The sequence below is a fragment of the Acinetobacter sp. neg1 genome, from assembly GCF_000788125.1.
In the GTDB taxonomy this organism is placed as follows: domain Bacteria; phylum Pseudomonadota; class Gammaproteobacteria; order Pseudomonadales; family Moraxellaceae; genus Acinetobacter; species Acinetobacter vivianii.
In genome coordinates this window covers 461373-922745 of record NZ_JSZD01000006.1, presented here as the reverse complement: position 1 = coordinate 922745, position 461373 = coordinate 461373, and the positions used below count along the sequence as shown (strand labels likewise).

Genomic DNA, 461373 nt, shown 5'->3' with positions numbered 1-461373 from the left:
AGCCAATACACAGATAATTCTTCCTCATTGATCGGGCGAGGCTCGCTATCTGGCGTTTCCTTAACGAGGATAGAGTGCCAGTCAAAAGCAGCAGCCTGAATGCCACCGAAGAATTCTGTATCAAAATCAGGGGTGTAATTTAACGATACGTTGACCAGATAAATTTTTGGGCCAAGGCGTACGTTGTAGTAGCCATTCATGTCTTTACAGATGAATTCTGCGAATGGTGTGGTATAGCGTTTCTTTTGCATGACAGGCTCCATATTACTGGTCTTACCCTGTGTATATGATGCTGAGTGCCCAGTATTTACAGGGCTTTCAAGACGCTGTGCGTCATAGCTTGTCGGTTGTATTTTGTACGTTTTTGAAGAATGAAAAGATGCTGGAGTATTCATTGAATAGACTCCTTTTCATCTTTGATTAAGTAATAGGTAGTGCATTTACAGCGGGGACAAACGGAATCCTGACAACTAACGCCATGTCGTTTGGCTTTTTTCCAGATACGATCACTTTCTAAATGTTTATTGCGGCAGCGGCAGCATTTGACCAGATTATTCTTTTCCATGACTTATCCTCCAAAGATGCTGTAAACAGCAGCAGAAAGGATTAGCCAGAGTAAGAAAACCACTAAAATAATAGGGAAGAGCTTAAGCGCATCTTTTAGATTTACTTTGATGATTTCAAGGGTACTGACCTGAAGATCAGCAGCAGTAGGGTGCTGGTATAAACGTTGGGACGTTTGACTAGGTATAGGCTTTTGTTTCATACTTATCTCGCAGTGATGCAAAGCACCCATGAGTTCGAAGGCAGGGGTGCTTTTTGTTGTCTGTGAGATAAATATTACCAAAAAGGTAATTTATTGCAATAGGTAAATTACCTTTTTATACGTCTAATGATTTGTGATCAGCAGTAAAAATCCTATTGTGAATAAATGGTTTTAGTAGATCATTTAAATGAGTTACTGAGGTAGCTAAAATAATTTGAGTTTTATGATCGAAAGAATCCACTGTTTCTTTAATGATTTTTTGCAAATTCATATTTCTTTCAGGTTCAATACCACCATCATCGATACCATCTAGTAATAAAAATCTTGGAAATCTTATAGTTTTAATTTGATCAGCTGTTTGTAGTAATGCTAAATGGAACATTTGTCTTAAGACTACCATTGAACTTTCACTAAATTTATTCTTATTGTTAATATAAATCTGATTATCAGTAAAACTGATATTAATATGTGTAGGGTTGATGAATTCTTTTTCACGAGGAATATCTTTTTTTAGCAATTCAGATAAATTACTATTTAGTTGCTTCATGGTTTTAGTTCTATGCTGATAACTAGCTTCTTCTAAATCGTGAATTTCAGACTCTAATGTAGTGATATCACTGCTTAAATCTTTAATTCTTTCTTCTAAAGAGTTTGATTCATCATAAAGTGGCAAAATTTTAGTTATTTCTTTGATCTCATTATCAATTTGTCCAATTGTAAAAGAAGCATTAGAAATATTTACTTTTTCTTCATCAGACCAATGCTCTGTTAAAGAGCTTAATTTATTAGATAGCGAACTAATTTCAGCATTAATATTATTTATTTTAATGGTGATTTCATCTATTTTACTTTCTCTATTTTTATTAATTTTTTTTGATTCATCAATTTGTATTATTAGCTCATTTTTCATTCTCAATAATGGACTAGTATCTGGATCATCAGATATTTCTCGGGCACATTTACATAAACTACAAGTATCTGATGGCATGCTATCTAATTTTGATAAACATGAAGGACAAAATTCAAAATCAACTTTTGAAATGTTTTGAATAAATTCAGATTCATCTAATCGATCAAGTCTATCCAAAAGCTCACTAATGAAAAATTGGGAATCCAGTGAATTTATAGATAATTGATTTTTTTCATCTTCTAAATTTTTCTTTTGAAGAACTAATTTGTTAAGATTTTTATTTAATATGTCAATATTTTTTAAGTTTTCATTCTCAATCTTTTTTGGAGTTTTCTTTTGATTGCTCAGTTCAGTTTTCTTTTTTAATAACTGATCTTCTAATTTTTCAATTCTATTTTTAGCAGCTGTTTTATTAGAAAAAGTGAATATAGATTTTTTAAAAATATTTTTTAAAAAATTTAACTCTGTAGTTACCTTATTTTTTTCTTTAACCTTTTCTTTTAACTCAACTTCTTTTACGTATAGTTCATTATTATAAAAACCAAGAAGATATTCACCAATAGTTTTTCTTGTGAGTGCATCGTCAAACATTGCTGTCGTAAGAATGGGTGAATGAATAAAAGGCTGTGCTGCGTAAATACATCTTAAAATTTGATGTACAGTAAGGGTTGATGAAGCCTCTATTTGAGCTTCTTTATTATCCATTAAATTAAAAAATATTTGCGAATAACTGATTTTTTCTGATCTATTTATTGGGAAAACATTCCACTCATAATCAGACACTTTTGTAATATCCAGCTTCTCAAAGGCAATAGATATTGGACGTCTAGATAATGTGGAAATTTCCCTTTTTAAAAGAACTATTGAATTATTAATTTTTATTTCTAGAAAAGAAGTATCACAAATAAGAGCCTCTTTCTTTAAAGGAACATCTTCCATGCCTAAAGTATAGGCTATTAAATCTAATATTGTTGTTTTTCCCGATGAATTAGAACCAGTGATTATATTTAAACCAGGCTCAAATACCCCATTGAATGCAATATTATTTTCTTTTAAAACTACTAGTTTTACAATTTCAATTGATGGTTCAATAATTTGCATACCGATATTCCATAAGTCCAGAACGAGCTTTTAAACCCTTTTCACCATTTAAGTCAATATTTAGGAGTGTAACTACTAATACTATAGGAAGTAGCTGATTTCCATAGAATGAAAAGTGTGAAAGATGCCTTTTCAACTCAGAAGTAAATCTTTTATCAGTTTTTTTTATGTAACCTTTTTTATAGTTTTCAACATCCAAAAAACCTTGAGAAATAATATTCATTAATGCTCTTTTTTGAAGAGTATTAATTTTTTTAAAAGTTTCATTATTGTTAATTGGATTTCTATATTCTTTTCTTATATCTTTGAAATTATTTTTAGTTTCACTCAAATCAAGTGGAAACTTAAATTCCTTTATACAAGCAGGATATGCAAGATAAAAATCTATAATTTGAATTTTATCAGTCTCTATTATTGTTTTCTCATCTAGCATATTAAGAATATATAATATTCTAAAAACACAATGTGATACATCAAATGCAGGGCTATAAATCAACATTTTAGATTGTCCATTTAATATGGCAATTACCAGCTAGATAATACATTAGGCCATACATTCTCTCTGTAGTTATAGATTTTCCAGTTCCATCAAGTATACTTAGAGCATTTTCTATAACCATATTATCAATAATTGCATCAATAGCATCCCTCGGCTTTTTCATTTTGATTGCTGGTATCACATATGCTTTATGCTTAGTAGCTATCGTTGAAAGAATATGAACTAGAATATAACGGCTAGCATTAGAAGCTTCGTACATTGTTATGAATTTTACAGTATCTTCTTTCAATTCTAAAGCATCTTCAACTAACTCTTCTCTATCAGCCTCTATAAGTTTTTGTTCAAGAGTCTTCATTTCTGATTTTGGAGTTAGGTATCGATATAGACTATTTTTAGTCTCTTGATATGTTTCATCATCAACAAAATTATCTGAGTTTTGCAGAATACGTAAATACATCTGTGCAATAGTTCTAGTGGTTTTATTAGGGATGATGTTTAAAGTATGTTTAGTACTATTATCATCGCCACCAACTAGTTTTACTTCACTAGCATTAATTTGATTTTCATTCTGATTAGTTGTTGAAAACATAATTTATTCTTTACTATTATCATCGCCGCCAATAAACTTCACATCTCCACGAGCTTTAACTTTATTGTTATTTTGGTTTGTCGTATTTTTATCTCTTTTATTAATTGTTTTTTGATAGGTAATAGTAAGTGCAATAGCAGAAACCAACCCTCCAATAAAGGTTAAAATTTCAACAAAATGCTCATTGATAAACTCAATCATAATTTTCTCCGTTAATTTAAACTTCTCTATAAAGACCAACTACTTTTCCAACCAGCTTACATCCCTCACGGAGCCCTATGATCTTTTCATGCCATTTAGGGTTCAAGGGTTCTAAATACATACCATTGCTTTCTACTATCAATTTCTTGAAAGTTGCTTCCGTTTCTCCTTCACAGGCAACAATAACCAAATCACCTGTTTTTAAATCATTTGCTTGAAAATCTGGATTTACATATATTTTGTCCCCTGGACGAAAGTCTGGAAGCATCGATTCTCCAACAACCTCTAAACCATAGCCGTTTTTTCCACATTTAGGATTAGGCGGTAACCATTCTTCGAATAATGTTCCCGTAGGTATACTTTCAGCAGTTGTCCAGGTTCCAGCTTGTATCCATGAAATTACTGGTATTAATCGACCAGAAATAGGAAACTGATTAGCTATATTGCTATCGAAGCTATTAATATTGTCTCTATCCTCATGTGGTATATCTAACCAACCATGGGGTTTACCAAAAGCTTCTTCTATTTCACGAGCTACTTTATTACCGATTCCTTTGATGGGAGTTGTCCCTGCAAACTGACTTGTTTGTGATTGGCCTTTATTAATCTTATTAGCAAAGTTAGAAACACCACCAACTTGGTCAACTAATATGCGGGTGTTGTTATATCTAATAGTTTTGCTGTCCATACATTAACTCAACTTTTTAGCAGTATTTGCTATATAAAATACCTAACAGGTAGTTTTTTAAGAAGAAAATACCTAGTAGGTGTAATTTTACTTTTATCACCTTAAAGGTAAACAAGAAAAAAGGTTGTATTTGCATTACCTAAAAGGTAATATTTAGATTGATTAAAGAGGATCAATCTATGCGATTTAGAGACTTCATTTTAAAAATGACTCCTGAGCAATTAGACAAATATGCAAAAGCTGCTGGTACAACAAGTGGTTATCTAAAGACACATCTTTTATATGGATATAAAGAACCACGTAGAAAGCTCCGTTCAGCTTTAGTTAAAGCAAGTGATGGACAAGTTTCAGAACAGGAAGTCCTGCAACATTTTGGATTGTATCCAGTTCAATCATTACCTAACCAAAATAGTAATGAAGTAGCCATCTAATAAACACGTTCAAAAGGACTCGCAATGAACATATTAGATGCGGCTTACCACACGGTTCACGACTTTAAAGGCGGGGCAAATGCGCTTGCATCACGTATGGGCATCAAAAGCCCGGCGGTGCTCAACAGCAAGGTCAACCCAAACACGGAAACACATCACCTGACTTTGCTTGAAGCGACAAAGCTGATGGGCATAACAGGGGATTTTCGGATACTCCAAGCGATCTGCGCAGAACATGGCAAAGCAGCTATCGATCTGCCGGATATACCTGAGAGCAAAAGAGACAGTTGCCTGATGGATACTTTTCTAAATATCGGTATTAAGAAAGGCAACGTAAGTAAGCAGTTTAGAGAAATGCTTGCGGATGGGCGAATAACAAAAGGTGAGGCAATCGACATGGCAAAGGTCATACATGACATGCATGTACTGCTTGCCACGCTGGAGCAGCAAATTAATGCCTGCATTCAGGACCAATAAAAAAACGTTTCCTGTTTTGAGCAGCGGAAGCGGTTTTATGACCTTTATTCATACTTGCTAAGCGAGAAGAAAATATGAACAGACACAATCTAGCAAAACAGGCTGGCAAAGACAAACAGAATTCTGATTATGTGAAAGGCGACGTAGTTGTTTATATCAGTGGTGGCAACAACGCACTTCATGAGATCTACAAAGTTCATAGCAACACTTGCGTTTCTATTAAACCGCTTAAAGGAAGTTTATTACTTCAACGAGTTACATCAACAGCGTTATTACGTCATGCCACGGTTACAGAAATACAGGCAGGTAAGCGATCAGGCAATACAGATTTAGTCATTCTGGATATGGGTGACGATCATGATATTGAAAACCACATTTCAAAAAACTGCCGTGTGATTAGCAATGATTTTTCTAAATTCCTGAGTAGAGCGCTGAATGCTCAAAAGGAGATGACATGAGCCACAACAACCAAACCAAAGTAGATGAAAGAATCTTCTGTGATCTCTGCCATACCAAAGAAATTTTTTATCCAATCCACCGTATGAGTCGGCGCATTTGCTTATGTGTTGAATGCGCCCGTGAAATCGCAAATTTGTATGTTTATGACTTCGAGTGCCGATGGATCGATCCAGATTATGCAGACAAGTATGAGAATTCTAAGAATGGAGGCAGGTCATGAGCAAGTTCGTACCAAACTCATTTCAAATTACGAATGCCTTTGTTGATGAAGCAATGAATAAACTCAGTGATGCATCTGTGAAGATCTATTTACTGATTGTGAGAAAAACTCGAGGCTGGGGGAAAGATAGTGATTCACTTTCATTAAGCCAGTTGGAAGAGCTTTCAGGCAAAAGTAGACCTACTGTTGTTAAATGCCTCAATGAGTTAGTCAAAGTCGGATTAGTAAAGAAGCATCCTCCTTCAATCTATGGGAATGTCTATTCGCTAATTGATAACTACAATATTGGAGAAAGAATAAAATTCCCTGGTAAAAAATTTTTACTAGTCAAAGAATTTAGCTTCACCAATACAAGCTATCCACGCGTACTGGTTAAAAATTTTAACCACCCTGAAAATTCTCGAAATCACGTCAGTCCAGAAACACCTAATAGTGGGGAAATCCGCCTCAAGTGTCATAGTAAAAAAACTTTACTAGTTAAAAATTTTAACCTCACTAGTAAAAATATTTTACCGCTGCTAGTTAAAAATTTTTACACACAAAAAACACTATCAAAAAAAACTAATCAAAATAAAAAAAAGAGCTGGTTGGTTTTGAAAAAATTGAAAGATCAGATTGCTTCGGCAAATGATTCAATTCCAGTTGAGAAAATTACTGACGCGAAGTGGTTCAAACGAGAACTTGAGGCATTTGAGAATTTCAATGCAGACAGGAACCATAATCCTGATTTCAAAATTTACTTGTTTGCAGACTGGTTGCTGAAGGCATATTTCAAATACGAGAAACAAGCTACTTCACAGTTGAAATCAGAAGGGCGAGTTCAAGTTCCACAGAATGCATCAAAGGGATTGAGCGACAAACAGAGATATTTCTTTGCAAGCAAGTTATCCCGGTTACCTGAGTTCGCTAAATATTCACATGGTAACGAAAGCTACGAACAACTGGCTAAGCGTTTGGAATCATTGCTTAAAGATCCTGCAAATCTCAAGAAGTGGGCTGAGTACCTGATCAACATAAGCAATGAATACAAGGGGAATGCAGCCTGATGAGTAGCATGAGCCTTGCCCAGTACCGGGAAGAAATCCTTAAGCTGTCTCGCCAAACAAAAGTGACCAAATCCAAAGCAAACAGGAAAACCAAGTCTAGAGCTAAATCCCAGCAGCAGGAACCAAGCGAAGGTGAATTAATCCTGATGCGAGATTTAAGAGCCTTAGGCATTGGCTTTGAACCTGAATACAAGTTTCATCCGACACGCAAATGGCGTGCAGATTTCCTGATCAGCAATACCAAGATCCTGATCGAGGTTGAAGGCGGGATCTGGTCAGGTGGAAGACATACACGTGGCACTGGTTACATCGGTGACATGGAAAAATACAACGCAGCAGCAATTTTAGGATTTCAGGTTTTACGGTTCAGCACACAACAAGTGAAATCAGGTTTAGCAGTACAACAGATAGTGCAATTGGTAAGAGGTATAAAATGACATTGGTGATTGAAAAGATGCATATCATGCAGGCAATAGATTGGTCACGATTCGATTTGGAAGGCTGGTTATACCAGTTCGGTGCCTGGCTCTATAGCCATACTGGTCCATGTGGCCAGAGTATCAATCCAATTGCCGTAGCGATGGATAACGCTGCTAAAACCCGACATGCCAAAAAGCTGACAAAGAAGAAAAGTAATCAAGTCATCGCTGACTATATTTCAGATGTTTCTCCTGAGCCAACACGACCAAAGCGAGGCAAAGTCACTTGTGCAATTAATGATAATGAAGCACGTGCTGTGCAGCGTTTAATACTGGATATGTTTGGCCGGAGCGAAATCATGGACGAATGGCTAGATGCTATAGTTGATCGCTACTTTCGAGGTCAGTCATGGTCTGAAATGGCAAATGAAGAACGTACTCAAAACGATGCCAGACAAGACGTTAAATGTGGTTTAGCAGCGTTGCATTGTCGGTATGGGTTTATTGGGTTTTAGCTTAAAACTAATAAAATATTTCAAAAATGATTTAGTAATTTGACTGGAAACGTTTAAGACGCGTTAGGCTAAAACCTATACCTAAATGTGTTAAATGTTTTCAGAATAATACTTAAAATATGGAATAATGCTTTTAAAATTTTACGAGTAAGCGCTGACTTATTTTTAGATAAAAATGTCATGGAGCTTTAAGCAAGTACTTACTTAAGTACTTAATTTTCTGGAAAAGGTATATGTCTGAATCAAATGAAGATCATCGTTTGACTCCTGAGCAACTTGAATCAATTGGTAAGTCTCTATATGGGACAAGTTTTAAGATTCAACTTGCTGACTTCTTAGGGGTCGATCGGCGAAGAATAAATCACTGGTTAGATGGTGATCGTCCAATTCCAGTAGGGATTACAACTGAATTATTAGAAATTGCAAGAAAACGAAAGGAAGCGATTGAAGGAGCAATTCATCTATTAGAAAAAATTCTAGAGTAGTAAGACTTGACTTGTGCTCAATATGGGCACAAAATTGGATTAAAACAGAGCAGTAGGGCGCTGTTACCATTAGGTGGTATTTCCATGAGCATATTATATTTTCAAAATTTCCAATCAATTTGGAAATTCATTTTTTTCATTAAAACAATTGAGATGGGGAGTGCATATTAAAATGAGATCCCTTAATCAATTGTACGACGCAAGCGATATCGCAGATGGCTATGCTTTGGCTTATGAGCAGGTAGCGGATCTAGCCGTAATGATAGGCGCCGTCCGGAATCTGTGTGAGAAGAAAATTCAATATATCAACAAAGTTTATGATGTACCTGAATCAGTATTCCTAGAATTGAAACGTATTTTTAATATCATTGATGGATTGATTCAGGAGTTTTTAGAGTTTAGTAAGGCTCAGGAAGATTCCTATAAGTGCTAAAAAAAAGCCTGTCAAATGACGGGCTTTTTAATAAGAATGTCATTAAAAAATTAGGTAAATAATCATGCATAATTTTTATTTACAATAATTAATAGACTGTATTTTTTCAACTGGATTAAAAATATCAATAGCTACTATTTCTCTTTCTTTAGGAATTCTGAACGATATGAAATGTGGAAGTGGCTCTTCTTTTTTTGAATTTATATTATTCAAACCTTTTGTAAAACCATCTTCAGTATTACGATAACATGTTTTCTCAATTAGCATGGGGGAGGTGTAAGGTAGTGCATTCTTGGCATGTAATCTAAACTCAAACGGATAATTTTTCATAATATTGTAATAATTTTTTTTGTAGTTTATTTGAACGTAAATAATTTTTTCTCTATCGTTTGGTAGCTCTGTTTTTAAATGATAAAAAGTAAAATCTTTATCTTTAGTTGATATGTTTTTAATTGATATAAGTTCTTTAATATCATAGCTTTTTTCTTCAATTAGCTTGAAGAAAGTTAGCCCCTTATCTGAAAATATACAGAGATTTTTTCCACACAATAATTTAAACATTTTTTTATCTTTATACGTAATATATTTTGTTTGATTAAGTACATCTTGAACGGCTGAATTTTGGCCACGCTCATAAAATTTGAGTACACTTAGCAAAACAATATAAAAACCAAACAATGAAAATACGAGAAAGAAATAGGATAGCATTAGATATTTGGGAAATTTTTTCCTTCTATTTTTTAAGTTGATTTTTAAGACTCTTCTAGCATATTTAAAAAAGAGTACTTTTTTATCTATATTTTTTCTTTTCTTTATATATTTAATCCAAAGTAACTTGAAAAGCCATTCTATTTTGATTTCTAAATGCTTTAATTTGTTTCTATAGATGTAAAGTATAAAGGCTATGATAAGAAAACAGATAATATAAATAATTTTAGGTATAAATATTAATAAATTTGCAAAAAAACCTATATGAACATAGTCAGCAAAATCAAAGTTTAAACTTAAATAATCATATCCGGTATTGTAGGTATAACCTTCAACAATTAATCTACCTGCTTCATACCAATATCCGACTAAAAGCGAAACACCAAAAGCTAAAAAGAATTCCTTAAAATTCATTGCCTTATTCTCATTTTAAATTAATATTTAACAGTTTTTCTCGGTCTGCCTCAGCATTCACAATATGCATCTTTTTATGACAATTCGGGCAAAGGGCAACAGTGTTCTCAACCGTATCAGCACCGCCATGTGCTAGCCATTCAATGTGGTGAGTCTCCAGGTAGGGCTCGCCATTTGCATCTTTAAAAGGAGCCGGTTGCTCACATAGCTGGCAAATACCATTGGCCAAACGTTTTGCTAACTGAGCAATAGAATCCGAACGGATGTAATATTTGGTCTGGGTATTACGATAGCTAACTTCTGTCTGTGCTGAAGCTTTGGCATCTGCGATAAGTTGCTCAGTCGATTTTCTTTTATATTTACGCTGTTTCTTCTGACTGGCTTTAACGATGGTCTCAGCGCTAATTGTAGTACGGGTATCTAATAGCTTAAGCGGGAAGATCCAAACGGTACGATCTTGTTTATTCGCATCCGGCTGAATCTTTTGATAGGGCTCACTAATGAGCGTAACAGGGCCCTGGTAAATATATTCTTTATCTGTGAATACTTCGAATAGATGAACTGAAACGCCGTTAGTATGGCTCTCAGCGAGCGTTTTATTCTGGCTTTTAAGCTCTTGGTTCCCAACTTGTCCCATACCCGTGTAATGAAGTTCATCACCAATCCATCTATCTTCATAGATTGATTCAACGTGATTCGAGATGATTACTAAGGTATTTGTCTTAAGAGACCGGCGCATTCCACCTTGTGGCGAACAACCAAAATATTCACAAAGTCCTGCATTATCTAAAACGGTACCAGGTTCTAAATTTTTAAAATCTTTTGTCATGCTTAAATCTTGTTATTTAGTAAATATTGGACAATAGGTAGATCGGCTGCAGCCCAGTCAAGTTGTTCTAACTCACCAATTTGGCACCACTTGATATCCTGGTGTTCATGTATTACCAATTTATTAATACCCGTGGCTTCACATAAATAAGTGGCCAGTTCAATCTGGAAATCTGGATAAGAATGCTCAACAGTTAAAAGATAACTTTTCACATCAATGGCCAGATTCAGCTCTTCATGGATCTCACGTCTAAGTGCTTGCTCTGCCGTTTCATTAGGCTCAACCTTTCCACCAGGAAATTCATACTTATTCGACAAATACGGGTATTTATGTCCACCTTTTAAAGCACATAAATATTTTCCTTCATGGATGATTACTGCTGCTACAACGCTTAACTTTTTCATGGTGCTGATTATAAGCTAATTTCTTGTTTTAATAACATGACTTGACCCTGCGCAGGGCAAATGCTATTTTTACGTTATAGTGGTCGAAGTATAAGTAGATCATAGAAATTAAAGCTCATCGGAAGGTGGGCTTTTTTATTTTTGATACAAATGTATTGTAGAGATTACAAGTTAGTGTTTAAAAATTACACTTTTTGACTGGTGTTAGGTTTACTTTAGATGGGTTGTTGTCGCATCAACAATTATTCTAGAGGGCGAGGAAATGCCTCAATACTTAAAAATTGCTGAAAAAATATATTCAAAACTTGAAGTGGAAAATAAATTTTCAACAGACCCGCAAGAATTATTGGATTTGATATTTTTACAGCTTAGGAAAGAACTTAAAGATACGGGACTGAAGCTTCGGTGTCATGATGTGGATGTTGAAGACTGTTTTAAGACCTGTACTGACAGAAAAATAAATCTAGATATCAGCATAATACCTCACCATAAACATAAAGATGAGTATAAGCTTTGGTTGGCAAGTTTGGTTGAGAATGTCACTGAAAGTAAGATTAAAAGAAAACCAAGGTATTTTGTTGATATAGGATCTGATATCGATTTTGATTCAGAGCTCAGGAAATTGCTTTGGAGTTATTCTAAATCCAAGTCTACTGAAGATATCGCTACTTACTTTAATAGTCAGGATTATAGAGATCAACATAATTAATCATCACTCACAAACAAAGGAAAAAAGAGGAGGGAAGAATGTTTATAGATTTAAAAAATGGATCTTGTATTAATGCTAGTGAAGTCCTAAGTGCCGCTTTTTCAAAACAATCAGAGGCTTATGTCGTCAATATAAATTTTAAGCCTCATAACAGCCTTAATAAAGAGTCAATCGCGATTAAGTTTGATGAAGCTTTAAAGGCAAATGCATACATTAAAAAGTATTTTAATATTGAGACATACTTCGATTAAATCAGACTAACTCTAAAAAAACCTTCTTCGGGAGGTTTCCTTTTTTGTGCCGCAACTAGCTGGTTTTTTTAGATTTATGTTCATTGAAAATAATTGTTTATATTAAATATACTTCCTTTGCTTTTATTTAATTTATAATAAAATTGATCTATATTTAATCAATGAAGGGTGTGGTTATGACTTTTTACATTGGTGGTCATATGTCTGGTTCCTTAGTTGAAACAGAGGAAATGGATAAAGCTCAAATACTTAAACCTTATAGCCCATACACTGGAATAGCTAGGCCTGTTTGTGTCTATGCCCGTAGGCAAATAAGCTTCCAAGGAACAGTAAAATCATTTTATATACTTGAGACAGAAGAACCAATTGTTCATCGTGATCAGATATTGGCATTGTGGGATCAAGTGGAAACAGATATTTATGTAATTTGAATTACTAATTTAAATTTAGCCCCTACCATTGGTGGGCTTTTTTTATTTTAACCCTTAATCCCACTAGGGCGAGGCCAGTCCACTAACAGAGAGTATTTCAGTATAAAGCAAAGCTATAATTATTAAGGATATTAAAATTTAATTCATAGATTTTTAAGAGGGTGTGATTACCCAATAACTATATTAACTGCACCAATCTTTAATAACTTTACTAACATTTACTCAAATATATAGTATAAAGAGTCTCCATAAGGAGATAAAAATGACAATTATCACATTAAAAAACATTGAAACAGGTGAGAAATTCCGTGTTCAGTCAATCATTGAACCTATTATTAATGCTATTAAGGAAGGAAATAATCAAATAATACATAAGATTAGGTGGTTATATGAAGATACTCAAATTGATGTTGATATAGAGTTTCATGATATTTTAAATCAACAACAGCTTAAAAGATTTATAGGTAGGCAGTATATTATTGATAAAATTGAATAAGGTGTGATTTTTCTTAAGCAGAAATATTTTTCTTTATAGATAAGTTGCTTTTATCTTAAGGAGGAGTTGCATGGTTGAATATATTCCAAATGAAGACCAAGAATTTCAATCCTTAATGATCGCCATAACCGAATCTGCTTTAGAAAAGATGAAAAAAAGGCAGAGAGCAGCTATAGTAAATACCAAAAAACTTAAAAATAATCAGCGAAAAACAAAAAGTGGATTTTCGAAAAAATGATATTTTTAGATTTTTTATAAATCTTTAGAAATGAAATTCATACGATCCAATTGTTATACTTTAAGTAATTAAAAAATTAAATTTATAAATTTGAAAGATAGAAAATCACACATCTTCATAGACATCACATTATTTGAAATGTAAGTAAAATCTAGATATGAAATATTTGGTTTTTTACATGCTATAGTGATTTTTTGTCAGAGTGCAACAGAATGAATATTTTTATTTCTGGTGTTTTGGATGGCCAAATTCTACCGATAGAAGAATACAAATCAGATAGTTTTAAAATTACCAATATAGATACGTTGGAATCTACAGAATATATCCGAAATGTATTTGAGAAGCATCATCTTAAACATATTTTTTGGATACCTGAGAGCCTGGATCGAAAGTATGTATATGAGCGAATTGAAAAATATCTACATGATAAGTAAGGTTGTTAGTTTGATTGGAATCATAATCCGCTAAGTCTTTTGTATTGTAAAAATATATTTGGCTCTATTTTCATAGTAATAACATGATTAGCGCATTATGAGAGTATTAAGATAGTTTTGGATTTGCCAAGATTTTGGTGTAGACGAACTTGCAAGTTATGATGAAGGTGTTCTTAAAAAATTAATTTATAAAATAACAATAAAAAGCCTTACAAAATACTGTAAGGCTTTATTTTTAAGTTAGATTTTTAGCTCGGTGTAGATGTATTGTGATTAGGTTGCACCCCTTTATCGTTTTGATCGGAAGCGGGGGTGGCAGTTGTATCTGGTTGTGGTTTGTTAGGGGTGGTAACTTCGGTATGTTCATTTGCTTGAACTTGCTGGTTTGCTTCATTATCTTTTGTAGCTTTTTTAGAAAAATCTTTAAAATCAGACATTTTAATCTTCTTTACTTCACTGTGGAGAGCCTATACTACGCTTTAAAAGTCGTTACACTACGGTAGTTTTAAGATCTATATGTGTTGATATGTGCTACAGATAAGATTTATCTCGATGAAATATTTCACAAATAAAATCAATTATATATAACTGCTTGAGTCTTATCAGTTAAAGGCCGGATACATGCTCTATAAATTTCAACTAGGTGTACATAAAGCACACATATATATTTTTGTTCAGGAATTCTTTTAAAAATTCTGCAAAATAATAAAAATTGATAGTTAGAAAATTATAGTTTGTATAAATGTACTTCTAGGCATACTATGATTGATTAAACTGGAGCATATTGATGCTAAAAGACATTACAGTTGTTGATTATCAGGGTAGCGAAAGAAGAGCACAGGCATGCTATCTAGAGGAAAATACTGAAATTACACTTTCAAGAAAACGGGTCCAAAGTTCAAAAATTGAATATATTTTGATAAAAGGTGAAATTATTTACCCGACATTAGATTGGGTTTTTAATAGCTCAGATGGTAGTAGCTACTATATAAAATGAAAAGAACCGCTTCGGCGGTTTTTTTTCATGAATTCATACATTGTTAAAAAAACCTTAATAAACTTGTATATTTTATAAATATGCTTTATCAATGCCAATGAGCATATGCGTTAAGGGACTAAATAAGTGATTAAATATATTCCAGATCTTGATCAGGAAGAAGAGACATTGATTACCGCTAAAGTTGATGCCGCCTTAGAGAGACTTAAAAAAAGGATGAAAGTAAATAGAATTATTTATTTGGATAAAGAATTGAAAATTTCTTTAACATTTAAAGTTGAAAGTCATCTTCGTAGTTAATCAAACTTAACTTATCAAAAGATAGTCTTCTTAATTGTACGGCGTTAATGCCTATCAACTAGCCGAGCATATGTCGTCACAAGAAGCCCTGTTAATAATATGTGTTAGCAGGGCTTTTGATTTTCTGTGGTATAAGATTGTATCCACTAATTGCAAGAGGGATATATGTCTGACAACTCAACTAAATGGTTGTGTGTGGGTGGTGTTTTAAGTGGAGAATGGCGAGATCAGCAGATGGATACATTTGATGTTGATCCTTGTGATTTAAATACTCATAGTTATGAACCAATGAGGCTTAGCAATCCTGTTACCAAACAAGAGCAGTATTTCTTTGTATACACAGAACTGAAAGAAGAAGCATATGAAAGGGCAATAAATTTTGCCTTATACAAAAATCAGTAATAGTAAGAGAGCACCTAGGTGCTCTTTTTTATGGGCAAAATTTATGGATAACCAAAAATATTTCCAACTCACCAAAAAGCATCCACCCAAAACCAAACCTAAAAGTAGGCCGCTGCCGAAAGCCAAACAAGCCTATCTAGATACCTTTCAAGATATGGAACGTGCTCTACAGATATTAGAGATCAAGTACGAAAAATTATTCCAATTCAAATCAACAAAGCATTGGCGTTATGACTTCCATCTTATTGAGCACCGGATCTTAATAGAGATTTCTGGTGGCCCTTGGTCCGGTGGACGTAAAGGTAAATTGGCAAATAAAGCTTGGAGCCTGGATAAATATGATGAGGCTTGGGAAAAGGGTTATACCGTTATACGTATTGAATCATCTACTCGATACAAGATTGATGAATCAGGACCAACGCAGATAGAAGCAAGTCATGCTGACCAATGGCTTAAAAGTTTAAAAAGGCATAAATTCAATGAGCCAGATCAGACCATTTCCACCGACGGAATTGATGGATAAAGCCGACGAGGAAGAAGCAATACGCCTTGCACCTGCACCGGATCTTATGGACTGGGTGGTAAAGAACTTTTTAACCATTGGTGGACCACTACATAACCCGGATCATGACCATATTGCTGAGCTCATGCACGATAGTGAAGAGTTTCTGGCATTTGCTTGGGCATCATCAGCATGTGTAGCCAAAAAGCGTATGGTGCTTGGTCAGTGCGAAAAGGTTATGTTTAACCAGGGCGGATGGCGTAAAGCCCGACAAGAGCAGCAGATGCGGGACTGGTTTGGTTATGTGCCAGTTTACCTCATCACAATTGATGCCAGTTTTTGCGAACAGGCCTCAGATCGGGACTTTTGTGCTTTGATCGAACATGAGCTCTACCATATTGGTGTTGAGCGGGACGAGGACGGCGAACCTTTATTGAGTGATATGACTGGATTACCTAAACATTATCTGACTGGCCATGACGTTGAAGAGTTTGTGGGTGTCGTTAAACGATGGGGAGCGAGCGAAAACGTGAAGCGACTTGTAGAAGTGGCGAAGCAAACGCCGTTTGTAAATGATGTAAATATTTCCAAGTGCTGTGGGACATGTTTAATAAGTTGAGCCGTTTGGCTCATTTTTTTTGCCATGTTTCCTTGACGTACCTTGACGGATAGAGAGAAATGGCGACGTTAAATAAAAAGCAAAAACTCTTTATTGTGCAATCACTTGCCGTCTTTAATACCCCACAAGAGACAGTGGTGCTCGTCAAGGAAGAATTTAACATTGATGTTTCACGTCAACAGGTTGAAACATACGATCCAACTAAGGTTGCTGGCCGAGATCTCAGTAAGGAATTTAAAGAGGCATTTGAAGCCATTAGAGAAAAGTATCTTGAGCAGCCGATCCATAAGATCAGTGGAGCAAACGACATCGTTCAGTTAAAGATCCTGAATGATCTGCTCTGGTCTAAAAAGAACAACGTCAGGATGACACTCCAGATTGTTGAGCAGATGCAAAAAATCATGAAGGGATTTTATGACAAGAAGGGTGGTCAGCCAACTCAAGGCAACGGCGGTGAAGCAGGTCAGACCAAAGCTGATGTAGAACTTGAGATTAAAAAGTTAGAACTGCAAAAGCTGCAGCGTGAAGTGAATCCACCGGAGCATCGTCCACCTGGTGAGGATTACAAACTTGTTTTGAATCCTGATGAGGAGATACCAGATGAGCCAATTCTTTAATCCTCCAGAAGGTTCAGTTCAATTAACCCCAAAACAGGCCAATATCTATTTATGGGGCTGGCAGAAAGAAGCGCGTTTTCGTGATGCTGTATGTGGCCGCCGTTTTGGTAAAACGTTCTTGGCCAAAGCCGAGATGCGCAGGGCAGCAAGACTGGCAGCTCAATGGAACGTGTCGGTTGAAGATGAGATCTGGTATGCAGCACCGACCTTTAAGCAAGCCAAGCGGGTATTCTGGAAACGGTTAAAACAAGCTATTCCTGCCTCATGGAGAGCAGGCAAGCCAAATGAAACCGAGTGTTCAATCACTTTAAGAAGTGGCCATGTTATTCGTGTGGTTGGTCTGGATAACTATGATGACCTTCGTGGATCTGGCTTATTTTTCCTGATTATTGATGAATGGGCCGACTGTAAATGGGCAGCATGGGAAGAAGTACTTCGACCAATGCTTTCAACCTGTAAGTACGTGGTCAACGGCGAACAGCGGGTTGGTGGAAATGTTTTGAGGATTGGTACTCCTAAAGGCTTTAACCACTGTTATGACACGTTCATGGATGGGCAGCCTGGACATGAACCAGACTGTAAAAGTTTTTCCTATACATCACTTCAGGGCGGGAATATTCCTGAGTCAGAGATCATTGTTGCGAAACGCAAGATGGATCCTAAGACATTTAGCCAGGAATACGAGGCCAGCTTTGAAAGTTACCAGGGCGTTATCTTCTATTGCTTTAATCGAACGCTAAGCGCATCGAATGAAACGGTTAAGCCGAATGATGTACTCCACATCGGCATGGACTTTAATGTCACTAAGATGGCAGCAGTGGTCTATGTTCGCCGTGGTGAGCAGATGCATGCGGTCGATGAGTTTGTAAACCTATTTGATACACCAGCAATGATTGAAGCAATTCAGGAACGCTATCCGGATCATGAGGTTGCTGTTTATCCCGATGCTTCAGGTGAGAACCGCAAGTCTAGCAATGCCAGTGAAACGGATCTGGCATTACTCAGAAAGGCTGGATTTAAGGTCCACGTCAACAGCAGAAACCCTGCTGTGAAGGATCGAATCAATTCAATGAATGGCATGCTCTGCAATACCTTGTCTGAGCGTCGATTATTCGTAAACGTAATTAAGTGTCCACACTTTGCAAAATGTCTGGAACGTCAGATCTATGATGATTATGGGCAACCGGATAAGAAGTCTGGCTTTGACCATATGAATGATGCAGGTACTTATCCAATCGCATATTTATTCCCGATCGACAAAAAGTCAGCAGGAATGCGCAGGATCCGAGGCATGTCTTAACCAACGCACCTTACAGGTGCTTTTTTTATGGTGTTTTTATGGCAGTTACTGATAGACATCCGCAGTATAAGGCTGCACAAAAAAGCTGGCAGATGATGCGTGATTCCATTGCTGGCGAAGAGCAGATTAAGCAGGCCACAACAAAGTACCTCTCTAAATCAGCAGGCATGATTGAGGCCGAGAAGCAGGGTGACACTACAGGTGAGATCTATAAGGCATATGTGAACCGTGCTCAGTATCCATTATGGGTTCAGGATTCATTACGGACCATGATCGGGTTGGTCTCAAAACTTGAGCCAGATATCGTGATTGAGAGTTCTTTGCTTAAAGGGCTGATCAATAACGCGACCAATGATGGTTTTGGGTTAAAGCAGCTATTTATCCGTGTATGTGTTGAACTGCTTGAATGCGGTCGTTGTGGCTTATTGGTGGACGTAGATGGTGATGGCGTGCCTTATTTCGCTATGTATGATGCGCTTTCCATTATCAACTGGAAAGAGAACAGCATTGGCGGCCGTAAGGATCTCAAGCTGTTGGTGCTCGAGGAGCAATTTGATAATAGCGAAGATGAGTTTGGCCACGAAACTAAAACCGTACACCGTGTTTTATCCATGCAGGATGGTGCTTTAACGGTTCGGTTATTTGATGGGGCTTTACCTGAAGATAAAACGCCAGATCTAGGCGGAAACCAGCTTTCTTTTACGCCGTTTGTATTCTGCGGTACCACAGACAATTCACCGCATGTCGGATCGGTACCACTATTAACCATGGCCAAAGCTGCTTTGAAGTATTACCAGTTGAGTGCGGATTATTACCAGTCCTTGCACCATACAGCGCATCCTCAACCTTGGATTAGTGGTTTAGATGAAGGAACCGATATTAGTGTGACTGGAGTCATGGCCGTTTGGGATCTACCAAAGGATTCAACCTGCGGATATTTAGAAATTTCGGGTGATGGTATTGATATGACCAAAAAGGAAATGGATGCCCAAAAGAATGCAGCGCTTGAAGCTGGTGCAAAGGTGATTGATACCAATAGCCAGGAGTCTGGTGAAGCCCGCCGTGCACGTCAGGATGATCAGCATGCCAGCTTGCACAGCATTGTGATGTGTGCTGCTGAAGCTATTGAACAAGCTCTTAAATATGCGGCTCAGTGGCTAAAGCTGGATCCTTCTAAATACGCATTTACAGTGAAGCCTGAATTTGTCGTAGGGCAATACGATATCAATCTTGCTAAACAACTTTACGAAGGTGCACTAGCAGGCAAGAATTCTTTCCAGACATACTGGGAATATCTGGTGACTGGGAAATTACCAGCACATGAATATAAAGATGAATTAGAGCGTATAGAAGTAGAACAGGAGAGTGCGCCACTATAGAGGTAACGTTTTATGGCAAATCATGATGAAAAAATTCTGTTTAATGTTCTGACCCAGCATCAGGCATATTTATATCGTGCTTCTTCGAGATCCGTGAATGAACTGCTAGGTATCTTTAACGATGCAACGATGGATATGCTGACCCGATTAAATGGTTTGCTTGATGAATTAAGTGATGCCGAGAAGATTGCGCTTGCTGGTGGTCAGTATACAACTTCAAATTTACGCGAAGTTCGGGATCTCATTAACCAGTGGTTTACGTCAATTCATGTTGCTATACCAGAGACGTTCGCCATATCAGCCATTTCATTTGCAGTTTATGAAGCCAATTACACGGCAAAGCTGTTTGGCCATTCAAAGAAAGCTCATAAAGGAGAACAGCTTTATAAAGCAGCGAAACAGGTCCCTTTAGCAGGTGGAGCGCTTGTTGATGAACTTTTATCTAAAATCGCAGAAACTGCCCGTCAGAGAGTGGAATATGCGATTCGTGATGGAATTAATACTGGGATGACGAATCACCAGATTATTAAACGTATCCGTGGTACCAAACGACTTCAATATGAAGATGGGCTTTTAAACAGTACCAAAACTGATATTGATCGTACGGTGAGGACTATACGTACTCATGTCTCTAATCAAGCCTATTTAAACAGCTTTAAAGATCTAGATATTCAATATGTCAGGTTCATCAGCGTACTTGATGGAAGAACCTCAAAAGTTTGCGCTTCATTAGATGGCACTGTATGGGCGATAAATGATCCTGCAAAGCGTGTACCGCCACTTCATCCAAACTGTCGGAGTACTTTGGTCCCAGTTGATAAGGATGGGCAACTTGCTGGTCAACGTCCTTTTGTGATGGATGAGCGCAAAGTTAAGGACATACCTAAAGATGAACGTGATCAGCTGATTGGCCAGCTAGATGCAAATACCACCTTTAAAGAGTTTTTCAAAAAAACAGATGATTTCTTTCAAAAGGAATGGCTAGGTCCTAAACGCTACAAGCTCTACAAAGAGGGAAAGTTTGATTTTGAAAAGTTCTTCGATCCTGAAGGTGAGCTTTATACATTAGAGCAATTAAGACTTCTGGATGAACGAGCTTTTAAAGAGCTGGGTATTTAAAGTAAGGAAGGTATTTAAAATGTCTAAATTATCAATCTGCGAATGCAAAAAGCGCAAGGAAGAACTGGAAAAAGCTCTAACGGTTCAGATTGCAGAACTGGTCAATAAGTTTGAAATCGAAACGGGTGTCAATATTCATGATATTTACCTGAATTTTACTGATGTGTCTGAAATTGATCGGCCTGATCGTTATGTGTTTACGAGCGTCACAGTCAAAACGCTAGAATCTGATTAACTATTTTCATTAATCGTAAGGCACCCAAAAGGGTGCTTTTTTTGTGAGTAAAAGAAATGTCAAATACCGAGCAACAAATTGAAAATGAAATTCAAAGTAAGGGGCTAAATGCACCTCGCTTAATACCGAGTCATATCGATTCAGTTATTAAACATGTTGCCTACTTTACCGCAGGTGATGGCTTTGTTGGAGCAATTACTGGTTCCGCAGAATTTAACAATCTTCCTGAAGAGGAGCGTGTGGTAATTACTCCTCAGGAATTAGACCTACTGACATTTTGTGTAATTATACTTAAAAATGGTTTTACGGTTACAGGTGAATCTGCATGTGCAAGCCCTGAAAACTTTAATGCTGAAATTGGCCGGAAAGTTGCGTATGAAAATGCCCGTAATAAAATTTGGGCGTTAGAGGGTTATTTGCTTAAGGAGAAATTGCAACAACAGTAAATCTCAACAAAGTTCTAAATATTTATCAATTCAAGCGTCCTAAGGGCGCTTTTTTTATTGCCTTGAGATAAGGCACAACTTAACCAAACGAGAGGTTTGAACATGTCATTGCCATTTATTGTAGATTCATTGGACCAGATCCAAGAAGAACATCGTGCTTTGTATGTTGAGGAGGACGGGAAGTTTCGCTTTGACTTAGAAGGTTACGAAGATCCCAAAGGCCTAAAAACTGCACTTCAAAGCGAGCGTGATGCCGCTAAGACTGCACAACGCGAATTACAACGGCTGCAGAAACAGTTTGAGGGTATCGATCCTGAAACCGTTAAAAAGTTATTTGCCCAACTGGAACTTGATGAAGATGCAAAGTTAATTGCTGAAGGCAAGGTTGGCGAAGTCATCCAGAAGCGTACCGAGAAGATGCGTGAACAACATGACAAATTACTGAATGCTGAAAAAGAACGTGCTGATCAGGCCGAAGCCTATGCCAATAAGTTTAAACAGTCCGTAGTTCAAAGCCAGATTGTACAGGCTGCTCTTGAACTTGAAGCCCTACCAGAAGCAACTGTCGATATCGCATTTCTTGCCCAGTCTAAATTTGTATTAGATGAGGATGGTAAAGCGGTCGCAGTCGATTCAAACGGTGACGTCGTCATTGGTAAAGATGGCAAGACGCCATTATCACCAAAGGAATGGGTCGAAACCTTGCGTGAACAAAAACCTTACTTCTGGCCAAAAGCAAATGGTTCGGGTTCACCTGGCAGCACCAATACAAAAACTCAGGTCGATATCACTAAACCTGATGGCTCGGTGAACCTCACCAAACTTGCCCAATTAAGAAATGAAAATCCGCAGCTGGCCAAAGAGCTTGCTGCAAAACACGGTATTAAACTTTAATTAAGGAGAAGGCCAAATGGCTGAAACAAAAATTGCTGATGTAATCGTTCCAGAATTATTCACTCAGTATGTTCTAAACAAAACTACCCAGAAGTCTGCTTTATGGCAGTCAGGCATTGTCGGTGAGCTGGATGTTGAAGTGGCATTTGGAACCCAAGGTGGTTCTACCGTAAATATTCCATTCTGGAATGATCTGGATGGTGAGTCTGAAGTTCTTTCAGATAGTCGTGCTTTAACTGTAAATAACATTGCAGCAGGTCAGGATATTGCGATTTTACATGCCCGTGGTAAAGCATGGGGTGCCAATGACTTAGCCAAAGCATTGTCTGGTGATGATCCATTGGGTGCGATTGGTGATCTTGTTGCAGATTATTGGGCTCGTGAATTTCAGGGCTTTACCGTGAATACGCTTAAAGGTGTGTTTGGTTCTGACAGTATGGCCAGTAATATCCACGATATTTCAGCGGGTGCAGGCGCAGCTGCGGTGATTGACGGAGTTTCTTTTATCGATGCGTCTTATAAGTTGGGTGATGCTGTTGATAAATTAACTGCAATTGCTATGCACTCAGCAACGATGGCTGCATTGGCGAAACAAGGTCTGATTGAAACCGTTCGTGATGCAGATGGTGTTGTGCTTTATAAAACTTTTATGGATCGCCGTGTCATTGTTGATGATGGCATGCCTGTTGATGGTGATGTATTTACTTCATTCCTGTTTGGCCAAGGTGCAATTGGCTTCCAGGATATCGGTGCACCAGTAGGTGTGGAAACAGACCGTGACAGCTTGGCTGGTTCCGATATTCTGATTAACCGCCGTCACTTTGTACTGCATCCTCGTGGTATTAAATGGGCTGGAGCAATGGGTATTGCACCGAACAATGACGGTCTTTCGACAGAAAGTAACTGGGAGCGCGTATACGATCCAAAGCAGATTCGCATTGTGGCATTCAAACATAAGGTCAAATAACGAAAAGGCGGGTAATCCCGCCTTTAGTATTTTTGCCTTTCGGTAATTACGGGAAGGCAGCCCATAACTTTATTTGGAGATCCTCACATGGGACTTTCATCATTTAACCGGGCACGGGAACGACAAATGACACAAGACAAAGTAAATGAACTTGAAGAACAACTAGCTGGCATCAAAGGTGAGTTTATTGCATTCAAAAACGATCCTGATGCAATGAAGGCACGTATTGCTGAGCTGGAAGCTGGTACGGGTGATCAGAACCCAACAGGTGCAGGTAATAACCAGTCGCAAAATGATCAACAAACTGCTGGTGATAACCAAGAACAGGATAAGCCTGTTGATTATTCATCACTCAAGGTTGATGAAATCAAAGCTGTATTGATCGAAAAAGGTATTTCATTTGACGGCGTTACCCGTAAAGATGACTTGCTAGCACTTATCCCACAAGAGTCAAAGGAATAATCCATGAGCTTTATCACTGAACATGAAGCGATTGAACATGTAAAAGGCTTTGATGCTTTATCTACCAGTGATAAGGCTGATTATTTGCAAAAGGCCGAAGCCTATCTGATTGCCCGAAATGTGAAACCTTATGAAGATGTAACATTAGTGCCTAAGGCATTAAAGTTGGCTTCATACGAAATCATTAAGGGCATCATGAAGGGTGAGCTGTACCAAGGGCAGGAACAGGCCTTAAAGCGTAAGCGTGTGAAAGCTGAGGTTGAGTCAGAAAAGGAATACCAGGATGGATCAGTAAAGCTGAATGCCACTGAGCAATACATTCTGGATCTGATTAAGCCATTCACCAAGCGCTCTTCAGTATTTTTTATCCGGAGGATCTAATGGGTTTGCGTGACGAGCTGCAAGCAGACATTGCCGAGGCGTTTAATGAGGATCTGGCAGATGCCGTTCAATCCTTTTCGTGTGAGCGGATCATCAAAACTGATTGGGATCCTCTGACCGAAATGCATAAGACGATTAAAGAGAACTATTCTGGCCGTGGTGTGTTATTTGGCTCATACAATCAATATGAGATCCAGACGCTCGGTGTCTTGGCCACTGATAAAAAGGCTGTTGTTCTGCAGAATGAAGTAACCATGGTTCCGAAAATTGCTGATGAGTGGATTACACCACTTGGTAAGTTTCGAGTCATGCATATTCAGCAGGATCCAGCGGAAACAATCTGGAAATGCCAGTTGAGAAAGGTTTGATATCTTGATCTAATATCCTTCTAAATTAGGGGGATATATGGCAAAGAAAGCGCTTAATGAGAAAATTAAAATTATTGGTTTTTGGACATTTTGTGGAATTTTTTGGTATTTAGTAATTGCATTCTTTTTTAAAAGTGAATACCCACTTTTTAATTACAAATTCAATCCTAAAGATGCATATGATGTCTTAAAAGATGCCTTAACACTGGCAGCTGCTTTTCTGGCTCCCGTTGCTGCTTTTATATTATTTAGTGATTGGAGGGAATCGCACGTTGAGATTCGTAATGAAAATATTGGGTTGGAGTTATATCATTTCATAATTAAAACCAATAATGATTTAGATAGGATAGATATTAAATTTAGATTTAAAAGTTCAAAAATTGAAAGGCCTGAGGACGTTTTACAAAAGGCATATGACATCAAGTTATTAATACTTGAAAAAGGAATGATTGCTTCTTCTTTGGATTCAGATAACTCAACGAATGAGTTAAGAGAGTTTGCTAAATTAACACATTTGTTAATTATGGATATGTGGATGTTCGTTAATTATTTAATTAATTTGGCTTCCTTGAAAGTTCAATTACAAAATATTGATAATGCGGAAAATGAAGGAGAATTACTAAATTTGTATACAGTGCATTTTGATATTTATAAAAAGAAATCAGTAAGCAGAATGCAAAATTATGAAGAATTACATACAGAACTTATTTCAAAGTTAGATGCAATAAAAGTTCAAAATTGACAAAAAACTCGCAACAGCGGGTTTTTTTATGTCTATAAAATAGGAGAATCCATGGTAAATACAAACTATGTGCCTGAATGGTATATGTCACCATTTCAGCACATCCAATACACATTGGCCCGCAATCAACTTCACATGGATCTGTTATTTGATGACATGCAAGAAGCAGATCAGTTCCTCTCGATAGATGGTGCTGCAGCGCAAGTTGATTATTATCAGGCAGGGACTTATGCAGTTGTTCAACTTGGTGATACTTCAGATCGTGATCTTATCGAAGTGTATGGGCTGCTCTTACATGAAGCGGTGCACCTTTGGCAGCAAGTTCGAGTATTGATGGGTGAACGTGAGCCGAGCACTGAATTTGAAGCTTATTCAATTCAAGCGATCGCTCAGGATCTCTTCGAGATGTACCAATCAAGTGAGGTGAAGGATGGGGTGGAAGGGTAAAAAGCCAACTGATTTCGCCGTGCAGATCGTCAGCGATTCAGAAGCGCATGTAAAAAATATTGTGATGGATTCAGTTCAATCCTTGGTTGCTTCGAGTCCAGTCGATACCGGTGCATATCGTGCTTCTCACATTGTCTCTATTGGGTCTGCTGATATGGGTGTCCGTGGACCTGAGGTAAATGCCGATCAGGATGCTGCAGTACAGGCGGTTAAAATCAAGCTGGGTAATCTGGTCTATATCCAGAACAATCTGCCTTATGCTGAACGTCTGGAAAATGGCTGGTCAGATCAGGCACCGCAGGGCATCTATAGCACGACGTTTAACTTTATTTCCCAAAAGTACGGTGGCTGACATGGCAATGACATTAGAGCAGGCGAGACAAGCCATCATTGCTCGCATGCAGGGCTTCACTGGTATCGATCAAGCACGAATCCAGTATCCTAATACCCCAAGCTTTAAGGCGCCTGAAACTGGCTTGTGGTGCCGTTTAACGATTGCTGGTGGATCAAGCTTTATTTCAGGTATTGCTGACAAGCCTTGCACACGGCGAACAGGCACTATTATGATTCAATGCTTTGACCGACTGCATACTGGAGAGAAAGCGATTACCGAGCTCAGTGATGCATTACTGAATCATTTCGAGTATTTTAATATTGATCATCTGGAGTGTCTGCAGGGGCAAGCACTTAATACTGGCAAAGATGGTGATTTTATCCAATATAATGTTGTGATTGGATATAAGATTAATTAACTCAAGCGATTAATTAAAAAAATTTAAATGAATTTTAAAAACCATTCTTAATGTATACTTCTTGTTCATGAAATTATAAATTATAACAAAAGGTAAAAATGAAGAATTCAACATTAGGTTGGGGAGCTGCAGGAATTTTTGCTTTAGCAATTTTCGGTTCTGGTAACGATGATCATTCCAGTAACAATTCCAGCACTGAAAGTTCAACAAATACTGCAGAAGAGATTTTAGAGTCTAAATATATAAACACCAATTCTTTAAATATTAGAGATAAGCCTAAAGGAGGAGTGGTTGGGAAATTAAAGCGAGGTGAAAAAGTTGATATTTATGAACGGAAAGGTAATTGGGTCCGTATTTCATTAACTCCAAACTCACCTCAATGGATTTCTGAAAAGCTCTTATGTGAGATGGAAGAGTGTTATAAGCAAAAAGCTAATGTTTCAAAATCTTCCAATTATCAAACTTTAGGTTCCCAAAGCAACTACTCGAATAGAAGCTCTGAAAAAACGTATTATGATGATAATGATTGTTCTTGTGCTGTAGTGGATTATTGCGTAGGGCCAAGAGGCGGACATTATTGTATTACGAGTGGTGGTAATAAAAGATATAAGCCAAGATAAAACCACATAGATTATTTAAATATACGACCTCCAAAGTGGAGGTTTTTCACTTTAACCACTACCACCTCATCGGTGGTTTTTTTATATCTATAGGAATCACTTATGAGCAATTTTGTTTTTAAGCGCGGTGACACCTTTAACCTGAATTTGCAGCTTGTCGATATGGACGATGCTCTGCAATTTCCACCAGATGATGTGCGCCGTGCGATTAACCTAACTGGATATGTTTTTGGTTCACAAGTTAAAACTCTCAATACTGGTGAAGCCGTAGCCGCGCTGACATGTACAGCTCTAAATCAGACGAACCAGAAAGGTTGGTTAAACGTGAAATCAAGTGCAACTACAAGCACATGGCCACTGGGACTAGTTCAGATGGATCTTAAAGCTGTAGTCGGTGGCGTGACTCAACATTCTGAAACTTTGACGTTTCAGGTAATTGAGGGAGTAACATCTTAATGGCCAATCTCGTTTTTAAGTTTAACTGGGAGCATCGACCTTTTCCCTATAACTTCGCTCAAGGTAAGCAACAGTTTATGTTGCCTTTTGCCTCTGGTATTCCAAATCTGACACCTGATTGGACACAAGTTCAAGGTGTAGGAAATGCGGCAACTAAAACAATAGGCGCAGATGTTGGGAATGTGCCCGAGTATACTAATTCTGGCCTTTCCAGTTTTGGTTATGGTGGTATGGCACCGACAAGCTCTGAAACTGATTTAGATGTCTGGTATCGAAATACACCCCAAAGAACAGGATTTAGAAATGCACCTGGAACCATTTATAGAAACCCGCTTGTAGCGGGCTATGCACCCTCAATTGTTGTAGCAAGAACAAATAAAACAGCAACGGAATTATTTTTACCCTATTACGCATCTACTCGAGCAAATCAAATGGCTGTTATTGCTTGGACACATATTGCAGCTACAGATGTCCTGATGAAAACAGAACAAATCGTTTATACCAGTCAGAACCCGGTAATTGCTACAACCAACAATAGTGAAACAAGTGGAAAGCTGGTAACCGTCGAGGGTACGGGGGAGTTGCGATCTAAAGGTTTCACCGTTGATTCAAACGGCGTATTTAAAGCAGCTTCACCAATTGCACGATTATTTGCTGATTCGCTTGAGCTGAATGATGATGCCGCTAAGCAATCCATTACTTTTGAAAAGATGGATGTAGGAGACTATTTAATTCAAGGTTCTTTAGGCTTTGCTCAAGAAGGCTGGTATATCGAAATGCCAAAGGATGCCAATGGTAATGTCATCGTTGCAGTTGCTTATGAGCAGTTAGAAAATGGTGATATTTCCATTAAGACCTATAAGAAAAAATTCGATATTGAATCAGCATCGATCGTACCAGATTATACAAAGCCGATTGATATTCCAGAAACACGCTGGATTGATATTCGCTTGCATCAAGAGCCTGAACCAGATCCTGATCCTGAGTATGAATCACCTTATGGTGAAACCCCAGCTGAGTTCCAGCCTACGAACTTGTCTCAGGCGGTAGCTGCAGCCTTGGAGGGTGTAGAGCCACCAGAGATCCAGAACGAACCCTCAAACGAATCACTTTAACAACCCGCTCTAACAGCGGGTTTTTTAATGCCTAAAATTTGGAGAACAATAAATGAGTTCAGGCGCAAAAATCCGGTTATATGCTTGTGAAGAAGCAGTACTCGGTACAACTCCAGCAAATCCAGTTTGGTACACTGTTCGCCGTGTATCAGATGGATTATCAGAAAACGTTTCTACTGAACAAAGTAATGAAGTGGTGGATTCACGTTTCCGTCAGGGTGCATCTGTTACTGAAGCTGAGGTGACTGGCCAACTGGAATTTGAACTATCCCTTGGTACTTTTGATTTATTCCTGAGTGTACTAGCCTTTAATAACTGGGCGGCCAATTCCCTAAGCTTTGGCGGTGGTATCCGTAAATCCCTGACCTTGGTTAAGGTTTTTGAAGATATTGGCCAAGTCTTTATTTATCGTGGTGTACAGGTCAACACTGGTGAGATTACGATTCAGACTACAGGAAAGATCACAGGTAACTTTGGTCTGGTCGGTAGTTCGTTTACCCGTCAGCAAGTGAATCCAGTGACTAATCCGGTACCAGCTTCAAGCCGTCCAGTGGTCAGTATGCCAAACGTTGAAAAGTTACTGATCAACGGTCAGTCGATTCAGGGGAAAGCTTGTCTACAGACACTCACTATTAACTTTAATAACAACCTCGAAGCAATCCGTTGTATTGGATCTGGTAAATACACCCCAGAGTTCTACTTAGAGAAAATGATGGATATCGGTGTAAACGGTAATTTCATGTTCTCTGCGACATCTGCCGCATGGATTGATGCAATCAAAACCCGTGATGTGTTTACCTTAGGCTTTGATATCACGGACAACAAAGGCAGTAAGTACTCTCTGAACTTCCCGCAGCTGGAAGTCATGGAAGCCAATCATCCAGACGGCGGTGGTGATGACATCATCACGGTAGACATCAACTTTGCCCAGGTGCGTACCAGCCCAACCATTGTGCGTGCGCTGTTGTAATAAGCGCGTACACAAGTATTCATTTAATTAAAACCAAGCCTATGTAGTGCCATGGGCTTTTTTATTGCTTAAATTTTAGAGGTCGTTATGGCGTTAAAAGTCGGTATTGTACAAAGTTCAGAAGTATCTAAATGGTGCCAGTTCAAAAATGTTGAAGGAAAAGTTCAGGCTGAATTCAAGATCCGTGGCATTGCCTATAAACCGTTTCAGGTCGCGATCGAACGTGCTGGGAATCAGATCACATCCAAAGGCTATGACGTAATGACCATAGATCCAGCTGACAAGCTTTATCATGAGTTATTGATGGATGCCTGTGCTGCGCATCTGATTGAAGACTGGAAGGGCGTATTCTTCGCTGAGGCAGTGAACGGTAAAACGGTTGAGACTGATATGCCTTATACAGCCGAGAACGCTTCCAAGCTCTTTAATCTTGGTGACATTGGTGTGGCCATCTGGTTATTCATTAAAACGGAAGCTCAGAAGATTCAGGAAAATGCGGATAAGGATAAAGCCGTTATCCTGGGAAAGTCATTGAGCTCTACAAGTACCAAAAAACCTATGCGACGAAAACGCCGCACGAAATCGAACAAATCAAATTCTTAGGTGGACATATTCCTGAGCCACCAGAATCATCCTATGCAGCTGAATCAATTCTGCTGGCCTTCAGCACGATTTGCAGATCCAGACGATATGAGCAGGGTATGCCGCTCTCAATAGACCAGCAGGCTATCAATGTTTATGCTGAGCATAATGATGTGCCCGTTGGTCCTCATATCTTTAATGACTGTATTTTTGCTTTGGATGATCTGTTTCTGGAAGAAGCCTATAAAAAGGTGAAGGCGAAAAGTGACAGTGGTCGGGCTAAGTGATGCTTTTATCGTGATTTGAATCACTATTTTCGCTAAAATATGTGATAATTCACGTAAGTTTTCAAGGGGTTGAAAAATATGGATATTGTTAAATTCTTAAAAAGCTTTAATACGGTTGGGTTCTATCTAACTCTAGCCTGTATTTTGCTGGTAGTTCTTATTTTGTATTTCTATTTTATAAATCCTTAAAGCTTCTAGCCAGTTTGAAATTACCTCCTTCGGGAGGTTTTTTAGTACTTTTATTTCAATATAAGAAAATTTTAGCTACATTCCAATCATCATTGAAACAATTGAATTACAACGGAATTAACAAGAGTTACAGTTGATTTGATATAAAAATTATAAATAAAAAGGATTGATAATCATGCTAATCAAAATAGATTCTGAAAACTCTATTAATCCAGCACATATCGTTGCTGTCTCTACGTTTACATCACCTGACGGAATGGTAAGAGTTACGATTGATACTGTGCCTTCTGCAAGTGGCCATGGTTCTTACCAGATAATCACGATGAATGAAGAAGAGGCTGCTCGTTTTATAAAGCAATTATCAGAGAATTAAAGTATTCCGTTCAATATTATTTGAGATAAATGAACCTGCCGTGAGCGGGTTTTTTAATGACTATATGGAAAGTATTTGATAGATTACCTTTAAAAAAAATGAGGATAAACTTATGGGGAAATTAATTACTTTGGTTTTGATCGTATTTCTATTAAGCTGCTCAAAAAAACCACAAGAAAAGTTAGATAAAGATATTAATGATATCGAAAAACGTACCGTTGAGATTGTAAAGGGAAATCTTAATAAACCTGAATCAGCAATATTTAGAAATTTGAATGGTGTGTGCGGTGAGGTGAGTTCTATAGATGGTAATGGTAAACAATCTAAATTTATCAGATTCGTTTTAGATACCGAAAAGCATATCATTAATTATGATTATGGAGCTGGATCGTCAGATCCAGAGTTTGAAGCTCATTTTCAAAAGCTATGGAAGCAAAACTGTGTTCTTAGATAGTTAAAACAAACTCGCCGTGTCTGGGTTTTTAATGACTTCGATTCAACCATTTGATAAATTAGCCCTAAATATAGGATTGTATTTATGGAAAAAATTCTTTTTGCTAGTTTTATTCTTTGTTTATCTGGTTGTGCCAATAAACATGAAAAAATTATGAGTAGTAACTCAGATTTACATTTGAAAAGTAAATCATATGTTGATGTGCCAACTTCTACACACGTGATACCTGCAACTGCAGTAATTTATTGGTTAAAAGTTCCATCATTATCTATTTCTGCTGAAGAACTTGCAGGTAAAGATAGACTTATAATTGTTGATGTGGAAGCTGATAATGGGGGATATATTACTAAGGCAAGTATAAAAAGAAGTTCAGGTCTCGTAGATCTAGATCAAAAAGTTTTAGCTTCCGTTAAAGTAGCTAGGCTGAAGCCCCATAAAGTGAACGGAAAATATCTGCGATTTAAAGCTGATCTTCCTTTTGAATTTACACTTGTGAACTCTTCTAATTAGCATAAATTAATTGTTTTTTTAGCCTAATCTTCCAATTGTTTTTAATGACTTCAATTCCACCATTTACTAAATTACCCTCAAATATGAGGGTTTTTTATAATTTGAATATGAGCTTTAAGATTATATTAGAACAATATTTAGTAATTTTAAGCATTTGTTTTTCATCGTTTTTTGGTTGACTTGTTACCTGTATAATTGTTTATTAAAAGAACAATAAACAAAATATAAGGATTAAAAAATGTCAAAAGGTTATGAATTTGAGCTTTCTGATGGAACCATCTTGCAAGTAGTCCCAAATGATGGGGTTAGTGAATGTTCAGTAAGTTTTGGAGATACTAAAATTGATATCATCACAGATAAGTTTTCTTTTAAAACAGTCTCTCCAAATAATCAGGCTTTTGGAAGCGCTCTAGCAGTTGTGAGATTTGAGCAGAAAGAGTTAACAGTGGAGGAGTGTTCTGATTCATTAACTTCGAATGAAAAAGATCAACCACATATTATGCGAACATGTTCTGATTGTAATGGTCGATATTGCTGTGCTACTAACGGCTGTATTAATTGCGGTTGTGGTTGGGTTTGTGATAGGTAGAGGTTTGAACTAAAGTTTATTTTACATAAGTGTAAATTTTAGCAGAAATGAATTTAGAAAAGCCCCGAGGGGCTTTTTCTAATCATTATTAGGCCTGTTCTTAATAATTAAATCATCAATTTTATAGGTTTGAACATTTTTACTCTTATTTGCTATTAAGCATGATCCTTGGGCACAAAATCTTGTTAGGTGGTAATCTTTAAGTCCCTTTTCAGATTTAGATTCAACTAGTGGGAAAGGAGGAAGAGCATTTACATTCTTAGGTACAAAGGTATCTACAAAATTAAGTTGAGCGTCTTGATACCCTCGTTTAATCGATTTATCACCACTATAAAAAACCCAAAGAAGCAAATTAAGAATGAAAATCAACATAAAGAAATATAGAACTAATTTTAAAAGATTCTGTGTTTCTGATGTTCGCTTTTCATGACCGTAAATATTATATGAAATAGCTTCGCTGGTCATATTTTGCTCGAACATAATCGATTTTGTAAAATTATAAGATTCTTGATTTAACTTTAAAAGCCAACTTTTAAATCCAGATTTCCGTGAAGTTGTTTTTTTCTTTTCACTTTTTGATTCGCTATTAGTAGGCTCGAAACTTAGAAATTGAGCATAGTAAGTTGATATAAATTGGAATAATTGCTCTTGAAAGTAAGGTATTACACGCTTGGAAAAAATAAAGTATATAAGAATAATTCCATTTGCTGTCCATGCACTTAACTTTGTTACACCAAAGTCCCATTGCTTGGAAGAGAATCCGCTAAGGAATGCTATCAAGATGAAAGTAAGCGTTAAATACAGAGTTTCTTCTATAGCTATAAGCAGACCTGTTATTAATGTAGGAATTATGGAAAGATCGTATGGGCTAATTGGATAATTGAAAAACTCTGTATAGCCATAATGGTACCAGTAGCCACACCAATATAAATAACCAGTGAAAATTGAAATAATTATTGCAAGATCAAAGTTAAATGTGAATTTCATAGTATTAAATGCTATTAAGTTCTATTTGTAATTTACCAAAGTCCCATCTGTGTATGGGTTTTTCAGTTTGGAGAAACAATGAAGCTAGAAAATATAGTATTTGTCGAAAATCGTCTACATGAAAATTCGACACAAATGCATATTGAAAATATAGATTTGGATTGTAATGAGTTCTATGTACCTGTGGGTGATTATACTCAACCAATAGGATTTTTAAAGTTCAAGCAAATTGCTAAGAAAGGCTGCTTTGAATTATCCGAACTAGTGTCCCTAGATTGTCCCAACCCAAATCCACAATTTTCGTTGTCAGGTGTTTTATACTCTCGGCAGAAAGCGATCGAAGCCCATCAATCAATTTGTGCTTATCAGCAGGCGGCAGGTCAGTTGCCATGATTTTTGATTCAAGTAACAGTTTGAGTTGATCAGCTTCAAACTTAACTGTAACAACACCCAGTATAGCTGATAGGCCGCCATCATCAGCCAGGAAGTCCAAACCGTTTTGATTAATTGTAGGTAGGTGTATCTGTGGTTTTTTCATCCCATTCATTGATTTGGCGAATAGTAAGCTTCTTTCTTCTACTAGATCATGCTGGATAAGATAAAAGAACCATAACCACTCGAATGAAAAACAAGCCTCGCAATAGCGAGGCTTTTTATTGTCTAAAGGAAAGTGAACATGACGCAAGAATCCCGCTTAGTCATCGTAATTGACTCCCAAAATGCTGAACGCAATGCCAAAGCCTTGGCTGATGAAATGTCTAGAATTACTGAGCATGGCGATTCAGCATCACAATCTACAAAGGACATGGGCAAACAGTTTTCTGTGACCAATAACATTGTCCAAAACTTTAATACTACGGTAAGCAATGCCAACTCATCCGTACGGAAAACGGTTGAAGTCACCAAACAGGCAACTCAGCAGAATCAAAAGTTTTCACAGGAAATAAAAAACACATCACAAGAGCTGGATAAACAGGAAAAGTCGATTCATTCTTATGGGGCATCGATTAAAGCCTTGGCCGGTTTTATGGTGGGTCTTGTTACTGTAAATGAAGCAATTGCCAGAGCTGATGGTGCGACTCAGATGGCCGCACGTATTCGTAATGCAACAGATAGTGCTGCTGAGTTTGATCTTGTTCAGGAGCGTCTATATGAGTCTACAAAAAGCACTTACCGTGCATTAGGTGAAGCCCAAGAGGTTTATTTAGGCTTGGCGGGTGGGATGAAAGCCTTAGGTTACGCCACCAATGATACCTTGGATGTGTCTGACTCACTTTCCTTTTCATTTACGGCAAATGCAGCACGTGCTGACCAGGCGCAATCAGCAATTGATGCATTTTCTAAATCTATGGCCAAAGGCAAAATTGATGCTGATGCCTGGATCTCGATTGTTACCGCTGCCGATAACATTATTGCAGATATGGCCAAAACCACAGGTAAGACTGAGGTACAAATTCGTGAGCTGGGTGCAACCGGTAAAATCTCTTTAGAAGATCTGATCAAGACATTAAAAGCCACCAGAGACTCAAATCAGGAATTAGCGGATGCAATGGAGAATAGTCTGGCAGATGGCCTGACTACATTGTCAAATGCCGTGACCAAATTGCTTGGTGAAATCAATCAGAGTACGGGTGCAACCAATACTGCAGCAGCAGGCTTGGGACTATTAGCCGATAATATTGATATTGTGATGAATGCTGCAATGGCGGGCGGTCTTGCTTATTTAACCAAGACCATTATTGCCAAAACTGTTGCCACCGATACGGGGATTATCTCAACGATCCGCAGTCGTCAGGCATCTGTTGCAAATGCTCAGGCTGAGGTTGCAGAAGCAACAGCAACACTTAATGCGGCTAAAGCACATCTAGCGAATGTCCAAGCGACCAATGCTGAAGCACAGGCTAAATACGGCGCTACGGCAGCGGCAGCACGTTATGCTCAGGCTCAAGCTGCCGTCACTGCGGCTACGAATGCGCAAACAGCAGCGCAAGGACGTCTTGCGGCTGCATCCATCAATGTTGGAAGATTGGCTAGTGGGGCATTTGCCTTAATTGGTGGACCAATAGGTGCAATTACCTTAGGTGTCGCTGGTTTGACTGCAGCTTACTCTTATTTCAATGGTAAGGCAGAGGAGGCAACGGCAAAGTTAAAAGAACAAGCTGAGGCGGCAAAGTTAACTAAAGATGAAATCAAGGCGCTGAGTGAGGAGCAACGTAAAGAGAAGCTTGCTGATCTCGCTGCAACACTGGATGATCAAAACAAGAAGCTGAAGCAACAAGAGCTGGCGGTCGCATCTGCATTAATTGCGATTCAAAACTATGCACAGGGTAATGTAAAAGTTACCGATATTTCAAATAAGGCCCGCCTTGGTACCATTTCATATACTGAAGCGATAGAGCAACTGAAGGATCAGAAAATCCCTTCTGATCTCAGGGATGCATTGCTTAAACAAGTAAGCGCCTATGATGTGGCAGCTGAAACTGCCAACAAGACCAAAAAAACCTATAGTTTGTTTGGGATTGAGGTAGCTCTGGCAGGTAATAAAGCTGAAAATGCGATCGTTGGTCTTGATAAAAATACCAAGTCATTAACTGAAAATGAAAAGGCTGCTTTGGCTGCAAAAGATGCTCAAAAGAAATATGCCGATTCATTATTTGATCGTGATTTTGATGCCCAATTATCACAGAGACTGCTTGCCAAGAACTACACTCCAGCTCAAGTAAAGGCATTGTTAGATTTGGCAAACTGGGCGCGAAAAAATGGTGTGCAGATTACCACTGAGATGTATCAGGCAGCGTTGAGAGTTCAAGCTATTGAGGAGAAAAATAACGAGGTTATAGAGGCTAAAAATAAAGCACTCAAGGAAACGACTGACGAGTTATCTAAGCAACAGAAGATTCTCTCTGTAAATGCCAAGGTTCAGGCCAATGCAGCAAAGTTTGGTTTTTCTAATATCGAATCTAAATACAGTCTGCCAGCGGGAACACTATCTGCGATTCACATGATCGAATCCAGAGGGAATGCCAAAGCATATAACAAAGACACTGGTGCAACAGGTGGCTTTCAGTTCTTATCTGGTACAGCCAAGCAATACGGCGTTAAGGATCGAACTGATCTGGCCCAATCTGCTGAAGGTGCGGGTAAGTATATGTCTTACCTTCTCAAACTGTTTAAAGGCGATTTGGAAAAGGCTGTACGTGCTTACCATGCCGGTGAAGGCAACGTTCAGAAAGGTAAAGGTATTGGTAAATATAACAATCAATACTGGAAAGACTTTCAGGGCTATATGGCAGGCATCAATGGATATTCAGCTGGTGATATTTCATCAAAAGATTTTTCTAAGATGCTTCAAGATGGCACAAAAATGGCCGAAGAGCAGGCACGTTTAAGGGTTCAACTTGAGAATGAAGTTGCTGATCAGCAAACCAAGATTCGAAATGATCTGGCTCAAAAATTAGAGGAGGTTGATAAAGCCAACTTTAGTCCTGAGCGTAAAGCGGAGATTGTTGCCGAACTTAAAGCTCGTGCTGATATTGATATTGCAATCGCTCAACAGGCTTTACGAACCAAACTGGATGATTACAAGGAGTTCCAAAAAACTGAAGCTGAGTTGCTTGAAGAAAGCTTTGCCCGTAAAAAGTTCAATGCTGCCCATGATACTGAGCTCAGCAAGGCTGAACAGAAACAGGCTGTTGAATTGCTGGAGCAACAATATCAGCAAGAGCTAGGGTTGATGCAACTGGCACAAGAACAGCATCTGTTCCAGGCTAAATTAGTCTTGATGTCTGAAACTGAAGCTATGCAGGAACGGTATCGATTAGAACGGGAGGAAATTCTAAAAAATACCAAGCTCAGCATAGAAGAGCGTCAAAAACTGATTACGTTCTCCAAAGCCAATCAGGAAAAGGAGATGCGTGACAAGATTACTGGAGCTGTCGACAACTGGGGCGGTATTCAGGCCGACATGAATGGTACCAGTGATTTCTATAGACAGGATCAGGATCGTTTTAGCCGCCTTGGTGCAGCTCAGGATCTGTTTGATAGTAAGTCAGCAGCGGTTGATTACAACGAGCAGAGTGGTATTGAGGATATCAACTCAAAACTACAAGCTGGTCTTTTATCACAGCAGGACTTTGAAGATCAAAAAACCGCAATCATGCAGGCGGCTCTTGAGCAACGAAATATCATCTATGATGAATATGCTCAAAATGCCCAAGAGATTGAAAACAAGTACCAACAAGATAGACTGAATGCTCAAATTGCTCTCGGTGGGCAAATGATTGGTTCAGTAACATCGATGTTTGGTTCTATGTTCGGTGAGCAATCCAAGGCCTACAAGATCATGTTTGCTGCAGATAAAGCCTATGCCATTGCAGCAGCCGGTATTGCAATTCAACAGAATATTGCTCAGGCGGCGAAAATTGGTTTCCCTCAAAACTTGCCATTAATTGCAGGTGCGATTGCTCAAGGTGCCAGCATTATTAGCAATATCCGTGCAATTAAGGACCAAGGCTTTGCTGAGGGTGGTTATACGGGTAAAGGCGGTAAATATCAGGTTGCTGGAGCTGTGCATAAGGGCGAGATCGTATGGTCACAGGATGATATTAAACGCTGGGGTGGTGTCAATTTAGTCGAGAGTATGCGTAAGAGCGCGAACCCTGAAGCATTCCTCAAAAATAACTCGGCTGACAATATTATGCGCCGTGCACTGATGAGCTCAAATGCCTTTATGGAAAGCCAGAAGAAATCAAACATCTTCAATCAATCGGGAGATGGCCAGATTATCTATAAGGCGAACCAGACTGCAGAGACTCCAAAGATCTCTACTGGTTCGGATCTGTACCATGACGGAAAAGTGTATTTCTCACCGAATGGTTTAGTTCAGGATCGGTCTAATCTTGAGGATGTTTATGATTTCACTCTGGGCAGATCTGCACGGCCACAGGCTGAGGCCATGGCTTCAGTTCAACCGTCAGTACCGACAATCAACTTTAAAATTGAAGTAGTGAACCAGGTGAAAGGAGCAACTGTCGAAGCAGAGCAACTGGATGAGAGTACAGTCCGGCTTATTGTTAAAGATGAGTTGAAAAAGGAGCTTCCACGCGAGGTGCCAAAGATCGTCAGTGATCAAATTAAGGAACCTAGCTCGCCAATCAGTCGGGCTATTTCAACCAACACAACAGCACGGCGTAATCGTTAACCATGTGTTGCCACTTTTCGAGGTGGCTCTTTTAATCTTTAAACTCCAGAGTTAAAGAAAAAGTTGAAAAGTTTTTAAATTAATCATACACTTATTTTTAGGGCTTAAATGAAACACTCTTTTTATTCAAAGTAAATTTATGAAATATTTATCCAATAAGAGAAGAAAGTATTTTGCAAGGGTTAAATATTTTCGTGAAATGCCAATACGGAAAAAGAATGCAATAGCAACTCGCAAAAGAAGATTGAAAAATAAAGCTGAAGTAAAAACTATTGAAAGGGTTACTATTGACTTAAAATTACCCTCTCACATCAATATTCTTAATCCGAAAGCAAGAAAGAGATTAAGAAAAGTAACGAAAAGATTCCGTGATTATTATCATCGTAACGCTGTGTGTCTAAGGTTAGACTTTAAGGATACAAAAAAAATGTATTCTGATGGTACGCTTTATTTACTTGCTGAATTAGAGACACTTACATTAATAAACTCGGAAATTACTTTCAAGATCATTCCATCAGATGAAAAAATTGTTAATCAAGTTCTTGAGCAAACAGGTATTCTTAAGCTTTTAAAGCAAAAGTTGAAATTTGATGATGACGAGTTTGATGAATCAGTAAGGTATTGGAACTATGCTAGTGGACATAATTCTGAAATTGATTCTGCTGACTCAATGTTGGATGACTTTGATGAAATACTTTCTGAAGATACAAGTAAAAATATTTTTACATCTTTAACCGAGGCGTTAACAAATTGTCATCATCATGCATATCAAGAAAAAAGATATCCTAATGAAACCAAAAGTATCAAAAAGTGGTGGTTGTTTTCTCAGGAGAGAGAGGGAAACCTTACAGTATGTGTGTGTGACTTGGGTATAGGCATTCCTCGATCTTTATTAAGAAATACTGAAAATGTTAAAGAGGACTGGTTTTCACGTTTGAAAGATTTTATAAGTGAAAATAGAAGCAAGTATGATAAAGATAGTGCAGCTATCAAAGCAGCTATTGAAATTGGTAACACTAGAACCAATCTCCCTAATAGAGGAAAAGGTTTAAACCAAATTATAAACAAGATTAATACAATGTGTGGACATAAGGCATCAATTGCAATTCACAGTAACAAAGGATCGTATATAATTAATAGAGGGTTCGTGACGGATCTGCCTACTACTGATATCATCAATGGTGTGGCCGTTCCTTATAGTGAATCTATTGATGGTACCCTTATTGTATGGCAAATACCGCTGGATAAGCAGAAAATTGATGAAGCTTTGGTAAAGTCAGATGAGTAAAAGTGTTATGAGAATTAATGTAGCTAAGGATTTTTCTAAGAATCCTTCTGGTCGTTATATCAAAGACGGAAAAACTTCAGGTGAAGTATTTCTAAAAAACTTACTTTTGCCTGCTGTTAATACCCACGACCTAGTCGAAATTAACTTCGATGGAGTACGAGGTTATGGTTCTTCATTTTTGGAAGAGGCATTTGGTGGTTTTATTCGTGAAACTAAGATGTCTCTTGTAGATTTTTTCAAAAAAGTTAAGATCATTACCCAAGATCCTCTTTTAGAGCAAGAAATTAAAGGATATCTTGAAGATGAAGTTCATCGCTTAAGTGTTTAGATGCTTAGATGAAAAATTTCGTTAAGGATATAATTTTACCACTATTACCATCCGCTTTAACCATTATCGGATGGTGGATTGTGGGTACTAGAGATAACAATTCAAAGAAAAATGCTATACACAATAAGAGGGTAGAAGCGGCAACGGAATTGATTGATAAAATTCTAGACGATGCAAAAAGTTTTTATTTACAATCGGGTAGTACTCCTGCAGCTCAAAGTACTAGATCTTTAATTATAAGTAATTTTAAAAAATTAAGTTCAATAATTAATCTACTCTTGAAGGAGTTAAATCCTTCAGATAAAAACTCATTGTCATCTACTTTTATTGAATACAAGAAAATAGTTACAGGTGGGGAGTTTGAAACCCCTTCGAGAAATGCTGTCGCTAGTTCTAATCAGTTTTATTCAGATATTGATAGTTTTTATAATGAGCTTTATATCGAATTAGAAAAAACATATAAAATTTAAATCACCTCTTAATTTAATATTAAGTCAAAGAACCCGCGAAAGCGGGTTTTTTATTGCCTAAAGGAAAGTTTATGTACAAGTTAAAACTTAATCCTCAAACGAGCGGCTATGGCGTGACACCAGGTGATGATGTGAAGCGCCAGCAGTTTGATGGAGGGCGTGGCCGTTATTACATCGATGTAAAACGTAATAGCCACATCGTTGACGTGAACTGGAGCTTAAGCAAAGCCGACTTCAATAAGATGATGGCTTTCTGGCGGGTTTACCAAAATCAGCCAGTATCCTTCTATGTGGATCTGGTGATCGATCAGGGCACACGTCAGCAATACCTGTGCAACTTCATGCCAGGTACTTTCAAAACCAATGAGGTTAACGGCAATTTGTACCGTGTTAATGCCCAACTGGAGGTTGTACAGAATCAAAAAGACTTGGCAGCTGATCAAGCGCTTATCAATGATTGGGTGGTGTGATGGATCAGGAATATGCAAAGTTCTTTCTTAATCGTACGGTCGATATTTATCAGCTGGAATGTATCGAGCTGACACATCCATCATTCATCAATACCTACCGGGTAGTCCGTAATGATGATCAGGGTGTTTATGTTCGGCACAAGGAGAATGACAGCCAGCTGTTCTATGAATATCTGCCTGCCGAGATCCAGCGATCAGGCATGTTGGGCGATCTGGACCAGTCCTTAACGATTTCAATTTCAGGGCTTGGTGATGTGCTGCCAGATGAGTTTGAGCGGGTGATGGAAGGGCAATATCCCGATATTAAGCCAACGGTAAATTACCGGCTCTATAGCTCAGACAATCTCAATGCACCGATGTATTTCTTGCTTGGCCTGCAACTGTCTGGCGTGGCCATGGATCACAAGGCAGTCACTTTCAAAGCTGAGTCACCGCGTTTGAATACCGCCAAGACGGGCGACATTTTTTCGCTGGATCGCTTCACTGGTCTCAAGGGGGCATTATGAAAGGTCATGACCATTTACTTGATCGGCAATACGATCAGGAACGTTATAACTGTGTTCACTTTGCCCATGAAGCCGCACTAGACCTGTACGGGATTGATCGGGGTGAAGCACTGGAACTGTTTATGCAGCCTAAAGGCAGTATTGAGTTCAAGCCATCCAGAATAAAGCTCTTAAATCCGCTGCCCATGCCCAAGGAGGGCTGCATAGTTGCTTTCCACCCAAGACTGAGAAACAAGCCCCCGCATGTGGGGCTTTTTCGTGGGGGGAAGGTTTTGCACCTGATGGAAAGCGGAGTGTCTTATTTATCTGAACAAGTCGTAATGGTAATGGGGTTTAATCGGGTCAGTTACTATGATTAAGATTATTTATAAACAGGATCCTTTATCTGAAAAGAAGGTGGTAGAACGTGCTCCTACCTTAGGGCAATGGCTCACATCAAAGTATGAGTATATGCCCGAGCACCTGCGTATCTTCCACAATCCGAGTGATATGGAGCATGCTGAAATTTCGGTGGCCAACGAGGTTACACCGAAAAATGCCCATGATCTGAAGCAGCTGGATTTTCTACCTGGCACATTCATTGTGATTGAGAATCCGAAGGGGATTCCTGCATTGATTGCTGCAGTGGTATCGTTAGTTGTTGGCCTTGCTGTTGCATTACTGATGCCAACGCCTTCGATCGCACAGACCAACCAGAATAACAACCAATCCTCATCCGCCAATAACGAGCTTTCAAGCCGTGAGAACAAGATGCGGGTAAATGGCCGTATTGTGGATCTGTTGGGTGCTGCAAACGATACACCTGACCTGGTGGCTGTGCCATACAAGATATACGAGAACAATGTCGAGGTTGAGCATATCGTCGGGTGTATTGGTCGTGGTCATTACCATATCAATAATGCTTTCGATGGCGAGACCAATATTGTCGATATCGCAGGGGCATCTATTCAGGTTTATCGTCCTGATGTCGACATTGTTACTGGTACCCCATACTTTGCTCTCGGCAGCGAAATCACGACGCTACCTTTGTCTGCACAGCAGCAAAATTCAGTCAACGGCCAGATCATGCGATCTGCTGATACACAAACAGCGGAAGGTTCTAATTACCTGCATTTTGGGTATCCGAATGAACTGTTAAGAGCTTCCGCGGATCAAACGGATTTGACATCCAAGTTTGTCAGCAATGACCAGGTGCGGATCAGTAATGCTTCATTTACGTTCAATGGCCAGACTTACGATTTAAACGGTACATACAGCGTTCTATCTGTGGCTGACGACCGCATGGCGTTATCTAATCCAGCAGCGGTCAATCCCAACTGGCTTAAATTAAAAGAGCTTGCGAATCAAAAGACCAGTGCATTATCGCCCCGTATTAGTTCAATCGGTGAGAAGTGGATCGGGCCATTTACCCTAGACAATGTTGAGCGCAACCGTGTCCTGTGTAATTTCGTGGCAACCAATGGCCTGTATGCCGTTTATAACGGCAATATTCAGGGGGCCTTGAATATCACCCTTGAGGTGGAGGTGACGCCGGTCAATAGCGAGGATCAGCCGATAGGTAATCCAATGGTTCAGCGCATTACCATGAAAGGCTCAACCAAGTCGCGTCAGACCGTGGGCGTTACGCTGGACATGACCACATTTCAGGGCCGTTGCAGTGTCCGTGCACGTCGTGTAACCGGCGCAATCAATGCACCAAGTGTCGTTGATGAAGTGAAGTGGCAGGCACTTTACGGGGCTTTCCCACTACAGAGCACCAAATATCACAGCGAAACTGTTTTCCGTGCCAGAACCTATGCGACCACAGGCGCTCTATCAGTCAAGACACGCAAGATCAATTTTGATCTGCAGCGGATGTTGCCGACTTATAAAAATGGCGCGATGACCACTGAGTTGTACCCGACATCGAGCTTTGCTGATGCGCTGGTTGCAATGGCACTGGATGAAAAGATCGGTCGTCGTACTATTGATGAGCTGGATCTCGAAAATATCTATCGGACTTACTTTGAGATAGTGGATTACTTCGGTACACCGCTGGCTGCCGAGTTCTGTGCAACCATTGATGATACCAACCTGTCTTTTGAAGAGCTGGTGACCAACGTTTGTGATGCAGTGGGGTGTACGGCATATCGCCAGAATAACAAGCTCAAGCTGTATTTTGAACGGCCTACGGATAACTCGGTACTGTTGTTTAACTTCAGGAATATTTATCCAGAAACCTATCAAAGGGATCTGAGCTTTGGTGTGATGGATGACTATGACGGCCTGATCTATGAATACACGGATCCTGTTGACGATAGCCGTATCAATATCTATCTGCCAGACAAGGGTGCCAAGAATCCTAAAGTGGTGAAATCGGTCGGTGTACGTAACAAGTGGCAAGCTCACTTTAATGCGTATCGGTTGTGGAACAAGATGCGCTTCCAGCGTCGATCGATTACTTTTGATGCTGCATCTGAATCTGAACTACTTGTTTTGAGAGATCGTATTGCAGTAGCAGATTATCGTAATGGTGTTCACCGGAGCGGGGATGTACTTCAACAAGAGGGTTTAATCCTCACTCTCAGTCATGATGTGGAGTTCATTGCAGGCAAAAGCTATGTGATTTATTTGCAGATGAGTGATGGTAGCGTGGATCTGATTCCTGTGACTGCAGGTGCGGCTTCAAACAAAGTCGTGTTGGGACGATTACCGAATAGTCCACTCAAGCTCAATCCTGAGGATTACATCAACACGACTTATATCGTGGTGAATGATGATACTAAAGGCTCGTTACCTTATCTGGTGGCCAAGAAAGAACCTGTAGGCAAGACGAGCAATAAAATCACCGCCATCAACTACGATGAACGCTATTACATGAACGACAAGGACTTTACTGACGCACCAGTGGATGACACGCCTCTTTACATCCGTTATGACCAGCTTGATATCAATCTGGCTCGTCTATATCAGATGCAACGGGGGGATTTGCCAAAGACTGGGGAAATCACTTTTATTGTTGAGCCTGGCATTCTTATTTTAAGTTCGAGTGCTTATCGGGATGAGCTGAAACTCATTTATCAACACCGACCTGATATGCCTAAATCTGTCTATACGGTTCCTGCGATGAAGGAAGTACCTGCAATCGATACTGGTCAGTTCCCGCCAGATCTGGTGGTAAACCTGATCATTAAGGGCACGGTCATTGGTCGAGGGGGTGATGGTGGTGTAGCTCATGCCGCATATCGTAGCGGTACATCAAACACTGCTGATGATGCCTATACAAAAACACGGCGCGATGGGTATGCAGGTGCACCTGGCTTGGTGAACCAGCACAGCAAAGTAAACCTGATCATTGATGGCGGCATCGTGGCCCGTGGTGGTTCTGGTGGAGGGGCCACGCCAAGTGGTTTGAGCAACAGATATGCTTACGGGCTTATGGGTGTACCAGGCGGTGGCGGTGCTCCGTATGGACGGGTTCTAACCAACGTACCAATTGCACAAGAGGTACCAAGATTCAGGGCATTCTTTGACAACAATTATATTGTCGACAAGGTGAGTGATGCCACTTTTGATACACCAGGAAAAGGTTATCAAAAACTGGATAGCGATTATTCATCACCTGTTTCTGGTGGCGGTGGTGGATGGGGCCAACGCGGTACCAACTCAGTGAATACCGGCACATGGAACTGGAGCTATCATGGAACTCTTGAAGGGCTGGCAGGGCCAGGTGGACCAGCAATTATTGGAATCCCATTACAGACATTAGAAGTTATTAACGGAGGGCAAATCTTGCAAACGCTCTAACAGCTTTAATTCTTATTTAAGCACCCAATCGGGTGCTTTTTTACATTATTAATTATGTTCAAAAAACAAAACCCCTAGTTCCAGAAAACTAGGGGTTTTTAACTTCAACTAGTAGCGCTGACTTCTAGCTAGAGCTGAGGTAATTATACATTCTTTGAACCCATTTTTGTTGGGAATAACTGAAAAAAGTATTAATCCGACTTCCTTAGTTGGTTTTATTTCTTAGATATCTGGAGATAGACATGACAGAAAAGCAGGGGGCTGTTGAGGCTGCAGCAAATGCAGCCGCAACAGCAACCAAATTTAGTTATACAACATACACAAGTGCAGGGGTGAGCGTGGTGTCTTGGTGGGCTTCAATTGACTGGATGGCGGTACTTGGTGTTGTAGTGGCCGTGGCAACATTCATTTTAAATCTCTATTACAAGCGTAAAGAGAACCAGCGTGCCGATGAAATCCACCAGTTGCGTAAGAAGCAATATGAACAAACGAAAGAAAGATTAAAAGGGGATTGTGATGACAAGTGAACAGACTCGGGCTTATTTGGCCTTTGCTCTCGTTGGGTTGATGTTTGTATTGGTGATTGCTTTATTTTTCGTGGACATGCCACGAGAGAACAGCAACCTAATCAATACAGCACTGGGCTTTATTGCTGGAGCAATGACAACAGCCTGTGGCTTCTACTTCGGTAGTTCAGAACAGGAAAAGAAGAAAGAAAAAGATTTCTAGATTTGATAATCAATAAACAGCCGCCTTCGGGCGGTTTTTATCCATACAAGATTTTTTATTATTTTATAGGAGAATATTGACTTCATTTCACAGAAATAGAGTGTTAAAAATAAAGAAGGTTATTTTATTCTACTCAAGAATAATTGATTATCAAAAATAGAATTTAAATAGATTCTTAGATGAAAATAAACGAGCATAAATTTAAAAGTGTACTTGTTTATAAAAATTGAAGAGGTAAGATATGAGTCTAATTAATAATACAAATAACAATTATTATGCTACACCAGAAGATTTTGGTGCTATAGGTGATGGTATACATGATGATCGTTCAGCTTGGCAAAGTCTTCTAAATACTAAACCTGTTAATATTAACTGCAATCCGAATGCAACTTATTATCTCAGTGGTGAAGTTTTCACTAGAAATAGTGTCAATATTTATGGCAATGGAGCTGTTTTTCTAAGTTCTAGTCCATTGTGTTCTAATAGCATGAGCTATAAAGACATTATAGGGACTTATAGTAAAGGTGATGTAGTATTAAATCTTTCAGATACTATTGATATCGCTGTTGGAACGCGTGCACTAATTTATTATGGTTGTGATAATAACGATAGTTGGTACATTGCAAACCAGCGCAACCCAAATGAGTTAGGAATAACCTCTCAATTGGTTACAGTGGAAAGTATCAATGGTTCTCAAATTACAATCAATAAGGGTTTGGACCAGCCTCCTTACCAGGGATATGCATTTAGATTACATTTGATTAATGATGAACAGCCTATAATTAATGATTTAAATTTTCATATACAAGGAAAAAATTATGCAAATAAATATTCTTGCAATATGACGTTTAATCGCTGTTCTTTCTCATATGTTGGTTCGGAAGATAGATTAAGTGTTCGATTTCAAACTTGTTTCAATATGATCTGGAAAGAATGTACTTTTAATGAATTAACACAATTAGGTATAAACTATGGTTCGTCTAATTGTGTAGTAGAACAATGTACATTCTTCGATGGATATCCACATGACGGATTACTTGTCACGTATGCTGGTTGTGTTCATATCTTAAGCAAAAAAAATAAATTTCTACATAGAAACGGACCAATATCAAATACTGTTTCAGGCGTATATTTTGGTGCTAAGAGTAGATATTGTGCTTCAGAAGATGACTATGTAGATGGAATTGGATTAGGTTTCCGAGCCATGTTCGGATGCTTATATACGACATTTTCCAGATTCATTTCAAAGCATACAGTTGCCACATATGCTGCAATCATTTCTTGTGCACAATATACGACAATTAAGAGTTGTAAGATTTACGGAACGATACGAACTTTAGATGTTGATCATTTATACATCGTTGATAATTATTTGTTATCTAATTACCATGGGGTGGGAACACCACCATTGATGATTGATTTAAATCGGATTGACTCGGCAGTAAGAGCCAATGATTATGCAATTATAGGTAATATTATTCAGGGAGAACTACGCTCTTGGGTATCGGTCGACAATCTAATTGTGGAAAGAAATAAGGCGGAAATTTTTAATACCGTAACAAATGGATCCTGTGTAAATGTAAAAATCTCAGATAATACATTTGGTTGGTTACGTTTGTATGGTGTTCTTGGGGGATCAATAACAGGGAATAATATTGATTACACCACATTGGATGACTCTGCTTTAAGTAAACCAAGTGCTGTTGAATTTGCGCAGCATAATTATTTAGAAGATTTTTCAGGTAATCGGATCAAGCATCCAGCTTTAGGGATCTATCGAGGAAATACCTCTCCATTATGTGCAATTAATTTCAGCACAGGTAACAATGTTATTGCTCCAATAGATTGTAATCTTGGTGTTACTTCTGCTTCTTCACCATCGAATGAAAGTGCTGCATCAAATTATATCAGCGCGGGTGGAAAGGCATGTCTAGATGGTTATGGTGCAAAACATCAGCGGTACTGGTTATGGTTAGGATCGGAATGGGTACTAGCAGATAATACTGGAATTATTGCAACTTATAATCTCTCCTTTAAGCCAAACGCTAATGGCATATTTTCCGCTTCACCAAGGACACTTAAACCGATTTCTATTGGTGATAGAGTGATTGTTAACTGTCCAATGTTAAATCCGTCAGAAGGAGAATACCTTGCTGAAGTTACAGCTCAAAATACACTGCAAATTTTTTATAAAGATTATACGGGAGCACCAAGTGTTGTGAACCATACGGTATACGTAACAGTTTCTAGATAAGTGACTGTAAGAAATCTTTGTTTAAAATTTTAATTAGCTTAAATCTAAAAAATATTACCCATAACCGGCCTATTAAGGTCGGTTTTTTATTACCTATAGGAAAGTGAAATGAATAGAAAACCATTCTTTGATGAAGCACGTAAGTTGGCTGGTGGTAAATTAACACAGGCTCAAGTGGATGAATTAAACAAAGTAGTTGATAGTCTAAATCCCTCAAAAGGAAAGACTACAAGTCAGGTGGGTATCAATCTGATTATCAGTTTTGAAGATTTGAAGCTTGATGCCTATGATGATGGTGTAGGTGTCTGGACGATCGGCTACGGTACCACGGTATATCCAAATGGTGTGAGAGTTAAGCAAGGAGATAAGTGCACATTAGGCCAAGCCAAGGTATATTTTGCGCATGACTTAAACCGTTTTGAGAAAACAGTGAATCAAAGTGTGAAAGTTTCAATTAATCAAAATCAGTTTGATGCATTGGTCAGTCTCACTTACAACATCGGTGAGCAGGCATTTAAAGATTCAACTTTATTGGCCAAACTAAACAAGGGAGATTATCTCGGTGCTGCCGATCAGTTTCCACGTTGGAATAAGGGCGGTGGCAAAGTACTGAAAGGTCTTGTTCGTCGACGTGCTGATGAACGAGAGCTTTTCTTAAAAAAGTAATTTATCACTGTAGGCGCTCAGTGATATCGATCATATTTAGCGTCTGTATTTTTGTTCTTTTATCTGGCTGCTCGGCGCACACGATCAACAATAATATTCATGTTGGGATATGTGTTAAAGCCCTCTGAAGAGGGCTTTGTTATCTTAGAGATTAGTAATTATATTTTTAAAAAACCATCAGTTATATCGACCTTTCATTATTTTTGAAAAAATTAAGTGATATAAATTTATAATAGAAGTCGTTGCATATTTTCCATACTTTTCCCAGAGAGGGGTTCCTAATAAGTTGAGTAAAAATGCAATTGTAAAAGCGCCTATCATATCTAAAGGAAAATGAACTCCAAGATAAATTCTCGAGAAAGCAACTAACCAAGCTAGAACTAAGAATAGATAACCTATACTTTTTTTACAAAATAAATAGGAGAAAGCAATAGTACTAAAAAAGAGCATATGGCTACTTGGAAATGAACCACTCGGAGCATGCTCAATGAGTGTTCGTCCCACTCCCATAACGAAAGGGCGTGGATGGTAGAAATAACTGGAAATTATTTTTCCTATAAGAAAGGCTAATAAAGTAAAAATCGTTGCTTTAATGATCTGTTTTTTAACATCATAATTACCTTTAAACCATGAAATTAAAAAAAATAAAATAATTATATAAAGCAAATCATTAGCGATGAATATAGCAGCTTTTACGGCCCAATCGGTAGCGATATCTGAAGCATTTAAAGAATGAAATAAACTTAAGTTAAATTGTTCTAAAAACATATAATTTCCCTAAAAAACGGCAAAATTATATCAATTTTTGTTAATGACTTTAGAGCCAAATTGCTATGACTTTGTTAAGACTGCAGATCTGAAATAAAAGCTTTTTCTCTTCAAATTACTGCGACTTATTGATCAGTTGTGATTTGGTATGAAGTAAGGATCTATCCCATCTTTTTATGTCCAAACTTTTAGTGAACATATTCCATAACTTTGGTAGGGCTTTTTTGTTTATTAAAATGAAAGATTGTGAATTACTCATGAATATCTAATTTGGTTGAAAGAATTGATTTCAACAACTTTATAAATTTTATTTTTAAATTTGATTATTTTGTTCAGATAAGCACTATCTAGCTCCTCCCAAATAGAAAAATTGAAAAACTCATAGGTATCAGCATAGATCCATAGCCAATTTGAAACTTTTTTTAATTCAATAGAGTTAAAAGCTGTATCTTTGACTTTCTTGAGCTTATGCAAATTCATATCTTCATCCTGAAGAACTAGCTCTATAATTTCCATAATTTGAACCACTAAAAAAAGGTGGTCTAGCATAACCAATCTTTATACCTTTTTTCATCTCATATAAGTCTTTTATCAGAAATCCTTAAGTTATTTTTAGGTGCTGCAGGATAGAACTTTCAATGGATTGATCAACCGATCCGACACGTCTTTAAGGATTCAGCCCAACTATGATGTTTACACCGAGTACATTCCTGATCGATTGCATTCAATATTTTAGTCTCGCCACATTTCATGCAAGAATAAAAGGTATTTAATTTAAGCGTCGTAGCTTTACAGTAATGTTCCGGGAAAAGAGGTAATCCCCATTTAACATCTTTATTTTCATAGTACAGCATACTCAACGCCCCATCTGTCTCTAGCAGTGCGGTTCTGACTTGGCCTAAATGTTCAACATTTTGTTGTCGCATTTCTGAAAAAAACTCATCATGAGAATAGCTTTGTTTAAGAAAATCTTTATAGACAAGGAGGCCTTCCTTAACTACACAAAGAGCTTTTCCTTCTAATAGGTCCTCTATCTTTTTTTGTTTTACCATGCTCCAGGTTGTCAATCGGTAGAGAGTTAAAATAATAATAAATGCAGTTACCGCATGGATAATTGGAAGATCTTCAGTAAACATAGGATCGCCTGCTGCCGAACCTAAACATAAAATAATCGCAAGCTCGAAAATCGAAAGCTGTCGAATACCCCGTTTACCGGATAATCTTAAGAAACTAATAATGACAAAGAACATAACAACACAGCGTACGATGATTTCTAAAAGGAAGATCCAAGTAGTATCACCAATAAAAATCTTAAAAAGATCCATTTTTTCTATTCCTATTCCAGAAAGATTTCTTATCTAATTAATAAAATAAAGGTTTTTAAGTAAAAAATAGTGGAGATGAGTAGTAATTTATTTATCTTGGTTGTAGGAGTATTAAAAAATATAATTCATTGATTCTAAGATGGAAATAAATAAAGTTTGTTGAGGTATAGCGGTAAAATACTATTTTACTTTTTTAAAGTAGACCTTTATACTTGGTTTTAGATATAAATTTTCAAAAGAAGTTGAAACATTTTATTAATTGGAAACTTAAATTTTACTTGTTGCATCACAAATAATAAAAATAATGTGACTTATATTGTTTTTAATTTACATTAAAACTATGGAAGAAACATATATCACCTAAAGCTTTACATTTATTAATACATGAAAAGTCATACTTAAATCTGGATAATTTAAATACTTTAGGATAATAAAAATGCCACAATACCTACGCTTAGCTGACAATCTATATAACGTATTTGAGCAAAAACAGTTGTTTACGTATGACTCTCAAGAGTTAGTTAATTTAATTTTTAGGGAGTTGAGAAAGATTCTGAAAGATACAGATCTTAAGCTTCTGGTAAATTTTATTGATATGGAGAAAGGGCTTATAAAATCTCAGGAGGGAGATTCAGGTTTTGATCTGAGTTTAATTCCTAATTATAAAAATAAAGGTGAGTTTATACTTTGGCTAGCTGGATTTATTGAGAAAATAACAGAAGGTGGAGTTAAAAAACTTCCTCCTTTATACAAGAATATACCTGAAGATTTTACTTTTACATTCAAGGAAATACAAACTTTACGACAAGTTGAAGAGCAAGAAATTTTTTCAAATAATAATATTAGCCAAGCCCAAGAAGAAATCATCGCATATTTTGACAGTGTAGAATTCAAAAAAAATAATAGAAATATGTGAAGCTTAGACTAGGAGGGGAGTTTAATTTCAATATATGGTATTGCGGATATATGGAAAATCATATATAAAATACAAGAATAAGATCAAAAGTGTCTACTCTTATGGCAACATCATCAAATGTGAGAATTTATCACAACCCAGCATGTGGAACTTCTAGAAATACATTGGCTCTAATTCGCAATACAGGGATTGAGCCAATCATAATTGAATATCTCCTTACACCGCCTAGTCATGACGAATTAATTAAATTGATTCAGGATGCAAAATTAACAGTAAGAGAGGCCATTCGCCAGAATGTAGCTCCCTATCAGGATTTAGACCTTGATCGTAGTGATTTGAGTGATGAGCAGTTACTCGGTTTTATGATTGATCATCCAATATTGATTAATCGACCATTTGTTGTTACTGAATTAGGTACTCGCTTAAGCCGTCCCTCAGAAGTTGTTTTAGATATTCTACCACTACCTCAGAAGGGGGCCTTTACGAAAGAGGATGGTGAAAAAGTGATTGATGAAAAAGGTCAACGAGTGAATTAAAAAATTTAATTTTTGTATATGATTATCCGTATATCCAAATAAGTGAATAGGAGTTATGAATGGACCAAGTTAATTTTTTTAAATGCTTATCAGATGAAACTCGACTCAATATCGTGACTTTAGTCGCTGAGAATAAAGAATTATGTGTTTGTGATTTGACTGAAAAGTTGCAACTGAGTCAGCCAAAGATTTCTAGGCATTTAGCTTTATTGCGTTCTTCTGGTCTCTTACAGGACAGAAGACAAAGCCAATGGGTGTATTACAGCATTAATCCGCAGTTACCAACGTGGTGCCATGACGTTCTGAATCTTTTGGTAAGCAATCAAACCATTGTGAATAAAGACTCCCCAAATATCCAAATAAATAGTTATTGTGAGTAACAGAATATGAAATTTCTTTTTTTGTGTACTGGAAATAGTTGCCGTAGCATCCTGTCAGAAGTCCTTTTTAACAGCCGTGCGCCTGAAGGATGGAAAGCCTACAGTGCAGGTAGTAAGCCATCAGGGCAAGTACATCCATTGACTATAGAAACTTTAGAAAACCTTGGTCTTTCAACAGATGGTTTGTGGAGCAAAACCATTGATGACTGTGAACAATATCAACCTGACGTGGTGATTACTGTTTGTGATTCAGCAGCGCAAGAAGCGTGTCCACTTTATTTGGGTGGAGCGATCAAGGCACATTGGGGCTTAGCTGATCCTTCACATTTAGATTTGCCGAAAGAAGAAAAGCTCAAAGCTTTCCAAGTGACAGTCGATCATATCAACCGCCGTTTAGATGCTTTACTTGCACTTGATACAGCGCATATGTCTCGCCCAGAGTTGATTGCAGCAATCAATCAAATTTCGCATATTGAATGAGAATATCATGGCTCAACCAAGATTATCCTTTCTAGATCGCAACCTCACGCTATGGATTTTTATTGCTATGGCGTTGGGGATTGCGATAGGTGTGTTCTTTCCACAAGCTTCGGTTGTTTTGGATCAAATGAGTGTGGATTCCGTCAATATCCCGATTGCAATAGGGTTAATTTTGATGATGTATCCACCATTAGCTAAAGTGGACTATGCCGCTTTGCCACAAGTGTTTAAAGACAAGAAGACATTGACGCTTTCCTTAGTGCAAAACTGGGTGATAGCACCAGTACTAATGTTTGCATTAGCCATTATTTTTTTGCATAGCTATCCAGAGTACATGACAGGCTTAATCCTGATTGGTTTAGCTCGTTGTATTGCAATGGTCTTGGTCTGGAATGGTTTAGCCTGTGGTGATAACCAATATGTAGCTGCATTGGTGGCATTCAATAGTATTTTCCAGATTCTGTTTTTTAGTGCCTATGCTTGGTTGTTCTTGACCTTCTTACCGCCATATTTTGGCGTTGCGGGGCAGGTGATTAATGTCGATTTCTGGACCATTACCCATGCAGTATTGGTGTACTTAGGGATTCCATTCTTCCTTGGCTTTATGACGCGATTTACTCTAGTGAAAGCGAAAGGTCTGGATTGGTATCAAAATGTCTTCTTACCTAAGATCAGTCCACTGAGTCTTCTGGCTTTATTGTTCACGATTGTGGCGATGTTTAGCCTAAAAGGTAACGATGTGGTGAGCTTACCGATGGATGTCTTGCGGATTGCGATTCCATTGACGATTTACTTTATCGTGATGTTCTTCATTAGCTTCTTTATGAGCAAATGGATGGGTAATGACTATCCTAAAACAACAGCAATTTCGTTTACTGCTGCGGGGAATAACTTTGAATTAGCGCTTGCTGTCGCGATTGCAACTTTTGGTTTAGCTTCACCAGTGGCTTTTACTACGGTAATCGGACCATTGGTTGAAGTACCTGTGTTGATTGCTTTAGTCAGTGTGTCTTTGTGGCTAAGAAAAAAGTTTTTTAAAGAAGAGGTGTAATTTCTATGACTCTCCCGAATGTAGATATGAACCTTTTGGATCAACCTACTTTAGAAAAAGTACAAGCTAAACAGCTGGATCATCCACCACGTATTTTGCTGCTGTATGGTTCTAATCGCGAGCGTTCATACAGCCGATTGGCGGTGATGGAAGCAGGGCGTATTTTGGAACAGTTTGGTGCTGAGGTTAAAATTTTTCATCCTAAAGGCTTACCCTTACCAGAAGATGCGGACATGGAGCATCCTAAAGCCAAAGAGCTACATGAGCTTTTGGCATGGTCAGAGGGCATGGTGTGGTGTTCGCCTGAACGTCATGGCTCGATGAGCTCTATTTTTAAATCTCAAATTGATTGGATTCCATTGGCTGGCGGTGCGATTCGAGCAACCCAAGGAAAAACGTTGGCATTGATGCAGGTTAGTGGTGGTTCGCAATCTTTCAATAGCGTGAATCAAATGCGTATTTTAGGGCGTTGGATGCGGATGATCACCATTCCAAATCAATCTTCCATTCCTAAAGCTTTTTTAGAGTTTGAAGAAGATGGACGAATGAAACCATCGTCGTATTACGACCGTATTGTTGATGTGATGGAGGAGCTTTATAAATTTACCTTGCTTACCCGTGGGCAAAGCCAGTATCTAACCGATCGTTATTCAGAGAGAAAAGAATCCGCAGAAGAGCTGTCTAAAAGAGTAAATCAAAAAAATATATGATCTGATATAGATGTGAGCCCTCTGAGGAGGGCTTTTATCATTGGCTAATTTCTTTGCAAATTTTCTTAATTATCCTTAATTTTTGTTTTTTAAGATTAGGCTATCTTTTTCAATCTTTTCTGCTGCTTTCCAACTCGGAAGAAGGCTCAAACGTTCAACATAGCTTTGAAGATGTGGATAATTTTCACCTTGGGCCATATTATGGATTAAGCCATGAAGTCCGAATCCCATCATAAAGTCTGCTCCAGTTAAACGATCGCCTACTAAAAATTCTTTATTCTCTAGATAATTATTTAAAAAACCAAAGACTTTATCAAATTCAACTTGAGCATAGTCTTCTAGAAATGCCAATTTGGTTCCCTGTTTCATTTCTATCGCATTAAAAGTTTTTAGTAGAAATGGGACCATGGCTGAGCTTTCAGCGAAATGAATCCATTGTAGGTAATCTGCATATGCAGCATCATTTATATCTGGTGCTAGGTGAGGGGCAAGCTTTTGAATTAATAACTCTACTATAGCACCCGATTCTGCAATGACTTTACCTTCCCACTCAATCACGGGAGATTTTCCTAAAGGATGGATCTTTTTTAATGACTCAGGAGCCAAATGCGTGGTTAAGTCCCGGTAATAGCACTTCAACTGATAAGGTTCTTTAATTTCTTCAAGTAACCACAAAATTCGAAAAGAGCGTGATTGATTTAAGTGATGTAATGTAATCATGATAATTCCAATTTTAAAAATTTATGGGTAATTTCCCATGTCCTAGTCGTATCGTAGAGCTAGCTGTTGCTGTAGCAAGGTCTTAGACAGAGTGGTAACACCATACAGTTAAACATGAGTTGTTCTTAGGAAGTTTGATTAAACTCTCAAATATAGAATAATAGTATGTATATTGACCTTCTAGCACTGCTAATCACGATTAAGCTTGCTTATGAATGGTAAAGAGCCTATAAACCTAACTCGTCGGTGCGGGATGGAGCAGTCTGGTAGCTCGTCGGGCTCATAACCCGAAGGTCGTTGGTTCAAATCCAGCTCCCGCTACCAACCGATTTAATTAATTTTGCTCTTTGATGTATTTAAAGTTGCTATTCTGGAAAGAACAAATAGCAATTGAAATTAGCTTATATAATCCTAAATAAAGCTATATATTATTAAATTCTAGAAACTCAGTTATTATCTCTTATCTGTCTAGCATGTAGTAAATAAAATCAATCATTTGAGCTCTTAAGTAGAGTGATTTTGTGTTAACAATTATTAATGACTGGCGCGTAGCCAAAGCCATCAATGGCAATGAAATTTGTGTGAAAATTATCCCTTTGAAACGTCAACAGAGTACGTTGCAAGGTTTCAAATGGGTAGAGGTTGGAAAAAGAGTACTACTAAATTGTGGCCAAGAAATTGACTTTAATTTAGATGGAAATAGTTTCTATACTGATGTTAATCAACTTTATCGATTAATCTAACTAATTCACACATTTGTAGTATCTTTTTAATAAAGATGAAATGGATTAAAGCATTTTTAAAATTATGATTTAATCCCTAAATAAAGTATATAAGGTTTAAAATATGTCTGATACATCTACTGGTACAGTTAAGTGGTTCAATGAAGCTAAAGGTTTTGGTTTCATCCAGGCTGATTCTGGTGAAGATTTATTTGCTCATTTCAGCGAGATTCAAAGCAGTGGCTTTAAAGTTCTGAATGAAGGTCAACGAGTAAGTTTCGTTTCTGGTCAGGGTAAGAAAGGTCCACAAGCTACTTATATTAAAGCTATTTAATTTATAGAAAAATAAAAAGCTCACTATATGTGGGCTTTTTATTTTCTTACATACACAAAATTATGTAATTTAATATAGACTTTCCTCCCCCGGGGGACGAGTCTTAAATCTACGGTGGAACCACATATATTGTGTAGGATACATGCTAATTTGGTTTTCAAGTATTTGATTAACTCTAGTCGCATCAACTAGTTCATCGGTACTTGGAAAATTGTCTAATGCAGGCTCTAAGAGAACATGATATTGGGGGTTCTTTATATCACCTGTCCTATAGAAATATAATGGAATGGCAACTGCGTCTGCAATTTTCATTAAACGCCTATGAGCTGTCAGGGTGGCTGCAGGAACATTGAAGAAAGGGGCCATTACACCTTGTTTTAAACCGAAGTCTTGATCTGGGCTATACCATATAGCATGACCTTGCTTTAAATTTTTGATAAGCTCCTTCATATCATTTTTCGGAATTTGATTCTGATAAACTCTAGAACGCCCTCTAATGATCAAGAAATTTAAAAGAAGGTTATTTTGCGGTCTATACACAACATCTAAATTAAAGAAGCAACTACTTACGAAACCTCCAGCATCTAAAAGTGTAGTATGACTCCCAAGGAGCAGTATACCTTTGTCTTTATGCTTTTTAAGGTGTTCTAATCCATCTATATGAATTCTATTTGCAAACCATTTAGGTGAGTACCAAGAATTTATAGCCTCAAAATAACCAAGCATTCCATTAAAAAAAATTTGTTTAGCATCTAATTCAATTTGATAGGACGATTTCTGAGGAAAACATAAGTGTAAGTTACGAAGAGTTGTCTTTCGGCGAGATCCTAAAGTCTTCCATGCTATTTTTGATAAAATTTCTGCAAGACGCCATTGAAGCGCCCAGGGCAATAATGCCAACACTAATAAAATTCCAATAGAAACCCAGATAAACCAATATTTAGGTAGCAAAAATGACCAGAGAAACGTACCTGCGATATACGGATATGTGTAATTCATAGCAGAGTGTTTCTTAAGAAGAGTCTTGTATAGAGTAGCATAGATAATTTTTATTCAGTTATTTAATTATGACACGATAATCTACTGGTAAGATTAATGAGTAGTGCTAATTAACCTAAATGAAAATAACAGCTTATAAGAATTGGTATTATATTAAATTACTTGAAAGTGGGATTTTATAGTTACATATCTCAACTAGCATAGAATAGTTTTGGGTTTGATTGTTATTGCTATAAGTTTTTCGATGTATTCCCAAGCATATCTATTTTTTACGTAGTTTGGTTGGGTATTATCTTTTTTATCGTTAATCAGGCTTGTATTCAGTTTTCTTAAGAAAAAGTTTTTATAAAGGTTAACTTGGTAACACTGAACTCAAGAATAATATGATCTGCCTCTTGAAATATATGAGAGTCCATTAAATAAAACTAATCCTGCTTGTATAATGTCTTCTTTTTAAACATTTTATTATTCTTGTAAAAATAAAGTATTACAATTCAATGGCGGTTTATAGACTTTTTGTGGTGATCCTGAGTTAAAATAATATAACTGTATATTCAGTATCGTTTGGTGAGCTAGCTATGAAAGATGGAATTTACTTACTAACATTTAAAAGCAGTGATAAAGATTTTGGAAATGGAATACTTGTTGTTGATGATGAGATAGCTGATGGAGGAGATACAACCTATTCTTACAATGGGTATATTGAAGAGAATCGGCTAATCTTAAGTCTCAGCAAGCACAATATAAATGTACATTCTCTTTTTGGAGGTTCTGGATCACTAAAACTTAACTTAACTTTTCAAGAGGATAATCAAGGCTATATGTTGCATGGGAATGTTGAAAATTTACAGACTGTACCTTTACTCGTCCAAGCAAAACTAATTGGTAAAAAAAGTTAGCTTTTTCATTGCTTAAAGTTTTTCTTAAATTAGAAAGCCTATTTTAGGCTTTTTTTAATAAAATAATTTCAATAGCTTGAACTTTAAAGAATTAATTGAGTTTATTGGTTAAATGTGTTTTGAAAGAAGTTATTAATACTAATCTGAAGCTTAAGCTCAAACACCTTGATTTTAATTAAGGGTTTAATGAGAAAGGATTTAGAGATAATAATATAGGTGTAAAACTTTAGGGGTGTAATTTCATATTTATTAGTTAATTGTGGTTTTTTGAATTTAGTAGGAATTAATTAATTACAACTTAATGCAAGTTCGTGCTATCTATATATCAACTAAAGGCTTATTGTGAATGAGTGATAGATAATTATCTACACATCATTATACAGGAGAGACACTAATGTCTCAGAATCAAGATAATTCAAAACAACAGTCTAATCAACAAAATCAACCACCTGGACAACAACAGCAATCTGACCCTAAACAGAACCCCCTTGTACAGCCAGATTCACAACAGCCGGTGATTAATCAGCCTAAAGAAAATAATGAACAATCTAAATGATCATTATTGATTTAGAATTTTAACTATTTAGTATAGTTAATAAGTTAGCGTTAGAGAGCTATAAATAGCTCTCTAATTGTCGTTTCCAGTTTGTTGATAAAGTGAGTGATTGTGGATTGTATATATAAGAGTAAAATAATATGATTTTGGCCTTTTTTATAATAACAGTATTGTTATGGGTGCTATATTTTAAGTTTGAAAAGAAGATAAGAAAAAAAGGTAGGATACAAGAAATGCCTAATACCACGCTAAATATTCTAGGAAAAATATTTAATGAAGCAGGAGAAGAGTATGCACATGAAGTAATAGTTATACTTTATCAAAATGAATTAAAAACAGTGATAGGGATAGAAAGTGAAGAGTTTATTAAAGTCAAAAAGGATGCAATTATTGCTCAAGAAGCTACAGGAGAGGTTGGGGTATATATTGATACTTTAAGGGTCGGATATCTAAATGAGAGTAGCGCCAAAGAATTTTGTAATTTTATAAAAATAAAAAGTTTATCTGAACATGACGCTTTTGAGGTTGATGCAATCGTCATTGGAAATCCAAAGGGTGATAAATGGTATGTAAAACTAAACATGCCACATGATATGCAAAAATTTAGATATAAACTTTATTAATTAAATTTTATAAGATTGTATCTTATATATCCAATTGAATAATAATTATAAAATTAAAAATATGTAAGTTATTGTATTAATTGGGGATTGCAAATAAAGACATTACTTAAACTTAAGCCCTAAAAGAATAATCTGATCTTTTTTCCTGATAAGGGCTTTATTTCATTCATGTGATCCGAACTTGAGTTTTGAATTAACATATAGTGTTGGTCGATTTTCTCTATATTGGCCTAAAACAATTTCTTCTATTTCATTCATTGGCTCTAACTCTTTATCACTGAAGCACTAGGTGGGCTTGTTCATCGCCGTGCAGCCAAAAAGGACCTTTTCTTAAAAATGGGATATGTGTAAAAGCCCTTTAATGAAGGCATTTCAAGATCACATGAATTAATACTTAATTTGTTAAGAATTGTTCAAATAAATAGATTTAGTATTATTTAGCTTATAAAACATTAGTTATTATTTTAACAAGTATAAGGTTAAATTATGTTTGAAAAGATAAAATTATTTTTTTCAAATAAAACGGGTTATGAGCTTGAGTTTTCAAATGCCTTCAAAAATACGTTAAAAAATGGTTTAGGCACATATAAATCATTTAAAAAAATCAATCAACGGCTTGTAACAGATGAGTCCTTGCTAGAATTTCATGATTATATAAAACACTTAAATTTAACACCGGACCTATTAGTTGCTCAATGTCTTGGGGTTCACTATGCTTTAAAACCTTATGTAGATGAATTTTATGGGGTTAATAGTATTTTAACAATCGGCCATATTGAAAGAAAAGTTGGAGGTAAAGCTTTTTACGAACCTATGGAGGAACGAATTACATATTTTAGTCAACCACGCGATATTATGAAACCGACCAATATTCATGTTTGGCTAACACTACCTACTCTCGAGATTTTAGATTTTACACTACCAACTACTTTGTCATATGTGTGTGGAATAAAAGAGTGGGAAGGCGCAGTTATTGCGCAACATGGAGATGATGAGAATGATCATTTTTATAAGCCCGAATTTGTTGGTATAGAATTCTTGTATAAAGCGGGATTACTAAAGGTGGAGTTGACAGAAATTTTCTAAAGGAGTTTTGTGTATTTTACTAGGCATATTTCACACGCAGCTATCATCTTAATTAGTTGTAAAATATTTAAAGAATGCCAATCTAAGTTGGCATTCTTTTACATCATTATATTGTAGCTACTTTAAATGATGTGATTAGAGTGTTATGTACAGACTTCAACAAAATTTTTAGCGGTTTGCTCTTTACTATCTCTTAATTTGATGACCTTTTCCCTTTCTTCATAGAGTCGATGTACATCACTTAGAGTTTCAACTTTAAGATCTTTTTTATACTTCTCACCAATTTTGCCTACATAGTTTTCCATATAGACTGTCATCCAGCATATCGTATTGAGATCTGCATAATCGAAACCATTGTGGTCTAAACCTTCCACCCAATCAGGATACTCTTCACTTAAAAGACTACGAGCAGTTTCCAGCTTTACGTATGTATTATTAAAAAGCGTTTCTTTTAATGCAGGATCATTAGAGAAGTTCTTATTAGCTTCGATAAAAACTCTGTAGTTATCAGTTGCATAGTTTTTCAGATCTACTTTTACAAATTGATCAATATCATCTTTATCAGATGATGCTTTACAAGATGTTAAGAATAAACATGAAATAGCTAGTACGGGGATTAATGTCATTTTCATAGTGAAAAACGGTTTTTAGGTGGAGTGTAGTTGTAGTTTTGAATATATTGAGAAACTGTTGCTCTATCATATGAACGTCCAAAGACATTTTGATACATATATTCATTAATTCCAAAAGGGCCATTGTTGGTAAATACTGCCAGAGCATTTGCTGCAAGAACAGGCTTGCTTGCATTCGATAATGCTAAATCAATGATTTCACCAAAATTTTTCTTAGCAATTGCCATTCGAGCAGAAAAAGAATCTTTTGCTAATTCTAAGATCATTTCTGCCCCTTTATTTCTTGAATGCTTTTGTGCATACAAGGTGAACTTTAAATACATCATTGTATGAAAAGAATAGCGTTCTAATACCGTATCGCTAAACTGGCGCAAGTCATACTCAAGTCCAAACCGAATAGCTAAATCATGCTCAAAGGGATATTTCTGTTTTACCCAGTCCCATTGAGCTTGGTTCATCATAAAAGTGTAAGGTACCGTTGTATGATAGTTAAGTACTTTAACGATACTATTACAAAGTAAAGGATCTAATAATTCATCTGCATGGCAGACTTTGACTTCATTATCTAAGGATGGGATTAGAGTAGGCGAAAATATTCTATCTTGTGTCATATTTTAGATCCTTATAAGGGTGGTAACGGTTTTGAGGCATCAATTGTTTGAAACTCAACTTCATCAGGTGAGTTAGCATTGATAATGTGAGTTTTACCTTCTGCGTCCGTCCATCCAGTTTCTACTTTCCCATTCTTCTTATAGATGATCGAATATGGAATTTCACTAAACGTTTTCTGCGTCTGTTCATCCTTTAATTGGAATTGTATCCCATATTCTTTATCGGGGTTTTCCTTAACAAAGCTATCCTGATTTGGGGCCACGGCAGGGGCAATGCTTTGGCCACTTCCAACGCCTCCACCGTTATCTTGAACGACCAGACTCTGCTTAGGTAGTAACTTACAGCCACATGATAAAGAATCATTGACTCGTGCAGCAGCTTTACCAAAGATCTGCATGTAGGGATCGCCAGAGATAATCGTTGCGACCGTTTTATGCTTGGGACATGTTGCCTTGTCTCCCACACATGCTACGGGTATGCCTTCGATCAGGAACATACTGTTGCCTGATATAACTTGCCCGCCGCCTGTAGTAGGGCCGCCAACCACAATATATGGTGTCGCCATCGTTAGTTTTTACCCTCTGTTTAATTTTTGTGAGGGAATAATAACAGTCGCTGTACAGAACATACTGTTTAGTTTTTTTAATGACTAACAATCAAAAGCGGATGCATGGATTGAAATAGAAAAAGCCCTCAAATGAGGGCTTCTTAAAATTATGGAAACTCTAACGTAATTGGATAGGGATCCATTTGTTTTGATTCATTCTTCGAATAACAAGGACTATCCAATAGACTTAGGCGTAGTAGATTTTATACTTTTATTTCTTTAATTTTGTTACTTGAATAAATTAGATATAATGCAAAACCTAAGAAAATAAGTGCTCCCAATCTATATGTGGAAAAGGGTAGCGCAGCATTACCAAGCCAACCAAAGTTATCAATAAGCATACTCATTAAAAGCTGCCCAAAAATTACAGCAATAGTGGCTAAGGCAGTCCCAATTCTTTGTACAGCTAATACCATAATTACAATGTAAGGAACCCCACACATCGCACCTAATAGTTGCCATTTGGGCACTTCTAAAAGTGTTACAGTTTGCTTGGGTTCAAAATAAAAAATCAATAATGCTGTAATCAAAGCCCCTACAGAAAAAGTTAAAAAGGCGCTACGAAATACACCAACCTTGCTTCCAAGCTGCCCATTGATTGCAGCCTGAACACTAAGAAGTGCACCACCAACCACGGCTAATAAGATCATTAAAATAGTCATATTATTTTCCTAAGCTTTTGCTACTAGTAAAAGGGCGATCACAATCGAAATCAGTGCAAAAAGACGTTTACGATCAACTTTTCTTTGCGGGCTACCTAGCAAGCCGTAGTGATCAATGATAAGACTTTTAAAGACCTGTCCCGCCAAAATACCAATCATTGTCATTGCAATGCCAATGATAGGCGCAGTAGTTGTTAGGATAATGACGTAGACTGGACCAATTACACCTCCTGATAATTGCCAAGATGGGAGTGAGAAAAATGAGGGGCTGTTGCGTGGGCTAAAAAATAACATTAATAAAAAGGTGAGTGCAGCTCCTACTCCAAAAATACTAAAAGTTGCCCATAATATTCCAACCTCTGTACCTAATGGGCCTAATAATCCAGCTTCTACGGATAGGCCCATTCCTCCCAAAATTGCTAGAAATAATAATAAAATTTGCATTCAATATTGCCTCATCTGGTCGAGGCGATAAATTTTAGAGTGGTTAATTGAATAGAAAAATAGCATAATTCATGAATCACTATTGCAGAGATTGCACAAATGAATCTTGCAAATTCAATTGATATCCGTACCCTACGTTTTTTTATAAGTGTTTATAACACCCAAAACTTCTCTGTTGTCGCAAGAAAAGAGGATGTTTCTGCCTCAATGATTTCACGTACAATCCAGCAGCTTGAAGATGCACTGGGGCAGCAACTTTTTTATCGCAATACAAGGGCTATCACGCCAACAGAATCGGGCAAATTATTTTTTGAATATGCTAAAAAAATAACAGAGCAGTTTGATGAGGCTCAAAAAGCATTACATGATAAAACTATTGAGCCCTCTGGTCTGATAAGGATTAATGCACCTGTTTTTTTTGGACAGAGACATATCGCTCCTTGGTTGCCAGGGCTATCAGAACGTTACCCACGATTATTGATTGAATTGATACAGACTGATGAATTTATAGATCCATTTCGGGAAAGTACTGATCTCATTTTCCGTATAGGAACGCTTACTGACTCTTCCTTTCATGCACGTATTTTTGGAACACAAAAATACCATTTGGCTGCTTCTGCTCAATATATTAAAAAATATGGAATTTTAGAGAGCCCTGCACAAATAAATGAGCATAAATGTTTGGTATATAATGGGTTTGAAGGCCCAAATAGATGGCTAGTAAAAATGCATAAAGATGAATGGATACACTATCCAGTTGCACCAGTATTTTCTTCAAATAACGCTGAAAGCTTAATGAAAGCAGCACTTGGTGGTATGGGGATCGTTTTATTTCCTGACTGGCTAATTGGAGAGGCTTTAAAAGAAGGGGGACTTATTGAGCTTTTACCTCAGTATGAAGTGTCAATTAAGCCACAAGCACAGCATATAGCAGCTATTTATCCGAATGTTAGACATCCTCCACTCAATATTAGAGTAATAATTGATTATTTTTCAGAAGTCTATGGTTCGCCACCTTATTGGCAGAAATAAGGTAATCTTTTTTCTGTATTGAAAAATATGATGAAATCTGCAATCAGTAAAAATAAAGTGATGTTCAAAATATGAACGAATAATGTAACAAAAATAACGGGCTAAAACAGGGCGCCGATTAGAATTAAGTAATTGAATTTATTGAATAAGCGCTACGTTGACATCGTAGAGGTCTCCAGTTCGAGTCTGGATATACCTACCAAGATTAGCTGATAAATCAGCAACTTAAAAAACCGCCTTAATCGGCGGTTTTTTTATGGAAGTTCCCTGCTACTGAATTTTTTCTGAAATATTTTTACAAGATATACATTACTTTCATGACTGAATGTGCAAGATTCAACATTAGCAAGTAGATTTGTTTTGTCCTTTCAATTCATCAATAACAATTAATTTCTAATGCTTTATTTTTTTGATAAATTCTATGCATCTTTTCCTTAAGAAATTGAAAGTAATCCTCTGTGTAATCTGGTTGATTATATATTAGAAGTAATGAAAGTTCAGATGCTATATTATATTCGTAACTACAACTATAATAATTATACTTTTTTGTTTTCTCTTTGATTGTTTTCAACTTAGGGAGATAGAACTGATCAATTTTTTCATCTAATAATTTTAAACGAGTGATAAATTCTTTCGGCTTAAGCTCTTGAAAAATAGTAAATTTGTTTCCGTTTGGTAGTTGTGGAACTGATAAGGGGCATCATAATTGTCAAAGGCATATACATTCGTATAAATAAAGAATAAAAGTAAAAAATTAAATTTTAACATATAAATTAATGTCTATATTCAGATATGATGTAGATAGTGAGTATAAATCAATATTGTAGTTAGTTTAAAAAATATTTTAATAGACTATAGATCTTAAAGTTTATTTATAGCTTTGGTTTAAAAAAATAAAAAATTATGGATTAGATTGGTAGTGGGTTCTTCTGATGTCATTAAATTTGTAATTTTTAAAGTAAGTTCTTTATATATGCTCTTTTTAAAAACCTAGATTTACTATGAAGTGCAACACCATGTTCTTGCCAGAATATCTGACTAGGACTTCTAAAGCCGAGCCTTTTTCTTGGGCGCTAATTTAACGATAGGTGATCTCTGCAATATATTCATTCGTGTAGTGATTCAGATCACTTCTTTTTCTAATATTTTTACGATTGCTGATTTGTCCTTGTGTTTCAGGATGCCCATATTTTCTTTTACGTTGATTGAGAAAGTGAAGATGTGTGTAGAAAAAACCGCCTGCTATCTTATCTTTTTGTATGCAGCGGTATATGGAAGTGAAGCTGACCCCAATCTGCGAGGATATTTGTTTTGGGCTCCATTGGATGTTTAAATACTTTTCGACGTCATACCAGAGATTGGGTCTGATCAATGTAGGATTTGATTTTATACATTCACATGCAAGCTTATGGGCATGCTTTGCAAAGTAGCCATTTCGATTGCGGTTACGTTTAATTTCTCTTGTAATTGTAGACGGTGCTCTACATAATCTAAAAGCGATATGACGTTTGGAAAAACCCTCACGCAACAGGGCGTAAATCTGATATCTCTCTTTTTGCGTAAGATGAGTATAGTTCATAGTGCAACTTTGACTTTGATCGGTCGGAAGCAAAATGCTAGCTCATATTGCTTCTTTACAATAAATTAATCTCTGTTGCACTTCATCTAACAATTAAAAACAAGCTTGGGTACACCGACAAAAGAGTCAATAGGGATAGGCGAAATTAATAATAGAATCTGTGAAGCTGTTGTGTTTTTGTAGTTTAATTTTTGATTTTAATGAAAAAATTATAAATCTTGTCTGTTGTGGACTATTTCCCCTGTAAAATATTAATGTCGTAGCTTGATTCTCTTGTTATAAGGATGTGAACAGATTCTACGATAACGTTTTGGAATTGTGTTTTTTTTATAAAGACTCAAGCGCACTAAAAAGCGCTGTGAGGATAGCGAAATTAATGAAAAATTTTATTTTAAAGAGTGTAGCTGTAATTTTTGCAGTCTTTTCTACACATACGATGGCTGCTGATTTTGTTGCAGGTAAAGATTATACGGTTGTACAAAATCCAGAAAAAACGTCCGTGCCCGATAAAATTGAGGTACGTGAATTCTTTTGGTATGGGTGTACCTATTGTTTTAAATTAGAACCACATATGCAAAGCTGGTTAAAGAAAATTCCAAATGATGTGTATTTTCTTCGTACGCCAGCGGCAATGACTCCAATGTGGGAGCAAGGTGCGCGTGCATATTATGTGAGTGAGGCCTTAGGGGTACGTAAGCGTACACATTTACCGTTATTCCATGCTAATTTTTCAGGCAACCAAAAAGTTTTGCAGAAGGATGCTTTTGCTAAGTTCTTTACAAAATATGGTGTGCCTGAGAAAAAATTTAATACCATGTTTGATTCTTTTGCAATCACTGCAAAAATTGCCGAATCTAATCAATTGGCCCGTAAATACCAACTTACAGGTGTGCCAGCGGTCGTGGTAAATGGCAAATATATTGTGCAGGGCGGTGATGAAAAAGTGGTTCAAGTCGTTGAATATCTAGTAGATAAAGAACGTAAAAAGAAATAATTTTTACGTTTTCTCGACGACATTATTTTGATTTGCAGACAACAATCAGAAAGTTTGATGTAACGTGGTCTAGGTATGTTGACTTTAGTTTTTTTAAACATGGAAAGGATGCTTGACCCCGTTCGAGATTGGTGCTAATTTAATCAATAAGGAAGTCATATACTATTTGGGATTTAAGAGAAATCTTGCCTAAATGCAAAAAGATATGATGACCTGAATACACAGCTAACAACGAACGAAACAATTTAGATTGTTTTTAAAAATGTTCAAGGTTGTAGAAAAGCCCGTTAATCGGGCTTTTTTAATGTCTATCTTTTTTTAAACATAGACTCAAGATATAGTCGTTTCTAAAGATTGGCAGGGTACTCAAGATTTCTCATGCTGCTATTTATTATTATATTTATTGTCATTGGCTTGATTTTATTCATTTTCTTGGTAAAGAAAACGCGTGCTAGGCAAGCTTCTTCTGACTCGAGCCATTCATATTCGCCAACACCTTATATCAATGATTCATCTCAACCTAATGATTCCAGACATACAGATCACTGTAGTATAAGCGACGGTAGTAGTTCGGATTCGGGTAGTTGTGACGGTGGGGGAAGTAGTGATTAAAAAGCTCGTACCCCCGAGGGAGGAGTACGAGTTAAACTGGGGTTTAAGGTAGATCAAACCAAATCATCTGACTGTCTTGTAGTGCGGTAATGGTTGCTGTTTCATCAAATAGCAAGGCATCACCAGCTTTTACTAAATGATCTGCAATCATCACTTCACCTGAAATTACATGTACATAGTTCACTTTTTTCTGTGCTGTAATGTCTAGATGTTGATCCTTTTCAATCACTGCGGTTTTTACTTCAGCATTTTGACGAATCGACATTGGCGCAGATTCATCACCTGCAATCAAGTGCCATTGGTTTGGATGGTCTTTTGGATTGAGCTGAATTTGCTGATAGGTTGGTTCAGCATCTTGTACATTCGGTTGAATCCAAATCTGTAACAGATGCACCGCTTTATCGTGCTTGTTCATTTCACTGTGGGTCACGCCTGTACCCGCACTCATCAATTGCCATTCACCGGCATTGATCTGGCCTTCATTGCCCATGCTGTCTTTATGGGAAATGGTACCATCCAGTACACAGGTCAGGATTTCCATGTTGTCATGGGGGTGAGTACCAAAACCATTATGTGCAGCAACCGTATCGTCGTTAATTACGCGAAGGGCACTGACACCCATGTATTTCGGGTTATACCAGCTACCAAATGAAAAGCTATGATAGGTGTCTAACCAGCCAGCTTTGACATGACCACGATTTTCACTGCGATGTAGATAAGCATTCATCTTTCATCTCCCAAATTATTATGTTCTGCTTGATGCTTATATTATCGATTCATAATAGGGATAAATAGTCTTTTAATGCGACGTGTTGTTCTATAAATGGAATGATTGAAAGCGTGTATTTTTTGATGTCCATAAAAAAAGGCTGAATCAAATATTCAGCCTTTTCAGAATTTGATACCAGTGTATCAAACGCTTATTTTGATTTGTTTTCCAACTGTGGAATCGCAGAGCCTTGACCTACAGAAAGTAGACCAGTTTCTGTGTAGATACCAAGTTTTGCACGTGTATCTGTGATATCAAGGTTACGCATAGTTAACTGACCGATACGATCCATCGGGGTAAACATCGAATCACCTTTCTCCATCGTTAAACGCTCAGCTTCATAAGTGAGGTTAGGAGATTCAGTGTTCATGATGGTGTAATCATTACCACGACGTAATTCGAGTGTCACAGTACCTGTAATTGCCTTAGCAACCCAACGTTGTGAAGTTTCACGAAGCATGAGCGCTTGTGAATCGAACCAGCGACCTTGGTAAAGTAAACGACCTAAACGTAAACCGTTAATGCGATATTGTTCAATCGTATCTTCGTTATGAATACCCGTAACTAAACGCTCATAGGCAATGTGTAACAAAGCCATACCCGGTGCTTCATAAATACCGCGAGATTTCGCTTCGATGATACGGTTTTCGATCTGGTCAGACATACCTAAACCATGACGACCACCGATACGGTTTGCTTCTAAAATGAATTCAACTGGATCTTCGATGCGTTGACCATTTAATGCAACTGGCATACCTTCTTCAAAAGTAATGCTCACTTCTTCTGGTTGGATTTCAACTTCTTCTTTCCAGAATGCAACACCCATGATTGGATCTACGATTTTAATACCAGCATTTAAGTATTCTAAATCTTTTGCTTCATGCGTCGCACCCAACATATTTGAGTCAGTTGAATATGCTTTTTCTTTTGACATTTTATAGTCAAAGCCGTTGTCGATTAAGAATTGCGACATTTCGGCACGACCGCCTAACTCATCAATAAACTGTTGGTCTAACCAAGGCTTATAGATTTTGAGAGCCGGGTTGGTCAATAAACCATAACGATAGAAACGCTCAATATCGTTACCTTTATAAGTTGAGCCGTCACCCCAAATGTTGACGTCATCTTCTTTCATTGCGGTAACAAGCATGGTACCTGTCACTGCACGACCCAAAGGTGTGGTATTGAAATAAGGAACACCACCCGTGCTGATATGGAATGCACCGCATTGAATCGCTGCAATACCTTCAAGCGCAAGTTGTAAACGACAATCGATTAATCGAGCTTTGACTGCGCCGTACTGTTCAGCTTTCTTTGGAATAGCATCATAGTCATCTTCATCAGGTTGACCCAGATTTGCAGTATATGCATAAGGCTCTGCGCCTTTCTGTTTCATCCATAATAAAGCTGCTGAAGTGTCTAAACCACCAGAGAAGGCAATCCCAACTTTTTTACCTACTGGTACATTCTGCAAGATCGTTGCATTATCAGTCATTGCTAGTCCTAACTATTTCGAAATAGGCACCCTAATACATCGGTGACCAAAGAGAATTTATACGCTCAGTACTATATCACTTTTCAAATCGATTTTTTTTGTGTTAGGAAAGGAATTCTTTTTTTTTCATTTGAAAAATAGATTAACATCAGAAAAATATAAAGTTTTACGATAAACATAAAGTTTTTATTAAGATTCTAAAAAGGGTGAAAGAATAAAATGCTAGAAACGAACAATCAGATTCTCTCCACATTACATCGCATTGTAGCGTTTATCTTAATTTCAGATCTCGTCTATGCGATTTATAACTTGTTTATGCATATGCCTAAATATTTTATTGGTGGTCTGTTGGGGCGTATAGCCTTGATTGTTGTTCATTTTCTATGTGCAAAAAGTGTTAGGACTGGAAGTACAAGTAGTCGTATTGGTTCAATCTTAATGACGGTCTTTATGCTAAATATGTTCCCCTTAGGAACGGTTGTAGCAGTTGTCATGTTATTTTTCTCTGTATTTAAATGGGAAAAAGATTCAACTTTGAAATTACCCACTAAACTGCAAAAAAGTTAAATCTTTATTTTCAAATTAGCTCAGAGTGAATCATTTAAGCCAATAAATTGCTTCTCGATCGGTGTAAAGACATGGTCATTGCGTGCAATCAGATATAAGCCTATGTCCCGATATTGTTCAGGTGTTTCCCGATAATATTGAATTTTGTATTTCTCGATCAAAGATTTGGCGATCATGGAAATGCCCATACCCAACTGGGTAAAGTGAATTAAAGCTTCATGATCGTAAATATGAGTGAGTTCACCTTTGATGAGATTGTAGTCTGTATAAATGCTATCTAAAGTTGTGGCATAGCAGCATTGTTCAGAAGCCAGCAAGATATTTTGGTGATTCAGACATTCCTCAAGATTGTCATGGTTAATCATATTTTTGCCAATAATCACCAGTTGGTCATCTGCCTTTTTTATATATTGCAGATTCTTTTGTTTGGGATGACCCAGTGCATAAGCTATATCCAGATTGCCCGCTAGAATTTCATCTTCTATATAGCCTGTAGAGCCAGTTTTCATAGTGATGGAGAGCTCTGGATAAGCTTCATATAATTTGCTAAATGAAGGATGAAAACGCATCCCGCCGAGACTGGTGTTGGTTCCAAAACGTAAGACACTTTCTTGTTGATAGATTTTATTTTCAGTTTCTTCCCAAGTGAACATCATCTTTTTGTATTGGGTATACAAATTCATGCCTGATTCAGTCAGCTCAACACCTTTGGGTCTACGAATAAATAACTGGCGTTTGTAATGATTTTCAATTTTCTTGATTTTTGCAGTCATATTGGATTGTAAATAATTGAGCTTATGCGCCGCCGCCGTAATGCTCTTAAGCTCGGCCACAGTAACAAAAGATCGGATATCATTAATATCAATATTCACGGCAATTCCTCAATCATTCCAGCTCATCTATTCCAACAGATAAAAATCAAAAAGGAGAGGTCGCTGAATGGGTATCAAAAAAAATGATGTATCTATTAAAACATAGCATTATTCATGATGTCATTTATTTTATACACTAATATGACTTTCCAAGGGTTGAGTACAACACGTGAATATTCGAGTCGTTAGCGCAATCGCGTTGTTATGTTTGGTCTGGGGCTCTTTATGGGGCTTGGTTAAACATATTTTGCAGGTATTTCCACCATTCCTGTTTATCTCTACGCGTTTGATTCTGGCTGCATTGACCTTAATGGTTGTACAACGAATTTTGAAGAAATCGATTTTGCCCAAACAGGCTGAATGGAAACCGCTCATCATTTTAAGCTTGCTGATTTGTCTTGGTTTCTATGCAACGCAAACTTTTGCTATGCAATTTGTAGATTCGGGATTATCGGCAGTGCTGGTATTTACCATGCCAATTTTTATTGGTGTGCTGGCACATTATTTCTTAAATGAGCGTTTGAATAGCCAAAAAGGCATCGGACTTATTTTAGGGACGCTGGGACTGATCGCTATTCTTTGGCCGCAACTTCAGCATATCCATATGAATACCTCATTGCTTGGGCAAATCTTGTTAATTGGTTCTGGTTTCTTCTGGGCCTTATCAACAGTGTTTATCAAAAAGAATTTTGCGACGTATGACAAAATCAAGCTGACCATTTGGCAACTATTGCTGGGTGGAGCTGTTATCTTTGTCGGTGCTCTAGCTTTTGAACCTGTAGATGCCCAATTGTGGCTTAATCCTTTAAATGAATCGGCCTTATTTTATATTGCAGTGATCGGAACGGGATTTGCGTTTGTACTGTGGAACTGGATTGTGAGTCAGGTGGATACTTTTATTGCTTCGATCTCGATCATGTGTATTCCTATTCTCAGCTTGTTGTTTGGTTCTTTGATCTGGCATGAACCTTTAACACTGAATATCCTGATTGGTGCGGCATTTATTTGTTTGGGGATTGTGATGAGTTCACTCAAAGTGAAAAAGCCAAAAAGTCATTTGGTTTATTCAGGTAATCAACAGCATTAAGCTTTCATTTTCAATATCAGAAGAGCAGTCAGTTAAATGGCTGCTTTTTTTATGCGTTTGCCTTGGAGAATATTTAAAGGGTTTCAGCTAAATTGACACTTTCAACCATTAAAATTCGATTTACAGTCATCCCAAATCAATAAAAAAGTATTAAAGTACTATGCAACAAGTTGCAAAGCCAAAATTAAAGAAGGAATACCATGACTAGCTATGCAAATATCTTAAAACCATTACATTTGGGTTTTACTACAATTAAAAACCGTGTCGTGATGGGCTCAATGCATTCAGGTTTAGAAGATCGTTTTTTTAATTATCCTAAACTTGCAGCTTATTTTGGTGAGCGTGCAAAGGGCGGTGTTGGCTTAATCATTACTGGGGGGATTTCTCCAAACCGTCAAGGCTGGTTGTTACCTGCAGGCGGTACGATGAATAGTCTGGCAGATATTCCGCATCATCGTCTGGTCACGCATGCAGTACATAAACATGGTGCAAAGATTCTCATGCAGATTTTGCACTCTGGGCGTTATGGTTATCATCCTTTTTCGGTATCTTCTTCTCCAATTCAGGCACCGATTAATCCATTTAAACCGCGTCAAATGTCTGATTCTCAGATTTTGGCAACCATTGATGATTATGCACGTTGCGCAAGTCTGGCCAAAAAAGCAGGCTATGATGGCGTAGAAATCATGGGCTCAGAAGGCTATTTAATTAATCAGTTCCTGAGTAGCCACGTGAATAAACGTACCGATCGTTGGGGCGGCGATATTGAAAACCGTATGCGTTTTCCTGTAGAAATCGTTAAGGCAATCCGTGCCAAAGTAGGTGAGAAATTCATTATCGCATTCCGCTTATCATTGCTGGATCTTGTTCATGACGGCAATACCATGCAAGAAGTGATTGTGGTTGCCAAGGCATTAGAAAAAGCTGGGATTACCTTGTTAAATACAGGCATTGGCTGGCATGAAGCGCGTGTACCAACTATTGTAACCTCTGTGCCACGTGCAGCATTTGTCGATTATACCGCTGCTGTGAAACAGCATGTGTCGGTGCCTGTGATTGCATCGAATCGTATCAATATGCCCGATGTTGCTGAAGAAATTATTGCTTCAGGCAAGGCCGATATGGTGCAAATGGCGCGTCCATTTTTGGCTGATCCGTATTGGGTCAATAAAACAGCCACCAATCGTGTCGATGAAATTAATACCTGTATCGCTTGTAATCAGGCGTGTTTAGATCATGCTTTTAAAAACCAGCGTGTCACTTGTCTCGTCAATCCACAGGCATGTTTTGAAACGGAACTGGTTTATATCAAAACCAAGAAACCAAAACGCATTGCAGTCGTTGGTGGTGGTGTGGCAGGCATGTCGGCTGCGACTGTAGCTGCAAGCCGTGGTCACGCCGTGACTTTGTTTGAAGCAAATGAAGATGTCGGCGGTCAGTTTAATTTAGCAAAAGTGGTTCCGGGTAAAGAAGAGTTCCACGAAACCATTCGTTATTTTAAAGTGCAATTGAAACAGACTGGTGTTGATGTACGTTTAAATACACGGATTAGCCGTGAACAGTTAGAGCGAGAAGGCTTTGATGAAGTTGTGGTGGCAACTGGTGTGGTACCACGTGCCTTAAAGATTCAAGGCAGCACAGCACCACAAGTCCTGTCTTATGCAGAGGTTTTGCGTGGTGCAGAAGTAGGACATAAAGTTGCTGTGATCGGTGCAGGTGGTATTGGCTTTGATGTTTCAGAGTTTCTGTTAAAACCTCCACATCAACCTCAGCCACAACCGTTAGCAGAGTGGCAGCGTGAATGGGGCGTTGATCCAGATCCTGATTATATTTCAGAAGGTGGGATGCAGCGTCCAGAAGTTGAAATGCCAGTTCGTCAAATCTATTTGCTACAACGTAAAACTACACCATTGGGTATCGGCTTAGGTAAAACTTCAGGCTGGGTACATCGCGCGCAACTTAAAAAACATGCCGTGCGTATGCTGCGTGGTGTGCAATATAAAGCAGTCACCGATGAAGGGTTATGGGTTGAACATAATGGGCATGATCAATTGTTGCGCGTAGATACCATTGTGGTCTGTGCAGGACAAGAATCGGTCAAAGATTTGATGCCAAAAGAAGGTGAAAGCACTTTAGCAAACTATCATATTATCGGTGGAGCGAAGCTTGCAGCAGAGCTTGATGCGAAGCGTGCGATTCGAGATGGTGCTGAATTAGCCGCTAAACTGTAAAATTGATGAAACAATATGCATTTGAATACATTGCAGTTAAATTTCTCTTGTATAAACAGGGCAAGCTTTGTATTCTTACGCACATGGAAGCGTGGCAGAGCGGTTTAATGCACCGGTCTTGAAAACCGACGAGGGTGTGAGTCCTCCGTGAGTTCGAATCTCACCGCTTCCGCCAAATATCTTAAAGGGAATCAAATACATAGTTTGGTTCCCTTTTTCTTTGGCACAATTTTGGCACTATTCGAAATTTTAGCTATCTCTTCTTTGTTCTTATCTGAATTAATCCACTTCGCATAACGTTTCATGAGCATCACCAACTATGACCTAACTGTGAAGCCACATAGACTGGATTAAGTTCATTCATTAAGCATACAGTCGCATATGTATGACGAGTGTTATAGGCAGGGCGATAGCGTATGCCATTTCCAATTGTTATAGATCTCATTTGCAAAGGATAGAGAGATAGGCACTTCAGAATATAGGCAAATGTCACTTTTATCTCTTCGGCCTGATGAGCCATTTGATTGGAATAGCTATCTAATTCATCAAGTCCTATTGCTTCAGAGAGAATGCTTTTTAATCGGGTAGTTTAAATTTCATTCTCAATTAACTTGCTTTTTAACCGCTTTGTCTAAATTTTGACTGAGTTGGCGATAAAACTTAGTCAAAATAGAGAAATAAAATTGCGTTAAATCCACGAGATATTTTTGTACTCAGAAAAATTAAGCGACAATAATTGGCGTATCATATTTAAGTAATTCATATATACCCTGCCGTAAAACTTTAAAATAGTGTTAAATACAGGCATTAAAAATTTACGCTTTATTTTGGGTTCTTATGGATCATTCAGTACATAACAAATTGGTTTCATTTATCTGGTCAATCGCTGATGATTGCCTTCGAGATGTCTATGTACGCGGTAAATATCGTGATGTGATTTTACCGATGGTGGTATTACGCCGTTTAGATACACTTTTAGAACCAACTAAAGATGTAGTAATTGAAGAAGTTCGATATCAACAAGTCGAAATGGAACTCACTGAGTTTGATGATGTAGCTCTAAAAGAAGCATCAGGTTATGTGTTTTATAACACATCAAAGTGGACATTACGTTCACTCTACACAGCGGCATCGAATAACCCTGAAATTTTATTAGCAAACTTCGAAGAATACTTAGATGGTTTTAGCGCTAACGTTAAAGAAATTATTCAATGCTTTAACCTATTTGCTCAAATACGCCACATGTCACATAAAAATGTGCTTTTAGATGTTGTTGAGAAATTTCTATCACCGTATATCAATTTAACACCTGAAAGTGCTGTAGATCCTGACGGTTATCGCTTGCCTGCATTGACCAACTTAGGTATGGGCTATGTGTTTGAAGAGTTGATTCGTAAATTTAACGAAGAAAATAACGAAGAGGCGGGTGAGCACTTTACCCCACGCGAAGTGATTGAGTTAATGACGCACTTTGTCTTTGACCCAATTCAAGAGAAATTACCTTTAACCATTACAGTTTATGACCCTGCATGCGGTTCAGGTGGGATGTTGACTGAATCTCAAAACTTTATTGATGAACGTTATGCCGTGGAAAAAGGCAACCGTGACGTGCTTTTGTATGGTAAAGAGATTAATGACGAGACTTATGCCATTTGTAAGTCAGACATGATGATTAAGGGCAATAACCCTGAAAACATTCGTGTTGGTTCGACTCTAACCACAGATGAATTTGTTGGTACGAAATTTGACTTTATGTTGTCAAATCCACCGTATGGAAAGAGCTGGGCATCTGAGCAGAAGTACATTAAAGATGGTTCAGATGTGGTTGATCCACGTTTCATCGTGAAGCTAAAAGACTATTGGAGCAATGAAGAAAGCTGTGATGCCACACCACGTTCAAGCGATGGACAGCTTCTGTTCCTGATGGAAATGGTTAATAAGATGAAATCGCCTGAGCATAATGGCATTGGTAGCCGTATTGCCTCAGTTCATAACGGTTCAAGTTTATTTACGGGTGATGCTGGAGGCGGGGAAAGTAATATCCGTCGCTACATCATCGAAAATGACTTACTGAATGCAATTGTACAGTTACCAAATAATCTGTTCTATAACACAGGCATTACCACCTATATTTGGTTGTTGTCGAATAACAAACCTAAGCATCGTAAAGGCAAAGTGCAACTGATTGACGCAAGTTTAATGTTCCGTAAGTTGCGTAAAAATTTAGGTAATAAAAACTGTGAATTTGCCCCTGAACATATTGCGGAAATTATGCAGACTTATCTTGCAGGTCAAGATGTAGAACGTCAGCTTAACGAGCAAAATGATCCTGTTGGTATTGCAAGCAAAGTGTTTGATAACCAAGATTTTGGTTATTACAAAGTCAATATTGAGCGTCCAGACCGTCGTAGAGCGCAGTTTAGTGCAGAGCGTTTGCAAGGCTTACGTTTTGATAAGTCATTGTCTGAGCCGATGGAATATATGTATAGCACTTATGGCGATGATATTTATACTGAAGCGAAGCTTGATACGGTAAAAAAAGAAGTATTGGCGTGGTGTGAAGCACAGGAGATTATGCTGAATAATAAAGCACAAGCCAAGCTATTTGATGTTAAGCATTGGGATGCATTAAAAACAGCTTTGTACAATGCTTTAAGCATTATGAAACAGGTCGGCACAGACGAGTTTTCTGACTTTAACTTGTTTAAAAAGAAAGTCGATGAAGCGATTAAAGCCTTAAAAATTAAGCTGTCGAATTCTGAAAAGAACAACATTTTAAATGCAGTGAGTTGGTATGACGAAAGCGCAGAAAAAGTGGTGAAAAAAGTCGTGAAGCTGAATGACGCTGAGCTTGCTGACTTAGTTACACATTTGGGTTGTGTAGAAACTGATTTAGCTGACTTTGGCTATTATGCAACGGTGAAAAAAGGCGAATTTACCACTTATGAAAGTAACAGCGACTTACGTGATAGTGAGTCTGTACCGATAAAACAGCAGATTCATCAGTATTTCTTAGATGAAGTAAAACCGCATGTGGCTGAAGCGTGGATTAATCTGGATTCTGTGAAGATTGGTTATGAGATCAGCTTTAATAAGTACTTCTACCAGCATAAGCCGTTGCGTTCTTTAGAAGAAGTTGCTCAGGATATTTTAAGTCTTGAGAAACAAGCCGATGGTTTGATTGCACAGATTTTGGGTCTTTAAGGGGATGCATGATGTTTGAAAAATATGATGCTTATAAAGATTCTGCATTACCCTCATTTGGAAATGTTCCAAAACATTGGGATATAGTTCCTTTATGTTCCATTACTACATTGAAATCCATTACTAATGTAGGTAACGAAGAACTTCTTTCCGTCTATTTAGATAAGGGAGTTATTCGATTTGATGATGTAACGGAAAAGAGAACAAATGTTACGAGCCTTGATTTAAGCAAATATCAGTTGGTTGAAGAAGGAGATTTTGTATTAAATAATCAGCAAGCATGGCGTGGATCTGTTGGTGTATCAATATATCGTGGCATTATAAGCCCTGCGTATTTGGTGCTGAAGTTAAGCCCAAAAGTTGATGCTAAGTTTGCCAATTATTTTTTTAGAAATTCAGCAATGGTTTCGCAATACTTGATTAATTCAAAAGGGGTTGGAACGATACAACGTAACTTGTATTGGCAACATTTAAAACGCTCTGATGTAGTACTTCCTCCTACGGAAGAACAAATTGAAATCGCAGAATTCTTAGATCAAAAGACATTTGAAATCGACCAAGCGATTGCAATTAAAGAACAGCAAATTGCTCTACTTAATGAACGTAAGCAGATTGTGATTCAAAAAGCAGTCACTCAAGGTTTAGATTCAAATGTTGCTATGAAAGATTCGGGTGTGGAATGGATTGGTGAAATTCCTGAGCATTGGGAAATTAGAGCAAACAGAACCATGTTCAAAGAACGCAATGAACAGGGTAAAGAGGGCTTACCACTTTTATCTGTTTCAATTCATTCAGGTGTTTCGAATGAAGAAATTTCCGAAGAAGACAATGTACGTGGTCGTGTAAAAATTGAGGATAAATCTAAATATATCCTTGTGAAAAAAGGCGATATTGCTTTTAACATGATGCGAGCTTGGCAAGGTGGTATTGGTGCAGTTTCAGTAGATGGAATGGTCAGCCCAGCCTATATTGTTGCCAAACCAAACGATTTCATCAATTCAGAGTTTTTTGAATATCAGTATCGTTGTCCTGAGTTTATTCAACAAATGGATCGTTATTCCAAAGGTATTACAGATTTTCGTAAACGCTTATATTGGGATGGTTTTAAACAATTACTCACTGTTGTTCCTCCTATAGATGAACAACTTAAAATTGTTGAGCAGATCAAAGCAATTGAGCAACAAACGAATGTAGCGACTCAAATTAAGAATCAGCAAATCGAAAAGCTAAAAGAATATAAAGCAACACTTATTAATGATGCCGTCACAGGCAAAATTAAAGTGGCATAAAAGATAAAACCTAGCGAACTTCGGTTGGCTAGGTTTTTTAATATTTTTTTGGGGGGAATATGAGTTTATATACAGTAGACACAACCAATAAAAAACTTAAACCATTAGACGGTACAAAACTCAGCGAACAACAGCTGACCGAGCGTTATGACTTGCAAGAATGGTTAGTCAGCCATCCTGAAGCATTGGGCGAAGAACTGCTGATTATCCAAAAAGAATTTGATGGCTTTGATGGGACTGGGGAACGCTTAGACCTTTTGGCATTAGACACGAAAGGACAGCTTGTACTGATTGAAAATAAGCGCGATGACAGTGGACGTGATGCCGTGTGGCAGGCACTGAAATACGCGTCTTATGTCGCGCCGTTTACATCAGATGATATCGAAGATGTCTTTGCAAAATATTTAATGAAAAATAAACCTGTATATGCAGATTTAGATGATCATGCCTTTGATGCCGACCAAGTCAAAAATACTGCCAAAATATTGATTGAACGCTTTTTAGAAGAACATCAGGAAATGGGTGTGTCAATTACGACACTTAATCCACGCAATAGCCAACGAATTATTTTAGTAGCAGGTGAGTTTCGAAAGGAAGTGACTAATACTGCACTGTGGCTGCTTGACCGTAAGATTGATGTGAAATGTGTAAAGGTTTCACCTTACAAGTTAGCAGAACAATTGCTAGTTGATATCCAGCAGATTATACCTGTACCTGAAGCATCGGAATATATGGTAAGACTCACTCGAAAAGAGGATGAAGAAACCATCGCCAAAGTAAAACAAGCTGATCATACCGATATTCGCTACCAATATTGGGAGCAATTGCTTGCTCATTTTTCACAAAGTGATAATTCACTTTATAACAATATTAGTCCGAAGACTGATCATTGGCTGAGTTCGGCAACGGGTATATCGCAATGCACTTATCATCTGATTTTCTTGCAGAAAGCGATACGAGTAGATATTGAGTTTGCGAGAAAGGACGCCGTAGAGAATAAACAAATGTTTGATTTCTTTTATGAGCGTAAACATGAGATTGAAAGTAAGTTTGGTCACTCACTAGATTGGCTCAGATTAGATAACAAGAAATCATCTCGCATTGAATTTATTTTACATACTAACGGCCATAATCAAGAGTTATGGAATAATCATACGGCTTGGCATTTGGAGCATATTCAGAAGCTTGAGCAAGCCTTTAAGCCATATATGAATGAAGCGTATCAAATCATTAAGTAAGAAAGTAAAGATTTAAAAATGGTGGTATAGGGTGAATACGGAAAATTTATTGGTACAGATTAGCCAGCTTTTAGAAGACAAGCCAGATTTATCTGAAATTGCAGATGATCGATTAGAGAAACTTATTTCTTATTTAGAGCAAAAAGAAAATTCATTGGAGCTGAAAACCATCAGTGAATTACAGAAGGCTAATTTTTTCGTAGATAGTTATCAACGAGGCTATAAATGGAAACAGCAACAAGTTACGGAACTGCTAGATGACATTGATGAGTTTGAACCAAAGCAGAAAAGCGATTTCTATTGCTTGCAACCTGTAGTCGTTAAAAGAAAAACTGAGGGCACACAATACTATTGGGAACTCATCGATGGTCAACAACGTATGACCACAATTTTTATTATTTTGACTTATTTAACCAATGAGGAATATTTCTCTCTTCGTTATGAAACTAGAGAATCTAGTACAGAGCATTTAAATAACTTAGCTGGACTCACTGAAAATAACCTACCAACGATTGATGCATATTATTTCTATACGGCTTATCAAGCTGTAAAAAAATGGTTTGAGAAAAAGGGTACAGAATTTAACAGGGAACGTTGGAAAGATAAGCTCCTGCATCATACAAAAGTCATTTGGTATGCCGTACGTGTAGATCGGGATCAAGATTCAAAAAAGCAATCTATTGAAATCTTTAGCCGACTGAATCAGGGTAAGATTCCATTAACAGATGCAGAGTTGATCAAAGCATTATTCTTACAAAAAATTGCGAAAGCTTATGGGAATGATCATCTTGCAGTTCAGAAACAAACTGAAATGGCGAATCAGTGGGATGCTATAGAGCAAGCGCTACAAAATGATGAATTTTGGGCATTCTTAAGTCCATCACAACAAACCAATAAACACACACGTATTGAACTCATTTTTGATCTTATTGCGGATAAATCGACTGATAAAAAAGCGTTAAAATTGAAAGTGGATCATCAAACTTTTATCCATTACGCCAATAAGTTTAAATCAGCCCAAGATGTGAAAGATTTAATTGAAACAGAGTGGCTAAAGGTTCTCTCAGGATTCCAGTATTTAAATGAGTGGTATGAAAATGATCGTTTATATCATTTGATTGGATACCTAATCGGTCAGAAATATAAAACAATCCAAGAGATTTGGTTAGTTGCACAGGGCTGTAAACGAGATGAATTTGAAGCGAAGCTAAAAAATTTTATCCAACTTGAATTAAGTAATCTTTTCAAGAAAGACAAAAATGCCAAAGAATTAGATTTTGATCATATCTTCTATGATGTAGATGACACCTCATGCCGCCCAAAAATTAAATCTATTCTCATATTATTTAATATTTTTAGATATGAGCGACACAACACACGTTTTTCTTTTAAACGCTATAACCAAGTAAAGTGGGATATTGAGCATATCCATGCCCAGCAAAGTGAGGAACTATCCAACAAGGATGATCAAATCAAGGTTTGGGTCTCTGAGCAAAAGGCATTATTAGGAGAAATAGCAGACATTTTTTCAAAACAAAAGCTTAGAGCGATACTAAGCCAATATGAGACAGTCTCTGATCCTACACAAAGAGAACTTTTGTTTAGTGAATATAATGAAATTTTAGAACTCTTGATTGGTAGTTTTTCAGAAAATATTCAGACACTTGATAATTTATGCCTTTTACCAGAAAGCGATAATCGCTCTATAGGGAATGATCCGTTTTTTATTAAAAGAAAGAAAGTTTTACAAGCAGAAAAAGAGCTGTATGAATTAGCTAAAACTAACACAGCGAACTTTATTCCTTTGGCATCACAACAGGTCTTCTCTAAATATTTTAGTGACGATGTAAACCACATGCTGAAGTGGGATATAGCGGACAGGAAAAACTATAAAAAAGCATTGTTAGACTGCTTTAAACAATATGGTATTGAATTTCACGATGAAAATGAGGGGTGATCAAAATGGCTAAATTGACATTGTGGAAAGCATTGGAACAATATCATATTGTTATTCCTACAATTCAGCGTGATTACGCGCAGGGTCGAAAGAATGATCCAAAGATTACTCAAATCCGTAAAGCATTTTTGCAAGCCTTAGTACAAAGTTTGACTGAAAATCAAGAGCTTGAACTTGATTTTGTCTATGGGGCTTTAAATCAAAAAACACTTGAATTGTTAGATGGGCAACAACGTCTAACGACTTTGTTCCTTTTACATTGTTATCTTGTGAATAAAAATAAAGCAAATATAAATGAAATTGATTTAATCAAAGAACAATTACAGAAATTCAGTTATCAAACGCGTACAAGTTCTAAGCTGTTCATTTCTCAATTGGTTGAGAAGTTAGTCGAAATGGAATGGATCGGTAAGCCTTCCGTGGCGATTGAAAACGAAGCGTGGTTTTTAGCAGTATGGCGTAAAGATCCAACCATTATTTCAATCTTAACGATGTTAGATGAGTTGGATTCATTACTAGGGTCAAAGACGGCGGATGAGCTTGAGAAATTATGGGTGAGTTTGAGTAGTCATTCAGTTCTGAATTTTTATCTGCTACCAATGAATGAGTTTTCATTAACCGATGAGCTATATATCAAAATGAATGCCAGGGGGGTTCAACTAACAGAATTTGAAAATTTTAAAGCATGGCTCCAGGGTTTTCTTGAAAATAAAATAGATACAAGCAAAGCAAATGCTTTTTTTCAGAGTATTGACTCAGAATGGACTGATTTAATCTGGACTGCTAGTAATAATAAAGATTGGAATAAGTCTTTTGATGTGAGTTTTATTCACTTATTTAAAATTTGTCTGTTATGTGAGTACAGAGCATATTTATCCAAAAATCAAAAATCTGATTACACGGATGAAAAAGATAGTGATAGTTTAGTGAGCCGTTTGAGACTGAATTTATTTATTTCGCAAATTGAATATATAGATCTATTCTCAAATGATGTTAGCAATACGATTGATCACATAACAGCGCTTTTAGATTTTGCTATTGTAAAGCAACAAAGCCAAAACAATATTCTTGAAATCTTAAGTAAAGATAAGCCTTCCTATGAAGAGCAAGCAAACTTAGCAACTACTTATTATTTTACTAAGTATATTCAAAATATTGATCAATTTGAGGATTGGAACAGAATTAGTGGGTGGTTAGTAAAAAATGCTAAGGGTTACTATAACTCTGAAAAATTGATGCTCTCAGTACTCGAAGCGCTAGAACAATTAGCAATCTATATTGGTCATGAAAACGTTCTACAAAAAATTAGCACTTTGCACCAACAGCAAGACATCATAGAATTTTGTAGTAAAACTGCTTTTGAAAAATCACATATTGAACATGAGATTGAAAAAGCCCAACTCATACTTCAAGATCAAGCTTGGAAAGAATTGTTAAATAAATACGAAAAGCATAATTATTTCCACGGTCGCGTTGATTTCTTACTTGATTATGCAAAGGCAGATGGTGACATCATTTGTATGAATAAGTTTGCTTATTATGCTGAAATTGCGGAAAAGTTATTTACAAAAGCCTTTATCGAAGACAAGGAATATCGATTACATCGATCATTGTTAAGTTTAGGAAACTATTTTGTAAAATACGGGAGAAATTTAAGTTTTTGTTCAGATTCGTATAATTCTTATCGTGATAGGGCTGAAAATTGGAGGGCTGTATTTGATAAAAATAGAGTGTCTGAAGAAAATAAAGAGCCACAACTTAAAATATTATTTGATTTGTTAGATGATGATGTAAGTTTTGCGAAACTTGAAATTATTAGAAATCAAAAGTTGGCTCAAATCTATGATTGGAGAAGATATTTTATTCTTGATAACAGAATATTTAGCTATTGCTCATATGCTCTCATTAGAAAGGAAAGCAATGATCTTATTTATCTTTTAAAAACATCGGTGCTTAGAGGCAAACACGCTGAACTAAGAAGTTATGTTTTATATTTCACCTTGCTGTCACCAGAATACGGTTTAGCAAAAACAGATCTTGATTATTTATCTGTTTCCAACAGAGAGACAATGCCAAGTTTAAGGGTTAAAAATAAGCTTCGAATCACGTTTAAGAACGGTGAGTTTATCAATGAAATCATTGAGCAAAATTTAGAAGATGTTGATGTTTTTAGACCAGTAACAAGTGAAGAAATGTACGAGTTTAAATATATCATCAAAGCACAACAGCAAGTAGTAGATGAAATTAAACATCCAGAAAGAGAAGAGGTTGCCTAATGGTCAGTTTAACCAATGAACGTGCTTTAGAAATGGCAATTGAAAAGGCACTAACTGGAACATGCCTTGAGAATGTCAAAGCAGGTTTAACAGACATTGCTCTACCTCATCATGGTTTTGTGTCAGGTTCACCTTCAAGTTTTGACATGTTGTATGCACTAGATACCCAATATTTTTGGCAGTTTCTAGAGCAAACGCAAGCTGAAGAATTGGCAAAGATTCAAAAATTTAACCCACACGATTGGCAAAGAAAAATCTATGAACGCTTTGATCGAATGATTTGTAAGCATGGGGTAGTTCATTTGCTTAAAAAAGGTCTCGCCGTAGATCAAGCGCATTTTCAGTTGATGTACCCAGCACCGTTAGCAAGTAGTTCTCAGAAGATCAAAGATCGATTCAAGCAGAATATTTTCAGTGTGACTCGCCAATTACGCTATTCAAAAGCTAACCCACTGCAAGAAATTGATATGGTGGTGTTTGTTAACGGTATTCCAATCATTACCTTTGAATTAAAGAATGAATGGACAGGGCAAAATGCTCGTCATCATGGGCAGAAGCAATATAAACAAGATCGAGATATTACTCAGCCATTACTCAACTTTGCACGTTGTATCGTGCATATGGCTGTAGATACTGATGAAGTCTATATGACTACGAAGCTAGCAGGTACGAATACTTTCTTCTTGCCATTTAATAAAGGACATAATGCAGGAGCAGGGAACCCACCAAATCCAGAAGGTCATAAAACTGCATATTTATGGGAAGAACTGCTTTCTAAAGATAGTCTAGCTAATATCATTCAGCACTTCGTACGACTAGATGGCGATGAGAAAACCTTATTAGATAAAAGGACTCTCTATTTCCCGCGCTATCATCAGCTCAGCGTAGTACGACGTCTTATTCATGATGTTTCTGCACATGGCGTAGGGCAGACATATCTCATTCAGCATTCTGCAGGTTCAGGTAAGTCAAATTCGATTACATGGGCGGCATTTCAGTTGATTGAAGCCTACCCAGAAGAAGAAGACATTGCAGGAAGCCGAGGACTAGAACATCCATTATTTGATTCAGTGATTGTGGTGACGGATCGCCGTATTCTTGATAAACAGCTTAAAGAGAACATCAAGGAGTTTTCTGAGGTTAAAAATATTATGACGCATGCTCATAAGTCCTCAGAATTGAAATCTGCTTTAGAAAATGGCAAAAAAATTATTATTACTACAATCCAAAAATTCCCGTTCATTATTGATGGAATTGCAGACTTAAGTGATAAGCGTTTTGCTGTGATCATTGATGAGGCACATAGTTCTCAATCAGGTGTTGCACATGACAAAATGAATGAAGTTATGGGCAAGGCTAACGAAGACGTTGATGGTGTCGATGTTCAAGACAAAATTCTAAGTGCGATGTTGGCACGTAAGATGAAAGGCAATGCATCCTATTTTGCCTTTACTGCAACACCAAAGAATACGACTTTAGAAAAGTTTGGTGAAAAGCAAGCTGATGGTTCTTTTAAACCTTTTGATCTGTATTCGATGAAACAGGCGATTGAAGAAGGATTTATTCTAGATGTCTTGTCGAACTATACGACCTACAAGAGCTTCTATGAAATTGAAAAATCGATTTTAGCTAATCCGTTATTTGATACGAAAAAAGCGCAGAAAACATTAAGAAGTTATGTAGAGAAAACACAGCAGACGATCGATATCAAAGCTGAAGTGATGCTTGATCATTTCATCCAGCATGTTGTAAATACCAAGAAGTTAAAAGGTAAAGCAAAAGGGATGATTGTGACTCAAAATATTGAGTCTGCGATCCGATATTATAAAGCGATTGACCAACTCTTAGAGCAAGCAGGTTATCCATTTAAAGCAATCGTTGCATTCTCTGGAGAGAAGAAAGTCGATGGGATTGAATATACGGAAGCCATTCTCAACGATTTCTCTGATAATGACACCAAAGATATGTTCGATTGCAGCTATATTGGTGAGAAAAAGCCTGCTGGGGTGAATGAAGATCAATATCGGTTATTGATTGTTGCCAATAAATATCTAACTGGTTTCGATCAACCGAAGCTTTGCACGATGTATGTTGATAAAAAACTGGCTGACGTGCTGTGTGTTCAAGCACTCTCTCGGTTAAATCGTTCAGCACCTAAATTAGGTAAGCGAACTGAAGATTTATTTGTGCTAGATTTCTTCAATGAAATAGAAGATATCAAACAATCATTTGATCGTTTCTATACTTCGACTACATTATCACAAGCCACTGATATCAATGTACTCAACGAACTAAAAAGTGAGTTAGATGGTGTTGGGGTATATGAGGTATCGGAAGTGGAAGAATTTGCCACAAAATACTTTGATTCAGTAGATGCAGAAAAACTGAGTCCGATTATTGATATCGCCGTTGCACGTTTTGACTTAGAATTGACTGCTGGGGACAAAGCAGATTTCAAAATCAAAGCAAAGCAGTTTGTGAAGATTTATGGTCAGATGGCATCAATTTTACCATATGAAGTTCCAGCTTGGGAAAAGTTGTATTGGTTCTTAAAATTTTTGATTCCGAAACTTAAAATCGAAGACCCTGAAGCAGATGCATTGGATGAGTTATTAAACTCAGTGGATTTAAATTCATATGGATTACAACGTAAAAAACTCAATGAACAGATTGAATTAGATGCCGAAGAAACGGTTCTAGATCCGACAAATCCTAATCCACGTGGGGCTCATGGCGGTGAAACGGAAGAAGACCCATTAGATGAAATTATTAAAACATTTAATGAACGTTGGTTTGGTAGTTGGGCCGCAACTCCTGAAGAGCAAAAAGTGAAGTTTGTGAATATATTAAAACAAATCAAGGAACATTCTGATTTTGAGAGCAAGTACTTAAATAACCCTGATCCACATACCAAAGATTTAGCCTTTGATAAGATCATGAATGAAGTCATGTTGCGTCAAAGAAAGGTTGATATGGATATGTATAAGCAATATTCAAAAGATACTGCTTTTAGAATGTCATGGAAATATAGCCTGCAACAGGGTGTTATGCGATAAGGACAATATATGTGGAGTTGGATACAAGGGGAGTTTTATACATTCCTGATGGTTATGGATCGTTATCCAAAGGTTTGGGTACTTCCTTGTATCTTTTTCTTATTTTGTATTGGTGTTATTGTGTGGCTCAATTATCAACTAGGTCATTATTTTGAGACACGTAGTGTGACGCAGATGACACCTTTTCTGGATCAATTCATTGTGAATTTTTATGCTAAAATTCGCGGGAAAATAGTGAATCGGTATTTGATACTGGGTACATTTGTGTTGTTTGCTATTGGATATCTGAAATATCGTAAAAAGATTTATTTCTAGATCAGAGAAATCTAGCCAAAGATTGTAAGCGTACTCTTGCGTATCAAAAATTTTGGTTGGGTAAAAGATGGATCAAAACTGAATAAAAAAATCTCAATAAAATTTTGTCTTAATTTACCATTTAGTGTGAGTTAAACTGCCACCATCTCAGAAAATATTGTAGCAGATGATAGAAATATTATAACTACATATAATACAGATAGTAATATAGCTTCTTCACTATTCATACAAACTGACTCCTAGAGGGGAAATATGGGCACAACGTCATACTCAAGTATGGTTACAGCCATTAAAAAATTAAAAGTTGGCATGAGTAAAGACTTAGTAAATTTAGAGCCATTGAGAATTAAACAGGATGGAAGTCTTAGTTGTTACTATATTCCATTTGATTATATTACGAAGAATGCAAAGGTTGTATTGGTTGGTATAACTCCAGGAAAGACTCAATTATTTAATGCTTTGTGTTCGGTTCAGAACTCTTTGGAAAAAGGTTTGAGTGAAGAAGAAGTACTTAGAGTTGCTAAGAATGTAGGTGCGTTTAGTGGAACACTACGCAACAATTTGATCAAGTTATTAGATTATATTGGCTTACATGAAAAGCTGGGCATCTCAAGTACTGCAGGTCTTTTTGATAAAGATGCACATTTGGTGCATACAACTTCTGTATTAAAGTACCCCGTATTTATTAATGGTAAAGACTATAGTGGATCAACACCTAATATGCTTAAACACCCATTATTAAATGAAATGATTGATGCTTATTTAATGGAAGAAATTCGCCAATTGCCGAAAGCAATTTATATTCCTCTTGGTCCTAAAGTTAGCCAAGTTTTTGAATATTTAATTCAACAGGGATCATTAGAAGATCACCAAGTTTTATTTGGATTGCCACATCCCTCAGGTGCCAATGCAGAAAGAATTGCGTATTTCTTAGGAAATAAAGCTCGAGAATCCCTAAGTGTTAAAACAAATCCAGATTTGCTTGATCAAGCTAAAGTAAAAATTTTAGAAAAGTTATCGTTAAACTTTAATTAGTTTTTACAAAATATATTTTCTTCCTATTAGATAGAATGAAGAAGATATATGTAGAGTGATTTATTTGATATAATTTTCTAATTGTTATTTATAAAAATATTATGGGGTTTGTAGTGAGTTTTTTAGCTATTGCAGAGTTTTTACAGGGTTTTTATGTCATTCCAATAGCAATGGCAATTTTCGTTTCTGTAGTGATGTTTTTCTTTGTTAAAGAATACTGGACTCCGGCCAAACGCTTAGCTAAAGAGCTTGATGATATTATTAAAAATGTCGATGAAGGAGTGAATTTTCAAGAAAGTAAAAATTCACTAAACAGTCTTTTGTCAGCGAATCCTACTCTTAAACATGCGTGGGAAAATTATAAAAACTCTTTACATGATATTAGAGAAGAAGTTGATGGTGAGTTTCAGATAATTTCATCGAGGTCAACGGTCTCAAGTGACATGTTTTTTTCTCAAATAGCAATTATTGATACACCACTAAAAGTTGATTTTTATAAACATATTCCAGGAATTATTACTGGTGTAGGTATTATTGCAACATTTTTAGGTCTTTTATTCGGTTTACTCGCATTTGATCCTGCTGGCGATCCTGCGAAGGTACAAAGTAGTCTTGCTCTACTGTTAGGTGGGGTAGGTGAAGCATTCATGGCTTCTGGATTAGCAATTTTGATAGCTATGCTCATTACATGGAAAGAGAAGTTTTGGTTAAGAGAGTGCTATGAGAAATTGGAACAGCTAACGACTGTCATAGATTTAAAGTTTGAACCTGATGAAACAAGTGAGGAATACTTATCTCAATTACTAAAATCATCACAAGCAAATGAAACTAATGCTCGTCAATTAAAAGATAGCCTAGTTAATGATTTAAAAACTATGATGACTAATCTAATTGATGAAAATAAGAAAAATCAACTAGCGTTTACTGCTCAATTAACGGAAAGTTATAGCAAGACAAGTAAAGAGATGGCAGATCAGATAGGTCAATCTATTTCGGATCATTTACAAGCCCCATTAGAAAAAATTGCTTCCAGTGTCCAGCAGGTGAGTGGTGATCAAAGCTCTGCCGTTCAGGAATTAATGACAGATGTGCTTACAGCTTTCATGACAAAGTTAGAATCCACATTCGGTTCTCAAATGACTGGTATGAGTGAAATGATGACTCGATCGGTATCTGCCATGAAAGAAATGCAACTAGGTTTTACTCAGTTACTTACAGATATGAAAGTAAATAGTGAAAGTAGTACAAAAAATTTAGAAACTCAGATGAACAAAATGATTGAAGATATTCAGTCAAAACAAAATGCAATGGCTGAGCAAATGAATTCAATGGTAGATCATTTAACGAAAGGGGCTGAAAAAATTGGCGAACAAGGTCAACATGCAATAGATCAATTAAATGGTAAGGTTTCAGAACTTATTGAGCATATGGGCGGAACAATGGCCAATGTGATGGCTGATATTGCTAAACAACGTATACAACAAGATCAAGTCATTGCAGATAATCAGCAAAAACTACATGACCAGTCATCAACTTTAATTAATGATTTGGGCTCAGAGATCAAAGAATTAATTGTACATAGTCAAAATGCTGTTGATGCATATAAAGATAATATTCAAAAACTGACACATGTGACTACTGAAAGTATTACAGGGATGAACAGTGGTGCAGAAAAAATGCGTCTCGCTTCAGAACAATTTAATAGTGCAGGAACTTCATTGATTAGCGTTACGGATAAGACGTCACAGCTTATCTCAGAAGTAACAGCTACTTCTACTCATTTAACTAGTGCAAGCAATAATCTTCTTTCTTTATTAAGTGATTATAAGAACTCACAGGATGCTGTTAATAAAGCAATAGGGGCTCTTGAAGGTCTAATTCAACAAGCGCAATCTGAAGCTGGCATGAGTACGAAAATGCTAGATGATATGAGTCAAATGACAACCGCATTAAATCAAGTGAAAAAAGAGATACAGGACTATCTTGAACAAGTTAGTGGTGTACTATTTAAAAGTTTTGAAAGTTTTGGGGCTTCTGTCGAAACAAGTCTTAATCATTCACTAGGGATTTATGATAATACACTTGATCAAGCTGTTAAGCGCCTTTCGAGTGGAGTTGAAGGATTAGGTAGCTTCGTCGAGGAGCTAGAGGATCTCGTTAGACAGAAGAAAAGCTAAATTTGGAGTATATGAAGTATGTTGGGTAATCGGTACTCTAAAAAGGCACGACATAAAGAGGAAGCTGAAAAACCATTCTGGATTTCATTTGCAGATTTAATGACAGCTCTAATGACTCTTTTTCTCGTGGTTATGGCTGTATCGCTGATGATTGTGACGAAAAAAATTAATGAAGCTACTCAAGCTGAGGATCAACGAAGTGCAGAAATTTTAAATATTTGCCAGAGTATTAAGCATAGTGCGAAGTTGAAAGACGCAGGAATTGAAGTTGATTGCAAAAATAATCGAATAAATTTTGGCGAGGCTGGACGTTTTTCACATAATGATTATCGGTTAAATGAAGTTGGTCAAAATCGACTCAATACAATTGTGCCGATTATTCTTGAAGAGGCGAATAACCCACAAGGTGAAAAGTGGTTTAAGCAAATTGTAATTGAAGGCTTTACAGATACAGATGGTTCGTATTTATATAACTTAAATCTGAGCTTACGTCGTTCGGAGTGGGTTATGTGCAGTTTACTTGATCCCAAATTTAGTTCAGGACTATCTTTAACTGAACAACAAAAAAATCAAGTGAAACAACTATTTCTTGCTGGTGGTGTGTCTTTTAATTCAGCTAAAGATAGTAAAGAAGCTTCACGTCGAGTAGAGCTAAGAATGCAATTTTATGGCTTAAAAGAGAAGGAGTCCTCTGAACCTCAACCTCATTTTGTTTCAGCTCCTATTGAAACATGCCAATTAGCGAGGTAATGAGTGTGAGTATTGAAAATTTAAAACTACGCTTAGAACAAAAGCTCAGCGATTCTTATAATGAACAATATATACATTCAAAATTTCTAAAACCTCAGCGACTAATTAGAACACTTCACATTCTTGAACAAAAGTTTGATGATTTGGAGAATGCGATTCCTTTAGATGAAAAAATTTTTAGAACAATTTCTAAATTAGAGCATTCAGGTTTTGAGCAATTTACACGCAGAGATTGGAAAAATTTAGCTTGGGCTTTAAGCAAGATTGTACCTGATACAAATGAAAAACTACTTTTTAGTGAAATAGGTAAAAGGATTATTCATCATTTTCAACAAGCGGAAATTAATCTTATAGGATTGGTGTATTTTCCGTTATTATATAGCTATTTTGCTCTAGAAGACAATGATATAAAAGAAAAGCCAGCAATTTGGGTTCAGTTAAGAGAAATACTGAAAACACACAGATCAAGCGTTTATAAGGGTTTAAAGCGACCAAAAAAATGGATGAATACACTTGTAGATTATTCCGAACTCTTATCAGAATCACCTACTAAAGCATTTGTAAATAGATTTATACATGATCAAGATGCAACTGGGATTCAAAGTGATCTAGAAAGTTTAAAAATAGCCGCTAATAGCTGGTTTTGGGATGATTTAATTAAAAACTCTATTCAAGCTGTCAAAGTAATGGGTGAAGATGAGTATTTAAGAGTTATTCCTCGCTTCTTAAAATTAGCTGAACATAATATTTTGTATACCACTAACATTCTTGTAGCTTTATTAGAGAGATATGCCAGAACTGCAAAAAGAGGAGCAGTGCATGAAGATTTAAAGCATTTAGCTTTAAATCAGTGGGGAAATCCACAATATGATTCTTCTGCTGGCTGGAATAATGTAAATATAGATACAAAAAAAATGGTCATTCAATGGTTTGTACGAGCTGACCTAGAAGCTTTTTTTAAATTATTTAGTTCCTCAGCAGATGTAAATCGTTTCGATTATTGGATCAAATTTATCGATCAGATTTCATTTTCTCAAATTTTCTTAGGGCCAAGTGCATTACAATCAGTACAACCACAGCATAAAAAATTTCGTGATTTAAATAGAGGACGTTTGAAGGATTTAGTAGATTCAACTTCATCTAACAACGCTTTTATGTTAAAAATTGGTAACTTATATATTATCGATTTTTCTGATACTGGAAATGCTTGTTTTATATCTCCGAAATTACCATATAAAGATAATAAACGACGTGTCTCTATTTTTGAGTTAAGAGCAGATCATATTGAACGTTTGATTCATACTAATGGTTGGCAAAAAAGATTTGATGAGAGCTTAGCAAAAAGAGGGATTTTTGCTAAATCTTTAGAAAAATCTTCCCGTACTTCGACTTATAGATAATTATGTAAGAGTATTTTATGAAATTAGCATTTTGGAAAAGAAAGAAAAATACTGATGTTGTAAAAGATGATGAGTTGAAACATATTTCAAAGCTCTTCAGTTATAACGAGCTTGGTATTACTTTTTCAAGCTCACAAAATGCTAAAACAGATGCAGATTTCTATTGGCAAAGTCTTGAAGAAGAGGAGTTAGCTTATCTGGTAGATGGGCACTACGTACTTCCTTGGGAAGAGCTCTTTCAAATTCTACAGGATGAAGAGCATAAAAATGTTATTAGTTTGCTTAACCTGCCAAAACAAACTTCTTTCCGGCCAGTGATTAAAAGCGAAGGTGGTTTAAGTGATTCGAATTTTAAAATTATTCTAGACGGCTGGTTAAATGAAAATAATGTTAAGATTAGAAATATTCTTCAGCGTAAAGGGAGTATTTTAATAATAGATGGAGTAGAGTATCTATTAAATGAACAGAGTTTTAGGCTTATTGAACAATTAAAAGAGTTTTCAAGATTAGAAAATAAAGATAAAGAGTTAAATCAGAAATATTGGGCTAAGATTCGAAATTTAGCACACAAAGCGAATGCAAATTTAGATGAATTTTTAAGAAAGACGGTAGTTCTTGCACCTGAGAAATTACAATTAAATCTTCGTAAAAATTTAATAAGCCAAGAATCTGTTGTTGAGATTCAACCTACATTTGATGAAGCTCCATCTAAATGGTTAAATACATTTGATCAATATAATCATGTTCAGGATCAATACAGTATCAGTCTACCCGATGGTGGTATTGCACACGTTGTAATTCCTTCTACAGTAAAGCAAGTACTGACTGAAATAAAAAAAATGCCAAGTAGACGTGTTTCGGGCGAAAGAGCTCAGGCATTTTTACATAATCCATTTGCTCAATTAGGTGATGATGCTGTTGATGTTATTTCACCTGAAAGTTTTGAAACTTCAAAGCAGGAAGCAGAAATTTATACTTATACATTACAATTAGAAAAAAAATATGATGAGTTAAAGCATTACATATCAGCAAAATTAGAGCTTTATGAAAACTCTGAAAGAGAACAGAATCCTATTCTATTGGAGCTACATAATTTAGATCAGACTTTATATTTTATTGAAGCTTATGAGAAAAAATCTCCATTTTTTTTGTGGGCTGGATATGAAATAGAACGAAATAATTATTTAGATCATCAAATTCAAGATTTAAAAAATGATCTAAATGTAATAAAGCAATATGAAGATGAGCTTCAAACAAAACAAGTGCTAGATTTATCTAATTACAGTGACCGTGTAATTGGTATTGGAGAAGCAGAAAAACTTAACTCTGAATTTATTAAAAGAGATAGTGGTGAATCAGAATGGTTACCACAACATTTAATGGATTTGGAGCAGCAGTTGCAAGATAAAAATATAGAGCAAAATATAGAGCAACTAGAAAAAAGTATTAGACACGCAGAAAAAAATAATTTAAATGAAATTATAGTACCAAATACGGATACAAAATTATCTCTCGAGCATGCTCGGACTCTATTAAATCAACTACGTACATCAAAAAGTAAAGATCAAGATGAAAGGTTGGAAGAACAGGAAACTACACAACCTAAGAAAAAAAAGGATACCTTGTTAATTGCGAACAATATTGATGAGGCTGAATTTACAAAACAACGATCCAATCTATTAATTTTTGATGAACATAATTCTCCATCAGCAAGGTTGCCGACAAGTTTTAGAAACACTGAATTTAGTTTAAAGCGGCATCAAGCATATGGAGTAGCATGGTTACAGAATTTACATAAGTATGCGCCAGAACAGGTAAGTGGATGTTTATTAGCAGATGACATGGGGTTAGGTAAAACACTTCAATTATTATGTTTTATTAGTGAATATCTAGAAAATGCTGAAGCTAAGAAACCCGTATTGGTAGTCGCTCCAGTTTCATTATTAGAAAATTGGGAAGCTGAAGCTAGTCGATTTTTTAGTAATAGATTTCCAAAAATATTAAGTTTATACGGTGATAAATTAAAGGAAAGAAAAATTCCTAAACATCTAATTTCAGCACAGCTTAGAGAAAATCATGGTATTACAAATCTTTTAGAGGAAGATTGGCGTGGTGAAGCAGATATTGTTCTAACAACATATGAGACAATGCGTGACCTTGAGTTCTCTTTGGCAAGAGAAGACTGGAGCATTATGATATGTGATGAAGCACAAAAAATTAAAGTGCCAACAGCTATGGTAACGAAAGCGGCTAAAGCTCAGAAGGCAGATTTTAAAATAGCATGTACGGGTACTCCCGTTGAAAATTCTTTAACTGATCTTTGGTGTCTCTTTGATTTTATACAAGAAAACTTGTTAGGCCCACTTAATGAGTTTGGAAAAGTATATCGCAAACCTATAGAAAACGTAGATGGAACTGATGAAACGGCACTTATAAAACTGCGTGAAATCATTGCTCCTCAAGTCCTAAGAAGAATGAAACATGATGTCGCAGATTTACCTGCTAAAGTTGAGATCAATAGCTGTAAAGATATCCCAATTAGTATATTGCAGAGACAATTGTATATTGATGTAGTCAACCGATTCAAAAAGTTGACTGCTGAAGGTAATCAGGGAGCAATGTTAAGTTCTTTACATAGTATGAGGATGATATGTGCTCATCCTTTACACTTTTACCCAACTGCAGGTTTAAAAGATTCTCCAAAAGTAGATTGGTTGTTTAAAACATTAGAATCAATAAAACAAAAAAATGAAAAAGTAATAATATTTACTGAATTTAGAGATATACAAGTTTTTCTAAAGAGAATTCTAATGGAGCGCTTTGGATTAAATATTACAACGGTAAATGGTGATTCTAATACCAGTAGCAAGAAAGGGTTAACCAGACAAAACTTAATTGATAAATTTCAAGAAAAGTCTGGGTTTAATATTATTATTCTATCCACTACCGCTGTAGGATTTGGTGTAAATATACAACGTGCTAATCATGTGATCCATTATACACGTAGTTGGAATCCAGCAAAGGAAGATCAAGCGACAGATCGTGCATATCGTATTGGTCAAGATAAAGAAGTATTTGTTTACTATCCTACTATATCTGCTGCTAAAGACTTTGATACTTTTGAGGTGAAGTTAGATAGACTTTTAGAAAGTAAGAGAGAGCTTGCAGATGATATGCTTAAACCGAAAACAGATGTTGGTAAAGAGTTAATGCAATTAATAGATTAAATTACGAAGATTAATTTTATTTATTAGAAATTTTTAATAGTAAATTTTAATTATAATAGTCAAATAGCAGAGTTAATGATTATTAGCTTTAGTAAGAAAACGATAGTGATACTGCCAGAATTTACTACCAGATGGGCGGACTTCTATATAGAGTCCTGAATGATCATCCACGCGGTCTGATTCTTCACGTGGTTTTAATCTTTTTTTTAGATCGTTTAGCATATGTTTTGAGTAGTGCTATTTTTGAAAGTACTTACTCACAAAAATTGGTAATTGCATGTATCACATTGTTATTGAAAGTTATAATAAAAATATTTTTAAATCAATTGGATAGATTGCAATATAATATGTGTTTAGAGAAAGTCAGATCGCTAATTGGCATGATGTATTCCATCCATTTGGTCATGTGTTTGTACTTAATTCCGCTTTGTACTTCATTTTCTGCCCTTTGACTTCAATGTTTTCACCAGAGCGAAAAGTAGTTCTCTAGCTTTCGGGGAAATCTCTTTTCTCTGTAGTAAATTTATTATGAAAAAATTTAACCAGTCAAGAAATATACAAAAGAGTAATGGGTCAAAATGGGATAAATTGCAACCCTTATAATAATTAAAGTTAAATAAAACAGTATGTTATTTATCTGACTCTACTGCTATCATCACCAACAAATTTTTGTTATAAAAAGCATTACTTAAAAAAGCAGTTGGCACAAAATTTGGCACAAGTTATAAAATCTATAAGATTCTATTAGATTTTAATTATTTGATAAATAATGAATTAAACCTAGATAGAATCTATTAAAAAGTTATTTACAGAGTTCGAATCTCACCGCTTCCGCCAAATATCTAAATAAGCCCTTGTTATTACAAGGGCTTATTTTTTGTCTGCAAAAATCCTTCAATGTGATTCTTTTCAAATATCTCATAGCCTTGGCATAACAAAAAAATGAGTTCCAGTTCGTGTTCAAATCGATGTTCAGAGATATGTTTAATCCTGAAGATGTGCTGTTACAACATGTATAAATTGCTAGATTCTCCCATAAGATTGTTTCAGTATAGATCAAGGCATTCGACTTTACAGGACAATGATCATGGCAATAAGAAACCGCCGCTTTTTAAAATATCTTTCTGTTTTGGGTTTTGTAGCAAGCTCTGTCATTACAAGTGTGACGTTCGCCAGTTCGGAGCAGGCTTGGAAAAAGCATGATCAGGATATCAAATCGGCTTGTATAAAAGTCAGCCAGCTTAAAAATGCCAAGCCAGCGAGTAATGTTATGTTGTTTGATGATCGCGTTGGATATTCTGCACTTTTGATCCAAGGTCAATATCCGCAAGCGCACATGAAAAATAAAACGGGCCAAGAGCTTTGTTTGTGGAATAAGACCACCAAGAAAGCCTATTTATCAGAAGCAGATATGAAATTACGTTGATGTGGTTATCAAATACCTAGTGCTCTAAAAATAATAGGTTGATGTCTTTTAGTAAAATAAAGTCATGCAATTTTAAGACTTTTAATCAACAGTTTATTTCTTTAATTTGAGTGTCACCGCTTCCGCTAACTGTCTAGCTAAATATTTGTTATTACATGGGATTGTTTTTATCTGAAATTTGTACTTCAACTTAACCCACATAAAAACTTGGATTGAATTACATGGGATAGGACTAGTAAAGAATAAAGAGGAAAAAGTTAATGGTCAGTTTGAAATTCTACTCTCAACCTGAAGTCACTTATCCATGAGATTGAGCTCGTGTCCGTTTATAGAAAAGCGGTTTGATATGCTTTAAATCATAGTCGGAATGATTCAGTAGCTTATATGAACCTTAAGGAAGATTCTGTTTCACTTTAGACGACTCGCGATGGCGATAGTCTCACATTATTTTTATGAGTAAGACTAAATCCTAAATCTAATGAAGATATTAACAATTGCTCACATTGCGCGGGCTGTGTTAAATTGCCATCGTTTCAATATTGAAAAGCCTATTTTGAGAGTTGCTCTAGTCTTTGCCTTCATGGCAATGTTCCTGCAATCCGTTGTATTTATACAACCACTTTTACCAGAACAATATCGTATTGCACTGGTCTGTGTCACCATTTCTGATGCTTTTTCCAATACCATAAGTGCTACTCAACAACATAGTTCCCATCATTTATCTGATCACTCTCATCAGCACCATATGATGAAGAAAGATCAAAAAGTTCAGACTGTTCAAAGCACCCACCAGCATGAAGCTGGACATGAATGTCCATACTGTATGGTTTTTGCTAATTTAACTACAGGTCTGGACTTTAATCTTGATCAGGTACTTGACCGCCTTTTTGTGCGGATGTTGGCATTTGAATATCATTTTCAGCATATTTATTTTGCTTTACAGCGTTTATATCTACTTCCACAGGGTAGAGCGCCTCCTTTATTTGCCTAAATTCCAAAGTTTTTATATTTATGGACATTCCTGCAATGTCTTAGCGGAAATTTATGCTTTAAAGGAATTGAAATGTCTCAATTCAAGTTAAACCCATTCTTAAATGGGAGCAGTTTTATTGTCTCAAATTATGTCGTACCACAGATAAAATTTATAAATGCTAGCTTTGCTTATCGTTTGAGTATTACGTTATTCGCTTATGGAATATCTGGTTCAACTACATTTGCCGCAGATGATTTACAACAAGCCCCTCAATTTTCAACAAACATTGTTGCAGCAGAAAATGAGTTGAGCGTAAATTCTAAAGTAGAGTTGTTACCCACCATAACGGTTACGGCTGAGAAACAGGATGAGAGGCATACTTCCTCGCAGGCGATTACACAATTTAATCATGACTTATTAGAAGTACCTTTTACCAAGTCTCATGTGTCGGGAGAGGATATTCAAAACCATAATGTTCAACGTATTAGTGATGCCTTGGCATTTGTAAATGGCGTGGTCTACCAAGACAGTTACGGTGGTGGTTTTTGGGATAATTATTCATTTCGAGGATTTAGTACTGACCCAAATATGGGAACGATCTATATGCGTAATGGTTTAAGTTCGGTGAGTGGGATCCATACTCCACAAGACATGATAAGTATTCAAGCAATTGATTTCTTAAAAGGGCCAATGGCAGCGATGTATGGGCAGGGCGCAATTGGCGGTATTATGAATATCACCACTAAACAACCTGAATGGCAGTCTAAAAGTACTTTAAGTTTAAGTGGCAGTACTTTAGATGAATATAGGTTCGCGCTTGATACAACCAATGCAATCAGTGATGATCTTGCCTATCGACTAGGGGCTGCTTATGAAAATAATAAGAGTTTTAGAGATCATGTAGATAACCAGCACTATTATCTTGCACCACAATTGGCTTGGAAAATTTCAGAACAAACTCAGTTGAATCTTGATACGGAGTTTGCTGAATACCAAGGTGTTTTTGATCGTGGTATTCCAATGGTTGATGGCAAGGTTGCGGTAAATAAAAAAACGTTCTTGGGAGAACCAAGTGATGGTGATATTAAAATTAAAGATCAGATGTACCAGTTACGTTTGAATCATGAGTTTGAAGATAATTGGAATAATACGACTGCAATTACCTACAATCATGGGCAGCGTGAAGGTACATCAACTGAGATTGGTTCAATTGCAGAAGATGGCAGAACCGCAAATCGTTTCCGACGAGCTCGTCAATTTGAGACGGAAACAACACATTTTCAGTCAATTTTACGAGGTAAGTTTAGTACTGGCTCGCTTCAACATGAATTGGTAACCAATGTAGAAGCTGGGCATTATACCATTGATCAGACTCAGCTTCGGAATGCTGTCGGCACTAACAGCCCAATAGATATTTATGATCCGATTTATGGTGAAAATCTTTTGCCTTTGACCCGAATCACTAAAGACACTACGGAAACTCAGGATATGCTGGGACTGAACATTCAGGATCAGATTTCCTTGAATGATCAGTGGAATATATTATTGGGAGGTCGTTTTAATCGTTTAGAGCAGCGAATTGAAAACCATCAAACAGGAAAATCATCTCAACAGCTATTTATGCCATTTACACCAAGAGCTGCTATTAATTTTAAAGCGACAGAAAAGCTGTCTTTTTATAGTAACTGGGGGAAGGGCTTTGAACTAAACACTGGGTTGAATAAGGATAATGACCTCTATGAACCTGAAAAGACAACAAGCTGGGAAGTTGGAACAAAATATCAATTTCAACCGCAGAGTTGGTTTGGATTAACTTTTTTTGATTTAGATAAGCGTCATTTACTCACGGAAGGTATTACAGATAGTTATGTTGATAATGGTCATGTGCAAAGCAAAGGCGTTGAGCTTGAACTACAACATCAATTTAATGATAACCTGCGGGTGAATGCAAATTATACCTATACGGATGCTTCTGTCATTGCAAGTGAAGTAGATGAAACTGGATCCCGACTTAAAAATATTCCTAAACATACAGCAAATCTTAGTGCTGATTATCAAATGAATGTTTTTGGACGTAAGGCTGGATTAGTTGGAAACATTAACTATTACGGACAACGTAGCGCGAACTATATTGATAATGGAACAACTTTACCTGAATTTACGGTAGTGAATATTGGTGGCTATTTACAGATCCGCCCTGATCTGCGAGCCCAACTCAATATAGATAATCTTTTCGATAAGGATTATTACGTTGCGAGCTATACAAATTTCTGGGTACAGCCTGGCGAACCATTGAAAGCGACCTTGCGCTTTGATTGGTCTTTCTGATTTTTATGCGAAATTAAACAGATTAAGTTGAACAGTGATGAAGAAAAGATTATTGAGCTCTTTCATTTTCGCCAGTGTAATGATGGGCTGTGGTCAGCATGATCAGGCGGTGAAGGATGAGAAAGCAAATTCGGAAGTTAAAAGAAATTTTGATGCCCAACTGCAAAAATGGGTTGGGCATTATGAAGGCGCACTTCCATGTGCTGGATGTTCGGCATTTTGTGAAGGCTGTGACGGTATGAATGTAGATTTAAAAATTTATGCAGATCAGACTTTTCGGTTAGAGCGGACAAGTAATAGTGATCATAATAAACATGAGCTGTATGCCGGAAATTTTAGTTTCTTAGATAATGGGAAAGTAAAAATCCAATTACAAAGTGTGAAAGAGCGAAATCAGCTAATTTTAGGTCATGGTTATGTTGAAGTTTTAGAGACTAAGACGGGATTACCTTATCAGCTATTTGAAGATTTCCAACTGGATAAAATTGCCTAATAGAGTTGCTAGGCACTATTTTTAGTGCCTAGCCAACCAATTATAACAATCTGCATTGATACTGTTTAAGCATGATGAAAGCAATAGCCACGGCTATGCTGATTGCTAAGGTTGGCAAACAAATTAGAAGAATAACCAGAGACAGAAGAAGAAAAAGTCTCTGTTTTATGTTGCCGGCTCCCCAAAGTTGTAAGCTCTGATTTACGAAATTGGAGGTTGTCTGTTTTAAATTAAATGTACGGCTCCACAGCCAGAAAGCCAAAAGAATCAGAAAGCATAGAGCAAGTGCATAGATCATTAAGATCAATTGATTGACCCAACCAAATAAAACACCAATATGCGCATCAACACCCCAGCGTGTGAGTTTTGCCGCGATTGGAAAATCTTTAAAGTGTAAATGATCAATAACCTTATTATTTCTAAGATCAATAGCGATACTATCTGCTTCTGTAGGCCAACGACGACGTATTTCAGAAACTGTCCATGCTGTATTTATCGTTGTCGGTGGTTTTATTTGAAGTTCAGCACTGCGAATACCATTTTGTCTGGCAACCTGTAGCACTTGATCAAAATCTTCTGCTTTTATAAGTGGCTGATGGTTCATTTGACCCATATCGCTATGATGATGTGCATGACTATCAATCGAATGCGTACCCGAAAGAGAGCTAACGAGAGCTGGTGTTTGCCAATTCAAGGCTTGGCGAAGTATGCGGATATTTTCTCCTGTCCATTTAGACCAAGTTAGTCCTGTAATCGCAACAATGAGTAATAATGGGAGCAAGACTATTCCAATTGTGCTATGCCATTTTAAAACTTTATTGCGGATGGTCTTGCTCTGATTAAAATGTTTTCTAAGCATATACCAATGATAAAGTCCTGACAGACTGAGAATGGCTAACCAACTTGCTGCAAGCTCACTATAGAGTCTTCCAATGTCACCCAGTAGTAAATTGCTGTGGAGTTGATCGATTAGCGTTCTTAAAGGAAGTACACCGCTCGTACCATAAACAGGTAGTTGCCCCATAACTTCTAATGTATATGGATTCACAAAAACTGCTTGGTTATTTAGTTTATTTTCTGGATCAGCATAAATAACCCGAGTGGTTTGATCCGATGTAGGTGCTGGACGTAGCTCAGTAATTCTTGCTGATTCTGCCATTACAGATTGAGCTGCAAGAACTTGCAGACTCAGTTGTTGTTGAGGGCGATTTTCACTGTGTACATACAACTGCTCCTTATAAATATATTGCTCTAATTGCGGACTGCTGACATACAGAAAACCCGTAAATGCGGCAATAAAAATAAATGGCGCAACAAATATCCCTGCATATATATGGATTAAGCGGAATAGATTTCGCCAATAAGAAGGTTGTTGGGGCATGGCAATCAGAAGTTAATGATGAGCGATTGGGGGGATGAAATTATAACTGTTTAAACCCTATAGCACGACAAGGTAATGTTAATGCGTATTATAAGGTTGGCGGTTATATTCGATGCTGACAATATGTTTACACTTTCATAAGTTTAATGGTTAAGGCTGTATCAGCTTAGCTAGCCTTAACGCATTCATTCAAACATTTTAAAATTTCCATTGCACTGCCAATGATGCATTCAACGGTTCACCAGGCTGTATCCACATCTCACTATAACTCGCCGTGTAATAGGTTTTGTCCAGAAGGTTATTCAGGTTGAACTGATAACGTATTTGCTCACTTGGCGCATAGTAAGCATTTAAATTAATTAATGTATATTCAGGAAGATTGAATCCGTTATCAGTGCTATGACCGCTACGTTTCCCAACATAAACAGCTGTTGCCCCAACGACTACATTTGAGTTGTTAGATAGCATCCATTCATAGTTTGTACTGATTGAACCGCTATGTTTAGGAACGTTGCTTAGGCGCGAACCTTTAGCAAGTGTTTGATCCTTCTCAATCTGAGCATCTGTGTAACTATAATTGGCGCGGAGCGATAACTGGTCATTCAGTTGTGATTCGACATCTAGCTCTATCCCTTGGCTAGAGACTTCTCCAGCAGTTATCTGGAAGTTGTTATCTATTCGGTCTGTTGTGAGCACATTTTCCTTATCCATTTTAAATAATGCAATACTGATCAGACTTTGTGGGTTGAGTTGGTATTTACTGCCGATCTCATAACTTTGACCTTTTTCTGGGTCAAAGGTTTGATTATTGCGATCCATTCCACTATTAATTGCAAATGATTGGCCATAATTGGCATAGACTGACCATGCATCACTCAAGCGATAGTTCAAACCAAAACGTGGACTGGTTTGTTGTAAGTCTTTTTGATTTGAGGTCGTGGCAATCTTATTCACAAATTCTTGTGTGACATGATCAAAGCGTAGACCAAGTAAAACACTCCATTGATCATTTAAAAATATCTGATCTTGGACATTGAAGGCGAAGTATTTTTGTCGATCCTCAGTGTCAATAAATAGGGGAAGGTCTGGTAAATATGTTCCATAGGTAGGTTGGTAAATATCAATGGTGTTGGGTATATCTGAACTGTGATTACGGCGTAGCTGCAATTGGCGATATTTCATTTGTCCTGTTTCTGCGCTCAACAATATTTCATGTTTTGCCCAGTTTTGTTGGATCGTGCCTAACATTTCTGTTTGGAATAACACATCATCACTTTTATTATCCCGATAACGTCGCTGCCGCTCTAAAGTACGACCATCGCTTTGTATACGACGAGGTTCACTAGAAAAACCTTTTAACAAACTATCTTTCACACTCACAGCACTTTTGACCTTCCAATCGTCATTTAGCTCATGCGTGAGCCGAATTTGATAAAAATTATCAGTTTGTAAATGATCTCCATCGCTTGGTTCACCTGTATAGGTTTTTGGATTCATCACAATTTGCTTCTGATAAGCACTAATACCACGATCAAATAATCCTTCTACACGAGTGAATTCTGTGTCTAAGTCTAATTGAGTTCGATCGGATAACTTCCAGCTTAATTGCGGAGAAAAAAACCAGCGTGAATTACTCACATAGTCCCGAAAACTCTGATTATCTTCATGTGCAATAGCAAAACGATATGCTAATTGGTCATTAATGGGGGCGGTATGCTCAAAGCTAGCACGATATTTTTCTAGACTATTCGCTCGTAAATTGATTTCACTAGATGATTCCCATGCTGGCTTTTTCGTATTGATATTGAGTAAACCACCTGTTTCTCCTCGTCCATATAGTGCAGCCATTGGGCCTTTGAGAAACTCTAAAGATTCAATATTGACCATATCCCGAGACGCACTGAGACCCCGATTTACACTTAATCCATTTCGAATAATTTGCGGTCCGATATTCGGATCTGTACTAAATCCACGAAATGAAAAATTATCCCAGAAGCCACCACCATAATTGGTTTGGCTGAACACGCCACTGACTTGATTTAAAGCGTCATCTATACGTTGTACATCTTGCTGTTTTAAAACTTCCTGAGAAAGAAAGCTACGACTGGAAGGGGTATCAAGTACATCATGCGTAAATTTAGTTGATGCAGATGTTGTTAAGACATCTTGATCTGTTTTTTGTGCTTGTATGATGATTGTTGGAAGGGGCGTCGTCGAATCAGATGTTTGTGCCCAAACAAAGTTTGACAGTAATGAACATGAAGAGATTAGATAAAATTTGGAAAGCATAGTAAGAACATACAAATCAAATGTAATGTTATATTATTACATTAAATTGTATTTTGCATTTTATTTCTTAAATATTTCAGAAGATTGGAAGTGATTAGTTTTGATTGCCACTTTCCATCCCGAATTTGAAAAGAATTAAAGTTTAGAGTGATGTAAAGAGGGAATCGTAGAACACAAAGCCATCGTATATATATTTATGTGGCTTTTGCTAGATATGTGAGGGCTTCCTCTACATAGCGTCAAGTGTAAAAATTCTGATAATGACATCTATGAAGCGGTAAGAGAAAGTAACTTAAATCGTATTGCCCATAAGCTGTAAAATTTCAAAGCAAAAGATTGAATAAACCATATAAACAATAATAATTATCATTTTGATTGTGTTTTATTTAACTTTTGTTAAAATTCACGTGCATTTTTAAGCGAATTTTAATATTAGTCTGATTTTAGGTGGGAAAATGGCCAAACACATAGCTCGACAATCTCTACTCGCAGTTTCAGTCTTAAGTAGTATGATGGCCTTTGCCCATGCTGCCGAAATGACAAATGAAGAGAGTAAACCACTCGATAAATCAGATGAAACTGTTAAATTAGAAACGATTGTTGTGACTGCGAGTGGATCTGGCGTTAATGTTAAAGATGCTCCAGCTTCGATTAGTGTAATTACCGCTGAAGAAATAGCAAAACGTCCTGTTTCTAGTATTGCGAACTTACTCGGTGAATTACCAGGGGCAGTGGGTGGTTATTCAAATGTTGGGCCGGGTTCAAAAATTGCATTTCGTGGTGCCCCTGACAAATATACTTTAATTCTGGTCGACGGTAAGCGAGTTGGTAACTCATCGTTGCTAGGCCATCGTCCTGATACAATTTCGCAAGATATTGACTGGATTTCTCCAGAAATGATTGAGCGAATTGAGGTGGTACGAGGTTCAATGTCAACACTTTACGGCTCTGAAGCTGCGGGTGGCGTGATCAATATTATTACCAAGAAAATTCCCAATAAGCTTACGGGTTCATTAAGAACTGATTATAGCCAGCCTGATGGTAGCTCTCGAGGCGATACCATTAATGTAGCTGCAAACATTGCAGGGCCAATTACGGATAATTTAGGTTTTAGACTTGGCGGCAACATCAAAAAAAGAAATGCCGATGAAGGTATTCAGAATGGTACTGGCGAGAATCAAGAGCAAAATATCTCCAGCCGTTTAAACTGGAAAATTTCTGATAACCAAGATTTTAACTTTGATCTAGGTTACGGCGTTGAGAAGAATCCACAGTTGAGTGAGGCTGAGCAAGCTGAATTAGGTACAGAACACTTTGGTGCTGACAAAATGGAGCACTACAATGTTGGTATTGGTCATGAAGGGCGTTTTGCTGATGGTTTAGTCACAAATGCAGACCTTTACTATAATCAATATGAAAATAAGACACCTGCATTTGCTGTAGACGGCGGTTCTAAAAGTAGTGAAACAGTTCTGGATCTAAAAGCCAATAAACCTTTAGATCTTTGGGGCCGTAAAAATGATCTGACCCTTGGTGCACAAGGAAAATATGAACAGGTCTCTAATGCATCAAACATCGGGAATCAATTGGTTCCTGATGAAAATGGCAATATCCAGACACCGGATAAGAATCCAGATGATTATTCTTGGTCTTTGTTTGCTGAAGACCAAATCCATCTACAAGATAATTTTATTTTAACTCTTGGCGGCCGTGTTGACGGCAGCAATGATTATGATCCTAATTTTAGTCCACGTATTTACGGGGTCTATCATCCAACAGATGCCTGGACTGTCAAAGGTGGTGTTTCGCGTAGTTTCAGAGCGCCCAATTTAAAAGAACGTTCAGGTTCATCTGGCACAAGTTCAATGGGAATGGGCTGTACCAGTTTAGCGCCTTATGGTTGGCAATCGGGACAATCATGCTACATGTTAGGTAATCCAGATCTTGATCCAGAAACCAGTACCAATTATGAAATTGGTTTTGGTTACGAAGAAGATGGGTATGGTGTTGATTTCACCTACTTCCTCAGTGATTACAAAGATATGATCGTAAATAACTACTACGGGCGAATTAACGGGATCTGGTATACACGTCAATCGAATGTTGAAAAGGCACGTACAAGTGGATTGGAGTTGACTTATAAATTCCCATTGAATGATTATCTACGAGTGACGGGTAATGCCACTTATATGATAGAGTCAGAAAATAAAGCAACAGGTCAATCATTGGCCCAAGTTCCTGAGTTTACTACCAACTTGGCGGTATATTGGGATGTTACAGATCGTCTGAATACATTTGCCCGTGTACAATATCTGGGTAAACAGGCATTTACGAAAGCTGATCTCGTTGCAGGATCGGGTTCAGCAGCTAAAGAATTATACTTCTCAAATGCCACCACAACGGGAGCCGTGGGGGTGAATTTTGATTATAGTGATTCACTCAGCTTGAGAGCTGGTGTTGAAAATATCGGTGGTGATAAAGTCAACAAAGGAAGTGTCGATTATGGTGATGCTCCGCCAGCGACATACTACGTAGGTTTCACCACTCGATTCTAGATCGATATTTGAGTAATGAAACAGATCAGCTTATTTCAGTAATGGGCTGATCTATTTTTTGAATTATTAGATTATTCTGCTTAGGTAAATTGAATGAGTTCTTCGCAAGACGGTTATATTGTAGATGTACCTTATCCAACATTTGTACATAGACAAACGATGCCGTTGTGGCTGAATATGGTTGTTCAATCAAAAGGCTTTTGTGCTCCTGATCTTGTAAAACCCTATCGATATTTAGAACTTGGCTGTGCAATGGGAATTCATTTACACCTCACAGCTGCTGCAAATCCTTTGGGACATTTTGTGGGCGTTGATTTTAATCCACAGCATTTGATGGTTGCACAAGAAGGTTTAGAAACGACCAGTATTGATAATATTGAATTTATTCATGCGGATTTTGAAAGCTTTTTAAATGCTGACATAGAGCCATTTGATTTTATTGTAACGCATGGGGTCTGGTCTTGGATCTCATCAGAAAACCAGAATATTGTGACGCAAATTGTTGATAAATTTTTAAAAAAAGACGGGGTTTTATACTGTAGCTATATGAGTCATCCTGGTGCCACTTCTTTGGTATCAGTCCAGAAGTTAATATTGGAAACGTCTAAGAATTTGCAAGGGGACTCAGCTACCAAAGCCGTACAAAGCCTGAATTTAGTTCGGCAAATTGGTGCATCGAAGAGTGGATTATTTGAAAAAATTCCAGGTTTGAATCAAGAGTTATCGGAACTTGCCCAAGATAAGCCAAACTATATTGCCCATGATTTTTTATCGGAACATTGGCAACCACAGCATTCTGCCGATATGATCCAACGCTTTGGAAAGTTAGGACTTTCTTATGTGGGGGGAGCTGGGATTATTGAAAACTTAGATAAGATCAGTTTGCCACCAGAAGTTCAAAAAGTGGTAAAAAGCTTACCCTTAATTACTTTACAAGAGACCGTTAAGGATATTGCGCGCTATACCTTGCAGAGACAAGATATCTATGTAAAAAATAGAACTCAACTTAATCAACAACAGTTAGAAAACTATTATTCAACGGTGAAATTTGGACTATTACCTGCGGCTCCAGTTGGAAAGGATTTAAGTCTGGATGCCAAGCTCGGTAGAATAAAAGATGCCATCCAAATATTTGAAAAGATACTTAAGTTACTTAATAAACGGGCGCTTTCAACGCTTGAGTTGTCCAGCCTGCTCAAACAGAATCTATCTTTAAAACAGCTTACAGAAATTTTATTGGTTTTGATGTGGGCTGGTTATATTCATCCGTGTCAACACAGTGAAACTCAGCCTAAGTTTGAGCAGTCTATGAATCAATGGCTATCGGATCAACAGTTGAATTGGGTATGTCTGGCAAAATATGGTACAGCGATTCAAATATAAGCAAATCATGATTTCTTACTGTTGATACGGCTACGATAAATTTAATAGGCTCTTGTTTTTACAAGGGCTAATTTTTTGTCTGAATTTTCGCAATTTCAAGAAACAAGTCATCTTCTAATAACCAAAACAGTAGATTAGATGATCAACTTAGTCTGTTTTTCATAAGATTTGTGACTGTTAAAACGAGAATCAAAAAGCTTATTGTAGAATGTAGGGAAATGGATGGGCTTGGTTTATATTTCCTTTATTCATCTTAAATTAAAAACAACGGTTTCAACTTTTTGAAGGACACTTTATGTTTGTACTTGAGCCAAAGCATGTACATATGAATCTGCGTGCCAAGGATAAGGCAACAGCACTACAATGTTTAGTTAATATTCTGGTTGAAGATCAATTAACAACGGCTGAATATTTAACTGGCTTAGAGGCTCGTGAAGCACAGGGCGCAACCTATTTAGGCCAAGGAATCGCTATTCCTCATGGTACCCCTCAATCGCGTGAGTTTATTAAAGAAACAGGGATTCGACTTGCGCATTTTCCAGAAGGAGTGGTGTGGGATGGTGAACATAAAATTTATTTGGCTGTGGTAATTGCTGCAAAATCAGATGAGCATTTACAGGTTCTGCAAATCTTGACTCGTGCTTTAAATCACGATGTTAGTATTCAGGTACAAACGGCAACCACGGCTGAGCAAATTATTGATATTTTGCAAGTTCGCCCAGATTCTTTGGTTTTGCACGAAAATTTAATCCAGACGCAGGCACATGTTGAAGATATTGATGAATTTTTCTGGGCAGCAACCAAGTTATTAAAACAACAAAAACTGGTGGAAGCGGGCTTCATTAGCCAGTTAGATCCTAAAAACCTGATTCAGATTCAGGATGCCATCTGGACGATTTCAGGAAAAAATTACGTTTCAGAAGCCGCCGTGAGTATTGTGAAATCCGATCAGATTTTAAGTTTTGCTCAGGGGCAAATACAAACACTAGTCTGCATTGCCCAGCATGAGCAACTTGATACCGTACAGTTGAATCATTTAATTGATCTTTTATTTCAGTCAAATATTCAACAGCAACTTCAATCTGAACAAAGTCGCCATGAAATCGCCAAGCTGATTGGTGCAGAAATTATTCCAGACTGGCCTTATCAACCTGTGGTGCTTGCCAATAAGCATGGCTTGCATGCTCGTCCTGCCACACAACTGGTCAATATTAGTAAAACATTTAAAGGTGACATTCAGGTTGCGGTAGACGGTGGGCCTTATGTGTCTGCCAAAAGTCTAACCAAATTATTGGCTTTGGGCTGTCAATATGGACAGACTCTGACCTTTATTGCTGAGCCGAACACCGATGCCGTAGAAGGATTAACTGCGATTGTACAGGCCGTTAAAAATGGTTTGGGCGAAGAGGTTGAAGCGCTTGAGCAATCTGAAACAGCTTCACTTGTTCAAGCAGAAACTGCGTGGGAAGAAATTCTTGAGACCGATTTGCCTGCACAGGGAACGGCTGCATCTTCGGGGCTTGCCTTTGGCCCAGCGCATGTGATTAAACCGAAAAAATTTCAATATGAACGTTTTGGACACAACGTTAAGGCAGAAAAAGAAAAACTGGAAATCGCTCTGTATAGTGTCAAAAACACCATTCACCAGTTGATTCTAAAAACCGAGATTGATGAGATCAGGCAGATCTTTAAGGCACATCTGGAAATGCTGGATGATCCAGATCTGATCCAGCAGGTGCATCAGGGTTTAAATCAGAATCTAACGGCTGCTGCTGCATGGCATGACTATATTGAACAGGCTGCACAAACGCAGGCAGCGTTGAATGATCCGCTGTTGGCAGAACGTGCAGCCGATTTAAGAGATATTGGCGACAAGGTTTTAAGTGTGCTGTGTGATGAAGTCATGCAGCTTGAACCTGAGCAACCTTATATTCTGGTGATGCATGATCTTGGGCCAGGGGATGTGGCACGTTTAGACAAAGACCGCGTTGCTGGGATATTAACAGCGGTTGGTGGTGCATCGGCACATAGTGCGATTGTGGCACGTGCATTGGGAATTCCCGCCGTGGTCGGTGCGGGTGAGCAGATTCTAAATATTGAGGCACAAACCACGGTATTGATTAACGGGGATACAGGTGCAATTGATATTGATCCAACGCCTGAGCAGATCGAACAAGCGATTCGCGAGCGTGAGCAACAGAAACTGCGACGTCAGGAAGCGGAACGCCATTGTCAGGAAGCAGCCGTCACCGTAGATCAGCATCAGGTCGAGATTGCAGCGAATATTGGCAAGATTCTGGATACTGCAAAAGCCGTTGATCATGGTGCAGAGGCGATTGGTTTATTGCGGACCGAACTGGTGTTTATGGCCCATCGTCAGGCACCGAATGAAATCACACAGGAAAAAGAATACCGTCATGTGCTGGATACCCTTGCAGGGCGTCCATTGGTGGTACGGACACTGGATGTTGGTGGTGATAAACCTCTACCTTATTTACCGATTGCTGCCGAAGAAAATCCATTTCTTGGTTTACGCGGGATTCGACTGACCTTACGGAAACCGCAGCTATTGCGTCAACAATTGATTGCTCTAGTAAAAGCAGCGGATGGTCGTGCTTTACGGATTATGTTCCCAATGGTTGGGCGAATTGAAGAATGGCGGGCAGCCAAGCATATTCTGGATGAGGTTTTAGCCGAATATCCATGTGAAAATCTTCAAGTGGGAATCATGATTGAGGTGCCTTCAGCGGCTTTATTGGCTCCATTATTGGCCAAAGAAGTGGATTTCTTCAGTATCGGCACCAACGATTTAACTCAATATACGCTGGCAATTGACCGTGGCCATCCCGTATTGTCTGCCGAAGCCGATGGTTTGCATCCAAGTATTTTATTATTGATTGATCAAGCTGTTCGTGCAGCACATGCCCATCAGAAATGGGTAGGCGTATGTGGAGAACTTGCCGCTGATCCCAAGGCTGTCCCGATCTTACTGGGATTGGGCGTCGATGAACTGAGTATGTCGTCATCCAGCATTCCATTGGTGAAAGCACAAATTCGTACTTTGAATTATCAGAATTGCCAGCAGCTTGCTCAACGCGCTTTACAGTGTGAAAGTGCCACAGCAGTCCGTGATTTGGTGGAGTTGAAGCATGGCTAAAATTTTAACAATTACTTTAAATCCTGCAATTGATGTCACGCTGGAACTAGATGAATTGCGCTTGGGTGAGGTTAATCGCCAGCAACAGGTGCAATATCATGCGGCGGGTAAGGGACTCAATGTTGCACAAGTGCTGCATGATCTTGGGCATGACCTGATTGTGTCAGGCTTTTTGGGTAAACAGAATCGGGCCTTGTTTGATCAGCATTTTCAAGCGATGCAGTTTGATAATCAATTTGTCTATGTTGAGGGTGAAACCCGCCAGAATATCAAGATTGCAGAACAGTCTGGACGAATGACCGATATTAATGCGAAAGGTTTTCTTGTCTCTGAACATGACAAAAAAGCATTCTTTGCGCGTATTGAGGCATGCTGCCAAAACGTTGATTATGTGGTGATTGCTGGGAGTCTTGCGCAGGGTTTTAGCATAGATGATTTCAAGTTTTTAATTTCTATCTTACACAAACAGCAAAAGCACGTTGCAATTGATAGCAGCGGACAGGCACTGGTTGCAGCGATTGAAATGAATCCATGGATGATTAAACCGAATACGGATGAGTTACAGGAAAGTTTTGGTGAGTCTGTAGAACAGTTTTCACAGCAAGTTGCCTTGTTCCAGCGCTTAAATTGTCATATTGAACATATTGTCATTTCGATGGGCGAAGCAGGTGTCAACTGGATCAATCCAGCACTGGCGTTGCATGCCAGCCCACCTAAAGTCACCGTAAAAAGTACTGTGGGTGCTGGCGACTCATTACTTGCAGGCATGGTGCATGGTCTGGTAAGTGAAATGACGCCTGAGCAAACCTTAAAAACTGCTACGGCCATTGCCAGTCATGCGGTGAGTCAAATCGGCTTTCGTGTGCCTGAACCTGAGCGATTGGAAGCTCTAAAACAACAAACCATGATCAACACTTTGGATAATTCTGATGCAAACAATTAAATCTCTTTTATTTGTGATCAATTCGCAACAGTATGTCAATGCGTTGATTCTGGCAAAAAAACTGGCGCAGATTGCGCAACAGCAAGGCTATGACAGCGCGATCATTTCTGTGCAGGATGAGCTTCCTGAACAAGATTTTGATACGGTTGTTTTTATTGGGCAAATACCATCACAACTCGATGCTTTCAATGATTATGCTGTTGCAACCATTTCACTCCAACAAGCGATGGATAATGCCGAGCAGTCTTTACAGGAGGCTTTGAGCAATCCCACGACGGTTGCACAATTGGCAACACAACCCAATGATCAGCGTCAGGCACAGAATTTTGTTGCGGTGACGGCTTGCCCTACGGGTGTGGCGCATACTTTTATGGCTGCGGAAGCATTACAGCAGGGTGCAGCCAAATTGGGTTATCGCATTCAGGTCGAAACGCAAGGTTCAGTCGGTGCTAAAAATATCCTGACCGATGAGGCGATTGCTGCTGCGGACATTGTGATTTTAGCCACGGATATTGAGGTTAATACGGATCGCTTTGTCGGAAAACGTGTTTATCGTTGCGGGACAGGCTTTGCACTGAAACAAACCGACAAGGCTTTTGCAGAAGCAATGACGGAAGCCAAGGTTTTAGAATCATCTAAACAAAATAGTCAAAAGACCAATCAAGACGCCAATAAAGAAAAAACAGGTGTCTATAAGCATCTTTTAACTGGCGTGTCGTTTATGTTGCCAATGGTGGTGGCGGGTGGTTTGCTCATCGCGCTATCCCTTTGTTTTGGACTGAATGCGGCTGAGGAGGCTGGAAGTCTAGCCGCTGTGTTAAAGCAAATTGGTGCGGCTGCTTTTAGTTTGATGGTGCCAATGCTGGCTGGCTATATTGCTTATTCAATCGCTGATCGTCCAGGCTTGGCACCGGGTTTGGTTGGTGGTCTCATCGCAACTCAATTAAATGCGGGCTTCTTGGGCGGGATCGTTGCTGGCTTTTTAGCGGGTTATATTGCCTTATTCCTTGCCAAAAAAATTAAGCTTCCAACCAGTCTGGAAGCCTTGAAGCCGATTTTAATTGTGCCCTTATTGGGAACATTATCGGTCGGTCTGATCATGTTCTACATCGTGGGACATCCTGTCGCACAAATTTTTGAGATGATGAAAGATTTTCTCAACAATATGGGAACCACCAATGCCGTGCTGATGGGGATTGTGCTGGCTTCAATGATGTGTATTGATTTAGGTGGCCCGATTAACAAAGCCGCTTATGCTTTTACAGTCGGTTTGTTGACCACCAACACCTATATGCCGATGGCTGCGACCATGGCTGGGGGAATGGTGCCTGCGATTGGGATGGCGATTGCAACTTTATTGGCTAAACAAAAGTTCAACCAAAGTGAGCGAGATGCAGGTAAGGCTGCCTTTGTGTTGGGGCTATGCTTTATTTCTGAAGGGGCGATTCCATTTGCTGCTAAAGATCCGATTCGGGTCATTCCAGCTTGTATTGCAGGTGGGGCAGTGACTGGTGCATTGGTTGCATTATTCCATTGTGAATTGGTAACACCGCATGGTGGAATCTTTGTGTTGCTGATTCCAAATGCGATTAGTCATGCCTGGCTTTATCTTGCAGCCATTGCAATTGGAAGCTGCATTACAGGTGTAATTTATGCGTTATTAAAACGCCGTGAAGTGATTGAGGTACAGGCAGCCTAGGTTTTAGTTCCTATCTGCTAAAATATAAAGGTAGATTGTTGGGCACAATGATCTACCTTTTTTATTAAGAATTGCATTGTATTTGCAGGAGAAAGCATTTAAAAAAAAGCCAAATTAAGCGCACTTAACTTGGCTAAAATCATATTTACTTTAAGTTTTGATTAAAGAAACGAGTCATCTTATCAAACGGAATTATGTCAACACGGTCATACAGGTCAACATGATTGGCATTTGGAACTATATAGAGTTCTTTCGGTTGTGCTGCCGCTTCATACGCTGTTTCACTAAAGTAACGTGAATGGGCCTTTTCACCATGAATAAAAAGAATAGGGCGCGGTGAGATTTCTTTTATATACGTTAAAATTGGCATATTCATAAATGAAATTGGTGTCGTCACTGACCAGGCATTGCCAGAATTGACTGCACGAGGATGATAGCCACGAGGCGTCATATAGTAGTCATGATAATCGACTAGGAATTGTGCCTCGCCACCTTTTAATACATTATAAGGTGATTGAGAAGCTGGCTCGCCATTTTTTGCATCGATCCAACGTTGAGCACTGAGTTGTTCTAGGGTTTTGTTACGCTGTTCAGGTGTGACACTGTCATTATATCCTTTAGACATCACTCGGGTCATATCGTACATCGTGCTTGTAACAACGGCTTTGACACGTTTATCTACCGCAGTCGCATTGAGTGCCATACCGCCCCAACCACAGATTCCGATCATTCCAATGCGGTTTTGGTCAACGTTGGGTTGCAGTCCGATAAAGTCTACCGCGGCACTAAAATCTTCGGTATTGATATCTGGCGAAGCAATATTACGTGGCTCACCACCACTTTCACCTGTATAAGACGGATCAAATGCAAGCGTAACAAAACCGCGTTCCGCCATTGTTTGTGCATAGAGTCCAGAAGATTGTTCTTTTACAGCTCCAAATGGACCACCAACCACGATCGCTGGAAGTTTAGCTTTAGCATGTTTAGGGATATACAGATCAGCAGCGAGAGTAATGCCATAACGGTTTTTAAAAGTCACTTTCTGATGTTCGACTTTGTTACTTTGCACAAAAGTCTTGTCCCATTTGGTAGTGAGCTTTAAGTCCTGATTGGCCAATGCGCCTTGGTTCATAGATAACGCTCCAATACTCAGGCTAAGAATAGCAAAAGTTTTTTTTAGAAAACGGTGTGGTGTTGCAGGTGCTTCAGAAGACATAGGGTTCATTCCTGTTATTTTGAATCAATTGAGATCGTGACCTTAAAGGGCTTATTGTCTGAAAATGCTTTTGGCAAAGTATTGAATTTGCCCAGATAAATGAGGTTGTTGGCAACACCATCGAAGTCTTTGTAAAAGATCACGAGATTGCCCCAAGGGGCGTAATAGGCAATATCGCCAGTCTTGGCTGGATGTCCCTTTGGAGCTCCCTGTGAGGTCAGTTTTTCAGGCAGATAGGCAATTTTTTCTGTTGCTGCGTAATCAGTCAGTTCTAAACTAAGAGGAAGCTGTCTAATAAAGTCCTGTGTAGTCGGTGAATCTTTTAAGCGAACAAATACTGGCTGAGCTGAGCCTTCGATATCAAAACGAATATTCATACTGGAAACCTTTTGTGAAGCAGATTGTTCTGCATGGGTTTTGGCTTCTGTACGTGCACTGATTCCAAGTGTCAGGACAAGTAAAGCAATGTTACCGATAACCCAAAAGTCAGGTTTAATTTCTTGCATCATGTTGTTTTCCCAATCAGGTGGCAGTTAACGTTTTAAACGTCAGCATGAACTTAACTTGTCTGCTGAAATGATTTGTTCATCAGTATAAAGGCGAAGATAGCCAAGGATTAGCCCCTAAAAATGGTATAGTCCTATGAATCTCATTCATAAATTCAGGGTTAAAATAATTTTTATTCTGAAGAAATTGCTTTATTGAATCCTAATTGATGAATTAGGCTCATAACTCTATTCTTGGGAAGGTACTTATTCAGGTGATGCGGTATCTTTATCATGGCTGTCTGATTTTTATAGAGAGAGCCTATGACATCTCAATCTTCCGAGATAGAGCAGCAGCCCACATACTGGAGTGGCGTATTTGCCATGACCTTGTGTGTATTTGCATTGATCGCCTCCGAATTTATGCCCGTCAGTTTATTAACTCCGATTGCCAAAGATTTAAGTGTTACGGAAGGCTTGGCTGGATATGGTATTGCGATTTCAGGTGCATTTGCGGTTATCACCAGTCTATCGATTTCACGTCTAGCAGGCAGCATCAATCGTAAAATCTTACTGCTTGCCTTGACCGCATTAATGGCAGTTTCAGGAGCGGTGGTTGCACTTGCTCCTAATTATTGGTTCTACATGTTTGGTCGGGTTTTAATTGGTGTAGTTGTGGGGGGCTTCTGGTCAATGTCAGCAGCAACGGCGATTCGTCTTGTACCGAACAGTCAAGTGCCGAGAGCCTTGGCAATTTTTAACAGTGGTAATGCCTTGGCAACGGTGGTGGCACCACCTCTGGGAAGCTATTTGGGGGCAATGATTGGCTGGCGTGGTGCATTCTTTTGTTTGGTGCCTGTTGCGATACTTGCTTTTATCTGGCAATGGATCAGCCTTCCCTCATTAAAAAACAAAGCTTCTACTTACAGCTCATCAGCAGGGATACTTCATCTGTTGCAGCAACCTATTGTCTTGGTTGGCATGCTAGCAACGGGTCTGCTGTTTATGGGGCAGTTCTCGCTGTATACCTATATCCGTCCATTTCTGGAAACGGTGACGCAGACCAGTGTATCTACATTATCTTTTACTCTGTTTGTGATTGGGGTCATGGGCTTTGTCGGTACGCTGTTAATCGGCTTTGTATTAAAACGTCATTTCTACGGAACTTTAATTGCTATTCCACTTCTCATGGCAGCCATTGCATTCACATTAATTGGCTTTGGAACATGGACCGTTTTGGTCATCGTGATGCTAGGGCTATGGGGCCTGCTTGGAACATCCGCACCTGTGGGATGGTGGAGCTGGATTGCCCAGACTTTCCCGAATAATGCCGAAGCAGGCGGGGGCTTATTCGTCGCAATTGTTCAGCTATGTATCGCATTGGGTTCAACTGTTGGCGGTCTATTATTTGATCATGGTGGCTATCAGACAACTTTTGCGATGAGTGCAATTCTTTTAATTATTTCTGCTGCTTTAACACTTTGGGTTTCACGCTTGAAAGTGGCATAACAATTGATATCTTAAGGAATTATTTATGCAATATACATATTTAGGACGTACAGGTTTACAAGTCAGCCGTATTACACTGGGTACAATGAATTTCGGAGAGTTAACTGATCAAGCCACCAGTTTTAAAATCATGGATGAGGCGATAGAGAAAGGAATTAATTTCTTTGATACCGCAGATGTGTATGGTGGGCCACAATCACCCGATATGGAAAAGGGTTTTGGGACATCAGAGGAAATTATTGGTCGCTGGTTAGCTCAAGGCGGGCGTAGAGATAAAATTGTTTTGGCAACCAAAGCGTATCAACCGATGGATACAGGCCCAAATGATCGAAGATTATCTGCGTATCACATCAAACGTGCTTGTGAAGCCAGTTTGAAGAGTTTAAAAACAGATCATATTGATCTCTATCAAATGCATCATATTGACCGAAATACACCATGGGAAGAAATCTGGCAGGCCATGGAGCAGTTGATCCGTGAGGGTAAAATTACTTATGTGGGTAGTAGTAATTTCGCTGGTTGGGACATCGCCACTGCTCAATGTACGGCCAATGCTCGTCATCAGCTCGGTTTAGTATCAGAGCAAAGTCTGTATAACCTGACCCAACGTAGTATTGAACTGGAAGTGATCCCGGCATTACGACATTATGGTATTGGTTTAATTCCATGGAGTCCGATAGGTATGGGCACATTAGGTGGGGTTTTTGATGAGCTTCCACAAGGTAGTCGTAGAGCAACCCCAGCACTACAACAGAGAATCCAAGCACTGCGCCCACAACTTGAAGCTTATGAAGTTCTGTGTGCTGAACTAGGCCAAAGCCCTGCATTGGTCGCTTTGGCTTGGTTATTACATCAACCTGCTGTGACTTCCGTGATTAGTGGCGTTCGTACCGTAGAGCAGTTACAGGAAAATATCAAAGCATTGGATATACAGCTTTCAGTAGAAACAATGGCAAAACTTGATGAGATCTGGCAGCCTTGTGGAGAAGCACCGCAGGCCTATGCTTGGTAACAATTGCTCTGTTAGATACTGGTCTAGCAGGGCTTTTTTTATTTTAATAGACATGATTCATAAGCAAAAGAACAGAAGGTCTGTGTGTAAAAATTAATAGAGTTATGCGTGTATTTTATGAATAATAGATTCCATATAAAGTCCAAAATAAGTGGACGATACGTATGCTTATAAAATGAATTTGATGAGGAAACAGCCTTGATTAGCAGAGAAAATTATAACGATTTACATGCTTTTCTAATGGTAACAAGAGAAGGAAGCTTTACCAAGGCGGCGGGCAAACTTGGGGTTTCTCAGTCTGCCCTGAGTCATACGATTCGGGGTTTAGAGGAGCGATTGGGAATATTATTGTTAAACAGGACGACACGGAGTGTTTCACCCACAGAAGCTGGGGAACGTTTAAGACAAACCATTAGTGCCAGCTTTGACCAGATTGACAATGAACTGACATTACTCAATACGTTTCGGGATACGCCCGCAGGTAGAGTGAGAATCAATGCCAGCAGCCACGCTATACAACATATCTTGATTCCAAAACTGGCAAAAATTGCGCATCTTTATCCAGATGTTGAAGTAGAGTTCAGTGCCAATAATGGGATGGTCGATATTGTGGCGGAGCACTTTGATGCTGGAGTGAGATTTGGTAGTCGTGTCGCTGATGGTATGGTGGCCGTTCGTATTGGCGAAGATGTTAAAATGGCTGTGGTTGCAACACCTGAATATTTCCAGCAACATGGAATGCCTCAAACCCCAAAAGATCTAGACCAGCATCAATGTATTGGTTTTAGATTAATGACCCAAGGTGGAATCTACGCTTGGGAGTTTGAAAAAGAAAAACAGGAATTTAAAGTTAAGATTAATCCGCAATGGGTATTTAATGAAAGTTTTGATATTGCCCAAGCTGTGAAAGCGGGTATGGGACTGGCCTATATCCCAAAAGACATGATAGAAAAAGAAATCCAGCAGGGTGATTTAGTTCAGGTCCTGGAGGAATATAGTATCCAGTTTTCAGGTTACCATCTTTATTATCCTCACCGTAGACAACAATCTTCTGCATTCAGGCTCGTGATTGATTTACTGAGAATTTAATCAGATCAATAAAATTAACTGACTTCGAATAACTGCTTTAATATCCCCTAATTTTTTACCATCTATTTTATTCACCTTATATTTATTGTTATGATATAACATATCTTTATTTTGTTTTTTGATTTTATGTCTGCTTTATCTCAACGTTTACAAGCGATTGATGCGCTCAGAGGGTTGGTGATTCTCATCATGATGGTTGATCATGTACGGGAAACATTCTACTTACATCATCAAGTCCCAGATCCGATGGTTATTTCTGAAACAGAAGGATCACTATTTTTTAGCCGAGTCTTAGCCCATCTTTGTGCGCCAGTTTTTGTGGTGCTTACGGGTTTATCTGCTTATCTCTATCAAGCCAAGAACAATAGTCTTGCAATGACGCGCGAATTTTTATTGAAGCGTGGTTTATTTTTGATTGGACTTGAGCTGCTGATTGTCAATTTCGCATGGACAGGCCAGTTCCCACCCGATGTGATTTATTTACAAGTCATTTGGGCAATTGGTTTTAGTATGATTGCCTTGGCATTATTGGTTGGCTTGCCGCAAAAATTGTTGTGGGGCATCAGTTTGCTGATCATTTTTGGACATAATTTAATGGACAATATTTCATTCGCACAGGGTTCTGTCATGAATGGGATATGGTTGGTCTTACATGAGCGGGGCTGGATAAACTTTGGAGATGTGCTACGGGTTAGAACATCGTATCCTGTCTTGCCCTGGATTGGCGTGATTACTTTAGGTTATTGTCTTGGCCACGTCGTTTTTGGCAAACTGAAAACGACTCAGCAAAAGAATCGTATGCTCATCACTTTTGGTTTGATTGGCATTGCCTTATTTCTCATATTAAGGGCGCTCAACATTTACGGTGACCAACCTTGGGAAATGATGCCAACGTGGAGTGAAACAGTGATGAGTTTCCTAAACCTGACCAAATATCCACCTTCATTATTTTTCATTTTATGGAATGTCGGTATCGGACTTATTGTTCTGGTGTTACTCCAGAAGGTTGAAACCAAAAACTGGATTAAGCCTTTAATCATATTTGGCTCTGTGCCTATGTTCTTCTACATCGTGCATTTATTTGTACTTAAAGCGTTATATGTCATTGCTGTAGGTATTTGGGGACATAATTATGGAGATTATTATGGCGTGGATCATATGGCTACAGTATGGGGAATCGCGATAATCCTAAGCATTCTGTTATATCCAGCGATGCTGAAATTCTCCTCCTTTAAACACCGCAATAAGCATATTCCTTTGCTTAAATATTTTTAGTTTTTTGAAAAATAGATGTCTAAATCATCTTTAGATCTATTTGGATTAAGCATTTGAATCTTAAAAAACCTCTTAGCCAGCTAAGAGGTTTTTAATTGTTTTATTGCAACTTATCCTGCGTTTTGGTTTCAAAGTCACTGGCATCATGTCGTTCATGCAGTTGGCTAGCTAAATCGCCAAAGGTGCGATTTACCATACGCCCACGTTGTACCGCAGGACGTGCCAAAATGGCATCGGCCCAACGTTGCACATGTTTATATTGATCGACGCTTAAAAACTCATCCGCATTATAAACCCAGCCTTTTACAACGCTGCCATACCACGGAAAAGCTGCAATATCGGCAATGCTATATTCATTACCCGCGAGGTATTCGTGTTTTGCCAGATGCTGGTTTAATACGTCCAGTAAACGTTTAGTCTCCATCGCAAAACGGTTAATGGCATATTCAATTTTTACTGGTGCATAGGCATAAAAATGTCCTAAACCTCCACCAATATAAGGCGCGCTGCCCATTTGCCAGAATAACCAGTTTAAACATTCGGTACGTGCAGCAAGATCAGTGGGAATGAAGGCCTTAAATTTTTCAGCTAAGTAGAGCAAAATTGAACCTGATTCAAACACTCTAAGTGGTGGGTTTTGGCTATGATCTACCAAGGCGGGAATTTTAGAATTTGGGTTAATTTCAACAAAGCCACTACCAAATTGTTGGCCTTCACCAATTTTAATTAACCATGCATCGTATTCAGCTTCTGTATGTCCCAATGCCAGTAATTCCTCAAGCAGAATCGTTACTTTTTGCCCGTTCGGGGTGGCAAGCGAATATAGCTGGAGTGGATGTTGTCCAACAGGTAATTGCTGATCATAGCGACTCCCTGAAGTTGGCTGATTTAAATCGGCTTTGTCTCCAGTCCATTGCCAGACTTTGGGTGGGATGTAGTTTGAGTCATTCATTATTATTTGCCATGTCACGAATCGATTGATTCAGTGTAGGTCAGCCAGCCCTATGTTGGGTAGTTTTTTTGTGGCAAAGCTTTAACTGATTTTGAATAAATAATACGGCTCTGTTATTCACCAGCTTTTGAATGAATCACCTGAAAGTGTTGATCAATCACGTTAAGCCACGCCTGTACTGCGGGAGAGACGGGCAGGTTCTTTTTCCATGCCATAGCGAGATGCCACTGAATATTGGGCTTTTCGAGCGGAATGGCTGCAAATAATTCAGGATCGAGCATGTCGGTATAATATTGCGGCAATAGGGCAATCCCCATACGCTGTAGCACCATATCTGCTAGCAAATTCCATTGACTGGTACGGCAGGCAATGCTTGGGTAGAAACCATGTTGCTGGCATGCATCCAGAATAATACGATTGAGCGAGAAATTTTCAGGAAACATTAAAAAGGATTGATGTTGTAATTCTTCCAGATTGATTTTCTTGCGTGTGGCCCATGTCGCATCTCGCCGTAATAGCACCATCAACGGATAATCACACAATTCGATGCTATTAAAGATCTGCTGGTCGAAAGGATGTAACAACACACCCACATCCAGTTCATTATTCAGTAAGGCCTGTTCAATCCCTTTGGAACCGACTTCAAGAAAGGAAAGTTCGATCTCTGGCCATTGTTGATGATAATCAAATAGGGCAGTGGTCAGCAGTTGAGAGCCTAAAGGTGGAACCCCAAGCTTTAAAGTGCCTGTTTTTAATTGCTGGTAGTTTTCGATTTCCAGAAAAATATTTTGTTCTGCCTGCAAAAGCTCAAGCGCATGCTGATAGATGCGCTGGCCAATTTCCGTCAGTTCAACCTGTCTCTTGCGGCCATGTTCTGGCTTTACCAACAACTGTACCTGTAGTTGTTGCTCAAGCTGCTGCAAGATTTTACTGATGGTTGGTTGCGTCAGATAGAGCTGTTCTGCGGTACGGGTAAAGCTTTGGGTTTTGACCAAAGTGACAAAGCATTGCAGTGATTTGAATGAAAGCATGATGAATAAAATATTATTCCATTTTGGCATAATTTTAACATGAATAATTCATATTATGCCAATAGCACTGGGATAACATAATGATGTAGTTCACCATCTTATTTGTTGTCATGAGCACTGATTCCGTTTCTGAAACGTCTTCCCCAAACAGCTTCTTCACATTGGTCAAACAGATTTTAATTCTGGCGGCTTTTTGGGGTGTTGGTTATGTTTTGCATCAACAATTAGGTGTCCCGATCTCCGCAGGGATTTTAGGCATGTTGCTGCTGCTAATCTGTCTATTCCTAAAGATTATTAAAATGGATCAGGTGGCGATGGGCGCTTCGGTCGTTCTCGGCGAATTATTGCTGTTTTTTGTGCCTGTAGTTGTTGCCGTAGTTCAGTACAAAACCCTGTTTATGACCGAAGGCTGGCAAATTGTACTGAGTATTTCACTAGGGACGATCTTGGTGATGTTGAGTACCTGCTTAACCATTCATTATTACAATCGTCTCAAAAGCTATTTGCAAGCACGTAAACCTTTCCAGCATAAGCATATTTAAAGGCATTTCACATGAATATCTGGTCAATCCTCTGTCTGATCTGGACTTTGGTCGCCTATGTGGTTGCAAAACGCCTCTATCAGAAACACCCTAAATTATGGCTTTCACCCGCGATTAGTGTGCCAGTGCTGACAATTGTATTAATGGCGATTTTTGGTATTTCTTATCAAACCTATGCCCAAGATACGCAATGGATCGTCAATTTACTTGGGCCTGCAACGGTTGCCTTTGCTGTGCCTATTTATCGTTATCGCGCTACCATCCGTAAAAATATCGGTGTTTTATCCATCGCGATTATTGTTGGCATGAGCGTTGGGGTAATGTCGGCTTATGAGATGGCACAGCTCTTTCATTTCAGTCCAGAAGTCACCAATAGTTTGATGGCTCGTTCTATCTCAACACCTTTTGCGATGATTTTAGCTGAAGATATTCATGGTTCAGCAGCATTGGTATCGCTATTTACCGTGATTACAGGTTTGGTTGGTATGATTTGTGGTGATGCCATTTTAGCATTCACCAAAATCCGTTCTGCTGTGGCAAATGGTGCTGCATTCGGTAATGCTGCTCATGGTTTTGGTACCTCGAGAGCCCAACAACGGAATAATGAAGAAGGTGTGATTGCCAGCTTAACCATGGTGATTGCTGGTATCTTGATGGTGCTGGTTGGGCCATTCGCCATTCATTTGTGGTTATTACTCTAACCACCTCGTTGACTGGGTTTAGATAGAACGATGGATAACAGAAATTATGAGAACTGATTCATAAGTTCGTCATAACCACATGAAATAATCTTTTTTATGAACTACATTTCTTCAATGATATATAGAAAAGTTTTATGACTGATGAGCTGTTTATTAATTTTGAGAAGTCAAAGATCATAGAAAACAATGAGCATGGTTTATTGGAAGGGTATCACTTCTATTTGTTCATGGATGATCGGATTGATGAATATATCAGTCGATTGAATTACATCAAAAAAAATATTCCTGAATCCGAGTATTTATCTTATGGCGCTATAAATATAGACCAATTGATCATGAAGTTAGCAGTATTATATAAATGCAGAAGAATGAGCTGACCTTTCAGGTCAAGCTATGAAACATAGTCAGACGATGGCTAGTCATCCTTAAATGTCTCGTTTAAGGCTTGTTGTACTGCATCGACTCTGGATTTACAGGCTTTGTAAGCCGTCATTGACTCTTCGACGATTTTCATCAAATTATCAATGTCAGGTTCTTCCTGTGCTTCGAGCAGTTCGGCATTCTTTTTTAATAAAGCATAACCATCTTTAAAGCTTAATTCTTTCTTCGTCATGATCAATCACCTCGGTAAGCTGGGCATGGATATAGCCATCTTGCATTTCAATAGATAGGGATGAACTCGCTTGATGGATTGAGCGAATCGCTTTATTTTCATTGCGGACAATGCCATAACCCTTAGCCAGTACATTTCTCGGGTTTTGCAACAAGGTTTCCCGCATTAATGTTTCGATTTGAGTTGAAGCTGTTTTCAGTTGTTGCTTGGCAAAATATTGCAGTGTTGATCTGGCAACTTGAAGCTGCAAATAGCTGGTACTGATTTGATTTTCAGACTGTGACTTGATGCGACTGATCAATTGGTCATTCTGGCTTTGATAAGCAGTAATCTGATGTTGAGACAGCAATTTAATGGTTTGAAAATGTTCCATTACTTCTACAGAACGCTCTGAAATCAGATTACGAATACCTGCAATCACCTTACTTGGCGTATCGAAAGAACGATGGGCAATCTCATCTAAAATAGTTCGATCTTTTTCATGTCCAATCCCGACCCAAATCGGCACTTTGCGTTTACACAGCAGGGCGGCAAGATCATAGTCATTTAAATACGCCAGATCGTTGACTGCACCACCACCTCGAATGATTACGATCAGGTCGGGTGGAAAGTTGTAGTCTGCTGCCCATTGACGTAGTCCCGCACCTAAGGATTCCATGATGCTGTGCGCAGCGGTATTTCCCTGAAAAGTTGCGTTGTGATAGACAAAATCACAGACGCCAGCTTGATGTAATGCATCGGCATCTTTCTTAAAGTCACCTAATCCAGCCGCATTTTCGGGCGCAATCACCAACACATGCTCAATATCAAACGGCGTAGGAAGGGTTTTATTCAGTGGAAGCAACCCCTCACTGCTGAGTCGTGCAAGGATTTGCTGATAACGTTTGGCAATATCGCCTAGAGTAAAACTAGAGTCGATATCTTCAATATTGACTGAAAAACCATATTGAGGGTCAAAGCGAGCTTTGATTTTAATCAGTACATTCAAGTCTTTGGAAAGTTCAATGCCACTTTCACGCTCGAACTTCAGCACAATTTTTGAAGCAGTGAACTTCCAGATGGTGGCTTTACAGCTTGCGATGACTTTGTCTGTGTCTTGTTCTTTTTCAGCCAGTTCAAGGTAGTAATGTCCACCTTTGATACTCAGATTCCGAATCTCGGCTTTTACCCAAACAGGTTCGTCAAAGGTCAGGCGAATGATTTCCTGTACCGTTGCTAGATAATCGCTTAGAGAGAGTTGCGGTTCAGACATTGGATCAGACGATGAATAGGATAGGGCTATAGTAGCAAATGGATTAACCTGATAACAAATAAGACCTATCTTGTTTTTATTTATTTTTGTTTTGAGTAATAACGCATCCACAGTTTATTTTACAGATTGCTGTAGATGCGTATTGTAGGTTAGATATTTAGAGGGATTTATTCCATTTCAAGAATTTAAATAATCCAAACATAAACATGATCCAGACCGGAATTAAAATCACTGATTCCTTAAAGCCTTGCGTCCACATAATGTATAAAATCATCACGATAAACGCCAAAACCAAATAATTACTAAATGGCGAAAACAGTGCAGGGAACTTTACCGTTAGACCTTGTTGTTGAACGGCGCGCTTAAACTTTAAATGGGTAAAGCTAATAATCGCCCAGTTTAAAACCAAAGCCGCAACCGCCATATACATCAAATGACTTAAGGCCTGTTCTGGTACAAAATAATTCAGTAATACACAGCCAAAAATTAAAATCGAAGAAAAGATCACCGCAGGCATCGGCACACCTTGCTGACTGACTTTTGCAAAAACTTTTGGAGCATTGCCTTGTACTGCCAACCCGTAGAGCATACGGCTATTGGCATACATACCGCTGTTATACACAGAGAGTGCCGCCGTTAGAATAATAAAATTCAGTAAATGTGCAGCCCAATCAATCCCAAGTTGGTTAAAAATCATCACAAATGGGCTTTTATCCAGACCACCCAAATCCAGTTGATTCCATGGAATCAGTGACATGATGATGGCAAGCGAAGCCACGTAGAAAATCAGAATCCGGAAGATCACCTGATTGATAGCTTGCGGAATACTTTTCTCAGGATTTTCTGCTTCAGCAGCTGTCATACCGATCAATTCAATGCCACCAAAAGCAAACATTAAAAAGGCCAGCATATAAAACAGACCTGAGAAACCATGCGGAAAAAATCCGCCGTGTTGCCATAAGTTGGTAAAGCTTGCAGTCGAATCAGCACCAGCAGTCAGCAATAGATACAAACCGAACAGAATCATGGAAATGACAGCAACAACCTTAATAATGGCTAACCAGAACTCTGATTCACCATAAAACTTCACATTGCCTAGGTTTAAGCAGGTTACAACAATGAAGAAAAATAAAGTCGAGATCCACGCAGGAATATGTGGCCACCAATAATGGATATATTTGGCAATGGCTGTCAGCTCAGTCATTGCCACTAGAATATAGACGACCCAATAATTCCAACCCGATAAGAAGCCAGCAAATCTTCCCCAATATTTTTGTGAAAAATAACTAAAAGAGCCTGCAACAGGTTCTTCTACAATCATTTCACCCATTTGTCGCATGATGAGAAATGCGATGAGACCAACGATGGCATAGCCCAAAATAATCGAAGGGCCAGCAGACTGGATCACTTGAGCAGAACCTAGAAATAGTCCAGTACCCACCGCACCGCCCATAGCGATCAGGTGGATATGACGATTTTTAAGCCCACGTTTTAATTGGGGAGAGGAAGTACTCAAAATAAGATGCGCTGAACAAAAAAGAAGTGATTGTAATGGATTGTGAGGGGGGCGACTAGTTTGAAAGCGAGAATATAGGCCTAATTTTCTCATAACTTTTTTACTAAAAGATTTAAAGAAGGCAATATTTTGTTGAAAATAATGCCTTGGCTAAAACCATCGATTTCTTCAGGGACGGCTGTTTATAAAGGTGCTTCTAATGATGATATTTATACAGCTTTTAAAGAAATAGCTGGAATTAGAACATTACCGAGTACATGTAGTCCGATGTATCAAACGATTAAAGGAAAACATCTTTATGTGGTTAACCAAGTTATATTATTCGTGTACCAGAGCAAGATGGAAGTACGGTGGTTAAGGAATTTCTCTTTATCCCAATATGTTTCAAAAGCGAGATTTACAATTGAAATTTAAAAATCAAATGGACAAAAAGTAATGGAGATCCGTTATGAAAATTAAGCCTTGGATTGAGGATAATGCCCCCCTAATAGAAAACTATGGTTTGTTAAATGAACATGAGTTAAGTTATTTTTTAAATTTGGTTGTTGAATGGAATGATGGAGCCTCTATATTAAAAACAGATATTAATGAAGTTAAGAATGGTATCCAATTATTAGATTTTTTTGATTATTCTAATAAAAGTTGTTATCTCTCTTTATTCGAAAAAATATGCTTATTTATGAGTGGAGAAGATGAATATCTGTATTGGATTCCTTTAAGTGATACAGAAGATACAGATTTCAAAAAATTTGAACCATTAATGATTGCTAAAACATTATTAAAAAAAGATAGCCTAGCATCTGTAAATAGATCATTTATGCAGATGTTAAATGGTGGTTATATGTTGTTCGATAGTAAGTGTAGATTCGTGGGAGTAGTGATTGATGGATATTATATGCTGGCCTTCATGAAAGAGGAATTTATGAGAGAAGAAATGAGTGAGTATATAGCGAATTGGAGAAAAGTCGATGATATCTTAGACCCATTATTAAGTAAGGATTTGAAACAGAGATTAGATAATATTTTTAGTTAAAAATATATGATATATTTTATTGTAATTATAAGTACTAAAGTTTAAAAGGAAGCGTAAGAGGTGAAAGTGCACTTGTTATACAAGCAAGTGACAGTCTGAATGTGAAGGATTATGCTAATAGGAATTTTAGTAAAGCTTCGGCTAATGATAACTAAATTATCGATCAGATTCTCAGTCGCAATTTAGTCTAAGTAAATATTTAAAATAATGCTGGGAAAGTCCCCAGCATTTCTTATAAGCTGAATTGATATGAAATAAAGTCCATCATCCAAATTTCAGCAAAGCTTAGCAAATAATAATATTTTATGTGAATTTTCAACCAGATTAGACTCATCCAAAGATAAATAACAACAACGTATTTATCAAAAGAATCAATTTTTCATTCGGATGTTTTCTTTGGATTGGCAGTATATACACAGTGTGCTGCCGCAGTTTTATGCGGCCACGCTTATGACCTTAAAAATCTCCAGTATTGGTATCGTACTCTCTATTCTGCTTGGACTCATCTGTAGTGTGATCAGTACCTATCAAGTTCGGATACTCAATAAAATCGTCAAAATCTATATCGAGGTTTCCCGCAATACACCGTTGCTTATTCAGCTCTTTTTTCTTTACTACGGTTTACCCAAGATCGGGATCAAACTGGATGGTTTTACATGTGGTGTGATTGGTCTGACTTTTCTCGGGGGCAGCTACATGGCAGAAGCCTTCCGTGCAGGCTTACAGTCAGTTGCACAAGGACAGATTGATTCTGCCCGAAGTGTGGGGCTCAACGCCGTGCAAGTCTTTCAATATGTGGTGTTTCCTCAAGCGTTATCACTGTCTATTCCTGCGATTGGCGCAAACTGCTTATTTCTGATTAAAGAAAGCTCAGTCTTGAGTGCGATTGCAGTGGTGGAATTGTTGTTTATGACCAAAGACCTGATTGGCATGGATTACAAAACCACGGAAGCTTTATTTCTATTAATCATGGCCTATCTGATGATCTTGTTACCTGTATCTGCTTTAACAAGTTATCTGGAATACCGCAGTCGGAAGGTGAGCCATGGGACTTGAGTATTTATTTCAACCGAGCCATATCGAACGTTTACTGCATGGCTTATTGCAAACCATCGAAATTGCCTTTCTTTCAGTGTTTTTATCGGCCATTTTCGGGACGGTTTTTGGGGTGATCATGACCTCAAAAAATATGCTGATTAAAATCCTGTGCCGTTTCTATCTGGAAACCATTCGGATTGTGCCGATTCTCGTCCTATTGTTTGTTTTCTATTTCGGTTTTGCAACTTGGTTTAACTGGCAGTTGTCATCGTTTTGGGTCTGTATTTTTGTATTTACCTTATGGGGTACTGCGGAAATGGGCGATTTAGTTCGGGCCTCGATTACTTCGATCGATCAGCATCAACGTGATTCTGCTTATGCCGTAGGTTTAAATCATGTACAGGCTTTGACTTATGTGATTTTCCCACAAAGTTTAAAACGGGTGACACCTGGGGCATTGAATCTGTTTACCCGCATGATCAAAACCAGTTCTCTGGCGGTATTGATCGGGATGGTGGAAGTCCTGAAAGTCGGGCAGCAGATTATTGAAAATTCATTATTAACCGTCCCAAGTGCATCGCTGTGGATTTATGGTTTCATCTTTATTCTTTATTTCCTGATTTGTTATCCATTATCGCTTTTAGCAGCGCATTTAGAAAAAGTGTGGGAGAACGCATGACTTTGTTATCGATACAACATGTGCAGAAATTTTATAAACAAAGTCATATTTTGCATGGCATTGATTTGGAAGTGCAACAGGGTGAAGTGGTGGTGATTTTGGGGCCATCGGGTTGTGGCAAAAGTACCTTATTGCGTTGTATCAATGGATTGGAACCTATTCAGCAGGGAAAAATTCAGCTCAAAGATGTGGGCGTGCTTGGGCAGGACTTGCCGTGGGATAGCGTGCGCCAACAGATTGGCATGGTGTTCCAGAACTATGAATTATTCAAGCATATGAATGTGATTGATAACATTTTGCTTGGTCCTCTAAAAGCACAGAAACGCCAACGTGCAGAAGTGGAACAATTGGCAGATCAGCTATTGCAGCGAGTCGGTTTGCTTGATCGTAAATATGATTATCCATCCAATTTGTCAGGCGGTCAGAAACAACGAATTGCAATTGTCCGTGCCTTAGTAATGAAACCGAAAGTGATTTTACTGGATGAGATTACCGCAGCGCTCGATCCTGAAATGGTAAGGGAAGTGTTGGATGTCGTGCTGAAACTTGCACAGGAAGGCATGACCATGCTGATCGTGACGCATGAAATGGGCTTTGCACGTAAAGTGGCAGACCGCATTATTTTTATGGATAAGGGCAGGATTATCGAGCAAAGCGAGCCAGAGGCATTTTTTCAGCATCCGCAGACGGAAAGAGCCAAAACCTTTTTAAATATTTTGAATTATTAAAATGAAAATGAGGACTTTATGAGATTGAATTTAGCAGTTAGGCAACATCACCATTCTTCAAAAACAAAAATGTTTGGTCTGGGCATCATTTGTGTAGCGATGGCAGGCGTGTTGACGGGCTGTAATCAACCAGCGTCTTCTGAACCTAAAAATACAGCACAAGATACTTCACTAGAACAGATACGGAAGAATGGTTTATTGCGGGTTGGCGTATTTGCGGACAATCCTCCTTTTGGTTATGTCGATAGTGCGGGCAAAAATCAGGGCTTTGATGTAGTGCTGGCTAAACGTGTCACTCAAGATTTACTCGGCGATGAAAATAAAATCCAGTTTGTGGTTGCGGAAGCTGCCAATCGGGTTGAGTTTCTAAAGTCAGGAAAAGTTGATGTGGTTTTTGCCAGCTTTTCGGTGACGCCAGAACGTCAACAGGTGGTTGATTTTTCTGAGCCTTATTTAAAAGCTTCCTTAGGTATTGTCTCTCCAAAAGCCAAAGCCATTACCGATGTTAAAAGTCTTGAAGGCAAAACCTTAATTGTAAATAAGGGTTCAAGCTCGGAGATTTATTTTAGTAAAAACTATCCCAAAATTCATTTATTGAAATTTGGACAAAATACCGATGCCTTCAATGCATTGATTGATGGTCGGGGGGATGCCATTTCCCAAGACAGTACTTATGCACTGGCATGGGCAGCCCAGAATCCGAATTATGTGGCGGGTATTCCTCAAATTGGCAATCAAGATTTTATCGCAGCAGGCGTGAAGAAGGGCAATACCCAATTATTGCACTGGCTCAATGATGAAATTAAACAGCTCAGAACGACAGGTGAAGTTCAAAAGATTTATGACCAAACCTTGAAGCCGATTTATGGCGAAAAAGTGAATCCGAATATCTTTCTGGATGTCGATATTCCTAAGCAATAACACAATTTAAAACGTTAAAAATAGGTGAACTTATGCAAACAATAACATTTTCAAATATTCAAAAATTACTGCTGGCTTCTGTACTGAGTTTAGGGCTAGCGGCTTGTAATAAGAATCCACAATCCACTGAAAAGAGCACGGATTCAGCCACACAAGTTTCCAGTATTGAACAGATCAAGAAAAACGGTGTAGTGCGTATCGGGGTATTTAGCGACAAGCCGCCGTTTGGTTATCTGGATGCTCAAGGTAAAAATCAGGGCTTTGATGTTGAAATTGCCAAACACGTTGCCAAAGATTTATTGGGTGATGAAAATAAAGTTCAGTTTGTTCTGACTGAGGCAGCCAATCGTGTCGAATATCTGAAAGCCAACAAAGTCGATATTATTTTTGCCAATTTCACTGTGACACCTGAACGTGAACAGGTGGTAGATTTTGCCAAACCCTATTTAAAAGTCGCTTTGGGTGTGGTGTCTCCTAAAAATAAACTGATTACCGATATTGCCCAGTTAAAGGATCAGACTTTATTGGTAAATAAGGGCACCACAGCAGATTCTTTCTTTAGCAAGCAACATCCTGAAATTAAGTTGCAAAAGTATGAGCAGAATACGGAAACCTTTGATGCTTTAAAAGATGGTCGTGGCGTTGCTTTGGCACATGACAATCTATTGGTACTGGCGTGGGCAAAGGAAAATCCAAATTACACAGTCGGCATTACCAATTTAGGTGAGCAAGATTTAATTGCACCCGCAGTGCAAAAGGGTAATAAAGAATTGCTGGATTGGTTAAATCAGGATTTAGACAAATTGGCAAAAGAGGGTGTCATTCATCAAGCTTATGAAAAAACCTTAAAACCGGTTTATGGTGATGGTATTCCTGCTAAAGATTTGATTGTTGAATGATTTAAATTACCTTCAATAGTATAAAAGTATATGTTTTAAGTGTTTGTATATTAAGCATCATTTTTCTGGTAAATAATTTAAAATGCCCTGACTTTTTTGCTGGGGCTTTTCTTTAATATTTTACTCTTCAGTATGAAGGGATAATCATATTTTAAAAAGCTGTCCTATTTTTATCATTATAAATAATAGATTCGTACTCACTTTATAAGTACGTTGCGGAATAATATAGATGTTCAATCGATTGCCTGTACCTGAAAACCTTCCCTGTAGATTAACTGATGCCTTTTACCGCATTCATCAATACTTACCAAAAGGAAATGTGAAACAGCGAGTTAAGCTGGATGATGCACTCAATCAGATCAATACTGATGATCTTTATGCATTACAAGATTTTCCACTACACAATTTTTCTGCCTATGAAGGCTGGGCGATTGATTCGAATATCACTCAGCAGGTTAGTTCAAAAAATCTGGGGATAGAAAAAGATTTGTATTTCTGGACACAGCAGTTATATCACTCTATTAATCCTTATAAACTTGATCTGGACAGATATATAATCAAGATCCCTAAATTTACCAGACTTCCTGAAGGGGTAGATACTATTATTTTAGAACAGGATAAGCGCTTAGATTTCTCTGGTAAGAGCAGCGGTGTAAAAATAAAAAAAACAATTGCGCCGATGCAAGGTGTTATTCAACAAGGCAGTGTGTTTAAACAAGGCGATTTAATCCTTGCAAAAAATCAGAAAATTACACCTGAACGGTTAATCGCATTAAGACGGGCGGGTATTACAGAGCTTTCTATTTATCGACACCCTAAAATCCTGATTGTTAATATGTTTCCTTTCGATCAAGCGGGGGAAATCAGTGAAGAATGCTTATACCTCAAAGATTTGTTAAAAACATGGGGGTATGGTGAGGTTGAGATTAAACCACATAAACCAGCACGTTATGACAGGGCATTTAATTCCCATCAAGAAGCTGGACATCCCGCATTAGATGGAAGCTTGACTTCCGCTTGGGACGAATATCATCAGTTTTTTGATGAGCAAATTCCTGAGTTTGACATTATTTTATGCTGGTCACCTTTAAATCATTACGGTTCTGGATTAGGGCTTTCAAAGCTGGCTAACTTTTATCAAGGCAATGGTGATGGTCCCGTTACGACATGTTGTGTGCCAGCCAGTGAATTCCGGATTTTTCAGAGTAATGACCGAAGCCCTAGACTCACTCAGGTCGTAAGCCGTTATGACGAACGTGGGCAGTTAAGGGAAATGCGTACAGAGATCACTGAAGATCGAACGACAATTATCAGTCTACCTGGCAATATGCAAGATGTTGCATTGTTGATGCACGTATTTGTGAAATATATTTTAAATAAGCATGATCCTGATTTTTTTGAGAATCTGTATTTGCAAGGCAGGATCGACCAGCAACTTGAGCCTGATCCAAAGTATAGAACATTATTATGGGGACGCTACCAGTTTGAAGCAGATGGTCAATATTCGCTACAGATCATTCCACAACAACCTTTTCAGATTGATGGTTTTGCTTCTGCCAATTGTATTGTGATTGTGCCATTTGCAGAGCCACCGATTCAGTCTGGTGAATCAGTGTATTTTATTAAAATAGATCAAGTCTGAACAACTTTAACGTTTTTCAACCCAGACAACAGTCGAGAGTGGCTGTTGTCTTATAAGGAATATAAAAATTACTTTTTAGTGTTTGGCAATAACGCAGTCATAAAACCTAACAAAGGTAAGAACGAGCAGAGTTTGTAAACCCAGACAATACCATGTGTATCCGCCAAATGACCTAAACCTGCTGCACCTATTCCACCAATACCGAACATCAATCCAAACATTAAGCCCGCAACCATGCCAACCCGGCCGGGTACAGCTTCCTGTGCATATACCACAAGCGCAGAGAAGGCAGAAGACATCACTAAACCAATAATAATGACCAGAATGGCTGTCCCAGTTAAACCAACATAAGGCAGCATCAGGGCAAATGGCGCGATACCTAAAAAGGATACCCAAACCACGGCTTTACGTCCGATACGATCACCGACTGGTCCGCCTGCAAAAGTACCCAGTGCTACAGCGCCTAAAAACATAAATAAGTAGAGCTGCGATGTCTGAATTGAAACATCAAAGCGTTCAATGAGATAGAAAGTAAAATAATTGGTAATGGCAGCGATATAGATAAATTTGGCGAACAGTAAAATACAGATGACGGCCATGGCCTGAATCACCTGTTTACGCGTCAAGGTCGAAATGGCACGTTGGCTGGCGAGGCGTTGTGCAGGTGCTTGTTTGACCAGCCATTTGGTTACGCGTAATAAAACGAAAATAGCCAGAGCAGCAACTAAAACAAATAAGCCAATTGCACCTTGTCCGTTGGGAATAATCACGGCTGCAGCGACTAAGGGACCCAGCGCTGAACCGCTATTTCCTCCCACTTGGAACATGGATTGCGCCGTACCAAAACGTCCACCCGATGCAGTACGGGCAATACGTGACGCTTCAGGATGAAAAGTGGATGAACCTATACCAATCAGTGCAGCTGCAAAAAGTAAGCTGTGATAACTTCCTGCAATCGCCATTAATCCAATGCCGATCAGTGTGGCGAACATACCCGCAGGCAATAAATACGGTTTTGGGTGTTTGTCGGTATAGAGTCCAATCCACGGTTGTAATAATGACGCGGTAATTTGATACACCAACGCAATCCAGCCAATCTGGGCAAAGCTCAGTGAAAACTCTGCTTTGAGCATGGGATAACTTGCAGTGACGACCGCCTGAATAGAGTCATTTAATAGATGGGCAAAGGCAACTGCACCGACCACACGCAACACGAATTTTTGAGGTTGATCTTGAGGTGGAAATTGCTCTTGTGGAAAGGTGGTCTCAAGAGTCCCTGTATGATTTGCCATACGTGCTCCAACAGGTTGTATCAGCTTAAATTGAGATAATGAAGAAGGTTTGTTTTTCAGCATTTTTATCCTAAACTGAACTGAAAGCGGCCCACAATCATATTTGGGACAGATAGTATCGATTTCAGGCCATATTGAGAGACGAAGCTAATGCGTAATATTCAGGTCAATGATTATCAGGATGTGGCCCGTAATGTCATGGCAACGGGCAATGATTACGAGGATGGGCAAATTCTCGCAAGTCATCGTCATGCCAGAGGGCAATGCTTGTATGCGATAACTGGGGTATTAACGGTAACCACCAATACAGGCAGTTGGGTGGTACCACCGAAACGTGCGTTATGGATTCCAGCAGGGATTGATCATGAAGTGCATATGGGCGGTATTACCAAAACCCGCAGTGCCTATATTCTTCCAGAAATCGCGCGCAAAGCAGGTTTACCCATTTATTGTGCAGTGATCAATGTATCGCCGTTATTGCATGAATTACTCTCGACAGCGGTTGATCTGCCTGCCGAATATGAATTGGGTGGACGCGATGATTATTTAATGCAATTGATCATCGCCGAAATCGCTTTGATGCCTGAATTACCATTGAATGCGCCTTTACCACAAGAGCCACGCTTGGCTGCATTATGTTTGCAATTATTAAAAGCACCGACTTTAGACCATGATCTGGATCAGATTGCGGAACAGGTAGGGATGAGCCGTCGCAATTTCACCCGAATTTTTCGGCTACAGACAGGTATGAGTTTTAGCCATTGGCGGCAACAGGCATGTCTACTGAATGCGTTGACTAGAATGGAATTAGGACAGCCGATTACCCGTGTGGCGATGGAGCTTGGGTATAGTAGCAGTAGTGCCTTTACTGCGGCCTTTAAACGTTCTTTAGGTGTGGCTCCACGCTTTTATTTACAAGGAAAATGATTCGGTGAATGTGATAATGTGAGATGAAATCAATTCACTCATTTCACGACCATTTGTATGGTTTGAGAACATAAGATCAACGATAAATTTATGCTGTCATTATTAAAAGGTTTGGCCTTGTCCCATCAAGGTCTGGAAAAAAATAATACATTCGGTGAAGGATTATCTGGAACACTGAACGCGATTGAGCATCTCGGTTATGTGCAAATAGATACTATTTCAGTGGTTGAGCGTGCGCATCATCATGTCCTATGGAATCGGGTGCCAGATTATCAGTTGAGTCATTTAAATCAGTTAGTGAAAGATCAGCTTATTTTCGAGCATTGGGCACACGCAGCCTCTTATCTGCCGATGCGGGATTATCGTTATGCCATGCCCTTGATGAATGCGATACGAAAGGGTGAAAGTCGCTATTTCAAAAGTGATCCGCGTTTGATGAAGGAGATTCTGGCTCAGGTTAAAGCAGAAGGAAAAATTCAACTGCGAAATATGCAGAAGGAGAAGCGGGAAGGCCCAGCAGGTTGGTGGAATGCTGGTCCAAGTCGTAAGGCGCTTGAGCAGTTATTTATGCAAGGTGACTTGATGATCTGTGAGCGTAATGGCATGGAGAAAGTCTTTGATCTGACTGAACGCTGTTTGCCACAAGGGATTGATCTCAGCACACCGACGTTGCATGAATATGCGCATTATTTATTGAACATGAACATACGCGCACACGGTGTATTTACATGGAAGCAGTTATTGCATTTAAAAGGAAAAGCGTTACGTGAGGTGATGCGTACCGTATTGGATGAACATATCGATGCAGGGTTAGTAAAGCTCCTGAAACTGGAAAATGGACAAACGATTTATGCAGCCAGTGCAGTATTAGAACATGACCCCATTATTCAAGCACAACTCAAAATATTGTCTCCTTTCGATAATCTGGTGATTCATCGAGAGCGCTTGAGTAGCTTATTTGACTTTGATTACCGTATTGAATGTTATGTGCCAGCTGCGAAAAGACAATATGGTTATTTTTGTTTACCGCTGTTATATGCAGATCGGTTTGTTGGGCGGATGGATTGCAAAGTGCATCGCCGTGAAAAGAGATTAGAGCTGATTCATCTGCATTTAGAAGATCCGAAGATGCAGGATCGAGAGGCATTCATCAACGCTTTAGAGCTGGAATTACAACGTTTTGCTGTGTTTAATCAGTGTACGAGTGTGGATGTAGGGGAAATTAGACATTTAATAAGCTAAGCTGTTAAATAATTTGGGGAGTTTATTTTTAAACCTAGCCCTCGAGAGGACTAGGTTTACCTAAAAAGCTTAATCGAAGAATGAGAAACACTCTAACGTTATTGGGTAGGAGGAGTATTCTCCTGCATGAATACATTTAATATTTAAGCGTATTCAAGTCATCATGCATTTTCATGCCACCCCATGATGTTCTGGAATATCTTATTTAAGAATTTTGTGGGTCATATTGTTTTTCCTTAATAAATAGTGCTGGAATCACACCACAAATCAAGTAAGCAGCACCCATCACCACAAAACCTAAACCAATAGAACCGCCAGAAGCCAAGAAACCAATGGTTGCAGGGGCAAGTGCTGCGCCTAAACGGCCAACATTATAAGCTCCGCCAATAGCTGTACCGCGAATGGCTGTAGCAAAGCTTTCGGTCATATAGGTCGCGTTTACGCCATAAGGGATACCATAGAGGAAACCGAAGGTCACCAGTAAATATAGAATGTTGCTTGGAGAGTTATAAAAAACAATCAAGGGTAAGAAAATAGCAGTACCAATCGCGCCAAAAGCATAGGTAAAACGACGACCTAATTTATCCGCCATCATTCCAGCCAGAACTTTGCCGAGAATCATTGCGGTATAGGTGCCCACCATATAAGCGGTCATTTCCTTAAACTTCATACCCAGTTCACTTTCCAGATATGAAGGCATCCAGTTATTCACGCCGTAATAACCAAATTGTAGGAAACCTGCGGTTAATGCCCATAAGATAAACATATTACGATTGCGTTTATCTTGAAAAATCAGTTTAAAGGCAGAGGTTTTTTCGGTATTGGCTGTTGCATCGTATTGTTTTAATCGAGACTGTTGCCATGCTTCTGGTTCTGGAACAAACATATGCATTAATACAGCAATAATCACTGGTACAATTGCCACGTAAAACAGCATACGCCAACCATGATCTGGAATAATCCAGCCTGCTAGCAGGGTCGCCACAATATATCCGACGGTCCAACCTGCCTGTAAGGTTCCGAGTACAGTTGTGCGATAACGTGTTGGTACATATTCCGCCATGAGGGTATTACAGGCGATATAGAGTGAACCAAGGCCAAGTGAGGCAAAAAATCTTAGGATTCCGAATTGCAGAAAACTTTGGGTAAAACCTAAGCCACAAGTTAATAGCGAAAAGGTGAGAATAGAAATAACAACGATGCGGACACGTCCAAACTTGTCACATGCCCAACCACCAAAAATCCCGCCGATGGCCATACCAGCCAAAGTAAAACTACCGAGCATACCTGCCTGAACTGAGCTTAAGCCAAAATCTGCCTTAATACTGTTTAAGCTGTAAGACAGCAGCATAAGATCCGCACCATCGACCAACAAAGCCAGAAATGCAAAAATAAAAGCAATTTTCCAGGTATGTGCTTGTATTGGTGAGCGAGGTGTACTGTAGAGTGTAGCCATAATCCATTACCTACATTTGATTTAAAGCACCTTAAGTCGTTTAAAGTGCTTGGGAGTCATGAAGAAGCTGCTCGAATCATGTTTCGGGCAATAATTATTTGTTGAACTTGCGTGGTTCCTTCATATAAACGGAACAAGCGGACATCTCGATAAAAACGTTCAATCGCATATTCACTGATATAGCCTGCACCGCCGTGAATCTGTACGCAGCGATCTGCAACTCGGCCACACATTTCAGTGGCAAACATTTTGGCGCAAGATGCTTCTGTACTGACGTTTTGTCCGATGTCACGTAATCGCGCAGCGTCAAGCACCATACATTTGGCCGCATAAATTTCAGCTTTAGAGTCAGCGAGCATGGCTTGAATCAGTTGAAATTCGGCAATCGGCTGACCAAATTGTTTACGCTCCATGGCGTAACTCAATGCATCATCCAGCATTCGTGTGGCTGCCCCGACACTAAGTGCCGCAATATGGAGTCGGCCTTTGTCTAGAACTTTCATGGCAGTTTTAAAACCAACACCTTCGATTCCACCAATTAATGCCGAAGCGGGAACACGACAGTTTTCAAAAATCACATCACAGGTATGGGCACCTTTTTGCCCCATCTTTTTATCGCGCTTACCAAGAAAAATCCCCGAAGTTTGACTATCGACAATAAATGCAGAAATGCCACCAGCACCTTTAATATCAGGATTGGTTCGCGCCATCACTGTAAAGACGCCAGCATGGGGTGCATTGGTAATAAAGCGCTTGGTACCATTTAAGACATAGAAATCGCCATCTTTCACTGCCGTGGTTTTTAAGGCTGCTGCATCTGAACCAGCGTCTGGTTCGGTTAAGCAAAAAGAGCTAATCACTTCACCACGTGCTAAACGAGGCAGGAAAAAAGATTTTTGTGCTTCTGTGCCATCAATAATTAGACCGCTAGAGCCAATCCCATTGTTGGTGCCGATCAGAGAGCGAAAGGCTGGGGAAGTACGGCCAAGCTCGAAAGCAATATAGACTTCTTCTTCCATCGTCAGCCCAAGACCATCGTACTGTTCTGGAATGGTCAATCCAAACAGGCCAAGCGCTTTCATTTGCTCAATAATATCTTTTGGAATTTCATCTGTTTCAGCGACTTCATTCTCACGAGGAATTAAAACACCTTCAACAAACTGCCGAATCATATCGACCAGTTGGTTCAGTGTTTCCTGATCTCGAATCATAGTCATATCCTTTGTACAAGCAGCTAAAAACAAAAATACGATGTTCGTAAAATCATCAATATTGATGCGATAGTAATCAAAGGAATCGCACAAAACAATATATTTTGAAAATAAATTTCGCAATGCGATATATTGTTTGTGTTTAATGGTTTCTAATCTGTTGATTTAATTAATCTATATTTATTGAATAAAAATCATATTTTTTGATAGAAAATTAAGGTTTGATTTTTTAAAATCTTGTTTGTATATTAAAAATATATATCGCTATGCGAAACTTATATGAAGTAAGTTTTCCTATAGGAAATTAAGCACAGGTGAGTGGGATAAACATGGGCGCTTTAAATGGAATTCGTGTACTTGATTTGAGTCGGGTACTGGCTGGACCGTGGTGTGGGCAGATACTTGCTGATCTGGGTGCGGAAGTGATTAAGGTGGAACGACCAAAGGTGGGAGATGATACCCGATCATGGGGACCCCCTTGGATGAAGGATGATGCTGGATCTGACACGCGAGAAGCGGCTTACTATCAGTCGACAAATCGTAATAAGCTCTCAGTTGCAATCGATATTGCCACTTCTGAAGGACAGGAACTGATCAAAGCTTTAATTCAGGATACAGATGTTGTCATTGAAAATTATAAGGCTGGTTCGCTGAAAAAATATGGGATGGATTATGCTGCATTGTCAGCAATCAATCCGGGTCTGGTCTATTGTTCGATTACGGGTTTTGGACAAGATGGTCCACGTGCAGAAGAGCCTGGCTATGATTTTATTATTCAGGGAATGGGTGGGCTGATGTCCATCACAGGTGAAAAGGATGATTTAGCAGGGGGTGGCCCACAAAAAGTAGGTGTGGCATTTTCTGATCTGGCGACAGGACTTTATTCGACCATTGCTATTCAGGCGGCTTTACTGAACCGCCATGCGACAGGTTTAGGTCAGTATATTGATATGGCGCTGCTGGATGTGCAGATTGCCACTATGGCCAATCAGGGAATGAACTATCTGTCCTCTGGGAAAGTCCCTGTACGTTATGGTAATGCACACGCCAATATTGTGCCATATCAGGTGTTTAAAGCTGCTGATCGTGATTTTATTATTGCGTGTGGCAATGACACTCAGTTTATTCAACTCTGTCGAAGTATTGGTTTACCCGATTTACCAAATGATGCGCGTTTTACCCGAAATGCGGACCGAATCAAGCATCGTGATGAAATTATTGGGATTTTATCAGCGCATTTTTTAACAAAGACAGCAGATGAATGGGTTGCTGCTATTTATGCAGCTAAAGTTCCTGTTGGAGTGATCAATAATCTGGCACAGGCTTTTCAAGAGCCGCAAGTGATTGCAAGAAAAATGCTGGTTGATATGCCGCATCCGCAACGTGAAAAGCTCACCGTGATTGGATCGCCGATCAAACTTTCAAGAACGCCAGTTGAGTATAAAACTGCGCCACCTTTATTGGGTGAGCATACTGATACTATTTTAACCCGGGTTCTTTCTCAGGAAAAACTGGATGAATTAAAGCTGAAAGGAATTATTGGATAACGAATGTAGCAAAGTCAAAATGCATCTGTATTTTGACTTTGCTTTTTGATTGTACTTAACTTTGTTGTTTAGATATTCATGGATGAGCTTTAACTGTTTATTATAGAAAAAATAGATTATAATTTTCGCAGTGCGAAACAAATATTTAGATTGGTAAAATCATGAATGATGCCGTAGATGCAGAACAAACAGAAAAATTATTAGCGCCTTTAAGGCATGAGTTGTTACATCCGATTGAAGACATGCAAGATGAAAATGACCGCCAATTTATTACGGCTTTAGCTCGTGGTTTAGAGCTGCTACGCTGCTTCACTCCAAAACACCAGCATCTGGGCAATCAGGAATTGGCACAAATGACAGGTTTGCCGAAGCCAACGATTACTCGTCTCACGCATACTTTGTCTCGTTTGGGATATATCAAGCAAGTCCCGAATTCGAGCAAATTCCAGCTCTCTGTGGGTGTCTTGGCTTTTGGTTATTCCATGCTGTCCAATGTATCGATTCGTTCTATTGCGCATCCTTATATGAAGAATTTGGCTGACTATGCAGGTGCTGCGGTTGCAATGGCAACACGTGATCGTTTGAATATGATTTATCTGGATGTGGTACAGGGCAAAGGCAATATGACCATGCGCCGTCAGGTCGGTACTTATTTACCGATTCATTTGAGTTCGATGGGGCGTGCTTGCCTAGCTGCAATGCCTGAGGATGAACGAGAATTTTTACTTGATGCGATTCGCAGCAAGCATAAAGAAGACTGGATCAAGATTAACCGTGATTTAGATAAAGCCTTTAAAGACTATCAGGATTTTGGCTATTGTTTTTCAGTGGGTGAATGGCATAAAGATGTCAACTCGGTTGCTGTTCCATTAATTCATGAACAGCATGGTTTACTGGTATTTAACTGTGGCGGTCCAAGTTTTATTATGAACCGTGAGAAGCTTGAAGAAGATATCGCACCACGTCTTTTACATATGGTGAATAATATTCGTACCGAAATTAGTTAAGCACGTTCTTCATTTTAAAAAAGCCAGCATCATATTTATGCTGGTTTTTTTGCATCACACAAACAATAATAAAGACATAGCACGGCAAAAATTAAGCCTAAAATACAGACACCTATCCATCCGAAGTGTTTCCAAGCATAGCTTCCCGCTGTTGTGCCTAATGCGCCGCCAGCAAAGTAACCTGTCATATAAATCGCGTTAAATCGTGAGCGTAATTCTTGATTAAGTTTAAATACAATACTTTGATTAGTAACATGAACAGCAGAAAGAGAAGCGTAGAGAATGAGTAAAGCAATAATATAAAAGGCGAAATGATAGGGTAACAGTGAAAAAAGTATCCAACTTAAAATTAGCCCAATGCCGCAATAAATCGAAATTTTATGAATATAGCCTTGATCAATAAATTTGCCTGAGAAATTGGCAACGAACGTTCCTAACACGCCAACAAAACCGAAAAGGCCAATGGTAAAGTCGCTAAAAAAATAGGGTGCTGGAGCCAGAAGCAACGACATGGTGGTAAAGGTTAAACTCACACAAGCAAATGTAAAACCACCAATATAAGTTCTGGTTCTTAAACGCCGATTTTGAATAAAAATCTGTGGTAAAGAGCGAATAGTTTTTACATAGTTTTCAGATTTGGTTGGTGGAAATAACCCGATATTACGATGCAAAATAAAGGCAATAACAAGTAATAGAAAACCACTGACCAAATAAATAATATTCCAAGCGAAAAGTGTAGACATAAGCCCTGAAAGGGAACGGGCGAGTAAAACACCCATCATCAGTCCGCTTAGTAAAAAGCCAACCACACGGCCGCTTTGTTGAATCGGAACCAGACTTGCAGCAAGGGGCAATAACAGTTGGGCTGAACTGGAAAATAGACCAGTAATGACGGTGCCAAGTAGTAAAAGATAAATATTGTGCGAAAAACCGCTAATAATTAATCCACTTGAAGCCAATAACATAAAGATAAATAGTAGCTTGCGCTTTTCTATTATGTCCCCTAATGGCATTAAGAAGAGTAAGCCACATGCGTAGGTGATTTGGGCTAGAGTGGGCACCCACGCTGTAGTTGTTTCAGTTAAATCTAGGCTTACACTAATTGAGTGAATGAGTGGCTGACTAAAATAATTTCCGCCTGTACAAATGCCTGCAGCAATTGCCATTAAAATAATGGTTGGGGTATAGAGTGCGTTTTTCATCATGCCTTAGTCATAATGAAAGTGGAATTTTAATCAACTCAACCATGATTGTTTTAAGCACGATTGTTAGTGCGTTTCATTCAAGGCATCTTGAATATTGTGCACCATGTGGATTAAACGTGGTCCAATTTCACCTTCAAGTTTTTCTGGATTTAAATGAAAACTTGGCGCACCACAGTTAAAAACATAAAGACCGTGTTTGGAGCTGACCAAAGGTACAGCCACCGAGTTCACTTCTTTATGCCACTCGCCTAAAGACAAACAATATCCATAATCTTGGTAATCACGGAAAGCTCGTTCTAAAGAGCGTTTTATGGCTGGCCAGTTTTCGGAATTCTTTTGTTTCAGTGCATCGAGTAGAAAGTTGCGTTCACGTTCAGGAGTTGCAGCTAAACAAGCTCGACCCATTGAACTACTATGGAGTGGTAAGGTTGACCCAATTGGACGGCGCATATTTAATGCAGTTTCAATTTGTACAACATCGATATACACCATATTTAATCGGTCACGCGTTGCCATCGCCACAGGAGCCTGAACATACTGACTCAATTCTTCCATATATTGATGAGCAATATTACGAATCGAGATATTAGATAATGCTGCATATCCTAAAGATAAAACACCAATGTCTAATGTGTATTTAGTTGAGTTAGGCAATTGTTTTAAATAGCCTAATGACACAAGGGTATTGGTAATACGTGCAATGGTCGGTTTAGGTAAACCCGTCATTTTTGCTAATTCTTGGTTACCAAGCACCTGATTATTTGCAGAAAAGCATCTTAAAAGTTCTAAACCGCGTGCTAAAGAAGCAATAAATTGCGGGTTGTTTTCCCGATGTATATGCGAAATAGGATCTAAACGTATCTCATCAAAATTTATTGGTTTTTCAGTTTCCATGTTTTGAGACATTCGATCCTCAAATATAATTAAAGCAATAGTTTTGCCATTATATTTCGCTCTGCAAAATAAATCCATTCATCACTGCGCTGTTGTGATGAATGGATATCGGGTTCAACGTTTATGCAACGTTTTCAATCACCATTGCAAGACCTTGACCTACACCAATACAAAGGCTCACCACAGCATATTTCTTTTTACGGCGAATTAACTCACGAGCTACTGTTAAGCTAAGACGAGCGCCAGATGCACCAAGTGGATGACCAACCGCAATCGCACCACCGTTTGGATTTACACGTGGGTCATTAAAATCAACATTTAAGCCTTTTAAACAAGATAAAACTTGTGAAGCAAAGGCTTCATTAATTTCAATAATATCCATGTGATCTAAAGTAAGACCAGCACGCGCAACGGCTTTCTTAATAGCTTCGATTGGGCCTGCACCCATAATGCGCGGTTCAATACCCGCAGCTGCGGCTGATAAGATTTTTGCCATTGGTTTTAGGCCATATTTTTGACCGGCAGCTTCTGAACCAATCAAAAGTGCTGCTGCACCGTCATTAATCCCTGAGGCATTACCAGCTGTAACCACACCACCTTCAAATAGAGGTTTTAACTTTGTGAGTGCTTCAACAGTTGAGCTTGGGCGAGGGTGTTCATCTTCTGAAACGAGTTTAGGCGGTAATTTTTTGCCTTGGAAAACCTCAATTGGAGTAATTTCATCAGCAAAGAAACCTTCTTCTTTGGCTTTTTGATATTTGGCTTGTGATTGAGCTGCAAATAAATCAGCTTGCTCGCGGCTAATACCAAAGTCGGCTGCAACGTTATCACCCGTTTCAGGCATTGAATGTCCGCCGTACTGAGCAATAATTTTTTTATTTGGAAAACGAGATCCAATGGTAGTGTCATAAATTTTTGCATCACGGCTATAAGCACTTTCGGCTTTACCCATTACAAAAGGTGCGCGCGACATACTTTCTACACCACCTGCGATATAGAGCTCGCCTTCACCACAAGTAATTGCACGTGCCGAGTCAATTACGGCACCTAAACCACTAGCACATAGACGGTTTACCGTCTGGCCCGGTACAGTGACAGGTAAGCCGGCAAGTAATAATGCATTTCTCGCCACATTACGACTATCTTCACCCGCTTGATTGGTGTCCCCTAAAATCACATCTTCAATATCCGCGCCCGGCACACCAGTTTTTTCTAGTAGTTTTTGAATGACAGTTGCGGCTAAATCATCAGGACGAATTGAGGCAAGTTCACCTGCATGACGGCCAAATGGACTGCGTAAACCATCATAAATATATGCATTTAACATTGAGAAATTCCTTTTCAAGACTCGTGAGTAAAAGTAAGAGGTAAATGAAGTGCGACACGACGCTGTAACCACGGACTAGGGCGATAGCGCGGGTCATGCGTAAGTGCTGTTATACGGTTCAGAATGAGTAAGATTTTTTCGCTACCGACTTGATCGCCCCATTCAATTGGTCCAAACGGATAACCTAAACCAAGACGCACCGCGGCATTAATGTCATCTACCGTGGCAACATTTTGCTGGGCAATATCACAGCCTAAATTAATGACCATTGCTAAAACGCGCTGCGCAACAAAGCCAATACTTTCATTAATCATGCTCACCAGATTTCCATCTAAATTGAAAATAGAGTGAGCTGCCTGACGATATTCAGGTTTGGTAATGAGTGAAGGCATTAAGGTACGATGCTTTGCAGTGCCATAAAGCATGTCTATAGCAACGGCTTGTTCTGGGTTAACCCCTAGGCGGATCGCCGCTTGGGTTGTGTCTTCACCGTAACAAGCGAGTAAACATAAGCTATCTGTTTGAGGTTTGGGGTTGATGTCTAGAGCAATATTTTGCTGAGTTAAATAATCTTCGAGCTGTTTTTTATCATCTAAGAAATCTGCCGCAATCCAAACTTTGGGATATTGCGTTAAACGCTCTACAAACTGAGCAGGTTGTTCACCTGTTTTTGAACCAGTTTCATAGTTATAAAAACCTTGATTAACCTTACGTCCAAGTTGTTTGGCATCTAGCATTTGCTTGGTCAGCGGGTTCGGTTTGTAGCGCGCTTCTTCATAGTACTGGTGATAAATCGACTCCATGACGGGATGAGAAACGTCAAGGCCAGTTAAGTCGAGTAATTCAAATGGACCCATTCTAAAACCAACGCCGTCACGTAAAATTCGGTCAATTTCACTAATGTCACAGACGTTCTCATTTAAAATTTTGAGCGCTTCGGTTCCATAAGCTCGACCAGCGTGATTAATAATAAATCCAGGGGTGTCCTTCGCTACAACAGGGCGATGACCAAATGCGCGAGACAGATCGTTTAATGCATCAATAATAAGTGGATCAGTTTTTAAACCACGAATGACTTCGACTACTTTCATGAGCGGAACTGGGTTAAAGAAATGATAACCCACCACACGTTCAGGTTTTTTGCAGTTTGCAGCAATGGCTGTAATAGAAAGAGAAGAGGTGTTTGAGGCTAAAATAGTATTATCCGAAACAACGTCTTCAAGCTGCTGCATTAAGCTTTGTTTGATATCGAGACGTTCAACAATTGCTTCTACAATGAGGTCGCAATTTTTTAAATCTTCAATTTGATGAGCAACAACTAAATGGTTATTTGCCGCTGCTGCTTGCTCAAGTGTAATTTTATTTTTGTCGACTAACTTTTGAAATGTAGCAGCCAGTTTTTCTTTAGCCTGTTCTGCTGCACCTGCTTTGGCATCATATAAATAAGTGGTATGACCTGACTGTGCAGCAATTTGAGCAATGCCACTGCCCATAATACCGACACCAATCACAGCCATACTTTTAATATCATAAGTCATGTCGATCATCCTGATGATTAATCTATATTTGAAATTAAACGGAAAAATAGGGTTGGGTGATTTAGCTTAAGCATTGTTTATCACCATCAATCGGTAAGATTTGACCTGAAATAGAGCGTCCGCTATCTGAGGCTATAAATAGGCATAAATCTGCAATATGCTTTGGATTTACAAAATATTTGAGCGACTGATTTTTCAGTGCGTTTTGAGTCACTTCTTCAAGTGAAGTATGAGCTACATCGGCACGTGCCTGTAATACACGTTGAACTCGATCACCATCTACCGCACCCGGAAGAATAGCGTTAACTCGAATATTGTCTGCACCGAGTTCCATAGAAAGCGTTTTGGTAAAACCAATTAGCCCCCATTTTGAAGTGGAATAAGCCAATCGGTACGGATAGCCTAAGCGGCCGGCAATAGATGACATATTAATAATCACGCCTGCTAGTGCTTTTTTAAAATAGGGAATGGCTAACTGGGTAATTAAAAAAGTGCTATTCAGGTTTAAATTAATCACCGTGTTCCAATCATCAAAACTTAGTTCATCTGCTGCAACAGTCGGGCCCGAGATGCCTGTGTTATTGACTAAAATATCAATACCGCCAAGTTTCTGAATTGCTTGGCTAAACATCAGTTTAATTTGCTCATGATCAGCCAAATCACACGTATGTATATGCAGCTTAGGATAATCTTTCTGAAACTGTTCTAGGCTTTTAGCACTAATATCACAAACAAAAACTTCATCATTGTTGTTTAAAAATGCCTCGGCAATGCATCGTCCAATCCCTGAACCACCTGCACTAATTAATACTTTTCTACTCATTTTCATTCCTTTGTTATTATCGTTTTAAATTATTTACCTTGATAAGACGGCTTACGCTTCTCGATAAAAGCTTGAACGCCTTCATTTTTATCTTCGGTAGAAAACAGTAACTGGAATGCTTTCCGTTCTAGAGTTAAGCCTGCATTTAATGGCACGTCTTCGCTCATGAGTGCAACTTCTTTAATTTGTTGCAGGGCAATAGGAGGCATTTTTGCGAGGCTCTGTGCCATTTGAATCGCAGTTGGAATGGTTTGGTCGTCTTCTGTGACTTGTGAAACAAGACCAATGATAAAAGCTTCTTCGGCTTTCACCATGGCACCCGTCATAATCATGCGCATGGCATGAAATTTACCAACTGCGCGGAACAAACGTTGTGTACCACCAGCACCTGGCATTAAACCGACTTTAATTTCCGGTTGACCAAAGGTGGCGCCTTTACCTGCAATAATAATATCGGCATGCATTGCAAGTTCACAGCCGCCACCTAATGCATAACCATTTACAGCAGCAATCACAGGTTTAGGGCACTGGGCAATCGCGTTCCAATAACGTTCTGTATGACGCAATAACATTTCTGTGGAGGTTGCGGTTGCCATTTCTTTTAAATCTGCACCTGCGGCAAAGACTTCCTCACCACCTGTGAGTACAACAGCATTGATCTCATCATTAAAAGTTAATTCGGTAAAAGCTTGTGCTAATTGTTTGCGAAGCTCTGTATTCAGTGCATTTTTTGCTTCAGGTCGGTTTATTTTTACAATCGCTACTTTTTGAATAGAAAAGTCAACTTCTACGAAATTATTCCCTGTTAATACACTCATTTTTGAATTCCTTGTTTCGCATATCAAAACTATATTCCCTTTATGATGCTTATTTTGGAATTTATTTCAAGTCTTATTTAGCTTGTTCTAACGATTATGAATTGTGAAACAATCTAAGTGTTTGATATTGCGTAATGGTGTGTTTTTAAATTTCGTTAAACGAAATTAATTTTCAAAAAAGCTTGAAATTTGTGTTTTTGTTCTCGTACTATGAAACGCATCCACAGTAAACAAGATTTAAAACATGGTATCCAGACAAGCTGGAGATAGCTGATGGGTACGATGGAAATACATAAAAAAGGAGATCACAGATGATCCGTGATGAAGGGATGTTGGAACAGTTACTTTCAACAATTCGAGATTTTGTAAAAAATGAATTGATCCCTCGTGAAAACGAAGTGGTAGAGAAAGACAAAATTCCAGATGACATTGTGCAGCAAATGCGTGAGCTAGGTTTGTTCGGCCTAACAATTCCCGAAGAATATGGTGGCCTAGGCATCACCATGGAAGAAGAAGTTAGAGTTGCATTTGAACTTGGACAAACTTCACCGGCTTTTCGCTCTTTAATTGGCACTAATAATGGTATTGGTTCTAGTGCGATTTTGATTGATGGCACAGAAGAGCAAAAGCAAAAATATTTACCACGTTACGCAAGTGGCGAAATTATTGGTTCATTTTGTTTAACTGAGCCTGAATCTGGTTCTGATGCGGCTTCTTTAAAAACCAGTGCCATAAAAGATGGCGATTTTTATGTATTAAACGGCACCAAGCGTTTTATTACCAATGCACCTCATGCTGCAACTTTTACCGTAATGGCTCGAACCAATCCTGAAATTAAAGGGTCTGGTGGCATTTCAGCTTTTTTAGTTGAGGCCAATACACCAGGCATCACGTTGGGCAAAATTGACCAAAAAATGGGGCAAAAGGGTTCGCACACCTGTGATGTCATTTTTGAAAATTGCCGTGTGCCTGCTTCTGCATTGATTGGTGGGGTAGAAGGTGTCGGTTTTAAAACGGCCATGAAAGTGCTTGATAAAGGGCGCTTGCACATTGGTGCATATAGTGTGGGTGTTTCTGAGCGTATGTTAAATGACGCATTGCACTATGCAATTGAGCGTAAACAATTTGGTCAGCCCATTGCGAACTTCCAGTTGATTCAGGCCATGCTTGCTGACTCAAAAGCCGAGATTTATGCGGCCAAATGTATGGTTTTAGATGCAGCCCGTCGCCGTGATAATGGCGAAAACATTAGCACAGAAGCATCTTGCGCGAAAATGTTTGCAACTGAAATGTGTGGACGCGTTGCTGACCGCTGTGTACAGATTCACGGTGGTGCAGGTTATATCAGTGAATATGCCATTGAGCGTTTTTATCGCGATGTACGTTTGTTCCGTTTATATGAAGGAACCACGCAAGTTCAACAAATTATTATTGCCAAGAACATGATTAGGGAAGCGACTACCTAATAAAAAATAAATGCCATGAGGCATTGGATGCCTCATGTTCCTTCAGAGGATATGGACATGACAACAGAAACAGTTGCACAAAATACGGTTAGCAGTGAAGCTATCCAGACACCAAAAAAAATTTGGATTACCGCATTTATATTCTCTTTTTTAACATTGTTGTGTGATGGGGCAGACTTAGGTTTTTTGGCATTGAGCCTGACCAGTCTTAAAACAGAATTTCATTTAACCGGTGTACAAGCTGGAACGTTAGGCAGTTTAACACTTTTAGGTTCAGCAATTGGTGGCCTGATTGGTGGTTGGGCATGTGACCGTTTTGGACGGGTCCGCATTATTGTGTTCTTTATTGCTTATTCTTCAGTTTTAACCAGCGCACTGGGTTTTACTGATTCTTATATGCAATTTGCAGTTTTAAGAACTTTTGGAGCGATGGGCTTAGGCGCGCTCTATATTGCTTGTAATATTTTAATGTCAGAAATGGTGCCAACCAAACATCGCTCGACTGTTTTGGCTACTCTCATGACGGGTTATACCTTAGGTTCTTTGTTAGCGACTTTATTGGCAGGGCATATTATTCCTGAACATGGCTGGCGTTTCCTGTACTGGATTGCAATTACGCCTGTAGTATTGTCAGTTTTAATGCACTTTTGTGTACCTGAACCTGAATCATGGAAAAAATCTCGTCAATTAAAAGCGCTAGAAGTCGCTCAAAGTAGCCAACCTAAAAAACGTCAAAACCCATATCTTGAAATTTTAAGAGATAAGAAACATGGCACCATGTTTGTGCTTTGGATTATTAGTACGGGCGCATTGCAGTTTGGCTATTACGGCGTAAGTAACTGGTTACCTGCTTATTTAGAGTCTGATCTTGGCATCAAATTTAAAGAAATGGCCATGTATATGGTCGGTACCTTCCTGATTATGATGTTTGCCAAAGTGATTGCAGGGATCGTTGCCGATAAATTAGGACGTCGCGCTGTATTTGCTTTCGGAACCATTGGTACAGCCTTATTTATTCCAGTCATTGTCTATTTAAATACACCAACCAATATTTTATGGATGATGCTGTTCTTCGGTTTCCTTTACGGTATTCCATACGCAATTAATGCCACCTATATGACAGAAAGCTTCCCGACGTCTATCCGAGGTTCGGCAGTGGGCGGCGCTTATAACATTGGCAAAGTGCTTTCTATTTTCTCTCCATTAACAATTGGTTATTTATCACAGAACGGTTCTATTGGCTTAGGGCTTTTGGTGATGGCTGCGGCTTATTTTATCTGCGGGGTAATTCCATTGTTATTTATCAAAGACCGACTATTTAACCCGCAAAAGGCAGAGTGACAGATCAATCTGTCACCTTAAATTAAGGATGAAAAGGGACAAGTGAGATGATAAATAAAATCACCAGTGACATTGAACCGATTTTAAAAGCGATTCCTGATGGAGCAACCATCATGACAGGTGGGTTTGGTGTAACGGGGCAACCTGCTGAATTAATTGAAGCCTTAATTGATTTAGGAAAAAAAGAACTCACCATTGTAAATAATAATGCAGCTTCTGGTGATCGTGGTCTAACCAAGCTCATTATTGCTGGCTGTGTTAAAAAAATGATTTGTTCATTTCCAAAATCTGCTGGATCAACCATTTTTCAAGACTTATATCGAGCGGGAAAAATTGAGTTGGAACTGGTTCCGCAAGGTAATTTGGCATGTCGTATTCAGGCAGCAGGTGCTGGCTTAGGGGCTATTTTTACTCCGACTGGCTATGGCACTAAAGTTGCCGAGGGTAAAGAGACCCGCACCATTAACGGTAAAAACTATGTACTTGAATATCCACTTGAAGCTGATTTTGCACTGATTTATGCCGATAAAGCCGACCGCTGGGGCAATTTAACTTATCGTAAAGCAGCCCGCAATTTTGGCCCAATTATGGCAAAAGCCGCCAAGACCACAATTGTTCAAGTGAATGACACCGTAGAGCTAGGAACGCTTGATCCAGAGTGCATTATTACACCGGGAATTTTTGTTCAGCACGTTGTAAAAGTAGGAGATATCTAATGTCAGTTCAAAAGCGTTCTCGTGAAGATATTGCCAAACTCATTGCCAATGACATTCCGGAAGGTTCTTATGTCAATTTAGGCATTGGCTTACCGACCAATGTTGCTAAATTTTTGCCAAAAGACAAAGAAATCTTTTTACATTCGGAAAATGGTGTCTTGGCTTTTGGTCCACCACCACAACCTGATGAAGAAGACCAAGATTTAGTCAATGCTGGAAAAGAACTCGTCACTTTATTAGATGGTGGTTGTTTTATGCACCATGGCGACTCGTTTGACATTATGCGTGGTGGTCATCTGGACATTTGTGTGATTGGTGCATTCCAAGTTGCTGTAAATGGAGACTTGGCAAATTGGCATACTGGTAAAGCAGATGATGTGCCGGCAGTTGGCGGTGCTATGGATTTGGCAGTCGGCGCAAAAACGATTTATGTCTATATGGAACATGTCACTAAAAAAGGTGAGTCCAAAATTGTAAAAGAACTGAGCTACCCAATGACGGGTGAGCAGTGTGTCAATCGTATTTATACCGATTTATGCATTATTGAACTCAAAGACCAAAAAGCTTATGTCACGGAAATGGTGGAAGGCCTAAGTTTTGATGAATTACAAGCAGTCACAGACTGTGAACTAATTGATGCACGTGTAGCCTAAATACACATGGAAAAAACGCTTCTTTAAGGATTAAAAGATGAAAAAATTAATTTTAGCTGCAGCTTGCGCTGCGGCCTCAGGGACTATTTTTGCAAATTCTTCAGACACCACAGAACAAAGAATTAATTTGCTAGAAACCGAGCTGCAAAAATTAAAAGCAGAACTTGCTGCTCAAAAACAAACTCAAAATAATTTACAGGTCAAACAGGTAAAGATCGAAGAGAACATCGAAAAAACTAAAGCGACTGTCACAGAGAAGCCCGTTGCTCCTTCGTGGGTCACTTGGACGGATAATGTGAAGGTTTACGGTATTGCCCGACTAGATGCAGCAGTTGATTTTAAGTCTTCTCCAGATTCAGGCGGTAGAACCACAAATAGTATCTATCGAACTCCATTTGAAAGCGCGCAACGCTCAAACCATTCCCGTTCGGATGCCATGATTAATGCAAGCCGATTAGGCGTTTATTTTAATAGCCCAAATAAAGATGTGACGGGAAATATTGAAGCCGATTTCTTTGATAGCTCTAACATGGGAACTGGTGATGGGAAGTTTCGTATTCGCCATGCTTATTTTACCTATAAAGACTGGACCTTTGGTCAAACTTGGTCATTGATGTCTAATATGGAAACTCGAACGGAATCGGTCGATTACACCCAGTTTATTGGTACATCGTATACACGCACACCTCAGGTGCGTTATGACTGGAAAATTGATCAGAATCATGATTTGAAAGTGGCATTTGAATATACGGGGTCACGTGTTTCCGCTTTTCCAACATTGACGGGTCGATATACATTTAAGCAAGGACCGTTAATGGCATTGGCCCAAGGCTTTGTGAACGAGAAATCTGTAGATGTGGCAAAAGACACGGTTAAAAAAGTGAGTTGGGGTGCCGGTGCGGGACTTAAATATCAACTCACACCACAACAGTCGGTACAAGCAAATTATCAATATATTGTCGGCGATCAAAAATTTATGCCGTACACCACCCAAAGTGGTTTGGCAAATTCAACAAATTTAAATGCCGCGGGGGATTTCTCTTTAGATCAGGATAAAACCGATTTAATGATGAATAAGCTAAACAGTTTTAATCTTGGTTATTCGTATAAATTCAATGATCAATGGCGTGCCAATGTATCAGCTTCGCTATTTGAATATGATGACAACACTGAATATGCCAAACTGAATCAGGATGCTAACAAACGCTTAACCGATTACGCTGTCAATGTCTTCTATTCACCTGCCGAGCAAATCGATATTGGTATGGAATATCATCAAGGAAAACGTGAGGTATTTGATGGGAGAACGGCGGATGTGTCACGCCTTAACTTTGTGTCGATGTATAAGTTTTAAAAATAAGGCAAGGGAACATGGATAAAATAGCTCGGCTAGATACAGACGCGATATTGTCAAAAAGCTTTATTTTTATCATGGCAATGACATGTGGAATTTGTGCGGGTTCAAACTATTATAACCAGCCCTTAATCTATTCAATTGCAGAAGCATTAAAAGTCAATGCCGATCAAGTTGCTTTAACCATTGTGATTAGCCAACTGTCATATGCAGTTGGCCTTTTTATATTGGTTCCCTTAGGAGATTTTTTTGAAAAGCGAAGTTATATTTGCTTGCTTATGTGTTGTACAGGCCTTGCACAAGTAGGGCTATCCTTGAGTCAAACCTTGCCAGTTTTATATGGCTTTACCTTCTTAGCAACATTCTTTTCTATTGCAACTCAAGTTTTAGTTCCTTTCGCCGCAGGTTTAGCTAGCCCACAAAAAAGTCCTCAAGTTGTAGGCACTCTCATGAGTGGTTTGTTTTTGGGAATATTATTGGCACGTTCTATTGCTGGCTTACTTTCTACAGTTTGGTCTTGGCATGCGGTTTATTTAATTAGCGGAATCGTCATTTTGGTGTTTGCATGGGTGATGTGGATGAAGTTGCCAGTTGCGCGAAAATCCCACCAACTCAATATTCTACAGATTTATGGTTCATTATTTTCATTAGCAGCTCATCAGCCTCATTTGCTACGCCGTGGTTTTGCCGGAGGAATTGGCTTTGGAATTTTGGCTCTGATTTTTACCACGATGACTTTTATTTTGGCGAATGCGCCTTATCACTTTAACGATTTCCAGATTGGTTTATTTGGAGTTGTTGGACTGGCTGGCGTATTTGCGACCCCTTGGGCAGGTAAGAAAATTGCGGCAGGGCTTGAAAATAAAATTGCAGTGATTTGTATGGGGCTATTAATAAGTGCATGGATACCACTATTTTTTGCCCAGCAGTCTCTGGTGGCTTACGCTGTTGGGGTTGTTATGGCTTATTTCGGTTTGTCGGCATTTCATGTTTTAAATCAAAATCTAGTCTATCGAATTTCGGCGGAAGCGCGTTCCCGTATTAATTCAATTTATATGACCTTATATTTTGGTGGAGCCGCCTTAGGTTCTTTTATTGCAGTGTATGCGTGGAAACATTGGGGATGGGAAGCGTGTGCTGCTTTAGGTATGGCGATGGCAATAACGAGTTTCTTGATTGATCGCTTAGATTTTTATGAAATGGGCAAGATTGCAAAGCAAGAAAAAGCTCCATAAGCAGGAGCTTTAAAACTTTATTATTTGCGAATAATCATTAAGGTTGCCGAGGCAAAGGCATACACTTTGTCATTCTCATCTACGATTTTACCTTCGGTACTAATAATATTACGGCCTGCATTAATCAACTCGGCTGTCGCATAGTAAGACGTGTCAACTTGCATGGGGCGAATCATTTTTACATTTAAATCAATGGTTCCATAGCCAACGCCATGTTCAAGTAAAGTGTGAGCTGCACTACCTGTTGCTGTATCTAAAGCTGTGGCACAAAAGCCGCCGTGTACACCGCCTTGTATATTTCTATGTTCTTTGCGAGGGGTAACTTTATAAGTCGCTTTACCTTCGGAAACTGCAACGAGTTCCATCGGTATCGTGTGAGCCATAGGAGAAGGAGATACCTCACCATTTTTTAAAGCGGTTAAAAACTCAAGACCTGTGTATTTCGGGCTTTCCATGAATCGTCCTTGGATGATTAAGCAATCTAACCACAATACTATAAATTGTATTTTTACGGAATAAAATTTTGCAATACAAAATTTAAAATTATTCTTATAAACAATATCCGTTATTTTATTTCTAATATTTGTACTTTAAAACATGAACTTACATTTTATACCTATATTTGGGTGACAATAATTTTATTAAATTAGTGAAAATATATTTTGCTATAAGAAATTTTTTGATATTTTGGTGAGATTGAAACAATAAAAGTCTATTCAAGGAAAAAACGATATCTGCTTATCACACAGGCAGTAACGTGAAAGGGAAAAACTATGCCTTTATACAAAGCTCCATTACGCGATATGCAATTTGTGCTGCATGAAATGCTTCAAACAGAACAGAACTATCAAGGTTTAAGTAAATATCAGGAAAGCGTAAATCGAGAATTAATTGATCAATATTTAGAAGCAGCAGCAGATTTTTGTGAAAATGAGTTGGCACCGATTAACCAAAATGGTGATCAGGAAGGGTGTCATTTAAATCAAGGCGTAGTCACAACGCCAAAAGGTTTTAAAGAAGCCTATCAAAAATATGCCGAGCTTGGATTTACCTCATTAACTGCTGACCCAGAATATGGTGGGCAAGGCTTGCCTACATTGTTGCGGATCGCTATTTCTGAAATGTTATGTGGTTCTAATTGGGCGTGGGCAATGTATCCGGGTTTGTCTCATGGCGCAATGAGAACCATTGAGCATCATGGTACTGAGCAACAAAAACAGCAGTATTTGACTAAACTCATTAGCGGAGTCTGGACTGGAACCATGTGTTTAACCGAATCACATGCGGGTTCGGACCTTGGATTAATTAGAACAAAAGCAGAACCAAATCCGGATGGTAGCTACTCCATTACGGGGGAAAAGATTTTTATATCGGCGGGTGAACACGATCTTTCTGAAAATATTATTCATATTGTTTTAGCTCGTTTGCCTCAGGCACCCGCAGGGACTAAAGGTATTTCTTTATTTATTGTGCCTAAATTTAATATGGATGATGATGGTAATTTAGAAGACCGTAATAAAGTCGTCTGTAGCGCGATTGAACATAAAATGGGTATTCATGGAAATGCCACCTGCGTACTGAATTTTGATGGTGCGAAAGGTTATTTGATTGGTCCTGTAAATCGCGGGCTCAATTGTATGTTTACCTTCATGAATACCGCCCGTATTGGAACCGCAGTACAAGGACTCGCTGCTTCTGAAATTTCATTTCAAGGCGCTTTAGCTTATGCAAAAGATCGCTTGGCAATGCGTTCTTTATCTGGAGCAAAATGTCCTGATAAAAATGCGGATCCCATTATTGTTCATCCTGCTGTACGTTCCATGTTAATGACGCAAAAAGCATTTTCAGAAGGTGGACGTGCATTAGCCTATTTTCTGGCTCAGCATGTCGATATTGTTGAGACTTCAGATGATCCCGAGCAGCGGAAAATGTCGGATGAGTTATTGGCCTTTTTAACTCCAATTGCCAAAGCATTTTTAACTGAATCGGGGAATGAATCTGCCAAGCATGGGGTGCAGGTCTTTGGTGGGCATGGGTTTATTGTTGAACATGGGATGGAGCAAATTGTACGTGATGCAAGGATATCCACCTTATATGAAGGCACGACCGAAATTCAGTCTTTAGATTTACTGGCGCGCAAAGTACTGAAGTCTGATAGAAAACTGCTAAAAAACATGACCGATTTAATTGAACAGTTTATTGCGACGAATCAATCAAATACAGCATTGTCTGCTTATACGGAAAAACTGGCTGAATTGAAGCAGCAGTGGTTATCTATTACCGAAGACGTTGCACAAAAAGCCAAGCAAAATCCTGAAGAAATTGGTGCCGCTTCAGTCGATTATCTGTATTTTTCTAGCTATGTGGTATTCGCCTATCTTTGGGCACGTATGGCACAAGTTGCCCATGAAAAACTGGCTGAAGGCACGCAAGAACAAAAATTCTATCAGGCCAAACTCAGCACAGCGAAGTTCTTCTTTCAGAAGCTATTACATCGTACACAAGCACATGCGGCTTCTATTGCTTCTGGAGCAGAGTCAGTGATGGAACTTGATGAAGACGCCTTTTCATTCTGAGTCTGGTCCACGGATTGTAAATTTTTTCAGAGAGTAGCGAGAAATGGATTTTGAACATATTTTGATTCGTCAACACAACCGTGTCGGGTATTTGACGCTTAATCGCCCAGAAGTGCTGAATAGTTTCAATGAACAAATGCACCTTGAAATTGCGGCAGTTTTAGACCTGTGGGCGGTTTCTAAGAAAGTAAAAGTTATTGTGATTTCTGGCGCAGGCAAAGGTTTCTGTGCTGGACAGGATTTAAGATCAAGAAGTCATGATGTCATTGCTGCACAAGATTATGATGCAGGCGCGGCTTTAGAAAAATTCTATAATCCGCTGGTACTTAAAATTACAGATATGACCAAACCTGTAATCGCTGCTGTGAATGGTGTGGCTGCTGGTGCTGGTGCGAATTTGGCTTTAGCCTGTGATTTGGTGGTGGCGAAACAATCTGCTTCATTTATACAGTCTTTTTGCAAAGTTGGTTTAATTCCTGATGCAGGTGGCACATGGAATTTACCGCATTTGATCGGTTTGGCCCGTGCAAAAGGGCTCACTATGTTGGGTGATAAGTTATCTGCTCAAAAAGCCTTGAATTGGGGATTGATTTGGGAGGTTTACGAAGATGAACTTTTCGAAGCGAGTGTTACCACATTGGCTGAACAGTTAGCTGAGCAGCCCAGTAGTTCGATTGCATTGATTAAAAAAGCTTTAAACTGCGCAACAGACAACAGCTTTGTTGAGCAATTGCAGCTGGAGCGTGAATTTCAACGTATTGCAGGACAATCAGATAACTATAAAGAAGGAGTGACTGCCTTTATGGAAAAGAGAAAACCAGACTTTAGCTAGAAGTATTAGATATTAATAATATTTAGTTCTGGAAAATGAAAACGGTACTTTAGGTCGGAAGTACTTCAAATAGGGATATAACATGAGTCTAAAAGAGATTGTATCGACAAATGAATGGGATGCTCGCTGTCAGTTAGCAGCCTTATATCGGTTAATTGCTTACTATCGGATGACAGATCTTATTGATACCCATATCAGCCTACGTGTACCAGATGAGAATGGACATTTTCTGATTAATCACTACGGCATTCCATTCGAAAAAATGAAAGCCTCTGATTTGGTTAAAATTGATGGTGAAGGCAATATCGTAGAGCATTATGATGCAGGTAAAACGGTTAATGTTGCTGGTTTTGTTATTCATTCAGCATTGCATGCCGCTCGTCCCGACGTTCACTGTGTGATTCATACTCACACCGCAGATGGAATTGCAGTTTCAGCACAGAAGCATGGTTTGTTGCCAATATCGCAACACGCACTAAAATTTTATAAAAAAGTCAGTTATCACGAATATGAAGGTGTCGCACTATCGACTGAAGAGAGGACACGACTGGTGCAGGATCTGGGTGATCATCGTGTCATGATTTTAAGAAATCATGGATTGTTGGCAACAGGAGATAGTGTACAGCGTGCATTTCATGAAATTTATTTTTTAGAACGTGCATGTCAGGCGCAAATTAAGGCACTTGCAGGTGGGGCAGAATTGCATTTTCCTTCCGAACTGGTATGTGAACATACAACCAAGCAGTTCGAATCAAAAGGTGTGGAACAGATTATTTTAAATGCCTGGAATGCGGCCTTGTCTTTAATTGAACAGCAGCGTGAGGAATACTGCGCATGATTGTGATTTCCACTACTGTACCAAAAGTTCAAAAATGGCTTGAAGATGCCTTTTTACAATACGCACCACAAGGCTCCTATTGCCTAGCCGACAGCGAACAGGCGATTTATGCAACGACTGCTGTGTCGTGGTTTCCAGATTTAGATCATTTAGAAAAGTTGCCTGAATTAAAATTGATTCATTCGATGGCGGCGGGCGTTGAACACCTCAATTTAGATCGAATTGGCACACAATATAAAGTATGCCGGGTAGTTGATCAGCTTCATCAAAAGGGAATGTTCGATTATTTGCAATGGGGCGTTTTATATTATCAACGTTTTTTTGATCAGGCATTTGTACAAAAGCGGCAACAACGTTGGCGGCAGTATCCGCAACGAGAACATGCTGAATTGAAAATTGGAATTATGGGCTTGGGGCAAATGGGTGGATATATGGCCGAGCAATTTGCTGCGCTCGGTTATCAAGTGTCTGGTTGGTCTCGTAGCCCGAAAAATATTGCACATGTGAGCTGTTATGCAGGTGATGAAGACTTTGACACGTTTTTAGGACAGGCTGAAATTCTTATTAATTTATTGCCACTTACGGAAAGTAATCAAGGTATTTTATCAAAATCTTTATTTGATCAGCTTCCTGAACAGGCCTGTATCATCAATTGTGGCCGTGGTCAGCATCTAGTTGAGCAGGATTTAATAAATTATCTGGATTCTGGACGTTTACGTGGCGCGATTCTGGATGTTTTTAGCAAAGAACCCTTAGTTGAAAATCATCCACTTTGGCAACATGAAAAAGTGGTGATCACGCCACATGTTGCTTCACATGCACCATGGTCGGTTGTGGTGAATCAAATTTTAGAAAATGATCAGCGTGTTATTCAAGGGCAAGCATTATTAAATCAGGTGGACACTTTGAAGGGGTATTAATGGATAAATATTCTCAGTTCAAATCATCAGTCAGTCCTACCAACTTTTAATTATGAATCGACTGGCTGAGCCTATCATTTGTTATTTGACATGCCCAGTCAGTGATTTATTTTAAGGCATTAGCCTTTATTGCTGAGTTCTTTAGATAGCTCATCCCAACGTTGATTTGCGCTTTGCATCGACTGCATTTTGACATGACCAAAGCCGCGTACTTCTGCAGGAAGCTCGGCAATTTGTGCAGCTACTGTCAAATCATGCTGTTGTGGTGCTGCAACAAGTGCTTTCACAAATCCAATGTAACGATCACGCCATGCATGTTCATGTTGGCGTTCTTCTTGACGTGCAAATGGATCAAGAAAAGTTTCACGCAGCCATTGTAAGCGGGCAAGTAGCATCATCGGGAAACGCATCCAGTAACCAAAAATACGTTTGCGTACATTGGTACCTAGTGTCGGTGGTGCAAGGTGATAGGATAAACGCACACCACGCCCGAATTGTGATTCGATTGATTTTTTAAAGCTAGCACCTGTCAGCAAGCGGGCAACTTCATATTCATCTTTATAGGCCATTACACGATACAGCTGTGTGGCGATTGTGGTTGCAAGCGCTTCAGGCAACATTTTGGACGCTTGTTCTGCAAGATTTCTGTATGTATCAGCATAAGCATCATTCCAATAATCTTGTAAACGGACTGAACGATCATGAATCAGTTCTGGCAGCGTTTGCGGCGCATTCTGTTTTGGCAAACTGTCGAGTAGACGCTTCGCCAGATCTGGATCGCTTGCAAGATGACAACCTACGCGAAAAGCTTCCAGATTCTTTTCAACTGCTGTGCCATTCAGTTGAATGGCTTTTTCAATACTTTCGCGCAGTAATGGAATCTGACCAGATTGCCATGCCATTCCCAGTAAGATCTGATTGGCAAAGATGGCATCACCCAAGACTTGGGTGGCAATACGCGCAGCAGGTAAAGATACTAGTTTACCTTGGTCGACATGACCACGAAGACGATTGATCAAATCCGTAATTGGCGCAAACCAGTCACGTTTATTAATGAAGTCAGATGTCGGTGAGCCATCTTCATTGACAATGACCATCGCATTTGGTTTTAAACGTGACAAGGCTGCATTACTGCCTGCCACCACTGCATCAGCACCAATAAGAAGGTCACATTGACCCGCAGGGATTTTAGTTGCGGAAATTTGCTCGTCATCTGAGGCCAATTGAACATAGGAATAAACTGTACCACCTTTTTGAGCCAGTCCTGCCATGTCCATGACGCGTGCTGATTCACCTTCCAGATGCGCGGCCATTCCCAATAATGCGCCGACGGTGACCACACCAGTACCACCCACACCACCGACCATGATTCGGCTTGGTGTTGTATCAAGTTGAGGAAGAATCGGACGTTCAGGCCAACCCGTAGCAAAACCCTCAAACTTGGCTGGACGTTTCATATCACGGGTATGTACCGTCACAAAACTTGGGCAGAAACCTTCGACACAGGTAAAGTCTTTATTACAGCTGCTTTGGTTAATTTGACGTTTGGTGCCCAAAGCCGTTTCTACTGGCTCAATTGAAAGACAATTTGATTTTTTCGAGCAATCGCCACAGCCTTCACAGATATCACTATTGATGTAAAGGCGTTCAGCAGGGTCAGGGTAAGCATCACGTTTACGGCGACGACGTTTTTCACTGGCACAGGTCTGAACATAAATTAAAGCGGTGACACCAGAAATCTCACGCAATTCACGTTGCACGGTGTCCAAATCATTTCTGTGGCGGATTTCTACATTGGGCGCAAGGTGTTCTTCTGCATGAATCAACGCTGGTTCATCCGTTACGATGATCTGTTTTTTAATCCCTTCCGCATCAAGCTGGCGAGTCAGTTGTGCGACACTCAAATGTCCATCGACATGTTGTCCGCCAGTCATGGCAACTGCATCGTTATAAAGGATTTTATAGGTGATATTGATATTGGCTGCAATGGCTTGTCGAATTGCCAAATAGCCTGAATGGAAGTAGGTTCCATCACCGAGATTGGCAAAAATATGCTTTTCATTGGTAAAGTGCGATGCACCCGCCCAGCTCACGCCTTCACCGCCCATTTGCGAGAAAGTTTCCGTTCCGCGATCCAGTGACACCGCAATATAGTGACAACCGATACCGCCTAGGGCGCGACTGCCTTCTGGCACCACGGTGGAGGTATTATGCGGACAACCGCTACAGAAATAAGGTTTGCGGTCTGCCAGATCCAGCACACGGCGTGACTCTTGTTCTGCTTTTTGCAATAAATCGATGCGATTCTGAATTTGTTGTCTTAAATTCTCTGGTAAATCGAGTTGTAGAAAACGTGCTGCCAGCATTTTGGCAATCGGTTCGGGTTGGAACTCATAATGACCAATCAGCGGTGCCTCCTCGATGGAGGTACTCCATTCACCTTTACCATGAATTGCTTTGCCAATGACATGTGGACGTTTCTCATCAGGCAGGGAATACAGTTCATCTTTGATCTGTGATTCAAGAATAGGGCGTTTCTCTTCAACCACAATCAGCTCTTTTAGTCCTTCGGCAAATTCACGAATACCTTGCGGTTCTAAAGGCCAGATCAACCTAACTTGATAAACCCGTAGCCCAAGCTGTTGCGCCGTTTCATTCTCAATTCCTAAAATGCGTAAGGCTTCAATGGTATCGAGATAGCCTTTACCACTGGCAACAATCCCGATGCGGGCATTTTCACAAGGCCAAGTGGTCTGATTCAGCTGATTGGCACGTGCATAGGCCAGCACAGCAGGTAAGCGATGTTGATACAGGCGTTGTTCTTGCTGAATGCCATGATCAGGCCAGCGGATATTGACACCATCGGCAGGGAAGTCCACATCTTCTGGAATTACGGGAACGACCCGATCTAAATCTACATTGACGGAAGCCGAAGTTTCTACAATTTCACTGACCAGTTTCATTGAGGTCCATACCCCAGCAAAACGTGACATTGCCACGGCATGCACACCAAGATCAAGAATATGTTGTACTGAGGTTGGATAGAAAATCGGAAGACCACAGCCAATCATGACATGTTCAGATTGGTGTGGAACTGTAGATGATTTACAGGAGTGATCATCACCAAATAAAGCGACCACACCGCCATATTCAGAAGTTCCTGCCAGATTGGCATGACGCAGCACATCACCTGAACGGTCTACACCCGGGCCTTTGCCATACCACCATGAGGTGACGCCATCATATTTTCCCTGGCCTGCGAGGTTGGCTTGCTGCGTGCCCCAAATGGCCGTTGCCGCGAGATCTTCATTAATACCGGGTTGAAAGACGACATTGTGATCTTTAAGTATGCCTCCAATTTGCCAAAGGAAATTATCATAATTACCTACAGGGGAACCGCGATAACCTGAAATGAAGCCAGCTGTATGCAACCCGTTCAATTCATCACGGCGAGTCTGTGCTAGAGGTAACCGAACGAGTGCCTGAATGCCGGTCATGTAGGCTGAACCGTGATCACTGATATATTTATCATCCAATGATACATCCTTAGTAGCGATCATTTTTGGAGTAACTTTTGTCGCTATATTCATTTATATCTCCTTAGAATTCTCGTAGTTTTGACTACTTGTTTTTTCAACATCCGGTTGAATATTTGGAGTAAGTACATAACAATTAAAAAGATTGAACAGTTCGGGATAAAAAAAGACCTGATCAATGTATGTACATTAATGTCATTGTGGTTGATCCAAACTGGTGCAACAATGCGTAATTTAGAAAAAGATATTTACGTTATGCGCAAAAATCTTGATGGTGGACTCTTGCATGCAATGAATGCCTTCCTGAAAGTGATTGATAGCGGGAGTTTCACGGCTGCCGCTGAACAGATGGAACTGACAACTGCGCAAGTTTCGCGATTAATTAGCGAATTAGAAGGGCGTTTAGGTACAAAACTACTACAACGATCAACCCGACAGCATGCCTTGACCGAGATTGGAGAGACCTATGCCGAGCAGTGTCGTCAGGTGCTTGCCATGGTGGAAGAAGCTGAAGCACAGGCAATGGGCATGGCAACAAAACCGCAAGGGCGTTTACGGGTACTGAGTATGGCCAGTTTTGGTCATCACTATCTTGCACCGATGATGGCGGAGTTCTGTCAAACCTATCCTGACCTGACGGTTGAATATCGAACCTCACAAAATGTACCTGACCTTTTAGGTAAAGGCATTGATGTGAGTCTCTATTTGACTGAATCTCTGGCGGATTCGAGATTTGTGGCCCGTCGCATTGGTACGATTTTTTCGGTGTTATGTGCTTCACCTGCTTATCTGGAAAAGCATGGCGAACCTCAATCGCTGGATGATTTGCAGAAGCACGCCTGTTTACGCTTGGTCAATCCATCCATTACTCCGCAATGGCATCTGACCAGTGAAAATAGCTGTTCGTATCAGATTGATATTAATGGCCCACTCATTGCCGATACGCCTGAGTTGTTACTGGATGTAGTTCAACAAGATATGGGCATTGCCTTATTGCCAACTTTTTCATCGATTGATGCAATCCGCACAGGGCGATTACGCCGTATTTTACCAGCGTGGCGTTCTCCTGATATCGGGGTGTATACCTTATTGCCTTCACGGGATTTTGTGGATGTAAAAACGCGGACATGGTTGGAGTGGGTTGAGCAACATATTTCTCCAAAAATACAGCAAGATACGGATTATTTTTTATAAGTAATTTGAGAGAGCGTTAGAAAAAGAATAATAAGGTTTAAAATTAAAAGTAGAAAATGCTTCTTTAGAAAGAGGCATTTTATACCGATATAAATAATAGATTTTAAAAAAATTACATGAAGCATTTAGTCCCAATTCTTGAGCAGAATGGGAGAAAGTTGAGCTCTGATCAAGCTTAATTGATTAAGCATATTGCCTGACAGTAAGAGAATACAAATCTATATGGCTAAGCACATTTTGTTTGCCAATAGGCATTGGCATAATTTGACAAGCTTTTTCGGTTGAGTACATTGCCAATATTTTGGCTGGCTTGCATCAGCTTTTCTAAGTCAATGCCTGTTTCAAAGCCCATATGTGATAGCAAATAAAACAGATCTTCGGTCGCAACATTGCCAGAAGCGCCTTTAGCATAAGGGCAACCACCAAGACCTGCAAGAGACGAGTCAAAAATGCGAATGCCTTGTTGTAAAGACTGATAAATATTGGCAATTGCCATGCCGTAGGTATTGTGGAAATGCCCAGCCAAAACGGTGCTGTCCAGTTCAGCCAGACAGGCTTGCCAAACCTTTTGAACGCGATCTGGTGTTGCTGTGCCAATGGTTTCACCTAAAGACACTTCATAGCAGCCCATGTCATAGAGCCGTTTAACCACTTTCACCACTTGCTCAGGAGCAATTGCGCCTTCATAAGGACAATCGACAATACAAGAGACGTAACCACGCACACGGATGTTATGTGCTTTTGCAGCAGCCAAGACATCGCTAAATTTCTCAAAGCTCTCGTCGATTGAGCAGTTAATATTTTTACGAGTAAAGCTTTCAGAAGCTGCGGTAAACACCGCAACCTCTTTGCATCCTACTGCTTGAGCAGTTTCAAAACCTTTGATATTGGGCGTGAGCAGGCTAAATTGCACATCGGTTATTTGCGGTAATTGCTTAAATAGCTCGTCACTCTGCGCCATTTGTGGTACCCATTTTGCTGAAACGCATGAACCGACTTCAATTGATTTCAGGCCTGCATGAATCAGGTCGTTAATAAAGTTTAAGCGTTGTTCAACAGTTAAAGCCTGTTTTTCGTTTTGGAGGCCATCTCTGGGACCGACCTCTACGATTTTGACAAACTCACTCATGCAACTTCCTCCTGAGCAGGCTGAAATTCCACAAGCTCATCGCCAGCTTTGACCTGATCACCGACTTGGAAGTACGAGTCTATAATCAAGCCGTCTTTAGGCGCACGGATGGTATATTCCATTTTCATGGCTTCAAGCGTCATTAAAATATCGTCTTTCTTCACGCTATGATTTGCGCTTACTAACACTTGAGTGACCACACCCGGCATTGGTGCTTTTAAGTGACCTTCATCGGCTTGGTGATCTGCTTGATTAAAGTTTTGGCGAATGTAAGCAAACTTATAGCTTTGACCATTCTGGAACAAGGTAATGCCTTGCTGATTTTGGTTAAAAGACAGCTTTTGCTGAGACCCGCCAATTTGAACAGAGGCCATATGAGCATCAATCAATTGGCCAGAAATCGGATAGCTTTGACCGTTATATTCTGCGGTGAAGCCATCTTTATTTGAGGCAAATTTAATTGTAAGGGGCTGATCTAAATAGCTCAGTTTAATACTGTGCTGATAAGCAATATTTAAACGCCATAGGGGTTGAGCTTGCCAAAGCTGTTTCTGGCTTGAGCAATTGCTATCAAGTTTGCTGAGAAACTCAATAAATGCTGCTGCGACGATAAGCTCAGGTTTTGTCTGTTGCGTGTTAAACAGAAAATCATGTTCACGTTGAATCAGGTTGGTATCCAATTTGGCTTGTTTAAACGATTCGCTACGAACAATTTTTTCAAGAAAAGCAATGTTGTTGCCTAAGCCATCGACATGGAATTGGCTTAAAGCATGTTGCATTTGAATAAGCGCAGCTTCACGGTTTTTACCCCATACGATCAGTTTGGCAATCATTGGGTCGTAATATGTCGTGATTTCATCGCCTTCAACGATACCGCTGTCGACACGTACATATTGGTTTTGAGTTGGGTAGTGCAGATAGTCAATTTTACCAATGGCAGGTAAAAAGCCTTTTTCAGGTTCTTCGGCGTAAATACGTGCTTCAAGCGCATGTCCGTGAATCTGTAATTCATTTTGTAGTTTAGGTAATGGTTCGCCATAAGCCACACGAAGTTGCCATTCAACCAAGTCTTCACCGGTAATCATTTCAGTGACAGGGTGTTCAACTTGTAGACGGGTATTCATTTCCATGAAATACGCGGTTCCATCTTGCTCCACAATAAACTCAACCGTACCTGCGCCGACATAATCTACCGCACGTGCAGCATCAATTGCCGCTTGGCGCATTGCATCGAGCTTTTCGCTTGGCATTTGTGGTGCAGGGGCTTCTTCTAATACTTTTTGGTGGCGGCGTTGTACAGAGCAGTCGCGTTCAAACAAATGCACATAGTTGCCATGTGTGTCGCCAAACACTTGAACTTCAATATGTCGAGGTTGAATCACATAACGCTCAATCAAGACATCATCATTACCAAAGCTCGATTTAGCTTCACGTTTACAAGAGGCTAAGGCATGCAGAAAGTCTTCACTGCGTTCAACCAGACTCATGCCTTTACCACCACCGCCAGCACTTGCTTTAATTAAAACGGGATAACCAATTCGGTCGGCCTGTTGCTTTAAAAAGTCGGCATCTTGGTTGGTTCCGTGATAACCCGGTGTTAAAGGAACACCTGCTTTTTCCATTAAAGCTTTCGAGGTCGCTTTTAAGCCCATCGCTAAAATGGCATCGACTGGTGGGCCAATAAAGCAAATGTTATGTTGTTTGCAAGCGAGTGCAAACTGGTCATTTTCTGAAAGGAAGCCGTAGCCCGGATGCACCGCTTGGCTGCCTGTTTCAATGGCAGCTTGAATAATACGATCAGCTTGTAAATAACTTTGCGTTGCAGGGGACTGACCAATATAAATCGCTTCATCTGCAAGTTTGACATGTTGCGCATTTGCATCAGCATCGGAGTAAACAGCAACCGTTGCAATACCGAGTTTTTTTGCAGTACGAATCACACGGCAAGCAATTTCGCCACGGTTCGCAATTAAAATCTTTTCAAACATGATGATCGTCCTTAATTGTTGTTATTCGAGTTAGAAATCCAAGCAGGCTGTTGCTTATTTAAAAAGGCACTCAGACCTTCTTTTGCTTCACTGCCTTGACGAACTTGAGCAATATGATGTGCTGTCTGTTGCAGCAAGTCATTGCTCATGGTCTGGTTGCTCACCATTTGAATGAGTTGTTTTGAGGCCGCTTGAGCATGCGGGCCACCGAGTAAGAGTGCATCAATAATTTCTTGAACTTTTCTGTCTAAATCTTCGGCATCTGCAACTTCATGGGCCAAACCGATTTGTTTGGCTTCACGTGCTGAAATTCGCTCGGCAGTTAAGAAGTAACGAGAGGCTTGTCTTGCGCCAATTGCACGAATTACATAAGGACTAATGGTAGATGGAGCAAGCCCTAAACGAACCTCGGATGTTGAAAACTTGGCATCAGTGCTGGCAATGCAAATATCACATGCTGACGCTAAACCCATACCACCACCAAAGGCAATGCCATGCACTCGGGCAATAGTCGGTTGTTTAAGGGTTGCCAGTGCATCCAACATTTGTGCAAGTTTTAATGCATCCGCTTCATTTTCTGCTGAAGAAGCCTGACCTGCCTGTTTCATCCAGTTGAGGTCGGCACCTGCCGAGAAGCTTTTGCCACGACCCGCTAAAACCACAACACGAATGTCATCGCGTGTATTAATTTGCTTAAAGCAAGCATGCAGCTCTTCAATCAAGATTGTATTAAAAGCATTGTGCAATTCAGGACGGTTCAGCCAAACATAGGCAACCTGATCTTGTTGTTCGAGTTGTAAAAATTGATAGCTCATATACGCCTCTTACATGCGGAACACGCCAAATTTGGTTGGCTGGATTGGGGCATTCATCGCAGCGGCAAGACTTAAACCGAGTACCTGACGAGTTTGCGCTGGGTCGATTACACCGTCATCCCAAAGGCGGGCAGAAGCATAGTACGGATGGCCTTGGCGCTCGTACTGTTCACGAATCGGTTGTTTAAATTCGTCTTCTTGTTGCGCTGACCACTCGGCACCTTTTTGCTCAATCTGATCACGTTTTAAAGTCGAAAGTACGCTTGCCGCTTGCTCGCCACCCATGACTGAAATACGAGAGTTTGGCCAAGTCCATAAAAAGCGTGGTGAATAAGCGCGGCCACACATCCCATAGTTACCCGCACCAAACGAACCCCCAATAATCAGGGTAAGTTTAGGTACATTTGCGGTGGCAACAGCCATCACCAATTTGGCGCCGTTTTTTGCAATCCCTTCATTTTCATACTGGCGACCAACCATAAAGCCTGTAATGTTTTGTAGGAATAACAATGGAATATTGCGCTGTGTGCATAGCTCAATGAAGTGTGCGCCTTTTTGTGCAGACTCAGAAAATAAAATCCCGTTATTGGCAATAATGCCGACTGGCATACCATAGAGTGAAGCGAAACCGGTAATGAGTGTTGAACCAAAGCGTGCTTTAAACTCATCAAAACGCGAGCCGTCTACAATACGGGCAATCACTTCACGCACATCAAAAGGTTTGCGCGCATCGCTTGGCACCACGCCATAGAGTTCCGATGCATCAAATAATGGTTCATCAACTTGTTTATTTAATTCGTTTGGCTTTTTATTGAGATTCGCAACAATGTTCCGAGCAATCGCAATTGCATGTTCATCATTTTCAGCTAAATGGTCAGCTACACCCGAAAGACGTGTATGCACATCACCGCCGCCTAAATCTTCACTGCTCACGACTTCGCCTGTTGCCGCTTTTACCAGAGGCGGGCCGCCTAAGAAAATCGTCCCTTGATTACGTACAATAATGGTTTCATCCGACATGGCTGGTACATAAGCACCACCTGCGGTACAGCTCCCCATCACTACCGCAATTTGGGCAATACCTAGGCTCGACATGCGTGCTTGGTTATAGAAAATACGCCCGAAATGATCACGGTCTGGGAAAACCTCATCTTGCATTGGCAAATAAGCACCACCTGAATCCACCAGATAAATACAAGGCAAGTGATTTTGTTCGGCAATTTCTTGTGCGCGTAAATGCTTTTTAACCGTAAGTGGATAATATGTTCCGCCTTTAACCGTTGCATCGTTGGCAACGATCATGCAGGCTACACCGTTGACTTGACCAATACCCGCAATCACACCAGCCGCAGGAATATCATCTTCATACACCTGATAGGCCGCCAATTGACCAATTTCTAAAAAAGCAGTACCGACATCAATCAATTGATCAATCCGATCGCGTGGTAATAGTTTGCCTCTTGCCAGATGCTTTTGACGGGCATTTTCACCACCGCCCAATGCCACTTTTTGAGCCACCTGTTTTAGATCTGTGACCAAGGTTTGCATGGCTTGCTGGTTGGTTTTAAAGTCCTCACTGCGAACATTCATCTTGCTTTGTAATTGGTTCATACACTGCGTCCTTATTTATGATTATTATTTGGTTTCATTGAACAGTTCGCGGCCAATCAGCATGCGGCGAATTTCAGAGGTTCCTGCACCAATTTCATAAAGTTTGGCATCACGCCATAAACGGCCCGCAGCGTATTCATTGATATAACCATTGCCGCCTAAGGTTTGAATGGTTTCACCCGCCATCCACGTGGCTTTTTCAGCAGCATGTAAAATGGCACTGGCCGCATCTTTACGTAGACTACGGTTGTGATCAGCTTTGTCACAGGCAGCACCCACGGCATAGACGAGGGCTTTACATGCCAACCAGGTTGAATACATATCGGCAAGTTTGCCTTGCATCAATTGGAATTCACCTAAAGCCTGACCGAATTGCTCACGTTCATGTAGGTAAGGAATAACCACATCGAGACAAGCATCCATAATCCCGAGTGGGCCAGCGCTGAGCACCGCACGCTCATAATCCAGACCACTCATCAGCACTTTGGCACCATTACCGACACCGCCCAACACGTTTTCGGCAGGCACTTCGACATTGTCAAAAAATAGCGGATAAGTATTTGAACCACGCATACCGAGTTTGTCTAAATGGCTGCCATGACTAAAGCCTTTCATATCTTTTTCAATCAGGAAGGCGGTCATACCTTTGGCACCCGCTTGCGGATCTGTTTTAGCATAAACCACCAATACATCCGCATCACCGCCATTGGTGATCCACATTTTCGAACCATTGAGAATAAAATGATCACCTTTTTGTTCAGCACGCAGTTTCATACTCACCACATCCGATCCTGCATTCGGTTCCGACATCGCCAAAGCACCGACAAAGTCACCTGAAATCAGTTTTGGTAAATACTTCTGCTTCTGCTGTTGGCTACCGTTGCGGTTAATCTGGTTGATACACAAGTTAGAGTGCGCGCCATAAGAAAGTCCGATAGATGCCGATGCACGTGAAATTTCCTGTAGCACGATGATATGTGCCAGATAGCCTAAATTGGTGCCGCCGTATTCTTCAGAAACGGTAAGACCGAGCAGGCCCATATCACCAAATTTTTTCCAGAGATGCGCGGGGAATAGATTGTCCTGATCAACTTGTTGAGCAATTGGTGCAATCTCCTTTGCACAAAATGCAGCAACTGAATCTTGTAGTGCAATTAACGTTTCATCCAGACCAAAATTCAAGCTACGTAGGTTCATTGTGTTGTCATCCCATTGGTTATATTTGTTGTTCCAAAAAGCGTTGTTGTATGTGCTTAAGAAGTACCATACAATGATTTTTTGAAAAAGTGAATAGTGATTCATAAAATGATTTACAATTCATTTTATTTGGTAGAGAATAAAATTCATGAGCTATAAACGATCATCTTTGATGCAGGAGAGGATGGAACAAAATCGCAAAGCGATTTTGAGTTCAGCCAGAAAATTAATCTCGGAGGGAGGGTTTAAAGACGCACAAATACAAACCATTGCAGAGCAAGCAGGCGTTTCAAGTGGTCTGGTCTATCGCTATTTTGATAATAAAAGTCAGGTACTGATTGAGGTTTTGTCCGAGGCCATTAACACCGAACTATTGGTGATTGATTCAATTACTGAAAGTAATTTATCGGCAAAACAGAAATTACATAAAGCAGTAACCACCTTTGTAAAACGGGCGCTGAATAGTCCTCAGCTTGCATATTCACTCATGTTTGAACCGGTTGATTCAACAGTTGAACATGAGCGTTTTCGTGTGAAACAGTTGATTAAACAAAGTATTAAGAAAATCCTTGCAGATGGAAATGCGAGTGGTGAATTTGTTCTGGATGATCTCAATACCGCAGCATTGTGTGTGGTGGGTGCCATGACTTATGTGGTGGTTGAACCCTTAGATCCAGCGCAAAATACCAAGTTTGATCAGCAGCATAAAAACTATTTTTCCAAACAGATTGCTGACTTTTGTGTGGATGCAGTGCAGAAGAAATAAGGCAAACACAATCATTAAAATTGCACAACAGGATGTTGGAAAAGTAGTCGTACTCACAATAATTAAATGACTGAAGAACAGAATTACAAAGAATCAAGGAGAGTGATTCAATGCAACAACAACGGTTAAGCTATGCCTCTGGAACAAGTTCGCAGCCTCTGTTGGGGATGACGATTGGAGAAAAATTTGATCAGGCCTGTGTGCAATATGCTGAACAGGAGGCTATTGTCAGTGCGCATCAGAATAGACGATTGACCTATAAGGCATTGCAGGATGAGGTGAATGCCTTTGCGTGTAGCTTGTTGAAACTAGGATTAAAAAAAGGGGATCGCTTAGCCATCTGGTCTCCAAACTGTGTGGAATGGACTGTGACCCAGTTTGCAGCCTCAAAAACAGGTATTATTCTGGTCAATCTGAACACGGCTTATAAAAGTCATGAACTGGAATATGTGCTGAACAAGGTTGCCTGTAAAGGGTTGGTAATTGCAGCACAATTCAAGACCACAGATTATCAGGAACTACTAAGCAAGATTGCACCTGAACTGGCTTCGAGTACGGATAAGGTACTCAATTCAGCGCGGTTACCGCATTTAAAATATGTCATTAAAATTGATGAGCAGCAGCATACTGGTATTCACCGTTTTAGAGATCTAGTCGGACAACCGACACAACAGCAATTAGATCAGTTGCATGCTTTAGCCAAGCATTTGCAGTTTGATGAAACCATTAATATTCAATTTACTTCTGGCACCACAGGTAATCCGAAAGGAACCATGCTGACCCATCATAATATTCTCAATAATGGTTATTTTGTTGGTGAAGGTATTGGTTTAACGTCAAAAGATCGGGTCTGTATTTCTGTGCCATTATTTCATTGCTTCGGCATGGTGATGGGCAATCTGGCCTGTATTACACATGGTGCAACCATGGTTTATCCAGCCGCCGTCTTTAATCCGCTTGAGTCTTTAAAAACCATACATCAGGAAAAATGTACTGCGTCTTATGGTGTTCCGACCATGTTTATTGCCATGTTAGAGCATGAGCAATTTGCTGAATTCGATTTATCCAGCTTACGTACAGGCATCATGGCAGGTAGTCCATGTCCTCGTGAAATCATGCAGCGTGTCATCGACCGTATGCATATGTCTGAAATCACCATCTGTTATGGCATGACTGAAACTTCACCAGTCAGTGTACAAAGTTATATCCACGATTCGATTGATAAACGCGTGAGTACCGTTGGGCATGTCCATCCGCATTTAGAAGTTAAAATTGTCGATCTAGAGGGTGACATCGTTCCGCAAGGTGTATTGGGTGAACTTTGTGTACGTGGCTATTCGGTGATGGCTGGTTATTGGGATGAACCTGAAAAAACCAAAGAGGTCATCGACGCAGCAGGCTGGATGCATACCGGCGATATTGCCGAAATGGATCAAGATGGCTTTATCAAAATTAAAGGCCGCATTAAAGATGTGGTGATTCGTGGCGGTGAAAACCTGTTTCCGAAGGAAATCGAAGATTTCTTATATACCCATCCAGATATTTCTGATGTTCAGGTAATTGGTTTACCAGACAGCCGTTATGGTGAGGAACTCTGTGCCTGTATTATTTTGCATGAACATCATCAATGCGATGAAGATGCGATACGTCACTTCTGTAAAGAACATATTTCACATAATAAAGTGCCACGCTATGTCAAATTCTTCGCTGAGTTCCCAATGACCGCTTCAGGCAAAGCGCAAAAGTTTAAATTACAGGAAATCATGCGTGCGGAGTTAAACCTGACAGCCGAAGTCTTTGACTAAAATTGGGGTGCTTAGATCATTCAAGATTTTCTCTATTGCTGAGTGTGACGCGATTAAAAACAGGGGATAAAATGGCCAAAGATTTTAACAGCCAGAAAGTGGTGGAGCGCTATGACGATCATATCCGTCAACTGATTCCAGCTTATGAATTGATGCATCAGCAAGTCGATGCCATTTTACAGGCAAATTTGAGCAATGATGCGCATATTCTGATTGTTGGCTGTGGCACAGGCTATGAGCTTGAATATTTATTACAAAGGCATCCTGACTGGACTTTCACGGCTGTTGATCCTTCTTTGACAATGCTGCAAAAGTCACAAGCGCAGATTCAGGCGATGGGGCAGCAAGCACGCGTTACCTTTGTACATGGAGAGACAAATTGTTTATCCGAACTGCCAGTGTTTGACGCTGCACTTTGTATTCTCGTTGCTCATTTTATTCCGCATGCGTCCAAGCCTACTTTCTTTTCTGAGATTGCAAAACGCTTAAAAAAAGATGGAATTTTAATGACCTATGATTTGATGCGTTGTGAAGATTCTCTGCAAATGAAAGCCTTGCCGTTGTTATGTCAGGCTGCTGGACTGAGTGAAGTACAAAGCCAAGCAATGATGGATCGTTTGAGTCAGGACTTCTTCACGGTCTGTTTACAGGATTATCAGCAACTGCTCGATCATGCAGGTCTTGGCAATGTCCATGTTTTTAGCCAGACCTTGACCTATCAAGGCTTGCTTGCACAGAAAAATTAAGCTGATCAGTTGCTATTGTCGTGTTGAGAGCATTTTGCTTTTGCTTGGTTTTGTCATTTTAAAATAATAGAAAGACCTAAAAAAGGACTGAAACAGAGGAGGTAAAACAAAATAAATCAAATGGTTTTGATTTTTTAAAATAAAAAATGTGCTGTGAAATTGCGATTCAGGCAAAGGAAAAAACACAAATAAAGAATGATCTTAAAAGGTATTTGAGATCTGCGAACAAGGAAATTGATTTAAATGGATAAATTTATTTTAACGGTACAAAAAAGCCTATTGGCAGTGTCTGTTGCAATGGTGATATCACCTGTTTATGCAGCAACGGATCAGGCCGAAATTGCGCAACTCCGACAGGAAGTGCAAGAGTTAAGAACGATGTTGCAGCAATATGTGCAGCAGAAAGCACCGGTACAACCTATTACTCAAGTGACTGTGGCGGCTTCACCGCAAGTGACAGAGACAACAGCACCTAAGCTGAATCTGAGTAAAGGCGGTGCAGAGGTCAATTTATATGGTTATATCCGTGCCGATGCTTCTTATCAGGCCAAAGGTGCATCGACCATGTATAACAATATCAGTGGTGTGCCGCTGGAACATACAGTAGAGGAAGCGCAACAAAAAGACCGTTTGCACTCAACTGTCAATGTTACGCGTTTTGGACTCAATTTTAAAACGCCGAGTGTCGCGGGTGAAGTGGGTGGTAAACTGGAAATGGATTTCTTCGGCGGTACAACGCGAGATCAATTTCGTATCCGTCATGCTTATATTACCCTTGATCAATGGCTGATTGGTCAAACCTGGTCGACGTTTATTGCACCTGAATATTATCCAGAAACCGTAGATGCGGGCACTTTTGTTGGTAGTGCCTTGCTACGTTCACCGATGCTGCGTTATAGCGATAACCTCTCGGCAAAAACCAGTTTTGCTGTCGCAATTGAAGATCCAAAATATACTGCAACTTCTGATCCAGACAATGAAATGCGTTTGCCAGCCTTGGTTGGACGCCTGAACCATAAATTTGATAATGGCTCGCTACTGTCAGGCCGAACGTTTATGGCTGAGAAAAAAACCAGTCATGACAATGAATGGGCATGGGGTGTCGGACTGGGTGGAAAATATCAATTGAGTCCGCAAACCTTCTTAAAAGCCGATTATTACCATGTCAAAGGGGATGGGCGCTTTCTGCTCTGGGCCAATAATAGCTATGTGATTGATGATAAAAATAATATTCAAAGCAACGAGTTCGATACGATTTCTGCGGGGATCACCCATCAATTTAATTCCCAGCTTCGCTCAACTTTAGGTTATGGCTATATGAAGGCCAAGGACGACAACAGTTTTGCTGAAATCCAGAAAACCAATATCACCCAGAATAAAGAATTATGGCAAGGCTGGATTAATGCGATGTATAACCCGTACAAGCCGATTACCTTCGGCGTCGAATATGTTTATGGCGAGCGTGAAACTTTTGATGGCCGTAACGGGATTGATAATCGTGTGAACATGATGGCGAGTTATGATTTTTAATACATCTGAGAAATGATTATTACGGGTTGATACTTCATTGATATTCATGCATCAAGGTAATGATGAATATCAATGGAGGGCATCAGTTGGGTCAGGAAATTGACGGGGCTGCTGGTATAATTTTTTGCTTCAAGATGTCCATAAATGCTTTCAAAACCATATTGTAATTTTTGCCCTTATGCGTCGTCAGGCAGATCGGGGTACTGTAGTACATGACTTCTTGAAGAATAGGTTGCATAAAGCCATCTTCGACCCATTTCTTGGCATAGTGATCGGGTAAAAAACCGAGAAATTTCCCCGTCAGGATCAGAAAAGCAATCCCTTCGCGGTCACTGGCCGTGGCCGAACAATCCAGAAGTTGATGTAGTTTTGATGCTTCAGCAGTAATTGCATAATTCGGAAGCACGGCTTGCCAGTTGTTGAGATCCTTCGATTTGATCTCATTCAGATGGTTAAATAAAGGATGATTTTTGCCACAATACAGAAATGACTTTTCCTCATATAAATGAAAATAATCCAGTCCAGACAATGGCGTCACCAAAGGAATCACGCCTGCATGTAAACGGTTGTCCAGTACCCGACATTCGATATCTGAGAGGGTACTCATACTGATATTAATCACGACTTCGGTATTTTCTTCTGCAAGCTGTGCCAGCGTATTGGTGATATACAGACTCGGCATGGTCACCAGATTATTAATAATCCCGATATTAAATTCGCCCTTGAGCTGGTTGTGCATCTGATTGATTTTGGCGCGGAAGTCTTCGATAGAAGCAGTCAGTACTTCTATATACTCTAAAATTTCTCGTCCTTCATCGGTGAGGGCAAAGCCAGCACGGCCACGCTGACAGAGCCGAATGCCCAAGCGATTTTCCAGATCACTCATATGCAGACTAATGGCAGAGCGGCTAATCCCGAGAATGCTTTCAGCGGAACTAAAGCTATGACAATCGCAAACCGTTTTAAATATTTTGAGAAGTTTTATATCAAAATCAGTCACTTGATTTAATTTTTTCGGTTTCATTTAGTTTTGCTTTTTTATATCTAAACTCAAGACAATTTGAATTTATCAAAACTATTCGGCTCTGTACACTCCAGATATAACCACAAAATAAGAAGAGTGATTATGTTTGATATCGACACAACAAATGACCGTGATGATGCATTGGAAGCGACACAGCCAAGTGCTCAGATGAACCTGAATTATCAAGCACACTGGATGCCATTTTCTGCCAACCGTAACTTTCATAAAGACCCGCGTATCATTGTTGGGGCGAAAGGTGCGTATTTAGTGGATAGCACAGGCCGTGAAGTATATGACTCCTTATCTGGCTTATGGACTTGTGGTGCAGGTCACACGTTGCCTGAAATCCAGCAAGCGGTCAGTCATCAGCTATCAAAACTGGATTATTCTCCAGGCTTTCAGTTTGGACATCCATTGTCATTTCAACTGGCTGAGAAAATCATTCAGCACATGCCTGAAAAATTGCAGCATGTGTTCTTTACTGACTCGGGTTCAGAGTCAGCAGATACCGCGATCAAAATGGCTCGTGCCTATTGGCGAATTAAGGGTAAACCCAGCAAAACCAAGCTGATTGGTCGTGCGAGAGGTTATCATGGGGTCAATGTGGCAGGAACCAGTCTTGGGGGGATTGGCGGTAACCGTAAAATGTTTGGTCAGTTGATGGATGTTGATCATTTACCTCATACCTTGCAACCTGATTTAAGTTTTACCAAAGGCTGTGCAGAAACGGGTGGTATTGAGCTTGCAGATGAGATGCTCAAGTTGATCGAATTGCATGATGCATCCAATATCGCGGCTGTCATTATTGAACCTGTTTCTGGTTCGGCAGGTTGTATTGTGCCACCAACGGGCTATTTAAAACGACTTCGGGAAATCTGTGATCAGCACGATATCTTGCTGATTTTTGATGAAGTGATTACGGGCTTTGGTCGTATGGGGAAATGGACCGCAGCCGAGTATTTTGGGGTAGCCCCCGATATTTTGAACTTTGCCAAACAGATTACCAATGGTGCAATTCCATTGGGTGGGGTTGTAGCAAGTCATGAAATCTATGATGCCTTTATGCAGCAAGACTTACCTGAACATGCTGTTGAATTTACGCATGGCTATACCTACTCAGCACATCCAGTCGCATGTGCAGCAGCTTTAGCGACACTGGATGTGTTGGAAAAACAGAACTTATTGGCTCAATCTGCTGCATTGGCGCCTAGTTTTGAAACGCTTCTACATGAATTAAAAGGCGCACCACACATTCTGGATATTCGTAATTGTGGACTGATTGGCGCTGTACAACTGGCACCACGCGATGGCGATGCAACAATCCGCGGTTTTGAACTTGGAATGAAGCTTTGGAAAGCCGGTTTCTTTGTCCGTTTTGGCGGAGATACCTTACAGTTTGGCCCAATGTTCAATAGCACCGAAGCACAATTATCCAGATTGATGAATGCGGTTGGCGATGCACTTTATCAGGTCAAATAAATTCAATTTTTAACTAAAAACCAAATCAATCGGAAGAAATGATCCCATACAAGGAACAAGAGATGAATAACTTAGAACATTTTTCAAGTGAAACGACGCAGAGCAATGATGGTCAAGCCGCACAGGCAACACAAGTGGTTGGACATTTTATCAATGGAAAGGTGGTTTCCAAGTCTGCCAAAAGACAGCCTGTTTATAATCCTGCGACGGGTGAAATCAGCAAAGCAGTTGAAATTGCAGATAGTCAGACAGTGAATGAAGTGGTTCGTGTGGCAGAGCAGGCGTTTCCAGCATGGCGTGATACACCTGTAATCAAGCGTGCGCGTGTGATGTTCAAGTTCAAACAGTTACTCGAAGAAAATGCTGACAAAATCTGTGAATTGATTGGACAAGAGCATGGCAAGATCTCTCATGATGCAAAAGGGGAATTGCAACGTGGGATTGAAAATGTTGAATATGCATGTGGTGCGCCAGAGTTACTCAAAGGTGAATATTCGAAAAATGTCGGCCCAGACATTGACTCGTGGAGTGAATTTCAACCTTTAGGTGTCGTCGCTGGAATTACGCCATTTAACTTCCCTGCAATGGTGGCGTTGTGGATGTTCCCGATGGCCTTGGTGTGTGGTAACTGTTTTGTATTAAAGCCTTCAGAAAAAGCGCCGTCAGTCGTATTATTCTTGGCTGAATTATTGAAACAGGCTGGCTTACCTGATGGTGTATTTAACGTGGTAAACGGTGATAAAGAAGCGGTAGATGCTTTATTGCATCATCCAAAAATTCAGGCCATCAGTTTTGTCGGTTCAACGCCAATCGCTGAATATATTTATCGTACCGCAACGTCGACAGGTAAGCGTTGTCAGGCATTGGGCGGTGCAAAAAACCACGCGATTATTATGCCCGATGCAGATATTGATAATGTGGTGACTTCATTATTAGGCGCTGCTTTCGGTTCTTCAGGTGAGCGTTGTATGGCACTTTCGGTTGCTGTCGCAATCGGAGATGAAATCGCAGATATTGTGATTGATAAACTGACTCAAGAAATGCAGAAATTAAAATTTGGGCATTATGCTGATAGCAATAATGATTTTGGGCCCTTAATCACGCAAGTGCATAAAGATAAGGTACAAGCTTATATTCAAAGTGCAGAACAGCAAGGTGCAAAAATTGTGGTAGATGGTCGCGATGCCAAACCCGCAGGTTATGAAAATGGTTTCTTTGTCGGGCCGACCTTGATTGATCAGGTCACACCGAAGATGACCAGCTATCAACAGGAAATCTTTGGGCCTGTCTTGCAAGTGATGCGAGTGGATACCATGCAGGAAGCCATGCAATTGATCAATGAGCATGAATATGGCAATGGGACGTGTATTTATACCCGTGATGGCGAAGCAGCGCGTTATTTTAGCAGCCATATTCAGGTGGGGATGGTCGGTATTAATGTACCTTTACCTGTTCCGGTTGCATATCACAGCTTTGGTGGCTGGAAGCGTTCATTATTTGGCGACTTACATGCCTATGGTCCAGACGGTGTCCGTTTCTATACACGCCGTAAAACCATTACCCAGCGCTGGCCATCTGCACAGGTCCGTGAAGCCAAACAATTTGCAATGCCAACTTTAAACTGATTTTTTGCGTCAAAGGGAAAACCGCTGGTTTTCCCTTTTTATTTGAATAGGAATTTAAACATGTAGTTAACAAACCCAAATTATTTTAAGGAATAAAATATGGATAGTGTTAAAACAAAAAAATTAGGCGAAGGACTTTCAAATCGCCACATTACAATGATTAGTATCGGCGGTGTTATTGGTGCAGGTTTATTTGTTGGTTCATCGGCAGCGATTGCCAAGGCAGGCCCAGCGGTCATTCTTGCTTATCTGACCACCAGTATCATGGTGTTTTTGGTGATGCGGATGCTGGGTGAAATGGCAGTACTCGAACCCGATACTGGCTCATTTTCAACTTATGCGCGTAAAGCGATTGGCCCGTGGGCGGGATTTACCATTGGCTGGTTATATTGGTGGTTTTGGGTATTGGCGATTCCTGTTGAGGCGATTGCTGGCGCTCAAATTTTATATTCATGGTTTCCTTATTTTTCAGTTTCTACTTATGCTTTCTGTTTTATTGTTTTTTTAAGTCTGGCCAACTTTTTCAGTACCAAAAGCTTTGGTGAATTCGAGTTCTGGTTCTCTTTAATCAAAGTGGTTGCCATCATTGCATTTATTATCATTGGCGTATTAGCGATTTCCGGTTTTTGGCCTTTAGCACAAAATGTGAGTGGGGTTGCTAATTTATATAACAATGCGGGTTTTATGCCACATGGTGTGGGTGGGATTTTAGCGGCGATCCTGATTACCGCATTTTCATTTTTTGGCGTTGAGATCGTTTCGATTGCTGCTGCAGAATCTTCGAATCCACAACAAAAAATCAGACGTGCCACCAATCTGGTGCTGTACCGCATTATTCTTTTCTTTGTGGTCTCCATGTTTATTGCGGTTGCATTGGTCGACTGGCGTTCACCCGATTTGCAAAAATACGGAACCTTCCAATATGTGCTCATGAGCCTGAATGTACCGGCTACTAAACTCATTATTGATGCTGTGGTGTTTATTGCAGTTGCGAGTTGTATGAATGCGGCTATTTATACATCATCTCGTATGTTATTCCGTTTAGGCACTAGACATGAAGCGCCAAGCAAAGTCACCAAGATTAATTATGCTGGTGTGCCAGCTGTGGCTGTCTTTTCATCAACATTTATTGGGTTAATCTGCTGTATCATCAACTATGCATTTCCTGGGAAGGTCTTTGGACTGTTACTCTCAAGCACAGGTTCAATTGCATTACTGGTTTATTTGGTGATTGCATTCTCACAATTGCGTCTCAGAGCAAAACTGGAAAAAGCAGGAACAGAAGTCCCATTTAAAATGTGGCTATTTCCTTGGCTGACGTGGTTTGTGATCATTATTATCCTGAGTGTACTGGCTTATATGTTCTTTTCACCGCAATATAGTTATGAAACAACATTATCTTTAAGTGTCACGGTCGGTGTTGTGATCTGTGGACTGATTGTGACGCGTAAGCAGAAAAATAACAGGGCAGTTGTGATGCATTTGGATTGACTTAAATAACAGCAAAGAATAAGGCCTCATCGTTATAGATAGAGGCCTTATTTTTTACGTCTCTATTGTTGAGTTGGATAAAAGGATGGATGTAATCGGAAATGATATTTATAGAGATTGGATCTCAGATCTAAAGCTATATTTTTTAAAAAAAACATTTAGTATAAAATAAATTTGCATAAAAAATAGTGGGCTAAGAAATATATATTGAGTCATAAATAATAATTTATTTTAAATTTGTTGTTTATTTTTGCCAAATTAAGGCTTTATTTTTCACTGTATTTTTTATTTTTACTGTAATTAATTTGTAATATTTGATAGAATTTCTTTTGGAGAGGGGTAGGTGCTTATATTCTTTTTAATAAAACAAACATTGATTTAGCATGATTTTGACTTTGGATGGTTTTATTTTGAACTGCTATTAAAGTGATTAAATTGTTTTTATCAGTATTATATTGAGTTGTTTTTTGTTCTTATTCACATTTAGGTGAATTTATTTAGAACCGAATAAATTGGATTTAAATCCTTATATTTAAGGTCGATTACATAAGAAATCTTAGGTTGAGCCTCAATCATTTTTATAATGAGAATAAATGTATCCTGTGGATTGAGTAGGTCATGATAAGGTTGCGGCTCAATCAAGATCTCATTTTTAAGATGTACAAGGTGAACCTGATCTGAAATTTCCTTCATCTGTGTAATTTGATAATTGTGATCTCTATCGTTGATATTTTCTAAGAAAAAATAAATCATATTGATAAATTTATCTTCTTGCTGATCGATATAGCAAAAGTCTTTGGTAAAGAACTTTTCTGCAATAGAATAGTTTTCTATCGTCAAACTGGTGAGATGCCCTATAAGCGCTATTATTGATATTTTTTCTAGGGAAGACATTTTTTAAAATCCATATTTATTATATTTTTCAATTATATTTTTTATTCTTTTAAATGTTAGTTTTTTTTGATATTTGTCCCATAGTGTTTTTATTTTTAAATTTTTGTGTTTTTGCTTGATTTTTCAGAAATGAATATACTGGTAATTTTAATTGCTTTCTGTGTTAATTATTAAGTTATGATTTTTATTATACTTTCTTTTATTTTGAGATTGCAAAATGAAGAAATGGGTGTGTAGGAAATGTGGTTTATATAAAAAAATTAATCCAGTTGAGATAACCGCAGGACGAAAAGTATTTTTCATTAAAGTTGATAGCTATATTAATAAGGTGAAAGAGGAGATAGCCAAGGGTGTTATCTTAAGTCGAAGTGGAAGCTCTTTAATTGTATTGTCTGATAACCTTTTGTTTATGGTGAAAGATACGGAAGTCTATCCTGAAGATGCACCGGTCAATTTTGTCTACAATATGTTTGGTGCATGTGAGTGTTAAACCCTGATCTTAACCTTATGATATCCAGGCGTTAACCGACTCAAAGATCATGTATTTATTATGCTTTTTTGGTCATAACGGGTGTATATTGACACCGTTATGGTCATTTTAGCTACTTATGCTCAAACTTATATCACAATGAAAACACCATCAAAATCCAACTGTTTACATTAATCTATTTTCTAGACTTCGTTAAAAAATTAAAAACTTATTCATCCTTCTAAATGAATTTTAATCTCGCTAAAACAACAGGATAATTTTTCTCTCTTCTTTATATTGAATAAACTCATTGGTATTCAGGATTAAAAGCGCTTACATTTTTGAATGACAACGATGTAGTGATCTAAATACTGAACTGCTGGAGAAAAACAATGAATTTAAGCAATAAGACCATTATTATTACAGGTGCTTCAAGTGGGATCGGTGAAGAAGCCGCACTTCAACTCGCTCAAGCAGGTGCGAAAGTTTGTCTTATTGCCCGTCGAGCTGAAGAGTTACAGCGCATTCAGGCGAAGATTCAAGCTCAGGGTGGAGATGTTTCGATCTATCCAGCAGATATTACCGATCAGGAACAACTGGAGGCTTGCGTAACCCAGATATTGTCAGCGCATGACAAGGTCGATGTATTGGTAAATAACGCTGCACGTTCAATTAGACGTCCTATTCTTGAGTCACTTGATCGTTTACATGATTATGAACGCACCATGCAGATTAATTATTTTGCTGCTGTGAATATGACACTGCATTTATTACCTCATTTTATGAAAAATGGTGCAGGGCATATTGTGAATATTTCGACCATGTCGACGCAAGTTCCGATTCCTTTGTTCTCGGCCTATCTCGCCAGTAAATCTGCGCTTGAATCTTTTTCCCGTTCTTTGTCGATGGAATTAAAGGACAAAGGCATTGATGTCAGTATCGTGTATTTCCCAATGGTCAGAACGCCAATGTCGTCGAAAACAGCCATTTATAAACATATGAAAATGCTGGATACGCCGGCCGCAGCGGGATGGATTGTAAAAGCCATAAAAGGGAAATCTTATAGGGTCAGCAGTAAAGCGGGGCTGGTTGCCAATGCATTATTAAATACGACACCGACATGGATGATGAATCTGTCCCGACCAATGTTTCAGTTAATGGATAAGCGCTTAAAAAGTAAATTAAAAACGGAGGTTTAAGCACAAAAGTTAGGTTATCGATTTTTTGATAAAAGAAAAGCAGCGAAAATTGCTGCTTTTGATTATTAATAAATAAATTTAGAAATTTTTTCTGCAGTTTGAATGACCGCCTCGGCAACATCATTTCTAAAATAGTGTTCATCATAACTACCGAGTGGGCAACTCACGGATAAAACGGCAGCCATTTTATGGGTAGATTGTTTATAAATCGGAGCAGCACAGGCAGCCATGTCGTGATTGTAATGGCCCCAACTCACCATAGAGCGTTGGGTTTTAACGAAACTCAGGCGTTGTAATAGTGCTTTAAGATTGGTCGGGGTTAGCTCTGAAAAAGTGTCCCATTGATTAAAACCTTTATAGCGCTCTTTAATTTCTGTTTCGGTCAGATCCGCTAACAGCATTTGTCCAATCACGGTTGCATGGGCAGGCCAGCGTGTGCCTAGGCCAATATTACTGGTAAATGTGCCATTGGATTGAATATTGTTAATAAAGACAATATGCGTGCCTTCTAATATAGAAAGATGCACGGCAAGTTGAGTCTGATCGCGTAACTCTTTCATTAGCGGTGTTGCCAAGTCCAATAATGACTGTTTGGCTAAGCTATTAAAACCAAGCTCCATGACCTTCGAATCCAAAGCATACGTTTTCTGTGAAGCTTTGCGTAGAAAGCCACAAGACTCCAGCGTATAGATCAGACGGAAAGCACTGGAACGGTTTACATCGAGAACTTCGGCAATTTCAGTAATAGTCATTTCTTGGGTTTGCTGGTTAAACGCTTGCAAGATTGCCAAACCACGTACTAAGCCAGGGACTAAATAGCGTTCCTCATTTTTTATCGCATCAGATTCTTGGGAGTCTGTTTCAATTGTTGAATTCATGTGTTCAATTTTCCTATCAAAAAATCGCAAATCAGTACATTTCGTTTTCTTAGGATTCTATTGTAACTGCAAATAGATTGTTTAAATATTTTTTTATATATAAAACAAAATTTTTTTAGTAAAACGTAAAAGAATGTGTTCTAAAAATCAAGTTATTGAATTTTAAAAATATATTTAATTTGACAGAAAAAACATCATGGGAGTATTCTTATCTAAAGTTTGTTATATCAAATAATGTTTTATATATAAAACAAATGAGGATGCAAGGATGAGTTGGATCTCAGTTTGTCAGCAAGACGACATCACCGAAGACGAGCCGAAAGCCATTGAAGTCGACGGTAAGAAAATTGGCGTATTTTTCATCGATGATAATTACTTTGCCATCGAGAATGTTTGCCCACATGCCTTTGCCTTGTTAACAGAAGGCTTTATCGAAGATCAAACAGTGGAATGCCCATTGCATGAGGCGATCTTTGATATCCAGACAGGTGAGTTGAAGAGTGGACCAGGATGCCGTGATTTGTGCACCTATCCAGTACGTGTTGAAGGGCAGGACGTTCAAATTCAACTATAAGTTTTATTTTAAAGGATGGAATCTCATGAAAACTTTTAATGAGAAGCTAGCGAACTGGATTCATGCCACGCCAGCGACCGAAGCAGGGATTAACAATATTCAGATACCAGGACAGGCAGAGCTGCTGGTTTGGCAAACACGTTATAAAGAGCCAACTGTCTATGAACAGGATTTTGTTCAACATCTCATCAAAGCCTTTTCTACAGGCGTCACTGAACTCACTGATTTAGTCCAGTCTTTAAACCAGCAAGGTTTTCGCTGTGAATCTGGTGAGCTTTGGACTTCTGAAAAATTCTCAGAAGAAATGCAACGTTTAGGTTATTAATTCAAGGAAGAATAGTGATGAACGCAGCAGTATCAGTTACTCCAAGTGTAGAAGAGTATTTAGATTTAGGTTTACGTGATCAGTGGCATCCTGTGTTAGCAAGCTGGGAAGTGGCTGCAAATCCAGTCGGTATTACCCGTTTAGGTGAAAATATCGTGGTTTGGCGTGACGCAGAAGGTCAGGTTCATGCTTTGGAAGATCGCTGTCCGCATCGTGGCGCACGTCTTTCTTTAGGCTGGAATCTGGGCAATCGTGTAGCTTGCTGGTATCACGGTGTTGAAGTTCGCCATGATGGCGTTGTGGAAGATGTGCCTGCGGTACATGATTGTCCAATGAAAGGTACTTCATGTGTCAAAAGCTATCCTGTGATTGAGCAGCATGGTGCAATTTTCATGTGGTTTGGTATCGATGCCAATGAAGCGCCTAAGCCGCTAGATTTTCCTGAACAACTGGCAAGTGAGGAATGGAGTTCATTCTTGTGTCAGGCGGACTGGAAAGTAAATCATCAGTATGCGATTGATAATGTGATGGACCCGATGCATGGTAGTTATTTACATTGCACGTCACACTCAATGGCAGAGGGCGACCGTACTGCGGAAATGAAACACCGTTCAACCCCCAATGGTTTTGTTTTTGAGAAAGAAGGCCAAATTGGCGTAAATTTTGACTGGGTTGAATATGCCAATACGGGTGCAAGCTGGTTACGCCTCTCAATTCCGTATCGTAAAGACTTTGGCCCAGGCGGCGAGTTCTGGATCGTGGGTTATGCAACGCCAATTGATGCCAACAATACCCGTGTATTTTTCTGGCGCTGCCGTAAAGTCAGTGGCTGGCAACGTAATGTCTGGCGCTTCCTTTACCGCAACCATTTAGAAAAATTGCATTGGGATGTATTGGAACAGGATCGCATTATTTTAGAAAATCTTGCGCCGAATGCCCGTCAACACGAATTCCTTTATCAGCATGATGTTGGTCTCTCTCGTTTACGCCGTTTAATGAAAAAAGAAGCGGAAAAACAGTTAAAGAAAATTGCAGCATTGAATACCTCAAACCGTATTGAAATGCAGGAAGAAGTTCATGGTTAATGTCGCATTGTTACAGGACAAAAAAGTCCTTGTCACAGGTGCGGCAAGAGGCTTGGGTCGAGACTTTGCACAAGCGATTGCGGAAGCAGGCGCTCAAGTGGTCATGGCTGATATCTTGACTGATCTGGTACAAGAAGAAGCTGCTGCTTTGCAAGCACAAGGCTTAAAGGTCAATGCTGTAAGTATTGATCTGGCAAATGCAGACTCGATCCAGCAAGCAGTTCAGCAAGCAGCTGAGCGCATGGGCGGAATGGATGGTTTAGTGAATTGTGCCGCACTTGCAACCAATGTTGGCGGTAAAAGCATGATGGATTATGACGCAGATCTTTGGGATCGTGTTATGAACATTAATGTGAAAGGGACTTGGCTAGTGACCAAGGCCGCGGTGCCTTATCTCAAACAGTCCAGTGCAGGCAAGATCATTAATGTGGCTTCGGATACAGCGTTGTGGGGTGCTCCCAACCTCATGGCCTATGTTGCGAGCAAAGGTGCATTAACCGCAATGACACGTTCCATGGCGAGAGAACTTGGGCCATTCAATATCTGTATTAATACGCTTTCACCGGGATTGACTCTGGTTGAAGCAACAGCTTATGTGCCACAAGAACGCCATGATTTATATGTGAATGGTCGTGCGATTCAACGTCAGCAATTACCACAGGATTTGAACGGAACAGCCCTTTATTTACTATCAGATTTGTCCTCGTTTGTGACAGGACAGAATATTCCAGTAAATGGCGGTTTTGTCTTTAATTAAGGAGTAATCTCATGATTACAGGGATTGAGATTTTAAAGTTTGGCGTTGAAGACAGAGCTGCTTCGAATAAATTTTTGGCAGATTTCGGTCTCAAGCAAAGTCAGTCAGATATTGAAGGGACGGATCTTTACCAGACACAAAACGGTAGCAAGATTTACTTATTTGATTGTGATGATCATCGTTTACCAAAAGCCATTGAGTCAGGTTCAACTTTACGTGAAGTGACTTGGGGGCTAGATGATGTTGCACTGGATTTGGCAAATTTAGCACTTCGTCTAAATGATGTAGAGGGTTATCAGGCGACTGCGGATATGGTGCAGTGTCTAGATCCGAATGGTATGACGATTCGCTTTCAGAAAAGCTTTACCCAAGATCTACCTGCATTAAAAACAGAAGGCATTAACCAGTACGGCAATGTACAACGTGTCAATGCAGCAAGTCCTGTATATGACAAAGGACAACCTGTTGCGATTGGTCATGTGGTGTTTTTCACACCTGATTTAGCAAAGACGGAACAGTTCTATATTGAAAAGCTTGGTTTCTTCTTGTCGGATGCTTATCGCAATCGTGGTGCATTCTTACGCTGTCGTGGTAAAGGTTTCCACCATGACCTGTTCTTGCTTTCAGTACCAAATAAACCTGCTGGACTCAATCACGTTGCATTCGTGGTGCGTGATATCCATGAGGTGATTGGTGGTGGATTGCACATGAACCGTTCTGACTGGTCGACTTTCATTGGTCCAGGACGTCATCCGATTTCTTCAGCTTACTTCTGGTATGTCAATTCACCGCTTGGTGGTGCGTTTGAGTATTACACCAACGATGACTATCTGACCGAAGAATGGCAACCACGCATTGAAGAACATCGTCTGGAACTCTTTACAGAATGGGCGATTGAAGGCGGTCTGGATGATCATACCCGTCGTCAGGTTAAACCTGCATAAGTACAGATCAGGCAGGGAGAACAAGCTATGGAAAGAATCGTAATTGTGGGTGCAGGACAAGCCGCGGGTTGGGCAGTCAGTACTTTGCGCCAGAATGGATATTCAGGTGAAATTCATGTGGTCTCAAATGAAGACCGTGTGTTTTACGAACGCCCACCATTGTCAAAACAGGTACTTTCAAAAGAAGCTACTTATGAAAGCTTGCATCTGTTTTCTCCAGAGCAGGTGCAGGATTTTAATATCCAATGGCACAAGCCAGCAGTTGCTACTCTGGTAGATCGCCAGCAGAAGCAGGTGGTTCTGGAAAGCGGTCAGGTTTTACCGTATGACAAATTGTTGATTGCCACAGGTAGCCGTGCGCGTGTTCCTGTGAATACGTGGCAGTTTATTCCCAATGTGGTGACTTTACGTAATGTTCAGGATTGTGAGCGTTTAGCCGAAATCTTGCAGCATTCGCAAAAGTTAGCCGTGATTGGTGGTGGCTGGATTGGTCTGGAAATTGCAGCGACGGCACGTAAACAAGGCAAAGAGGTTCATATTTTTGAATATGGCGGTCGTTTGTGCGCGCGTAACGTCAGTCCCGATGTCTCTGAGTTCTTGAAAAACATGCATGAGCAGCAGGGTACCCAGATTCATTTAGACAGTAAAAATCTGCATTTGATTGAAGCGGGTCAGCAAAAAGTTGAAGTGGTCAATCATCCTAATGCAAGTGAGCTGTTTGATTGTGTGGTTGTAGGTGCAGGTGCTGATATTGCCAAAGAGCTTGGTGTCAATGCGGGCTTGGACGTGAAAGATGGCATTGTGGTGAATTGTTTTGGGCAGACTTCTGACCAAGATATTTATGCCGCAGGTGATGTTGCGATTCATCCGGGGCTTGGGTATTGCATCCAGTCATGGGCCAATGCACAGAATCAGGCCATTGCCGCTGCAAAATCAATGCTGGGTATTGAAACCGAATATAGCGATATTCCGTGGTTATGGTCAGATCAGTATCATTTTAATATTCAGATTTTAGGCACTTATCAACCTGAAAAAACAGGGCAGATTGTGGTTCGAAAAAGCGCAGATGATCAATGTAGTTATTTGTACTTAGATGATCAAAATCGTTTACTCAACATGATCGCAATCAATGATTCAAAACTGGTCAAACTGGCAAAGCGCTGGATGCAGTCGAATACCGAGTTAGACCCAAAATTATTAGCAGACCCTGAATTTAATGTAATGAAATTAAAACCATAAAGCTTAGGGTCTTTTGACGTTTAAACCAACTGTGAAATGTCAACAGATCCTAGATCAGGTTCATGACTCAATCGAAGGGATGAAGTATGAGTAATGAAGAAAAAAGTGGATTAAAGCATTGGGTTCCTGCTTTCGTCCTGATGGTATGTGTCGTTCTGGCATTTTTCGACAAAATCAGTATCGCGGTCTTGTTTGCTGACCCACACTTCCAAGGTGCCATGGGGATTGCACAAGATAAGGCAAAACTCGGATGGCTCATGACCAGCTTCTTGTTGGCTTATGGTTTTTCCTCGGTCTTTTTGAGTTTCCTCGGCGATATCTTTAATCCGAAGAAAATGCTGTTCTGGAGCGTCGCATCGTGGGGCATTTTAATGTTCTGTATGGGATTTACCACCAACTATACCGGTATGTTGATCCTACGCGTTTTGCTCGGTTTGGCTGAGGGACCCTTATTTGCATTGGCGTATGCCATCGTGAAGCAAACCTATACCGATCGCCAGCAAGCGCGCGCTTCGACCATGTTCCTGCTAGGTACGCCGATCGGTGCATTTCTGGGTTTTCCAATTACCGCCGCAGTGCTTGCGAAGCACGACTGGCACACCACTTTTTTTGTGATGTCAGGTTTAACAGTAGTTGCACTTCTGGCGATTGCATTTGGTCTACGTAATTTACAACTCAAGAAAACCATTGAACTTGAATCAACCAGCAAACGCCTGAATTTCAAAGGTCATATTCACAACACCAAAGTGCTATTACAGAACCGTGCGTTTTGGCTGGTGTGCATTTTCAATATTGCATTGATGACTTATCTCTGGGGCTTAAATAGCTGGGTGCCTTCTTATCTGATTCAGGACAAGGGCTTTAACCTCAAAGAGTTTGGTGTTTATTCAAGCCTTCCATTTATTGCCATGCTGATTGGTGAAGTGATCGGTGCTTTCCTTTCAGACAAGTTAGGCCGCCGTGCTGTTCAGGTTTTCAGTGGCCTATTGGTGGCAGGCATCTTTATGTATGTCATGGTCATTATGACTGATCCGATTCTCGTGATCGCAGCAATGTCTTTAAGCGCAATGGCTTGGGGCTTTGGTGTCGCAGCAGTATTCGCTTTACTTGCCCGTGTAACAACTGCCGATGTTGGTGCAACTGCGGGTGGAATTTTCAACGGAATGGGTAATTTTGCCAGCGCAATTGCACCTGTTCTGATCGGTTACATCGTGATGCAAACACATAGTTTTAATTTAGGAATTACCTTCTTGGCAGCCGTCGCTGTGATTGGGTCGTTCTTCTTAGTTCCTTTATTGAAACGTTATTAATCAAAATATTGAACAAAACCTAGGAGTTAAAACATGACTACTCAACAATTCGAATCATGGACACAACCTGAAGGTACAAATTTACAAGACTGGTTGAATACACGTATCGCACGCTTTGAAACACGTAAATATGATTTTGATGCCTTGAAGTTCCAAGCGGACTATGACCCGAAATATCGTCGTGCACAAATGCGTTATATGGGTACTGGTGCAACAGGTGTGGTTAATGATGGCAATACGGTTCCAGCTGAAAACTTTACCTTTTCAACCATGGTTTTACCTGCGCAATGTGAAGGGCCTTTGCATATTCATCACGATGTTGAAGAAGTGTTTTTCATGTTGCGTGGCGAAATTGACCTGTTCATTGAACATAACGGGGAAAAATTTGAGACCAGATTGAAAGAGCGTGACCTGATTTCAATTCCACCGGGTATTTATCGTGGTCTGTTCAATCCGGGTCAGGAAGATGCCTTGATGTGTGTGATGTTGGGTGCTGGTAAACCAACCATTCCGAACTATCCACCTGAGCATCCATTGTCTCAAATCAAACGTTAATCCGATTGATCTTATAAATGTTGAAGGAATGACATGATGACACTGATTGAGCGTTTAACTCATTATCCAGTCAAAACCGTTGCCGTAAATGGCGCTGTGCAAGCTTATCGTGAAGCAGGTCAAGGCCAGCCGCTGATTTTGCTGCATGGAATTAGCTCAGGTTCAGCATCCTGGGTCAATCAGCTGGAGACACTCAGTCAGCATTTTCATGTCATTGCCTGGGATGCACCAGGTTATGGCTTATCCGATGGTTTAAACACAGATCAACCCAATGCAGCCGATTATGCGGAGCGAGTATTGGGCTTGATGGATGCATTGAACATTCCCAAAGCCATTGTAGTTGGACATTCATTGGGTGCCTTACAAGCCAGTGCTTTTGCCCATCTTTATCCTGAACGGATACAGACCTTAATCATTGCCAATGCAGCACAAGGTTATCAACGTTCCGATGAAGATACCAAAGCACAGGTTTATCAAAAACGCCCGAATATGTTGAAAAGCTTGGGCAATGCAGGCATGGCTGCCAGCCGTGGACCGCATTTGATTTATAAACAGGAACCTCAGGCACTGGCTTTGGTCAGTGAAGTGATGGGGCAACTGACATTAGATGGTTTTACCCGAGCATCTTATTTGCTGGCGTATGACGAAATTCGAAATTATTTAATAGCACTTACTGTTCCTTGTGTGGTGATTGCGGGTGACAAGGATGGAATTACGCCTGCGCAAGCGATCAAGGAACTTGCAGTAGAAATGCAATTGAGCCGATGTCATCTCATTACAGATGCAGGTCATCTGAGTTATGTCGATCAACCTGAACAGTTTAACGACATTGTTTTATCGGCACATTAAGACTTAAACGAGAGATATGGATATGAGCTTCCAAGTTGAAGGAAAAGTAGCAGTTGTAACAGGTGGCTCGTCAGGCATTGGTTTGGCTGCAGTCGAAATTTTAGTTGCAGAAGGTGCCAAGGTGGCGTGGTGTGGTCGAGATGAGCAGCGTTTGGCGGCATCAAAACTGTATATTTTAGAAAAATATCCGCATGCCAATATCTTCACCAGTATTTGCAATGTTTTAGATAAAGAAGATGTAAAACGCTTTGCACAAGAGGTCAACCAGAATCTGGGCAATGTCGACATGCTGATCAATAACGCAGGTCAGGGGCGTGTGTCTAATTTTGAAAATACCCAAGACGAAGACTGGATGAAAGAAATTGAACTGAAGTATTTCAGTGTATTACATCCAGTACGTGCTTTCTTAAACGATTTAAAACATTCGGCATATGGGTCGATTACCAATGTGAACTCTTTGTTGGCACTGCAACCTGAACCGCACATGATTGCAACGTCATCTGCACGTGCAGCATTGCTGAATCTAACCCATTCACTTGCGCATGAATTTACCCAGTACGGTGTTCGTGTCAATTCAATTCTTTTGGGCATGGTGGAATCAGCACAGTGGAAACGCCGTTTTGAAACCCGTTCTGATCCAAATGCAACATGGGAACAGTGGACAGGCAACATTGCCAAAAACCGTGGCATTCCAATGCAACGTTTAGGCAAGCCAGAAGAGCCGGCACGTGCCTTGGTGTTCTTGGCATCGCCTTTGGCATCCTATACCACAGGTTCGACACTCGATGTCTCTGGTGGATTTAACAAACATTTATAAGGTGTTCACATGAAACAGTTGATGATGATTGGTTTTGGAGCGATGGCGGCAGAAGTGTATGCCCACATGCCACAAGACCTGCAACTTAAATGGATTGTGGTCCCTGCACGCAGTGTAGAAAAAGTACAGGCGCAGGTTGCGGCTGATGTGCAAGTGATTAGTTCAATCGAACAATGTCAGGGGACACCTGATTATGTGATTGAAGTGGCAGGACAGGCTGCGGTGAAAGAACACGCGCAAAAAGTCTTGGAAAAAGGCTGGACCATTGGCCTGATTTCAGTGGGGACTTTGGCGGATAACGAATTTTTAATTCAGCTGAAAAAAACCGCAGAACAAAACGATGCGCATCTGCATTTATTGGCAGGTGCCATTGCCGGGATCGATGGGATCTCTGCGGCCAAAGAAGGTGGTTTGGAAAAGGTCACCTATAAGGGCTGTAAAAGTCCAAAAAGTTGGCGTGGCAGTTATGCAGAGCAATTGGTTGACCTCGATCAGGTCAGTGAAGCAACAGTTTTTTTCCGTGGTACAGCCAGAGAAGCAGCCTTGAGGTTTCCAGCCAATGCCAATGTGGCAGCCACGATTGCACTGGCAGGACTTGGCATGGATAACACTATGGTTGAGCTGACGGTTGATCCGAGCATCAACAAAAACAAGCACACCATTGTGGCAGAAGGTGTATTCGGTGAAATGACCATTGAACTGGTCGGTGTGCCATTGGCGAGTAATCCAAAAACCTCAACCTTGGCTGCATTAAGTGTGATTCGCGCTTGCCGCAATAGTGTTGAAGCAATTCAGATTTAAAAGGATTTGATCATGGTAAAGGAAATTTATATCGCAGGTGAATGGCGATTAGGTAAAGGCGCTACGATTCAAAGTTTATTTCCAGCAGATCAATCGGTGAATGCTGAAATTTCAACGGCGAGTCTGGAAGATGTCAATGAAGCTATTGAAAAGGCAGATGCGGCTTGGCGTAAAGCTGAGTGGCGCAACAGCATGCCGCATGAACGTGCCCGTATTTTATATAAAGTAGCAGACATTATTGAAGCGCGTGTCGATGAGCTTTCAAAGTTGCAAACCCGTGATAATGGCAAGCCCTTGGCTGAAACCCGTGCCTTGACCATGAGTGCGGCAGCAACTGCGCGTTATGTAGCAGCAGCCTGCGAAACCTTGAACGATGAGTTGACCACGCAACGTGCCGCAGATTTTATGACCATGAGTGTGCATGAACCAGTGGGCGTAGTCGCTGCAATTACCCCGTGGAACTCGCCGATTGCCAGTGAGGTACAGAAATTGGCACCAGCGCTTGCTGGCGGTAATGCAGTGATTCTAAAACCAGCAGAAGTCACTTCTTTGATTGCGTTGGAACTCGCCAAAATCTTTGAAGAAGCGGGTTTACCGAAAGGTTTACTCAGTGTATTGGTCGGACGCGGTTCGGTGATTGGTGATGCAATCGTAAAGCATCCTTTGGTACGTAAGATTTCATTTACGGGTGGGACGACCACTGGCCGTCATTTGGCACATTTAGCAGCCGATAAATTGATCACGACCTCTTTGGAGCTTGGTGGAAAATCACCAACGATTGTATTGCCAGATGCAGATATTGAATTGGCTGCCAAAGGTGTGGCTTACGGTATTTTCAGTTCGGCTGGACAAGCCTGTATTGCGGGTTCGCGCCTGTTTGTACACAGCAGTATCTATGATCAATTTCTCAGTCGTCTGGTTGAAATCACCAAAGGCTTGCGTGTTGGACATCCTGAAACCGCAGGCGTACATCTCGGCTCTTTGATTAACCCGAAGCATTTGGCTTCTGTCGATGACTATGTAAAGCTCGCGAAACAAGAAGGTGGACAAGTCCTTGTGGGTGGTCATGCCTTAACCGAAGGTGAATTTGCCAAAGGTAGCTATTACTTACCAACCATTATTACGGGTTTAAGCAATTCAGCACAAACCTGTCAGGAAGAGATTTTTGGTCCTGTGCTGGTGGTAATGAAATATGACGATGAACAAGATTTGCTTGCACAAGCCAATGACAGTTGTTTTGGTCTTGCCGCAGGCATCTGGACTGAAAACTATCGTAAGGCATGGCAAATTGCCCGTGCTTTAGAAGTCGGTACGGTTTGGATCAATACCTATAAGAAATTCTCGATTTCTGCACCATTTGGTGGCTTTAAAGAAAGTGGTATCGGGCGTGAAAAAGGTCGTTTAGGCATTTTGTCTTACATGCAACAAAAAAGCATCTATATGGGATTAAGCGAGCAGCCAAATCCTTGGGCGAATTAATACATTCATGGAATGAACAGTTTTTGAGGAATATACAAATGACAGAACGTGTAAATGTCGGCGAAGCCATCGCCCGTGTTTTAGAAGCACACCAAGTAGACAGTATTTATGGCGTGATCTCGATCCATAACTTACCGATTGCTGATGCAGTTGGTCGCCGTGAAAAAATCCGTTTTGTGGCGGCACGCGGTGAAGCAGGCGCGGTCACGATGGCAGATGGTCACTCTCGTTTTAAAGGACTCGGTGTGGCGCTCACCAGTACGGGCGCGGGTGCAGGTAATGCAGTCGGTTCACTGATTGAAGCAATGAATGCTGGTAGTCCAGTATTGCATTTAACAGGGCAAGTTGAGCGTGAATATTTGGATCGTGATGCCAGTTTTATTCATGAAACCAAAGATCAGCTGACCTTCTTACGTGCATCAAGCAAAGCTGCTTTCCGTATCACCAGTCCTGACAATGCGGTGGGTGTAATTCGTGAAGCAATTCGTGTAGCAACTACGGTACCAATGGGGCCCGTGAGTGTTGAGTTACCGATTGATGTACAAGCAGCAGAAATCGATTTGCCACTGAACTTAGGGCCAGTAAAAGCCCTTGAATTGCCACAAGCTGAACAGGTCGAAGTCGACTTAATCGTTGAAGAACTGAAAAAAGCCAAACGCCCAGTGTTCTGGATCGGTGGTGGTACGTTGAATAGTGTCGCAGAAGTCAAAGCCATCGCTGATCTCGGCATTCCTGTGGTGTCATCAACACATGCCCGTGGCGTATTGGCCGATGATCATCCACGTAGTTTAGGCGCATTCCATAACTCGGCTGGCGTAGAGCAGTTACTTAAAGATGCTGATCTATTAGTAGTGGTGGGTTCACGTTTACGTAGTAATGAAACCAAGACCTATTCAGTGCAATTCCCTGACAATATTATCCAGATTGATGCCAATCCAGTCGCACAACAGCGTAATTACAAAGTTCGTAATTTTATCTGTGGTGACGCCAAAGATGTGTTGCAACGCGTATTGACGGGCTTGCAAGGTATCTCCAAAGTCGACGCAGATTATGATGTAGCAGTGGCTCAGGCAAAACAGGCTGCGATTGATGCTTTACGCAAGCAGCTTGATCAATATGCCTTGATCTGTGATCACTTACGTGCCGCATTACCGCAAGACGGTATTTTTGTGCGTGACATTACCATGTCAGGAAGTACTTGGGGCAGTCGCTTATTCCCAGTACAGGCGCCAAACCAGAATATTCATTCTCTAGCAGGTGCCATTGGTCTAGGTCTGGCAACTGCGATTGGTGCCTCGATTGCCAATCCTGACAAGAAAGTGATTGGCTTGGTGGGTGATGGCGGTTTGATGTTAGGCATCGGCGAAATCGCAACCATGGCGCAAGAAAATACCAATATGGTGCTGATGATCATGAATGATGGTGGTTATGGCGTGATGCGCGGTATTCAAAATAACTACTTCGGTGGTCGCCAGTATTTCAATGAATTGCATACCCCAGACTATAAAGTCTTAGGCGAAGCAATGGGGGTGAAGAGCTGGAAAGTGGGTAGTGCGGATGAATTCAAGACCGTGATTCAGGAAGCGGTTGATTTCAAAGGTCCAAGCGTAATTGAACTGGACATGAATTCAATTGGGCCATTGAACTTTGCAGGGCCACCACAGAAAAAATTGTACTAATCCCGCTGAGCATTGGCAGTCAGTGCTGATGTGAAGACCGCTTTATGGGCAAATTTTTTTGCCCATAAAGCGATAAAAACTATGTTTTATAGGTAAAACAAAAAAGCTAGCCAACAGGATCGTTGGAACAAAAACCAAGGAATCAAGAGATGAAAAAGACCTCTATAGCCATGCTATTTGCTGCATTTTATTTGGGTAGCAGTTCAAATGTATTTGCACAAAGCTCAGCCCTGGAATGGAAAAGTGCAGATGGTACGGATTCAGTACAAGTCGGCGGTGTGGTACGACTCAATCAGCGTTATGAAAATTGGGAAGGACCGAATGGTGGATTTGGTAAGCTGTATTTCGATATTTTTCGAGTGGACTTAAAAGGTAAATTTGATGATGCCTATTTTAATGCCAGTTACCTGTTTCAAGATCAGGAAAAGCGTTCGGTCGAGAAAGCCTATGTTGGCTATAACCTAGATGAAAATAACAGTATAGAAGCAGGTTTTGTCTATAAACCTTTTGCGATCTATCCCTATCCGCAGAATGGTTGGACTTACCATATTCCATTCTTCCTCGGTTACGGCAATAACGTTGCGCCAGGTTTGAACTGGAATTTTCATAACAAGGACTGGGATGTAAAACTCGGCTATTATCCGCAAATGCTGGAGACCAGTCTGCGTTACTCGCCTGAAAGTGCAACCTATGACGATCTTTCAGAAAATGCTTTCCCGAATCAGAAAGCCTATCAAAACGAAAAGCGTCATCAATTTAATACGCGTATTGTACGCAAGCTGGAAACCGAATTCGGTAAGCAAGAGTTTGGCGTTTCAGGTGCGATTGCGCAATTGCATAATAAAACGACTGATAAAAATGGTCAGTATTATGCGGTCGGCCTACATACCGATAATAATTACAAATGCTTTAATTTACAAAGTTCTGTGATTCATTATCAATATGATGCCAAAAACCCAGATGGGGTTAGTAATGATGTGACCTTGATGGGCAACAATGGATTTACGCCTGCATATTTTATTGCTTCGGAAGCCACTGTTGCCAGTTTAAATCTTGCTTATACCTTGCCTGTGCAGGATATGGGTAAACTCAAAGCCATCCGTTTCTATAATGACTATAGCTATATGAACAAGAAGCGTGATGATTGGTCAGCTTCACAAATGAATACCACAGGGATGATGTTTATTGCTTCGCCGTTTATGGTGTGGGCCGATTATACCTGGGGTAAAAACTCCAATATTATTGGTGGTGCTTCCAATGCAACGGGCTATACCTCAACTGTTTCACCGTATAGTGACCAATGGCTTTACCGCATCAATTTAAATATTGGATTTAGTTTTTAAAGCATTTCCGATCTTATCTAAAAGGGCAAATCGAAAGGTTTGCTCTTTATATTTTAAGGATCATTTGAGTTTTTGATTCACGCTAACGATTTAATTTTCTGTTTTGGACATTTCAAAACGTCTTTGCAGTACAGCGGTCATTTGCTCCACTAGCTTTGCCACCAATCCGTCCTTATCCCAAGCATAGATCGAAACTGTCATGGGATTGGCCTTACCTAATGGAAGATATTCACGTACCCGATAGCCTTTGGTGGTTGCAACAGGTAGCAACGAGAGGCCGAGTCCAGTTTCGACGCCGACCAGTACGCTGGCTAAACTATTGCTGGTAAAGGCAATATACCAATGTCGCCGATCACGTTCGATTCGTTCAAACATGTCTTCCCGATATAGCCCACCTTGTGGAAAGGTCACCAGTGGAATCGGATCTGACCAGTTTCCGCCATGATCAATACTTTCAAACCAAGCCATTTCTTCAGGGAAAGTCGCATGATGATCCGCGCTGGCAAGCGTTTCCTTGACAATGACCAGATCAAATTGTCCATTTCGATAGCCTTCCATCAGATCACGGCTCAGTCCTGCGGTCACATCAAGGCGAATACTCCGATGCTGTTTGCTAAATGCACTTAATGCCAGCGCCATATCGGTATTCATAATATCTTCGGGTAAGCCGATATGAATCGGGATGGTGCCCGTCGGATCACCGAGAACATTTTGTGCCTCTTGCTGAAGTGCCAGAATACGTCGAGCATAGCTAATCAGATATTCGCCTGCGCTGGTGAGTTGCAGGGGGCGGGCATTCCGATCAATCAATTGTTTGCCCACAGCTTGTTCCAGTCTTGCCAATTGCTGACTGACGGTCGATTGGGTCATGTGTAAGCGTTCTGCCGCTAAAGTAAAACTGCCCGCTTCAATAATCGTGACAAAGGCGCGTAACAAGCGTGGATCAAACATCGCAATAACTCATTGTTTGGAATTATTTTTCCATTTAAGACTTAAATGACTATTCATTATCTTAATACATTTGATTCAATAATTTAATTTTTAAATAGTTGTGAATCTCGTTATGCTCAAGTCACAAGTTGATTGATTGCAAGGATGATATTGCTACAACTCAAAGCGTTGTCTGCATCTTGCTGTCTTTTCGGTATTTGTATGGAGGAAGTCGATGAACAAGTCCCTAATCGCTGCTGCTTTAGTGATGACATTATCCGCATGCGGTTATGCAAGCTCAGGAGATCCAATGCACAATGATGCGTTACGTCAGGCTGCTGCGCAAAATGATGTGGCCCGAATCGAGCAACTATTACCTAAAACTGCTCAAATAGATGCGCGTGACCAAACAGGTTCAACCGCATTGATGATTGCGACACGTGCCAACAGTGTTCAGGCTGCGCAAGCTTTGATTCAGGCTGGAGCAGATGTCAATGCCAAAGATAATATTCAGGACAGTCCTTATCTCTATGCGGGTGCAAGAGGGCATTTAGAGATTTTGAAAATGACGTTGCAACATGGTGCAGACCTGAAAAGTACTAATCGTTATGGCGGTACAGCATTGATTCCTGCGGCTGAGCGCGGTCATGTCGAAACGGTCAAAACACTGATTGCAGCAGGCGTAAAGATTGATCATGTCAACAATCTGGGCTGGACTGCATTGTTGGAGGCCATCATGTTGGGCAATGGTGATAAGCAATACCAGCAAATCGTCGACCTTCTAATTCAGGCAGGTGCCAATGTCAATCTCGCTGATCGTGAAGGAGTAACGCCATTGGCTCATGCTCAGGCACGCGGTTACAAGACAATTGAAAATGCATTATTGGCGGCTGGTGCAAAATAAGGCTGAGAGTATGAACATGAATAACGATACAGATTTTCTTCGGCAGGCCATTGAACTGGCTTATCAAAATAGTGAGGCAGGTGGACGTCCATTCGGGGCTGTGATTGTCAAGGATGGGCAAGTGATTGCTTCTGGCGTCAACCAGATTCTCAGCACCAATGATCCCACCGCCCATGCAGAATTACAGGCCATTCGTGCTGCCAGTAAACAGCTCAAATCAGCCAATTTAGAAGGATGCACTGTATTTGCCAGTGGCCATCCCTGTCCGATGTGTATGGCTGCGATGCGTATGGCGGGTATACAGGCTGTGACTTACGCCTATTCAAATGAAGCAGGTGAACCCTTTGGCCTATCAACCGCCGAAATTTATGCAGACCTCGCCAAGCCTTTTGCAGAGCAAGCGATGCAGATTCGCTATGTTCCGGTACGGCTGGAGCACAAACCAGATTTATATGCGTACTGGAAATCACTGGCTTAAATCATGATGACCTCTTTTAATCATCGTCCGATGCTGATCGCAACTGTGGCATTGGTCGGACTCAATTTACGGCCTTTTATGACCAGCATTGGGCCAGTTGCGAATCCGATACGAACAGGGACTGGCCTGAGTTTGCAAGGGATTGCTTTACTCACTTTAGTGCCTATGCTGCTGATGGGAATCATTGCCTTTGTTGGGCCTTCGATACAAAGTGCGTTGGGTGAGCGTAAGGCCATTCTGACGGCTTTAGCGATTATCTGTCTGGGATGTGCATTACGTTTTATTGTGCCGAATGGTGGATTCCTGATTTTGACTGCTGCCATCATTGGCTTAGGTGTGGCGATTGTACAGGCCTGCTTTCCAAGTGTGATCAAAAGAGAATTTGCGGATCATCTAGGGCCGATGATGGGGCTGTATTCAGCCATGTTGATGGGCGGCGGGGCTTTGGGTGCTTTAATTGCGCCGATGGTCACTAGCATGAGCGGGGACTGGAAAATTGGTCTATCGATTTTCACTTTACCCGCAATTGCCGCATTGCTGTTTGCCAGTTGTTTTTTGGCTCGACCTGCAAAATCTCAATACAAACTTCCATCGGTTGGCGTGTTTATGAAACAGCCACGGACATGGTTGTTGATTTTTTGCTTTGGGCTGATCAATGGTGGTTACAGCTCAATCGTGGCATGGCTGGCACCGTCCTATCAGGAGCGGGGCTGGAGTGCAACAGCGAGCGGTAATTTAATGGCGCTACTGACACTCAGTCAAGCTGCGGCAGCACTGCTATTGCCTTATTTATCCCGCACTAATAAAGACCGCCGGATCTGGATTGGTTTAACTTTGCTCATGCAACTGCTTGGATTTGCGGGCTTGGCTTTTATCCCTGAATATCTGCCTTATCTATGGGTCGTGGTTTTAGGGGCAGGCTTGGGTGGCAGTTTTGCTTTACTGATGATTGTGGTGCTCGATCATCTGGCTGATCCCGCACATGCAGGTCAGCTTTCTGCCTTAATGCAAGGTGGTGGTTTCTTACTTGCAGCCATTGCACCTTGGCTACTTGCTGTATTTCACGGTCTTACAGGTGGTTATACCCTTGGCTGGATTTGGCATTTGGCAATGGTAGTGGTGGTGAGCATATTGGTGATCAGGCTCAACCCAACACATTATGCAAAAGCCATCCGCTTGGTAAAATAAATCATCTGAAGCTAAGTTAAAGAAAAACAAGGTGTTTATTTTTTAACTTTTTTAATAAGGACGTATCGCGTAGTTAACAAGGAAGTTTAAAAAAATAAATAGAATGTGACATTTATTGTCATCTATAGACAGAACTGTATAGACATTAAATCGTTTTTTTGAGTAAAATATGGCAAATTTAATGAAATGTTCTATAAAAAATGTTGAACAATATTTTTAAGGCTCTGGAAAGTTTAGGCCTCACAGCACAGAAACGTGCGATCCATATTCAGTTTTCAAATCAAAATTTAAATTCTCAAGTCTTCCTGCAACGTATTGATGGCCAGCATGAATTAAACGCTGGCTTTAAGGCAGAGCTGATCTGTTTATCGACCAATGCCACCATTCCACTTAAACAATTTATTGGTAGCCAAGCCGCAATTGATACGGTCACGGATCAGGGCCAACTGAGCCGTGTCACGGGGATTATTACTCAAGCCTTACAAGGCCAGTCTGACGGTAGTTTAACTCTCTATAAACTGACACTCGAAGACCCAACTGCACTGTGGAAACAACGCCGTAACAGCCGTGTGTTTATGAATAAAAGCGTGAGTGATGTTGTTGAAATCATATTCAAAGAATGGCAACAAAAAAGCCCCTTATTTGCATCGAGCTTAACGCTTGATTTAAGCGGACTTAGTCAAGACTATGACGTCCGTCCCTTTATCATGCAATCCAATGAAAGTGACTATGACTTTCTGACCCGTCTGATGCGCAGTGAAGGGATTAACTGGCTGGTTGATGAATCAAAGCTAAAAGTCGCCAGTGCCAGCGAACAGATTCAGGCCCAGAAACTTCGTTTAATTGATGACAATAGCCAGTACCAAGCCTTAGACCGTCGCCATATTCGCTACCACCGCAGTAGTGCCACCGAACAATACGACAGCATGACCAGTCTGGTCGGACAGCGTAGCCTGCAACCCAGTGCGGTGTATGTACAACGCTGGCAAGCCGATGCACTGGAACAGGAAGAAGGTGCAGGTAGTGTACAGAGCACACACAAACATAGTGAACAACACGATAATGCCAGCCTTGGTTTAGAACAGGCATGGCACTTCTCACCAGCATGGATGCAAGACCTCAATGGTGAAGATGGCGCAACCCAATCTGGCAATGCACAAATTGAAAAGCTCAATCAAAATTTGGGTCAATACTACGACCAACAATCAAAACAGTTCGTGGCGAAGAGCACCGTCCGAGATACCCATGTCGGTTACTGGTTTGAACTGGCAGAACACCCTGAAATCGACCAGCACAGTGGCGCAGACAAAGAATTTCTGATTACAGGTAAACAGTTTTATAACCAGAACAACTTACCCAAAGATCTGCAGCAGCAGATTAATCAACTCTTAGCACAAAGTCATTGGCAGCTCACCCAACAAAGCAACACAGAAGAACGCCAAGCCAATCAACTCACACTACAACGTCGCAACATCAAAACGGTTCCTGAATACAACCCATTACAACACCGACCAGCGGCATCTCCACAACGTGCCAAAGTGGTTGGCCCAAGTGGCGAAGAAATCCATGTCGATGAATGGGGACGAATTAAAGTCCGCTTCCTGTTTACCCGCAATGAAGACCACAGCCATGATGGTGGTGCAGGTGCCAATGACAACGACACCGATTCAGCTTGGGTTGATGTGCTGACGCCTTGGGCAGGCGAAGGCTATGGTGCACGCTTCCTGCCGCGTATTAATGAAATCGTGGTGATCGACTTCTTTGATGGCAATATTGACCGTCCGTTTGTGGTGGGTCGTATTCACGAAGCACAACGCAGCCCAACCAAGTTCGACAATGCAGGCAAGCTGCCAGACACCAAGAAACTGGCAGGGATCAAGTCCAAAGAATACCAAGGCGAAGGCTTTAACCAACTGCGTTTTGATGACACCACAGGACAAATCAGTGCCCAACTACAAAGCAGCCATGCTGCCAGTCAACTGAATCTAGGTAAACTGAGCCATCCTAAAGACAAGGCAGAAAGCGAAGACCGAGGTGAAGGTTTTGAACTACGCACCGACCAATGGGGTGCAGTCCGAGCTGGAGAAGGTCTACTTGTTTCCACGCATAAGCAGGATCAGGCACAAGGCGAACACCTTGATGCCCAACCAGCCAAGCAACAGCTGGAAGGCAACCAGAGCAATGCCAAAGCTTTAAGTGAAGTGGCTAAGAACCAGCAGACAGATGAGATTGAATCGCTTGATCAGCTCAAAGAGTTTGCAGAGCAGATTCAAGAAAAAATTGCCCAATTTAAAAAATCACTGTTATTACTTAATTCACCTGCTGGAATTGGTCTGAGCACCAATGAAGATATTCATTTATCCGCAGATGGGCAGATCAATCAGTTTGCAGGCGATAGTATCAATTTGAGTACGCAGAAGAATCTGATTACGCATGCGCAAAACCGAATTAGCCTGTTTGCCGCACAAAATGGGATTAAACAGGTGGCTGCCAAAGGTAAGTTTGAAGTTCAGGCTCAGTCAGATGGAATAGATTTGCTTGCCAAGCAAGGGATTCAAATTATTTCAACCGAAGATCGTATTGAAATCAGTAGTCCGAAAGAGATTGTGATTACCGCGGGTGGTTCTCAGATCAAGCTGAATGGCTCAGGTATTTTCCCTGTGACCAGTGGGAAATTTGAAGCGAAGGCTGGGCAGCATTTGTTTATGGGTGGCGCAAGTGCAAGCAGCAATGCACCACAGTTACCTCAAGCTAAATCATTGAAAGGCGCATTACAGCTATTAAGAAGCTATGGCGGTAATAATTTCTTTAAACAAAACAGCTATAAAGTCATTGATTCATTAGGTAAGCAAATTACTGGCAAGCTCGATGGAAATGGCTTTGCTCAAGTCACAGGTATCGCGCCTGGTGCTGCTAAAGTTATTTTTGAGAAAGATGAAACCAGTGCATGGGCACAAAGTAGTGAATTTAAACGTGATTATAAGTGGGCTGAACCTGTGGAGAAAGTTGCAGCTTCATTAAGCAGTGCCTTGGGACAGAATTTGAAGCAACAGTTGACCAGTGGTTTACTTTCAATGGATAAAAATAGTCTTAAAAATATTGGAAAAAATACTTTGAACGGCTTGGTTGATCAGACAGTTGGGCAAATTAAGGACCAAGTCAGCAATACTGCTTTAAGTGCTGTTTCAAAACAGTTAAATCTCAATATTTCGCCAGATCAAATGAAAAGTCTTGCGCAAATTGCCAAAAATCCGAGTCAGTCTGTTGATATGCTCAAGGCACAGGGCATGGATTTTGTAAAAGATCAGGCTTCTAGCAAATTAATGCAAGCAACCAAAGTGGACGCCATACTTCAGCAAGGCATCGTTGACCGTTTTCATGGCAAGAACAATGGTTAGGATCAAATTTAATTAACGCGTAACGATTTAAAAAATAGACGTATTGAAATGAATTAAGGTTTAAGTTTAATGGCTACAGAAAATACACAACAGACAACAGATAAAAAAGCGTCGAAGGTTGAACTTGCTGTTTTTAATTTGGACAGCGTAAACACTGTGACTGACTTGCAGATGATTGCCCATCAGATCCAGCTTTATTTACAGGTATGTGGTAATACCAGTTTAGAGCAGCTACAGGGTAATGCCAATGTTCCGACGGTAGCCAATATTTTTGCCTTAACAGGTAGTGTACTCGATCTAGTTCTTTACGCTACAGAGAGTAAAACCGAGGATGCGGGTGTACAACAGGGTGCTTTGCTAGCTGCAAATTTAATTGGATTATTTGCAGAGCCAAGTAGTGAAGCACATGCACGAATGGCTTTACGTCCGATGTTCGGTTTAATGTCTCAATGCTTATATCCTGAAAATGGAAAGATCCAAGAAGCCGATATTAAGCGCTTGGGCTTACATCTGAATGCAATGGTGGCAGGCGATTTAGAAAAATTCTTACAAGAAACACAAGCCAAATTAACGACTTTACTCTCACAGGCGACAACTTTAGGAAGCAGCATTTTAAAGAGCCTGTCCGTGCCTGCTACAGCGGTAAGCACGAGTATGACTGCCACATTGGTAGGTGCAACAGCAGAGAAGAGAGATCCAAAACTTAAATTCAGCAATTGGGCTGTGCCACTCATTGATTTAATGGGTAAACCAAGTCAGGCCGATTTAACGCCGAAGATTCAACCAACGATTAAAACGCGCTTACAACAAGAAGCAGCGCAAGCCATGACGGCCTTAAGTCAGACTTTACAACAACAGGCAAATGCAGGACAAAAATATAGTCTGGCTTGGTTATTACAAGAGACGTTGAAGGCAATTAAAGCGCTACAAAATAAAGGTAATGCCAGTGTGCCGATTAACCAGACGGGAGAATATGAGCGTCATACCAAGGGGGATACCTTAGAGTTTGTGAGCTTACAGGCCAATGCATTAAATGCACCCCCTTGTGAAGGTAAAGGCACAGAAACGGGCCAAAGTATCAGTTATTCGATTGGTGCAGAGCGGGTTCAGCACGCCGATTTCTATTTACCGAAAGTTGGTTTTGTATTTAGTCGCCAATATAACTCACAAATGGATGAGTTTAATCAGGGGATGATGGGCGCTCGTTGGATGATGCCTTTTTCCAATGTGATCCTGCCAAAAGAACAAGGCTATATCTTTATTGATGCCAAAGGTCGTAAACATGCATTACCATCTACGATTTTGCAGCAAGCTTATACTGTGCCTTATGAAGGAATGACAGTTTACCCAATTGAAAATGGTGATTTGCTATTAAATTTTGGTGGTGATTGGAACTTTCATTTCCACCAATTTAATCTTGATCAGCCCTATCATTTAGTTCAACAATTTAATGAAGATACCAATGAAAAAATTAGCCTAAGCTATCTTTTGTCTGATGGTATTGCATATTTACAAGCAATTGATTTTCAGTTTGAACAGGCACAGCATCAACTAAAATTTGCTTTTAATGAGCAAGTTAAGATTATAGCCGTATTTGTGGATGAGCAGATTGAGCCGTGGGCACGCTATGATTATGATGCTCAAGGTAATTTGATTACAGCTTTTGATCAAAATGGGCATGCACGTCAATACGAATATAATCAGGCGCACCAATTAACACGTTATACCGATCGTACAGGTCGTGGACAAAATATTCGTTATGAATCGACGTTGCCAAATGCAAAAGCCATTGAAGAATGGGCAGATGATGGCAGCTTTCATACCAAACTCAAATGGCATCCGCGTTTACGCCAAGTTGCAGTTTACGATGCTTATGATGTGCCAACCTACTATTATTTCGATCTGGATGGCTTTACTTATCGTACCCGTTTAGCCGATGGTCGAGAGTCTTGGTATTCTCGTGACGGTGAAAAACGCATCACCCGACAAATTGATTTTGAAGGTCGAGAAACTCAACAAGAATATAATGATCAGGGTCAACTGGCGAAAATTGTACAGCCTAATGGCGGTGTGATTCGCTTTGCTTATGATGAACAAGGAAATTTAACCGAAACCAAAGATCCAGAAGGCAATATCTGGAGACGTGAATATGATGCACAGGGCAACGTCAGCAAAGAGATTAATCCTTTAGGTCATGTTACCCAATATAAATACAACAGCAGTAATCAAGTTGTAGAAGTGATTGATGCTAAAGGTGGTATCAAAAAAATCCAGTACAATGATCAAGGACAAATGCTGTCTTATACTGATTGTTCAGGCAAAAGTAGTACATGGGAATATGATGAAGAAGGTGACCTAAGTGCCCAGCAAGCAGCGAATGAGCAGAAAGTTCAATATCTGTATAGCATGCAAGGCAAAGATAAGGGCCAGCTTCAAGCAATTGTTTACCCAGATGGATTAAAAGAGCTGTTTGAGCATGATGAAGAAGGTCGCTTGCTTAAACATACGGATACCAATGGCCTAATTACTCAATATCAATACAATAATGTCGGTTTGCTCGAGCGTCGGATTGATGCCAATCAGCACCGTGTTAGTTATGTATGGGATAAACAAGGGCGTATTCAAAAGCTCATTAACCAGAATCAGGCTGAATACCAGTTTGGCTATAACAAGTTTGGTCAGTTGGTTCGCGAACAAGCATTTGATGGAGAAGAAAAACACTATAGCTACAGTGAAAATGGTTTGTTATTCCAGATTCGCCAACCTAATATCTTGACTGAATTTAGCTATCATGATGATGGACAGATTGCTTCAAAAACTTATACCAACCTGCATACCCACCAAAGCCAGACAGAGCATTTTGAATATAACTTAAATCAACAATTAAGCTCAGCCAGTAATGCTGAGAGCCAAGTTCAAATGTATCGTAACCAGCTTGGGCAATTGGTGCGTGAACACCAGCATTATAAAATGTTAAATCTAACCGCTGTATTACGTTATGAATATGATGAATTAGGTAATCTGGTTAAAACCATTCGTCCGGATGGACAGGAACAGACTAATCTAAGCTATGGTTCAGGGCACATCTACGGAATTGCGTTTAACCAACAGGATATTGTTTCTTTTCAGCGAGATGATTTACATCGTGAAACGGTACGTTTTCTGGCAAATGGTTTGATGCAAACCAAGCATTATAATGATGTCGGATTATTGATTTCTCAACAGATTGAGCCTGAGCAAGAAACCTCAGATCGACTCCGTTATCAAGCGCATAGACATTATCAATATGATAAAAACTATTTGCTCACCCAAGTCGAAGATAGCCGTTTAGGACAGCTGAATTATCAATATGATCCGATTGGACGTTTGATTTCAACCAAGAGTCAGCATAAAAATGAAAGTTTCAAGTTTGATCCAGCGGGGAATCTGGTTGATCCAATCAACCAGACAACACATGCCAAAAACAATTTAATCAAACAGTATCAAGGCAAGCATTATCAATATGATGTGCAAGGCAATGTGATTGAAACCACGCAAAATGGTAAAACTTTAAAGCTGACGTGGGACAATCATAACCGTTTGATCCAAAGTAACTTGAATGGGCAAGTGACTCAGTATGGTTATGATGTCTTTGGACGTCGTTTATATAAGAAATCATCAAACCAAGATCTCACCTTATTTGGCTGGGATGGTGATTTGATGATTTGGGAATCAAGCCAAAATTCGAGCCATTCTGAAAAAATTTATACCAAACATTATGTTTATGAGCCTGACAGCTTTGTACCGTTAATGCAGGCAGGGTATCAGGGTTTTATTCAACTAATTGAAACACCTGATTATAGTGAATACCTCAACAAGCCTTATTCTATTTATAAAGATCCGATCTGGAGTACAGATACACGTAAAAATCGTGTGGCTTTAGAGCAGACCGCTTTTTATCATTGTGATCAGGTCGGAACACCGCAAACACTCAGTAATGCCGTAGGTGAATGTGTCTGGGATATTACTCAGGATACATGGGGGACTGCACTCGAGATTCAAATGCTCAATAAGGACAATCCATTTGAGCAGAGCAATCTTAGATTCCAAGGTCAGTATTACGATAATGAAACAGGACTGCATTATAACCGTTATCGTTATTATGAGCCGTATAGTGCAAGGTATATGAGTAAAGATCCGATAGGGCTTGAGGGAGGTATAAATACTTCTGCATATGTAAGTGATCCAACTCAATGGGTCGATCCGATGGGGTTGCAGCAAAGAAATGGCTCATTCTTAAATTTAGGTTCTTATGATAATGTTAAACAAGCCCGGGAGGTTTTTGAAAAATATAAAGATAGTAAAAATGTCAAAGAGGTTGTGGAAAAGTATGCGACAGGTAAATCTACAGGTGGTTCTTTAACTGTTGGTGTAGGTATCGGTGGCGCAGCACATTATCATGGAGATGGACAGCGTTCTTTAACATTAGAACAGAAAATTGGTGTGGGATATGACTATGGAGTTTTTGAGCGAGAAGAAATATATGGGAAAAGAGAATTAAATAAACAATATGTTGAGGGGTGTGCGGCTAAGGGGGAGACAAAGTATTGTGTTGGTTCACATACCAATAAACTTTCACCATATGTTTATCAAGATAATTATGAACTAGGTGGTAAGGCTAGAGGAATAACAATTAGTAGAGGAAATCAAATGGCAGGCAACCCTAATGGTCCTTCAATTATTCACAAGCCTGTGGGACATACGTGGGATCTAGGAGCACATGGTTTTCCATCAAGTTATTAATTGAATAGAATGAAAGCTGATAATTTTATTTTAGTCAGCTTTCATCTCAATAATCTTGTTGTTGTTTATATTTTAATTAAAATGGGTTAATTCGTCTTTAGCAAAAGAATTCCCATTTTTTACTGCTTCTTCAAACCAGGTCCTTGAAATAGATAAATTTTTATCGACACCTAATCCATCTTTGTAAATTTTACCTAAATGGTATTGTGCATTACTATCCCCTTGCTTTGCAGCTTCTAAGAACCACTTTCTTGCTTCTGAATAGTCCTGTTTAATATGATCGCCAGTTAAATACATAAGTGCAAGATTGTATTGTGCACTTCTTATGCCTTGTTGGGCTGATTTATTGAACCACTCAAAAGCTTTTAATTTATCTTGAGTTACTCCTCTACCATGTAAAAACATAATCCCCATATTGGCTTGAGCATCTGGATCTCCATGGTTTGCTGCTATTGAATAGTATTCCATAGCTTTTAATTCATTTTTTTCTCCTCCTAGCCCTGTACTATATATATAGCCTAATTTATTAAAAGAAGGGATGTCACCTTGGTTTGCCGCTTTTTTGTACCAAAATTTTGCTTTTTCGTAATCATGTTTAATACTGGGATTACTACTATATAAAAAACCCAAATTATATTGAGCATTAACATTCCCTTGTTTAGCAGAAGATAAATACCATTTTATAGCTTCATTTATATTTGGTTGAATATCTTCATACCCATCAGCATAGATTACACCCATATTATATTGTGATTCAGGATCACCTTTTTCCGCTTTGCTTCTAATATCATCTATGTCAATGTTTGAATTGTTGGAACTATATTGCTGATTATTGGTGTTAGTGTTATATTCGGTTGATTTTGCACAACCCGAATTCAGTACACTAAGTAAACAGATTGTTAAGAAAATTTTTTTAGATAACATATTTTATCTCAAACATAAATAATTTGATAATTTACTATAAAGAGGCTTTTTTTTCCTTATATTGAACGTAAAGTTAACATAAGCAGAGAAATTTAGGTTAAATTACTATTTCAAAACAATTTGCTGGGGTGTTACATGATGAGTTAGGTAAATCTGTCAAAACTCTACGGGTAGATTGATTAGGTTTATAGTTTAGTCATATCAATAAAATTACTTAAAAAATTATCTGCTAGCACATGAGGAAGACTTTTAAGTGTATTTTAGCTGATGTTATAAAGAGATAGGTTAAATCTGCCAATAAATTAATAAACCTCTATAAATACAATTATTTATGTTAATTAATGTTTTAATTGTGTTTGAGTTCTAGTTAAAATTTAGCAGATATCATTTAAAATAAGCGTTATCTTAATGAAGTTAAAATTAATTTTTGTTGTTTTAGTAGTCTTTACATCTGCTTGCAGTAAGGGAAGTAGTCAGACATTAGATTCTCAAGCATCAAAGTCAGGGTTTTCATCTCAAAAAGAGTTAGAAAAAGCTGCTCAAAAAGGTGACTCTAAAGCTTTATTTATACTTGCATCTAGTTATGCAACAAATAGTGATAGTTTTGATGATCAGAAAAAGGCATTTCATTTATTTGAGCAGGCTGCAAATCTTGGTAATGATGAGGCTATGTTGCAGCTTGGTCTTTTATACCAAGATGGATCAAGTTACGTAAAAGAAATTGATAATCAAAAAGCTTTATTGTGGTATAAAAAAGCAGCAGAAAAAAATAATATCGTTGCTTTACATAATATTGGTGTAGCTTACTATGATGGTGTGGGGGTTACTGAGAATAAGAGTAAAGCGTATCAATATCTCCAGAAAGCAGCAAAATTAGGATTTTTACAATCTCAGAAAATTATAGCTTATCAACTATATACTGGTACTGGAGTAAATAAAGATCTAGAGCAGTCTTTTTATTGGTCTATGAAGGCGGCTGAGCAAGGAGATATTAAGTCTCAAAATAATGTGGCTCTTAATTTTGAAAAAAGGTGAAGGGGTTGTAAGAGATCCTATTCAGGCGATGAATTGGTTTTTAAAATCAGCTAATAATGGTAATCCTGAAGCACAATATAATGCTGCTCTTAAATATTATACAGGAAATGGTACTCATCAAGATCTAAGTAAATCTATTGAATATGCAGAAAAATCAGCAATGCATAAAAATAAACCAGCAATACAGCTTCTGGTTGATATTTACTCTGATGTACAAAGTCCAAATTATAATACTGAAAAAGAAAACCACTGGAAGTCTAAGCTCTAATATTATTTATTAAAAAAAGGCGCTTAATATAATGGTGTTTGGTGTTTTAAATATTTTTAACTTGAATGGAGGTTGGTTTTATTGATGAAATAGTTAACTAAGGATTTTAAATTAGAAGCAGAAAAATTACTGCAACTAGATAGTTAGGTAGTTAAAAAAATATTCGGATTTAAAGAGTCGAGATAATATATGAATCGCAGTAGATGATTTTTCTAGTAAATGGGGAATTTTGGGTGAAGAGGGTTATTTGAAGAAAAATAATAAATAATATTTGTTTCTAATAAAACATTAAGAGGATTTGTTTTGATAGTTAACCAACGGATGAGATTATTAATATTCTTGTGCATGATGAAATATCTAATGATGAAGATGTATAAATAGTTATGAAAAATAAATTTTCTGTTTTATTGTTTTTATTATTCTTGATTTTGGGGTGTGGTAGTGTAAATACTAATAAGAGTAATCATAATGATCATATAAATAGTGATATTGCTAAGGTAGGAAATGCATATGAGGAATTAAAGTTGATTGCAGAAAATAGTAATCAAGTTATTCAGATGTTATGGATAAAATATTATGAAGATAGTTTAAATAGTTCTCAAACTACTTATGAAATTTATCAAGAGGGAAAAGTTATTTATGGAGGAGTTTTAGGTTGTAAAGGAATAGCCAAACCTAGTTTTACCAAAAAAATGAAACAGATAATGGCTTAGAAATTTTTATAGAGTATGAACTAGTCGTTGAAGAGAAAATATACTTAGGGCCTAAAAATGAGTAAAATATTCTTATGTTAATTTTTATTCAGTTTTGTTGGGATTACGCTCATACTTACTTTTCCAGAGTAAAAATTCCTTTTCATTTTTTTGCTCTCTATAGGCTATAGCAAGATTGTATTGTGCAGTAGCATTACCATCCTCTGCTATTGGTTTGAGTAAGTTGATAGCTTTTTCTATATCCTTCGATGTACCTTTACCGTTTGCATATAAATTTGCTAACTGAATTGACGCAGCCTCATAGTTTTGTTCAGAAGATTGTGTATACCATTCAAATGCTTTTTTATAGTTTTGTTTTACGCCTTTACCGTAGTAATAGGCTTGTCCAAGATTAAATTGACCTGAGGCGTTGCCGTGCTCAGCTGCTATTTTAAATTTTCCAAGTGCTTTGGTTGAGTCTTGAGGAAAAATAATACCATTTATATGATATATACCAATATAATTAACTGCTTCATAGGACCCCAGTTGAGCTGCCTTTTCAAAAAGGGTTAATGCTTTTTGATAGTCATCTTCATTTTTTGCTTTATTAAACGCTATTAAGCCTAAGTTATGTATTGATGGGGCATGGTTTTGTTTGGCTGCTAATGTATACCAATGAATAGCTTTTTCATCATTAGTTTCACCATTAAATCCATATTGGTAACTTGCACCAACATCATTCTGAGCAACTGGATTCCCTTGTTTAGCAAGCTCTAATAGAATCGGAAATGCTTTATTATATTGATCATTGTTGATGAAATCTTCTGCTTGTTTAAGCTTTTTATTGGTTTCTTGATCATAGATATACACGTTTTCTACATCTGAATTGTTTGTGTTTGAGGTGGAATTTTGTTGGGGATTGCCACATGAGATCAAGAAGATAAGTGATGTGAGAACTAAAATATTTTTCATTTAAATCTAAGCTGTTATTGAAATTTAAATGAGCTTATTTTAATGTTAGTTCCTTGTTTTAACAATAATTAATAGGTGTGATTTAATTATTTTTACAATTAATACTATTTTAGACTTTATGGTCTTTTATTTTTAACATAACGGGATTGTATTTTTATGAGTATTTCTATGTTAATTAAAGACTTGTTAGTAATTTATTTATTATTGTCGGTTGTGGTGTGGGCTATATTTCACCAATTGGCAGCAAGATATGTGAATCGAAATGAAGCTTTGAAAAGTATATTTTATGGTGGCTTGTATAAAAGTAAATCAATGGATGTGGCTAATATTGAAGCAGTGATTTTAGGTGTTATTTTTATTAATACAATTTTCTTATTTTCTGAGAAGAGCTTAAAAAGATTTCTGAAAAAAAGAAAACTATTCTATGGCTTAGATTTGAACTCGGCTAAGAGCGTAGTAGAGCAGCATAAAAAGTTATGGTTTTATATTCAGTTATCTGTTTTTTTTGGTTTTACGATAGTTATAAGCTCAGTTATGCTCTTTTGGCTTTAATTCAATTATTAATGACTTTATCTATCTAGAAAGGATATTCCATACTTGTCTGAGCTTAATCCTGTTCCATTAAACACACTCTGTAAAGACCGACTTTATAGTTTAACCATTGTTTGTGAGCATGAATTTCTTCATTTTCATATAAGGTTAAACAAGGACGTACAACAATGAAAAAAGCACTGCTTCTCTTAGGTTCAATGGGTGTCTTGGCAAATATGCCTGTCTTGGCAGCCGATTTAAGTATCGGTGACCCGAAAACACAATCTGGTGAACTGAAACTTACAGGTGCAATCCGTACCCGTTATATTCATAAAGATTATGTTGTTGAGGCCAATGAAGGTTCCAAGAACGATGACTGGCGACTAGCGGATATCAAAGCGGTATTGAGTTATGAAAATCCAAATTGGATTGCCTCAATGGATTTGCGTTGCTATCAGTATGATCGCTTATGTGATGCTTTATTTCTAAAAGATGCTTGGGCAGGCTATAAATTTTCAGATCAGCAACGCGTGACAGTCGGTTTGCAATCGGTTGATTTTGGCTTTGGACGACTGTGGGGCAATAGCTATTATGAAACTTTGCTCAATACCGTTGGACTGGAAGATATTCAAAACCTTGGAGTGAAGTACCAGTTTAAGGACAACTTATATAATTTCATTCTCGGTTTTTATCCAACAGATGGTGGAAATTATAAAGGAACATCCAAGGATTCCAGTCGTTATAGTGGTAACTTTGTTCGAGCTGATGATTTGACTCAAGGCACCGATATTGATGAAAAGAATATGTGGGTGACGCGCTTATCTAGAAAATTTGATATCGATCAATCGCAGAATTTCTCGACGGAAATTGGCGGCTCTTACTGGTATTCGGAACTGGAAAATAATCGCACCAATCGAGATGGACATCGTAGTACCTGGAGTGTCTTTAGCACCACCAATTATCAGGCATGGCAATGGTTGTTCTTGGCAGGCGAGCAGGACGTTAAAAATGCAGATGATCTTTTACCGAAAAGTTCGACGATTGGGGCATTTGATTATCCCTATCAGGTGGCCAATAAAGGCAAATATATGGCCAATGAAATTAATTACACCTTTGCCAAGCCATTCCATCAGTTAGAAAATATTAAACCTTACGTATCTTATAGCCGTTTTTATAAAGATGAATCAGGCTATCAAGATTCGGATCGCTTAATCGCAGGTCTGTATTTTAACTATAAAAAAATTGGCATACAGGGCGAATATATCTGGAGTCGCAATGACCCGATGACGGGCAGTGGTGCAGATGGCCTTGCTCAAGGTGACAGCAATCAATGGAATAAATTGTTCTATTTATCGCTGGGTTATTATTTCTAAATTCGATATCGAAAATAAGCCAGTCTATTCGTCATGGACTGGCTTTTTTATTTAGGCGATTCTTAGGATCAAAGCGCCAATTAAAATGAGACATGAGGACATAATTCGTACTGCATTGATGCGTTCTTTCAGAATAAAAATCGAGATTAGTGTGGCAAATAAAATTGAGGTTTCACGTAATGCCGCGATAACGGCAACGGGTGCAAAGGTCATCGCCCACAGTGCTAATCCATAAGAAAAAAATGAACCAATGCCACCGATTAAGCCTAAATGCCAATTCAGGCGGAAATATGCACCCATCTGGCGATATTGCATTCTCAAGGCAAACATAAAAAAGATCAGACCTGAAAGTACGAAGCTCCATAAGATATAAGCAATGGGTGAGCCAGACAGGCGAATCCCATGACCATCCAGCAACGTATAACCTGCAATCAGCACTGCATTCAGTAGGGCCAGACCAATGCCTTTACGTCCAGTTTTTGGGGCTGCCAAGATCATGGATAAGATACCGACGGAGATGGTGATAATGCCAATCCACGTATTAAATTCCAGTTGCTCATGCAGCAAAAATGTACCGAATACTGCCACAATGAGGGGTGCAGTGCCGCGCATTAGTGGATAGGTCAGGCCCATATCTGCGACGCGATAGATTTTGGCAACCAGTCCAAAATACAGAATTTGTATTGCCGTTGAAGCCAGAATATAAGGCCAGCTATCACTGTGTGGTATTGGAAAAAAGGGTAACAGGATCGCGGCTAAAATTGCTGCTGAGGCAGTGACCAGTACCGTGGTTAAAAACTTATTTGTCCCTGCTTTTACAATGGCATTCCAAGTGGCGTGGCATGCTGCTGCAATTAAAATAAGGACAAATATTGCCGTGCTCATAGGCTGCCTGCTGATTCATGATCTCGCTAATGTGCATGATATTGCTGAAAAAAGAAAGCACGCAGCTTATCGCGATTATAGAAATACTTTTTCAGTATTTGGATTGATTGGCTCAACTGGCTGAATCAGCTTTCCTCGCGTCAGATTCTGGATATGTTGTAAACGGTTAATCAGTTCATTTTGAATAAACAGAATACAGGTCTGTAATTTTGACGAGCTTTTTAAACGCGAAGGATAGACCGCCCAGACATCGGCATCTTGCCAGTATTCAGGCAAAATGTGCTGCAATTCACCGCTAATCAATTCATCTGCCACGTCCCAGATCGAACGTAAGATAATGCCATGTCCTTCAATGGCCAACTGGTGAATAATCTCGCCATTATTGGAAATGAAGCGCGGTGTGACATGGACGGACATATCTTCCGAGGTATGACGCAATTTCCATAAGACTGAGGACTGATCACGTTCACTAATGGTCAGGCAATCGTGGCTGCGTAAATCTTCCAGATTTTCAGGCATCCCATGTTTCAGCAAATAACTTGGTGCTGCACAAAAAATCCGAAAATTTGAAACCAGTTTTTTGGCAATCATATTCGGGGCAATATCATTACCAATTCGAATATCCAAATCAATGCTGTGCTGAATCAGGTCTTTGGTGTTGTCGATAGTGTCGAACTGGATCTCAAGTTTTGGATACATGGTCAACAGTTTAGACAGAATCGGCGCAACATGTTTTCGGCCAAAACCAAAGCTGCTGACAATGTCGAGATGACCCGTTGGCGTGCTTAAGGGGTTATTGACCAGCTCACTGATTTCATCGAATTCATCCAGAATATTGGAGACCCGATCCAGAATCAGTTTGCCATCCTCGGTCAAACTGACATGACGGGTACTACGATGGAACAATTTGCAGTTCAGGTTGGTTTCTAAAATATTGATGCGTTTACTGATAAATGCAGGTGAAACGCCCAGCTCCTCAGCTGAATCGACAAAACTCTTGCGTTTGGCGACTGTACAAAAAACCTTTAAATCCGATAGGTTAGGTAGATTATTCACGATCCGTGTCCATTGGGGTGATAGTTTTCTTATTGATCATTGTTGCCGAAAACAGCATGTTTACAGCTCAGGATATTAACCAAAGGTGTAAGGGAGCGTTATGGCAAAAAAGTATAAAGTTGCCACGATTGCGGGCGATGGAATTGGCTTAGAAGTTCTACCAGAAGGCATCAAGGTTGTAAAGGCAGCGGCAGACAAATATGGCATTCAACTTCAAATGGATAGCTTTGATTGGGCCAGCTGTGATTACTACCTAGAACACGGCAAAATGATGCCGGATAACTGGTTTGAAGTGCTGCAGGAATATGACGCAATTTTCTTTGGTGCGGTAGGTTGGCCTGAAAAAGTGCCTGATCATATTTCACTGTGGGGATCATTGCTCCAGTTCCGTCGTCGTTTTGACCAGTATGTAAACTTACGTCCAGTACGGTTAATGCCGGGGGTGAAATGTCCACTGGCTGGCAAGCAACCGGGGGATATCGATTTTTATGTGGTTCGTGAAAATAGTGAAGGTGAGTACTCTGCGATTGGTGGTAAAGCCTTTGAAGGCACAGATCGTGAGTTTGTCTTGCAAGAAGCAGTTTTTACCCGTCATGGTGTCAATCGCATTTTGAAATATGCATTTGAATTTGCAGATCAGCGTGAGGCGAAAAAAATCACGGCTGCAACCAAGTCTAACGGGATTGCGGTGAGCATGCCGTACTGGGACGAACGTGTCGATGAAATGGCAAAACGTTATCCGCAAATCAAGGCAGATAAACAGCATGTCGATATTTTAGCGGCACGGTTTGTATTGCAACCTGAGCGTTTTGATGTGGTGGTGGCATCGAATTTATTTGGTGACATTTTATCGGATTTGGGACCTGCCTGTACGGGCACGATTGGTTTGGCGGCTTCGGCAAACTTAAACCCCGAACGTAAGTTTCCATCCTTGTTTGAACCTGTACATGGATCAGCGCCTGATATTTATGGACAACAAATTGCCAATCCGATTGCTGCAATTTGGTCGGGTGCGATGATGCTGGATTTCTTGGCAGACGGTGATGAACAGGTCATTCAGGCTGGACAGGAAATCATGCAGGCGATTGAGTATATTTTGGTGCATGGCCCTAAAACGCCAGATGTCGGTGGAACTGCAAAAACCTATGAAGTGGGCGATGCAATAGCATCCTGTGTGACTGAGCAAAAAATGGATTTATTCGCGATGGAGTAAGTACCCCTTAGGGAATAGTCACTATCCGAGATGGATTGAATAGATATGGATAATCAAATTACAAAACCTTATACAGATAAGACGCTTGCGATCACCAGTCTTGCCGTTGTGTTTACATCGGTGGCTGGTCTAGCAATTTACTCATCTGAATCGATACAACTGGCTGCAAAATGGATGCAGTGGACTACGTCGGTATTTACCACGCCAGTCCTTTTATTTGCTTTTTTATCAATTATTTTTACCTTCGGTTTGGCTTTTAGTAAATACGGCAAAATCAAGCTCGGTGAAGGCAAGCCCCAATACAGTACCATGTCATGGATTTTCATGTTCATTCTATCTGGGATTGGGTCTTCCACCTTGTACTGGGGCTTTTTGGACTGGGCTTATTATTACCAAACGCCAGGTTTAAATTTAGCACCTGAATCGGCAGCAGCGCTGAAATACAGCGTGGCTTATTCCTTCTTTCACTCGGGTTTGAGTGCATGGTCGATCTATGCTTTGGCGTCGATTTCACTGTGCTACAGCTATCATGTCAGAAAGAATAAAGGCTTGAGCTTGGCATCCGTGATTGAAGCGGTGACAGGTTTTAAAGCAACGGGTCCAGTTGGTCGTGTGGTTGATCTGATGTTCTTGTTGTGTATGTTTGGTGCCTTGACCATTTCACTGGTACTGACGGCTGTGACCTTTACCAACATTCTGTCGCAACTGACTGGTATTCCAAATACCTTCATGACCAAAGTCATCATTATTTTAGCGGTATCCATTTTATTTGCGCTGAGCTCTTATGTGGGTATGGATAAGGGGATGCAACGCTTAAGTCATATGGTGTGTTTGGGGGTGGTGCTGTTCGCGATCTATGTGCTGTGCTTTGGCCCAACCCAATTCATTATGAATAATTCGTTGATGAGCTTTGGCCTCATGGCGACCAACTTTGTGGATATGAGTCTGTTTACTGACCCGATGGGCGATGGAAAATTCACTCGTGAATGGACTGTGTTCTATTGGTTATGGTGGATTTCTTATGCACCTGGTGTGGCCTTATTTGTGACTCGTGTATCCAAAGGACGCACTATTAAAGAAGTGATTCTTGCCATGGTCATCGGCGGTAGCGTTGGTTTATGGTTCATCTTCGGTGTATTTGAGAACTACAGTGTCTATAGCTTTATTCACGGTATGGTCAATGTCCCGCAAGTCTTGAGTCAGCAAGGCGGTGAAGTGGCGATCGGTCAACTGCTCGGTTTACTACCAGCAGGCAAGCTGATGATGTGGTTGTTCCTTGGCATTATGGTGATTTTCCTTGCAGCACATATGGATGCGGTCGGTTATGCCGTCTCTGCAACCTGTACTCGCGGTTTGCGTGAAGGGCAGGATCCGTCTCCAAATGCGCGTTTATTCTGGTGTGTGATGTTAACTCTAGTGCCAATTGCGATGATTTTCTCGAAGGCGCCGTTAGACACCATGAAAACTGCGACCATTGTGACTGCCTTGCCGTTTATTGTGATTATTCTGGTGCAGACCTATGGGCTGGTGAAGTGGCTGATTGAGGATTATTCCAAGGTGCCATCGCATTTGATCGAGCAGAATAGCTTTAATGACTTGGAAGCGCTTGAGCATACGGATTCAAATCAACAAATGCAGATTGATATCGCGGCAACAGCAGTTGCACATAAAAGTAGTCAAAAGGAATTGTCATGACACAGCAACCGAATACGCGCTATGAGTTAAGCGAAGAAATGCAAAGTCTGGTGTATTGGAGCAGCATTTATTCAGCAGCGGATAATGATATTGATTCAATTCGTGCAGCCTACGATGCCATGTGCCTGCATTACACCTTACCACGCGATGGTGCGGTCAATATTCAAGATAAAACCGTTGCGCATACCACTCATCCCGTCAATGTTCGGTTGTATTCACCACTGGGCGAGGCCCCTCAAGCGGGTTGGCCTTGTATTCTGTTTCTCCATGGGGGTGGCTGGATGCTGGGCAATCTGGATTCGCATGAATTTATCACCCGATATTTATGTCGTGATCTGAATGTTGCAGTACTGAGTGTCGATTATCGTTTAGTGCCAGAACATCATTTTCCAGCCGCTTATGAAGATTGTGAAACGGTTTATCAGTGGCTACGCGGGCATGGCGCAGACTGGAACATTAACCCGGCACAGATTGCGTTAGCAGGTGACAGTGCAGGCGGTAATTTAGCTGCGGCACTGGCGGTTCAGCTACAGCATACAGGTAATCAGGCCTGTGGTTTGGCCTTGATTTATCCTTGTTTGAGCAGCAGTTTTGATACAGCGTCTTGCCAGCAGCATGCACATGCGCCGTTACTGACGCTCGAGGAAATGCATTATTACTTGAAGGAATATGCACCGAATGAAAGTGATTGGGAAGATACACGTTTAGCGCCACTGAATGCACAGGATTTTTCTGACATGCCGCGCAGTTTTGTTGCGGTTGCAGAATACGATCCACTGAGTGACGACGGACGTATTTTTGTGGACAAGTTAAAACAAGCCAATATTGCCGCCGAGTTTTATCTCGGCAAAGGATTACTGCATGGCAGTTTACGTTTAGTACGTGATTGTCCTGTGGTGCAGGATTTATATCAGCACATGCTGAGTTCGTTAAAGCAAATGTTCAAGTGATTTGAACATCAGCCAATTTTGATAAAACGGTCGTTAGGACAAAAGAGTTTAATGGAGTAAAACCATGAATGCAGTTGAAAAATTACCAGAAGATTTCTGTTCAAACCCAAATGTGGCGTGGACATTTCCAAAAGTGTTCTATACCTCATCTCAGGTATTTGAGCGTGAAAAAGAAGAAATTTTTGCGAAAAGCTGGATTTGCGTGGCACATGGCAGTGAAGTTGCCCAAGCCAATGACTATATTACCCGTAAGGTGATTGGTGAAAATATTATCGTGATTCGTGGCAAAGACAGCGTATTACGTGCATTTTATAATGTCTGCCCGCATCGTGGTCATGAGTTGTTAAGTGGCAGTGGCAAAGCGAAAAATGTGATTACCTGTCCGTATCATGCATGGACATTTAAGCTGGATGGTAGTTTGGCATTGGCGCGTAACTGTGATCATGTTGAGTCTTTCGACAAGCAAAACTCAAGCATGGTGCCGTTAAAAGTTGAAGAATATGGTGGTTTTGTCTTTATCAATATGGATGAAAATGCCACTTGTGTTGAAGATCAATTGCCTGAATTTGCACAGAAACTCAATGAAGCTTGTGCTGTGATCAAAGACTTGAAACTGGCTGCGCGTTTCGTAACGGAAACGCCTGCAAACTGGAAAGTGATCGTGGATAACTATTTAGAATGTTATCACTGTGGTCCAGCGCATCCTGGTTTTGCAGACTCGGTACAGGTGGATAAATACTGGCACACCACCCATCAAAATTGGACGCTGCAATATGGTTATGCACGTTCTTCAGAGAAGTCCTTCAAGCTTGATCCATCAGTCAAAGACCCGACTTTTAGCGGTTTCTGGACATGGCCGTGCACCATGTTTAACGTGCCACCCGGTGCAAATTTCATGACTGTGATCTATGAATTCCCGATGGATGCGGAAACCACTTTGCAGCACTACGATATTTTCTTTACCAATGAAGAGTTGACCCAAGATCAGAAAGATTTGATCGAATGGTATCGCAATGTCTTCCGTCCAGAAGACCTTGAACTGGTTGAAAGTGTACAACGTGGCTTGAAATCACGGGGTTATCGCGGTCAGGGCCGTATCATGACCGATAAGCAACGTTCAGGCATCAGTGAGCATGGTATTGCTTATTTCCAGAATCTTGTTGCGCAGTATCACAAATAATTTTGTATCAGGCTCATTAAGGGTACGGTGGAAAAAGCCGTACCTTGCTTTCAATTGATAGGATGATGACATGTCAAGTTTGCAAGGAAGTCAATTATTTCAACAACACGGATTGATTAATGGCCAGTGGGTTAATGCGCAATCTAGTGCCACTATTCCTGTGACCAATCCAGCCACGGGTGAAGAAATTGGCTTGATTCCGAATATGGGTGCTGCGGAAGCTACTGAAGCGGTTGAAGTGGCGTATCAGGCTTTAGCAGCATGGAAAGGATTAACGGCACAAAAACGTGCAGATCTGTTATTGGCTTGGCATCAACTGGTTTTGAGTCACGCTGATGAACTGGCACGGATCATGACCATTGAGCAGGGGAAACCTTTAGCTGAAGCATTGGGTGAAGTGAAATATGCGGCTTCATTTATTCAATGGTTTGCGGAAGAAGGCAAACGCGTTTATGGCGATGTGATTCCGACCACCAATAGCCAACAGCGTTTTATTGTGACCAAAGAACCTGTTGGCGTGGTTGCGGCGATTACGCCGTGGAATTTCCCGATTGCCATGATTACCCGTAAAGCGGCGCCTGCTTTGGCGGCGGGTTGTACCATCGTGATCAAACCTGCCAATGAAACTCCATATTGTGCGCTTGCGATTGCCAAGCTGGCTGAAATGGCAGGCATTCCAGCAGGTGTTATTAATGTGGTTACAGGTAAATCGCAAGAAATTGGTTCGGTATTTACCAGCCATGAAAAAGTCAAAAAACTGACTTTTACAGGTTCTACGCCTGTCGGTCGTTTATTGATGCAGCAATGTTCAGATACCATCAAAAAACTGGCACTTGAACTGGGTGGCAATGCACCACTGATCGTGTTTGATGATGCTGATTTGGATAAAGCAGTTCAAGGCGCAATCTTTGCCAAGTTCCGTAATGCAGGGCAAACCTGTGTCTGTGCCAATCGAATTTATGTACATGACAAAATTTATCAGGCATTTACCGAGAAGTTTGTACAAGAAGTACAGAAATTCAAAATTGGTAATGGTTTGGAACAGAATGTACAGATTGGCCCGTTAATCAATGAAAAGGCTGTGCTTAAAGCCCAACAGTTAATTGATGATGCCTGTAGCAAAGGTGCCCAAGTGGCGTGCGGTGGCAAACAACATGCACTTGGACAAACCTTCTTTGAACCGACCGTGTTAACCGACGTATCGCGAGATATGGACATTGTTCAGGAAGAAATCTTTGGCCCAGTCGCGCCTTTAATTCGCTTTACAGATGAAGCCGATGTGGTCGCACAAGCCAATGATACGATTTTTGGTTTGGCTGCCTATGTGTATAGCGAAAACATTTCACGGATCTGGCGTGTTGCTGAACAGCTGGAATATGGCATGGTCGGGATGAATTCAACCGCTATCTCCAATGAAGTCGTGCCATTTGGTGGCGTTAAACAATCTGGTGTGGGGCGTGAAGGTTCTAAATACGGTTTAGAAGAGTTCATGACCATTAAATATATGTGTTTAGGATTATAGCAACAATGCCTGTTGGGACTCTCTTCATCGAGGGTCAACAGGCAATATGCAGTTAAAATTAGAAAATGCTTAGATGAGCAGTATGCGGTAAAGAGGATTTAGACATGGCTAGTCATTATGAAATGTTCCCATCAGTGGTCACTCGTGTAGAGCAACTGACCCCATTGATTAAACGGTTCACATTTAAACGTCAGGACGGACAAAATTTTCCTCAGTTTAATGGTGGCAGTCATATCATTGTCAAAATGAATGATCAACTGTCCAATGCCTATTCACTGATGAGTTGTGCTCAAGATCTTTCGACTTACCAAGTCTGTGTACGTAAGGATGTCGAAGGTAAAGGCGGCTCCGTTTATATGCATGATCAGTGCAATGAAGGCTGTGAAATTCTGATTTCTGAACCAAAGAATTTATTTCCGTTGGCGGAAGAAGGTGAGAAACATATTTTAATTGCAGGTGGTATCGGGATTACGCCGTTTGTACCGCAAATGGATGAGCTGGCAGCGCGTGGTGCAGACTTTGAATTGCATTATGCCTACCGTTCGCCAGAACATGCTGCATTGTTAGAAGAACTCAAGCAAAAGCATGGTGAACATATTGTTAGCTATATTGATTCAGATGGAAAATATCTTGATCTCGATCAATTGATTGGGTCTCAACCTAAAGGTACGCACGTCTATGTGTGTGGTCCGAAACCGATGATTGATGCAGTGATTGATCGTTGTAATTACCATCGTTACCGCGATGAATATATTCACTGGGAGCAATTTGCATCTACCGTACCAGAGGAAGGTGAAGCATTTACGGTTGTTCTGGCGAAATCGAATCAGGAAGTGGAAGTTCAAGGGAACCAGACGATCTTGCAGGCGATTGAACTCCTCAACATTGATGTGGAATGTTTATGTCGTGAAGGTGTGTGTGGGACTTGTGAAACCATGATTCTGGAAGGTGAGGCAGAGCATTTCGATCAGTATCTGAGTGATGATGAAAAAGCATCACAGCAGTCCATGATGATCTGCGTGTCACGTGCCAAAGGCAAGAAATTGGTACTTGATCTGTAAGCTGTCTGACTGATTGCCTCAGCGTGTTTTTTAGCCACTCAAATCAATGTAGATGTGAAAGGTTTAAAATTAATATTCATTTAAGCTGGGGCAATTAATTTAAAAGGACGGAAATAACCGTATACACAGTACACCTTTCGCCACATTCCAGATGTGGCATTTTTTTGCCTTAAGATTTTGAATTAAATCACTTGTCGTAAATCACGCGCCGTTTCCTGTAATAACGGCAGAATATGGGTAATTAAATAGTCTTTGGTGGTGCGCATGGTCGGGGACACAATATTCAGTGCCGCGACTACGCTGGCATTGGAATCATAAATGGGTACAGCAACTGCATGTACGCCCAACTCATGTTCTTCACAAGAATAACACCAATCTTGTTCCTTGATTTCGTGGAGTAAATCCAGAAACTCTTCACTATCGGTATGGGTGTATTTGGTCAAACGTTTTAATGGATATTTTTCTAACCAGCGTTTTTGTTGTTCGGGCGTTAAATGTGCCAGTAAAATCTTGCCAGCCGAAGTGGCGTGGGCGGGGAGACGATTACCCAAATGCAAGCCATAAGGATTGACCCGATCAGTTTGTTGATGGGCGGCACTACGGGCAATGGTAATTGCTTCGTAGCTATCTAGCACCATGACTGAATAAATCAGTGAAGTCTGATTGGTTAAGAGATTCAGTAAAGGTTGACAGATTTTCGGGAGAGAGGAGCCATCGAGATAAGCTCCTGAGAATTTTAAAATTTTTGGAGATAAATAATAATAATGACCATCAAAATCTAAATAGCCTAAGTATTCTAGCGTCAGTAGGTGACGTCGAGCCGCAGCACGGGTCATTCCTGTTTTTTCAGCCGCCGTACTCATATTCAGGCGGTGGCGTTCAGGCCCAAAACATTCCAGAATGGACAGACCTTTGGCAATCCCCGCAATAAAATCCTCATGGCGAATGGTTTTTTTATTTTCACTATGATGAATGAGTCGCGGACTTTTATCTTGATCATTTTCCATTGTTTAGATTATCCATTTCAAATCCTTTGACGAAGAATTATTCTAATCCAATCACGACTAATTTACTTGGATAATGTTCGATGATCGAACATAAAAAATAATAATCGAACAAAAACCATTTTAAAGCGTAGAAGTCAGCGCAGAATTTATCAAGAATAAATAGAAGAAATCCGAACAAAACACTCAACTTCATTTTATCGGTTTTTAGATGGATGAATGGGTGATGCACAGTACAGGAAGTAGTCAGATGATTGATAAGAGTACCGCCTCATTGACCGAGGCACTGTCACAGATCAAGGATGGAGCAACCATCATGATTGGTGGCTTCGGCACCGCAGGACAACCCGCTGAACTGATTGATGGACTGATCGAACTCGGGATCAAGGATCTGGTCATCGTCAATAACAATGCTGGTAACGGTGATTATGGTTTGGCCAAACTGCTGAAAACAGGTGCAGTACGTAAAATCATTTGTTCCTTCCCACGGCAGTCTGATTCATGGGTCTTCGATGAACTGTATCGTGCAGGCAAGATTGAGCTGGAACTGGTGCCGCAAGGCAATCTGGCCTGTCGTATTCAGGCTGCTGGAATGGGCTTAGGTGCGGTATTTACCCCAACAGGTTTCGGTACGCTTCTGGCTGAAGGCAAGGAAACCCGTCATATCGATGGCAAAGACTACGTGCTTGAATACCCAATCAAAGCAGACTTCGCACTGATCAAGGCACACAAAGGCGATCGCTGGGGCAATCTGGTTTATAACAAATCTGCTCGTAACTTTGGCCCGATCATGGCGATGGCAGCGGATGTCACTATTGCACAGGTCTCTGAACTGGCTGAACTCGGTCAGCTTGATCCTGAACACATTATTACCCCTGGGATTTTTGTACAGCATGTGGTCGCAGTTGATGCGACGACTGGCGCAGGAGCATAAACATGAGCTATCAAAAATTAAGCCGTGACCAGATTGCTGAACGTGTCGCACAAGATATTCCAGATGGCGCTTATGTCAATCTCGGCATCGGCCTTCCAACCAAGATTTCAAACTATCTTCCAGCAGACAAAGATGTATTCCTGCATTCGGAAAATGGCCTACTGGCATTCGGTCCACCACCAGCCCAAGGTGAAGAAGATCCTGAGCTGATTAATGCAGGTAAAGAATACGTAACGATGCTCACTGGTGGCAGCTTTTTCCATCATGGGGATTCCTTTGCCATGATGCGTGGCGGACATTTGGATATTGCGGTACTCGGTGCGTTCCAGGTGGCAGCCAATGGTGATTTAGCCAACTGGCATACTGGAGCAGCGGATGCGATTCCTGCCGTGGGTGGAGCAATGGATCTGGCTGTGGGTGCCAAGAAAGTATTTATCACCACTGATCACACCACCAAGCAAGGTGAACCGAAGATTGTTGAAGCGCTTTCATATCCAGCAACAGGGTTGAAATGTGTCGATCGGATTTATACCGATCTGTGTGTGATTGATGTGACTCAAGATGGTTTAAAAGTGATTGAGAAAGTGGATGGTCTGAGCTTTGAGGAGTTACAGGCGTTGACGGGTGCTCAATTGATTGATGCGACTCAAGGATAATGTTTACACAGCCAGTCATTACGGGTTAAAGCAGAGACTTTTTGTATAGGCATTGCCTTACTTTTTAAGGATAAAAAGTAACAAAAATCCTTTGTTGGGCTGATGGTATATCCATATACCACAGCCCAACGGGCGGCATCCATGCCGCCGCCGCGAAACGAGGCATTGCCTACGCAAAGGAAGAATGACTAAACCCGTAATTTGTGGCAGTGATCACAACAGATTTAGAAATGGAAATGTAAGAATATGAAAAACGCTTATATCATTGATGCCATCCGTACCCCATTTGGTCGTTATGCAGGTGGTCTTGCACCAGTACGTGCAGATGACCTAGGAGCCATCCCACTTCAAGCCTTGATGCAACGCAACCCAAGTGTCGATTGGCAACAAGTGGATGATGTGATCTATGGTTGTGCCAATCAGGCAGGTGAAGACAACCGTAATGTCGGACGTATGTCCGCATTATTAGCGGGCTTACCTTATCAAGTGCCAGCCACCACCGTTAACCGTTTATGTGGTTCATCACTGGATGCCATTGCGATGGCTGCCCGTGCCATTAAAGCCAACGAAGCCGACCTGATTATTGCAGGTGGTGTGGAAAGCATGAGCCGTGCGCCTTATGTGATGGGAAAATCTGACAGTGCATTTGGTCGCAGCCAAAAGATTGAAGACACCACCATGGGATGGCGTTTTATCAATCCAAAGCTCAAAGAAATGTATGGCGTGGACACCATGCCGCAAACTGCGGAAAACGTGGCAGAGCAATTCAATATCAACCGTGCTGATCAAGATCAGTTTGCTTTAAACAGCCAGCAACGTACTGCAACTGCCCAAGCCAAAGGTTTCTTTGCTCGTGAAATCATCCCTGTGACGATTCCACAGCGTAAAGGTGATGCCATTGTGGTGGATACTGATGAGCATCCACGTGCATCAACAACTTTAGAAGCTTTAACCAAACTTAAAGGTGTGGTCAAAGCAGAAGGTACTGTAACCGCAGGTAATGCTTCTGGAATTAATGATGGTGCTGCTGCCTTATTAATTGCTTCGGATGAAGCGGTGGAAAAATATCAACTCAAACCACGTGCCAAAATTATTGCAGCCACCACAGTGGGTGTTGAACCCCGCATTATGGGCTTTGCACCTGCACCTGCGATCAAGAAACTACTTAAACAAGCCAATCTGTCTTTAGCGCAGATGGATGTGATTGAGCTAAACGAAGCTTTTGCTGCACAAGCTTTGGCGGTGACCCGTGATTTAGGTTTGGCAGATGATGATGCCCGCGTCAATCCGAATGGTGGTGCAATTGCCCTAGGTCATCCATTGGGTGCTTCAGGTGCGCGTCTGGTGACCACAGCTTTAAACCAGCTTGAACAGATCAAGGGACATTATGCCTTGTGTTCGATGTGTATCGGTGTCGGTCAAGGCATTGCATTGATTATTCAACGTGTTGAGTGAGGTCTGCTATGAGCCAGTTATACGCCAGCTTATTTTATCAGCCTGATGTCACTGCAATTTTTAGTGATCATGCTTTATTGGGATATATGGTGCAGGCCGAAGTTGCTTTAGCTAAAGCTCAGGCACAGGTCAACGTCATTCCTGCTTCAGCGGCAATGATCATTGAACAGGTTGGTCAAAATGCTGTAGCGCAAATCGATATGGATGCTTTGGCTACAGCAACGGGCTTGGCTGGCAATATTGCAATTCCATTTGTAAAGCAACTGACCGCTTTGGTGAAACAGCAGAATGAAGATGCATCTCGCTATGTGCATTGGGGTGCGACTAGTCAGGATATTATTGATACAGCAACGATTTTGCAGTGTCGTGATGCCTTGGCATTGATCGAACAGCAAGTGCAACAGGCCTATCAGGTGAGCTTAAAGCAAGCACAACAATATCGTGATCAGGTCATGATTGGGCGTACTTGGCTACAGCAAGCTTTACCGATTACTTTAGGTCATAAATTTGCTCGTTGGGCAGGTGCTTTTAAGCGTGATCTTGATCGTCTGCATGCAATGAAAGAACGCGTATTAACTGCACAACTCGGTGGCGCAGCAGGCTCATTGGCATCTTTACAAGACCAAGGTTCGGCTGTGGTTCAGGCTTTTGCCGCGCAACTTAATTTAACAGTTCCAGCATGCACATGGCATGGTGAGCGCGACCGTATGGTTGAGATTGCCAGTACGCTTGCTTTGATTGTTGGGAATGTTGGCAAGATGGCGAAAGACTGGTCATTGCTGATGCAAACCGAAATCGCAGAAGTTTTTGAACCAGCAGCAAAAGGGCGTGGTGGATCATCGACCATGCCACATAAGCGTAATCCTGTGGCAGCAGCTTCAATCCTTGCTGCAGCCAATCGTGTGCCAGCCTTAATGGCAAGTGTTTATCAAAGCATGGTGCAAGAGCATGAACGTGCTTTAGGTGCATGGCATGCGGAATGGCTTGCAATTCCAGAAATTTTCCAGCTATGTGCAGGTGCTTTAGAACGAAGCAGTGAAGTGCTTGAGCACATGCAGGTCAACGCAGACGCGATGCAACGTAATCTTGAATGTACAAATGGCCTCATCATGGCGGAGGCTGTGATGATGGCGCTTGCACCAAAACTTGGACGGTTGAATGCACACCATCTGGTTGAGCAGGCTTGCCAGCAAGCGGTTACCCAGCATCAGCATTTAAAAACCGTGTTATCCAACATGGAGCAAGTGAATATCCATTTCAATGATCGGGCATTAGATGATCTGTTCAATCCTGCATCTTACCTAGGCAATATTCAGGCACAAATCGATGCAGTACTACATGCAGCACAAGGAGAGTAAGCACATGGTCACTCATATCAATAATCGTCAGGGACATCCGCTGGCTGTTCAGGTTCAAGGGCGCAAAGATGCACCTGTGATCATGTTCTCTAACTCTTTGGGAACCGATCATGGTATGTGGCAGGCGCAAGTGACAGCTTTGGCTGAGCACTATCAGGTCATTACCTATGACACACGCGGACATGGTACAAGCACTGTGATTGCTGATACGACCTTGCAAAATCTGGCTGAAGATGTCGTGGATATTCTTGATGCTTTAGCCGTTGAAAAAGTACATTTTTGTGGCATTTCGATGGGCGGAATCACTGCTTTGGCTTTGGCAATTGATCACGCTGAACGTTTTCACAGCATTACTGTTGCAAACTCGGCAGCAAAAATCGGTAACGCTGAGACATGGAATACCCGTGCGGATAGCGTAGAGCAAAACGGTTTGGCTGAACTTGTGAAAACCACACATACCCGTTGGTTTAGCGAACATTTTGATTATGCACACGATGTGTTGGCGCAAAAAACCATTCAGAGTCTGGCTGTGACACCTGCACAAGGCTATGCCAATGCATGCCGTGCCTTAGCCGATGCCGATGTTCGGGAGCAACTCGGTCAGATTAAGCTTCCAACTTTAATTATCGCAGGGCAATACGACCCGATTACAACGGTGCAGGATGCAGAGTTTATGCATCAACACATTGCAAACAGTCAGCTTGAAATCTTGGCAGCTTCTCATTTGTCCAATATTGAACAGCCACAAGTGTTCAAACAGGCATTGTCCAAGTTTATTCAAAACATATAACCGCAAGGGTTAGAAAGGAATTCGCCTACAAGGAGGCAGTTATGGCACAGGAATTTGCTGCATCGAAAAATAGCGTAGATGCACAAGCATTAATTGATAATGCGCCAATTAGTAAATATCAGTGGATGATCGCAATTGTTTGTTTTCTCATTGTATTTGTTGACGGTATTGATACCGCTGCAATGGGATTTATTGCACCTGCATTGACTCAGGACTGGGGCATTGACCGTTCCCAGCTTGGGCCAGTAATGAGTGCGGCATTGGGTGGCATGATCATTGGTGCGCTGGTTTCGGGTCCAACAGCTGACCGTTTCGGGCGCAAGATTGTTTTAACCGTTGCAATGTTGATTTTTGGTGGTTTTACCTTGGCATCGGCTTATGCTGACAACCTGAATCAATTGGTCGTATTACGTTTCTTAACAGGGATCGGTCTCGGTGCGGCGATGCCGAATGCAGCGACTTTATTCTCTGAATATTGCCCGACACGGGTACGTTCATTGATGGTGACCTGCATGTTCTGTGGTTATAACCTCGGTATGGCGACAGGTGGTTTTATCAGTAGCTGGTTAATTCCAGCATTTGGATGGCACAGCTTATTTTTATTGGGTGGCTGGACGCCTTTGATTTTAATGGTTCTGGTGATTTTGTTCTTGCCTGAGTCTTATCGTTTTCTGATTGTCAAAGGTCGAGATTCAGCAAAGATTCGCACCATCTTAACCCATATTTCGCCTGAAAAAGCACAGGCTGCGGAGAGCTTCCATATCCCGGAAGAAAAATCTGCTGTGGCAGAAAAGAAAAATGTGTTTGGCATGCTGTTCTCTAAACAATATGCCAAAGGTACGGTTTTATTGTGGACCACTTATTTCATGGGTTTAGTGGTGGTTTACCTGCTCACCAGCTGGTTACCAACCTTGATGCGTGAGACTGGCGCAACCATGGAACGCGCGGCGTTCATCGGTGGCTTGTTCCAGTTTGGTGGGGTACTCAGTGCCTTATTCATTGGCTGGGCAATGGATCGTTTCAATCCAAACCGTATTATTTCAGGTTTCTATTTTCTCGCTGGTCTGTTTGCAATTGCGGTTGGGCAAAGCCTCAGCAATCCAACTTTATTGGCGATTCTTGTGTTATGTGCAGGCGTTGCGATTAACGGAGCACAATCTTCAATGCCAGCATTAAGTGCTCGTTTCTATCCAACGCAATGTCGTGCAACAGGTGTGGCATGGATGACAGGTATTGGCCGTTTTGGTGCCGTATTTGGTGCATGGATTGGCGCAGTGCTATTGGGTAATGACTGGTCATTTACCGCCATTCTCAGCTTGTTGATGATTCCTGCTACGGCAGCAGCCATCGCAATTTTTGTTAAATCTCTAGTTGCTCATACCGATGCAACCTAAGGCTCATATTTTCAAGATGAGGAGCAACGTTCATGAATGATGAACAGCGTTATCAGCAAGGACTGAAAGTCCGTACCGAAGTACTGGGTGAAAAACATGTCGGCCGCTCTTTAGCGAACCTTAATGATTTCAATCAGGATTTCCAGAATTTTATTAGTCGTTTTGCATGGGGTGAAGTCTGGTCGCGTGAAGGCTTGCCACGTCATACCCGTAGTCTGGTCACGATTGCCATCTTATTGGCATTGGGCCGTGAAGACGAACTCAGAATGCATTTACGTGCCTGCTTCAACAACGGTGTCACTAAGGATGAACTGAAAGAACTGATTTTACATAGTTCTTTATATGCAGGTTTGCCAGCAGCAAATGCGGCGATGCATATGGCAGAAGAAGTCTTTAAAGAACTTGGCATCGACGTGCAACCCGTTGCGGCACAACCACAGGATTAAGGAGACAGGCATGTTAAAGCATACATTAGGTGCATACCCACAACGTAATACTGATGATCATCCGCCAGCATATACACCCGGTTATAAGACCAGTGTATTACGCTCGCCAAAGAATGCATTGATTTCTATTAATGAGACGTTGACTGAAGTCACTTCACCGCATTTTTCACCGAATATCTTTGGCCCTAAAGATAATGATCTGATCTTGAACTATGCCAAAGAAGGTCTACCTGTTGGTGAACGTATCATTGTGCATGGTTATGTACGTGATCAGTTTGGCCGCCCTGTAAAAAATGCCTTGCTTGAAGTATGGCAAGCCAATGCATCAGGTCGTTATCGTCATCCGAATGACAAATTCATTGGTGCGATGGATCCTAACTTTGGTGGCTGTGGTCGTACTTTAACTGATGAAAATGGCTTTTATATTTTCCGTACCATCAAACCGGGCCCATATCCGTGGCGTAACCGTATTAATGAATGGCGTCCAGCGCATATTCATTTCTCCCTACTTGCAGATGGTTGGGCACAGCGTCTGATTTCGCAGTTCTATTTTGAAGGCGACACCTTGATTGATACTTGCCCGATTTTGAAAACTATTCCTTCGGAAGATCAGCGTCGTGCCTTGATCGCACTGGAAGATAAAAACAACTTCATCGAAGCAGATAGTCGTTGTTACCGCTTTGATATTCATCTTCGTGGTCGTCGTGCGACTTATTTTGAAAATGATTTGACTTAAGGGAGACATACGATGAATGCATGGAATTTTCAGGAATTAAAGGAAACCCCATCACAAACAGGTGGTCCTTATGTTCATATCGGTTTATTACCGCAACAAGCCAATATTGAAGTATTTGAGCATAACTTTGATAACCAGTTAGTCAATGACCACACTCAAGGACAACGTATTCGTCTCGAAGGTCAGGTGTTTGATGGTCTTGGTTTGCCATTAAGAGATGTATTACTGGAAATCTGGCAGGCGGATGCAAATGGTGTTTATCCAAGTCAGGCCGATACTCAAGGTAAAACTGCCGATCCACATTTTCTTGGATGGGGGCGTACAGGTGCCAATTTTGAAACAGGTTTCTGGAGCTTTAATACGGTAAAACCGGGCGCTGTTGCTGGGCGTAAAGGTTCAATTCAGGCGCCGCATATTGCTGTGGCAGTGTTTGCGCGCGGCATCAATATTGGCTTACACACCCGTGTTTATTTTGAAGATGAAGTGGATGCCAATGCCAATGATCCAGTGCTAAACAGCATTGAATGGGCAGTACGTCGTCAGACTTTAATCGCCAAACGCAGTGAAGTGGATGGTGAAGTGGTTTATCGCTTTGATATTCGTATCCAAGGTGATGATGAAACCGTGTTCTTTGATATTTAAATATATTCAAGAAGCGTATGTAGAAATTAGCTACTCGGGAATGTCATCTGCAATCTGAGCGAAGATAAACAAAGCAACGCTTTGTCTGAGCGCAAGACGAGTAGCTATGCTACGAATGTGGTATCGGAAGTGAACCTTACGGGATGACAATGCTTTTGCCCTTATGAAGCTTCAAGCTCTTCTCAGGGCGAAACCAAAGTAAGTCCAGCCGATGGCCTATCCTATCATTTAATCAAAATTCGCTAAGACCCCGCTGAATGAGCAAATCTATTATTAAGGACGATACAGATGAAAATGAAAACACTGGCAACATTGATGCTGCTTGTTAGCCCTCTATTGATGGTTCAAAGCGTACAAGCACAGGACAATCTGCACAAACAGGTTGAATTATCTGAACTGGCAAAACTGCCTGTGAAAACTATTGTGCCAATTACGGCCAAAACCAAAGAGCAGGCGATTGCACAGGCAAAAGTGATTGCCGCCAATGTTGATGCGGATCTTGCTGAATTCCGGATTGATTTACTGAGCTTTGCCAGTGATAGCAAGCAAGTGATTGCCTTGGGGCATGAATTAAAACAGATTCTCGGTACTAAGCCGATGATTGCTACCATTCGTACTCATAATGAAGGCGGGCAACTGACCATTAGTGATGCAGATTATGGCAAGACCTATCAGGCTTATTTACAGCAGCCATTTATGGATATGCTGGATGTGGAAATGTTCCGCGATCAGCAAATTGTGAAGAATACGGTCAAATTAGCACATGCGAAAAAAGTGCTGATTGTGATGTCGAATCATGATTTTCAAAAAACACCCGCTGAGGCTGAAATCATTAAACGCTTGCTTAAGCAAGATGAGTTAGGGGCAGATATTCTTAAAATCGCAGTCATGCCACAAAGCAAACAGGATGTATTTACCCTCATGAATGCGACATTGAAAGTCAGTCAGCAATCTAAAAAGCCATTACTTACCATGTCAATGGGTAAACTTGGGACGATTTCCCGTATTGCGACGGCCAATATGGGCGGCAGCTTCAGTTTTGGCATGATTGGTGAAGCTTCGGCACCGGGTCAGATCGACGTCACGCAACTGAAACAGTTTTTAAAAACGGTTCAACCTACACAATAATTTAAAAAGGATTTTTAGACATGAAAGCAATTTACTTACGTTTAAGCACTTTAGCGATGGCGATGGCGGTTTCGGGAATGGCAGCAGCAGAAACTTATGTTGTTGATCGTTATCAGGATGATAAAGATAAAGGTTCTTTGCGTTGGGCAATTGAACAAGCCAATAGCAAGCCGACTGAAGCCAGCGAGATTCTGATTCAGGCAGTAGGCAAAGCGCCTTATGCCATTAAGGTCAACAGTCCATTACCTGAGATCAAAGCGCCTGTAAAAATCATTGGGACGCAATGGGCAAAAACAGGTGAGTTTATTGCAGTCGATGGATCGAATTATATTAAAGGAACAGGTGTTGAAGCTTGCCCTGGTGCAGTTGAAGGGCAGTTCGGAACCAATGTCCGTACCACGACTTTACCTGGTATTGTATTGCGCGATATCAATGGTGTAACCATTCAGGGGCTGGAAATCCGCCATTTCTGTATCGGTATTCTGATGAATCGTGCCAGTAATAACCTGATTCAAAATAACCGTATCATGCATAACTACGGCGGCGCAGGTGTGATGCTGACGGGTGATGATGGCAAAGGTAATCCAACAGCGACCACAACCAATAACAACAAAGTGCTGAATAACTATTTTCAGGACAATGGTGATGGTCTTGAGTTAACTCGTGGTGCCGCATTTAATCTGGTAGCTAACAACCATTTTATTTCAACAGCAGCAAATCCTGAACCCTCACAAGGGATTGAGATCCTGTGGGGCAATGACAATGCGGTGATCGGTAATAAATTTGAAAATTACTCAGATGGCTTACAGATCAACTGGGGCAAGCGTAACTATATTGCTTATAACGAGCTAACCAATAACTCCAACGGCTTTAACCTGACTGGTGATGGCAATATCTTTGATAGTAATAAAGTACATGGCAATCGGGTCGGCATCGCGATTCGTTCCGAGAAAGACGCGGATGCACATATTACATTGACTAAAAACCAAATCTGGAATAATGCTAAAGAGATTAAACGTTGTGAAGCAGGCGGAAGCTGCGTACCGAATCAACGTGTAGGCGCGATTGTTTTTGATGTTCCTGGACTGGAGCATGCGCATTATGTGGGTTCGCGCGGTCATGGCGTCAAGATTGATCCTGCCAACTTGCAGAAGACCTGTAAACAGGCCAATGAGCAAGGCTGTAATGCACAACCGAACCAGAATATTCAGGCACCAAAATTAACCTTGTCTAAAGGGCAAATTGCAGTCGAAGTAAAAGGGCAGCCGAATCAGCGTTATCAGGTCGAGTTTTTTGGAAACTCATCGGCAAATTCAAATGAAGCAGAGTTTTATTTAGGTTCAGCGGTTGCTGCAACCAATGCACAAGGAACTGCAACGCTGACTTGGAAACCAACAGCGCAAGTTGCTTCAGTGACAGCAAATATCACTGACCGTGTAGGTGCGACATCTGAACTCAGTTCAGCTGTGAAACTGAAATAAACGGCAAGGAGGCTGAATATGAAATCGAATGCATTATTGCTCAAAATGAGCTGTCTGGCAGTTGCAGTATGTGCTGCTCAAGCTAGTTTTGCGGATCAGCCGTGGTCACAGGATCGCCAATGGCTACTGGGTGACTGGGATGGCCAGCGTCAGCAACTGGAAAAAGAAGGCTATAAATTTACGGCCTCGATCATGAGTCAAAGTGCCACTAATCTGGATGGTGGGTATGACGATAACAATACTTTTAAAAATGCAGCGCAATTGTCTTTAGGCGCCAATTTTGATTTAGAGAAAATTGCAGGCTGGAAAAATACTAGTGCCAGTCTTTTAATCACCAAACGTGATGGTAATGCGCTAACGCTGGATCGGATTAAAGATCCTCGCTCTAGTGCGCTAGGCAATTCACAGGAAATCTACGGTCGCGGCAAAATCTGGCGTTTGAGTCAGGCATGGGTGAAAAAGGGTTTTGTTGACAATACGGTGCAGTTCAAGATTGGCCGTATGGGCATGTCAGAAGATTTTAATGGCTCGCAATGCGAATTTCAGAACCTGTTACTGTGTGGCGGTCAGCTTGGAAAGTCGATTGGTTCAATCTGGTACAACTTACCTGTTGGATTATGGGGCGCCAATGTTAAATATCAATTCGCACCTGAATGGACACTGGGCGTAGGTGTCTATGAGGTCAATCCAGACAATGTTAAAACTGATGGGAATAGTGATGGTTTTAATCTGGATATGGACCACGTCAAAGGGGCGACCATTCCTGTAGAACTGGCATGGCGACCAAAACTTGCTGTCTTTAATGGCTTGTCTGGTGAATATAAAGTCGGGGCACTGTATTCAACTGCTGAAGCAAATGATATTGCGACCGTGGGCAAGGTACATGATGGTAAACATAGTTTCTGGCTCAATGCACAACAACAACTCAGCCAAAAAGGCGACGATCCAAAACGTGGTTTGTACGTCAGTTTCAATGCCGTGGTGAATGATAAAGCCACTACAGCAGTCAACAGTACCCAGCAACTGGCACTCTGGTACAAAGGGCCTTTTGATGGTCGTCCAAATGATTCAATTGGTTTTGGTATTGCCAATTACCTCGTAAATGATCGTTATAAAGATCGTCAAATTGAAATTAACCAGAGTCGTGGTTATGACCAATACGATGCGCTTGCTGCAGATTATGTACCCGTTCAGCGTGATGAGCTCAATGTTGAGCTGAATTACACCTATCAGTGGTCACCTGCGGTCATGTTAAGACCGAACCTGCAATATATTCATCAACCTGCTGGTGTTAAAGAAGTTGATGATGCATGGGTTGCAGGGTTGAGCATGCGTGTGAATTTCTAATACAGGAGTATGACAGATGTCTGAATCTTCAAGCTCGCATACCATATTGAAAATATGGTGTTTTATTTTAGGTCTGGTTTTATTACTGACAGGACTGTTTTTTACAGTCGGTGGGGTAAAGCTGGCGACCTTAGGCGGATCATGGTATTTCGTGATTTCAGGTGTATTAACGCTGATCGCGGCATTTTTTATTTTTAAGAAAAAAGCGCTGGGTGTCTGGTTATTTACATTGATATTTGCGGGAACAATAGTCTGGTCGTTGTTTGATGCTGGCTTGGAGTTCTGGCCTTTATTTTCTCGACTGATGTTTCCCGCAGGCTTATTTGCGGCCTTGATGTTTACTTTACCTGCCATTCGTCGTTATCAATTTCAACCAAGTGCAGATTTACCTGCTTATGGTCTCGGAATATTGACGGTTATTGGCATGGTGATTGGCCTTTATCAGATGTTCCAGCCACATCCAACCGTGACGGCTTCTGGTGAGGCATTACCACTGATTCCTGTAAAAACGGATATGAAGCAGACCAACTGGGCGCATTATGGTCAGGATTCAGGGGGTAGCCGTTTTGCTGCACTGGATCAGATCACACGCGATAATGTGCACCAGTTGAAAGAAGTCTGGCGTTTCCGTACGGGTGATTTCACCACAGGTTCAGGAAATGGTGCAGAAGATCAGATGACGCCGCTACAAGTGGGCAATAAGATTTTTCTGTGTACGCCACATAACAACATTTTCGCGTTGGAAGCTGATTCAGGTAAACAACTCTGGAAAGCGGAAGTCAATTCCAAATCGGATGCATGGGAGCGTTGCCGTGGTGTTGCTTATTTTGACTCAACGCAAGCATTGGTTCAGCCGACTCTAGCGGGAGCGACCCCTGTAAAAGCAGTGGCAAACAATACCTCATGCCTACGTCGTGTTTATACCAATACACCAGATGGTCGCTTAATCGCAGTCAATGCAGATACGGGCGAACGTTGTAAAGACTTTGGTGTAGAAGGCACCGTTGACTTGCTCAAAGGCTTGGGTGAGGGAACCACAGCACCACGTTTTGAAGTCACTTCAGCGCCAACCATTGCTGGTACGGTGATTGTGGTAGGTAGCCGTATTGCCGATAACTTTGCTGCCGATATGCCAGGTGGTGTGATTCGTGCATACGATGTCATTACAGGCGAATTACGTTGGGCCTTTGATCCACGCAATCCTGATCCAAACTATGTGTTGAAGGATGGAGAAACCTATAAACGTAGTTCAGCAAACTCATGGGCAGCGATGTCTTATGATCCGCAGATGAACACGGTATTCTTGCCAATGGGTAGCTCATCTGTCGATGTCTGGGGCGGTAATCGTCAACCACTGGATCACAAATACAACTCATCCGTTCTTGCTTTAGATGCAACTACAGGTAAGGAAAAGTGGGTCTATCAAACGGTGCATAATGACCTCTGGGATTTTGATTTGCCAATGCAGCCAAGCTTGGTGGATTTCCCAATGAAGGATGGTAGTAATAAGCCAGCTGTGGTGATTGGTACTAAATCAGGCCAGTTCTTTGTATTGGATCGCGTAACAGGTCAGCCATTAACAAAAGTGGTTGAGCAAGCGGTGAAGCCTGCGGATATTCCAGGAGAACAATACAGCCCGACACAACCACGTTCGGTAGAAATGCCACAGATTGGTAACCAGACCTTAACTGAGTCTGATATGTGGGGGACTACACCATTTGACCAATTGATGTGTCGTATCAACTTCAAATCAATGCGTTATGAAGGCTTGTTTACTGCACCGGGCACCGATAAATCATTGAGCTTCCCAGGTTCTCTAGGCGGTATGAACTGGGGCAGTATCGCTTTTGATCCAAGCCATCAATACATGTTCGTCAATGACATGCGCTTAGGCCTATGGATTCAGTTGATTGAACAAACACCTGAAGATCTGGCTGTTCAAGCCAATGGAGGAGAAAAAGTCAATACCGGTATGGGCGCGGTACCGATGAAAGGAACACCGTACAAAGTCAATAAAGATCGTTTCTGGTCGAAATTGATGATCCCTTGCCAAAAACCACCGTATGGCACCATGACCGCAGTGGATATGAAAACCCGTCAGGTTGCATGGCAAGTGCCAATGGGAACTGTACAGGATACTGGCCCGATGGGAATCAAAATGGGCTTGCCTGTTCCGATTGGTATGCCAACCATTGGTGGTCCAATGGCAACTCAAGGTGGTTTAGTGTTCTTTGCTGCAACTCAAGATTATTACTTGCGCGCACTGGATTCATCTTCGGGCAAAGAGCTTTGGAAATCACGCTTACCAGTGGGCAGCCAAGGTACACCAATCAGTTATGTGTCACCGAAATCAGGTAAGCAATATGTATTGATTACTGCGGGTGGCGCGCGTCAATCGCCTGATCATGGAGATTATGTGATTGCGTATAGCTTGAACTAAATCTTTATTTACCGTTAAAAACATAAAACGGCAATCCTCAGTGATTGCCGTTTTTTTATTTGGATATCCAGCTCATTTTTAATAAATGCTATTCAAAGCTCCACACATAATAATTGGCATAGTCATTGCTTAATTTAATACATCTGGTCTGACCAGTCAGACAATGCGTTAAATTGGAGCAGCGATGCAGCTAGAAACATTCAATCAACTGGACTCAGTGGAAGCAGGGCGTGTGTTACAAGCGTGTGTACATATCCCGACTTGGGGTTCTGAACTGGTACAACAACGTCCTTATCTATCTATAGACCAGCTTTATCAAGTTGCCGTTGCACAAGCCCAGACATGGTCATGGTCTGATATTGCAGAAGCTTTGGCACAACATCCGCGCATTGGTGAGAAAAAAGCAGCATCGGTTTTGTCTGAAAAAGAACAGCAATTTTCCCAACGTGAACAAGCTCAAGTTGAAACAGATGCTGTCGTACAACTGGCGCTATATCAGGGCAATTTAGATTATGAGCACAAATTTGGGCATATTTTCCTGATTCGCGCTGCGGGTCGTTCGGGACAACAGATCTTGTCTGAACTACAACGTCGATTACTCAATACGGTTGAACAAGAGCAAGCCGAAGTAAAACAACAGTTGGCTGAAATTGCCTTGATTCGTTTAAAACAGGAGATTCAATAATGGCGGGTATTAGCACACATATTTTAAATGCATCCCTTGGTCAGCCAGCTCGTCAGGTATTGGTGAAATTACGTCAGGAAATCAATCATCAATATATTTTACTGGATGAACAGTTCACAGATGCAGATGGTCGTATTCCTGCATTCAAAATCGACTCATTCATCCAAGCCAATTATCAATTGATTTTTGAAGTGGGGGATTATTTTCAGGCTTTGAACACAGACAGTTTTTATCCAAGCGTCTGTATCGATTTTAAGGTCGTGGATACGCAACAGCATTATCACGTGCCTTTATTGATCAGTCCTTTTTCATATTCAACTTATCGTGGCAGCTAAATCAACGCAAGCAATGTGGACCTTATGAATTTAATTTGAGGAATTAACCATGCATCAAGACAACACCCATCCAGAACGAGATGAACTTATCTCGGCAGAACATCAATATTTAGGCATGAATAAAAACATCTTATATGGTTTACAGCATGTGTTGACTATGTATGGTGGAATCATTGCACCGCCATTGATTATTGGAGCCGCAGCAGGTCTGGAAGCTTCAGAAATTGGATTACTGGTCGCTGCTGCCTTATTTGTAGGTGGTCTGGCGACGGTTATACAAACCATAGGTTTTAAACATTTCGGGGCAAAATTACCGATTGTACAGGGTGTTTCTTTTGCAGGCGTTGCGACCATTCTGGCTATTGTGAGTACGGGTGGAGGATTAGCATCTGCCTTTGGTGCTGTGATCGTCGCCTCTTTAATTGGTTTATTGCTGACGCCATTTTTCGCAAAAATCATTCGCTTCTTTCCACCTGTAGTGACGGGTTGTGTGATTACCATGATTGGTATTTCACTGATGCCTGTTGCGATCCGCTGGATTATGGGCGGTAATCCTAAAGCTGAAAACTGGGGTGATCCAGCCAATGTCGGTTTGGCGGTGATGACGCTGGCGATTGTGATTATTTTTAGTATGTTGCGTAGCCAGATTTTACGTCGGCTCGCAATTTTGGCAGCAATCATTCTAGGGACTGTGCTTGCTTATATTGCTGGATTTACTGATTTTTCAAAGGTTGCTGCAGGTTCTATCTTTGCATTCCCTAGCTTCTTTCATTTCGGTTCTCCTGTATTCGAGTTTTCTGCCATTCTTTCCATGACAATTGTGACCTTAGTGATCATGACGGAAACCACGGCCGATATTATTGCGATTGGTGAAATTGTTGGAACTAAAGTGGATTCGAAACGTATTGGTGATGGTTTACGCGCGGATATGTTATCGAGTGCAATTTCTCCGATCTTTGGTTCATTTATGCAAACGGCTTTTGCTCAAAATGTCGGGTTGGTTGCGATTACAGGGGTGAAAAGCCGTTTTGTGGTGGCGACTGCGGGTGGCATTTTAATTATTCTGGGATTATTGCCGATCGTGGGGCGTCTGGTTGCCTCGATTCCCATGCCTGTTTTGGGCGGTGCTGGCATTGTGTTATTTGGTACAGTTGCCGCAAGTGGTATACGAACCTTAGCCAAAGTTGATTATAACGATCACAAAAATCTGATTATTGTGGCGACTTCACTGGCAATTGGCATGATTCCTATTGTCAATCAGGAGTTCTATGCACAATTCCCAACTTGGGTAAAAACCTTATTGCATTCAGGCATTAGCTCGGCTTGTATCACCGCCATTTTGCTTAACATCATTTTTAACCACTTACCATTGAGTAAAAAGTCTGTTGATGTCGCAACAGTGCCTCTAAATTCAGGGCATTGATCGAGATTGATTTGGAACTGATTTTTTAACCTAACCACACTTTTTATTCGAAAAATTTAAAAGTTGCTTATTCAACACTGAATAGGTCTAGGGGAGTTTTTGTCTTGAAAAAGCCAAAAACAGGATTTTAAAGACCTAAAGCGATTTTTAAATGAAATCTTATGGGGAATTTTATGAGAAATTTTAAATTAAAATCAGCAATGCTCATGTTCGCTATGACCTCAGCCATGCAGGCATGGGCGGCTGATACCAGTCTAAATCATCTGTTGAATCTGCAACAAGATTGTCAGGCGGGTGATGGACTGGTTGCGGCATTTGCCTGTGGAAGTGTTCATGGCGCAGTGAAATCGACCTATTACTCACTCAATAATGCTTATTTTGTGGATAATCTGAATCAGGATACGGCTGTCATCGGCGGCTATATTAAATATGAAACAGCGCCTTTTTATGGCATACAGGCAGGTGTTGGATATGACATACAACGCCGTTTAGATGAGAAAAATAAAAATGACGAAGTACCTGAGCTGCAAGAGGATCGAGATGGTCTGGCAGAAGCTTATTTAAGTTGGAAGAATGATTTAGCCAGAGTGACCATTGGTAATCAGCGTCTCAATTTACCGTTTATGGGGGATTATGCAGACCGTCGTGTTTTGATGTTTTTATATCAGGCAGCCGATGTCCAGATTGGGAACAATGACGATTTCTTGCGTCTGACCAAAGTCAATAAATATAAAAGTTATGGCGAAGATGAGTTTACAAAAAGCTCTCGTCAAAACTCGAATCTGGAAACCGATGGTGTCTGGTCAGTGGGTGTCGGGAAGCGGTTCAACTTAGCCGAAGATCGAAGTCTAAAAACGCAGTTGTGGTATCAAAGTTATGATGGCTATACCCGTTTGATCTATACACAAGCTGATTTGGCAATGCCGAAGATTAAATATGCTCCTGAATTTTCACTGCAATATATTTCAGGTAAAGATCAAGGCAAAGCTTTAGCTGGTGAGGTAAATAGTCAGATTTTTGGTGCACAGGCGGCAGTTAAGCTATTACCTAAGGCGACTTTAAAAGTTGCATATAACTATATTAAACCGGATCGGGAGGGGTATTTGAATGGCGCACTTTTAACGCCTTATGCTGCCAAAACCTCTTCAGGTGAAATTTTTGCTCAGCCATTTTTTACCAGTACTCAGGATTTAGGTGCGGGTAATGCCTTCATGTTGTCTTTGGAAGGGAAAGTGTCTGATCAGGTGATTGCTGGAGCGCGTTATTCATTTATGGATTTAAAGGAAGCAGAGCATGTTGCCAGCCGAAACCAATCTGAATATATGCTGTTTGGGATTTATAATTTTACAGGGGCTTTAAAAGGTTTTAGTGTCAGTAATTTTGCGGGTATCCAGACTTCTCCACGTTATGACAAGAATTTCTTACAGAACCGTTTTGCATTGACTTATAAATTCTAAGGAATCAGCTGTTCAATCAATGCATATTTCAATCGAGATATGCATTTTTTATGTCTTAAAAGTCCGTTGAAAAAAAAGCCCCCTCATTAGGGGGCGACCATTAAAAAAGTTCTAATCCAGTGGGTTCCCAACGATATTGCTTATAATGCCTTGCATGATATGTGAACCTTGTTCCTGATAGAGAGACTGATACCATTCTTGGGTGACTTGAGGGTCTTTCATATGAGTGACATCGCAGCGTTTGCGTGCTCTTAAGACCATTTCCTTGGTACGATCATTACGTTTGTTTTGATAACGTGCCAATGCATCTTCCAGACCAAAGGTATTAATTTGCAGGGCACGAGCAAGATAAATCGCATCTTCCATTGCCTGACAGCCGCCTTGTCCAATATCAGGCGTGGTGCTATGTGCTGCATCGCCTAATAACACGACACGTCCTTTGTAGAAGTCCATAAACGGTTCAATATCGTGGATTTCAACACGGTTGGTTTTATGTGCATCTAAACGGTCAATGAGTTTTTGTACAGGTTCACACCAACCTTTAAAATGGGCCTTTAGCTCTTGTTTGTAATAGGCACGATCATTTGTTAGCCCTGCATCTAATGGCACATCAAAAAAGAAATAGAAACGGTTTTGTGCAACAGGCATCAGCGATACGCGTTTACCTTCACCAATATAGGTTGTCCATTGCATGGCAGGTGCAATGGTTTCATCAATTTCGACCAATCCGTTCCAGTTTACATAACCTGCATAACGACGTTCGACTTGATAGCCGAGTACAAATTGTCGGGTGAGGGAATGTGTACCATCTGCACCAATCAGTAAATCAGCTTTGATTTGAGAATCATCCTGAAAATGAATGGTCACCTCATCTTGATGCGTTTCAATCGCGGTCATTTTCATGCCCAGTTTGATATCTTCCAGACCAAATTGCTGCATTAATAAATGCTGTAGATCGGCTCGGGCAACAGGATAGGCACGTTGCCCAACTTCCTTGTATAAAGGCGACAAGCTGAATTGCGTCATGGTTTGCTGACTGAGACCATCAACATAGGCCAAAGATTCCATTTGACCGCCTAAGGCTTGAATCTGGTCGGTTAAACCTAAATAATTAAGACACTTCACGCCATTTGACCAAAGTGAAATCGCTGCACCTACAGGTAAGATCTCGGCTGCTTGTTCATAGATGGTAACTTGATGCCCAAATTTTTTTAAAGCGATACCCGCAGTTAGACCACCCATACCAGCACCAACAATTGCAATATTCATTGTTCAGATCCTAAATATTTAAAAAAGTTTCTAAACAGTTCTAAGCGAGAAGTGTGCCAATTTTAATAACTGGTTTAACTGGTCATACCAGATGTTTTGCTTTATTAAAATGCATAATTATTGAGCTTGCATTGATGTGGTTCGGGACATGATGCAAAGTGGTGCAGGGTGATGATTTAAGCAATTAATTTGAGTTGTTTGATGATATTCAATTGTCATGTCGAGAGAAATATACGCCTGCTCGTTGTGCCGCACCAATAATATGTGCTTGCATGGCTTTTTCAGCCGCTTCTGCATCTTGTCTAAACAAGGCTTGTAGAATCAGCTCATGTTCCTGAATGGTTTTAAATGCCAGATTAGGCTGAACAAAAGGAAGAATCTGACTCTTTTTAATCCATTCGGTATGCATTTTAAGTGTTTGAATAATAGATTGATTGTGGCTCAATTCAATAATGTGCTGGTGAAAAGCATAATCTGCCTCAGAAGCTGTTGTCCAGTCTTGTTGTTTGATTGCAGCGGCAAGCGATTGGTAATGTTGCTCTAAGGTCGATTTATCATTTTCAGTTAAATATTCACAAGCTAGTAGGGCACAAAAACCTTCCAGTACATAGCGTAATTGATAGAAATCCTTGAGTGAAACGCGGTGTTCACCCTCCCATTGCTCGGCAGCCTGACTATGTTTTGAAATAACGTAAACGCCTTTGCCAGCCTTGATTTCCAATAATCCCAAGGCAGCAAGACGTGTTAAAGCTTCACGCAAGGAAGCCCGACTGATGCCTAACTGAACTGCAAGATCGCGTTGCGAAGGGAGCGTTGAATCGACAGGATAAGTACCTTGCTGAATGCGTTGATGAATCACTTCCACAGCTTGCTCAGTCACCTGAGATGATTTTCCATTGAGCATTGCTTGTGGACTCATAAGCCACGTACCTTATCTTTAAAATGAACAATTTGATTCTACACAAAATTTCTATTTTTGTTGTTGTTCCTGATAAAAAATCGCTATATTTTGATAACAGGTCAGACCAGTTGGACTGGTTTTTGCATAATAGAATAGAAATGAAATGTTCAGGATTGATCGATGACAGTGCATATTGCCAAAACAGTAACTTTACCGAGCCATTTTCAAGCGTTAACCAATCTTGCTGATGCCCGAATTGGTGCAACGATTGTGAGCTGTTCAGATGAGTTCTTTGCACAAGCAGAAAGAATGTTGCAAAGCACGCCAGCTCAATTTGTTGAGGGAAAATATGATGACAATGGTAAATGGATGGACGGATGGGAAACCCGACGCAAGCGTGAAGCTGGTTATGATTGGTGTATTGTCCGTCTAGGTGTGGCAGGGCTGGTATCTGGATTTGATATTGATACTTCTTTCTTTACAGGCAATTATCCAGCTTCTGCCTCGGTAGAAGGGTGTTATGCACCAGACAATCAATTAGACAATATTGAATGGATACCCTTATTAGAAAATTCGGTTTTATCCCCAGATCAGCATCATTTTTTTGATTGTAGCGCGCAGAAAATTACGCATATCCGCATCAATATTTTCCCGGATGGAGGGATTGCCCGTTTAAGGGTATATGGCCGTGTGGTGGTCGAAAATGTAGATACATCTCAGCAGATCGACCTGATTGGTTTAAAAAATGGTGGGCGTATTGTGGCTTTTAGTGATGCACATTTTGGGCATCCAAATAATTTGCTCAATCCTGATCGTGGTTTAAACATGGGTGATGGCTGGGAAACTAAACGCCGTCGTGCACCTGGTTTTGATTGGTGCATTATTGCTTTGGGACAAGCTGGATCAGTTGAAAAAATTGAAGTCGATACCGCATATTTCAAAGGCAATTTCCCCGCATTTTGTTCAATACAAGCGACTTATATTGAAGATGCAACCGATGCACAACTGATTCCACAGAGTATGTTCTGGCCATTTTTATTGGAACAGCAACCTTTAACGATGGACAATATTCATGAATATCTAGCAGAAGTCATTCAGCATCAAAAAGTGAATTATATCCGCGTGAATATGATTCCTGATGGTGGAATTAGCCGGATTCGTTTATGGGGAAAAGTAGTTTAGTAATTTCTCATGAGTAATCGCCTCATTGTGATTCAATGGGGCGATAAGAAATGGCCGAGAATAAATATATGCATGAAAAAAATATTGAGATTCAACCTTTAACTCAGGACAGCTTTGCTCCCTTTGGCGATTTGATTGAAAAGAACGGCAAAGACTTTATCCCAATTAATCAGGGACTCACTGAACGTTATCATGCGCTTTCACTGGCACAAATTTCAGGAGAGCAGGTTGCGGTTGGGATGAGCATTTTTCACAATTTATTTGCAACTCAGATTCCATTCCAAATTGAGATGTTAGAACGGCATCCGTATGGTTCGCAGTCTTTTATTCCTTTACAGCAGCAGAAATTTATTATTGTTGTGGCGTTGCCATTTGACCAAACACGACCTGATGAGCAACGAATTTATGCGTTTATGAGTAACGGACAACAGGGGATTACTTATCATCAAGGTGTATGGCACCATCCTTTAATTACCTTAGAAGCAAACAGTGATTTTTTAGTGGTAGATCGGATTGGTGGCGGCAGTAATTGCGATGTGCATCATTTATCACAATCTTTATGGATCACTGAAGCTTTAGCTCAGTCAGAGATCGTCAATCTCTGACTGTATATTGAAAAATATATTGACTTTAGAATATTGGAAGGAGATTCATTTTAATTTAGAATCCTCAAGCATATTAATATTCGAATCTTTTTATTTTTTAATTAAGATTTTTTGTATATAACCTAAATATTTATTTCTATTTTTTATGTCAACAAAACGCTATGTAGCAAGAGAGTTGCTTGAACAGCATACAAAGCAAAAGAAGCAAGAAAAATTAGAACAAAGGCGTTTGGCGCTTGAACAACAAGCTAAAGAAAAAAGGCAAACGAAAATACATACCATATTTTTGATTATCGTATTCGTTTTACCACTCTTTTTATTTCCAGCATATCCACGCAATCAGTGGCAGTATGAGGTTTATCGCTATATTACAGAGCAGATGCTGATTACGGTGGGAACTAAAGGGCCATTGCCATTTTTTACTATTCTTTCAAGTATTTATTGTACTGTTTTAGCCTTTGTTTTGGGTTGTTACATGTGCCTGTTATTTATTCAGAAAGTAGGCGTGAACAAAGCATTTCAGGAAAAAATTTATCGTAAATTCTTTCAAGCTGAGTTTGAGGCATCGAAGAGACATCCGTGGCTGGAGAAGCCATTGATTAAAAAAACAATTGTTTCAGGGATATTTTTATTCTGCTTTATCATGGGGATGAGCCATTTTCTTTTAGAGAATATCACCTTTCAGGATGGTAGTCGTAGAGGTGCCCTTATCCAGTTAGGTTATAATTATCGGATTGGTGTACTTTTTTGGGAAAGTACATTTAGTGTCTTTACCATATTCCCGTTTTTTTATTTTGGTTTATTATTTATTTATCTTTTTAATTATTTTGTCAGAGGTTTAGGTACGGGAAAAGTCATTATCCCTCAAAAAAGACCCAAGAAAAGAAATCAGAAGAGATCGCAAAAAAGTCCGTAAACACCACCATAGATGATAAAAATAAATAGACTAAAGCTGAAATAACAGACAGAGACGATCTATCTCTGTCTGCAAAGAATAGAGGATTAATATTTACCTTTGAAGTTGGCGCTGATGCGTTGTTTTAAATATTCTTTCGCCGTGATTGCAGGATATTTCTTTTGTGGGCTTTCAATGATCACATCTTCATTGGCTTGGCAGAAGAACGCCAGACTATAACGCGGCCCTTGATATTCATTGGCTTCTGGATTTTTGACGCGGTGGAAATTAGAAGGTAATTGGTCATCACTCCAACGCATCAGCATATCGCCAATATTACAGGTAATCACATGATCAAGGGGGGCGATGCTGGTCCATTGCTGTTGTTCCATATCCTTGCCAGGACAGACTTGCAAACCACCTTGTCCTTGACGTTGGAACAGTAGGGTTAAACAGTCAAAATCGGTATGCGCACCTGCACGCCATAGTCCCAATTGATCTTTCAGTGCAGGATCAATCGCGTAGTAATGTAGCATTCTTAAGGTACTTTGATAGCTGTCTTGCTCAGGATCATGTGCCAGTGCAAAGAAGTTATCGGCAAAACCCAGTTTATACGCAAAGCAGGAGAGGATTTTCATACCGACTTGCCAGCATGCCTGTTCAAATTCCAGCATGGTATTTTTAAAGTTCGGTAATTCCTGCTCACTTGGGTAAAGTCCTTCCATCCGGGGACGAGTGATTTGGTAGGATTCTTTTTGATCTGGCGTACTGGTCGAAGGACGAACTTGTGCTTTACTTTCCCAACCTGCATTGCGATTCAGTGGATAACGCGCTTTGACAGGTTCAGGTAAAGCAAAAAATTGCTGTGTCATGTTGAAAGCTGTTTGAATCTGCTCCAAAGGGATCCCATGATTTGCGACCTGAAAAAAACCGATATCCGTTGCTGCTGCCCAAAGCTGTTCTGCAATCTCATACTTTCGTTGTTCAAAGTTGGATAAATCAATCACCCGAACTTCACGTTCAAAGGTTTCTTGTCCCAAAGCACCCATACGGGCTTCTTTTTGTAGTTCTTCTAAGCTGTAGTCATTTTCAGCGATTGGAGTCATGTTAGCGCTATTCATATTTCAACCTCATCTTTTGGATAAACCGTGACCCAATCAAATGAACTGAAAGAGACGGGGTCACATTCAAAAAAGAGCCGCACTTTCTCCAAAAGATATTTTCTCATGAAGAGTGTGAGCTGATTTCTGAGCAATGACCCACATAGCAGTTGGTGTGACTGTATGCTGAACGCTTCTACTCTGACATAAACACATAAGCATTTTTTATACCAGTTTATAAAGCAGCTCGTGGAGGGCATTCAGCACAAACAATTTATACAATGGGCTTGAGCGTGAAATATCGGGAAACTGATAAAGGTTTGTTGGTTGAACAGTTGTGTCGAGATGAATAAGCAATCTATAAAAGATTGCATTGAAATACTTATTTGGATTTAAATCGTCAGCATAAGTGACTCATTTCTGCGCATTGAGCTGTTTTAAAATAGTGCATTTTTAATACAGTCTTATTTTTATGGCCTACAAAACAAGATAATGAATACGGTTTATTCATCTAAAAATAATCAAAAATAAATTCAAACTAGATTATACCTATGAAAAATAAAATGAAATCAATCTTGGCACAGAGCTTGCTAAATCATTACTGAGTATAAGCGGTCAGTGTGTATCAAACACGCGGGACATTGCTCTACAGCGTTTGCTGTTCCTCTTTCGGGGACAAAGCCAATTGGGTTTGGCTTTGAGAGAAATGTGTAGCTTATACATTGATTGACCCCCTAAAAAGAATAGCAAGATGAATCCATACAGATTTAGGGGTGTTACTTATGAATATTCAGCACTATGTAGGCAAAGGACGACGTACTGTTATCGCGAGCGCGTTATTGGGCTTTGTCACCGTTCTCAGCTCAACCAGTTATGCAGCAGATAAACTTGTGTTACAAACCACATGGTATGCGCAAGCTGAGCAAGGTGGATATTATCAGGCACTGGCACAAGGAATTTATAAAAAATACGGCCTTGATGTCGATATTAAAATCGGTGGGCCACAAGTCAATAACATGACTTTATTATTATCAAAACGTGCTGACATTATTATTAATTATGACCTACAGGTCTTAAAAGGCATTGAAAGCAATTTTCCGATTAAAGCGGTTGCGGCGCCATTTCAGTTTGATCCGCAAGGTGTACTAACCCATAACGATGTAAAGTCTTTGGCCGATCTGAAAGGAAAAACGATCCTGGTCTCGACCAGTGGACAAGCAAGCTGGTGGCCTTGGTTAAAAGGCAAATATAAATTAGATGCAGCACAAGCTCGCCCGTATACCTTCAATATGCAGCCTTTTTTAGCAGGCAAAAATGTCGCACAACAAGCCTATGCGACCTCTGAAGTCTTTCAGGCCAAAAAAGCCGAACCATCAAGTAATTTCTTTTTATTTGCTGATGCTGGCTATCCAGCTTATGGCGGTATTTTAGTGACACGAAATGACGTGATTCAAAACAAACCTGATGTGCTGCGTCGCTTTGTTCAGGCGTCTATGGAGGGATGGAAAAACTATTTAGCTGATCCGCGCTTGGGCAATAGTGTGATTAAAAAAGAAAATCCAAATATGAATGATGAGTTACTCACTTTTGCTGTAGGACAAATGCGGAAATTGAAATTGATTGATGGTGGCGATGCCAAGACCCAAGGCATTGGCGTCATGACGGATGCACGTTGGAAAGCAACGCGAGATTTTATGGTGAGTGCAGGGTTGCTGAACACTAAAACCAATTGGAAAACCGCTTATACCACGCAATTTATTAAACCAGCCAAATAATCTGGAATGTCGATCAGGTTTTTTTAGGGTTAAAAAAATAGGGCACTGGCACAAAGGGGAAACCATATGAATTCTGCTTTACCAATGGATACGCCAATCCATGAATCTTCAAGCTTTGTCACGCCAATGATCATGGCCAGAGGCGTAGAGAAAACTTATCCGAATGGCACCAATGCATTACAGCGTTTAGATTTAAATATTGCACGTGGTGAGATTGTTTCATTACTTGGGCCATCAGGTTGCGGTAAAAGTACCTTACTCAAAATGTTTGCTGATCTGGAGCACCCATCTGCCGGATTGGTGCGCTGGAATGGTAAAGCTGATATTCAATCCCAATGCAAAATGGCTATGGTGTTTCAAGAAGCAACGCTCATGCCGTGGAGCAATATTGAAGACAATGTTCGTTTGCCTCTCGATTTACAACATATTTCAAAATCGATTAGTACCCCGAAAGTGATGGCGGCTTTAGCAGCCGTAGGTTTAGAGACGTTTAGCAAAGCCTACCCACGCGAACTTTCAGGGGGTATGCAAATGCGTGCCTCGTTGGCTCGGGCACTGGTGACGGAACCAGACTTGTTGTTAATGGATGAACCTTTTGGCGCATTGGATGAGTTTACCCGCCATAAACTGGATAGCGATATTCGCCAATTATGGTCTGAACGTGATTTAACCGTGGTTTTTGTCACGCATAGTATTTATGAAGCGGTGTATTTATCTTCGCGTGTGATTGTGATGGGCGCGCGACCTGGGCGGGTGGTCGCCGATCTGGAAATTGAAGGGCCTTATCTGCGTGACGAAGCCTTTAGAAGCTCAGACATCTTTATTCAACAATGTTCGCATCTATCGCAATTATTGGCTGAGGCAAGTGGAGGACATCACCATGATTAAACCTTTGATACAACATCCAACTGTACAACGTATTGCTGCGCCACTTGGGCTTGGTTTGATCTTCCTGTTGTTTTGGCAGTTGAGTTTTCAACAGCTAGAAGTGCCTATTTATGTGGTGCCAAAGCCGAGTGATATCGTTATGGCGATGGTCAATCAGTCCAGTGTGTTATTTGGCAGTTTATGGGTCACGCTAAAAATCACCTTATTGGCTTTTGTGTGTGCGGTGATTATCGGCACATTGGTGGCTTTTGTGTTTGTACAAAGTCGTGTGGTCGAAGCCTGTTTTATGCCTTATGCCATTTTATTTCAGGTCACACCGATTGTTGCGATTGCACCATTGGTCATTATCTGGATTCAAAATACAACTTTGGCATTGGTGGTCTGTGCCATGCTGGTTGCGGTTTTCCCGATACTGACCAATACCACTTTGGGCTTGCGTAGTGTCAATAAAGGCTTGCTCAATCTTTTTCAAATCAATAAAGCCAGTCGCTGGCAAATTCTGATGCGCTTACGTGTACCGAACGCTCTGCCTTATTTCTTTGGTGGCTTACGTATTTCCTGTGGCTTAGCGCTGATCGGTGCTGTGGTGTCCGAATTTGTTGCTGGAGCGGGTGGAACCAGTGCAGGTTTGGCTTATCAAATCTTGCAAGCAGGCTTTCAGTTAGATTTACCTCTGATGTTTGCTGCATTATTCCTGATTACCTGCACAGGTTGCGGTTTGGAAAGTGAGTTGCCACAAGCATTACGTCCTGAAAAGTTTGAAGACTATATGATGGATATTGAGCGTTTGGTGCAGCAATATCATCAATCAGGTTCAGATGCATTTCGAAAAATTGTGATGGCACCGACTTCAACCCTGCATTCGACCACAGCGGCACAATTGCGGGAAAGTGCCAAAATTGCCAGACAATTCGGGATTCGGATGCATAGTCATTTATCCGAAACGGTGGACTATCTGGATGCCGCAAAAGCCAAGTTTGGTATGACCCCCGTCCAGTTTTGTGCTGAACAGGACTGGATTGGAAATGATGTCTGGTTTGCGCATCTGGTGAAATTATTACCTGAAGAAATTCAGTTGTTAGGCCAAACTCAAACAGGAATCGCGCACTGTCCGCAGAGTAATGCACGTTTGGGCAGTGGTATTGCTGATCTTGTTGCTCTGGAACAGGCAGGCATGACCATTTCGATTGGCGTTGATGGAGCAGGTTCTAACGAAGCCGCAGATATGCTGTCTGAAATCCATGCGGCATGGTTATTGCAACGGGCCAGAAAGGGCATGTTGGCGACACCACAGTATGAGGGTGGACAATTTGAAGGTGGGGCAGATGCTGCCAGTATTGAGGATGTGATCCGTTGGGGAACGGCGGGTGGTGCCAAGATATTAGGGTTTGATCAAGTCGGTACAATTGAGGTCGGGCAACAGGCTGATTTGGTGGTGTATCAATTAGACGATCCACGTTATTTTGGTTTACATGACATGGCGATAGGACCTGTGGCGAGTGCTGGACGAGCACATATTAAGGCCATGTTTGTTGCTGGGAAAATGGTGATGGAGAATGATCAGATTCCTGATCTGGATATGATGGAGTTGGCTTGGCAAGCAAAGCAAGCCGTAAAGCTATTACAGCAGCGGAGTATGGACATGGCAAAAATAGCCTAAACAGATGGAGCGATATACAGAAAATATGATACTCGGAAACGTCATTTGCAACCTGCATGGTATCAATAATATATAAAGTTTTATACAGCTAGTTAGTATATGGTAGATACAAGAAGTGGACAGGTTTTGCAAATGACAATGGTTTTGCCTACTTTTCCCGAAAGAAAAGTAGGGCGAACCGCAGGTTTATCTTGAAATTGGATGAGGACTCGGCAAGACCCCGTTAAGATTATTATAATTATTTGTATATCAATAGATTGTTGGTAAGACTGCTTATCCTTGATAAGGATGATGCGTATACCAATGCTCAGCAATTTGTTGACGGGTACAAATCCAGACCCGATCATGATTTTGCACATAGTCTAGAAAACGTTGTAACGCCTTGAAACGGGCAGGTCGTCCTAAAATCCGACAATGCATGCCAATCGAAAGCATCTTCGGACTCGTTGCACCTTCCGCATACAGTACATCAAAAGCGTCTTTTAAATATTCAAAGAAATCTTCACTACGGTTAAAACCAGTCGGTGAAGCAAACTTCATATCGTTGGTATCGAGCGTATAGGGAATAATTAAATGGGGACGTGTGGTGCCCGTTTCATTATTGAGTGTTGTCCAAAAAGGTAAGTCATCGCCGTAATAATCACTGTCATATTGAACATGATCATATTCAGCCAATAATTGGCGGGTATTCGGACTATCGCGTCCTGTGTACCAACCTGTTGGCATTTCTCCAAACAGGTCTTTGAGGATGTACATGGCTTCAGCCATATGTTGTTTCTCGGTTTCAATATCCATATTTTGATAATGAATCCAGCGTAAGCCATGTGAGACCACATCATAATTGTGCTGTTTAATCGTCTCGACGACCAGTGGATTTCGTTGCAGTGCCATCGCCACAGCAAAAATAGTCATGGGCAATTGGCGTTTGGCAAATTCTTGCTGAATCCGCCAGAAACCGACCCGTGAACCATATTCATAGATTGAGTCCATTGAAAGGTGTCGTGCAGGATAACTTTCGGCACCACTGATTTCAGACAAAAACTGTTCTGAACCTTCATCACCATGCAGAATATGTTTTTCTCCACCTTCCTCATAATTCAGCACAAACTGGACAGCGATTTTTGCTTGATTGGGCCATTGGGCGTGTGGAGGGCGATCAGCATAACCGATCATATCCCGCGGATAATTGGCAGTAAAATCAATGTCTGTATTGGACTGAACCATAGCAATGCCTAAATTGTGAAATCATTGAATCTTCACATCAAATTACTCGATAGAATAATCGGGTGTCAAATATTATATTTATTAAAATCAATAGCTTAATTGATTTGTTTTGGTGCAAAAATACAATTTTATTTGCTAAATATGTTTGTACATGCGCAATTTTAGTGCTTCCATTTCTGCAATGATCTGATTCATCATGATTTGCGCAATTCGGGAAAGTTGCCGTTTTGGTGCAACGCATAACGCAACCGTAATCGGATGCAGTCCATTATCGTCAATTTTTCTAAATACACATTCACCATTTTCAATGTATGGCGCGGCATCCAGATAACTCATCAGGCCAATACCTAGGTTTTGTCTGAGTAAGGCAATCATCATACGAATATCATTGCATTCAATCTTATGCTGTGGATGAAAGTCCTGTTTTTTATATAGGGCCGTAACATGATCATGAATAATCAAAGGTTCGGCAGGCAGAATATGATTGAACTCCAGTGTATCCGAGAAATAGATTTTTTCTTTATGGGCTAAATGATGTTGCTTTGGAACCACAAAGCCTAAGGGCATTTCTATAAATGCACTGATCTGTAATTGGTGCTGATGTTTAGGATTAAGAATCAAGCCAAAGTCGAGATCTGCATTCATTACCAGATCAGCCACATTGTCACTGTCCAATACACGAATTTGAAAATTAATCCATGGATATTGTTGGTGAATTGACTGAATAACGGTGCTGACAAAGCTTTCGCTCAATGCAGAAATCATTCCAAACTCAATTGAGCCACGCTGCAAACCCTGAATTTCACCTAAACGTTTTTGCGTGATTTGAAAGCTTTTTTGCCAAGTACGTAAATCGGCATAGAGCAGTTCACCAGCCAAGGTGAGTTTTAATCCATTTGGTCGCCGTTCGAATAAACTCACGCCAAGTTCTTCTTCCGCCAGAATAATTTGCCGATGGACTGCGGATACAGAAATGAAAAGTTGATCGGCTGCTTTTCTCAAGCTTCCTGTTTTGGCTACAGCCATAAAATAATCGGCAAAACGTGAAAATGGCAGGGCCATTACGTGCTCTCAATATAAAAACTGGTGCAAATACAAGAGCAATTTTAATGCCGATACTGTTCTAATTTTTAGAATGATGCATGTAATTCATTCTAATAGACGAAAATAATGATCTATTCCACACTGCAAGCAACAGAGAAAACATTAAAAATGAGCGCAGGATATGAACGCAATTCCATTCATCAATCTTCCAAATAAGCCATGTCACAGCCAATTTAATGATCAGGATTGGCAAATTCTTGCGCAGCATTGGTGTCCAGTCGCACGCATTCAAGACGTAACTCACAAACCACAGCAAGTCACTTTATTGGATATGAATCTTGTGCTGTATCAGACTGAAACAGGACAGATTCATCTGGCTCGGGATATTTGCCCGCACCGAGGTGTGCCGTTGAGTAAAGGTTGGGTGGAAGGTGAAACCATTATCTGTCCTTATCATGGCCTACATTTTAATGAAGAGGGTAAATGTACCAAAATCCCAGCTCAACCTGATTTAACGAAAATCTCAGAGCGTTTTTCTCTGACCAAATTTCCTGTGGTTTTAAAATATGGATTGGTCTGGACCAGTATTCTTGGCAGAGATGAAAGTTTGGCTAATTTTCCTGTGTTGGACACATGGGAACAGGAGGAGCATCAAGCCATTTTACCGCCGTCCGTGGATATTGCTGGCTCAAGTGGTCGTCAATTAGAGGGCTTTATTGATGTCGCACATTTTGCATGGGTACATCATCAGGCCTTTGCAGATCGAGATAATCCAGTCGTACCCAAATATTCGACTGAACGTACCGATTATGGCTTGCATACAAACTACACCAGCAATGTCAGCAATTATCCGCATGGGATGCAGCATCTCGCGCCAGATGATTTTGTGTGGGAGCGGATTTTTGATGTTTATCCACCATTTTCAGCGGTATTGACGATCCATTTTCCAAATGATGGTGTGCTCAAGATTTTAAATGCCTGCTGTCCAATCTCACATAACAAGACCCGTTTGTTTGTACCTTTAACCCGTAATTTCGATACCACGGGAGATTTACAGGCCGTCTATGATTTTAATGCACAAATTTTTGCGGAAGATCAGGAGATGGTGGAGGCACAAAAGCCCGAAGAATTGCCTCTGGATATTGGTATGGAGGCCCATTTTGAAGCAGATCGCTCATCGACCATGTATCGCCGTATCTTGGCAGAATGGGGTTTAAGTAAACGCTATACGGTATAAGTTAAAACTCTTTTAGACTAGATAACTGACCCTGTTTTCAAAGTTGCAAGGTATGATGAAAATCAATCTATATTATTTTAGGACGAGCATCCGAAATAATGTAGATTGATTTGAAAAACATTCAATATGATTTAAAAAAAGGTAACTTAAGTTTATTTTTGGAAAAATCATTTATACTTTCTAGATCACATAGATTTTTATTATAAGTCATGCTTAAAAAACTTACGCTTGCCATTTTAATCACTATTCCTACAATTACTTATGCAAATAATACATCTCTTATTAAAAATGCTAAGCAAAGCATTAGAGATAGTATAAAAGACCCGAGATCAGCACAATTCCAACATATTCGAGTGGTGAAGAATTTAAGAGGGGAAAGGGCTGTCTGTGGCGAGGTAAATGCAAAAAATGCTTTTGGAGGTTATGTCGGTTTTACACCATTTATGTATGTCGATGGGGCATCCTATCTCGCGTCAGGCGATGAAGATTATCAAGAGGATTTTTATTACGTCTATATACTGAGTGGTTGTATGGGTGTCTCAGATGAAAAAGAATTTAGAAATCAGCTTTACTATGAACAAGTTCAACAAGAAGAGCAAATAAGAAAGGAGCAGGAAGAACAAGCACGGAAGGAACAAGAAGAAGAGCTTGAGCGGATTAAACAGATTACTGACCAAAAATTAAAAGAGGTCGAAGAAAAAAATGAACTTGATCGACTGGCAATACTCGAGAAGGACAGAGAGTTTTATAAAAGAAAGAAACTTACAGCGACTGATACAGAGCGGCGTGAATATAACAAGCAAGTAAAAACATTCTGTAATTTTCTATATGACTACTATACAAATAGAATTAAGCATGGTTTCAGCCATGAAGATGCTTTTTTAACGGTTACTGCGGCTTATAACAATATGGGCTTAAACTCAGTTTACGATAGTCTGGATGCCGTTGAAATTATATTACAAGATGGTTTTGAACGCCTTCAACATAATAAGGAGGATTATAATAAGTTTGTCAAAAATCGAGCATTTTTTCAGGGTTGGATGAAAGGAACATGTATCGTTCAGCGCAAGATATAATCAAATTTATTATAAAGAGTTGAATGTATCTTGTATCCCTATAGCTTTTCTAGCGATAAGGATGGGGTGATAAATCAAATTGATCAGCTTATAATCTAATCAAGATAATAATATTGGTATGACAATTTTAGTCTTGGTGCATAAATTAAAAACATATCATTTATTTGTATAGGCTTGTATATACAATTTGCATTGATTCAATATACAATGACTTAGAATATTTAGTATGAGTTTTAGCCAATGTCAAGAGTGACAAAGCAAAATGATTTGGATTTGTCTCTAGAAGAAGATAGTCCAGTTCCTTTGTATTTACGTGTGAAACAAATGATTTCGCAAAAGATTTATGAAGGAACATGGACGGTTAATAAAAAGATTCCTTCTGAAAGTGAATTGGTCAATTTACTCGGTTGCAGTCGTATGACCGTGAACCGTGCCTTACGTGAACTCACCAGCGAGGGTCTGTTGGTGCGTATCCAAGGTGTCGGTTCTTTTGTTGCCGAAGGACAAGGTCGAACGGCTTTATTTCATGTCAATAATATTGCCGAAGAAATTATTGCCCGAAATCATAAACATCACGCCGAAGTGTTGGTACTTGAACAGATTCAGGCCAATGCTGAACAAAGCATGTTGATGCAGATTCGGGAAGGCCAAAAACTGTTTCATTCGATTATTGTGCATTATGAAAATGATGTGCCTGTACAGATTGAAGATCGTTTGGTCGATCCAATGTTGATCCCAGATTACTTGGCACAAGATTTTAAATCCATTACACCCAACGCCTATCTAATGTCAAAAGCACCTGTGACGGAAGGTGAGCATGTAGTGACCGCGATTCTAGCCTCAGCGCAAGAATGTAAATGGCTGAAAATTAACAAGACCGAACCGTGTTTATTGATTCGTCGCAGAACATGGTCGAATAAACAACTGATTTCCAGCGCACGTTTGATTTATCCGGGTAGCCGTTATTATCTAGAAGGTAAATTTACCCAATGATCAAGCAGTTAAGCAGTACTGATTATCGGCAGATGCTGTGGAAAAATGGTGCAGGTTATACGGTTGAACTGGCGCGTAGTGCGGGTGAAAATCTGGATACTTTTGACTGGCGTATTTCCATGGCAGATGTCAAAAGCGCAGGCGATTTTTCCCGATTTAACGGGATGCAGCGTATCTTAACCGTATTGGAAGGTCAGGGCATCGAGCTTTATATTGACGATGAGTATGAATCTCTAACGACATTGCAATCGTTACAGTTTAGCGGTGACAGTGCGACCCGTTGTGAATTGATTGATGGTCCGATTCGGGATTTTAATCTGATTTATGATCCCAAGCAGTTTCATGCACGTTTGCAGTGGTATTTTGAGCCGACAAAGACCGAGATTTTTAGCTCAGCCGATCTGATTTTTATATTTAATCAGAGTACAGAGCTGTTAGATATTGAAATTGATGGGCAGATTTTTCAATTGCAGCATCATGAAAGTCTTCACATTGAGCAGGAAAAATCACTCAAAAAGGTGGTTCTAAATCCACAGCTTTTAAAGCAAACTTGTCTAATTGAACTCATAAAAATCTAGTTTTCTTGTATTTTTGAGAACACATACAGTCTTAGGTTGTATGTGTTTTTTTATTGTCTATAAAAAATAAATCGATTTATTTCATTAGCTTGTGACTTATTTTCATAAAAGATTTGAAAAGCATCTTTTCAATAGAAAAGTTTTGTGTAGTATATGGATGTATATACAAGTTAATACATTGCTATACAGTAAAAGCAGATTAATTTGCAGATTCAAACTCAATGGAAGGAGTCCGATTGTGACAACAACGACAACAAAATTTCGTGATGTAGAAATTCGCGCACCGCGTGGTACACAGCTCAATGCCAAAAGCTGGTTAACAGAAGCACCACTGCGTATGTTGATGAATAACCTAGATCCAGATGTCGCAGAAAACCCAAAAGAACTCGTTGTTTACGGTGGTATCGGTCGTGCTGCACGTAACTGGGAATGTTTCGACAAGATCGTAGAAACGCTCAAGAACTTAGAAACAGATGAAACTTTATTGGTTCAATCGGGTAAGCCAGTAGGCGTATTTAAAACTCATAAAGACGCACCACGTGTTTTGATTGCTAACTCGAATCTTGTACCACATTGGGGAACTTGGGAGCATTTCAATGAATTGGATGCCAAAGGTTTGGCAATGTACGGTCAGATGACGGCTGGTTCTTGGATCTATATCGGTAGCCAAGGCATTGTACAAGGTACTTATGAAACTTTCGTAGAAGCAGGTCGCCAACACTACAACGGCGATTTAACAGGTCGTTGGGTCTTAACGGCTGGCTTAGGTGGTATGGGCGGTGCGCAACCTTTGGCTGCAACACTTGCAGGCGCATGTTCATTGAATATTGAATGCCAGCAAACCAGTATCGATTTCCGTTTACGCACCCGTTATGTCGATGAGCAAGCAACTGATTTGGATGATGCGTTAGCGCGTATTGAAAAATATACCAAAGAAGGCAAGGCAGTTTCGATTGCACTGCATGGTAATGCTGCTGAAATTTTACCTGAGTTGGTTCGTCGTGGTGTACATCCAGATATGGTGACTGACCAAACCAGCGCACATGATCCATTAAATGGTTATTTGCCAATTGGTTGGACATGGGAAGAATACCGTCAACGCGCGAAAACTGAGCCAGAAGTTGTAGTGAAAGCAGCGAAACAATCAATGGCGCAGCATGTTCAAGCGATGCTGGATTTTCAGAAAATGGGTGTGCCAACTTTTGACTATGGCAACAACATCCGTCAAATGGCACAAGATGAAGGCGTAGAAAATGCCTTTGATTTCCCAGGCTTCGTTCCTGCCTATATTCGTCCATTGTTCTGTCGCGGTGTTGGTCCATTCCGTTGGGCTGCACTTTCAGGTGATCCAGAAGATATCTATAAAACAGATGCTAAGGTAAAAGAACTCATTCCAGATGATGAACATTTACATCGCTGGTTAGATATGGCGCGTGAACGTATCAGCTTCCAAGGTTTGCCAGCACGTATTTGCTGGGTCGGCTTAGGTTTGCGTGCAAAACTTGGCTTGGCGTTTAATGAAATGGTCCGTAGTGGTGAACTTTCAGCACCTATCGTGATTGGTCGTGACCATCTGGATTCAGGTTCAGTCTCTAGTCCAAACCGTGAAACCGAATCAATGAAAGATGGTTCAGATGCTGTATCAGACTGGCCATTATTGAATGCCTTGTTAAATACCGCTGGTGGTGCGACTTGGGTGTCATTGCATCACGGTGGGGGTGTCGGTATGGGCTTCTCTCAACATTCAGGCGTGGTGATTGTGTGTGATGGTACCGATGAAGCAGCAGCACGTATCGCACGTGTACTGACCAATGACCCTGCAACAGGGGTAATGCGTCATGCCGATGCGGGTTATGACATCGCAATTGACTGTGCCAAAGAGCAAGGCTTGAACTTGCCAATGATCACGCAATAAACAGACAAGGACATTACGATGCTTTTTGCAATTGTGTAAACAGCATCGTAAGAGAACAATAGAGTGCAAAACAGGACGCCAACAATGGAACTTCTAATTCAACCCGGCAAACTTACCTTAGCAGATCTCCGCCACGCTTATTTAAATCCAATCAAAGTGAAACTCGATGACAGCGCCTCTGCTGGCATCAATGCAAGTGTTGCTTGTGTCGAAAAAATCGTCAATGAAGGCCGTACAGCCTACGGTATCAATACAGGTTTTGGTTTACTTGCTTCAACTAAAATTGCACCAGAAGATCTAGAGCAATTACAGCGTTCATTGGTACTTTCCCACGCTGCTGGCGTAGGTGAGCCGCTTGATGATGCGATGGTACGTCTGATTATGTTGCTCAAAGCAAACAGTTTGGCACGTGGTTTTTCTGGGATTCGCCGTAAGGTGATTGATGCCATTTTGGCATTGATTAATGCGGAAGTTTATCCACATATTCCATTAAAAGGTTCTGTGGGTGCTTCAGGTGATTTGGCACCACTTGCACATATGTCTTTGGTATTACTGGGCGAAAGTAAAGCACGCTATAAAGGTGAATGGTTGCCAGCCGTTGAAGCACTTAAAATTGCAGGTTTAGAACCTATTTCTTTAGCGGCGAAAGAAGGTTTAGCACTGTTAAATGGTACGCAAGTTTCAACCGCTTATGCTTTACGTGGTTTGTTCGAAGCAGAAGATTTATTTGCTGCTGCAACCGTATGTGGCGGTCTAAGCGTTGAAGCAATGCTGGGTTCACGCGCGCCATTCGATGCGCGTATTCATGAAGTGCGTGGTCAACGTGGTCAAATTGATGTTGCTGCTGCCTATCGTGACTTACTGACTGAGTCGAGTGAAATTTCACATTCACATGAAGATTGCAGCAAGGTACAAGATCCGTACTCACTACGTTGCCAACCACAGGTCATGGGTGCTTGCTTGACGCAAATCCGTCAAGCGGCAGAAGTGCTGGAAATTGAATCAAATGCAGTGTCAGATAACCCATTGGTATTTGCAGCAGAAGGCGATGTGATTTCGGGTGGTAACTTCCATGCGGAACCTGTTGCAATGGCAGCGGATAATTTGGCATTGGCAATTGCAGAAATTGGTTCACTGTCTGAACGTCGTATTTCAATGATGATGGACCGTCACATGTCACAGCTGCCACCGTTCTTGGTTGCCAATGGTGGGGTCAATTCAGGCTTCATGATTGCTCAAGTAACAGCCGCTGCGTTAGCAAGTGACAATAAAGCACTTGCACATCCTGCCAGTGTTGATAGTTTACCGACTTCTGCAAATCAGGAAGACCATGTTTCCATGGCGCCGAATGCTGGGAAACGCTTGTGGTATATGGCTGACAACGTTCGCGGCATCCTTGCAGTTGAATGGCTAGGTGCATGTCAGGGCCTTGATTTCCGTGAAGGATTGAAGAGTTCTCCCAAACTTGAGCGTGCGCGTAAAGTGTTGCGTGATCAAGTGCCTTACTACAGTGAAGATCGTTTCTTTGCGCCAGATATCGAGCAAGCAAGTGAATTGCTCGCGAGTGGCTGCCTGAACGAATTACTCATTCCGAAGCTATTACCGAGTTTGTCTGAAGTGTGATCAATAAATCGGTCACATGGAGTGGCCGAATCTAACTAAATTTCCTCAAGGATTGGAGATTATAATGTCACAGCACTCCACATTACAGCGGGGGCTAAACACCCGCCATATTCGTTTTTTGGCATTGGGTTCAGCCATTGGGACAGGACTCTTTTACGGTTCGGCAACTGCGATCAAAATGGCAGGCCCGTCCGTATTACTCGCATATATTGTTGCAGGGATTGCAATTTATATCGTGATGCGCGCACTCGGTGAAATGGCCGTACACAACCCGGTATCGGGTTCATTCAGCCATTATGCTTCTCAATATATTGGCCCGCTTGCAGGTTTTACCACAGGCTGGACCTACGTTTTCGAAATGATCATCGTTGCACTTGCGGATGTGACTGCATTCGGGATCTACATGGGATTCTGGTATCCCGATGTACCACGCTGGATCTGGATTTTGTCACTGATCATGTTCTTGGGTGCAATCAACCTGATTCACGTCAAGGTCTTTGGCGAGCTTGAGTTCTGGCTTTCAATCGTCAAAGTCACGGCCATTGTGGCCATGATTGTCGGCGGTTTGGGGCTAATGTTCTACGGTTTCCATGCTGACCACAGTGGTTTTACCACAGGCATTCAAAATCTATGGATTCATGAAGGCTTTATGCCAAATGGCATTGCAGGTTTGGTTGCATGTTTATCTGTGGTGGTATTTGCTTTTGGTGGGATTGAAATTATCGGGATCACTGCTGGTGAATCGCAAGATCCGAAAACTTCGATTCCAAAAGCGATTAACGCCGTGCCGGTACGTATCCTGTTGTTCTATGTTCTGACGATTTTTGTATTGATGTCGATTTTCCCGTGGAACCAGATCGGTAGTCAGGGCAGTCCATTCGTACAGATTTTTGAAAATCTGGGCATTGGATCAGCGGCAACCGTTTTGAATATTGTGGTGATTACAGCGGCTGTATCTGCCATCAATAGTGATGTGTTTGGTGCAGGACGTATGTTGTACGGGATGTCAAACCGTGGACAAGCGCCAAAAGTATTCCAGAAAATTTCTAAGAACGGTGTGCCTTGGATGACCGTGGTGGTGATGGCAGGCGTGTTGTTGATCGGTGTATTGCTAAACTATCTCATTCCAGAAAATGTATTCATCATTATTGCCTCAATCGCAACATTTGCGACCGTTTGGGTCTGGCTCATGATTTTGCTTTCTCAGGTTGCGATGCGTCGTAAGTTGTCTAAAGCTGAGATCAAAGCTCTGGATTTCCCCGTGATTGGTTGGCCGTATGCACCTGCCTTTGCCATTGCATTCATGCTGTTTATTCTAGCCATGATGGGTTATTTCCCAGACTCACGACCTGCAATTTATGTCGGTGCAACTTGGTTAGTTTTACTCTGGATTGCCTATACCATTTGGGTGAAACCCAAGCAAAACACGGTAAAAGAAAACACGGCTTTGCAACAAAACATTGAGATGGAAAGCTAATAATCAAGCTGCTCAAGTGTTAACAGCACTTGAGCAGTGAGAGGAATTTTGAATGAAAAAGCTTTGGAAAAACTGTCATATCGCCACCATGCAAGCGGGTCAATATTCCAGTATTGAACATGCTGCAATTGTAACGCTCGGACAGCAGATTCACTGGATTGGTACATTTAAAGACCTTCCTGCCGATGCTTATGCAGAAACCATTGATCTGAATGGGGCATGGGTGACACCGGGTTTGATTGATTGCCATACCCACAGTGTATTTGGTGGTAACCGTAGCGTTGAGTTTGAAAAACGCTTGCAAGGTGTGAGCTATGCGGAGATTGCAGCGAGTGGTGGTGGTATTGCCAGTACGGTTCGTGCCACTCGCGAAGCCAGTGAAGAACAGCTACTTGCATCGGCACTAAAACGAATTCGTTGTCTGCTTAAAGATGGTGTCACTACCATTGAAATTAAGTCTGGTTACGGTCTGGACTATGCCAATGAACGCAAAATGTTGCGTGTGATTCGTCAGATTGCAGAAACTTTGCCGATGACGGTACGCAGTACCTGTTTGGCGGCGCATGCTTTACCGCCTGAATATCAGGATCAAAGCGATGCTTATATTGAGTATATCTGTAATGACATGCTGCCAAAACTCCATCAAGAAGGTCTGGTTGATGCTGTTGATGCGTTTTGTGAATATCTGGCATTTTCTCCTGCTCAGGTTGAGCGCGTCTTTAAAACAGCCCAGTCTTTACATCTACCCATCAAGTTGCATGCAGAGCAGCTTTCTTCGCTCGGTGGCTCAAGTCTGGCTGCGCGTTATCAAGCTTTGTCGGCAGATCATTTAGAGTTTATGACTGAAGATGATGTGAAGGTGATGGCTGCTGCGGGAACAGTTGCCGTGTTATTGCCAGGCGCATTTTATTTCTTGAGAGAAACCAAGTATCCGCCGTTGGAAAGTTTGCAGCAACATGGGGTACGGATTGCCTTGTCCAGTGACTTAAATCCGGGCACATCACCAGCTTTATCTTTGCGTTTAATGATGAATATGGGCAGTACCTTATTTCGTTTAACACCTGAACAGACCTTGGCCGCCGTGACCATTCATGCAGCGCATGCATTGGGCTTGCAAGAAACGCATGGCAGTCTGGAGCAGGGTAAAGTTGCAGATTTTGTTGCATGGGACATCGAGCATCCATCAGAAATCGTTTACTGGTTAGGTGGTGATTTGCCAAAACGCATCATTCAGCATGGCAATGAAGTTTCGATCTAATCTCAAGACTCATTTTTAAAGCGTGGTATTTATAATGAATCATTCATTTAAATGGCAAGGACGACATGATGGCGACGGTGAAGCGCACTTGCGTCTCCATCAAGTGGTCAATACGCAACAACACGCTTCATTCGCTTTCATCGGTTTTAGCTCCGATGAAGGTGTAAAACGCAATAAAGGGCGCTTGGGTGCAGCTGATGCACCTGACATGATTCGGGCGCAGTTGGCAAATTTACCAGTCCATCAACCTGTCACGATTGCAGATCTTGGCACGGTAGTGTGTGACAATGGCAAACTGGAACAGGCGCAAGCTGAACTGGCAGATCAGGTTGAACGCAGCTTAAAACAGGGAATGAAACCGATTGTTTTAGGCGGTGGTCATGAAGTCGCTTTTGGTAGCTTTTCAGGTTTGTTCCAATATCTACAGAATAATGAGCCAGATAAGACAATCGGGATCATTAATTTTGATGCCCATTTTGACTTGCGTGAAGCGGAACATGTCACCTCAGGCACACCTTTTTTAAATGCAGCAAGACTGTCTGAGCAGTATCAAAAGACGTTTCATTATCTTTGTATCGGGGTTGCAAAACACTCAAATACCAAAGTCCTTTTTGAAACGGCAGACCGACTAAATTGCAGTTACATCTACGACTTTGAATTACAACCGAAAAACGTTGAAATTTTACTCGAAAAAATCACAGCTTTTATCGGAAAAGTTGACTATTTGTATATTACAGTTGATCTTGATGTATTTAGTGCTAGCATTGCTCCAGGTGTAAGTGCACCTGCGGTAAAAGGGATTGATTTATCAGTCTTTGACCCATTACTAGAGGCCATTAAGGAAACCGGAAAGATTAAAGTTTTTGATGTGGCGGAATGTAATCCACGGTTCGATTTGGATAGTAGAACTGCCAAGTTAGCCGCTTATATAATTTTTAACTACATATTTTATTGATGGATCATGTGAATTCATCAAAAGGTTAAAACATGTCTAATTTATCTTATGTCTCTCAAAATGACGGTCCATGGGCAACTTACCTCGAGCAGATCGAGCGTGTTGCTCCGTATCTAGAAGGTCTAGAAGGTTATGTGGATACATTGAAGCGCCCAAAACGTGCTTTGATCGTTGACGTGCCAATTGTTATGGACGATGGCACAATTCGTCATTTTGAAGGTTATCGTGTGCAACACAACTTGTCACGTGGTCCGGGTAAAGGCGGTATTCGCTATCACCCAGATGTAGATTTAAATGAAGTAATGGCTCTTTCAGCATGGATGACAATTAAGACTGCGGTGGTGAATCTACCATTTGGCGGTGCAAAAGGCGGTATCCGTGTTGATCCACGTCAACTTTCTCCACGTGAATTAGAACGCTTAACACGCCGTTATACCAGTGAAATCAGCCATATTATTGGCCCACAAAAAGATATCCCTGCACCAGACGTTGGTACTAATCCAAACGTAATGGGCTGGATCATGGATACTTATTCATCTGGTCAAGGTCATACTGTAACAGGTGTGGTAACGGGTAAACCAGTCCACCTTGGTGGTTCTTTAGGTCGTATTAAAGCAACAGGCCGTGGTGTATTTATCACAGGTCAGCAAGTTGCTGAAAAAATCAAATTACCTTTAGAAGGCGCTAAAATTGCGGTTCAAGGTTTTGGTAACGTCGGTAGCGAAGCTGCATATCTATTCGGTGATTCAAAATCTAAAATCGTGACCATTCAAGACCATACGGGTACGATTTACAACCCTGAAGGTATTGATCTTGCTGCATTAAAAACACACATGGAAACTAACCAAGGTGTGGGCGGTTTTGCCGGTGCTCAAGTGATCAGCGATGAAGAGTTCTGGACAGTAGACATGGATATCTTGATCCCTGCTGCTTTAGAAAGTCAGATCACGGTTGAACGTGCGAAAAACTTATCAGCAAAACTGGTACTTGAAGGCGCGAACGGTCCAACTTATCCAGAAGCAGATGACATCCTCGTTGAACGTGGTATCACTGTTGTTCCAGACGTAATCTGTAATGCGGGTGGTGTAACCGTATCTTATTTCGAATGGGTTCAGGATATGTCGAGCTACTTCTGGTCTGAAGAAGAAATTAACGAAAGACTCGATAAGTTAATGATTCAAGCGATTAATGATGTATGGCACAAATCTAGTGAAAAAGAATGTACTTTACGTACAGCTGCTTTCATTTTAGGCTGTGAGCGTATCTTAAAAGCACGTAAAGAGCGTGGTATCTTCCCGGGTTAATACTGCGGAATATCATTGAAAACGACCTTAAGGTGAATGCTTTAAGGTAGTTTTTTTATGCTTTATTTAATCTAAGAAGAAATCTTTTTGCAGTTGGTGATTACCTGCAATACAAGCGTATTGAGCAAAATCAGTGATACCGATACGCGTTAAAGCTTGTTCATCAGTCAGGCTTTGTCCAGTAAGTTCACCTTTGGCTGTGCTATAAATGGCAAAAGCTGCATCTGCCATGATTTCCGGTTTTCGGCTGAGCTGTTGTGTATTTTCTTCACCTAAATTTTTTGAGACAGCAGCTGTTGCAATGTAGGTTTCAGGCCACAGAGTATTACAGGAAATACCATATTGACGGAATTCTTCTGCCATACCTAAAGTCAAAATCGTCATCCCGTATTTAGACAGAGCATAAGGTGAGAGCATGCCTAACCATTTTGGTGACATATTCACAGGAGGGGATAAGCTTAAGATATGTGGATGTTCCGCCTGTTTCAAAAAAGGAAGAGCAGCTTGTGCACAGATAAAAGTGGCACGATGATTAATACTTTGAATCAGGTCATATTGTTTTAAGGATGTTGCTTCTACACCTGTGAGCGCAATGGCACCAGCATTGTTAATCAGCACATCAATACCGCCAAAGTGTTGAACTGCTTGCTGGATGGCAGCATGGATTTGTTGTTCATCTCTTACATCAAGCAGTAAGGGGAGTGCTTTGCCACCTACGGCTTCAATCTCTTGTGCCACGCTGTAAATCGTGCCTGTTAACTTGGCAGTTTCGATTTCAGTTTTAGCTGCAATAACGACATTTGCACCCGCATGCGCTGCTTTAATTGCAATTGCTCTGCCAATTCCTCGACTGCCACCAGTAATAAAAATGGTTTTTCCTTGCATATTGTTCATGAGAATTTCCTATATTTAATTTTTATAAAAGTGGAGTTAAATCATAAAAGGATGTGCAAATTTTTCAGGATTGTACAGTTGACGCTGTTTCGCAATGTCGACAATACGATGGCGTAACTGACGTTTGATCACGGCATAGGTTAAGCGATGCTTTTGTGACATATCTTCAGCAAATTTAAAAACTTCGGAATTTAACGATTCTACGGGATGAATTTGATGGACGACTTGCCTGTCTAAACATTCAAGCCCTGTCATCGATTTTCCCGTCAATGACATTTCCCAGATCGTATGCTGATTGGGAAGTAATTGCACAATTTCTGCAATCACATCGGTGAAGGGAATGGTTAGTTTGACTTCGGGAAAGCAAAAGCGCCCTTTGTCTGCTCGCATAAATCGAAAATCACAAGCCGATGCTAAAATTGCACCACCAGCATAGGCATTGCCATTAATTTCAGCGATAACAGGCAAGTTGAGCAAGGCCAAACGCAATAGCATATTTTCCAGTTGTAGAGTAAAGGCTTTTTTATCTTCTATGGATTGGCTCATGAGCCATGCTAAATCCAAGCCATTGCAAAACGTTTTTGGATGGTCACTTTGAATGACCAGACATGCATTTTGTTGATGACTTTCAATTTCATTAAATACTTCGATATATTCATTCAATACATCTTGATTTAAGACATTTTCCTGATCGCCATTGGTTAATGTAAGAACATAAATGGACTGCTGTCGATCAAGCTTCATGGTTGCCATTTAAGTACATCCTCATTGTGAAATTGTTTATTATTGAAGCTATTATTTCGAATAAAACACTCGCACAATAGGTGGGGCTATGCCATATTGATGATCATTTTAGGACAGGATGTCTGTCATGCGGGATCCATTCGGATTGTTTCAGGAAACGATTTCTGTATCTTATGCACATATCTTATTAGAAATTGTGTATGACTATGGTATTGATACTCAAAGTATTTTCAATGGTACTGGGCTTAATTCGAGCGAAATAAATAAGGCTGATGCCAAAATGAGTGCGCATCAATGGTCGAAACTAGTAGTCAATGCCTTAAGCTTGACAGGCAATCCACGGCTTGGGATTGAATATGGTTTTAAATTACGTCCCACTTCGCATGGACCTTTAGGATTTGCATTCCTCAGCTGTACGGATGTGGAAACAGCGCTAAGCCTTTGCCAGCAGTATTTTTGTACACGAATACAGAACTTCACGCCAGAATGGTGCATCAATGACAATTTTGTCTATGTTTATCTTGATGATGTGCATCCAGTAAAATTGGGGAACGAACAACAATCAGTTCAATTAAGACATTTTCTGATAGAAAGTCTGTTGTTTGGTGCGATTCATTTTTTGACTTTGTTTTCTGGACGTATTGCCGAAAACTGTGAGGTATTTGTAGATTGGGCTGATGCCCCGAATTATAAAAAAATTGATTTATCCCAGATCAAGATTCAATTTAATCAAGCTCGTAATGGTTTACGTTTTCCAAAGCAATATCTGCACTGTAAAAATCCAAACGCAGATCAAGTCGCTTTTCAGCAAGCAGTGCTCTATTGTGAAAACGACAAGCTCAAGTTAGTGAAAGAAGGGGCTCGTGATTTGCAAAAAAGTATTCGGTCTGAATTGTTATATCACTCAAGCAGTACTTACCCAACTTTGCCCATTATTGCACAGCGCCTGAATATGTCGGAGCGAACCATCAAACGGCATTTACAGGCTCAAGGGACAAGTTTTTTACAGATTTTGGCAGAGGTTCGTTTTAATCAAGCGAAGAAATTACTGCAACAGCAGCAATACAGCATTCAAGATATTGCGGGTCTAGTGGGTTATGAAGAAGCCACCAATTTTATTCGTGCTTTTAAAAAGAATTTTGGGGAAACACCGAGCCAGTATCGGAAAAGGTGTTTGCCCCAAGTCGATTAATCTGACACAGCATTTTGAACCGTTTGAATAAACAATTCTAACGAATGCTCAATTTGCTCGCTCCATTCAAAAGAACAATTCATACGAATAAAATGTTGATGCGAGGGCAGCACATTAAATAATGTACTTGGCGCAACACCGATCTGTTGCTGAATTAGGTGCTCATAGATTTTCATACTGCTGACCTTGTCAGGCAGTTGAATCCAGAGAAAATAGCCGCTTGGATAATTGTAGACCTTACAACCTTTAGGCAAATGCTGTTTGAGATATTGAAAGAACTGCTTCTTATTTTTCTCCAGAGCGCGTCTAAGCGTTCGCAAATGCTTTTCATAATGATGATGGGAGAGAAACTCAACCAACGCATTCTGAATCAGTGCGTTGGCTGAAATGGTGCTCATCAATTGTAAATGCTGAATATGCTCGGAAAATTTACCTGCATAGACCCAGCCCATACGGAAACCTGAACCAAGCGTTTTGGAAAAAGAAGAGCAGTGCAGCACCAGATTTTGCTGGTCAAAATACTTCATCGGCAAAGGTTTGTGATTGCCATAAAACAATTCTTCATAGACATCATCTTCGATCAAATGGATCTGATGTTCGTGCAGCAGTTTAGCGATTTTATATTTAATTTCCTCACTGACCGTGAAGCCAATCGGGTTGTGTGCATTGAGCATAAACCAGCATACTTTGATTGGATAATTTTTGATGACTTGCTCAAAGGCTTCAATATCGAATCCATGTTGCGGGTGCTCAGGAATGGTAATCACCTTTAAACCCAAACGCTCAGCAGCCTGCCATGCGCCATAGAAGATGGTTTGCTGCAATAAAATATAATCGCCAGGTTGAGTGATCGCTTGCAGTGAAAGATTCAATGCTTCTAGGCCACCAGATGTAATGACAATGTCATCAGCATCGGTTGGAATGCCTTGCATACAATAGCGTTGAGCGATCAGTTTTCTGAGTGCCAAATTGCCCGGTGGCAGATTGGTGGTTTGATCATAGCTATGCCGATTACGCGAAAGCTGTCCCATGATCTGAATCAGTTTGGGAGGATAGAGCAACTGACTGTCAGGAAAAGCTGAGCCTAATGGACTGACTTGCTTGGATTGAATTGATTTAAGATATTTAAAAACCAGTGAGTTAATTTCAATTTTAGGATTTAAAGACACCACTGAGTAGGCTTGCGGAATCTGGATATGACTTTGCTCAGCCACAAAATAACCCGACTTTTCTTTGGAATAAATCAGGCCCTGTGCTTCCAGTTCCTGATAAGCATTCATGACCGTGATGAGGCTAAAGCCTGAGCGCTGTACCTGTTCACGCAAAGATGGCAGTTTGGTATGCGGCTTCCATGTCCCATTTTCAATGAGAAGTTTCAGGTTATGTGCTAACTGTTCTGATTTATACATAAAATAAGGGTAATCCGTGCGAAGGAACAGCCTTGATCAAAAGACTGTTCCATTCATCGTTCTAATAAGCAAACATCAACAGCAATCTAAACAGACCTGCAATAATGGCGAGTGCAAAAAATCCAAGTAACCATAAGATTATAAACCATTGCGTTGAAGTTAAATGCTGAGATTTTATTTTCATGCAACGTTCCTCCTTAGTGATAACCTGCATCACCCACACGTACTTTATCTCTAAATACCCAGTATGAAAGGACCGTATAGGCAATGATAATCGGGATGAGAATAAGGGCACCGACCAGCGCAAATTTCTGACTTGAAGCTGGTGCAGCAGCCTCCCAAATCGTCACTGATGGCGGAATAATATGAGGCCATAAACTAATCACAAAACCTGTGAAGGCTAAAAACACCAGCGCTAATGTATAGATAAATGGTTTTAAATCCTGACGGTTTTTGCATGCTTTCAAGATTAAAGCAGTAAATAACACGACTAAAACAGGCACAGGGCTAAAATAAAGCAGATTTGGCAAAGCAAACCAGCGTGCTGCAATTTCAGGATGAGTCAGAGGTGTATAAAGACTGACGCCCGCAAATACCACAAACAGTAGAATGATCAGCTTCGGCATTAAACGATACATTTGATCCTGTAGCTCATGATCTGTTTTCATAATCAGCCAGCCACAACCGAGTGCTGCATACATGGCAAGTACCCCTAGACCTGTAAATAAGGCAAAAGGTGTTAGCCAGTCTAGACCCGAGCCTGAGAAAATTCCATTGGTGGTTTGAATCCCTTGAATATAAGCCCCTAGAATCACACCTTGGAAGAAGCTGGATAAAATCGAGCCCCAGATAAAGGCTTGATCCCATAAGTGCTTAGTACGATTGGCCTTAAAGCGAAATTCGAAGGCGACACCTCGGAAAATCAATGCAATCACCATCAAGGTAATGGGCATATACAAGGCGGAAAGTACGGTTGAATAGACCAATGGAAAAGCTGCGAATAAGCCTGCGCCGCCGAGCACCATCCAGGTTTCATTACCATCCCAGACGGGCGCGACGGTATTCATCATTACATCGCGTTCTTCTCGGTTTTTAATGAAGGGGAACAGAATACCAATACCGAGATCAAACCCGTCCAGAACCACATAGATCAGTACACCCAGACCAATAATACCAACCCAGATCAGAGATAAATCAATCATGGCGTTTCTCCTTACTTTGGTCTTGCCCGTCAATGCTTTCATCGACTGCGCTGAGTGGGCGCATAGGTGTTTTGAAATGACCGGGACCCGCAGGTTCAGGTTCAATCGCATCGATAAATTCAGGACCTTTTTTCAGTAGTTTCAGCATGTAGTAAATACCGCTACCAAAAACAATGGTATAGACCACCACAAAGATAATTAAACTAATCCCGACCTGATCGGCTGTCACGCTATGTGATAGACCATCTTTGGTACGCATCACACCATAAATCACCCAAGGCTGACGACCAACTTCGGTGGTCACCCAGCCTGCAAGCAGAGCGATATAACCCGCAGGGCCCATCACAAAAGCGAACTTGTGAAACCATGAGGTGCCATAAAGTTTGCCAGTTTTACGCAACCATAAAGCAACCAATGAAAGCAGTACCATCAGCATGCCTAGACCGACCATGACGCGGAAACTCCAGAACACAATGGTCGCATTTGGACGATCTTCAGGGGCGAAGTCTTTTAAACCTGTCACTTTGCCATCGAGAGAATGGGTCAGGATCAGGCTGCCGAGGTGGGGAATTCCGATTTCATACAGATTTTCTTCTTTATCCATATTCGGAATTGCGAAAAGCAGCAGAGGCATGGATTCGTTATGATTGGTTTCCCAATGTCCTTCAATTGCTGCAAGTTTGGCTGGCTGGTGCTTTAAGGTATTTAAACCATGATTATCACCAATGACCACTTGCAGACATGAGGTGACCAGCACCATCCAGAGTCCCATCGAAAATGATTTTTTAACCAGTTCATCACGACGGCCTTTGATTAAATGCCATGCGGCAGTACCCACTACCAAAAGTGACGATACTAAAAATGCGGCAGCAGCCATATGTGCTAAGCGATAAGGAAAGGATGGATTGAAAACAATGGCCCACCAGTCGGTTGGGATCACAATACCATTTTCAATAATAAATCCTTGTGGTGTTTGCATCCAGCTATTGGAAGACAGAATCCAGAACATGGAAATACAGGTGCCGATGGCAACCATCAGGGTGGCAAAGAAATGTGCTTTGGGACTGACCCGTCCCCAACCAAATAACATAATGCCAAGGAAGCCTGCTTCCAGAAAGAAGGCACTCAATACTTCATAGGTCAGTAAGGGGCCTGTAACACCACCAGCGATTCGGGAAAATTCACTCCAGTTGGTTCCAAACTGATAGCTCATCACGACGCCTGAAACCACGCCCATACCAAAGGCAACAGCAAAGATTTTGATCCAGAACTTGAATAGATCTTTATAAATCGGGTTTTGAGTTCGAAGCCATTTCCATTCCAGCATTGCCAGAAAGCAAGCCAAGCCAATTGAGGTAGCTGGAAAGATAATGTGAAATGAAACAGTAAAGGCGAACTGTATTCGGGCTAATTCTAAAGCAGTGAGACCGAGATCCATATATCCTCTCCTATAACAGACGAGTAAAGCAGTCGCTAGGAAAATGTGAAAGAAGGGGCTTAAACGATTAAAAATAAACAGAACCTTAAAAATGTTCTCGGCGTATTTAAAACCTTTTAAGTTTTATTCATCATCCAGTCTTCTGCTGTATATGAGTAGGTACAATTTCTTCTTGTTTTTTTATAACAGATACGGAAACGCTAACTCATCTGTTATATTTTTTTAGCAAAATTCTGTAGCTATTCAGTTGTATGTTGCTCATTCAAAATAGCATAAGCAACGATACAATGTGTTAAATATTGATCAAGCATTGTAAGTCGTTTGCATGATAATACTTCTGACTGAATGGCGTTTAATTATGTTTGTCACCCCAGAGCTTTATGCGCTTACCCGACTTTTTCAAGGCAAGATACCGTCCCAATCAGTACAAGAACAGTTACATCTTGAATATGTCAATCTTGAAGCAACTTTATTAAGAGGTAAGGTGCTTAGAGATTTTTCTAAAGACAAAGTGACCTATATTGCGCAGGCGAAGATCATGGAAAATAATCGTCATCTGGGCTATGTGTTTGCGCCATTGATTATTGCGAATCTAAACCAGCCCGTGATCTATACCACGCCTGCTACAACGCCAGTTCTGTCAATTTTTAAACAATATTATCAGGCAGAGAAAAGTATTCATCTCAAGATTGAAGATGTTCTTGAGAGTCTCAAGCTTTATATTGAACTGGTGAATGATTCAGGAAATGAGGAAGATTTTCTTTTTCGTAGTCTGGTAAAAGCGCTTTGCAGAACGGATCTTTCCCATCTTTTTCTGGTCACAGATCTGGCGATCGATATGCATAAGCTTAAGGTGTTGCAAGATTTCTTTAAGGTCAAAATCACGATTATTCATACCGATCAAGATGAATCTCAAGTGGATCATGCATTGATCAATATGCGCAAACTGTTATTTAAAAATAAAGATGATTTCCATAAAGAGATTTGTACGTTGTTCTCGCATCTGAATGCCCAATTGATTGCCAATATGGGCCAATTTTCCGAACAGCAGGCAGCGCACTTGATCGAAGATATGTTTTATTCCGAACACATTTTCGAGAAGTTATCGGTCTATGCGGAATATATGCAAACCCGTATTCAGAATGGCGCCAGTTTTAAGGTTTTATCGACGATATAAATAAGGTTGAGAATTTCTTAATTTTTAAACAGGAGCAAATCGAATGTCTCAAGAGCAATCAAAATTTCCCTATTTAGCGGTGGGTATCAGTATTTTACTCGGCTGTTTATTTCTGGTGTTTTTCTTTCTGGCAGTAAGTAATCAGCCTGATTATATGCCTTCACAACAAAAGCAGAATTCAACTCAAGCACAACATTCCAGCCATACCAATTCATAGTTGATGCCACGTTTATTTAGCTTATTGCTAAGTATTTGCTAGCAATTTTTTGTCTTGATTTCTGGGTTAAATGAATGCCGATTTTAAGTTTCATGTTGATGGGATGTGACAAATCAGGAATAGAAAAATGCCCAGATTCGTGATACTTCTAGTTGAGTAAGAAATGAAAATAGCTCAGCTGAGGGCGACGCAATGGATAATTCAGAACAAACGGTTCATAAACAAGAAAATAATGGCTACGCGAGAATTGAGCCTTATACCCAGCCCGCTGGTGGATGGGGAGCATTGTTGAGTGTAGCGCGCAATCTCAAACGACAAGATATTCTCAAAAAAGGTTCGATTACTTTACTCAATATCAATCAGCCGACAGGTTTTGATTGTCCTGGTTGTGCTTGGCCTGAGAAAAAGGATGCCCATGCCTTTAACTTTTGTGAGAACGGTGCCAAAGCCGTTGCCTTTGAAGCTACCAGTAAGACCGTTACGCCGGAGTTTTTTGCCCAGCATACAGTGAGCTGGTTGGCAGAGCAGAGTGATTTCTATCTGGAAGATTTGGGGCGTTTAACCGACCCAATGCGTTATGATCCTGTTACCGATAAGTATGTTCCAATTTCTTGGGACGATGCATTTCAACTGATTGCCAAACATTTACAAGCTTTAGAGCATCCTGACCAAGCGGCTTTCTATACTTCTGGTCGTGCCAGCAATGAAGCAGCATTTTTATATCAACTCTTTGTCAGAAGCTTTGGAACCAATAATTTCCCAGACTGTTCTAATATGTGTCATGAAACCACCAGTGTCGGTTTAAAAGATGCAATTGGTCTGGGTAAAGGTACGGTGATTCTGGATGACTTCGATCAGGCTGATGCGATCTTTAGTTTCGGGCATAACCCGGGGACCAATCATCCACGTATGTTAGCTACCTTGAGAGAGGTCTCAAGACGTGGGGGTAACATTGTTGCGATTAACCCGATCAAAGAACGTGGTCTAGAGCGCTTTCAAGATCCGCAAGCGCCTCTGGAAATGATGACCAATGGCAGTACACCAATCAGTCGCTATTACTTCCAGCCAAAAATTGGCGGTGACTACGCGCTGATGTTCGGGGTAATGAAGCATTTACTGGAGTGGGACAAAAAAGCCCTTGCCAAAGGCGAGCATAGTGTTTTTGACCGCAGTTTTATTGAGATGAATACCATCGGTTTTGATGAGATGCTGGCGGAAATTGACCGTACCGCATGGTCAGAAATCCACAAGCATACTGGACTTTCAGCTGAGCATTTAGAGTCGATTGCCAAAATGTATCTGGATGCGAAAACGGCTATTTTCTGTTGGGGAATGGGGATTACCCAGCATCGTCATGGTACTGCCAATATTCATATGCTGGCCAATTTGATGCTGGCGCGTGGACATATCGGACGACCGGGTTCGGGGCTTTGTCCAGTCCGCGGGCATAGTAATGTGCAGGGCGACCGTACCATGGGTATCAATGAAAACCCAAGTGATAAGCTACTCGATAGTATTGATCGCGTATTTGGCATCAAGTCGCCGCGTAAACATGGTTTTGGCGTGGTTGATACTATCAAGGCAATGTACGAAGGTGATGTAAAAGTCTTTATTGGCCTAGGCGGTAATTTTGCCGTCGCAACGCCTGATACTCCTTATACCCAAGAAGCTTTACGTCGTTGTAATTTAACCGTCAATATTACCACCAAGCTAAATCGTAGCCATCTGGTGTGTGGTCAGGATGCATTGATGTTGCCTTGTCTAGGTCGTACGGAAGTGGATATGCAGGTGCATGGACCACAAGCGATTTCTGTAGAAGATTCGATGAGTAATGTGCATCTTTCAGCGGGACGTAATCCACCGATCTCTGAAAATATCTTGTCTGAACCCGATATTGTGGCACGTATGGCGGAAGCCGCGTTGCCTGAGAGTCATGTGAAATGGCGCTGGTATATTGAAAGTTATGATCGTATTCGTGACTCGATTGCCGATGTTTTTGATGAGTTTCATGACTTCAATCAACGGGTTTATCAACCGAGTGGTTTCCATTTAGAGCATCCAGCCAATCAGCATGTCTGGAATACCCCAAGCGGTAAGGCACAATTTTTGATTACGCCATTGGCCGAAGTATATGAGGATGAAGAAAACCAGTATGCCGCAGCTTATAGTGAGCAACAGGTGTATACCTTGATGACGACACGTTCACATGACCAGTACAATACGACCTTATATGGTCTGGATGACCGTTATCGCGGGGTATTCGGGCAGCGCCGTGTACTGTTTATGAATCAGGCCGATATTGATGCAGCAGGCTTTGAGGCTGATCAATGGGTCGATATTGAAAGTGTGTTCTCGGATGGGGTTAAACGGATTGTCCATAGTTTCCGTATCGTGCCTTATAACATTCCACAAGGCAGTCTGGCAGCGTATTATCCTGAAACCAATCCATTGGTGGCCTTAGGCAGTCATGATAAATATGCCAAAATTCCAGCATCAAAAAGTATCCCTGTGATCCTGCATGCAGGACAGGCGCCTGAGCATTTTAACTTAGCGGTTGCAGTCGATCCTGAACATGCCAATGAACGGGTAGGTGGCGTCTAGTTGCGCGTCTAAGTAAAGAGGTCAATTGTGGATACCAAAACACGCGGCTATGAAACGGTGCAAGTGCATCGTTTCCATCAGGATCATTCTGAAGATGAAATGGATTATATTGTTCAGGAGTATCCTGTAGCACTGATTTATAATGGGATTTCTCATGCGGTCATGATGGCAACGCCATCAGACCTTGAGATATTTGCCAAGGGTTTTAGTCTTTCGGAAGGGATATTACAAAGCTTAAACGAATTGTATTCGCTTGAAATTCGTCACAATGCATTAGGCATTGAGGTCGATATGACGATTTCATCGCGTGCATTTATGGCTCTCAAGGAACATCGCCGCATGATGGTGGGACGTACTGGTTGTGGTTTATGCGGGATCGAGAGCTTAAAGCAATTTTATGCCGATCTACCTTTGGTGAGCAGCGAGGTTTCGTCCTTGTGGCTCAAGCAAATTCCAAATGCCATTGCTCAACTGAAAGCTCGCCAAAAAATTACTGAACTCACTGGTGGTGCGCATGCTGCGGCGTGGGTGGTACAAGGGCAAATCGTGGCACTGTTTGAAGATGTTGGCAGGCATAATGCCTTGGATAAATTACTTGGTCATCTGGCGGAGCAAAAACTGAATGTTGCCGAGGGTTTTGTGGTGATGACCAGTCGCGCCAGCTATGAGCTGATCCGCAAATGTGCACAATATAATATTGGACTATTGGCGACCATTTCTGCACCCACCAGTATGGCGATTGAAATGGCAAAGCAATTAAATCTCACCTTAGCCAGTTTTTGCCGTGGTGATAGCTTTGTTTTGTATACGCAATAATAGTAAAAAATTGTGATTTGTTTGATCTCTAATGCATTGATTTGTGTAGGATATGAGCATTAAGTTTTTTTATTCCCAAATATTATGAATATACCTTTAAGACCTCAGCCTGTGATCAACAATCTTTCAGGTGAAAATGCTTTATTTATCGTACTTGGCATCAACACCAACCCAGATCATTCAGGGGTGATTGATTTTCTCGCCAATTTTTCAGCCTTAGTCCGCAGCCTGACCAACCGTTTTCCAAACAGCAATTTCAGTGCTTCGGTGGGGATCGGCTCAAATGCTTGGGATTTACTGTTCCCTGATCTAAATAAACCGAAAGAACTGGCACCATTTCAAGAGATTAAAGGGCCGAGACATACTGCGGTCGCAACAACAGGTGATTTATTCTTTCATATCCGTGCCAATCAAATGGCAATTTGCTATGAACTTGCCTCAATTTTGCATGAGCAATTAAAAGAAGATACTTACCCAATTAGCGAGACCAAAGGTTTTAGATACTTTGATGGTCGCGCGATTATTGGCTTTGTCGATGGGACTGAAAACCCTGAGCATGAAATTGCCAAAGAGATTGCTTATGTCGGTTCAGAAGATGCTGAGTTCTTAGGTGGCAGTTATGTATTTATTCAAAAGTATTTACATAATATGGAAATGTGGAAGGGCTTAACTACTGAAGAACAGGAAAAAGTGATTGGTCGAAAGAAATATGACGATGTTGAGCTTGGCGATGATGTCAAACCGCAAAGTGCACATAATGTCGCGAGTAAGGCACATGATGCTGACGGGAATGAACTTAAAATTTTAAGAGCGAATATGCCATTTTCCAATCCAACTGAAGGGGAGTATGGCACCTTCTTTATTGGCTATTCACGTTCTTTTAATATCACCAAAACCATGCTTGAGAATATGTTCTTGGGTAAAGAAACTGGTCATGTCGATCGCTTACTCGATTTTAGTACACCTGTTTCAGGGAGCTTATTCTTTGTGCCAACCTTTGATTTTCTCGAAGATTTAGGCGAGTAATTAAGAACCGCTGAAATGAATGTGTTTATTTCAGCGGGAAATATTTATGGAGTGATCAAGTATTGTTGCAACTGGGTTCGGAATTGATCTGGGATACGACCTGATTTTTGTGTACTGAAATCGAAATACACCTGAACCGCTTTGCCACGCGCAACGCAATGCTCATTTTGCCATGCTTCATGGGCAACAACGAATGAAGAATTTCCAATCTGTTCGATCCATGTTTTGATTTCGATGTCCGCACCGTAATAGATTTGGGCAACAAAATCGACTTCAACCCGTGCCAGAATCAAAGGCAGATTTTTGATGTCCATGCCGGGATTAAATAGGCGGAAAACTGGTTCACGTGCAGTTTCAAACCAACCTGTGATGACAGTATTGTTGATATGTCCGAAAGCATCGGTTTCATAGAATCTAGGTGTAATCGAAAGTGTAAACATAGTTGAATGGTTATTTTCTTATTTAAACTCAAATACTATAAGGGCTGAATATTTAAAAATCAGCCCAAATAATCGACTTAAGCGTTTACGAAGCCTGAGATAAGCCGCCACCTAAAGCTTTATAGAGTTCGATCTGATTATTTAATTTGGTTTGTTCCAGCAGCAGTAGACCTTGTTGAGCCGCATAGGCAGAACGTTGTGCATCCAGCACCGTCAAATAACTGTCAATGCCTGCTCTAAAACGGGCCGTAGATAATTTATAGGTGGTATCGGTTGCAGCAACCAAACGGCGTTGTGCACTCAAACGATCCTCAATATGGGCACGGGCAGCCAGCGCATCATTGACTTCACGAAAAGCGGATTGAATGGCTTTTTCATAATCTGCAATAGCAATTTTTTGCTCTGTTTCAGAAATTTTAATATTGGCTTTACGCGTTCCCCAATCAAAAATTGGAAGATCAATACTTGGCCCAACTGACCAAGAGAAACCTCCTGACTTAAATAAATCTTTGAGATCTGTCGATGCATATCCCGCTGAACCTGTCAGGCTAATGGTCGGGAACATACGTGCTTTTGCTGCACCAATATTTGCCCCAGCAGCAAGTAGTTGATATTCAGCAGCTTTCAGGTCGGGACGATTATTGAGTAAATCACTGCTAAGGCCCGTTGCAAAGCTGCGTTCAGCACTGATATTTTTCACGGCTTGATTCGGCAGGAGATTTTGAGGCACCGCTTGACCAGCCAATAGATCCAGTAGGTTTTGTGCTTGTGACACTTGAGTTTTATAGGTTGCGACATCATTTCGGGCGGTTTCAACTGAAATCTGTGCCTGTCGTAACGGAACTTCACTATCAATCCCGACATCAAAACGTTTCTTGTTGAGGTTAAATGAATCGAGCTGTGCTTTTAAGGTTTGCTCAGCCAGATTTAAATTGGCCTTTGCATAGGCATAATTCAACCATGCTTGGCTGACCTGACTCACCAGACTAATTTGAGTGGCATCTCTGGCACTTTGGGTGGCAAGATAATTATTCAGCGCTGCATCTTTTAAACTCTGTACACGACCCCAAAAGTCTAACTCATAAGCAGTTACGCCAAGGCCGACTTGAAAGGTGGAATAAGGATTATTTGGATTTACAGTAGGGTTAACCTGTCTTACAGCGCTGCCAGTCGCACCAATGGTCGGTAATTGGTCATTTTTGCTGATTTGATATTGTTGCTGTGCACGTTGAATATTCAGCGTTGCAGTACGTAAATCACGGTTGTGATTTAAACTGATTTCAATCACTTGTAATAAGCGCGGGTCAGAAAAAAATTGTTGATAACCTTGATTGGCAATCGAATTTCCAGTTGTGGTTTGAGAAAAATTTTGTGGAATATCCGATTGAATCACAGGTTTTGGTGCCTGCATATTCATACACGCCGTCAAGGCAATTGAGAGCGTAGAGACAAGCAGGCCACGAGATAAGACAGTCGCTTTAGACATGGTCTTCTCCAAATAAGATAAGAATAAATGCAGAGGAGGAGGCAGAGGAAATCCGTTGATTCCCTCTGCGCAATGTCATTTAAGATGGATTTTTTTGCTTCGAAGAAAACAGCTTTTCAACTGCACCCAGAATGAAAATGAAGAACACGGGTACAAAGAAGATTGCCAAAATTGTCGCTGAAATCATGCCACCAAATACACCTGTACCTAAGGCATGCTGTGTTTCTGAACTGGCACCAGAAGCGATCACCAGTGGAATCACACCACAGGTAAAGGCCAGCGAAGTCATCAAAATCGGGCGTAAACGAAGTTTAGCTGCGGCAACGGTGGCCTCGACTAAACTCATGCCTTCTTCTTTCAGCATCTTGGCAAATTCGACAATCAGGATCGCATTCTTGGCAGATAAACCAATAATGGTAATCAGGCCAATTTTAAAGAACACATCATTCATCAAGCCTCGAGACATAATCGCAACGATGGCACCAAAGATACCCAAAGGCACGACCAGCATCACTGAAAGCGGAATTGCCCAACTTTCATAAAGTGCAGCCAGAACAAGGAATACCACCAACATAGAAAGGGCAAGTAAGAACGCCATCTGCGATTCAGATTGCTTTTCCTGTAAGGAAATACCCGTCCATTCATAGCCGATGCCTTTTGGTAATTTGGCAATCAGGTTTTCCATTTCACGCATGGCATCGCCTGATGAAGTATCAAAGTTTGGGATACCTGCAATACTCAACGATGGGCGACCGTTATAGCGGTTATATTGCTGTGGTGCTTTATTCCATTGCGGTGTGACCACTTCTGATAAAGAGACCAATTGACCATTTGAACCCATCACTTTCAGATTCAAAATATCTTTTAATTGCATTCGTGATTTGGCATCGACCTGAACAATGACTTGTTGCATACGTCCCTGATTTGGGAAGTCATTGATATACATCGAGCCCATTGACGTTGAAATGATGTCAGAAACGTCAGAGAATTTCACACCAAGAACATTCAATTTCGCACGGTCAATTTTTAAAGAAATATTGTCACCTTGCGGTAAGCCTTCATTCCAAACCATATAGAACTTTTTATTCTTGGCTGCCATTTCCATTAACTGGTCTTGTGCAGCTAACAGCGCAGGCATACCCAGATTCGCACGGTCTTGTAAGCGTAAGCTGAAACCGGCAAATGTCCCAAGTTCATCAATGGCAGGTGGAAGCACCGCCATGGTTGCACCTTCTTTGCTATGTGCCATTGTTTCATTGACGACGTTGGTCATTTCGCTGGCACTTGAGGTACGCTCTTTAAAATCTTTGAGCGTGGTAAAGGCAATACCCACGTTTTGACCCGCACCACTGAAACCCCAGCCCATAATGGTGGTATTACTTTTGACATTCGGATTGTCTTTTAAACTGTTTTCAAACTCATTGACGACGCCTCGCGTTCTTTCAGCAGTGGCATCAGAAGGCAACTGGAACGAAGTCAGGAACCAGCCTTGGTCTTCTTCTGGCATAAAGGCGGTTGGCCAGTATTTCATGCCTGCAAAAGTAAGACCTGTAATGACCACAAAAATCGCCATCATTGGAACGCTATGCTTGATCACTTTCAGCAGGATCAATTCATACTTTTTAGTAACTTTATCGAAGCTACGGTCAAACCATGCAAAGAAACCTTTCTTTTGATGATGTCCATCAATCGGTTTGAGGATAGTGGCACACAACGCAGGGGTCAAAATCAATGCCAATAATGCCGAGAACAGAATCGACACCGACATGGTTAAGGTAAATTGTTGATAGATAATGCCGACCGAACCACTGGCAAATGCCATCGGTAAGAATACTGCTGCCAAAACCAAGGTAATACCAATAATCGGGCTGGTGATTTCCTTCATGGCTTTGGATGTCGCTTCTTTCGGTGGCAGACCTTCAGTTGCCATAATCCGTTCGACGTTTTCCACCACCACAATTGCATCGTCGACGATAATCCCGATGGCCAGTACCATACCAAACATGGTCAGTACGTTAATCGAGAAGCCTGCCATGAGCATGACTGCAAAAGTACCCAACAACGCAATCGGTGCAACAATGGCGGGAATTAAGGTATAGCGGACATTGTGCAAGAATAAATACATGACAATGAAAACCAGAACCATGGCTTCAAGTAAGGTATGAATTACTTTTTCGATTGAAATTTTAACGAAAGGCGCGGTGTCGTAAGGAATACTGAATTGCATGCCTTCTGGTAAATTGAGTTTTAATTCTTCAATTTTTTCTCTGACACCTTCAGCCGTTTTTACTGCATTGGCACCCGGACTGAGCTGAATCGCAGCAGCCGTTGCAGGTTTACCATTTTCTAAAATTGCAAAGTTATAGGCTTGTGAACCCATCTCCACATTAGCAACGTCAGACAGTTTAATGACACTACCACTGGTCTTACTTTTGAGACTGATATTTTTGAATTGTTCAACATCGCCCAATTGACCTTCGGCAGATAAGGGAATTGTGATCAATTGACCTTTGGCAGCAGGCAGATCACCCAGTCGACCGGGTGCAATCTCGACGTTATTTTCACGGATGGCATTGTTGACATCACTAATCGACAGGCCGTAAGACACCAGTTTGTTTGGGTCAACCCAGATACGCATGGCTTTTTCAGCACCGAAGGATTGAACTTTACCTACGCCTTCAACACGTTTCAGTTCTTCGACCACGTTACGGACCAGATAATCACTCACGTCAACTTCAGAATATTGCCCATTCGGTGAGTTAATCCCAACAAGCATCAGGAAGCCTGATGAAGAAGCCTCAACTTGTAAGCCTTGTTGGCGAACCACTTGAGGTAAACGTGCTTCAACAGCCTTGATCTTGTTTTGTACATCGACCTGCGCCATTTCAACATCGGTACCCGGTTTAAAGGTCGCCGAAATCTGGGCTGTACCTGAGGTATCCGTGGTCGCGCTGTAGTAAAGTAGGTTTTTAACCCCAGATAATTCCCGTTCGATCAAAGTCACAACGCTGTCATTGATCGTTTTGGGAGTTGCACCCGGATATACCGCAGTAATGTTGACTTGAGGCGGCGCCACACTTGGAAAGCGGGCAATCGGTAATTTGGGAATACTAAGGACCCCAAATAAAATAATGAAAATCGCAATCACCCATGCAAACACAGGGCGGCGAATGAAGAATTGTGACATCATCATTGAGCTCCTTGTGTTGCAGGAATTTTCCAGTTGCTGATTTCAAGTTTTTGATTGGGCTGAATACGGTCAATACCTTCTACAACCACTTTATCGCCTGTTTTTAGGCCTTTATTGGCAATATAGAATTGATCATATTGTTGTCCCAGCTCAATCGGGCGAATCTCTGCTGCACCTTTGGCATTGATTACATAGACTTGCGGCTCGCCATTAATATTGCGTTGTACTGCTTGTGCTGGAATCAATAAAGCTTGAGGGATCGAAGCACGGTCAATATTGACACGCACATACATACCCGGAAGTAATTTTCTTTCAGGATTATTCACTTCGATACGAATGGTGACATCGCCAGTTTCAGGATCAACATTGATGTCTTCAAAGAGCATTTTCGCTGTGACGTTATAGGCTTGACCATGACTATTTGAAATACGTACCGTTTTTTCATTATTGGCAGAAAGCTCACCACTTTGTAGCGCGGCTTGTAAACGTTCGTATTCACCAATCGACTGTTTTACATCGACATACACCTTGTCAATTTGCTGTACAGTCGCCATGGTATTGGCATCACCTTGGCTGACCAAAGCACCTTCGGTCACAAATGACTGTCCAATACGACCTGAAATCGGGGCACGTACCGTAGCATATTGCAGATTCAGGTTTTGACGGGTGAGTAGCGCTTTCATCTGGGCAACATCGGCTAAGGCCTGACGATATTCAGCTTGTGCATTACTGACTTCTTGCTTACTGATTGCATTGCTTGGCAGTAATTGTTCATATCGTTCCAACTGAACTTTTAAACGCACTACTTCCGCTTCAGCTTTATTGAGGGAAGCTTTGTTGCTATTCACATCAGCCTGAAAAGTTTCCGCGTTAATTTTATAAAGTGCTTGGCCTGCTTTAACTTCACTGCCTTGTTTAAATAGCACTTTTTCAATAATACCGCCAACCTGCGGGCGGATCTCGGCAGTACGGAAGGCCTGTACACGTGCGGGCAAGTTTTCGCTAAAGTTGACTGCTTGTGGTTGAAGACTTAACACGCTCACTTTGGCAAGCGGTGTTTCAGCAGGTTTTGCCTCGTCAGAACCACAGCCTTGTAGCACAAGCCCGATGGATAAAAATAATGGAAGTAATAAACGCTTTTGCATTCTGTCCGACCTTGGGAGTTTTTGATGCTGACATTATTTTCCTGCTTTGTGTAACCAACATCGGGGAAGTGTGGAAAAAGTGTGGAGATCGGCAGATAAATCAGCGTATCATGCAAAATGACCGTAGTTATTCGATGATTGATTCATGTTTGAAGCCTCATTTTCTTTTGATTGCCGTGATAAGCAGATTCTCGTCGTAGAAGATGAGTACGATATTGGCGATATTATTGAGCACTACTTAAAACGTGAAGGCATGCAGGTGCTTCGAGCCATGAATGGTAAGCAAGCAATTGAAATTCATGCTGCTCAGCCGATTGACCTGATTCTGCTGGATATAAAATTACCTGAATTAAATGGCTGGGAAGTACTGAGCAAAATCCGCCAAAAAGCCCAAACTCCCGTGATTATGCTGACTGCACTGGATCAGGAGATTGATAAAGTCATGGCCTTAAGAATTGGTGCGGATGACTTTGTGGTCAAGCCTTTCAATCCCAATGAAGTGGTCGCACGGGTGCAGGCTGTTTTGAGAAGAGCACAACAAAATCAGCAAGCGCAAAATAAAAATCTGCTATATAAAAATATTGAGATTCACACGGCCATTCACAGTGTGTATGTTCATCAGCAAGATCGGAAAACCTTACTGAATTTAACTTTGACAGAATATAAAATCCTGATTCTGATGCTGGAGCACCCGCATAAAGTATTTACCCGAAGTGAGCTGATGAGTTACTGCTTACCCGATAGCGATGCTTTGGAGCGGACAGTGGATAGTCATGTCAGTAAATTAAGAAAAAAACTCGAGGAGCAGGGACTAGAGCAGGTCTTAATTAATGTTCGTGGTGTGGGTTATCGTTTTGATCATCCCCATACCTTTTAATTTTGAGTTTCAGATATTCGTACAAGTGGTTTGAGAAATAACATGAAAAATAAGTCAGGCATTAGTAAACAGCTCTTTATCGCTTTAAGTATTGTGAACTTAAGTGTGACGCTGTTTTCGATTTTTCTTGGCTATTTCATCTATAACTACGCGATTGATGCGGGCTGGCTGACTTTAAGTTCATTGCAAGACGACTGGACTGAATTCCATTTTGTTGACTGGATCTGGTTGGGAACCGTAATTTTTTGTGGCGCGGTGATTTCTTTAATCATTGGAATGTTTCTTGCTCAGCGTTTTATTAAACCGATTAATTATCTGGCGGAAGCTGCACAAAAAATTAGTCAAGGAGATCTTTCAGCCAGAGCAGAGGATAGCCAGATTCATTCCGCTGAAATTTCTGAACTCATGCATAATTTTAATAATATGGCGAAAAAATTAGAAAGTTCGGTCGAAAATGCTCAGGTCTGGAATGCCGCAATCGCCCATGAATTAAGAACGCCCATCACCATTTTGCAAGGACGTCTACAAGGTGTTCTCGATGGTGTGTTTAAGCCTGATGAAGCTTTGTTTAAAAGTTTGTTAGGTCAAGTGGAAGGGTTATCACATCTGGTGGAGGATTTGCGGACTTTAAGTCTGGTTGAGAATCAGCAACTCAGGTTACATTATGAAGCTGTTGATCTAAAAGTCCTTGCAGACAACGTATTGAAACTGTTTGAACATCGTTTACAGCAAGCAGGATTAGAACCTGTACTTGAGATTTCAACGACCCCAGTAAATTGTGACCAACGCCGTATTGAGCAAGTGTTTATGGCATTGATTGATAATGCCATTCGCTATGCCAATGCTGGAAAACTGAGCATTTCTTCAAAATTAGCTGTAGATTATTGGATCATTCAAATTGCTGATCAAGGGCCCGGTATTGCTTCTGAATATCAGCAGGATTTATTTGATCCTTTTTTCCGACTTGAACAGTCCCGTAATAAAGAATTCGGTGGAACAGGGTTGGGTTTGGCAGTTGTGCACGCGATTGTCGTCGCTCATAAAGGGACGATTGAATACAGCAATCCTGCCAATAATAGTGTGTTTATCATTAAGCTGCCTGCAACATCGTCTTCTGTATAGATGACACCACTTTTGCTGTTTAAACAGAGCGAAGCTGGACAAATCCAAGCACGCTGATTTTATAATCATAAAAACAAATAAATTAATATAAAAATATTGGTTCTTATATTAAATCGTTTGCATATATTTAATGAGATCACTCATTTTTGTGATTGAGGAATTGTGAATAAAATTCAACGTTAAAAAATATAATGAATGATCTATAGGAAAGAAAATGACAGCACTTACACAACTTTCAGCCGCAATTGAAAGTGCTCCACGTTGGCATGAATATAAGAAACATCGTTTAGATACTGTAAAGATTACACCCATTGAAGGTGCATTGGGTGCAGTTGTGACTGGGCTAGATGCAAGTAAACCTCAAAGCGGGGAAGTGATCCTCAAGCTAAAAAAGGCATTGCATGAATATTTAATTCTGGTTTTCAAGGCACAAGAGTTGGAAGACAATGACTTACTCGCTTTTGCCAGTTATTTTGGCGGGATTTTCCGTCCACCAACAGATATTCCGGTATTGGCAACGCGGAATGATACCAATGCGCCACCCGATATTGTGCCTGTATCCAATGCGGTTGGAGAGGGGGATTATACTGGTCATGGGGAACTTACCCCGCATAGTGATCATCACTGGACCCCACAGCCTTCTAGTGGATCTTTACTTTATGCAATTGAACTTCCAAAAGATGGCGGCGCAACCAGTTGGTATAACACTGTTCAGGCGTATGAAGACCTTGATCAGGAAACCAAAGACGAAATCGAAGGGCTGCAACTGATTACTTATAATCCATTCTTGCGATTAAAGGATAAAAGCTCGATTCCCAAATATCGCTTCTATGATCAACCTGTATTAGGTGCTGCATTTCCACATCCATTGGTCCGTACGCATTCTGAGAGTGGTCGCCGTGGTATCTATCTTGATGCACAAACCGAAGTGGAAGTTGTCGGGTATGATGACAAAAAAGGTGCTGCATTGATTGAACGCTTAAGAGCGCACATTGTGCAACCTCAATATCGTTATGAACATCAGTGGGAAATTGGAGATATTGTTTATTGGGATAATCAGTTGACCTTGCATTCGCGGACCGCTTTTCCTGCCGAGCAACGTCGTTTACTGAAACGTGTCAGTTTGGCAGGTGCAAGACCATTCTAAAATGAAACTGAGCCAGTGAAAGCTGGCTTTTAATTTCCAGCTTTTGCCAATTCTGCTTCGATATAACTAATAATCATGGTACTTAGACCTTTGACCATTTCATCAAAGCTGATTTGTGGATTGGGCAAGATCAAGTGTCGTGCGACATTAAAGATACTACTATTAATGCTGATATAAGCAGTCACACTAAGATTATTCACTTTCAAATAACGAGGATGGCGAATCATATATTTCATCAATACTTCCATCAGTGCCATTTCGATCTGACCAATATATTTTTCGTACTTGAGTTCAGTCGCATAACGAAGGCAAATCAGATAACGATCATCATCACGCGTCAGCAAGTCCCTAAAGGTATAGAAAATCATTTCGAATAATGGTTCCAGCTCTTGCTCAATAATGATGGGGGTGAGCTCTTTCACCATATCCAAAACTTCTTTGACAAAGGTTTTTGCCATCGCGTCATAGATTTCTTCTTTATTCTTGAAGTATTCATACAGCGAACCGACGCTTACACCTGCAATATCAGCAATATGCCGTGTGGTGGTGCCGCTGGTACCGTTGGTTGCAACTGCAATAAAACCTGCTTCAATAATGGTGTCTACGGTCACTTTCGAACGCGACTGACGTGGTTTACGTGTAGCCATAAAGTATTATTATTAAAATCCGAACATAACTTCAGATTAACATGTGCAGCAATTGGTTGAAAGTGCCAGTCCAGTAATCCGAACAAATAAAATTACAAGTTTTTTAAATTTGTTTTTAATCATGTAATAAATAAGTATACCTGAAATGAAAGCATTCAATTTTTAGAAAATATTAATTTTAAATTTTAAATTAATATATTGATAATTATATATAAAAATAGATTCGTATCATCATAAAAGATTTTTTTAGAGAAAATTTCCTTTAAAACTGACTTGTTTAAAATTGAGAAAAAACCATAAAAATTACCCGAATTGAATCCGAACATAAGATCGGTTTACAGTTGCTTTATACGAGGATCAGGTTCAAGAAAATCTCCCGAATATTTTTTCGTACTTTCCTGTCAGTTGGGACAGTCGAAAAGAGATGAACCAGACGAAAAGAATGTAAAAGGGCAAATGACGCTCAAGTGACTAGGTAGGTGTAGCCATGATTAGCAGCACATTAAGGAAAGGTTTAAGCTTATTTAAATCGAATCCAATAACTGAGCAAATCGATTTTGCGAGTAAAAAAAGTATTCCAATTCGTCATTTAGCAATCGGATTTGAAGGCAAGGAAGTTGATTTATCATTCTATATGAACAATCAATTCGCAACGATTTTTTTCGCTACGCTTTCTGTATTTTTAACCTACGGCGAAGATCTAGTGATTGAGACAGCACGTCATCACCGAGACTTACTCAAAGATCCTGTTTTAAAACAACGTGTCACTTCATTGATTGGACAAGAAGCAATTCATTCAAAACTACATAATGAATTTAATGATGCGATTGTTGAGCTAGATTACCCTGTAAAACTCTATCGCTTTCTGGGCGAGCAATTCTTTGAATATATTTTCTTGAAATTTCCGCAACCTCTAAAACTTTCTCTCATGGCGGGGATTGAGCATTTCACCGCAGTATTGGCTGAATATATGATGGAGCATGAGCAGAACTTCTATTTCTCGGATGACGCCAAAACCCGTGCTTTATGGATGTGGCATATGCTGGAAGAGTCAGAGCACAAAGATGTTGCCTATGATGTCTATCAGACATTGAATGGTAATTATGCGTTACGTGTTTCAGGCTTCTTCTTGGCTTATTTCACGATTTTAGGTCTTATCCCGTTCTCAGCAACTTTGGTGCCTATTTTCCGTAAGCCACAAGAAATGCTCACTACAAAATTCTGGAAAGATGCACGCCGTGGAGTGAAGCTGATTTTTAGTCCGAAAGATGGTGTTTTTGGTAGTACCCAAGGCCGTATTTTTGATTATTTACGGACTGACTTTCATCCAAATGATCATGATGCTTCAGCTTATTTTGCCTACTATGAGAAGAAGCTTTTATCTGAGGGTGGTGCCTTACATCCATTCTTTGTAAAAGAGTTCACACCTAAAGTACAGGCAGCTTAATCACAGCATTGATTAAGGGCAGCAGAGGTTGCATTTGTATGGATATGTCGAGTTGGCAAAATCGCTCATGTGGATATGAGCAATTTGGTTCTAGTCATATTTGATCTGTGCACTATGCTGTCAGGAACTTACTTAATAAGCCGAGTACAAAAGGCTTATTAGGAGAAATGACAGAGCATTGACTTAAATTATTTAAGGATTGAATCAAGTAAAATTGCAGAAATAATCTTATAGACAATTTTATTTTCAATCGATGTGCTGTTGTTGGACTTTTATTCTCTCTGGGGATCAAGCCATGGTTGCTCAAATGATTCGAAATGTCTTTTCAGACAAATTAAGCACGAAATATCAGGGGATTATTCAGAACCTAGCAAATAAATCGCCCATTCCAATTCGTCATTTTGACTTTAAGTTTAATCCGTCAGAACTAGATGAACGATTTTTCTTAAATAAAGAATTAGCAACTTCTTACTTTCATGCCTTATCCATTTTCTTAACCTTTGGTGAAGATGTGGTGATCGAAACGGCACGTCACCATCGTGATTTTATTGATGATCCGATTTTAAAACAAAGACTGACTTCTTTGATTGGTCAGGAAGCCATTCATTCAAAAATACATAATCAGTTTAATGACGAAGTGCTGAAAGAAAATGGCTATCCAGTCGAGTTGCTACGTGCGATTGCTGGCAAGGTGTTTGATTATGGGATCTATAAACTTCCACAGTCTTTACAGCTTTCATTGATGGCCGGCATTGAACATTACACGGCTGTGCTTGCTGAATTTATGATGCAGCACGAAGAATATTTACTTGGCTCACAAGATGAAAGACAACGTGCCATGTGGATGTGGCATATGTTGGAAGAGTCAGAGCATAAAGATATTGCCTATGATGTGTTCCTTGAGTTGTCTGGTGATTATTGGCTCCGAATCACAGGTTTCCTGTTGGCCAGTTTGACGATTTTAGGAGGTGTTTCACTGGGTGGCTATCTGATGCCATTTGTACGGAAACCAAGCAATCTGATTAATCCTCGCTATATGAAAGATATTGTGGAGAGTACCGCGTTGTTATTTGGTAGTGAACGTGGCGTGTTCGGTAGCAGTTTCATGCATATTCTTGAGTATCTGCGTCCAAGTTTCCATCCCAATGACCATGATACGACTGCGTATATGGCGTACTACAAAGAGCGTTTATTGAATCCTGAAACAGGTTTATTAAGCCCTTATTTCCTTAAAGAGTTTGTGCCACCTGTACGTGCAGCTTCTGCATAACTTGGTCCAAGTCAATATGATATTGCTGGGAAAACAATGATGAGATTATTTGCTAAGAAAACCAAGCCAAGCCAAAAAGCATTTGCTGTGGTGACGGGTGCCGGAAGCGGGATTGGTCGTAGTTTTGCGCTTGAACTGGCGAAACGTGGCGGCACTGTGGTGTGTTCAGATATCAATTTAGACGCAGCCAGAGAAACCGTAGCGCAGATTGAAGCGCTAGGTGCGAAAGCATTTGCGGTGAAATGTGATGTTGGCAATGCCAAGCAAGTAGAAAAGCTGGCAGAACAGGCTGAGCAATTGATGCAACATCCAACCACATTGGTCATCAATAATGCTGGTGTTGGTTTAGGCGGCAAGTTTGATGAAACTTCGCTGGAAGACTGGAAGTGGGTCTCTGATATCAATTTATGGGGCGTTATCCACGGTTGCCATTATTTCGTACCTAAATTTAAACAGCTCGGTCGTGGTGCGATTATCAATGTTGCATCTGCGGCATCTTATACAGCTGCACCCGAAATGACAGCCTATAACGTGACTAAAGCGGGTGTACGTGCATTATCGGAGACGCTTTCTGCTGAGCTTCGTAAACATAACATCAAGGTGAATGTACTTTGCCCAACGCTGGTACCAACCAACATTATCAAGAATGGCAAAGTCCCACATAAAGGGATTCTGGACTATGCATTGACTAATCTGGCGTTTACCACCAGTGACAAGGTCGCAAAGCTGACGCTAGACCGTCTGGATAAAAATGAGCTTTATACTATTCCACAGATTGATGCCAAGTTATTCTGGCTCATGAAACGTACGGCACCAAATTTATATGCAAAATTTTTGGGCACATCATATCGATTTATGAAATAACCCTGATTAAGCAACAGAACTGAAAGAGTGAAATAAAGAGAGAACCTGTTGGTAATCAACTATTTCAGCTACATGATACAAAGGACATTTTAAATGACAGCTCAAGCAAAAAAATTAAATTCAGCTGAAGGAAAGGCTTTACCCTCGCACATTTACGATACTTTTATCGTTGGTGCAGGTATTTCAGGTATTGCGACAGCAATTCGTCTGGATCAGGTAGGGTATAACAACTACAAAATTATTGAAAAAGCGACGCGTGTCGGTGGCACATGGCGTGAAAATACTTACCCAGGTTGTGGCTGTGATGTACCCTCAGCTTTATATTCCTACTCATTTGCGCCAAGTGCCAAATGGAGTCACTTGTTTGCGCGTCAACCTGAAATTCTGAACTACTTAGAAGAAGTGAGTGAAAATTTTGGGGTGAACTCAAAAATCGAGTTTGGTACGGAATTACTCAATGCAGCATGGGATAACCAGCGTAATCTCTGGGTGATTGATACCAATAAAGGGCAATACTTGTCTAAGACCGTGATTTTTGCAACAGGGCCGATTACTGAAGCACAAATTCCAAAACTTGACGGACTGGAAACTTTTAAAGGTGAAATGTTCCATTCAGCTAAATGGAATCATGATTATGATTTGACAGATAAACGTATTGCAGTGATTGGTACAGGGGCATCTGCCATTCAGTTCGTACCGCAGATTCAGCCAAAAGCCAAAGAGCTGTATGTATATCAACGTACTGCGCCGTGGGTGGTGCCAAAACCTGATACCGACTTGGGTGATGTCAGCAAAGCGCTGATCGAGAAGTTTCCATTGATTCAAAAGACTTGGCGTAAAACGGTTGCCCAGTCTCTAAATGCGATCAACTTTGGTTTACGTAATCCTGCTGTGTTAAAACCTGTGGGTGAATTGGCAAAACTGATTTTACGCTTCCAGATTGAAGATCCTGAACTGCGTAAAAATGTGACGCCGAACTTTACCATTGGCTGTAAACGTTTATTGTTCGCCAACAACTATTATCCTGCTTTACAACAACCGAATACTAAACTGATTCCACATGGATTGGTGAAGGTCGAAGGTAATACCGTTGTTTCAGCAAATGGTGAACGTCATGAAGTGGACGTAATTATTTGGGGAACAGGTTTTGAGGTGTCTCATCCACCGATTGGCAAACGTGTTTCAAATGAAAAAGGCGAATGCCTGAATGATTTATGGAAAAGCAGTTCGCCAGAAGCCTATTTGGGTACCAGCATTGAAAATGTGCCGAATGCATTCTTGGTATTGGGGCCTAACGTACTGGTTTATGATTCATTTATTGGCTTGGCTGAAGCTCAGCTGGATTATATCGTAGATGGTCTACTTAAAATCAGAGACAAAGGCATTGCCAAACTCAACATTAAGCCTGAAGTGATTAAGCAGCATAATGAATTGGTACAGAAACATCTTAAAACCACTGTGTTTAATGCGGGTGGATGTAAGAGTTACTATTTAGATGCCAATGGTCGTAACTTTGCTGCTTGGCCTTGGTCATTGAAAAAGTTGAAGCAACGTTTAAAACGTATGGACTTGAATGATTATCAAGTGACCTATCAGACTGAAAAAACCAACTGATTCTAGATCAATCATCAAAGAGCAGTAAATTTTATCTAAGGATGGAATTTGCTGCTTATTTTTTGCAAGATAGAAAGAAATATGGGGGAAAATAATGAAAGAAGGACAATCAAGCCGAACGGCGGAAGCGGCTGCCGCATTGCGTGCCAATCATTTTCAGAATGCCGCAGATCCTGTCTTTGCAGATCCTTTTGCATTCGAGCTAACCAGTAAAGGCTGGAAGGCATTGCTCAGAACGCCATTAACCGTCAAGCTAATGAATTCTTCTGTGTTTAACCGCACCTTGGGCTTATTAACAGGACAAGTGGTAGGACGTTCACGTTATGCAGAAGATCAGCTCTATGCAGCCATTGAACGTGGTGTCGAGCAATATGTCTTGGTGGGTGCGGGACTAGATTCATTTACCTTGAGGCAGGCACAACAATTTCCTCAGCTCAAGATTTACGAAGTGGATCATCCTGATACCCAAGCCGAAAAACAAAATAAATTACGACAATTGGGAGAGCTCCCAGCGAATGTGGAGTTTGTTGCAATCGATTTTGAAAAAGAATCTATTGCAGACGCTTTGGCTCGTAGTTCGTTGAAGCAAGATCAAGCAGCTTTTTTCTCGTGGCTGGGCACAACGCATTATCTTGAACCAGAAACAACCCTCAATACCTTAGCTAGCATTGCAAAAATTGCTGCACAGGGAAGTGAAGTGGTTCTGGACTATTCAATCGATTATCGGGAGTTGGAAGGTATTGAACGTTTCGGAACCTTATTTGTCTCCCAATTTACCCGATTTTTAAAGGAACCCCTAAAAGGACAATTTAGACCGAAAGCATTGCATCAAGCTGTTGCTGAAATGGGGTATAACGTGATTGAAGATTTATCAGGTGATGGGTTAAGTGAGCGTTATTTTCATGCGCGTCCAGATCATATCCGTCATACCATTGCAACGCATATGTTGCACTTACAGTTAGCTCAACGTTGATGATTCAGAGGCACGAATAAAAAAGCCCTTAAATACACATAGGCACTTAAGGGCAGATGCTGCTAATGCTATGGATTAGCGGCGTTTATTATAAACGGCCATCGCTGCTGGCAGGTTTTTACGCATGTCGCTGATACGTTGTGTATTTGATGGGTGAGTTGACAAGAATGAACTGCCACCAGCGCCATCTAAGCGATTCATTTTTTCCCACAGACTGATTGCTGCATTCGGGTTATAGCCTGCTTTTGCCATCAACATTAAACCGCCGTAATCGGCACGGCTTTCAAGGTTGCGAGAGTAAGGTAGACCGATACCAACCTGACTGCCTAAATCAATTGCAGCGCCACCTAGATCACCAATGCTGTTGCCTGCATAAGATTTACCAATCCCAATTGCAAGATTAGTTAACGCTTGTGCACCGATTTTACTCTTTGCATGTTCTTCTAAGGCATGCGTCATTTCATGGCCCATCACCGCTGCAATTTCGTCATTGGTCAGGTTGAGCTTATTAACAATACCTGTATAGAAGACCACTTTACCGCCTGGTGCAACATAAGCATTGACCGTATCAGATTTTAATACCGCAAGTTGCCAATCAAAACGTTGGCCTGTCTGATTCATTTGATCCGCATAAGGTTTTAAGCGGTTGAATACGGTGTTGATACGTTGATATGTACTTGAACTACTATCCAACTGGTTTTTAGCGCGCGCTTCCTGAGTCATTTTTGAGAAACTTTGTGCTGATTGCGCGTTTAAAGTCGCGCTGTCCGCACCAGCCATATCTGCGAACGATGCGCAGCCAGAAATTGTCATTACAGTTACAGCGCAAAGGCTTAAAGCTAATTTCTTCATACTTATTCTCTCCAAATCAGTATCTTATGAATATAGTCATGATCACGGTGGATTATAAAAAATGTTTACACCAGTTAACATTCTGAATACCTCTATAATCATTGTAATTATGTAATCAGCAATCGTTATAATTTTTGATTTAAAACATAAAAGCCAGTGACATTGCACTGGCTTTATAGCGATTAATCTGATCTTAGATCAAATTAATCTTCGTCATCATACTCATCTTCAGGGAATGCATTTTCTTCCAAAGAAGCATCAAAGATTAAGATGGCTTTACCGTCAGTTTGAATCATGCCTTGATCTTCAAGTGTCTTGAGGACACGTCCAACCATTTCACGAGAACAACCGACAATACGACCAATCTCTTGACGGGTAATACGAATCTGACGACCATTTGGCAGAATCATTGCCTCTGGTTGAGCAGATAAGTCAATTAAACAACGCGCGATACGACCAGACACATCAATAAATGCCAGATCGGTCACTTTACGTGTCGTGTTTTTAAGACGGCGAACCAGTTGAGCAAACACAGCATAGCTTAAGTCTGGATATTGTTTACTTAACTCATGGAAATTGTCGTAAGTGATTTCTGCGATTTCGCAGACATCGCGTGTACGTACTTCTGCGGTACGTTGAGGGTTCTTTTCAAAAAGCCCCATTTCGCCAAAGAAGTCGCCTGGATTTAAGTAGGCAACTACGATTTCACGTTCGTCATCTTCACGTAAGATAATTGACACTGAACCTTTTAATATTAAATACAGTGATTTTGATTCCGTTCCAGCGTCAACAATCGTGGTGCGTTTAGGATATCTATTAATATGAGCACGTTTTAGCAGCGCTTTAACTGATTCAGGTAGTTGACCTGGTGATAAAGCATCAGTGCTAAGTTGTGAAAAATTTGAAGTCATGCTTAAAATTTCCGAATTTGGATAAAACCGATCGCACAGACCCTTGAAAGAGCCTTTTCTACACAGAAGAGATGAAATTCCTTATCAACTCATTTTATGTTAGTGTACAAGAACAGAGTAAATTTATAACGTTTTTCGGGTAGTTGCAATGCAAACAAGTGTACATTGGTTAGAGAATGTTGCTTTTGAAGCAAAATCAGAAAGTGGCCACAGTGTGGTGATGGATGGTTCTGCCGAATATGGGGGTGAAAACCGTGGTCCACGTCCTATGGAATTGATTTTAATGGGACTTGGTGGGTGTGCTTCGTTTGATATTGTGACTATTTTAAAGAAATCTCGTCAAGATGTGACAGATGTCGTATGTCAGCTTAAAGCAGAAAGAGCAGATAGCATTCCAGCGGTGTTTACCAAAATTCATTTGCACTTCGTTGTGACTGGTAAAGCTGTGAAATCTAAACAGGTGGAAAAGGCAGTCGAATTGTCTGCTGAGAAATATTGTTCAGCCAGTAAAATGCTGTCTGATGGTGGTGTCGAAATTACCCACGACTTCGAAATTATTGAAGCTGCGTAAAGCTTAAACTATTAAGTTTTGCTAAAAAGTGATCTGTTTTTGAACCGATCACTTTTTTATTTGTTGCTCTGTTTATTTTAAAAATAATTGTGGATCTACCCGAGCATTATTCAGGCTCATGCCCCAGTGTAAATGTGGGCCTGTTACGCGTCCTGTTTTACCGACCAGCCCAAGTATCTCACCTTGCTGGATGCGTTGGCCTTTCTCTACATTAATTTTGCTGAGATGGCAGAACATACTGATCAGCCCCTGACCATGATCAATCAGTACCGTATTACCATTAAAGAAATAATTGCCTGTTCCTACAACAACTCCATCCGCAGGGGCTACGACTTTCTGTCCTACAGGTGCTGGAATATCGAGGCCAGAATGTGGTGCGCGTTCTTCACCATTAAAAAAGCGTTTTCTGCCAAAAGAGTTGCTAAATTTACCTGCGGTAGGGCGGATGAAATTGGGAAAGCTATTCCAGTTACTTTGAGTAAATGAACTATAAATATCATTTTGCTCTTTTGCTTCACGTGCATAGCGGTCGAGCTGATCCTGATTAGGATTGACATAATCCTGATTCTTGACGTTTAAACGTTGTTCCGCATAACGGTATGGCGTTACTTCGATCTGAATCGGAGAAGCATTGGTGGTTAAGCTCAAACTGCCTAATGGCGCAGAAAGTGGAATACCAAATACTGCATATCGTTGTGCGCCTTCTTGTGTAATGAGTACAGGTTTTTGCTCATAAAAGACTTGAGTGGTATTTGCTGTCAAGGGAATGACTGCAATCCCACCAGCGCGGCGAGAATCTTGTGGAAGTTGGGCAAATGCCGAATGAAGAGGAAGTAGGCAAGCTGCGCCAAGTAAAAATTTTTTTAAGTACATGAGCATCATTTTGAATCAACTAAAGTGTTAAGCTAAATCGTTCGGTCAAAAATCACAATAATGATTTTGTTCAGAATCGAATAGACAGAAAAATTATACAAAAGATACTTGAAATAGATTGTTTATACACCCATATTATAACTGAGTTTTATCCATTCTTTGTTTTATAAAATATTGAAAAATATATAAATTTCATTTGAAATTTAGAAAAGCGTTCCCATTTAAGTGATAAGTTAGAAATTTGTTGTGAGGAATAACAAGAATGCGATTTGAAAAATTTACAAACCGCTTACAGCAAGCACTCTCAGATGCACAATCATTGGCAATGGGTAAAGACCATACCTCGATTGCAGGTATTCATATTCTTTCTACCTTATTGGAAGAACCTGCCAATTTGAGTTTGCTGCAACAAGCGGGTGCACGTTTACCAGAGTTAAAGCAGAAACTGGAACAAGCATTGCAAAATGCGCCAACCTTGGCTAATCCTACGGGTGATATCAATCTCAATCCTGAAGCGGTAAAGGCGCTGAATTTAGCTGACCGTTATGCACAGAAAGCAGGTGATGAGTTTTTATCAACCGATTGGGTATTACTCGGTCTGGCAGAAACAGGCGAAACTAAAACCATTTTAAATGGCGTGGGTGTTACGCCAGATAGTTTACGTAAAGTAATTGAAAATATTCGAGGAAATGACAAAGTCATGAGCAATAATCATGAAGATCAACGTGACTCACTCAATAAATACACCATTGATTTAACTGAACGTGCCTTAGCGGGCAAACTTGATCCCGTGATTGGTCGTGATGACGAGATTCGCCGTACCATTCAGGTGTTATCGCGCCGTACAAAAAACAACCCAGTGTTGATTGGTGAACCAGGGGTGGGTAAAACAGCGATTGTTGAAGGTTTGGCACAACGTATTATCAATGGCGAAGTCCCAGAGAGTTTAAAGAACAAGCGTGTGCTTTCACTTGACTTGGGTTCATTACTTGCGGGCGCAAAATATCGTGGTGAATTTGAGGAGCGTTTAAAAGCAGTCCTTAAAGATCTTGCGAAGCACGAAGGTGAGATTATCCTGTTTATTGACGAGCTGCATACGCTTGTTGGCGCAGGTAAAGGTGATGGCGCGATGGATGCAGGTAATATGCTAAAACCTGCTTTGGCGCGTGGTGAGCTCCGTTGTGTGGGCGCGACCACTTTAGATGAGTACCGTCAATATATTGAGAAAGATGCTGCGCTTGAGCGTCGTTTCCAGAAAGTGTTGGTCGATGAGCCGAGTGTAGAAGATACTATCGCGATCTTACGTGGCCTTAAAGAAAAATATGCAACCCATCACGGCGTGCAAATTCTCGATTCAGCCATTATCGCTGCGGCGAAGATGTCTCATCGTTATATTACTGATCGTCAATTACCAGATAAGGCGATTGACTTGATTGATGAGGCTGCATCGCGGATTAAAATGGAAATTGATTCTAAGCCAGAAGCTTTGGATAAACTTGATCGCCGTTTAATCCAGTTGAAAATGCAATTGGAAGCGGTGAAAAAAGATGAAGATGCGGGTAGTAAAGCCGAAGTAAATCATCTTGAGCAACAGATTGCTGAAAAGCAAAAAGAATACAACGATCTTGAAGAGATCTGGAAAGCTGAAAAAACACTGGTTGAAGGTGATAAAAAGGCACAGGTTGAACTTGATCAGGCGCGTAGTGCTTTGGAAAAAGCCAAACGTGAAGGTGATTTGGCTGAAGCTGCACGCTTGCAATATGGTGTCATTCCAGAGTTGCAAAAACGTCTGGAACAAGCTGAAGTTGCTGAGGAAAATGAAGAACCGAAGCTGATTCGTACCAAAGTCACTGAAAACGAAATTGCTGAAGTCGTGAGTGCGGCAACAGGAATTCCTGTGGCGAAAATGCTGCAAGGTGAGCGTGAAAAACTTCTCAATATGGAAGAGTTTTTACATAACCGTGTCGTGGGACAGGATGAAGCTGTGGTTGCGGTGTCTAATGCAGTACGTCGTTCACGTGCAGGTTTATCTGACCCGAACCGTCCAAGTGGATCATTCTTGTTCCTTGGTCCGACAGGTGTGGGTAAAACGGAGCTAACCAAAGCATTGGCCAACTTCTTGTTTGATAGCGACGATGCCATGATTCGTATTGATATGTCCGAATTCATGGAAAAACATTCTGTCAGCCGTCTAGTCGGTGCGCCTCCAGGCTATGTCGGTTATGAAGAAGGTGGTGTTTTAACTGAAGCCGTTCGTCGTAAGCCGTACAGTGTGGTGTTATTCGATGAGGTGGAAAAAGCACATCCAGATGTATTCAATATCTTATTACAAGTATTGGATGATGGTCGCTTAACGGACTCACAAGGTCGTGTGGTTGACTTTAAAAATACGGTCATCGTAATGACCTCTAACCTAGGTTCGCAAGATGTACGTGAACTTGGAGAAGGTGCAACCGATGATGAAGTACGGGCAGTGGTGATGAGTGCGGTAACGCAGCATTTCCGTCCAGAGTTTATCAACCGTATTGATGAGCTGGTCATTTTCCATTCTCTGCAAAAAGCACAGATTCGTGGTATTGCAGACATTCAGTTAGATCGTTTACGTACACGTTTGAGTGAACGTGATATGGGCTTAACTGTGGATGACACTGCTTTTGATCTGTTGATTGATGCTGGTTTCGATCCTGTATATGGTGCGCGTCCATTGAAACGGGCGATTCAGCAACAGGTTGAAAATAGTCTGGCTCAGAAAATCCTGTCTGGTGAGTTCCAGCCTGGAGACAATATCCTGATCAAAGGTGAGAATGGTCATCTGGTATTTGATAAGTTAAAACTGAGCTAAGCGGAAGTTTTAATGTTTTACCCAAAAAGATGGTGATGAAAGTCACCATCTTTTTTTATGTTGGTGCATCTGGTCAGATTTTTACAGGAATATTACCAATGACATTGCCACGTCTATAAAAACTTGATAGCTTCAAAACAAATAAGAAAAAAATTCAGGATGAATTAAAATGCAAAATAACAGACATCATTGCACAGGTGCGTGTGTAATTTTGTTGTTCACCGCTTTATCTTCTATCGGACATGCTGCACAGCCATTGCCTGAGGGAACCTTGTCTTTGCAAACAGGTGCATTAAATAATGCCTTGCCAAGTATCATTATCAAAGCTCAACAAGATGCATTAAAGCCTGCGGAGGAACGCTGGCGTTCACAGCGTGTGTTGAGTGATCGGAATTTACGTGAAATTCGTGTCAGTATGCTTGCCGAAGGAGGTTTTTCGGCTTACGAAGAGCAGAAAAAAACCACGGTGATGGATGTTCGTGAGAAAAGAAAAGCGACCATAAAACCCCATGCTGAGGCTCCTGATCGCTTTATGATTTATGAGTTTGACTCACCGAACGTAAAAAAAAGCAAAATTACCTTTCGGTGAATACTCAAAACACTTAAATACTTGGGTGCTGAATTTTCCATGCACGGTGGATTTTTTGATTACGTTTGAAATCCAGTCCGATGGTTTCAGAAGTGATTTCTTCGACCTGATACATGGCTTCAATCTCTTCGTCTAGCTCAAAACCACGATAGTTATTTGAGAAGTAGAGCGTACCATCGCTGGTTAAGCGGTTCATGGCACGTTTAAGCAATGAAACGTGGTCGCGTTGCACATCAAAAGTACCGTAGAACTTCTTCGAGTTAGAGAAGGTTGGTGGATCAATGAAGATGAGATCGTATTGCTCATGACCTTCTTTTAACCACTCAAAACAGTCACTGGAGAAGAACATATGTTGTTCATCTGCATGATCTACTGTTAAACCATTCAGAACAAAGTTCTCTTTTGACCAGCTCAAATAGGTATTCGATAAATCGACACTAGTTGTGCTCGCTGCGCCACCTAAAGCGGCATGCAGGCTGGCAGTAGAGGTATAGCTATACAGATTAAGGAAGTGCTTGCCGCGTGCTTCTTTGGCAATGCGCAAACGAATCTGGCGGTGATCAAGGAACAAACCTGTATCCAGATAATCGGTCAGATTCACCAAGATACGTGCATCGCCTTCTTGTACGATAAAGCGTTTAGATGCAGTACTTTGTTTGGTGTACTGATTTGTTCCGGCTTGACGGGCACGAGTTTTAATAAAGATGGCATCACGATTCAGACCTGTTACTGCACGGATTGCAGCAAGACCCAGGTTAAAACGTTTTTTTGCTTTTTCTGGGTCAATTTTCTTTGGTGGTGCATATTCTTGTACATGCAATTTGTCACCGTACAAATCAACTGCAATATTAAAGTCTGGTAAATCTGCATCGTATAAGCGTAAGCAATAGATATTTTCCTTCACTGCCCACTTTTTCAAAGTTTGCATATTCTTTTGCAAACGGTTGGTAAAGTCTTCGGCGCCTTCAATCGCTTCAAATTGTTGTGGCTGCCAGTTAGCCAAGAAGGGTTGAGTGACAGTCGCAGGTTTTACCGTACCAAAACGGGTATAAATTGGTAATTTACCATTCATCAAACGTAAGGTTTGTGGATCGTTAAATGCCAGTACATCTGCCTGCTCAATTTGAGCCGCAATAATGGCTGCACGTTGATTTGGGAAATTCTTTTGAAGTAAGGCAGATAAGCCTAGATACAAAGAACGATTCGATGCTTTATCGCCTAAACGCTCACCATACGGTGGGTTGGTGACGATAAAGGCTTTTTTTCCTTCGGCATGGAAATCATCCCAGTCTGCCAAAGTGCGTTCTTCAATCTGGATTTGATCAAGTAACTTTTCAAAACCCGCAGCGATAATGTTTTGGCGTGTCGCTTTTACTGCTTCCCAATCTGCATCATAAGCATAGAATTGCGGTAATGGCTGCTGTAAGGCTTTTTCATGACGCTCAGCGGCTTCGGCTTTGAGAGACATCCATAACTCATGATCATGTCCATGCCAGCCATTAAAACCAAAACGGCGAACCAGACCAGGTGCACGATCAGTCAGGATTAAAAGTGATTCAATAATAAATGTACCTGAACCACACATTGGATCAAGAATAATATCGGGCTGATATTGTGCAAGTTGTGCTTTTTGTAAAATTGCTGCAGCCAAGTTTTCTTTAATCGGTGCATCGGTCATAAAACGGCGATAACCACGTTTATGCAAAGAATCACCAGATAAGTCTAGGCAATAGGTATGTTCGGTTTTGCCCGCCAATACATAAAGCGTAATTTCTGGTTGCTTGATATCAATACTTGGGCGTTTGCCCACAGCTTCCATGAAGGAATCAACTACACCATCTTTTACACGGAGTGTCGCGAATTGAGTATTAACCTTAATTTCACGTTCGACGTGCAAGCGAATCGCAAAGGTACTTTGTGGTGCAAAAATCAAAGACCAGTCAAAGCTGATCGCACCTTCATAGAGTTCTTCTGCGACATCACGGGCGTCATGTGTATGTTCTAGTTCATGTGTATGAATCGGTAAAAGTACGCGAGAAGCGAGACGCGACCACATACAAATGCGATATGCATTTTCGAGTGTGCCTTTAAAAACCAAACGTCCAGCGAAGCGTTGAATGTCTTGAATCCCTAACTGTTCGAGTTCTTGTTGTAATAAGGTTTCAAGTCCATCCGCACAGGTCACCCAATAGTTTGTCAGACGTTGTGTAGAATTCATGCACATTTCCAAAAAAGCAGTTCAGCAATCGGCTATTTTAACTGATTTTTGTTTGTTCTGTCGGTGCATATTTGTGTGATTGTCAGCTTTATCATCGTTTCGATGCATTTTTTTCATTGATAGGCTGTGATTAAGCATGATTTTTTAAATTGATCGGGTGGTTTTAACCATGATTTGAATAATTGGTACAGCTTTTGCTTTTTAGTATTCCATTCATTGGCAAATAATTTTACTTAAAGCGAATGAAATTTAAGCATTTAAATTTGAAGGCTGGGAGAATGTGATGAAGAACGAAGTTTTGGTCAATGCTGAGGCATTTACGATTGCCACTCAAATGTATGTCCGTTTAAGACGTGTTTGTGGGCGTGTAATTGATGTGATGTATCTAGTGAATAATAAGGATTATGCCAAACATGTGCTGGACATTGCTCTCGATACTCAAGATCCAGAATTAGAGCGCTTTGTGGCACGCTTGAGTCCATTGGTCGAGCTATATCCTGAGCCTGTTTCTATAGTAAAGGAGAACACGTCAGATCTTCAAAAAGAAGTCGCGCCAGATTCTTATTCAATAGAAGTAACCGAGGAAGAAATTTATCAGGCTCAGGTTCATCATCACTATATTGGTGCATTACGTTAAGTTATAAGTCACATAAGCTATAGATTATAAAAAGGATGTAAGGGGGAAATTACATCCTTTTTTTACTTAAGTGCTGAAAACTTCAACTACGCACCAAATCTAAAGTCTGTATAATGCGTTAACTTAACGTGTTAGGAATCTCTTATGCACTTGGCGGCATTGCATACTTTGAGTCAGATTCAGCTCAATCAACAAGGAAATCTAAAGCACTTTTTAACAATTGAGGGTCTTTCTAAAGAAACCTTGACCAAGATTTTAGATACAGCGCAAAGCTTTTTAGATGAAAATAATAATTTGATCAACCGTCCGTTACTTGAAGGACTGACGGTAATGAATCTCTTCTTTGAAAACTCCACCCGTACCCGTACCACTTTTGAAGCAGCAGCAAAACGTTTGTCTGCCAATGTCTTGAATATCGATATTGCACGTTCAAGTACCTCAAAAGGTGAAACACTACGCGATACATTGTGGAATCTAGAAGCCATGGCGGCGGATATTTTCGTGGTACGTCATTCTTCATCAGGCGCAGCACATTTCATTGCCAAAGATGTATGTCCGAATGTCGCGATTATCAATGCAGGTGATGGTCGTCACGCACATCCAACTCAGGCCATGCTAGATATGTTGACCATTCGACGTGAGACCAAGAAACCATTTGAAGAGCTGACAGTCGCCATTATTGGTGACATCAAACATTCACGTGTAGCACGTTCGAATGTAGCAGCGTTGCAAACATTGGGCTGTAAAGACATTCGTGTAATTGCACCAAATACTTTATTGCCAGTGGGTTTTAATGAATATGGTGAGCATGTTCGTCTGTTTAATAAAATGGATGAAGGTGTGAAAGATTGCGATGTGATTATTGCTTTACGTATTCAAAATGAACGTATTGATTCACCAGCCTTATCATCACAGGCCGAATTCTACAAAATGTATGGTTTAAACAAAGAGCGTCTGGCGCTGGCTAAACCAGATTGTATCGTGATGCATCCTGGCCCAATGAACCGTGGTGTTGAAATTGACTCGAGCGTGGCAGATGGGGATCAGTCTGTGATTTTAAAACAGGTCACCAACGGTATTGCGGTTCGTATGGCTGTACTGGCACTTGCGATGCAAGGGCAGTTACAAGAACAAGGTTTAATTGAAGCGATTGCACTGTAAGGGATAGATCACATGAGTATTGTAAAAATTGAAAATGTCCGTGTGCTCGATCCAATTCAACAGACTGATCAGGTGCAAACGGTTTATATCGAAAATGGTAAGCGTATTGAGGCCGTTGCTCAGGTTGATGAAACCATCAATGGGCAAGGCAAATGGTTAATGCCAACCATGGTGGACTTGTGCGCAAGAATGCGTGAGCCGGGTCAGCAACAGCATGGAACCTTAAAGTCGGAAGGAAAAGCTGCACGTGCCAATGGGATTTTGCATGTTATTACGCCACCAGATTCAAAACCAATCGTGCAAGATAATGGTGCCTTGATCCACGGTCTGATCGAAAAAGCTCAACTGGATGGTGGAATTTATCTACATATTATTGGTGCACAAACGCAAGGTTTAAATGGTAAGCAACCTGCCAATATGGCAAGTTTAAAGAAAGGTGGCTGTACTGCTGTTTCAAATGCCAATGCTGCATTTGAAAATGATGATGTGGTGATCCGTACCCTTGAATATGCCGCAGGCTTGGGTTTAACCGTGGTGTTCTATGCAGAAGAACCGCAAATTGCCAAAGATGGTTGTGCGCATGAAGGTTTTATTGCTTCTCGCCAAGGTCTACCGATGATTCCAGCGATTGCGGAAACTGTTGCGATTGCTAAATATCTTTTGATGATTGAAGCAACCGGTGTGAAAGCACATTTTGGTTTATTGTCTTGCGGCGCATCGGTCGATTTGATCCGTGCAGCAAAGGCCAAAGGCTTACCTGTGACCGCAGATGTCGCGATGCATCAGTTACATCTCACCGAGCAATTGACCGATGGCTTTAATTCACTTGCTCATGTGCGTCCACCGTTGCGTTCGGAACAGGATAAAGAATTATTACGTCAGGGCGTAAAAGAAGGCGTGATTGATGCAATCTGTACCCATCACGAGCCTTTGAGCAGCTCAGCGAAAATGGCACCTTTTGCGGAAACTCAACCAGGAATTACTGCATTTGATACCTATGTCGCTCTCGGTGTGCAACTGATTCAGGAAGGACTGTTTGAGCCGTTGGAATGGGTGGCAAAAGTCACTTCGACACCAGCACAAGTTGCCAATATGACAGAACGCTGGATACAAGAAGCAGGCTGGGTATTGGTTGATCCAGAACTACAATGGACTGTGTCTAAAGAAAGCATTCTTTCACAAGGTAAGAATACACCACTTATTGGTCAGCAATTGACAGGTAAAGTTGTGACCACTTTCGCGTAAAGCAAAAGCTTGTTTATGTAGCGGAATAGGAGCTAAGTCTTATTCCGCTTTGTAAAATGTGATGTAGATATTGTATTTAAATTTTACAGAATAGATAAAAACAATAAAAAATAGATTAAAGTAATTATATAAATGAGATATGCCTTACATAAAATTATAAAAAAGAGAAATAAGCCATTCTAATAATTGGAGCTTAATACGATGTCTATACATCCTATGGAATTACTTAAACAGAAAGTTTCATCTGTGATTGTAAATGATCAAACCAGCTTGGTGAATGAAAAAAATGATGTTTTATCAAGGTTTTATCCTATCTTACTTTATCGTTTTCTAGAAAAGCCCGAGCTGGTCGATAAGTTAAGAGAAAAACTTACGCCTTCTATTTTTGATTTGCTGGAAGAAAATGAGCGTGTTAAGAATGCATTGTTGTTGAGACTGGCCGCAGGAAAGGTGTCCGTAGCTGAGGTGGAAATTACCTTAAATCGGGCTATTCCTAAAAGTCTGGCGGTTTTATCCAATGAAGTGGGCAATGATGCGATGGCGATCATTTATTATTTAAGAGATCATAAAGCATCGATTTATTCTTTATTGCCGAGCTGGACTACCGAAGTTTTGGCACAATTAAATGAAACCTATATTAAAGAGCAGTTACTAGACGTTATTCCAGCTATTCCTATCGTGCCTCCTACAAAAAAGCAGAACAAGATCTTTCCACTTTTTACAGTGCTTTTTGGCTTTTCCCTGATTTTTTTATATCATTTAAGTAAATGATGCTTGCTGGTTTGAATGTATAGTCTAGAGTGAATTTTTTATTTTTATAAATCCATGATTTTAAATATAAAGATAGATAATTTTGAAGAATAGAAGGGAACTTTTAGATTTAATAATATTGTACCAATTGTTAAAAAAGATGCGCATTTCTTATTTTTCTTTGTAAATTGTGATGTAAGTATTGTATTTAAATTATATAAAAATGAATAAAAAAAATACAAAAGATTAGAATGAAAAAGCAGCAGTTCACTTGAGCTTCGCTTTTTTCTTGAGTGTTCTGAATATTATAAATTTAATGTGTTGGAGTGAATAACAATGTCAATAAACCCAATGGAACTGTTAAAGCAGAAAGTGACTTCGATGATCGTGAGTGATCAAGACGGTCTAGTGAATGAAAAAAGTGCTCTTTTATCTAGGTTCTATCCCATTTTACTTTCTATTTTAGCGGCAAAACCTGAACTTATTCAGAAATTAAAAGATTCTATTTCGCCCTCACTATCAGATTTATTAGGGCATAACGACCAAGTCAAAAATGCGCTTCTGACCAATTTAAGCAATGGGCAACTTTCCAGTGCTGACACAGAACAAACGTTAACTCAAGCGATTCCAAAAAGTCTGGCCGCTTTAACCAGTGAAGCTGGCAATGATACGCAAAGTATTGTGAACTATTTAAAACAACATATGGATTCGATCCGTTCATTATTGCCAGCATGGGCAGTTGGTCTATTGGCGCCACTCGGGTTGGTGTCGAGCGCATCTGCTGCTACTTCTAACTTTGCCAATACTTCGGCAGCGACGGGACCTAAATCTCGTGCATGGCTACCTATTGTGGCCTTGATTATTCTCGGTTTACTGGTGGCTTGGTTGTGGAAGTCTTGTCAAAACAAACAGGCGACTGCACCTGTAACTCATGATACAAATTCAGCCTCAGAAGTTGCGGCAGATGCTGCACCAGCGACATTATCTTTAAGCACCGATGGTTCAGGCAATCTTGCCCAATGTCAGGTGGGTGTCGGGGATCAAGGATTTTTGGCGACCATACAGACCAAAGTCAAAGAGGTATTCTCTGCAAATCAGGAATGTACAGTTGATACTGCAACAAAACATGCTGGAACCTTTATGGATCAGGCAGGTCTTGCTGGCGTATTAGGTCTACTGAAAGGTGTGCCGAATGTTTCTCTGGACTGGATTGGTGACAAGATCACTTTGAAAGGTGGAGATGCGAATCAACTTAACGATTTACTTGGCAAAATTAAAGCTTTGGTGCCCAATACAGAAGTGATGGTTGAAGCACCAATGACTGCCGCTGATTCTGTGAGTCATAGTTTAAATGCCGCACAAGATGCTTTGGCAAATATTGATGCCAATCAGGTTGATATTAATGATGTGATCAAGGCATTAAACCTACAGATTATTAATTTCTCTACAGGTTCAAACCAGATTCCAGATGAAAATAACGCCATTCTGGATAAAGCTGCGGCATTAATGAAAAATACCAAAGATGCGAAATTGACTGTGGCGGGTTATACCGACTCAACAGGTAACGCGAACAGTAATAAAACGTTATCGCAAAAACGTGCTCAAGCGGTAGTGGATTATTTGGTGAGTCAGGGTGTTGCTGCTGACCAGCTAACAGCAGTTGGGCATGGTGCGGATAATCCAGTTGCAGATAATACAACGGAAGAAGGACGTTTTAAAAACCGTCGTATTGAGTTCTCAATCACACCTTAAATTTGGAATGATGCAATACTTTAAAGGAGCTATTAGGATAATAGCTCCTTTTATTTTGATTTATAATTACATTTACAGTCTTATCTCAAAATTAATTTAAATAAAGTCAAAGAAAAGACTCGAATAGATCGAATTAAATTGAGTAGAATACGCCCGAAAAATAAGATAATAGGGTAATTAATATGAATAAGTTTTTGATATTCACCACATTAACGACAGCAATTTTATTAACAGGATGCAATAAATTCAAACCCAAAGAGAAAGTTGAAAATATTGATACAGCTGTTTCAGAATGGAGTTGTACCAATCAAGATAACTTGAATAATATTCAGGCTGCTTTAAAGAAAGCCTATTTAAAGCAAATTGAACGGAGTTTGCGAGAAAGCGAATATCAGGCTGATTATGAAATTTTAGATAAAATTAACAAGGGACTGAAATTTGAAATCAAAAATGTCCGTACTTTAGATAATAGCGACAGTGAGCAAGCGTCAAAAACATTACTGGATTGTGATAGCCAATTGGTGATTTCATTCCCGAAAGGCTTACAGAAACGTGCTGAAAATGCGTATCTCGAAGAGCAGAAATATCAACGAGATGGTGAGGATGAAGGCCAGTCGACTTATACTTTAGGTGATTATTTCTCGGATAGTGACTATCCATTAAAGCTTGAAGATGATCAGTTGCGTGGTGAGTTTTCTTATAATCTGACCAAAACCGATAAAGATGGTGTCGTGCTGAATATTCCAGATCAAAATGCCGTGATTGATGGTGTTGTGTTTATGGCGACCAAAGCCGTGCATTACATAGCGTATTTAAAAGAAAACCGCCTGATTGAACAGAATAGTGAAAAGGCCCAGCAGGAGTATGATGCAAAGTCATCTGCTCAAATGGATCTGGCGCAAAAGGCCATGAATATTCGTAACAAAGAGCTGGATGCTGAAAAGGCAAAACAGGTGGAACGTTTAAATCAGACGTGGGATAAGTTCAGTCCTGAACAAAAAGCTCAATTACAGCAGGATCAGTCAGACTGGTTTGAGAAACGTGATGTGGATTGTAAAGTGCTATCACAGAAGAGTGTTTATGATACTCCTGAAAAAGACCGGGAAACTTATCAGAAACAGGCGGGTTACTGGAATGATGCGATGCATCAGCAAGATCAGGACATGCAATATACCAAATGCTTTATCCAACGCACGATTGAACGGATTGTTTACCTAAATAATGTCAATTAAATAAACAAGTAAAAAAGGACGAATTGATTCGTCCTTTTTTTATTGGCATGCTTAAGCAAATCACGTGCTTAGATAAAGTTTATGAAAATTACATTGATTGGTGCAGGGCGGGTTGCGACACATTTAGCTCGAGCTTTAAAACAGCAGCATCAGATTGCGCAAGTGTTTAGCCGAGACTTACATCATGCTGATACCCTTGCAGATCAAGTAAATGCTCAAGCGATTAATCAGGTTAATCAACTTGATCCACAGGTAGATTTGGTGATTATTGCGGTAAGTGATCAGGCTATTTCCAGCGTAATTGAGTCGATTATAACTTATTTACCAGACAATCTGATTGTGCATACCTCGGGCAGCACTAGTCTATCTGTTCTACAAAATACTCATCATCGAGCTGGTGTGTTTTATCCTTTGCAAACCTTTAGTTTTGAACGGGATGTGAACTGGGCAGAAACCCCTTTGTTTGTTGAGGCTGCTGAGCAGCAGGATTTAGCTTTTCTAACAGAATTAGCAAACAGTTTAAGCCATCGTGTCTATCAATATAGTTCTAAGCAAAGACAAACTTTACATTTATCGGCTGTATTTGCTTGTAATTTCAGCAATTATTGCTATGACATGGCAAAACAAATTGTAGATGCCGAGCAGGTTGATTTTAGTTTGTTATATCCTTTAATTATGGAAACTGCGAATAAGGCGACCCAGAATGACCCTAAACAAATGCAGACAGGGCCTGCAATGCGTGGTGATCAGAATATATTAAAGATGCAGCGCCATTTATTAGCGGAGACACAACGAAACGATCTGGAAAATATCTATGCTTTGATGAGTGAAGGGATTTATAAACGCCATATAAATCAAGAGTAACGATAATGATACAAAATAGACAAATTTGTCTATTTTGTATAAAATGCGGAAAATTTGAGTAAATATTTTATAAAAAATATGTTGAGCAATATATTTCAAGCCTTGGAAAGTTTAGGCCTCACAGCACAGAAACGTGCGATCCATATTCAGTTTTCGAATCAAAATTTAAATTCTCAAGTCTTCCTGCAACGTATTGATAGCCAGCATGAATTAAATGCTGGCTTTAAGGCAGAGCTGATCTGTTTGTCGACCAATGCCACCATTCCACTCAAACAATTTATTGGCAGCCAAGCCGCAATTGACACTGTTACTGATCAAGGGCAACTGAGCCGTGTCACGGGGATTATCACTCAAGCCTTACAAGGCCAGTCTGACGGTAGCTTAACACTCTATAAACTCACGCTCGAAGATCCAACCGCACTGTGGAAACAACGCCGTAACAGCCGCGTGTTTATGAATAAAAGCGTGCGTGATGTGGTGGAAATTGTCTTTAAAGAATGGCAACAAAAAAGTCCCTTATTTGCCTCGAGCTTAACGCTTGATTTAAGTGGACTCAGTCAAGACTATGACGTCCGTCCCTTTATCATGCAATCCAATGAAAGTGACTATGACTTTCTGACCCGTCTGATGCGCAGTGAAGGGTTTAACTGGCTGGTTGATGAATCAAAGCTAAAAGTCGCCAGTGCTAGCGAACAGATTCAGGCCCAGAAACTTCGTTTAATTGATGACAATAGCCAGTACCAAGCCTTAGACCGTCGCCATATTCGCTACCACCGCAGTAGTGCCACCGAACAATACGACAGCATGACCAGTTTAGTGGGACAACGCTCATTACAACCGAGTGCGGTCCATGTACAACGCTGGCAAGCCGATGCACTGGAACAGGAAGAAGGTGCAGGCAGTGTACAAAGTACCCACAAACATAGTGAACAACACGACAATGCCAGCCTTGGTTTAGAACAGGCATGGCACTTCTCACCAGCATGGATGCAAGACCTCAATGGAGAAGATGGAGCCACCCAATCTGGCAATGCGCAAATTGAAAAGCTCAATCAAAACTTAGGTCAATACTATGACCAACAATCCAAACAGTTCGTGGCAAAGACCACCGTCCGAGATACCCATGTCGGTTACTGGTTTGAACTGGCAGAACACCCTGAGATTGACCAGCACAGTGGCGCAGACAAAGAATTCCTGATCACAGGCAAACAGTTTTATAACCAGAACAACTTACCCAAAGATCTGCAGCAGCAGATTAATCAACTTTTAGCACAAAGTCATTGGCAGCTCACCCAACAAAGCAACATAGAAGAACGCCAAGCCAATCAACTCACACTACAACGTCGCAACATCAAAACGGTTCCTGAATACAACCCATTACAACACCGACCAGCAGCATCTCCACAACGTGCCAAAGTGGTTGGACCAAGTGGCGAAGAAATCCATGTCGATGAATGGGGACGAATTAAAGTCCGCTTCCTGTTTACCCGCAATGAAGACCACAGCCATGATGGTGGTGCAGGTGCCAATGACAACGACACCGATTCAGCTTGGGTTGATGTGCTGACGCCTTGGGCAGGCGAAGGCTATGGTGCACGCTTCCTGCCGCGTATTAATGAAATCGTGGTGATCGACTTCTTTGATGGCAATATTGACCGTCCGTTTGTGGTGGGTCGTATTCACGAAGCACAACGCAGCCCAACCAAGTTCGACAATGCAGGCAAGCTGCCAGACACCAAGAAACTGGCAGGGATCAAGTCCAAAGAATACCAAGGCGAAGGCTTTAACCAGTTACGCTTTGATGACACCACAGGACAAATTAGTGCCCAACTACAAAGCAGCCATGCCGTCAGCCAACTTAACTTAGGTAAACTGAGCCATCCTAAAGACAAGGCCGAAAGTGAAGACCGAGGTGAAGGTTTTGAATTGCGTACCGATCAATGGGGTGCAGTCCGAGCTGGAGAAGGTCTACTGGTTTCCACGCATAAGCAGGATCAGGCACAAGGCGAACATCTTGATGCCCAACCAGCCAAGCAACAGCTTGAAGGCAACCAGAGCAATGCCAAAGCCTTAAGTGAAGTAGCCAAGAACCAGCAGACCGATGAGATTGAATCGCTTGATCAGTTGAAAGCTTTTGCTGATGAAATTGAAGCTGATATTGCCAAGTTTAACAAGGCGATGCTGTTATTGAGTTCGCCAGCAGGTATTGGCCTGAGCACCAATGAAGATATTCATTTATCTGCGGATGGGCAGATCAACCAGTTTGCTGGTGACAGTATTAATCTAAGTACACAAAAGAATTTGGTAGCCCATATCAGTGGTAAAGCGAGCCTGTTTGCCGCGCAAAATGGGATTAAACAGGTCGCAGCAAAAGGTAAGTTTGAGGCACTGGCTCAAGCAGATGGAATGGATTTGCTTGCCAAGCAAGGGATTCAGATTATCTCGACCGAAGATCGGATTGAAATTACCAGTCCGAAAGAAATCGTGATCACAGCGGATGGTTCTCAGATCAAGTTGAATGGTTCAGGTATTTTTCCGATCACGGGTGGCAAGTTTGAGGTAAAGGCTGGGCAGCATTTGTTTATGGGTGGACAAAATATAAATGAAACAATTTTGGACTTACCTGAATTAAAAGATTGTGAATATAAGATGAAAGATGCTGCCTCAAGCGGTAAGTCAAGCGTGAGAATAAAATGATTAAGGGTAAGTTAAATTTTGAGGATTTTCAGAAATTTAATTACATATTATATGACCAGTACTTGTTTAGAAACTTACTGGACATTTATGAGAGTGAAAAAGTTAAGTATAAAATTTTAGCAATTAATGTCTTTAAGGAAAAACAGATTGCTCCAATTGTGATACGTATTGATTCAATGAGCTCAGCCTTATTGCATGATTACTATGAAAATATTTATTTATTAGAACAAACTGAATATATCAATAAATTTGATCAGATGGCTTTGGTGCAAAATCTGATCAAGACTGATCTAGAACTAGATGATCTGGCAGAACAGTTAACAAAGTTGATGCTCATCAATAAAAATACATTATTTCGATTCTACGATCCTAGGGTACTCGTGCACCTGTATATGTCAAGAGATCACCAGATTTTAAATAATGATATTGATCGTTGGCTCCGACGATATCGTTCAATTTTTGATACATGGTCATTTGATTTAATGGGGCATTCTTTTGAAATAAATGCTTTAGATCTTAGCTCTGAACAATCTATTCAAAAGTCTAGAATACAGCTCAAAAATTTTGATCAAATCAATTCCAATATAAAAGAGTTCTGTAGAAAAAATACTGATTTCCAAGCTTTAATGGACTTTATGGAAAAACAATATTTAGCGTTTGAGGTGAAAAATGACAGATAATACTGTTGCAGAAAAATATAGATATGATCGTTGTGAAACTTGCGAGCGTTTAGGCTCATTCTATCCTGTTCGAATCGCTGTCGCCTTAGAGACTGAAAATTCTGATAATTTTAAAGTTAAAGACATTTTTGCGAAGAAATTGCCTGCTTTACCCAAAGGTTTAAAATATGTTTATAGACGATTAAATGAAGGGTACTTGTACGCCTATGCCAAGGAATGGCGTGTAGGGCAATATAATGATGAGAATGTACATGCCTACAATGTCAATGCCAATGGTTTTATTAGTGCCATGGATAAAGATAGCATGGGGGTTCAACCCAAGGCCAAAGATTATGTTTGTTTTATAAATCCTGTTACCAGTAAACAAAAATCAAGTTCTAATGCGATGTTACTTGATTTGTTTCCAAACAAAGACGTTTCACCCGTTGTAGATTTATTTTATTCAAGACATCAACTCAGTATCGAGAGTTGTAATCAATTTGAAACCGATGAAAATTTACGTAAGAAGATATGTAGTCAGATTAACGTTAGTAAGCCAACAGATTATCAACTCCCATATATTGACTATATGTCTTGTCTTGAAAATAGCACACAAGATCAAATTGAGGTGGTCAAAAAATTAGTTCCTTGGGAAGCGGATTTAATTAAAGATATTATTAAATACCCATTTCATGAAACAGATGAATTTAGTGATGAAACTGGGGAAAGTACCTTTAATTTTCAGGCGATCAAGACCGATAAAAATAATAAACCGGTATTAGATACTAAAACCAAAGAGCCAGTTTTTGATGAATCAGCTCCTGCTGTTCCGTATGTAACATCGAAGGAGAGAGTGATTGTCTTTAATGATCCAGTGGGAATTTTAGAAGATACGCTGTCTATTATTAACTACTTGGCAGAAAAGATTAGAACGCCTGAGGAAGAACGGCTTTATCAAAGTGCGCTACAAATTATTAAACTCAAAGGTTTGATTAAAGCAAAAATTCACAGCGAAAAATATTCAGATCTCTGGAATCTATACGGTTTCCGCTATGGTGCTGAACACATGTTGGAAGGCATTCCTGAACAAGATAAAGCCAATATTCATGTGCCTATGTTTCCCACTCAGGATCAAGCTGAGAAAGCTCAGAAGAGTATTGAAAAAATCCATGACAATATGATGTTGAAAAGACAACATTACATGGAAAACTTCTTTGATTTTGAAGAAAAAGACATTATTAAACTCACCAAAGATGTAAATGAGGAATTTGCAAACGAATGGAATAAAAAAAGCTTTCTGGGAATGTTGGATAGTTTTTCCGATAAACTCAAACAAAAGGCCATGGAGGATTGGCTAGAGCAGCAAGCAGAAAAGATACTCAGCTATGGTAAAACAGAAATTGAGCCAATCATCAAATTTTATATTGAGTGGCTTAAGTCAGATACTTTATTGAACTACATGGAGAATGCTTTTGATCATAAAAGTCCATTTTCTGCGAGTAATTTTATAACGATTAACTCCCGAATTGTTGGTAATGCCGATACCCTGGAACTATGTTCGAAATATTTTGCAGAGTTGTTACAGGAGGCGAATTATAGCAATCGGAAGAATTATCTGCTGAGAACTTTTATCTTTGATTCTAAATCCTTGCAGGATACCGTGAACTCGGTGAATGATTTTTTAGGTAAAAATCAGATCACGACTTTAGCATTTGCCGGAACACAATTTTTTGATGAGAGTAGTATTACGCAGCATGACAATTATAAAGAACAAGTTAAAACGATTAAAGAAAGCATTAAAGTAAAAATTGATATCTTTTCCGAACAAATCGGTGGCACAGTGGCACGTGTATTTCATGGGCGTGCTAATCAAACCCCAGATGCCGCCAAAACAGTGGCAATGAAAAGCTTTGAGGTGTTTTCTGGGAAAACATTAACAACAAAAGCATATGCTGGAAAGTTAACCGATATTATTCAGCAAATTATGCGCGATTCGCCTATTAACTTTGATGAGGCTGAATCTCGGCAATCCAAGAAAAACGCTAAAAATGCCTTTAAAGTTAATTTAAAAAAAGCATTACTGGAAAATTTTAATACAGACATAGATTTTCACCGTTTAGGAAAAATGCGGACCAAGGTTTATATGGTCTTGCATCTGGATACTCAACAGTTAGCCAAGATTAATCCCAATATGACTCAGGCTCAAATCAGTGAAGCCATGCATGGAGCAGTGCGAGGTTCTGGACAAGTTGTAGCAGATAATAAAGTTGCTGGTGCTTTGGAGCAAAGTAGACAATTAAACCAACTAGAAGGCCAAAGCCAAAAAGTTTTTGCTCGGCAAGGTACGGGTTTGGGTTTTGGTGTATTTGCGTTTGGTTTGCAGTCGTTGGCATTAATTAGTGCAACGCAAGGGGTAGCGACAGGTGTTAACCGACAAACAGGGATGAATTTTGTTGGGGTAATTGCGGCTACTCTAGGTAATATTGCTGATGTGATGGATCGGCAATTACAAATGAAAATCTTACAATTGGGTGAGATTAAATCATTAGTCAAACTGCAAGGAAGATATGCTGTAGGCGCTAAAATTGGTTTATATGGGGGTGCAGTATTATTAGCTACCGTTGAAGTTTTTAAAGCATATGAAGCATTTAAAAAAGATCAATATATCATTATGACTTTATATGGCGTGAATGCTTTTGTTGTATTTTTTACAACTCGTGCTTTCATTCAAAGCGGTGCAATATTCTTAGGTTTACGTGGTGGCTATTGGGGGTTAATTTTAATTGGTGTATCAATTGTTATTAGCTATGGCATTGACCTGTTGAAAGAGCGAGAAATACGTAATTTTCTGGAAGCATCGGCATGGGGTAAAAAAAGTGAGAATTGGACCCAAGCTGTCGAAAAGACTGAATTTGAAAAGATTTACGAGTAAGTATACATGTTAAGAGAAGACTACGAAACCAAGTTAACCACACTTAACCAACCCTTTGAGGTAGGGATTCCCAATAAAAATGGACGATTGCGTTTAAGGGAAATTGATATAAAGAGCCTAAAAACAGATCAGCTTTATCCCCATCGTCAGGTTATTCGTTTTAACTCCACTTTTGTAGAGGTGATGGACAGTTGGGAGTTTATCCGTGGACGCGCAACAGCTTTGGCCCTTCCAATGTGGGCCGCATTATTTTTTGCTATTTTTATGTTTCTATTCTTTATGTATAGCTTGTACTTTAAACAAGTTTACTGGAGTGTAGCTGTATTCTCATGTTTAACGATTGGTTTAGGTTATTTAGTCTATTCGTATTATAAAATGGCAAAGTATGATTTATTTGGCTATACCCATTATCCAATTCGTTTTAATCGGAAAACCCAGAAAGTATATGCTTTTTCTCCTCAACAACAAAAAATCATTGAGCTAAACTGGCAGGATTTACGTTTTTCTGCTGTACAAGAAGGGCGGTTTGATATTGAGTTAAGAGCAAGTTTGGTAAATACTGATAATATTGTAGAAGAAGAAATCATTTTCCCTTTTATTACAAAAATATATGGAAAAGAATTGGTTGATCAGCATTTGGCATTCTTTAAAGCCTATATGCAAGGTGATGATCTAAAAAGTATAGATGCGGCTATTCCAGAGTTTTTTGATGTTTATAACAGGAAAGAAATTTTTAAAGAGAGCTTTGAACGAGTTTATATGCAGTTTGATGGTGAAGAAATCATCCACCAAACCCGCCCTGCGGAACGAGATAATGGAATAGCAACAGTTGCTTTTCCTTTATTCTCACTCATTTTATTAAGACGCTTGGGAGTATATTTTTCAAAAATACCTCAATGGCCTACCCATATTGAAAAAGAATGTCAGATTGATAGTAATGACCCTTATGACTCAACAGGAAAACAACGTCACCTTGCACCATTAGTATTTACTTCGGCTGAAAAATGTATTTTATTTCTAGGTTGGTTCTTAGGAACAAGTATCTTTATCGCATTTCTGGCAGGATTGGCTTATTTAAGTTGGAATTATGGGTAAGTTGCTGTGTTAAGGGCGTATAAAAAAGCCACTAAACATTTAGTGGCTTTCTTTGAAAACTAAATCAGCTTATTTAATTTTCTTAAAAATAAAGTCATTAATCTTATGACCAGATTCAAGACCACGACGTTCAAATTTTGTGACTGGACGCCATTCTGGACGAGGGTAGCTATTGCCTTTACTTGCCAAGTTTTCCATATCAGGACGATTGTCTAGGATATCAAGCATCCACTCTGCATACGGTTCCCAGTCTGTCGCTGCATGGAAAGTCCCACCCAACTCAAGCTTTTGTTCAACCAGTTGCATACGCTCATGAATCACAAAACGGCGTTTAAAGTGACGCTTCTTCTGCCATGGATCTGGGAAGTAAAGCTGTACGCAGTTAATGCTGTTATCTGGCATTTCACGTAAGACCTGAATTGCATCTGCATCCAGTACAAACAGGTTCTTTAAGCCAGCCATACCCGCTTCATAGACACACTGTGCAATACCAGGCACATGCACTTCAATCCCGACAAAGTTGCGCTCAGGATTCGCCTTTGCCATTAACACTAAAGAACGGCCCATACCAAAACCGATTTCAACGGTCAATGGACGCTTAGGATGTTCAAAATGTTGACGTAAATCGCCAACAGGGTATTCCAAAATTAAATCACGATAATCTTCTAAAGCAGTACGTTGTGAAGTATTGAGCGGAGCTGAACGACGCATAAACGTCACAATTTCACGGTGCTCAGGCAAATTGTCGAGTTCCGTAATTTGCGTTTCTAACTGATCGTTTGACATGATTCTGGAGATATAAATATAGAAATGCCGTATTTTAAGTGCTCAGGTGGACAAGTCAAACTTTTAAGTGATTTTATTTCGCTGATTATTTTTGAAAATGATGAAAATTTGTCAAAAAATCTTCATGGTGCTGTCACAGAACTTGCATAGCCTAATGGCAATTTAAACACTAAGTAAAAAATCATGAATAATTTTAAATATCATTCGATCGCCATTTGTCTAGGTTTATTAGGCGCATCTTCAATCTTTTCTGCTGCACATGCGCAATTGATGTTTAGCCAATATGTCGATGGCAGTAGTAATAAAAAGGGACTGGAAATCTATAATCCAGATGCGACTACGGTGAATCTGGCGGATTATGAAATCCAGCAGTTTAATAATGGCGGCACCGTTAAAACCGCAGCATTTCCCTTACAAGGTAGTTTAGCCAGCAAACAAAAATTCCTGATCGGTCGTTCAGAATTACAAGCGCAATTAGGCAATAAGGTCAATCAGGTTGCTGGCTTATCCTTTAATGGCGATGATGCAGTTATTTTGCTGTATCGCGGTACACCTGTAGATCGTTTTGGTCGCATTGGTGAACGCCCTACAAATGGTTGGGGTACAACTGTTTTCAGTATGGGCAACAGCTTTAAACGCACACAGACTGAAAATCCTGTGGTGAGTATTGATCCGACTAGTCCGTTTGATCTCGACTCATCTTGGCAGGCATGGACAGATCGTAATGATTTTGCCAATTTAACTGGGTCAATCACAACTCCGCCTGTCACTGAAAATGTAAGCTGTAGCAGTAGTGATACACCGATTGCAAAATTGGCAGACTCAACACAAGACCAAAGCTATACCATTCGTGGTGTGATTACAGGGGATTATCGTTATAACAATGGCTTCTCAGGTTTTTATGTACAAACGCCTGATAGCAAAGCCACCCCAAATGTCAGTAATGCCATCTTTGTCTATATTCCTGCGAGCAGTACAGTGAAAGGTGGGCAGATCGGCGATGAAGTCATTCTACGTGGTCGTTTGACCAGTTATCAGAACCAGCTTCAGATCGATCAGTTACAACAGGATATTCTCACCTGTAACCAGAATATGGCAGATCAGATCCAGCCAATTGCGTTGAACTTGCCATTTAACAGCTTAACTGATGCTACGGGGAACTCACCGAAGCGTTATCAAGGTATGCTGGTCAAGTTCCCGCAAACACTGACTGTCAGTGAAAACTATAATTTTGGGCGCTATGGTGAATTATCCTTAAGCCTTGACCGTTTGTTTATTCCAACCAATCTGTATCCAGCACTGTCGAATGAAGCAAAAGCTTTAGCACAGAAAAATCTGCTGTCCAAGATTATTTTTGATGATGGCTATAACAATCAAAACCGTGCACCGTGGTTGCCACAAAACTTTAGTGCCTTGAACACACTACGTTCAGGATATCAGTTAAAAAATACCCAAGGTATTTTGGAATATCGCTTTAATGCATGGCGCGTACAACCGATTGCGGGGACGAACTTGCCAGAAGTGGTGAGTAGTTCTAATCCACGCACGAGCATCGCTGCTAAACAAAGCAAACATGTCCGTGTAGCAGCATTTAATGTACTCAACTATGATAATGGTAAAAATGGCTTCCCAACCGAACGTGGTGCCAATAGCAAAGCTGAATTTGACAAGCAACATGCGAAAATCGTCAATGCATTGAAATCAATTGATGCTGATGTATATGGCTTGATGGAGATTGCCAACAATGGTTATGGCAATGATAGTGCTATTGCCAATTTAACCAAGGCGCTAGGCCCTGACTGGAAATATGTGATTCCTGAAGGATTGAATCAGCTTGGTACTGATGTGATTGCAGTTGCGATTATTTATAACGCTAAACGGGTGCAACCTGTCAATAAAGCCGCTGTACTGGATTTGGGGGATAAAAACCGTAGCACGATTGCACAGTCATTTAAACCCGTGCAGGGCGGACAGATTTTTACGGTTATTCCGAATCATCTTAAATCGAAAGGCTGTTCTGGTGTAGATGCCAATTCTTTAGATGCTGATCAAAAAGATGGACAAGGCTGCTGGAATCCAACGCGTGTGAAAGCGGTTGAACAATTAACGCAATGGATTGCCAAGAATCCAACTCAGGTCAAAAATCCGAATATTTTATTATTGGGTGATATGAACAGCTATGCCAAAGAAGATCCAATCCTGACGTTTGAGAAAGCCAATTATAAAGTGTTATTGAATGATAATAAGGTCGGTGAGGGTGCCAATGCCTATAGCTATGTCTTTGGTGTGTCGAGCAATACTGAGGGTTATGGTGGTGCAGGTAATCTGGATCATGCCATTGCGGATGCCAACCTTTATAAGCGTGTGATCAAAACCTTTGCATGGCATATCAATGCGGATGAGCCAACGGTACTGGACTATAACGAAGAATATAAAACCGATGAGCAAAAAGACCTGTTCTTCTCAGCCGATGCATATCGTTCTTCAGACCATGATCCTGTGATTGTTGATCTGGATATGAAATCAGCTGATTCGCAACTTGAACCTGAACATCCGAAAAGTGTCATTGCAGCGTTCTTAAATTCACTTTTTGAATGGTTAGGCAAATTTTTTGGCAGAGCGTAACTGTATATCCGTGATGAGATCGGGCGAGTTTTTTCATAAATTAATCAATCGTCACGGAATATAACTTGCAAGGCAGAAAAAAATTCATTAATAGTAGTGGTGTAGATGTTCTTAGCATGAAAGCTATTATAAGTTTGAGTTATTCTGTTCTCGAGTTTCGTAGGAACGTTCTAGAGCATAAGTTGTTAGATAACAAGGATCAATTATGAAGTTGTATTATTCACCTGGTGCATGCTCATTGGCAGCCCATATTATTTTAAATGAAATAAATGTCGATTTTGATTTAGAACGCGTTGATCTAAAAACACATAAAACCTCAAAAGGTGCAGATTATTATGAGATTAATCCAAAGGGTTATGTACCCGCTTTGGAAATTAATCCAGGTTTGATTTTAACCGAGAATGTTGCGATTTTACCGTTTTTGGCGCAACACGATCCAAAACAGGACTTGATTCCGCCATCAGGGATGGGAAGAGCAAAAGTACTGGAATGGTTGGGATATTTGAATTCGGAACTGCATGATGCTTATGCAGTTTTCTTCACCGGTAAACTGACTGACGATGAGAAGACCAAGGCATATGCTGAGGTGGATCGTTTGTTGAAATATATCGATGACTATCTGGCGGGTTGGGATTGTGATTATCTGGTCGATGATAATTTTGGTCCAGCAGATGCCTATTTGTTTGTGTTAACCAACTGGTCAAACCATATCGAACATGATTTAACACCGTATATCCATATCGTAGCGCTACGTAATAAAATTGCTGAGCGTCAATCGGTTCAGATTGCGATGCGTGATGAAGGGCTGTTGAGCTAATACTATCCAATAAAAAAGCCTCTGTTTACAGAGGCTTTTTTATTTCAACAAAATTATTGTTGAGCTTTTTCTTTCACATCAGCAGCGCCTGATTCTACAGCACCAGCAACTTTAGTGGTTGCATCACGTGCAGCAGCTTCAGTTTTTGCAGCAGCTTCAGCAGTCGCTGTTGCAGTGTGATCAGCAGCAGCATCAATTTGATCACCTGCTGTATCTACAGCAGTTGCAACATCGTTAGTCGCATTTTGAGTTGCGTCTTTAATATCTGCGCCAGCTTGATCAGCAGCGTGTTCTAAATGTTCACCCGTGGTAGCGCCTGTTTCAGGTGCTTTATCTTTATTACAGCCTACAAGCGCAACAGTAGCAGTAAGACCTAATGCAACAAGTAATTTATTCATTGTCTATTTCCTTTTCTTTGTGGCATCCAATAGGAATGGATACCAAAAATATAAACATAAACTGCACAAAGAATAAAGTTGAAAATTTGTAAAAACACGCACTTACATCGGTCAATATAAGTGCGTGTCTTATTTTGAAATCAGTTTAGAGGCCAGAACGGATCATATAATCAAAGGCAGAAAGTGATGCTTTAGCGCCTTCACCTGTGGCAATGATAATTTGCTTGTATGGCACTGTAGTACAGTCACCAGCAGCAAATACACCCTTAACACTGGTTTCGTTACGATCATTAATCACGATCTCACCACGGTTGCTCAACTCGACAGCACTATTCTTTAAGAAATCTGTGTTTGGCAATAACCCAATCTGTACAAAGATCCCTGCAAGCTCAACCGTATGTTCAACATCAGTCGCACGATCTTTGTATTTTAATGCTGTTACTTGAGCGCCATCACCGACCACTTCTGTACTCAATGCATTCATGATTACTGTGGTATTTGGCAAGCTGTTTAACTTATCTTGCAACACTTGATCGGCACGAAGCTTGGTATCGAATTCAACCAAAGTCACATGCTCAACAATTCCTGCAAGGTCAATCGCGGCTTCAACACCCGAGTTACCACCACCAATCACCGCAACACGTTTACCTTTAAATAATGGACCATCACAGTGTGGGCAATATGCGACACCTCGAGTACGGTATTCTGCTTCACCCGGAACATTCATTTCTCTCCAGCGTGCGCCAGTTGAAAGAATGATGGTTTTCGATTCAAGCTTGGCACCATTTTCCAATTCAACTTCAACCAGACCATTTACAGTCTGATCTGCACCTGTGATCTTGCTGACACGTTGCAGATTCATGATATCCACGCCGTATTCACGGACGTGCGCTTCCATATCCTGAGCAAACTTAGGGCCTACTGTTTTTTGCACCGTGGTAAAGTTTTCAATATCCATAGTATCCATCACCTGACCGCCAAAGCGTTCAGCCACGATCCCAGTTTTGATGCCTTTACGTGCTGCATAAATTGCTGCAGTACCACCTGCAGGGCCACCACCAATCACCAATACATCAAACGCATCTTTGGCATTGATGGCCGCTGCATCTTTCTCGGCAGAGTTGGTATCGAGCTTGGCAACGATTTCTTCCAACGTCATACGACCTTGACCGATATGTTCATTGTCTTGGAATACCATTGGTACAGCTAGGATTTTGCGTTCTTCCACTTCATCCTGGAAGAAAGCACCATCAATCATGGTCGCTGTGGTATTTGGGTTATTGATTGCAATGAGGTTGAGCGCTTGCACTACATCTGGACAGTTATGGCAGCTCAATGAAACAAACACATCAAAGTTTGCAGTCAAGTTTAAGCCTTTGATTTGAGTCAAGACTTCATCAGACACTTTAGGTGCATAACCAGACACTTGTAACAATGCCAAGATCAAAGAAGTAAACTCATGTCCCATCGGTAAGCCAGCAAAGAATACACGCGGTTGTTCACCTGCTTTCGCTACACCAAAGCTAGGACGGCGAGCGTTTGAACCGTCAAAACGCGCCGTAACTTGGTCAGAAAGTTCCGCAATTTCAGTCACCAGTTCTTTAATTTTTTCTGCTTTATCCGAGTCATCTAAAGCAGCAACCAGTTCAATCGGACTTTCCAAACGTTCTAAATAAGCTTTTAATTGAGTTTTAATATTTTGATCTAACATGTATTTCTCCAAACCCTAAGACTTTTAAATCAGTAAATTCATTCAATGAGGCTATAGTACGTAAAAACTATAAATAGGTAAAACAGTATGTTTTTATTGTTTTGATCGGTTTTTTGAATTTTTAATTTATCCGTTGAATTTTGAAATGTATCTTTCGATAAAAAAATCAGTACAATCAAACTTGTTATACAACTGCAATCATTGCATGGCATAAATAGAGGATAAGCAATATGGCATTACAGCGCGGCATCTATCAACATTATAAAGGGCAACTTTATCAGGTCTTTCATGTTGCTCGTCATAGTGAAACTGAAGAGGAGCTGGTCGTGTATCAATGCTTATATGGCGATTATTCAATGTGGGTACGTCCATTGGCAATGTTTACTGAAACGGTTCAACTGGCTGATGGACAAATCCAGCCCCGTTTTAAATTGATTCAAGCGACCTAAGTGTAATTTGCCGACTTGGCATTTGGGGAGTCAGAGATGACCAGTAGTGTATTCTTACAACGTATTTCTGATTTATATGATCAGTTCAAGCAACATGATGCTCAACAGTCTGATCGTCTGAGTCGCTATCGGAATATTGAAGCTGAGTCGGCAAAATTATTGGCAATGTTGATTCGTTGCCAGCAATCAAAACGTATTCTGGAAATCGGCACTTCTACTGGTTATTCAACCTTATGGTTGGCTGAGGCTGCCCAAGCGGTAGATGGCAAGATTCAAACTGTAGAAATTGATCCTTTACGCAGTGTTCAAGCGAAAAAATATGCAGAAGAATTTGAGTTAGAACAGCAAATTGATTTCTGGGTGGGAGATGCCGCGGATTTTCTGGCGCAAGCCAGTGAACCCTTTGATTTTATTTTACTGGATGCAGAGCGTATTCATTACGTGAATTACTGGGCTGATTTAAAGCGTTTATTACAAAACGCGGGTAGTACCTTGATTATTGATAACGTAATTTCTCATGCTGCCGAAGTAAAAACTTTTCTGGACTTGATCAAGAATGATGAACATTACATGAGTACAACTTTGCCGATAGGTGCGGGCTTATGTATGGTGATCTTGAAGTGAATTGATTTTATCTTGATGGTTTAAGCGATACGCTTGTGGACTACAACCCATCACTTTGTTAAAGGCACGGGTAAAATTGGCAGGGTTGGAATAACCCAGTTCGTAAGCAATCGCTGTAATGGTAAAGCTAGAATTCTCTAACAAATCAATGGCACGTTCAGTGCTGATCTGCTGTTTTAATGCATGAAATTCAACACTTTGCTGCTGTAAATAGCGTTGCAGCGTTTTTGTAGAAATATTTAAGACTTTGGCACATTCAGTTAAGGTGGGGACTTGATTGGCTTGTCTGAGCATCATACTGACCCATTCCACAATTTCACCTTGATGATAAATCTTCTGGATTTGTTCCTGACAGCGTTGTTCAACTACTTTTAAACTATGTGCGTCTGCCAAAGGCAAAGGCAGTGCAAGTTGTTGCTGGTCAATAACGACACGGATTCCTGAGAACCAAGTATAGTTAAAGTGAAAATTGGCTTTGATTAAAGAGAGATAACGTTCTTGGTAACTCGGTTCAGGGATACTCAGATAAATTTGATAACGCTGCAACTGCTGACCAGCCAACTCGAGCAGACTGTAATAAAAGGCTACCGCAATGGCTTCGATATGAAAGGCCAAACATTGTTTATTCATTTGCAAGATCGGTTCAAATAACAGTTCAACCTTTTGTTGATGTGCTGGCACCTGAATGCTGAGCTTAAAACTTGGCATAATCAATCTAAAATACTGAGCAATTAATTTGAGTGCATGCTCCAGATTCGGACTAGTCATCAGCGCATAACCCACCAGACTATGCGAGCTGAGTTTAAGATTTTTACCCAGTTCAAAGGCCAGATCTTGGGTATTGGGTAGACTTAAACCAATTTCAATAAATTGTTCAATCTGTTGAATGGATAACAGTTCTGTTGTTGCCAGTTGTTGCTGCAAAGCGATCAACACGTCATTGTTGTATTGATGAGTCGCGATCAATATTTCAATCAGTCGTGAATAATAACGTGATGGAATAACAGGGATCTGCTGCTTTTGCATAATAAAAACTCAGTAAAGTCTTAAAATGATAATATCAAGTCTTAAAATGATAATATAGGGTTGCTGCAAAAGGACACAATCAATTCAAGCAAAACAGATGTGTTTGATTGAGGGAATTCTAATGAATATGCATACACAGCTTGATGTAGCGCAAGCAACGACAACATTTAAAGATAAAAAACGTCATTTGTGGTTATTGGGTTTGGCTGTTCCAGCGATTGCCATGAGTGGTTTGGCGGGTTACCAGTTTGGCCCGAAAAAAACTAAAAAATTCTTTGCTTCATTTGGCCCGTTATTTTTACATGGCGTGATTCCAACGCTGGATAAATTGATTGGTGAAGATACGGAAAACCCACCCGTAGAGGCAATTGCAGGTCTTGAGGCTGATCCTTATTACGCACGAATTGTGAAACTGTATATTCCACTGCAATATGCTGCAAATCTTTATGGGGCTTATCTTGCTAGTCGTAAAGATACCCCAGTCGCAGATCAGGTGTTATTGGGAACCTTGGTGGGCATGGTCAACGGCATTGCGATTAATACTGCACATGAATTGAGCCATAAAACAGGGCGTCTGGAACACTATCTTTCGCATTTGGCTTTAGCGCCATCGGGCTATAACCATTTCCGAATCGAACATCCTTATGGACATCATCGTCGTGTTGCGACACCTGAAGATCCTGCATCGTCACAATTTGGCGAAAGCTTCTGGAAATTTTTACCACGTACTGTGATTGGCAGCTTTAAATCGGCGATCGAGATTGAAAAGAACCGCTTAGAGCGTAAGAAATTGCCTTTTTTCTGTAAGGAAAATGAGTTGATTCATGGTTGGGCAATGTCGGCTGTGTACCATGCGGCGATGCTGAGTAAATTTGGTCTGCGTTCTGTGCCTTTTCAACTGACGCAAGCGGCTTATGCGATTACCTTGTTTGAGTCGGTAAATTATATTGAACACTATGGTTTGAAGCGTGAGAAAAAGGCCAACGGTCAATACGAAAGGACTTTGCCTGAGCATAGCTGGAACAATAATAATGTGGTGACCAATTTGTTCTTATACCAGTTACAACGCCACTCCGATCATCACGCTAATCCGACCCGAAGCTTTCAGACCTTACGCCACTTTGAAGATGCGCCTCAGTTACCCGCAGGGTATGGTGCAATGATTTTGCCCGCATTTATTCCATCATGGTGGTCAAAAATTATGGATGATCGTGTGGTACAGCACTATCAAGGCAATCTGGACAGAATCAATGTCTATCCCGAGGCCAAGCAAAAGATGTTAGAAAAATATACTGAGCAGCAAGATATTGCTTAAATCAGCTAGCGTTAAATAACAGATCAGCCCATAAGGGCTGATTTTTTCTATGCTTTAAGCTGAAATACAGAGTCGTTTAAAATGCAGATCAAATTCAAGATATTTATGCACAAAGGCCGTTTTATCATTGGTGCGAAGCAAGTTATTGTAAATAAACTCTGGAACGGGATGGTAAAGCTCGCCTGAGCCATTGCTATAAAAGATTTTTAAATAGCGTGAAGAAACATCATATTTCCAAGAGGTTACAACAACAGATTTTTCCATATATTCGTCCCCACATTGATTTGATCTTTTAGTACATATTTAACAACTCTGGTGTTCCATGATTTGACAGTACTCTAACTCCAACCGTCTGACAATTGATAAATGAAGCTGGCTATAAACTTATAAGTATAAGAATTGTAAAAAATTAGCTATAAAATTTAGGCGGGAGTAAGAGAGTATTTTTAAAGAAGGCAGACAAAAAGAAACCACCCTAAAAAGGGTGGTTTCTGACCATTGGGTCTAATCTAAATAATTAGATTTTACCAACTAAGTCGATAGATGGAGCAAGCGTAGCTTCGCCTTCTTTCCATTTAGCTGGGCAAACTTCACCTGGGTGAGCGTGAACGTATTGAGCAGCTTTTACTTTACGAAGAAGTTCAGATGCGTCACGGCCGATACCACCAGCGTTGATTTCAACGATTTGGATTTTGCCTTCTGGATCGATTACGAAAGTACCACGGTCAGCAAGACCAGCAGCTTCGATTAATACGTCGAAGTTTTTAGAAAGCGTCCAAGTTGGATCGCCGATCAATGGGTATTGGATTTTACCAATAACGTCTGAAGTGTCGTGCCAAGCTTTGTGCGTGAAGTGAGTGTCAGTAGACACGCCATAGATTTCAACGCCTAATTTTTGGAATTCAGCATAGTTGTCAGCAAGGTCGCCTAACTCAGTTGGACATACGAAAGTAAAGTCAGCTGGGTAGAAGAATACAACAGACCATTTGCCTTTAAGATCTGCTTCAGATACGTCAACAAATTGACCGTTGTGGTACGCAGTTGCTTTAAATGGTTTAACTTCAGTATTAATTAAGCTCATCATTGTCTCCATGATTGAGGTTTTATTGAGAGGCTAACGCCTTACTTGTTTACGAGGTCTAGAATAAATAATTTTTAGTTATTGGGGAAATAGTATTTTTACATGACTAAAATCGGAAAATTGAATAACTCAATCAAAACGACTTTCACCCAAAGATTTCTGCTCTATTTGACGACATAAAAATGAAGCAAACATGACAAAACATCTGAAAACTAATGTGCATAACAACATGAAGTCTACGCTGTTAAAATTCAAGGGTAAAATTGAAAAAATCTAAAAATATATAAAAAACCAAGATATACGCTTAAACTTTCTCCAATATTTACGGATGCTTTAAAGAATGAAGGATATAGACACGAAAGGGATGAAACTGCACAAGATGTTATGTATTTATGTTCTTGTTGTTGAGTTAAGAATAGGAATACCTGCCAAGACAGGAGGCTGGTCATAGATTGATCTTGTGGTTCAATAAGTGTTTGTCTAAAATGAGCTGTAACTCTTTGAAATACTAAATAGTATCTATTTGAGAAAAATTATAATGTGATATGCATCAGCATGATGTGCTGGCATCCAGAGTGAAATTTATACCGACAATGACTGATCAATTAAGAGCTAAATTTGAAAATTTGGAACTCAATGCGGGCTTGGGAAAAATTAGTGCGTTTATTTCCCTGTCTTTAGGCCTACTTTGCCTATTTGGTGCATTGTGTTTTCTATTTCCTTCGGTGATGACCACACCTGAGTTACGACCATTTTATGCAAAAAATTATGATGTATTTTATTTTAGCCTCATGGGCGGCATTATTCTGAGTGTCGGTTTTGGCGCGTTTAGTTCCATTATTCGTCAGAACCGCTATGGCTTTTATGGTTTATGTTTTGCTCTGGTCGCTGCTGTTTTAGGTTGTGGTGTGATTAAGGCACCGATGTTACCCAGCGTGCCTTTTTATGCAGGAATTGATTATTTTGTCCTCACGCTGGTGATTCTGGCGCTGATTTTTATTCCTCTGGAAGGTTTTTTTGCCAAAAATCCCGAACAGAAAATCCTGAGAGTCGGGTGGGTGACGGATATGAAATATTTCATGTTCAGTCATATCGGCATTCAACTATTTAGCTTTTTAACCGTGATGCCGATCCAGTACTGGATTACTCATTTGCCGAATAACCCGATCGTACCTTATGTGCAGGCTCAGCCAATCTGGTTGCAATTTATTGAATTGCTGATTGTGGTGGATTTCGTGGTGTACTGGCTACATCGTGCCATGCATGAGGTCAATTTCTTGTGGCGTTTCCATGCCATTCATCATTCTACGGAATATATGGACTGGCTGGCTTCTTCACGCCTGCATGTGGTTGAAGTATTGATGACCCGCTTTATTGCAACGTTGCCGATATTTTTATTAGGTTTCCATACGTCTGCGGTATTTGCTTATTTAATTTTTATTTCATTTCACGCGATTTTTATTCATTCCAATGTACGTTTCCGTTTCCCGTATTTACGCTGGTTGATTGCTACACCTGAGTTTCATCATTGGCATCATTCATCTGAAAAACCTGCGATTGACAAGAATTATGCAGCATTTATCCCATTTTATGATGTGCTGTTTAAAAGTGTGTATATGCCGAATCATCTGGCAAGTGTTTATGGGACAGTGGGCTATAAAATCCCGAATAGTTTTGTGAAACAGTTCACTTGGCCGTTTAAAAAATATGTCAAACGCTTTCGGAAACGCTTCGACCAGTCACCGAAACCCTAAGCTGAATGGAGGGGGCTGTATCAAGATCAGCAGGAGATTGATGTAGTTTCTTTGCATAGCAAGGCTTTAAGGCGTAAAATAGCCGATTAGTTTATTTTTCAGGAAAGCTGTTCAGTGCAGAGTCATTTAAATGTAGATCAATTGGTTATGGCACGTGACCGTCACCGTTTAAATCGACTGCGCAAAGATAAAAAAACACAACCAGCAGACATCGAAAAACTGTTTGAACAGTCTAACCACAAGGTCAAGCAACGCCTTGCACGCCTCCCCACGATTAAACTCAATCAGGATTTACCTGTTACCCAGTATGCAGATCGTTTGATTGAAGCGATTCAAAAACATCAGGTCATTATTGTGGCGGGTGAAACGGGTTCGGGTAAAACCACACAGCTTCCACAAATTGCCATGCTGGCAGGACGTGGTCTTACGGGTATGATTGGCCACACCCAGCCACGACGTTTGGCAGCGCGTAGTGTTTCGCAGCGTATTGCTGAAGAGGTCGGTGAAAAACTCGGTGAATCCATCGGTTTTAAAATCCGTTTTAACGAGCAAGGCTCACAAGACTCGATTGTGCGTTTGATGACCGATGGTATCTTGTTGGCTGAGCTGACCAATGATCGGTTCTTATCAAAGTACGACACCATCATTATTGATGAGGCACATGAGCGCTCACTCAATATTGACTTTATCATGGGCTATCTCAAGCAGCTTTTACCGAAGCGCCCTGATTTAAAAGTAATCGTCACTTCAGCAACGTTAGATGTGAATCGATTTAGCCAATATTTCTATGACGCGCCGATTTTTGAAGTCGAAGGTCGTAGTTTTCCTGTTGAAGTGCGTTATCGTCCGATTTCAGAACTGAGCATTGTTGGCAGTGACGATGATGAGTTTGATGACTTCGAAGAAAATTTACCGCGTGCCGTGGTACAAGCTGTCGAAGAATGTTTTGCTGATGCGGAAAGTAAAGGCCATCCTGAGCATGCCGATATTCTGGTTTTCGCCAGTACGGAACAGGAAATTCGTGAGTTACAGGAAACCTTACAGAAGTATGGCCCTCGTCATACCGAAGTATTGCCTTTATATGCACGTTTGGCACTGGCTGAGCAGCAAAAGATTTTCAGTCCAAGCGGTAAAGGTCGCCGTATCATTATTGCAACCAACGTGGCTGAAACAGCACTGACAGTTCCCAATATTCGCTATGTGATTGATAGCGGTTTTGCACGTATTTCGCGTTATAACTATCGTTCGCGGGTTCAACGTCTTCCAATTGAGGCGATTTCACAGGCTGCTGCCAACCAGCGTAAAGGTCGTTGTGGTCGTATTGCGGCGGGTGTGTGTATTCGCTTATATAGTGAAGAAGACTTTTTAAGCCGTCCTGAGTTTACCGAGCCAGAAATTAAACGAACCAACTTGGCCTCTGTGATTTTGCAAATGCAAAGCCTTGGTTTAGGTAGTCTTGAAGATTTTGATTTTATCGAACCACCTGATTTTCGTCTGGTTAATGATGGTCGTAAACTGCTGATCGAATTGGGTGCACTGAGTGAGCGCAAGAATGATTTGACCAAAGTCGGTCAGATGATGGCACGTATGCCGATTGATCCGCGTTTAGCTCGTATGATTATCGGTGGGGCTCATTTTGGCGTACTCAAAGAAACCCTGATTATTGTCAGTGCCTTGGCGATTCAAGATCCGCGTGAACGTCCTGCCGATAAGCAAATGCAGGCCGATCAGAAGCATGCGTTATTCAAAGAAGCGGATTCGGACTTTTTATTCTATTTAAAGCTTTGGAATACGATACAAACCAGCCCGGATACGCAGACAGAAAATAAGCGCCGTCAATTTGCACGTCAGCATTTCTTAAGCTGGTTGCGTTTGCGTGAATGGAAACAGACCCATCAGCAACTGGTCGAGCTGGCAGAAGGATTAAAACTGAGTTTTAATGAAAAGGGCGCTAATTATGAAAATTTACACCGCGCTTTATTGACTGGTTTACTTTCATTTATTGCCAATAAAACCGATGAACGTAATACCTTTATGGCAGTACGCCAGCAGAAAGCCAAAGTGTTCCCAGCCAGTACCTTGCATAAAACCAATACAGCTTGGGTCATGGCCTTTGAGATGGTTGAAACCTCTCAGGTCTATCTGCGTACTTTGGCAAAAATTGATCCTGAATGGATTTTATTAGCTGCGCGTGATTTATTGAAGTACCACTATTTTGAACCGCATTGGTCAAAGAAAGCGGGTATTGTGAATGCCTATGCACAGATTTCTCTGTTTGGTTTAATCATTGAGCCGAAGCGTTTGATCAACTTTGAAAAGGTGGATCAGCCTGCAGCACATGAAATCTTTTTACGTGATGCTTTGACTATCGGTAATCTTGGAATTACACCGCCATTTTTAAAACACAACCTCCTTAAACTTGAGGAAGTTGAGCGCGTTGAAGATAAGTTGCGCCGTCGTGATTTAGTGGTCGATGAAGAAACCATTTATCAGTTTTATGCGGCGAAAGTGCCTGAGGAAATTGCCAGCCGCCGTAGTTTCGAAGATTGGCGTGCAACAGTCGAACCTGATCAGCCACGTTATCTATTTGTCGAAGATGATGCGTTATGGATGAATGATCGTCCGACCACGCAACAATTTCCTGACTATTTGCATAATGGGCAATTGCGCTTGGCGGCCAGTTATCGATTTGACCCAAGCCATGATGAAGATGGTGCAACGGTTAAGATTCCTGTACAGGCATTACCGCAAGTCGATGAAAAGCAATGGTCATGGGGAATTCCAGGCTGGCGTCAAGACTTGATCGAAGCATTACTGAAAGCTTTACCTAAAGATAAGCGCCGTAATCTGGTGCCAATTCCTGATACTGCGCGCAAACTGATGAAGGGCGTAGATGCAACGCATTTACGTGAACATCTGTTTAGTTATCTGGCTTTTGCTTTACGTGGTGAGCAGATTACGGAAAAAGATTTTTCTTTTGAACGGATTGACCAGTATCTGGTACCTTTTATTAAGGTGCTGGATGAAAAAGGTAAATTGATTGCACAAGGGCGTGATCTGGATGAGCTAAAAGCACGCTGTCGTGTTGAAACCCATCGCCCAGTGAAACAGCAAAAAGGTGAATTCAAAACCTTCCCTGATAACTTTATTTTTGAAGCTTCGCAAAAGGTCACAGGTGTCGTGGTCAAGCAATATCAAGCGTTGGTGCCAACCAAGCTGTTTGCCGAGCTGGATGCGAAAGATGAGTCAGGTGTGGTGATTCAAACCTTCAATGATCAGGATGAAGCGATCAAGCAACATCGTGAAGGGGTGATTCGACTGGTGCATATGCAGTTGGGGGATTTAATCCGTCAATTGAAAAAGCAGATTTCCAAGCCGCTGGCTCTGGCTTATTCGCCTTTAGGTGAGCGGGCAAAACTGGAACAAATGCTGGTTTATGCAACTTTGCAGGTTTCGATTCAGGAACTGCCAAAAAATGCCGATGAGTTTCAACAGTTATTGACTGAAACTAAAAAGAAGTTTTTAGCAAATGGTCAACAGACATTAGCTGATTTAACTGAAATATTTACTCAATGGCAGCAAATTCGCCGTGAATTGCTGGTACTTGATCAAAGTATCTTTGGTCGCAGTGTGGATGATATTGAAGATCAGCTTGATTTAATGTCGTTGGCAGACTTTGTTTATAGTCAGTCACCCGAGATTTGGCAGGAATACCCGCGTTATTTGAAAGCACTGCTATTGCGTTTAGACCGATTGCCAAATAATCTACAACGTGATCTTGCTGCAATTGATGATGTCGATCCATGGATGGACAAAGTATTTAAATTTAAAAAAGATCCTAAAATCAAAGAATTGTATTTGATGTTGGAAGAACTCAGAATTTCCTTGTTTTCTCAACCGATGAAAACAAAGCTGCCTATTTCACCAACTAGATTACAAAAACTATGGGATCGATTAGCAATCGGTTAAACTGAGAAATATGAAAGTTAGAAGCATTCTTTACAGGAGTTTTACATGGGCATCCGTATAACAGGTACTGGGTTATTTCACCCAACCGAATCTATTTCCAATGAAGAGTTGGTTGAAAGTTTAAATGCTTATGTAGAACAATATAACCAAGACAACGCAGCTCAAATCGAAGCGGGCGAAATCGAGGCTTTACGTGGTTCAAGCCCTGAATTTATTGAAAAAGCATCAGGGATTAAACGTCGCTATGTAGTCGAAAAATCAGGTATTTTAGATCCAACACGCTTGCGTCCGCGTTTGCAGGAACGTAGCAATGATGAGCTTTCACTTCAAGCGGAGTGGGGCGTGATTGCTGCAAAACAGGCGATGGAAAATGCAGGCGTAACGGCTGAAGACATCGATGTGGTGATTTTAGCGTGTTCAAACATGCAACGTGCTTATCCTGCGGTTGCGATTGAAATTCAGTCTGCACTTGGGATTCAGGGTTATGCTTATGATATGAATGTGGCATGTTCTGCTGCAACATTCGGTTTGAAGCAAGCTTATGACGCAGTGAAATGTGGCGCTCGCCGTGTGTTATTGCTCAATGTTGAAATCACGTCAGGTCATTTGGATTATCGTACCCGTGATGCCCACTTTATTTTTGGTGATGTTGCGACAGCGTCAATTATTGAAGAAACTGAAACAAAATCAGGTTTTGAAATTTTAGATATTCATTTGTTTACTCAATTCTCAAATAATATCCGTAATAACTTTGGTTTCTTAAATCGCAGTGAAGATGCGGTTGTAGATGACAAACTGTTCCGTCAAGACGGTCGTAAAGTATTTAAAGAAGTTTGTCCGCTTGTTGCAAAAATCATTTCTGCACAATTAGGGAAACTTGAATTAACCCCTGAACAAATTAAGCGTTTCTGGTTGCATCAAGCCAATGCCAACATGAATGAACTGATTTTAAAATTAGTTGTTGGTAAAGATGCTGATCTTGAGCGTGCACCGATCATCTTGGATGAGTTTGCCAATACTTCATCTGCGGGTGTCATTATTGCGATGCATCGTACTGGTGAACAGGTAGATAATGGCGAATTCGCTGTGATTTCTTCTTTCGGTGCTGGCTATTCAGTTGGCTCGATTGTGGTACAAAAGCATATTGCTTAAGCCTTTGGGCTAGAGCAATAAAAAACACCACAATCGTGGTGTTTTTTTTATTGCCTTATGAAACTTTAAGCTTCAATCGCTTGAACTGCAATTTTCTTGGCAGGATCTGCCTTGCGGCGTACAGCAGGCACTGGTTCACCATGATATTGACGATCAGCAAAGTAGCTTGAACGAACCATTGGCGCAGACCAGATATTTCTGAAACCGAGCTTACGGCCATGTTCGGCATAACGCTCGAATTCTTCTGGTGTAACAAAACGGTCGATTGGTGCATGTTGTTTAGACGGTTGCAGATATTGACCAATGGTCACGTAATCCACATCGTGTGCACGAAGATCATCCAGTAATGAAATTACTTCTTCTTCAGTTTCACCGATACCCACCATCAAACCACATTTAGTTGGCACATCAGGGCAGTATTCTTTAAACATTTTTAACAGGTTTAAAGAGTGCTGATAGTCAGAACCTGGACGCATCGCTTTATAAAGACGAGGTACAGTTTCAATATTGTGGTTGAATACATCTGGCGGACATTCAGTCATGATACGTAAGGCGATATCCATACGACCACGGAAGTCTGGTACCAGAATTTCCAATAAGGTTTTTGGACTTAATGCACGCGCTTCTTTGATACAGTCAACAAAATGTTGAGCACCACCATCAAGAAGGTCATCACGGTCAACCGAAGTAATCACGGCATATTTTAAGCCCAGATTAGAAATGGTTTCAGCCATGTGACGCGGTTCATCAGGGTCCAATGCATTTGGACGACCGTGTGCAACATCACAGAATGGACAGCGACGGGTACAGATATCGCCCATGATCATGAAGGTTGCTGTACCACCACCGAAGCATTCAGGCAGGTTAGGGCAAGCAGCTTCTTCACATACGGTATGCAGTTTTTGTGAACGCAAGGTTGTTTTGATACGCTGAACTTCTTCTGGAGCGGTCATCTTGACTCGAATCCAGTCAGGTTTGCGAGGTACTTCAACCGTAGGGATAACTTTTACAGGAATTCTTGCGACTTTTTCCGCGCCACGAAGTTTTATACCCTGTTCAGGTTTACGGTGTTCAGACATATACTTCCTACAGCCTTTGATTTGAGATATGTGAATATTATAGTCAAATTTACTGCATTAAAGCAGGAAAAGTGGTATTCATTTTGAAAATGTAAATATATAAAAATATATAGTTGTGAAATACATCATCTCGCTGCATATTGGTTATCATATAGAGAGCAAAAACGGTTAAGAGACAAAGGAGCTTTGAATGCCACGTAAGAAAGAGGTCGTTGGTGGGAATATTGTTAAATATGATGCAGTAATTCTCGGTTCTGGCCCAGCTGGCGAAGGCGCGGCAATGAAGCTTGCAAAAGCAGGTAAAAAAGTTGCAATCGTTGATGTTCGTGATCAACTCGGCGGTAACTGCGCACATGTAGGAACAATTCCAAGTAAAGCTTTGCGTCAAACAGTTTCAAGTATCATTCGTTATCAACGTGATCCAATGTTTCAAAAAGTCGGTGAGTGGAAACAATTCACCATGAAACAGGTATTACGTAATGCGCATAAAGTGATTCAACAGCAAGTTGACACGCATACACGTTTCTATGATCGCAATAAAATTGAAGTCTTTCATGGACGTGCTTATATTCAAGACAAGAATACGGTTCTGATTTTTGGTCAGGATGGCATTAAAGACACCATTATTTGCAAGCAGATTGTGATTGCAACGGGTAGCCGTCCATATCAACCAAAAGGTTTAGACTTCAATCATCCGCGTGTATTTGATTCAGACAAGATTCTTGATCTTGATTATGCCATTCAGAAAATCATCATTTATGGTGCAGGTGTGATCGGGTGTGAATATGCATCGATTTTCATTGGATTAGATCATAAGGTTGACTTGATCAATACCCAGCAAAAGCTTTTAAGCTATCTGGATGATGAAATTGCCGATGCATTGTCATACCACTTGCGCGAACAAGGTGTGTTGATCCGTCACAATGAACAGATTGACCGCTTAGAGACTTTTGATGATCACGTGGTTTTACATTTGCTCAGTGGCAAGAAGATCAAGGCAGATGCGATCTTGTGGTGTAATGGCCGTTCAGGCAATACCGATGGTTTAGGTCTTGAAAATGTGGGCTTAGTACCAAATGGCCGTGGTCAGTTGATGGTGAATGATCAATATCAGACTGAAGCAGAAAATATTTTTGCGGCAGGTGATGTGATTGGCTGGCCGTCATTGGCATCGGCGGCGTATGACCAAGGTCGTTGCGCAGGTGCGAACATGGTGGGCGAGAAAAATGTGAAGCCAATCCGTGACGTTCCAACGGGTATTTATACCATTCCAGAGATTTCATCGATCGGTAAGACTGAGCAAGAATTAACAGAAGAGAAAGTGCCATACGAAGTGGGACAAGCCTCTTTCCGTCATCTGGCGCGTGCGCAGATTACAGGCGATACAGTTGGTGAATTAAAGATTCTATTCCACCGTGATACTTTAGAAGTATTGGGTATTCACTGCTTTGGTAACAATGCCGCAGAGATTATCCACATTGGACAGGTCGTGATGCATAGTCCAAACAATACTTTGAAGTACTTTGTTGAGACCACATTTAACTATCCAACCATGGCTGAAGCCTATCGTGTTGCGGCGTTGAATGGGATGAATCGTTTGTTCTAAGCTAGCCAGACATTGTATGATCCAAATGCCAATCACCTCGATTGGCATTTTGCTATCTTGAGTTTAAATAAAAGGGAAATATGAAAAATCAAAAAAATAATCTGATCATTATTGCCATCGTCTTGTTAGTCACGGCTTATTTCGGTCTGGATCTTAAGCAAAAACAAAATACGGGTACTGGCGTTCAGACTTCCAATACAGGAAATACGGTTTCTGTCGATGATCAACAGAAGATCATGCAAGCTTATCAGCAGCAACGCAGTAATGTTCAAGTACAGGCTCAAGGAACGGTGAAAGCCATTTTGCCTGACGACAATGAAGGCTCAAGACACCAGAAAATGATTCTTAAACTGGATAACGGTTTAACCGTCCTCATTGCGCACAATATCGATTTGGCGCCAAAAATTGAAGGGCTTAAAAAAGGAGATATCGTTGAGTTCTATGGTGAATATGAATATAGCCAGAAAGGTGGCGTCATTCACTGGACGCATCATGATCCACGCGGAAAACACATTGATGGATGGCTAAAATATCAAGGAAAAATGTATCGATAATATAAGAGGGTTAAGGAGAAATAATTATTTATTCATCCCAGTAATCTCGATCAAATGGTTTAAATTGAAGGGCATCTTTCTTTGAGATGCCAAATTCATTCATTAAATTGATATAAACTCTCTCAACATTTTCAAGTGCTGACTCTTCAATTGGACCATATATTTCACCATTTTTCATAATAAGTGCGTAAATATAGTCAATTGAGCCGCCAAAACACTCATATTCAATAAAAAGCCATTGTCTAACATGATTAATATTCATTGCTCTAAAAAGAGCTTTTATTTCATCTGGTGACGATGGCGTTTTAATTGATGGGGAGAGCTTTATCCCAATGCCATGGAATGGTTCTTTGATATCTTTCCAAGTAGCCCCGTCAATAGGATAAAAAGGGCTTTTCATTTGCTCGGTTAATGCAAAAAAACCTACAAATTGATATGACATTTAAATCCTATTCCTGAATATTTAGAGGTTTGTTGTATGATGTGCGCTAAATTAGCTTGTAAGCGCCAATTTTTGACGAGTTTTCCATTTAGGTAGGACTTTAGCTAAATAAGCGTCCATGCACCATACAGGGCCAATCAGAAGGAATTGTAAGTCTTTAAAGAAAGAAGGCTTCTTACCTTCAACTTTATGGCCATAAAATTGACCGATCCATGCGATCACAAATACCCCGATATAGAATCCTACACCGACTGGCAAGATCACAATCAGCCATGCCATCACTGCCAATAAGGCTGCCATTGCAATCGCCAGCATAATATCCAAACGCGCATAAAAAACTAAAGTTAAAACCAGCAATAACGCGGTGAGTAAGGTGCTAAAGTGCGCAAGGATACCAATAATCGAAAATAAGATTGCAGGTACACAGATCCAGTGAATTTTCTTGTTGGTTTGGTTTTGGTGGCTATCACTATATTCATCAAACCATTCGTCTATCGATTTCACAATGCGTTCCTCGCTGTATTCATTTTTATTGCTTCAATATACCGAACAAGCGAAGAGGACGTAAAGTCCTAAAAAAGAGAATCGATAAAAATAAAAAAAGCCGCATGAGGCGGCTTTTTTTTTGAATGCTGTGGTTAAACGCTTAAGAGTTAGGACCATCAACACGTTCGATGCTTACATTACCAGTACCAGCGCTAGACATACCCAATTGCTTTGCAGCACCGTAAGATAAGTCTAATACACGGTTACCATGGAATGGACCACGATCGTTTACTTTCACAACAACACTTTTACCATTGTCTTTGTTTGTTACACGGATGTAACAGTTCAAAGGAAGGCTACGGTGTGCAGCAGTCATGGCATTCATATCGAATGTTTCACCACTTGCCGTTTTACGACCATGGAATTGACGGCCGTACCATGAAGCAACGCCACTTTGGCTGAATTTACGAACGGTGTTCGAAGCAACAGTATTCAGTTTTTCAATCACTGAAGGCTCTTCTTCAGGGATATCGATCTTTGCAGCAATCGTCTGGCGACGTACTTTGTCACCTGAACTCTCAGTGATTGAAAGACTATTAACGTTAGAGAAACGAGAATTAAAATTTTGAGAATCTTTGCTTAGAACGCGGGCAGCCAAATTAGAACCATCCACATCATTTGATAATGATGAAGACTGTACCATTTCAGCATGTAACGGGCTTAAACTTAAGCCTGCCGTCAGCGCTAGAATATATTTTAGCGAAAACTGCATTGTATAAACTCCTAGAGAACATGCTTTTCTATTTCAGTAAAAACTGCCTGAAATATAGTGCACATGTCTAATTATTCACTTTTGCAATTACTTTTAACTTGCGGCGATAATATTCATCGCTTACGAAGTGTGTCTAGTCTTTAACGATAAATAGTTACAAAAAGGGCAAAAACTTACAGTTTCTGGTTAAATAATAATCAATATTGTAACAAAAAATTAATTTTGCTGATTCTGTGTTCGTTTTTTATTAAAAAATTATTGACTTTTCATAATCTTGTAAAAAAGCTAGCCTATCGGCTAGCCACTTCTGTACCCAATAACCATACTGCTGTCGCATACATACGGCTCTTATTGTAGGTGGTAATCACCTGAAAATTTGGATAGGTAATATAGTAGATCGGACCAAATTGATCTTGTAATTGAATGACATTCACTAGATCAAGATCATCAATTTTTACCAAAGGGTTAACTGGTGTAATTCCTAGTCTTTTCAGCTCGCCATAAGGTGTTGGCTGGGTTAGATCCTTGGCAATAATGCTATCAGGATTGTTGCCTGAGTAACGTGCAGGGAAGCCAATTGGACGATCACGCTCCCAGCCATACTGAGCTAAATAGTTTGCAATTGAACCAATCGCATCAGCAGCAGAATTTCTGAGATCAATATGTCCGTTACCATCGTAGTCCACACCAAGTTTCTGAATGTTACTTGGCATAAATTGTGGATAACCAATCGCACCTGCATAAGAGCCAACGATACTGTTGGTTGGATAACCTTCTTTATAAGTCCACGAAATCAGGGCAGCAAGTTCATCACTAAAATAGTCGGCACGACGTGGATAGCCGAATGCGAGCGTTGCTAGGGCATCACGTGTGATGAAAGAGCCCTTATTTGCGCCGTAGCCAGTTTCTACGCCCAGAATACCTAAAATGACTGCTTTAGGGACGCCATACTGCTGTTCTGCGCGATTGAGGACATCTTCATATTCATTTTTGAAGCGAACACCACGTTGAATGGTGCCTTCAACCAGAAACATAGAACGATATTGATACCAAGGTTTGCTTTCACCTGGGCGTGTCATGATATTTAAAATGTTAGGTAGGTTACGTGCGCCGCTCATTGCAGCGTCAATTTGTTCGCTGCTTAAGCCGTAAGTTGTCATTGCTTTTTGTTTAAAAGCAAAGTAATTCGGGTGATTATAAAATTCATTTGCTTGTGCCCAATTGCTGCTCAAGAATAAACCAGCGCTTAAAGTTAAAAATTTAAAAGTTTTATTCAAAGTAGGAAGAAACATAAGTTTATAAAATTCCTCATTATCGATGTGTATGAATAGACATAACCAGTCCAAAAGTTGACATAAGGGTAATAATTGCAGTTCCGCCATAACTCATGAACGGCAAAGGCACACCTACTACAGGTAAAATACCACTGACCATGCCTGCGTTTACAAATACATAAACAAAAAATGACAAACCAAAGGCGCCAGCTACTAAACGACCATAGTTATGGAAGCTTTGCAGGCCAATCTGGAACGTCCTGAAAATAATTGCACAATAAAGAAGAATCAGCAGGGTAACACCGATCAGACCAAACTCTTCTGAATACGCTGCAATAATAAAGTCTGTATGGCCTTCAGGTAAAAAGTGTAAATGCGACTGAGTACCTTCAAGAAAGCCTTTACCCGAAAAGCCACCTGAACCAATCGCTGTTTTGGACTGGATAATGTTCCAGCCTGTACCCAAGGCATCTGCTTCGGGATTAAAAAGTGTTAATACCCGTTGACGTTGATAGTCATGTAATAAAAATTCCCATGCAATCGGAATAATGATACCAGCCGCACCTGCTGCTGCCGCAATCAACTTCCACGATAAGCCGCTGAGGAAAAGTACAAAAATACCGCTGGCGAGTACCAGTAAAGAAGTGCCTAAGTCGGGTTGTTCTGCAATGAGGAGAAAAGGCACCACAATCAGCATCAAAGACAGAATGACCTGAGAGAAGCTAGGAGGAAGGGCTTTGCGAGACAAGAACCATGCAACCATCATCGGCATGCCGATCTTCATAAACTCACTTGGCTGCACACTCCCGAAGCCCGGGATGTCAATCCAGCGTTGAGCCCCCATACGTACTTCACCAAAGACCATCACTGCGATCAGGCACAACACACCGAACACATAAAAGTAAGGTGAAAATGCCTGATAGACTTTGGGTGGAATTTGGGCCAAACCAAACATCACCGCAAAGCCAATTCCGAAGCTCATCGCCTGTTTGGTAACCAGTCCTACATCTTGTGCAGACGCGCTATATAAAACAGTCAGTCCGAGTATGGCATTGAGGATCAAAAACAGGCAAAGCCAAGGATCTAGGTGAAGTTGTTGCCAACGGGAAAGTTGATTGGCTGTGCTCAAGCCATCACGTGGTGCTTGACGCAAAAATTTGTATTGTGAGCTTGGAGACATGCGATTCTAAATCAAGTAAATCAACGCTTCGCGCATGCTAACATAATCGCCGATTTAGACAATGCAAATTTAGAAATTGTGACATTTATAAGCGTTTAATTTTGCATAAAATCGGCATAAAAAAAGCGACGATTTTGCAATCGCCGCTTTCTGCTGAATTTCAGCTTATTTTTGAACCAGTAACTGATCGAAATGCTTGGTAAACACTTCGAGTTCAACTTGGCTTAAGCTTGGAATCAATTTCTTAATCACGATATGAACTGCGGTTTCAACACCACTTGTTGCAACGCTGGCAACGCCACGTTTAACCATACCAAGACCAAGTGTCTTGTTATATTCAGTCATAAAGTGGTGGATCAGCGCATCGGCAAATGTTTTAAACTGTTTTGTTAAAGCATCGCGTTGCTCTTTGCCATTTCCAGCAGCCACTTCAGCAAAGCTCTTTTTCATGTCAGCAACAAGGCTATCTGGTAATGCTGTACCAATACGTTGTTTACCGTCATTATCAATGAATAGGCTCTTTTCCATAAAGGCTAAAGATTCAAGCACCTGTTCATTTGAAGCTTTGCCTAGAAGCTGTTTCATGAGGGTTTCAACAATGCCGCGAATTTTAATCGCAAGACCTTCGGTAGTATCTCGTTTGTCACTTGGTGGAAACTGCTGAACCAGGTGAACCAACATGGTGTCAATTAACTCATCAGTAAGCTGTAGAGAAATTTTGTCACGTAAAGGGTATTGAGGCTCTTTACTGTCACGATTGGCTTGTGCAAGTTGAATATCCTGACTCAAACTTGCTGACGGAAGAATACCGAAATAACTGGTCATTGAAGAACGTCCTCTATATATCAAATTTATTCGTTTTATTGTCGTGCCAAGCGAATTGGCTCGGGCATCCATGACAAATCTGATACTCGGCATGGGTTAATATCCAAGCCCCCGCGGCGAGTATAAGTTGCATAGACCATCAGTTTTTCTGGCTTCAAAAGTTGCCAAATGTCGGCAAATATTTGCTCAACACATTGCTCATGGAAACCATTATGCTGACGGTACGAGATAATATAAGCTAAAACGCTGCGATAACAAGGCTTTTTACCTTGCAAACGAATAAAAACCGTCCCCCAATCTGGTTGACCTGTAACAGGACAATTACTTCTTAAAAGATGAGAGTAAAGCTCAATTTCTACATTTTCTTCAGCAGACGTATCTAATTGCAACAACGTCGAATCAGGATGTTCGGAAAGACATTCTGGAATCAAATCATCAATGCAAATGCCTTGAGGTTTTGAAATTGCTAAATCATCGACTTGAAACAGGTGTAATTCAACTTTTGCGCCTGCTGCTTTTGACAGATCCTGTTCAACTGTTGCAATAAAGGCTTCTTTCGACTCAAATTGAGTGAAGTTCATGCTGTTGAAATAAAGCTTAAGTGACTTCGATTCAATTAAGTTGGGTGAGCTTGCCGGCAGCGTTAAACGACCAATCGCCACCTGAGGTAAACCCAGCTGATTCAACCATGAAATTTCAAAAACATGCCACCAGTCTTTGCCTTGAGTAATGCCTTCAATATGCGCATATTGTTGACGAGACTCAGCACGAGCAATGGGAAATAAAACTTCTGGCTGATATTGAGTCGGGTATTGGGTGTCTTTACCCAATAAAGAAAGTTCAACACTCATTCACGCATTCCTGAACCACGAGCTAATAAATGATATGCAATTGCATAGAGGACAACACAACAGAGGGTCACAACACCTAAAGAGAAGGCAACATTGACGTCACTGTGCCCTAAAATGCCGTAACGGAAGGCATTGACCATATATACAATTGGATTAACTAAAGAAACGTTTTGCCAAAAAGGGCTTAATGCACTGATGGCATAGAATACACCACCTAAATAGGTGAGCGGGGTCAATACGAAAGTCGGGATAATCGAAATATCATCGAAAGACTTTGCATATACGGCATTAATAAAGCCACCCAGAGAAAACAATAATGACGTAATAATGACGGTATATATTGTCACAAATAAATTATAAATTTCTAAATGAGTAAAGAATAGGCTCATGATGGTCACAATCAAGCCAACCAGAACACCACGGCTGACCCCACCAATCACATAACCCCACAGGATTAAATGTAATGGCACAGGACTCATAATCAGTTCTTCAATGCTTTTCTGGAATTTGGCACTAAAGAAACTTGAAGAAACGTTGGCATAGCTATTGGTAATGACGGCCATCATGATCAAACCGGGCACGATGAATTGCATATAGCTAAAGCCACCCATTTCACCAATACGGGAACCGACCAGATTCCCGAAGATCACAAAGTACAAACTCATGGTGATCGCAGGTGGAAGCAAGGTTTGTGGCCAGATTCGCATAAAGCGACGAATTTCTTTAACAACTAAAGTCCAAAGCGCAGTTTTTAATTGACTGAAGTTCATTCATTCGCTCCTGCAAGATTCTTCTCGACCATTTTCACGAATAACTCTTCCAGACGATTCGATTTATTCCGCATACTGTTCACTTGAATGTTTTGTGACTGCAATATCAGGAACAGGTCATTCATACTGTGGGCTTTGTCCATAGTCACTTCTAACGTCACTGGATCAATCAGATTAAATTTGAAACCAATAATATTGAGATCAAAACCACTAATCGGTTCAGCCAAATCACAAATGAATGATTCTTCATTCAGTTGATTGAGGAAGCCTTTCATGGTGGTGTCTTCTTTAATCACGCCACGATCGATAATCGCAATGCGACGACACAACATTTCGGCTTCTTCTAAATAGTGTGTGGTCAGAATGATTGACGTACCATTTTCATTCATTTCGGTGAGAAAGTCCCACATCGAACGACGAAGTTCAATGTCAACACCAGCGGTTGGCTCATCCAGAATCAGCAGCTTTGGCTCATGCATCATGGCACGTGCAATCATCAAACGGCGTTTCATACCGCCTGAAAGCATACGTGATTGAATATTACGTTTTTCCCATAGGCCAAGCTTTTCTAGATAATGTTCGGCACGTTGTTCTGCCAATTTTTTAGGAATGCCGTAATAACCAGCTTGGGTCACTAAAATATCGAAAGTTTTTTCGAATTGACCAAAGTTAAATTCTTGAGGAACAACACCAAGACATTGTTTTGCTTGAGAAGGATGGGTATCTAAGTTATGTCCAAAAATCTCAACTGAACCAGATGTTTTTTTGGCTAAAGAGCTAATGATACTGATCGTAGTCGATTTTCCTGCACCATTAGGACCTAATAATGCATAAAACTCACCTTCAGGGACGGTTAAATTAATACCTTTTAACGCCTGAAAACCATTACGATAAGTTTTGGACAAATCGCTCAACACCAAAGCATCAGTCATAAACGTCTCACGTTGTTAAATAGAACGGGTATTTTGAGCGATATGAATAAATAAACCAAGTAGAAAAATAGGTTTATGGCGTGTTAAAAACAGAACGATTATAGAAATATGAGAATTTGGGTGAAAAAGAAGAAGCAATGGTGCGCTCAGCGGGACTCGAACCCACGCCACAGGCTTCGGAGACCTGTACTCTATCCAGTTGAGCTATGAGCGCATGCGTGCCACATCATAGGCAAAAAACACAGGCAGGTAAATATATACCTTTGAATAAAGCGATTTCTTGTTTATTAAAACATCAATTTTATTCTCGACTTAGTCAAATTCTGGAATAAAACTATAAATGCTGTACTGAATAATTGATTAATTTCAACGTTTGATTCAACTGACTTGGAGGAATCCGCGATTCTTGTAATGACGTAATCCATTGCATCTGGCAGGCTTTCAGTTGCTGTAAAGAATGAATCGACTGAATTTTTTGGATTAACGGGCGAGCCATCAGACCACAATAGCTGGTCAATGTCTGAATCATGACTTGCTGGATTTCAACAAAAGGGAGTTTTTCCAGTTCAACTGTTTCTTCAACCTTTAATGCGGGTTGAATTATGTCTTGTTCTTGAACTCGGAACGATTGAATGGATGCTGCTTCTTCAAGAACTTCTGTCGTTAATACTGTTTTTGTTGCTGCTTTATTTATTGGTGGAGATGTGTGTTGTGCCAATAGTCCCATCTCAATCAGTTGTTGCACCAGTTCAGTGGGTGCAATGCGATCCTTATAATCTTGATCTAGTTCTTTAAAATCTTCGTGATCAATTAAAAGCAATAAACGACGTTGACGGGCAGTTAAAGGTATATGACGTTCCTGTAACGCACTTTGCCCAAGTTCGGTTTTAAAAAAATGTGACATCTCTTAATTTCCCCCTAATCAAGATAAGACGGGGATTAAGATAGAGTTGAAAAATGACAGTAATATTAACAATTTATTAAATATCACTGCCTTTTTTGATAAAGAGGGAAAGTTACGAAAAGACTTTCCCTTTAAGCTTATTTAACTAATTTTGCTTCTAAAGCTTTGCGCAAATAAGGATCTAGATCATCCTGACGCATTAGCCATTGAATATAGTCAGCAGGAAGATCCTGAATGGCAGTGCCTTTATGTTTGCCAAAGGTGATACTTTTTGGAATACGGGCTTCTTCTGAGGCGATATAGAGTTGTTCAATATCTTGAATGTTGAGTTGGTGGATGATGTGCATCAAGATATTGGCAGTTAAGATAATGTCAGCGTCTGCACGATGCGCACCTTTAAGCATTTCGCGTGCTTTATCACTGCCTTTAGAAATGAGATAGATGAGGGCGGAGATATTATGTGCCTCAGCATTTTCCCAGACATGGCGTGCTAGTGCCAAAGTACAAATCGGCTTTAATTGAGATACATCGACACCGCAACGCGCAATAGCAGCAATATCGTAGTCAACGTTATGACCAATAATATAGGTGGTTTGAGCAGGTAGCTGAAACTCATTATAAAAAGGTTGTCCCACCAGATCAGATTCTAAAATATGGTGTACTGCCATGGCCGCATAAGAAATCGGTTGTCCAACCTGATAAAGTTGATCAAAGATCTGCTTTTTATCCAGACTAAGTTTTCCATTTTCGATTTCAATTGGAGCGTAGGCGATTTCAATCGGCAAACCATTCAAAGTATGCGTTTCTGTATCGAGGATGATGGCTTGCATGAAAGTCGACCTGATCTGAGTTGAGAATGCCAATATCTTACAAGAAATTTATTTGAAACAGGATTGAATCAGTCAAGGTCACTTTATTTTTTTTAAACATAAAATTGAGTTTGGATAAATTAACATCGAAAACTGAAAAAATACTTGAACAATTTGATATTAAGCGCATTCTTATGGAAGTAATTGCCTTAGTAAAAGATGTGCTAGGGATTAAAATGAAAAAGATAAAAAAACAGGGAAACATGACATGAATATGAAATTGTTAACGGTTGCGCTCATCAGTTCAAGCGTGTTGCTTAGCGCGTGTAATGACGATGATAACGATATTTCGTTTGTACCTAAGCCAGACATTCCAGAAAATAATATTAAAAATCCGGTTGTGGGGATTCCAGTAGCATATACCAAAACAGATTTTAGCGCGGTGGCTGTGGAAAGCTCGGTACTGACTTATAAAATGTTGGGACAGAATGGTAAGGAGACCATGGCAACCAGCCTGTTGTTTGTACCAGGTGGGCCAACACCTCAAGGAGGATGGAAAATTGTTGCATGGGCACATGGTACAACAGGGGTAGCAGATCAATGTGCGCCGAGTCAGAATGCAACAAACCCTTACATTCAAAATATGATTACGCAGTTACTTGCAGCAGGTTATGTGGTGGTCGCGCCTGATTACGAAGGCTTGGGAGAACCGAGTGGCCGAGAATTACATCCATTCTTGAATGTTAAGAGCGAAGCATTCTCTATTACCGATGCGGTGGTTGCTGCACGATATTATTTAGCTGGACAAGGTAAAGTTGTATCTCGTCAGTGGATGACAGTGGGGCATTCACAAGGTGGGCAAGCAGCATTAGGTGCAGCGCAATATCAAAGCCGTGCCAAGCTGGATTATAAAGGAACGATTGCTGTTGCTCCTGCATCTAATTTGGCAGCCATTTTGGTTAATGGGAATGCATCTGTTGAAAATGCACCAATTGAACAACAGATAGGGATGTATGCACAGCTAGATACTTTTACTGCATTGATCACGGCAGGATTAAGAAATCTTAACCCAAGTTTTAGTTATTCTAATGTCTTTAAAACGCCAACAGATACCATAGCGAGTCAAGCTGAATCAGATTGTTATGATGCGCTTGAGAATAAATTTATTGACAAAATGAAAGATTATGCTGGTAAAAACAATAATAGTTTAACCAATTATCCTCGCACACAAACCAATTTTATGGCTGTGCCATTGGTGAAAACATTCCTAGAAAAGGATTCACAACCCGCTCAAGTGAAGTTGAATCAGCTTGTCACGATTTATCAAGGTGCACAAGACACGACCGTTCCTAAAGCGGCAACGGATGCACTTGTAGCGCTGGCTCAGAATAAAGGGTCAAACATCCAGTATATTACGAATGCACAGTGGGATCATGGTACAGCTTATGTCTTGAATATTGGCAATATTGTCGGGGATGTAAAAGCGGCGATGCCTGCGAATAATTAAGTCCGAATCTAAACAAGCCCAATTTACCTATTTAGGCCATTGGGCTTTTGATTCCACTATTGACTCATAAAAATGTATAAAAAATAACTTATTGCTTTTGGTTGATTCAATCACCTCTATAAATCAATAAAATTTACGAATAATTAAATAAATATCAATCTGTGAAACCCTAAACTTCGTGCTACAATACGCACCAATCTTTAGCACGGCTTAAAAGCCCTAATTTATAGGACCCTCCGCTAATGTTTGCCAATATTTCTATTGCTGAATTTGATCCAGAATTAGCTCAAGCGATTGCTTCTGAAGGCGTACGCCAAGAAGCGCATATTGAGTTAATTGCATCTGAAAACTATTGTTCACCAGCTGTGATGGAAGCACAGGGATCAAAACTTACTAACAAATATGCAGAAGGCTATCCTGGCAAACGCTACTACGGCGGTTGTGAATATGTTGACGTGATCGAGCAACTTGCAATTGATCGCGCAAAAGAATTATTCGGCGCTGATTACGCAAACGTTCAACCACACGCAGGTTCTCAAGCGAACTCAGCTGTTTACCTAGCGCTTCTTAATCCAGGCGATACCGTATTGGGTATGAGCTTGGCGCACGGTGGTCACTTGACGCACGGTGCAAAAGTAAGCTTCTCTGGTAAAACATACAATGCGATCCAGTACGGTTTAAATCCAGAAACGGGTGAAATCGATTATGAAGAAGTTGAACGTTTAGCTTTAGAACATAAGCCACGCATGATCGTTGCTGGTTTCTCTGCGTATAGCCAAGTTGTTGACTGGCAGCGTTTCCGTGACATCGCAGACAAAGTAGGTGCATACCTTTTTGTTGATATGGCTCACGTTGCAGGTCTTGTTGCTGCTGGCGTATATCCAAACCCAGTACAAATTGCAGACGTAACAACCACAACGACGCATAAAACACTTCGTGGCCCACGTTCTGGTTTGATCCTTGCTAAAGCAAACGAAGAAATTGAGAAAAAACTTCAATCAGCTGTATTCCCTGGCAACCAGGGCGGTCCGTTGATGCATGCGATTGCTGCAAAAGCAATCTGCTTCAAAGAAGCAATGTCTGATGAATTCAAAACTTACCAACAACAAGTTGTGAAGAATGCTCAAGCAATGGCTGAAGTGTTAATCGCACGTGGTTATGATGTTGTATCTGGTGGTACAGAAAACCATTTATTCTTATTGTCTTTAATCAAACAAGACGTAACGGGTAAAGATGCTGATGCATGGTTAGGTGCTGCACATATCACTGTAAACAAAAACGCGGTTCCAAATGATCCACGTTCTCCGTTTGTGACTTCTGGTATCCGTATCGGTACGCCAGCAGTGACTACACGTGGTTTTGGTGAAACTGAAGTTCGTGAACTTGCTGGCTGGATCGCTGACGTGATCGATAGCAAAGGTGATGAGAAAGTTATCGCTGATGTGAAAGCAAAAGTTGAATCAGTTTGTGCAAAATTCCCAGTATATGCAAACTAATTTGTATAGCTAAAAAAAGCGCCGTCAGGCGCTTTTTTTATCGCTGTCTTTTATACAATTTGCAGATGATTAAACTTTTGTAAAAGTTCAGCTTGAGTTTCAGGGTGCTGCGGATCGGGTTTAATACAGTCAATCGGACACACCGCCACACAAGTGGGTACTTCATAAAAACCGACACATTCAGTACAGCGGTGTGGGTCGATTTCATAGACTTTTGCACCTTCATCGATCGCTTGATTGGGACATTCAGGCAAACACATATCACAATTGATACATGCCTTTGTAATCAGCAAAGCCATTTTAATCTGCCGAATAGGCTAAAGCTGCCGAATGCAATTGCTCAGCAGCATCAGGTAAATTACGGATCAGCAGTGCATAAGCAATATCAATCTCTGGAGAGAGAGGAATTTCGACAATGTGGCCTGAGCCTTTGGCATTCTCAATCGGATTGCCTTTAAGGTCTCGCATCTGTTCCAAGATAAAACTGATATTACCTTTTGGAGTCATCAGTTCCAGTGAATCGCCGACCAGAAAGCGGTTTTTGACTTCGATACGAATATAGTCGCCATTACGCTCAATCACTTCACCACAAAACTGTTGATATTCAAAGTGAGATGAACCATCTGTATAATTCTGATAATCGCGATGCACATGACGGCGTAAGAAGCCTTCGGTATAACCTCTATTGGCCAGACCTTCCAGTTGGGTCATTAAGCTGGTATCAAATGCTTTGCCAGCAAGTGCGTCATCTATGGACTTACGGTAAATCTGTGCTGTACGTGCACAATAAAAATAGGATTTGGTGCGACCTTCAATTTTCAGTGAAGCCACTCCAATTTTAGTAAGTCGATCAACATGCTGCACGGCACGTAAATCTTTTGAGTTCATAAAATAAGTACCATGTTGATCTTCTTCAGCCGCAAACATATCTTCATCATTGCGCTGTACTAAAACAGTATGTGCTGAGGAATGAGATGCTGAGGCTTGAGAACAACATGTTTTGTCTGAATGGATCTGTTGAACAGGGATCACATCACCATTGGCATCTTCTTGTGCCGCATGAATTTTGTAATCCCAGCGACAGGCATTGGTACAGGCCCCTTGATTGGCATCGCGTTTATTCATATAGCCCGACAATAGACAACGTCCGGAATAGGCCATACACAGTGCGCCATGTACAAAAACTTCCAGTTCAATGTCTGGGACCTGTGTCTGAATTTCCTCGATTTCTTCGATCGACAATTCACGAGACAGAATAATGCGGCTTAGACCATAATCTTTCCAGAATTTAACCGTTGCCCAGTTAATGGCATTGGCTTGTACCGAGAGATGAATCTGCATTTCAGAGAAATGTTCACGTACCATCATGATCAAGCCTGGATCAGACATAATCAATGCATCGGGTTGCATGGCAATAATCGGTTCGATATCTCGGATAAAATTTTTAAGCTTGCTGTTATGAGGCTGGATATTGACCACTACATAAAACTTTTTGCCTAAGGCATGCGCCTCATCAATCCCCATTTTTAAATTGTCATGGTCAAACTCATTATTACGCACACGTAAGCTATAACGAGGTTGACCTGCGTAGACCGCATCTGCGCCATAAGCAAAGGCATAGCGCATGTTTTTAAGGGAACCAGCAGGAGAGAGTAATTCGGTATTCATCATGCAGTAAAAGGCATATAAAAAATAGGGAATTATTCTAGAAAGTTCGAAACAATGATTCAACCTAGCATTTTGCTCAGGATTTTATCGATAGACAGGAAAGATTGCGGGCATAAAAAAAGCACCTGAAGGTGCTTTTTCTAAGAAATTAGTGATGACGATGCTTTCTTTTTTTCTTGTATTTTTTTGACTGGTGATTGTCATAATAACGGTCTTGACCGACTTTACGGCCTAAAGCAGAACCACCTGCGGCACCCGCAGCAGCGCCGATATAACCACCTGTCGTACCACCGAGGTTTTTACCGACAGTATAACCCCCCACACCACCTAAACCACCACCAATGGCAGCTTCAGTACGTGTACGTTTGCTACTTGCAGCCGCTGCACCACCAGCGCCACCAAGTGCAGAGCCAATCATTGCGCCGTTATTACCACCGATTTCTTTACCAAGTGCAGTACCAACGACACTACCGAGTGCAGATGTTGCTGCAACACGAGTTGCGTTATCAGCATGAGCGACAGTAACAAGTGATGAAGTTGCAAAGATTGCACCACATAACCAAGCGTTTAATTTCATTTTTTGACTCCGTGTCCGCAATAAATTGGACGTCTTTCTAATGGCAGCAAATGTAACAAAGTTTGAGAATGAAAGTGTGGAGAAGCTGGCCTAAATTATTACTCTTTGGTGTCTGGATTGTAATCTTTTGTTTTATATTAGGTTTTTGTAAACTAAATAATAATTTAAAAACAAATGGTTAGGCTTTTATTGTTGAGGATAAGGCTTAAATATTTTTAAGCCTTTATTTCAAAATAAAACTTAGTCCTGTTGTTCATCTTTTACAGAATTGTCTTCTAACTTGAGTTGACGCGGGTTAAATTCTGTTTGGAGACGTAAATAATTTAGATCACGAATATTCTTTTGCGTGGCGACGACACCAAATAGACTTAACAGGAATGACATAATATAAAAGCCTTTCTCACTCATTGTCAGTTCGGCGTTCCATAAACTAATCAATAAAAGCACGATACACACTGCCATAGAGGCCCAGCACAGTCCGTAGTAAATGGCAGTCACAGGAATTTCTTCAAGTTGATCTCGTACCGTTTTTTGCAGGGATGCTGCCGAGAAAAGACCATAGAGTAAAATGACCAAATAATAGCCTTTTTCATGGAGTGGCATATTGGCATTCCACAATCCAATCATAAAGCCAACGGCGCCTGCAATTAAGGCAACCCAGCTTGCTGCAATAAAGGCAGAGGTGGGACGATTAATAAAATTATTCATAGTTTATCCTGTTGTTTTATCATTCTATTTATCCTTCATTATTTATAGCTAAGCACTCGGCAGAGAACAAGCCGTAAAAACTAAAACTGAACAATTTGTGATGAAATGAGGGTGGAATAGTAAGTTCCACAGTTTCACTATGTCTTTTAAGCAGCAGAGTCTGTAAACTATGCGCAATTTTTTGATTTTGCTCGTGCTTCGTAGGGGCACCATTGTCTTTTCATGCCTTGTTTCTGTTGTTTTAGCCGATAACGCAATGCATGGCTGAAAGGTCAACCAACCCTATTTTGATCGCACTGAGTCTTTAGATTTTGAGATATTCCGCCCATGAAAGCATCACTCCGTTTAAGACTCGATCAACTTTGTGATCGTCACGAAGAGCTGACTGCATTACTCGCTGATGTAGAAGTGATTTCGGACAATAAACGTTTCCGTAAATTGTCCCGTGAACATAATGATTTAACTGAAATCACTGAAGTTTGGAGTAAGTATCGTCAAGCGGAAGAAGATATTGAAACTGCCGAAATGATGAAATCAGATCCTGATTTCAAAGATATGGCCGAAGAAGAAATCAAAGAAAATAAAGCGCTTCTGGTCGAGCTTGAAGATCAACTTAATGTGTTGATGATTCCTAAAGATCCGAACGATGCCAATGCGGCTTATCTTGAAGTGCGTGCGGGAACGGGCGGTGATGAGGCTGCGATCTTCTCGGGCGATTTATTCCGTATGTATAGTAAATACGCTGAAACCCAAGGTTGGCGTATTGAAGTGCTTTCTGAAAATGAAGGTGAGCATGGCGGTTATAAAGAGATCATTTGCCGTATTGATGGTGAAAGTGTGTATGGCCGCTTGAAGTTTGAAAGTGGCGCGCACCGTGTACAACGTGTCCCTGCAACTGAATCGCAAGGACGTGTTCATACCTCGGCATGTACAGTTGCTATTCTTCCAGAAGTAGATGTAGATACTACAGTTGAAATCAATCCTGCTGATTTGCGTATTGATACTTATCGTGCGTCAGGTGCGGGTGGTCAGCATATTAACAAAACTGATTCTGCGGTACGTATTACCCATATTCCGTCTGGGGTTGTGGTGGAATGTCAGGAAGAGCGTTCACAGCATAAGAACAAAGCCAAAGCGATGGCGTTGTTGGTGTCACGTCTGGAAAATGCCAAACGTGCAGCAGCAGATGCAGCGACATCAGAAATGCGCCGTGATTTGGTTGGTTCAGGTGACCGTTCGGAGCGTATTCGTACTTATAACTACCCGCAAGGTCGTATGACCGATCACCGTATTAACCTGACTTTATATAAGTTAGATGCAATTATGGAAGGTGATTTAACCGAATTACTGGACAGCTTGCATCGTGAATATCAGGCCGATCAGCTGGCGATGCTTGCACAGGAAAATGGCGGCTAATGAATATTGCTCAAGCGTTAGAGATTAAGGGTGAAATTGATAGCTATGAACGTCAGGAGGCGGCATGGCTACTTGAGCATCTTCTCGGTATTAATGCGCTGGAACTCAAACTACGCCTTGAGCAAGAATTAACAGACATGCAGGAACAGGCTTATCTGGATGGTCTGGCTCGTATTGAGCAGGGTGAGCCCTTGGCCTATGTCACGGGTTCACAGCCATTTTGGACCTTAGACCTAAAAGTAACCCACGACACTTTAGTGCCACGTCCAGATACTGAAATTCTTGTGGAAACAGTGTTGAAGCTACCACTGGATCAGCAAGCCAAGATTGTTGATTTGGGTACGGGAACGGGTGCAATTGCTTTGGCACTTGCGAGTGAACGTCCGCAATGGCAAGTCATGGCGACTGATATTTATGAGCCAACTTTAGCGGTTGCTCAGGAAAATGCGGTTCGGCATGGTCTGATGCAGGTGAAATTTGCTTGTGGTGCCTGGTTTGAAGCACTGGATGAGCAGCAGTTTGATTTAATTGTGTCGAATCCACCGTATATTGATCCAGAAGACGTGCATATGCAGAAACTCAAGTCTGAACCTGAGCGTGCCTTGATTGCGGATCGTCAGGGGATGGCGGATATCGAAACCATTATCGAGCAAGGTAAAAACTGGCTCAAACCAGAAGGCTGGATTGTGCTGGAACATGGTTATGACCAAGGTGAAGCTGTTCGCCAGGTCTTCGAGCAGCAAGGTTTTGAGCAAATCCAGACCATTAATGATTATGGCGGCAATGATCGGGTCAGTTTAGGTCAAAAGTCTGCTTAATCTTTAATATATTGCTGTACCGCTTTTGCTAAATTGTGATTGCCGTGTTTTTCAAGCCCATCAACCACGCCTAAAGCATCTACTTTTTCCCGATTTTGACTCAATTTAAATTTGCCTGTGATCTCGGTGATCTGAATTTCAATGCCCACAATTTCTTGCAATTGCTGAGTAATATATTCGGCAGGTGCATCTGACATTTTCCATGGAACAGGCTGTTTCGCTTCATGTGTCCGTGTCAGTTTTGCCAAAATGCCGCGCAATGCTTTTTCATCAGATAAGAAATTAATTTTGCCTTTAACATGCACCACCTGATAGTTCCATGTCGGTACATGTTGATGATGATGTTGTTTGCTCGGATACCAGTTCGGTGAAATATAACCTTGCTCACCTTGAAAGATAATCAGGACTTCTGTGCCATTTGGGATTTGCGTATGCAATGCATTATTTTTGGCAATGTGTGCAATCAGTGTCGCCGTTTGATTTTCTTCATCGAGTATCAGTTTGAAAGGCAGATGATGGGCATCCAAGCCTTCTGAACTGTGGCTGATAAGGGTCGCAAAAGGATAATCCTGAATCAGTTGATAGAGTTTTTGAGGGTCTTTTTCTTCAAAAATTTCAGGTAAGTACATGGCTTAATTCCTTTTACTCATCAAGTAAGTTCAGTTTGTTTTTCTTTAATGGAGAGGTTTTACGATAACTGCCTGGGCTGACACCACTCCATTTTTTAAAGGCACGGTGAAAAGCACTTGGATCATGAAAGTTGAGGTCATCGCTAATACTTTGAATTGAATCATCCGTTTTGCTCAGCCTTTCAATTGCAATATCACAGCGAATGTCATTCTTCAGCTGCTGGTAGCTGACACCTTCCTGTTTTAAACGACGTTGGATGGTGGCTGTCGACATATTGAGCTGCTGCGCAATATCCTTCAGTTCGGCCCATTCCGAAGGTGCTTGTAGAAGCAATTGCCGACGTATTTGTAGACTCAGCGAATTTTCATTCTTGAAACGTACAATCAGGTTGTAGGGCGTATGTTTAAGAAAATCATTGAGTGCCTGTTTGTCTTTTTTGATTTTATGTTTCAGATAATGTGCATCAAATTCGATGCTGTTTTGCTCAGCATGAAAGTGAATATTTTCACAAAAACGGACACGATAATCCTGTATTTCGATAGGCGGATGGCATCTAAACGTCATTTTATGAAAGTGAATGCGCTGATCGCTGAGCCAGCACATTAAGCTGTGAACTAGCATCAGAAAGGTCGAGTAAGTAAACATCCGCTTCGGCTGTTCACGATCATGCAGGATCAGATAAGCCTTAGTACCTTTCTGAACCAGTTCACCGCGAATATCATCCAGAATCAGCGCTAAAAACTTTAAAATTTCTTTAATTGCCTGTTCCAGCGTTTCGGTATTAAACGCAAGTTTTGCCAGTAATTGATAGCTGCCACGGCGCATGGGATGGGTATCCATACCGAGAAACTCATCATTCATACTCTCCGCCAGTTCTACCCATAATTGGGCACATTGCGTGACAGGAACACGAGCTTTGCTTGAGGTTAATAACTCAGCAGAAATGCCAGCCCGATTAGCAATACTGACAATATTTAAACCGCGACTTGCGGCAACGCTTAATGCTTCCCGAATTAAAGCATTTGAAATTGTATCCTTGGCCGCATTAAGATCGTGAGTGTGGTTTTTGGTCATATCAGCATAAAATACAGGAGAATAAATAGATCGACTGCTCAAAAGTCGCATTAACTTTGCTACTTTTTGAAATTGTATCGGAAAAAAGTTGCCTTTAGGCTTAGTTATAAAAATTTATATCTTTAATTTGATAGGAAACGTAAATGAAAATTCAGGGAAAACATTTTGTTATTACAGGCGGTGGCTCTGGTCTAGGTGCAGCAACAGCTGAATATTTGGTTGAAAAAGGTGCGTCAGTCACTTTGGTCGACATGAATGTTGAAGCAGGACAACAACAAGCACAAGCATTGGGAGCACAGGCAGAATTTGTAAAACTGGATGTGACCGATGAAGCAGCTGCGGAACAGTTTTTTAAAGATGTGCTGACCAAACATGGCAGTGTATATGGCCTGATCAATTGTGCGGGCATTGGCCCCTCGGCAAAAGTTGTGGGTAAAGAGGGTGTACATGATTTGGCAATGTTCTCGAAAACGTTACACATCAATGTCACAGGCACATTTAATATGTTGCGCTATGCAGCGGATGCCATGAGCAAAAATACCGTTGCGGAAGGTGATGAAGATCGAGGTGTGATCGTCAATACAGCTTCGGTTGCAGCCTTTGATGGACAAATTGGGCAAGCAGCATATTCTGCATCGAAAGGAGCTGTTGTAGCGATGACTTTGCCGATTGCACGAGAACTTGCTCGTCATGCAATACGCGTGATGACCATTGCACCGGGTATTATGGAAACCCCGATGTTAAAAGGTCTGCCGCAGAACGTACAGGATGCCTTAGGGCAAATGGTCCCTTATCCTTCACGTTTGGGGCGCCCAGAAGAATTTGCACGATTAGTGGCACATATCGCGGAAAACTCATATCTAAATGGTGAGGTGATTCGTCTGGATGGTGCGATTCGTATGGCGCCAAAATAAGCTTTTAAAAAAATTGAATCAATCTAGAGAACAGTTGTGAGCTTGGCGCTTGCAATTGTTTTTTTTATCCTAGGCCTCAAATTTTATATTGTGTGTTGACGGGTTTGACTCTAAGGTAAGAAAAAGCTTCTTGATAAGAATAACGATAGCTCAAGGATTTAGATATGAAATATAGACTGATGATTGCTGCATTATTTGGCCTGAGTCTAACGGGTTGTGTCGGTAATATGAATCCAACAGGTGGAAATTCATCACCGAATTATCCCTATTATAAAGCTCGCGAAGCGCGCATCGTTAAGAAAATTCAGGTACCCGTAGGCACAACCTTGGTTTATGAAACCCAGTTTTTAAAGGAAGGCGAGCAAGATAAAATAATGTCTGAGGATAAACTCAAAGATATTCGTTTTCCTCAAGATCAACCGATGATATGGGGTGGCGTGCCTGTGAGTATGATTTCGAAATTTTTTAATTCAGAAATGCATGGTTTTTCTGTGTATGCCGATTTTCAACAACTTGATGCAAAGCAGCGCAGTCGATTTGCTCAATTGTGGCAGAGTTGTGATGATGATTTAGGGATCACAGTCAAAGACACCTCTGACTGGTCTTTTAATAAAGCCAATATCGCCGATGTAGAAAGCTGCAGTGTCAATTATCAACGTTATTTTAAAGACAATCAGAAACAGCAGCAGTTCCTAGATACCTTATATCGTGAAATGATGAAAGCTGAATAAATAAGGCAGGCAATGCTGAAAATCATTGCCTAAGACCTTGCTGATTATTTGGCTTTGACTTCATCGCCAATTAAATAAAAGGTTCCACCCGCAATATAGTGCAAGCTTCGCAACTCTTTTGCAGCGTCCTGAAAATGCCAGTGTCCATCTCGGAATACGCGAGAATCGGCCCATGCTGCAACCACAGATCCAATAAATAAATCGTGTGCTTGCTGGTTATGTGGCTCTGGAATAACTTTGCAAATCAACCATGCCAGACTGCCTGTGACCAGCGGGACTGGATAGGGATCCTGATAAAACAATTCCGTTTTGCAATCTGCCAGTTTGGTGGGCTGATCAAATTTACTAATCGTACCGAGTTGGTGCACCATATCAATTTGCGCATAGCAGGGCACCTGTAGTGCAAAATAACCACTTTGCTCAACCAGTTGACGAGTCTTGGTGCTTTTGTCCAGAACAACAGTGACTTTGGCTGGTGTAAGTTCCAGTGCACAAGCCCATGCAGCAGCCATCACATCAGTGTCCTGTTCATGCTGAGCAGATACCAGAACAGTAGGGCCATGATTTAATAGACGATAGGCTTTGGAAAGTTCAACGGTTGTAATGTCTTGAGCACTCATATGCGATCCAGCTGGATGATAAGACTGGTTATTGTTACATAATCTCTCGAAAAATAAGATTCAATTTTTCTGCATTTAACATGTTCACTACAGCAAAAAAGGCAGCATGATTCAGTGTTTTTTTTTGCGTGAAAATTCAAAGCAGATATTAAGTTCTCATATACATCGATGCTTATATTTTCATTGTGTATCGCGTAGAACCTTTTTTGCAACGCGTAAAGTGGAAATCCATTCCATTTGCTTTGGGTATGTACATTCATCGGAATTTTATCAATCAGTCGTAATTTTGGCCTGAATTGTTATGATTTTGGCGCAGTTTGCTTTAGTCTAAAAATCAAACAATATTAAAGGAGGATGATTTGATATCCCTTTTGTATGGTCGGAATGATTCCACGTACAAAATTATAGGACTAACACTTTGTAATAAAAATGAAAAATGCTCGGAGCAAAAACGTGAAAAAGAAATATTTAAATGCTATGGCGTTAATGGCAGGTATGTTTATTAGCAGTGGAACCGTTGTTCATGCTGGTTTGTTTGATTTTCTATCACCTAAAGCCTCATGGCAAAACTGTAATGTGAACGGTTGCTCAGTCGGTGGTAGTACCAACGTCACCTCCAGTTATGCAAAAACCAAGTATCCTATTCTATTGGCTCACGGTATGGCTGGATTCTCAGCGGTTGGCCCATTGCAATACTGGAACGGGATTACTGAAGATCTGGTTGGAAATGGGGCCAATGTATTTGTCGCACAGCAAGCTTCTTTTAATTCATCAGAAGTACGCGGTGAACAACTACTGCTACAGGCAAAACAGGTGCTGGCAATTACAGGTGCTGAAAAAATCAATTTAATTGGCCATAGTCATGGCTCACAATCGGTTCGTTATGTAGCAAGCTTATTGCCGAATAAGATTGCTTCAGTGACAGCAGTAGGAGGTCCAACTAAAGGTTCAGATGTTGCAGATGTGGTGGATTCAGTTGTTAAATCACCTGCTGGTCCAGCACTTGCACCTATTATTGCGGCAGGCGTAAATGCCTTCTTCTCATTGGTCGGCATTGGTTCTGGTCATTACTATGATCAAGATGCAATTGCAGGATTAAACTCACTCACGACCAGCGGTTCCGCAGACTTTAATAAACGCTTCCCAGCAGGCGTACCAACTACAGCCTGTGGATCTGGTGCCGAACTGGTAAATGGTGTTCGTTATTATTCATGGAGTGGAACCAGTCCATTTACCAATGCTGCTGATCCGATGGACTATGCTTTAACAGCGACTTCTTTACTGATCTCTGGTGAAAATGATGGTTTGGTACCACGTTGTTCGAGCCATTTAGGCACGGTCATTCGTGATAACTATGCATTTAACCATTTGGATGAGGTAAATCAGGTATTAGGTCTGGTAGGGTTTTTGCAAAATCCAGTCACGCCGTACCGTGCACAAGCCAATCGTTTAAAAAATCAGGGGTTATAATAAATAAGCTAAAGGGGCAGCATTTGCTCCTTTAGCTAAAACAGATGGAAAAATAAAGGATAAATAGAGCAAGGGATGATGAACGGTAAATTTTTAAATAATAAAACCATCAGTTTGTGTGTAATTATCGGTTTATTGCTGATATTGGCTTTGATTTACTGGATATTTAAGCCCGATACACAAACGACTTCGCATCCATTGAACCAGCAGGCTCAAGCACAGTCTTCAGAGCATAATTTTGCTGGTGCAACACAAGATCATCAAAAGGGAAAATTACCTGTTCTGGCGGCTTCATTACAAGGAACCGAGATTGATTGTCCAATTCAGGTAGATGCCAACGGTAAACTTGTACTGACAGTTGGAATCCGTAGTTGTTTTGATTATTTCTTTTCAAGTCTGGGCGAGAAAACCCAAACGGAATTGATCGCTGATATTCGTCAATATCTGACAGCAACGCTACCTGATACGGCTTCAAGTTATGCAATTTATTTGTTAGATCAATATGTGGCGTACAGTCATACCCTCAAAAATTTAAAACCTAATGGTAATTTTAAAACGGGTGATATTGAGGGTTTTCAGAAAGTCCTTGATCAGATGTATAAAGTCCAGCAGCAGTTTTTTAATGCGGCTGAGATCAATGCCTTGTTTGGTAATGAACGTAAGTTAAATCAGTTTAATATCGAACAGATGCGTATTCATGCCAATAAGACTTTAACTGCACAACAAAAAGCGGCTGAATTGGCAAAACTGATTGATCAGCTTCCTAGTACGATGGCGGATGGTGTTCGGGTTTCTATGCAATTTGCTGAGTTACAGCAATTGACGCAGGAGATCCGTGAGAAAGGTGGTTCTGCACAAGAGCTTCGGAATATGCGTGAAAGTCTGTTAGGGCCAGAAGCTGCGGATCGTCTCGAAAAAGTGGATCAGGAAGAGGCAGGCTGGCAAACACAGGTTAATGGTTATTTGGCTGAACGCGACCAGATTTTAAAAAGTGATGCGAGTGATGCCAGTAAACAACAGTCGATTAATCAATTGCGTAATCAATCTTTTGGAACTAAAGAGGATGTGTTAAGAGCGCAATCTTATGAAATGATGCATGATCGGAAGTAGCGTTGGGTTTGTTATTTAGATTGCTCTTATTCTATGGGGATTTAAATTAAGTTCTGATATCTCAAAATTGAGAAAGACTAATCTTGTAAGTATTTTTTTGAATCGGCTTATTAAATCTCCTCTAAGACTCTAGTGATGAGATTAATGATTGTGATATAAATCCTTGATAACAAATGGGGAGTATCATGAAAAAATTATTTTTAGTTGTAGGGGCGATTTTTTTAACTGGTTGTGCCACAGCACCTATAGTACCAATAGGTACAAACACTTATTTGATATCACAAACTTCGGCAGGTGGTGTTTTTACCAATAATAGTAAACTTAAATCTGATGTACTTTTAAGAGCAAACGCATTTGCAGAGAGTAAAGGGAAAGTGGCGATTCCTGTAACTTCAACAGCTAAGTCGGCCATCCCTGGGCGAATGGCTAGTTTTGAATATCAATTTACATTAGTTGATAAAAACGATCCAAGAGCGATAGGAGGCGAGATTAAATCGACTGCTGATAACATTGAAGAACATAGAATAGTACTTAAACAAGAATAGTTAAATCTTTATAAACAAAGCACCTAAAACGTGCTTTGTTTATCTCAAGAAAAGTATTTGATTGACCTATAATATGAACGCCTACCCAACTATATAAAATTTATTACTTTCCTCAAGTCCTGCATCGACTTAGAATCAGCACTATCTTGAAAATAAAGAAGTAGCCACGTGTCAGACCATTTTGAAAACGAATTTGAGCTTAGTAATGAAGAAATGCATCTCTATAGTCGTCAGATTTTATTAGATGGTTGGGATATTGAAGCACAAGAAAAACTAAAACTTGCTAATGTACTGATTATCGGCGCAGGTGGAATCGGCTGTACCAGTGCTGAGCTACTGGCTCGTGCTGGAGTGGGGAAAATTACCATTGTCGATGCTGACACCATTGAGATGAGTAATCTACAACGCCAAATTGCATTTACCTCAAATGATTTAGGCCGATACAAAGCCGAAATATTGGCAAAACATCTACAAGCCATTAATCCACATATACAAGTCCGCTATCAAAATATACGTTTCGATGAAACGAATGCTGATGACTTCGTACAGCATCAGGATGTAGTGTTAGATGGTTGCGATAATTTTACCACGCGCTATCTGGTGAATCGTGTCTGTAAAACACACCAAGTGCCACTTATCAGTGCTTCAGCGATTGGTTTTGAAGGGCAGATGTTTATGGTTGAGTCAGATTCAGCTTGTTATGAATGCTTATTTCCTAAAGAAGAGCATGCCAATGAAGGCTTACGCTGTGCTGAGTCAGGCGTGTTGGCAACTACACCTGTAATGATAGCGTCATTACAAGCACATCACACTTTGCTGTTTTTAGGGTTAGGTTTGACGCCACTTAAGCAAAAACTGTTGCTTTGGAATGGCTTAAATCTATCGCAACGCATTCTTAAATTTGAAAAAGATGTAAATTGTCCAGTTTGTCAGGCAACTTGATCGGTAAAATGAGCAAAATTTGCTAAACTAATGCCATCTGTGAGGCAAGAAAGATTATGAAAAGAAATATTTTATTCGATGGATTACGCTCTGTTGCACGTATTGGTGAAACAGTGGTGGTTGCAGCACAAGCAGGTGTGAAATATGCAACTGAAAAACCAAGCAATGCCAAACTCATGCGTGAGACCTTTGAGTCGCTTGGTTCGACTTATATCAAGCTAGGCCAATTTATTGCCAGTACGCCGTCTTTATTCCCGCGAGAATATGTTCAGGAATTTCAGGGCTGTCTAGATCAAACGCCAACTTTACCTTTTAGCTATATTCAAAAGGTCTTGGCGGAAGAATTTGAGGGTCGAAATCTCAATGAAATTTTCAGTTTTATTGATGAAAAACCATTGGCTTCTGCTTCGATTGCACAAGTCCATCCAGCAAGATTGGTGACGGGTGAAGATGTCGTTTTAAAAGTTCAGAAACCTGGCGTTGAAACGATTCTTTATACCGATTTGAATGTGGTGCATTGGGCAACCAAGTTACTCGAAAAAGCAGTGCCTAAAATCAAATTTGCTTCACTGTCTGAAATTGTCGATGAAATTAAGACACGCATGGTACGTGAAGTTGATTTTATTGAAGAAGCACAAAATCTGGATGATTTTATCCAGTATTTGAATATCTCAGGCAATCAGGCTGCGACAGCGCCAAAGGTGTATCACCAGTTTTCAACCCGCCGTGTACTGACCATGCAGCGTTTATATGGTGTGCCATTGACGGACTTTGACGTCGTCAAACAATATGCCAAAGATCCAACCCAAGTCCTGATTACGGCTATGAATACTTGGTTTGGTAGCTTGATGTTGTGTAAGAGTTTCCATGCAGACTTACATGCAGGCAACTTGATGTTGCTTGAAGATGGTCGTATTGGCTTTATCGATTTTGGTATTGTCGGTCAGTTAAAACCAGAAGTCTGGACAGCATGTATGGCATTTATGGATGCGTTGCAGCACACCAACTACGTTGCGATGGCTGAGAATATGCTCAAGATGGGCATGACGCATCAAAAAATTGATACGCAAGTATTGGCTGATGATTTAGAGCGTCTGTTTAGTGGCGTATTGCTGGCAGATCCACAAGAAATTCTGAGTTCGAATCCAGCAGACTTGAATGACATCATGATGGATATGGTGGCTGTGGGCGAACGTCATGGCATCAAATTCCCGCGTGACTTCGCGTTATTATTCAAGCAAATGTTATATTTTGATCGTTTCATGCGTGTTCTTGCGCCATATACCGATATTTATGCTGACCAACGTCTGAAAATGGTTCACAATATTGAACCTGCTTCTTTTTTAAAGCATTAATTTATTTATCGGTTCAATAGGTCATTATGGATGCCATTATTATTGAAGGGTTAAAAGTTGATACTGTGATCGGCTGTTTCAACTGGGAACGCCAGATTATTCAACCTTTAATGCTAGATCTCACCATTCATAATGATCTTAGTCAGGCTGCAAACTCGGATGAGCTGGAAGATACGCTCAACTATGCTCAAATCTGTGAGCTTGCAGCACAAGTGATTCAAACAGCAAAACCGAAACTGATTGAGCATGCCGCTCAGTTGGTTCTTGAGTGTCTATTTACGACTTTTCCTTCTATTGAGTCGATCACGATCACGATTCGTAAACCCGCAATTATTGCTCAAGCTAATGCAGTAGGAATTCGCCTTGAACGCAACAGAAACAATTTTTGCGCTCGCACTGGCGAGTAATCTCCAGCAGCAACAAAATTTCACTTTTGCTTATGACCAGATTGCTCAACTCGGTAGAGTGGTGTTTTCTCCGATTTATGAAATTCCATGTCGAGATGGGATCGGGGCTAATTATTGGAACTCGGCCTGTCTATTAACAAGTCAACTTAGTATTGATGAAATCACTGAACTGTTAAAAAGGCTGGAACAACAATCAGGGCGTACTCGTCCTTCGCATCAGATCACGCTGGATATTGATGTGATTGCTTGGGGACATACCTTAGAGAATATGCAGTTTAATCCTAAAAAATTACCTTTAGCATTGGATGTGAAAATTCCTCTATTTGATTTATGGCAACATGCTGATCTAAGCTATGATCAAAAGGTAAACTATCCTGTCATTACAATGTAATGTGTTTGAATGTAATCGCATAATAATTAGGAACATTTTCATGAAAAATATTTTAATTTTATCGACTTTGATGGTTTTACTTTCTGGTTGTGCAGCCATGAGTGTTGAGCAATGTAAAACTGCCAACTGGTTAAGCGTGGGTGAAAAAGATGGTTCGGCTGGGCATGAATCACGTCTAGATAAGTATTATTCATCTTGTCAGAAAGCCAATGTTGTTCCTAATCAGAGTCTCTATGAAAAAGGCTATCAACAAGGTCTAGGTTATTATTGTCAGCCTGAAAATATTTTCAGTGAAGCGTTAGAAGGTCGTGGGGATTTCCGAGTTTGTCCTGTTGAAAAACGCCAATCATTACGACCTTATTATCAGGCTGCCAACGAATATTATCAGGCCGATTCGGAGTTCAGCCGTTCACAGAATGAGATGAATCGGTATTTAAAAGAGCTGGAACGTACTGATCTTTCTTCTAAAGTTCGGGATGATTATAAGAAGCGTTTATATGATCTACGGATCAATAGCAGCAGCGTACAATCACGTTATCATGATGCCGTGAGAAACATGGAACGTTTTAAAGCAGAACATGGTCTAAATTAAGTTGAAAATATTGTTTTAAACAGCCTGTGATTTCGGTCACAGGCTGTTTGCTTTTGGGATTAAACATTTAAATTACAGACCCATGCCGAGATCAATGTTTAAATATTTAACTGATCAATCGCAAGGGATGCATCATGCAAATCAAATTTATTACTGTCGGACTGATGGCATGTGTTGTCATGAACTCTGCTTATGCCATTGATGCCAAATATAGAGAACAGCTCGAACGTTCAGGCTGTACGCAACTGAGTGAAGCGCAAGGTTGTGATATTCATAAAACAGCAGAAGAAAATATCAAGGCTGGATCTACAGCGCCAGATGCAGTTGCGGCGCCTGAGAATGGTGTCAATCAACCCCAATGGATTGCTGAAAGATCAGATGGAACAACCTTGGCAACCATTCGAATTGACCAGCAACAGCGTGTCTGGGTGAATGATACCAGAGTAGCAGCAACTCAAAAAAATGGTCAGTTTGAGTTCAGACAAGGCAAAATTAACTATACGATTTTTACTGATCTGGAAAAGCAACCACAAAGTTTCTGGTCTGACCGTTATTCGACAGATAAAGGGAAAATTGTATTTCGCTGATCTTTTATAAGAGTTTTATGAACAATTGAGCAGAAAAAAGGGAATTATGAAGCCATAATTCCCTAGACGAGTTTATAAATAATAACTGGTTTTTGTCATTAATTTTGAAATTGCGGTCATGGTAATACGTACAGGCACGGGTAAATCAACTCCACCTGCATTCAATGCGGTATCACGATGATGCAATTCATCTTCATTCATCTGTTCAAGAATTTTACGTGAACGATCATCATGCGCTGGCAATTGCTGGAGATGTTCTTGTAAATGCTGGCTCACCTGACGTTCAGTTTCAGCGACAAAACCTAAGCTGTATTTGTCGCCTGCAATGCCTGCAATCGCACCCATGCCGTAAGATAATCCATACCAGATTGGATTCAATACACTGGTGTGGCTATCCAGTTCTTTTAAACGATCTTCACACCACGCCAAATGGTCCTGTTCTTCGATCGCAGCATGCTGCATTTCTTCACGAACGTGTGGCAGCTTTGCCGTCAATGCCTGTCCATGATAAAGCGCTTGAGCACACACTTCACCACTGTGGTTAACGCGCATCAAGCCTGCAACATGGCGTGCATCACTGACACAGAGTTGGGAGGGTTCATCACTGGCTGGATTTGAGCGTTGAGCACTGGTTGCTCCAGGTACCAGACTACGTAAAGCCTGATCAAAAGAATTAATAAGTTTATCGAGACCTGTGTATTGACGCATATATTAATCCTCTAAAGTATTGGGCGCATTTTCCAATAATGGTTTGAGTCGTTTTAATAACCAGAATGAGAAAATTGCACTTAAAACAGCAGTAATGGTGAATAAGATTTTAATATCAATTTTTAAAATGCTTAAGATTAAAATTGAAAAAACTGCCGAAGAGACCATAAATACAGCATTTAAGATATTGTTTGCTGCAACAACACGCGCACGGTGCGAGCGTGGTGAGTAGGCCTGCATCATGGCATAAAGAGGCACGATATAAAAACCGCCGCTGATTCCGAGTAAAGTAACGGCAAGCATAACGTGATAATAGACTGTACCTTGCGTAAACATATCTTTTAACGTGAGCAGGTCGCCAGTACGTTCCGGTACAAACGCCAGACTTGCTGCAAGATACAGTGCAAAAACTGTTAAGCCAATCGCACCATAGGGTACCATTTTAATATTGATTTCAGTGCCGCCAATACGTCTGCATAATAATGAACCAACGCCAATACCAACCGAGAAAAAGGTCAGAAGCAGACTCACCACATTTTCAGAAGCATGTAAGTTTTGCTGTGTGAGTTGTGGAATCTGGGTCAGGTAGGTTGCACCATAAAACCAGTACCAAGAGTTGCCTAACAGGATCACAAAAACAATCGGTATACTTTTTGCATATCGAATGGTCTGAAAACTGGTACGGAAAAAATTCCAGTCAATTTTAAGATCGGGTGCAGCGACTTTTTGTGGCAGGATAAAACGACTACACAAATAGCCTAAGCAAGCAATAGTCACCACAGTTACACTGATCCAGAGCAGATTGCCTTCAGATGAAGCAATTACCGCGCCGCCGAGAATCATCCCTAGTAAAATCGCAATCGATGTACCTGACTGGAATAAGGCATTACCAGACATCAGCTCTTGTGGCTTTAAAATTTCAGGCAGAATGGCATATTTGATCGGCCCGAAACAGGTGGAATGCGTTCCCATTAAAAATAGGGCAAATAATAGCAGCCAAAGATTGCCTAGCAAAAAACCTGCCGTACCAATCAACATGATGACAATTTCTAATATTTTAATGAAGCGAATAAGCTGTGAGCGTTCGTATTTATCCGCAATTTGCCCAGCTGTAGCTGAAAAGAAAAAGTAAGGAAGAATAAACAGTAACGCCGCTAAATTATTTAAAGTACTGACGGGCGCACTTTGTTGTTGAATCCAACCATAAGTGATGACTAACAGAAGCGCTTGTTTATAAACATTATCATTCAGTGCTCCAAAAAATTGCGTGAAAAACATCGGGGCAAACCGACGTGATGTCATTAAGCGCTCATCTTGTTTCATCGTGTGTTCACTTCATTGTGATTTATAAAAAAATGTGACGAACTGTAAAAATGTGATGAAATGCATGTATGATATCCCTGTCTGATTGGATGAAAAATCAAAGATTTGAAGTTGTTTCAGCCATCAAAAATGATAAATTAAAAAATAAGTTTAGAGTTCTACATGCCATCTAAATCGAAGTTTAAACAGTCAACACTGGTTCATTCTATGCATTTAATTTTTAAAATGCAGGGTTTTCCTAAACTTATTTGTAGCGGTTTTTTAATTACTTCTTGCATATCAGTTGCTTATGCGCAAGAGCAAATTTTAAACCCGACTGAAAATCAGACAGCAGATCAGGCCGAACAACAGGCCAATGCGGCAACTGCTTTGATGAAGCAGCAACAAGCGCTTCTGAATGATCAAGAAAATTCGTTGTCTGTGCAGGACAGTTTGACGGCTTTAAAGCAGCAAGAACAGTCTGTAAATCAGATTGACGAGTTAAAACCGATTCAGTTGGATGATAATTTAGAGAATTTGCCAGTGATTCCTGTGGATCAATCGATGGCAAATGAAATCTTTCGCGTCGCGGAAGATGCAAAGAATGAAGCAAAGAACTATCGCGAAAATACTGCTAAAACCCCTGAAGTCTCGGTAAGCGATGTTTCTCAATCTGAACTGACTGAAATTAAAAGTGCGCCTGTCAACATTGATCAGTTGATGCGTGATATCCAGACTGACAGCAAGATTGTAGTAGAAGCCAATGAGGCGGGACGAACCTTACCTGAATTTCAGACTCAAACAGAGCAGAGTGCTGAAAAAGAAGGTTTCTTTAAAAGAATCTGGCATCGCTTGCGTCCAGAGAATCTGCTAAATACAGATAAAGTACCTCGTATTACCGCAGATGTTACGGGCGCACCGCCAATTCTGGCTGCAAATATCAAAGCCAAGTTATCCAGTTTTACTCAGGAATCTTTTGAAGAGTTTAATGTTGCCTTGCCGCAATTACGTGCTTTGACCAATCAGGCAGCACAAGCAGTGGGTTATTACAATGCTACTTATACTTTTGTGAAAGAAAGCGAGAGTAAAGTTAAGGTTATTGTGGTGCCAAATGAACCCGTCAAAATTAAAGAACAAAATATTGAATTTACGGGTGCGGGTGCAAATATTCCTCAATTCCAGGTGATTCGTTTGATTCCAGAGCAGGATGAAGGCGATATTTTTAACCATGGAAAATATGAAGAGACAAAAAACAAGATCACGACCGTTGCGACAGATAATGGTTATTTTGATGCGTTCTGGCGCTTGCACGATGTGAAGATTAGCCAGCCTGAGAAAACCGCAGACATTAACCTGAAATATGAAACAGGTGATCGTTACAAACTGAAGAAAGTAGAATATCGGATGAGTGATCCGAGCAAGCCATTACCTTTAACCCAGAAAGTGCTGGATAGTCTGGCGCCTTGGAATGAAGATGATGACTATGCCTTCTGGCGTGTCAATGCTCTGGCAAATAACTTAACCAATACCCGTTATTTTAACTATACGCTGGTGGATACGATCAAACCCGATGCCATTCAGCCGCCACTTGAGTTGCCTCCGGATTTGCAAGCTTTGGTGGATCAGCAACGTATTCAACAATCACAGCTGTTAAATAGTCAGCAAAAGGCTGAACTTGCACGCGCAAAAATTACCTCTGCCGAAGAAGTCACTCAGGATGTTGTGGATGAGTCGCAATTCTCAGGCGGTGAACAGGCACAGGCTTATTCTTTAGCCCGTTCAATGCCGATGCCAACGCATGATGAAGATGATGAAACGCGTCAAAAACAAGAAGAGCAAGCACGTATCGATCAGAAAATTCCTGTGGTCGTGACTCTGAATGCGGACCGTTTAAATAGTCTAGAGACGGGTATTGGTTATGGCACCGATACTGGGGCGCGTATTCGTACCCAATATCGCCGAGCGATTGTCAATAAATATGGTCATTCTTTTGATGCCAACGTCGAGGTTTCTGAAATCCGTCAGTCGATTGATGGTCGTTACAGCATTCCTTATAAGCATCCGTTAAATGACTATTTCAACCTTGTGGGTGGTTATGAGCGTGAAACGCGTGATGATATTGGGCCAGATGTTAACTTGCTGATCGAGTCTGCAGTCGTGGGTGGTGAGCGTGTCATCAAAAATCCACTCGGCGACTGGCAACATACTTTTGGCTTGCGTTATCGTTTAGACCGTTTAACTGAAAAAGGAATTGTGGATATTGATGAAATTCCAGATGCCTTTAAAGTTTCGCAACCTGAGCAAGAATCTTTGCTCTTGAGCTATGAAGCTTCTAAAACCAATAGCAATACTCGTTTGAATCCAACCAAAGGGTTTAAACAAACCTATAAAGTTGAACTGGGTACAGAATCATTATTGTCCGATGCCAATATGGCGATTGTGAGTGCAGGCTGGCGCTTTATTTATTCACTGGGTGAAAATGACAATCACCAGTTTGTTGGTCGTGGCGATGCAAGCTATATTTTTACCGATGATTTTAATAACGTGCCTTATAACTTACGTTTCTTTACCGGTGGTGATCAGTCTTTACGTGGTTTTGACTATAAGAGCTTATCTCCAGAAGAAAATGGCTATAAGTTGGGTGGACAAGCTTTAGGGGTTGGTTCATTAGAATATAATTACCAATTTAAAGATGGCTGGCGTGCGGCCGTATTCTCGGATTTTGGTAATGCTTACGACAAACAGTTTAGCAATCCAACAGAATATAGTGTGGGTGTCGGTATTCGCTGGAGATCACCAATTGGACCGATTCGTCTCGATATTGCCTCTGGTATTTCGAATGAGAATAATCCGATCCGATTGCATTTCTTTATTGGTCCACAACTTTAAAACTTTTTTATAACCCTTCTATTAAAGGGAAAACAATTTCAGGTTGATTATGACGGAAGTAGAACAGCAACTGACACCTCCAGCTGGACCAAGAAAAAATCGGCACATTGTTCGAAATATTGTGCTGATCGTGCTGATCATTCTTTTATTGTTGGTCAGCTCTTTAGTTGTAATGATGTCTACGGATAAAGGTAGCCGTTTTCTATTAGATCGCGTGCTGCAAAGCCAGAAAATTATTAAATACGAATATGAAGGCGGTAATCTGCTATCGGGCATTATCCTGAAAAATATTCTGGTGCAATTACAGGCCGTTGATGTTTCTTTAGATCGTGCCGATGTCTCTTTGGGCTGGAGAGCGATTCTAAGTAAAGAAGTACATTTGAGTCATGCCGATGTTCGTAACCTGAAAATTATTAATAAAAAACCACCATCAGATGAACCGTTTGGATTTGATCCGATCAAGCTGCCATTTGTCTTGCGTATTAACGAAGCCAGTCTGGATCATCTGGAAATCCAGACCGCAACCTCAAAGGTTGATTTTAATGATGTTTATTTAAAAGATGCGTTGTGGTCTGAGACCAAGCTGGAATTTGAAGACTCGCGTATGGATATGGGCTATTTAGCAGTCCAGAATGCTTCAGGTCAGATGGATTTTAGTGGTAAATATCCTTTAAATGCCAATGCTGATTTAATTATTCCGTCGTTAAAAAGTCTGGATATTGAAACGATTAAGGTTGCAGCGCGTGGTTCTTTAGATACCTTGAGAGTAGGTGTTGCAACAACCACACCTGATTTGCTCACAGGTCGGGTAACGCTTCATCCTGTACGTGAACATGTGCCAATGCAGGGCGAGTTATTTTTAAAAAATTATCATTTGCCTTTATTAAAAGACCAGAAACTCTTTGCTAAAGATGGCGTGGTCAGATTTAACGGTGATATACAAAAGCTGGCTTTAAATCTCGATACGGATTTAAAAGGTGAGCAAATTCCTGAAGGGAAATATACCGCACTGATGGATACAGATTTAACCCATCAGTTAAATATCCGTGATTTTAATGGTCAGTTAATGAAAGGTGCTGTCAGCCTGAATGGTATAGTTAACTGGCATGAGCATGTCTCTTGGGATGTTAAAGGTCGTCTTGATCATCTGGATCCTGAAAACACCACAGTACCGCAGATCGCACAAGACTTTTTACCACCAAAACTTGATGCAAATATTAGTTCTTCTGGCTCATTGGAAAAAGGTTTAGCGCTAACGGCTCAAGTGGCCTTTGATAAATATGAGACATGGGCACTCAAACTTGATCAGGCTGAAGAAAAAAATAATAAAGCTCAGCCTATGCTGCTGGATATTTCATGGAAAGGCATTGATCGTGCCATGCCTTACATTGGCTGGTTGAGTAGTGAGGAAGGTCATACCAATGTGGCACTCAAAGAGGGACAACAGGATATTTATGTTGCAACCACTGTGCGTCCGCATGAACAGGCTTTGTTACCAACAGGTAAATATGAAGCGCGACTCGATTTAAAAGACAATCTGTTAAATGTCGAAAATTTCCGTTACCAAGCTGAAAAAGGCAGTTTGTCTGGTCTGGCAAAAGTTAAATTGCCAACTGAAAAGCAGCAACTGTCATGGCAAGCTCAGCTTAAAGCTCAAGATTTTAATCCGCAAACTGTTGCTGCGGTAGCACCTGTCAATTTGTTAAATGGTGATATTAAAGCAAGTGGTTTTGCCAAACCAAATCAGCAAGTGATTCAGCTTGAACAAATTGATCTGAAAGGCCAGCTTGCTCAAGCCAATCAACAGGAAACCATTGCCTTAAAAGGAAAAAGTACAGCAGCTTTAATTTTCCATGACGAAAAAGCGGGTGGCGGGTTCAAGAGTTTTGCTGTGGACTATAACGGCTCTTTAAATGCCTTGAATCAGGGTGATGGTCTATTAAAAATCAATGTCGCAGGAACACCTGATTACATCAAGATTAATGAACTTAAGCATGATGGCGTTGCGGGTAAGGTCTTTGCGACGGGTGCCGTGAATCTTAAAGATAAGCTCGGTTGGGATATCGATGCTTCGCTGGTCCGTTTTAAACCACAATATTTTGTTTCCAGTGTTAAAGGTGAGGTGTCGGGACATGTTAAAACACAAGGTGTTTGGTCAGATAAACTGAAACGGATTGATATTCGTCAGCTCAATGCAGCAGGCTTCTTGAACAATAAACCGATTCGTGGCCGTGGTAATCTCAGCTTATTGCTTGATTCAAATCAGGAAGGTTTTTTACCGCAGCAATTTGAGGCTAATGACCTGTTCCTTGCCTATGCACAGAACCAGTTGCAAGCCTCAGGCAATGCACAAAGTTTAAGAATCAAACTGAATGCACCTGCGTTGTACGAGTTATATCCCGGTTTGCGTGGGCGGGCGTATGGTAGCTTAAACGTTCAGTCACAGCCGCGTTTAAGAGCAACGGCAAACATGGCGGTCGATGACTTTGGATTTAATGATCTGATCAGTATCAAGTCATTACGCGTACAAGGTGAACTACCGACATCTGAGACTACACCAACTCAATTAACTGCGACGTTGACTCAGCTCCGCAATGGTAATCGCGAAATCCAGAATGCCACTGTCAATCTGGCAGGAACACGTAAAGCACATGTCTTGAAAGTAGAGAGTAAAAACCGTCAGTCTAATTTCTATGTGCAACTGGCGGGTGGCTTTAATCCAAATAATGACTGGTTAGGACTGGTGCAGAAAGGTAACTTTACTTCACGTAATATCAGCCTAGTGCAAAACCAGAATGCACCGATTATCTATACCGCTGCGAAACAGGAACTCTATGTTGGACAGCATTGCTGGCAGAGTGCAAATAGTCAGTTATGTCTGGATCAGCCTGCACGCATCAGTAAGGCAAAAGGTAACTTCTCACTCATTACCAAGAATCTGGACTTAAAAGACTTTACTGCATTTATGCCAGAAGGTCTGGCGGTGACAGGTCAGCTCAATGGTTATGCGAAAGCCTCTTGGGCGAATGGCAGTCATCCAAAACTGGATGCTCGTTTAGTGACACGTAAGGGTGAAATCGGTCTGGCAGCAGATGATCCACAGGATCCAGCCACAACTGTGACCTACGATGAATTGAGCCTGATTGCCAAAAGTATCAGTGAGGGAATGTTATTCCGTGTGGATATGAAGACCCCTGATATCGGGACGGGCTATGCCAATGTGATTATTGATCCATTCCAGAATAATATGCCAATGCGCGGCGAAGTAGCCTTTGATGATGTGCAGTTAAAAGTCTTCAAGCCATTTATCAAAGATGTGCGCTCAATGGCTGGCACATTGTCACTGGCTGGAAAAGTAAATGGGACCTTAACGCAACCGCAGATTACGGGTGAAATGCGTTTAAAAAATGGCGCAATCAGCATGATTTCGCTGCCAGTCAATTTAAGCAATATCCAGCTTTATTCATCTATTCGCCAAGACTATGCCACGATTGATGGGGCATTCAATAGCGGACAAGGTGTAGGACGCTTAAAAGGGAACTTTGACTGGAAGAATGATCCACATTTAAATCTGACATTAAAAGGCGATAACCTACTGATTCGTCAGGCGCCAATGATTACGGCAATTGTAGAACCTGACCTGACGCTGGACGTTTATCCATTTAATCAGCGCCTAAGCTTAAAAGGTAAGATTGATGTTCCTCGTGCACGTATTTCAATGCCAGAAAGCTCTGCTACAGTTGTGAATCTGTCACCAGATGTACGCGTTGTACAGCAAGGCCAAGATTTACTTGCGACCTTAAAAGCAGCTAAACCGTGGGATATTCGTGCCGATATGACCGTGACACTGGGTAATCAGGTCATCTTCCAAGGCTTCGAGAGTACCATTCCACTGGTCGGACGTTTGCATTTATCTCAACGTGGTCTGGAAACAGCAATGCGTGCCAATGGTGCAATTGGTGTGAGCCAGAAAGTGAAGATTGAAGCGTATGGTCAAAGTCTTGACCTGAACCGTGCGATTGCGCGTTTTAACGGCCCATTGGCGAACCCGACATTGGATATTGATGCCAATAAACCGGTTCAGGGCAGTATGGTCGGTGTACGGGTAACAGGTACAGCAACCGTGCCGAATATTCAGGTTTATAACGATGCTGGCTTATCTGAACAGGAAGCACTCAATGCCTTGCTCACGGGTCGTATTAATGAAGGTAACAGTGGTTTAAGTAATACAGAAGGCTTTAAGTCTGATGTCAATAACACCATTGCTGCCGCAGGGATCAGTATGGGCTTAGGCGGTACACGTGCCTTGACCAATCAAATTGGTCGAACCTTTGGTCTAAGTGGTTTGGCACTCGATGCACAAGGGACTGGTGACGATACGCAAGTGAGTCTGACAGGCTATATTACGCCAGACCTGTTCATCCGTTACGGTATTGGGGTATTTACACCAGTGAACAAGTTAACCTTGCGTTATCAAATGAACCGCCGTTTATATCTGGAGGCAAGTCAGTCTTTAGAACGAGCCATCGATATTTTCTACAACTGGCGTTTCTAGCAATACCAATCAAAACCTGTTTTACGGAAGTAAAGCAGGTTTTTTTATTTCAGTTTATTTTGTAATTAGATCGTTGTAGAATAATTATAAACTATTGAATATATTAATATTTATGAAAATTTTGGGAGAAGTTGAATGAAATCTGTCACTTTAGGTCAGCTTTTGGCAATGCTGAGCTTAGGCGTATTCAGTTTTGGCTTTCAGGTTCATGCAAAAGAATACTATAAGTGGGTGGATGCAAAAGGTGTGACGACCTATTCAGCGACACCACAACCCGTTCAAAGACATGAGCCTCAATTAGATCCTGCAAAAAAGACCATAAACCCTACGACGACAAATCCTTCCATTCCAGCATCGAGTCAGAATGTTGCGGTCAACTCCAAGACAACAACATCTATTCAAATTAAGCCTATAGCTGCTACGACTGAAGGAAATAACACTCTTAAAGCATCATCGGAGATGCTTTTTTCAATCAAAAGCTGTAACGGGGTGCGCTGCTGGGACATGAAAGGACAGTCTTATCATCTAGTCGCAGGAACAACTTATCTTTCAGCAAAGGGCGGGAAGTGTCAAAAGATCGCCAATCAGATGCATTGTAATAAATGATTTGTATGTTTTTATTACGGAAAGCAAGGTTTTAGCCGCTTCCTTTTTGCAAAACAAACAAGTTTGAGTATGATGGTGGGCATCAAATTAGCCGCAGTATGAAGATGAAAAAAGTTTTGTTGATTGCAATAGGTTTAGTTTTGGCTGGTTGTGCTGAGAAAAAGCCGTTAACTCCCGAAGAACAATGGCATGGTTACTGTGTCAGTGTAGGGAATGCTGCGCGCTCAATCACTTTAGATCGTCAAAATGGAATTGACCAAAAGCAGGCAACGGAACATGCGGGTAAAATTGAAGATGAAATGACACGTAAGTTTATCTTTAATATTTTGGATACGGTTTATGCAATTCCAGTCGATGAACTGAAAAAAGATCCAGAAGCATTACGTGAAAATTTAAAGAAAAAATTTATGGAAGAATGCTTGGCTACACCACATGACAAGCTACCGAACTATAAACTTTTTTAATGTGTTCATAAAAAAGACAACATCGTTTGTCTTTTTTTATAGATGTAATTTATTGTTTTATTAGACTTTAACCTTAGACCAAAGCGGTATTTAAAAGAGGGGATCATTTCGCTATAAAATAATGGACATCACGTAGAAATACGGTAGTTGCATTAACATTTGACGCGAAGTCTAGTAAAATTTTGCTGTCCACATTGCTTGTAAAGCTTGTACAAAGCTGGAACTTACAAGTAATTTTTTAAAAAAGAGGAATAACACTGTGCTAGAAGCTTACCGCCAACACGTTGAAGAACGTGCCGCACTCGGAGTCCCACCGAAGCCGCTTGATGATGCTCAAACTGCTGAACTTGTAGCCTTATTAAAAAATCCACCAGCAGGTGAAGAAGCATATCTCGTCGATTTGCTAGAAAACCGTGTTCCAGCAGGTGTTGACCAAGCTGCATATGTAAAAGCTGCTTTCTTAGCTGCCGTTGCAAAAGGCGAAGCAACCTCTCCACTCGTAACCAAAGAACGCGCAGTATACTTACTTGGTACTATGCTTGGTGGTTATAACGTAGCACCGCTTGTTGAGCTTCTTGATAATGCTGAACTTGCTGAGCTAGCTGCTGAAGCATTAAAGAAAACACTTCTTGTATTTGATGCATTCCATGACGTAGCAGATAAAGCAAAAGCAGGTAATGCTGCAGCTAAAGCTGTTTTACAATCTTGGGCTGATGCTGAATGGTTCACAAGCCGTCCAGACGTTCCAGAAGAAATCAAAATCACTGTGTTCAAAGTAACAGGTGAAACCAACACTGATGACTTGTCTCCTGCACAAGACGCTTGGAGCCGTCCAGACATTCCATTACATGCAAATGCAATGTTGAAAAACGAACGTGATGGTATCAACCCTGAAAAACCAGGTGAAGTTGGTCCATTAAGCCAAATTAAAGAACTCATCGCGAAAGGCAACCAAGTTGCTTACGTAGGTGACGTTGTTGGTACAGGTTCTTCTCGTAAGTCTGCAACTAACTCGGTTCTTTGGTTCTTCGGTGACGAACTTCCACACATTCCAAACAAAAAAGATGGTGGTGTGTGCTTAGGTTCTAAAATCGCGCCAATTTTCTTCAATACAATGGAAGATGCAGGTGCATTACCTGTAGAAATCGACGTTGCTAACATGAACATGGGCGACGAAGTTGTATTGAAAATTGACCACGCTGCTGCAAAAGTAACTGCATTTAAAGACGGCGCTCAAATTTCAGAAGCTGACCTTAAAACGCCTGTACTTTTAGACGAAGTACGTGCGGGTGGTCGTATTAACCTGATCATTGGTCGTGGTTTAACTGCGAAAGCACGTGAAGAATTAGGTCTTGCACCTTCTACATTGTTCCGTACACCTGTACAACCTGCTGACACTGGCAAAGGCTTTACACAAGCTCAGAAGATGGTTGGTCGTGCATGTGGTTTAGCAGAAGGTCAAGGTATCCGTCCAGGAACTTACTGTGAACCTAAGATGACAACTGTTGGTTCTCAAGATACAACTGGTCCAATGACTCGTGACGAGTTAAAAGACTTGGCGTGCTTGGGCTTCTCAGCTGACTTGGTAATGCAGTCTTTCTGTCACACTGCTGCGTATCCAAAACCAGTTGACGTAACAACTCACCATACATTACCAGACTTCATCATGAACCGTGGTGGTGTATCTTTACGTCCAGGTGACGGTATTATCCACTCTTGGTTAAACCGTATGTTACTTCCAGATACAGTTGGTACTGGTGGTGACTCACATACACGTTTCCCAATTGGTATCTCATTCCCAGCGGGTTCTGGTCTTGTTGCGTTCGCAGCAGCGACTGGTGTTATGCCACTGGATATGCCAGAGTCTGTACTTGTTAAGTTCAAAGGTAAAATGCAACCTGGTATCACTTTACGTGACCTTGTACATGCAATTCCTTACTACGCAATTCAAGCGGGTGACTTAACTGTAGAGAAGAAAGGTAAGAAAAACATCTTCTCTGGTCGTATCCTTGAGATCGATTTGTCAGAAATGGAAAATGACTTGACTGTTGAGCAAGCATTCGAACTTTCTGATGCATCTGCTGAACGTTCTGCTGCTGGCTGTTCAATCACACTTTCTGAAGAGAAAGTTGCTGAATACTTACGTTCTAACATCACCATGTTGAAGTGGATGATCGCAGAAGGTTATGGCGATGCTCGTACTATGGCGCGCCGTGCTGAAAACATGCAGAAGTGGTTAGACAACCCAAGCTTGTTAAAAGCTGATGCTGATGCAGAATACTTAAAAGTTTACGAAATCGATCTTGCTGACATCAAAGAACCAATTCTTTGCTGCCCGAACGATCCAGATGACGCGAAACTTCTTTCTGACGTTCAAGGCGACAAGATTGATGAAGTATTCATCGGTTCTTGTATGACCAACATCGGTCACTTCCGTGCAGCTGGTCAGTTACTTGACAAAGTACCTGGTGGTTCATTGTCTACTCGTTTATGGTTGGCTCCACCAACGCGTATGGACGAGCATCAATTGATGGAAGAAGGCATGTACAACATCTACGGTCGTGCTGGTGCACGTACTGAGATGCCAGGCTGTTCATTGTGTATGGGTAACCAAGCACGTGTAGCACCGAACACAACATGTGTATCGACTTCTACTCGTAACTTCCCGAACCGTTTAGGTCAAGGTGCAAACGTTTACTTAGCTTCTGCTGAGCTTGCATCTGTAGCTGCGGTTCTTGGTAAATTACCAAGCCCAGAAGAATATCAACAGTACGCGTCGCAAATCGACAGCGCTTCTGCTGACATCTACAAATACTTGAACTTCGACAAGATGAGTGAATATACAAAAGAAGCTGATCAAGTTGATACCAAGAAAATCCAAGCTGCTCAATTGACTTAATGAGCTAGGATCAAGAAAAGCCGAAAGGCTTTTCCCTAGCGCAAGAGCAAATCTATGATTTGTTTGAGCAAAAAGCTAGAATAAGGGCTGAGTAATCGGCCCTTATTTTTTATAAAATGAAAAGTATTTTGAAGATATGCGATAATATTTCTGCACTAGTTAACATTATCAATAAAAAACAGAAAGTTGAGGATCTAGAAACAGCAATTAAAGATTTAGTTTCTCTAATGTTAAAGGATTATCCTTATTTAAAACCGCCAAAATTTTCAATTATTCCGACAAAAACCTTAGCATTTTCTGTTTGGTATCAGGAACCAAATGCAATTACAGAAACCTTAATGATTGAGCAAAATGGTTTTACTGCTTATTTATGGAGATGTGATGACCAAAAATGGTATTTGGATGATTTAGATTCTGAACCTCATGAAATTGCTCGTAAATTAATAGAAAATATACCCGTATTTCACTCTATTCCTGAGAATCCTAGAGAGATTAAACACTTACTTGAAGTTGGAATAATGCATTTTAATACGATTTTATTTCCCAATTTTTCAAACAAAGAGTTAGAAGACAGTAGAGAAGTATTGACATGGGACGATCGCTTTTTATTAGTTGGTACTCAAGTGAATAATCTTAAACTTTATAGTCATGAAGAGTGGAAAGCTTTGATTGATAGAGAAAACTACCATTTAAACTAAGATTCTATTTATGGCACTTATACATGACTTTGTTTTATTGAATAAAAATGAATTTTCTTACGAGGATTGCTGTGAGCTTGCAGGTAAGATTTCTTATGATGTTTCAATTGATGACGATTTAATCCTGTATTTTATGGATTACTTAAAGTGGCTACCAACCTACAGTCCTTTATTGAAAATAAGAATGCATGGGCTCGATTATCATGCGATGACTATTATCGATATAGAGGGGGCTACTGAGGCACTCATTTTATTTTCTAGTCTAGTTAATATTTTAAAGTTAGCGCCAAATATCTTAAAGTTAACAGGCGCTTATACTTTTATGTATGCTGATGACGATATGATTGACCCTAATGAAAAGGTTGATCGTATTTTGAAAGAAACTGCTGGTTATGAAAAAATCATGCTTTACAAAAGTAAAGTGATACAACAATTTGAGATATTAGCAGAGCTTATGCGGAAGGTTATTGATTCTAATAATACTTTGTATGTCTTACATTTTGGTGTTTAAGGTTAGAGGAACATTCCTATTCGCGCAGAATGTTCCTCAATTTTAAATCACCAATAACCCAACACTTTCCACCAAAGTCCGCCGATCACCACAAAGATGATGATATTAACCACGCTCATGACAAAGCCAGCTTTCCACCATTCACCGAGTGTGGTGTAGCCTGAGCCGAACACAACAGGCGATGTACCCGTTGCATAATGAGTCAAGGTCATCATGATGCTAGAAGCCGCTGCCATCATTAAGGCAAATAACATCGGTGGGGCACCAAGTGCAAGTCCAGCCGTATAGAAGGCTGCAAACATCGCAGTGATATGTGCCGTGGTACTGGCAAACATATAATGTGCATACAGATAGGCGAGCATTAACAATAAACAGGCAGGCATCCAACTGAGACCCAAATGACCAATCCCAGTTTCAAGCACACCAGAGAACCACGTAATTAAACCGAGTTTATTTAAATAAGTCGCCATCATCACCAAAGCTGCGAACCAAGTAATGGTATCCCACGCACTTTTTTGTGTCAGGATATCTTCCCAAGTCAGTACGCCTGTGATGAGCAATAATCCTAAGCCAATAAAGGCTGTTGTAGTTGGATCAACCGCCCAAGCTGAGCCAAAAATCATGGCCGGGATACCCGCCCATAACAGCAGTAAAATCCCAAATACACCGAGCATAATGATTTCATTTTTACTGACAGGCCCCATTTCCTGCAATTTAGTTTTGGCAAACTGAGCTGCATTCGGGGTTTCTTTGACTTCAGGTGGATACATCCAATACATAATCAGCGGCATGATGATCAAGGCAATCAAACCCGGTAATAACATTGCCAGTGCCCAAGTACTCCAACTCAATGAAATCTGGCTATTGGTCGCCTTCGCCACTAGATCAACCACCAATGGGTTAGGAGCGGTCGCGGTAATAAACATGGCAGAAGTAATCGGGTTAGCTTGGTAGTTCACCAATGCTAAATATTTCCCCATACGACCTTCTGTGCCTTTGGTAGGGTCAGAGTCATAACTGGTGGAAATGGCACGTACAATCGGGTGAATAATCCCGCCACCACGTGCGGTATTACTTGGAGTAACAGGTGCAAGAATCAGCTCAGAAAGCACCATGCTATAACCAATACCAATGGTTTTCTTGCCCCACACCGCGATAAATAAATAGCCTAAGCGTGCACCCAATCCAGTTTTTTGCAAACCTTTAGAAATCATGATCGAAATACCAATCAACCAGATCAGCGGATTGGCGAAGCTACTGAGGGCATCTTGAATAGCACCACTTGGTGTGTCATTGGTGACACCTGTCACGGCGACTAAGGTAATGGCAATAATTGCAATTGCACCAATCGGCATGGCTTTACCAATAATGGCGGCAATGACACCGACAAACATTGCCAATAAATGCCATGCATCAGGGTCGACTCCAGCAGGTACAGGAATCACGAACCAGATGATCAATGCAATAAATAAAGAGATAAGCGTAGGGAGAGCTTTAAATCCCATGTAAATTCCCCTTGTTGTCACGGGTTTAATAAAATTTATAGTTCTTTATGAATGAATCGTTAAAGAAATAACCACTAAGCTTTTATTATCGGTGAATGAGGCCGCAAAATTCAAAGAGAGTTTTGTTGAAACCACGTGAGATAGGTCAATGATTTGGCAAATGATTTTGTTTTATGCGGTAAAAGCGAGGTTCACACCAAAATTTCTTATTAAAAACACAGTCAACGTGCTACATTTTTAAACTGCTTGATCGAACAATAAATACGGTATGACTCAATTTTCATGGCAACAATTAAGACGATTTGTTTATAACAACCTACATAACGATGACTATAAAAGTAGCGTCAGTACCTGTGTGAATTATCTCTTAATCGCATTGATCATTGGCAATGTTGCAGCGGTATTACTTGAGTCGGTGAATGAGTTTTATAAGCTATATCGTGTCTATTTTGATTTTTTTGAAAATCTATCGATCATAATTTTTAGTGGTGAATATCTATTACGGCTGTGGAGTATTGTTGAGAAAAACCCACAAGAGAGCGCTTGGAAACAACGTCTCCGCTGGATGAGAAGTGGTGGTGCAATTATTGATTTAATGGCAATTTTACCTGCCTATCTAAACTTCTTCGTACATCTCGATCTACGTTTCTTGCGGGTATTACGACTATTCCGTTTATTGAAATTGACACGCTATTTTGTATCACTACAAATTCTTTTACGGGTCATTCAGCGAGAAAAAGGTTCGTTCCAAGCTGTTATTTTTATCTTGGTGATTATGATCGTAATGACAGCTTCTGCAATCTATGTGGTTGAGAATAAAGCGCAGCCTGACGCCTTTAGTTCAATCCCTCAAGCGATGTGGTGGGCGGTAGTAACGCTGACCACAGTGGGCTATGGCGATGTTACACCTGTAACTAATCTGGGGCGGATATTAGGGGCATTTATTACTATTCTCGGGGTAGGAATTGCTGCTTTACCAGCAGGTATTTTGGCCTCAGGTCTAGCCAATGAATTGAATATGCGAAATCAGCGTCTTGAACAGGAGTTTCGTGAAGTTCTACAAGCGAAAGGACTGGATCTATTACATGACCAAGTGGAAATTGAACGGATTCGCAAGAAAGTCGGTTTGCCTAAGGAACAAACCCATGAAATTATCATTCAGCTAGTTCGAGAAAAATTACTTGAAGATCAAGAGCAGGAAAAAAAGAATTATCGTTTCTGTCCACATTGCGGTGAGAAATTATCTGAATAATTCAAAGATTTATTATAAAAATGTAGAGCAGGGTTAAGCTCAAGTTCCTAATCATTTTCAAATCTGAACAATTTTGGAGCGCTATAACTGAGGTGTGTGAGTACTTAGCGCTTTTTATACCCCAAAATAAAGTTCTTTAAATATTAAGTTGTACTTAATAGAGATTAAAATCCATTTAAAAAAGTTAACAATAATCTTTCTCGTTTGTGATAGTTTCTTATTATCTGTTTTGTATTTTTTAAGCTTATTTTAAGTTTACGCATCCTATGAAGTTCTCCCAACATGATTAAGCGGCGTTACCTGATTTTATTATTGCTTCCGCTGGCATTTATTTCCTTATTTGTCGGTGTGGGAGAGATGAGCCTTGCTGGTCTGTGGGCTGGCAATCCTCAAGACTGGCAGTTGTTCTGGACCAGTCGTTTACCCCGTTTGATGGCGATTATTGTGGCGGGTGCAGGTCTGAGTGTCTGTGGTTTGATTATGCAGTCACTGAGTCGTAACCGATTTGTCTCTCCAACCACTGCAGGTTTATATGACTGTGCACGTTTAGGTGTACTGGTTTCGATTATTTTACTGCCAAGTGCTTCGATCTTTATTAAAACGGGTTTTGCGGTTGTCGTAACGCTCATTGGTGCTATGGCCTTTATGAGTATTCTGGCGACTTTAAAGCATCGTGATACCGTTTTTGTTCCACTGGTGGGGATGATTTTTGGCAGTATCATTTCTGCATTTACCACCTTTATTGCGCTACAACTGGATTTATTACAGAACTTGGCAGGATGGTTGCAAGGGGACTTTTCCACCATTTTAAATGGTCAATATGAGCTGATTTATCTCAGCGTGCCCGTTCTGATTCTGATTTATATCTTTGCCAATCGTTTTGTTTTGGCTGGATTAGGGCAGGATTTTGCGACGAATCTTGGACTGAATTATAAGCAAACTCTTTTTATTGGTCTGTTACTGGTCTCGGTCATTACTGGTGTGGTGATTGTCACTGTCGGTGCGATTCCATTTCTTGGTTTGATTGTACCGAATCTGGTGAGTCTGTATCTGGGCGACAATATCCGTAGAACGCTTTCACATACTGCATTGTTGGGTGCTTTGCTGGTTCTGCTTTGTGATGTATTTGGCAGGGTGGTAATTTTCCCTTATGAGGTCTCTGTGAGCCTGATTATGGGTGTGGTGGGAAGCGTGATTTTCCTGTGGTTGCTACTCAGGAGATATCGTTATGCCTCATAAAACCAAGCTGATTGTTTTGGCTGTATTGGTGCTTGCAACGATTGCACTGTACCTCGGCTGGAATTTAGGTGTGGCATGGCAATATGCCTTGAATCTACGCTTAAAAACGGTTGCTGCCATTATCGTGGCGGGTGTGGCGGTCGGTGTTTCGACTTTGGTTTTCCATACTATTGTGAATAATCGAGTGGTGACACCACAGGCTTTAGGATTAGATAAGTTATACGAACTCTCCAAGACGGCGATTATCTATTTCTTTGGTGCCAGTACGTTATTGTCACTGAACTTTGTCACCGATTATCTGATCAGTTTGCTGTTAATGGTGACCTTTGCCTTGCTGCTGTATCGGTTTATTTTCCAGAAAGTCGCACAGCAAAATATCTATTTCCTCCTGCTCGTTGGTCTGATTTGCTCGACTTTATTCGACAACATGACCACGTTCTTTCAGGTTTTGCTGGATCCCGATGAATTTCAGATTGCAGCTTATGCTGGTTTTGCCAGTTTTAATGTCGTGAAAATGGAAACAGTGGGGCTGTCCTTGCTGACCATCGTGCCGATTTTATTTTACAGCCTGAAGCATTATCACAAGCTCGATGTGATGGCACTGGGACGTGATCATGCGCTGAATTTAGGGCTGGATTATGACAAGACCAGCCGCTTGTTGTTGATCCTCGTGGTATTGGCACTGGCTTCTGCCACAGCTTTAGCTGGCCCAATGATGTTCCTCGGTTTGTTGGTCCTCAACATTACCTTAGAACTATTCAAGACCCATCAACATCATATCTTACTGCTTGGCATTATTCTGGTCAGCATTCTTTGTCTAATGCTTGGGCAATTCATGGTTCTACATGTACTGAATTTCAAAACAACGCTTAGTGTGATTATTAATTTTGTCGGTGGAATTTATTTCTTCTGGATTTTATTGAAGGAAAATAAAAAATGGCAATAGAGCTTAAGAATTTAAGTAAAAGCTATCAACAGCAGCGTGTGGTAAATGCACTTTCGCTGACGATTGCCAAAGGACAGTTTACGGCGTTTATTGGCCCAAACGGTGCAGGTAAAAGTACAGTACTTTCGATGATGAGCCGCTTAATTGAAGCAGATCAGGGGCAAGTTTTGCTGGATGGGCAAGATTTGCAACAGATGAAAAGTGCCGACATTGCCAAAAAACTGGCGATTTTAAAGCAGTCTAACCACACCGAGTTACGCCTGAGTATTGAGGATCTGGTTGCTTTCGGTCGTTTTCCCTATTCACAGGGTCGTCTAACGCAGGAAGACCGTGAGGTGATTGATCGCTCAATTGCCTATATGGATCTGGAAGCCTTAAGACACCGACAAATCAGTGAATTGTCGGGCGGGCAGCGACAACGCGCTTATATCGCCATGATTTTGGCACAGGACACCGAATATATCTTGCTCGATGAACCCTTAAATAATCTGGATATGAAGCATTCTTCACAGATTATGCGGGTTTTAAAAGATTTGGCCGAGAATCATGGCAAATCAATCATTGTGGTGATTCATGACATTAACTTTGCTTCCGTCTATGCCGATCACATCATTGCCATGAAAGAAGGTGAATTGGTGTATCAAGGGCATCCACAACAGTTGATGGATGAACATATTCTGCAAGATATTTTTGATTTCCATATTCCGATCCAGCAGGTTCAACAACATAAATTAGGTTTGTATTTTATTAGTTAGGAGTTCATTATGCGTTTCAAAAAAACATTGCCAGTCATGATGCTGAGTGTGGCATTGGCTGCATGTGATAATTCCAACACACCTTCGGCAAATCAGGACAGTAATACTGCTGCTACACATGAAACCTTAAGCTTTAACAGCAAGGCAGGGCAAATTACTATTCCAGCGAATTTGTCGCGTATTGCTGTACTGGATACTAGTGCTTTAAATACCATTCATGCTTTGGGCGCGGACGATAAAGTGGTTGCTTTGCCAAAAGGAACGCCGTTGCCGAAAGTCTTACAAAATTTCAGTGAAGGTAAATATCTGGATGTAGGAACAGTGAAAGAACCGAATCTGGAAAAAATTGCAGCCAGTCAGCCTGAACTGATCTTGATGAGTGGCCGCATGGAAAATCTGGTGGGTCAAATCAAGCAGATCGCGCCAACTTATTTTGTCGATGTGGATTACAACGATCAGTTCAATTCTTTTAAACAGCAAACATTGAATATTGCTGAAATGGTGGGCAAGAAGCCTGAGGCAGAACAGCAATTACAGACTTTGGAAAAAGATATTGCTGCATTAAAAGACAAGACCAAAGGTAAAACGGCTTTGGTAATTCTGGTGAATAACAGCAAGATTGCTGCCTATGGCCCAGGTTCGCGCTTTGGTAATATTCATGACCTGTATGGATTTACGCCAGCAGATCCTTCAATCAAGGTGGGATTGCATGGTATGGCAGTATCGCATGAGTTTATTGCCCAGAAAAATCCAGATTATCTATTTGTGATTGATCGTGGCGCAGCAATTACTGAAAATCAGGAAGGTGCAAAGCGCGTATTGAATAACAAGATTATTAATGAGTCCAAAGCTGCGAAAAACGGCAATATTGTCTATCTGGATTCGAGTAACTGGTATTTGATGAATAATGGCTTGGGTGGCATGCAAGCCATGCTTAAAGAAGTTGCGGATGCCGTGAAATAAAATCTAATTTGCCGATTTTATAACAAAAACCCGCAGGACTTTCCGCGGGTTTTTTATATGATGATATAAATAATGAGATCAATAATTTTATAAAATGATGCGTATTTGTTTATTAAGCTTGGGTACTGCGATTCTAACCATTCTATTGGTCATTTCAGGGATCCAACCTTTTGATCGCACCACTTGGTGGCTTGAAGTCACACCTGTTCTGATTGCGATACCGTTATTGTTTGTTACTTATAAAACTTTTCCACTCACCCATTTGCTGTACGTACTTATTTTCTGTCATGCCATTGTGCTGATTGTAGGTGGGGCGTATAGCTATGCGCGTGTGCCTTTCGGTTTTGAAATCGCAGAATGGTTTGGTTTGGATCGTAATCCTTACGACAAGATCGGACATTTTATGCAGGGTTTTGTACCAGCAATAGTGGCTCGTGAAATATTGATTCGAAATCATATTTTAGCCAAAGGCAAAATGCTGAGTTTTATTGTGATTTGTATTGTGTTGGCAATTAGTGCGACCTATGAATTGATCGAATGGGCTGCAGCATTGTTATTGGGACAGGGAGCAGAAGAATTCCTCGGAACTCAAGGGGATGAGTGGGATACGCAATCAGATATGTTTTTTGCCTTGATTGGGTCGATCATGGCCTTATTATTGTTATCAAAGTGGCATGATCGACAGATTGCAAATTTAATGCATGAAAATGAGTAAATGAAACTGCTGTTAAGACGCAGCAGTTTCATTTTTTTGTGAATATTTGGCATAAGCCAGCGCAATTAATAAAATAGCCAAACCACCCAAACTTAAGACAAAACCAACCCAGATTGGTGCTAACCAGCCCATATTATGGCTGAGTACCCATCCACCTAAGAATGCACCCAGAGCATTAGCCAAGTTAAATGCTGAATGATTGAGAGACGCTGCCAGAGTTTGTGCATCGCCAGCAATATCCATGAGATGTGTCTGTAAGGCACCGCCTAAACCAATCACGGTAAAACCAATCAGGAATAAAGCTGCAATCGCGGTATAAAGATTGGACATCATAAAGCTGGCCGCGACAAAGGCGAGCGCAGAGCTGATCAGAATCCCGATAATGGTTTTAAACAGGTTTTTATCGGCCAGCCAGCCAGCAACCAGACCACCAATGACCATGCCTGTACCCCAGATTGCTAAAGCAATCGGCACGACACTGATATTGGCATGAGTATATTCCGTCAGAATCGGTGAAACATAGCTATACACCGAGAACATGCCACCAAAACCGATTGCACCAACCGCAAGTGTTAGCCACATATTGATATTTTTTAGACCTGCCAATTCAGCCTTGATACTTGCACTCTTTTGCAGAGGAATATTCGGAACAAATAAGCCAACACCAATCAGGGTAATAAACGCAATCACCGCAGAAAATTCGAATCCTGCTTTCCAGCCAAATTGCTGACCGAGCCATGTGGCAATGGGTACACCAATCACATTGGCAATAGTTAAGCCCATCATCACTTGGGCAATTGCAGTAGCACGACGTTGTTTACCTGCTAGTTCAGCAGCAACCAGCGCCGCTACACCAAAGTAAGCGCCATGTGGAAAACCTGCAATAAAGCGGGATACCAGCATGGTTTCTGGCGTTGTGGCAAAAGCTGTCGCTGCATTGGCCAAGCCATAAAAAAGCATCAGGCATAGCAATAACGTTTTACGCGGAACTTTTGCGCCGAGGATGGCAATAATCGGTGCACCGACCATGACCCCAAGCGCATAAGCACTGATGAAATAACCTGCATGAGGAACACTGACATTTAAGTCTGTGGCGATTTCCTGAATCAGACCCATAGCGACAAATTCAGTTGTTCCAATACAGAAACTACCGACAGCTAATGAAAAAATAACCAGAAATAGGGAATAATTGTGTGAGGGAGATGTGTGCAAGGGAGAGCTTGGCGAGGACATAATATCTCGAGTCTAAAAGTACCGCTGTATTATATTCGAGTCGCTTTCAGAAAAGTGAAACTGCACATAATTTTTATCTCATTCTCTGCATAAGTTCAGGTCAAAAAAGATATTATGTAATGATAATTATTTTCATTTATGTATAATGCAAAATATACATATTTAGATGACAACTTTCAGGGTGGAAAAGTGAAAAAATTATTAATCAGTTCATTGCTACTTGTTTCGGGTTATAGCGCTGCACATGAACCGTATGTTGCACCAATTGCCTATACAACTGAACAAACACAAGTGGCGATTATTTCTGGTTATGCAGAAGAAGCCTTAAACAGTGAATATGCGTTGAAAGATGCAAAATTTGAGATCACTGCGCCGAATAAGACCAAAACCAGCATTCAAGCTGGTTCCAAACTTAGTTCAGCGACAGTATTTGATTTGAAATTGCCAGAAGCGGGCACTTATCTGATCCAGACCAAAGCATCTTACCCATTGAAATACGTGCAAGATCAAAAAGAATGGAAAATGTTTTTTGATATGCCAGCAGATAAAGCACCTGCAAAAGCTGAGCGTGATTTTGTGATTCCTGCGGATCTAAAAGCTAAAAAAATTAGTCCAGTAGAAATCACGCGTGAATGGACGTTATTGACTTATATGAGTAAAGAAAAACATACTCCCGTTCAAGCAAGTACAGCACCGATTCAGGTTGAGTTTTTAACGCATCCAAACGAGTTGAAGGCCAATCAGGCAGTAAAAATTAAAGTATCGAAAGCCAATAAAGCTTTAGCAAATGCCGAGGTGGTGATTCGTGCTAAAGGTGCGACTGATAAGCAAGGAATCAGCTTGAAAACGGCGGCGGATGGCAGTGCTGAATTGTTATTTCCAAAAGCTGCTGAGTATTTGATTGAAGTGAGTGAAACGGTGGATGTGAAACAAAAGCCAAGCAATCAGTTCTATAGCATTATCAGTGTTTCTGTAAATTAAGATGTGAAAAGGCTAATTCATTAGAATTAGCCTTTTTATTTAGATTTCTTTTTTATTAATTGGACTCATCATCCATCGCATTGCTATAAAACTTCACACCCAGTTGAATTCGGTCACGACCATTGCTCATACGCCAGCGATTGGTATCTCTGAGTGAATAGACACAACCGCAATATTCTTGTTGATAAAACTCTTCACGTTTACTGATTTCCAGCATACGCACTGCGCCACCGTGTTTGCGCCAGTTATAATCCCAATATTGAATATCTGGATAATGCGCGGCAGCACGTAGACCACAATCATTAATTTGCTGCATGTTTTTCCAACGGGAAATCCCAAGAGAGCTACTGATCAGACTAAAACCGTGTTCATAGGCGTAGAGGGCAGTCCGTTCAAAACGCATATCAAAACACATGGTGCAGCGAATGCCTTTTTCAGGTTCATTTTCCATGCCTTTAGCGCGTGCAAACCAGTTGTCGGTATCGTAATCGCAGTCGATAAACGGAATATTATGCTTCTCGGCAAAACGGATATTTTCTTCTTTACGAATCAGATATTCTTTTACTGGATGGATATTGGGATTATAAAAAAAGATCGAAAAGTCGATACCTGATTTAATCAGGGTTTCCATGACTTCACCCGAACATGGCGCACAGCATGAGTGCAGCAGTAACTTGTCATGTCCTTCGGGTAAGCTGAGTTTTTGGCGTTCAAGCGTCTTTTGACTTTGACGGGTCATAGGCGACATGGTCTATAAAAATAATTTTATATTGTAAAAGTTTTAAATGGGTAAAACGTTTGAATTAACTGAAATATTCTCAGTTCAAGCTGAAAATTTTTAAAGCTTAAAACCTTTTTCCTTGTTTCATCATTTAAGGTTGAGTAGAGCTTTTTCAAAAGTCGAAAAATAATCAATAATTGGCAAAAAATTGGTGTCCAAAGTTCCTTTTCCCTTAGGGAGAAGATTAGAATGGGGGGGGGCATATAAATTTTTTCCTTGAGATTAGGATTATTAATTCTGTTAAAAAATATACATTGTTTAAATTAGAAAATTTCATTGAATAGGAAATGATTGAAATTAAATTCATGTTGAGACTTGCTAATCAATTTTATGTTAAGATGAAATAAATTCAATTTTGGTTGTTGCTGTGCTAGAACTCCGTCATTTAAAAACATTACTCGCGTTAAGAGAACATGGTTCATTGGTCGCTGCAGCAACGGATTTATGCCTGACACCGTCTGCAATTTCTCATCAATTAAAAGAACTTGATCATTGGTATGGGGTAGAAGTGGTGAATCGCCGCAGTCGCCCGGTCAGCTTTTCCAATGTCGGAGAGCGTTTGCTTAAACTGGCAGATGATGTATTGCCGCAAGTTCAGATTGCACAGACCGATATTACCCGTATCGTACATGGTCAGACAGGACGAATTATTTTTTCTTCGGAATGCCACAGTTGTTTTGACTGGTTGATGCCGTTGTTGAATCAATATCGTCATCAATATCCAGATGTAGATTTGGATTTTGCCGCTGGTTTTGAGTCTAATCCACATGAGCTGTTGCAAAATTCCGAGTTTGATTTATTGATCACAGCCGATCCGATTGCCTTGAAGGGAATTGAATATTTCCCGATCTTTAAATATGAATCACGTTTAGTGCTTTCTAGTACGCATCCTTTAGTTCGTGCTGAGCAGGTTTCAGTTCAGGATTTGGCTGAAGAAACCTTGATCACATATCCTGTCGATAAGCATCGTTTAGACATTATGGCGCGTCTGTTTATTCCTGCGAATGTATATCCGAAGCATATTCGTACCACGGATCTGACTCAAATGCTGATTCAACTGGTGGCAAGTGGGCGTGGTATTGCAGCTTTACCAGATTGGGTTGTGAATGAATATGAGCAAAAAGGCTGGGTGGTAAGCCGCCGTCTAGACTGTGTAGCACCAGAAGGCCTAAGACGTACTTTGTATGCGGGCTATCGGGCAGAGGATAAAGAGAAGAACTATTTTGAAGGCTTCATCAAGCAGCTTGAAAAGTTTTCCAAGATGCGTGCTGTGTATTACGAAAATTAATTGAAGTTAGTTTGCAAAATAAAGGTAGCAATCCGCTACCTTTATTTTTATGAGGGGATTAAGCAGATCATAAATGTTCTAAGACTTCCCAATCAGCAAAGACAAAATACCTGCGGCAATCAATGGGCCGACGGGAACACCTCTCAATAAGGCAACACCTGCAACGGTACCGATCAGAAGTCCTGCGACGACATCAGGCTGATTACTCATCAACTTGACTCCGCGGCCTCCTAGCCATGCAACCAATAAGCCAACGGCAATTGCTGCCAATGATTTAATACTGATAAATGATTTAAGGATGCTTTCACCACTGATCTTGCCACTTGCAATCGGGGCAAGTACGCCAATAGTGAGGATAATGATACCGATATTTAAACCATGATTCTGAATATAAGGAAAAAACTGGTTTAAAGGTGTCAGTTTGACCAAGATCAGGCAAGCGGCTGCCACCGTGACTGCCGTGTTTTGGCTAAAGATACCGCAACCTAATAAGACAAGCAGAACCACTAAATTGATATCGAATTGTGAGAACATCGCAGGGCATGGAGAGGGAAATAAAGTTGAATTATATCGTAATTTATCGAGGTTTATTTTAAAAACGGCTTTTTTCTTATCTTATGATTGAGCTTTAATAATATAAGTATTTGAAATTTAATAAAAAGAAAGGAAGCCATTTCCAGAATTAGAAATGGCTTTTCCTGAGAAAGTTAGGCCAGTTTTTTGAAGCTTCCGTAATATGCAATTTGTTCATCCCAGAACTGTTCCCATAAATCACAGTATTCAAGACAGATTTGACGGATTGAATCATATTCAGACTCAACGCAGGCTTGTGCCAGAACAAACCACAAATCATCTTCATGGTCATCATCAGCCGCTTCTGCGGTCGCATCATGTGAAACACCATGAACATAGTAGTAGCCGCTATCCACATCAAAACCAACCGCTTTGGTCGCTTGGCGTAGAGCAGGACTGAATAAAATCACTTCTTCTTCTGCCACAGCAAGTAAAGCAGAAACGGCTTGATAGCTGTTAAACGAGTTCTCCAGATAGTTACGCACACGTTGAGCGATTAGCGAAGGTTGATAGTCATTGCGCTCAGACTGGCTCAATTCAAAATCATTGAGAACCTCTTCGAACAATGGATAATGCGCGTATTCAGGATTACCAGAATAATAGCCTTCCTGATCCAGACCAGGTCGGAAACCAAATTCATCCAGAATATTCAGGTTTAATAAAAACCGTGGAAACATTTTCGAACCCGATAATAGGCGCGGTTCTAACTGTTTAGTTTGGAATTGTGCCATTAGCAAGGCATCGGTAAATACCTGAACAATGGCATGTCGATATTCGAGATGAATATGTTTTAATGCCTCTTTGTCAATTACACCGTCATTTAAAAGTTGAATGGCAGGATGTCTCGAAACAGGATGATTTGAAATTTCTGCTCTTAATTTGTTCAGAAAGTTCAGATTCTTGTTCCATACGTCTGTAGAAATACTATTCTTCATTCCTTCAATAGCTTTCTGTCTTGGGTTATCAAAGTTTTCAAATTTTTTTGGCATAGTCTTGTACTCGATGAATTAATAATATTATTGCTTTTCCAATTATTTAGTTAGATTTTCTTTGGTTGATTATGGATATAACTATTGGTACAACCAAACATCTTTTTATTGGATGATTTAAATATAAAATGATTTTTTTGTGAAATCAATTTATTAAGGCGGCTAAAAAATGGCAATAAAGTTTATTATTTAACTTAACTGTAAATAAAAGGTGAAATGATTCACGGTATATTCTTTTATTTAAAAAATAGAAAGATTTTTTTACAAATGATCTTGTGTATAAGCCTTTTTTTTCATACCCTATAAGAGGAACAATAAAGAAAATTCGACTTTTCTATAATGCTCTTAAAATAAGATAAACATACATAGTGGCCAGAAATTTCCAGCATGTAAACTATGTCTTAATAATACGTTAAGTTTTTTGATAGAATTCTAAAAGGATAATAAAATGTCAAAAAAAGAAGATATTATTGTAACGGCTCTAGACCTTTTTAACCGTCATAACTACAGTTCTGTAGGTGTGGATCGAATTATTAGTGAGTCAGGTGTTGCCAAAATGACTTTCTACAAATACTTTCCTTCTAAAGAGAACCTGATTGAAGAGTGTCTGTCTCGAAGGAACAAAAGTATTCAGGAAGCTATTGAAACAGAAATTAACCTCAAACAGGAAGATGACTATTTGGGTAAAATTAAAGCAGTCTATTTTTGGCATTTGGGCTGGTTTAATTCAGATGATTTTCATGGTTGTATGTTTCAAAAAGCTTCATTAGAAATATTACAACAATATCCTTCAATTATTCGACCAATCATGGAGTATCGTGAATGGTTAATGGCATTAGTTGAGGGGTTGTTTGTAAAGGCTCAGGTCTATCAGCCCCATGTATTAACCGCCATGTATATTAATATTCTGGATGGAATGACTTCTTATGCAAAGGTAAATAAAGATCATGCTGAGATTGAAGAGTGTTGGTATTATATTGAGCGATTGATACATTTAGATGCTGCATAATCACTCATTATTTTAGTTTTTCAATCATTACGTTTATATAAATAAAATTACATTTTTATAAAACTTAAAAATAAAAAACCGAGGTTTTAGCCTCGGTTCTTTTTGCATTTATTCAAATTATTTTTCAACAAATGCGCGTTCAATTACATAATCACCCATAACGCCCATACGTGGTGATTCAACTAAACCATGTTGGTCAAGCAGTGCAGCAACGTCTTTCAAGAATGCAGGGCTACCACAGAGCATGGCACGGTCAGTTTCACGGTTAAAACGTGGTAAACCAATTTTTTCAAATAGTTCGCCTGTCTCAATTGCCGTCGTTACACGACCTTGGGTGTGGAACGGCTCACGTGTTACGGTTGGGTAGTAGATCAACTTATCTTTGATTCCTAATTCTTCAAAGAATTCATGGTTAGGAAGTTCATTCAAGATTAAATCTTGGTATGCAAGTTCAGACACATAACGTGTACCGTGAACCATAATCACTTTTTCAAATTTTTCGTAAGTTTCTGGATCACGAAGTAAAGAAAGGAATGGTGCAAGGCCTGTACCAGAAGATAAAAGATATAAATTTTTACCTGGTAATAAATCGTCGTGTACTAAAGTGCCTGTAGGCTTTTTAGAAATAAGGATTTCGTCGCCCACTTGTACTTTTTGTAAAATAGAAGTTAATGGACCGTCTTGTACTTTAATAGAGAAGAATTCAAGCTCTTCTTCATAATTCGCACTGGCGATCGAATAAGCACGCATCAAAGGCTTACCATTCACTTCAAGGCCGATCATTACAAACTGACCATTTTTAAAACGTAAGCTGACGTCGCGTGTAGTTTTAAAACTGAAAAGTGTGTCATTCCAGTGGTGAACATGAGTAATGCGTTCAACGTTAAAAGCAGCCATTAAAGGTCTCGATCACAGTTAAAAGAAACAGATCGCTATTCTAATCTAAAATCATTCTCGATAAACTGAATATATTTAATTGTGTTTATAAGAAAAAGTGATGAACAATTCTGTAGTGATGCCAATCATTGGCCATATGCGTTCGCCTTACCGTGAGAAATTCGGCATTCCGCGCCAGCCAAATCTGGTGCAGGTCGAGTCTTATATAGAGATGACAGAGGCTTATAGCGATATTCTGGCATTTGAGGGGATCGAAGATTTTAGCCACTTATGGCTGCTGTGGCAGTTCCATGAGAATAAAAAATCGGATAACACCTTGAATCAAATGCCTAAATTTCGTGCACAAGTACGTCCGCCGAGACTTGGAGGTAACCAGAAAATAGGGGTTTTTGCGACGCGAAGTATGTATCGTCCATCTCCGATTGGTTTGTCTGTCGTACGATTTTTACGCGTTGAAAAGCATGGTAAAGCGGTACGTGTCTATGTCACGGGAAGTGATTTACTGGATGGGACGCCAATTTTAGACATCAAACCATATATTCAATATTCGGATGCAATTGCTGATTCTGTTAGTGGATATGCACAAGAAGAGCCGCAGCGTAAAACGGTTGTTTGGTCGGAAAATGCACAACAGCAACAGCAGCAGTTACTAAAGCAGGGGATTTTGGATAAAAAGATATTCGATGAACTTGAACAAGTGTTATCTTTAGATCCTCGACCTGCGTATCAAAATGATGCTGAACGCGTGTATGGAATGTGCTTTGCAGTGTTGAATGTGCGTTTTACGGTCGGTGAACAGGATGTCATCGTTATTGCAGTTGAACAAAGTTAAAACTTTAAAAATATAAATTTCGTTAAAAAATTTGGGGAATGAACGGTTATGCAAGCTCAGGCAAAATTCGCAAACTTTTCTTTTACGATTGATGTGACGTGGTGCTTAGAGCAACTACTGAAAGATGGTCGGATTACTGAACGTGACAAATTGCTGGTTCAGACTACACATCGCCAAAAAGATCAGTTGAAATGGCATCCTTTACAGTGGATTGCCAATTTTAGTTTAAAAGACCAACTGAATGCGGGTATGACCTTATCGTTGAATCGTTTGTGTCAATGGCTGGCTGAAAAAGCCGATCTTCCCTTATTTATCATTGATCCGCTTAAAGCCGATGTAGCTGCCTTGACCAGTGTCATGTCACAGGAATTTGCAGTCAGAAATCATATTCTGGCCGTGGATGTGCAGGCAGACCGAATTTTGATTGGAACCGACCAGCCTTTTACTACCGAATGGTTAAACAATCTGGAACGTAGTCTGGCACCTAGAAAGATTGAAAAAGTTCTATTAAATCCTGAACAGTTACAACGCTATATTGTTGAGTATTATCAAGTCAGCCGTGCAGTTAGTTCCTCACAAAATGCCAGTATCTATGACAGGGAAAATAAAGGTGTTGAAGCTTTATTACAGTTAGGCGATACACAAAATCCTGATGCCAATGACCAGCATATTGTCAAACTGGTGGACTGGGTGCTGCAATTTGCGTTTGAGCAAGGTGCTAGCGATATTCATCTGGAACCACGAAAAGACAAAGGTAAGGTGCGTTTCCGTATCGACGGTGTGTTGCATACTATCTATAACATGCCTGCCAATACACTAACGGCGGTGATTTCACGTATTAAAATTTTAGGTCGCATGAATGTAGCCGAGAAGCGCAAACCGCAGGATGGACGTTTAAAAACCCGTACACCGAAAGGACAGGAGACAGAATTACGTCTTTCGACTCTGCCGACCGCTTTCGGTGAAAAGCTGGTGATGCGTATTTTCGATCCAGAAGTATTGGTGCGTAGTTTTCAGCAACTGGGTTTTGAAGGTCATTTATTACAGAGCTGGCAGCAGCTGACACAACACAGTCATGGCATCATTTTGGTTACAGGGCCAACAGGTTCAGGTAAGACCACCACGCTGTATTCATCTTTAAAGCAACTGGCAACCGAACAGGTCAATGTCTGTACCATTGAAGATCCGATTGAAATGCTGGAACCCAGTTTTAACCAGATGCAGGTCAATCCAAATATTGAGTTAGGCTTTGCAGATGGCGTACGGGCTTTAATGCGTCAAGATCCTGACATTATCATGGTGGGTGAGATTCGTGACCATGACACTGCCAATATGGCTATACAAGCTGCATTAACAGGCCATCTGGTGTTATCTACCTTACATACCAATGATGCACCGTCGAGCCTGACGCGTTTACATGACCTAGGCGTGCAGCCATTCCTGACTGCTGCAACAATTCTGGGAGTTCTGGCTCAACGTCTGGTTCGTCGTCTCTGTCCGCATTGTAAGCAGGAAACACCAATCAACGAGCAAGAATGGGAACATTTGACCTTTGATTATATGATGGATATGCCAACCAGCATGTATAAGGCGGTGGGGTGTGAAGCATGTCGTCATACTGGATATAAGGGCCGTGTCGGTATTTACGAATTTATGCCTGTCAGTCTGGAGCTCAAGTCGATCATCAGTGCGCATGGCACACTCAATGATCTAAAAGGACAAGCAAAAAAAGAGGGAATTGAGCCATTGCGGATTGCGGGTGCGCGTAAAGTGATTGAAGGCGTGACCACGTTAGAAGAAGTATTGCGCGTGGTGCCATTAAATTAAGGTACAGCGTCATCTTCAGATTCACCTCATCTTGGTTTGTTTTAATGACTCCATCGAAATGATGAAACCACGATGAGGGGAAAGTATATGAACGTATTATCTAAATTTGCAGTTGTTGCTGGCTTGGTTGGCGCAACTACTTTTGCCGTAGCGAATACTACTGCCGTAAATCAGCAAGCATTGGCGCCGACTCAAATCACCACAGTCAAACAGGCCTTGACTATGAAAGATGATACGCCAGTTAAATTGAAAGGTTATGTGGTAAAAGCAACAGGTGATGAGAAATATCAGTTTAGTGACCAGACAGGTTCAATGACGGTCGATATTGATGATGATTTATGGCAAGGTAAGCCAGTATCAGCAAAAACACCAGTGACCTTAATTGGTGAAATCGACATTGACTATAAGCCAGCGAAACGTGTTGAAGTTGATGTTGATCAGGTTCAATTTTAAAGATTGATGGACGAATAAAAAAACCACATGATCATCATGTGGTTTTTTGTTTATGATTTCATTTAAGATTATGTGAAAGATCAACAGAGTGGGCTGTTTTATGCGAATTTTATTGGCTGAAGATGATGCCTCGCAGGCGGAAAGTATCAAAGCCTGGCTGGAAATGGATGGTTATAGCGTTGACTGGGTGGAACGTGGGGATCATGCGATTCTGGCGGCTGAACAGCATCAATATGACTGTATCCTGCTGGATCGGGGCTTGCCGCAAGCTTCAGGCGATGAAATCCTTAAAACCATTCGCCGACAAAACACCAAAACCCCTGTTATTTTTATTACTGCCAAAGACCACATCCATGATCGGGTAGAAGGACTGGATCTGGGGGCCAATGATTATCTGGTCAAGCCATTTAATCTGGAGGAATTATCAGCTCGGGTTCGTTCTCAATTACGTCAACATCAGACTCAAGCGGGTCAATATCTTCATTTTGCCAATTTACAACTTGATCCCCAAGCCAAGACTCTGATTCAGGACGGTAAAGCCGTCAATCTCACCGCTAAAGAGTTCCAGATTTTATATAAACTGATGCAGAAACCTGAGCATATTGTGACACGAGAACAACTGGAAGAATCTCTGTATGCATGGGGCGATGAAATTGAAAGTAATGCCATCGAGGTGTTTATTTATCAGATTCGTAAAAAGATTGGTGGGCAATATATCAAGACCATTCGTGGTCTAGGCTATCGCATGCATCAAGGGGAATAGAATGAAAGTGGTGTCATTACAAACCAAGCTGGTTAAAACTTCTTTAGTAAGTTCAATGATTGCTGGATGTGTGGCATTACTTTTGTTCGCCGTGATTTCGGTATATCAAACCATGCAGGTACAAGATGAAATCATGGACGAGATTTCAGATATGTTGCTGATTACGGATTTAACCCAAACCTCTGGGCAACAAATTGATGAACTGAGTGATGAATTTGATATCCAATATCAGTTGAGTAATTCGCAGCAAGTTTTAACTCAATCTACTGATTTTCAGCTTGATCCACAGCATCACACTTTGATTGCAGCAACTCATGGCGACTATGGCATCATTTGGCAGCAAGGCCAGCTATGGCGGAGTTATGCGGGCGAAGATGAGCATGCACATATGCAAGTACTGATTTTACAGCCGCTCGGAGAACGTTTTAAAGACTTGCTGAATAGTTTCGCAGGCTATGCACTGATTTTAATGCTGGTGTGGCTGATGCAATGGATCATGCTACATTTCCTGATTAAACGACAATTTAAAGTGATTCATCAGTTATCTTCAGAAATATCAGAAAAAAATGCAGATGATTTGAGCCCGATACAAGCGGGAGATGTCGAACTCAAAGAATTGCAACCAATGTTGGGGCAGCTCAATCGACTGTTACAGCGTCTTGAACAATCCTTACTAGCAGAGCAGCGTTTTACTGCTGATGCATCGCATGAATTGCGTTCACCTTTATCAGCTATTCAATTGCGATTGCAGTTACTACAGCGTAAATATCCTGAACGGGCTGGTGATTTTGTTCAGATGCAGCAAGATGTGAACCGTGGTATTCAAACACTGGAAAATTTATTGCTTTTGGCACGTCTAGATCCTGAGCATGCAGAAAATCTACCCAAAACTTATTTTGATTTACAAGAGATGGTGCAGGAAGCAACACAAGCATTGGCATTATTTGCTAAGGAAAAGCGTATTCAAATTCATGCAGACATCACAGAACAATCAAATATGCTGCATGCCAATCAACAACTCATATTCACCTGCATCCGAAACATAATTGATAATGCGATCCGATATAGCATTGAGCAAGGACAGATTTATATCAGTTTGGAGCAGCAACAAGATGCTATAGCGCTGGTGATCGAAAATGAAGGACAAGGCGTGGACAACGACATACTAGCGCGATTGGGAGAGCGTTTTTATCGTGCCTTAGGAACTAAAACACAAGGTTCGGGATTAGGTCTGTCGATTTGTAAAAAAATTGTTGAATTGCATCAGGGCAAAATCAAGTTTTCTCAATCCAGCTATGGTGGCCTCAAGGTGAGTATCCAGCTACCTGCATAAATTTTCTAATGAGCAAAATAAAAAAAAGCAGCATGCGCTGACATACTGCTTATTCCCACGTTTATTATTATGCGGTTGTTATTATATTACTTCGTTAAAATCAGGCGATTATTACGCGTTAGACGTAAACGATATTCTTCGCCCGCATGCATAATGCGGATTTCGCGCCCCAAGGCAAAAAGGTTGTTTGAATGCAACATTGGCAATGATTGAGCTGCATCTGTACTACGAGTAAATAGGTTGAATGGTGCGTTCATTTGTTATGCTCCGTGGTGTGTTCTTTAATGTTTTAAATGATAATCATTATCGAATAGACCTGTCAACGGAAATTTTAAGAATTTACAAAATCAGTGATTAATTTTGTTTTTGGTCATGTGAATTCGTGTTTAAATTCCCTAGAATCGGGATAAAAGATGAGAGATTTTAGTCTGTTATGACCAAAGCTACAGTTGATGTTGCAATCGCAATTTTATTACACAAAACCAAAGTATTGGTCGGCTGGCGACAGGCCAACCAGCATCAGGGCAATAAACATGAGTTTCCAGGTGGAAAAGTTGAAGCAGGTGAAACACCAGAGCAGGCTTGTCGCCGTGAGATTTATGAAGAAGTAGGGATTGGTATAAAAGACTGGCATGTTTTTGATGTGATCCGTCATGAATATGATGACATTATTGTGAATCTGCATTTGTTTCATGCCTATGTGCCCGATGAATTGCTCGATCTGATTCATCAACCGTGGGGATGGTATAAACGTGAACAACTGGCTGAGTTAAATTTTCCAAAGGCCAATGATGCCATTCTACAACGTTTGATCTGGCCTCATCTGATCAAGATTAATGAACAAATTGATGCTTTGCCGCAACAAGAGGCGCTCTTATATTGGCGTACTGATTGTGCTGATATTGGACAGATCCAGCAGCAGCTTTTAAGGTTGAGCGATGCGCAATTACAGAAATTGATGATCAATATCGATCTGTGGCAGGAACTGGATGCTGAATTACGCGATAAGATCTCAACCATCCACTTGAAGCAATCACAGTTGATGAATTTAAGTAAAGCTGGCTTGGTTATTGGGACGCGCTTTGTCGCCGCTTGTCATGATGCTGTCTCTTTGCAACATGCCCATCATATTGGTTGTGATGCGGTGTTGTTAAGTCCGGTACAGGCGACAGAAACGCATCCTGATGCGAAAGAATTGGGTTGGGACGGTTTTGAAGAACTCGCTCGAACAAGCGATATTCCTGTGTTTGCTTTAGGTGGTGTTGCACCTGCTGAATTAAAACAAGCCCAAAAGCATCATGCTTATGGGCTTGCCGGGATCCGTCAGTTTAGTGCAATTGACTAGTTTTAAAGGGCCTGAAGGGCTCTGCGAGCTTCTTGGGCCTTCACCGAATGATTACGGGCTTCACTGGCTTTAAGAATAATTAACCACAACTGCTTTTTCATGGCATTGCTTTGCGCGTAACTGAGGCCACGGCGTGCCAATGCTTCTGCATTGGCATACTCTTTACGTTGATCGGCAATCATTGCCAAATATAAATAAGTTTCGGTGGCTTGTGGCGCGATACGTTGCGCCTGAAGGGCATAACGTTCAGCTTCCGCAAGTTGTTGCTGCTTATAAGCGACCTGCGTTTTTTGCATCAAGGTTTTAAATGCAGGTAGCTGACTACCATCATTAAACTTCTGCTGAACCTTTTGTTGAGGCATAACCACAGGAACGCTTTGACGCTTAATCTCTTTTTGATCATAAGGCGTAATTTTCACCCCAGAAGAAGGTTGAGTCACTTTCTTCGGTGGGTGAGTTGGCGTGGTCTTGGTTGGCGTCTTTTCAGGTGCCGTTGTACAACCCGCCAGTATAAGCATTCCGATAATCGCTACTGTTTTCTTCATCATGTCCAATCATCCTTTTGAGGCTTAGTTCTCACCGTTACCGTTATAGCTGCCGCTGGAAATAACGCGTGCAGGGCTACGATTGGATAAATCTGTATCCATCTGGTTTTCACTCTCACGAATATAGTTACCAATGCTATCCTCATGCTCATCATTCTGTGTGTCATCTGTTTGTGGAATATAGGTCGGTTCCACTTCATAATGAGATTGACCACATAAGGTTGCACGACGTGGCACGGTTTGACGGAGTAATGGAATATACATTGCACCATCACAGCCTTGTGCAGATAAATCACCACTCGCGCTATCAATCCATTGCCATTGCACATTATCAGTCTGGCGCAGATTAACAGGCTCTTGACGAAGCTGTTTCATCACATTGGTCCAGACCGGAAGTGCACCTGATGAACCTGTTAAACCTGTGACTTTATTGTCATCGAGACCTAACCACACCACTGCAACATGATTGCCTGAATAACCTGCGAACCATGAATCTCGGGTGTCATTGGTGGTACCAGATTTACCCGCCAGATTTAATGACTCAGGTAAGCTGTTATAGGCAGAGCGACCTGTACCAGAGCGCATCACTTGTTGTAAGCCAAAGTTCAGGATATAGGCTGCAGCAGGGTCAATGGTCTGTTGTACATTTAAGCCATAACGCTCCAGTAAATGTCCTTTGGCATCCACCACAGTACGGATAGAGCGAGGTGGATATTTAAAGCCACCTGTCGCAAAGTTGCTATAGATGCTTAATACTTCCATCGGTGACATATTCACTGCGCCCAGATAGATCGAAGGGTAGGCAGGAATATCTGAAGTCACACCAAACTGTCTTAATTTATTGCTAAATGCAGATAAACCAAATTCATTGCCTAAACGGACAGTGGATAAGTTGTATGAGTTTGCCAAAGCTTGTTGCATTGGTACAACACCATGCTCACCGCCGCTATAGTTTTTCGGTGTCCAGCTCTTATCACCATCAATTGGAATATTGACTGCGCTATCTTCAATCGGGCTTGCCCATGTGTATCGGCCTGACTCGATTGCGTTCAAGTAAATGATCGGTTTAAGCAAAGAACCCACTTGACGTTTTGCATCAAGCGCACGGTTAAAACCAGTAAAGTCCTGTGTTGAACCTACGGCTGCAACCAGTTCACCATTTTCAGGGTGGGCAACCAGCACAGCACCTTGCAGGTTTCTTAAACGGCCCGGGTTGGCATTGGCTAAACGGCTGACGGTACTCTTAAATGCGTTCTGTACCTGAGTTTGTGCGATTGGATCAAGGGTTGTGAAAATTCTTAAACCTTGATTGGTAATATCACTTTCCTGATATTCCGTGCGTAATTGACGACGCACAATATCCAAGAAGTCAGGGAATTTTGCAGGGCCTAAAGTTGGCTTGCTAACCACATTTAAAGGACGGGCAATTTCATCTTCATATTCTGCATCGGTCAAATAACCCATCACTTTCATGTTGTTTAGTACAACATCACGACGTTTCTTCGCCGATTCTGGATTACGCCACGGATTGTAGAGAGAAGGGCCTTGAACTAGGCCAACCAGAAATGCCTGTTGTGAAATATTCAGTTCACGCAATGGCAGACCGAAGTAAAACTGTGAAGCCAAGCCGTAACCATTAATAGAATAGCTACCATTTTGGCCTAAATTCACTTCATTTAAGTAAGCTTCCAGAATCTCATCTTTGCTGTAATGTAATTCAATCAATAGCGCCATAAGTGCTTCATTGACTTTACGTTTCAGCGTTTTTTCAGGTGAAAGATAGAAGTTCTTCACCAACTGCTGCGTTAAGGTTGAACCACCTTGACGACGGCCACCTGTCACATTACTCACGACAGCACGGGCAGTACCACGAATCGAAAGACCATGATGGTGATAGAAGTTACGATCTTCCGTCGAGATCAGAGCTTCGATCAGGGTTTTTGGTACTTTATTCAATTTAATGAGAACGCGGTCTTCATTATGTTGCGGATAAATACCACCAATCAATAAAGGTTCTAAACGTGCAATCCCTGTATTTGAGGGTTTGGTTGAGCGAACCTCACTCACTTCGCCATTGGCAAATGCTAGTTCCAGTACCTGTTCAGGCTCAGTACTATCACCATAGTCAAAACCACGGGTGTGTACATACATCTGATTGCCTTGAACCACATAGCTACCAGACTTATCGTAGTTAGCCGTATTCTTATACCCAAGTAATTTTAACTCTTGCGTAAAATTATCCTGAGTAATCGGTGCATTGGCATAGATTTCCAATGGGCGTGCAAACACCTTGGCAGGGATGTCCCAACGCTGACCTTCAAACTTGTCACGAATAATATTATCCAGTCGGATCAGATAGATACTAAAGGCAACAAAGACACCTATCACTAACATTGAGAAAATGAGTGCTAGAAAACCAATACCACGTTCAAACTTCATAGATTTGCGTTAAAACCAAAACAATGACGGTAATGATGCGATAGCTTATTGTCATTTTGCAATCATAAAACTGTGAATAAATAGCAACATGCAATAAAAAGATTAAGAATGTGTTGACATTAAAGGTATAAAAAAACAACGGATAGACATTTTTATACTTTTTAATCAATCATCAACGCAACATTAGTTGTTAATGATATGATAGTCAGTAATCGCGACGGAGCTGAATTATTCGTGCAAATTTCACATAAATCCTTTCGAAATATTGGTCTCATTGGACGACCAGACAAGTATTCTGTAGTAGAAACGTTATGTTTAATTCATGATCATTTGATCAATTTAGGTTTAAACCCCGTTTTTGATCAGGAAACAGCGAAACTTGTCCCCTATAGTCATGGGCAGACTGTAAGCCGTAACTTGCTGGGTGAAGTCGTAGATTTAGTGATTGTGGTGGGCGGTGATGGTTCACTGTTACATGCAGCGCGAGCTTTGGTTAGACATAATACGCCAGTGCTCGGTATTAACCGTGGTCGACTCGGCTTTCTAACCGACATTAAGCCAGCGGAAGCTATTTTCAAGCTGGATCAGGTATTACAAGGCCAGTTTCAGTTGGATCGCCGTTTCTTACTGGAAATGGAAGTCCGTACCAATGGTGAAACCATTTATGATGCGATTGCATTGAACGATGTGGTGTTGCACTCAGGAAAATCGGTGCATATGATCGATTTTGAACTGAATATTGATGGGCAATATGTTTATCGTCAGCATAGTGATGGTTTGATTGTTTCTACACCAACGGGTTCGACTGCTTATGCGCTGTCAGGCGGCGGGCCGATTTTACATCCAAGTATGGATGCGATTGCACTAGTTCCGATGCATCCGCATACCTTGTCATCACGTCCTATCGTGGTGGGGGGGCAAAGCGAAATCAAGATTACCATCCGTGAAAATCGTGTATTGCCTATGGTTAGTGCTGATGGACAACATAGTGTTGCATTAAATGTTGGCGACACGGTGCATATCCGTAAACATCCGTTTAAACTAAGCTTATTACATCCACCAGGTTATGACTTCTATATGGCATGTCGTACCAAGTTAGGGTGGAATCAAGATTTTGAATCTTTTCAACAGGATGACTCATGAATATTGAACAAATGCTCGCTATTTTAAATCCTGAAATTGTTGAGCGTCTTCGTACAGCTGTTGAAATTGGCAAATGGCCAAATGGTGTTGTATTGACCAAAGAGCAGCGTGAAATCTGTATGCAAGCAGTTTACGCATGGGAAATGGAAAATTTACCAAAAGAACAGCGCAGTGGTTATATCGACCGTGGTACTAAAGAAGAAGGTGAGGAATGTGATGATGATCATCACAAAAATGAACCTGAATTTAAGCCGATTAGGTTTGTTTAAATTTAAAAAGCTCAGTGATCACTGGGCTTTTTTTCATTTTCATTAAAAATGTCATCATGAATTTTATGAAACTTCAGAAATCTGTTTGCACGCTATTGTGTTTAACCATGTTCAGTGGAATTACATTCGCAAAACAGCCGATTGAATGTTTACTCAAAGTGAAAGTTGTCGCCAGTCAAAAATATGCTTCGCCTCAAACAGAGTATACCCCCTTAAAGAATGATGGTTATCCCATGTTGCTGATTGGGATTAAAGTTCTGGATGCCCAAACAATGCGAAGCTCTCAAAAGAGCAAAGCCCATTACTCATATTGTAATAAGCTGATTGGTCAGCAGCGAGATGCTTATCTATCTGGTGCCTACGATTCAAACAAAATCACATTTAAAATTGGCGATCAACTCATCTTGAGAAATATTCACTCTTCAGGTCAGGAATATCCATTTTGGCCAGATTTTTATTATGTTGAAGATTAAGACCAAGATTATGCAATATAACCTTGGTCATTAATTCTAGATCAGAAACGACTTTCCCAAAGCTCTTTCGCTTTTGTCATTGCATCATCATAGCTACTGACCACACCCATGGTATACAACGCAATCCCCATCGTTTCGATCACTGCCATTTCTCCATATTCATGCGTTTGCTCACCCAGCCACACCGCTTTAAATACTGCAAGATCAAGCTCTTCTTCAATCGGGCTGCGGTCAGGAGTGAGTTTTGGCAGCTCATGTTCATATAACTCACCATTTTTAATCCCACAGATTAAAGTTTTGGCATCAGGATTACGTTCAAACTCGCCGCCTTCACCCTTAATCACCGCACTATTTTGATATCCCAAACGGAAAGCAGTTTGCTGGTGTGACGTTCGATAAGCAGGATGAAAAATAGCTTGTAAGGTGGCTTTGGCATTAAATGGATTAATCAGTCGCGCCAGAGTGTGAATCGGAGAGCGTAATCCCATCACATTTCGCAGTGAAATAAGTTCGCTTAAAATCGGTGAAATTGCTTCTAGTGGAAGGTAGGCAAAGTTGTGCTGTTCAAGTTGTTCACGGACATCCTGTTCATTCTGGCAAATAGAATAGCCTAAGTATTGCAAAACCTGTTCAGTATAAACACGGTTAATCGTGTGGCCAGACGCACCGTGCATCACAATCTTGTAACCATGATGCGCTAAAGTCAGTGCAGCCAATAAAAACCACGGATAGTGTTTACGTTTACCTGCATAAGAAGACCAGTCAAGATCCACCTCCAGCGGCTGAAAGTTAAGCTGGTCACGCGTAGCTTGGACAAAACCTGCCAGTTCATCGACAGATTCTTCTTTAACGCGAAGTAGCATTAAAAACGCGCCAAGCTGCACGTCCAGTACTTCATCTTTCAATATCATGCTAAAGGCTTGATAAGCCTCTTCGTAACTGAGTGAACGTGAACCTGTTTTGCCTTTCCCTAAAATACGAACATATTGAGCAAATGGATGTTCTGCGGTTTTATAGATATTTCGTTTTGTGTTCATGGCCGTATTGAGGATTGTCACTGAGAATGAGATCAATATGACATAAAATCGGGTCAGGTAGCATAAAAAAACCAGCAAGCTGTTTAATCAATAAGCAACTGTGGTTTAAAGAACCAAGATGCAAACAAAATTATTGACCGAATCAGTCTAGTGATTTGATGTAAACGGGACATGACATCTGATCTAAAAGTTATTAGCATGACTTCGTACAAATTTTTAAGAACAAAGAAAGCGAAAGGAAATAAAGATGTTAGCTTATGATGCAGATTTGGAACTCTTCCGTGATAATTTTAAACGCTTTATGAGTGAGCAGATTGCACCGCATTATGATCAATGGGAACGTGAAGGCATTATGCCGCGTTCAGTGTGGTCTGCATTGGGTGAAAATGGATTCTTGTGTGTGGATGTACCAGAAGAATACGGTGGTTATGGTGTTCCAACGCATTATTCACTCATGTTGGTGGAAGAATCTGCCCGTGCAGGTTACTGTGCATTATCTACTGCAATTTCATGTCATTCTGAAATCGCTGCGCCATATATTCAGCACATTGCAACAGAAGAACAAAAACAGTACTGGTTACCGAAAATGGTGTCGGGTGAAGTCGTTGGTGCGATTGGTATGACTGAACCAGGTGCAGGCTCAGACTTACAGGCAATGCGTACCAGTGCAATTTTGCAAGATGACCACTATGTATTAAATGGTTCGAAAACCTTTATTTCAAATGGTCAGCATGCTGATCTGGTTGTGCTGGCAGTAAAAACTGATCCACAGGCGCGTGCTAAAGGTGTGTCATTGATGTTAGTCGATACGCATTTGGAAGGCTTTAAAAAGGGTACCAACCTCGACAAAATCGGATTACATTCACAAGATACCTCAGAGCTGTTCTTTGATAATGTCAAAGTGCCGAAAGATCAATTGCTAGGTCAAGCAGGGCAAGGTTTTGCTTACTTGATGCAGGAGCTTCCACGTGAACGTACTGCGATTGCAGCAACAGCTTTAGGTGCGATTCGTGGAGCAATTGATTTAGCAACGGCTTATGTCAAAGAGCGTCAGGCGTTTGGTCAGGCAATTTCACAATTCCAGAATACACGTTTTGTCTTGGCACAAGCGAAGATTGATGAGCTGGCAACTGCTGCTTTCTATAACCAAAACGTTGAGCTCTATAACGAAGGTAAACTGGACGTAGAAACTGCTGCGGCATTGAAGAGCTTCAGTACTGATATGCAAATGAAAGTTGCAGATAACCTGCTTCAGTTATTTGGTGGTTATGGTTATATGACTGAATACCCAATTTCACGTTTCTTCGTTGATGCGCGTATCCAACGTATTTATGGTGGAACGAACGAAATTATGAAAGAAATCGTGGCGCGTGGAATTATTGGTAAAGCTTAATTCATACGCTTCAAAGAATAGCCTGCCCAATAGCAGGCTATTTTGTTTCATGCAGGAGGAGATTAAGGCTTTGGTTCATCAAATAAGGCCGCACAACGTTCAGTTTGACATCCTGCAAGTAGAATGGCTTTAGGTAAGCTGGCATACATATTAGTCAGGTGTTGTTCAGCGGGATGCTGAAAATGCCAAAAAGAAAATTGTTTTGAGTGTTGGTCTTTAAAATTTTGATAAAAATCATTTTGCTTTTTTAAAGCATCTGGATCTGCCGCAGGGCCTTTGCCTAATTCTTGTGTACCCACAGTGGTCATGAGCATTACGTTTTGAGTTGTATTGGCTTGATTCTTTAACCATTCAGCCTGTCTATTTAATAAGGCGTAGTTGTCAAACCAGAGTGAAGGGCTTGCTGCAATATAGCGCTGAAATGTTTGTGGCTTGGAAAAGAAGGTATGCAATGCAAACAAGCCGCCAAAGGAGTGTCCGAATAAGCTTTGTTGTTGCGCATTGACTTTAATACGTGAACTGATTGCTGGTTTCAGTTCTTTATCCAAAAACTGGATGAACTGGTCTGCACCACCATATTGATATTTTGCCTGAGCTTGAAACTCAGCAGACGTTTTAGGGGTATAGTCTAAGGCACGTTTTTGCACATAAAAGGTGTTTTGGTCTGGATAGCCTACCGCAACAATCACCACAGGGCTAAGCCCCAAACGATTTGCACCTGCACCAACTGATTTCGCAATATTGGCAGCACTTTCAAAAGCGGCATTGCCATCTAAAACATACAGCACAGGAAAGCCTTCTACAGGTGCTGCACGATCAGGAATAGAAATCTGAATCAGGTAATCCTGAGCAGTATATTTCGATTTCAGGATAAAACTTTGTCTGGTCTGGGTATTTGCTTGCACTTCACGTGCTGAACTGGAACTTGCTGTAGAAGGCTGCGCAACCACGGATTGGGTCGCGATCATAAGAGAAAAAGTTAAAATACCAAGACGTTTCAACATCACTTTATTTACACTCATCAAAATTTTGACAAGAAATATATAATGAAAATCATTATCAATAAAGTTTAATGGGAAAAAGAGTTAAAACTCAGCGTGTTTAATGCATAAAAGTATTGTTATACTCTAGCTCGGATAATCGATTCATAGATAGATTGTAATCCATTCTTATAGATGATTTTGCTGAGGTTGCATTCAATGGTAAACGATGGACAAAACACATCGAATTCACTTAATTTAGAACAAATTCGTAACGATATTGATAGTGTTGATCAACAAATCCAAGAGTTACTCAACCGCCGTGCGACACTGGCAGAAGCGGTAGCTAAAGCGAAATTTGCATCCGAAGAAAATCCACTGTTTTATCGCCCGGAACGTGAAGCGCAAGTGCTCCGTAAAGTTATGGAGCGTAATCAAGGGCCTTTGTCTGATGCAACCATGGCACGCTTATTCCGTGAAATCATGTCGGCATGTCTGGCGCTTGAAGCACCACAAAGCATTGCATTTTTAGGGCCAGAAGGGACGTATACGCACTCTGCTGTGTTAAAGCATTTTGGTAAAGATGCGGTTGTGCGTCCATTACCAACCATTGATGAAGTTTTCCGTGAAGTTGAAGCGGGCAGTGCGCATTATGGTGTTGTTCCTGTAGAGAACTCATCTGAAGGGATTGTGAACCATACGCTGGATTGCTTTAAAGCATCGACAGTGAATGTGATTGGTGAGGTTGAGCTTCGTATCCATCACCAATTCCTTGTCTCAGAAAATACCCGTAAAGACAGCATCAAGCAGATTTATGCGCATCAGCAAACCTTGGCTCAATGCCGTAAATGGCTAGATGCACATTATCCAGGCGTTGAGCGTGTTGCACTGAATTCAAATGCAGAAGCGGCTCGCCGTATTCGTAACGAATGGCACTCTGCTGCGATTGCATCTGATATTGCGGCAAGTATGTACAATCTTGAGATTTTACATAGCAATATTGAAGATAACCCAGAAAATACCACACGTTTCCTTGTGATTGGGCGTGAGAAGATTCCTCAAAGCGGGAATGACAAGACCTCGTTATTAATCTCTGCACATGATCGTGCTGGTGCTTTACTGGAAATTCTTGCACCGTTTGCGAAGCATCAAATCAGCTTGACCAGCATTGAAACACGTCCAGCATTACCTGAAAAATGGGCTTATGTGTTCTTTATCGATTTAGAAGGACATATCGGTCAGGAAAATGTTGCGGCGGCATTGGAAGAAATTCGTCCAATGGTAAAAGAGTTACGTGTACTCGGATCTTATCCAATCGCTGTTTTGTAATCCCGTTTTATCGAATGGATAGATGACTTCGGTATCTATCCATATCAATGTCGTCTCATTAGGCAAATATGTTTTATGTCTCAACCATTATTTAAAAAAGTTGCATTTATCGGACTTGGACTGATTGGGTCTAGTCTTGCCCGTGTAATTGTGGCAGAACAACTTGCATCTCAAATTGTGGCTTCAACACGCTCAAAAAAAACATTAGAAGATGCCAAGACACTCGGTCTTATTCAACACGGTTATGCAACACCTGAAGAAGCAGTTCAGGATGCAGATTTAATTGTTTTAGCATTACCCGTTCGTGCGACACAAAAAGTGCTTGAACAGATCAAGCCCTTTCTTGCCGAAAATGCCATTATTACCGATGTAGGTAGTACCAAAGGCAATGTGGTTGAAGCGGCAAAAGCAGTATTTGGTGAAAATTTACCTGTCGGTTTTGTGCCGGGGCATCCTATTGCAGGTGCAGAACATACTGGTGTGCATGCGGGTAAAGTTGATTTATTCGTCAATCACAAAGTGATTCTAACGCCACTGCCGACCAGCGCGGAGTGGGCGGTTGAAAAGCTGATTCAGCTTTGGTCTGCGGCAAAAGCAGAAGTGATTTGCATGGATGTTGCTAAACATGATGAAGTGTTGGCACATACCAGTCATTTACCGCATTTGATGGCATTCAATCTGGTTGAGCAACTGGCAAATCGAGAAGATAATCTAGATATTTTCCGCTATGCTGCGGGTGGTTTTAGAGACTTCTCTCGAATTGCAGCCAGCGATCCACAGATGTGGCATGATATTTTCTTTGCCAACAAAACCGCAATTTTGAATGCTGTTGATGGTTTCGAACAGCAATTATCCGTTTTAAAGAAATTGATTGAACAGGAAGATTCGCATGCGTTGATGGGGCTATTGGGCCACGCGCAAGCGGCACGCCAACATTTTAATCATATGTTAGCCAAAAAACCTTTGATGGAGAAAAACAAGGTGACACAGCAATTTAGCATTTTACCGGGAAAGAAAACATTTACAGGTAAATTCACCGTACCGGGTGACAAATCTGTGTCACATCGCTCAATTATGTTTGGTGCGATTGCAGAAGGCACAACTCATGTGACAGGCTTTTTGGAAGGTGAAGATGCACTCGCAACTTTACAGGCATTCCGTGATATGGGCGTGAGCATCGAAGGACCAAAGAATGGTGAAGTGACCATTCATGGCGTGGGCATGCAAGGCTTAAAAGCACCTGCAAGCGCATTGTATATGGGCAACTCAGGCACCAGTATGCGCTTGTTATCAGGCATGCTGTCTGCGCAAAAATTTGACTCTGTAATGACTGGCGACGCATCATTGTCTAAACGTCCAATGGAACGTATTGCTAAGCCACTTCGTGAAATGGGTGCACTCATCCAGACCACAGGCGAGAAAGGTACACCACCTGTGAGTATTACAGGTAGTCAGATGCTTAAAGGAATCCAATACGATTTACCAATGGCGTCAGCTCAGGTGAAATCAGGCATTTTATTGGCTGGTTTATGGGCTGAAGGTGAAACGTCGGTGACTGAACCAGAACCGACGCGCGATCATACTGAGCGTATGTTGCGTGCCTTTGGTTATGATGTAAAAACTGAAGGTAATAAAATCTCGCTTGTCGGTGGTGGAAAATTAGTTGGTACAGATATTCAAGTACCTTCGGATATTTCATCTGCTGCATTCTTTATGGTGGGTGCAGCGATTACTGAAGGCGCTGATGTGGTACTGGAAGCAGTCGGTATTAATCCAACTCGTACAGGTGTGATCGAAATCCTTAAGCAAATGGGTGCTGATCTGACAGTTGAAAATGAACGTATTGCAGGTGGCGAGCCGATTGCAGATATTCATATCAAAGGTTCAAGAACATTGAAAGGCATTCACATGCCAGAAGATCAAGTGCCTTTAGCCATTGATGAATTCCCAGCATTGTTTATTGCTGCTGCATGTGCAGAAGGTCAAACTGTATTGACAGGTGCTGCTGAGCTTCGTGTTAAAGAATCTGACCGTATCCAAGTGATGGCAGATGGTTTGAAAATCATGGGGATCGACTGTACACCAACGGAAGATGGCATCATCATTGAAGGTAAAGGTAAATCTGGCGACTGGTCAACGATCTTCGCGGGTGGTGAAATTGAATCACATCATGACCATCGCATTGCCATGAGCTTTAGTATGGCTGGTTTACGTACCTCAGGTGAAATCACGATTCATGGTACAGAAACGGTTGCGACAAGTTTCCCAACCTTTACCGAGCTTGCAAACTCAGCTGGATTGGATTTAAGTGTAGTCAATCCGTAATCCGATTTGAATCAAGCAGCATTCAGCTAGAGAAGGTTGAGTGCTGCTTTTTTTATGTACTTATCTCTAAAAAGAATTTGTTAGAACCATCCATTTAACGCTTAAATACTAAAAATGATGACTTCGCTGATGTACATATCTAATCGGGTCGAAATTTATCAATTTAACAATAGAACTAAGACAATCAGCTAATCGTTTAGAGACGATTGTATATATAATAATTCAGAGTATAGGCGTTGGATTTAGATTGTGATGCGGCGCTAAAATATAATAAAAGAGGGAATAGCATGAAAACGTTGCAATTTATAGCAGATTGCCCAAAACATGGAGTGGTCGATCATCCACCGAATGAGTGCTATATCACACAAGAATATGTGGCTGCACTACTGTTTAAACAATTAGAACAATATGGTTTTGATGCCCAGCATATTCGTCATGAACATGAGAAAATAGAAGTGCGCATCGATAATCATCAATTACCGCTTTCGATTTTATGTTCGCAACAAGATACCGAAGGACATATTTTGTGTGAGATTTCAGCCAATCCACAACGTGAACAAGCGTGGTTTGAAAAGATCGAGACGCAAAGTATTATTCGCCAACTGGCTCAGGCCGTAGAAAATAGCTTAAAAGCAGAGCATAGTTTTTCTCAGTTTGTATGGAAAAGCTAAGTCTTTTTTACGAATAGAATCTTAAATGAAGTGCATTAACATCATGACCGTTTCGGTGTATGGTGTATATTGATTTAAACGCTTTATTTGAGAGTATAGGTGCATGATACAGGTCGATTTTTCTAAATTATCACCCCAAGTGGTTTGGCAACATTTTGAGACCTTATGTACGATTCCTCGGCCTTCCAAGCACGAACAACAATTAAGACAACATTTAAAAGATTGGGCGGAACAGCGTAAGCTCCAAACTTATGTCGATGATATTGGTAATCTGATTATTCGCAAAGCGGCAACTGCAGGTAAAGAACAGGTGGCTGGTGTGATTTTGCAAGGGCACTTGGATATGGTGACTCAGGCAAATCGAGGAACCCAACATGATTTTTTTAAAGATCCTATTCGACCTGTATTAAAAGATGGCTGGCTGATTGCTGAAAATACTACTTTAGGTGCAGATAATGGAATTGGCGTTGCATTGGCACTGGCGGTATTAGAATCAAATGATATTGCACATGGGCCGATTGAAGTCCTGTTGACCATTGATGAAGAAGCGGGAATGAGTGGCGCACGCTTACTCGAATCTGGCGTTTTAACTGGACAATGGCTTTTTAATATTGATACCGAAGAATGGGGCGAGCTGTATCTTGGCTGCGCAGGCAGTATTGACTTAGAAGTGGGGCAGCCACTTGAATATGAAACAGCACCAAATAATTTAATCTTTGTAGATTTACTGGTATCAGGGCTAAAAGGTGGTCACTCTGGGGTTGATATTCATTTAGGTCGAGGGAATGCCAATGTCATTCTAGCCAATTTCCTCAATGATTATTTGACACAATCCAATGGTCGACTGGTTGAATTTGTCGGTGGAACAGCACGTAATGCCATCCCGCGTGAAGCCTTGGCAACTATTGCAATTCAGTCAGAACAACTGACTGAATTGAAAAATGCTGTGGCAGCGACACAAGCTGCATGGCAACAGAAACTACAGGGCATTGATGATCAGTTGCAAATCACGGCACAGCGAAATACCAGTCAGATAAATGACGTGATTGCCTTGCATCAACAACAAGCGTGGTTGCAGGCATTGGCAACTTGCCCTTATGGTATTGCTCAATGGAGCACTGCTTTACCAGATGTGGTTGAAACATCGAATAATATCGGTGTGGTAAAGCTGACTAAAGACGAAGCAAAAACCTTGATTATGGTTCGTTCGATGGTGAATCAGCAGGCGTTAGCCTTTGCTCAGAACATTCAACAGCACTTTGCCAATTTCCAGATTCAATCTGAATTAACGCCGTTAGTATCAGGTTGGACACCGAATCCAGAGTCGGCTGCGTTAAAGTGCTTACAACAAGCGTATCAATCCGCATTTAAAATTGAGCCAAACTTGAAAGTAATTCATGCGGGGTTGGAGTGCGGCATTATTGCGGAACATTATCCTGATTTGCAGATGGTATCGTTTGGCCCAGATATTCAGGGCGCGCATGCACCGGGAGAGCGAGTTAAAGTGGATACGGTAGAGAAATGCTGGAAGTTGTTGGTGACGGCGCTAGAATCTATTGAATAAGCCCTTAATAAAAAGAAGCTCAAAGATGAGCTTCTTTTACTTTAACTGTGATCTGAAACAGTGTTTTATCCAACTTGATAAATTCAATTTCACAATTTAACCTGTGAATTAATCTTCCCAATGGAAAAAAGCATTAAAGTAGCAATATCCATGATTTGTGAAATTTGTATGTACCCCATAATTTGAAGGTAATTTTATTTTTAATTGTTTTTGATTTAATCGAATTAATTCAAATTTTGATAGTAATTTCTCAATCTGTTGTGCAATCAATATAATATTTGAATTTTTAATTTCATCAATTTGATCTAACTTTGGAAAACCATTAAAACGTTCTATTTTTTTGGTTTTACTTTGCCAACGATATTCATCTTCAATCATAATGAAATAGGGAGCTATGCGACAAAAATATATTTCTAATCCCAGAAAGTTTTGGTTATAGGATGGATATAGCTGTTTTGTACGAAATTCGTCTTTGAAGAAAAAAGTAGGAATATAAGATGCATAACCTGAACCATAGTGATCAAAATCTACGAGGAATTGTGTACCAGATAGCTTTGAAATATCTAAAAATATTTGTTTATAGTGTTGATCAATTAAGTTTTCATTATTTGTGCTCCATGGGAACACATCTGAAATAGAATCTCCCGAGATCAATGATTCAATTTCTAATTGTGATAATTGAAAAAAACTCATAACTTTCCATTAAGGTTAAATGAACATACTGTCAGTACATGGTAATGCGAAGTAACGCGTGACTTTGCTTTTAACAAAGGTTTAGGAGGTACATGGTGCTGAGCCTAATCTGTGAAGATTGATGCATGGCTCACATGCTTCCGTAGCCGCCTGAATTATTTTCAATCCCTCAAGCGGATGCAGGATCTTGTACTCGCCCAGTATGTCCAAACTGTGATTGTGAATTAAATTCACAAAATCTGTTGTCTATTCGACTAAATCAATCTGCCAATTGGCAGCCTGAATCTTGATATTTAAATCACGTAGTTTCGCGCTGATATCATCGGCCTGTTTTTGCAAGCTAGAAACAGGGATGACCTTCTTCCATTTAATTTCTCGTGAACTATAACGATCAGATTCACGATGGGTATTGGCAATCGCATCAACGAGAATCTTATGCTGTTCTGCATAATTATCACGTAAGCTTAATAGGGATAGCAATATTTTACCATCCTCTAATTTTGCTTGCGCATTGGTCAAATGAATACGACAAATCAATTGATTGCTTTCTTGGGTTAAAGCAAACACTTGTTTGATTAGCTCATTTGGATCTTCACTTGGTTCATCACCATCTTGTACCAATACATTGGCATTGATCCGTTGTTTTAATGAAGCGAGCTTTTTTTGTTGATCACTTCGAAGTAAAAGTGCTTCTGCGAGTTTCATTTTATTTACCTTTTATTCAATATGTACAATGACTAAGTTTGAAACATCTTCCAATTGCATACTAAATTTTGCAAATTCCGTAATATCTTCTAAAGTTTCATTTTCATGCCAGGTTGTCATGAAGCAATGATTGACTGGTGGTTGATAGTTATAAAAACCTAGATAGGTTTCATCTAGGATATCATCCCAAATAGAGCACTCATATCCTGTCACCATTGCTTGAATGCATCGTTTTGAATAGACAATCTGCTCACAAATCCAATTACGCCATTCAGGTCGGATTTTTTCAACATTGACAATCAAGATGATGAAATAGGATTGCTCTGGTAGCACGAGATGGGCTTCCTCATTTGCTCTGATTCTATAGCTTTGAATATTTAAACAATCCTTTTCCATAACTAACCCTTAACATTCATCACTTGTCTTAGTGTATACACCACTTCAACCAAATCCCGTTGTGGTTTCGGCTTATAGGCCGATGCAATTTTATCAATCACAGTAACATCTTTACGGCCTTCCACATCTTTAGTTTGAGAGACTTCCAGTAATCATTCTCCTAGACGATCTTTCTTATTTTGAGATGGGCTAGATAGAAACTCTAAATTCCAAAGTTTTTCGGCATATCGACCCAGCCACCAGAAAGATGCTGCCAATATAATAAAGAAAATGGCTTTGTGCATACCATTCCAGAAGAACTCAAAGTACTTTGTATATAGGTTGATAAATAAGAAGGTGATACCAAAACCACGTGAGGTGGCATCGTCATGTTTCAAACCATAGACAATTGCAATGATGGCAATAAATGCGAATAAAACACCCCAATGCAATAGCTCATATTGTTTAACGTTATACCAGCTACTTAAGTCACCATAGTTGCCAAAGATTGACAGAAGCCACAAGGCAATAAATAGATAAAGCAATCCCATGACATAAGTTGAGTGTGCAAAATCTTTAAAATGCGCATAACGTTTAAAGAGAAGACTTAATCCAATCAGTACACCACCAAAGAATACAAAGCGTAAAGGGAAGTTCATCCCTAGATAATACGCACCCCAACCAGACATATAACCTGTTTCAGTTCCAAACCATGAACCCAATGAGAGTAATGAAAATACCCAAATCAGTTTGGATGGGAACCAGAAGGCAAGAGCGGCATAAATGATGGTTGAGAGCAGGAATAACAAAGAGAAATGTCCGCTGCCTGTATCAATCGCTTGTCCGAAATAAGCAACAGATGCTGCTGTGGAAAGGACACCAGCAAAAATAATGGCTTCATTGCTAAATTGATGCAGTGGTTTGGTTTTACGTCGACGATATGCAAAGCCATAAAAGGCCGCCGCAACTCCTGCAAAAATCAGACAAGGAATGATTTTGGAATCAATAAATATTTTTTCAATCAGTTCCATCAAGAACTGATCCGCTGTAATTGCGGCAATGGCAATCACGGCACAAATCATCGAAATCCAAAATGAGTATTTTGCCAAGCGTTCCCAGTCAAAAGGACGAATCGAAAAACTATGCTTTAACTCATTGGCAACATCAGGCGTAATGGTGCCTTGTTGTTGCCATTGTTCAATGGTTTGCTTTAAAAAAAGTCCTTGTTTTTTATTTAATTTCATTAAAGAACCCGAATGTCTGTACATCTATACTGATATAACAGACATTGGATTGAAAAGACGTATAGTTTTCTTAGTAATTTGTTGTTAAGTCTACAGTTTTAAAAAGCGAGCAATCACTTGTCTGAGCTGTTTTAAGTAACCTGTAAAGAAATGATTGGCACCTGGCAAAATCGTGATTGGATGTTTTTGCGGTTTTGCCCATGCAATCATATCTGATAGCAAGGTAATGTCATCTTGCTCGCCATGAACAAATAAGATATCGCCGTCAATTGCAGGGGTTTTATAGTGGCGTAAATCGACCACAGAACCTGTTGGTAATCCACAGAGCACCAATTGTTTTGGACGTAATTCATCACTGAGTTGCGCTTGGCATTTTGCGAGTACATGAGAGCCAAAGCTAAAACCACCAGCATAGAAAGTAAGTCCTGCATGCTTCTCACGAGCATATTCAATCACAGCCATGATGTCATCAGTTTCGCCGTGTCCTTGATCATGTGTGCCTTCGCTGCCTGCCAGACCACGGAAACTTGGACGATAAACTACACAGCCCATTTCATTAAAAATCTGAGCCAGTAGTACAGGAACTTTATGATTTGGTGTCCCGCCTTGCAAAGGATGTGGATGGCAGACAACAGCAAAACCTGTGACTTCACCTTGAGGTTGATCGACAAACATTTCAATTTGACCAACAGGACCTTGGATGAATAATTGCTCAGACATAAGATACGCAATGGATAATGGAAGAATCCACTATTTTACCGATAATGAAGAATGAAAACATCGTATTTCTTTAAACTTCGTGCATAAATGAAGTATCGTATTTTATCTAAATCTTGCTGTAATAATTTGAGAATCTAAAGGTTTGTTAAAAATCATAATATTTTTTCATTATGTTCTATTCGGGTACCATGCATAAAACTGAGCTAGGGCAGTTAAGATTTAAACTAGACTGCCCAATCAAAGAGACTTTAAAAGCCTATTCTCATTATTTAAATAGGATTTCTAGTTACCTCACCATTGACCAGCCTTAAAATCTGCAACGGGTTGCCATCTTTTAAGGCTTCCGGTAATAAACTTTGCGGATAGTTTTGGTAACAAACTGGGCGCAAATAACGGTCAATTGCCAAGGTTCCAACAGAGGTGCCTCGGGCATCTGAAGTTGCTGGGTATGGTCCGCCGTGCACCATGGCATCACATACTTCAACACCCGTTGGATAACCGTTTAACAGCAAACGACCTGCTTTCTCTTCTAACACTGGAACCGCATCTGCAAATTCAGTTAAATCTGCTTCGTCGGCGATTAAAGTTGCAGTCAGCTGACCATTCATGCTTTGTAGCGCGTGCAGAAGTTGGGCTTTATCTTCAACTTCAATGACGATTGTTGTTGGCCCAAAGATTTCTTCTTGTAGAAGCTGATCACCTGCCAGTAATAGTTCAATATCAGCTTTAAATAACTGTGGCAGAGCCTGATTGCCTTGTTGAGTTTGACCTGCCAAATGTTCAATACCTTGGTGCTCGGTTAAGTGCTCAAGACCTAATTTATAGCTTTTTAATGTTCCGGCATTCAACATAGTCTGTGCAGGTTTGCCACCCATAATTTCGGTTAAGTTACTAATGAGTTGGCTAAATTCAGCTGATTTTATCCCTAAAATTAATCCCGGATTGGTACAGAACTGACCACAGCCTAAAACAACTGAGTCGACCAAGTCCTGTGCAATTTTTTCACCACGGTTTTTCAAGGCTTCTGGTAACATCAGCATCGGGTTAATACTGCTCATTTCAGCAAAGACAGGAATCGGCTGTGGACGGGCTGCGGCCATGTCACATAAAGCACGACCACCACGAAGTGAACCTGTAAATCCAACTGCTTGAATTAAAGGATGCTTTACCAGTGGTTCACCCACACCATTACCATAGATCATGTTAAATACACCTTTAGGCATATTAGATTTTTCTACGGCACGTTCAATTGCTTGAGCCACAAAGTCCGCTGTAGTCATGTGTCCACTATGGGCTTTCACTACTACAGAACAGCCTGCGGCTAAAGCAGAAGCAGTGTCGCCACCTGCGGTTGAAAAGGCTAAAGGAAAGTTACTTGCCCCAAAGACTGCTACAGGGCCAACACCAATTTTAATCTGGCGTAGGTCTGGGCGAGGTAAAGGTTGACGCTCAGGCAAAGCTGTATCAATACGGGCACCTAAAAAGTCACCACGACGCAACACTTTAGCAAACAGGCGCATTTGCCCACTGGTACGGCCCCGTTCACCTTGCAAACGCGCAAGCGGCAAAGCCGTTTCTTGCGAGACAATCTCTAAAAAATCTGTACCTAAAGCATCGAGTTCATCGGCAATGTTTTCTAAAAAGATAGCACGCTGTTCAGGTGATGTATGGCGATATGTTTTAAAGGCTTGGCTTGCTGCTTCGCAGGCCTGATTAATTTCCTGTTCGGTTGCATGGTGAAATTCATAGGGTAGAGCTTCGCCAGTTGTTGCATCCACACTTTTTAATAAGGTTGTACTTTGTGCACTACGTGAACCGCCAATAAAGTTGTGTCCGATAATGGTCATAATAAAATCCTGAAATTAATGAGAATGCCGTGGAAGGTTATTTTGATTGACAACACGCATGTATAACGTTGCAGGCTCTAAACAGCCACCCGTTGATAATTGGCCAACCATGTTGCGATACATTTCTTGCCAAGGCGTTTGAGATGTAGAGACTGTTGGTTTCCATTCCTCGCGGCGTTTGTCTAGCTCTTCGTCTGAAATGAGGACATTTACGGAGCGTTTATTAAGATCAATGCGCAAACGATCATTGGTTTTTAATAAAGCAATGCCACCGCCTACTGCGGCTTCTGGTGACATATTTAAAATAGAAGGGCTAGCAGATGTACCACTTTGACGGCCATCACCTAGACAAGGCAAAGAGTCAATTCCTTTTTTAATTAACTCCGCTGGAGGAGCCATATTTACAACTTCTGCACTGCCCGGATAGCCAACTGTTCCAGCACCTCGAATGACTAAAATACAATGTTCATCAATGTCTAAGGCTGGATCATTAATTCGTGCGTGGTAGTCCTCTGGCCCTTCAAAAACGATTGCCCGTGCTTCAAAGCTATTTTCCCCATTCGGGTCAGATAAATAGGTTTTCTTAAATGCTTCACCCACAACAGACATTTTCATAATAGCGCTGTCAAAGAAATTGCCGCTCAACACAATAAAACCAGCGCCATGCTTTAATGGTTGTTCATATGGAAAAATGACATCTGCATTGGAGGTTTTTGCATTTTTAGCAATTTCCCCAATTGTTTTACCGCTGACTGATGCACAGTCTTCATGTAAAACATCCGCTTTTTGTAATTCATGTAATACAGCAGGGACACCGCCAGCACGGTGAAAACCTTCACCCAAATATTTACCAGCAGGCATGCAGTTCACAATGAGTGGAATGTTTTCTCCAACGCGTTGCCAGTCTTCTAAACTCAGCTCAATCCCCATATGACGAGCAATTGCAATGAGGTGAGGAGGGCAGTTACTTGATGCGCCTAATGCTGAGGCTACTGCAATGGCATTTTCAAATGATTGTTTGTTCATGATTTTAGATGGGCGTAAATCTTCTAAAACCATTTCACATATTCTCTTACCTGTCATATAGGCCATTTGCCCGCGTTCGCGATACGGTGCTGGAATGCTTGCACATGAAGGTAAAGACATACCTAAAGCTTCTGCTAATGCATTCATAGAAAGTGCAGTGCCCATGGTGTTGCAGTGCCCGACCGAAGGTGAAGCGGACGTCGTCATTTCCATGAAGCCTTCATAATCAATTTCGCCTGTGGCAAGTAAATTTCTTGCATGCCAAAGCACTGTGCCTGAGCCAATTAACTCACCCTTAAAGTGACCATCTAGCATTGGCCCACCAGATAAAACAATGGCTGGTAAATCTGTTGTTGCTGCCGCCATTAAACAGGCAGGAGTAGTTTTATCGCAGCCCGTTGTTAGCACTACACCATCAAGTGGATAGCCATGTAATATTTCAACTAAACCTAAGTAAGCTAAATTTCTATCGAGTGCAGCTGTAGGGCGACGGGTTTGCTCTGCAATTGGGTGAACAGGAAATTCCATTGGAATACCACCAGCATCTCGAATGCCTGCTTTAACCCGTTCAGCAAGTTCTTTGTGGTGACGGTTACATGGAGTCAAATCACTACCAGTTTGCGCAATCCCAATAATAGGACGGCCCGACTGTAGCTCAGCACGGGTTAACCCATAATTCATGTAACGCTCGACATAGAGTGCTGTCATGTCAGCATGCGTAGGATCATCAAACCATTCCTGGCTACGTAAAAAAATCCGTTTATCTTGATCATTCATTCTTAGATCCGTCCACTCATATTTTTTGAGATTTAATTTTTTTCACATGATGAATTACAATTCAATCGAACGATAATACGTGAAATTTATAGTAATTCGCGTTGTTTTAAATTATGTATCAAAGCATTTATTCCAAAATTCCATGGCGTTGCTTTGTCGCTGGTCATAACCGTGTTGTATAAAGTACCAAGTTTAGGCGAATGAATACGAACGACATCTCCAATTTTATGGGTAAAGCCTGCTCCAGCTTGCTCACGGTCTTGAGTAGGTGCAAATAAAGTTCCCAAAAACAAAACGAAACCATCTGGATATTGATGATTTTCATTCAGTGTTTGTTGAATTAAATCTTCTGGATCACGGCTAATTTGAGACATAGAGCTAATGCCATTTAACACAAAGTTATCGGCACCTTGAATTTGCAGTTCAACATCACAAGCACGGATATCATTTAAAGTAAAAGTACGGTCAAAAAGACGAATAAACGGACCGATTGCACAAGATGCATTGTTATCTTTGGCTTTACTCAACAGGAGGGCACTACGACCTTCAAAGTCCCGTAAATTCACATCATTACCTAAAGTCGCGCCTAAAATTTTACCGTGGCTATTTGCAACCAATACAACTTCTGGTTCTGGATTATTCCACTCAGACTTCGGGTGAATACCAATATTTTGACCCGTTCCAATGGCTGCTAAGACAGGTGCTTTGGTAAAAATTTCAGCATCAGTACCAATACCCACCTCAAGATATTGAGACCACATTTTTTGTTTAATTAAATACTCTTTGAGTTGCAGTGCTTTTTCAGAACCAGGTTCGATTGTCTTTAAATTATCGCCGATTACCCCTTGTACCACTTCACGGATCGATTGAGCTTTTTGTGCATCGCCACCTGCTTGTTCTTCAATCACACGCTCTAACATGCTTGCGGCAAAAGTAACACCAGCCGCCTTAATTACTTGTAAATCAATTGGGGCTAAAAAATATGCCTTGTTTGTATCTGGTTCAGCAACTGTATTGGCAAATAACGCATCAATTGATCCAACTAATTTTCCTTCAATATCAGATAAAGCTTTTAAAGGATCTGAACTTTCAAGCAACTGGGAAATCGTATGGAACTTTTCAGAAATATCAAAAACCTGATCGCCCTTTAAAAGAATCGGAGAGGGACCGGAAATTTGATTTGGAATCCATGCGCGACCAATTAAACATCCTTGAGTCGTATCGTCTGGTAATGAGTTCTGGGAATTTAACGTAAAGTTCATTTAAAGCATCCTTCTTTTATTTGAAATCATGATATGTTTCTTATTTAATAAACACCAATCGTAATAATTTAATTATTAATAACGAAAAGTTATCGAAAAGGATTTTTGAAAATGGCAGATTTGACTTACGCAAGCCTGAATAATTGGTTGAAATTTAAACATTTGGTGTTATTAGAAACTTTGGCAAGGACCAATAACATGCATTTGGCTGCCGAGCAGATGAATCTAAGTCAGCCTGCGGTGAGTAAAATGCTAAAGGAAATAGAAGGTTTACTGGGCTTTCCTGTTTTTGAACGATTACCTCGAAATATGCCAGTCACTGCTTTAGGCGAGCACGTGATTCGATATGCGCAGCGTGTATTAAACGATGCAAAGCATTTTGTCGAAGACATTGAAATTTTAAGATTAGGTGGTCACGGTTTTTTAAAAGTGGGCGGTATCTTTGCAGCAACCGCAGTGGTAATTCCAAACTCAATTATTGAGATTAAGAAACAATGGCCGCTGCTTTCCATCGATGTTGTTGAACAAACCAGTGATCATTTAATGGAAATGTTAAGTGAGCATACTTTAGATTTAGCTATAGGCCGTTTTACTGATGTGACGCAAAGTCAGTTTTTCGATTTCCAACCTTTAGGTCCAGAGCCATTTTGTATTGTTGTAAACAGTGCCCATCCATGTGCTAAGAAAATAAATTGTACATTAGAGGAATTATTAAATTGGCCATGGTTACTCTATCCCAAAGGCACACCAATTCGTGAACGTATGGAAGGTGCATTTGCTCGAGCAAAAGTAAAGATTCCTTCCAATACCGTTAATACTATGTCAATGCAAACCTTTTTGCAGATCTTAAAAGGTGCACCTATGGTTGGAATGTTGCCAGAAGCAATGGTGATTGATCAGGTGAAAGAAGGCCATTTGCAGATTTTAGAAACAGATTTAATTTTAGATGCACAGGATTACGGAATTTTGACGCGTAAAGATGAGCCTGTTTCTGATATTGCTGCAGCTTTCATTAATATTTTACTGAAAAATGAAAAACATAAATAAAGTATTAACAAGCCTTAAATCATAAACATATTTAGGGCTTTTAAATTAAATAATTATAAGAAAAATCATATTTTCCCAAATTCGATTCTTAACAAAAAAGTGATATTAAAAAGTTATCAATATTTAGAAATTATTCATTGGAAATTATTGAAAGGACTCCTTATCGTTTAATTCACGACAATTACAAAAGTTTTTAAGTGAATAAAAACTAGGAAAGGATCCCTGTATGAATGTGCTAATCACTGGTGGAACGGGTTTTATTGGAAAACAAATTGCCAAGGAGATTTTAAAAATTGGCAGTTTGAATTTGGATAACAATCAACCTAAATCTATCAATAAAATTATTCTATTTGATGCGTTTGCTGGCGATGATTTGCCACAAGATTCAAGAGTTGAAGTGATTGTCGGTGATATTACCGATAAAACTACAGTTGCTCATATTACAGAAAATATTGATGTCGTTTGGCATTTAGCCGCTGTGGTGAGCTCAGCAGCGGAGGCCGATTTTGATTTAGGTATGGATGTTAATTTGTATGGACTCTTAAATTTATTAGAAGAATTAAGAAAGAAACAAACCACACCTCGGGTCATTTTTGCTAGCGGCTGTGCTGTATTTGGTGGTCAATTACCAGAAGTTGTTACAGATGAGACAGTGGTTACACCAAAATCTTCTTATGGCATGCAAAAAGCAGTAGGAGAATTGCTAGTCTCAGATTACTCAAGAAAAGGCTTTATTGATGGTCGTATTTTAAGGTTACCGACTATTGTGGTTCGTCCAGGGAAACCAAATAAAGCGGCATCGACATTTTTTAGTTCAATCATCCGTGAACCGTTAAAAGGTGAAAAGGCCGTTTGCCCAGTACCTTCAGATACTCCAGTCTTTGTTACTTCACCGCGACGTTGTGTTGAATCAATGATTAAAGCGGCATCAATTTCTTCAGATGTACTTCAAGATAACCGAATTATTTCTCTACCGGGATTAACAGTCACGGTTAAAGAAATGCTTGAGGCACTTGAAAAAGTTGCAGGTAAGCAAGCAACTGACTTAGTGCAATGGCAAGAAGATAAAACCATTCAACGTATTGTTAAAAGTTGGCCTGTCCAAGTGAAAGCTGAATATGCTGAATCTTTAGGTTTTCAGGCAGATGAAAATTTTGAAAGCGTGATTCAGGCACATATCGAAGATACTAAAAATTAATGGCAGTGATCGCCAATTGATGTGAGAATTATTATGGAAGATATAAAAAATGTAACTGCTCTTGAAGAGCAGACAATTAAACGTGTTTCTAGTCGGATTATCCCGTTTCTTATTATTTTATTCATTATGGCATTTCTAGACAGAACCAATATTGGTTTTGCTGCGCTACACATGAATGATGCAATTGGAATTACTCAAACTATTTTTGGTTTAGGTGCAGGCATATTTTTCCTAGGTTATTTTATTGCGGAAGTACCGAGTAATATTTTACTTCATCGCTTTGGAGCACGAATCTGGATTGCCCGAATTATGATTACTTGGGGAATCATTGCAGCACTTATGGGATTTATCCAAAACGGTACGCAGTTTATTGTTTTACGGTTTTTACTCGGTATTGCAGAAGCAGGTTTCTTTCCAGGCGTTATTTTTTATTTAACTTTGTGGTTTCCCGCAAAATATCGTGCACGTGTGTTTGCATCGTTCTACTTAGGACTACCGATAGCGCAAATTATTGGAGCACCAATTTCCGTAGGTCTCATGCAATGGGGCAATAGCATTGGCTATGAAGGCTGGCGTTTGATGTATGTTTTAGAGGGGATTCCTTCAATCATATTAGGGGTAGTTTGTCTAAAATATTTAACCAATAATCCTAAAGAAGCACAATGGCTAACGGTTGAACAGCGTCAATGGTTAATGACTACGTTAGAGCGTGAAGAAAAAGAAAAAGTGCAATCCACTGACGCTGCTTTAACAAAAGGGCAAATGATTAAACAAGTGTTTAAAAATCCATTAGTTTGGATCATGGCAATTGTTTATTTTGGAATAACTTCTGGTTCAAACGCGATGTTTTTCTTCTTGCCAAGTGTATTAGAGTCATTCCGTAATACCTTTGGTATGGAAATCAGTCTTATTCAAAATGGTTTATTGACAGCAATTCCATACGCATTTGCAGCAGTAGGTATGGTTCTATGGAGTCGTCGTTCTGACCGTAAACAAGAGCGTTATAAACACGGTGCTTGTGCTGCACTTATGGCGGCTTCTGCAATTGCGATTGCCTTAATTGTGAATCAACCCTGGGCAATTATTGTCGGTTTTATTCTGCTTGCGATTGGTGTTTTTAGTGCAATTAACATTTTTTGGACTATTCCTGGGCAAACTTTAACAGGTGTAGGCGCCGCAGCTGGAATTGGATTAATAAACTCTGTAGGTAATTTAAGTGGTTTTACTGGTCCATATCTAACTGGATATTTATATACAACGACGGGAACTTATACAGTGGCATTCCTCGCCATTGCTGGGTTTGTTGCCATGGGCGGTTTAGGATTACTGTTATTAGCAAAGTTAAAATCGAATGGCATAGTAAAAGTTGAACAGCAACAACTTAAAGTACGCACTGCTACGGAGATGAAATAATGGCATCTATTGGATTTGTTGGTACAGGCATAATGGGCATACCAATGGTCAGGAATTTATTAAAAGCTGGCCATCAAGTTCAGGTCTGGAATAGAACACCTTCTAAAGCAGATATTTTAAAAGAAGCAGGTGCCTATGTTTGCAGTGAACTTGAAGACGTTGGAAAAGATGTAGACTTTCTGATTTGTATGCTCAGCGATGGAAAAACATGTGATGAGGTTTTGTTCAAAGAGTCTGGGGCAGTTTCACAGCTAAAACCTGAGAGTACAGTCATAGTTATGAGTTCAATACCAGTTGAGGTTGCAAAAGCGCAAAGTGAAAAATGTAAAGAACTCGCACTTAAATATTTAGATGCACCAGTTTCTGGAGGAGAAAAAGGTGCCCAAAATGCAAGTTTAGCGATTATGGCAGGTGGTGAGCTTTCAACCTTTGAACAGGCTGAAAATGTTTTATCTGCGATGGGCCAGCCAGTTCTAGTCGGTGGAGCTGGTTGTGGGGAACTTTCTAAATTGGTCAATCAGATGATTGTTGCTACTACTATCGCCACTGTGAGCGAAGGCCTATTGCTCGCGAGCAAGGCTGGGGCTGACCTAGTAAAACTAAAGCAAGCATTAACAGGTGGTTTTGCGGACTCTCCAATTTTACAGCAACATGGGGAACGTATGTTAAATCGAAATTTTAAACCTGGAGGTACTGCACTAAACCAACATAAAGATATAAATACAGCAATTAGCTATGCTAAATCATTAGAGTTAAATTTACCGATTGCAGAATTGGTTAATCAACTATTTAAAAATATGATCGTAGCTGGGGATGGGGAACTGGACCATTCTGGTTTAATTCGTGAGCTAGAGAGAATGAATAACTTTTAAGTAGATAGATAAATGAAGGATGGAATTAGTGTGGATCATGGCTTTTTCTATTGAAAAATAACATGTTATCAGTTGAGGTTAATTATGTTTAATCTCAATTGATAAAAATCAATTTCTCATTTTAATATATTAATAATCACAAAGAATTATGGTTTTTCATCCCTATTAGGCTTAGGTTTGAGCTAAAGCATATTGGCATTAAAAATTATCAACTGTTATAGTTTCATCAAGATAAATTTATGTTTGATTGATTATGCTTGCTTTAATTTCTCCTGCCAAAACACTTGATTACACAACTGCACTTCCTACAGATACATATACTCAACCACGTTTGTTGGCACAATCACAACAGTTGATTGATGTATGTCGTAAGCTTTCGGCCACTGAAATCGCGTCGTTAATGACGGTAAGCGAGAAAATTGCCAACTTAAATGTAGAGCGTTTCCGTGACTGGAATGCTGATTTTGATTTTTCCAATGCACGCCAAGCGATGTTTGCTTTTAAAGGGGATGTGTATACTGGTTTAGATGCTTATCACTTAAAAGACCAAGATATTGATTTTGCCCAGCAGCATTTGCGTATGTTGTCTGGTCTTTATGGCTTACTGCGTCCTTTGGATTTGATGATGCCGTACCGTTTGGAAATGGGAACTAAATTAAAAAATACCCGTGGTCATAATCTGTATGAGTTCTGGGGCAGCATTATTACGGATCAAATTAATCAAGACTTAGCTGAAATTAATTCGAAAGTATTGGTAAATTTAGCCTCTGACGAATATTATAAATCTGTGAATGAAAAGAATATTCAGGCGGAAATTGTTAAGCCAGTATTCCTGGATCAGAAGAACGGGAAATATAAAGTCATTAGCTTCTATGCGAAAAAAGCGCGTGGTCTGATGGCAAGATACTTGATTGAAAATAAATTAAGCCAAGTAGAACAATTAAAAGCATTTGATAGTGAAGGTTATTACTTTGATGCTGAAAGTTCATCGAATAAAGAATTGGTCTTTAAGCGAGATGAGCAACACGCAGCGTAAGTTTGCCTTGGGCAGGGTGGGATGTTAACCAAAAAGCATTTATTAAAGTATGCAATATCGTCTGATCAAGTTTGTGTTAAAGGGCATTTAACAGAACCTCGCAGTTATGGAGTGTACGCACTACCATTAGATACGGATGGTACTCGACGATTTCGATTTGGTAATCATCCCATACGCCAGCAGGAACTAAAACATGAGTTTGGTTCCTGCACTTTGTATCAGCTTTTTCTTGAGCGAAAAGATGCTGAATCTTTAGCAAAATGGCTTAATAAAGCAATTCAGTGAGAATTGGCAATGCAGCAATATTTAGCCGTATTAGAAAAATCATGGTTTGAGCTGCATCAGCATTATCATTTTTCTGAACCGCAGAAAATTTTTAATAAGTTGATTGCTGCCTATAGTGAAAAGCAGCGCTCTTATCATAGAGTCCAGCATTTGTACGAATGTTTGGTGTTGCTTGAATCGATTCGAGCCAATTTGAATGATACAAATGCTGTTGTATTGGCACTTTGGTTCCATGATACGGTTTATGATCCGCAAGCAAAAGATAATGAATTGAAGAGTGCAGATCTATTTGAGCAATATGTAGCTCATGATTTATCAGCAGATGATGTTCAAAAGATAAAGCGATGGATTGTTGCGACGCAAAAGCACGAATCGACTGATGAGTTGGATTTGCAATTTTTACTGGATATTGATTTAGCGATCTTGGCTGCATCTCCAGCGCGTTTTGCAGAATATGAACAACAGATTCAAAAAGAGTATGCTTGGGTAGATTCTGAGATTTACTCCCTTAAAAGAAAAGAAGTTTTAGCGCACTTTTATCAAGCAGAACCACTGTATCAAACGGAATATTTTCAACAGAATTTTGAGCAACGCGCTAAAAGCAATTTAAAGAATATAGTAGATTATTAAAAACGAATTCATTGAGTGATAAATGAAAGATTTAACATTAGAGATAGCAGAGGGAAAGCTTAATATCCGTGTGGCTGCTTGGATAGAACACGAAGATCAGATTTTGGTTTCTACGTTTCCTGATGGAAGTATTTCTTTAGTCGGTGGTCGATTAAAATTTTCAGAAACTACTCTAGAGGGGATTCAACGAGAAGTGCTTGAAGAAACAGGAGAGTATTTTAATTCGCCTGTGCTTTTTGCGATTGTTGAGAATTTTTTCTATGATCCTGTCGTAGGACAGCATTTTCATGAATTTCTTTATATTTATAAAGGTCAGATCCAAACCAAAGCTTTTTATCTTGATGATGCAACTGAAGCTCAGGTGATTTCATGGATGCCAAAGAATGAGATCAAACTGCTAAAGCCAGATGTCTTAAGTGACCTTGCTTTACGATCAAATGAGCATGTTGTTCATCTCATTAATTTGGAATCAAGATAAATCATCATTGTATGAAAAAAAAGGGAGCCCAAAAGCTCCCTTTAATATGAATATTTCATCTTACTTAAAGAAATACCCTGTCTCAGGTGAGCTTGCATTCGCCATACGCTTACGTGGCATACGACCTGCTAAAAACGCTTCACGACCTGCTTCAACTGCTTTTTTCATGGCAGAAGCCATCAAAATTGGATTTTGAGCGGCAGCAATCGCCGTATTCATAAGAACGCCGTCACAACCGAGTTCCATTGCGATAGCAGCGTCACTGGCTGTACCAACACCCGCATCTACCAAGACAGGCACTTTAGCATTTTCTTTAATGATGGAAATGGTATGAGGATTCAAAATACCAAGACCTGAACCAATCAAGCTACCCAAAGGCATAATTGCAACACAGCCCATGCTTTCAAGTTCTTGTGCAACAATCGGGTCGTCCGAGGTATACACCATGATTTCGAAACCATCATCAATCAATGTTTGCGCAGCTTTTAGGGTTGCAGTGACATTTGGATATAAGGTTTTTTCGTCACCGAGTACTTCTAATTTCACCAGATTATGACCATCAAGTAGCTCACGTGCCAGCATACAAGTGCGAATCGCACTATCTGCATCGAAGCAACCTGCGGTATTGGGCAAAATCGTGTATTTCTCAGGTGGAATCACTGAAAGTAGATTGGGTTGATCGGCATGCTGACCGATATTTACACGACGAATCGCAACGGTGACAATTTCTGCACCACTTGCTTGAATGGCTAAATCGGTTTCATTTAAATCTTTATATTTACCAGTTCCGACCAATAAACGTGATTGAAATGTACGTGAACCAATAATTAAAGGGGAATCTTGCATGGGCTTACTCCATTTTTAGCCAATTAGCCGCCACCAACAGCTTGAATAATTTCAATACGATCTTCAGGAGCAATTAAAGTCTGCTCAAGTCTACTTTTCGGAATAATCTGTTGGTTCTTCTCTACAGCGAAGCGTTTACCTTCAAGCGTCAAGCTTTGAATGAGTTGCTGTAGATTTTCACAAGACGTGTCTGTTGACTCGCCATTTAAATAGATGTGCATGATAAATCCTTATTTTGCATGCCTAATCGCTTGCCATGCGAGCATTACCCAGCCCGCAATCATAAATGCGCCGCCAATAGGGGTGATTGCACCTAAGATTCTCGGTAGACCAAGCGCCATAATGTACAACGAACCACAGAAAAAGATGATGCCAATTTGGATCAAAATATAAGGAATTTTTATAGAGAAAGTTGGCGTGGTTTTATGTAGGACACCTAAAATCAGTAAGCCCAGCGCATGATAGAAAAAGTACTGGGTTGCTGTACTCCACCAAGCGAGCTGCTCTGGTGTAGCAAAAGATTTAAGACCATGTGCACCGAAAGCGCCGACCATGACTGCAAGCGCAAGATTAAGCGCTGAGATTGCTATCCACATAATGAGAATGGAACAAGAAACTTGATGAACAAAGTTAACATATTCGGATGTTTAAACAAAGCCAGATAAAACAAAAGGGCATGAAAGCCCTTGTGTTTGATTTAATCTTAACTCGCTGACATAGCGGTTTTGATTTTTTCCATTGCATTCTTTTCTAACTGGCGGATACGCTCAGCAGAAACATTATATTCAGCCGCCAACTCATGTAAAGTTGACTTGTCATCATCTAACCAGCGACGTTGCAAAATATTACGCGAACGGTCATCAAGCTGATCCATTGCCTCGTGTAAAGCAGAAGTACTTTGCTCTTCGTAGTCTTCTTCTTCAACTAGACGTGCTGGATCGTAACGATTATCTTCTAAATACAGCGCTGGAGCAGTATGTGGTGTATCGTCATCATCATCGCCTTGCGCTTCAAAAGCAGCATCATAAGCGGTTAAACGACCTTCCATTTCTAACACCTGCTCAGGTGTTACATTTAAATCATTAGCAATCGATTTTGCTTCTTCTAGCGTCAATCGTTTACTTGATTTCTTGAGGCTACGCAAATTGAAGAATAATTTACGTTGTGCCTTGGTGGTCGCGATTTTAACTATACGCCAGTTACGTATCACATATTCATGAATTTCAGCTTTGATCCAGTGCACTGCAAAAGAAACTAAGCGAACGCCCATATTCGGATCAAAGCGCTTAACCGCTTTCATTAACCCGAGGTTACCTTCTTGGATGAGATCACCTTGTGGTAATCCGTAACCTGCATAGCTACGTGCAATATGTACGACAAAGCGGAGGTGTGACATTACCAAAAGTTTGGCAGCATCAAGGTCTTGGTCATAATAATAACGCTCAGCAAGTTCTTTTTCCTGCTCGGCCGTTAAAATTGGAATTTGATTGACAGTACTGATATATGCACCAAGGTTTACGCCTGGCGCAGACAATGACAGGGGCATCAATTGATTGCTGCTGTCAGTAGTCATGGAGTCTCCTTATAGGATGGTATTTGAGTCAACAATTTCATCTTAATGCGAATGTTCTTCATCACTAAGGAAATTTGAGTATAGAAATGTAAAGTTAACTATTTTATCTTTACCAAGAGTTTAGCAAAGAATCACATAGATTCAATTAAATAGTGAAATTCATTGTCTGAAATTTTTTGTGTCTGGCACTGAAGTTGCTGAATTTGGCAATATCGTGTTACATCAATTTCACTGTGTGGATCTGATGATTTCAATAAAAACTGTATTGGACGGTCTGCTTTTTTTAAAGCGCGCTTTAACATCAATAGGGGCATTGGGCAGGGTTGTCCCAAGGCATCAATAATTTCAGGTGAATTTGGTGTACCAGTCATAAGCATTTAAATTGTTCCATTCAAACGTATGTTAACAAATTTTGGCGTAATTTTTATGATAAAAATTTCATTAAAAAAACAGCTAAATTATTGAAAAAACCTGATAGAACATGTGGAAATAACTAAAAATAATCCTATTAATTGTCATAAACCCGTGCTAAGCTCGATGCGTTTTAGGAAGAGTTTAATACAATATTAATGTAATAAACCCTATAACAAATGGATGTAACCGGAAATTGTTGATAGTTTTACAGAATGATTACAAGCTTTAAAATTATAAATATTTTAAAACCTTGTTGGCTCTGCTGTTTGCAACACCGGAAGGTCCTTATCTTTCAATATCTGAGGATTGACTTATGACAGCTCGTGAACAAGGCGTAGTAAAGTGGTTTAACGACACTAAAGGCTTTGGTTTTATTCAGCGTAATGGTGGTGATGACGTATTCGTTCATTTCCGCGCAATTATGGGTGATGGCCACCGTTCTTTACGTGACGGCCAACGCGTAGAATTCAGTGTTGTTCAAGGACAAAAAGGTTTCCAGGCTGAAAACGTTCAGCCTTTAGACTAATTTGTTGCTTTAACGCAATATAAAAACGCTCCAATGTAATTTGGGGCGTTTTTGTTTATAATAGCCACTTTCTTTTGGTCATTGATGGTTCGAGAGCATATATGACGTCTGGTTTTGAAACCTTAAATTTACATCCGCAGTTGAAGAAAGCGATTGATGCTTTGGGTTTTACAAAAATGACCCCAATTCAGCAAAAGGTTTTAAAATATACATTAGCAGGGCATGATGCCATTGGTCGAGCGCAAACGGGTACGGGTAAAACCGCTGCTTTTTTGATTAGCGTGATCAATGATCTGTTAAATAATCCAGTTCAAGAACAGCGTTTTCGTGGTGAGCCACGTGCGTTAATTTTAGCGCCAACTCGTGAGTTAGCGTTACAGATCGAAAGTGATGCACAAGCATTAACCAAATTTTCAAATTTACATCTGGTCACTTTGTTGGGTGGCGTAGATTTCGAAAAACAAAAGAAAATGTTAGACCGTAATTTTGTCGATATTATTGTGGCTACTCCTGGTCGTCTAATTGATTTTGTCGAGCAAAAAGAAGTCTGGTTAGATAAAATTGAATTCTTGGTCATTGATGAAGCAGATCGCTTGCTTGATATGGGCTTTATCCCGTCAGTAAAGAGAATTGTTCGTTTTTCACCATTTAAAGAGCAACGTCAAACTTTAATGTTCTCTGCAACATTTAGCTATGATGTTCTTAATCTTGCACGTCAATGGTTATTTGAGCCGGTTACGGTAGAAATTGAACCTGAGCAAAAAACCAATAATGACGTTGAACAGCGTGTGTATGTGGTTGCGAAAGAAGATAAATACAAACTATTGCAAGAGATTTTGCGCGAAGAACCGATTGATAAGGTGATGATCTTTGCGAATCGTCGTGATCAGGTGCGTCGTTTGTATGATCATTTAAAGCGTGATGGTTATCGTGTGGGTATGTTGTCGGGTGAAATTGCACAAGACAAACGTTTGAAGATGCTGGATCAATTTAAGCAAGGTAAGAACAATATTATGATCGCGACTGATGTTGCGGGTCGTGGTATCCATGTGGATGGTGTTTCGCATGTTATTAACTTTACCTTACCTGAACAGTCTGATGACTATGTACATCGTATTGGTCGTACTGGTCGTGCAGGTGCGCAGGGCGTAAGTATCAGCTTCTTATCGGAAGATGATGCTTTCTATTTGCCTGAAATTGAAAAAGCGATTGGTAAGAAATTGCCTTTAACGCGTCTGGATGGTTATTGCTAAATCTGAAACTACTTTGATTTAAGCGATTTCTGACAGAGAAAGTTTTTCAGAAAAAGACCAAATTATTTTGTGATTTGGTCTTTTTTATTATTTAGTAAGATTTGCTACTCAAATTACACAAAAGATTAAAGATTTTTTTATAATTCCTGTGATTAGTTGCTGAATTGAAATAAATCAACATGTAGAATATGGCGCATTACCTGGGAGGATATTATGGCTCTAATCTCAATGCGCCAGCTCTTGGATCACGCTGCAGAATATAACTACGGCGTACCAGCGTTTAACGTAAACAACTTAGAACAAATGCGTGCAATCATGCTCGCTGCGGATGCAACAAATTCACCTGTGATCGTGCAAGCTTCAGCTGGCGCGCGTAAATATGCAGGTGCACCTTTCTTACGTCATCTTATTTTAGCTGCGATTGAAGAGTGGCCACATATTCCAGTGGTAATGCACCAAGATCATGGTACAAGTCCAGATGTTTGCCAACGTTCGATCCAGTTGGGCTTTAGCTCAGTCATGATGGATGGTTCATTGGGTGCGGATGGTAAGACACCAACATCTTATGATTATAACGTTGATGTCACCCGTCGCGTGGTTGCAATGGCGCATGCTTGTGGTGTTTCAGTTGAAGGTGAGATTGGTTGCTTAGGTAGCCTTGAAACTGGTATGGCTGGTGAAGAAGATGGTGTAGGCGCTGAAGGCGTACTTGATCACTCTCAATTACTAACTTCTGTTGAAGAAGCGACTCAGTTCGTTGCTGATACCAATGTGGATGCTTTGGCAATTGCTGTTGGTACTTCACACGGTGCGTATAAGTTTACTCGTCCACCTACAGGCGATATTCTTGCAATTGACCGTATCAAGGAAATTCATGCTGCATTGCCAAACACGCATCTTGTAATGCATGGTTCAAGCTCTGTACCGCAAGAATGGTTAGCTGTGATTAACCAGTACGGTGGCGATATTAAAGAAACTTATGGTGTGCCTGTAGATCAGCTTGTAGAAGCGATCAAACATGGTGTGCGTAAGATTAATATTGATACCGATTTACGTTTGGCTTCTACGGGTGCAATGCGTCGTATGATGGCAGAAAAACCAAGTGAATTTGATCCACGTAAATTCTTTGGTGAAACTGTTGAAGCAATGAAAGAAATCTGTGTTGCTCGTTACGAAGCATTCGGTACAGCAGGTCATGCAGACAAAATTCGTCCAATTTCTTTAGAGAAAATGGTTGATCGTTACAAATAACTGATTTGTAATGCAGAAAAATAGCGGCAATTGCCGCTATTTTTTATTTGTATTTTTCTGGGCAATAAAAATGCCAGCACGTGGCTGACATTTTCACTTCACTTAAGCTCAACTTACTTTTTTTGCTGAGCTTTAGAGTCTAGGTTGGCATCTTTGATTTCAACATAAGCATTGGCGCGAAGTTCACGCATCCAGCTGTCTACTTCAGTATCAAACTGACGTTCGCCCAAGATTTGACGTGCCATACGTTCTTGCACTTCTTTGGTCATATCTTGTTGGCGAGTATCTGTGACTTGCAGAATGTGCCAGCCGAATTGACTTTGGAAGGGTTGGCTAACTTGACCAACAGGTGTCTCTTTCATTACTTTTTCAAACTCAGGCACCATCACACCTGGGCTAACCCAGCCTAAGCTACCGCCATCACGTGCAGAGCCTGTATCATTTGAATAAGTAGCTGCCAAGGTTGCGAAATCATCACCCGCTTTAGCACGATTGTAGAGGCTATCAATCATTTGCTTGGCGCGATCTAAGCTTACGACTTCTGAAGGTTGAATCAGAATATGGCGAGTCTTGTATTGTGGAACCAGTGCTTTTTGTTCATTTTGCTTACGTTCTAACAACTTTAATACGTGTGTTCCATCACGTACATTGATTAGCTCGGTTGTTTGACCCACTTGAAGTGGGGTGATACGTGCTGCCAATTCTGTTGGAATCTCTGATAATGAACGGAAGCCCATATCAAGACCATCTACTTTTACAGCACCAGTTGAAAACTTGCTGCTAATCGCTTTAGGGTCATCACTGGTAGTGAGTGATTGTTTAACCTGCTGAGCGACTTGCTGTACATCATTGGTATTATCACCAGAGATACGCATATGGATGACATGAACTTGTGTACCCAGTGCAGCTTGACCTTCTGGTGATTTCAGGAAGTTTTCAACATCATGGTCACTGATTTTAATGCGTGACATCACTTGTTGTTGACGTAAACGGCCAATTGCAAGATCTTCCGCAACACGGTTACGCAAGTTTTCGTAAGTACCAGGTGCAATCGCATCTAGCTTTTGCTGAAAAGCTTCTAGTGAGTTTGCACCTGATTGATTTGCAACTTTTAGCACGGCAGCATTCAAGCTTTTCTCATCGGCTTTAATGCCGTAACGCTTAACCTGTTCCAGTTGTGCTTGGCGTACAATCAGTTGATCTAAAACCTGCATTTGCAAGTATTGTTGCGGTGGAACAGTTTTGTTTTGTGCTTTTAATTGGTGTTCTGTTTCAGCAACACCTTGTTCTAAATCACTTTTAAGAATGACACTACTATCCACAATTGCAACAACCTCATCCGTTGGTTGAGCAAAGCTTTGCATTGATGAAGAAATTAGGGCAGCGAGAACAGTGGCTCTAAAGATATGTTGAAAAGGTTTTATCTTCATTAACGTTGTGTCCAAGATTGATTAATTTTGTTGAAACCTAAAACTCTATTCTCCAGAAGTGAAGCGAGCTTATTGTTTAAAGCACCAAGACCTTTTAGCGTGAATTCAGCCATAACTGCATTCTTTTTACGAACTCCTGGAGTATTTGGATCATCCAGATCGTTATAGTAAGAACGGCCATAAACTGACACAGCCCAACAACAAGATTCATAATTTACGCCAAGTAGATATTCGCGCATGACATTGTTGTCGATGTCGTATTGAGCATGACCCATAATACGCCAATTGTCTTTTACAGGTTGTATAAAGGATGCAACCACTTGATCATAAGAGTCTTGACGATCAGGAATATCTTTGCGGTAGAAATAGCCTAAGTTATAGAGATTGCCTTTATCGCCTGTATAGTAGGCTTGGAAATCGCGCTGTGCATTATCACCGTTTGACATCCATGCAGCATTTGAACTGATCGTAACATTCTGGTTGAGCTGGCTAGATAGACTTACAATTGGGCCTGTACGGCGTTGTGTATCAAACTCATCTAGTTTTTCATTTAAGCTTACACGACGATCACTGAAATAGTAACTTTGTCCAACACTTGCTTTAATACGTTCTAAACCTTCCGTATCTAAAAGGCTATACGTCACGCCAAGTGATAGGAAGTTATTGTCATCTAAACGGTCATGCCCGTAGAAACGGTAGGGGTTAAACAGTTGATCGTAATTAATTGATGCTGAAGTAGAGTCAAAGTTTGGATGATCATCCTGTTTTTTATATGGTGAATAAGCATAGAAAGCACGAGGAGAAATACTTTGGAGGTATTTACCATCTTTTTCAAATGTCATTCCAGTAGCAAGAGTGAATTGTGGAACGACAACTGATTTCTCTAAATCATCTGAAGCTGATAATCCGCGACCTTCTTTTGAATCCTGATCGAAGAAAGTATTAATACTGCGAACAGAAACTTCCGGAACGACATAGAACCATGATGGCGTTAGATAATTATATCGAACTGCAAACTGGTTATAGATACGGGTACCACTTGATTCAAGTGCGGAACCATCTTCAATTGATTTCTTGAAGTATGCGGTATCATTATTAAATTCATATTGGAGGCCTTGTGGATCACCAGTGACATAATTTAATAAGAATTGCGGCAATCGCGCATAAGGTTTGTCTGCATCTTTAATCGTTTTATCCAAGGTCTGGAAGTCTTCGACTTTTAACTGAGCTCTAAGACCAGGGATACCATTACCATAATTCAGTTCCCAGGCACGACGTAAATTTAGATCTGTACGTGTGTTGGGGTTGTTATTAAAGTCTGAAAAATAATCTTTATCTGATGCGTAGTTATATTCTAGATTGGTCGACCATTGATCATTGATTCTCCAGTTATGAAGAAAGTGGAGGTCTTCACGGTCTTCATTGTCATATTGATTATCTTGAGCAATATAACCACCCCAAATACGACCAGAACCAAAGCTTTCGGTCATGTAGCGGAATTCAGCATCTAATTTCGCCCCACGTTTACTCATAAAGCTTGGTGTGAGCGTAAGATCGTAATTCGGTGCAAGGTTTAGATAAACTGGTGCGGCAAGTTGTGCGCCACCATCATTACTATAGCCAAAGCTTGGACTCAGTAAACCTGTAGTACGGCGGTCATCAATTGGGAAATTGAAATACGGAACGGCAAGTACGGGCACATCTTTAACATAGAATTTTGTACCGCGTGTGACACCACGACCTGTATCCTGATTTAACTCAATCTCTTTGGCCTGGATTTTCCATGCTGGTTTTTGTTCTGGTGGACATGCGGTATAACTTGCATCTTTAAAGATCACCAGATTTTCGTTGGCACGTTTGATCTGAGTGGCATGACCATGTGCATGTTGTTGTTCTGAGATATAGAAACTATTGTTTAAATCCCCAGTCTGGGTCTTTAAATTATAGTCAATTGCATCACTTTGGGTGAGGAGACCTGATTGAGCAAGTTGTACTCGACCCTCGGCATTGGCATGCGTTTGTGTTGAGTCAATAGTGACCTGATCGGCACGAATAGTACGGCCTTCCTGATCGATGACGACATTGCCTTGCAGAACTGAATCGCCCGCTGGATTGTAGTGTCCATAGTCAGCGGTAATCACTGAAGTGGTGGTACTCGCATCTCCCGCTTTTGTTTCAGGATTAATTGGTGTTACCCAAGTCCCTTGGCAAAAAGAAGAGCTTAAATAGCGGTTATCACGCAATTGGGCTTCTGGTGCAGATTTGTCTACATAATATTGCTGGAAAAAATGTTCCCCAGGATAACTTTCTTGGTCTTGCTGTCCTTGATTTCGAATGGCTGCTTTGAGCTGTTTGTTGTCAAGCGTAGAGACAGCATCAGCTTGTGCCGCGAAACTGGATTGAATCGAGCCGCCACACAAGAGTGTCAAAATAGCTGTTGCTAAAGGATTAAATTTAAACTGATGTTTCATTGTCTCATTAACCAGTACGCTAATTCACAATTAATTATTGTCGCATCATAGAGAAAAAGTTGATAAGTGGCTACACTTAAGCTTTCAAAATCTCAGCTAGTTTTAGATTTTATTGCAAATGAATACACAACGTGAACAATTGATACAAACTTGGCTTCAAGCCACTCTCCAATCTGATCAATTCGAGATCAACTTTTTAGCAGGAGATGCAAGCTTTCGTCGTTATGCGCGAATTAAGTTACAAAACAAAACATATATGCTCATGGATGCGCCGCCTGAAAAAGAAGATTGTGCACCATTTGTAAATATCGATGAGTTCTTTGATAAAAATGGTGTGCGTGTTCCGCATATCATTGCCAAAGACCTGACATTAGGTTTATTGCTACTGGAAGATTTTGGTGATGTGGTGCTATCAACATTACTGAATGATAAAACAGTAGATGAGTATTATGCTCAAAGCTTTAAACAGTTGATTGAACTGCAACAGGTTGATGGGCAGGCTCATTTGCCAGCTTATTCGTATGAAAAGCTCATGACTGAAATGCGTTTGCTAACTGAATGGATGTTGCCTTCATTAAAGATTCAGCCGACAGAGCAGCAGTTGGAAACCATTGAACAAGCATTTGATTTTCTGGCGATCGAAGCAACTCAGCAGCCGCAAGTAATTGTACATCGTGATTTTCATAGTCGTAATTTAATGAAAATTGAGGATGAACAAGAATTAGGGGTGATTGATTTTCAGGATGCTGTGATTGGCGCAGATACTTATGATCTGATTTCTATTACGCGTGACGCCTACGTGCAATGGAATGCTGAGCGTGTTTATCAATGGTTTGAAGTGTTCTATAACTTATTACCAGCTTCTGCCAAAGAAAATCGTAGTTTTGAGCAGTTCAAGCGTGATGCAGATCTGATGGCGATTCAACGTCACATCAAGATTTTAGGTATTTTTGTCCGTTTATTCGAACGCGATGGAAAATCAGGTTACTTAAAAGATTTACCGCGAGTGATGTGGTATTTACTTGAAGAAAGCCAGGGTTATGATGAGTTAAATGACTTTATGCAATTTATCCGTGACGTTGTCATGCCTAAGTTTATTGCGCAATATGGTGATTACGAGGTTGCAGCATAATGAAAGCGATGATTCTTGCTGCTGGTTTAGGCAATCGCATGCGTCCACTGACTTTACATACGCCAAAGCCTTTGCTCGAAGTCGGTGGGAAACCGCTGATTGTCTGGCATATTGAAAAGTTGCAGAAGGTTGGCGTCACAGAGATTGTGATCAATACGGCTTGGTTAGGCGATAAGCTTGTTGCTGCTTTGGGTGATGGTTCGCAATTTGGTGTCACTATCTTGTGGTCACACGAAGGCGAAGGTCTGGAAACAGCAGGCGGCATCATCAATGCTTTGCCATTGCTGGGTGAGGAACCGTTCATTTTGGTGAATGGGGATGTCTGGACAACGATGGACTTTTCAACGCTGTTAAATGTTCAGTTAGATGATAAGCAGGCGCATTTGGTTTTGGTCGAAAACCCGCCTCAACATTTAAAAGGAGACTTCATCCTGGCAAATGATTTAGCTTATACTTTTGAGCAGGAACAGTTGGGGGAAGCCTTAACCTATAGCGGTGTTGCTGTTTTAGCGCCACACATGTTTACTGGGCTGGAAAATGGCAAGCGACCTTTGGCACCTTTATTGAAACAGGCGATGCAACAGCAGCTAGTTTCAGCTGAAAAGATGCAGGCGATCTGGGTCGATGTAGGAACGCCTGAGCGTCTAGAACAGCTTGATCAACAAATCAAGCAAGGCGCTTTCGTATAACAAAAATTGCTTTGTCTATCTTTGATTTGCCTAAGAAAAGACAAAAACTTAATGGATTGTGCAGTTTATCATGCTTGTAAATGATTAACTGCATAATCGTTCAACAAGTCCTACTGTGCCTTGTATCAGAAATCGGTATACTGCACAGCAAATTTATCGAGATGTTGCACTGTTATGCATCCTTTTTTTCAAGAATTAAAGCAAGGTAGTCAAGCTCTGGGTCTGAACCTGAGTGAGGACACCCTAACACTCTTATTGAAATATCAAGATGCTCTGGTGCTGTGGAATAAGGCATATAATTTAACGGCTATTCGTGAGCCGAAAGAAATGCTGGTTAAACATTTATTAGATAGCTTAAGTATCTTGAATGATTTGCCGCAAGGTCGTTTATTAGATGTAGGAACGGGTGGTGGAATGCCAGGCATGATCATTGCATTATGCCAACCAGAACGTTCTTGTGTCCTTTTGGATTCGAACGGGAAAAAAATTCGTTTCCTGAAGCAGTTTATTGCTGACTTGAAACTGCAAAATGTAATTGCAGTTCAAACACGTGTTGAAAATGAAGATAGTATTGGTGAGCTGGGTCAGTTCGATGTCATTACAAGTCGCGCATTTGCGTCTTTAACCGACTTTGTCGATGCCGCACAACCATATATGCATGAGCAGAGTATTATTGCTGCAATGAAAGGCTTGATTCCAACTGATGAAATTGAGCAAATGAAAGATGAGTATTCATGTAAGATCATTGAACTTCGTGTCCCGAGATTAGATGAACAACGTCATTTACTTTTACTTCAACGTATTCAATAAAAATATTAAGGGTAATCATGGCTCAAATTATTGCGATTGCAAACCAAAAAGGTGGTGTAGGGAAAACCACGACAGCAGTCAATCTTGCTGCCTCTTTGGCGATCTTGAAAAAACGTGTCTTGTTGGTTGATATGGACTCACAAGGGAATGCCACCATGGGGTCTGGCATTCAAAAGAATGATTTACTGTACTCGGTGACAGATGTATTGCTGGGTGAAGTGCCGATTGAAACTGCGATTCAGAAAGCAGAAGTCGGTTATAAGGTTTTAGGTGCGAACCGTGAACTTGCTGGGGTAGAGCTTGCAATTGCAGAACAGGAAGGGCGTGAGTTCATTCTTAAAAATGCTTTGCAGGAAGTAGAATCTTCTTTTGATTATATCATTGTTGATTGTGCGCCAAGCCTCAGCTTGATTACTGTCAATGCCTTAGCTGCCGTAAATGGTGTGATTATTCCAATGCAATGTGAATACTATGCACTGGAAGGTTTGGCTGATCTGACGCAAACCATTGACCGTATACAAAAAGCCCTTAATCCAAACTTGGAAATTGTAGGGGTATTACGTACCATGTATGACGCTCGTAATGCATTGACACGTGATGTGTCTGCCGAATTAGAGCAGTATTTTGGTAAAAAGTTATACGAGACAGTGATTCCTCGTAATATCCGTTTGGCGGAAGCGCCAGCACATGGTTTACCTGTGATCTATTTTGAGAAAAGTTCTAAAGGCGCTATTTCATATTTGAATCTCGCTGCAGAAATATTGAAGAAAAGTAAAGTGAAAAAAGGAAGTGCTGTATGAGCATCAAAAAACGCGGATTGGCTAAAGGTCGTGGTTTAGATGCGCTATTAGGTTCAATTCAAAAAGAGAAATTGCAACTTGAAGCACAGGCCTTGGATCATGGTCAACTCAAGCAAATTGATGTCAATTTATTAAAACGTGGTGAATATCAGCCACGTCGCTTTATTCATGAACAAGACTTACAAGAGCTTGCAGCATCGATTGAAAAACATGGTGTGATGCAACCGATTGTCATTCGTCCTGTCGACGATGAGCAGCAACCATACGAAATTATTGCCGGTGAGCGTCGTTGGCGCGCTGCACAGTTGGTGGGTTTGACTGAAATTCCTGCGATTGTGCGTGATTTAAATGATCAGGTTGCCATTGCTTTAGCGTTAATTGAAAACATTCAGCGTCAGGATTTAAATCCAATTGATCAGGCAATGGCTTTACAGCGTTTCCATGATGAGTTCGGTTTAAGTCATCAGGAAATTGCCGATACCGTCGGTAAGGCACGTACCACCGTGAGCAATTTATTGCGCCTTTTGAGTCTTGCTGATCCGATTAAAGACCTGATGCAACAAGGTCAAATTGATATGGGACATGCGCGTGCCATTCTTGCGTTAAAAACCAAAGACCAGATTTCAGTTGCGCAAATCGTGATTGAAAAAGGTTTATCGGTACGTCAAACTGAACAGTTAGTACGTGAGTGGAGTGAACCAAAACCTGAAAAGGAAAAGGCTCAGATTTCTCCTGACATTGAACAATTGACTCAGAAACTCTCAGAACGTTTCGGAGCAAATGTAAAAATTGACCATAACCAGAAAGGTAAAGGGAAAATGGTCATTCACTACCACTCATTGGATGAGTTGGATGGAATCCTCAATATTTGTTTACCTAACTAATATTTAGGATACGTCCTTTTATATTTTAAATATTATTGGGGAATAATATGTGGGAACTTGTGAAAGCGGGTGGCTGGTTGATGCTGCCCCTTATTCTGTCATCAATTTTTACGGTTGCGATTACGATTGAACGATATATTCGTTTAAAGCGATCACAAGTTTTACCTCAGGCTTTACTGGTCAATGCGACAGATGCTGATACTATGATTGCACAGCTCGAGCAAGATGAAGCATTGAAAAGTCCACTCGGACGTATTTTAAAAGCAGGTTATGATCATCAGGATCAGGGTGAACAATTTGCCCGTGCGCAAATGGAAGCCACTGCTTCGCAAGAGATCAGCGCCTTAGAAAAGAATATTAATTTCCTTGGTACATTGAGTGCAATTGCACCTTTACTGGGTTTACTCGGTACCGTACTGGGGATTATTGAATCATTTTTGGTGATTGATGTCGGTTCTGCGGGCAATGCCAGCATGATGATGCCTGGGATTTCAAAAGCCTTGATTACTACAGCCGTGGGGATGCTGATTGCGATTCCTGCAATGATTGCCTATCGTTATTTTCAACGTGTCGTGCATGAATATATTGCAGAGTTGGAACAGCAATCGACTTTATTTCATGCTGCACTTTTCTATAAAAAAGCGTCTCCTTTACAAGAACACCGTCGTGCAAGCTGAGCCGAGGTGGCATCATGAAATTTAAACGTTCTCAAGTTGAAGATATTCATATTAATTTGACACCAATGATTGACTGTATGTTATTTATTTTGGTGTTTTTATTATTATCCACGACTTTTAGTCAACAAAGTCGTATAAATCTGACACTGCCCGATGCACAAGGGGTTCCGCCTAAACAGTTCGATCACAAAATTGAAATCATGGTAGACTCCACAGGGCATTATGCTGTGAATGGTCAGGCTTTATCCAGTAAAGATATTGCCGATTTAAGTACTGCGATCAAGCAGGTTGCTCAAGATCGTCGCGATTTGATGTTTATTATTGCTGCTGATGCGAAAGCCACTCATCAAGATGTGATTCGGGTGATGGATGTGGCAGGCCAGCTTGGCTTTATGAACGTCAATATCAGCACTAAAGTTCCAACTAGAGGTTTTACTGAGTGAATCAAGATTTTAAGGTTTATGTCCGCTTAATATCGTATTTAAAATCTTATTGGGGCGTTGCCTTATTTGTCTTGCTTGGTTTTGGTATCAACGCTGCCACAGAAGTTTCTGTGGCAAAGTTGCTTAAATACATTATCGATGCAATTCAAAGTGGTAGTCGTGAGAATCTGGACTGGTTTCCTGCACTCATCGTCTTGTTAATGTTCTTCCGTGGCGTAGGTTTATTCCTCGGTGGATATTTCTCAGCGGTGATTTCGCGGAGTCTGGTATTCAGTATTCGTCAGGAAGTGTATGCAAAACTTTTAAGACTGCCAGCTCAGTATTATCTTGATAACAGTGCGGGTCATATCAGCGCAAAGCTGATGTATAACGTTGAGCAGCTCACCGCGGCATCCTCTGAGTCTTTGCAGACTTTGATTAAAGATGGTTTGATTGTTATTGGTTTGTTGAGTTATCTACTTTATACCAATTGGCGTTTAACCCTGTGTATCGTCGTTTTCATGCCGTTTATTGGTATTCTGGTCAGAATCGCATCGAAGAAGATGCGTAAGCTCTCTATTCAAGTACAAAATACCATGGGTGATGTGAACCATGTGGTACAAGAAACCATTACCGCAAACTCGGTTGTGAAAAGCTTTACTGGCGAAGAGTTTGAGCAGAAGCGCTTTTATAAGTCTTCTGAAGAAAACTTACGTCGTGGTTTGAAAATGGTTGTGGTGCAAAATATCAATAGCCCAATCATTCAGCTCTTGTTGTCGATGGCAATGGCAATCATCCTTTGGTTAGCGCTACGTCCACAAGTGTTTGGAGATACCTCTGCGGGTGAGTTCATTTCATTCATTACCGCTGCTGGTTTGATCTCTAAACCTGTAAAGAATTTGACTGATATCAATGAAAAACTGCAACGCGGTTTGGCTGCAGCACACTCAGTATTTGAGTTGTTAGATTTACCTGAAGAAGTCAACGATGGTCAGTTGAAACCTGTTTTAAAAGGCAATATTCAATTTGATCATGCGAACTTACGTTATGAAGATGGTACACATGCCATTAAAGATTTCTCTTTAACCATCAAAGCAGGACAAACTGTTGCTTTGGTTGGGCGTTCTGGTGCGGGTAAGACCTCATTGGTTAACATGCTGCCACGTTTTCAAGAGCTAAGTGAAGGTCAGATTTATTATGATGGCATTGCTGTCAAAGAAATTGAGCTGGCTTATTTACGTTCTCAAATTGCCACAGTGAATCAGCAAGTTGTACTATTTAACCGTTCAGTACGTGACAATATTGCTTATGGTCAATTACAAGATTCAAGTGATGAGCAGGTGATTGCCGCAGCGAAAGCAGCTTATGCACATGACTTCATCATGAATCTGCCACAAGGCTATGACACGATTCTGGGTGCACAAGGTTTAAATCTTTCCGGTGGTCAGCGTCAACGTATTGCGATTGCCCGTGCAATTCTTAAAGATTCTCCAATCTTGATTTTAGATGAAGCAACCAGTGCGCTGGATAATGAATCTGAATACTTTATCCAACAAGCCTTTGATGAAGCGATGCAAGGTCGTACTACCATCGTGATTGCACACCGTTTATCGACTGTTGAAAATGCGGATCTGATCGTGGTGATGGACAAAGGCCAGATTATTGAGCAGGGTACCCACGCTGAGCTGTTGGCTAAGCATGGTATGTATTATCAATTACATCAACGTAATTTTGAGGAAGATTAAGCATGTCGATGGCGCAACGTATTCAGGATGCCTGGAATGAACAGGCTTCATGGTTGGTGGTGTTGCGCCCACTGTCATGGTTGTACCGATTGGGCTTTTGTACCAATCAGGCACTTTATAAAAATGGTCTAAAAAAAGTCTATAAAGCACCAGTCCCAGTCATGGTGATTGGTAATATTACGGTCGGTGGTAGCGGTAAAACACCTTTATTGATCCAGTTGGTCAAATACTTGCAACAGCAGGGCCTTCGAGTCGGTGTGATCAGTCGTGGTTATGGGGCCGAAGGGCCTTTTCCGCTCTTGGTTACTCAATCCTCCGAACCTGATGCTGCTGGTGATGAACCTTGTCTTATTGTGCAGTCGACACGAGTTCCAATGGCTGTTGGCCCAAATCGTCAGGCGGCAATCGAACTGTTACTGCAAAATCAACAACTTGATCTGATTATTAGTGATGATGGTTTACAACACTGGGCCTTAGCACGTGAAATTGAATGGATTGTACTGGATCAAAATCGTGGTTTGGGGAACGAGAAATTGTTGCCAGAAGGTTATTTAAGAGAGCCTAAATCACGCCTAAACTACAGTACGGTGATTGAACATACCAAAGTTGCTCAACCTAAGCAGAACATGCATCTGGAAGTAGGTCAGCCTTATTTATTAAATGCCAATCTGGATACGCCTTGGTTTGATCCAAAGCAGTATTTTAATGCGGTGGTGGGCATCGGTTTCCCACAGCGTTTTTACCAGACCTTGAGCAAGCTCGAAGTTGATCAATATCAAGCGCATGAATTTCCAGATCATCATGATTATGAAATTGCTGATTTAAGTTTTGATAATCCAGATG

The 461373-nt window shown here is 40.4% G+C and carries 427 protein-coding genes, 3 tRNA genes and 6 pseudogenes (2 of these 436 running past the window's edge); 299 read left to right on the top strand and 137 right to left on the bottom strand.

The genetic code is table 11. The features are described from left to right. The 7 genes from PJ15_RS05360 to PJ15_RS05330 all read right to left on the bottom strand — a co-directional run. Positions 1-395 carry the 5' portion of a hypothetical protein gene (locus tag PJ15_RS05360; RefSeq protein ID WP_081402749.1) on the bottom strand. Its footprint begins 127 nt before the window's first position, so only the first 395 of its 522 coding nucleotides appear in the window; the start codon lies at positions 393-395; its stop codon lies beyond the left edge, outside the window. Between the two features lie 173 nt (positions 396-568). Then, positions 569-766 carry a hypothetical protein gene (locus tag PJ15_RS05355; protein ID WP_047428759.1) on the bottom strand — a complete coding sequence of 66 codons (198 nt, stop codon included), beginning with the start codon at positions 764-766 and terminating at the stop codon, positions 569-571. Between the two features lie 115 nt (positions 767-881). Continuing rightward, positions 882-2777: an AAA family ATPase gene (locus PJ15_RS05350; RefSeq protein ID WP_047428757.1), complete on the bottom strand. Its 1896-nt coding sequence runs from the start codon at positions 2775-2777 to the stop codon at positions 882-884. Then, positions 2764-3276, bottom strand: a complete 513-nt coding sequence (locus PJ15_RS05345) for an ABC-three component system middle component 5 (RefSeq protein WP_047428755.1) — start codon at positions 3274-3276, stop codon at positions 2764-2766. Before PJ15_RS05345 ends, PJ15_RS05350 begins: the two co-directional genes overlap by 14 nt. 1 nt (position 3277) lies before the next feature. Beyond that, the gene (locus tag PJ15_RS05340) at positions 3278-3865 is read right to left on the bottom strand and encodes an ABC-three component system protein (protein WP_047428753.1); all 588 of its coding nucleotides are present in this window, start codon (positions 3863-3865) and stop codon (positions 3278-3280) included. Positions 3866-3868: 3 nt separating this feature from the next. Next, entirely contained in the window at positions 3869-4066 is a 198-nt protein-coding gene (locus PJ15_RS05335; protein WP_047428751.1) for a hypothetical protein, read from the bottom strand. A 16-nt stretch (positions 4067-4082) separates the two neighbouring features. Next, positions 4083-4754 (bottom strand): LexA family protein, encoded by a 672-nt coding sequence (locus PJ15_RS05330; protein ID WP_047428750.1) that lies wholly within the window; start codon positions 4752-4754, stop codon positions 4083-4085. A 179-nt stretch (positions 4755-4933) separates the two neighbouring features. Here PJ15_RS05330 and PJ15_RS05325 point away from each other — a divergent pair, with 179 nt between their 5' ends. From PJ15_RS05325 to PJ15_RS05285, 8 genes are all read left to right on the top strand, one after another. After that, complete coding sequence (locus PJ15_RS05325) at positions 4934-5185, top strand: hypothetical protein (protein WP_047428748.1); 252 nt, start codon at positions 4934-4936, stop codon at positions 5183-5185. Between the two features lie 24 nt (positions 5186-5209). Further along, positions 5210-5662 (top strand): phage regulatory CII family protein, encoded by a 453-nt coding sequence (locus PJ15_RS05320; protein ID WP_047428747.1) that lies wholly within the window; start codon positions 5210-5212, stop codon positions 5660-5662. A 74-nt stretch (positions 5663-5736) separates the two neighbouring features. Continuing rightward, positions 5737-6120, top strand: a complete 384-nt coding sequence (locus tag PJ15_RS05315; protein WP_047428745.1) for a hypothetical protein — start codon at positions 5737-5739, stop codon at positions 6118-6120. A gap of 217 nt (positions 6121-6337) precedes the next feature. Continuing rightward, positions 6338-7387 (top strand): replication protein, encoded by a 1050-nt coding sequence (locus PJ15_RS05305; protein ID WP_047428743.1) that lies wholly within the window; start codon positions 6338-6340, stop codon positions 7385-7387. After that, positions 7387-7824 carry a DUF559 domain-containing protein gene (locus PJ15_RS05300; RefSeq protein ID WP_047428741.1) on the top strand — a complete coding sequence of 146 codons (438 nt, stop codon included), beginning with the start codon at positions 7387-7389 and terminating at the stop codon, positions 7822-7824. Before PJ15_RS05305 ends, PJ15_RS05300 begins: the two co-directional genes overlap by 1 nt. Further along, positions 7821-8321, top strand: coding sequence for a hypothetical protein (locus PJ15_RS05295; protein ID WP_047428739.1), 501 nt, complete (start codon positions 7821-7823; stop codon positions 8319-8321). The genes PJ15_RS05300 and PJ15_RS05295 overlap by 4 nt, the downstream gene beginning before the upstream one ends. A gap of 233 nt (positions 8322-8554) precedes the next feature. Then, on the top strand, positions 8555-8806 hold the full coding sequence (locus PJ15_RS05290; protein WP_047428737.1) for a hypothetical protein: 252 nt from the start codon (positions 8555-8557) through the stop codon (positions 8804-8806). Between the two features lie 172 nt (positions 8807-8978). After that, the gene (locus PJ15_RS05285; protein WP_047429185.1) at positions 8979-9239 is read left to right on the top strand and encodes a hypothetical protein; all 261 of its coding nucleotides are present in this window, start codon (positions 8979-8981) and stop codon (positions 9237-9239) included. Between the two features lie 75 nt (positions 9240-9314). On the opposite strand, the gene PJ15_RS05280 is transcribed toward PJ15_RS05285, so the two are convergent. The 3 genes from PJ15_RS05280 to PJ15_RS05270 are packed head-to-tail and all read right to left on the bottom strand — an operon-like array spanning position 9315 to position 11594. Next, positions 9315-10361: a hypothetical protein gene (locus tag PJ15_RS05280; protein WP_047428735.1), complete on the bottom strand. Its 1047-nt coding sequence runs from the start codon at positions 10359-10361 to the stop codon at positions 9315-9317. A 10-nt stretch (positions 10362-10371) separates the two neighbouring features. Continuing rightward, entirely contained in the window at positions 10372-11190 is an 819-nt protein-coding gene (locus tag PJ15_RS05275) for an HNH endonuclease signature motif containing protein (RefSeq protein WP_047428733.1), read from the bottom strand. A 2-nt stretch (positions 11191-11192) separates the two neighbouring features. Continuing rightward, positions 11193-11594: a (deoxy)nucleoside triphosphate pyrophosphohydrolase gene (locus PJ15_RS05270; RefSeq protein WP_047428730.1), complete on the bottom strand. Its 402-nt coding sequence runs from the start codon at positions 11592-11594 to the stop codon at positions 11193-11195. A 262-nt stretch (positions 11595-11856) separates the two neighbouring features. On the opposite strand from PJ15_RS05270, the gene PJ15_RS05265 reads away from it, so the two are divergent. From PJ15_RS05265 to PJ15_RS18530, 5 genes are all read left to right on the top strand, one after another. Then, entirely contained in the window at positions 11857-12303 is a 447-nt protein-coding gene (locus tag PJ15_RS05265; protein ID WP_047428728.1) for a hypothetical protein, read from the top strand. Positions 12304-12341: 38 nt separating this feature from the next. Beyond that, on the top strand, positions 12342-12554 hold the full coding sequence (locus tag PJ15_RS05260; RefSeq protein ID WP_032866632.1) for a hypothetical protein: 213 nt from the start codon (positions 12342-12344) through the stop codon (positions 12552-12554). A 176-nt stretch (positions 12555-12730) separates the two neighbouring features. Continuing rightward, positions 12731-12985: a hypothetical protein gene (locus PJ15_RS05255; RefSeq protein ID WP_032868192.1), complete on the top strand. Its 255-nt coding sequence runs from the start codon at positions 12731-12733 to the stop codon at positions 12983-12985. Between the two features lie 262 nt (positions 12986-13247). Next, complete coding sequence (locus PJ15_RS05250) at positions 13248-13481, top strand: hypothetical protein (RefSeq protein ID WP_032866634.1); 234 nt, start codon at positions 13248-13250, stop codon at positions 13479-13481. Between the two features lie 70 nt (positions 13482-13551). Further along, on the top strand, positions 13552-13719 hold the full coding sequence (locus PJ15_RS18530; protein WP_155766443.1) for a hypothetical protein: 168 nt from the start codon (positions 13552-13554) through the stop codon (positions 13717-13719). A 682-nt stretch (positions 13720-14401) separates the two neighbouring features. On the opposite strand, the gene PJ15_RS05240 is transcribed toward PJ15_RS18530, so the two are convergent. Beyond that, the gene (locus PJ15_RS05240) at positions 14402-14590 is read right to left on the bottom strand and encodes a hypothetical protein (protein WP_032866638.1); all 189 of its coding nucleotides are present in this window, start codon (positions 14588-14590) and stop codon (positions 14402-14404) included. A gap of 350 nt (positions 14591-14940) precedes the next feature. Here PJ15_RS05240 and PJ15_RS05235 point away from each other — a divergent pair, with 350 nt between their 5' ends. From PJ15_RS05235 to PJ15_RS05100, 30 genes are all read left to right on the top strand, one after another. Further along, positions 14941-15150, top strand: a complete 210-nt coding sequence (locus tag PJ15_RS05235; protein WP_032866640.1) for a hypothetical protein — start codon at positions 14941-14943, stop codon at positions 15148-15150. A gap of 126 nt (positions 15151-15276) precedes the next feature. Beyond that, a complete protein-coding gene (locus PJ15_RS18595) occupies positions 15277-15450 on the top strand; it encodes a hypothetical protein (RefSeq protein WP_165569285.1) in 174 nt (57 codons plus the stop codon). Between the two features lie 165 nt (positions 15451-15615). Continuing rightward, positions 15616-15852: a hypothetical protein gene (locus tag PJ15_RS05230; protein ID WP_047428722.1), complete on the top strand. Its 237-nt coding sequence runs from the start codon at positions 15616-15618 to the stop codon at positions 15850-15852. A gap of 43 nt (positions 15853-15895) precedes the next feature. After that, the gene (locus PJ15_RS05225; RefSeq protein WP_047428720.1) at positions 15896-16375 is read left to right on the top strand and encodes a hypothetical protein; all 480 of its coding nucleotides are present in this window, start codon (positions 15896-15898) and stop codon (positions 16373-16375) included. Next, positions 16332-16973, top strand: coding sequence for a putative metallopeptidase (locus tag PJ15_RS05220; RefSeq protein ID WP_047428717.1), 642 nt, complete (start codon positions 16332-16334; stop codon positions 16971-16973). Before PJ15_RS05225 ends, PJ15_RS05220 begins: the two co-directional genes overlap by 44 nt. A gap of 59 nt (positions 16974-17032) precedes the next feature. After that, positions 17033-17590 (top strand): DUF2280 domain-containing protein, encoded by a 558-nt coding sequence (locus tag PJ15_RS05215; protein ID WP_047428715.1) that lies wholly within the window; start codon positions 17033-17035, stop codon positions 17588-17590. Continuing rightward, a complete protein-coding gene (locus PJ15_RS05210) occupies positions 17574-18890 on the top strand; it encodes a terminase (protein ID WP_047428713.1) in 1317 nt (438 codons plus the stop codon). The genes PJ15_RS05215 and PJ15_RS05210 overlap by 17 nt, the downstream gene beginning before the upstream one ends. Positions 18891-18928: 38 nt before the next feature. After that, positions 18929-20269, top strand: coding sequence for a DUF4055 domain-containing protein (locus PJ15_RS05205; protein ID WP_047428711.1), 1341 nt, complete (start codon positions 18929-18931; stop codon positions 20267-20269). A 12-nt stretch (positions 20270-20281) separates the two neighbouring features. After that, positions 20282-21388, top strand: a complete 1107-nt coding sequence (locus PJ15_RS05200) for a minor capsid protein (RefSeq protein WP_047428709.1) — start codon at positions 20282-20284, stop codon at positions 21386-21388. Between the two features lie 19 nt (positions 21389-21407). Beyond that, entirely contained in the window at positions 21408-21623 is a 216-nt protein-coding gene (locus tag PJ15_RS05195; RefSeq protein WP_047428707.1) for a hypothetical protein, read from the top strand. A gap of 56 nt (positions 21624-21679) precedes the next feature. Further along, positions 21680-22069, top strand: coding sequence for a Gp49 family protein (locus PJ15_RS05190; protein WP_047428704.1), 390 nt, complete (start codon positions 21680-21682; stop codon positions 22067-22069). Positions 22070-22171: 102 nt separating this feature from the next. Then, on the top strand, positions 22172-22963 hold the full coding sequence (locus tag PJ15_RS05185) for a hypothetical protein (protein WP_047428702.1): 792 nt from the start codon (positions 22172-22174) through the stop codon (positions 22961-22963). 16 nt (positions 22964-22979) lie between these two features. Then, the gene (locus PJ15_RS05180; protein WP_047428700.1) at positions 22980-23930 is read left to right on the top strand and encodes a major capsid protein; all 951 of its coding nucleotides are present in this window, start codon (positions 22980-22982) and stop codon (positions 23928-23930) included. 87 nt (positions 23931-24017) lie between these two features. Then, positions 24018-24392, top strand: coding sequence for a HeH/LEM domain protein (locus PJ15_RS05175; protein ID WP_047428698.1), 375 nt, complete (start codon positions 24018-24020; stop codon positions 24390-24392). A 3-nt stretch (positions 24393-24395) separates the two neighbouring features. After that, positions 24396-24773 (top strand): hypothetical protein, encoded by a 378-nt coding sequence (locus PJ15_RS05170; protein WP_047428696.1) that lies wholly within the window; start codon positions 24396-24398, stop codon positions 24771-24773. After that, positions 24773-25141 carry a hypothetical protein gene (locus PJ15_RS05165; RefSeq protein WP_047428694.1) on the top strand — a complete coding sequence of 123 codons (369 nt, stop codon included), beginning with the start codon at positions 24773-24775 and terminating at the stop codon, positions 25139-25141. The genes PJ15_RS05170 and PJ15_RS05165 overlap by 1 nt, the downstream gene beginning before the upstream one ends. Before the next feature lie 37 nt (positions 25142-25178). After that, a complete protein-coding gene (locus PJ15_RS18195) occupies positions 25179-25883 on the top strand; it encodes a hypothetical protein (protein ID WP_052138554.1) in 705 nt (234 codons plus the stop codon). A gap of 51 nt (positions 25884-25934) precedes the next feature. Beyond that, positions 25935-26330 carry a hypothetical protein gene (locus PJ15_RS05155; protein ID WP_047428692.1) on the top strand — a complete coding sequence of 132 codons (396 nt, stop codon included), beginning with the start codon at positions 25935-25937 and terminating at the stop codon, positions 26328-26330. Beyond that, the gene (locus PJ15_RS05150; protein ID WP_047428691.1) at positions 26314-26682 is read left to right on the top strand and encodes a hypothetical protein; all 369 of its coding nucleotides are present in this window, start codon (positions 26314-26316) and stop codon (positions 26680-26682) included. The genes PJ15_RS05155 and PJ15_RS05150 overlap by 17 nt, the downstream gene beginning before the upstream one ends. 1 nt (position 26683) lies before the next feature. After that, positions 26684-27082: a phage tail terminator-like protein gene (locus tag PJ15_RS05145; protein ID WP_047428689.1), complete on the top strand. Its 399-nt coding sequence runs from the start codon at positions 26684-26686 to the stop codon at positions 27080-27082. Positions 27083-27180: 98 nt separating this feature from the next. Then, the gene (locus tag PJ15_RS05140) at positions 27181-27702 is read left to right on the top strand and encodes an SH3 domain-containing protein (protein WP_047428687.1); all 522 of its coding nucleotides are present in this window, start codon (positions 27181-27183) and stop codon (positions 27700-27702) included. Positions 27703-27804: 102 nt separating this feature from the next. Beyond that, positions 27805-28158: a hypothetical protein gene (locus tag PJ15_RS05135; protein ID WP_047428686.1), complete on the top strand. Its 354-nt coding sequence runs from the start codon at positions 27805-27807 to the stop codon at positions 28156-28158. Further along, positions 28158-29273, top strand: coding sequence for a hypothetical protein (locus PJ15_RS05130; RefSeq protein WP_047428683.1), 1116 nt, complete (start codon positions 28158-28160; stop codon positions 29271-29273). Before PJ15_RS05135 ends, PJ15_RS05130 begins: the two co-directional genes overlap by 1 nt. 52 nt (positions 29274-29325) lie before the next feature. After that, positions 29326-30243 (top strand): phage tail tube protein, encoded by a 918-nt coding sequence (locus tag PJ15_RS05125; RefSeq protein WP_047428680.1) that lies wholly within the window; start codon positions 29326-29328, stop codon positions 30241-30243. Positions 30244-30330: 87 nt separating this feature from the next. After that, positions 30331-30846, top strand: a complete 516-nt coding sequence (locus PJ15_RS05120; RefSeq protein WP_047428677.1) for a hypothetical protein — start codon at positions 30331-30333, stop codon at positions 30844-30846. A gap of 98 nt (positions 30847-30944) precedes the next feature. After that, positions 30945-31112, top strand: coding sequence for a hypothetical protein (locus PJ15_RS18590; RefSeq protein WP_171248561.1), 168 nt, complete (start codon positions 30945-30947; stop codon positions 31110-31112). A gap of 364 nt (positions 31113-31476) precedes the next feature. Next, entirely contained in the window at positions 31477-31674 is a 198-nt protein-coding gene (locus PJ15_RS05115) for a hypothetical protein (protein WP_047428675.1), read from the top strand. A gap of 112 nt (positions 31675-31786) precedes the next feature. Further along, entirely contained in the window at positions 31787-32128 is a 342-nt protein-coding gene (locus PJ15_RS05110; RefSeq protein WP_052138552.1) for a hypothetical protein, read from the top strand. Between the two features lie 84 nt (positions 32129-32212). Continuing rightward, the gene (locus PJ15_RS18190; RefSeq protein ID WP_052138550.1) at positions 32213-32638 is read left to right on the top strand and encodes a TonB family protein; all 426 of its coding nucleotides are present in this window, start codon (positions 32213-32215) and stop codon (positions 32636-32638) included. A 238-nt stretch (positions 32639-32876) separates the two neighbouring features. Continuing rightward, positions 32877-33227, top strand: a complete 351-nt coding sequence (locus PJ15_RS05100; RefSeq protein WP_047428672.1) for a hypothetical protein — start codon at positions 32877-32879, stop codon at positions 33225-33227. Positions 33228-33305: 78 nt separating this feature from the next. On the opposite strand, the gene PJ15_RS05095 is transcribed toward PJ15_RS05100, so the two are convergent. Beyond that, entirely contained in the window at positions 33306-34214 is a 909-nt protein-coding gene (locus PJ15_RS05095) for a hypothetical protein (RefSeq protein ID WP_047428670.1), read from the bottom strand. A 78-nt stretch (positions 34215-34292) separates the two neighbouring features. Here PJ15_RS05095 and PJ15_RS18300 point away from each other — a divergent pair, with 78 nt between their 5' ends. From PJ15_RS18300 to PJ15_RS05030, 13 genes are all read left to right on the top strand, one after another. Further along, complete coding sequence (locus tag PJ15_RS18300; RefSeq protein ID WP_081402748.1) at positions 34293-34607, top strand: hypothetical protein; 315 nt, start codon at positions 34293-34295, stop codon at positions 34605-34607. Positions 34608-34890: 283 nt separating this feature from the next. After that, a complete protein-coding gene (locus PJ15_RS05085; RefSeq protein WP_047428667.1) occupies positions 34891-39414 on the top strand; it encodes a tape measure protein in 4524 nt (1507 codons plus the stop codon). A gap of 139 nt (positions 39415-39553) precedes the next feature. Beyond that, complete coding sequence (locus PJ15_RS05080) at positions 39554-40702, top strand: hypothetical protein (protein ID WP_047428665.1); 1149 nt, start codon at positions 39554-39556, stop codon at positions 40700-40702. Next, on the top strand, positions 40695-41030 hold the full coding sequence (locus tag PJ15_RS05075; RefSeq protein ID WP_052138547.1) for an STAS-like domain-containing protein: 336 nt from the start codon (positions 40695-40697) through the stop codon (positions 41028-41030). Before PJ15_RS05080 ends, PJ15_RS05075 begins: the two co-directional genes overlap by 8 nt. Before the next feature lie 8 nt (positions 41031-41038). After that, a complete protein-coding gene (locus PJ15_RS05070; RefSeq protein WP_047428662.1) occupies positions 41039-41500 on the top strand; it encodes a hypothetical protein in 462 nt (153 codons plus the stop codon). A gap of 71 nt (positions 41501-41571) precedes the next feature. After that, positions 41572-41970, top strand: coding sequence for a hypothetical protein (locus PJ15_RS05065; protein WP_047428660.1), 399 nt, complete (start codon positions 41572-41574; stop codon positions 41968-41970). Further along, complete coding sequence (locus PJ15_RS05060) at positions 41970-42476, top strand: DUF1833 family protein (protein WP_047428657.1); 507 nt, start codon at positions 41970-41972, stop codon at positions 42474-42476. Before PJ15_RS05065 ends, PJ15_RS05060 begins: the two co-directional genes overlap by 1 nt. Then, positions 42473-42835 carry a hypothetical protein gene (locus tag PJ15_RS05055; RefSeq protein ID WP_047428656.1) on the top strand — a complete coding sequence of 121 codons (363 nt, stop codon included), beginning with the start codon at positions 42473-42475 and terminating at the stop codon, positions 42833-42835. The genes PJ15_RS05060 and PJ15_RS05055 overlap by 4 nt, the downstream gene beginning before the upstream one ends. Then, positions 42828-46262, top strand: coding sequence for a host specificity factor TipJ family phage tail protein (locus PJ15_RS05050; protein ID WP_047428654.1), 3435 nt, complete (start codon positions 42828-42830; stop codon positions 46260-46262). The genes PJ15_RS05055 and PJ15_RS05050 overlap by 8 nt, the downstream gene beginning before the upstream one ends. A 242-nt stretch (positions 46263-46504) precedes the next feature. Continuing rightward, entirely contained in the window at positions 46505-46789 is a 285-nt protein-coding gene (locus PJ15_RS05045) for a holin (protein WP_047428649.1), read from the top strand. After that, positions 46779-46991, top strand: a complete 213-nt coding sequence (locus PJ15_RS05040; RefSeq protein ID WP_047428646.1) for a hypothetical protein — start codon at positions 46779-46781, stop codon at positions 46989-46991. The genes PJ15_RS05045 and PJ15_RS05040 overlap by 11 nt, the downstream gene beginning before the upstream one ends. A 241-nt stretch (positions 46992-47232) precedes the next feature. Further along, positions 47233-49245, top strand: coding sequence for a hypothetical protein (locus tag PJ15_RS05035; protein WP_047428643.1), 2013 nt, complete (start codon positions 47233-47235; stop codon positions 49243-49245). A 108-nt stretch (positions 49246-49353) separates the two neighbouring features. Continuing rightward, a complete protein-coding gene (locus PJ15_RS05030) occupies positions 49354-49911 on the top strand; it encodes a lysozyme (protein ID WP_047428640.1) in 558 nt (185 codons plus the stop codon). 177 nt (positions 49912-50088) lie between these two features. On the opposite strand, the gene PJ15_RS05025 is transcribed toward PJ15_RS05030, so the two are convergent. The 3 genes from PJ15_RS05025 to PJ15_RS05015 all read right to left on the bottom strand — a co-directional run bounded on the left by PJ15_RS05025 (position 50089) and on the right by PJ15_RS05015 (position 52004). After that, a complete protein-coding gene (locus PJ15_RS05025; protein ID WP_047428637.1) occupies positions 50089-50679 on the bottom strand; it encodes an undecaprenyl-diphosphatase in 591 nt (196 codons plus the stop codon). 255 nt (positions 50680-50934) lie between these two features. Next, positions 50935-51195 (bottom strand): hypothetical protein, encoded by a 261-nt coding sequence (locus tag PJ15_RS05020; protein ID WP_047429173.1) that lies wholly within the window; start codon positions 51193-51195, stop codon positions 50935-50937. A 131-nt stretch (positions 51196-51326) separates the two neighbouring features. Then, the gene (locus PJ15_RS05015) at positions 51327-52004 is read right to left on the bottom strand and encodes a DUF421 domain-containing protein (RefSeq protein WP_047428634.1); all 678 of its coding nucleotides are present in this window, start codon (positions 52002-52004) and stop codon (positions 51327-51329) included. 436 nt (positions 52005-52440) lie between these two features. Here PJ15_RS05015 and PJ15_RS05010 point away from each other — a divergent pair, with 436 nt between their 5' ends. The 6 genes from PJ15_RS05010 (at position 52441) to arsH (ending at position 56077) form a co-directional block, all read left to right on the top strand. Next, positions 52441-52920 carry a hypothetical protein gene (locus tag PJ15_RS05010; protein ID WP_047428631.1) on the top strand — a complete coding sequence of 160 codons (480 nt, stop codon included), beginning with the start codon at positions 52441-52443 and terminating at the stop codon, positions 52918-52920. Between the two features lie 101 nt (positions 52921-53021). Beyond that, positions 53022-53456, top strand: a complete 435-nt coding sequence (gene arsC / locus PJ15_RS05005) for an arsenate reductase (glutaredoxin) (RefSeq protein ID WP_047428628.1) — start codon at positions 53022-53024, stop codon at positions 53454-53456. Positions 53457-53515: 59 nt separating this feature from the next. After that, complete coding sequence (locus PJ15_RS05000; protein ID WP_047428626.1) at positions 53516-53836, top strand: metalloregulator ArsR/SmtB family transcription factor; 321 nt, start codon at positions 53516-53518, stop codon at positions 53834-53836. Between the two features lie 6 nt (positions 53837-53842). Next, positions 53843-54316 carry an arsenate reductase ArsC gene (locus PJ15_RS04995; RefSeq protein WP_047428623.1) on the top strand — a complete coding sequence of 158 codons (474 nt, stop codon included), beginning with the start codon at positions 53843-53845 and terminating at the stop codon, positions 54314-54316. A 7-nt stretch (positions 54317-54323) separates the two neighbouring features. Next, entirely contained in the window at positions 54324-55367 is a 1044-nt protein-coding gene (gene arsB / locus PJ15_RS04990; protein WP_047428620.1) for an ACR3 family arsenite efflux transporter, read from the top strand. Positions 55368-55372: 5 nt separating this feature from the next. Beyond that, positions 55373-56077 (top strand): arsenical resistance protein ArsH, encoded by a 705-nt coding sequence (arsH, locus tag PJ15_RS04985; protein ID WP_047428617.1) that lies wholly within the window; start codon positions 55373-55375, stop codon positions 56075-56077. Between the two features lie 75 nt (positions 56078-56152). Here arsH and PJ15_RS04980 read toward each other — a convergent pair whose 3' ends face one another. After that, complete coding sequence (locus tag PJ15_RS04980) at positions 56153-56797, bottom strand: glutathione S-transferase family protein (protein ID WP_032866719.1); 645 nt, start codon at positions 56795-56797, stop codon at positions 56153-56155. A 247-nt stretch (positions 56798-57044) separates the two neighbouring features. On the opposite strand from PJ15_RS04980, the gene PJ15_RS04975 reads away from it, so the two are divergent. The 3 genes from PJ15_RS04975 (at position 57045) to PJ15_RS04965 (ending at position 57853) form a co-directional block, all read left to right on the top strand. Beyond that, a tRNA-Met gene (locus tag PJ15_RS04975) sits at positions 57045-57121 on the top strand. A gap of 197 nt (positions 57122-57318) precedes the next feature. Continuing rightward, entirely contained in the window at positions 57319-57540 is a 222-nt protein-coding gene (locus PJ15_RS04970; RefSeq protein ID WP_047428614.1) for a hypothetical protein, read from the top strand. Between the two features lie 103 nt (positions 57541-57643). Beyond that, entirely contained in the window at positions 57644-57853 is a 210-nt protein-coding gene (locus PJ15_RS04965) for a cold-shock protein (protein ID WP_032866722.1), read from the top strand. Between the two features lie 69 nt (positions 57854-57922). Here PJ15_RS04965 and PJ15_RS04960 read toward each other — a convergent pair whose 3' ends face one another. Then, the gene (locus PJ15_RS04960; RefSeq protein WP_047428611.1) at positions 57923-58852 is read right to left on the bottom strand and encodes a lauroyl acyltransferase; all 930 of its coding nucleotides are present in this window, start codon (positions 58850-58852) and stop codon (positions 57923-57925) included. 578 nt (positions 58853-59430) lie between these two features. Here PJ15_RS04960 and PJ15_RS04955 point away from each other — a divergent pair. The 4 genes from PJ15_RS04955 (at position 59431) to PJ15_RS04945 (ending at position 62016) form a co-directional block, all read left to right on the top strand. Beyond that, positions 59431-59751 carry a GrlR family regulatory protein gene (locus PJ15_RS04955; RefSeq protein WP_032866724.1) on the top strand — a complete coding sequence of 107 codons (321 nt, stop codon included), beginning with the start codon at positions 59431-59433 and terminating at the stop codon, positions 59749-59751. Between the two features lie 394 nt (positions 59752-60145). Continuing rightward, the gene (locus PJ15_RS18585; protein WP_171248560.1) at positions 60146-60307 is read left to right on the top strand and encodes a hypothetical protein; all 162 of its coding nucleotides are present in this window, start codon (positions 60146-60148) and stop codon (positions 60305-60307) included. 233 nt (positions 60308-60540) lie between these two features. Then, positions 60541-60930 carry a hypothetical protein gene (locus PJ15_RS04950; RefSeq protein WP_227504683.1) on the top strand — a complete coding sequence of 130 codons (390 nt, stop codon included), beginning with the start codon at positions 60541-60543 and terminating at the stop codon, positions 60928-60930. Between the two features lie 486 nt (positions 60931-61416). Then, positions 61417-62016 (top strand): hypothetical protein, encoded by a 600-nt coding sequence (locus PJ15_RS04945; RefSeq protein WP_047428605.1) that lies wholly within the window; start codon positions 61417-61419, stop codon positions 62014-62016. A gap of 143 nt (positions 62017-62159) precedes the next feature. On the opposite strand, the gene PJ15_RS04940 is transcribed toward PJ15_RS04945, so the two are convergent. The 5 genes from PJ15_RS04940 to PJ15_RS04920 all read right to left on the bottom strand — a co-directional run bounded on the left by PJ15_RS04940 (position 62160) and on the right by PJ15_RS04920 (position 64973). Beyond that, positions 62160-62648, bottom strand: coding sequence for a hypothetical protein (locus PJ15_RS04940; protein WP_047428601.1), 489 nt, complete (start codon positions 62646-62648; stop codon positions 62160-62162). After that, a complete protein-coding gene (locus PJ15_RS04935; protein WP_047428598.1) occupies positions 62645-63259 on the bottom strand; it encodes a hypothetical protein in 615 nt (204 codons plus the stop codon). The genes PJ15_RS04940 and PJ15_RS04935 overlap by 4 nt, the downstream gene beginning before the upstream one ends. A gap of 11 nt (positions 63260-63270) precedes the next feature. Continuing rightward, positions 63271-63825, bottom strand: coding sequence for a PAAR domain-containing protein (locus tag PJ15_RS04930; RefSeq protein ID WP_047428595.1), 555 nt, complete (start codon positions 63823-63825; stop codon positions 63271-63273). 245 nt (positions 63826-64070) lie between these two features. After that, positions 64071-64529: a DMT family transporter gene (locus tag PJ15_RS04925; protein ID WP_047428593.1), complete on the bottom strand. Its 459-nt coding sequence runs from the start codon at positions 64527-64529 to the stop codon at positions 64071-64073. A gap of 9 nt (positions 64530-64538) precedes the next feature. Beyond that, positions 64539-64973: a DMT family transporter gene (locus tag PJ15_RS04920; protein WP_047428591.1), complete on the bottom strand. Its 435-nt coding sequence runs from the start codon at positions 64971-64973 to the stop codon at positions 64539-64541. A 99-nt stretch (positions 64974-65072) separates the two neighbouring features. Here PJ15_RS04920 and PJ15_RS04915 point away from each other — a divergent pair, with 99 nt between their 5' ends. After that, entirely contained in the window at positions 65073-66005 is a 933-nt protein-coding gene (locus PJ15_RS04915) for a LysR family transcriptional regulator (RefSeq protein ID WP_047428588.1), read from the top strand. Between the two features lie 1078 nt (positions 66006-67083). Here the strand turns inward: PJ15_RS04915 and PJ15_RS04910 are convergent. Further along, positions 67084-67584: a helix-turn-helix domain-containing protein gene (locus tag PJ15_RS04910; RefSeq protein ID WP_081402747.1), complete on the bottom strand. Its 501-nt coding sequence runs from the start codon at positions 67582-67584 to the stop codon at positions 67084-67086. Positions 67585-67960: 376 nt separating this feature from the next. On the opposite strand from PJ15_RS04910, the gene PJ15_RS04905 reads away from it, so the two are divergent. Next, the gene (locus PJ15_RS04905) at positions 67961-68578 is read left to right on the top strand and encodes a thiol:disulfide interchange protein DsbA/DsbL (protein ID WP_047428585.1); all 618 of its coding nucleotides are present in this window, start codon (positions 67961-67963) and stop codon (positions 68576-68578) included. 655 nt (positions 68579-69233) lie between these two features. Here PJ15_RS04905 and PJ15_RS04900 read toward each other — a convergent pair. Both PJ15_RS04900 and argG read right to left on the bottom strand, forming a co-directional pair. Then, complete coding sequence (locus PJ15_RS04900) at positions 69234-69917, bottom strand: pirin family protein (RefSeq protein ID WP_004770444.1); 684 nt, start codon at positions 69915-69917, stop codon at positions 69234-69236. Between the two features lie 193 nt (positions 69918-70110). After that, on the bottom strand, positions 70111-71454 hold the full coding sequence (gene argG, locus PJ15_RS04895) for an argininosuccinate synthase (protein WP_004770443.1): 1344 nt from the start codon (positions 71452-71454) through the stop codon (positions 70111-70113). Positions 71455-71673: 219 nt separating this feature from the next. On the opposite strand from argG, the gene PJ15_RS04890 reads away from it, so the two are divergent. Beyond that, positions 71674-72021 carry a hypothetical protein gene (locus PJ15_RS04890; RefSeq protein ID WP_005258539.1) on the top strand — a complete coding sequence of 116 codons (348 nt, stop codon included), beginning with the start codon at positions 71674-71676 and terminating at the stop codon, positions 72019-72021. A gap of 20 nt (positions 72022-72041) precedes the next feature. Here the strand turns inward: PJ15_RS04890 and PJ15_RS04885 are convergent, their stop codons facing one another. Continuing rightward, on the bottom strand, positions 72042-72893 hold the full coding sequence (locus PJ15_RS04885; RefSeq protein ID WP_047428581.1) for a LysR family transcriptional regulator: 852 nt from the start codon (positions 72891-72893) through the stop codon (positions 72042-72044). 169 nt (positions 72894-73062) lie between these two features. Here PJ15_RS04885 and PJ15_RS04880 point away from each other — a divergent pair, with 169 nt between their 5' ends. The 3 genes from PJ15_RS04880 to PJ15_RS04870 all read left to right on the top strand — a co-directional run bounded on the left by PJ15_RS04880 (position 73063) and on the right by PJ15_RS04870 (position 76386). After that, positions 73063-73980 carry a DMT family transporter gene (locus PJ15_RS04880; RefSeq protein ID WP_047428578.1) on the top strand — a complete coding sequence of 306 codons (918 nt, stop codon included), beginning with the start codon at positions 73063-73065 and terminating at the stop codon, positions 73978-73980. Between the two features lie 200 nt (positions 73981-74180). Then, positions 74181-76211, top strand: a complete 2031-nt coding sequence (locus tag PJ15_RS04875) for an NADPH-dependent 2,4-dienoyl-CoA reductase (RefSeq protein ID WP_004770438.1) — start codon at positions 74181-74183, stop codon at positions 76209-76211. Positions 76212-76296: 85 nt separating this feature from the next. Beyond that, positions 76297-76386 (top strand) — tRNA-Ser (locus PJ15_RS04870). A 16-nt stretch (positions 76387-76402) separates the two neighbouring features. On the opposite strand, the pseudogene PJ15_RS18910 reads toward PJ15_RS04870, so the two are convergent. Then, positions 76403-76635 (bottom strand): annotated as a pseudogene (locus PJ15_RS18910) (site-specific integrase); the annotation flags it as partial. 413 nt (positions 76636-77048) lie between these two features. Between PJ15_RS18910 and PJ15_RS04860 the strand changes: the two are divergent. The 11 genes from PJ15_RS04860 to PJ15_RS04805 all read left to right on the top strand — a co-directional run bounded on the left by PJ15_RS04860 (position 77049) and on the right by PJ15_RS04805 (position 98135). Beyond that, positions 77049-79415 (top strand): type I restriction-modification system subunit M, encoded by a 2367-nt coding sequence (locus tag PJ15_RS04860; RefSeq protein ID WP_047428575.1) that lies wholly within the window; start codon positions 77049-77051, stop codon positions 79413-79415. Between the two features lie 8 nt (positions 79416-79423). Continuing rightward, entirely contained in the window at positions 79424-80704 is a 1281-nt protein-coding gene (locus tag PJ15_RS04855; protein ID WP_047428573.1) for a restriction endonuclease subunit S, read from the top strand. Positions 80705-80763: 59 nt separating this feature from the next. Then, positions 80764-81942 carry a DUF4268 domain-containing protein gene (locus PJ15_RS04850; RefSeq protein WP_047428569.1) on the top strand — a complete coding sequence of 393 codons (1179 nt, stop codon included), beginning with the start codon at positions 80764-80766 and terminating at the stop codon, positions 81940-81942. 31 nt (positions 81943-81973) lie between these two features. Then, on the top strand, positions 81974-83899 hold the full coding sequence (locus PJ15_RS04845) for a DUF262 domain-containing protein (RefSeq protein ID WP_047428566.1): 1926 nt from the start codon (positions 81974-81976) through the stop codon (positions 83897-83899). Between the two features lie 5 nt (positions 83900-83904). Next, on the top strand, positions 83905-86175 hold the full coding sequence (locus PJ15_RS04840) for a DUF262 domain-containing protein (RefSeq protein WP_047428563.1): 2271 nt from the start codon (positions 83905-83907) through the stop codon (positions 86173-86175). Beyond that, complete coding sequence (locus PJ15_RS04835; RefSeq protein WP_047428560.1) at positions 86175-89231, top strand: type I restriction endonuclease subunit R; 3057 nt, start codon at positions 86175-86177, stop codon at positions 89229-89231. Before PJ15_RS04840 ends, PJ15_RS04835 begins: the two co-directional genes overlap by 1 nt. Before the next feature lie 567 nt (positions 89232-89798). Beyond that, the gene (locus PJ15_RS18800; RefSeq protein WP_047428553.1) at positions 89799-90581 is read left to right on the top strand and encodes a uracil-DNA glycosylase family protein; all 783 of its coding nucleotides are present in this window, start codon (positions 89799-89801) and stop codon (positions 90579-90581) included. 101 nt (positions 90582-90682) lie between these two features. Then, positions 90683-92758, top strand: coding sequence for an anti-phage ZorAB system protein ZorA (gene zorA, locus PJ15_RS04820; protein ID WP_047428549.1), 2076 nt, complete (start codon positions 90683-90685; stop codon positions 92756-92758). An 18-nt stretch (positions 92759-92776) separates the two neighbouring features. Continuing rightward, the gene (zorB1, locus tag PJ15_RS04815) at positions 92777-93508 is read left to right on the top strand and encodes a type I Zorya anti-phage system protein ZorB1 (RefSeq protein ID WP_047428547.1); all 732 of its coding nucleotides are present in this window, start codon (positions 92777-92779) and stop codon (positions 93506-93508) included. Beyond that, entirely contained in the window at positions 93508-94908 is a 1401-nt protein-coding gene (locus PJ15_RS04810) for an EH signature domain-containing protein (protein WP_227610491.1), read from the top strand. The genes zorB1 and PJ15_RS04810 overlap by 1 nt, the downstream gene beginning before the upstream one ends. 17 nt (positions 94909-94925) lie before the next feature. Next, positions 94926-98135, top strand: coding sequence for a DEAD/DEAH box helicase (locus PJ15_RS04805; RefSeq protein WP_047428544.1), 3210 nt, complete (start codon positions 94926-94928; stop codon positions 98133-98135). An 84-nt stretch (positions 98136-98219) separates the two neighbouring features. On the opposite strand, the pseudogene PJ15_RS18795 reads toward PJ15_RS04805, so the two are convergent. Next, positions 98220-98357 (bottom strand): annotated as a pseudogene (locus tag PJ15_RS18795) (Arm DNA-binding domain-containing protein); the annotation flags it as partial. Between the two features lie 865 nt (positions 98358-99222). Between PJ15_RS18795 and PJ15_RS04800 the strand changes: the two are divergent. The 4 genes from PJ15_RS04800 (at position 99223) to PJ15_RS04785 (ending at position 103355) form a co-directional block, all read left to right on the top strand. Beyond that, positions 99223-99561, top strand: a complete 339-nt coding sequence (locus PJ15_RS04800; RefSeq protein WP_047428541.1) for a hypothetical protein — start codon at positions 99223-99225, stop codon at positions 99559-99561. A gap of 580 nt (positions 99562-100141) precedes the next feature. Further along, the gene (locus PJ15_RS04795; RefSeq protein ID WP_052138571.1) at positions 100142-100552 is read left to right on the top strand and encodes a DUF2946 family protein; all 411 of its coding nucleotides are present in this window, start codon (positions 100142-100144) and stop codon (positions 100550-100552) included. Positions 100553-100624: 72 nt separating this feature from the next. Continuing rightward, a complete protein-coding gene (locus PJ15_RS04790; protein ID WP_047428538.1) occupies positions 100625-102862 on the top strand; it encodes a TonB-dependent receptor in 2238 nt (745 codons plus the stop codon). Positions 102863-102899: 37 nt separating this feature from the next. After that, complete coding sequence (locus PJ15_RS04785) at positions 102900-103355, top strand: copper resistance protein NlpE N-terminal domain-containing protein (protein ID WP_005258400.1); 456 nt, start codon at positions 102900-102902, stop codon at positions 103353-103355. Between the two features lie 40 nt (positions 103356-103395). Here PJ15_RS04785 and PJ15_RS04780 read toward each other — a convergent pair whose 3' ends face one another. Then, positions 103396-104736, bottom strand: a complete 1341-nt coding sequence (locus tag PJ15_RS04780; RefSeq protein ID WP_047428535.1) for a PepSY-associated TM helix domain-containing protein — start codon at positions 104734-104736, stop codon at positions 103396-103398. Between the two features lie 198 nt (positions 104737-104934). Continuing rightward, positions 104935-107025, bottom strand: a complete 2091-nt coding sequence (locus PJ15_RS04775; RefSeq protein ID WP_047428532.1) for a TonB-dependent siderophore receptor — start codon at positions 107023-107025, stop codon at positions 104935-104937. Positions 107026-107480: 455 nt separating this feature from the next. Between PJ15_RS04775 and PJ15_RS04770 the strand changes: the two genes are divergently transcribed. From PJ15_RS04770 to PJ15_RS04750, 5 genes are all read left to right on the top strand, one after another. Then, positions 107481-109580 (top strand): TonB-dependent receptor domain-containing protein, encoded by a 2100-nt coding sequence (locus PJ15_RS04770; protein ID WP_052138545.1) that lies wholly within the window; start codon positions 107481-107483, stop codon positions 109578-109580. 93 nt (positions 109581-109673) lie between these two features. Then, a complete protein-coding gene (locus PJ15_RS04765) occupies positions 109674-110963 on the top strand; it encodes a class I SAM-dependent methyltransferase (RefSeq protein ID WP_047428529.1) in 1290 nt (429 codons plus the stop codon). Positions 110964-111258: 295 nt separating this feature from the next. Beyond that, positions 111259-114120, top strand: a complete 2862-nt coding sequence (gene ptsP / locus PJ15_RS04760; RefSeq protein WP_047428526.1) for a phosphoenolpyruvate--protein phosphotransferase — start codon at positions 111259-111261, stop codon at positions 114118-114120. After that, entirely contained in the window at positions 114113-115063 is a 951-nt protein-coding gene (pfkB, locus tag PJ15_RS04755) for a 1-phosphofructokinase (RefSeq protein ID WP_047428525.1), read from the top strand. Before ptsP ends, pfkB begins: the two co-directional genes overlap by 8 nt. Further along, positions 115050-116762 carry a fructose-specific PTS transporter subunit EIIC gene (locus PJ15_RS04750; RefSeq protein ID WP_047428522.1) on the top strand — a complete coding sequence of 571 codons (1713 nt, stop codon included), beginning with the start codon at positions 115050-115052 and terminating at the stop codon, positions 116760-116762. The genes pfkB and PJ15_RS04750 overlap by 14 nt, the downstream gene beginning before the upstream one ends. 145 nt (positions 116763-116907) lie before the next feature. On the opposite strand, the gene PJ15_RS04745 is transcribed toward PJ15_RS04750, so the two are convergent. Then, complete coding sequence (locus PJ15_RS04745) at positions 116908-117978, bottom strand: alpha/beta hydrolase (RefSeq protein WP_047428518.1); 1071 nt, start codon at positions 117976-117978, stop codon at positions 116908-116910. Positions 117979-117992: 14 nt separating this feature from the next. Continuing rightward, complete coding sequence (locus PJ15_RS04740) at positions 117993-118487, bottom strand: cyclophilin-like fold protein (protein ID WP_047428514.1); 495 nt, start codon at positions 118485-118487, stop codon at positions 117993-117995. 300 nt (positions 118488-118787) lie between these two features. Between PJ15_RS04740 and PJ15_RS04735 the strand changes: the two genes are divergently transcribed. From PJ15_RS04735 to PJ15_RS04720, 4 genes are all read left to right on the top strand, one after another. Beyond that, a complete protein-coding gene (locus tag PJ15_RS04735; protein ID WP_047428512.1) occupies positions 118788-119972 on the top strand; it encodes an MFS transporter in 1185 nt (394 codons plus the stop codon). Positions 119973-119997: 25 nt separating this feature from the next. Next, positions 119998-120984, top strand: coding sequence for an aldo/keto reductase (locus PJ15_RS04730; RefSeq protein WP_047428509.1), 987 nt, complete (start codon positions 119998-120000; stop codon positions 120982-120984). 198 nt (positions 120985-121182) lie between these two features. Further along, on the top strand, positions 121183-122073 hold the full coding sequence (locus PJ15_RS04725) for a LysR family transcriptional regulator (RefSeq protein ID WP_047428505.1): 891 nt from the start codon (positions 121183-121185) through the stop codon (positions 122071-122073). A gap of 126 nt (positions 122074-122199) precedes the next feature. Beyond that, complete coding sequence (locus PJ15_RS04720; protein ID WP_047428502.1) at positions 122200-123348, top strand: DUF1624 domain-containing protein; 1149 nt, start codon at positions 122200-122202, stop codon at positions 123346-123348. 100 nt (positions 123349-123448) lie between these two features. Here PJ15_RS04720 and yghU read toward each other — a convergent pair whose 3' ends face one another. Both yghU and PJ15_RS04710 read right to left on the bottom strand, forming a co-directional pair. Continuing rightward, positions 123449-124300 (bottom strand): glutathione-dependent disulfide-bond oxidoreductase, encoded by an 852-nt coding sequence (yghU, locus tag PJ15_RS04715; RefSeq protein ID WP_047428499.1) that lies wholly within the window; start codon positions 124298-124300, stop codon positions 123449-123451. 113 nt (positions 124301-124413) lie between these two features. Further along, positions 124414-125331 carry a LysR family transcriptional regulator gene (locus PJ15_RS04710; RefSeq protein ID WP_123774940.1) on the bottom strand — a complete coding sequence of 306 codons (918 nt, stop codon included), beginning with the start codon at positions 125329-125331 and terminating at the stop codon, positions 124414-124416. Between the two features lie 110 nt (positions 125332-125441). On the opposite strand from PJ15_RS04710, the gene PJ15_RS04705 reads away from it, so the two are divergent. Both PJ15_RS04705 and PJ15_RS04700 read left to right on the top strand, forming a co-directional pair. Further along, on the top strand, positions 125442-125873 hold the full coding sequence (locus tag PJ15_RS04705) for a CidA/LrgA family protein (RefSeq protein WP_047428493.1): 432 nt from the start codon (positions 125442-125444) through the stop codon (positions 125871-125873). Between the two features lie 11 nt (positions 125874-125884). Beyond that, positions 125885-126574, top strand: coding sequence for an LrgB family protein (locus tag PJ15_RS04700; RefSeq protein ID WP_047428492.1), 690 nt, complete (start codon positions 125885-125887; stop codon positions 126572-126574). Positions 126575-126989: 415 nt separating this feature from the next. Here the strand turns inward: PJ15_RS04700 and xseB are convergent, their stop codons facing one another. The 3 genes from xseB to PJ15_RS04680 all read right to left on the bottom strand — a co-directional run bounded on the left by xseB (position 126990) and on the right by PJ15_RS04680 (position 129955). Continuing rightward, a complete protein-coding gene (xseB, locus tag PJ15_RS04690; RefSeq protein WP_047428489.1) occupies positions 126990-127187 on the bottom strand; it encodes an exodeoxyribonuclease VII small subunit in 198 nt (65 codons plus the stop codon). Continuing rightward, the gene (xseA, locus tag PJ15_RS04685) at positions 127162-128439 is read right to left on the bottom strand and encodes an exodeoxyribonuclease VII large subunit (protein ID WP_047428486.1); all 1278 of its coding nucleotides are present in this window, start codon (positions 128437-128439) and stop codon (positions 127162-127164) included. Before xseA ends, xseB begins: the two co-directional genes overlap by 26 nt. Positions 128440-128596: 157 nt before the next feature. Further along, positions 128597-129955, bottom strand: coding sequence for an amino acid permease (locus PJ15_RS04680; RefSeq protein ID WP_081402757.1), 1359 nt, complete (start codon positions 129953-129955; stop codon positions 128597-128599). A 448-nt stretch (positions 129956-130403) separates the two neighbouring features. Between PJ15_RS04680 and PJ15_RS04670 the strand changes: the two genes are divergently transcribed. The 7 genes from PJ15_RS04670 (at position 130404) to PJ15_RS04640 (ending at position 136895) form a co-directional block, all read left to right on the top strand. After that, a complete protein-coding gene (locus PJ15_RS04670; protein WP_047428476.1) occupies positions 130404-130988 on the top strand; it encodes a hypothetical protein in 585 nt (194 codons plus the stop codon). Positions 130989-131384: 396 nt separating this feature from the next. Further along, a complete protein-coding gene (locus PJ15_RS04665) occupies positions 131385-132044 on the top strand; it encodes an amino acid ABC transporter permease (protein ID WP_047429164.1) in 660 nt (219 codons plus the stop codon). Continuing rightward, positions 132034-132705 carry an amino acid ABC transporter permease gene (locus PJ15_RS04660; RefSeq protein ID WP_047428473.1) on the top strand — a complete coding sequence of 224 codons (672 nt, stop codon included), beginning with the start codon at positions 132034-132036 and terminating at the stop codon, positions 132703-132705. The genes PJ15_RS04665 and PJ15_RS04660 overlap by 11 nt, the downstream gene beginning before the upstream one ends. Further along, the gene (locus PJ15_RS04655) at positions 132702-133433 is read left to right on the top strand and encodes an amino acid ABC transporter ATP-binding protein (protein ID WP_047428471.1); all 732 of its coding nucleotides are present in this window, start codon (positions 132702-132704) and stop codon (positions 133431-133433) included. The genes PJ15_RS04660 and PJ15_RS04655 overlap by 4 nt, the downstream gene beginning before the upstream one ends. Before the next feature lie 18 nt (positions 133434-133451). After that, positions 133452-134354, top strand: a complete 903-nt coding sequence (locus tag PJ15_RS04650; RefSeq protein ID WP_047428469.1) for a transporter substrate-binding domain-containing protein — start codon at positions 133452-133454, stop codon at positions 134352-134354. A gap of 32 nt (positions 134355-134386) precedes the next feature. Then, entirely contained in the window at positions 134387-135253 is an 867-nt protein-coding gene (locus PJ15_RS04645; RefSeq protein ID WP_047428467.1) for a cysteine ABC transporter substrate-binding protein, read from the top strand. 229 nt (positions 135254-135482) lie between these two features. Next, positions 135483-136895 (top strand): molybdenum cofactor biosysnthesis protein MoeA, encoded by a 1413-nt coding sequence (locus PJ15_RS04640; RefSeq protein WP_047428464.1) that lies wholly within the window; start codon positions 135483-135485, stop codon positions 136893-136895. A 68-nt stretch (positions 136896-136963) separates the two neighbouring features. Here PJ15_RS04640 and PJ15_RS04635 read toward each other — a convergent pair whose 3' ends face one another. Beyond that, positions 136964-138187 carry an MFS transporter gene (locus tag PJ15_RS04635; RefSeq protein WP_047429162.1) on the bottom strand — a complete coding sequence of 408 codons (1224 nt, stop codon included), beginning with the start codon at positions 138185-138187 and terminating at the stop codon, positions 136964-136966. A 150-nt stretch (positions 138188-138337) separates the two neighbouring features. On the opposite strand from PJ15_RS04635, the gene PJ15_RS04630 reads away from it, so the two are divergent. Beyond that, entirely contained in the window at positions 138338-139114 is a 777-nt protein-coding gene (locus PJ15_RS04630) for an AraC family transcriptional regulator (protein WP_047428463.1), read from the top strand. Positions 139115-139204: 90 nt separating this feature from the next. Continuing rightward, positions 139205-140356 (top strand): winged helix-turn-helix domain-containing protein, encoded by a 1152-nt coding sequence (locus tag PJ15_RS04625; RefSeq protein WP_047428460.1) that lies wholly within the window; start codon positions 139205-139207, stop codon positions 140354-140356. A gap of 205 nt (positions 140357-140561) precedes the next feature. On the opposite strand, the gene PJ15_RS04620 is transcribed toward PJ15_RS04625, so the two are convergent. Further along, on the bottom strand, positions 140562-141812 hold the full coding sequence (locus tag PJ15_RS04620) for an MFS transporter (protein WP_047428457.1): 1251 nt from the start codon (positions 141810-141812) through the stop codon (positions 140562-140564). A 56-nt stretch (positions 141813-141868) separates the two neighbouring features. Beyond that, positions 141869-143023 (bottom strand): acyl-CoA dehydrogenase family protein, encoded by a 1155-nt coding sequence (locus PJ15_RS04615; RefSeq protein ID WP_047428454.1) that lies wholly within the window; start codon positions 143021-143023, stop codon positions 141869-141871. A gap of 329 nt (positions 143024-143352) precedes the next feature. Here PJ15_RS04615 and PJ15_RS04610 point away from each other — a divergent pair, with 329 nt between their 5' ends. Then, entirely contained in the window at positions 143353-144570 is a 1218-nt protein-coding gene (locus PJ15_RS04610; protein WP_047428452.1) for a CaiB/BaiF CoA transferase family protein, read from the top strand. A gap of 161 nt (positions 144571-144731) precedes the next feature. Further along, positions 144732-145577: an IclR family transcriptional regulator gene (locus PJ15_RS04605; protein ID WP_005258332.1), complete on the top strand. Its 846-nt coding sequence runs from the start codon at positions 144732-144734 to the stop codon at positions 145575-145577. On the opposite strand, the pseudogene PJ15_RS04600 reads toward PJ15_RS04605, so the two are convergent. The 6 genes and pseudogenes from PJ15_RS04600 to PJ15_RS04575 all read right to left on the bottom strand — a co-directional run bounded on the left by PJ15_RS04600 (position 145570) and on the right by PJ15_RS04575 (position 152182). Beyond that, positions 145570-146782, bottom strand: a pseudogene (locus PJ15_RS04600) (MFS transporter). The gene PJ15_RS04605 and the pseudogene PJ15_RS04600 sit on opposite strands and share 8 nt — an antisense overlap. Positions 146783-146845: 63 nt before the next feature. Then, the gene (locus PJ15_RS04595) at positions 146846-147688 is read right to left on the bottom strand and encodes an IclR family transcriptional regulator (RefSeq protein WP_047428446.1); all 843 of its coding nucleotides are present in this window, start codon (positions 147686-147688) and stop codon (positions 146846-146848) included. Positions 147689-147797: 109 nt separating this feature from the next. Further along, positions 147798-149003 carry a 3-oxoadipyl-CoA thiolase gene (locus PJ15_RS04590; RefSeq protein WP_047428443.1) on the bottom strand — a complete coding sequence of 402 codons (1206 nt, stop codon included), beginning with the start codon at positions 149001-149003 and terminating at the stop codon, positions 147798-147800. 14 nt (positions 149004-149017) lie between these two features. Further along, positions 149018-150541 (bottom strand): 3-hydroxyacyl-CoA dehydrogenase, encoded by a 1524-nt coding sequence (locus PJ15_RS04585; RefSeq protein ID WP_047428439.1) that lies wholly within the window; start codon positions 150539-150541, stop codon positions 149018-149020. A gap of 61 nt (positions 150542-150602) precedes the next feature. Further along, positions 150603-151364, bottom strand: a complete 762-nt coding sequence (locus PJ15_RS04580) for an SDR family oxidoreductase (protein WP_047428436.1) — start codon at positions 151362-151364, stop codon at positions 150603-150605. 29 nt (positions 151365-151393) lie between these two features. Continuing rightward, positions 151394-152182, bottom strand: coding sequence for an enoyl-CoA hydratase (locus PJ15_RS04575; protein ID WP_047428434.1), 789 nt, complete (start codon positions 152180-152182; stop codon positions 151394-151396). Positions 152183-152493: 311 nt separating this feature from the next. On the opposite strand from PJ15_RS04575, the gene PJ15_RS04570 reads away from it, so the two are divergent. From PJ15_RS04570 to PJ15_RS04545, 6 genes are read left to right on the top strand one after another with little or no spacing between them, the layout of a single operon-like run. Next, the gene (locus PJ15_RS04570; protein ID WP_047428432.1) at positions 152494-153648 is read left to right on the top strand and encodes an acyl-CoA dehydrogenase family protein; all 1155 of its coding nucleotides are present in this window, start codon (positions 152494-152496) and stop codon (positions 153646-153648) included. Positions 153649-153705: 57 nt separating this feature from the next. After that, positions 153706-154989 carry an MFS transporter gene (locus PJ15_RS04565; RefSeq protein ID WP_205620023.1) on the top strand — a complete coding sequence of 428 codons (1284 nt, stop codon included), beginning with the start codon at positions 153706-153708 and terminating at the stop codon, positions 154987-154989. Between the two features lie 47 nt (positions 154990-155036). Continuing rightward, on the top strand, positions 155037-155705 hold the full coding sequence (locus PJ15_RS04560; RefSeq protein WP_047428426.1) for a 3-oxoacid CoA-transferase subunit A: 669 nt from the start codon (positions 155037-155039) through the stop codon (positions 155703-155705). Beyond that, entirely contained in the window at positions 155705-156358 is a 654-nt protein-coding gene (locus PJ15_RS04555) for a 3-oxoacid CoA-transferase subunit B (protein WP_047428423.1), read from the top strand. The genes PJ15_RS04560 and PJ15_RS04555 overlap by 1 nt, the downstream gene beginning before the upstream one ends. A 37-nt stretch (positions 156359-156395) precedes the next feature. Beyond that, the gene (gene dcaP / locus PJ15_RS04550; RefSeq protein WP_047428420.1) at positions 156396-157712 is read left to right on the top strand and encodes an outer membrane trimeric porin-like protein DcaP; all 1317 of its coding nucleotides are present in this window, start codon (positions 156396-156398) and stop codon (positions 157710-157712) included. Positions 157713-157729: 17 nt separating this feature from the next. Further along, on the top strand, positions 157730-158947 hold the full coding sequence (locus PJ15_RS04545; protein ID WP_047428417.1) for an MFS transporter: 1218 nt from the start codon (positions 157730-157732) through the stop codon (positions 158945-158947). A 20-nt stretch (positions 158948-158967) separates the two neighbouring features. On the opposite strand, the gene PJ15_RS04540 is transcribed toward PJ15_RS04545, so the two are convergent. Beyond that, positions 158968-159417, bottom strand: coding sequence for a PaaI family thioesterase (locus tag PJ15_RS04540; protein WP_123774942.1), 450 nt, complete (start codon positions 159415-159417; stop codon positions 158968-158970). 303 nt (positions 159418-159720) lie between these two features. On the opposite strand from PJ15_RS04540, the gene PJ15_RS04535 reads away from it, so the two are divergent. The 4 genes from PJ15_RS04535 to PJ15_RS04520 all read left to right on the top strand — a co-directional run bounded on the left by PJ15_RS04535 (position 159721) and on the right by PJ15_RS04520 (position 164113). Continuing rightward, complete coding sequence (locus PJ15_RS04535) at positions 159721-161523, top strand: acyl-CoA dehydrogenase C-terminal domain-containing protein (protein WP_047428410.1); 1803 nt, start codon at positions 159721-159723, stop codon at positions 161521-161523. 43 nt (positions 161524-161566) lie between these two features. After that, positions 161567-162355 carry a 2-(1,2-epoxy-1,2-dihydrophenyl)acetyl-CoA isomerase PaaG gene (gene paaG / locus PJ15_RS04530; protein WP_047428408.1) on the top strand — a complete coding sequence of 263 codons (789 nt, stop codon included), beginning with the start codon at positions 161567-161569 and terminating at the stop codon, positions 162353-162355. Between the two features lie 82 nt (positions 162356-162437). Next, positions 162438-163193, top strand: a complete 756-nt coding sequence (locus PJ15_RS04525; RefSeq protein WP_047428405.1) for a class II aldolase/adducin family protein — start codon at positions 162438-162440, stop codon at positions 163191-163193. Then, on the top strand, positions 163190-164113 hold the full coding sequence (locus PJ15_RS04520; RefSeq protein ID WP_047428402.1) for a 2-hydroxyacid dehydrogenase: 924 nt from the start codon (positions 163190-163192) through the stop codon (positions 164111-164113). The genes PJ15_RS04525 and PJ15_RS04520 overlap by 4 nt, the downstream gene beginning before the upstream one ends. Positions 164114-164232: 119 nt before the next feature. Here the strand turns inward: PJ15_RS04520 and PJ15_RS04515 are convergent, their stop codons facing one another. Then, positions 164233-167703 (bottom strand): indolepyruvate ferredoxin oxidoreductase family protein, encoded by a 3471-nt coding sequence (locus PJ15_RS04515; protein WP_047428400.1) that lies wholly within the window; start codon positions 167701-167703, stop codon positions 164233-164235. A 201-nt stretch (positions 167704-167904) separates the two neighbouring features. On the opposite strand from PJ15_RS04515, the gene PJ15_RS04510 reads away from it, so the two are divergent. Then, entirely contained in the window at positions 167905-168843 is a 939-nt protein-coding gene (locus PJ15_RS04510; protein ID WP_032810694.1) for a LysR family transcriptional regulator, read from the top strand. 226 nt (positions 168844-169069) lie between these two features. On the opposite strand, the gene PJ15_RS04505 is transcribed toward PJ15_RS04510, so the two are convergent. Genes PJ15_RS04505 through PJ15_RS04485 form a run of 5 tightly spaced genes read right to left on the bottom strand, consistent with a single transcriptional unit; the run spans position 169070 to position 175583 of the window. Beyond that, the gene (locus tag PJ15_RS04505; protein ID WP_047428398.1) at positions 169070-169972 is read right to left on the bottom strand and encodes a hydroxymethylglutaryl-CoA lyase; all 903 of its coding nucleotides are present in this window, start codon (positions 169970-169972) and stop codon (positions 169070-169072) included. Next, the gene (locus tag PJ15_RS04500; protein ID WP_047428395.1) at positions 169969-171960 is read right to left on the bottom strand and encodes an acetyl/propionyl/methylcrotonyl-CoA carboxylase subunit alpha; all 1992 of its coding nucleotides are present in this window, start codon (positions 171958-171960) and stop codon (positions 169969-169971) included. Before PJ15_RS04500 ends, PJ15_RS04505 begins: the two co-directional genes overlap by 4 nt. 11 nt (positions 171961-171971) lie before the next feature. Then, the gene (locus PJ15_RS04495; RefSeq protein ID WP_047428393.1) at positions 171972-172775 is read right to left on the bottom strand and encodes an enoyl-CoA hydratase/isomerase family protein; all 804 of its coding nucleotides are present in this window, start codon (positions 172773-172775) and stop codon (positions 171972-171974) included. 9 nt (positions 172776-172784) lie between these two features. After that, positions 172785-174386 carry a carboxyl transferase domain-containing protein gene (locus tag PJ15_RS04490; protein WP_047428390.1) on the bottom strand — a complete coding sequence of 534 codons (1602 nt, stop codon included), beginning with the start codon at positions 174384-174386 and terminating at the stop codon, positions 172785-172787. 24 nt (positions 174387-174410) lie between these two features. After that, positions 174411-175583: an isovaleryl-CoA dehydrogenase gene (locus PJ15_RS04485; protein ID WP_047428388.1), complete on the bottom strand. Its 1173-nt coding sequence runs from the start codon at positions 175581-175583 to the stop codon at positions 174411-174413. A 148-nt stretch (positions 175584-175731) separates the two neighbouring features. Between PJ15_RS04485 and PJ15_RS04480 the strand changes: the two genes are divergently transcribed. From PJ15_RS04480 to PJ15_RS04465, 4 genes are all read left to right on the top strand, one after another. Then, entirely contained in the window at positions 175732-176349 is a 618-nt protein-coding gene (locus PJ15_RS04480) for a TetR/AcrR family transcriptional regulator (RefSeq protein WP_004772899.1), read from the top strand. 110 nt (positions 176350-176459) lie between these two features. Continuing rightward, a complete protein-coding gene (locus PJ15_RS04475) occupies positions 176460-178154 on the top strand; it encodes an AMP-binding protein (RefSeq protein WP_047428385.1) in 1695 nt (564 codons plus the stop codon). A gap of 71 nt (positions 178155-178225) precedes the next feature. After that, a complete protein-coding gene (locus PJ15_RS04470; RefSeq protein ID WP_047428382.1) occupies positions 178226-178900 on the top strand; it encodes a class I SAM-dependent methyltransferase in 675 nt (224 codons plus the stop codon). A 243-nt stretch (positions 178901-179143) separates the two neighbouring features. Then, a complete protein-coding gene (locus PJ15_RS04465) occupies positions 179144-180430 on the top strand; it encodes a DcaP family trimeric outer membrane transporter (protein ID WP_047428379.1) in 1287 nt (428 codons plus the stop codon). Positions 180431-180521: 91 nt separating this feature from the next. On the opposite strand, the gene PJ15_RS04460 is transcribed toward PJ15_RS04465, so the two are convergent. Next, positions 180522-181454 (bottom strand): LysR family transcriptional regulator, encoded by a 933-nt coding sequence (locus PJ15_RS04460; RefSeq protein ID WP_047428376.1) that lies wholly within the window; start codon positions 181452-181454, stop codon positions 180522-180524. Between the two features lie 96 nt (positions 181455-181550). Between PJ15_RS04460 and PJ15_RS04455 the strand changes: the two genes are divergently transcribed. The 3 genes from PJ15_RS04455 (at position 181551) to PJ15_RS04445 (ending at position 186049) form a co-directional block, all read left to right on the top strand. After that, positions 181551-182933, top strand: coding sequence for an aspartate aminotransferase family protein (locus PJ15_RS04455; RefSeq protein WP_171248559.1), 1383 nt, complete (start codon positions 181551-181553; stop codon positions 182931-182933). Positions 182934-182995: 62 nt separating this feature from the next. Then, positions 182996-184558 (top strand): CoA-acylating methylmalonate-semialdehyde dehydrogenase, encoded by a 1563-nt coding sequence (locus PJ15_RS04450; RefSeq protein WP_047428371.1) that lies wholly within the window; start codon positions 182996-182998, stop codon positions 184556-184558. A gap of 99 nt (positions 184559-184657) precedes the next feature. Then, a complete protein-coding gene (locus tag PJ15_RS04445; RefSeq protein WP_047428368.1) occupies positions 184658-186049 on the top strand; it encodes an amino acid permease in 1392 nt (463 codons plus the stop codon). A 483-nt stretch (positions 186050-186532) separates the two neighbouring features. On the opposite strand, the gene PJ15_RS04440 is transcribed toward PJ15_RS04445, so the two are convergent. Next, positions 186533-186943 carry a hypothetical protein gene (locus tag PJ15_RS04440; RefSeq protein ID WP_004772884.1) on the bottom strand — a complete coding sequence of 137 codons (411 nt, stop codon included), beginning with the start codon at positions 186941-186943 and terminating at the stop codon, positions 186533-186535. A 217-nt stretch (positions 186944-187160) separates the two neighbouring features. Between PJ15_RS04440 and PJ15_RS04435 the strand changes: the two genes are divergently transcribed. Together PJ15_RS04435 and PJ15_RS04430 are read left to right on the top strand one after the other, a co-directional pair. Further along, positions 187161-187433: a hypothetical protein gene (locus PJ15_RS04435; protein ID WP_004772882.1), complete on the top strand. Its 273-nt coding sequence runs from the start codon at positions 187161-187163 to the stop codon at positions 187431-187433. A gap of 371 nt (positions 187434-187804) precedes the next feature. Further along, positions 187805-188611 (top strand): SDR family NAD(P)-dependent oxidoreductase, encoded by an 807-nt coding sequence (locus tag PJ15_RS04430; protein ID WP_047428365.1) that lies wholly within the window; start codon positions 187805-187807, stop codon positions 188609-188611. Positions 188612-188676: 65 nt separating this feature from the next. Here the strand turns inward: PJ15_RS04430 and PJ15_RS04425 are convergent, their stop codons facing one another. Continuing rightward, positions 188677-189489 carry an IclR family transcriptional regulator gene (locus PJ15_RS04425; protein WP_004772879.1) on the bottom strand — a complete coding sequence of 271 codons (813 nt, stop codon included), beginning with the start codon at positions 189487-189489 and terminating at the stop codon, positions 188677-188679. A 268-nt stretch (positions 189490-189757) separates the two neighbouring features. Between PJ15_RS04425 and PJ15_RS04420 the strand changes: the two genes are divergently transcribed. The 14 genes from PJ15_RS04420 to PJ15_RS04355 all read left to right on the top strand — a co-directional run bounded on the left by PJ15_RS04420 (position 189758) and on the right by PJ15_RS04355 (position 203246). Beyond that, positions 189758-190063 (top strand): non-heme iron oxygenase ferredoxin subunit, encoded by a 306-nt coding sequence (locus PJ15_RS04420; RefSeq protein WP_004772876.1) that lies wholly within the window; start codon positions 189758-189760, stop codon positions 190061-190063. 25 nt (positions 190064-190088) lie between these two features. Next, on the top strand, positions 190089-190388 hold the full coding sequence (locus PJ15_RS04415; protein WP_004772875.1) for a recombinase-like helix-turn-helix domain-containing protein: 300 nt from the start codon (positions 190089-190091) through the stop codon (positions 190386-190388). Between the two features lie 17 nt (positions 190389-190405). After that, a complete protein-coding gene (locus PJ15_RS04410; protein ID WP_004772872.1) occupies positions 190406-191473 on the top strand; it encodes an aromatic ring-hydroxylating oxygenase subunit alpha in 1068 nt (355 codons plus the stop codon). Next, positions 191466-192230, top strand: a complete 765-nt coding sequence (locus tag PJ15_RS04405) for an SDR family oxidoreductase (RefSeq protein WP_047428362.1) — start codon at positions 191466-191468, stop codon at positions 192228-192230. The genes PJ15_RS04410 and PJ15_RS04405 overlap by 8 nt, the downstream gene beginning before the upstream one ends. An 11-nt stretch (positions 192231-192241) precedes the next feature. After that, the gene (locus PJ15_RS04400) at positions 192242-193174 is read left to right on the top strand and encodes a VOC family protein (protein ID WP_047428359.1); all 933 of its coding nucleotides are present in this window, start codon (positions 192242-192244) and stop codon (positions 193172-193174) included. A gap of 27 nt (positions 193175-193201) precedes the next feature. Further along, entirely contained in the window at positions 193202-194413 is a 1212-nt protein-coding gene (locus PJ15_RS04395) for an NAD(P)/FAD-dependent oxidoreductase (RefSeq protein ID WP_047428356.1), read from the top strand. A gap of 86 nt (positions 194414-194499) precedes the next feature. Beyond that, positions 194500-195723 (top strand): MFS transporter, encoded by a 1224-nt coding sequence (locus PJ15_RS04390; protein WP_004772867.1) that lies wholly within the window; start codon positions 194500-194502, stop codon positions 195721-195723. Positions 195724-195756: 33 nt separating this feature from the next. Next, complete coding sequence (locus PJ15_RS04385) at positions 195757-196278, top strand: cupin domain-containing protein (RefSeq protein ID WP_004652930.1); 522 nt, start codon at positions 195757-195759, stop codon at positions 196276-196278. 33 nt (positions 196279-196311) lie between these two features. Beyond that, positions 196312-197127 (top strand): alpha/beta fold hydrolase, encoded by an 816-nt coding sequence (locus PJ15_RS04380; protein ID WP_047428347.1) that lies wholly within the window; start codon positions 196312-196314, stop codon positions 197125-197127. A gap of 22 nt (positions 197128-197149) precedes the next feature. After that, positions 197150-197944, top strand: a complete 795-nt coding sequence (locus tag PJ15_RS04375; protein ID WP_047428344.1) for an SDR family oxidoreductase — start codon at positions 197150-197152, stop codon at positions 197942-197944. Between the two features lie 9 nt (positions 197945-197953). After that, the gene (locus PJ15_RS04370; RefSeq protein ID WP_047428341.1) at positions 197954-198745 is read left to right on the top strand and encodes an aspartate dehydrogenase; all 792 of its coding nucleotides are present in this window, start codon (positions 197954-197956) and stop codon (positions 198743-198745) included. 12 nt (positions 198746-198757) lie between these two features. Further along, the gene (locus PJ15_RS04365) at positions 198758-200224 is read left to right on the top strand and encodes an aldehyde dehydrogenase (protein ID WP_047428337.1); all 1467 of its coding nucleotides are present in this window, start codon (positions 198758-198760) and stop codon (positions 200222-200224) included. Positions 200225-200262: 38 nt separating this feature from the next. After that, entirely contained in the window at positions 200263-201903 is a 1641-nt protein-coding gene (locus PJ15_RS04360; protein ID WP_047428335.1) for a thiamine pyrophosphate-binding protein, read from the top strand. A gap of 149 nt (positions 201904-202052) precedes the next feature. Further along, positions 202053-203246: a hypothetical protein gene (locus PJ15_RS04355; protein WP_047428332.1), complete on the top strand. Its 1194-nt coding sequence runs from the start codon at positions 202053-202055 to the stop codon at positions 203244-203246. A 90-nt stretch (positions 203247-203336) separates the two neighbouring features. Here PJ15_RS04355 and PJ15_RS04350 read toward each other — a convergent pair whose 3' ends face one another. Then, positions 203337-204197 (bottom strand): LysR family transcriptional regulator, encoded by an 861-nt coding sequence (locus tag PJ15_RS04350; protein ID WP_047428329.1) that lies wholly within the window; start codon positions 204195-204197, stop codon positions 203337-203339. Positions 204198-204444: 247 nt separating this feature from the next. Here PJ15_RS04350 and PJ15_RS04345 point away from each other — a divergent pair, with 247 nt between their 5' ends. The 5 genes from PJ15_RS04345 (at position 204445) to PJ15_RS04325 (ending at position 214926) form a co-directional block, all read left to right on the top strand. Next, the gene (locus PJ15_RS04345; protein ID WP_406935473.1) at positions 204445-205080 is read left to right on the top strand and encodes an ankyrin repeat domain-containing protein; all 636 of its coding nucleotides are present in this window, start codon (positions 204445-204447) and stop codon (positions 205078-205080) included. Positions 205081-205096: 16 nt separating this feature from the next. Continuing rightward, positions 205097-205558 carry a nucleoside deaminase gene (locus PJ15_RS04340; RefSeq protein WP_047429161.1) on the top strand — a complete coding sequence of 154 codons (462 nt, stop codon included), beginning with the start codon at positions 205097-205099 and terminating at the stop codon, positions 205556-205558. Positions 205559-205561: 3 nt separating this feature from the next. Then, positions 205562-206746, top strand: coding sequence for a cyanate transporter (locus tag PJ15_RS04335; RefSeq protein ID WP_081402744.1), 1185 nt, complete (start codon positions 205562-205564; stop codon positions 206744-206746). 200 nt (positions 206747-206946) lie between these two features. Next, complete coding sequence (locus PJ15_RS04330) at positions 206947-210144, top strand: type VI secretion system Vgr family protein (RefSeq protein ID WP_047428324.1); 3198 nt, start codon at positions 206947-206949, stop codon at positions 210142-210144. A gap of 69 nt (positions 210145-210213) precedes the next feature. Then, positions 210214-214926, top strand: coding sequence for an RHS repeat-associated core domain-containing protein (locus tag PJ15_RS04325; protein WP_047428321.1), 4713 nt, complete (start codon positions 210214-210216; stop codon positions 214924-214926). Between the two features lie 72 nt (positions 214927-214998). Here the strand turns inward: PJ15_RS04325 and PJ15_RS04320 are convergent, their stop codons facing one another. Further along, positions 214999-215850 (bottom strand): tetratricopeptide repeat protein, encoded by an 852-nt coding sequence (locus PJ15_RS04320; RefSeq protein WP_047428318.1) that lies wholly within the window; start codon positions 215848-215850, stop codon positions 214999-215001. Between the two features lie 408 nt (positions 215851-216258). On the opposite strand from PJ15_RS04320, the gene PJ15_RS04315 reads away from it, so the two are divergent. From PJ15_RS04315 to PJ15_RS04310, 3 genes are all read left to right on the top strand, one after another. Further along, positions 216259-216885 (top strand): tetratricopeptide repeat protein, encoded by a 627-nt coding sequence (locus PJ15_RS04315; protein ID WP_227504681.1) that lies wholly within the window; start codon positions 216259-216261, stop codon positions 216883-216885. Continuing rightward, positions 216872-217153 (top strand): tetratricopeptide repeat protein, encoded by a 282-nt coding sequence (locus PJ15_RS18790; RefSeq protein ID WP_227504680.1) that lies wholly within the window; start codon positions 216872-216874, stop codon positions 217151-217153. The genes PJ15_RS04315 and PJ15_RS18790 overlap by 14 nt, the downstream gene beginning before the upstream one ends. A 383-nt stretch (positions 217154-217536) precedes the next feature. Further along, positions 217537-217866, top strand: a complete 330-nt coding sequence (locus tag PJ15_RS04310; protein WP_047428316.1) for a hypothetical protein — start codon at positions 217537-217539, stop codon at positions 217864-217866. Between the two features lie 84 nt (positions 217867-217950). Here the strand turns inward: PJ15_RS04310 and PJ15_RS04305 are convergent, their stop codons facing one another. Next, positions 217951-218817 (bottom strand): tetratricopeptide repeat protein, encoded by an 867-nt coding sequence (locus tag PJ15_RS04305; protein ID WP_047428314.1) that lies wholly within the window; start codon positions 218815-218817, stop codon positions 217951-217953. 168 nt (positions 218818-218985) lie between these two features. Between PJ15_RS04305 and PJ15_RS04300 the strand changes: the two genes are divergently transcribed. Together PJ15_RS04300 and PJ15_RS04295 are read left to right on the top strand one after the other, a co-directional pair. After that, positions 218986-219369, top strand: coding sequence for a hypothetical protein (locus tag PJ15_RS04300; RefSeq protein WP_047428312.1), 384 nt, complete (start codon positions 218986-218988; stop codon positions 219367-219369). A gap of 167 nt (positions 219370-219536) precedes the next feature. Beyond that, positions 219537-220721: a porin gene (locus tag PJ15_RS04295; RefSeq protein WP_047428310.1), complete on the top strand. Its 1185-nt coding sequence runs from the start codon at positions 219537-219539 to the stop codon at positions 220719-220721. Between the two features lie 51 nt (positions 220722-220772). Here PJ15_RS04295 and PJ15_RS04290 read toward each other — a convergent pair whose 3' ends face one another. After that, the gene (locus PJ15_RS04290; protein ID WP_047428306.1) at positions 220773-221606 is read right to left on the bottom strand and encodes a DMT family transporter; all 834 of its coding nucleotides are present in this window, start codon (positions 221604-221606) and stop codon (positions 220773-220775) included. Between the two features lie 75 nt (positions 221607-221681). Further along, positions 221682-222662, bottom strand: a complete 981-nt coding sequence (locus PJ15_RS04285) for a LysR family transcriptional regulator (RefSeq protein ID WP_004772837.1) — start codon at positions 222660-222662, stop codon at positions 221682-221684. A 100-nt stretch (positions 222663-222762) separates the two neighbouring features. Between PJ15_RS04285 and PJ15_RS04280 the strand changes: the two genes are divergently transcribed. The 6 genes from PJ15_RS04280 (at position 222763) to cntB (ending at position 230283) form a co-directional block, all read left to right on the top strand. Continuing rightward, a complete protein-coding gene (locus PJ15_RS04280; protein ID WP_047428303.1) occupies positions 222763-223875 on the top strand; it encodes a tartrate dehydrogenase in 1113 nt (370 codons plus the stop codon). A gap of 39 nt (positions 223876-223914) precedes the next feature. Further along, positions 223915-225570 (top strand): BCCT family transporter, encoded by a 1656-nt coding sequence (locus PJ15_RS04275; RefSeq protein WP_171067030.1) that lies wholly within the window; start codon positions 223915-223917, stop codon positions 225568-225570. After that, on the top strand, positions 225567-226520 hold the full coding sequence (locus PJ15_RS04270) for an alpha/beta hydrolase (protein ID WP_047428301.1): 954 nt from the start codon (positions 225567-225569) through the stop codon (positions 226518-226520). Before PJ15_RS04275 ends, PJ15_RS04270 begins: the two co-directional genes overlap by 4 nt. A 64-nt stretch (positions 226521-226584) precedes the next feature. Next, entirely contained in the window at positions 226585-227700 is a 1116-nt protein-coding gene (cntA, locus tag PJ15_RS04265) for a carnitine monooxygenase subunit alpha (protein WP_004772828.1), read from the top strand. A 70-nt stretch (positions 227701-227770) separates the two neighbouring features. Further along, entirely contained in the window at positions 227771-229222 is a 1452-nt protein-coding gene (locus PJ15_RS04260) for an NAD-dependent succinate-semialdehyde dehydrogenase (RefSeq protein WP_047428300.1), read from the top strand. Positions 229223-229326: 104 nt separating this feature from the next. Further along, positions 229327-230283 (top strand): carnitine monooxygenase, reductase subunit CntB, encoded by a 957-nt coding sequence (gene cntB, locus PJ15_RS04255; protein ID WP_004772825.1) that lies wholly within the window; start codon positions 229327-229329, stop codon positions 230281-230283. Positions 230284-230465: 182 nt separating this feature from the next. Here cntB and pcaU read toward each other — a convergent pair whose 3' ends face one another. Beyond that, a complete protein-coding gene (gene pcaU, locus PJ15_RS04250; protein WP_004772824.1) occupies positions 230466-231290 on the bottom strand; it encodes an IclR family transcriptional regulator PcaU in 825 nt (274 codons plus the stop codon). Between the two features lie 247 nt (positions 231291-231537). On the opposite strand from pcaU, the gene PJ15_RS04245 reads away from it, so the two are divergent. The 17 genes from PJ15_RS04245 to PJ15_RS04165 all read left to right on the top strand — a co-directional run bounded on the left by PJ15_RS04245 (position 231538) and on the right by PJ15_RS04165 (position 249994). Further along, entirely contained in the window at positions 231538-232221 is a 684-nt protein-coding gene (locus tag PJ15_RS04245; RefSeq protein ID WP_047428297.1) for a 3-oxoacid CoA-transferase subunit A, read from the top strand. Between the two features lie 2 nt (positions 232222-232223). Continuing rightward, the gene (locus tag PJ15_RS04240; RefSeq protein WP_047428294.1) at positions 232224-232877 is read left to right on the top strand and encodes a 3-oxoacid CoA-transferase subunit B; all 654 of its coding nucleotides are present in this window, start codon (positions 232224-232226) and stop codon (positions 232875-232877) included. Positions 232878-233123: 246 nt separating this feature from the next. Further along, a complete protein-coding gene (gene pcaF / locus PJ15_RS04235; protein WP_004772817.1) occupies positions 233124-234332 on the top strand; it encodes a 3-oxoadipyl-CoA thiolase in 1209 nt (402 codons plus the stop codon). An 8-nt stretch (positions 234333-234340) separates the two neighbouring features. Further along, entirely contained in the window at positions 234341-235690 is a 1350-nt protein-coding gene (locus PJ15_RS04230; protein WP_004772816.1) for a 3-carboxy-cis,cis-muconate cycloisomerase, read from the top strand. Positions 235691-235694: 4 nt separating this feature from the next. After that, positions 235695-236480 (top strand): 3-oxoadipate enol-lactonase, encoded by a 786-nt coding sequence (pcaD, locus tag PJ15_RS04225; protein WP_004772815.1) that lies wholly within the window; start codon positions 235695-235697, stop codon positions 236478-236480. A 41-nt stretch (positions 236481-236521) separates the two neighbouring features. Continuing rightward, on the top strand, positions 236522-237874 hold the full coding sequence (locus tag PJ15_RS04220) for an MFS transporter (RefSeq protein ID WP_004772814.1): 1353 nt from the start codon (positions 236522-236524) through the stop codon (positions 237872-237874). Between the two features lie 32 nt (positions 237875-237906). Further along, positions 237907-238320 carry a 4-carboxymuconolactone decarboxylase gene (gene pcaC / locus PJ15_RS04215; RefSeq protein ID WP_004772813.1) on the top strand — a complete coding sequence of 138 codons (414 nt, stop codon included), beginning with the start codon at positions 237907-237909 and terminating at the stop codon, positions 238318-238320. Between the two features lie 10 nt (positions 238321-238330). Further along, positions 238331-239056: a protocatechuate 3,4-dioxygenase subunit beta gene (gene pcaH, locus PJ15_RS04210; RefSeq protein WP_004772812.1), complete on the top strand. Its 726-nt coding sequence runs from the start codon at positions 238331-238333 to the stop codon at positions 239054-239056. 12 nt (positions 239057-239068) lie between these two features. Next, complete coding sequence (gene pcaG, locus PJ15_RS04205; RefSeq protein WP_005286859.1) at positions 239069-239698, top strand: protocatechuate 3,4-dioxygenase subunit alpha; 630 nt, start codon at positions 239069-239071, stop codon at positions 239696-239698. A 288-nt stretch (positions 239699-239986) separates the two neighbouring features. Further along, entirely contained in the window at positions 239987-240826 is an 840-nt protein-coding gene (gene aroD / locus PJ15_RS04200) for a type I 3-dehydroquinate dehydratase (protein ID WP_047428288.1), read from the top strand. Between the two features lie 20 nt (positions 240827-240846). Continuing rightward, positions 240847-242307 carry a right-handed parallel beta-helix repeat-containing protein gene (locus PJ15_RS04195; protein ID WP_047428286.1) on the top strand — a complete coding sequence of 487 codons (1461 nt, stop codon included), beginning with the start codon at positions 240847-240849 and terminating at the stop codon, positions 242305-242307. Between the two features lie 18 nt (positions 242308-242325). Beyond that, positions 242326-243654, top strand: a complete 1329-nt coding sequence (locus tag PJ15_RS04190) for a carbohydrate porin (RefSeq protein WP_005258199.1) — start codon at positions 242326-242328, stop codon at positions 243652-243654. A gap of 16 nt (positions 243655-243670) precedes the next feature. Continuing rightward, positions 243671-246094: a glucose/quinate/shikimate family membrane-bound PQQ-dependent dehydrogenase gene (locus PJ15_RS04185; protein WP_047428283.1), complete on the top strand. Its 2424-nt coding sequence runs from the start codon at positions 243671-243673 to the stop codon at positions 246092-246094. A 184-nt stretch (positions 246095-246278) separates the two neighbouring features. Next, on the top strand, positions 246279-246779 hold the full coding sequence (gene uraD / locus PJ15_RS04180; protein ID WP_047428282.1) for a 2-oxo-4-hydroxy-4-carboxy-5-ureidoimidazoline decarboxylase: 501 nt from the start codon (positions 246279-246281) through the stop codon (positions 246777-246779). Continuing rightward, positions 246779-247114 (top strand): hydroxyisourate hydrolase, encoded by a 336-nt coding sequence (uraH, locus tag PJ15_RS04175; RefSeq protein ID WP_047428280.1) that lies wholly within the window; start codon positions 246779-246781, stop codon positions 247112-247114. Before uraD ends, uraH begins: the two co-directional genes overlap by 1 nt. 49 nt (positions 247115-247163) lie before the next feature. Then, a complete protein-coding gene (locus PJ15_RS04170; protein ID WP_047428279.1) occupies positions 247164-248537 on the top strand; it encodes a nucleobase:cation symporter-2 family protein in 1374 nt (457 codons plus the stop codon). 173 nt (positions 248538-248710) lie between these two features. Next, entirely contained in the window at positions 248711-249994 is a 1284-nt protein-coding gene (locus PJ15_RS04165) for an OprD family outer membrane porin (RefSeq protein ID WP_047428276.1), read from the top strand. Between the two features lie 111 nt (positions 249995-250105). Here PJ15_RS04165 and hpxO read toward each other — a convergent pair whose 3' ends face one another. Then, positions 250106-251263, bottom strand: a complete 1158-nt coding sequence (gene hpxO, locus PJ15_RS04160; protein WP_047428273.1) for an FAD-dependent urate hydroxylase HpxO — start codon at positions 251261-251263, stop codon at positions 250106-250108. 208 nt (positions 251264-251471) lie between these two features. Then, the gene (locus PJ15_RS04155) at positions 251472-252182 is read right to left on the bottom strand and encodes a FadR/GntR family transcriptional regulator (RefSeq protein ID WP_047428271.1); all 711 of its coding nucleotides are present in this window, start codon (positions 252180-252182) and stop codon (positions 251472-251474) included. 162 nt (positions 252183-252344) lie between these two features. Between PJ15_RS04155 and alc the strand changes: the two genes are divergently transcribed. The 3 genes from alc (at position 252345) to PJ15_RS04140 (ending at position 254867) form a co-directional block, all read left to right on the top strand. Beyond that, entirely contained in the window at positions 252345-253346 is a 1002-nt protein-coding gene (gene alc, locus PJ15_RS04150) for an allantoicase (RefSeq protein WP_047428268.1), read from the top strand. Between the two features lie 68 nt (positions 253347-253414). Next, on the top strand, positions 253415-253951 hold the full coding sequence (locus tag PJ15_RS04145) for an ureidoglycolate lyase (RefSeq protein ID WP_047429157.1): 537 nt from the start codon (positions 253415-253417) through the stop codon (positions 253949-253951). Between the two features lie 145 nt (positions 253952-254096). Beyond that, positions 254097-254867, top strand: a complete 771-nt coding sequence (locus tag PJ15_RS04140; protein ID WP_047428267.1) for a hypothetical protein — start codon at positions 254097-254099, stop codon at positions 254865-254867. An 86-nt stretch (positions 254868-254953) separates the two neighbouring features. Here the strand turns inward: PJ15_RS04140 and PJ15_RS04135 are convergent, their stop codons facing one another. Next, entirely contained in the window at positions 254954-255967 is a 1014-nt protein-coding gene (locus PJ15_RS04135; protein WP_047428265.1) for an isopenicillin N synthase family dioxygenase, read from the bottom strand. A gap of 761 nt (positions 255968-256728) precedes the next feature. On the opposite strand from PJ15_RS04135, the gene PJ15_RS04130 reads away from it, so the two are divergent. The 4 genes and pseudogenes from PJ15_RS04130 to PJ15_RS18705 form a co-directional block, all read left to right on the top strand. Then, positions 256729-257721: an ABC transporter substrate-binding protein gene (locus tag PJ15_RS04130; protein ID WP_047428263.1), complete on the top strand. Its 993-nt coding sequence runs from the start codon at positions 256729-256731 to the stop codon at positions 257719-257721. 66 nt (positions 257722-257787) lie between these two features. Next, positions 257788-258609: an ABC transporter ATP-binding protein gene (locus PJ15_RS04125; protein ID WP_047428261.1), complete on the top strand. Its 822-nt coding sequence runs from the start codon at positions 257788-257790 to the stop codon at positions 258607-258609. Beyond that, positions 258602-259330, top strand: a pseudogene (locus PJ15_RS18710) (ABC transporter permease); the annotation flags it as partial. The gene PJ15_RS04125 and the pseudogene PJ15_RS18710, both read left to right, overlap by 8 nt. Then, positions 259325-260269, top strand: a pseudogene (locus PJ15_RS18705) (amidohydrolase family protein); the annotation flags it as partial. The pseudogenes PJ15_RS18710 and PJ15_RS18705, both read left to right, overlap by 6 nt. Before the next feature lie 273 nt (positions 260270-260542). Here the strand turns inward: PJ15_RS18705 and puuE are convergent. Together puuE and PJ15_RS04110 are read right to left on the bottom strand one after the other, a co-directional pair. Beyond that, positions 260543-261493, bottom strand: coding sequence for an allantoinase PuuE (gene puuE / locus PJ15_RS04115; protein ID WP_047428258.1), 951 nt, complete (start codon positions 261491-261493; stop codon positions 260543-260545). 135 nt (positions 261494-261628) lie between these two features. Then, entirely contained in the window at positions 261629-262555 is a 927-nt protein-coding gene (locus tag PJ15_RS04110) for a LysR family transcriptional regulator (protein WP_047428256.1), read from the bottom strand. 163 nt (positions 262556-262718) lie between these two features. Between PJ15_RS04110 and PJ15_RS04105 the strand changes: the two genes are divergently transcribed. The 10 genes from PJ15_RS04105 to PJ15_RS04060 all read left to right on the top strand — a co-directional run bounded on the left by PJ15_RS04105 (position 262719) and on the right by PJ15_RS04060 (position 274953). Continuing rightward, positions 262719-263774: an aromatic ring-hydroxylating oxygenase subunit alpha gene (locus PJ15_RS04105; RefSeq protein WP_047428254.1), complete on the top strand. Its 1056-nt coding sequence runs from the start codon at positions 262719-262721 to the stop codon at positions 263772-263774. 209 nt (positions 263775-263983) lie between these two features. Beyond that, complete coding sequence (locus PJ15_RS04100; protein ID WP_047428252.1) at positions 263984-264850, top strand: hypothetical protein; 867 nt, start codon at positions 263984-263986, stop codon at positions 264848-264850. A 240-nt stretch (positions 264851-265090) separates the two neighbouring features. Beyond that, complete coding sequence (hutC, locus tag PJ15_RS04095) at positions 265091-265843, top strand: histidine utilization repressor (RefSeq protein WP_005258179.1); 753 nt, start codon at positions 265091-265093, stop codon at positions 265841-265843. Beyond that, complete coding sequence (locus PJ15_RS04090; RefSeq protein WP_047428243.1) at positions 265840-266421, top strand: HutD family protein; 582 nt, start codon at positions 265840-265842, stop codon at positions 266419-266421. The genes hutC and PJ15_RS04090 overlap by 4 nt, the downstream gene beginning before the upstream one ends. A 238-nt stretch (positions 266422-266659) precedes the next feature. Further along, on the top strand, positions 266660-268336 hold the full coding sequence (gene hutU, locus PJ15_RS04085; protein WP_004772775.1) for a urocanate hydratase: 1677 nt from the start codon (positions 266660-266662) through the stop codon (positions 268334-268336). Between the two features lie 84 nt (positions 268337-268420). Next, positions 268421-269959, top strand: a complete 1539-nt coding sequence (gene hutH / locus PJ15_RS04080) for a histidine ammonia-lyase (RefSeq protein ID WP_004772773.1) — start codon at positions 268421-268423, stop codon at positions 269957-269959. A gap of 64 nt (positions 269960-270023) precedes the next feature. Beyond that, complete coding sequence (locus PJ15_RS04075; protein ID WP_005258176.1) at positions 270024-271436, top strand: amino acid permease; 1413 nt, start codon at positions 270024-270026, stop codon at positions 271434-271436. A gap of 52 nt (positions 271437-271488) precedes the next feature. Further along, positions 271489-272694, top strand: coding sequence for an imidazolonepropionase (hutI, locus tag PJ15_RS04070; RefSeq protein WP_047428240.1), 1206 nt, complete (start codon positions 271489-271491; stop codon positions 272692-272694). 34 nt (positions 272695-272728) lie between these two features. Next, a complete protein-coding gene (gene hutG / locus PJ15_RS04065; RefSeq protein WP_005258174.1) occupies positions 272729-273649 on the top strand; it encodes a formimidoylglutamase in 921 nt (306 codons plus the stop codon). A gap of 32 nt (positions 273650-273681) precedes the next feature. Beyond that, on the top strand, positions 273682-274953 hold the full coding sequence (locus PJ15_RS04060; protein WP_004772767.1) for a Glu/Leu/Phe/Val family dehydrogenase: 1272 nt from the start codon (positions 273682-273684) through the stop codon (positions 274951-274953). A 66-nt stretch (positions 274954-275019) separates the two neighbouring features. Here PJ15_RS04060 and PJ15_RS04055 read toward each other — a convergent pair whose 3' ends face one another. Beyond that, the gene (locus PJ15_RS04055) at positions 275020-275847 is read right to left on the bottom strand and encodes an SDR family oxidoreductase (RefSeq protein WP_047428237.1); all 828 of its coding nucleotides are present in this window, start codon (positions 275845-275847) and stop codon (positions 275020-275022) included. A gap of 36 nt (positions 275848-275883) precedes the next feature. Next, positions 275884-276600, bottom strand: a complete 717-nt coding sequence (locus PJ15_RS04050) for an enoyl-CoA hydratase/isomerase family protein (RefSeq protein ID WP_047428235.1) — start codon at positions 276598-276600, stop codon at positions 275884-275886. Positions 276601-276718: 118 nt separating this feature from the next. Between PJ15_RS04050 and PJ15_RS04045 the strand changes: the two genes are divergently transcribed. Further along, a complete protein-coding gene (locus PJ15_RS04045; protein ID WP_047428232.1) occupies positions 276719-277783 on the top strand; it encodes an AraC family transcriptional regulator in 1065 nt (354 codons plus the stop codon). Here the strand turns inward: PJ15_RS04045 and PJ15_RS04040 are convergent. The 4 genes from PJ15_RS04040 to PJ15_RS04030 form a co-directional block, all read right to left on the bottom strand. After that, positions 277780-279192 carry a PLP-dependent aminotransferase family protein gene (locus PJ15_RS04040; RefSeq protein WP_004772759.1) on the bottom strand — a complete coding sequence of 471 codons (1413 nt, stop codon included), beginning with the start codon at positions 279190-279192 and terminating at the stop codon, positions 277780-277782. The genes PJ15_RS04045 and PJ15_RS04040 overlap by 4 nt on opposite strands. A 61-nt stretch (positions 279193-279253) precedes the next feature. Next, positions 279254-279376: a hypothetical protein gene (locus PJ15_RS18885; RefSeq protein ID WP_264673641.1), complete on the bottom strand. Its 123-nt coding sequence runs from the start codon at positions 279374-279376 to the stop codon at positions 279254-279256. 13 nt (positions 279377-279389) lie between these two features. Continuing rightward, a complete protein-coding gene (gene cydB / locus PJ15_RS04035) occupies positions 279390-280394 on the bottom strand; it encodes a cytochrome d ubiquinol oxidase subunit II (RefSeq protein WP_047428229.1) in 1005 nt (334 codons plus the stop codon). Beyond that, positions 280387-281832, bottom strand: coding sequence for a cytochrome ubiquinol oxidase subunit I (locus tag PJ15_RS04030; protein ID WP_005258165.1), 1446 nt, complete (start codon positions 281830-281832; stop codon positions 280387-280389). Before PJ15_RS04030 ends, cydB begins: the two co-directional genes overlap by 8 nt. A gap of 358 nt (positions 281833-282190) precedes the next feature. On the opposite strand from PJ15_RS04030, the gene PJ15_RS04025 reads away from it, so the two are divergent. From PJ15_RS04025 to PJ15_RS04010, 5 genes are all read left to right on the top strand, one after another. Continuing rightward, positions 282191-283009, top strand: coding sequence for a hypothetical protein (locus PJ15_RS04025; RefSeq protein WP_047428226.1), 819 nt, complete (start codon positions 282191-282193; stop codon positions 283007-283009). A gap of 43 nt (positions 283010-283052) precedes the next feature. After that, positions 283053-283226: a cbb3-type cytochrome oxidase assembly protein gene (locus PJ15_RS18580; RefSeq protein WP_171248558.1), complete on the top strand. Its 174-nt coding sequence runs from the start codon at positions 283053-283055 to the stop codon at positions 283224-283226. Positions 283227-283418: 192 nt separating this feature from the next. Continuing rightward, positions 283419-285827, top strand: coding sequence for an FdhF/YdeP family oxidoreductase (locus PJ15_RS04020; RefSeq protein ID WP_047428223.1), 2409 nt, complete (start codon positions 283419-283421; stop codon positions 285825-285827). Between the two features lie 27 nt (positions 285828-285854). After that, the gene (fdhD, locus tag PJ15_RS04015; protein WP_047428220.1) at positions 285855-286643 is read left to right on the top strand and encodes a formate dehydrogenase accessory sulfurtransferase FdhD; all 789 of its coding nucleotides are present in this window, start codon (positions 285855-285857) and stop codon (positions 286641-286643) included. Positions 286644-286727: 84 nt separating this feature from the next. After that, positions 286728-287669 carry a Dyp-type peroxidase gene (locus tag PJ15_RS04010; RefSeq protein ID WP_004772746.1) on the top strand — a complete coding sequence of 314 codons (942 nt, stop codon included), beginning with the start codon at positions 286728-286730 and terminating at the stop codon, positions 287667-287669. 44 nt (positions 287670-287713) lie between these two features. Here PJ15_RS04010 and PJ15_RS04005 read toward each other — a convergent pair whose 3' ends face one another. From PJ15_RS04005 to PJ15_RS03990, 4 genes are all read right to left on the bottom strand, one after another. Further along, a complete protein-coding gene (locus PJ15_RS04005) occupies positions 287714-288109 on the bottom strand; it encodes an acyl-CoA thioesterase (RefSeq protein ID WP_047428217.1) in 396 nt (131 codons plus the stop codon). Between the two features lie 85 nt (positions 288110-288194). Then, complete coding sequence (gene adeC / locus PJ15_RS04000; protein WP_047428215.1) at positions 288195-289595, bottom strand: AdeC/AdeK/OprM family multidrug efflux complex outer membrane factor; 1401 nt, start codon at positions 289593-289595, stop codon at positions 288195-288197. A gap of 79 nt (positions 289596-289674) precedes the next feature. Then, a complete protein-coding gene (locus tag PJ15_RS03995) occupies positions 289675-292785 on the bottom strand; it encodes an efflux RND transporter permease subunit (protein WP_047428207.1) in 3111 nt (1036 codons plus the stop codon). Next, complete coding sequence (locus PJ15_RS03990; RefSeq protein WP_047428205.1) at positions 292785-293930, bottom strand: efflux RND transporter periplasmic adaptor subunit; 1146 nt, start codon at positions 293928-293930, stop codon at positions 292785-292787. The genes PJ15_RS03995 and PJ15_RS03990 overlap by 1 nt, the downstream gene beginning before the upstream one ends. Before the next feature lie 145 nt (positions 293931-294075). Here PJ15_RS03990 and adeR point away from each other — a divergent pair, with 145 nt between their 5' ends. The 3 genes from adeR to PJ15_RS03975 all read left to right on the top strand — a co-directional run bounded on the left by adeR (position 294076) and on the right by PJ15_RS03975 (position 297076). Next, the gene (gene adeR, locus PJ15_RS03985; protein ID WP_047428203.1) at positions 294076-294807 is read left to right on the top strand and encodes an efflux system response regulator transcription factor AdeR; all 732 of its coding nucleotides are present in this window, start codon (positions 294076-294078) and stop codon (positions 294805-294807) included. A 42-nt stretch (positions 294808-294849) separates the two neighbouring features. Further along, positions 294850-295929, top strand: coding sequence for a two-component sensor histidine kinase AdeS (gene adeS, locus PJ15_RS03980; RefSeq protein ID WP_047428200.1), 1080 nt, complete (start codon positions 294850-294852; stop codon positions 295927-295929). 214 nt (positions 295930-296143) lie between these two features. Continuing rightward, on the top strand, positions 296144-297076 hold the full coding sequence (locus tag PJ15_RS03975; protein ID WP_047428198.1) for a TauD/TfdA dioxygenase family protein: 933 nt from the start codon (positions 296144-296146) through the stop codon (positions 297074-297076). 29 nt (positions 297077-297105) lie between these two features. Here PJ15_RS03975 and PJ15_RS03970 read toward each other — a convergent pair whose 3' ends face one another. After that, complete coding sequence (locus PJ15_RS03970; protein ID WP_004772738.1) at positions 297106-297723, bottom strand: TetR/AcrR family transcriptional regulator; 618 nt, start codon at positions 297721-297723, stop codon at positions 297106-297108. A gap of 487 nt (positions 297724-298210) precedes the next feature. Between PJ15_RS03970 and PJ15_RS03965 the strand changes: the two genes are divergently transcribed. The 5 genes from PJ15_RS03965 to PJ15_RS03945 all read left to right on the top strand — a co-directional run bounded on the left by PJ15_RS03965 (position 298211) and on the right by PJ15_RS03945 (position 303891). Further along, positions 298211-299170 carry a metal-dependent hydrolase gene (locus PJ15_RS03965; RefSeq protein ID WP_004772737.1) on the top strand — a complete coding sequence of 320 codons (960 nt, stop codon included), beginning with the start codon at positions 298211-298213 and terminating at the stop codon, positions 299168-299170. 295 nt (positions 299171-299465) lie between these two features. After that, on the top strand, positions 299466-300440 hold the full coding sequence (locus PJ15_RS03960) for a metal-dependent hydrolase (RefSeq protein ID WP_005258110.1): 975 nt from the start codon (positions 299466-299468) through the stop codon (positions 300438-300440). Between the two features lie 39 nt (positions 300441-300479). After that, positions 300480-301304: an SDR family NAD(P)-dependent oxidoreductase gene (locus PJ15_RS03955; RefSeq protein WP_047428196.1), complete on the top strand. Its 825-nt coding sequence runs from the start codon at positions 300480-300482 to the stop codon at positions 301302-301304. A gap of 93 nt (positions 301305-301397) precedes the next feature. After that, on the top strand, positions 301398-302918 hold the full coding sequence (locus PJ15_RS03950) for a flavin-containing monooxygenase (RefSeq protein ID WP_047428193.1): 1521 nt from the start codon (positions 301398-301400) through the stop codon (positions 302916-302918). A 94-nt stretch (positions 302919-303012) separates the two neighbouring features. Beyond that, a complete protein-coding gene (locus tag PJ15_RS03945) occupies positions 303013-303891 on the top strand; it encodes a class I SAM-dependent methyltransferase (RefSeq protein WP_047428191.1) in 879 nt (292 codons plus the stop codon). A 75-nt stretch (positions 303892-303966) separates the two neighbouring features. On the opposite strand, the gene PJ15_RS03940 is transcribed toward PJ15_RS03945, so the two are convergent. Continuing rightward, positions 303967-304743, bottom strand: a complete 777-nt coding sequence (locus tag PJ15_RS03940) for a M48 family metallopeptidase (RefSeq protein WP_004772729.1) — start codon at positions 304741-304743, stop codon at positions 303967-303969. Between the two features lie 203 nt (positions 304744-304946). Beyond that, positions 304947-305654, bottom strand: a complete 708-nt coding sequence (gene crp / locus PJ15_RS03935) for a cAMP-activated global transcriptional regulator CRP (RefSeq protein WP_004772727.1) — start codon at positions 305652-305654, stop codon at positions 304947-304949. Positions 305655-305802: 148 nt separating this feature from the next. On the opposite strand from crp, the gene PJ15_RS03930 reads away from it, so the two are divergent. Then, positions 305803-306225: an OsmC family protein gene (locus tag PJ15_RS03930; RefSeq protein ID WP_004772726.1), complete on the top strand. Its 423-nt coding sequence runs from the start codon at positions 305803-305805 to the stop codon at positions 306223-306225. 72 nt (positions 306226-306297) lie between these two features. Here PJ15_RS03930 and PJ15_RS03925 read toward each other — a convergent pair whose 3' ends face one another. After that, the gene (locus PJ15_RS03925) at positions 306298-307098 is read right to left on the bottom strand and encodes a M23 family metallopeptidase (RefSeq protein ID WP_047429153.1); all 801 of its coding nucleotides are present in this window, start codon (positions 307096-307098) and stop codon (positions 306298-306300) included. 262 nt (positions 307099-307360) lie between these two features. Here PJ15_RS03925 and clpB point away from each other — a divergent pair, with 262 nt between their 5' ends. Continuing rightward, the gene (gene clpB, locus PJ15_RS03920; protein WP_047428187.1) at positions 307361-309940 is read left to right on the top strand and encodes an ATP-dependent chaperone ClpB; all 2580 of its coding nucleotides are present in this window, start codon (positions 307361-307363) and stop codon (positions 309938-309940) included. Between the two features lie 169 nt (positions 309941-310109). Then, positions 310110-310529, top strand: coding sequence for a hypothetical protein (locus PJ15_RS03915; RefSeq protein ID WP_047428184.1), 420 nt, complete (start codon positions 310110-310112; stop codon positions 310527-310529). Positions 310530-310542: 13 nt separating this feature from the next. Here the strand turns inward: PJ15_RS03915 and rlmKL are convergent, their stop codons facing one another. Next, entirely contained in the window at positions 310543-312747 is a 2205-nt protein-coding gene (gene rlmKL / locus PJ15_RS03910) for a bifunctional 23S rRNA (guanine(2069)-N(7))-methyltransferase RlmK/23S rRNA (guanine(2445)-N(2))-methyltransferase RlmL (protein WP_047428181.1), read from the bottom strand. Positions 312748-313030: 283 nt separating this feature from the next. Here rlmKL and PJ15_RS03905 point away from each other — a divergent pair, with 283 nt between their 5' ends. From PJ15_RS03905 to PJ15_RS03855, 11 genes are all read left to right on the top strand, one after another. After that, a complete protein-coding gene (locus PJ15_RS03905; protein ID WP_047428178.1) occupies positions 313031-313384 on the top strand; it encodes a hypothetical protein in 354 nt (117 codons plus the stop codon). Positions 313385-313528: 144 nt separating this feature from the next. Beyond that, on the top strand, positions 313529-314545 hold the full coding sequence (locus PJ15_RS03900; RefSeq protein WP_004772716.1) for an aspartate carbamoyltransferase catalytic subunit: 1017 nt from the start codon (positions 313529-313531) through the stop codon (positions 314543-314545). 12 nt (positions 314546-314557) lie between these two features. Further along, positions 314558-315790, top strand: a complete 1233-nt coding sequence (locus tag PJ15_RS03895; RefSeq protein ID WP_047428176.1) for a dihydroorotase — start codon at positions 314558-314560, stop codon at positions 315788-315790. A gap of 201 nt (positions 315791-315991) precedes the next feature. Then, on the top strand, positions 315992-316561 hold the full coding sequence (locus PJ15_RS03890) for a hypothetical protein (protein WP_047428173.1): 570 nt from the start codon (positions 315992-315994) through the stop codon (positions 316559-316561). Positions 316562-316876: 315 nt separating this feature from the next. Continuing rightward, entirely contained in the window at positions 316877-318292 is a 1416-nt protein-coding gene (locus tag PJ15_RS03885) for an OmpA family protein (RefSeq protein WP_047428170.1), read from the top strand. 182 nt (positions 318293-318474) lie between these two features. Beyond that, positions 318475-319524 (top strand): lysozyme inhibitor LprI family protein, encoded by a 1050-nt coding sequence (locus tag PJ15_RS03880; RefSeq protein ID WP_047428167.1) that lies wholly within the window; start codon positions 318475-318477, stop codon positions 319522-319524. Positions 319525-319605: 81 nt separating this feature from the next. Then, positions 319606-320388, top strand: a complete 783-nt coding sequence (locus PJ15_RS03875) for a Rossmann-like and DUF2520 domain-containing protein (RefSeq protein WP_047428165.1) — start codon at positions 319606-319608, stop codon at positions 320386-320388. Between the two features lie 78 nt (positions 320389-320466). Beyond that, complete coding sequence (locus PJ15_RS03870) at positions 320467-323085, top strand: type VI secretion system Vgr family protein (protein ID WP_047428163.1); 2619 nt, start codon at positions 320467-320469, stop codon at positions 323083-323085. Next, positions 323082-323765 carry a DUF4123 domain-containing protein gene (locus PJ15_RS03865; protein WP_047428160.1) on the top strand — a complete coding sequence of 228 codons (684 nt, stop codon included), beginning with the start codon at positions 323082-323084 and terminating at the stop codon, positions 323763-323765. The genes PJ15_RS03870 and PJ15_RS03865 overlap by 4 nt, the downstream gene beginning before the upstream one ends. After that, positions 323755-326676 carry a T6SS effector BTH_I2691 family protein gene (locus tag PJ15_RS03860; RefSeq protein WP_047428159.1) on the top strand — a complete coding sequence of 974 codons (2922 nt, stop codon included), beginning with the start codon at positions 323755-323757 and terminating at the stop codon, positions 326674-326676. Before PJ15_RS03865 ends, PJ15_RS03860 begins: the two co-directional genes overlap by 11 nt. Positions 326677-326682: 6 nt before the next feature. Next, positions 326683-327771 (top strand): DUF6708 domain-containing protein, encoded by a 1089-nt coding sequence (locus tag PJ15_RS03855; protein ID WP_047428158.1) that lies wholly within the window; start codon positions 326683-326685, stop codon positions 327769-327771. Positions 327772-327840: 69 nt separating this feature from the next. On the opposite strand, the gene trmB is transcribed toward PJ15_RS03855, so the two are convergent. Continuing rightward, positions 327841-328557 carry a tRNA (guanosine(46)-N7)-methyltransferase TrmB gene (trmB, locus tag PJ15_RS03850; RefSeq protein ID WP_047428157.1) on the bottom strand — a complete coding sequence of 239 codons (717 nt, stop codon included), beginning with the start codon at positions 328555-328557 and terminating at the stop codon, positions 327841-327843. A gap of 183 nt (positions 328558-328740) precedes the next feature. Between trmB and PJ15_RS03845 the strand changes: the two genes are divergently transcribed. Beyond that, positions 328741-331182, top strand: coding sequence for an ExeM/NucH family extracellular endonuclease (locus PJ15_RS03845; protein WP_047428155.1), 2442 nt, complete (start codon positions 328741-328743; stop codon positions 331180-331182). A gap of 205 nt (positions 331183-331387) precedes the next feature. Further along, complete coding sequence (locus PJ15_RS03840; protein ID WP_004772690.1) at positions 331388-331999, top strand: glutathione binding-like protein; 612 nt, start codon at positions 331388-331390, stop codon at positions 331997-331999. A gap of 53 nt (positions 332000-332052) precedes the next feature. On the opposite strand, the gene PJ15_RS03835 is transcribed toward PJ15_RS03840, so the two are convergent. Both PJ15_RS03835 and ahpF read right to left on the bottom strand, forming a co-directional pair. Next, the gene (locus tag PJ15_RS03835) at positions 332053-332397 is read right to left on the bottom strand and encodes a hypothetical protein (protein WP_047428153.1); all 345 of its coding nucleotides are present in this window, start codon (positions 332395-332397) and stop codon (positions 332053-332055) included. Between the two features lie 145 nt (positions 332398-332542). Continuing rightward, entirely contained in the window at positions 332543-334108 is a 1566-nt protein-coding gene (gene ahpF / locus PJ15_RS03830) for an alkyl hydroperoxide reductase subunit F (RefSeq protein ID WP_047428151.1), read from the bottom strand. Between the two features lie 230 nt (positions 334109-334338). Here ahpF and PJ15_RS03825 point away from each other — a divergent pair, with 230 nt between their 5' ends. Together PJ15_RS03825 and PJ15_RS03820 are read left to right on the top strand one after the other, a co-directional pair. Next, on the top strand, positions 334339-334557 hold the full coding sequence (locus PJ15_RS03825; RefSeq protein WP_004772684.1) for a DUF1653 domain-containing protein: 219 nt from the start codon (positions 334339-334341) through the stop codon (positions 334555-334557). A 36-nt stretch (positions 334558-334593) separates the two neighbouring features. Next, a complete protein-coding gene (locus PJ15_RS03820; protein ID WP_047428148.1) occupies positions 334594-335181 on the top strand; it encodes an O-methyltransferase in 588 nt (195 codons plus the stop codon). Here the strand turns inward: PJ15_RS03820 and PJ15_RS03815 are convergent. Beyond that, a complete protein-coding gene (locus PJ15_RS03815; RefSeq protein WP_047428146.1) occupies positions 335158-336207 on the bottom strand; it encodes a helix-turn-helix domain-containing protein in 1050 nt (349 codons plus the stop codon). The two genes, PJ15_RS03820 and PJ15_RS03815, sit on opposite strands and share 24 nt — an antisense overlap. A gap of 121 nt (positions 336208-336328) precedes the next feature. Here PJ15_RS03815 and PJ15_RS03810 point away from each other — a divergent pair, with 121 nt between their 5' ends. Next, positions 336329-337522 (top strand): alkane 1-monooxygenase, encoded by a 1194-nt coding sequence (locus PJ15_RS03810; protein ID WP_047428141.1) that lies wholly within the window; start codon positions 336329-336331, stop codon positions 337520-337522. A 54-nt stretch (positions 337523-337576) separates the two neighbouring features. On the opposite strand, the gene PJ15_RS03805 is transcribed toward PJ15_RS03810, so the two are convergent. After that, positions 337577-337786, bottom strand: coding sequence for a KTSC domain-containing protein (locus PJ15_RS03805; protein ID WP_003652651.1), 210 nt, complete (start codon positions 337784-337786; stop codon positions 337577-337579). Between the two features lie 253 nt (positions 337787-338039). Further along, the gene (ahpC, locus tag PJ15_RS03800) at positions 338040-338603 is read right to left on the bottom strand and encodes an alkyl hydroperoxide reductase subunit C (RefSeq protein WP_004772679.1); all 564 of its coding nucleotides are present in this window, start codon (positions 338601-338603) and stop codon (positions 338040-338042) included. 593 nt (positions 338604-339196) lie between these two features. On the opposite strand from ahpC, the gene PJ15_RS03795 reads away from it, so the two are divergent. The 3 genes from PJ15_RS03795 (at position 339197) to PJ15_RS03785 (ending at position 345478) form a co-directional block, all read left to right on the top strand. Continuing rightward, positions 339197-340357 (top strand): sterol desaturase family protein, encoded by a 1161-nt coding sequence (locus PJ15_RS03795; protein WP_047429152.1) that lies wholly within the window; start codon positions 339197-339199, stop codon positions 340355-340357. Positions 340358-340471: 114 nt separating this feature from the next. Continuing rightward, on the top strand, positions 340472-344326 hold the full coding sequence (hrpA, locus tag PJ15_RS03790) for an ATP-dependent RNA helicase HrpA (RefSeq protein ID WP_047428134.1): 3855 nt from the start codon (positions 340472-340474) through the stop codon (positions 344324-344326). Between the two features lie 45 nt (positions 344327-344371). Continuing rightward, a complete protein-coding gene (locus tag PJ15_RS03785; RefSeq protein ID WP_047428131.1) occupies positions 344372-345478 on the top strand; it encodes a beta-ketoacyl-ACP synthase III in 1107 nt (368 codons plus the stop codon). A 65-nt stretch (positions 345479-345543) separates the two neighbouring features. Here PJ15_RS03785 and lipA read toward each other — a convergent pair whose 3' ends face one another. After that, a complete protein-coding gene (gene lipA / locus PJ15_RS03780) occupies positions 345544-346557 on the bottom strand; it encodes a lipoyl synthase (RefSeq protein WP_004772671.1) in 1014 nt (337 codons plus the stop codon). 190 nt (positions 346558-346747) lie between these two features. Here lipA and sthA point away from each other — a divergent pair, with 190 nt between their 5' ends. Then, the gene (sthA, locus tag PJ15_RS03775; protein WP_004772670.1) at positions 346748-348163 is read left to right on the top strand and encodes a Si-specific NAD(P)(+) transhydrogenase; all 1416 of its coding nucleotides are present in this window, start codon (positions 346748-346750) and stop codon (positions 348161-348163) included. Between the two features lie 80 nt (positions 348164-348243). Next, complete coding sequence (locus tag PJ15_RS03770) at positions 348244-348717, top strand: DUF3465 domain-containing protein (protein ID WP_047428128.1); 474 nt, start codon at positions 348244-348246, stop codon at positions 348715-348717. A 28-nt stretch (positions 348718-348745) separates the two neighbouring features. Here the strand turns inward: PJ15_RS03770 and PJ15_RS03765 are convergent, their stop codons facing one another. The 12 genes from PJ15_RS03765 to PJ15_RS03710 all read right to left on the bottom strand — a co-directional run bounded on the left by PJ15_RS03765 (position 348746) and on the right by PJ15_RS03710 (position 357983). Next, the gene (locus tag PJ15_RS03765; RefSeq protein ID WP_047428125.1) at positions 348746-349159 is read right to left on the bottom strand and encodes a hypothetical protein; all 414 of its coding nucleotides are present in this window, start codon (positions 349157-349159) and stop codon (positions 348746-348748) included. Between the two features lie 51 nt (positions 349160-349210). Further along, complete coding sequence (locus PJ15_RS03760) at positions 349211-349663, bottom strand: DUF962 domain-containing protein (protein WP_047428122.1); 453 nt, start codon at positions 349661-349663, stop codon at positions 349211-349213. 142 nt (positions 349664-349805) lie between these two features. Beyond that, positions 349806-350417, bottom strand: coding sequence for a septal ring lytic transglycosylase RlpA family protein (locus PJ15_RS03755; RefSeq protein WP_004772666.1), 612 nt, complete (start codon positions 350415-350417; stop codon positions 349806-349808). Positions 350418-350707: 290 nt separating this feature from the next. After that, entirely contained in the window at positions 350708-351709 is a 1002-nt protein-coding gene (gene mltB / locus PJ15_RS03750; protein WP_005258051.1) for a lytic murein transglycosylase B, read from the bottom strand. Between the two features lie 19 nt (positions 351710-351728). Beyond that, the gene (rodA, locus tag PJ15_RS03745; protein WP_004772663.1) at positions 351729-352871 is read right to left on the bottom strand and encodes a rod shape-determining protein RodA; all 1143 of its coding nucleotides are present in this window, start codon (positions 352869-352871) and stop codon (positions 351729-351731) included. Positions 352872-353036: 165 nt separating this feature from the next. Continuing rightward, on the bottom strand, positions 353037-353696 hold the full coding sequence (locus PJ15_RS03740) for a hypothetical protein (protein ID WP_004772661.1): 660 nt from the start codon (positions 353694-353696) through the stop codon (positions 353037-353039). A 35-nt stretch (positions 353697-353731) separates the two neighbouring features. Beyond that, positions 353732-354547, bottom strand: coding sequence for an NADPH-dependent 7-cyano-7-deazaguanine reductase QueF (gene queF, locus PJ15_RS03735; protein WP_047428118.1), 816 nt, complete (start codon positions 354545-354547; stop codon positions 353732-353734). After that, positions 354544-355317, bottom strand: a complete 774-nt coding sequence (locus PJ15_RS03730) for an ABC transporter permease (RefSeq protein WP_004772656.1) — start codon at positions 355315-355317, stop codon at positions 354544-354546. The genes queF and PJ15_RS03730 overlap by 4 nt, the downstream gene beginning before the upstream one ends. Next, complete coding sequence (locus PJ15_RS03725) at positions 355314-356249, bottom strand: ABC transporter ATP-binding protein (protein ID WP_004772655.1); 936 nt, start codon at positions 356247-356249, stop codon at positions 355314-355316. The genes PJ15_RS03730 and PJ15_RS03725 overlap by 4 nt, the downstream gene beginning before the upstream one ends. 138 nt (positions 356250-356387) lie before the next feature. Further along, positions 356388-356463: transfer RNA gene (locus PJ15_RS03720), tRNA-Arg, on the bottom strand. A gap of 120 nt (positions 356464-356583) precedes the next feature. Next, positions 356584-357153 carry a hypothetical protein gene (locus PJ15_RS03715; protein ID WP_047428114.1) on the bottom strand — a complete coding sequence of 190 codons (570 nt, stop codon included), beginning with the start codon at positions 357151-357153 and terminating at the stop codon, positions 356584-356586. A gap of 137 nt (positions 357154-357290) precedes the next feature. Continuing rightward, positions 357291-357983, bottom strand: coding sequence for a putative quorum-sensing-regulated virulence factor (locus PJ15_RS03710; protein WP_047428111.1), 693 nt, complete (start codon positions 357981-357983; stop codon positions 357291-357293). Positions 357984-358230: 247 nt separating this feature from the next. Between PJ15_RS03710 and PJ15_RS03705 the strand changes: the two genes are divergently transcribed. Together PJ15_RS03705 and glyA are read left to right on the top strand one after the other, a co-directional pair. Continuing rightward, positions 358231-359469, top strand: a complete 1239-nt coding sequence (locus tag PJ15_RS03705) for an alpha/beta hydrolase (RefSeq protein WP_047428108.1) — start codon at positions 358231-358233, stop codon at positions 359467-359469. Positions 359470-359711: 242 nt separating this feature from the next. Beyond that, positions 359712-360965, top strand: coding sequence for a serine hydroxymethyltransferase (gene glyA / locus PJ15_RS03700; RefSeq protein WP_047428106.1), 1254 nt, complete (start codon positions 359712-359714; stop codon positions 360963-360965). Positions 360966-361015: 50 nt separating this feature from the next. Here the strand turns inward: glyA and PJ15_RS03695 are convergent, their stop codons facing one another. From PJ15_RS03695 to yiaA, 4 genes are all read right to left on the bottom strand, one after another. Then, positions 361016-361264, bottom strand: a complete 249-nt coding sequence (locus PJ15_RS03695; RefSeq protein WP_047428099.1) for a YfhL family 4Fe-4S dicluster ferredoxin — start codon at positions 361262-361264, stop codon at positions 361016-361018. Between the two features lies 1 nt (position 361265). Next, entirely contained in the window at positions 361266-362633 is a 1368-nt protein-coding gene (yegQ, locus tag PJ15_RS03690; RefSeq protein ID WP_047429149.1) for a tRNA 5-hydroxyuridine modification protein YegQ, read from the bottom strand. Positions 362634-362781: 148 nt separating this feature from the next. Beyond that, positions 362782-363210, bottom strand: a complete 429-nt coding sequence (locus PJ15_RS03685) for a hypothetical protein (RefSeq protein WP_004772639.1) — start codon at positions 363208-363210, stop codon at positions 362782-362784. Positions 363211-363450: 240 nt separating this feature from the next. Beyond that, entirely contained in the window at positions 363451-363918 is a 468-nt protein-coding gene (gene yiaA / locus PJ15_RS03680; RefSeq protein ID WP_047428096.1) for an inner membrane protein YiaA, read from the bottom strand. A gap of 327 nt (positions 363919-364245) precedes the next feature. Between yiaA and prfA the strand changes: the two genes are divergently transcribed. Both prfA and prmC read left to right on the top strand, forming a co-directional pair. Further along, positions 364246-365334 carry a peptide chain release factor 1 gene (prfA, locus tag PJ15_RS03675; RefSeq protein WP_047428093.1) on the top strand — a complete coding sequence of 363 codons (1089 nt, stop codon included), beginning with the start codon at positions 364246-364248 and terminating at the stop codon, positions 365332-365334. Next, positions 365334-366152: a peptide chain release factor N(5)-glutamine methyltransferase gene (gene prmC, locus PJ15_RS03670; protein WP_047428092.1), complete on the top strand. Its 819-nt coding sequence runs from the start codon at positions 365334-365336 to the stop codon at positions 366150-366152. Before prfA ends, prmC begins: the two co-directional genes overlap by 1 nt. Here prmC and PJ15_RS03665 read toward each other — a convergent pair. Further along, positions 366149-366781: an FMN-binding negative transcriptional regulator gene (locus PJ15_RS03665; RefSeq protein ID WP_047428091.1), complete on the bottom strand. Its 633-nt coding sequence runs from the start codon at positions 366779-366781 to the stop codon at positions 366149-366151. The two genes, prmC and PJ15_RS03665, sit on opposite strands and share 4 nt — an antisense overlap. Before the next feature lie 13 nt (positions 366782-366794). Continuing rightward, a complete protein-coding gene (locus PJ15_RS03660) occupies positions 366795-367856 on the bottom strand; it encodes an AraC family transcriptional regulator (protein ID WP_047428090.1) in 1062 nt (353 codons plus the stop codon). Positions 367857-367999: 143 nt separating this feature from the next. On the opposite strand from PJ15_RS03660, the gene PJ15_RS03655 reads away from it, so the two are divergent. Beyond that, the gene (locus tag PJ15_RS03655; protein WP_047428087.1) at positions 368000-368770 is read left to right on the top strand and encodes an SDR family NAD(P)-dependent oxidoreductase; all 771 of its coding nucleotides are present in this window, start codon (positions 368000-368002) and stop codon (positions 368768-368770) included. A 164-nt stretch (positions 368771-368934) separates the two neighbouring features. Next, the gene (locus PJ15_RS03650) at positions 368935-369501 is read left to right on the top strand and encodes a hypothetical protein (protein ID WP_047428084.1); all 567 of its coding nucleotides are present in this window, start codon (positions 368935-368937) and stop codon (positions 369499-369501) included. A 44-nt stretch (positions 369502-369545) separates the two neighbouring features. On the opposite strand, the gene PJ15_RS03645 is transcribed toward PJ15_RS03650, so the two are convergent. Then, positions 369546-370121, bottom strand: a complete 576-nt coding sequence (locus tag PJ15_RS03645; protein WP_047428081.1) for a flavin reductase family protein — start codon at positions 370119-370121, stop codon at positions 369546-369548. Positions 370122-370574: 453 nt separating this feature from the next. Here PJ15_RS03645 and PJ15_RS03640 point away from each other — a divergent pair, with 453 nt between their 5' ends. The 9 genes from PJ15_RS03640 to PJ15_RS03600 all read left to right on the top strand — a co-directional run bounded on the left by PJ15_RS03640 (position 370575) and on the right by PJ15_RS03600 (position 377520). Then, a complete protein-coding gene (locus PJ15_RS03640; protein ID WP_004772624.1) occupies positions 370575-371591 on the top strand; it encodes a lipase family alpha/beta hydrolase in 1017 nt (338 codons plus the stop codon). A 78-nt stretch (positions 371592-371669) separates the two neighbouring features. After that, positions 371670-372701, top strand: a complete 1032-nt coding sequence (locus PJ15_RS03635; RefSeq protein ID WP_047429147.1) for a lipase secretion chaperone — start codon at positions 371670-371672, stop codon at positions 372699-372701. 185 nt (positions 372702-372886) lie between these two features. Next, positions 372887-373246, top strand: a complete 360-nt coding sequence (locus tag PJ15_RS03630; RefSeq protein ID WP_155766442.1) for a hypothetical protein — start codon at positions 372887-372889, stop codon at positions 373244-373246. Positions 373247-373459: 213 nt separating this feature from the next. After that, positions 373460-374188: a HesA/MoeB/ThiF family protein gene (locus PJ15_RS03625; protein WP_227610468.1), complete on the top strand. Its 729-nt coding sequence runs from the start codon at positions 373460-373462 to the stop codon at positions 374186-374188. A 56-nt stretch (positions 374189-374244) separates the two neighbouring features. Next, positions 374245-375543, top strand: coding sequence for an ABC1 kinase family protein (locus PJ15_RS03620; protein WP_004772617.1), 1299 nt, complete (start codon positions 374245-374247; stop codon positions 375541-375543). 26 nt (positions 375544-375569) lie between these two features. Beyond that, on the top strand, positions 375570-375950 hold the full coding sequence (folB, locus tag PJ15_RS03615; RefSeq protein WP_004772616.1) for a dihydroneopterin aldolase: 381 nt from the start codon (positions 375570-375572) through the stop codon (positions 375948-375950). Further along, positions 375907-376341 (top strand): 2-amino-4-hydroxy-6-hydroxymethyldihydropteridine diphosphokinase, encoded by a 435-nt coding sequence (locus tag PJ15_RS03610; RefSeq protein ID WP_047428078.1) that lies wholly within the window; start codon positions 375907-375909, stop codon positions 376339-376341. The genes folB and PJ15_RS03610 overlap by 44 nt, the downstream gene beginning before the upstream one ends. A gap of 40 nt (positions 376342-376381) precedes the next feature. Beyond that, entirely contained in the window at positions 376382-376933 is a 552-nt protein-coding gene (locus PJ15_RS03605) for a DUF2799 domain-containing protein (RefSeq protein WP_004772614.1), read from the top strand. A 134-nt stretch (positions 376934-377067) separates the two neighbouring features. After that, positions 377068-377520, top strand: coding sequence for a hypothetical protein (locus tag PJ15_RS03600; protein WP_047428075.1), 453 nt, complete (start codon positions 377068-377070; stop codon positions 377518-377520). A gap of 72 nt (positions 377521-377592) precedes the next feature. Here PJ15_RS03600 and coq7 read toward each other — a convergent pair whose 3' ends face one another. Both coq7 and PJ15_RS03590 read right to left on the bottom strand, forming a co-directional pair. Next, entirely contained in the window at positions 377593-378228 is a 636-nt protein-coding gene (gene coq7, locus PJ15_RS03595; RefSeq protein ID WP_005258021.1) for a 2-polyprenyl-3-methyl-6-methoxy-1,4-benzoquinone monooxygenase, read from the bottom strand. Positions 378229-378231: 3 nt separating this feature from the next. Then, positions 378232-379551: an MFS transporter gene (locus PJ15_RS03590; protein ID WP_047428072.1), complete on the bottom strand. Its 1320-nt coding sequence runs from the start codon at positions 379549-379551 to the stop codon at positions 378232-378234. Between the two features lie 162 nt (positions 379552-379713). On the opposite strand from PJ15_RS03590, the gene PJ15_RS03585 reads away from it, so the two are divergent. The 7 genes from PJ15_RS03585 to PJ15_RS03555 all read left to right on the top strand — a co-directional run bounded on the left by PJ15_RS03585 (position 379714) and on the right by PJ15_RS03555 (position 392152). Next, positions 379714-382419, top strand: a complete 2706-nt coding sequence (locus tag PJ15_RS03585; protein ID WP_047428069.1) for an autotransporter assembly complex protein TamA — start codon at positions 379714-379716, stop codon at positions 382417-382419. 49 nt (positions 382420-382468) lie between these two features. After that, positions 382469-386974, top strand: a complete 4506-nt coding sequence (locus PJ15_RS03580) for a translocation/assembly module TamB domain-containing protein (RefSeq protein WP_047428066.1) — start codon at positions 382469-382471, stop codon at positions 386972-386974. 135 nt (positions 386975-387109) lie between these two features. After that, positions 387110-387580: a DUF4124 domain-containing protein gene (locus PJ15_RS03575; protein ID WP_047428063.1), complete on the top strand. Its 471-nt coding sequence runs from the start codon at positions 387110-387112 to the stop codon at positions 387578-387580. Positions 387581-387684: 104 nt separating this feature from the next. Continuing rightward, positions 387685-388044, top strand: coding sequence for a hypothetical protein (locus tag PJ15_RS03570; protein ID WP_004772604.1), 360 nt, complete (start codon positions 387685-387687; stop codon positions 388042-388044). Between the two features lie 259 nt (positions 388045-388303). Then, positions 388304-390943, top strand: coding sequence for a bifunctional aconitate hydratase 2/2-methylisocitrate dehydratase (locus tag PJ15_RS03565; RefSeq protein ID WP_004772603.1), 2640 nt, complete (start codon positions 388304-388306; stop codon positions 390941-390943). Between the two features lie 116 nt (positions 390944-391059). Continuing rightward, entirely contained in the window at positions 391060-391641 is a 582-nt protein-coding gene (locus PJ15_RS03560) for a hypothetical protein (protein ID WP_047428062.1), read from the top strand. Positions 391642-391651: 10 nt separating this feature from the next. Then, positions 391652-392152, top strand: a complete 501-nt coding sequence (locus tag PJ15_RS03555; protein WP_047428061.1) for a hypothetical protein — start codon at positions 391652-391654, stop codon at positions 392150-392152. Positions 392153-392199: 47 nt separating this feature from the next. On the opposite strand, the gene PJ15_RS03550 is transcribed toward PJ15_RS03555, so the two are convergent. Then, positions 392200-393657: a DASS family sodium-coupled anion symporter gene (locus tag PJ15_RS03550; RefSeq protein WP_047428056.1), complete on the bottom strand. Its 1458-nt coding sequence runs from the start codon at positions 393655-393657 to the stop codon at positions 392200-392202. 268 nt (positions 393658-393925) lie between these two features. On the opposite strand from PJ15_RS03550, the gene PJ15_RS03545 reads away from it, so the two are divergent. The 6 genes from PJ15_RS03545 to PJ15_RS03520 all read left to right on the top strand — a co-directional run bounded on the left by PJ15_RS03545 (position 393926) and on the right by PJ15_RS03520 (position 399527). Next, on the top strand, positions 393926-394909 hold the full coding sequence (locus PJ15_RS03545; RefSeq protein ID WP_047428053.1) for an ion transporter: 984 nt from the start codon (positions 393926-393928) through the stop codon (positions 394907-394909). A gap of 282 nt (positions 394910-395191) precedes the next feature. Beyond that, on the top strand, positions 395192-396148 hold the full coding sequence (locus tag PJ15_RS03540) for an ABC transporter permease (RefSeq protein WP_047428050.1): 957 nt from the start codon (positions 395192-395194) through the stop codon (positions 396146-396148). After that, positions 396138-397094 carry an iron chelate uptake ABC transporter family permease subunit gene (locus PJ15_RS03535; RefSeq protein ID WP_047428047.1) on the top strand — a complete coding sequence of 319 codons (957 nt, stop codon included), beginning with the start codon at positions 396138-396140 and terminating at the stop codon, positions 397092-397094. The genes PJ15_RS03540 and PJ15_RS03535 overlap by 11 nt, the downstream gene beginning before the upstream one ends. Then, positions 397085-397849 (top strand): ABC transporter ATP-binding protein, encoded by a 765-nt coding sequence (locus PJ15_RS03530; RefSeq protein ID WP_004772594.1) that lies wholly within the window; start codon positions 397085-397087, stop codon positions 397847-397849. The genes PJ15_RS03535 and PJ15_RS03530 overlap by 10 nt, the downstream gene beginning before the upstream one ends. A gap of 9 nt (positions 397850-397858) precedes the next feature. Beyond that, positions 397859-398812 (top strand): siderophore ABC transporter substrate-binding protein, encoded by a 954-nt coding sequence (locus PJ15_RS03525; protein ID WP_047428045.1) that lies wholly within the window; start codon positions 397859-397861, stop codon positions 398810-398812. 94 nt (positions 398813-398906) lie between these two features. Further along, positions 398907-399527 (top strand): DUF2238 domain-containing protein, encoded by a 621-nt coding sequence (locus PJ15_RS03520; protein WP_227504679.1) that lies wholly within the window; start codon positions 398907-398909, stop codon positions 399525-399527. A gap of 12 nt (positions 399528-399539) precedes the next feature. Here the strand turns inward: PJ15_RS03520 and PJ15_RS03515 are convergent, their stop codons facing one another. Continuing rightward, positions 399540-400760, bottom strand: a complete 1221-nt coding sequence (locus tag PJ15_RS03515) for an MFS transporter (protein WP_047428039.1) — start codon at positions 400758-400760, stop codon at positions 399540-399542. A 189-nt stretch (positions 400761-400949) separates the two neighbouring features. On the opposite strand from PJ15_RS03515, the gene PJ15_RS03510 reads away from it, so the two are divergent. After that, positions 400950-401741, top strand: coding sequence for a DUF4198 domain-containing protein (locus PJ15_RS03510; protein ID WP_047429144.1), 792 nt, complete (start codon positions 400950-400952; stop codon positions 401739-401741). A gap of 55 nt (positions 401742-401796) precedes the next feature. On the opposite strand, the gene PJ15_RS03505 is transcribed toward PJ15_RS03510, so the two are convergent. Beyond that, a complete protein-coding gene (locus PJ15_RS03505) occupies positions 401797-402489 on the bottom strand; it encodes an epoxyqueuosine reductase QueH (RefSeq protein WP_047428037.1) in 693 nt (230 codons plus the stop codon). Between the two features lie 400 nt (positions 402490-402889). Here PJ15_RS03505 and PJ15_RS03495 point away from each other — a divergent pair, with 400 nt between their 5' ends. Beyond that, positions 402890-403810 carry a LysR family transcriptional regulator gene (locus PJ15_RS03495; RefSeq protein WP_081402756.1) on the top strand — a complete coding sequence of 307 codons (921 nt, stop codon included), beginning with the start codon at positions 402890-402892 and terminating at the stop codon, positions 403808-403810. A 78-nt stretch (positions 403811-403888) separates the two neighbouring features. Here the strand turns inward: PJ15_RS03495 and PJ15_RS03490 are convergent, their stop codons facing one another. Then, complete coding sequence (locus PJ15_RS03490) at positions 403889-404344, bottom strand: DUF441 domain-containing protein (RefSeq protein ID WP_004772587.1); 456 nt, start codon at positions 404342-404344, stop codon at positions 403889-403891. Between the two features lie 173 nt (positions 404345-404517). Beyond that, a complete protein-coding gene (locus PJ15_RS03485) occupies positions 404518-405372 on the bottom strand; it encodes a hypothetical protein (RefSeq protein ID WP_004772586.1) in 855 nt (284 codons plus the stop codon). Between the two features lie 448 nt (positions 405373-405820). Between PJ15_RS03485 and PJ15_RS03480 the strand changes: the two genes are divergently transcribed. After that, a complete protein-coding gene (locus PJ15_RS03480; protein WP_005257994.1) occupies positions 405821-406381 on the top strand; it encodes a TetR/AcrR family transcriptional regulator in 561 nt (186 codons plus the stop codon). A gap of 117 nt (positions 406382-406498) precedes the next feature. Here PJ15_RS03480 and PJ15_RS03475 read toward each other — a convergent pair whose 3' ends face one another. Next, a complete protein-coding gene (locus tag PJ15_RS03475; protein ID WP_004772583.1) occupies positions 406499-407278 on the bottom strand; it encodes a ferredoxin--NADP reductase in 780 nt (259 codons plus the stop codon). A 118-nt stretch (positions 407279-407396) separates the two neighbouring features. Here PJ15_RS03475 and tsaA point away from each other — a divergent pair, with 118 nt between their 5' ends. From tsaA to PJ15_RS03450, 5 genes are all read left to right on the top strand, one after another. Next, positions 407397-408110, top strand: a complete 714-nt coding sequence (gene tsaA / locus PJ15_RS03470) for a tRNA (N6-threonylcarbamoyladenosine(37)-N6)-methyltransferase TrmO (RefSeq protein ID WP_047429141.1) — start codon at positions 407397-407399, stop codon at positions 408108-408110. Positions 408111-408158: 48 nt separating this feature from the next. Next, positions 408159-409937, top strand: coding sequence for a GspE/PulE family protein (locus tag PJ15_RS03465; RefSeq protein ID WP_047428026.1), 1779 nt, complete (start codon positions 408159-408161; stop codon positions 409935-409937). A gap of 87 nt (positions 409938-410024) precedes the next feature. Continuing rightward, entirely contained in the window at positions 410025-410390 is a 366-nt protein-coding gene (locus PJ15_RS03460; RefSeq protein WP_047428023.1) for a NirD/YgiW/YdeI family stress tolerance protein, read from the top strand. Between the two features lie 100 nt (positions 410391-410490). Continuing rightward, complete coding sequence (locus PJ15_RS03455; protein WP_047428020.1) at positions 410491-411153, top strand: response regulator transcription factor; 663 nt, start codon at positions 410491-410493, stop codon at positions 411151-411153. Between the two features lies 1 nt (position 411154). After that, positions 411155-412486, top strand: coding sequence for a sensor histidine kinase (locus PJ15_RS03450; protein ID WP_047428018.1), 1332 nt, complete (start codon positions 411155-411157; stop codon positions 412484-412486). Positions 412487-412572: 86 nt separating this feature from the next. Here the strand turns inward: PJ15_RS03450 and hemP are convergent, their stop codons facing one another. After that, positions 412573-412743: a hemin uptake protein HemP gene (gene hemP / locus PJ15_RS03445; protein WP_004661888.1), complete on the bottom strand. Its 171-nt coding sequence runs from the start codon at positions 412741-412743 to the stop codon at positions 412573-412575. Positions 412744-412919: 176 nt separating this feature from the next. Here hemP and PJ15_RS03440 point away from each other — a divergent pair, with 176 nt between their 5' ends. Further along, positions 412920-413831, top strand: a complete 912-nt coding sequence (locus PJ15_RS03440; protein WP_047428013.1) for an NUDIX domain-containing protein — start codon at positions 412920-412922, stop codon at positions 413829-413831. Positions 413832-413833: 2 nt separating this feature from the next. On the opposite strand, the gene PJ15_RS03435 is transcribed toward PJ15_RS03440, so the two are convergent. Both PJ15_RS03435 and mrcB read right to left on the bottom strand, forming a co-directional pair. Beyond that, positions 413834-414379: a tetratricopeptide repeat protein gene (locus tag PJ15_RS03435; protein ID WP_047428010.1), complete on the bottom strand. Its 546-nt coding sequence runs from the start codon at positions 414377-414379 to the stop codon at positions 413834-413836. A 21-nt stretch (positions 414380-414400) separates the two neighbouring features. Next, a complete protein-coding gene (gene mrcB, locus PJ15_RS03430) occupies positions 414401-416815 on the bottom strand; it encodes a penicillin-binding protein 1B (RefSeq protein ID WP_047428007.1) in 2415 nt (804 codons plus the stop codon). 234 nt (positions 416816-417049) lie between these two features. Here mrcB and PJ15_RS03425 point away from each other — a divergent pair, with 234 nt between their 5' ends. From PJ15_RS03425 to PJ15_RS03415, 3 genes are all read left to right on the top strand, one after another. Then, on the top strand, positions 417050-417958 hold the full coding sequence (locus PJ15_RS03425; protein WP_032810682.1) for an NAD(+) kinase: 909 nt from the start codon (positions 417050-417052) through the stop codon (positions 417956-417958). Next, the gene (locus PJ15_RS03420; protein ID WP_004772572.1) at positions 417955-418227 is read left to right on the top strand and encodes a YeaC family protein; all 273 of its coding nucleotides are present in this window, start codon (positions 417955-417957) and stop codon (positions 418225-418227) included. The genes PJ15_RS03425 and PJ15_RS03420 overlap by 4 nt, the downstream gene beginning before the upstream one ends. Positions 418228-418292: 65 nt before the next feature. Beyond that, positions 418293-418700: a hypothetical protein gene (locus PJ15_RS03415; RefSeq protein ID WP_047428004.1), complete on the top strand. Its 408-nt coding sequence runs from the start codon at positions 418293-418295 to the stop codon at positions 418698-418700. A 41-nt stretch (positions 418701-418741) separates the two neighbouring features. Here PJ15_RS03415 and PJ15_RS03410 read toward each other — a convergent pair whose 3' ends face one another. After that, positions 418742-419737 (bottom strand): glycosyl transferase family protein, encoded by a 996-nt coding sequence (locus PJ15_RS03410; RefSeq protein WP_047428001.1) that lies wholly within the window; start codon positions 419735-419737, stop codon positions 418742-418744. 247 nt (positions 419738-419984) lie between these two features. Between PJ15_RS03410 and PJ15_RS03405 the strand changes: the two genes are divergently transcribed. Next, positions 419985-421130, top strand: coding sequence for an acyl-CoA dehydrogenase family protein (locus PJ15_RS03405; protein WP_047427998.1), 1146 nt, complete (start codon positions 419985-419987; stop codon positions 421128-421130). A gap of 62 nt (positions 421131-421192) precedes the next feature. On the opposite strand, the gene PJ15_RS03400 is transcribed toward PJ15_RS03405, so the two are convergent. Continuing rightward, entirely contained in the window at positions 421193-422134 is a 942-nt protein-coding gene (locus tag PJ15_RS03400) for an alpha/beta hydrolase (protein ID WP_047429139.1), read from the bottom strand. A gap of 195 nt (positions 422135-422329) precedes the next feature. Between PJ15_RS03400 and pheA the strand changes: the two genes are divergently transcribed. The 4 genes from pheA (at position 422330) to PJ15_RS03380 (ending at position 427999) form a co-directional block, all read left to right on the top strand. After that, a complete protein-coding gene (pheA, locus tag PJ15_RS03395; RefSeq protein WP_004772565.1) occupies positions 422330-423439 on the top strand; it encodes a prephenate dehydratase in 1110 nt (369 codons plus the stop codon). A gap of 75 nt (positions 423440-423514) precedes the next feature. Next, positions 423515-425764, top strand: a complete 2250-nt coding sequence (locus PJ15_RS03390) for a bifunctional prephenate dehydrogenase/3-phosphoshikimate 1-carboxyvinyltransferase (protein WP_047427992.1) — start codon at positions 423515-423517, stop codon at positions 425762-425764. Between the two features lie 287 nt (positions 425765-426051). Beyond that, on the top strand, positions 426052-426435 hold the full coding sequence (locus PJ15_RS03385) for a hypothetical protein (RefSeq protein WP_004772562.1): 384 nt from the start codon (positions 426052-426054) through the stop codon (positions 426433-426435). Positions 426436-426538: 103 nt separating this feature from the next. Next, complete coding sequence (locus PJ15_RS03380; protein WP_047427990.1) at positions 426539-427999, top strand: aminoacyl-histidine dipeptidase; 1461 nt, start codon at positions 426539-426541, stop codon at positions 427997-427999. Between the two features lie 108 nt (positions 428000-428107). Here the strand turns inward: PJ15_RS03380 and PJ15_RS03375 are convergent, their stop codons facing one another. The 9 genes and pseudogenes from PJ15_RS03375 to PJ15_RS03340 all read right to left on the bottom strand — a co-directional run bounded on the left by PJ15_RS03375 (position 428108) and on the right by PJ15_RS03340 (position 436648). Next, on the bottom strand, positions 428108-428692 hold the full coding sequence (locus tag PJ15_RS03375) for a hypothetical protein (RefSeq protein ID WP_047427987.1): 585 nt from the start codon (positions 428690-428692) through the stop codon (positions 428108-428110). Positions 428693-428938: 246 nt separating this feature from the next. After that, positions 428939-429397 carry a DIP1984 family protein gene (locus PJ15_RS03370; protein WP_004772559.1) on the bottom strand — a complete coding sequence of 153 codons (459 nt, stop codon included), beginning with the start codon at positions 429395-429397 and terminating at the stop codon, positions 428939-428941. Positions 429398-429409: 12 nt separating this feature from the next. Then, positions 429410-429793, bottom strand: coding sequence for a hypothetical protein (locus tag PJ15_RS03365; RefSeq protein ID WP_047427984.1), 384 nt, complete (start codon positions 429791-429793; stop codon positions 429410-429412). A 2-nt stretch (positions 429794-429795) separates the two neighbouring features. Beyond that, positions 429796-429930, bottom strand: a pseudogene (locus PJ15_RS18785) (RtcB family protein); the annotation flags it as partial. 15 nt (positions 429931-429945) lie between these two features. Beyond that, on the bottom strand, positions 429946-431016 hold the full coding sequence (locus PJ15_RS03360; protein ID WP_047427982.1) for a DUF2157 domain-containing protein: 1071 nt from the start codon (positions 431014-431016) through the stop codon (positions 429946-429948). A gap of 90 nt (positions 431017-431106) precedes the next feature. After that, complete coding sequence (locus PJ15_RS03355) at positions 431107-431736, bottom strand: alpha/beta hydrolase (RefSeq protein WP_005257957.1); 630 nt, start codon at positions 431734-431736, stop codon at positions 431107-431109. A gap of 269 nt (positions 431737-432005) precedes the next feature. Then, a complete protein-coding gene (locus PJ15_RS03350) occupies positions 432006-433583 on the bottom strand; it encodes an aldehyde dehydrogenase (NADP(+)) (protein WP_047427980.1) in 1578 nt (525 codons plus the stop codon). A gap of 15 nt (positions 433584-433598) precedes the next feature. Then, on the bottom strand, positions 433599-435386 hold the full coding sequence (locus PJ15_RS03345; RefSeq protein WP_005257952.1) for an IlvD/Edd family dehydratase: 1788 nt from the start codon (positions 435384-435386) through the stop codon (positions 433599-433601). Positions 435387-435472: 86 nt separating this feature from the next. Further along, positions 435473-436648, bottom strand: a complete 1176-nt coding sequence (locus PJ15_RS03340; RefSeq protein ID WP_047427977.1) for a fumarylacetoacetate hydrolase family protein — start codon at positions 436646-436648, stop codon at positions 435473-435475. Positions 436649-436759: 111 nt separating this feature from the next. Between PJ15_RS03340 and PJ15_RS03335 the strand changes: the two genes are divergently transcribed. The 8 genes from PJ15_RS03335 (at position 436760) to PJ15_RS03300 (ending at position 443607) form a co-directional block, all read left to right on the top strand. After that, complete coding sequence (locus PJ15_RS03335; protein WP_005257947.1) at positions 436760-437695, top strand: LysR family transcriptional regulator; 936 nt, start codon at positions 436760-436762, stop codon at positions 437693-437695. 226 nt (positions 437696-437921) lie between these two features. Further along, positions 437922-438893, top strand: a complete 972-nt coding sequence (gene denD, locus PJ15_RS03330) for a D-erythronate dehydrogenase (protein WP_047427974.1) — start codon at positions 437922-437924, stop codon at positions 438891-438893. Between the two features lie 33 nt (positions 438894-438926). Then, positions 438927-440306 carry an MFS transporter gene (locus tag PJ15_RS03325; RefSeq protein WP_047427971.1) on the top strand — a complete coding sequence of 460 codons (1380 nt, stop codon included), beginning with the start codon at positions 438927-438929 and terminating at the stop codon, positions 440304-440306. Next, entirely contained in the window at positions 440306-441178 is an 873-nt protein-coding gene (locus PJ15_RS03320) for an NAD(P)-dependent oxidoreductase (RefSeq protein WP_047427968.1), read from the top strand. The genes PJ15_RS03325 and PJ15_RS03320 overlap by 1 nt, the downstream gene beginning before the upstream one ends. A 253-nt stretch (positions 441179-441431) precedes the next feature. After that, on the top strand, positions 441432-442214 hold the full coding sequence (gene yaaA / locus PJ15_RS03315; protein WP_047427965.1) for a peroxide stress protein YaaA: 783 nt from the start codon (positions 441432-441434) through the stop codon (positions 442212-442214). A gap of 21 nt (positions 442215-442235) precedes the next feature. After that, positions 442236-442499 (top strand): hypothetical protein, encoded by a 264-nt coding sequence (locus PJ15_RS03310; protein ID WP_047427963.1) that lies wholly within the window; start codon positions 442236-442238, stop codon positions 442497-442499. Between the two features lie 9 nt (positions 442500-442508). Then, positions 442509-443129 carry a metal-dependent hydrolase gene (locus tag PJ15_RS03305; protein ID WP_047427960.1) on the top strand — a complete coding sequence of 207 codons (621 nt, stop codon included), beginning with the start codon at positions 442509-442511 and terminating at the stop codon, positions 443127-443129. Between the two features lie 22 nt (positions 443130-443151). Continuing rightward, positions 443152-443607, top strand: coding sequence for an NUDIX domain-containing protein (locus PJ15_RS03300; protein ID WP_047427957.1), 456 nt, complete (start codon positions 443152-443154; stop codon positions 443605-443607). Positions 443608-443667: 60 nt separating this feature from the next. Here PJ15_RS03300 and PJ15_RS03295 read toward each other — a convergent pair whose 3' ends face one another. The 5 genes from PJ15_RS03295 to PJ15_RS03275 form a co-directional block, all read right to left on the bottom strand. After that, positions 443668-444453, bottom strand: a complete 786-nt coding sequence (locus PJ15_RS03295; RefSeq protein WP_004639328.1) for a thiazole synthase — start codon at positions 444451-444453, stop codon at positions 443668-443670. Between the two features lie 23 nt (positions 444454-444476). Next, positions 444477-444674: a sulfur carrier protein ThiS gene (gene thiS, locus PJ15_RS03290; RefSeq protein ID WP_005286303.1), complete on the bottom strand. Its 198-nt coding sequence runs from the start codon at positions 444672-444674 to the stop codon at positions 444477-444479. Between the two features lie 9 nt (positions 444675-444683). Continuing rightward, a complete protein-coding gene (locus PJ15_RS03285; RefSeq protein WP_047427949.1) occupies positions 444684-445049 on the bottom strand; it encodes a DUF423 domain-containing protein in 366 nt (121 codons plus the stop codon). Positions 445050-445156: 107 nt separating this feature from the next. Further along, the gene (rpoH, locus tag PJ15_RS03280; RefSeq protein ID WP_004772546.1) at positions 445157-446026 is read right to left on the bottom strand and encodes an RNA polymerase sigma factor RpoH; all 870 of its coding nucleotides are present in this window, start codon (positions 446024-446026) and stop codon (positions 445157-445159) included. A gap of 131 nt (positions 446027-446157) precedes the next feature. Beyond that, positions 446158-446397 (bottom strand): sulfurtransferase TusA family protein, encoded by a 240-nt coding sequence (locus PJ15_RS03275; RefSeq protein WP_047429137.1) that lies wholly within the window; start codon positions 446395-446397, stop codon positions 446158-446160. 356 nt (positions 446398-446753) lie between these two features. On the opposite strand from PJ15_RS03275, the gene PJ15_RS03270 reads away from it, so the two are divergent. The 3 genes from PJ15_RS03270 (at position 446754) to fba (ending at position 449470) form a co-directional block, all read left to right on the top strand. Then, entirely contained in the window at positions 446754-446966 is a 213-nt protein-coding gene (locus PJ15_RS03270) for a cold-shock protein (protein WP_004653893.1), read from the top strand. Between the two features lie 101 nt (positions 446967-447067). Then, positions 447068-448219, top strand: a complete 1152-nt coding sequence (gene rhlB / locus PJ15_RS03265) for an ATP-dependent RNA helicase RhlB (protein WP_005257937.1) — start codon at positions 447068-447070, stop codon at positions 448217-448219. A 213-nt stretch (positions 448220-448432) separates the two neighbouring features. Next, on the top strand, positions 448433-449470 hold the full coding sequence (fba, locus tag PJ15_RS03260) for a class II fructose-bisphosphate aldolase (protein WP_004772540.1): 1038 nt from the start codon (positions 448433-448435) through the stop codon (positions 449468-449470). A gap of 113 nt (positions 449471-449583) precedes the next feature. Here fba and PJ15_RS03255 read toward each other — a convergent pair whose 3' ends face one another. Beyond that, positions 449584-450900, bottom strand: coding sequence for a peptidylprolyl isomerase (locus tag PJ15_RS03255; protein WP_005257935.1), 1317 nt, complete (start codon positions 450898-450900; stop codon positions 449584-449586). Next, positions 450900-453371 carry an LPS-assembly protein LptD gene (locus PJ15_RS03250; RefSeq protein ID WP_047427919.1) on the bottom strand — a complete coding sequence of 824 codons (2472 nt, stop codon included), beginning with the start codon at positions 453369-453371 and terminating at the stop codon, positions 450900-450902. The genes PJ15_RS03255 and PJ15_RS03250 overlap by 1 nt, the downstream gene beginning before the upstream one ends. A 118-nt stretch (positions 453372-453489) precedes the next feature. Between PJ15_RS03250 and PJ15_RS03245 the strand changes: the two genes are divergently transcribed. From PJ15_RS03245 to lpxK, 9 genes are all read left to right on the top strand, one after another. Next, complete coding sequence (locus PJ15_RS03245) at positions 453490-454503, top strand: aminoglycoside phosphotransferase family protein (protein WP_047427917.1); 1014 nt, start codon at positions 453490-453492, stop codon at positions 454501-454503. Then, a complete protein-coding gene (gene murU / locus PJ15_RS03240) occupies positions 454503-455192 on the top strand; it encodes an N-acetylmuramate alpha-1-phosphate uridylyltransferase MurU (protein ID WP_047427913.1) in 690 nt (229 codons plus the stop codon). Before PJ15_RS03245 ends, murU begins: the two co-directional genes overlap by 1 nt. A gap of 174 nt (positions 455193-455366) precedes the next feature. Then, on the top strand, positions 455367-456002 hold the full coding sequence (gene rsmG, locus PJ15_RS03235; RefSeq protein WP_047427910.1) for a 16S rRNA (guanine(527)-N(7))-methyltransferase RsmG: 636 nt from the start codon (positions 455367-455369) through the stop codon (positions 456000-456002). 17 nt (positions 456003-456019) lie between these two features. Further along, positions 456020-456802 carry a ParA family protein gene (locus tag PJ15_RS03230; RefSeq protein ID WP_047427907.1) on the top strand — a complete coding sequence of 261 codons (783 nt, stop codon included), beginning with the start codon at positions 456020-456022 and terminating at the stop codon, positions 456800-456802. Then, entirely contained in the window at positions 456799-457686 is an 888-nt protein-coding gene (locus tag PJ15_RS03225) for a ParB/RepB/Spo0J family partition protein (RefSeq protein ID WP_047427906.1), read from the top strand. Before PJ15_RS03230 ends, PJ15_RS03225 begins: the two co-directional genes overlap by 4 nt. A 47-nt stretch (positions 457687-457733) precedes the next feature. After that, positions 457734-458363: a MotA/TolQ/ExbB proton channel family protein gene (locus PJ15_RS03220; RefSeq protein WP_047427903.1), complete on the top strand. Its 630-nt coding sequence runs from the start codon at positions 457734-457736 to the stop codon at positions 458361-458363. 14 nt (positions 458364-458377) lie between these two features. Next, positions 458378-458806, top strand: coding sequence for an ExbD/TolR family protein (locus PJ15_RS03215; RefSeq protein WP_005257922.1), 429 nt, complete (start codon positions 458378-458380; stop codon positions 458804-458806). After that, on the top strand, positions 458803-460530 hold the full coding sequence (gene msbA / locus PJ15_RS03210; protein ID WP_005257920.1) for a lipid A export permease/ATP-binding protein MsbA: 1728 nt from the start codon (positions 458803-458805) through the stop codon (positions 460528-460530). The genes PJ15_RS03215 and msbA overlap by 4 nt, the downstream gene beginning before the upstream one ends. A gap of 2 nt (positions 460531-460532) precedes the next feature. Further along, positions 460533-461373 carry the 5' portion of a tetraacyldisaccharide 4'-kinase gene (lpxK, locus tag PJ15_RS03205; RefSeq protein ID WP_047427900.1) on the top strand. It continues 167 nt past the right edge of the window, so only the first 841 of its 1008 coding nucleotides appear in the window; it begins with the start codon at positions 460533-460535; its stop codon lies beyond the right edge, outside the window.

Excerpts from the sequence above, each read along its gene's own strand:
- aroD (WP_047428288.1), top strand. The coding sequence starts at position 239,987 with ATGAAAATGAAAACACTGGCAACATTGATGCTGCTTGTTAGCCCTCTA.
- PJ15_RS04910 (WP_081402747.1), bottom strand. The coding sequence starts at position 67,584 with ATGAACTATACTCATCTTACGCAAAAAGAGAGATATCAGATTTACGCC.
- PJ15_RS04445 (WP_047428368.1), top strand. The coding sequence starts at position 184,658 with ATGGATAGTGTTAAAACAAAAAAATTAGGCGAAGGACTTTCAAATCGC.
- PJ15_RS05295 (WP_047428739.1), top strand. The coding sequence starts at position 7,821 with ATGACATTGGTGATTGAAAAGATGCATATCATGCAGGCAATAGATTGG.
- PJ15_RS03810 (WP_047428141.1), top strand. The coding sequence starts at position 336,329 with ATGAATATGCATACACAGCTTGATGTAGCGCAAGCAACGACAACATTT.
- PJ15_RS04430 (WP_047428365.1), top strand. The coding sequence starts at position 187,805 with ATGAATTTAAGCAATAAGACCATTATTATTACAGGTGCTTCAAGTGGG.
- yghU (WP_047428499.1), bottom strand. The coding sequence starts at position 124,300 with ATGAATGACTCAAACTACATCCCACCCAAAGTCTGGCAATGGACTGGA.
- alc (WP_047428268.1), top strand. The coding sequence starts at position 252,345 with ATGACAGTGCATATTGCCAAAACAGTAACTTTACCGAGCCATTTTCAA.
- PJ15_RS04525 (WP_047428405.1), top strand. The coding sequence starts at position 162,438 with ATGAGTCTAAAAGAGATTGTATCGACAAATGAATGGGATGCTCGCTGT.
- PJ15_RS04345 (WP_406935473.1), top strand. The coding sequence starts at position 204,445 with ATGACATTATCCGCATGCGGTTATGCAAGCTCAGGAGATCCAATGCAC.
- PJ15_RS04790 (WP_047428538.1), top strand. The coding sequence starts at position 100,625 with ATGTCTCAATTCAAGTTAAACCCATTCTTAAATGGGAGCAGTTTTATT.
- PJ15_RS03415 (WP_047428004.1), top strand. The coding sequence starts at position 418,293 with ATGAAACTTCAGAAATCTGTTTGCACGCTATTGTGTTTAACCATGTTC.
- PJ15_RS04140 (WP_047428267.1), top strand. The coding sequence starts at position 254,097 with ATGTCAACAAAACGCTATGTAGCAAGAGAGTTGCTTGAACAGCATACA.
- PJ15_RS04700 (WP_047428492.1), top strand. The coding sequence starts at position 125,885 with ATGAATATCTGGTCAATCCTCTGTCTGATCTGGACTTTGGTCGCCTAT.
- PJ15_RS05190 (WP_047428704.1), top strand. The coding sequence starts at position 21,680 with ATGTCAAATACCGAGCAACAAATTGAAAATGAAATTCAAAGTAAGGGG.
- yiaA (WP_047428096.1), bottom strand. The coding sequence starts at position 363,918 with ATGAATAATTTTATTAATCGTCCCACCTCTGCCTTTATTGCAGCAAGC.
- PJ15_RS04500 (WP_047428395.1), bottom strand. The coding sequence starts at position 171,960 with ATGTTTGAAAAGATTTTAATTGCGAACCGTGGCGAAATTGCTTGCCGT.
- puuE (WP_047428258.1), bottom strand. The coding sequence starts at position 261,493 with ATGGTTCAGTCCAATACAGACATTGATTTTACTGCCAATTATCCGCGG.
- PJ15_RS04165 (WP_047428276.1), top strand. The coding sequence starts at position 248,711 with ATGAGAAATTTTAAATTAAAATCAGCAATGCTCATGTTCGCTATGACC.
- PJ15_RS03665 (WP_047428091.1), bottom strand. The coding sequence starts at position 366,781 with ATGTACTTACCTGAAATTTTTGAAGAAAAAGACCCTCAAAAACTCTAT.
- hutC (WP_005258179.1), top strand. The coding sequence starts at position 265,091 with ATGTCAAGAGTGACAAAGCAAAATGATTTGGATTTGTCTCTAGAAGAA.
- murU (WP_047427913.1), top strand. The coding sequence starts at position 454,503 with ATGAAAGCGATGATTCTTGCTGCTGGTTTAGGCAATCGCATGCGTCCA.
- PJ15_RS03450 (WP_047428018.1), top strand. The coding sequence starts at position 411,155 with ATGAAAGTGGTGTCATTACAAACCAAGCTGGTTAAAACTTCTTTAGTA.
- PJ15_RS03815 (WP_047428146.1), bottom strand. The coding sequence starts at position 336,207 with ATGCAAAAGCAGCAGATCCCTGTTATTCCATCACGTTATTATTCACGA.
- PJ15_RS03805 (WP_003652651.1), bottom strand. The coding sequence starts at position 337,786 with ATGGAAAAATCTGTTGTTGTAACCTCTTGGAAATATGATGTTTCTTCA.
- zorA (WP_047428549.1), top strand. The coding sequence starts at position 90,683 with ATGGGGTTTGTAGTGAGTTTTTTAGCTATTGCAGAGTTTTTACAGGGT.
- PJ15_RS04090 (WP_047428243.1), top strand. The coding sequence starts at position 265,840 with ATGATCAAGCAGTTAAGCAGTACTGATTATCGGCAGATGCTGTGGAAA.
- PJ15_RS03880 (WP_047428167.1), top strand. The coding sequence starts at position 318,475 with ATGAATAAGTTTTTGATATTCACCACATTAACGACAGCAATTTTATTA.
- PJ15_RS03915 (WP_047428184.1), top strand. The coding sequence starts at position 310,110 with ATGCAAAATAACAGACATCATTGCACAGGTGCGTGTGTAATTTTGTTG.
- PJ15_RS04485 (WP_047428388.1), bottom strand. The coding sequence starts at position 175,583 with ATGAACCTACGTAGCTTGAATTTTGGTCTGGATGAAACGTTAATTGCA.
- PJ15_RS04460 (WP_047428376.1), bottom strand. The coding sequence starts at position 181,454 with ATGAAACCGAAAAAATTAAATCAAGTGACTGATTTTGATATAAAACTT.
- PJ15_RS04230 (WP_004772816.1), top strand. The coding sequence starts at position 234,341 with ATGAGCCAGTTATACGCCAGCTTATTTTATCAGCCTGATGTCACTGCA.
- PJ15_RS03310 (WP_047427963.1), top strand. The coding sequence starts at position 442,236 with ATGTTAACCAAAAAGCATTTATTAAAGTATGCAATATCGTCTGATCAA.
- PJ15_RS05120 (WP_047428677.1), top strand. The coding sequence starts at position 30,331 with ATGGCGTTAAAAGTCGGTATTGTACAAAGTTCAGAAGTATCTAAATGG.
- rsmG (WP_047427910.1), top strand. The coding sequence starts at position 455,367 with ATGCATCCTTTTTTTCAAGAATTAAAGCAAGGTAGTCAAGCTCTGGGT.
- PJ15_RS03535 (WP_047428047.1), top strand. The coding sequence starts at position 396,138 with ATGCCTCATAAAACCAAGCTGATTGTTTTGGCTGTATTGGTGCTTGCA.
- ahpF (WP_047428151.1), bottom strand. The coding sequence starts at position 334,108 with ATGTTAGATCAAAATATTAAAACTCAATTAAAAGCTTATTTAGAACGT.
- PJ15_RS03660 (WP_047428090.1), bottom strand. The coding sequence starts at position 367,856 with ATGACCAAAAACCACACTCACGATCTTAATGCGGCCAAGGATACAATT.
- PJ15_RS03955 (WP_047428196.1), top strand. The coding sequence starts at position 300,480 with ATGAGATTATTTGCTAAGAAAACCAAGCCAAGCCAAAAAGCATTTGCT.
- clpB (WP_047428187.1), top strand. The coding sequence starts at position 307,361 with ATGCGATTTGAAAAATTTACAAACCGCTTACAGCAAGCACTCTCAGAT.
- PJ15_RS04380 (WP_047428347.1), top strand. The coding sequence starts at position 196,312 with ATGATGACACTGATTGAGCGTTTAACTCATTATCCAGTCAAAACCGTT.
- PJ15_RS03375 (WP_047427987.1), bottom strand. The coding sequence starts at position 428,692 with ATGAGTTTTTTTCAATTATCACAATTAGAAATTGAATCATTGATCTCG.
- PJ15_RS03435 (WP_047428010.1), bottom strand. The coding sequence starts at position 414,379 with ATGATGAAGAAAACAGTAGCGATTATCGGAATGCTTATACTGGCGGGT.
- PJ15_RS03600 (WP_047428075.1), top strand. The coding sequence starts at position 377,068 with ATGCAAATCAAATTTATTACTGTCGGACTGATGGCATGTGTTGTCATG.
- PJ15_RS04240 (WP_047428294.1), top strand. The coding sequence starts at position 232,224 with ATGAGCTATCAAAAATTAAGCCGTGACCAGATTGCTGAACGTGTCGCA.
- PJ15_RS03845 (WP_047428155.1), top strand. The coding sequence starts at position 328,741 with ATGAATAATTTTAAATATCATTCGATCGCCATTTGTCTAGGTTTATTA.
- PJ15_RS04925 (WP_047428593.1), bottom strand. The coding sequence starts at position 64,529 with ATGACTATTTTAATGATCTTATTAGCCGTGGTTGGTGGTGCACTTCTT.
- PJ15_RS03905 (WP_047428178.1), top strand. The coding sequence starts at position 313,031 with ATGAAGAACGAAGTTTTGGTCAATGCTGAGGCATTTACGATTGCCACT.
- PJ15_RS03300 (WP_047427957.1), top strand. The coding sequence starts at position 443,152 with ATGAAAGATTTAACATTAGAGATAGCAGAGGGAAAGCTTAATATCCGT.
- PJ15_RS03275 (WP_047429137.1), bottom strand. The coding sequence starts at position 446,397 with ATGACTGGTACACCAAATTCACCTGAAATTATTGATGCCTTGGGACAA.
- PJ15_RS03625 (WP_227610468.1), top strand. The coding sequence starts at position 373,460 with ATGCATCTCTATAGTCGTCAGATTTTATTAGATGGTTGGGATATTGAA.
- pcaU (WP_004772824.1), bottom strand. The coding sequence starts at position 231,290 with ATGGAAAATGATCAAGATAAAAGTCCGCGACTCATTCATCATAGTGAA.
- PJ15_RS04605 (WP_005258332.1), top strand. The coding sequence starts at position 144,732 with ATGAATGATGCCGTAGATGCAGAACAAACAGAAAAATTATTAGCGCCT.
- PJ15_RS04855 (WP_047428573.1), top strand. The coding sequence starts at position 79,424 with ATGATGTTTGAAAAATATGATGCTTATAAAGATTCTGCATTACCCTCA.
- PJ15_RS03580 (WP_047428066.1), top strand. The coding sequence starts at position 382,469 with ATGACGGAAGTAGAACAGCAACTGACACCTCCAGCTGGACCAAGAAAA.
- PJ15_RS03710 (WP_047428111.1), bottom strand. The coding sequence starts at position 357,983 with ATGCAAGCCATCATCCTCGATACAGAAACGCATACTTTGAATGGTTTG.
- PJ15_RS03335 (WP_005257947.1), top strand. The coding sequence starts at position 436,760 with ATGGCAGATTTGACTTACGCAAGCCTGAATAATTGGTTGAAATTTAAA.
- PJ15_RS04960 (WP_047428611.1), bottom strand. The coding sequence starts at position 58,852 with ATGAATTACACATATCCGTATATCGCAGGTACGTTTCTCTGGTCATTT.
- PJ15_RS04980 (WP_032866719.1), bottom strand. The coding sequence starts at position 56,797 with ATGATTACATTACATCACTTAAATCAATCACGCTCTTTTCGAATTTTG.
- PJ15_RS03835 (WP_047428153.1), bottom strand. The coding sequence starts at position 332,397 with ATGAATAAATTACTTGTTGCATTAGGTCTTACTGCTACTGTTGCGCTT.
- PJ15_RS03245 (WP_047427917.1), top strand. The coding sequence starts at position 453,490 with ATGAATACACAACGTGAACAATTGATACAAACTTGGCTTCAAGCCACT.
- PJ15_RS04145 (WP_047429157.1), top strand. The coding sequence starts at position 253,415 with ATGCATGAAAAAAATATTGAGATTCAACCTTTAACTCAGGACAGCTTT.
- mrcB (WP_047428007.1), bottom strand. The coding sequence starts at position 416,815 with ATGAAGTTTGAACGTGGTATTGGTTTTCTAGCACTCATTTTCTCAATG.
- yegQ (WP_047429149.1), bottom strand. The coding sequence starts at position 362,633 with ATGAATACCGAATTACTCTCTCCTGCTGGTTCCCTTAAAAACATGCGC.
- PJ15_RS04765 (WP_047428529.1), top strand. The coding sequence starts at position 109,674 with ATGAGTTCTTCGCAAGACGGTTATATTGTAGATGTACCTTATCCAACA.
- PJ15_RS04135 (WP_047428265.1), bottom strand. The coding sequence starts at position 255,967 with ATGAATAGCGCTAACATGACTCCAATCGCTGAAAATGACTACAGCTTA.
- PJ15_RS03950 (WP_047428193.1), top strand. The coding sequence starts at position 301,398 with ATGACAGCTCAAGCAAAAAAATTAAATTCAGCTGAAGGAAAGGCTTTA.
- PJ15_RS03455 (WP_047428020.1), top strand. The coding sequence starts at position 410,491 with ATGCGAATTTTATTGGCTGAAGATGATGCCTCGCAGGCGGAAAGTATC.
- PJ15_RS04995 (WP_047428623.1), top strand. The coding sequence starts at position 53,843 with ATGAAATTTCTTTTTTTGTGTACTGGAAATAGTTGCCGTAGCATCCTG.
- PJ15_RS03995 (WP_047428207.1), bottom strand. The coding sequence starts at position 292,785 with ATGATGTCACAATTCTTCATTCGCCGCCCTGTGTTTGCATGGGTGATT.
- PJ15_RS18885 (WP_264673641.1), bottom strand. The coding sequence starts at position 279,376 with ATGAAAATAAAATCTCAGCATTTAACTTCAACGCAATGGTTTATAATC.
- PJ15_RS04625 (WP_047428460.1), top strand. The coding sequence starts at position 139,205 with ATGCTGTCATTATTAAAAGGTTTGGCCTTGTCCCATCAAGGTCTGGAA.
- hutI (WP_047428240.1), top strand. The coding sequence starts at position 271,489 with ATGAAAAAGCTTTGGAAAAACTGTCATATCGCCACCATGCAAGCGGGT.
- PJ15_RS04590 (WP_047428443.1), bottom strand. The coding sequence starts at position 149,003 with ATGTTAAATGCATATATTTATGATGGTTTACGCAGTCCATTTGGCCGT.
- PJ15_RS03560 (WP_047428062.1), top strand. The coding sequence starts at position 391,060 with ATGAAAAGTATTTTGAAGATATGCGATAATATTTCTGCACTAGTTAAC.
- PJ15_RS04040 (WP_004772759.1), bottom strand. The coding sequence starts at position 279,192 with ATGTATAAATCAGAACAGTTAGCACATAACCTGAAACTTCTCATTGAA.
- PJ15_RS04105 (WP_047428254.1), top strand. The coding sequence starts at position 262,719 with ATGAACGCAATTCCATTCATCAATCTTCCAAATAAGCCATGTCACAGC.
- PJ15_RS04260 (WP_047428300.1), top strand. The coding sequence starts at position 227,771 with ATGTCAAGTTTGCAAGGAAGTCAATTATTTCAACAACACGGATTGATT.
- PJ15_RS04055 (WP_047428237.1), bottom strand. The coding sequence starts at position 275,847 with ATGAACAATATGCAAGGAAAAACCATTTTTATTACTGGTGGCAGTCGA.
- PJ15_RS05130 (WP_047428683.1), top strand. The coding sequence starts at position 28,158 with ATGGCCAATCTCGTTTTTAAGTTTAACTGGGAGCATCGACCTTTTCCC.
- PJ15_RS03355 (WP_005257957.1), bottom strand. The coding sequence starts at position 431,736 with ATGTCTGAGCAATTATTCATCCAAGGTCCTGTTGGTCAAATTGAAATG.
- PJ15_RS04325 (WP_047428321.1), top strand. The coding sequence starts at position 210,214 with ATGGCTACAGAAAATACACAACAGACAACAGATAAAAAAGCGTCGAAG.
- PJ15_RS03870 (WP_047428163.1), top strand. The coding sequence starts at position 320,467 with ATGTTGAGCAATATATTTCAAGCCTTGGAAAGTTTAGGCCTCACAGCA.
- PJ15_RS04435 (WP_004772882.1), top strand. The coding sequence starts at position 187,161 with ATGAAGAAATGGGTGTGTAGGAAATGTGGTTTATATAAAAAAATTAAT.
- PJ15_RS04935 (WP_047428598.1), bottom strand. The coding sequence starts at position 63,259 with ATGACACAAGATAGAATATTTTCGCCTACTCTAATCCCATCCTTAGAT.
- PJ15_RS04745 (WP_047428518.1), bottom strand. The coding sequence starts at position 117,978 with ATGTCTTCTGAAGCACCTGCAACACCACACCGTTTTCTAAAAAAAACT.
- PJ15_RS03525 (WP_047428045.1), top strand. The coding sequence starts at position 397,859 with ATGCGTTTCAAAAAAACATTGCCAGTCATGATGCTGAGTGTGGCATTG.
- PJ15_RS04190 (WP_005258199.1), top strand. The coding sequence starts at position 242,326 with ATGAAATCGAATGCATTATTGCTCAAAATGAGCTGTCTGGCAGTTGCA.
- PJ15_RS04010 (WP_004772746.1), top strand. The coding sequence starts at position 286,728 with ATGAATATACCTTTAAGACCTCAGCCTGTGATCAACAATCTTTCAGGT.
- crp (WP_004772727.1), bottom strand. The coding sequence starts at position 305,654 with ATGACTTCAAATTTTTCACAACTTAGCACTGATGCTTTATCACCAGGT.
- PJ15_RS05030 (WP_047428640.1), top strand. The coding sequence starts at position 49,354 with ATGAATAGAAAACCATTCTTTGATGAAGCACGTAAGTTGGCTGGTGGT.
- PJ15_RS04440 (WP_004772884.1), bottom strand. The coding sequence starts at position 186,943 with ATGTCTTCCCTAGAAAAAATATCAATAATAGCGCTTATAGGGCATCTC.
- PJ15_RS03990 (WP_047428205.1), bottom strand. The coding sequence starts at position 293,930 with ATGCAAAAGCGTTTATTACTTCCATTATTTTTATCCATCGGGCTTGTG.
- PJ15_RS03630 (WP_155766442.1), top strand. The coding sequence starts at position 372,887 with ATGAAAAAATTATTTTTAGTTGTAGGGGCGATTTTTTTAACTGGTTGT.
- rhlB (WP_005257937.1), top strand. The coding sequence starts at position 447,068 with ATGACGTCTGGTTTTGAAACCTTAAATTTACATCCGCAGTTGAAGAAA.
- PJ15_RS03550 (WP_047428056.1), bottom strand. The coding sequence starts at position 393,657 with ATGGGATTTAAAGCTCTCCCTACGCTTATCTCTTTATTTATTGCATTG.
- PJ15_RS04125 (WP_047428261.1), top strand. The coding sequence starts at position 257,788 with ATGAATTCTGCTTTACCAATGGATACGCCAATCCATGAATCTTCAAGC.
- PJ15_RS05125 (WP_047428680.1), top strand. The coding sequence starts at position 29,326 with ATGAGTTCAGGCGCAAAAATCCGGTTATATGCTTGTGAAGAAGCAGTA.
- PJ15_RS04420 (WP_004772876.1), top strand. The coding sequence starts at position 189,758 with ATGAGTTGGATCTCAGTTTGTCAGCAAGACGACATCACCGAAGACGAG.
- PJ15_RS05175 (WP_047428698.1), top strand. The coding sequence starts at position 24,018 with ATGGGACTTTCATCATTTAACCGGGCACGGGAACGACAAATGACACAA.
- PJ15_RS05325 (WP_047428748.1), top strand. The coding sequence starts at position 4,934 with ATGCGATTTAGAGACTTCATTTTAAAAATGACTCCTGAGCAATTAGAC.
- PJ15_RS18195 (WP_052138554.1), top strand. The coding sequence starts at position 25,179 with ATGGCAAAGAAAGCGCTTAATGAGAAAATTAAAATTATTGGTTTTTGG.
- PJ15_RS05235 (WP_032866640.1), top strand. The coding sequence starts at position 14,941 with ATGCTAAAAGACATTACAGTTGTTGATTATCAGGGTAGCGAAAGAAGA.
- PJ15_RS03855 (WP_047428158.1), top strand. The coding sequence starts at position 326,683 with ATGTTAAGAGAAGACTACGAAACCAAGTTAACCACACTTAACCAACCC.
- PJ15_RS04555 (WP_047428423.1), top strand. The coding sequence starts at position 155,705 with ATGTCAGTTCAAAAGCGTTCTCGTGAAGATATTGCCAAACTCATTGCC.
- PJ15_RS03405 (WP_047427998.1), top strand. The coding sequence starts at position 419,985 with ATGTTAGCTTATGATGCAGATTTGGAACTCTTCCGTGATAATTTTAAA.
- PJ15_RS04580 (WP_047428436.1), bottom strand. The coding sequence starts at position 151,364 with ATGAGTAGAAAAGTATTAATTAGTGCAGGTGGTTCAGGGATTGGACGA.
- PJ15_RS03390 (WP_047427992.1), top strand. The coding sequence starts at position 423,515 with ATGTCTCAACCATTATTTAAAAAAGTTGCATTTATCGGACTTGGACTG.
- PJ15_RS04875 (WP_004770438.1), top strand. The coding sequence starts at position 74,181 with ATGACTAGCTATGCAAATATCTTAAAACCATTACATTTGGGTTTTACT.
- PJ15_RS04385 (WP_004652930.1), top strand. The coding sequence starts at position 195,757 with ATGACTACTCAACAATTCGAATCATGGACACAACCTGAAGGTACAAAT.
- PJ15_RS18300 (WP_081402748.1), top strand. The coding sequence starts at position 34,293 with ATGAAGCTAGAAAATATAGTATTTGTCGAAAATCGTCTACATGAAAAT.
- PJ15_RS05010 (WP_047428631.1), top strand. The coding sequence starts at position 52,441 with ATGCCACAATACCTACGCTTAGCTGACAATCTATATAACGTATTTGAG.
- PJ15_RS05080 (WP_047428665.1), top strand. The coding sequence starts at position 39,554 with ATGAAATATTTATCCAATAAGAGAAGAAAGTATTTTGCAAGGGTTAAA.
- PJ15_RS04915 (WP_047428588.1), top strand. The coding sequence starts at position 65,073 with ATGAATCTTGCAAATTCAATTGATATCCGTACCCTACGTTTTTTTATA.
- PJ15_RS05100 (WP_047428672.1), top strand. The coding sequence starts at position 32,877 with ATGTCAAAAGGTTATGAATTTGAGCTTTCTGATGGAACCATCTTGCAA.
- arsH (WP_047428617.1), top strand. The coding sequence starts at position 55,373 with ATGACTCTCCCGAATGTAGATATGAACCTTTTGGATCAACCTACTTTA.
- PJ15_RS18800 (WP_047428553.1), top strand. The coding sequence starts at position 89,799 with ATGGGCACAACGTCATACTCAAGTATGGTTACAGCCATTAAAAAATTA.
- PJ15_RS05110 (WP_052138552.1), top strand. The coding sequence starts at position 31,787 with ATGGGGAAATTAATTACTTTGGTTTTGATCGTATTTCTATTAAGCTGC.
- PJ15_RS03975 (WP_047428198.1), top strand. The coding sequence starts at position 296,144 with ATGACAGCACTTACACAACTTTCAGCCGCAATTGAAAGTGCTCCACGT.
- PJ15_RS03705 (WP_047428108.1), top strand. The coding sequence starts at position 358,231 with ATGAATATGAAATTGTTAACGGTTGCGCTCATCAGTTCAAGCGTGTTG.
- PJ15_RS03295 (WP_004639328.1), bottom strand. The coding sequence starts at position 444,453 with ATGCAAGATTCCCCTTTAATTATTGGTTCACGTACATTTCAATCACGT.
- PJ15_RS04110 (WP_047428256.1), bottom strand. The coding sequence starts at position 262,555 with ATGGCCCTGCCATTTTCACGTTTTGCCGATTATTTTATGGCTGTAGCC.
- PJ15_RS03350 (WP_047427980.1), bottom strand. The coding sequence starts at position 433,583 with ATGACCATTATCGGACACAACTTTATTGGCGGTTCACGTAGTGCACAA.
- PJ15_RS03620 (WP_004772617.1), top strand. The coding sequence starts at position 374,245 with ATGAAAAGAAATATTTTATTCGATGGATTACGCTCTGTTGCACGTATT.
- PJ15_RS03740 (WP_004772661.1), bottom strand. The coding sequence starts at position 353,696 with ATGACCAGTTATTTCGGTATTCTTCCGTCAGCAAGTTTGAGTCAGGAT.
- PJ15_RS05205 (WP_047428711.1), top strand. The coding sequence starts at position 18,929 with ATGGCAGTTACTGATAGACATCCGCAGTATAAGGCTGCACAAAAAAGC.
- PJ15_RS05220 (WP_047428717.1), top strand. The coding sequence starts at position 16,332 with ATGAGCCAGATCAGACCATTTCCACCGACGGAATTGATGGATAAAGCC.
- yaaA (WP_047427965.1), top strand. The coding sequence starts at position 441,432 with ATGCTTGCTTTAATTTCTCCTGCCAAAACACTTGATTACACAACTGCA.
- PJ15_RS04025 (WP_047428226.1), top strand. The coding sequence starts at position 282,191 with ATGTTTGTCACCCCAGAGCTTTATGCGCTTACCCGACTTTTTCAAGGC.
- PJ15_RS03945 (WP_047428191.1), top strand. The coding sequence starts at position 303,013 with ATGAAAGAAGGACAATCAAGCCGAACGGCGGAAGCGGCTGCCGCATTG.
- adeS (WP_047428200.1), top strand. The coding sequence starts at position 294,850 with ATGAAAAATAAGTCAGGCATTAGTAAACAGCTCTTTATCGCTTTAAGT.
- hutH (WP_004772773.1), top strand. The coding sequence starts at position 268,421 with ATGGAACTTCTAATTCAACCCGGCAAACTTACCTTAGCAGATCTCCGC.
- PJ15_RS05280 (WP_047428735.1), bottom strand. The coding sequence starts at position 10,361 with ATGAATTTTAAGGAATTCTTTTTAGCTTTTGGTGTTTCGCTTTTAGTC.
- PJ15_RS04585 (WP_047428439.1), bottom strand. The coding sequence starts at position 150,541 with ATGACTTATGATATTAAAAGTATGGCTGTGATTGGTGTCGGTATTATG.
- PJ15_RS04545 (WP_047428417.1), top strand. The coding sequence starts at position 157,730 with ATGGATAAAATAGCTCGGCTAGATACAGACGCGATATTGTCAAAAAGC.
- PJ15_RS03725 (WP_004772655.1), bottom strand. The coding sequence starts at position 356,249 with ATGACTGATGCTTTGGTGTTGAGCGATTTGTCCAAAACTTATCGTAAT.
- PJ15_RS05265 (WP_047428728.1), top strand. The coding sequence starts at position 11,857 with ATGCCTCAATACTTAAAAATTGCTGAAAAAATATATTCAAAACTTGAA.
- PJ15_RS04630 (WP_047428463.1), top strand. The coding sequence starts at position 138,338 with ATGCGTAATATTCAGGTCAATGATTATCAGGATGTGGCCCGTAATGTC.
- PJ15_RS05150 (WP_047428691.1), top strand. The coding sequence starts at position 26,314 with ATGGGGTGGAAGGGTAAAAAGCCAACTGATTTCGCCGTGCAGATCGTC.
- PJ15_RS04470 (WP_047428382.1), top strand. The coding sequence starts at position 178,226 with ATGGCCAAAGATTTTAACAGCCAGAAAGTGGTGGAGCGCTATGACGAT.
- PJ15_RS04495 (WP_047428393.1), bottom strand. The coding sequence starts at position 172,775 with ATGAGCTATCAATTTTTACAACTCGAACAACAAGATCAGGTTGCCTAT.
- tsaA (WP_047429141.1), top strand. The coding sequence starts at position 407,397 with ATGCCAATCATTGGCCATATGCGTTCGCCTTACCGTGAGAAATTCGGC.
- prmC (WP_047428092.1), top strand. The coding sequence starts at position 365,334 with ATGAATATTGCTCAAGCGTTAGAGATTAAGGGTGAAATTGATAGCTAT.
- PJ15_RS03655 (WP_047428087.1), top strand. The coding sequence starts at position 368,000 with ATGAAAATTCAGGGAAAACATTTTGTTATTACAGGCGGTGGCTCTGGT.
- ahpC (WP_004772679.1), bottom strand. The coding sequence starts at position 338,603 with ATGAGCTTAATTAATACTGAAGTTAAACCATTTAAAGCAACTGCGTAC.
- PJ15_RS04290 (WP_047428306.1), bottom strand. The coding sequence starts at position 221,606 with ATGAGCACGGCAATATTTGTCCTTATTTTAATTGCAGCAGCATGCCAC.
- PJ15_RS04400 (WP_047428359.1), top strand. The coding sequence starts at position 192,242 with ATGATTACAGGGATTGAGATTTTAAAGTTTGGCGTTGAAGACAGAGCT.
- PJ15_RS05350 (WP_047428757.1), bottom strand. The coding sequence starts at position 2,777 with ATGCAAATTATTGAACCATCAATTGAAATTGTAAAACTAGTAGTTTTA.
- PJ15_RS04340 (WP_047429161.1), top strand. The coding sequence starts at position 205,097 with ATGAATAACGATACAGATTTTCTTCGGCAGGCCATTGAACTGGCTTAT.
- PJ15_RS05170 (WP_047428696.1), top strand. The coding sequence starts at position 24,396 with ATGAGCTTTATCACTGAACATGAAGCGATTGAACATGTAAAAGGCTTT.
- PJ15_RS03480 (WP_005257994.1), top strand. The coding sequence starts at position 405,821 with ATGTCAAAAAAAGAAGATATTATTGTAACGGCTCTAGACCTTTTTAAC.
- PJ15_RS05300 (WP_047428741.1), top strand. The coding sequence starts at position 7,387 with ATGAGTAGCATGAGCCTTGCCCAGTACCGGGAAGAAATCCTTAAGCTG.
- PJ15_RS04220 (WP_004772814.1), top strand. The coding sequence starts at position 236,522 with ATGGCACAGGAATTTGCTGCATCGAAAAATAGCGTAGATGCACAAGCA.
- PJ15_RS18585 (WP_171248560.1), top strand. The coding sequence starts at position 60,146 with ATGTCTCAGAATCAAGATAATTCAAAACAACAGTCTAATCAACAAAAT.
- PJ15_RS03255 (WP_005257935.1), bottom strand. The coding sequence starts at position 450,900 with ATGAAGATAAAACCTTTTCAACATATCTTTAGAGCCACTGTTCTCGCT.
- PJ15_RS04940 (WP_047428601.1), bottom strand. The coding sequence starts at position 62,648 with ATGAAAATGACATTAATCCCCGTACTAGCTATTTCATGTTTATTCTTA.
- PJ15_RS04805 (WP_047428544.1), top strand. The coding sequence starts at position 94,926 with ATGAAATTAGCATTTTGGAAAAGAAAGAAAAATACTGATGTTGTAAAA.
- arsB (WP_047428620.1), top strand. The coding sequence starts at position 54,324 with ATGGCTCAACCAAGATTATCCTTTCTAGATCGCAACCTCACGCTATGG.
- PJ15_RS05340 (WP_047428753.1), bottom strand. The coding sequence starts at position 3,865 with ATGTTTTCAACAACTAATCAGAATGAAAATCAAATTAATGCTAGTGAA.
- PJ15_RS05200 (WP_047428709.1), top strand. The coding sequence starts at position 20,282 with ATGGCAAATCATGATGAAAAAATTCTGTTTAATGTTCTGACCCAGCAT.
- PJ15_RS05240 (WP_032866638.1), bottom strand. The coding sequence starts at position 14,590 with ATGTCTGATTTTAAAGATTTTTCTAAAAAAGCTACAAAAGATAATGAA.
- PJ15_RS03730 (WP_004772656.1), bottom strand. The coding sequence starts at position 355,317 with ATGAACTTCAGTCAATTAAAAACTGCGCTTTGGACTTTAGTTGTTAAA.
- PJ15_RS03505 (WP_047428037.1), bottom strand. The coding sequence starts at position 402,489 with ATGTCGCCTATGACCCGTCAAAGTCAAAAGACGCTTGAACGCCAAAAA.
- PJ15_RS03485 (WP_004772586.1), bottom strand. The coding sequence starts at position 405,372 with ATGCCAAAAAAATTTGAAAACTTTGATAACCCAAGACAGAAAGCTATT.
- PJ15_RS03230 (WP_047427907.1), top strand. The coding sequence starts at position 456,020 with ATGGCTCAAATTATTGCGATTGCAAACCAAAAAGGTGGTGTAGGGAAA.
- PJ15_RS04330 (WP_047428324.1), top strand. The coding sequence starts at position 206,947 with ATGTTGAACAATATTTTTAAGGCTCTGGAAAGTTTAGGCCTCACAGCA.
- PJ15_RS03540 (WP_047428050.1), top strand. The coding sequence starts at position 395,192 with ATGATTAAGCGGCGTTACCTGATTTTATTATTGCTTCCGCTGGCATTT.
- PJ15_RS04410 (WP_004772872.1), top strand. The coding sequence starts at position 190,406 with ATGAACGCAGCAGTATCAGTTACTCCAAGTGTAGAAGAGTATTTAGAT.
- PJ15_RS05210 (WP_047428713.1), top strand. The coding sequence starts at position 17,574 with ATGAGCCAATTCTTTAATCCTCCAGAAGGTTCAGTTCAATTAACCCCA.
- PJ15_RS04930 (WP_047428595.1), bottom strand. The coding sequence starts at position 63,825 with ATGGCGACACCATATATTGTGGTTGGCGGCCCTACTACAGGCGGCGGG.
- PJ15_RS04575 (WP_047428434.1), bottom strand. The coding sequence starts at position 152,182 with ATGAGTGTATTAACAGGGAATAATTTCGTAGAAGTTGACTTTTCTATT.
- PJ15_RS03635 (WP_047429147.1), top strand. The coding sequence starts at position 371,670 with ATGAACGGTAAATTTTTAAATAATAAAACCATCAGTTTGTGTGTAATT.
- sthA (WP_004772670.1), top strand. The coding sequence starts at position 346,748 with ATGCCACGTAAGAAAGAGGTCGTTGGTGGGAATATTGTTAAATATGAT.
- PJ15_RS03685 (WP_004772639.1), bottom strand. The coding sequence starts at position 363,210 with ATGAAATTAAACGCTTGGTTATGTGGTGCAATCTTTGCAACTTCATCA.
- PJ15_RS03410 (WP_047428001.1), bottom strand. The coding sequence starts at position 419,737 with ATGAACACAAAACGAAATATCTATAAAACCGCAGAACATCCATTTGCT.
- PJ15_RS03785 (WP_047428131.1), top strand. The coding sequence starts at position 344,372 with ATGGGCATCCGTATAACAGGTACTGGGTTATTTCACCCAACCGAATCT.
- PJ15_RS03840 (WP_004772690.1), top strand. The coding sequence starts at position 331,388 with ATGAAGTTGTATTATTCACCTGGTGCATGCTCATTGGCAGCCCATATT.
- PJ15_RS04950 (WP_227504683.1), top strand. The coding sequence starts at position 60,541 with ATGCCTAATACCACGCTAAATATTCTAGGAAAAATATTTAATGAAGCA.
- PJ15_RS05255 (WP_032868192.1), top strand. The coding sequence starts at position 12,731 with ATGACTTTTTACATTGGTGGTCATATGTCTGGTTCCTTAGTTGAAACA.
- PJ15_RS05250 (WP_032866634.1), top strand. The coding sequence starts at position 13,248 with ATGACAATTATCACATTAAAAAACATTGAAACAGGTGAGAAATTCCGT.
- PJ15_RS04515 (WP_047428400.1), bottom strand. The coding sequence starts at position 167,703 with ATGAATATAGCGACAAAAGTTACTCCAAAAATGATCGCTACTAAGGAT.
- prfA (WP_047428093.1), top strand. The coding sequence starts at position 364,246 with ATGAAAGCATCACTCCGTTTAAGACTCGATCAACTTTGTGATCGTCAC.
- PJ15_RS04370 (WP_047428341.1), top strand. The coding sequence starts at position 197,954 with ATGAAACAGTTGATGATGATTGGTTTTGGAGCGATGGCGGCAGAAGTG.
- PJ15_RS05230 (WP_047428722.1), top strand. The coding sequence starts at position 15,616 with ATGTCTGACAACTCAACTAAATGGTTGTGTGTGGGTGGTGTTTTAAGT.
- PJ15_RS03885 (WP_047428170.1), top strand. The coding sequence starts at position 316,877 with ATGTCAATAAACCCAATGGAACTGTTAAAGCAGAAAGTGACTTCGATG.
- PJ15_RS05050 (WP_047428654.1), top strand. The coding sequence starts at position 42,828 with ATGATTAAGATTATTTATAAACAGGATCCTTTATCTGAAAAGAAGGTG.
- PJ15_RS04475 (WP_047428385.1), top strand. The coding sequence starts at position 176,460 with ATGCAACAACAACGGTTAAGCTATGCCTCTGGAACAAGTTCGCAGCCT.
- cydB (WP_047428229.1), bottom strand. The coding sequence starts at position 280,394 with ATGATTGATTTATCTCTGATCTGGGTTGGTATTATTGGTCTGGGTGTA.
- PJ15_RS03765 (WP_047428125.1), bottom strand. The coding sequence starts at position 349,159 with ATGTCATATCAATTTGTAGGTTTTTTTGCATTAACCGAGCAAATGAAA.
- PJ15_RS04375 (WP_047428344.1), top strand. The coding sequence starts at position 197,150 with ATGAGCTTCCAAGTTGAAGGAAAAGTAGCAGTTGTAACAGGTGGCTCG.
- PJ15_RS04835 (WP_047428560.1), top strand. The coding sequence starts at position 86,175 with ATGGTCAGTTTAACCAATGAACGTGCTTTAGAAATGGCAATTGAAAAG.
- PJ15_RS04170 (WP_047428279.1), top strand. The coding sequence starts at position 247,164 with ATGCATCAAGACAACACCCATCCAGAACGAGATGAACTTATCTCGGCA.
- PJ15_RS04795 (WP_052138571.1), top strand. The coding sequence starts at position 100,142 with ATGGCAATGTTCCTGCAATCCGTTGTATTTATACAACCACTTTTACCA.
- PJ15_RS04130 (WP_047428263.1), top strand. The coding sequence starts at position 256,729 with ATGAATATTCAGCACTATGTAGGCAAAGGACGACGTACTGTTATCGCG.
- coq7 (WP_005258021.1), bottom strand. The coding sequence starts at position 378,228 with ATGCGTCAATACACAGGTCTCGATAAACTTATTAATTCTTTTGATCAG.
- PJ15_RS03360 (WP_047427982.1), bottom strand. The coding sequence starts at position 431,016 with ATGAAATTAAATAAAAAACAAGGACTTTTTTTAAAGCAAACCATTGAA.
- rodA (WP_004772663.1), bottom strand. The coding sequence starts at position 352,871 with ATGTCTCCAAGCTCACAATACAAATTTTTGCGTCAAGCACCACGTGAT.
- PJ15_RS04620 (WP_047428457.1), bottom strand. The coding sequence starts at position 141,812 with ATGGCTACACTCTACAGTACACCTCGCTCACCAATACAAGCACATACC.
- PJ15_RS04315 (WP_227504681.1), top strand. The coding sequence starts at position 216,259 with ATGAAGTTAAAATTAATTTTTGTTGTTTTAGTAGTCTTTACATCTGCT.
- PJ15_RS05060 (WP_047428657.1), top strand. The coding sequence starts at position 41,970 with ATGGATCAGGAATATGCAAAGTTCTTTCTTAATCGTACGGTCGATATT.
- PJ15_RS03345 (WP_005257952.1), bottom strand. The coding sequence starts at position 435,386 with ATGAATGATCAAGATAAACGGATTTTTTTACGTAGCCAGGAATGGTTT.
- hemP (WP_004661888.1), bottom strand. The coding sequence starts at position 412,743 with ATGAACGCACCATTCAACCTATTTACTCGTAGTACAGATGCAGCTCAA.
- PJ15_RS04075 (WP_005258176.1), top strand. The coding sequence starts at position 270,024 with ATGTCACAGCACTCCACATTACAGCGGGGGCTAAACACCCGCCATATT.
- PJ15_RS05285 (WP_047429185.1), top strand. The coding sequence starts at position 8,979 with ATGAGATCCCTTAATCAATTGTACGACGCAAGCGATATCGCAGATGGC.
- PJ15_RS04365 (WP_047428337.1), top strand. The coding sequence starts at position 198,758 with ATGGTAAAGGAAATTTATATCGCAGGTGAATGGCGATTAGGTAAAGGC.
- PJ15_RS04850 (WP_047428569.1), top strand. The coding sequence starts at position 80,764 with ATGAGTTTATATACAGTAGACACAACCAATAAAAAACTTAAACCATTA.
- PJ15_RS03400 (WP_047429139.1), bottom strand. The coding sequence starts at position 422,134 with ATGTTGAAACGTCTTGGTATTTTAACTTTTTCTCTTATGATCGCGACC.
- PJ15_RS18190 (WP_052138550.1), top strand. The coding sequence starts at position 32,213 with ATGGAAAAAATTCTTTTTGCTAGTTTTATTCTTTGTTTATCTGGTTGT.
- PJ15_RS04335 (WP_081402744.1), top strand. The coding sequence starts at position 205,562 with ATGATGACCTCTTTTAATCATCGTCCGATGCTGATCGCAACTGTGGCA.
- PJ15_RS04465 (WP_047428379.1), top strand. The coding sequence starts at position 179,144 with ATGGATAAATTTATTTTAACGGTACAAAAAAGCCTATTGGCAGTGTCT.
- PJ15_RS04050 (WP_047428235.1), bottom strand. The coding sequence starts at position 276,600 with ATGGCAACCATGAAGCTTGATCGACAGCAGTCCATTTATGTTCTTACA.
- pheA (WP_004772565.1), top strand. The coding sequence starts at position 422,330 with ATGGTAAACGATGGACAAAACACATCGAATTCACTTAATTTAGAACAA.
- PJ15_RS05180 (WP_047428700.1), top strand. The coding sequence starts at position 22,980 with ATGGCTGAAACAAAAATTGCTGATGTAATCGTTCCAGAATTATTCACT.
- PJ15_RS05315 (WP_047428745.1), top strand. The coding sequence starts at position 5,737 with ATGAACAGACACAATCTAGCAAAACAGGCTGGCAAAGACAAACAGAAT.
- PJ15_RS05115 (WP_047428675.1), top strand. The coding sequence starts at position 31,477 with ATGCTAATCAAAATAGATTCTGAAAACTCTATTAATCCAGCACATATC.
- PJ15_RS05000 (WP_047428626.1), top strand. The coding sequence starts at position 53,516 with ATGGACCAAGTTAATTTTTTTAAATGCTTATCAGATGAAACTCGACTC.
- PJ15_RS05260 (WP_032866632.1), top strand. The coding sequence starts at position 12,342 with ATGTTTATAGATTTAAAAAATGGATCTTGTATTAATGCTAGTGAAGTC.
- PJ15_RS05025 (WP_047428637.1), bottom strand. The coding sequence starts at position 50,679 with ATGTTTTTAGAACAATTTAACTTAAGTTTATTTCATTCTTTAAATGCT.
- PJ15_RS04800 (WP_047428541.1), top strand. The coding sequence starts at position 99,223 with ATGGCAATAAGAAACCGCCGCTTTTTAAAATATCTTTCTGTTTTGGGT.
- PJ15_RS03225 (WP_047427906.1), top strand. The coding sequence starts at position 456,799 with ATGAGCATCAAAAAACGCGGATTGGCTAAAGGTCGTGGTTTAGATGCG.
- PJ15_RS04405 (WP_047428362.1), top strand. The coding sequence starts at position 191,466 with ATGGTTAATGTCGCATTGTTACAGGACAAAAAAGTCCTTGTCACAGGT.
- PJ15_RS03770 (WP_047428128.1), top strand. The coding sequence starts at position 348,244 with ATGAAAAATCAAAAAAATAATCTGATCATTATTGCCATCGTCTTGTTA.
- PJ15_RS03925 (WP_047429153.1), bottom strand. The coding sequence starts at position 307,098 with ATGTACTTAAAAAAATTTTTACTTGGCGCAGCTTGCCTACTTCCTCTT.
- PJ15_RS03465 (WP_047428026.1), top strand. The coding sequence starts at position 408,159 with ATGCAAGCTCAGGCAAAATTCGCAAACTTTTCTTTTACGATTGATGTG.
- PJ15_RS03320 (WP_047427968.1), top strand. The coding sequence starts at position 440,306 with ATGGCATCTATTGGATTTGTTGGTACAGGCATAATGGGCATACCAATG.
- PJ15_RS04505 (WP_047428398.1), bottom strand. The coding sequence starts at position 169,972 with ATGAGTGAGTTTGTCAAAATCGTAGAGGTCGGTCCCAGAGATGGCCTC.
- PJ15_RS04890 (WP_005258539.1), top strand. The coding sequence starts at position 71,674 with ATGCTAGAAACGAACAATCAGATTCTCTCCACATTACATCGCATTGTA.
- PJ15_RS03250 (WP_047427919.1), bottom strand. The coding sequence starts at position 453,371 with ATGAAACATCAGTTTAAATTTAATCCTTTAGCAACAGCTATTTTGACA.
- PJ15_RS03530 (WP_004772594.1), top strand. The coding sequence starts at position 397,085 with ATGGCAATAGAGCTTAAGAATTTAAGTAAAAGCTATCAACAGCAGCGT.
- PJ15_RS05065 (WP_047428660.1), top strand. The coding sequence starts at position 41,572 with ATGTACAAGTTAAAACTTAATCCTCAAACGAGCGGCTATGGCGTGACA.
- PJ15_RS04320 (WP_047428318.1), bottom strand. The coding sequence starts at position 215,850 with ATGTTATCTAAAAAAATTTTCTTAACAATCTGTTTACTTAGTGTACTG.
- fba (WP_004772540.1), top strand. The coding sequence starts at position 448,433 with ATGGCTCTAATCTCAATGCGCCAGCTCTTGGATCACGCTGCAGAATAT.
- PJ15_RS05345 (WP_047428755.1), bottom strand. The coding sequence starts at position 3,276 with ATGTTGATTTATAGCCCTGCATTTGATGTATCACATTGTGTTTTTAGA.
- PJ15_RS04415 (WP_004772875.1), top strand. The coding sequence starts at position 190,089 with ATGAAAACTTTTAATGAGAAGCTAGCGAACTGGATTCATGCCACGCCA.
- PJ15_RS03460 (WP_047428023.1), top strand. The coding sequence starts at position 410,025 with ATGAACGTATTATCTAAATTTGCAGTTGTTGCTGGCTTGGTTGGCGCA.
- PJ15_RS05195 (WP_047428707.1), top strand. The coding sequence starts at position 21,408 with ATGTCTAAATTATCAATCTGCGAATGCAAAAAGCGCAAGGAAGAACTG.
- PJ15_RS05075 (WP_052138547.1), top strand. The coding sequence starts at position 40,695 with ATGAGTAAAAGTGTTATGAGAATTAATGTAGCTAAGGATTTTTCTAAG.
- dcaP (WP_047428420.1), top strand. The coding sequence starts at position 156,396 with ATGAAAAAATTAATTTTAGCTGCAGCTTGCGCTGCGGCCTCAGGGACT.
- PJ15_RS03940 (WP_004772729.1), bottom strand. The coding sequence starts at position 304,743 with ATGAAGAAATTAGCTTTAAGCCTTTGCGCTGTAACTGTAATGACAATT.
- PJ15_RS04565 (WP_205620023.1), top strand. The coding sequence starts at position 153,706 with ATGACAACAGAAACAGTTGCACAAAATACGGTTAGCAGTGAAGCTATC.
- PJ15_RS05165 (WP_047428694.1), top strand. The coding sequence starts at position 24,773 with ATGGGTTTGCGTGACGAGCTGCAAGCAGACATTGCCGAGGCGTTTAAT.
- PJ15_RS04840 (WP_047428563.1), top strand. The coding sequence starts at position 83,905 with ATGGCTAAATTGACATTGTGGAAAGCATTGGAACAATATCATATTGTT.
- PJ15_RS04710 (WP_123774940.1), bottom strand. The coding sequence starts at position 125,331 with ATGCTTTCATTCAAATCACTGCAATGCTTTGTCACTTTGGTCAAAACC.
- PJ15_RS04785 (WP_005258400.1), top strand. The coding sequence starts at position 102,900 with ATGAAGAAAAGATTATTGAGCTCTTTCATTTTCGCCAGTGTAATGATG.
- PJ15_RS04670 (WP_047428476.1), top strand. The coding sequence starts at position 130,404 with ATGAAAATTAAGCCTTGGATTGAGGATAATGCCCCCCTAATAGAAAAC.
- PJ15_RS04645 (WP_047428467.1), top strand. The coding sequence starts at position 134,387 with ATGCAAACAATAACATTTTCAAATATTCAAAAATTACTGCTGGCTTCT.
- PJ15_RS03825 (WP_004772684.1), top strand. The coding sequence starts at position 334,339 with ATGGCATTACAGCGCGGCATCTATCAACATTATAAAGGGCAACTTTAT.
- paaG (WP_047428408.1), top strand. The coding sequence starts at position 161,567 with ATGGATTTTGAACATATTTTGATTCGTCAACACAACCGTGTCGGGTAT.
- PJ15_RS03585 (WP_047428069.1), top strand. The coding sequence starts at position 379,714 with ATGCCATCTAAATCGAAGTTTAAACAGTCAACACTGGTTCATTCTATG.
- PJ15_RS04100 (WP_047428252.1), top strand. The coding sequence starts at position 263,984 with ATGCTTAAAAAACTTACGCTTGCCATTTTAATCACTATTCCTACAATT.
- PJ15_RS05020 (WP_047429173.1), bottom strand. The coding sequence starts at position 51,195 with ATGGAAATTATAGAGCTAGTTCTTCAGGATGAAGATATGAATTTGCAT.
- PJ15_RS05015 (WP_047428634.1), bottom strand. The coding sequence starts at position 52,004 with ATGGATCTTTTTAAGATTTTTATTGGTGATACTACTTGGATCTTCCTT.
- PJ15_RS05095 (WP_047428670.1), bottom strand. The coding sequence starts at position 34,214 with ATGAAATTCACATTTAACTTTGATCTTGCAATAATTATTTCAATTTTC.
- PJ15_RS04705 (WP_047428493.1), top strand. The coding sequence starts at position 125,442 with ATGAGCACTGATTCCGTTTCTGAAACGTCTTCCCCAAACAGCTTCTTC.
- pcaH (WP_004772812.1), top strand. The coding sequence starts at position 238,331 with ATGTTAAAGCATACATTAGGTGCATACCCACAACGTAATACTGATGAT.
- PJ15_RS04810 (WP_227610491.1), top strand. The coding sequence starts at position 93,508 with ATGAGTGTGAGTATTGAAAATTTAAAACTACGCTTAGAACAAAAGCTC.
- PJ15_RS03490 (WP_004772587.1), bottom strand. The coding sequence starts at position 404,344 with ATGTTCTCACAATTCGATATCAATTTAGTGGTTCTGCTTGTCTTATTA.
- PJ15_RS05185 (WP_047428702.1), top strand. The coding sequence starts at position 22,172 with ATGTCATTGCCATTTATTGTAGATTCATTGGACCAGATCCAAGAAGAA.
- PJ15_RS03895 (WP_047428176.1), top strand. The coding sequence starts at position 314,558 with ATGAGTATTGTAAAAATTGAAAATGTCCGTGTGCTCGATCCAATTCAA.
- argG (WP_004770443.1), bottom strand. The coding sequence starts at position 71,454 with ATGACTGATAATGCAACGATCTTGCAGAATGTACCAGTAGGTAAAAAA.
- PJ15_RS03575 (WP_047428063.1), top strand. The coding sequence starts at position 387,110 with ATGAAATCTGTCACTTTAGGTCAGCTTTTGGCAATGCTGAGCTTAGGC.
- PJ15_RS03590 (WP_047428072.1), bottom strand. The coding sequence starts at position 379,551 with ATGAAACAAGATGAGCGCTTAATGACATCACGTCGGTTTGCCCCGATG.
- PJ15_RS04860 (WP_047428575.1), top strand. The coding sequence starts at position 77,049 with ATGGATCATTCAGTACATAACAAATTGGTTTCATTTATCTGGTCAATC.
- PJ15_RS03370 (WP_004772559.1), bottom strand. The coding sequence starts at position 429,397 with ATGAAACTCGCAGAAGCACTTTTACTTCGAAGTGATCAACAAAAAAAG.
- PJ15_RS03555 (WP_047428061.1), top strand. The coding sequence starts at position 391,652 with ATGGCACTTATACATGACTTTGTTTTATTGAATAAAAATGAATTTTCT.
- queF (WP_047428118.1), bottom strand. The coding sequence starts at position 354,547 with ATGAGTGTTGAACTTTCTTTATTGGGTAAAGACACCCAATACCCGACT.
- PJ15_RS03385 (WP_004772562.1), top strand. The coding sequence starts at position 426,052 with ATGAAAACGTTGCAATTTATAGCAGATTGCCCAAAACATGGAGTGGTC.
- pcaF (WP_004772817.1), top strand. The coding sequence starts at position 233,124 with ATGAAAAACGCTTATATCATTGATGCCATCCGTACCCCATTTGGTCGT.
- PJ15_RS03890 (WP_047428173.1), top strand. The coding sequence starts at position 315,992 with ATGTCTATACATCCTATGGAATTACTTAAACAGAAAGTTTCATCTGTG.
- PJ15_RS03420 (WP_004772572.1), top strand. The coding sequence starts at position 417,955 with ATGAATATTGAACAAATGCTCGCTATTTTAAATCCTGAAATTGTTGAG.
- PJ15_RS03325 (WP_047427971.1), top strand. The coding sequence starts at position 438,927 with ATGGAAGATATAAAAAATGTAACTGCTCTTGAAGAGCAGACAATTAAA.
- pfkB (WP_047428525.1), top strand. The coding sequence starts at position 114,113 with ATGGCTAAAATTTTAACAATTACTTTAAATCCTGCAATTGATGTCACG.
- PJ15_RS03215 (WP_005257922.1), top strand. The coding sequence starts at position 458,378 with ATGAAATTTAAACGTTCTCAAGTTGAAGATATTCATATTAATTTGACA.
- PJ15_RS04660 (WP_047428473.1), top strand. The coding sequence starts at position 132,034 with ATGGGACTTGAGTATTTATTTCAACCGAGCCATATCGAACGTTTACTG.
- PJ15_RS05305 (WP_047428743.1), top strand. The coding sequence starts at position 6,338 with ATGAGCAAGTTCGTACCAAACTCATTTCAAATTACGAATGCCTTTGTT.
- PJ15_RS03965 (WP_004772737.1), top strand. The coding sequence starts at position 298,211 with ATGATTAGCAGCACATTAAGGAAAGGTTTAAGCTTATTTAAATCGAAT.
- PJ15_RS04900 (WP_004770444.1), bottom strand. The coding sequence starts at position 69,917 with ATGAATGCTTATCTACATCGCAGTGAAAATCGTGGTCATGTCAAAGCT.
- PJ15_RS03270 (WP_004653893.1), top strand. The coding sequence starts at position 446,754 with ATGACAGCTCGTGAACAAGGCGTAGTAAAGTGGTTTAACGACACTAAA.
- lipA (WP_004772671.1), bottom strand. The coding sequence starts at position 346,557 with ATGTCTGAACACCGTAAACCTGAACAGGGTATAAAACTTCGTGGCGCG.
- PJ15_RS03970 (WP_004772738.1), bottom strand. The coding sequence starts at position 297,723 with ATGGCTACACGTAAACCACGTCAGTCGCGTTCGAAAGTGACCGTAGAC.
- PJ15_RS04610 (WP_047428452.1), top strand. The coding sequence starts at position 143,353 with ATGGGCGCTTTAAATGGAATTCGTGTACTTGATTTGAGTCGGGTACTG.
- PJ15_RS03930 (WP_004772726.1), top strand. The coding sequence starts at position 305,803 with ATGCAAACAAGTGTACATTGGTTAGAGAATGTTGCTTTTGAAGCAAAA.
- PJ15_RS04535 (WP_047428410.1), top strand. The coding sequence starts at position 159,721 with ATGCCTTTATACAAAGCTCCATTACGCGATATGCAATTTGTGCTGCAT.
- PJ15_RS03650 (WP_047428084.1), top strand. The coding sequence starts at position 368,935 with ATGAAATATAGACTGATGATTGCTGCATTATTTGGCCTGAGTCTAACG.
- PJ15_RS03645 (WP_047428081.1), bottom strand. The coding sequence starts at position 370,121 with ATGAGTGCTCAAGACATTACAACCGTTGAACTTTCCAAAGCCTATCGT.
- pcaG (WP_005286859.1), top strand. The coding sequence starts at position 239,069 with ATGAATGCATGGAATTTTCAGGAATTAAAGGAAACCCCATCACAAACA.
- hpxO (WP_047428273.1), bottom strand. The coding sequence starts at position 251,263 with ATGAATATTGCAATTGTTGGTGCTGGTATGGGTGGTCTAACTGCGGGT.
- PJ15_RS05070 (WP_047428662.1), top strand. The coding sequence starts at position 41,039 with ATGAAAAATTTCGTTAAGGATATAATTTTACCACTATTACCATCCGCT.
- PJ15_RS04185 (WP_047428283.1), top strand. The coding sequence starts at position 243,671 with ATGTCTGAATCTTCAAGCTCGCATACCATATTGAAAATATGGTGTTTT.
- hutG (WP_005258174.1), top strand. The coding sequence starts at position 272,729 with ATGAATCATTCATTTAAATGGCAAGGACGACATGATGGCGACGGTGAA.
- PJ15_RS04350 (WP_047428329.1), bottom strand. The coding sequence starts at position 204,197 with ATGTTTGATCCACGCTTGTTACGCGCCTTTGTCACGATTATTGAAGCG.
- PJ15_RS04595 (WP_047428446.1), bottom strand. The coding sequence starts at position 147,688 with ATGTCTCAAAACATGGAAACTGAAAAACCAATAAATTTTGATGAGATA.
- cntB (WP_004772825.1), top strand. The coding sequence starts at position 229,327 with ATGGCTAGTCATTATGAAATGTTCCCATCAGTGGTCACTCGTGTAGAG.
- PJ15_RS03220 (WP_047427903.1), top strand. The coding sequence starts at position 457,734 with ATGTGGGAACTTGTGAAAGCGGGTGGCTGGTTGATGCTGCCCCTTATT.
- ptsP (WP_047428526.1), top strand. The coding sequence starts at position 111,259 with ATGTTTGTACTTGAGCCAAAGCATGTACATATGAATCTGCGTGCCAAG.
- PJ15_RS05135 (WP_047428686.1), top strand. The coding sequence starts at position 27,805 with ATGAGCAATTTTGTTTTTAAGCGCGGTGACACCTTTAACCTGAATTTG.
- PJ15_RS04280 (WP_047428303.1), top strand. The coding sequence starts at position 222,763 with ATGGCAAAAAAGTATAAAGTTGCCACGATTGCGGGCGATGGAATTGGC.
- PJ15_RS03605 (WP_004772614.1), top strand. The coding sequence starts at position 376,382 with ATGAAAAATATTTTAATTTTATCGACTTTGATGGTTTTACTTTCTGGT.
- PJ15_RS04905 (WP_047428585.1), top strand. The coding sequence starts at position 67,961 with ATGAAAAATTTTATTTTAAAGAGTGTAGCTGTAATTTTTGCAGTCTTT.
- PJ15_RS04720 (WP_047428502.1), top strand. The coding sequence starts at position 122,200 with ATGTCTGCTTTATCTCAACGTTTACAAGCGATTGATGCGCTCAGAGGG.
- PJ15_RS04750 (WP_047428522.1), top strand. The coding sequence starts at position 115,050 with ATGCAAACAATTAAATCTCTTTTATTTGTGATCAATTCGCAACAGTAT.
- PJ15_RS18590 (WP_171248561.1), top strand. The coding sequence starts at position 30,945 with ATGCCGCTCTCAATAGACCAGCAGGCTATCAATGTTTATGCTGAGCAT.
- PJ15_RS03860 (WP_047428159.1), top strand. The coding sequence starts at position 323,755 with ATGACAGATAATACTGTTGCAGAAAAATATAGATATGATCGTTGTGAA.
- PJ15_RS04395 (WP_047428356.1), top strand. The coding sequence starts at position 193,202 with ATGGAAAGAATCGTAATTGTGGGTGCAGGACAAGCCGCGGGTTGGGCA.
- PJ15_RS04775 (WP_047428532.1), bottom strand. The coding sequence starts at position 107,025 with ATGCTTTCCAAATTTTATCTAATCTCTTCATGTTCATTACTGTCAAAC.
- xseB (WP_047428489.1), bottom strand. The coding sequence starts at position 127,187 with ATGACGAAGAAAGAATTAAGCTTTAAAGATGGTTATGCTTTATTAAAA.
- PJ15_RS04510 (WP_032810694.1), top strand. The coding sequence starts at position 167,905 with ATGCGCAAAAATCTTGATGGTGGACTCTTGCATGCAATGAATGCCTTC.
- PJ15_RS04390 (WP_004772867.1), top strand. The coding sequence starts at position 194,500 with ATGAGTAATGAAGAAAAAAGTGGATTAAAGCATTGGGTTCCTGCTTTC.
- PJ15_RS03475 (WP_004772583.1), bottom strand. The coding sequence starts at position 407,278 with ATGGCTGCTTTTAACGTTGAACGCATTACTCATGTTCACCACTGGAAT.
- PJ15_RS04520 (WP_047428402.1), top strand. The coding sequence starts at position 163,190 with ATGATTGTGATTTCCACTACTGTACCAAAAGTTCAAAAATGGCTTGAA.
- PJ15_RS04425 (WP_004772879.1), bottom strand. The coding sequence starts at position 189,489 with ATGAATTCAACAATTGAAACAGACTCCCAAGAATCTGATGCGATAAAA.
- folB (WP_004772616.1), top strand. The coding sequence starts at position 375,570 with ATGGATGCCATTATTATTGAAGGGTTAAAAGTTGATACTGTGATCGGC.
- PJ15_RS04245 (WP_047428297.1), top strand. The coding sequence starts at position 231,538 with ATGATTGATAAGAGTACCGCCTCATTGACCGAGGCACTGTCACAGATC.
- PJ15_RS04020 (WP_047428223.1), top strand. The coding sequence starts at position 283,419 with ATGGATAATTCAGAACAAACGGTTCATAAACAAGAAAATAATGGCTAC.
- PJ15_RS05085 (WP_047428667.1), top strand. The coding sequence starts at position 34,891 with ATGACGCAAGAATCCCGCTTAGTCATCGTAATTGACTCCCAAAATGCT.
- PJ15_RS04635 (WP_047429162.1), bottom strand. The coding sequence starts at position 138,187 with ATGGCAAATCATACAGGGACTCTTGAGACCACCTTTCCACAAGAGCAA.
- PJ15_RS18580 (WP_171248558.1), top strand. The coding sequence starts at position 283,053 with ATGTCTCAAGAGCAATCAAAATTTCCCTATTTAGCGGTGGGTATCAGT.
- PJ15_RS04060 (WP_004772767.1), top strand. The coding sequence starts at position 273,682 with ATGTCTAATTTATCTTATGTCTCTCAAAATGACGGTCCATGGGCAACT.
- PJ15_RS04615 (WP_047428454.1), bottom strand. The coding sequence starts at position 143,023 with ATGATTCGAGATCAGGAAACACTGAACCAACTGGTCGATATGATTCGG.
- adeC (WP_047428215.1), bottom strand. The coding sequence starts at position 289,595 with ATGTCTAAAGCGACTGTCTTATCTCGTGGCCTGCTTGTCTCTACGCTC.
- PJ15_RS05225 (WP_047428720.1), top strand. The coding sequence starts at position 15,896 with ATGGATAACCAAAAATATTTCCAACTCACCAAAAAGCATCCACCCAAA.
- PJ15_RS03440 (WP_047428013.1), top strand. The coding sequence starts at position 412,920 with ATGACCAAAGCTACAGTTGATGTTGCAATCGCAATTTTATTACACAAA.
- PJ15_RS03755 (WP_004772666.1), bottom strand. The coding sequence starts at position 350,417 with ATGCAGTTTTCGCTAAAATATATTCTAGCGCTGACGGCAGGCTTAAGT.
- pcaC (WP_004772813.1), top strand. The coding sequence starts at position 237,907 with ATGAATGATGAACAGCGTTATCAGCAAGGACTGAAAGTCCGTACCGAA.
- PJ15_RS05275 (WP_047428733.1), bottom strand. The coding sequence starts at position 11,190 with ATGACAAAAGATTTTAAAAATTTAGAACCTGGTACCGTTTTAGATAAT.
- PJ15_RS04005 (WP_047428217.1), bottom strand. The coding sequence starts at position 288,109 with ATGTTTACACTTTCGATTACACCTAGATTCTATGAAACCGATGCTTTC.
- PJ15_RS04640 (WP_047428464.1), top strand. The coding sequence starts at position 135,483 with ATGTTCAATCGATTGCCTGTACCTGAAAACCTTCCCTGTAGATTAACT.
- PJ15_RS03570 (WP_004772604.1), top strand. The coding sequence starts at position 387,685 with ATGAAAAAAGTTTTGTTGATTGCAATAGGTTTAGTTTTGGCTGGTTGT.
- PJ15_RS05145 (WP_047428689.1), top strand. The coding sequence starts at position 26,684 with ATGGCAATGACATTAGAGCAGGCGAGACAAGCCATCATTGCTCGCATG.
- PJ15_RS03380 (WP_047427990.1), top strand. The coding sequence starts at position 426,539 with ATGATACAGGTCGATTTTTCTAAATTATCACCCCAAGTGGTTTGGCAA.
- PJ15_RS04045 (WP_047428232.1), top strand. The coding sequence starts at position 276,719 with ATGCGGGATCCATTCGGATTGTTTCAGGAAACGATTTCTGTATCTTAT.
- PJ15_RS05140 (WP_047428687.1), top strand. The coding sequence starts at position 27,181 with ATGAAGAATTCAACATTAGGTTGGGGAGCTGCAGGAATTTTTGCTTTA.
- PJ15_RS04295 (WP_047428310.1), top strand. The coding sequence starts at position 219,537 with ATGAAAAAAGCACTGCTTCTCTTAGGTTCAATGGGTGTCTTGGCAAAT.
- PJ15_RS03340 (WP_047427977.1), bottom strand. The coding sequence starts at position 436,648 with ATGAACTTTACGTTAAATTCCCAGAACTCATTACCAGACGATACGACT.
- PJ15_RS05155 (WP_047428692.1), top strand. The coding sequence starts at position 25,935 with ATGGTAAATACAAACTATGTGCCTGAATGGTATATGTCACCATTTCAG.
- PJ15_RS04305 (WP_047428314.1), bottom strand. The coding sequence starts at position 218,817 with ATGAAAAATATTTTAGTTCTCACATCACTTATCTTCTTGATCTCATGT.
- cntA (WP_004772828.1), top strand. The coding sequence starts at position 226,585 with ATGAATGCAGTTGAAAAATTACCAGAAGATTTCTGTTCAAACCCAAAT.
- trmB (WP_047428157.1), bottom strand. The coding sequence starts at position 328,557 with ATGTCAAACGATCAGTTAGAAACGCAAATTACGGAACTCGACAATTTG.
- PJ15_RS03285 (WP_047427949.1), bottom strand. The coding sequence starts at position 445,049 with ATGTGGATAGCAATCTCAGCGCTTAATCTTGCGCTTGCAGTCATGGTC.
- PJ15_RS05355 (WP_047428759.1), bottom strand. The coding sequence starts at position 766 with ATGAAACAAAAGCCTATACCTAGTCAAACGTCCCAACGTTTATACCAG.
- PJ15_RS04655 (WP_047428471.1), top strand. The coding sequence starts at position 132,702 with ATGACTTTGTTATCGATACAACATGTGCAGAAATTTTATAAACAAAGT.
- PJ15_RS04355 (WP_047428332.1), top strand. The coding sequence starts at position 202,053 with ATGAAAAAGACCTCTATAGCCATGCTATTTGCTGCATTTTATTTGGGT.
- PJ15_RS04560 (WP_047428426.1), top strand. The coding sequence starts at position 155,037 with ATGATAAATAAAATCACCAGTGACATTGAACCGATTTTAAAAGCGATT.
- PJ15_RS04360 (WP_047428335.1), top strand. The coding sequence starts at position 200,263 with ATGACAGAACGTGTAAATGTCGGCGAAGCCATCGCCCGTGTTTTAGAA.
- PJ15_RS04650 (WP_047428469.1), top strand. The coding sequence starts at position 133,452 with ATGAGATTGAATTTAGCAGTTAGGCAACATCACCATTCTTCAAAAACA.
- PJ15_RS03515 (WP_047428039.1), bottom strand. The coding sequence starts at position 400,760 with ATGTCCTCGCCAAGCTCTCCCTTGCACACATCTCCCTCACACAATTAT.
- PJ15_RS05035 (WP_047428643.1), top strand. The coding sequence starts at position 47,233 with ATGAGTCTAATTAATAATACAAATAACAATTATTATGCTACACCAGAA.
- PJ15_RS03795 (WP_047429152.1), top strand. The coding sequence starts at position 339,197 with ATGACTGATCAATTAAGAGCTAAATTTGAAAATTTGGAACTCAATGCG.
- glyA (WP_047428106.1), top strand. The coding sequence starts at position 359,712 with ATGTTTGCCAATATTTCTATTGCTGAATTTGATCCAGAATTAGCTCAA.
- PJ15_RS03305 (WP_047427960.1), top strand. The coding sequence starts at position 442,509 with ATGCAGCAATATTTAGCCGTATTAGAAAAATCATGGTTTGAGCTGCAT.
- PJ15_RS03960 (WP_005258110.1), top strand. The coding sequence starts at position 299,466 with ATGGTTGCTCAAATGATTCGAAATGTCTTTTCAGACAAATTAAGCACG.
- PJ15_RS04955 (WP_032866724.1), top strand. The coding sequence starts at position 59,431 with ATGAAAGATGGAATTTACTTACTAACATTTAAAAGCAGTGATAAAGAT.
- adeR (WP_047428203.1), top strand. The coding sequence starts at position 294,076 with ATGTTTGAAGCCTCATTTTCTTTTGATTGCCGTGATAAGCAGATTCTC.
- PJ15_RS04480 (WP_004772899.1), top strand. The coding sequence starts at position 175,732 with ATGAGCTATAAACGATCATCTTTGATGCAGGAGAGGATGGAACAAAAT.
- PJ15_RS04030 (WP_005258165.1), bottom strand. The coding sequence starts at position 281,832 with ATGGATCTCGGTCTCACTGCTTTAGAATTAGCCCGAATACAGTTCGCC.
- arsC (WP_047428628.1), top strand. The coding sequence starts at position 53,022 with ATGGCAACATCATCAAATGTGAGAATTTATCACAACCCAGCATGTGGA.
- PJ15_RS18530 (WP_155766443.1), top strand. The coding sequence starts at position 13,552 with ATGGTTGAATATATTCCAAATGAAGACCAAGAATTTCAATCCTTAATG.
- PJ15_RS05320 (WP_047428747.1), top strand. The coding sequence starts at position 5,210 with ATGAACATATTAGATGCGGCTTACCACACGGTTCACGACTTTAAAGGC.
- PJ15_RS03875 (WP_047428165.1), top strand. The coding sequence starts at position 319,606 with ATGAAAATTACATTGATTGGTGCAGGGCGGGTTGCGACACATTTAGCT.
- PJ15_RS04300 (WP_047428312.1), top strand. The coding sequence starts at position 218,986 with ATGTTAATTAAAGACTTGTTAGTAATTTATTTATTATTGTCGGTTGTG.
- PJ15_RS04770 (WP_052138545.1), top strand. The coding sequence starts at position 107,481 with ATGGCCAAACACATAGCTCGACAATCTCTACTCGCAGTTTCAGTCTTA.
- PJ15_RS04740 (WP_047428514.1), bottom strand. The coding sequence starts at position 118,487 with ATGATGCAAGAAATTAAACCTGACTTTTGGGTTATCGGTAACATTGCT.
- PJ15_RS03900 (WP_004772716.1), top strand. The coding sequence starts at position 313,529 with ATGCACTTGGCGGCATTGCATACTTTGAGTCAGATTCAGCTCAATCAA.
- PJ15_RS05330 (WP_047428750.1), bottom strand. The coding sequence starts at position 4,754 with ATGGACAGCAAAACTATTAGATATAACAACACCCGCATATTAGTTGAC.
- uraH (WP_047428280.1), top strand. The coding sequence starts at position 246,779 with ATGGCGGGTATTAGCACACATATTTTAAATGCATCCCTTGGTCAGCCA.
- PJ15_RS04570 (WP_047428432.1), top strand. The coding sequence starts at position 152,494 with ATGATCCGTGATGAAGGGATGTTGGAACAGTTACTTTCAACAATTCGA.
- PJ15_RS05055 (WP_047428656.1), top strand. The coding sequence starts at position 42,473 with ATGAAAGGTCATGACCATTTACTTGATCGGCAATACGATCAGGAACGT.
- PJ15_RS03865 (WP_047428160.1), top strand. The coding sequence starts at position 323,082 with ATGATTAAGGGTAAGTTAAATTTTGAGGATTTTCAGAAATTTAATTAC.
- PJ15_RS05215 (WP_047428715.1), top strand. The coding sequence starts at position 17,033 with ATGGCGACGTTAAATAAAAAGCAAAAACTCTTTATTGTGCAATCACTT.
- xseA (WP_047428486.1), bottom strand. The coding sequence starts at position 128,439 with ATGTCTGAACCGCAACTCTCTCTAAGCGATTATCTAGCAACGGTACAG.
- PJ15_RS04450 (WP_047428371.1), top strand. The coding sequence starts at position 182,996 with ATGAATAACTTAGAACATTTTTCAAGTGAAACGACGCAGAGCAATGAT.
- thiS (WP_005286303.1), bottom strand. The coding sequence starts at position 444,674 with ATGCACATCTATTTAAATGGCGAGTCAACAGACACGTCTTGTGAAAAT.
- PJ15_RS03695 (WP_047428099.1), bottom strand. The coding sequence starts at position 361,264 with ATGGCTTTGCTGATTACAAAGGCATGTATCAATTGTGATATGTGTTTG.
- PJ15_RS03715 (WP_047428114.1), bottom strand. The coding sequence starts at position 357,153 with ATGTCACATTTTTTTAAAACCGAACTTGGGCAAAGTGCGTTACAGGAA.
- PJ15_RS05335 (WP_047428751.1), bottom strand. The coding sequence starts at position 4,066 with ATGATTGAGTTTATCAATGAGCATTTTGTTGAAATTTTAACCTTTATT.
- PJ15_RS05040 (WP_047428646.1), top strand. The coding sequence starts at position 46,779 with ATGACAAGTGAACAGACTCGGGCTTATTTGGCCTTTGCTCTCGTTGGG.
- PJ15_RS03545 (WP_047428053.1), top strand. The coding sequence starts at position 393,926 with ATGACTCAATTTTCATGGCAACAATTAAGACGATTTGTTTATAACAAC.
- PJ15_RS04155 (WP_047428271.1), bottom strand. The coding sequence starts at position 252,182 with ATGAGTCCACAAGCAATGCTCAATGGAAAATCATCTCAGGTGACTGAG.
- PJ15_RS04490 (WP_047428390.1), bottom strand. The coding sequence starts at position 174,386 with ATGAACCAATTACAAAGCAAGATGAATGTTCGCAGTGAGGACTTTAAA.
- PJ15_RS04780 (WP_047428535.1), bottom strand. The coding sequence starts at position 104,736 with ATGCCCCAACAACCTTCTTATTGGCGAAATCTATTCCGCTTAATCCAT.
- PJ15_RS04735 (WP_047428512.1), top strand. The coding sequence starts at position 118,788 with ATGACATCTCAATCTTCCGAGATAGAGCAGCAGCCCACATACTGGAGT.
- mltB (WP_005258051.1), bottom strand. The coding sequence starts at position 351,709 with ATGTTTCTTCCTACTTTGAATAAAACTTTTAAATTTTTAACTTTAAGC.
- PJ15_RS04945 (WP_047428605.1), top strand. The coding sequence starts at position 61,417 with ATGTTTGAAAAGATAAAATTATTTTTTTCAAATAAAACGGGTTATGAG.
- rlmKL (WP_047428181.1), bottom strand. The coding sequence starts at position 312,747 with ATGAATTCTACACAACGTCTGACAAACTATTGGGTGACCTGTGCGGAT.
- PJ15_RS03820 (WP_047428148.1), top strand. The coding sequence starts at position 334,594 with ATGACCAGTAGTGTATTCTTACAACGTATTTCTGATTTATATGATCAG.
- PJ15_RS04730 (WP_047428509.1), top strand. The coding sequence starts at position 119,998 with ATGCAATATACATATTTAGGACGTACAGGTTTACAAGTCAGCCGTATT.
- pcaD (WP_004772815.1), top strand. The coding sequence starts at position 235,695 with ATGGTCACTCATATCAATAATCGTCAGGGACATCCGCTGGCTGTTCAG.
- PJ15_RS04965 (WP_032866722.1), top strand. The coding sequence starts at position 57,644 with ATGTCTGATACATCTACTGGTACAGTTAAGTGGTTCAATGAAGCTAAA.
- PJ15_RS04920 (WP_047428591.1), bottom strand. The coding sequence starts at position 64,973 with ATGCAAATTTTATTATTATTTCTAGCAATTTTGGGAGGAATGGGCCTA.
- PJ15_RS05290 (WP_047428737.1), top strand. The coding sequence starts at position 8,555 with ATGTCTGAATCAAATGAAGATCATCGTTTGACTCCTGAGCAACTTGAA.
- rpoH (WP_004772546.1), bottom strand. The coding sequence starts at position 446,026 with ATGACTACTGACAGCAGCAATCAATTGATGCCCCTGTCATTGTCTGCG.
- PJ15_RS04270 (WP_047428301.1), top strand. The coding sequence starts at position 225,567 with ATGACACAGCAACCGAATACGCGCTATGAGTTAAGCGAAGAAATGCAA.
- PJ15_RS05045 (WP_047428649.1), top strand. The coding sequence starts at position 46,505 with ATGACAGAAAAGCAGGGGGCTGTTGAGGCTGCAGCAAATGCAGCCGCA.
- PJ15_RS05270 (WP_047428730.1), bottom strand. The coding sequence starts at position 11,594 with ATGAAAAAGTTAAGCGTTGTAGCAGCAGTAATCATCCATGAAGGAAAA.
- PJ15_RS03520 (WP_227504679.1), top strand. The coding sequence starts at position 398,907 with ATGATGCGTATTTGTTTATTAAGCTTGGGTACTGCGATTCTAACCATT.
- PJ15_RS03365 (WP_047427984.1), bottom strand. The coding sequence starts at position 429,793 with ATGGAAAAGGATTGTTTAAATATTCAAAGCTATAGAATCAGAGCAAAT.
- PJ15_RS04195 (WP_047428286.1), top strand. The coding sequence starts at position 240,847 with ATGAAAGCAATTTACTTACGTTTAAGCACTTTAGCGATGGCGATGGCG.
- denD (WP_047427974.1), top strand. The coding sequence starts at position 437,922 with ATGAATGTGCTAATCACTGGTGGAACGGGTTTTATTGGAAAACAAATT.
- PJ15_RS04310 (WP_047428316.1), top strand. The coding sequence starts at position 217,537 with ATGAAAAATAAATTTTCTGTTTTATTGTTTTTATTATTCTTGATTTTG.
- uraD (WP_047428282.1), top strand. The coding sequence starts at position 246,279 with ATGCAGCTAGAAACATTCAATCAACTGGACTCAGTGGAAGCAGGGCGT.
- zorB1 (WP_047428547.1), top strand. The coding sequence starts at position 92,777 with ATGTTGGGTAATCGGTACTCTAAAAAGGCACGACATAAAGAGGAAGCT.